The organism is Seonamhaeicola sediminis, from assembly GCF_004358095.2.
Classification (GTDB): Bacteria; Bacteroidota; Bacteroidia; order Flavobacteriales; family Flavobacteriaceae; genus Seonamhaeicola; species Seonamhaeicola sediminis.
In genome coordinates this window covers 346,027-759,981 of the sequence record NZ_SMZJ02000004.1, presented here as the reverse complement: position 1 = coordinate 759,981, position 413,955 = coordinate 346,027, and the positions used below count along the sequence as shown (strand labels likewise).

The 413,955-nt window shown below is 33.1% G+C and carries 336 protein-coding genes, 1 tRNA gene and 2 other RNA genes (1 of these 339 only partly in view); 169 read left to right on the top strand and 170 right to left on the bottom strand.

Features of this window, described 5'->3' with window-relative positions:
• Positions 1 to 185: 185 nt before the first annotated feature.
• A tRNA-Ser gene (locus tag E1J38_RS09565) sits at positions 186 to 270 on the bottom strand.
• Positions 271 to 454: 184 nt separating this feature from the next.
• On the opposite strand from E1J38_RS09565, the gene E1J38_RS09560 reads away from it, so the two are divergent.
• Positions 455 to 1,087 carry an NAD(P)H-dependent oxidoreductase gene (locus E1J38_RS09560; protein ID WP_133356560.1) on the top strand — a complete coding sequence of 211 codons (633 nt, stop codon included), beginning with the start codon at positions 455 to 457 and terminating at the stop codon, positions 1,085 to 1,087.
• Between the two features lie 88 nt (positions 1,088 to 1,175).
• On the top strand, positions 1,176 to 2,375 hold the full coding sequence (locus E1J38_RS09555) for a DegT/DnrJ/EryC1/StrS family aminotransferase (RefSeq protein WP_133356561.1): 1,200 nt from the start codon (positions 1,176 to 1,178) through the stop codon (positions 2,373 to 2,375).
• Here the strand turns inward: E1J38_RS09555 and ribB are convergent.
• The 6 genes from ribB to tpx form a co-directional block, all read right to left on the bottom strand.
• A complete protein-coding gene (ribB, locus tag E1J38_RS09550) occupies positions 2,372 to 3,532 on the bottom strand; it encodes a 3,4-dihydroxy-2-butanone-4-phosphate synthase (protein ID WP_186525850.1) in 1,161 nt (386 codons plus the stop codon). The genes E1J38_RS09555 and ribB overlap by 4 nt on opposite strands.
• A 21-nt stretch (positions 3,533 to 3,553) precedes the next feature.
• The gene (locus tag E1J38_RS09545) at positions 3,554 to 5,896 is read right to left on the bottom strand and encodes an LptF/LptG family permease (RefSeq protein WP_439653977.1); all 2,343 of its coding nucleotides are present in this window, start codon (positions 5,894 to 5,896) and stop codon (positions 3,554 to 3,556) included.
• A 63-nt stretch (positions 5,897 to 5,959) separates the two neighbouring features.
• Positions 5,960 to 6,598, bottom strand: a complete 639-nt coding sequence (gene lolA1, locus E1J38_RS09540; protein ID WP_133356563.1) for an outer membrane lipoprotein periplasmic chaperone LolA1 — start codon at positions 6,596 to 6,598, stop codon at positions 5,960 to 5,962.
• Between the two features lie 19 nt (positions 6,599 to 6,617).
• Positions 6,618 to 8,996 carry a DNA translocase FtsK gene (locus tag E1J38_RS09535; protein ID WP_133356564.1) on the bottom strand — a complete coding sequence of 793 codons (2,379 nt, stop codon included), beginning with the start codon at positions 8,994 to 8,996 and terminating at the stop codon, positions 6,618 to 6,620.
• A 104-nt stretch (positions 8,997 to 9,100) separates the two neighbouring features.
• Positions 9,101 to 9,472: a diacylglycerol kinase gene (locus tag E1J38_RS09530; RefSeq protein WP_133356565.1), complete on the bottom strand. Its 372-nt coding sequence runs from the start codon at positions 9,470 to 9,472 to the stop codon at positions 9,101 to 9,103.
• Between the two features lie 2 nt (positions 9,473 to 9,474).
• Positions 9,475 to 9,975, bottom strand: coding sequence for a thiol peroxidase (tpx, locus tag E1J38_RS09525; RefSeq protein ID WP_133356566.1), 501 nt, complete (start codon positions 9,973 to 9,975; stop codon positions 9,475 to 9,477).
• Between the two features lie 238 nt (positions 9,976 to 10,213).
• Here tpx and katG point away from each other — a divergent pair, with 238 nt between their 5' ends.
• The 3 genes from katG (at position 10,214) to E1J38_RS09510 (ending at position 13,665) form a co-directional block, all read left to right on the top strand.
• Positions 10,214 to 12,406, top strand: coding sequence for a catalase/peroxidase HPI (gene katG / locus E1J38_RS09520; protein WP_133356567.1), 2,193 nt, complete (start codon positions 10,214 to 10,216; stop codon positions 12,404 to 12,406).
• Between the two features lie 136 nt (positions 12,407 to 12,542).
• Positions 12,543 to 13,013 carry an ankyrin repeat domain-containing protein gene (locus E1J38_RS09515; protein WP_133356568.1) on the top strand — a complete coding sequence of 157 codons (471 nt, stop codon included), beginning with the start codon at positions 12,543 to 12,545 and terminating at the stop codon, positions 13,011 to 13,013.
• A gap of 160 nt (positions 13,014 to 13,173) precedes the next feature.
• The gene (locus E1J38_RS09510) at positions 13,174 to 13,665 is read left to right on the top strand and encodes a hypothetical protein (RefSeq protein WP_133356569.1); all 492 of its coding nucleotides are present in this window, start codon (positions 13,174 to 13,176) and stop codon (positions 13,663 to 13,665) included.
• 235 nt (positions 13,666 to 13,900) lie between these two features.
• On the opposite strand, the gene E1J38_RS09505 is transcribed toward E1J38_RS09510, so the two are convergent.
• From E1J38_RS09505 to nhaC, 4 genes are all read right to left on the bottom strand, one after another.
• On the bottom strand, positions 13,901 to 14,158 hold the full coding sequence (locus tag E1J38_RS09505) for a DUF6952 family protein (protein WP_133356570.1): 258 nt from the start codon (positions 14,156 to 14,158) through the stop codon (positions 13,901 to 13,903).
• Positions 14,139 to 14,453: a thioredoxin family protein gene (locus E1J38_RS09500; protein WP_133356571.1), complete on the bottom strand. Its 315-nt coding sequence runs from the start codon at positions 14,451 to 14,453 to the stop codon at positions 14,139 to 14,141. Before E1J38_RS09500 ends, E1J38_RS09505 begins: the two co-directional genes overlap by 20 nt.
• A gap of 183 nt (positions 14,454 to 14,636) precedes the next feature.
• Positions 14,637 to 15,281, bottom strand: coding sequence for a peroxiredoxin (locus E1J38_RS09495; protein WP_133356572.1), 645 nt, complete (start codon positions 15,279 to 15,281; stop codon positions 14,637 to 14,639).
• 215 nt (positions 15,282 to 15,496) lie between these two features.
• Entirely contained in the window at positions 15,497 to 16,981 is a 1,485-nt protein-coding gene (gene nhaC / locus E1J38_RS09490; RefSeq protein ID WP_133356573.1) for a Na+/H+ antiporter NhaC, read from the bottom strand.
• Between the two features lie 97 nt (positions 16,982 to 17,078).
• Here nhaC and E1J38_RS09485 point away from each other — a divergent pair, with 97 nt between their 5' ends.
• A complete protein-coding gene (locus tag E1J38_RS09485) occupies positions 17,079 to 18,101 on the top strand; it encodes a metal-dependent hydrolase (RefSeq protein WP_133356574.1) in 1,023 nt (340 codons plus the stop codon).
• Here E1J38_RS09485 and E1J38_RS09480 read toward each other — a convergent pair whose 3' ends face one another.
• Complete coding sequence (locus E1J38_RS09480) at positions 18,102 to 19,328, bottom strand: aminotransferase class I/II-fold pyridoxal phosphate-dependent enzyme (protein WP_133356575.1); 1,227 nt, start codon at positions 19,326 to 19,328, stop codon at positions 18,102 to 18,104. It abuts the gene before it with no gap.
• A 152-nt stretch (positions 19,329 to 19,480) separates the two neighbouring features.
• Between E1J38_RS09480 and E1J38_RS09475 the strand changes: the two genes are divergently transcribed.
• The 5 genes from E1J38_RS09475 (at position 19,481) to E1J38_RS09455 (ending at position 22,668) form a co-directional block, all read left to right on the top strand.
• On the top strand, positions 19,481 to 19,939 hold the full coding sequence (locus tag E1J38_RS09475) for an Lrp/AsnC family transcriptional regulator (protein WP_133356576.1): 459 nt from the start codon (positions 19,481 to 19,483) through the stop codon (positions 19,937 to 19,939).
• A gap of 1 nt (position 19,940) precedes the next feature.
• On the top strand, positions 19,941 to 20,567 hold the full coding sequence (locus E1J38_RS09470; RefSeq protein ID WP_133356577.1) for a CPBP family glutamic-type intramembrane protease: 627 nt from the start codon (positions 19,941 to 19,943) through the stop codon (positions 20,565 to 20,567).
• Between the two features lie 86 nt (positions 20,568 to 20,653).
• Positions 20,654 to 21,175, top strand: a complete 522-nt coding sequence (locus E1J38_RS09465) for a hypothetical protein (protein ID WP_133356578.1) — start codon at positions 20,654 to 20,656, stop codon at positions 21,173 to 21,175.
• Positions 21,176 to 21,181: 6 nt separating this feature from the next.
• On the top strand, positions 21,182 to 21,883 hold the full coding sequence (locus E1J38_RS09460; protein ID WP_133356579.1) for a hypothetical protein: 702 nt from the start codon (positions 21,182 to 21,184) through the stop codon (positions 21,881 to 21,883).
• A 113-nt stretch (positions 21,884 to 21,996) separates the two neighbouring features.
• Entirely contained in the window at positions 21,997 to 22,668 is a 672-nt protein-coding gene (locus E1J38_RS09455) for a sensor histidine kinase (protein ID WP_255449850.1), read from the top strand.
• Between the two features lie 141 nt (positions 22,669 to 22,809).
• Here E1J38_RS09455 and E1J38_RS09450 read toward each other — a convergent pair whose 3' ends face one another.
• The 3 genes from E1J38_RS09450 to panB are packed head-to-tail and all read right to left on the bottom strand — an operon-like array spanning position 22,810 to position 25,751.
• Positions 22,810 to 24,192 carry an aldehyde dehydrogenase gene (locus tag E1J38_RS09450; RefSeq protein WP_133356581.1) on the bottom strand — a complete coding sequence of 461 codons (1,383 nt, stop codon included), beginning with the start codon at positions 24,190 to 24,192 and terminating at the stop codon, positions 22,810 to 22,812.
• Positions 24,193 to 24,219: 27 nt separating this feature from the next.
• Complete coding sequence (locus E1J38_RS09445) at positions 24,220 to 24,918, bottom strand: RluA family pseudouridine synthase (RefSeq protein WP_133356582.1); 699 nt, start codon at positions 24,916 to 24,918, stop codon at positions 24,220 to 24,222.
• Positions 24,919 to 24,932: 14 nt separating this feature from the next.
• Complete coding sequence (panB, locus tag E1J38_RS09440) at positions 24,933 to 25,751, bottom strand: 3-methyl-2-oxobutanoate hydroxymethyltransferase (RefSeq protein WP_133356583.1); 819 nt, start codon at positions 25,749 to 25,751, stop codon at positions 24,933 to 24,935.
• A 114-nt stretch (positions 25,752 to 25,865) separates the two neighbouring features.
• Between panB and E1J38_RS09435 the strand changes: the two genes are divergently transcribed.
• Entirely contained in the window at positions 25,866 to 26,327 is a 462-nt protein-coding gene (locus tag E1J38_RS09435) for a nuclear transport factor 2 family protein (protein ID WP_133356584.1), read from the top strand.
• A 1-nt stretch (position 26,328) separates the two neighbouring features.
• Here E1J38_RS09435 and E1J38_RS09430 read toward each other — a convergent pair whose 3' ends face one another.
• Together E1J38_RS09430 and E1J38_RS09425 are read right to left on the bottom strand one after the other, a co-directional pair.
• Entirely contained in the window at positions 26,329 to 28,338 is a 2,010-nt protein-coding gene (locus E1J38_RS09430) for a S9 family peptidase (RefSeq protein WP_133356585.1), read from the bottom strand.
• A gap of 201 nt (positions 28,339 to 28,539) precedes the next feature.
• Complete coding sequence (locus tag E1J38_RS09425; RefSeq protein ID WP_133356586.1) at positions 28,540 to 29,961, bottom strand: L-serine ammonia-lyase; 1,422 nt, start codon at positions 29,959 to 29,961, stop codon at positions 28,540 to 28,542.
• 272 nt (positions 29,962 to 30,233) lie between these two features.
• Here E1J38_RS09425 and dnaK point away from each other — a divergent pair, with 272 nt between their 5' ends.
• Together dnaK and E1J38_RS09415 are read left to right on the top strand one after the other, a co-directional pair.
• Positions 30,234 to 32,144 (top strand): molecular chaperone DnaK, encoded by a 1,911-nt coding sequence (dnaK, locus tag E1J38_RS09420; protein WP_133356587.1) that lies wholly within the window; start codon positions 30,234 to 30,236, stop codon positions 32,142 to 32,144.
• A 95-nt stretch (positions 32,145 to 32,239) separates the two neighbouring features.
• Complete coding sequence (locus E1J38_RS09415; protein ID WP_133356779.1) at positions 32,240 to 33,463, top strand: class I SAM-dependent rRNA methyltransferase; 1,224 nt, start codon at positions 32,240 to 32,242, stop codon at positions 33,461 to 33,463.
• On the opposite strand, the gene E1J38_RS09410 is transcribed toward E1J38_RS09415, so the two are convergent.
• Positions 33,460 to 33,960 (bottom strand): nicotinate-nucleotide adenylyltransferase, encoded by a 501-nt coding sequence (locus E1J38_RS09410; RefSeq protein ID WP_133356588.1) that lies wholly within the window; start codon positions 33,958 to 33,960, stop codon positions 33,460 to 33,462. The two genes, E1J38_RS09415 and E1J38_RS09410, sit on opposite strands and share 4 nt — an antisense overlap.
• A 176-nt stretch (positions 33,961 to 34,136) precedes the next feature.
• Here E1J38_RS09410 and E1J38_RS09405 point away from each other — a divergent pair, with 176 nt between their 5' ends.
• Entirely contained in the window at positions 34,137 to 35,084 is a 948-nt protein-coding gene (locus E1J38_RS09405; protein ID WP_133356589.1) for an NAD(P)H-dependent flavin oxidoreductase, read from the top strand.
• 130 nt (positions 35,085 to 35,214) lie between these two features.
• Positions 35,215 to 36,624 (top strand): fasciclin domain-containing protein, encoded by a 1,410-nt coding sequence (locus E1J38_RS09400; RefSeq protein ID WP_133356590.1) that lies wholly within the window; start codon positions 35,215 to 35,217, stop codon positions 36,622 to 36,624.
• Positions 36,625 to 36,692: 68 nt separating this feature from the next.
• Here E1J38_RS09400 and E1J38_RS09395 read toward each other — a convergent pair whose 3' ends face one another.
• The 3 genes from E1J38_RS09395 to E1J38_RS09385 are packed head-to-tail and all read right to left on the bottom strand — an operon-like array spanning position 36,693 to position 40,849.
• Positions 36,693 to 37,733, bottom strand: coding sequence for a GMP reductase (locus E1J38_RS09395; RefSeq protein WP_133356591.1), 1,041 nt, complete (start codon positions 37,731 to 37,733; stop codon positions 36,693 to 36,695).
• Between the two features lie 56 nt (positions 37,734 to 37,789).
• The gene (locus E1J38_RS09390; RefSeq protein ID WP_133356592.1) at positions 37,790 to 38,170 is read right to left on the bottom strand and encodes a Rid family detoxifying hydrolase; all 381 of its coding nucleotides are present in this window, start codon (positions 38,168 to 38,170) and stop codon (positions 37,790 to 37,792) included.
• Positions 38,171 to 38,185: 15 nt separating this feature from the next.
• Complete coding sequence (locus tag E1J38_RS09385; RefSeq protein ID WP_133356593.1) at positions 38,186 to 40,849, bottom strand: putative LPS assembly protein LptD; 2,664 nt, start codon at positions 40,847 to 40,849, stop codon at positions 38,186 to 38,188.
• 208 nt (positions 40,850 to 41,057) lie between these two features.
• On the opposite strand from E1J38_RS09385, the gene E1J38_RS09380 reads away from it, so the two are divergent.
• From E1J38_RS09380 to bshA, 10 genes are all read left to right on the top strand, one after another.
• On the top strand, positions 41,058 to 42,170 hold the full coding sequence (locus E1J38_RS09380) for an N-acetylmuramoyl-L-alanine amidase family protein (RefSeq protein WP_133356594.1): 1,113 nt from the start codon (positions 41,058 to 41,060) through the stop codon (positions 42,168 to 42,170).
• 51 nt (positions 42,171 to 42,221) lie between these two features.
• Entirely contained in the window at positions 42,222 to 43,163 is a 942-nt protein-coding gene (locus E1J38_RS09375; protein WP_133356595.1) for an MlaD family protein, read from the top strand.
• A 1-nt stretch (position 43,164) separates the two neighbouring features.
• The gene (locus E1J38_RS09370) at positions 43,165 to 44,499 is read left to right on the top strand and encodes a 4Fe-4S dicluster domain-containing protein (RefSeq protein ID WP_133356596.1); all 1,335 of its coding nucleotides are present in this window, start codon (positions 43,165 to 43,167) and stop codon (positions 44,497 to 44,499) included.
• Positions 44,492 to 44,668, top strand: a complete 177-nt coding sequence (locus E1J38_RS15105) for a hypothetical protein (protein WP_186525849.1) — start codon at positions 44,492 to 44,494, stop codon at positions 44,666 to 44,668. Before E1J38_RS09370 ends, E1J38_RS15105 begins: the two co-directional genes overlap by 8 nt.
• A 10-nt stretch (positions 44,669 to 44,678) precedes the next feature.
• Positions 44,679 to 45,467: a (Fe-S)-binding protein gene (locus E1J38_RS09365; RefSeq protein ID WP_133356597.1), complete on the top strand. Its 789-nt coding sequence runs from the start codon at positions 44,679 to 44,681 to the stop codon at positions 45,465 to 45,467.
• Positions 45,468 to 45,483: 16 nt separating this feature from the next.
• A complete protein-coding gene (locus tag E1J38_RS09360; protein ID WP_133356598.1) occupies positions 45,484 to 46,140 on the top strand; it encodes a hypothetical protein in 657 nt (218 codons plus the stop codon).
• The gene (locus tag E1J38_RS09355; RefSeq protein WP_133356599.1) at positions 46,140 to 46,625 is read left to right on the top strand and encodes an ABC transporter ATPase; all 486 of its coding nucleotides are present in this window, start codon (positions 46,140 to 46,142) and stop codon (positions 46,623 to 46,625) included. Before E1J38_RS09360 ends, E1J38_RS09355 begins: the two co-directional genes overlap by 1 nt.
• A 76-nt stretch (positions 46,626 to 46,701) precedes the next feature.
• Entirely contained in the window at positions 46,702 to 47,925 is a 1,224-nt protein-coding gene (serB, locus tag E1J38_RS09350; protein WP_133356600.1) for a phosphoserine phosphatase SerB, read from the top strand.
• Positions 47,926 to 48,090: 165 nt separating this feature from the next.
• A complete protein-coding gene (locus E1J38_RS09345) occupies positions 48,091 to 51,009 on the top strand; it encodes a serine hydrolase domain-containing protein (RefSeq protein WP_133356601.1) in 2,919 nt (972 codons plus the stop codon).
• Positions 51,010 to 51,094: 85 nt separating this feature from the next.
• On the top strand, positions 51,095 to 52,231 hold the full coding sequence (gene bshA / locus E1J38_RS09340; RefSeq protein WP_133356602.1) for an N-acetyl-alpha-D-glucosaminyl L-malate synthase BshA: 1,137 nt from the start codon (positions 51,095 to 51,097) through the stop codon (positions 52,229 to 52,231).
• Here bshA and E1J38_RS09335 read toward each other — a convergent pair whose 3' ends face one another.
• The 4 genes from E1J38_RS09335 to E1J38_RS09320 form a co-directional block, all read right to left on the bottom strand.
• A complete protein-coding gene (locus E1J38_RS09335) occupies positions 52,232 to 52,603 on the bottom strand; it encodes a VOC family protein (protein ID WP_133356603.1) in 372 nt (123 codons plus the stop codon). It lies immediately after the preceding gene.
• A 27-nt stretch (positions 52,604 to 52,630) separates the two neighbouring features.
• Positions 52,631 to 52,981, bottom strand: a complete 351-nt coding sequence (locus E1J38_RS09330; protein WP_133356604.1) for a DUF1801 domain-containing protein — start codon at positions 52,979 to 52,981, stop codon at positions 52,631 to 52,633.
• Positions 52,982 to 53,057: 76 nt separating this feature from the next.
• Positions 53,058 to 54,095, bottom strand: a complete 1,038-nt coding sequence (locus E1J38_RS09325; RefSeq protein WP_133356605.1) for a ThuA domain-containing protein — start codon at positions 54,093 to 54,095, stop codon at positions 53,058 to 53,060.
• A 262-nt stretch (positions 54,096 to 54,357) separates the two neighbouring features.
• On the bottom strand, positions 54,358 to 55,839 hold the full coding sequence (locus E1J38_RS09320; protein ID WP_133356606.1) for a TonB-dependent receptor: 1,482 nt from the start codon (positions 55,837 to 55,839) through the stop codon (positions 54,358 to 54,360).
• A gap of 213 nt (positions 55,840 to 56,052) precedes the next feature.
• Between E1J38_RS09320 and E1J38_RS09315 the strand changes: the two genes are divergently transcribed.
• Together E1J38_RS09315 and E1J38_RS09310 are read left to right on the top strand one after the other, a co-directional pair.
• Positions 56,053 to 56,814, top strand: coding sequence for an MBL fold metallo-hydrolase (locus E1J38_RS09315; RefSeq protein WP_133356607.1), 762 nt, complete (start codon positions 56,053 to 56,055; stop codon positions 56,812 to 56,814).
• A 56-nt stretch (positions 56,815 to 56,870) separates the two neighbouring features.
• Positions 56,871 to 57,371: a hydrolase gene (locus tag E1J38_RS09310; protein WP_133356608.1), complete on the top strand. Its 501-nt coding sequence runs from the start codon at positions 56,871 to 56,873 to the stop codon at positions 57,369 to 57,371.
• Here the strand turns inward: E1J38_RS09310 and E1J38_RS09305 are convergent.
• The gene (locus tag E1J38_RS09305) at positions 57,368 to 57,736 is read right to left on the bottom strand and encodes a DNA topoisomerase IV (RefSeq protein WP_133356609.1); all 369 of its coding nucleotides are present in this window, start codon (positions 57,734 to 57,736) and stop codon (positions 57,368 to 57,370) included. The genes E1J38_RS09310 and E1J38_RS09305 overlap by 4 nt on opposite strands.
• A gap of 27 nt (positions 57,737 to 57,763) precedes the next feature.
• On the bottom strand, positions 57,764 to 58,144 hold the full coding sequence (locus tag E1J38_RS09300; RefSeq protein WP_133356610.1) for a helix-turn-helix domain-containing protein: 381 nt from the start codon (positions 58,142 to 58,144) through the stop codon (positions 57,764 to 57,766).
• Positions 58,145 to 58,426: 282 nt separating this feature from the next.
• Here E1J38_RS09300 and E1J38_RS09295 point away from each other — a divergent pair, with 282 nt between their 5' ends.
• Both E1J38_RS09295 and E1J38_RS09290 read left to right on the top strand, forming a co-directional pair.
• On the top strand, positions 58,427 to 59,575 hold the full coding sequence (locus E1J38_RS09295) for a M14 family metallopeptidase (protein WP_133356611.1): 1,149 nt from the start codon (positions 58,427 to 58,429) through the stop codon (positions 59,573 to 59,575).
• Positions 59,576 to 59,645: 70 nt separating this feature from the next.
• Positions 59,646 to 60,128 carry an Lrp/AsnC family transcriptional regulator gene (locus E1J38_RS09290; protein ID WP_133356612.1) on the top strand — a complete coding sequence of 161 codons (483 nt, stop codon included), beginning with the start codon at positions 59,646 to 59,648 and terminating at the stop codon, positions 60,126 to 60,128.
• Between the two features lie 53 nt (positions 60,129 to 60,181).
• Here E1J38_RS09290 and aroB read toward each other — a convergent pair whose 3' ends face one another.
• Entirely contained in the window at positions 60,182 to 61,249 is a 1,068-nt protein-coding gene (aroB, locus tag E1J38_RS09285; RefSeq protein ID WP_133356613.1) for a 3-dehydroquinate synthase, read from the bottom strand.
• A gap of 95 nt (positions 61,250 to 61,344) precedes the next feature.
• Between aroB and E1J38_RS09280 the strand changes: the two genes are divergently transcribed.
• Positions 61,345 to 62,532 carry a proline dehydrogenase family protein gene (locus tag E1J38_RS09280; RefSeq protein WP_133356614.1) on the top strand — a complete coding sequence of 396 codons (1,188 nt, stop codon included), beginning with the start codon at positions 61,345 to 61,347 and terminating at the stop codon, positions 62,530 to 62,532.
• An 8-nt stretch (positions 62,533 to 62,540) separates the two neighbouring features.
• Here E1J38_RS09280 and E1J38_RS09275 read toward each other — a convergent pair whose 3' ends face one another.
• The 3 genes from E1J38_RS09275 to E1J38_RS09265 are packed head-to-tail and all read right to left on the bottom strand — an operon-like array spanning position 62,541 to position 64,711.
• Positions 62,541 to 63,134, bottom strand: coding sequence for a sugar transferase (locus E1J38_RS09275; RefSeq protein WP_133356615.1), 594 nt, complete (start codon positions 63,132 to 63,134; stop codon positions 62,541 to 62,543).
• Positions 63,135 to 63,137: 3 nt separating this feature from the next.
• Positions 63,138 to 63,485 carry a hypothetical protein gene (locus E1J38_RS09270; protein ID WP_133356616.1) on the bottom strand — a complete coding sequence of 116 codons (348 nt, stop codon included), beginning with the start codon at positions 63,483 to 63,485 and terminating at the stop codon, positions 63,138 to 63,140.
• 26 nt (positions 63,486 to 63,511) lie between these two features.
• On the bottom strand, positions 63,512 to 64,711 hold the full coding sequence (locus tag E1J38_RS09265; protein WP_133356617.1) for an alanine dehydrogenase: 1,200 nt from the start codon (positions 64,709 to 64,711) through the stop codon (positions 63,512 to 63,514).
• Between the two features lie 186 nt (positions 64,712 to 64,897).
• Between E1J38_RS09265 and E1J38_RS09260 the strand changes: the two genes are divergently transcribed.
• On the top strand, positions 64,898 to 67,312 hold the full coding sequence (locus E1J38_RS09260) for an outer membrane beta-barrel protein (RefSeq protein WP_133356618.1): 2,415 nt from the start codon (positions 64,898 to 64,900) through the stop codon (positions 67,310 to 67,312).
• Here the strand turns inward: E1J38_RS09260 and E1J38_RS09255 are convergent.
• The 3 genes from E1J38_RS09255 to porX form a co-directional block, all read right to left on the bottom strand.
• The gene (locus E1J38_RS09255) at positions 67,309 to 67,848 is read right to left on the bottom strand and encodes a hypothetical protein (RefSeq protein WP_133356619.1); all 540 of its coding nucleotides are present in this window, start codon (positions 67,846 to 67,848) and stop codon (positions 67,309 to 67,311) included. The two genes, E1J38_RS09260 and E1J38_RS09255, sit on opposite strands and share 4 nt — an antisense overlap.
• A gap of 254 nt (positions 67,849 to 68,102) precedes the next feature.
• Positions 68,103 to 68,534, bottom strand: a complete 432-nt coding sequence (tsaE, locus tag E1J38_RS09250; protein ID WP_133356620.1) for a tRNA (adenosine(37)-N6)-threonylcarbamoyltransferase complex ATPase subunit type 1 TsaE — start codon at positions 68,532 to 68,534, stop codon at positions 68,103 to 68,105.
• A gap of 90 nt (positions 68,535 to 68,624) precedes the next feature.
• Positions 68,625 to 70,178: a T9SS response regulator signal transducer PorX gene (gene porX, locus E1J38_RS09245; RefSeq protein ID WP_133356621.1), complete on the bottom strand. Its 1,554-nt coding sequence runs from the start codon at positions 70,176 to 70,178 to the stop codon at positions 68,625 to 68,627.
• Between the two features lie 66 nt (positions 70,179 to 70,244).
• On the opposite strand from porX, the gene E1J38_RS09240 reads away from it, so the two are divergent.
• From E1J38_RS09240 to hisIE, 19 genes are all read left to right on the top strand, one after another.
• On the top strand, positions 70,245 to 71,468 hold the full coding sequence (locus E1J38_RS09240) for an HD domain-containing protein (protein ID WP_133356622.1): 1,224 nt from the start codon (positions 70,245 to 70,247) through the stop codon (positions 71,466 to 71,468).
• Between the two features lie 91 nt (positions 71,469 to 71,559).
• Positions 71,560 to 72,582, top strand: coding sequence for a UDP-3-O-(3-hydroxymyristoyl)glucosamine N-acyltransferase (gene lpxD / locus E1J38_RS09235; RefSeq protein ID WP_133356623.1), 1,023 nt, complete (start codon positions 71,560 to 71,562; stop codon positions 72,580 to 72,582).
• The gene (locus E1J38_RS09230; RefSeq protein WP_133356624.1) at positions 72,573 to 73,979 is read left to right on the top strand and encodes a bifunctional UDP-3-O-[3-hydroxymyristoyl] N-acetylglucosamine deacetylase/3-hydroxyacyl-ACP dehydratase; all 1,407 of its coding nucleotides are present in this window, start codon (positions 72,573 to 72,575) and stop codon (positions 73,977 to 73,979) included. The genes lpxD and E1J38_RS09230 overlap by 10 nt, the downstream gene beginning before the upstream one ends.
• A gap of 93 nt (positions 73,980 to 74,072) precedes the next feature.
• Positions 74,073 to 74,858 carry an acyl-ACP--UDP-N-acetylglucosamine O-acyltransferase gene (gene lpxA / locus E1J38_RS09225; protein WP_133356625.1) on the top strand — a complete coding sequence of 262 codons (786 nt, stop codon included), beginning with the start codon at positions 74,073 to 74,075 and terminating at the stop codon, positions 74,856 to 74,858.
• Between the two features lie 4 nt (positions 74,859 to 74,862).
• Positions 74,863 to 75,429, top strand: a complete 567-nt coding sequence (gene efp / locus E1J38_RS09220) for an elongation factor P (RefSeq protein ID WP_133356626.1) — start codon at positions 74,863 to 74,865, stop codon at positions 75,427 to 75,429.
• Positions 75,430 to 76,374 (top strand): UDP-3-O-(3-hydroxymyristoyl)glucosamine N-acyltransferase, encoded by a 945-nt coding sequence (locus E1J38_RS09215; RefSeq protein ID WP_133356627.1) that lies wholly within the window; start codon positions 75,430 to 75,432, stop codon positions 76,372 to 76,374.
• A gap of 96 nt (positions 76,375 to 76,470) precedes the next feature.
• Complete coding sequence (sucD, locus tag E1J38_RS09210) at positions 76,471 to 77,343, top strand: succinate--CoA ligase subunit alpha (RefSeq protein ID WP_133356628.1); 873 nt, start codon at positions 76,471 to 76,473, stop codon at positions 77,341 to 77,343.
• A 116-nt stretch (positions 77,344 to 77,459) separates the two neighbouring features.
• Positions 77,460 to 78,206, top strand: coding sequence for a 3-oxoacyl-[acyl-carrier-protein] reductase (fabG, locus tag E1J38_RS09205; RefSeq protein WP_133356629.1), 747 nt, complete (start codon positions 77,460 to 77,462; stop codon positions 78,204 to 78,206).
• Positions 78,207 to 78,209: 3 nt separating this feature from the next.
• On the top strand, positions 78,210 to 80,246 hold the full coding sequence (locus E1J38_RS09200) for a VWA domain-containing protein (RefSeq protein ID WP_133356630.1): 2,037 nt from the start codon (positions 78,210 to 78,212) through the stop codon (positions 80,244 to 80,246).
• Entirely contained in the window at positions 80,246 to 81,022 is a 777-nt protein-coding gene (locus tag E1J38_RS09195; protein ID WP_133356631.1) for an SDR family NAD(P)-dependent oxidoreductase, read from the top strand. Before E1J38_RS09200 ends, E1J38_RS09195 begins: the two co-directional genes overlap by 1 nt.
• Before the next feature lie 31 nt (positions 81,023 to 81,053).
• The gene (locus tag E1J38_RS09190; RefSeq protein ID WP_133356632.1) at positions 81,054 to 81,869 is read left to right on the top strand and encodes a prohibitin family protein; all 816 of its coding nucleotides are present in this window, start codon (positions 81,054 to 81,056) and stop codon (positions 81,867 to 81,869) included.
• Positions 81,870 to 82,179: 310 nt separating this feature from the next.
• Positions 82,180 to 83,037, top strand: a complete 858-nt coding sequence (hisG, locus tag E1J38_RS09185) for an ATP phosphoribosyltransferase (protein WP_133356633.1) — start codon at positions 82,180 to 82,182, stop codon at positions 83,035 to 83,037.
• A gap of 74 nt (positions 83,038 to 83,111) precedes the next feature.
• Positions 83,112 to 84,395 carry a histidinol dehydrogenase gene (gene hisD, locus E1J38_RS09180; protein WP_133356634.1) on the top strand — a complete coding sequence of 428 codons (1,284 nt, stop codon included), beginning with the start codon at positions 83,112 to 83,114 and terminating at the stop codon, positions 84,393 to 84,395.
• 73 nt (positions 84,396 to 84,468) lie between these two features.
• A complete protein-coding gene (gene hisC / locus E1J38_RS09175) occupies positions 84,469 to 85,506 on the top strand; it encodes a histidinol-phosphate transaminase (RefSeq protein ID WP_133356780.1) in 1,038 nt (345 codons plus the stop codon).
• 110 nt (positions 85,507 to 85,616) lie between these two features.
• Complete coding sequence (gene hisB / locus E1J38_RS09170) at positions 85,617 to 86,753, top strand: bifunctional histidinol-phosphatase/imidazoleglycerol-phosphate dehydratase HisB (RefSeq protein WP_133356635.1); 1,137 nt, start codon at positions 85,617 to 85,619, stop codon at positions 86,751 to 86,753.
• Positions 86,754 to 86,821: 68 nt separating this feature from the next.
• Positions 86,822 to 87,403 carry an imidazole glycerol phosphate synthase subunit HisH gene (hisH, locus tag E1J38_RS09165; protein WP_133356636.1) on the top strand — a complete coding sequence of 194 codons (582 nt, stop codon included), beginning with the start codon at positions 86,822 to 86,824 and terminating at the stop codon, positions 87,401 to 87,403.
• A gap of 84 nt (positions 87,404 to 87,487) precedes the next feature.
• Entirely contained in the window at positions 87,488 to 88,222 is a 735-nt protein-coding gene (hisA, locus tag E1J38_RS09160; RefSeq protein ID WP_133356637.1) for a 1-(5-phosphoribosyl)-5-[(5-phosphoribosylamino)methylideneamino]imidazole-4-carboxamide isomerase, read from the top strand.
• A gap of 3 nt (positions 88,223 to 88,225) precedes the next feature.
• Positions 88,226 to 88,981, top strand: a complete 756-nt coding sequence (hisF, locus tag E1J38_RS09155; RefSeq protein ID WP_133356638.1) for an imidazole glycerol phosphate synthase subunit HisF — start codon at positions 88,226 to 88,228, stop codon at positions 88,979 to 88,981.
• Positions 88,982 to 89,070: 89 nt separating this feature from the next.
• The gene (gene hisIE, locus E1J38_RS09150; protein ID WP_133356639.1) at positions 89,071 to 89,697 is read left to right on the top strand and encodes a bifunctional phosphoribosyl-AMP cyclohydrolase/phosphoribosyl-ATP diphosphatase HisIE; all 627 of its coding nucleotides are present in this window, start codon (positions 89,071 to 89,073) and stop codon (positions 89,695 to 89,697) included.
• Positions 89,698 to 89,759: 62 nt separating this feature from the next.
• Here hisIE and E1J38_RS09145 read toward each other — a convergent pair whose 3' ends face one another.
• On the bottom strand, positions 89,760 to 90,179 hold the full coding sequence (locus tag E1J38_RS09145; protein WP_133356640.1) for a hypothetical protein: 420 nt from the start codon (positions 90,177 to 90,179) through the stop codon (positions 89,760 to 89,762).
• A gap of 97 nt (positions 90,180 to 90,276) precedes the next feature.
• Here E1J38_RS09145 and E1J38_RS09140 point away from each other — a divergent pair, with 97 nt between their 5' ends.
• Positions 90,277 to 91,053 carry a tRNA pseudouridine synthase A gene (locus E1J38_RS09140; RefSeq protein WP_133356641.1) on the top strand — a complete coding sequence of 259 codons (777 nt, stop codon included), beginning with the start codon at positions 90,277 to 90,279 and terminating at the stop codon, positions 91,051 to 91,053.
• Between the two features lie 79 nt (positions 91,054 to 91,132).
• On the top strand, positions 91,133 to 91,816 hold the full coding sequence (locus tag E1J38_RS09135) for a DUF2461 domain-containing protein (protein WP_133356642.1): 684 nt from the start codon (positions 91,133 to 91,135) through the stop codon (positions 91,814 to 91,816).
• Here E1J38_RS09135 and E1J38_RS09130 read toward each other — a convergent pair.
• Positions 91,813 to 92,229, bottom strand: a complete 417-nt coding sequence (locus E1J38_RS09130) for a glyoxalase (RefSeq protein ID WP_133356643.1) — start codon at positions 92,227 to 92,229, stop codon at positions 91,813 to 91,815. The genes E1J38_RS09135 and E1J38_RS09130 overlap by 4 nt on opposite strands.
• A gap of 170 nt (positions 92,230 to 92,399) precedes the next feature.
• Between E1J38_RS09130 and E1J38_RS09125 the strand changes: the two genes are divergently transcribed.
• From E1J38_RS09125 to leuB, 5 genes are all read left to right on the top strand, one after another.
• Positions 92,400 to 93,287: a DUF72 domain-containing protein gene (locus E1J38_RS09125; protein WP_133356644.1), complete on the top strand. Its 888-nt coding sequence runs from the start codon at positions 92,400 to 92,402 to the stop codon at positions 93,285 to 93,287.
• 223 nt (positions 93,288 to 93,510) lie between these two features.
• Positions 93,511 to 94,920, top strand: a complete 1,410-nt coding sequence (leuC, locus tag E1J38_RS09120; protein ID WP_133356645.1) for a 3-isopropylmalate dehydratase large subunit — start codon at positions 93,511 to 93,513, stop codon at positions 94,918 to 94,920.
• A 60-nt stretch (positions 94,921 to 94,980) separates the two neighbouring features.
• The gene (leuD, locus tag E1J38_RS09115; protein WP_133356646.1) at positions 94,981 to 95,580 is read left to right on the top strand and encodes a 3-isopropylmalate dehydratase small subunit; all 600 of its coding nucleotides are present in this window, start codon (positions 94,981 to 94,983) and stop codon (positions 95,578 to 95,580) included.
• Between the two features lie 56 nt (positions 95,581 to 95,636).
• Positions 95,637 to 97,136 carry a hydroxymethylglutaryl-CoA lyase-like TIM-barrel protein gene (locus E1J38_RS09110; RefSeq protein ID WP_186525848.1) on the top strand — a complete coding sequence of 500 codons (1,500 nt, stop codon included), beginning with the start codon at positions 95,637 to 95,639 and terminating at the stop codon, positions 97,134 to 97,136.
• An 18-nt stretch (positions 97,137 to 97,154) separates the two neighbouring features.
• A complete protein-coding gene (gene leuB / locus E1J38_RS09105; protein WP_133356648.1) occupies positions 97,155 to 98,210 on the top strand; it encodes a 3-isopropylmalate dehydrogenase in 1,056 nt (351 codons plus the stop codon).
• A gap of 69 nt (positions 98,211 to 98,279) precedes the next feature.
• Here the strand turns inward: leuB and E1J38_RS09100 are convergent, their stop codons facing one another.
• The 3 genes from E1J38_RS09100 to E1J38_RS09090 all read right to left on the bottom strand — a co-directional run bounded on the left by E1J38_RS09100 (position 98,280) and on the right by E1J38_RS09090 (position 100,776).
• Complete coding sequence (locus E1J38_RS09100; protein ID WP_133356649.1) at positions 98,280 to 99,074, bottom strand: hypothetical protein; 795 nt, start codon at positions 99,072 to 99,074, stop codon at positions 98,280 to 98,282.
• Positions 99,075 to 99,196: 122 nt separating this feature from the next.
• Complete coding sequence (locus E1J38_RS09095) at positions 99,197 to 100,489, bottom strand: mechanosensitive ion channel family protein (protein WP_133356650.1); 1,293 nt, start codon at positions 100,487 to 100,489, stop codon at positions 99,197 to 99,199.
• Positions 100,486 to 100,776, bottom strand: coding sequence for a DUF3817 domain-containing protein (locus E1J38_RS09090; protein WP_133356651.1), 291 nt, complete (start codon positions 100,774 to 100,776; stop codon positions 100,486 to 100,488). The genes E1J38_RS09095 and E1J38_RS09090 overlap by 4 nt, the downstream gene beginning before the upstream one ends.
• A 363-nt stretch (positions 100,777 to 101,139) precedes the next feature.
• On the opposite strand from E1J38_RS09090, the gene E1J38_RS09085 reads away from it, so the two are divergent.
• From E1J38_RS09085 to E1J38_RS09075, 3 genes are all read left to right on the top strand, one after another.
• Positions 101,140 to 103,248, top strand: coding sequence for an elongation factor G (locus E1J38_RS09085; RefSeq protein ID WP_133356652.1), 2,109 nt, complete (start codon positions 101,140 to 101,142; stop codon positions 103,246 to 103,248).
• An 18-nt stretch (positions 103,249 to 103,266) separates the two neighbouring features.
• Entirely contained in the window at positions 103,267 to 103,647 is a 381-nt protein-coding gene (locus E1J38_RS09080; protein WP_133356653.1) for a hypothetical protein, read from the top strand.
• Positions 103,648 to 103,788: 141 nt separating this feature from the next.
• A complete protein-coding gene (locus tag E1J38_RS09075) occupies positions 103,789 to 104,325 on the top strand; it encodes a DUF4251 domain-containing protein (protein WP_133356654.1) in 537 nt (178 codons plus the stop codon).
• A 3-nt stretch (positions 104,326 to 104,328) separates the two neighbouring features.
• On the opposite strand, the gene E1J38_RS09070 is transcribed toward E1J38_RS09075, so the two are convergent.
• From E1J38_RS09070 to E1J38_RS09060, 3 genes are all read right to left on the bottom strand, one after another.
• On the bottom strand, positions 104,329 to 104,949 hold the full coding sequence (locus tag E1J38_RS09070; RefSeq protein ID WP_133356655.1) for a YqaA family protein: 621 nt from the start codon (positions 104,947 to 104,949) through the stop codon (positions 104,329 to 104,331).
• Between the two features lie 513 nt (positions 104,950 to 105,462).
• Positions 105,463 to 105,918, bottom strand: coding sequence for a cold-shock protein (locus E1J38_RS09065; RefSeq protein ID WP_133356656.1), 456 nt, complete (start codon positions 105,916 to 105,918; stop codon positions 105,463 to 105,465).
• 122 nt (positions 105,919 to 106,040) lie between these two features.
• Positions 106,041 to 106,229 (bottom strand): cold-shock protein, encoded by a 189-nt coding sequence (locus E1J38_RS09060; RefSeq protein WP_133356657.1) that lies wholly within the window; start codon positions 106,227 to 106,229, stop codon positions 106,041 to 106,043.
• Positions 106,230 to 106,632: 403 nt separating this feature from the next.
• On the opposite strand from E1J38_RS09060, the gene E1J38_RS09055 reads away from it, so the two are divergent.
• Positions 106,633 to 107,823, top strand: coding sequence for an agmatine deiminase family protein (locus tag E1J38_RS09055; protein ID WP_133356658.1), 1,191 nt, complete (start codon positions 106,633 to 106,635; stop codon positions 107,821 to 107,823).
• 78 nt (positions 107,824 to 107,901) lie between these two features.
• Here the strand turns inward: E1J38_RS09055 and E1J38_RS09050 are convergent, their stop codons facing one another.
• Positions 107,902 to 109,356 (bottom strand): DUF3360 family protein, encoded by a 1,455-nt coding sequence (locus E1J38_RS09050; RefSeq protein WP_133356659.1) that lies wholly within the window; start codon positions 109,354 to 109,356, stop codon positions 107,902 to 107,904.
• 263 nt (positions 109,357 to 109,619) lie between these two features.
• On the opposite strand from E1J38_RS09050, the gene E1J38_RS09045 reads away from it, so the two are divergent.
• Together E1J38_RS09045 and E1J38_RS09040 are read left to right on the top strand one after the other, a co-directional pair.
• A complete protein-coding gene (locus tag E1J38_RS09045) occupies positions 109,620 to 111,575 on the top strand; it encodes a T9SS type A sorting domain-containing protein (protein WP_133356660.1) in 1,956 nt (651 codons plus the stop codon).
• 159 nt (positions 111,576 to 111,734) lie between these two features.
• Positions 111,735 to 112,640, top strand: coding sequence for a M23 family metallopeptidase (locus E1J38_RS09040; RefSeq protein WP_186525847.1), 906 nt, complete (start codon positions 111,735 to 111,737; stop codon positions 112,638 to 112,640).
• 20 nt (positions 112,641 to 112,660) lie between these two features.
• Here E1J38_RS09040 and E1J38_RS09035 read toward each other — a convergent pair whose 3' ends face one another.
• Both E1J38_RS09035 and E1J38_RS09030 read right to left on the bottom strand, forming a co-directional pair.
• The gene (locus E1J38_RS09035; protein WP_255449841.1) at positions 112,661 to 113,290 is read right to left on the bottom strand and encodes a peptidase associated/transthyretin-like domain-containing protein; all 630 of its coding nucleotides are present in this window, start codon (positions 113,288 to 113,290) and stop codon (positions 112,661 to 112,663) included.
• Positions 113,291 to 113,549: 259 nt separating this feature from the next.
• Positions 113,550 to 114,431, bottom strand: a complete 882-nt coding sequence (locus tag E1J38_RS09030) for a DUF8428 domain-containing protein (protein ID WP_133356661.1) — start codon at positions 114,429 to 114,431, stop codon at positions 113,550 to 113,552.
• A 111-nt stretch (positions 114,432 to 114,542) separates the two neighbouring features.
• Between E1J38_RS09030 and E1J38_RS09025 the strand changes: the two genes are divergently transcribed.
• The gene (locus E1J38_RS09025; protein WP_133356662.1) at positions 114,543 to 115,553 is read left to right on the top strand and encodes a formimidoylglutamase; all 1,011 of its coding nucleotides are present in this window, start codon (positions 114,543 to 114,545) and stop codon (positions 115,551 to 115,553) included.
• Here the strand turns inward: E1J38_RS09025 and E1J38_RS09020 are convergent.
• The 8 genes from E1J38_RS09020 to E1J38_RS08985 form a co-directional block, all read right to left on the bottom strand.
• Entirely contained in the window at positions 115,543 to 116,043 is a 501-nt protein-coding gene (locus E1J38_RS09020; RefSeq protein WP_133356663.1) for a hypothetical protein, read from the bottom strand. The genes E1J38_RS09025 and E1J38_RS09020 overlap by 11 nt on opposite strands.
• 340 nt (positions 116,044 to 116,383) lie before the next feature.
• Positions 116,384 to 118,069: a hypothetical protein gene (locus tag E1J38_RS09015; RefSeq protein ID WP_133356664.1), complete on the bottom strand. Its 1,686-nt coding sequence runs from the start codon at positions 118,067 to 118,069 to the stop codon at positions 116,384 to 116,386.
• A 97-nt stretch (positions 118,070 to 118,166) separates the two neighbouring features.
• Positions 118,167 to 118,700 (bottom strand): hypothetical protein, encoded by a 534-nt coding sequence (locus E1J38_RS09010; protein WP_133356665.1) that lies wholly within the window; start codon positions 118,698 to 118,700, stop codon positions 118,167 to 118,169.
• 58 nt (positions 118,701 to 118,758) lie between these two features.
• Positions 118,759 to 119,994: a DUF6638 family protein gene (locus E1J38_RS09005; RefSeq protein WP_133356666.1), complete on the bottom strand. Its 1,236-nt coding sequence runs from the start codon at positions 119,992 to 119,994 to the stop codon at positions 118,759 to 118,761.
• Positions 119,995 to 120,076: 82 nt separating this feature from the next.
• A complete protein-coding gene (locus tag E1J38_RS09000; protein WP_133356667.1) occupies positions 120,077 to 120,661 on the bottom strand; it encodes an NUDIX domain-containing protein in 585 nt (194 codons plus the stop codon).
• Positions 120,654 to 122,615, bottom strand: a complete 1,962-nt coding sequence (locus E1J38_RS08995; RefSeq protein WP_133356668.1) for an AAA family ATPase — start codon at positions 122,613 to 122,615, stop codon at positions 120,654 to 120,656. Before E1J38_RS08995 ends, E1J38_RS09000 begins: the two co-directional genes overlap by 8 nt.
• Before the next feature lie 63 nt (positions 122,616 to 122,678).
• Positions 122,679 to 123,746, bottom strand: a complete 1,068-nt coding sequence (locus E1J38_RS08990) for a hypothetical protein (protein ID WP_133356669.1) — start codon at positions 123,744 to 123,746, stop codon at positions 122,679 to 122,681.
• A gap of 147 nt (positions 123,747 to 123,893) precedes the next feature.
• Entirely contained in the window at positions 123,894 to 125,237 is a 1,344-nt protein-coding gene (locus E1J38_RS08985; RefSeq protein WP_133356670.1) for a microtubule-binding protein, read from the bottom strand.
• Between the two features lie 298 nt (positions 125,238 to 125,535).
• Here E1J38_RS08985 and E1J38_RS08980 point away from each other — a divergent pair, with 298 nt between their 5' ends.
• Entirely contained in the window at positions 125,536 to 125,787 is a 252-nt protein-coding gene (locus tag E1J38_RS08980; protein WP_255449838.1) for a hypothetical protein, read from the top strand.
• Positions 125,788 to 126,099: 312 nt separating this feature from the next.
• On the opposite strand, the gene ettA is transcribed toward E1J38_RS08980, so the two are convergent.
• The 5 genes from ettA to E1J38_RS08960 all read right to left on the bottom strand — a co-directional run bounded on the left by ettA (position 126,100) and on the right by E1J38_RS08960 (position 129,833).
• Positions 126,100 to 127,791 carry an energy-dependent translational throttle protein EttA gene (ettA, locus tag E1J38_RS08975; protein WP_133356671.1) on the bottom strand — a complete coding sequence of 564 codons (1,692 nt, stop codon included), beginning with the start codon at positions 127,789 to 127,791 and terminating at the stop codon, positions 126,100 to 126,102.
• On the bottom strand, positions 127,791 to 127,973 hold the full coding sequence (locus E1J38_RS15100) for a CAL67264 family membrane protein (protein WP_186525846.1): 183 nt from the start codon (positions 127,971 to 127,973) through the stop codon (positions 127,791 to 127,793). The genes ettA and E1J38_RS15100 overlap by 1 nt, the downstream gene beginning before the upstream one ends.
• Before the next feature lie 100 nt (positions 127,974 to 128,073).
• Entirely contained in the window at positions 128,074 to 128,799 is a 726-nt protein-coding gene (locus E1J38_RS08970) for a pirin family protein (RefSeq protein WP_133356672.1), read from the bottom strand.
• A gap of 33 nt (positions 128,800 to 128,832) precedes the next feature.
• Positions 128,833 to 129,270, bottom strand: a complete 438-nt coding sequence (locus tag E1J38_RS08965; protein ID WP_133356673.1) for a MarR family winged helix-turn-helix transcriptional regulator — start codon at positions 129,268 to 129,270, stop codon at positions 128,833 to 128,835.
• Positions 129,271 to 129,302: 32 nt separating this feature from the next.
• Positions 129,303 to 129,833, bottom strand: coding sequence for an NADPH-dependent FMN reductase (locus E1J38_RS08960; RefSeq protein ID WP_133356674.1), 531 nt, complete (start codon positions 129,831 to 129,833; stop codon positions 129,303 to 129,305).
• A gap of 143 nt (positions 129,834 to 129,976) precedes the next feature.
• On the opposite strand from E1J38_RS08960, the gene E1J38_RS08955 reads away from it, so the two are divergent.
• Together E1J38_RS08955 and E1J38_RS08950 are read left to right on the top strand one after the other, a co-directional pair.
• Entirely contained in the window at positions 129,977 to 131,620 is a 1,644-nt protein-coding gene (locus E1J38_RS08955) for an acyl-CoA carboxylase subunit beta (RefSeq protein ID WP_133356675.1), read from the top strand.
• Between the two features lie 59 nt (positions 131,621 to 131,679).
• Positions 131,680 to 132,102 carry a DoxX family protein gene (locus E1J38_RS08950; protein ID WP_133356676.1) on the top strand — a complete coding sequence of 141 codons (423 nt, stop codon included), beginning with the start codon at positions 131,680 to 131,682 and terminating at the stop codon, positions 132,100 to 132,102.
• Positions 132,103 to 132,153: 51 nt separating this feature from the next.
• On the opposite strand, the gene E1J38_RS08945 is transcribed toward E1J38_RS08950, so the two are convergent.
• The 6 genes from E1J38_RS08945 to E1J38_RS08920 all read right to left on the bottom strand — a co-directional run bounded on the left by E1J38_RS08945 (position 132,154) and on the right by E1J38_RS08920 (position 137,836).
• Positions 132,154 to 133,221, bottom strand: a complete 1,068-nt coding sequence (locus tag E1J38_RS08945; protein ID WP_133356677.1) for an AMP-binding protein — start codon at positions 133,219 to 133,221, stop codon at positions 132,154 to 132,156.
• A 19-nt stretch (positions 133,222 to 133,240) separates the two neighbouring features.
• Positions 133,241 to 134,218 (bottom strand): CPBP family intramembrane glutamic endopeptidase, encoded by a 978-nt coding sequence (locus E1J38_RS08940; RefSeq protein WP_133356678.1) that lies wholly within the window; start codon positions 134,216 to 134,218, stop codon positions 133,241 to 133,243.
• Position 134,219: 1 nt separating this feature from the next.
• Positions 134,220 to 135,272 carry an o-succinylbenzoate synthase gene (locus E1J38_RS08935; protein ID WP_133356679.1) on the bottom strand — a complete coding sequence of 351 codons (1,053 nt, stop codon included), beginning with the start codon at positions 135,270 to 135,272 and terminating at the stop codon, positions 134,220 to 134,222.
• 97 nt (positions 135,273 to 135,369) lie between these two features.
• Positions 135,370 to 136,047 (bottom strand): metal-dependent hydrolase, encoded by a 678-nt coding sequence (locus E1J38_RS08930; protein WP_133356680.1) that lies wholly within the window; start codon positions 136,045 to 136,047, stop codon positions 135,370 to 135,372.
• A 45-nt stretch (positions 136,048 to 136,092) separates the two neighbouring features.
• Complete coding sequence (gene menA / locus E1J38_RS08925; RefSeq protein WP_133356681.1) at positions 136,093 to 136,995, bottom strand: 1,4-dihydroxy-2-naphthoate octaprenyltransferase; 903 nt, start codon at positions 136,993 to 136,995, stop codon at positions 136,093 to 136,095.
• 1 nt (position 136,996) lies between these two features.
• On the bottom strand, positions 136,997 to 137,836 hold the full coding sequence (locus E1J38_RS08920; RefSeq protein WP_133356682.1) for a 1,4-dihydroxy-2-naphthoyl-CoA synthase: 840 nt from the start codon (positions 137,834 to 137,836) through the stop codon (positions 136,997 to 136,999).
• A gap of 265 nt (positions 137,837 to 138,101) precedes the next feature.
• Here E1J38_RS08920 and E1J38_RS15095 point away from each other — a divergent pair, with 265 nt between their 5' ends.
• Entirely contained in the window at positions 138,102 to 138,278 is a 177-nt protein-coding gene (locus E1J38_RS15095) for a hypothetical protein (RefSeq protein WP_186525845.1), read from the top strand.
• Positions 138,279 to 138,290: 12 nt separating this feature from the next.
• On the opposite strand, the gene ung is transcribed toward E1J38_RS15095, so the two are convergent.
• Positions 138,291 to 138,956 carry a uracil-DNA glycosylase gene (gene ung / locus E1J38_RS08915; RefSeq protein ID WP_133356683.1) on the bottom strand — a complete coding sequence of 222 codons (666 nt, stop codon included), beginning with the start codon at positions 138,954 to 138,956 and terminating at the stop codon, positions 138,291 to 138,293.
• Positions 138,957 to 139,019: 63 nt separating this feature from the next.
• On the opposite strand from ung, the gene E1J38_RS08910 reads away from it, so the two are divergent.
• On the top strand, positions 139,020 to 140,513 hold the full coding sequence (locus E1J38_RS08910; RefSeq protein ID WP_133356684.1) for a YfcC family protein: 1,494 nt from the start codon (positions 139,020 to 139,022) through the stop codon (positions 140,511 to 140,513).
• A gap of 4 nt (positions 140,514 to 140,517) precedes the next feature.
• Here the strand turns inward: E1J38_RS08910 and holA are convergent, their stop codons facing one another.
• Positions 140,518 to 141,522: a DNA polymerase III subunit delta gene (gene holA, locus E1J38_RS08905; protein ID WP_133356685.1), complete on the bottom strand. Its 1,005-nt coding sequence runs from the start codon at positions 141,520 to 141,522 to the stop codon at positions 140,518 to 140,520.
• A gap of 124 nt (positions 141,523 to 141,646) precedes the next feature.
• Here holA and E1J38_RS08900 point away from each other — a divergent pair, with 124 nt between their 5' ends.
• From E1J38_RS08900 to E1J38_RS08890, 3 genes are all read left to right on the top strand, one after another.
• A complete protein-coding gene (locus tag E1J38_RS08900; RefSeq protein ID WP_133356686.1) occupies positions 141,647 to 142,090 on the top strand; it encodes a type I restriction enzyme HsdR N-terminal domain-containing protein in 444 nt (147 codons plus the stop codon).
• Complete coding sequence (locus E1J38_RS08895) at positions 142,091 to 143,080, top strand: glycosyltransferase family 2 protein (protein ID WP_133356687.1); 990 nt, start codon at positions 142,091 to 142,093, stop codon at positions 143,078 to 143,080.
• 109 nt (positions 143,081 to 143,189) lie between these two features.
• Positions 143,190 to 144,026 (top strand): OmpA/MotB family protein, encoded by an 837-nt coding sequence (locus tag E1J38_RS08890; protein ID WP_133356688.1) that lies wholly within the window; start codon positions 143,190 to 143,192, stop codon positions 144,024 to 144,026.
• A gap of 100 nt (positions 144,027 to 144,126) precedes the next feature.
• On the opposite strand, the gene E1J38_RS08885 is transcribed toward E1J38_RS08890, so the two are convergent.
• Entirely contained in the window at positions 144,127 to 144,747 is a 621-nt protein-coding gene (locus E1J38_RS08885; protein ID WP_133356689.1) for an L-threonylcarbamoyladenylate synthase, read from the bottom strand.
• 46 nt (positions 144,748 to 144,793) lie between these two features.
• Between E1J38_RS08885 and E1J38_RS08880 the strand changes: the two genes are divergently transcribed.
• The gene (locus E1J38_RS08880) at positions 144,794 to 145,660 is read left to right on the top strand and encodes an alpha/beta hydrolase (protein WP_133356690.1); all 867 of its coding nucleotides are present in this window, start codon (positions 144,794 to 144,796) and stop codon (positions 145,658 to 145,660) included.
• A gap of 89 nt (positions 145,661 to 145,749) precedes the next feature.
• Here E1J38_RS08880 and E1J38_RS08875 read toward each other — a convergent pair whose 3' ends face one another.
• The gene (locus E1J38_RS08875) at positions 145,750 to 146,418 is read right to left on the bottom strand and encodes a hypothetical protein (RefSeq protein WP_133356691.1); all 669 of its coding nucleotides are present in this window, start codon (positions 146,416 to 146,418) and stop codon (positions 145,750 to 145,752) included.
• Positions 146,419 to 146,436: 18 nt separating this feature from the next.
• Entirely contained in the window at positions 146,437 to 148,782 is a 2,346-nt protein-coding gene (locus tag E1J38_RS08870) for an ATP-dependent helicase (RefSeq protein WP_133356692.1), read from the bottom strand.
• A 200-nt stretch (positions 148,783 to 148,982) separates the two neighbouring features.
• Here E1J38_RS08870 and E1J38_RS08865 point away from each other — a divergent pair, with 200 nt between their 5' ends.
• The gene (locus E1J38_RS08865) at positions 148,983 to 150,554 is read left to right on the top strand and encodes an FMN-binding glutamate synthase family protein (protein WP_133356693.1); all 1,572 of its coding nucleotides are present in this window, start codon (positions 148,983 to 148,985) and stop codon (positions 150,552 to 150,554) included.
• Between the two features lie 4 nt (positions 150,555 to 150,558).
• A complete protein-coding gene (locus tag E1J38_RS08860) occupies positions 150,559 to 151,080 on the top strand; it encodes a DUF7935 family protein (protein ID WP_133356694.1) in 522 nt (173 codons plus the stop codon).
• A gap of 4 nt (positions 151,081 to 151,084) precedes the next feature.
• On the opposite strand, the gene E1J38_RS08855 is transcribed toward E1J38_RS08860, so the two are convergent.
• Complete coding sequence (locus E1J38_RS08855) at positions 151,085 to 152,002, bottom strand: patatin-like phospholipase family protein (RefSeq protein WP_133356695.1); 918 nt, start codon at positions 152,000 to 152,002, stop codon at positions 151,085 to 151,087.
• 182 nt (positions 152,003 to 152,184) lie between these two features.
• Between E1J38_RS08855 and E1J38_RS08850 the strand changes: the two genes are divergently transcribed.
• Positions 152,185 to 158,301, top strand: a complete 6,117-nt coding sequence (locus E1J38_RS08850; RefSeq protein WP_133356696.1) for a PKD domain-containing protein — start codon at positions 152,185 to 152,187, stop codon at positions 158,299 to 158,301.
• 5 nt (positions 158,302 to 158,306) lie between these two features.
• The gene (locus tag E1J38_RS08845) at positions 158,307 to 159,308 is read left to right on the top strand and encodes a PorP/SprF family type IX secretion system membrane protein (protein ID WP_133356697.1); all 1,002 of its coding nucleotides are present in this window, start codon (positions 158,307 to 158,309) and stop codon (positions 159,306 to 159,308) included.
• Positions 159,309 to 159,428: 120 nt separating this feature from the next.
• On the opposite strand, the gene E1J38_RS08840 is transcribed toward E1J38_RS08845, so the two are convergent.
• A complete protein-coding gene (locus E1J38_RS08840; protein ID WP_133356698.1) occupies positions 159,429 to 161,453 on the bottom strand; it encodes a M1 family metallopeptidase in 2,025 nt (674 codons plus the stop codon).
• Between the two features lie 69 nt (positions 161,454 to 161,522).
• Between E1J38_RS08840 and recG the strand changes: the two genes are divergently transcribed.
• A complete protein-coding gene (gene recG / locus E1J38_RS08835; RefSeq protein WP_133356699.1) occupies positions 161,523 to 163,631 on the top strand; it encodes an ATP-dependent DNA helicase RecG in 2,109 nt (702 codons plus the stop codon).
• 222 nt (positions 163,632 to 163,853) lie between these two features.
• Positions 163,854 to 166,022 carry an endonuclease MutS2 gene (locus E1J38_RS08830; RefSeq protein ID WP_133356784.1) on the top strand — a complete coding sequence of 723 codons (2,169 nt, stop codon included), beginning with the start codon at positions 163,854 to 163,856 and terminating at the stop codon, positions 166,020 to 166,022.
• Positions 166,023 to 166,096: 74 nt separating this feature from the next.
• Here the strand turns inward: E1J38_RS08830 and E1J38_RS08825 are convergent, their stop codons facing one another.
• Positions 166,097 to 167,695, bottom strand: a complete 1,599-nt coding sequence (locus E1J38_RS08825) for a thiol-activated cytolysin family protein (RefSeq protein ID WP_133356700.1) — start codon at positions 167,693 to 167,695, stop codon at positions 166,097 to 166,099.
• Between the two features lie 307 nt (positions 167,696 to 168,002).
• Between E1J38_RS08825 and E1J38_RS08820 the strand changes: the two genes are divergently transcribed.
• From E1J38_RS08820 to E1J38_RS08775, 10 genes are all read left to right on the top strand, one after another.
• Complete coding sequence (locus E1J38_RS08820) at positions 168,003 to 169,898, top strand: tetratricopeptide repeat protein (RefSeq protein ID WP_133356701.1); 1,896 nt, start codon at positions 168,003 to 168,005, stop codon at positions 169,896 to 169,898.
• A gap of 17 nt (positions 169,899 to 169,915) precedes the next feature.
• Positions 169,916 to 170,335, top strand: a complete 420-nt coding sequence (locus E1J38_RS08815) for a thiol-disulfide oxidoreductase DCC family protein (RefSeq protein ID WP_133356702.1) — start codon at positions 169,916 to 169,918, stop codon at positions 170,333 to 170,335.
• Positions 170,336 to 170,456: 121 nt separating this feature from the next.
• On the top strand, positions 170,457 to 172,427 hold the full coding sequence (locus E1J38_RS08810; RefSeq protein WP_133356703.1) for a DUF4139 domain-containing protein: 1,971 nt from the start codon (positions 170,457 to 170,459) through the stop codon (positions 172,425 to 172,427).
• Positions 172,428 to 172,717: 290 nt separating this feature from the next.
• Positions 172,718 to 173,344, top strand: a complete 627-nt coding sequence (locus E1J38_RS08805; protein WP_133356704.1) for a Crp/Fnr family transcriptional regulator — start codon at positions 172,718 to 172,720, stop codon at positions 173,342 to 173,344.
• Positions 173,345 to 173,413: 69 nt separating this feature from the next.
• Positions 173,414 to 173,623 (top strand): YgaP family membrane protein, encoded by a 210-nt coding sequence (locus tag E1J38_RS08800; protein ID WP_133356705.1) that lies wholly within the window; start codon positions 173,414 to 173,416, stop codon positions 173,621 to 173,623.
• Between the two features lie 177 nt (positions 173,624 to 173,800).
• The gene (locus tag E1J38_RS08795; protein ID WP_133356706.1) at positions 173,801 to 174,412 is read left to right on the top strand and encodes a hypothetical protein; all 612 of its coding nucleotides are present in this window, start codon (positions 173,801 to 173,803) and stop codon (positions 174,410 to 174,412) included.
• Positions 174,413 to 174,912: 500 nt separating this feature from the next.
• Positions 174,913 to 176,037 (top strand): Fic family protein, encoded by a 1,125-nt coding sequence (locus tag E1J38_RS08790; RefSeq protein ID WP_133356707.1) that lies wholly within the window; start codon positions 174,913 to 174,915, stop codon positions 176,035 to 176,037.
• 407 nt (positions 176,038 to 176,444) lie between these two features.
• Positions 176,445 to 176,978 carry an AAA family ATPase gene (locus tag E1J38_RS08785; protein WP_133356708.1) on the top strand — a complete coding sequence of 178 codons (534 nt, stop codon included), beginning with the start codon at positions 176,445 to 176,447 and terminating at the stop codon, positions 176,976 to 176,978.
• Complete coding sequence (locus E1J38_RS08780) at positions 176,962 to 178,476, top strand: PIN domain-containing protein (protein ID WP_133356709.1); 1,515 nt, start codon at positions 176,962 to 176,964, stop codon at positions 178,474 to 178,476. The genes E1J38_RS08785 and E1J38_RS08780 overlap by 17 nt, the downstream gene beginning before the upstream one ends.
• The gene (locus tag E1J38_RS08775; RefSeq protein ID WP_133356710.1) at positions 178,454 to 178,825 is read left to right on the top strand and encodes an ASCH domain-containing protein; all 372 of its coding nucleotides are present in this window, start codon (positions 178,454 to 178,456) and stop codon (positions 178,823 to 178,825) included. Before E1J38_RS08780 ends, E1J38_RS08775 begins: the two co-directional genes overlap by 23 nt.
• Positions 178,826 to 178,890: 65 nt before the next feature.
• On the opposite strand, the gene E1J38_RS08770 is transcribed toward E1J38_RS08775, so the two are convergent.
• The 3 genes from E1J38_RS08770 to aroC all read right to left on the bottom strand — a co-directional run bounded on the left by E1J38_RS08770 (position 178,891) and on the right by aroC (position 181,432).
• Positions 178,891 to 179,709, bottom strand: a complete 819-nt coding sequence (locus E1J38_RS08770; RefSeq protein WP_133356711.1) for a sulfurtransferase — start codon at positions 179,707 to 179,709, stop codon at positions 178,891 to 178,893.
• A complete protein-coding gene (locus E1J38_RS08765) occupies positions 179,693 to 180,232 on the bottom strand; it encodes an acyl-CoA thioesterase (protein WP_133356712.1) in 540 nt (179 codons plus the stop codon). Before E1J38_RS08765 ends, E1J38_RS08770 begins: the two co-directional genes overlap by 17 nt.
• Before the next feature lie 138 nt (positions 180,233 to 180,370).
• Entirely contained in the window at positions 180,371 to 181,432 is a 1,062-nt protein-coding gene (gene aroC / locus E1J38_RS08760) for a chorismate synthase (protein WP_133356713.1), read from the bottom strand.
• A 188-nt stretch (positions 181,433 to 181,620) separates the two neighbouring features.
• On the opposite strand from aroC, the gene E1J38_RS08755 reads away from it, so the two are divergent.
• Together E1J38_RS08755 and E1J38_RS08750 are read left to right on the top strand one after the other, a co-directional pair.
• Positions 181,621 to 182,469 (top strand): UDP-2,3-diacylglucosamine diphosphatase, encoded by an 849-nt coding sequence (locus E1J38_RS08755; protein WP_133356714.1) that lies wholly within the window; start codon positions 181,621 to 181,623, stop codon positions 182,467 to 182,469.
• A gap of 179 nt (positions 182,470 to 182,648) precedes the next feature.
• Entirely contained in the window at positions 182,649 to 183,149 is a 501-nt protein-coding gene (locus tag E1J38_RS08750; RefSeq protein ID WP_133356715.1) for a hypothetical protein, read from the top strand.
• A gap of 110 nt (positions 183,150 to 183,259) precedes the next feature.
• Here E1J38_RS08750 and bcp read toward each other — a convergent pair whose 3' ends face one another.
• Positions 183,260 to 183,712 (bottom strand): thioredoxin-dependent thiol peroxidase, encoded by a 453-nt coding sequence (bcp, locus tag E1J38_RS08745; protein WP_133356716.1) that lies wholly within the window; start codon positions 183,710 to 183,712, stop codon positions 183,260 to 183,262.
• A 36-nt stretch (positions 183,713 to 183,748) separates the two neighbouring features.
• On the opposite strand from bcp, the gene E1J38_RS08740 reads away from it, so the two are divergent.
• Positions 183,749 to 184,408, top strand: a complete 660-nt coding sequence (locus E1J38_RS08740; RefSeq protein ID WP_133356717.1) for an endonuclease III domain-containing protein — start codon at positions 183,749 to 183,751, stop codon at positions 184,406 to 184,408.
• A 22-nt stretch (positions 184,409 to 184,430) separates the two neighbouring features.
• Here E1J38_RS08740 and E1J38_RS15090 read toward each other — a convergent pair whose 3' ends face one another.
• Positions 184,431 to 184,574, bottom strand: coding sequence for a hypothetical protein (locus E1J38_RS15090; protein ID WP_186525844.1), 144 nt, complete (start codon positions 184,572 to 184,574; stop codon positions 184,431 to 184,433).
• A 57-nt stretch (positions 184,575 to 184,631) separates the two neighbouring features.
• Positions 184,632 to 185,216 carry an RNA polymerase sigma factor gene (locus E1J38_RS08735; protein WP_133356718.1) on the bottom strand — a complete coding sequence of 195 codons (585 nt, stop codon included), beginning with the start codon at positions 185,214 to 185,216 and terminating at the stop codon, positions 184,632 to 184,634.
• A 239-nt stretch (positions 185,217 to 185,455) separates the two neighbouring features.
• On the opposite strand from E1J38_RS08735, the gene uvrA (E1J38_RS08730) reads away from it, so the two are divergent.
• Positions 185,456 to 188,242, top strand: coding sequence for an excinuclease ABC subunit UvrA (gene uvrA / locus E1J38_RS08730; RefSeq protein ID WP_133356719.1), 2,787 nt, complete (start codon positions 185,456 to 185,458; stop codon positions 188,240 to 188,242).
• Positions 188,243 to 188,253: 11 nt separating this feature from the next.
• Here uvrA (E1J38_RS08730) and E1J38_RS08725 read toward each other — a convergent pair whose 3' ends face one another.
• Positions 188,254 to 189,333: a DUF3667 domain-containing protein gene (locus E1J38_RS08725; protein ID WP_133356720.1), complete on the bottom strand. Its 1,080-nt coding sequence runs from the start codon at positions 189,331 to 189,333 to the stop codon at positions 188,254 to 188,256.
• A 280-nt stretch (positions 189,334 to 189,613) separates the two neighbouring features.
• On the opposite strand from E1J38_RS08725, the gene E1J38_RS08720 reads away from it, so the two are divergent.
• A complete protein-coding gene (locus E1J38_RS08720) occupies positions 189,614 to 190,837 on the top strand; it encodes a hypothetical protein (protein ID WP_133356721.1) in 1,224 nt (407 codons plus the stop codon).
• A 71-nt stretch (positions 190,838 to 190,908) separates the two neighbouring features.
• On the opposite strand, the gene E1J38_RS08715 is transcribed toward E1J38_RS08720, so the two are convergent.
• The 4 genes from E1J38_RS08715 to E1J38_RS08700 are packed head-to-tail and all read right to left on the bottom strand — an operon-like array spanning position 190,909 to position 196,402.
• The gene (locus tag E1J38_RS08715) at positions 190,909 to 192,369 is read right to left on the bottom strand and encodes a lipopolysaccharide biosynthesis protein (protein ID WP_133356722.1); all 1,461 of its coding nucleotides are present in this window, start codon (positions 192,367 to 192,369) and stop codon (positions 190,909 to 190,911) included.
• Positions 192,369 to 193,646 carry a glycosyltransferase family protein gene (locus E1J38_RS08710; RefSeq protein ID WP_133356723.1) on the bottom strand — a complete coding sequence of 426 codons (1,278 nt, stop codon included), beginning with the start codon at positions 193,644 to 193,646 and terminating at the stop codon, positions 192,369 to 192,371. The genes E1J38_RS08715 and E1J38_RS08710 overlap by 1 nt, the downstream gene beginning before the upstream one ends.
• A 1-nt stretch (position 193,647) precedes the next feature.
• The gene (locus E1J38_RS08705) at positions 193,648 to 196,083 is read right to left on the bottom strand and encodes a YfhO family protein (RefSeq protein WP_133356724.1); all 2,436 of its coding nucleotides are present in this window, start codon (positions 196,081 to 196,083) and stop codon (positions 193,648 to 193,650) included.
• A gap of 31 nt (positions 196,084 to 196,114) precedes the next feature.
• Positions 196,115 to 196,402: a DUF4834 family protein gene (locus E1J38_RS08700; protein ID WP_133356725.1), complete on the bottom strand. Its 288-nt coding sequence runs from the start codon at positions 196,400 to 196,402 to the stop codon at positions 196,115 to 196,117.
• Between the two features lie 292 nt (positions 196,403 to 196,694).
• Here E1J38_RS08700 and E1J38_RS08695 point away from each other — a divergent pair, with 292 nt between their 5' ends.
• Positions 196,695 to 197,708 (top strand): transporter, encoded by a 1,014-nt coding sequence (locus tag E1J38_RS08695; protein WP_133356726.1) that lies wholly within the window; start codon positions 196,695 to 196,697, stop codon positions 197,706 to 197,708.
• A gap of 37 nt (positions 197,709 to 197,745) precedes the next feature.
• On the top strand, positions 197,746 to 198,867 hold the full coding sequence (locus E1J38_RS08690) for a GTP cyclohydrolase (protein ID WP_133356727.1): 1,122 nt from the start codon (positions 197,746 to 197,748) through the stop codon (positions 198,865 to 198,867).
• Positions 198,868 to 198,924: 57 nt separating this feature from the next.
• On the opposite strand, the gene capB is transcribed toward E1J38_RS08690, so the two are convergent.
• The 3 genes from capB to E1J38_RS08675 all read right to left on the bottom strand — a co-directional run bounded on the left by capB (position 198,925) and on the right by E1J38_RS08675 (position 203,622).
• Positions 198,925 to 200,184 (bottom strand): cysteate-C-fatty acyltransferase, encoded by a 1,260-nt coding sequence (capB, locus tag E1J38_RS08685; RefSeq protein ID WP_133356728.1) that lies wholly within the window; start codon positions 200,182 to 200,184, stop codon positions 198,925 to 198,927.
• A 250-nt stretch (positions 200,185 to 200,434) separates the two neighbouring features.
• On the bottom strand, positions 200,435 to 201,475 hold the full coding sequence (gene capA, locus E1J38_RS08680) for a cysteate synthase (RefSeq protein ID WP_133356729.1): 1,041 nt from the start codon (positions 201,473 to 201,475) through the stop codon (positions 200,435 to 200,437).
• 77 nt (positions 201,476 to 201,552) lie between these two features.
• Entirely contained in the window at positions 201,553 to 203,622 is a 2,070-nt protein-coding gene (locus E1J38_RS08675; RefSeq protein WP_255449834.1) for a S9 family peptidase, read from the bottom strand.
• A 134-nt stretch (positions 203,623 to 203,756) separates the two neighbouring features.
• Here E1J38_RS08675 and E1J38_RS08670 point away from each other — a divergent pair, with 134 nt between their 5' ends.
• Positions 203,757 to 204,080 carry a YbaB/EbfC family nucleoid-associated protein gene (locus E1J38_RS08670; protein ID WP_133356731.1) on the top strand — a complete coding sequence of 108 codons (324 nt, stop codon included), beginning with the start codon at positions 203,757 to 203,759 and terminating at the stop codon, positions 204,078 to 204,080.
• 1 nt (position 204,081) lies between these two features.
• Here the strand turns inward: E1J38_RS08670 and E1J38_RS08665 are convergent, their stop codons facing one another.
• A complete protein-coding gene (locus tag E1J38_RS08665; protein WP_133356732.1) occupies positions 204,082 to 205,113 on the bottom strand; it encodes a threonine aldolase family protein in 1,032 nt (343 codons plus the stop codon).
• Positions 205,114 to 205,232: 119 nt separating this feature from the next.
• Here E1J38_RS08665 and prfB point away from each other — a divergent pair.
• The 4 genes from prfB to E1J38_RS08645 all read left to right on the top strand — a co-directional run bounded on the left by prfB (position 205,233) and on the right by E1J38_RS08645 (position 209,954).
• A protein-coding gene (prfB, locus tag E1J38_RS08660) for a peptide chain release factor 2 (protein ID WP_133356733.1) occupies positions 205,233 to 206,343 on the top strand; the annotation gives its coding sequence in 2 pieces (ribosomal slippage) (positions 205,233 to 205,295 and positions 205,297 to 206,343; 1,110 coding nt in all).
• Position 206,344: 1 nt separating this feature from the next.
• Complete coding sequence (locus E1J38_RS08655) at positions 206,345 to 206,962, top strand: HAD family hydrolase (protein ID WP_133356734.1); 618 nt, start codon at positions 206,345 to 206,347, stop codon at positions 206,960 to 206,962.
• Positions 206,962 to 207,303: an arsenate reductase (glutaredoxin) gene (gene arsC, locus E1J38_RS08650; protein WP_133356735.1), complete on the top strand. Its 342-nt coding sequence runs from the start codon at positions 206,962 to 206,964 to the stop codon at positions 207,301 to 207,303. The genes E1J38_RS08655 and arsC overlap by 1 nt, the downstream gene beginning before the upstream one ends.
• 86 nt (positions 207,304 to 207,389) lie before the next feature.
• Complete coding sequence (locus tag E1J38_RS08645) at positions 207,390 to 209,954, top strand: TonB-dependent receptor (RefSeq protein ID WP_133356736.1); 2,565 nt, start codon at positions 207,390 to 207,392, stop codon at positions 209,952 to 209,954.
• 60 nt (positions 209,955 to 210,014) lie between these two features.
• Here the strand turns inward: E1J38_RS08645 and E1J38_RS15085 are convergent, their stop codons facing one another.
• Complete coding sequence (locus E1J38_RS15085; protein ID WP_186525843.1) at positions 210,015 to 210,191, bottom strand: hypothetical protein; 177 nt, start codon at positions 210,189 to 210,191, stop codon at positions 210,015 to 210,017.
• Between the two features lie 197 nt (positions 210,192 to 210,388).
• Between E1J38_RS15085 and fumC the strand changes: the two genes are divergently transcribed.
• Positions 210,389 to 211,786 (top strand): class II fumarate hydratase, encoded by a 1,398-nt coding sequence (fumC, locus tag E1J38_RS08640; protein ID WP_133356737.1) that lies wholly within the window; start codon positions 210,389 to 210,391, stop codon positions 211,784 to 211,786.
• Positions 211,787 to 211,936: 150 nt separating this feature from the next.
• Here the strand turns inward: fumC and E1J38_RS08635 are convergent, their stop codons facing one another.
• From E1J38_RS08635 to E1J38_RS08615, 5 genes are all read right to left on the bottom strand, one after another.
• Positions 211,937 to 212,512 (bottom strand): Crp/Fnr family transcriptional regulator, encoded by a 576-nt coding sequence (locus E1J38_RS08635; protein ID WP_133356738.1) that lies wholly within the window; start codon positions 212,510 to 212,512, stop codon positions 211,937 to 211,939.
• A 110-nt stretch (positions 212,513 to 212,622) separates the two neighbouring features.
• Positions 212,623 to 213,666, bottom strand: a complete 1,044-nt coding sequence (locus E1J38_RS08630) for a glycosyltransferase family 9 protein (RefSeq protein WP_133356739.1) — start codon at positions 213,664 to 213,666, stop codon at positions 212,623 to 212,625.
• Between the two features lie 88 nt (positions 213,667 to 213,754).
• Positions 213,755 to 215,056, bottom strand: coding sequence for an MFS transporter (locus E1J38_RS08625; protein ID WP_133356740.1), 1,302 nt, complete (start codon positions 215,054 to 215,056; stop codon positions 213,755 to 213,757).
• Between the two features lie 6 nt (positions 215,057 to 215,062).
• The gene (locus E1J38_RS08620) at positions 215,063 to 215,884 is read right to left on the bottom strand and encodes a DMT family transporter (protein ID WP_133356741.1); all 822 of its coding nucleotides are present in this window, start codon (positions 215,882 to 215,884) and stop codon (positions 215,063 to 215,065) included.
• Positions 215,885 to 215,940: 56 nt separating this feature from the next.
• Positions 215,941 to 217,497, bottom strand: coding sequence for a DEAD/DEAH box helicase (locus tag E1J38_RS08615; RefSeq protein ID WP_133356742.1), 1,557 nt, complete (start codon positions 217,495 to 217,497; stop codon positions 215,941 to 215,943).
• Positions 217,498 to 217,810: 313 nt separating this feature from the next.
• Here E1J38_RS08615 and E1J38_RS08610 point away from each other — a divergent pair, with 313 nt between their 5' ends.
• From E1J38_RS08610 to E1J38_RS08600, 3 genes are read left to right on the top strand one after another with little or no spacing between them, the layout of a single operon-like run.
• Positions 217,811 to 218,581 (top strand): MlaE family ABC transporter permease, encoded by a 771-nt coding sequence (locus tag E1J38_RS08610; RefSeq protein WP_133356743.1) that lies wholly within the window; start codon positions 217,811 to 217,813, stop codon positions 218,579 to 218,581.
• Positions 218,582 to 218,584: 3 nt separating this feature from the next.
• Positions 218,585 to 219,340, top strand: coding sequence for an ABC transporter ATP-binding protein (locus E1J38_RS08605; RefSeq protein ID WP_133356744.1), 756 nt, complete (start codon positions 218,585 to 218,587; stop codon positions 219,338 to 219,340).
• Between the two features lie 14 nt (positions 219,341 to 219,354).
• Complete coding sequence (locus tag E1J38_RS08600) at positions 219,355 to 220,362, top strand: MlaD family protein (RefSeq protein WP_133356745.1); 1,008 nt, start codon at positions 219,355 to 219,357, stop codon at positions 220,360 to 220,362.
• Positions 220,363 to 220,376: 14 nt separating this feature from the next.
• Here E1J38_RS08600 and E1J38_RS08595 read toward each other — a convergent pair whose 3' ends face one another.
• From E1J38_RS08595 to E1J38_RS08570, 6 genes are all read right to left on the bottom strand, one after another.
• On the bottom strand, positions 220,377 to 220,826 hold the full coding sequence (locus tag E1J38_RS08595; protein WP_133356746.1) for a pyridoxamine 5'-phosphate oxidase family protein: 450 nt from the start codon (positions 220,824 to 220,826) through the stop codon (positions 220,377 to 220,379).
• Positions 220,827 to 220,963: 137 nt separating this feature from the next.
• Positions 220,964 to 222,172: a metallophosphoesterase gene (locus tag E1J38_RS08590; protein WP_133356747.1), complete on the bottom strand. Its 1,209-nt coding sequence runs from the start codon at positions 222,170 to 222,172 to the stop codon at positions 220,964 to 220,966.
• Positions 222,173 to 222,179: 7 nt separating this feature from the next.
• On the bottom strand, positions 222,180 to 222,776 hold the full coding sequence (locus E1J38_RS08585; RefSeq protein ID WP_133356748.1) for a CDP-alcohol phosphatidyltransferase family protein: 597 nt from the start codon (positions 222,774 to 222,776) through the stop codon (positions 222,180 to 222,182).
• A gap of 6 nt (positions 222,777 to 222,782) precedes the next feature.
• The gene (locus E1J38_RS08580; protein ID WP_133356749.1) at positions 222,783 to 223,073 is read right to left on the bottom strand and encodes a chaperone modulator CbpM; all 291 of its coding nucleotides are present in this window, start codon (positions 223,071 to 223,073) and stop codon (positions 222,783 to 222,785) included.
• On the bottom strand, positions 223,073 to 223,957 hold the full coding sequence (locus E1J38_RS08575) for a DnaJ C-terminal domain-containing protein (RefSeq protein WP_133356750.1): 885 nt from the start codon (positions 223,955 to 223,957) through the stop codon (positions 223,073 to 223,075). Before E1J38_RS08575 ends, E1J38_RS08580 begins: the two co-directional genes overlap by 1 nt.
• 67 nt (positions 223,958 to 224,024) lie before the next feature.
• Complete coding sequence (locus E1J38_RS08570; RefSeq protein WP_133356751.1) at positions 224,025 to 224,432, bottom strand: hypothetical protein; 408 nt, start codon at positions 224,430 to 224,432, stop codon at positions 224,025 to 224,027.
• 134 nt (positions 224,433 to 224,566) lie between these two features.
• Between E1J38_RS08570 and E1J38_RS08565 the strand changes: the two genes are divergently transcribed.
• The 16 genes from E1J38_RS08565 to mgrA all read left to right on the top strand — a co-directional run bounded on the left by E1J38_RS08565 (position 224,567) and on the right by mgrA (position 240,903).
• Complete coding sequence (locus tag E1J38_RS08565; RefSeq protein WP_133356752.1) at positions 224,567 to 226,462, top strand: PAS domain-containing sensor histidine kinase; 1,896 nt, start codon at positions 224,567 to 224,569, stop codon at positions 226,460 to 226,462.
• A 32-nt stretch (positions 226,463 to 226,494) separates the two neighbouring features.
• Positions 226,495 to 227,535, top strand: coding sequence for a response regulator (locus E1J38_RS08560; protein ID WP_133356753.1), 1,041 nt, complete (start codon positions 226,495 to 226,497; stop codon positions 227,533 to 227,535).
• 82 nt (positions 227,536 to 227,617) lie between these two features.
• Positions 227,618 to 228,460 carry a universal stress protein gene (locus E1J38_RS08555; protein WP_133356754.1) on the top strand — a complete coding sequence of 281 codons (843 nt, stop codon included), beginning with the start codon at positions 227,618 to 227,620 and terminating at the stop codon, positions 228,458 to 228,460.
• An 11-nt stretch (positions 228,461 to 228,471) separates the two neighbouring features.
• Positions 228,472 to 228,858: a hypothetical protein gene (locus tag E1J38_RS08550; protein ID WP_133356755.1), complete on the top strand. Its 387-nt coding sequence runs from the start codon at positions 228,472 to 228,474 to the stop codon at positions 228,856 to 228,858.
• A gap of 637 nt (positions 228,859 to 229,495) precedes the next feature.
• A complete protein-coding gene (locus E1J38_RS08545; protein ID WP_133356756.1) occupies positions 229,496 to 230,335 on the top strand; it encodes a universal stress protein in 840 nt (279 codons plus the stop codon).
• Positions 230,336 to 230,346: 11 nt separating this feature from the next.
• Positions 230,347 to 231,177, top strand: coding sequence for a universal stress protein (locus E1J38_RS08540; RefSeq protein WP_133356757.1), 831 nt, complete (start codon positions 230,347 to 230,349; stop codon positions 231,175 to 231,177).
• 79 nt (positions 231,178 to 231,256) lie between these two features.
• Positions 231,257 to 232,111 carry a universal stress protein gene (locus E1J38_RS08535; protein WP_133356758.1) on the top strand — a complete coding sequence of 285 codons (855 nt, stop codon included), beginning with the start codon at positions 231,257 to 231,259 and terminating at the stop codon, positions 232,109 to 232,111.
• Positions 232,112 to 232,128: 17 nt separating this feature from the next.
• On the top strand, positions 232,129 to 232,527 hold the full coding sequence (locus E1J38_RS08530) for a hypothetical protein (protein WP_133356759.1): 399 nt from the start codon (positions 232,129 to 232,131) through the stop codon (positions 232,525 to 232,527).
• A gap of 53 nt (positions 232,528 to 232,580) precedes the next feature.
• On the top strand, positions 232,581 to 233,435 hold the full coding sequence (locus E1J38_RS08525) for an ATP cone domain-containing protein (RefSeq protein ID WP_133356760.1): 855 nt from the start codon (positions 232,581 to 232,583) through the stop codon (positions 233,433 to 233,435).
• Positions 233,428 to 234,801: an MBL fold metallo-hydrolase RNA specificity domain-containing protein gene (locus tag E1J38_RS08520; RefSeq protein WP_133356761.1), complete on the top strand. Its 1,374-nt coding sequence runs from the start codon at positions 233,428 to 233,430 to the stop codon at positions 234,799 to 234,801. Before E1J38_RS08525 ends, E1J38_RS08520 begins: the two co-directional genes overlap by 8 nt.
• 187 nt (positions 234,802 to 234,988) lie before the next feature.
• Complete coding sequence (locus E1J38_RS08515) at positions 234,989 to 235,483, top strand: Hsp20/alpha crystallin family protein (RefSeq protein WP_133356762.1); 495 nt, start codon at positions 234,989 to 234,991, stop codon at positions 235,481 to 235,483.
• A gap of 59 nt (positions 235,484 to 235,542) precedes the next feature.
• On the top strand, positions 235,543 to 235,992 hold the full coding sequence (locus E1J38_RS08510) for a hypothetical protein (protein ID WP_133356763.1): 450 nt from the start codon (positions 235,543 to 235,545) through the stop codon (positions 235,990 to 235,992).
• Positions 235,993 to 235,997: 5 nt separating this feature from the next.
• Positions 235,998 to 236,666: a hypothetical protein gene (locus E1J38_RS08505; RefSeq protein ID WP_133356764.1), complete on the top strand. Its 669-nt coding sequence runs from the start codon at positions 235,998 to 236,000 to the stop codon at positions 236,664 to 236,666.
• On the top strand, positions 236,647 to 237,285 hold the full coding sequence (locus tag E1J38_RS08500) for a hypothetical protein (protein WP_133356765.1): 639 nt from the start codon (positions 236,647 to 236,649) through the stop codon (positions 237,283 to 237,285). The genes E1J38_RS08505 and E1J38_RS08500 overlap by 20 nt, the downstream gene beginning before the upstream one ends.
• A 198-nt stretch (positions 237,286 to 237,483) precedes the next feature.
• Complete coding sequence (locus E1J38_RS08495) at positions 237,484 to 239,787, top strand: S9 family peptidase (protein WP_133356766.1); 2,304 nt, start codon at positions 237,484 to 237,486, stop codon at positions 239,785 to 239,787.
• Between the two features lie 102 nt (positions 239,788 to 239,889).
• The gene (gene mgrA, locus E1J38_RS08490) at positions 239,890 to 240,903 is read left to right on the top strand and encodes an L-glyceraldehyde 3-phosphate reductase (protein ID WP_133356767.1); all 1,014 of its coding nucleotides are present in this window, start codon (positions 239,890 to 239,892) and stop codon (positions 240,901 to 240,903) included.
• On the opposite strand, the gene E1J38_RS08485 is transcribed toward mgrA, so the two are convergent.
• Positions 240,900 to 241,610 (bottom strand): hypothetical protein, encoded by a 711-nt coding sequence (locus E1J38_RS08485; RefSeq protein ID WP_133356768.1) that lies wholly within the window; start codon positions 241,608 to 241,610, stop codon positions 240,900 to 240,902. The genes mgrA and E1J38_RS08485 overlap by 4 nt on opposite strands.
• Positions 241,611 to 242,169: 559 nt before the next feature.
• Between E1J38_RS08485 and E1J38_RS08480 the strand changes: the two genes are divergently transcribed.
• The gene (locus E1J38_RS08480) at positions 242,170 to 242,730 is read left to right on the top strand and encodes an ExbD/TolR family protein (protein ID WP_133356769.1); all 561 of its coding nucleotides are present in this window, start codon (positions 242,170 to 242,172) and stop codon (positions 242,728 to 242,730) included.
• 78 nt (positions 242,731 to 242,808) lie between these two features.
• Here the strand turns inward: E1J38_RS08480 and E1J38_RS08475 are convergent, their stop codons facing one another.
• Positions 242,809 to 244,812, bottom strand: a complete 2,004-nt coding sequence (locus tag E1J38_RS08475) for an alpha-ketoacid dehydrogenase subunit alpha/beta (protein WP_133356770.1) — start codon at positions 244,810 to 244,812, stop codon at positions 242,809 to 242,811.
• 135 nt (positions 244,813 to 244,947) lie between these two features.
• Between E1J38_RS08475 and E1J38_RS08470 the strand changes: the two genes are divergently transcribed.
• From E1J38_RS08470 to E1J38_RS08445, 6 genes are all read left to right on the top strand, one after another.
• The gene (locus E1J38_RS08470) at positions 244,948 to 245,898 is read left to right on the top strand and encodes an isopenicillin N synthase family dioxygenase (RefSeq protein ID WP_133356771.1); all 951 of its coding nucleotides are present in this window, start codon (positions 244,948 to 244,950) and stop codon (positions 245,896 to 245,898) included.
• A gap of 6 nt (positions 245,899 to 245,904) precedes the next feature.
• Positions 245,905 to 246,234, top strand: a complete 330-nt coding sequence (locus tag E1J38_RS08465; RefSeq protein ID WP_133356772.1) for a translation initiation factor — start codon at positions 245,905 to 245,907, stop codon at positions 246,232 to 246,234.
• Between the two features lie 2 nt (positions 246,235 to 246,236).
• Positions 246,237 to 247,178: a DUF1835 domain-containing protein gene (locus tag E1J38_RS08460; RefSeq protein ID WP_133356773.1), complete on the top strand. Its 942-nt coding sequence runs from the start codon at positions 246,237 to 246,239 to the stop codon at positions 247,176 to 247,178.
• Positions 247,168 to 248,046 carry a nucleoside phosphorylase gene (locus E1J38_RS08455; protein WP_133356774.1) on the top strand — a complete coding sequence of 293 codons (879 nt, stop codon included), beginning with the start codon at positions 247,168 to 247,170 and terminating at the stop codon, positions 248,044 to 248,046. Before E1J38_RS08460 ends, E1J38_RS08455 begins: the two co-directional genes overlap by 11 nt.
• Positions 248,043 to 248,897, top strand: coding sequence for a substrate-binding domain-containing protein (locus E1J38_RS08450; RefSeq protein WP_133356775.1), 855 nt, complete (start codon positions 248,043 to 248,045; stop codon positions 248,895 to 248,897). Before E1J38_RS08455 ends, E1J38_RS08450 begins: the two co-directional genes overlap by 4 nt.
• Positions 248,898 to 249,188: 291 nt before the next feature.
• The gene (locus tag E1J38_RS08445) at positions 249,189 to 250,397 is read left to right on the top strand and encodes a T9SS type A sorting domain-containing protein (protein WP_133356776.1); all 1,209 of its coding nucleotides are present in this window, start codon (positions 249,189 to 249,191) and stop codon (positions 250,395 to 250,397) included.
• 56 nt (positions 250,398 to 250,453) lie between these two features.
• Here the strand turns inward: E1J38_RS08445 and E1J38_RS08440 are convergent, their stop codons facing one another.
• The 3 genes from E1J38_RS08440 to E1J38_RS08430 form a co-directional block, all read right to left on the bottom strand.
• The gene (locus E1J38_RS08440; protein WP_145774361.1) at positions 250,454 to 251,779 is read right to left on the bottom strand and encodes a MopE-related protein; all 1,326 of its coding nucleotides are present in this window, start codon (positions 251,777 to 251,779) and stop codon (positions 250,454 to 250,456) included.
• A gap of 32 nt (positions 251,780 to 251,811) precedes the next feature.
• On the bottom strand, positions 251,812 to 256,173 hold the full coding sequence (locus E1J38_RS08435) for a MopE-related protein (protein WP_186525842.1): 4,362 nt from the start codon (positions 256,171 to 256,173) through the stop codon (positions 251,812 to 251,814).
• 1,064 nt (positions 256,174 to 257,237) lie between these two features.
• On the bottom strand, positions 257,238 to 259,424 hold the full coding sequence (locus tag E1J38_RS08430; RefSeq protein WP_133355592.1) for a T9SS type A sorting domain-containing protein: 2,187 nt from the start codon (positions 259,422 to 259,424) through the stop codon (positions 257,238 to 257,240).
• Between the two features lie 630 nt (positions 259,425 to 260,054).
• Between E1J38_RS08430 and E1J38_RS08425 the strand changes: the two genes are divergently transcribed.
• Positions 260,055 to 260,891 (top strand): T9SS-dependent choice-of-anchor J family protein, encoded by an 837-nt coding sequence (locus tag E1J38_RS08425; RefSeq protein WP_133355591.1) that lies wholly within the window; start codon positions 260,055 to 260,057, stop codon positions 260,889 to 260,891.
• A 218-nt stretch (positions 260,892 to 261,109) separates the two neighbouring features.
• Here the strand turns inward: E1J38_RS08425 and E1J38_RS08420 are convergent, their stop codons facing one another.
• From E1J38_RS08420 to E1J38_RS08410, 3 genes are all read right to left on the bottom strand, one after another.
• Positions 261,110 to 264,496 (bottom strand): FIDD domain-containing protein, encoded by a 3,387-nt coding sequence (locus E1J38_RS08420; protein ID WP_186525841.1) that lies wholly within the window; start codon positions 264,494 to 264,496, stop codon positions 261,110 to 261,112.
• Positions 264,497 to 265,765: 1,269 nt separating this feature from the next.
• Positions 265,766 to 267,583, bottom strand: coding sequence for a T9SS type A sorting domain-containing protein (locus tag E1J38_RS08415; RefSeq protein WP_133355589.1), 1,818 nt, complete (start codon positions 267,581 to 267,583; stop codon positions 265,766 to 265,768).
• Positions 267,584 to 268,125: 542 nt separating this feature from the next.
• Positions 268,126 to 269,538, bottom strand: coding sequence for a T9SS type A sorting domain-containing protein (locus E1J38_RS08410; protein WP_145774331.1), 1,413 nt, complete (start codon positions 269,536 to 269,538; stop codon positions 268,126 to 268,128).
• A gap of 2,685 nt (positions 269,539 to 272,223) precedes the next feature.
• Between E1J38_RS08410 and E1J38_RS08400 the strand changes: the two genes are divergently transcribed.
• Complete coding sequence (locus E1J38_RS08400) at positions 272,224 to 273,276, top strand: TlpA family protein disulfide reductase (RefSeq protein ID WP_133355587.1); 1,053 nt, start codon at positions 272,224 to 272,226, stop codon at positions 273,274 to 273,276.
• A gap of 244 nt (positions 273,277 to 273,520) precedes the next feature.
• A complete protein-coding gene (locus tag E1J38_RS08395) occupies positions 273,521 to 276,559 on the top strand; it encodes a S8 family serine peptidase (protein ID WP_133355586.1) in 3,039 nt (1,012 codons plus the stop codon).
• A gap of 41 nt (positions 276,560 to 276,600) precedes the next feature.
• Here the strand turns inward: E1J38_RS08395 and E1J38_RS08390 are convergent, their stop codons facing one another.
• Complete coding sequence (locus E1J38_RS08390; protein ID WP_133355585.1) at positions 276,601 to 278,157, bottom strand: NAD(P)H-hydrate dehydratase; 1,557 nt, start codon at positions 278,155 to 278,157, stop codon at positions 276,601 to 276,603.
• Positions 278,158 to 278,589: 432 nt separating this feature from the next.
• Between E1J38_RS08390 and thrA the strand changes: the two genes are divergently transcribed.
• The 9 genes from thrA (at position 278,590) to E1J38_RS08345 (ending at position 290,617) form a co-directional block, all read left to right on the top strand.
• Positions 278,590 to 281,034: a bifunctional aspartate kinase/homoserine dehydrogenase I gene (gene thrA, locus E1J38_RS08385; RefSeq protein WP_133355584.1), complete on the top strand. Its 2,445-nt coding sequence runs from the start codon at positions 278,590 to 278,592 to the stop codon at positions 281,032 to 281,034.
• Positions 281,035 to 281,107: 73 nt separating this feature from the next.
• Positions 281,108 to 282,031, top strand: coding sequence for a homoserine kinase (locus E1J38_RS08380; protein WP_133355615.1), 924 nt, complete (start codon positions 281,108 to 281,110; stop codon positions 282,029 to 282,031).
• A gap of 81 nt (positions 282,032 to 282,112) precedes the next feature.
• A complete protein-coding gene (gene thrC / locus E1J38_RS08375; protein ID WP_133355583.1) occupies positions 282,113 to 283,414 on the top strand; it encodes a threonine synthase in 1,302 nt (433 codons plus the stop codon).
• A 62-nt stretch (positions 283,415 to 283,476) separates the two neighbouring features.
• A complete protein-coding gene (locus E1J38_RS08370; protein WP_133355582.1) occupies positions 283,477 to 284,487 on the top strand; it encodes a T9SS type A sorting domain-containing protein in 1,011 nt (336 codons plus the stop codon).
• Positions 284,488 to 284,649: 162 nt separating this feature from the next.
• Complete coding sequence (gene gcvT, locus E1J38_RS08365; RefSeq protein WP_133355581.1) at positions 284,650 to 285,732, top strand: glycine cleavage system aminomethyltransferase GcvT; 1,083 nt, start codon at positions 284,650 to 284,652, stop codon at positions 285,730 to 285,732.
• Positions 285,733 to 285,745: 13 nt separating this feature from the next.
• Positions 285,746 to 286,585 (top strand): sugar nucleotide-binding protein, encoded by an 840-nt coding sequence (locus E1J38_RS08360; protein WP_133355580.1) that lies wholly within the window; start codon positions 285,746 to 285,748, stop codon positions 286,583 to 286,585.
• Between the two features lie 41 nt (positions 286,586 to 286,626).
• A complete protein-coding gene (locus tag E1J38_RS08355; RefSeq protein ID WP_133355579.1) occupies positions 286,627 to 286,917 on the top strand; it encodes a 4a-hydroxytetrahydrobiopterin dehydratase in 291 nt (96 codons plus the stop codon).
• Between the two features lie 112 nt (positions 286,918 to 287,029).
• Positions 287,030 to 287,776 (top strand): YebC/PmpR family DNA-binding transcriptional regulator, encoded by a 747-nt coding sequence (locus E1J38_RS08350; protein ID WP_133355578.1) that lies wholly within the window; start codon positions 287,030 to 287,032, stop codon positions 287,774 to 287,776.
• A gap of 243 nt (positions 287,777 to 288,019) precedes the next feature.
• Complete coding sequence (locus E1J38_RS08345) at positions 288,020 to 290,617, top strand: zinc-dependent metalloprotease (protein ID WP_222428238.1); 2,598 nt, start codon at positions 288,020 to 288,022, stop codon at positions 290,615 to 290,617.
• A gap of 178 nt (positions 290,618 to 290,795) precedes the next feature.
• Here the strand turns inward: E1J38_RS08345 and E1J38_RS08340 are convergent, their stop codons facing one another.
• The 5 genes from E1J38_RS08340 to E1J38_RS08320 form a co-directional block, all read right to left on the bottom strand.
• Positions 290,796 to 291,344: a 1-acyl-sn-glycerol-3-phosphate acyltransferase gene (locus E1J38_RS08340; RefSeq protein ID WP_133355577.1), complete on the bottom strand. Its 549-nt coding sequence runs from the start codon at positions 291,342 to 291,344 to the stop codon at positions 290,796 to 290,798.
• Position 291,345: 1 nt separating this feature from the next.
• Positions 291,346 to 292,428: an iron-containing alcohol dehydrogenase family protein gene (locus tag E1J38_RS08335; protein WP_255449831.1), complete on the bottom strand. Its 1,083-nt coding sequence runs from the start codon at positions 292,426 to 292,428 to the stop codon at positions 291,346 to 291,348.
• A 104-nt stretch (positions 292,429 to 292,532) separates the two neighbouring features.
• Entirely contained in the window at positions 292,533 to 293,234 is a 702-nt protein-coding gene (locus E1J38_RS08330; RefSeq protein WP_133355576.1) for an HAD family hydrolase, read from the bottom strand.
• Positions 293,235 to 293,272: 38 nt separating this feature from the next.
• Positions 293,273 to 294,001, bottom strand: a complete 729-nt coding sequence (gene kdsB / locus E1J38_RS08325) for a 3-deoxy-manno-octulosonate cytidylyltransferase (RefSeq protein WP_133355575.1) — start codon at positions 293,999 to 294,001, stop codon at positions 293,273 to 293,275.
• Positions 294,002 to 294,154: 153 nt separating this feature from the next.
• Positions 294,155 to 295,579, bottom strand: coding sequence for an ATP-dependent DNA helicase (locus tag E1J38_RS08320; RefSeq protein WP_133355612.1), 1,425 nt, complete (start codon positions 295,577 to 295,579; stop codon positions 294,155 to 294,157).
• A gap of 127 nt (positions 295,580 to 295,706) precedes the next feature.
• On the opposite strand from E1J38_RS08320, the gene E1J38_RS08315 reads away from it, so the two are divergent.
• The 5 genes from E1J38_RS08315 to E1J38_RS08295 all read left to right on the top strand — a co-directional run bounded on the left by E1J38_RS08315 (position 295,707) and on the right by E1J38_RS08295 (position 299,655).
• Positions 295,707 to 296,444 carry a hypothetical protein gene (locus E1J38_RS08315; protein ID WP_186525840.1) on the top strand — a complete coding sequence of 246 codons (738 nt, stop codon included), beginning with the start codon at positions 295,707 to 295,709 and terminating at the stop codon, positions 296,442 to 296,444.
• Complete coding sequence (locus E1J38_RS08310; protein WP_186525839.1) at positions 296,428 to 297,255, top strand: DUF3822 family protein; 828 nt, start codon at positions 296,428 to 296,430, stop codon at positions 297,253 to 297,255. Before E1J38_RS08315 ends, E1J38_RS08310 begins: the two co-directional genes overlap by 17 nt.
• Positions 297,255 to 297,800: a 16S rRNA (guanine(966)-N(2))-methyltransferase RsmD gene (gene rsmD / locus E1J38_RS08305; RefSeq protein WP_133355574.1), complete on the top strand. Its 546-nt coding sequence runs from the start codon at positions 297,255 to 297,257 to the stop codon at positions 297,798 to 297,800. Before E1J38_RS08310 ends, rsmD begins: the two co-directional genes overlap by 1 nt.
• 156 nt (positions 297,801 to 297,956) lie before the next feature.
• A complete protein-coding gene (locus tag E1J38_RS08300) occupies positions 297,957 to 298,874 on the top strand; it encodes a nuclear transport factor 2 family protein (RefSeq protein ID WP_133355573.1) in 918 nt (305 codons plus the stop codon).
• Positions 298,875 to 298,902: 28 nt separating this feature from the next.
• The gene (locus E1J38_RS08295; RefSeq protein WP_133355572.1) at positions 298,903 to 299,655 is read left to right on the top strand and encodes a hypothetical protein; all 753 of its coding nucleotides are present in this window, start codon (positions 298,903 to 298,905) and stop codon (positions 299,653 to 299,655) included.
• 51 nt (positions 299,656 to 299,706) lie between these two features.
• On the opposite strand, the gene rnpB is transcribed toward E1J38_RS08295, so the two are convergent.
• An RNA gene (rnpB, locus tag E1J38_RS08290) (RNase P RNA component class A) lies at positions 299,707 to 300,058 on the bottom strand.
• A 572-nt stretch (positions 300,059 to 300,630) separates the two neighbouring features.
• On the opposite strand from rnpB, the gene dnaX reads away from it, so the two are divergent.
• Both dnaX and E1J38_RS08280 read left to right on the top strand, forming a co-directional pair.
• Positions 300,631 to 302,361 carry a DNA polymerase III subunit gamma/tau gene (gene dnaX / locus E1J38_RS08285; protein WP_133355571.1) on the top strand — a complete coding sequence of 577 codons (1,731 nt, stop codon included), beginning with the start codon at positions 300,631 to 300,633 and terminating at the stop codon, positions 302,359 to 302,361.
• A 15-nt stretch (positions 302,362 to 302,376) separates the two neighbouring features.
• Complete coding sequence (locus tag E1J38_RS08280; protein ID WP_133355570.1) at positions 302,377 to 302,958, top strand: MiaE family protein; 582 nt, start codon at positions 302,377 to 302,379, stop codon at positions 302,956 to 302,958.
• Here E1J38_RS08280 and E1J38_RS08275 read toward each other — a convergent pair.
• The 10 genes from E1J38_RS08275 to E1J38_RS08230 form a co-directional block, all read right to left on the bottom strand.
• Positions 302,955 to 303,485 carry a porin family protein gene (locus E1J38_RS08275; RefSeq protein ID WP_133355569.1) on the bottom strand — a complete coding sequence of 177 codons (531 nt, stop codon included), beginning with the start codon at positions 303,483 to 303,485 and terminating at the stop codon, positions 302,955 to 302,957. The two genes, E1J38_RS08280 and E1J38_RS08275, sit on opposite strands and share 4 nt — an antisense overlap.
• A gap of 98 nt (positions 303,486 to 303,583) precedes the next feature.
• A complete protein-coding gene (locus E1J38_RS08270) occupies positions 303,584 to 304,489 on the bottom strand; it encodes a Ppx/GppA phosphatase family protein (protein ID WP_133355568.1) in 906 nt (301 codons plus the stop codon).
• A gap of 1 nt (position 304,490) precedes the next feature.
• Positions 304,491 to 306,554, bottom strand: coding sequence for a polyphosphate kinase 1 (gene ppk1, locus E1J38_RS08265; protein ID WP_133355567.1), 2,064 nt, complete (start codon positions 306,552 to 306,554; stop codon positions 304,491 to 304,493).
• Between the two features lie 119 nt (positions 306,555 to 306,673).
• On the bottom strand, positions 306,674 to 307,669 hold the full coding sequence (locus E1J38_RS08260) for a PorP/SprF family type IX secretion system membrane protein (protein WP_133355566.1): 996 nt from the start codon (positions 307,667 to 307,669) through the stop codon (positions 306,674 to 306,676).
• A gap of 11 nt (positions 307,670 to 307,680) precedes the next feature.
• Positions 307,681 to 317,412 carry a T9SS type B sorting domain-containing protein gene (locus E1J38_RS08255; protein WP_186525838.1) on the bottom strand — a complete coding sequence of 3,244 codons (9,732 nt, stop codon included), beginning with the start codon at positions 317,410 to 317,412 and terminating at the stop codon, positions 307,681 to 307,683.
• A gap of 370 nt (positions 317,413 to 317,782) precedes the next feature.
• On the bottom strand, positions 317,783 to 320,218 hold the full coding sequence (locus E1J38_RS08250) for a PorP/SprF family type IX secretion system membrane protein (protein WP_133355564.1): 2,436 nt from the start codon (positions 320,216 to 320,218) through the stop codon (positions 317,783 to 317,785).
• A gap of 1 nt (position 320,219) precedes the next feature.
• On the bottom strand, positions 320,220 to 321,650 hold the full coding sequence (locus tag E1J38_RS08245; RefSeq protein WP_133355563.1) for a T9SS type B sorting domain-containing protein: 1,431 nt from the start codon (positions 321,648 to 321,650) through the stop codon (positions 320,220 to 320,222).
• Between the two features lie 49 nt (positions 321,651 to 321,699).
• Positions 321,700 to 323,019: a beta-helix domain-containing protein gene (locus tag E1J38_RS08240; RefSeq protein WP_133355562.1), complete on the bottom strand. Its 1,320-nt coding sequence runs from the start codon at positions 323,017 to 323,019 to the stop codon at positions 321,700 to 321,702.
• A gap of 293 nt (positions 323,020 to 323,312) precedes the next feature.
• Entirely contained in the window at positions 323,313 to 323,759 is a 447-nt protein-coding gene (locus E1J38_RS08235; protein ID WP_133355561.1) for a hypothetical protein, read from the bottom strand.
• Between the two features lie 201 nt (positions 323,760 to 323,960).
• Positions 323,961 to 324,452, bottom strand: coding sequence for a SixA phosphatase family protein (locus tag E1J38_RS08230; protein ID WP_133355560.1), 492 nt, complete (start codon positions 324,450 to 324,452; stop codon positions 323,961 to 323,963).
• A gap of 463 nt (positions 324,453 to 324,915) precedes the next feature.
• Between E1J38_RS08230 and E1J38_RS08225 the strand changes: the two genes are divergently transcribed.
• The 4 genes from E1J38_RS08225 (at position 324,916) to E1J38_RS08210 (ending at position 334,904) form a co-directional block, all read left to right on the top strand.
• The gene (locus E1J38_RS08225; protein ID WP_186525837.1) at positions 324,916 to 331,341 is read left to right on the top strand and encodes an HYR domain-containing protein; all 6,426 of its coding nucleotides are present in this window, start codon (positions 324,916 to 324,918) and stop codon (positions 331,339 to 331,341) included.
• A 13-nt stretch (positions 331,342 to 331,354) separates the two neighbouring features.
• Positions 331,355 to 332,281: a PorP/SprF family type IX secretion system membrane protein gene (locus tag E1J38_RS08220; RefSeq protein WP_133355558.1), complete on the top strand. Its 927-nt coding sequence runs from the start codon at positions 331,355 to 331,357 to the stop codon at positions 332,279 to 332,281.
• 15 nt (positions 332,282 to 332,296) lie between these two features.
• On the top strand, positions 332,297 to 334,213 hold the full coding sequence (locus tag E1J38_RS08215; RefSeq protein WP_133355557.1) for an OmpA family protein: 1,917 nt from the start codon (positions 332,297 to 332,299) through the stop codon (positions 334,211 to 334,213).
• Between the two features lie 265 nt (positions 334,214 to 334,478).
• Complete coding sequence (locus E1J38_RS08210) at positions 334,479 to 334,904, top strand: hypothetical protein (RefSeq protein WP_133355556.1); 426 nt, start codon at positions 334,479 to 334,481, stop codon at positions 334,902 to 334,904.
• A gap of 193 nt (positions 334,905 to 335,097) precedes the next feature.
• Here the strand turns inward: E1J38_RS08210 and E1J38_RS08205 are convergent, their stop codons facing one another.
• The 7 genes from E1J38_RS08205 to rpsA form a co-directional block, all read right to left on the bottom strand.
• Positions 335,098 to 335,592 (bottom strand): CAP domain-containing protein, encoded by a 495-nt coding sequence (locus E1J38_RS08205; protein ID WP_133355555.1) that lies wholly within the window; start codon positions 335,590 to 335,592, stop codon positions 335,098 to 335,100.
• A 165-nt stretch (positions 335,593 to 335,757) separates the two neighbouring features.
• Positions 335,758 to 336,405 carry a pyridoxamine 5'-phosphate oxidase gene (pdxH, locus tag E1J38_RS08200; RefSeq protein ID WP_133355554.1) on the bottom strand — a complete coding sequence of 216 codons (648 nt, stop codon included), beginning with the start codon at positions 336,403 to 336,405 and terminating at the stop codon, positions 335,758 to 335,760.
• A gap of 32 nt (positions 336,406 to 336,437) precedes the next feature.
• Positions 336,438 to 337,343 carry a ribonuclease Z gene (locus tag E1J38_RS08195; protein ID WP_133355553.1) on the bottom strand — a complete coding sequence of 302 codons (906 nt, stop codon included), beginning with the start codon at positions 337,341 to 337,343 and terminating at the stop codon, positions 336,438 to 336,440.
• A gap of 69 nt (positions 337,344 to 337,412) precedes the next feature.
• Positions 337,413 to 337,745: a ribonuclease Z gene (locus tag E1J38_RS08190; protein ID WP_133355552.1), complete on the bottom strand. Its 333-nt coding sequence runs from the start codon at positions 337,743 to 337,745 to the stop codon at positions 337,413 to 337,415.
• 3 nt (positions 337,746 to 337,748) lie between these two features.
• Positions 337,749 to 338,678, bottom strand: a complete 930-nt coding sequence (locus E1J38_RS08185; protein ID WP_133355551.1) for an aspartate carbamoyltransferase catalytic subunit — start codon at positions 338,676 to 338,678, stop codon at positions 337,749 to 337,751.
• 73 nt (positions 338,679 to 338,751) lie between these two features.
• Positions 338,752 to 339,291 carry a bifunctional pyr operon transcriptional regulator/uracil phosphoribosyltransferase PyrR gene (pyrR, locus tag E1J38_RS08180; protein WP_133355550.1) on the bottom strand — a complete coding sequence of 180 codons (540 nt, stop codon included), beginning with the start codon at positions 339,289 to 339,291 and terminating at the stop codon, positions 338,752 to 338,754.
• A 462-nt stretch (positions 339,292 to 339,753) separates the two neighbouring features.
• On the bottom strand, positions 339,754 to 341,589 hold the full coding sequence (gene rpsA, locus E1J38_RS08175) for a 30S ribosomal protein S1 (RefSeq protein WP_133355549.1): 1,836 nt from the start codon (positions 341,587 to 341,589) through the stop codon (positions 339,754 to 339,756).
• 298 nt (positions 341,590 to 341,887) lie between these two features.
• Between rpsA and E1J38_RS08170 the strand changes: the two genes are divergently transcribed.
• Positions 341,888 to 342,268 (top strand): LysM peptidoglycan-binding domain-containing protein, encoded by a 381-nt coding sequence (locus E1J38_RS08170; protein ID WP_133355548.1) that lies wholly within the window; start codon positions 341,888 to 341,890, stop codon positions 342,266 to 342,268.
• A 25-nt stretch (positions 342,269 to 342,293) separates the two neighbouring features.
• Here E1J38_RS08170 and cmk read toward each other — a convergent pair whose 3' ends face one another.
• From cmk to E1J38_RS08150, 4 genes are all read right to left on the bottom strand, one after another.
• Positions 342,294 to 343,004: a (d)CMP kinase gene (gene cmk, locus E1J38_RS08165; protein WP_133355547.1), complete on the bottom strand. Its 711-nt coding sequence runs from the start codon at positions 343,002 to 343,004 to the stop codon at positions 342,294 to 342,296.
• A 132-nt stretch (positions 343,005 to 343,136) separates the two neighbouring features.
• The gene (gene porQ, locus E1J38_RS08160; protein WP_133355546.1) at positions 343,137 to 344,156 is read right to left on the bottom strand and encodes a type IX secretion system protein PorQ; all 1,020 of its coding nucleotides are present in this window, start codon (positions 344,154 to 344,156) and stop codon (positions 343,137 to 343,139) included.
• 99 nt (positions 344,157 to 344,255) lie between these two features.
• Complete coding sequence (lon, locus tag E1J38_RS08155; RefSeq protein WP_133355545.1) at positions 344,256 to 346,706, bottom strand: endopeptidase La; 2,451 nt, start codon at positions 346,704 to 346,706, stop codon at positions 344,256 to 344,258.
• 174 nt (positions 346,707 to 346,880) lie between these two features.
• Positions 346,881 to 347,525: a rhomboid family intramembrane serine protease gene (locus tag E1J38_RS08150; protein ID WP_133355544.1), complete on the bottom strand. Its 645-nt coding sequence runs from the start codon at positions 347,523 to 347,525 to the stop codon at positions 346,881 to 346,883.
• Between the two features lie 163 nt (positions 347,526 to 347,688).
• Between E1J38_RS08150 and E1J38_RS08145 the strand changes: the two genes are divergently transcribed.
• On the top strand, positions 347,689 to 348,570 hold the full coding sequence (locus E1J38_RS08145; protein ID WP_133355543.1) for a lysophospholipid acyltransferase family protein: 882 nt from the start codon (positions 347,689 to 347,691) through the stop codon (positions 348,568 to 348,570).
• On the opposite strand, the gene glmM is transcribed toward E1J38_RS08145, so the two are convergent.
• Complete coding sequence (gene glmM / locus E1J38_RS08140) at positions 348,567 to 349,955, bottom strand: phosphoglucosamine mutase (RefSeq protein ID WP_133355542.1); 1,389 nt, start codon at positions 349,953 to 349,955, stop codon at positions 348,567 to 348,569. The two genes, E1J38_RS08145 and glmM, sit on opposite strands and share 4 nt — an antisense overlap.
• An 88-nt stretch (positions 349,956 to 350,043) precedes the next feature.
• Here glmM and E1J38_RS08135 point away from each other — a divergent pair, with 88 nt between their 5' ends.
• Positions 350,044 to 350,643 carry an acyl carrier protein phosphodiesterase gene (locus tag E1J38_RS08135; protein ID WP_133355541.1) on the top strand — a complete coding sequence of 200 codons (600 nt, stop codon included), beginning with the start codon at positions 350,044 to 350,046 and terminating at the stop codon, positions 350,641 to 350,643.
• Positions 350,640 to 351,479, top strand: coding sequence for a hypothetical protein (locus E1J38_RS08130; protein ID WP_255449829.1), 840 nt, complete (start codon positions 350,640 to 350,642; stop codon positions 351,477 to 351,479). The genes E1J38_RS08135 and E1J38_RS08130 overlap by 4 nt, the downstream gene beginning before the upstream one ends.
• Positions 351,480 to 351,529: 50 nt before the next feature.
• Here the strand turns inward: E1J38_RS08130 and E1J38_RS08125 are convergent, their stop codons facing one another.
• A complete protein-coding gene (locus tag E1J38_RS08125; protein ID WP_133355540.1) occupies positions 351,530 to 352,057 on the bottom strand; it encodes a DUF8685 domain-containing protein in 528 nt (175 codons plus the stop codon).
• A 113-nt stretch (positions 352,058 to 352,170) separates the two neighbouring features.
• Between E1J38_RS08125 and uvrA (E1J38_RS08120) the strand changes: the two genes are divergently transcribed.
• The 9 genes from uvrA (E1J38_RS08120) to E1J38_RS08080 all read left to right on the top strand — a co-directional run bounded on the left by uvrA (E1J38_RS08120) (position 352,171) and on the right by E1J38_RS08080 (position 368,070).
• Complete coding sequence (gene uvrA, locus E1J38_RS08120) at positions 352,171 to 355,002, top strand: excinuclease ABC subunit UvrA (RefSeq protein WP_133355539.1); 2,832 nt, start codon at positions 352,171 to 352,173, stop codon at positions 355,000 to 355,002.
• Between the two features lie 21 nt (positions 355,003 to 355,023).
• Positions 355,024 to 355,713, top strand: a complete 690-nt coding sequence (locus E1J38_RS08115) for an LOG family protein (protein ID WP_133355538.1) — start codon at positions 355,024 to 355,026, stop codon at positions 355,711 to 355,713.
• A 111-nt stretch (positions 355,714 to 355,824) separates the two neighbouring features.
• Positions 355,825 to 358,656: a gluzincin family metallopeptidase gene (locus E1J38_RS08110; protein WP_133355537.1), complete on the top strand. Its 2,832-nt coding sequence runs from the start codon at positions 355,825 to 355,827 to the stop codon at positions 358,654 to 358,656.
• Between the two features lie 170 nt (positions 358,657 to 358,826).
• Positions 358,827 to 361,235, top strand: a complete 2,409-nt coding sequence (locus E1J38_RS08105; RefSeq protein ID WP_133355536.1) for an alpha-ketoacid dehydrogenase subunit alpha/beta — start codon at positions 358,827 to 358,829, stop codon at positions 361,233 to 361,235.
• A gap of 153 nt (positions 361,236 to 361,388) precedes the next feature.
• Entirely contained in the window at positions 361,389 to 362,210 is an 822-nt protein-coding gene (budA, locus tag E1J38_RS08100; protein WP_133355535.1) for an acetolactate decarboxylase, read from the top strand.
• A gap of 11 nt (positions 362,211 to 362,221) precedes the next feature.
• Positions 362,222 to 362,695 (top strand): hypothetical protein, encoded by a 474-nt coding sequence (locus E1J38_RS08095; RefSeq protein ID WP_133355534.1) that lies wholly within the window; start codon positions 362,222 to 362,224, stop codon positions 362,693 to 362,695.
• Between the two features lie 139 nt (positions 362,696 to 362,834).
• Positions 362,835 to 365,054 carry a TonB-dependent receptor gene (locus tag E1J38_RS08090; RefSeq protein WP_133355533.1) on the top strand — a complete coding sequence of 740 codons (2,220 nt, stop codon included), beginning with the start codon at positions 362,835 to 362,837 and terminating at the stop codon, positions 365,052 to 365,054.
• Positions 365,055 to 365,309: 255 nt separating this feature from the next.
• On the top strand, positions 365,310 to 367,736 hold the full coding sequence (gene pheT, locus E1J38_RS08085) for a phenylalanine--tRNA ligase subunit beta (protein WP_133355532.1): 2,427 nt from the start codon (positions 365,310 to 365,312) through the stop codon (positions 367,734 to 367,736).
• Positions 367,737 to 367,830: 94 nt separating this feature from the next.
• On the top strand, positions 367,831 to 368,070 hold the full coding sequence (locus E1J38_RS08080) for a putative signal transducing protein (protein WP_133355531.1): 240 nt from the start codon (positions 367,831 to 367,833) through the stop codon (positions 368,068 to 368,070).
• On the opposite strand, the gene E1J38_RS08075 is transcribed toward E1J38_RS08080, so the two are convergent.
• Positions 368,067 to 369,692, bottom strand: a complete 1,626-nt coding sequence (locus tag E1J38_RS08075; protein WP_133355530.1) for an ABC-F family ATP-binding cassette domain-containing protein — start codon at positions 369,690 to 369,692, stop codon at positions 368,067 to 368,069. The two genes, E1J38_RS08080 and E1J38_RS08075, sit on opposite strands and share 4 nt — an antisense overlap.
• 186 nt (positions 369,693 to 369,878) lie before the next feature.
• Between E1J38_RS08075 and E1J38_RS08070 the strand changes: the two genes are divergently transcribed.
• On the top strand, positions 369,879 to 371,303 hold the full coding sequence (locus E1J38_RS08070; RefSeq protein WP_133355529.1) for a TlpA family protein disulfide reductase: 1,425 nt from the start codon (positions 369,879 to 369,881) through the stop codon (positions 371,301 to 371,303).
• Here the strand turns inward: E1J38_RS08070 and E1J38_RS08065 are convergent.
• From E1J38_RS08065 to ffs, 3 genes are all read right to left on the bottom strand, one after another.
• Positions 371,300 to 371,731, bottom strand: coding sequence for a hypothetical protein (locus E1J38_RS08065; RefSeq protein ID WP_133355528.1), 432 nt, complete (start codon positions 371,729 to 371,731; stop codon positions 371,300 to 371,302). The two genes, E1J38_RS08070 and E1J38_RS08065, sit on opposite strands and share 4 nt — an antisense overlap.
• Positions 371,732 to 371,794: 63 nt before the next feature.
• A complete protein-coding gene (locus E1J38_RS08060) occupies positions 371,795 to 372,598 on the bottom strand; it encodes an SDR family oxidoreductase (protein ID WP_133355527.1) in 804 nt (267 codons plus the stop codon).
• A gap of 77 nt (positions 372,599 to 372,675) precedes the next feature.
• Positions 372,676 to 372,774: signal recognition particle sRNA small type (ffs, locus tag E1J38_RS08055), an RNA gene on the bottom strand.
• Between the two features lie 69 nt (positions 372,775 to 372,843).
• On the opposite strand from ffs, the gene E1J38_RS08050 reads away from it, so the two are divergent.
• Positions 372,844 to 373,896 carry a glutaminyl-peptide cyclotransferase gene (locus tag E1J38_RS08050; protein ID WP_369407154.1) on the top strand — a complete coding sequence of 351 codons (1,053 nt, stop codon included), beginning with the start codon at positions 372,844 to 372,846 and terminating at the stop codon, positions 373,894 to 373,896.
• Positions 373,897 to 373,901: 5 nt separating this feature from the next.
• Here E1J38_RS08050 and E1J38_RS08045 read toward each other — a convergent pair whose 3' ends face one another.
• Entirely contained in the window at positions 373,902 to 375,911 is a 2,010-nt protein-coding gene (locus tag E1J38_RS08045; RefSeq protein WP_133355526.1) for a protein-disulfide reductase DsbD family protein, read from the bottom strand.
• Between the two features lie 131 nt (positions 375,912 to 376,042).
• Between E1J38_RS08045 and E1J38_RS08040 the strand changes: the two genes are divergently transcribed.
• Entirely contained in the window at positions 376,043 to 378,487 is a 2,445-nt protein-coding gene (locus E1J38_RS08040) for a TonB-dependent receptor (protein ID WP_133355525.1), read from the top strand.
• 32 nt (positions 378,488 to 378,519) lie between these two features.
• On the opposite strand, the gene E1J38_RS15165 is transcribed toward E1J38_RS08040, so the two are convergent.
• The 6 genes from E1J38_RS15165 to E1J38_RS08010 are packed head-to-tail and all read right to left on the bottom strand — an operon-like array spanning position 378,520 to position 385,071.
• Positions 378,520 to 379,674 carry a hypothetical protein gene (locus tag E1J38_RS15165; RefSeq protein ID WP_222428237.1) on the bottom strand — a complete coding sequence of 385 codons (1,155 nt, stop codon included), beginning with the start codon at positions 379,672 to 379,674 and terminating at the stop codon, positions 378,520 to 378,522.
• 24 nt (positions 379,675 to 379,698) lie between these two features.
• Positions 379,699 to 380,724, bottom strand: coding sequence for a Gfo/Idh/MocA family protein (locus E1J38_RS08030; RefSeq protein ID WP_133355524.1), 1,026 nt, complete (start codon positions 380,722 to 380,724; stop codon positions 379,699 to 379,701).
• Positions 380,714 to 381,979: an MFS transporter gene (locus E1J38_RS08025; protein WP_133355523.1), complete on the bottom strand. Its 1,266-nt coding sequence runs from the start codon at positions 381,977 to 381,979 to the stop codon at positions 380,714 to 380,716. Before E1J38_RS08025 ends, E1J38_RS08030 begins: the two co-directional genes overlap by 11 nt.
• A 1-nt stretch (position 381,980) precedes the next feature.
• The gene (locus tag E1J38_RS08020) at positions 381,981 to 383,381 is read right to left on the bottom strand and encodes a four-carbon acid sugar kinase family protein (RefSeq protein WP_133355522.1); all 1,401 of its coding nucleotides are present in this window, start codon (positions 383,379 to 383,381) and stop codon (positions 381,981 to 381,983) included.
• Positions 383,381 to 384,016 carry a cyclase family protein gene (locus E1J38_RS08015; protein WP_133355521.1) on the bottom strand — a complete coding sequence of 212 codons (636 nt, stop codon included), beginning with the start codon at positions 384,014 to 384,016 and terminating at the stop codon, positions 383,381 to 383,383. Before E1J38_RS08015 ends, E1J38_RS08020 begins: the two co-directional genes overlap by 1 nt.
• 5 nt (positions 384,017 to 384,021) lie before the next feature.
• Positions 384,022 to 385,071, bottom strand: coding sequence for a tartrate dehydrogenase (locus E1J38_RS08010; protein WP_133355520.1), 1,050 nt, complete (start codon positions 385,069 to 385,071; stop codon positions 384,022 to 384,024).
• Between the two features lie 185 nt (positions 385,072 to 385,256).
• Here E1J38_RS08010 and E1J38_RS08005 point away from each other — a divergent pair, with 185 nt between their 5' ends.
• Positions 385,257 to 386,273, top strand: coding sequence for a LacI family DNA-binding transcriptional regulator (locus E1J38_RS08005; RefSeq protein ID WP_133355519.1), 1,017 nt, complete (start codon positions 385,257 to 385,259; stop codon positions 386,271 to 386,273).
• Positions 386,274 to 386,665: 392 nt separating this feature from the next.
• On the opposite strand, the gene E1J38_RS08000 is transcribed toward E1J38_RS08005, so the two are convergent.
• The 22 genes from E1J38_RS08000 to E1J38_RS07895 all read right to left on the bottom strand — a co-directional run.
• Positions 386,666 to 386,899 (bottom strand): two-component regulator propeller domain-containing protein, encoded by a 234-nt coding sequence (locus E1J38_RS08000; RefSeq protein ID WP_133355518.1) that lies wholly within the window; start codon positions 386,897 to 386,899, stop codon positions 386,666 to 386,668.
• 541 nt (positions 386,900 to 387,440) lie between these two features.
• Entirely contained in the window at positions 387,441 to 387,827 is a 387-nt protein-coding gene (locus E1J38_RS07995) for a DUF7670 domain-containing protein (protein ID WP_133355517.1), read from the bottom strand.
• A gap of 37 nt (positions 387,828 to 387,864) precedes the next feature.
• Positions 387,865 to 388,257, bottom strand: coding sequence for a hypothetical protein (locus tag E1J38_RS07990; RefSeq protein ID WP_133355516.1), 393 nt, complete (start codon positions 388,255 to 388,257; stop codon positions 387,865 to 387,867).
• Between the two features lie 446 nt (positions 388,258 to 388,703).
• Positions 388,704 to 389,345, bottom strand: coding sequence for a DUF6266 family protein (locus tag E1J38_RS07985; protein ID WP_133355515.1), 642 nt, complete (start codon positions 389,343 to 389,345; stop codon positions 388,704 to 388,706).
• 88 nt (positions 389,346 to 389,433) lie between these two features.
• Entirely contained in the window at positions 389,434 to 389,907 is a 474-nt protein-coding gene (locus E1J38_RS07980) for a DUF6943 family protein (protein WP_133355514.1), read from the bottom strand.
• 1,241 nt (positions 389,908 to 391,148) lie between these two features.
• Complete coding sequence (locus E1J38_RS07975) at positions 391,149 to 391,643, bottom strand: heavy-metal-associated domain-containing protein (RefSeq protein ID WP_133355513.1); 495 nt, start codon at positions 391,641 to 391,643, stop codon at positions 391,149 to 391,151.
• 32 nt (positions 391,644 to 391,675) lie between these two features.
• Positions 391,676 to 393,448, bottom strand: a complete 1,773-nt coding sequence (locus E1J38_RS07970) for an efflux RND transporter periplasmic adaptor subunit (RefSeq protein WP_133355512.1) — start codon at positions 393,446 to 393,448, stop codon at positions 391,676 to 391,678.
• 11 nt (positions 393,449 to 393,459) lie between these two features.
• Positions 393,460 to 394,251 carry a cation efflux transmembrane domain-containing protein gene (locus E1J38_RS07965; protein ID WP_133355511.1) on the bottom strand — a complete coding sequence of 264 codons (792 nt, stop codon included), beginning with the start codon at positions 394,249 to 394,251 and terminating at the stop codon, positions 393,460 to 393,462.
• Between the two features lie 4 nt (positions 394,252 to 394,255).
• Positions 394,256 to 396,751, bottom strand: coding sequence for a heavy metal translocating P-type ATPase (locus tag E1J38_RS07960; protein WP_133355510.1), 2,496 nt, complete (start codon positions 396,749 to 396,751; stop codon positions 394,256 to 394,258).
• Between the two features lie 4 nt (positions 396,752 to 396,755).
• Positions 396,756 to 397,991 (bottom strand): TolC family protein, encoded by a 1,236-nt coding sequence (locus E1J38_RS07955; RefSeq protein ID WP_133355509.1) that lies wholly within the window; start codon positions 397,989 to 397,991, stop codon positions 396,756 to 396,758.
• Entirely contained in the window at positions 397,991 to 401,695 is a 3,705-nt protein-coding gene (locus E1J38_RS07950) for an efflux RND transporter permease subunit (protein WP_133355508.1), read from the bottom strand. Before E1J38_RS07950 ends, E1J38_RS07955 begins: the two co-directional genes overlap by 1 nt.
• 107 nt (positions 401,696 to 401,802) lie before the next feature.
• Complete coding sequence (locus tag E1J38_RS07945) at positions 401,803 to 402,216, bottom strand: HYC_CC_PP family protein (protein WP_036122971.1); 414 nt, start codon at positions 402,214 to 402,216, stop codon at positions 401,803 to 401,805.
• A 71-nt stretch (positions 402,217 to 402,287) separates the two neighbouring features.
• Positions 402,288 to 404,240, bottom strand: coding sequence for a heavy metal translocating P-type ATPase (locus tag E1J38_RS07940; protein WP_133355507.1), 1,953 nt, complete (start codon positions 404,238 to 404,240; stop codon positions 402,288 to 402,290).
• Between the two features lie 10 nt (positions 404,241 to 404,250).
• Positions 404,251 to 404,457: a GDCCVxC domain-containing (seleno)protein gene (locus E1J38_RS07935; protein WP_120201171.1), complete on the bottom strand. Its 207-nt coding sequence runs from the start codon at positions 404,455 to 404,457 to the stop codon at positions 404,251 to 404,253.
• A gap of 5 nt (positions 404,458 to 404,462) precedes the next feature.
• Positions 404,463 to 405,050 (bottom strand): mercuric transport protein MerTP, encoded by a 588-nt coding sequence (gene merTP, locus E1J38_RS07930; protein ID WP_133355506.1) that lies wholly within the window; start codon positions 405,048 to 405,050, stop codon positions 404,463 to 404,465.
• Positions 405,047 to 405,409: a DUF3703 domain-containing protein gene (locus tag E1J38_RS07925; RefSeq protein ID WP_120201175.1), complete on the bottom strand. Its 363-nt coding sequence runs from the start codon at positions 405,407 to 405,409 to the stop codon at positions 405,047 to 405,049. The genes merTP and E1J38_RS07925 overlap by 4 nt, the downstream gene beginning before the upstream one ends.
• A gap of 56 nt (positions 405,410 to 405,465) precedes the next feature.
• A complete protein-coding gene (locus tag E1J38_RS07920) occupies positions 405,466 to 405,879 on the bottom strand; it encodes a Fur family transcriptional regulator (protein ID WP_133355505.1) in 414 nt (137 codons plus the stop codon).
• Positions 405,880 to 405,881: 2 nt separating this feature from the next.
• Positions 405,882 to 408,068: a TonB-dependent receptor gene (locus E1J38_RS07915; RefSeq protein ID WP_133355504.1), complete on the bottom strand. Its 2,187-nt coding sequence runs from the start codon at positions 408,066 to 408,068 to the stop codon at positions 405,882 to 405,884.
• Between the two features lie 49 nt (positions 408,069 to 408,117).
• Positions 408,118 to 408,435 carry a DUF6660 family protein gene (locus E1J38_RS07910; protein ID WP_133355503.1) on the bottom strand — a complete coding sequence of 106 codons (318 nt, stop codon included), beginning with the start codon at positions 408,433 to 408,435 and terminating at the stop codon, positions 408,118 to 408,120.
• 46 nt (positions 408,436 to 408,481) lie between these two features.
• The gene (locus E1J38_RS07905) at positions 408,482 to 410,593 is read right to left on the bottom strand and encodes a Piwi domain-containing protein (RefSeq protein ID WP_133355502.1); all 2,112 of its coding nucleotides are present in this window, start codon (positions 410,591 to 410,593) and stop codon (positions 408,482 to 408,484) included.
• Positions 410,594 to 410,610: 17 nt separating this feature from the next.
• Positions 410,611 to 411,525 carry an Abi family protein gene (locus E1J38_RS07900; RefSeq protein WP_133355501.1) on the bottom strand — a complete coding sequence of 305 codons (915 nt, stop codon included), beginning with the start codon at positions 411,523 to 411,525 and terminating at the stop codon, positions 410,611 to 410,613.
• Between the two features lie 549 nt (positions 411,526 to 412,074).
• Positions 412,075 to 413,955, bottom strand: partial view of an Eco57I restriction-modification methylase domain-containing protein gene (locus tag E1J38_RS07895; protein ID WP_133355500.1) — the 3' portion only. It continues 1,380 nt past the right edge of the window; 1,881 of the gene's 3,261 nt are visible here — the last part of the coding sequence; its start codon lies off the right edge, out of view — the gene reads right to left on this strand; its stop codon occupies positions 412,075 to 412,077.

The window sequence follows — 413,955 nt, the reverse complement described above, 5'->3', positions numbered from 1 at the left end:
AAAAACCTTGCTCGTATTCAGATACAACCAAACGTTTGAAGTTCTCACTGTAATTTCTTGGGGACTCTTGCTTTTTTCTTAACTGCCTTTTGTTTCCCATAGTTCTAAATGTTATGGTCAACTTTTTTCAGGACGAGACACTAAAAGCAAAAACCCGCAATAAAATTTGCGGGTTTTTATTTCAGCGGAGAAAGAGGGATTCGAACCCCCGGAGGTGTGACCCTCAACAGTTTTCAAGACTGCCGCATTCGACCACTCTGCCATTTCTCCTTAAGTGTCTCATCAGGCTATCTGCCTGAATGCGGGTGCAAATATAGAACCCTTTTTTAATTCTTTCAAATAAAACATCAATTTTTTCAATTTAATTACAGCAGTATTTCAATCTATTTATTTTATTCAGCATTTTATAAAAAAAAGCTTTACAAACCTTATTTTTGCACAAAATAAATTGTTGATGTCTAATACAATTAAACAGTTACAGTGGCGATATGCTACAAAGAAGTTTGATAGCAATAAAACATTGCCAGAGAACAAGCTCAATATTCTTAAACAAGCATTTAATTTAACGGCAACCTCTTACGGTTTGCAAACCATAAAAATGTTGGTTATTAAGGATAGAGTTTTAAGGTCTAAGCTTGTAGAGCACTCATACAACCAAAAACAAGTACTGGATGCATCGCATCTTTTAGTCATTTGCATACAGGAAAATATTTTAAACATTGATGTTAACCAATATTACGACAACATAAAAGATATCAGGGAAACCCCAGAAACTATATTAAAGCCTTATCGCGAGGGGTTGATTGATATGATGGCTAAAATGTCAATCGAAGAACGTCAAAAATGGTCTACCAACCAAGCATACATTGCATTGGGAAATTTAATGACCGTGTGCGCCATAGAAGCTATAGATGCATGTCCTATGGAAGGGTTCATGCCTTCAAAATATGATGAGATTTTAGGCCTAAAACAACAACAACTAAAAACGGTATTACTACTTCCGGTAGGATATAGAGCAGAAGATGATATGTTTTCAGGGTTTAAAAAAGTTAGAAAACCAATTGAACAAGCTGTAATAGAATTATAAATTATTTGGGCGTTACCCACAAGGGGTCGGGCTTTCCGCGTTACATGGTAACTCGCTGCAATCCCTAACGCAAACAAAAAATAAAATTATGCCAGGATTTGAATTATTTGGCGATGCCGAAAAAAAACAAGTAAATGATGTACTGGACAATGGCGTACTAATGCGCTATGGTTTTGACGGTATGCGTAAAAGCCATTGGAAAGCAAAAGAGCTTGAAAAAGAATTACAGAGCACGTTTCAGTCCAAGCATGTTCAACTGGTTTCAAGTGGAACCGCGGCAGTTTCAGTAGCACTTGCGGCTGCAGGAGTAGGCGCGGGAGACGAGGTAATTATGCCTTCGTTTACATTTGTAGCTAGCTTTGAAGCTATAATGCTACTTGGTGCTATTCCTATTTTAGTCGATGTAGACGATACTTTAGGGCTACACCCAGAGTCTGTAGAGAAAGCTATAACACCTAAAACAAAAGCCATAATGGTAGTGCAAATGTGCGGGAGTATGGCAGATATGGATACACTTCAAAACATAGCATCAAATCATAATTTACTATTAGTAGAAGATGCGTGTCAAGCTATTGGAGGCACATACAAAGGAAAACCTTTAGGCAGTATTGGGGATTTGGGTTGCTTCTCTTTCGATTTTGTAAAGACAATAACTTGTGGCGAAGGAGGAGCAGTAATTACTAATAATAAAGACTATTATATTAATGCAGATCATTACAGCGATCATGGTCATGACCATATTGGAAATGACCGTGGAGCAGAAACACATCCATTTTTAGGTTATAATTTTAGGATTTCAGAACTGCATGCTGCCGTGGGATTAGCACAGGTAAAGCGATTGCCAGAGTTTTTAACAATTCAAAAGCGAAACTTCAGTATTATAAGAGATGCCCTTAGTGAAATTCCGGAAGTAACCTTCAGAACAGTTCCAGAAGGAGGTCTGGAGAGTGGTGCTTTTCTAAATTTCTTTTTGCCAGATTTAGAAACCACTAGAAAAGTTATTGAAGGTTTTAAGGTTGGTGGAGTAGATGCTTGTTGGAATTATTACGATAATAACTGGCATTACATTCGTAAATGGAATCATTTGAAAGAATTAAAATCGCTTTTCCCAATTTCAAAAGAAGTTACAGAGGGTTTAAAGTATCTAAAAACTAAGTCTTTTGAGCAATCAGATCACTACATTGGTAGAAATATTTCTTGCTTGATTAAACTTTCTTGGTCAGAAACCGAAGTGAAAGCTAGAGCCAATAAAATGGCAGAAATTATAAAAGCAGCTTTAAAATCTTAGTAGCTTATATAATCTACAATTTCTAATCCGTACCCTATCAATCCAACACGTTTGGTCTGAGCAGAATTGGTTATAAGTTTTAATTTATGAATGTTCAAGTCATGAAGAATTTGTGCGCCAATGCCAAAGTCTCTAGAATCCATATTAATTCTAGGTGCCTTAGCTACTGTATCTTGTTCTTGGTGCTCCTTTAAAAAAGACAAACGTTTTAAAATATTCATTGATTGAGACTCTTGATTGATAAAGATAATAGCGCCTTTACCTTCTTTATTTATCACTTTGAACATGTCATCAAGTTGCTTATCAACGTTGTTTGTTAGGGTGCCTAAAATATCGTTATTAATTAACGTAGAATTAATTCTAGTAGCAACCTCTTCATTATCTTTCCATTGACCTTTTGTTAATGCTATATGTACTTGATTATTAGTAGTTTGTTTATATGCTCTTAATCTAAAACTTCCAAATCGTGTTTCAATTTGAAAATCCTCCTTTTTTTCAATTAAAGAGTCGTGTTGCATACGGTATGCTACCAAATCTTCAATAGAAACTATTTTTAAATCGAGTTTTTTGGCAACCTCAAAAAGTTCTGGTAATCTGGCCATACTACCATCCTCATTCATGATTTCAACAATAACCCCAGCAGGGTTTAAACCTGCTAGTCTTGCAAAATCAATGGCAGCCTCAGTATGCCCAGTTCTTCTTAAAACACCACCATCTTTAGCAATTAAAGGAAAAATATGTCCAGGACGTGCTAATTCAAATGGTTTCGTGTTTGGGTCTATCAAGGCCTTTATGGTTGTGGCTCTATCTTTTGCAGATATACCTGTTGTAACACCTCCACCTCTTAAATCTACCGAAACCGTAAAAGCTGTTTCCATGGGGTCGGTATTGTTTCTAACCATCATATTGAGGTCTAATTCTTTACAACGACTCTCAGTTAAAGGTGCACATATAAGTCCTCTGCCATGAATTGCCATAAAGTTTATCATTTGCGGAGTTACTTTATCTGCAGCTGCAACAAAATCACCTTCATTTTCTCTATTTTCGTCATCAACAACAATAATGACTTTACCATTCCTGATGTCGTCAATGGCCTCATGTATAGTGTTTAATTTATATTGTTGGGTGGCTTCTTTTGTCATAGTATTCACAGTCATGTGGCAAAGATATTGCTTATTTTAGGAATCTAAAGTATTAATCCCAAAGTCTTCTTTAATCTTTTTTCCTAATAGAGGGTAGGCAATCACGTAAAATATAATTCCAAGTATTAGGAGTAAAATAGGAGGTTTTTTTCCATTTTTAGTACGATTATACAATTGTTTGATGTTTAGTATTGATTTTATATAATATATTACAAACAATACTAACGAAACAATACTTAACTGAATGGATGCCAACTCTAATTGAGGTAGTTTATTGTTTTTAAATATAAAGAATAGGAAAAATAAAACGATACCTACACTATAAAGGACTATGGTAAATTTTGAGTGATCGTGATAATTTTTTAAAATTACTTTTGATGCTCTGTCTAATTCTATATTCTTTTCGTTTATATTGTTACTTTCAGTAATTCCTAAGTTTAAATCTTTTTTTAGTTCTTCTTTTTGCAAAAAATAAACCACAAAATAGAGAGGTATTCCTAAAACATGAAGGAGTACATAATTAACGTTTATACCTTTTCCAACATGTTTTCTATAATTGGTTTCACCCACTACTGTTTTAATGAATGATGCTATAAAAAGCCCCCAAAATATGATACCAACAATCAATAAGGAAACTCCTAAAGAAGGAAACCAATTATTCTTAAAAACGCCTCCAATAATGGTAATAGGATAAGCTAAAACATATAGTATAAGGGTAAGTTTAGCATCTTCTTCAAATTTATTCTTAAGGGTAATGGTTTGTTCATATTCTCTGTTAGTAAAATCACCTGAGAATTTTAATTGTTCATTAGTTATTCCGCGCTTGTTTAAAATTGCTAATGCCGTATTTCTGTAAATAGTTTTATAACCAAATTCTTTGTGGTTTTTAGCAATATTTATAAGCTTATTGTTATCATAGCTGTTTAAAGCGTCATATTCGGTATCAGAAATATCAAATGTAGAAGTGTCTTTTTTAGTCTCTTTCTTTTTAATTCTGAATACATTCTTTAGGAATTCAAATAAGCCATCTCCTTCAAAAATCTTTCTATCTGCTGTAGCTCTTTTAGTTAGAAATATACTTAACGGAAGTAAAATTAAAGTAGAGAACCAAGTTGCTAAAATGGGATTAAAACTGCCATTTTTAGCACTGTTAGTAGCAAATATACCTATAAAATGATATGTTAAAAACAATAGAATAGCTATTACCATTGGTAGGCCAATGCCTCCTTTTCTTATTAAGGCACCTAGCGGTGCACCAACAAAAAACAGAATAATGCATGCAAATCCTAAAGCAAATTTTTCATGTAATGAAATATAGTGTTTGTTTAACTCTGTTTTTTCTCTTTTAAAAGACGTTTTTTTTGACGAAATAATTTGTTGAGCACTCGTTATACCTCTAGATGCAGATTCAATAAGTTCTAATTTTTTTCGGGTATTAAATAAGTCTAAAATGCTACCTGAGTAGTTAATGGAATCAATAGGTTGCTCTTTCTCAACTTCACTTTCTGTTGTTTTTACAACACTTTGTTTGGTGGCTACAGAGGACCGTTGTATTAAAATTTTAGACAGGTTACCATAGCTATCTGCTTTTCTATTTTCAATGGAATCTATAGCTTTATTTAACCCCCTTATATTAAGCATATTGTACTTGTCTGTGTATGATTTATCATCTAAATCTACATTATCCATCTCAGACAAATCAATGTTAATAATGTACTTTTCAAAGGAGCTTTTGGCAAATGGGATTTTTTTTCTTTCCTCCGGTTTTGAGGGGGTTACATCACTGTAATAATTTCCGTTATAAAGAATTAATTTTAATACATCAGAATCTTTTCTACTAGCTAATTCACCAGTTTTAGACTTTATAGTCGTTGCATTTTTTCTTCCGTCAGAACCCTTAATATGTATCGTTACATCTTCAAGAAACTTATCATTTTCACCACTTTTCTTTTCAACTTTAATGTTATAATTGTTTATTTCGTTAAACTGCCCTTCCGCAATGGCCATGGCAGGTTTTAGCTTAGCAATGTTGCGTCTTAAATTATAAGAATTAAGTTCTGCCCACGGAATAACGTTATTAGAAAAGAAAAACGTGGTAATAGCGAGTCCTACAATAAATATACTTAAACCAGACATGGCCCGCTGCAAAGAAATACCAGTAGATTTCATAGCGGCGAACTCATAGTTTTCTGCAAAACTACCAAATACCATGATTGAGGATAACAATATTGTAAGCGGTAAAATAAGTGGTATGAGCTTTGGTAAAAAATACATTAAGAATTTGGCTATTACAGGAAGATCTAAATCTTTACCAGCCAATTCTTTAATATACAACCAAAGGGTTTGTAAAATAAATATCAGTATGAGTATTACAAACACACTGATAAAAGTTTTAAGATAGGTTGTTAGTATGTATCTGTCTAAAATTTTCAATGGAAAAACCTAATCTAAATTATTGATGTAATAATCCTGATATTTTTTGGTGTCAAAGGTAAATAAGGTTTTTGATATGGGTTGATTTGTTTTAAAAGAATTAACGGTTAATGTTGTTTTAGACCCATTTTTTCCTATTTGAATTAAGTTGTAAATATGTTTGGTTTGCGCATCAATACCAAGTAGAATACTTTTTAATTCTGAGTTAGAATCAATGGGTATTAATTTCACATATTGAATTTTACGTCCTTGAATATTTTGCTGAATATCTAATTGATACGTATACCCTTCCTCATAAAATGATAGCATTTTACTGGGTGTTATAGCATCTTCCTCATCCTCATTTTGAGATGTAATAGTAACTTCTTCATCTTCAGAACTAATAAGATATAATTTGTTTCCATCAAAAAGTTGCGTCACACCTAATATATTTAATTTGTATTTTTCGCCTTGCATCACTACATCACCACGAGTTTCTTGTTTGATGTTTTCCGATAGGTTTTCAAGGGTATATTTAAAATCTATTGAAATATTCTCATAGGTCTTCACTTTTTCTGAAACTTCATCTAACAATGCTTTTCCCTTATTTTGAGCAAACCCTAAACATGTTGTTAAAGTAAATACTATTATGGCAAATATGTTCTTCATTTTTGTTTTCTGTGTAAAATTATTCATTTTCTAAATGAGCATCCAACGCTGTTAAATCAGGAATTAAAACCTGTCTTGCTTTACTACCTTCAAACGGTCCCACAATACCAGCTGCTTCCAATTGGTCTATGAGCCTACCGGCTCTGTTGTATCCTAATTTCAATTTTCTTTGTAATAAAGAGGCAGATCCTTGTTGTGCAGTTACAATAACAATGGCAGCTTCTTTAAACAGTTTATCTCTGTCTTCTATGTCTATATCAAGACTTGTGCCACTTTCTTCACCTACATATTCTGGTAATAAATAAGCGTCTGGGTATGCTTTTTGCGCTCCAATATAGTCTGTTATTTTTTCAACTTCAGGTGTGTCTACAAAAGCACATTGAATACGTATCATGTCATTACCTTGAGTGAATAACATATCACCACGACCAATCAATTGATCTGCACCAGAACCATCTAAAATAGTTCTAGAATCAATTTTAGAAGTTACCCTAAACGCAATTCTGGCAGGGAAATTAGCTTTAATAATACCTGTAATAACATTAACAGATGGACGCTGGGTGGCAATAATTAAGTGGATACCAATGGCACGGGCCAATTGAGCTAAACGCGCAATAGGGGTTTCTACTTCTTTACCAGCGGTCATAATTAAATCTGCAAACTCATCAACCACTAAAACAATGTACGGAAGAAACTGGTGGCCATCATTGGGGTTTAATTTTCTGGCTTTGAACTTAGCATTATACTCTAATATGTTTCTACACATGGCATTTTTTAACAACTCATAGCGGTTGTCCATTTCAATGCAAAGTGAGTTTAATGTATTTATAACTTTAGTATTGTCTGTAATAATAGCTTCTTCACTATCTGGTAATTTTGCTAAATAGTGGCGTTCAATTTTGTTGTATAACGTAAGCTCTACTTTTTTGGGATCAACTAAAATAAACTTTACTTCGGCAGGGTGCTTTTTGTATAGTAATGAAGTTAATACGGCATTTAAACCAACAGATTTACCTTGACCTGTAGCCCCGGCCATTAAAAGGTGAGGCATTTTTGCTAAATCTACAACAAAAGTTTCATTACTGATGGTTTTACCTAAAGCAATAGGCAGCTGCATTTTAGAGCCTTGAAACTTTTTTGATGAAATGGCAGAATGCATAGATACTATGGTGGCATTTTTATTGGGCACCTCAATACCAATGGTTCCTTTACCTGGAATAGGTGCAATAATTCTAATCCCTAAAGCAGATAATGACAGAGCAATATCATCTTCTAAGTTTTTTATTTTTGATATACGAATACCTGCATCCGGAACAATTTCATAGAGTGTTACCGTAGGGCCAATAGTTGCTTTAATACTGGCAATACCAATTTTATAGTTGCTAAGGGTTTCAACAATTCGGTTTTTGTTTTCCTCTAGTTCTTCTTGATTGATAGTGATACTCTCTGTGTCATACTTTTTTAGAAGATCTAGAGGCGGAAATTGATATTTGCCTAATTCTAAAGTAGGATCAAACTGTCCAAAATCTTCAACCAATTTGTTAGCTAGATTATCAGTTTCAGATAGTTCTTCGGCAATTTGTTCAACTTTTATTTCAATACCAGATTCTTCATCATTATTTTCTTCCAATGGGGTATCTACCTCTATTGATATATTTTCTTTAACAGGATTTGACGCCTTTTTTTTGTTATCCTCCAACGGAATTTCAAAAGCAGTTTTGATAGCTTCTGCTTCATCTGATAATGCATTATCTACTGTAATATAAGTGTCTTCTTTTAAATCTGATAGTTCATGTTTTATATCTTTTTTAGCAGACTTAAAGAGTTTGGAAATGCTTTCGAAAGTCACACCAAAGCGAATAGCCAAATAGGTAATTAATCCAAAAAGTAATAGGAGTGAAGTACCTACTTTACCTAAATAATCTTGAAGAAGGCTATTAATTTCGAACCCAACAGTACCTCCAAGGATGTCATTAGTCTGTGAAAAAAAACCAAAAAAAACAGAGAGCCAAATAACTATTAAAGTACCCCAAAACCAATGTTTGCGTAATCTAGATTTAGGTAGATTCATTAAAACATAAATCCCTGATAAAAATACAAGACCAGCAAAAATAAAAGACGCTACTCCAAATCCTCTTTGGATAAAAAAGTCACTTAACCAAGCCCCAGATTTACGTAACCAATTTTGGGTTTTCACCTCTCTAGATGAAAAATTTGATAGTGTACTTTGGTCTATTTCTCCTGTGAAAAAGAAAGAAACAAAGGCAATACAAAGCACTACACCAAAAATAATTAGAAAACTACCAAACACAAGCTTTTGCTGGCTAGATAGTTTAAAACTTGGAAGTTTAAGTTTTTTCTTTGGAGTTTTTTTAGTGTTGGTTTTTTTCTTCGCCATCAAAGATTTCAAATTGAGGTTCCAAATCAAGTTTAATTTTGAATTGGATAACAGTGCCACAAAAATACAAATTACTAACGTTTATCCTAGTTAGAATATTATTATTAAAAAATCTTTGGTAAGTATATAATGAGACCAATAAGGGCAGCAAAAAAAGCAGATATAAAAACGGCTCCTGCTGCAATATCTTTTATAATTCCAATTTTTTTGTGATGCTCAGGGTGGATAAAATCGGCCACATCTTCAATAGCCGTATTAATGCCTTCTACAGACATTACCATAGCAATTGCTAAACATTGTAAAACCCATTCGATAGCAGATATTTTGAAAAAGAATCCTGCTATGGTAACCAAAACAGCTATACATAACTGAATTTTAATACTGGCCTCTGTTTTGATGAGATACATAGCACCTTTAAAAGCATATCCAATACTTTTTAAACGGTTTACCAAGAAGGATTCTTTTTTCTTGCTCATTATTAGCTTAAAACCTCTAACGCAGCTTGATAGTTTGGTTCATCAACAGTCTCTGCAACTTGCTCGGTGTATAGTACCGTCTCATTTTCATCAATAACTACAACACTTCTTGATAACAAACCTTCAAGCGGGCCATCAATAAAATTAACACCGTAAGCTTCACCAAATGCCCCTGTTTTGAAATCTGAAAGATTTACAACATCGCTTAAACCTTCAGCTCCACAAAAACGTGCTTGTGCAAACGGTAAATCCTTAGATATACATAATACTTTTGTATTCTCTAATCCACTTGCTTCTTTATTAAATTGTCTAACAGATGCTGCACAAGTTCCTGTATCAATACTTGGAAAAATATTCAACACAATTCTGTTTCCAGCAAAGTCTTTTAAGCTCTTTGTAGATAAATCTGTTGCTGTTAAATTAAAATCAGGAGCTTTATCTCCAACTTTAGGTAAGTTTCCAGAAGTTTTTATGGGATTACCTTTTAGTGTTACTGTTGCCATTTTTTTTGTTTTAATTTTTAAGTCAACTAAAATAACAATAATTACTTCGTTAGTTTAAATTTTTACATTTCTTTTTAAGTACAATTTTGCAACTATATCATAAAACTATTGTTTTTTAATCAACTATAAGTTTTATCAATTCTAATATAACTTATTAAAATATTTTTGACGACTTTTTTTGCTAACATTTAGTAACTTTAGGGTATTCACAAAATATGTAACTCTAAAACAAAATATTATGCACAGCACAGACAGTAATGACATTAGTAAATGTCCATTTATGAGTGGCACTCAAAAACAACCAGCAGGCGGCGGTACAAGAAACCGTGATTGGTGGCCAAATGAACTAAAACTTAATATTTTACGCCAACATGGTAAAAGTCCAAACCCATACAAAGCAGATTTTAACTATGCTGAAGCATTTAATAGTATAGACTTTGCAACATTAAAACAAGAAGTTATTGATTTAATGACAGACTCACAAGACTGGTGGCCAGCAGATTATGGTCATTACGGGCCTTTTATGATTCGTATGGCATGGCATAGTGCAGGAACCTATCGAGTAGGCGATGGTAGAGGAGGAGGCGCTTCTGGAACTCAGCGTTTTGCGCCCTTAAATAGTTGGCCAGATAACGGTAATTTAGATAAAGCCAGATTATTACTTTGGCCTATTAAAAAGAAATATGGAAAGAAATTATCATGGGCAGATTTAATGATTTTAGCAGGAAACTGTGCTTTAGAATCCATGGGATTTAAAACCTTTGGATTTGCTGGAGGTCGTGAAGATGTTTGGCAACCCGAGGAGGATGTGTATTGGGGATCTGAAACCGGATGGTTAGATAATGATGATCGTTATGATACTAGCGATGGTGATTTAGAAGGGCATTTAGGTGCCGTTCATATGGGATTAATTTATGTAAACCCAGAAGGACCTAATGGCGAACCAGACCCAATGAAATCTGCTCATGACATCAGAATTACTTTTGGTAGAATGGCTATGAATGATGAAGAGACTGTAGCTTTAGTTGCAGGAGGCCATACTTTTGGTAAAGCACACGGAGCTGCAGACCCTGATAAATATGTGGGGCCTGAGCCACACGGTGCATCCATAGAAGAAATGAGTACAGGATGGAAAAACACTTATAAATCTGGTGTATTAGATGATAGCATAACAAGTGGTTTAGAGGGGCCTTGGACGCCAAATCCAACACAATGGGATCATGATTACTTTGATGTACTACTTAATTACGAGTGGGAATTAACAAAAAGTCCGGCAGGTGCACACCAATGGACACCCAAAGATACCAATGCAAGAAAAGCACCAGCAGCAAGTGGTGATGGTACACAGGCTTTAATGATGTCTACTGCAGATATCGCATTAAAAACAGATCCTAAATATTTAGAGATTTCAAAACGTTTTCATAAAGATCACGCTGCTTTTGAGGACGCATTTGCACGTGCTTGGTATAAGTTAACACATCGTGATATGGGACCAATAGATCGCTATTTAGGTCCAGAAGTACCACAAGAAGAATTGATTTGGCAAGACCCAATTCCAAAAGTTAATTATAAGCTAAGTGATGAGGACATTACATCTATCAAAAAAATGATATTAGCTTCTGGTTTAAGTATCTCACAAATGGTAACTACAGCTTGGGCTTCGGCTTCAACATACAGAGATTCTGATAAGCGTGGTGGTGCCAACGGTGGGCGTCTGCAATTAGAGCCTCAAAGAAGTTGGGAGGTAAACAACCCAGCCGAATTAGAAAAGGTATTGCATGTTTTAGAAGGTGTTCAAAAATCTTTTAAAGACGAGGTCTCCATGGCAGATTTAATAGTATTGGCAGGAAACACTGGTGTTGAAGCAGCAGCAAAAAATGCGGGTTATAACATTGAAGTTCCTTTTTCACAAGGTAGAGGAGATGCTACTCAAGAACAGACCGATTTAGAATCTTTTGGATATTTAGAGCCTTTAGCAGATGGTTTTAGAAATTACATGAAGGCAGGCTTAAAAGTTGATGCAGAAGATTTATTAATAGACCGAGCTAATTTAATGAACTTGTCTGTTCCAGAAATGACAGCCTTAATTGGGGGTATGCGCGTTTTAGGTACCAACTATAATGGATCTAACTATGGTGTGTTTACTGATAATGTTGGACATTTAACCAATGATTTCTTTACCAACCTTTTAGATTTTAGTTATACTTGGAATGCGACTTCTGAAGATGACACTATTTTTGAAGGAAAAGAAAGAAAAACAGGCATTGTGAAATTTTTAGCCACTAGAGCCGACTTAATATTTGGTTCTAATACAGAACTAAGAGCTATTGCCGAAGTTTATGGTGCCGATGATGGAGAAGAACAGTTTGTTAAAGATTTTGTTGCAGCATGGGCTAAGGTCATGGATTCTGATAGATTTGATTTAAAATAAGTTTAGTTTTTTGTTAGTTTTAGTTAAGATTGGGGTAAACATAGTCCTTGTGTTTATCCCAATTTGTTTTAATTAAAACCTACTAAACAATTACTAGAATAGAATACAAACAATAATTTTATTAGAAGAAAAAATAATGACTGATATTAGTATATTTCTTGAAGCCATTCAATCTGGTGATGCAAACCGTGTTGAAACCCTTATAAAAGCACATCCAAATCTTGTTAACACAAAAGATCAAAGAGGTTTTACACCTTTAATATTTGCTACTTATTTTGATAAAAAAGGTATTGTAGAAGTACTCCTAAAGCATAAGGCCTATGTTGATGCTACTGATGCTTCTGGTAATACCGCACTTATAGGAGTAGCATTTAAGGGTAATAAGGAAATTGCTAATTTGCTCATTAAAAATGGAGCTTATGTAAATGCAAAAAATAACCAAGGTGTAACACCGTTAATTTTTGCCACTATGTATAACAAAGTTGATATGGTAACCTTTTTATTAAAGCAAAATGCAGATAAAACTATTAAGGATGGCCAAGGTAAGACGGCTTTAGACTATGCAAATGAAAAAGGGTTAAAGGCTATGGTAGGGGTATTGCAATAGGTTATTGTATAGACCCAATTTCCGGTTTTTTCGTTTAACTAAAAGATAAAATCAGTTTCAATTGCTTTTATCGGCTGTTGGCAACAAGCTGAAAATGAAACACTCATTGAACATATTACTTCTGATTTTAACTTTGATTTCGTGTAAAAATCAATCGGAATTGAAAACGGAAATTGCTCAAATTGAGAGAACAGAATTGATTAAAATAACGCAAACTGACTCGATATCTGAATTGTGGAACGTTTTAGTTTTTGAGAAAGGTGGTTGTTTAGGTGGAGAACAGTATGTTAATGAAACGGAATTTAAAAGAGAGGAAAAACCACTCGTTTTCAGCGAAACGGAATGGAAAAAATTCTCAGATAACGACAAAGGAAAACTGACTGAATTTCTTATCACTAAACTTTCTGACACAACGAAAACGAAAATCCATACTTGCCCATTTTTTGGAGCAACGAACGGAGAAATGGCTGTTTATTCACTTCAGCACATTCACAAAAAGAATTGGTTTGACTTTTCGGAGTTTAAAGAATATAAAGACAAAGAATATAAAAGTGCAACTGAACAACCACAAATTTGGTTACAAAATATATTGAAAAACGAAACTGACAGAAAAAAATTAGCGGAATTGTTTAAAAACGAACTGAAAGAATAAAAGCCAGTTGCCAACAATGTATAACCGCAATTACGGCGGATTCGACTACGTCCGAATCCACTCGGAATTGCTAACGTCTGTGCTAAACCGAAAATCATTAACTTTAAACCCGTAACTGACGGTTATACGTAACCGTTAAACGAAGGTAGACGAAAATTTCTACAAAGTCAATTTTAAACCATAAAAAAACCACCTCAATTTGAAGTGGTTTATAATTTCCATTTTTCTTTTTCAGTTACTTATCTATGGAACCAAGAACCCGTTGCATAAAACTATTTAAAGCCTCTTTTTTAGGTGTTCCATCTTTTATCATTTTATTAACCTCAATAGCACCATACATATTAGAGATTAACTCTCCAATAACATCTAATTCTTCATCTTTTAATGAGGGTACCACGGTCAATGCTTCTAATGTTTCAATAGATTCAACAACAAAATCTTCGTCGTTATCCTCAATAAATTGCGTTAGGTGTTTAATTACTGGTAACTTCATTGACTAAGTCTTTTAAAACATCAAACTTGTTGGTTTGTACTTGGTTAACAAAAGTTCCGTTTTTAAACGTAGCAAAGGTTGGTAAATTATCAACTGTGGCTAACTTTCTAGATTCTGGAAACTTTTCAGCATCGGCAATAATAAATGTTACATCTTCTAATTCTGAAGCTAACTTCTTTACTTTTGGTTTCATAATACGGCAATTACCACACCATGTTGCTGAATATTGTACCACTACGGTTTTGTTCTCTGAAACTAAACTTTGTAGATTATCTTGATCTAATTCTTTTACCATAATATTTTTAATTTTTTAAAAATTAAATTCCTTTTAGTCAGTTCGAGTGATTTCGATAAGAAAACCGAAATTGTATCGAGAACCTGTTTATGTAATAAATCTAATTCTCGATACAAATTTTACTCTTGCCAATTGTAAAATCCACTCTAATTTAGGGTGGCTATTTATTGGAACTAGGAATTCTTAATTTACGTGGGCTGCTAAATACTCTGCTACCCCCGTTCTATTGGCGTTCATAGCTTCTTTTCCTTCTTCCCAGTTTGCAGGACAAACTTCACCTTTTTCTTGAACATGTGTTAAAGCATCAACTAATCTAATGTATTCTTGTACGTTTCTACCTAAAGGCATATTATTAATACTTTCGTGTTGTACAATGCCATCTTCATCAATGATATAGGTTGCTCTGTAAGTTACATTATCACCTTCAACCAATACAGCTCCAGTGTCTTCGTTATAAGTTTCGTTTGTGATGTCTAAAATACCTAAAGTAGACGCTAGATTTCTGTTAGAATCTGCTAAAAGTGGATACGTAACACCTTCTATACCGCCATTGTCTTTTTCGGTATTTAACCAAGCAAAGTGAACTTCGGGCGTATCACAAGATGCTCCAATTACAATAGTGTTTCTTTTCTCAAACTCACATAAAGCAGCTTGAAATGCATGTAATTCTGTTGGGCACACAAAAGTAAAATCTTTTGGGTACCAAAATAACACCACTTTTTTCTTGTTGTTTACTGCTTCTTCTAATACGTTTAATTTAAAAGTATCGCCCATCTCATTCATTGCGTCTACGTTTAAATTTGGAAATTTTTTCCCTACAAATGCCATATTAATTTGTTTTTAAATTTTAATTATTCAGTTAAATTCGAGGGCAAAATTAGCTAAATGCTCAAGTTTTAAAATAGAATTCTATTACAAAATCTTATAATTGGATAGTAATAGAATATGGACCAAAAAAAGATGGTCTTATTTTGTTGATTCGCAAAAAAATAGGGAGATAAATTATGTAATTCTCAAAAGAAAATACTTTTTAATAGTCTTATTTATTTACTTGTAATTTGTTTTATTTTTATGCTGAAAGCCGCAAATAATAAAGTCATAAACGGACTTAGCCAATTAAATATTGCAAAGCCCAAATAATCAATTACAGGAACTCCTAAAACACCAGATTGATAAGCGCCACAGGTATTCCAAGGAATTAAAACAGAAGTTACCGTACCAGAATCTTCTAAAGTTCTACTTAAATTCTCTGGAGCTAACCCTTTTTCTTCATAAGCTTTTTGATACATTTTTCCTGGAACTACAATGGCTAAATATTGGTCACTTGCTAAGGCGTTTAACCCCAAACAACTTATAACCGTACTAGCGAATAACCCAAACACAGAATCGAATAAATTTAAAACAGATTTACTGATTCTTGACAGTGCTCCAATAGCATCCATAACGCCTCCAAAAACCATGGCGCAAATAATTAACCAAATGGTTCCTAACATACCACTCATACCTCCTGAAGAAAACAAATCATTTAACTCGGCACTAGTGGTTTCTACTGAAGTATCAACGGTAATAGCATTCATAACACCTTTATAAGCAGCATTGAAGGTTAGTGAGTCAGTTTCGGCAACAGCCAAAACAATATGAGGTTGTGCAATGATTGCTGCAATACCACCTAAAACTGTACCAACTAAAAGCGCTACTAAAGGCGGTGTTTTTTTAATAATCATAAAAATTACGATAACAGGAACCAAAAATAGCCAAGGTGAAATATGAAAAGCTTGATTAATAGCGGTGAGCTTATCTGAAATATCTGGACTTCCGGTAGTGTCTATATTGAGTCCTATAATCACAAAAGCAATTAAAGTAATGGTTATTGTAGGTACCGTAGTTAAAGCCATGTATCTTATATGTGAAAACAGTTCACCGCCAGCCATGGCTGGTGCAAGATTGGTAGTGTCACTTAGAGGTGACATTTTATCACCAAAATAAGCACCTGATAAAACCGCACCTGCAGTCATGCCAACAGACACGTCTAATGTTTTTGCAATACCAATAAGAGCAATACCAACAGTTGCTGAAGTGGTCCATGAGCTACCAGTAGCAATGGAAATAATAGCACAAATGATTACGCAAGCCGCTAAAAATATGGTAGGATTGAGTATTTGCAATCCGTAGTAAATCATAGATGGAATAATACCACTTATCAACCATGTTCCTGCCAAAGCACCTACCATTAATAAAATTAAAATAGCCCCGGCTGTAGATTTGATATTTTCTGCTACTTCATCAAGCATCTGTTTGTAGGATACTTTATTGTAAAATCCAACTACTGCAGCCACAGCTGCACCCAATAAAAGTATGAATTGATTGCTTCCGCTTAGGGCATCATCACCATAAACAAAGAATACATTGTAGAAAAGCATAGCAACCAATGCAAAAACTGGAATAAGGGCCTCCCAAATATTAAGTTCTATATTTTCTATTATATTTTCGTCTTGAGGTTCTCTGGGCTTAATATTTTGACTCTCCATGAAGTAATTTGAAATTTTACTGGTAATGTTACAACTTTAGAGTCATGTTTGCAAATAGAAATAGTTCTGTACTTTTGTTTTACAACTTATTTATTTAATGGATTCATTAACCCAAATTGTATTAGGTGCTGCCTGCGGTGAGGCTGTTTTAGGTAAGAAAATTGGTAATAAAGCGTTACTTTTTGGAGCCATTGGAGGAACCATTCCAGATTTAGATGTTTTTGTAGGAAGTTGGCTTTACGGAAATGAAATTGATGCCATGTTGTTTCACCGGGGGTTCATGCATTCTATTTTGTTTTCTGTTTTTGCAGCTATTGGCTTTGGATGGCTTACCTTTAAATTTTATGATTCAGGAAGGCGAAAACATACTACAACCCTCAAAGACTGGAAAAATCTTTTTTTCTGGTCCTTATTTACGCATCCTATTTTAGACTGTTTTACCCCTTACGGAACCCAATTGTTTACCCCTTTTACTAATTACAGAGTAGCACTCAATAATATTGCCGTTGTAGACCCCATTTACACCTTGCCATTTCTTTTGTGTCTTATAGTTATGATGTTTTTTAGGAGAACTTCAAATAAAAGACGATTTGTTTTAAAATTGGGGATTGGTATCAGTTCTGCGTATTTGTTATTTACTTTTGGGAATAAATTATATATGGATTCGGTTTTTAAAAAATCATTAGAATTGAATAAAATCAATTTTAACAGAGGGTACACTCAACCTACAATTTTTAATAATATTTTGTGGTATGGTGTTGCAGAAACAGATTCTACATATTGGGTAGGTTATTATTCTTTATTAGATAAAGATAATCTCTTTTCAGATTTCAGAACACTTAAAAAAGAACGGGCCTTGTCTGCTGATAAGTATAGACGTGTTAAGGATTTAGCGTGGTTTAGTAATCAGTATTATAGCATTTATAAAGTAGCTGAAAATGAATATCAATACAATGATTTGCGTTACCCAGTTACTCAAGAAGAACACTCAACATCTTCAGTTTTTAGATTTTTATTATATGATGATGAGGGTGAACTCAATATGAAACCTTTTGAGAGAAATGAAGATAATATCTCAGAAGCCTTAAATGCACTTTGGACACGAATGAAAGGCAAGTAATTAAGCTATTTTGCTTAATTTTTTAGATTTTAAAATTCCTAAGGTTTCCATACATTGACGCATCATTTTATACGTTCGTTCAATATCAGCATCTAGTCCTATGGAAAATCTAATTAACCCCTCAGTCAATCCCATAGCTTTTTGTTCTTCGTGAGGTATTTCAGAAGATGTAGATGTTCCAGGGGCACTGAATAATGTTTTATAAAAACCTAAACTTACCGCTAAATACCCTAAATTTTTTTCTTGCATCATTTCCATAAGTTCGTTAGCATTATGCAAAGAACCAACGTCAATGGTTAGCATACCTCCATAACCATATTCTTTATTCATTTGGTCTTTGAACAATGTATGTGATGGGTGCGATTCTAAACCAGGATAAACAGTTTTAAGTCCATCTGCCTCAAATTTACGTGCAAGATATAAACCGTTTTTACTATGCTGCTGCATTCTAATATGAAGTGTTCTTAAATTTTTTAAAATGGAGGATGCTCTAAGGCTGTCCATAGTTACGCCTAATAACATAGCGGCACCATTGTTTACATTTCGTAGCTCATTTATTAACTCCTGAGTACCACAAACCACACCACCAACGGTATCACTAGAGCCATTTATGAATTTAGTTAAACTATGAATTACTATGTGAGCTCCAAGTTTTATAGGAGAAATGGAAAGTGGAGAAAATGTATTGTCTACAATTAGTTTTAATTCATGTTTTCTTGCAATTTCTGCAAGCTCTTTTATGTTTGCGATTTCTAAAAGTGGATTGCTAACAACTTCACAATAAATGGCTTTTGTGTTTTTAGTTATAGCTTTTTCAATAGTATCTAATTTGGTGATATCTACAAAGGAGGCTCTTATATTGAATTTTGGTGTAAAATTTTTGAGAAATGCGTAAGTGCCTCCATAAATAGTCCTGCTTGATATGATATGGTCTCCAGCGCTACATAATTGCAGTAAAACCGAAGTAATAGCGGCCATACCTGATGATGTTACAATAGCAGTTTCTGTGCCCTCCATAGCAGCCAAGGCTTCACCTAGATATAAATTAGACGGTGAGGAGTGGCGCGAGTATAAATAACAACCATCTGCATTTCCTTCAAAAGTATCGAACATGGTTTTTGCTGATAAGAAAGTGTAAGTTGAAGAATCTGAAATTGAAGGATTAACACCTCCAAACTCTCCAAAGTATTGTAAATCCTGAATATTGTTTGCGGGCTTGAAAGACATGATATTTTATTTTACGTGTAATTTCTAAAAAAATAGACTTAAAATCAACTAAAATTTATTATTATAGAATATAAAACTATATAAAGTAATTATTTTAGAATTAAAAATATATTTGACGTGAATTCTTAGTATATTTAGAAAAATTTTCAATTATGGTTTTTGATGCCACAGATAAAAAGTTGTTGGAGTATTTACAACAAGACAGTAAACAAACTAATAAAGAACTATCTAATAAATTAAATCTATCGGTTACTGCAGTTTATGAACGTATAAAAAAACTTGAAAAAGCTGGGTTTATTAAAGGGTATGTAGCTTTGGTTAACAAGCAAAAAATAGAAAAGAATTTCATTGTATTTTGCCATATAAAGTTGGTTCAGCATATTCAGGAGTATGTTGTAAGCTTTGAACGAGAAGTCACCAAATTAAATGAGGTGTTAGAGTGTTATCATTTAAGTGGTGATTATGACTACTTGCTAAAAGTTATAGTCTCAGATATGTCTGCATTTAGAGAGTTCATGGTAAAGAAGCTTACAGCTATTAGGCATATAGGCAGTACACATAGTATGTTTGTTATAAATGAAGTAAAACATACTACAGCTATTAACTTCTAAGATGAAAACAACCATTTACAAAGGCATAGAGTTTTTCTTAATTTTTGTGTTAGTACCACTTAGCTTTACTATTTCGTATTCCACATTAATCAAAATAATAATTGGCGTTTTGGGTTTTTCTTATATTGTTTATGTGCTTTTAAATGTTGAAAAGAAAAAAATTGAAATAGCAACAAATTTGAACTGGAAACGCTTTTGGAAAGAGACTTTTTTAAAGTTTGCTATTATAATTGTTTTCACAACCTTATTTGTTTGGATTACAGATACAGAATTACTTTTTAATGTACTTATCAATAAACCCAAATTGTGGATGGCCATTTTAATTATTTATAGTATTTTGTCTGTCTACCCACAAGAGCTTATATACCGCACTTTCTTTTTTCAGCGTTATCAAAGTTTGATTAAAAATGAAAAGTTCTTTCTAATTTTAAATGCTGTTGCCTTTTCACTGGGGCATATATTTTTTAATAATTTGCTGGTATTAGTACTCACTTTTTTAGGAGGGTTATTATTTGCCTCCACATTCAAAAGAACAAATTCAACTTTATTGGTTTCTATTGAACATGCTATTTATGGCTGTTGGCTGTTTACTGTTGGTATGGGTAATATGTTAGGGTTTCCTAGTTAAAAATATTTAGATTCCCTTTCTTACACTAATGAAATCTTTTTGTTATTTTTAAAGAAACTATTTATTAACCAACTACAATTTTTAATATGAAAAACTTAAGACCACTTTTTTTCGGAATTATTATAGGGGCTTTGGCTACTTATTTCTTTTGTCCAAGACAAGCTGCCGAAGAAGAGTCTGTGGCTGCTAAGGCTGAAGTTGTAAAACCAAAAGGAGTTATTACAGTAGCACAAGCAAAGGAATTGAACTATAACTGGACAAAATTTAGGAAACCAGCAATAGATTCTATAACACAAAGAATGGTTGGAAAAGACGATTATAGGTCTGCTTGGTGGTCTTTACAAGATGTTGAAGATTATATTGCCTATATAAAACAGGAAACCCAAAATGATGGTGAGATCTTTACAGGTTTACGTGTATATTTTGGTGTATATGGTGAACATATTTCTTCTAGTAATAAAGATTTATCTACCATGTTTATAGTACCAACAGGAGCCAAAAAAGTAGAGAAGGCGAGCATGATAAATATTAATCTCCAAGGAGGTAATAGAGATTTAACTAAGCCCCCCTTAAATGATGGTATAGGAGGAGGAGGATACCCTCAATAATTTATTGTGGAGGATTTTCTACATAAGAACTATGGTCTACTAATTAGCCTGTCTGAAGCAACGGCGGCTTTCACTGGTATTATATTATACAAAAAGTTTAAAACCACAAAAACCAAATATTTTATTTGGTTTTTGGTTTATTTGTTTGTTTGTGAATTCTTAGCAGGTTATAAAAATTACGTAAAAGATGGTTTTTTGAGTTTTTTACAAGACACTAAATTTGCTACCAATCATTGGTGGTCAACTAGTTTTTGGAAAGTAGGAGCCATAGTATTCTTTTCATTTTACTATTATAAAATTTTAAAAAGAGCTTCATTTAAGAAAATCGTTAAAACAACTGGCGTTTTATTTTTTTCATTCTGTATCATTTATATTGGATTACATTGGGATGAGTTTTTCATACGGTTCTTCCCAGTTATAAGTGTTTTAGGTGCTGTGGTTATTTTTTTATGTTCTGTATTATATTTTGTTGAAATACTCCAAAGCGATAGAATTTTAACTTTCTATAAATCAATCAACTTCTATATTAGTATTGCTATTTTTATTTGGTGGCTTATTATTACACCTTTAATATTTTATGATATGTACCATACCAGTTGGGATTGGAATTTCATATTTCTAAAATGGGAAATTTATTTATTAGCAAATATATTTATGTATCTAACTTATACCTTTGCTTTATTATGGTGCAGACCGGAGAACGATTAACTAGTACAGCGTCTGAACGCTATTTACTAATTTACATGATTGCTGTTTTGGTAATTATAACCTCTTTGTTTATTATTTTTTTTGTAATGTTTCTAAAACGAAAAAACAAGCTTATGCTAGATAAAATAAGACAGCAACAAGCCTTTGAAGAAGAAATAGTGCAAGCACAAACAGAAACACAGGAGCAAACTCTTAAAAACATTGGTTGGGAATTACACGATAACGTGGGGCAACTGCTTTCTTTTGCAAGTATGCAATTAAGTATTTTAAAAATGCAAGCTTCTGATGAAATTAAAGATAAGTTTAAGGATACTTCAGATGCCTTGCGCGAAAGTTTAAAAGAAGTTCGTGCCCTTTCAAAAACATTAAATAATGAGGTGGTCTTGAATATTGGTTTTGAAGAGTCGGTTTCCAATGAATTAGAGCGTTTAAAGAAAATGAAGTTTACGTCTGCCCAAAAATTCACCATAGGTGAAAAAAGGTCATTTAACAATAGAAAGCATGAAATCATCCTTTTTAGAATCATTCAAGAATTTCTATCTAATTCTGTGAAATATTCTGAAGCAGAAAACTTAAGCATCACATTGGATTATCGACCTAAAAGCTTGGTTATTACTGCCAAAGATGATGGGAAAGGATTTGATATAAACACCATTGAAAAAGGATCGGGTCTTTTAAACATGAAGAGCAGAGCGGCTTTAATTAATGCAGACTTAAAATTAAACTCAGAAGCAGGTAAAGGCGTGGAACTAATTATTAATTACCCGTTTACCCAAACCGCCTAATGTCACTTCGAGTGGTCACGCTAAGGCGTGATTGTATCGAGAAGCATTTTTAGCCGAAAATTCATTTGTTTTCGATACAATTTTTTTCAAAAATCACTCAAACTAACATAAGTTTTCTCATTTGAGATTGACCACTCAAGTCTACCCAAACCACTTAAATAATTTTTTTATAATGTTTAATTTTTTAAAACCATATGGGGCATATCTTGCTGGTGGGTCTATCCAAGTACCTCGTTTTACAATAGATTTCTCATGTGAAAAGGTATTAAAACCATGTTTACCATGGTAAGTGCCCATACCGCTAGACCCAACACCTCCAAAAGGTAATTTAGGGTTGCCAAAGTGAATTAATAAATCATTCACTGCACCACCTCCAAACTCAAATTTTTTAAGCGTATTTTCTACAAAAGAAATATTCTTAGAGAATATGTAAAACGCTAGTGGTTTTTCAGAATTCCATATGATGTTTTCAATATCTTTCTCTGTCTTGTAATGCAGAATAGGCAGTATAGGTCCAAAAATCTCGTCGGTCATTAATTGAGAGTCTAAATTTGGTGAATCTACTAGAGTAGGAGCTATGTACTTGTTTTCAATATCTATTTCGCCACCAAAGATAACATCAACGTTATTAAGAGCTTTAGCCAGTCTTTCCGTATTCTTTTTATCAATTATTCTTGGAAAATCTTTAGAACGCTTTGGGTTATTGCCATAAGCTCTAATGATTTCCTTTTTGAGCATTTCAATAAATACTTCTTTGATGTTTTTTTTAACAATAAGATAATCGGCTGCAATGCAGGTTTGTCCACCATTTAAGAATTTACCCCAAACAATGCGTCTAGCTGTTAATTTCAAATCTGTTGTGTCATCTACTATACATGGCGATTTTCCTCCAAGTTCTAATGTAATAGGAGTTAAATACTTAGCAGCTGCTTTGGCAACAATTGTTCCTACTTTAGCGCTCCCTGTAAAAAAGATATAATCCCATTTTTGAGCTAGCAATTGGGTAGATATATCTTTGTCTCCTTGACATACGGTTGCGACTTCTTTAGGAAATACATTAGCTATAATTTCAGCAATTAGACTAGAGGTTTTTTGGGTTAATTCACTAGGTTTTAAAACTACGGTATTACCTGATGCAACAGCCATAATCAAAGGCTCCATAGTTAGCAAAAAAGGATAATTCCAAGGACCAATAACCAATACATTTCCATACGGATTTTTATAAATATAATCTTTTGAAGGAAACGTGAGCAATGATGCTTTTACCCGTTTGGGTTTAGCCCATTTTTTAAGGTTTTTAATTACCAGATTTAATTCTGAAACAACCAGTCCAAATTCACTTATAAAACTCTCAAATTCAGATTTATTAAAGTCCTCTTTCAAGGCTTTATAAATAGCTTTTTCTTTTGAAAGTATTTCAGATTTCAAAGCTTTTAAGAGTTCTAATCTATAAGTAACATCCTTTGTTTTCTGGGTACTAAAAAAGGCTTTTTGTTTTGAAAGTATGTTATGAATATTGCTCAAAAAAAGTTTTTTATAAAGATATTTGTTTTACTTTAAACACGCATTCCAAACGGGGTCATTCGGCAACGGTGCCTTAATGTGTATCGTTTCTTTTGAAACAGGGTGAATAAACTCAATTTCTCTAGCGTGTAGATGAATACTACCGTCTTTATTACTTCTGTTAGCACCGTATTTTAAATCGCCCTTAATAATACAATCAATACTAGATAATTGCGAACGTATTTGATGATGTCTTCCGGTTTCCAAATTTATTTCCAATAATACATAATTGTCTAACACTTTACGAACTTTATAATGGAGAATGGCTTTTTTACTTCCTTCAACTTGTTTCTCATGAGCGTACGATTTGTTGTTCTTTGGATTCTTTTTGAGCCAATGAATTAAAGTACCCTCTGAGATATGAGGTTTATTATTTACAATAGCCCAATAAGTTTTTTGTGTTTTTTTTTCAGAAAAGAGCTTATTGAGTCTTGGTAATGCTTTACTGGTTCTTGCAAACACTACAATGCCTGTTGTTGGTCTATCTAAACGATGAACCGTTCCAAGAAATACATTGCCTGGTTTTGTGTATTTATCTTTAATGTATTCTTTAACAACATCGCTTAAGGGTTTGTCACCTGTTTTATCACCCTGAACAATATCACCTGCTCTTTTGTTAACAATAATAATGTGATTATCCTCATAAAGAACTTGAAGATTGGATTTATTGGATAATGTTTTAGACATTTAAGAAGTCTAGATTAATATTGTTCACTTTCGTTGGGAAAGTCTAAACTTTTCACATCAGATACATATTGTTCCATAGCCTTGGTCATGTCTTCATATAAATTAAGATATCTACGTAAAAAGCGTGGATGGAACTCATGGGTCATTCCTAGCATATCATGCAAAACTAAAACCTGACCATCAACATAAGGACCTGCGCCTATCCCAATAATAGGGATACTAACACTATCAGCAACTTGTTTAGCCAAGGCGGCGGGTATTTTTTCAAGAACAATAGCAAAACAACCTGTACGTTCCAACATTTTAGCATCTTTTAGAAGTTGTTCTGCCTCTTCTTCTTCTTTAGCTCTAACGGTATAGGTGCCAAATTTGTAAATAGATTGAGGTGTTAAACCTAAATGCCCCATTACAGGAATACCAGCATTTAAAATACGCTTAATAGATTCTTTAACTTCTTTTCCTCCTTCAAGCTTTACTGAATGCGCTCCACTTTCTTTCATAATTCTTATAGCAGAACGAAGTGCTTCCTTGGGGTCACTCTGGTAACTACCAAAAGGTAAATCAACCACCACCAAAGCTCTATCAATAGCTCTAATGACAGATGAAGCATGATAAATCATTTGGTCTAACGTAATAGGTAAGGTTGTTTCATGCCCCGCCATCACATTACTGGCAGAATCACCAACTAAAATCACATCCACTCCAGCACCATCAACAATTTTTGCCATGGTATAATCATAGGCAGTAAGCATAGAAATTTTCTCACCAGAAGCCTTCATATCCACCAATGATTTAACTGTGACGCGCTTGTATTCTTTTTTAGCTGTAGACATACCTTATTTTGTTTAGTAATAGCATGTAAAAGTAATAAATTAAACTGTTAAACTTTTGTTTATAGCTTTCGCTTTTTACAAGGTAACAAGTATTTTAGTTCAAAACGTCATATCATGCAAAGAATTATTTTCTATGTAATTGTATTAATTACATCATCTATTTTTGCGCAAAGCGATGAAGAAATACAAGCTAAAGCAGTTGTTGATACTTTTTTTGAGGGGTTTCACAAAGGAGATACTACTTTAATGAAATCAATAATGAGCGATAAAATCATTATGCAAACTGCTTATAGAAATAAGGAAGGTAAAGACATTTTGGTTAACGATTCGCCAAAGGACGTATTAAAAGCTATAGCCACTAGAACTGCTGATCAAAAATGGGATGAGCGCTTATTAAGTTATAATATTCAAATTGATGGTAATATGGCCAATGTTTGGACGCCTTATGAGTTTTGGTATAATGATGAATTTCATCATTGTGGTGTGAACTCGTTTCAACTCTTTAAAAATGGTGATAAATGGAAGATTATTTACATTATTGATACTAGGAGGCGGAATAGTTGTAATAGAAATTAGCTTATAGATGTGTCTTTATCCATTCTATCCATCTTTTGTAAACATCCTTTGTGTGCACGGGGTCTTGTGGAAAATGTCCAGATATGGGATATGCTATAAATTTCGTTTCGATTCCGTTATCTTTTAAGTTATGGAATAATTTGTAGGATTGAGAGACCGAAACACGCGGATCAAGTGTATTGGACATAATTAATGTTGGCGTTTTAATTTGATGCGCATAAGTAATTGGAGACTGTCTCCTATATTTTTCTGCATTGTTATTTAGCCATGGCGAACCTCCCAACCCCAAACCAGCCCATTTATTCAAGTCGGCCATATTATACCAATCAAACCAATCTGTAACTGCTGCCCCAGCCACAGCCACTTTCCAATCTTGATAATGCGAAGTCAACCAAACCGTCATAAAACCACCGTATGACCAACCTGAAACGGCTATTTTGTCTTCATCAATAAATCCCATTTTTTTAATTGAATCTATTCCAACCATAACATCTCTTCCGGGGCCTTCACCAGCATCATTAATAACGGCGCTTTGGTAAGCGTTACCTAAATTATTACTACCTCTATAATTAGGTTCAAAAACAACCCAACCTTGGGCGGCTAATGCCTGAGCGAAAAAATTGAAGCTTTGGGATGAGAAACCCATTGGCCCTCCATGAATGTATAAAACTAATGGGTGTTTTTTATTTAATGAGAATCCTGGTGGATACGTAATAATACCGTTTGCATTAAAACCATCTTCAGTTTTCCAATCTATTGAATCTGCTTTACCAAGATTTAATTGCGAAAAGGATTCATTAAAGGAAGTAATTCTTTCAGGAGTACTCTTAGAGTTTTTCATGAAATATAATTCGGAAGCCTTTTGCGAAGTACTACCAATAAATACAATTTCACCAGATGTTCCAACATCTAGATGATTTAATAAAGGTTTGACAGTCCGACCAATTGATGGAGTAATATTTTTTGTGTCCAATTTTTCGAATACACCATTTAGAGAACCTCGCCATAGGCTAACACTTGTTCCGTCTGGGGCACCAGTAATAAAATCATTATTAGGAAACCAAATATGGTCAATTATGTTTCGGTCGATATTTTGTGAAATAAACTTAATATTTTTACCTTTCCTATTTACAAGGAATAAACCATATGCATTAAAACCAGGTTTGCCTCCAATAGCTTTACTATATAGTACCATTCCATCTTTTGTAAAGGAAGGCTCTGCTGGAGCACCAGGACCATTATCTAGTATGGTGATGGCCTTAGTCTCTATGTTAATAACTTGTAATGTACTATTTAAAAATTCTGCAGAATGAGGTCTGGGCTGTTGTACAAAAACGATTTCCTTACTGTCTGGAGACCATTCAAAATTTCCCAACAAACTACTGAATCCTGATTCTCCTGTGGTTAATTGATATCCATTATCCGCGTTGGCAGAACATATCCAAATATGTGATGGTCGTGCCACTTCTTCAGCTAAATACCAATCGAATCCTACTTCAAATGACTTGTTGTATGGGTTTATGTTTTTATTCTGTTTATAATCTTTTTGAAGATAGGCAAATAATTGTCCGTTCGGACTCCATTTATACATCATTACACCTTCATTACTGAATGTAACTTGTTGTGCTTCGCCACCATTTACCGCTAATTTGAAGATTTGCTTTTTATTGTTTTCTCCTTTGGCTAAAAAGGAAATATAATCTCCTTTTGGAGACCATTCTGGTTGGCTAACTAAAGGCCTGTTGTAGGTGAGTGAAGTGGCATCTTTTTCATTAATATCAATCAACCATAAAGTGTTGTAGTACTTATTTTCATCTATATTTACTTTTCTGCTAATTATCAAAATTTTTGACCCATCAGGACTGATTTTTGGACTACTCAAATTAACTAAATCGTCATAATTGTCTATTGCAATGTTAGGTGACTGTGCGTAAACAATATTGAATTTAGGCAGGGCAAAAAATAGTATAACACAAAAAATTATTGTGTTAAAAATTTTTAGGTTTTTCATTCGCTATGATTTTATATTGAATTATTGTAATTACCTTAATAACAGATACGTCAGCTTAAAACTAGGTCTAATGCCAACTAAGTTATGAGAAATTTTACACAAAATCAATTATTTAGGTAAGTATAGTTCGAGAAAGTTTTGGAAGAGAATTGTATTGAGAACTGTTTTATGGATTCCTTCCTATCAGGAATGACAAAATTTTCAACAATCCGTTAAATGCACTCCAACGGCCAAACCTCCCTTACTAGTTTCTTTGTATTTGGTATTCATATCTATTGCTGTTTCCCACATGGTGTTCACTACCTTGTCTAATGGCACTTTAACATGTTTGGGATCAGTATCTAAAGCTAATTCAGCGGCATTAATAGCCTTTATGGCACCCATAGCGTTGCGCTCAATACAAGGTATTTGTACCAGTCCACCAATAGGGTCACAAGTCAACCCTAAATGATGTTCCATGGCAATTTCGGCAGCTACTAAAACCTGCTCAGGAGTTCCTCCTAAAAGTTCACAAAGTCCTGCAGCAGCCATGGCGGAAGACACACCAATTTCTGCCTGACAACCACCCATAGCAGCACTAATAGTTGCTCCCTTTTTAAAGATACTGCCTATTTCTCCAGCCACTAGCAGGAATTTTTTAATATCTTCAAAATTGCCATCATGATTTTCAATCACAAGGTAATACATTAAAACCGCAGGAATTACACCTGCACTACCATTGGTTGGAGCAGTAACAACACGACCTAAAGACGCATTTACCTCATTAACAGCCAATGCAAAACAGCTGACCCATTTTATGATTTGTCTAAATTTAACTTCAGTATCTCGAATCGCATAAATCCATTCTACAGGGTTGGAATACGGTTTCGTTCCTTTTAACTTCTGGTATATATCAAAAGCACGTCGCCTTACGTTTAGCCCACCTGGGAGGGTACCCTCGGTATGACAACCAGTATGCATGCTTTCTAGCATGATATTCCAAATACGATTGAGCTCTGAATCTATTTCTGTTTCTTGACGAATAGATTTTTCATTTTCTAAAACAACTTCAGAAACGGATTTATTTAGGGATTTGCAGTATTCTAAAAGTTCAAAGCCTTTTTCAATAGGAAATGGGAATGAACACTTAATTTCAAAATTCTTTTTGGCATTTTTGCGTTCTTTTTTTACAACAAATCCACCACCAATGGAATAAAAAGTAGAAGTTATTGATTTAGTATTGGTAAGAGCCTTGAAAGTTAGTCCGTTGGCATGAAATGGTAAAAAGGTTTTGTTAAAAGTGATATCCTTTTCAAAATTAAAATCAATAAATTTTTCTGAGTTAAAATTTAATAATTGTGTTGATTTTACACTATCAATATTTTTAGAAATATCATTTACTATTATGGTTTCAGGATCTTTGCCTAATAGTCCTAAAACAACCCCATAATCAGTCGCATGTCCTTTTCCAGTTAAAGACAAAGAACCATAAAGGTCAATGGTCACTTTTTTAACCTCATCAAAATTATTAGAATCTTTTAGTTCTTTTATAAAACGTTGTGCAGCTCGCCATGGTCCTAGTGTGTGTGAACTTGATGGTCCAATACCAATTTTCAGCATATCGAAAACAGAAATACACTCCATAAACTTCTAATTATTTCGCTTAAACAAATATAGATGTTTAAGTGAAAGAATGCGTTAGGGATTGTAGCAGATTATCATGTAACACTAAAAGCCCGACCTATTTGGTATAGAAAGTGACAGTAGAAATACAGGTAAAAGCTTTGTAAATAAACAAATTGGGTAACTCTAAAATAAAAATATGACACTGTGTCAGCATTTTTGTATTGGCATAATGATTGACATTTACAAAACGAGTTTAAAAGATTATTCAACACAATAAAGTAAAATATATTATGAGTAAGATTATTGGAATAGATTTAGGAACAACCAACTCTTGCGTTTCGGTAATGGAGGGAAATGACCCTGTTGTAATCCCTAATGCAGAAGGAAAGCGTACTACACCATCTGTAATAGCATTTGTTGAAGGTGGAGAGATAAAGGTTGGTGATCCTGCAAAAAGACAAGCGGTAACAAACCCTACAAAAACAGTTTATTCTATTAAACGTTTTATGGGTAATAAATATTCTGAGTCTAAAAATGAAGCAGAACGTGTACCGTATAAAGTAGTTAAAGGAGATAATGATACTCCTAGAGTTGATATTGAAGGCAGATTATATACCCCACAAGAATTAAGTGCGATGATTCTTCAAAAAATGAAGAAAACTGCTGAAGATTACTTAGGGCAAGACGTAAGTAGAGCGGTAATTACAGTACCTGCTTACTTTAACGATTCTCAACGTCAGGCCACTAAAGAAGCTGGTGAGATTGCTGGTTTAAAAGTAGAGCGTATTATTAACGAGCCTACTGCAGCAGCATTAGCTTATGGTTTAGATAAAAAAGGACAAGACCAAAAAATTGTTGTTTTTGATTTTGGTGGTGGTACGCATGATGTTTCTATATTAGAATTAGGTGATGGTGTATTTGAAGTATTATCTACAGATGGTGATACACACTTAGGTGGTGATGATGTAGATGAGAAAATTATTAACTGGTTGGCAGATGAATTTAAAGCTGAAGAAAGCATGGACTTAAGACAAGACCCTATGTCTCTTCAACGTTTAAAAGAAGCTGCAGAAAAAGCTAAAATCGAGTTATCATCATCTTCTCAAACGGAGATTAATTTACCATATATTACTGCTACGGCTAGTGGTCCAAAGCATTTAGTACGTACATTAACACGCTCTAAATTCGAACAGTTAATTGACGATTTAGTAAAACGTACTATAGAGCCATGTGCTTCTGCTTTAAAAGCAGCTGGTTTAAGCAAAAGTGATATAGATGAAATTATATTAGTAGGTGGTTCTACACGTATTCCTGCAGTACAGGAAGCTGTTGAGAAATTCTTTGGAAAAGCACCAAGTAAAGGTGTAAACCCTGATGAGGTTGTTTCTTTAGGAGCTGGTATTCAAGGTGGTGTATTAACTGGAGATGTAAAAGATGTATTATTGCTTGATGTAACGCCTCTATCTTTAGGAATTGAAACTATGGGTAACGTATTTACAAAGTTAATTGAAGCAAATACTACTATTCCTACCAAGAAATCTCAAGTGTTCTCTACGGCTGCTGATAATCAGCCTTCAGTAGAAATCCACGTGTTACAGGGTGAAAGACCAATGGCTGCTGATAATAAAACCATTGGACGTTTCCACTTAGATGGTATTCCACCAGCAAGACGTGGTACACCTCAAATTGAAGTAACATTCGATATTGATGCCAATGGTATTATTAAGGTGTCTGCTGAAGATAAAGCGACTGGTAAAAAACAAGATATTAGAATTGAAGCCTCTTCTGGATTAACTGAAGAAGAAATCCAAAAGATGAAAGCTGATGCTGAAGCAAATGCAGAGGCCGATGCTAAAGCTGCAGAAACTGCCAAAAAATTAAATGAAGCAGATTCAATGATTTTCCAAACCGAAAAGCAATTAGAGGAGTTTGGTGATAAATTATCTGATGATAAAAAACAACCTATCCAAGAGGCTTTAGAAGAATTGAAAAAAGCTTACGAAACTAAGGATATCGCTGTTATAGATCCAGCTTTAGAGAAAATAAACGAAGCTTGGAAAGTAGCTTCTGAAGAAATGTACAAAGCACAAGCCGAAGCACAACAAGCGGGTGGTGCTCAACCAGAACCTGATGCTGGAGCAAGTGCAGATACAGGAGAAGGTAGCGACGTTGAAGACGTAGATTTCGAAGAAGTTAAGTAGGCATTTTAACTCATAAATAAATAAAACGCAACTAACTAAAGTTGCGTTTTTTTATGCCCTATAAAACTAATACTTTTGAAAAGTTATTAAATTACATGTTGTTCTCATCACAAGTTAAATCAAGATTAAAGCCAAAGAATTTAGCAATTAAGCTAAGTACAAAAGGCGAACAATCTATTTTTAAAAAGCATCCATGGGTATTTTCAAATAGTATTACTAAGATAAATAGTGATGCTAAAACAGGCGATTTAGCCATTGTTTTTGGAAAGCACAAAAATAAGGTTATAGGACTAGGGTTGTATGATGCTAAATCTCCTATTCGCATAAAAATGATTCATTTCACTTCTGCTAAAATTAATGAATCGTTCTTTTCTAAAAAGATTGAGAAAGCTTTTGAAAAGCGTGCAAAACTCCTTAATACTAATACAAATAGTTACAGACTAATTTTTGGTGAAAATGATGGTTTTCCTGGGCTTATAGCAGACATTTACAATACTGTTTTGGTGGTAAAGCTCTATTCTGAAATTTGGTTACCTTATTTAGAAACCATACTTCAAAATTTACAAAAAGTTTCTAAAGCAGAAACCATTGTCATTAGGTTAAGTAGAAACCTTCAACAATCTGAAAGCCATAATTTAAAAGATGGGGATATTGTTTATGGTACTTTACAAAGCGAAGTAGTAGCCTTTGTTGAACATGACGTAAAGTTTTCGGCTAATGTTATTAAAGGACATAAAACAGGTTACTTTTTAGATCATAGAGCCAACAGAAAACAGGTTGGAGGGTTTAGTAAAAACAAAACGGTTTTAGATGTGTTCTCTTATGCAGGAGGGTTTTCTGTACATGCTCTCTATAATGGCGCTACTGAAGTAACTAGTTTAGATATTAGTAAACAAGCTCTTGAAGTTGCTATTGAAAACGGAAAACGTAACCCATATTCTGGTATACATAAAACTATAGCTGGAGATGCATTCGAAGAATTGAAAAAGCTTATAAGTAAAAGAAAAACTTTTGATGTAGTGGTTATAGACCCACCCAGCTTTGCAAAACAACAATCTGAAATTGATTTGGCAAAAAAGAAATATGCACAATTGGCCGAATTAGGAGAGAAGCTAACCTCTAAAAACGGACTTTTAGTCCTAGCGTCCTGTTCGTCGAGAGTGTTAGCTCAATCGTTTTTTCATATTAACACCCAGAGCCTCCAGAAGCAAAAAAGGGTGTTCAAAAATATTATGAATACCCATCATGATATAGATCACCCAGTAACATTCCCAGAGGGTGCTTATTTAAAATGTGGTTATTATCGCTTTATAGATTAAATAAAATCACCTTTTTCATTTGTTTTAATGGTAAGTATTTGGTCCTCATTTTTAATCTTAACCTTGTACTCCTTCTTTAAGTTATTGGTATTACAGTGGTATTTTATAAGATAAATATCTTCAATAATACCCCAATTAGGAAAACGGTTAGATATAGCTTGCATAACTTCTAATGGCAATCTAACATTATTATATTTTTCTAAGGTTCTAATAATTTTGCCCTTTTTGTTAATGGCGGCTATAATTTTGCCTTCTGGTAAATTAAAGGATACGATATACGTATCTTTTTTATTATCATAAAGCTCAGATATTGCATTATTATTGTAATTTATAACAGCTTCTTCTAACTTTTTAACACGTTGTGGAACGTTTTCAGAATCTATGGCATTTAGATAGCTTGAGTTTAAGGAAATTACTGTATCTGGTAATTCAATAGTTTGTGCGTTGACTTGTAACGAAAGTATTGTTATTAAGGACGCTAAAAGTATTCTTTTCATGATAGAATGATTTTAAATTAATTGCGTCAAAAATAATTATGCATGCATAATAAAAAAATGATAAATATCATGAAACCAAATAGTTATGACTGTATTAAATGTTGTTCTCTGTAACTATCTGATTTTTAGTTGTTATGCGTGCATAATATTTTTATCTTTGTTTAAATCTTTATTACATGTCGATAAAACTAACCGAATTATTAAAAATTAACCATCCCATTATTCAGGCACCTATGTTTTTAGTTTCTAATGTAGATATGGTTACTGAAGCTATGAAAAGTGGTATAGCAGGTTGTATTCCTGCACTTAATTACAGGACTCCTAACGAATTACGACTAGCAGCAAAAGCTCTTAAAGAAGCTAAAGTTCAAGGAGGTTCATTTGGATTTAATTTAATCGTTAACAAATCCAATGTTAAGTATAAAAGTCAATTAGAAATTATTTGTGAAGAAGGATGTGATTTTATCATAACATCGTTAGGAAGTCCAGAAGAAACTATAAAACAAGCTCATAAAGTTGGTATAAAAGTGTTTTGTGATGTAGTAGATTTAAAATTTGCTAAAAAGGTTGAAAGTTTAGGAGCAGATGCTATTATAGCTGTTAATAATCAAGCTGGTGGGCACAGAGGAAATATATCACCAAAGGACTTAATTACTGAATTAGTTGAAAATTGTAATATTCCTATAATTTCTGCGGGTGGAGTAGGTTGTAAGGCAGATGTTGATAAAATACTTAGTTATGGAGCCTCGGGAGTCTCTGTAGGCAGTCCGTTTATTGCGTCCGTTGAAGCTCATGTAACAGATGAATATAAACAGGCCTGTGTTGATTATGGATCCGAAGATATTGTAATGACCGAAAGGATATCAGGAACACCCTGTACGGTTATCAATACGCCTTATGTGAAAAAAATAGGCACGAAAGCTACATGGATTGAAAACATGCTCAATAAAAATCGTAAGTTAAAAAAATGGGTTAAAATGATTCGCTTTTCTATCGGTATGAACGCTACCAAAAAAGCAGCTACAAAAGCTACATATAAAACGGTATGGGTTGCAGGTCCTAGTATAGAATATACCAAAGCTATTTTGCCAACTAAAGATATTGTAAAACGGTTTGTAGATTAGTTTAGATTTTTTTAATTAAAAACGCTTTTTAGCGTATTTTTTTGTCATTTAATCTAAAATGTTTAATTAAATATGTAAAAAGTTAAACAAAATTACTATGTTTAACAAAAATTATAAATAATTAAACAAAATGAAGACAGCATTAACAGTAAACAGACACCCCAAATTCTACTTTTTTTTAATCCCTGCTTTGTTATTTTTTGTAATTTTTTCATGTAGTAATGAAGAAGTGGACAACATCAATTCAAATTTGGATTTGCCAAATATTGTAGAAGTACTTCAGAACTATAGTACTGAACAAGGTATTTCAGAAAAAATTAGCAATAAAGATGGTTATGACGAACCTACGTTTGACGTTCTCAGTAAAGCTTTGGCAAGAACCAAATTAGCAAGTACAGTATCTAGGAATAGATTAACCGTTTTTGCACCAACTGATAAAGCCTTTGCAGCCTTGGGTATAACAACAAAGAATGTAACCGAAGTTGAAAATTTAGCTGATATCTTACTATATCATGCAGTAGGAATGCCTGTTTACAGTAATCAGTTAGAGAATGGACCTGTTCCAACCGTAAATGGTGCAGATGTGATAATTAATATAGACAATGGTGTACTTGTGAATAATGCTATGGTAACCATGGCAGATTTAAAAGCTAGAAATGGCGTTATTCATGTTATAGACAGTGTGTTATTTCCTCCATCAATGACTACGGCGGAGATCGCTTCAACAAATCCTGATTTTTCAGTATTATTAGAGGCTGCTGTTCATGCTGGTTTAGCTGGAGGCTTGACTGATGACATACCAGAAACAGTTTTTGCACCTACCAACAAAGCTTTTATGGATTTCTTAGGCGTTATGGATGAAGCAACAGCTATTTCAACAATTCAAAGCTTAGATCCTATGGTTGTTGGTGATATATTGAAATACCACATTGTAGGAGGTTACGTTTTTAGTAATCAATTAAGTAATGGATTTGTGCCAACGGCAAATGGTGCTGCGGTTGAAGTTGATTTAAGTATGGGAGTTATGATAAATGATGCCAATGTTGTTATGCCAAATGTTCAGTCTACAAATGGAGTTATACATGTAATTGATAAAGTATTATCTCCACCAACAATGAATTTAGTTGAAACGGCTAGTAGTTTTACTCCAGAGTTCTCATTATTACTTGAGGCAGCAACTTCAGCTGGGTTAGCTGGAGTATTAATGGGTGAGGGTCCATATGATCAATTAACGGTTTTTGCACCTACTAATCAGGCTTTCTTAAATTTCTTGAATTTAACAGATATAGAAGAAGCTAAAACTGTAATTCAAGGTCTTGATACAACTCTTTTAACAAATATCCTCCTATACCATGTAGTTGAAGGACGCGTATACTCAAGTGATTTATCAAGCGGTCCTGTAACTACTCTAAATGGTACATTTAATCTTGATTTAGGTAACTTAACAATAGATGGTAATGCAATGTTAAAGCCTAGTTTGTTAAATGTTCAAGCAACAAATGGAGTTATTCACGTAATAGACGCTGTTCTTGTGCCTTAAAGATTTTCTTTATAAATTTTAGTTTGGTTTGTTAAAAAAGGGTATTACCACTTAAAGTAATACCCTTTTTATTCTGAGTAGGTTTTATTCTCTTGTTCTGCAACTCTGATAAAAGTGGTTCTCTTGGTAAGTTCCTTTAAACGTTTTGCACCAACATAGGTACATGTACTTCTAAGACCACCTAAAATATCTTGAAGTGTAGTTTCTACTTCTCCACGATAAGGAACTTCAACGGTTTTCCCTTCGCTAGCTCTATAATCAGCAACACCTCCCACATGTTTTTCCATTGCCGTATAAGAGCTCATACCATAAAATTGTTTATAGTTCTTTCCGTTTTTTACAATTTTTTCACCACCACTTTCATCGTGACCAGCCAACATGCCACCAAGCATTACAAAATCGGCTCCCGCTCCAAAAGCCTTCGCTATGTCTCCAGGAATAGAACATCCACCGTCACTAATAATTTGACCTCCCAGACCATGAGCTGCATCTGCGCATTCAATTATAGCAGATAGCTGTGGGTATCCAACCCCTGTTTTAATTCGTGTTGTACATACAGACCCCGGGCCAATACCAACTTTTACAATATCTGCTCCAGAAAGTAATAACTCCTCAACCATTTCGCCAGTAACAACGTTACCAGCTATAATAACTCTGTTTGGATACAACCTTCTTGTTTGTCTAACAAAATCTGTGAAAAGTTCAGAATAACCGTTAGCTACATCTATACATATAAATTTTAAATTAGGATTAAATTTTAAAATTTCACTTAATTTATCAGAGTCTTGTTCAGTTATACCAGTACTAACGGCTATATATTTGGATTCTTCTTCAGATAAATTTGATGCAAATAGATTCCAATCTGCTACGGAGTAATGCTTGTGAATGGCAGTAAAAAGTTTCTTGTTGGATAAAGCTTTGGCCATTTCAAAAGTGCCAACGGTGTCCATATTAGCAGCCATTATTGGAATACCAGACCATGTTGTGGGACTATGTAAAAATTTAAATTCTCTATCTAATGTAACCTCTGACCTGCTTTTTAAAGTAGAACGCTTAGGCCGAATCATAACATCTTTAAATCCTAATTTTATATCATATTCTATTCGCATAGTATTTTAAGTAATGGGTTTACTCAAAATTAATTTTTTTATGCTAACAGGGAAAATTATTTTGTAGCAATCATACTAATTTCCACGTTAACATTTTTAGGTAATCTAGCTACTTGTACTGTTTCTCTAGCAGGAGCCGTGGCTTCATTAAAATAACTGCCGTATACCTCATTTATAGCAATAAAATCATCCATATTACTCAGGAAAATAGAAGATTTAACTACATTTTCAAACGTCATATCTGCCGCTTCTAGAACAGCTTCTAGGTTTCTCATTACTTGGTGAGTTTCAGATGTAATAGAATCTAACATAAGTTCTCCAGTCTCCGTGTTTATGGCTATTTGTCCAGAAATATATAGAGTGTTACCACTTAGAATAGCTTGGTTATAAGGACCTAATGGAGTTGGCGCTTTGTCTGTAGTTATAATCTCTTTCATAAGATATATAATGTTTTATAGTCTTTGATCAGGCTGTCTGCGTTGTTCATATTTCAAGTCTTGCAAAATACTAGATTTAATACCAATAAAGAAATTCCATGAAGTTCTCTCACTAAAAGGTATCCAACTAAAATCCATTTTCCAGCTTAATAAATCACGTGAAAAGCGTAATTGAGTATAAGTAAAGCCTTGATTTTTGATGTCGTAACCAGATGAAGCTCCTATACTCCATTTGCTTGTTAAATCAATATCACCAGAGAACATAAGAGAATGTGAAGATATTTCATTTTGTCTTCGGTTGTTGGAGTAATTAACAGCGTATGCTAAACGTAAATTCCAAGGAATTTTATGTCTGTAAAACATAACATCTGCTTCATTTTCATCATCATCATTTTCATCTTTGCCTATTTGCTGATTAGCATAATCTATGTTTTTTGGTAGAACATCCTCTGGGTTATCAGTAGCTACATTATCATTATTCTTTTTTTTGCCTTTATCTTTGTTAGACAAAGACCAACTGGCAGTTAGGTTAGCGGTAGTGAGCCTGAATAAGCTACCGCCATTATCTATATTAAATTTATCAATTCTAACATTATTATTATCTAGTGCATATGGATCTAAAGTGGCACCAAAGTTAATACTCATTTGGTTATTAAAAAGCTGCGTACTTCCATTAACTCTAACTGGGCTCCATTTTAAGGAATCTGCAGCAAAATTATAAGAACTAGAAAAATTTAAAGAGTTTAAAAGTTTAATCTTTTTTGGCTCGGTTTCGGTTGTGTCTTTATTTTTTATTTTGGCTTCTAAGTTATTAGCAATAGATATCCCCATAGAACTTGAAAAGTTCCGATTAGGTGATCCAAAAATAGAGCCTTCAAATCTAGAGTACTCTAAATTATTAGCGCTTTGTATAGCATCTAATTCACCTTGGGTTAATCCATCTGCATTAATAACTTCAGTACTTTCATAATATTTATCAAAGGCTGGGTTAATATTATAGCTTACAGAGGGCCTCATAACATGTCTTATAGCCTTTAATTTTGAATCTCTGCCCTCTTTTTCAAAATTAAACATTCCGTAAACTGTGGTTCCAACACTGGTACTAAAGTTATAAGTTCTAAAGGAATCAAACCCATTAATATCTTCTGTGATAGTTTCTCTAGTTGAATAATCGTATGTTTTTTTAACGGTGTTAAATGTCCATACTTCGTTATAATTTGTACCTGCACTAATACTAAAATGTTTAAATACCTTAAAGTTTGTAGTTAAAGGTACAGTATGCTGAAACCCAGCTCTAGCATCATCAAACATTTCTTTTTTAAAGAAGAGTGAATCTGTAGTTTGAATTCTATTTTCTCCTCTTAGGTTGTATTGTAAATTCACATTTTTAATAATCCCTTTTTTGGTACCTGTTTTTGGTGCAAAAGGATACATTCTACCTATGCTTCCTTGAAATGTTGGAAGTGTCATGTTAACAGATTGTGTCTGTGTGTTTTGTGTATGAGTAGCTGTAACACTATAATTTACCTGAGGTTCTCCCAGGAAGGTTTTAGAATATGAAACCGAAGAATTTAATGTATTTGTTAAAAAGTTACTACCCGCATTAATCTGATTAAGAGAGTTTCTAAAATACGTACTACTTCCTAAATTAACAGAGGCAGAAAATCTTGAGTTAGGATTTGCCTTAGAATCTTGACTATGAGACCATCGTAAGTTATAAATGGTTCTTTTTGCATAGTCTGGAAAACCACGTTCACTGGTAATTAAATTTTCAAATCTAAACGCTAAATTACCTCTAAATCGATACCGTTTAGCATAAGTGCTTTCTAATCTTAAACCATAACTGCCATTAGTATAATAATCCCCAAGAACAGCTAAATCAACATAATCATTGATAGCAAAATAATAACCTCCGTTTTGTAAAAAATAACCACGGTCATTTTGTTCGCCAAAGGTTGGTATTAAAATCCCAGAAGTGTGTTTTTCACTTTGAGGAAAAAAACTAAATGGTAACCAAATAGGAGTAGGAACATCATAAATATACATACCCGCTGCCCCAGTTACAATTTTTTTACCTGGAACTATTTTAGCCTTTAAAAGTCTTATGTAATAATCAGGATCTTCAAGATCTGTAGCAGTCGTATATTTTGCGTTTTTTATAAAGTAGACAGAGTCGTTTTCTTTTTTGGTTAGACTAGCAATAACAGTGCCTTCACCTTGTTCTGTAACAGAATTGTATATAAGAGCTTTTTTTGAGTCTGTGTTAAAAATGATAGAGTCAGGCTCTACAACGTTAGTGCCTTGAGTGAATACTGGTTTTTGTGTGTATCCTGATACAGTATCTGTAATACCTTTGGCATAAACGGTATTGGTGCTATAATCAATGGTTATGCTTCCAGCAGTAATATTCATGTCTCCATAATCAATTCTTGCATTGTTAAAGAGATATAGTTTTTGGTTTTTATGGTTGAATTTTGTGTAATCAGTAGCAGAATATTTAACAGTAAATTCCAGTAACTCTTTAGGTTTTATAGAATCTGTTACTATTGAATCTTGAGTTTTCTCAGATATTTCAGGCACATCAATATCAGTATCGGTAATATCAACAACTAAACTATCATCTTCAATAGCCTTGATAGGTTTTCCTTTTTTAGGGATGTCTTGGCTAAAGCCAAACATGTTAATAAACACTGTAAAACTTAGAGCAAAAAGTATTTTAAAGTTGTTTCTGTGCAACGCTTTTAATGTATTTTTGTAAAAGTATGGCTCGGTTTTTGAAAAGCCAAAATTACATATATTTTTCGGTGTTTGGTTTAATTTTTAAAATAAAATCAGTACCCAAAAATGCTAAGTAATAAACCCGGTTTACCAGACGTTAATAACAATTATGCAAACGTACAAATTATCACTTTTCGTATTTATTATAATAGTATTAACATTCTCTTTTAATACAGCTCTTTATAGTCAATCATCATCAAATAATTTTGTTATTATGATTGACCCAGGTCATGGAGGAAAAGATTCAGGAACTCCTGGAACTGGAAGATATAGAACCACAGAAAAAGACATAGCTCTTGATGTCTCTTTAGCTTTAGGGAAAATGATTCAGGAAAAAATACCAACCGTAAAAGTGGTTTATACTAGGAGCAATGATATATATCCAACCTTAAATGGGAGAACAATATTGGCAAATAAAAAAGATGTCGATTTGTTTATATCTATTCATTGTAATGCTCAACCTGGAAGGACTGGTTCTGCCTATGGCTCTGAAACTTATGTTTTGGGTACTACTAAAAACAAACAAAATTTAGAAGTAGCCAAACGTGAAAATAGTGTGATTGCTTTAGAAGATAATACCGAAGTTTATAAAGATTTTAATCCAGACTCTCCAGAATCTGTTCTAGGACTTATGATTGCACAAGAAGCCTATTTAGACCACAGTATTAAGCTTGCTAGGTATATTGAAGATGAATTTCAGGTCACAGCAAAGCGTAAAAGTAGGGGGGTTAAGCAGAATATTTTTTATGTGCTAGCCTATACATACATGCCTAGTGTATTGGTAGAACTTGGGTTTTTAACCCATAAAAAGGAAGAAGATTTTTTAAACTCAAAACGCGGGAAAGAATTAATGACCAAATCTTTGTTTAACGCTGTTGAAAAATACCTTCAGTATTTAAATGTGAATGCTAATGACATTGTTTTTGTAGAAGAAAACAGTACAAAACCACCTTTTAAAAATATAGAATTTAAAGTCCAAATTGCTGCTAGCTCTAAAGAATTAGAAACTAAGCCTTATAACTTTAACGGTTTAGATGATATTTCGCTGATAAAAGAAGGAAGTCTCTATAGATACTTTTACGGATGCTCACCAAATTATGAAATTATCAAGCAATTTGAAGAAAAAGCAAGAAAGAATGGTTATGAATCCTGTTTTGTGGTGGCTTTTAAGGATGGAAAAAAAATTCCGCTGATTGATGCTTTAAAAACAATTTCCAATTAGCTCTATTCTAAATTAAAATTATTTTAAATTTGTTTTTCAAACGAATTTATTTTGAAGATATCAAAAGAAGTTAAAACAGCGGTCTTAGTATTATCAGGAATAGTTCTGCTTATTTTTGGTTACAATTATCTAAAAGGTCAAAATTTATTAGACTCTTCTCGAATTTTTTACACAGAATACGATAACGTAGAAGGATTAACACCTTCAATGCCTGTTACCATTAGTGGTAAAATTGTTGGTAAAGTATCTAATATCTCTTTCAAAGGAGATGGTTCTGCAAATTTAATTGTAGAATTATTAGTTGATAGTGATTTTCAATTTTCAAAAACCAGTAAAGCAGAGTTATACGAGACTGGATTAATTGGCGGTAAAGCCATTGCTATTGTACCTGCTTTTGATAATGCAGCAAATGCACAGTCTGGTGATACATTGGAAGGAAGTGTACAAGCAGGTTTAAGTGAACTGGTGAATCAAAAATTAACACCACTTCAAGAGAATCTAGAATCTATGTTGGATAGCGCAGATGCACTTTTAAAAAACCTAAACACACTTTTTGACAGTAATACCAAAGCTAATTTAAAAAGTAGTATTTCTGGATTAAGCGAAACTATTTCAGAATTTAAGGTTACAGCTAAATCTTTGAATGACATATTAGTTGATGATGAGAGTAACCTCAATAAAACCCTTGCTAATGTAGAAGAGGTTTCAGCTAACTTTTCAAAAGTATCAGATTCTCTAGCCAATGCCAATATTGGGCAAACCATCAGAAGTTTAGAATCTACGTTAAACAATTTCAACTCTATATTAGTAAATATGGAAAGTGGCGAAGGCTCTATGGGTAAACTTTTAAAAGACGATGCATTATATAATAATCTAGAAGGAGCTACTGGAGAATTAGAAGAGCTTTTAAGAGATATTAAACTACATCCAAAGCGCTACTTTAGAATACTTTCTAAAAAAGAAATACCTTACTCAGAAGAAGAAAATAATTAGTATGCAGTATTTGCCAAATATTTTATTTGCAATTGCCTTAGTGCTAGGTATAGGTTATTTTACAAAAAATGTAAAAAAGCTTATTAGAAACATCAAGCTAGGACAACATGTTAATGTAAGCAATAATAAGTCTCAGCGTTTTAAGAACATGATGCGCATTGCTTTTGGGCAAAGTAAAATGGTTCGCCGCCCTATTGCAGGTATTTTACACCTTATTGTGTATGTTGGTTTTATCATTATCAATATTGAAGTTTTAGAAATCATAATTGACGGGCTCATAGGTACGCACCGCGTGTTTGCTGTCATGGGAGTTTTTTATGATGTGTTAATTGGATCTTTTGAAATTTTGGCGCTATTGGTAATAGTATCCGTAGTTGCTTTCTGGATTCGTAGAAATGTTATTAAAATTAATCGTTTTTGGAACAAAGAAATGACCAGTTGGCCCAAGAATGATGCTAACTATATTTTATATTTTGAAGTGGTTTTAATGTGCTTATTTTTAATAATGAATGCAGCAGATCAAACCATTCAAATAATGCCCGGGGCTCCAGACAGTCATTATGTCAAAGCAGGAAGTTATCCGGTAAGCCAGTTTCTCTTGCCATTGTTTGATAATTTTAATTACGGGAGTGCCGTTATATTAGAACGTACAGCGTGGTGGTTACACATTCTAGGGATTTTAATATTCCTTAATTATCTTTACTTTTCTAAGCATTTACATATTCTACTAGCATTTCCAAACACCTATTATGGTAGTTTAAAACCTAAAGGACAATTCAATAATTTAGAATCGGTTACAAAAGAAGTTAAGCTAATGATGGATCCTAATGCAGATCCATTTGCGGTACCTGAAGGAGCAAATGCTGAAATGCCAGCTAAATTTGGAGCTAGTGATGTGCAAGATTTAAGTTGGGTACAGTTACTTAATGCTTATACTTGTACAGAGTGCGGAAGGTGTACATCTTCTTGTCCAGCAAATTTAACGGGTAAAAAACTATCACCGCGTAAAATTATGATGGATACCCGTGACCGTTTAGAGGAAGTAGGAAAAAATATAGATGCTAATAAAGGTGAGTTTAAAAACGATGGCAAACAACTACTTGGCGATTATATTACACATGAAGAACTTTGGGCATGTACTACCTGTAATGCTTGTGTTGAAGAGTGTCCTGTAAGTATCGATCCGTTATCTATTATTTTAGAAATGCGTCGTTATTTGGTCATGGAGCAAAGTGCAGCACCAGCAGAGTTAAATAATATGATGACCAATATTGAAAATAACGGTGCACCTTGGCCATACAACCAAATGGATCGTTTAAATTGGAAAGATGAATAATACTAATTTTCATAAATCTAAAAAGCAAACTATGATTTTATTAGTGCTTGCGGTTTTGTTGATGGTGTTTGGTTATTTATACACAAAATCAAATGATTTAATGGGAGGTATTATTTTTGGATCGGGTTTGGGTATTTTTTGTTCAAATGCATTTAGATTGATTAAATGAAAAAGATTATATGGAAGTACTAAAAGTGCCAACCATGGCAGATTTTATGGCAGAAGGCAAACAGCCAGAGGTTTTATTTTGGGTAGGGTCTGCTGGAAGTTTTGATGATAGGGCAAAAAAAATCACAAAAGCCTTTGTTAAAATACTCAATAAAGCTAAAGTTGATTTTGCAGTTTTAGGTACCGAAGAAAGCTGTACTGGAGATGTGGCAAAACGTGCTGGCAATGAGTTCTTATTCCAAATGCAAGCATTAATGAATATTGAAGTTTTGAATGCTTATGAAGTAAAGAAGATTGTGACTTGTGATCCTCATTCTTTTAACTGTTTAAAAAATGAATATCCAGACTTAGGAGGTAATTATGAAGTAATTCACCATACACAATTTATTCAAGAACTAATCAAATCTGGAAGATTAAAGATTCAAGGTAACCTATATAAAGGTAAGCGCATTACATTTCATGACCCCTGTTATTTAGGTAGAGCTAATAATGAATACGATGCACCTAGAGACATTTTAAAAAACACGAATGCAAGTATTGTTGAAATGAAACTACACAAACGTACTGCCTTGTGTTGTGGTGCAGGAGGTGCACAAATGTTTAAAGAACCCGAAAAGGGAGATAAGGATATTAACGTTTTAAGAACTGAAGGAGCTTTAGAAACTAGCCCTAATATTATTGCTACGGCTTGTCCATATTGTAATACCATGATGACAGATGGCATAAAGGCTAAAGAAAAAGAAACCGAAATTTCTGTTTTAGATATTGCTGAATTGATTGCTAATTCAGAAGAATTATAATAACAAACCCTATTTCATGTTAAAAAACCTAATAATTATTGCTTGCATATTTTTCTCATTGAGCATAACTGGTCAGGGAAAAACTAGAGATCAAGTTTTACAGTTAATAGCCGAAGATACTTGCGAGTGTATAAAGAATGATCCAGAAGCATTTACACAGTCAAAAACAATGCAGCAAAAAGAAGTAGCTTTGGGCATATGTTTGTTAAAAAGCTTTAATAAAAGAAAATCAGAATCTGAAGAGACCAAAGATTTAGGAGTAGGACTTGATTTTGAGGCTTTAGGAGAAGAAGTGGGAATTAAAATGGTGACTACTTGTGGAGGTGATTTTATGGCAATATTTTCAGAAGATCAACTAGATGAAATTATTGAAGATGAATTTAATGATAGAATGCCTCCTCCACCCTCAGAAAAAGATGTTTTAAGTTTGTCAATGACCGTATCATTAGAAGCTATTCATAATGATGTAATCTCCTATATTAAATTTAAAGATGACTTTGATAAAGAGCAGACTTTTTTGATAGTAGATGAGTTTATTGGAAAGGATTTATTAAGAAAACGTAATATTGGAAAGACTTTTGAAGTTTATTATGAAAAACGTGATTTTTACGATTTGAGTGAGCAAAATTATACAAAGAAAAAAGTGCTTAAATATATTGAACTTAAAGAATAATGTTAGTAGATTTTAACACATTACCAGAAGAATCAAGAGTTTGGATTTACCAAGCTAACCGTTCGTTTTCAGAACAAGAAATAGACGAAATTAGTTCTAAATTAGAAACTTTTATAGAAAATTGGACTGCCCATGGAAGCGACTTAAATTCTGGTTACCAAATTAAATATAAGCGTTTTATAATTATTGGTTTAAATCAAAGCTTGAACACCGCTACAGGGTGTTCAATTGATGCTTCTGTTCATTTTATACAACAATTAGAAAAAGAGTACCAAGTAGATTTGATGGATAAAATGAATGTGTCTTATAAACAAGGAGATTTTATTGCTTACAAATCATTAACTGACTTTAAAAAAATGGCAAAAGATAGAGCAGTTTCTAAAAACACCATTGTCTTCAATAACTTGGTCACCAATATTGCAGAATTTAATGAAAACTGGGAAGTTCCAGCAAGCGAAAGCTGGCACAATAGATTTCTTAATTAACAATTCAAGGCATTAACTTTCATATTTCAAATAGAATAGTGATTTTTACAGTTTTTAAAGTGTAAACTAGAAACTTATGGCTAAAGAAATTTTCTTATTAAATATTTCAGGGCAAGATAAACCTGGTTTAACATCAGGGCTAACATCAGTATTAGCAGAATATGGAGCCAAGGTGTTAGATATTGGTCAAGCCAACATTCATGACACGTTGTCTCTAGGAATGATGTTTGAAATTGAATCAGGGAAAAAGTCGGCGGCTGTTTTAAAGGATTTATTGTTTAAAGCCTATGAGTTAGGTATCAGGGCTAAGTTTACACCAATTTCTTTACCAGATTATGAAGACTGGGTAAACCTACAAGGCAAGGATAGATACATTATTACAATTCTTGGTGAAAAATTAGCCGCAAAACAAATATCTGAAGTCACTAAAGTTATTTCAGAAAAAAACTTAAATATTGATTCAATTAAGCGTTTAACCGGCCGTTTATCTTTAATTAAATCAGAAGAATATCCTAGGGCTTCTATTCAATTGTCCATAAGAGGGAAAATTGATAATAAAGCCGAATTTACAGAAAAATTCATGCAGATTTCTCATGATTTAGATGTAGATATTGCTTTTCAAGAAGATAATATTTACCGTCGTAACAGGCGTTTGGTTTGTTTTGATATGGATTCTACGTTAATTCAAGCTGAAGTTATTGATGAATTAGCAGAATTGGCAGGTGTTGGTGAACAAGTAAAAGCCATTACAGAATCTGCAATGCAAGGTGAAATAGACTTTAATGAAAGTTTTGAAAGACGCATGAAGCTTTTAAAAGGACTAAGTGAAGATGTGTTGCATAATGTAGCTGTTAATTTACCAATTACTAAAGGAGCTAGAAGACTTATTGATACCTTAAAAAGCTATGGCTTTAAAACAGCAATTTTATCAGGTGGTTTTACCTATTTTGGTCATTATTTACAAAAAGAATTAGGTATAGATTATGTGTATGCCAACCAATTAGAAATTAAAGATGGCGCCTTAACGGGTAATTATATTGGAGAAATAGTCAATGGGGAGAAAAAAGCTGAATACCTCATGGAAATTGCAAAAAAAGAAGGTATACATATTAACCAAACTATTGCTGTTGGTGATGGTGCTAATGATTTACCAATGCTTAATCTTGCAGGTTTAGGAATTGCGTTTCATGCAAAACCAACGGTAAAGGATAATGCTCAAAGTTCTATTTCGAGTATAGGGCTTGATGGTGTTTTGTATCTTTTAGGGTATCACGATAGACATATTGATCTTATTGAGTAAAAATAAGATAAAGCGTTTGTTAGAGTAATCTTGGGTATCTAGAACTTGGTTATTTGTTCTTTATAATTCTATCTTAAAGTCTTTTTATCTTGTTGTTAAAAGTAGTATTTTGGCATGATTATTAATATTAATAACCGTTAATGTTAATATTTTAATAGTTTTTTTATGCGTCAAATCTTAACTATAATAGTTTTACTTTTTGTTTTTTGTAACCTGCAAGGACAAACCACTCCCAATCCTTTATTTGCTACCGATGTTCAATCCCAAAAAAAATGGGTAGATAGCGTTTATAATTCCCTTTCTTTAAAGGAAAAAGTAGGGCAGTTGTATATGGTTCAAGTAATGTCTAACCAAGATGCTGCTACAAAAAATAAGATTGTTAAGCTTATACGTAATCAGCATATTGGTGGAATAATTTATTCAAATGGAGGTCCTGTTAAACAAGCCAAGTTAAATAATGAATTACAGTCTATTTCTAAAATTCCCTTGCTAATTGGTATGGATGCAGAATGGGGCTTAAGCATGAGACTAGATTCTACTTATGCATTTCCATGGAATATGACGCTTGGTGCCATTAAAGATAATTCTTTAATTGAAAAAACAGGAAAACACATTGGTGAACATTGCAAACGTATTGGCGTACATTTTAACTTTGCTCCGGTTGTTGATATTAATACAAATCCCGATAACCCTATTATTGGAAATAGGTCATTTGGCGAAGATAGAGATAATGTAACCGATAAGGCACTTGCATTTATGAAAGGTATGCAAAATGCGGGCGTTTTAGCCAACGCTAAACATTTTCCTGGTCATGGTGATACAGATCAAGACTCTCATAAAACCTTACCAACTATCAATTTTGATGCAAAACGTATTGACTCTATCGAATTGTACCCTTACAAAAAGCTGATTAAAAAAGGACTCTCAAGTGTTATGGTGGCGCATTTGAATGTGCCGAGTTTGGAAAGTGAAAATGGGTATCCTTCGTCATTATCAAAACATATCATAAGTAATATTTTAAAAGATTCTTTAGGGTTTCAAGGGCTTATTTTCACTGATGCGCTCACTATGAAAGGTGCTGCAGATTTCGATTTAACTGGAGATATTGATTTAGCTGCTTTTAAAGCAGGTAATGATGTAATGCTCATGTCTGAAGATCCAGAAATAGGTATTTTAAAAATAGTGAGAGCCTATAATAATGGCGAAATTACAGAAGCACGTTTGTCACATTCAGTAAAAAAAATTCTTCAAGCAAAATATAAGGTCGGGCTACATAATTATGAACCTATTGGGTTATCTAATTTGGTATCAGATTTAAATAGACTAGAGGATGATGTTTTATATGAAGAATTAATTGAAAGCGCTCTTACAGTCGTTAAAAATAAAAGTGATTTACTTCCTTTAAGGCAATTAGAAACCAAGAAAATAGCCTATGTACAAATGGGTGATGATAGCGGGACTCCATTTTTTGATAAACTAAAAAAATATACCAGAGTACATCATGTTAAATCCCATGAACTAGACGATTTAATAGGTAAACTTCAGGCTTATAATACGGTTGTAATTGGCTTTCATAAATCTAATGCTAACCCTTGGAAGTCTTATAAATTTTCTGATAATGAATTGATTTGGTTACAAGAAATTGCCAGAACTCATGATGTTATTCTTGATGTTTTCACCAAACCGTATGCGCTACTAGATTTAAAATCTGTTGAAAATATTGAAAGTATAGTAGTTAGTTATCAAAACAGTGAAATAGCTCAACAAAAATCAGCACAAATTATTTTTGGAGCTATAGATGCAAAAGGTGCATTACCTGTTTCTGTAGGAAATAATTTTAGTACAAATACAGGAATAGAATATAATGATATCAAGCGTTTGGGGTATACGGTACCCGAACGCGTTGGGATGAGTTCTGAAAAATTAAAAAAAGTTGATTCTATAGCTCAATTGGCAGTACAAAAAAAAATGACTCCTGGTATTCAGCTGTTAATAGCTAGAAAAGGAAAGATAATATATAACAAAAATTTTGGTAAACATACCTATGAAGGAAAGGAGAAGGTATCTTTTGATGACATTTATGATGTAGCGTCCTTAACTAAGATTCTGGCCACATTACCTCTTTTAATGGAGCTTGAAGAGCAAGGTTTAGTGTCTTTGGATAATAAGTTATCTGATATTTTACCAGAATACAAAGGATCTAATAAACAAGACATTACAATTAAAAAAATGCTTTCTCACTATGCCAGGTTACGTCCGTGGGAACCTTTCTATTATCATACTTTAGATTCTGTTACTAAAAGGCCAAGTGAAAAATATTATAGAACTACCAAGACTGACACTTTTAACATTGAAGTTGCCAAGACACTTTATTTAAGGTCAGACTATCAGGATTCTATACAAAAAATCATCAGAGAATCTGAGCTATTAGATAGGTTAAAATATAGGTACAGTGACTTTCCTTATTATATTTTAAAGAAATTTATTGAAACTCATTACGACAAAGGTTTAGACAAATTGGTACAAGAGCATTTTTATCAGTCGTTAGGAGCAAACCATACTTTATATAACCCATATTATAAAATTAGTAATAAAAAAATTGTGCCTACCGAAATTGATGATTATTACAGGTATCAAAAAGTGCATGGTTTTGTTCATGATATGGGAGCTGCAATGCAAAATGGAGTAGGAGGTCACGCTGGTATTTTTAGTAATGCTAACGATGTAGCTAAAATTATGCAGATGTTTTTGCAAAAGGGGTTTTATGGAGCCAAACGATACTTAAAACCAGAAACTATAGATAAGTTTAATACTTGCTATTTTTGTGAAAGTGATAATAGGCGAGGTGTAGGTTTTGATAAGCCACAGTTGGAAGAAGAAGGACCAACTTGTGGTTGTGTATCAATGACTAGTTTTGGCCATTCTGGTTTTACTGGAACTTATGCTTGGGCAGATCCCGAATATGAAATTGTATATGTATTTTTAGCAAATAGAACCTACCCTAAAGCAGGAAAAAATTTATTGTTAAAAGAAAATATTAGAACAGAAATACAGCGCTTTATTTATGAAGCGATAGAAGAATAAAGCACTTAAAGTTTAAAGTTCTAAGCATTTAAAGTTGTCAAGTGACTTTAGGTACTTAAAATTTTAGGCACTTAAAACTTAAAATATGAATATAGGGATTGTTTGTTATCCTACATTTGGAGGTAGTGGTGTTGTAGCTACAGAGTTGGGTTTGGAACTTTCTAAACGCGGTCATGAGATTCATTTTATAACCTATCGTCAACCAGTTCGGTTAGAATTGATAAGTAACAATGTACATTATCATGAAGTAAATGTACCAGAATATCCGTTATTTCACTATCAACCCTATGAGCTGGCTTTGTCTAGTAAATTGGTAGATATGGTTAAGCTTCATAAAATTGAAATCCTTCATGTTCATTACGCTATACCACACGCTTATGCAGCATATATGGCAAAAAAAATGTTATTAGAGGAACATATTCATGTACCCATTGTTACAACACTTCACGGTACAGATATAACGTTGGTGGGTAGTCATCCGTTTTACAAGTCTGCTGTAACATTTAGTATCAATAAATCGGATGCTGTAACGGCAGTGTCAAAAAGTTTAAAAGAAGATACCTTACGTTTATTCGACATTAAGAATAAAATAAATGTAGTTCCTAATTTTATAGATTTAGATAAATATAACCATCAATTCAAAGATTGTCAGCGAGGTATGATGGCAAATGAAGATGAAAAAATAATAACGCACATTAGTAATTTAAGACCTGTAAAGCGGGTTCAAGATGTTATAAGTGTATTTTATAATATTCAAAAAGAAATACCTGCCAAATTAATGTTTATTGGAGAAGGACCAGAGAAGGAAAATGTAGAACAACGCTGTATGGAATTGGGCATAATAGATAAAGTAATTTTCTTTGGAAGGAGTAATGAAATAGATAAAATACTTTGCTTTAGTGATTTATTTTTATTGCCATCACTTACAGAAAGTTTTGGTTTGGCGGCATTAGAGGCTATGGCCTCTGGTGTTCCCGTGATATCAAGTAATACGGGAGGTATTCCAGAAGTTAACATTCATGGTTTTTCTGGTTTTTTAAGTAATGTGGGTGATGTAGATGATATGACTAAAAACGTACTTCATATTTTAAGGGATGAAAATCGACTTAAAAAGTTTAAGAAAAATGCCAGAACACAATCTTTAAAGTTTGATATACATGCCATTGTTCCTCAATATGAAGCTATCTATGAAGATACTTTAACCAAGTGTTTGGTCTTATAACTATACATGCTGATCTACCAATATAATGTTTCCATCAGGGTCTAAAACAACAAAATTAGCAGGCCCCGATGTAGATTCATCAGCTTCATTAGTTAAAGCTATGTTATTAGATTTTAAGTGTTTTTGAATTTCTCTTACATCATCAAATTTTTCTAGAGTATTTGCATTTTCATCCCAACCAGGATTAAAAGTTAAAATGTTATTTTCAAACATTCCTTGAAATAAACCAACAATAGCATTTCCATTTTTCATTATAAGATAGTTTTTTTCAATGTCACCGGCAAATACTTTGAATCCTAGAGTTTCATAAAACTCCTTTGATATGAGAATATTTTTAACAGCAAGACTTATAGAAAAAGCACCTAGTTTCATGTTTTGAGTTTTTCTAAATATACAAATTTAAATGCCCAAAGTTGGTAAATGTTTTACTTTATGGTAAGTTAAAGCAGCCTTTATACAATGTTTTAAAGCTTCAACTGGTATATTTTCATCAACTTTAAAAATTATTGCTCTTTTACCTTCAAATTCAAAATTGTTTTTAAAAATAGATTTAAAAGTAGATATTAACCTACTTGTGCATTGAAAGTACATACCATACTGCTCAGGGGTTTGAGGTTTCCAATCTATTCTTAAGGTACTCCCTTGTTTAGTAATAAAACTGGGTTCTCCCCATTTTAAAGTTTCCTCTAAGGTTTCAATTTTTTCAGTTTGTCTGGCCGTTTCAATTATTAATTCCCTTAGTTTTTGCATCTGTTTTTTAACAGAATTAGGGTAATTACAGAAAATTGATTCTACTTTTGGGTTAGTAACTAGTTTCAAGGCTAAATTAATTAACTGGTTTATATGTCCATTTTCTAACACTAGAACTATCTTTAGTTGGAAAATCTTCAGGTACTAGTTGAGTTACTTTTCCAGTAGCAGCCCATTCAGTACCCCTTTGAAGCGTTGTTATAAAACCAACACACTCCATAGAATAGTCCATATGGCCTAACGTTGAGTGGAAGATTCTACCTTGACCATAATTCAAGGTCATTAACATGGGTTCATGCCTTCCTGTTCTCTTACTATCTTCATCAGCATTAGAATAAGCTGTAGCTAAAATGGTTATGTTTTTTCCGGGACCACGTAAACGCTCATAGAGCTCATCCTTGCCGTGCATCCATAATTGAGGAAGATTTTTCATAATAGGGTGGTCTGGCATTCTTGTTTGTATTTGGAATTCCTGCTTTTTTCCATGAGAACCACACATGCCTTCAGAATAGTCATATTCAATTTCATTATTGTTGTTGTAAAAAACATAAGGCCCTGAGTTTACATCTCTTCCGCCCCAGCCACCAAGACCTATCATTGTATTAAACTCATCCCAATCTCCCCAAGCATTATTCGCAGCATGTATTACCACCAGACCTCCTCCGTTCTTTATATAGCTTACAAAATTTGATTTAGCAGATTCAGTCCAATCGGATGACTTCCAACCAAAATTAGAGATAACCACATCATAATTTTCAAATTCAGGACTAAAATTTGGGTCAGGTTTGGGAGAGTCAACTACCCATCTTTTCTTTCCATCATTAAGAGGGTAAATGGTTAAGAGCTCTGAAATATCTTCAACCCCTTCAACTTCGTCATGATGAGGGCCTACCCAATTATATGTAGTACGATTTATATCCACTTCAAAAAGACCAGTTTGCTCCAAATAGTCTTTCATCATAAATGTACTTTTTGGCCATATACCATGACTATTCTCGCCGTCTATAATTAATGCTTTTAATTTTTTAACAGGAATATTGGCGGTTGCTTTGCCTTTACAATTTATGAAGGCTGCTAAATAAACTAGAAGTAAAATGGAATGTAGAAATCGCATCTCTGGTTATTTATTAATGATTTTTTGAAAGATACTTAATTATAAACTCCTAACCGTTTAAAATCTTTCATGGTTGTAATTTATACAAATTGAAGACCTACTCAACTCTTAATCTGATTTTTTTCAACCTTTCCTCTAAATACTTGTAACTTATCCTTTAGATTTTAATCTAAAGGATAAGTCTGTTATTTATCAGGATTAGTAAAAATTACAATAAAGAGAAAAAAATTAAAGCTTATGATTTCTAAGAAGTTAGAAATATCTATTTTTTTATGGATGTTCTTCGTTTAATTGCTGAAGGTTTTAAAGGTTTTCTAGTATAACCAAATAAACGATAATCCTTAATCAAATCTGCGGTTCCCTCTGGAAGCATATTTTCCCAACCCGGTTCGCCTTTATCAATCATATCAAGCGCTTTTCTAGAGAAAATATCCATAATACTTTCATCGTAATCGGTAATATCAACTACTTTACCATTGTATTTAAAGAATTTGTACAATTCTTTCATGCGCGGATACACCTTAAGGTTTTCACTGGTTATAAGTTCTCCGGTTTTTTCATCATGCATTGGATATAAATACACTTTTAAATCTTTAAAGAATAACTTTCCAAATGCCTCTAAAATACCACCACTAATATGACGGTAATATTTTTCATCAAAAATATCAATCAAATTATTAACGCCCATAGCCAGACCCATTCTTCCTTTGGTATAATTAGAGAAGTATTCAACAACCTTATAATACTCTTTAAAGTTTGAAATCATTACAGATTGTCCTAGTGCACACAGTAAATCTGCTCTATCTATAAAATCTTGCTCATCAATTTCGCCTTCGGCTCTTAAATTAGAAAGTGTAATCTCAAAAACCACCATAGTATTGTTAGGATCTACTTTCTTTTCATTGACAAACATCTCATAAGACTTCTCATACATAGCCATGTTTACCTTGGTAACGGGTCTGAAGCTACCACGTAATGCTAAAATATTTTTCTTATAAAAAACCCTAGCCGGCAGTATATTGGTGCCGTCCGGTCCAAAAACAACAGCATCTGTCATGCCATTTTTAACAAGCTGCAAACTCATTAAGCGGTTGTCAATATTTTTAAATACAGGTCCAGAGAAGTTAATAGTATCAATCTCTAACTGGTCTTTATCTAAATGATCATATAAATACCGTAATAGTTTTTTAGGTTCGTTGTACTTATAAAAAGCACCATAAATTAAGTTTGTACCTAAAATTCCTAGGGTTTCTTGTTGTAGTCTCGCATCGGTTTCTTTAAATCTCAAATGCAAGATAATTTCATTGTAATCTTGGTTTGCCTCTACTTGATATTTAATACCAACCCAACCATGACCTTTAAACTGTTTTGCAAAATCAATGGTAGCCACTGTATTGGCATAACAAAAGAATATTTTATCAGGGTTTTTATCTCGGGTAATACGCTCTTCCATGAGATTCATTTCATGGGTAAGCATTTTGCGTAGCCTAGATTCTGTAACGTATCTCCCATCTTTTTCGGCCCCATAAATAGCATCACTAAAAGATTTGTCGTATGCAGACATAGCTTTTGCAATAGTACCAGAGGCACCTCCAGCTCTAAAAAATTGTCTACATGTTTCTTGACCTGCGCCAATTTCAGCAAAAGTTCCGTAAATATTTTGATTGAGGTTTATTCTAAGTGCTTTAGATTTAATAGGAGGTACATCGTCAAATGGTTTGTCTCCTTTTATGGTTATATCCATATCATTCATAGGTTATTTGCGTTACACACAAAGGTATTAAATATGTAAGCCAAACAAAAAAATAACATTATTTTTGTGGGCGTAGAATTCTTAGGACATTATTTTACAGAATTCATATATATAATAAGATATTTTCCATAAACTGTTAATGGTTTTAATTTAATCAAAGTTATTTAAGCAGTTGCATCAAAAATTCTTGATAAACCATACACATTGAAAGTTACTTTTTTAGGCACCGGCACGTCACAAGGTATCCCCATTATAGGGAGTAAACATCCTGTTTGTTTAAGTGAAAACCCAAAAGACAAAAGACTTCGTGTCTCAGTGCTTGTTGAATGGGGAGCTTTTACATATGTTGTAGATTGTGGTCCTGATTTTAGGTATCAAATGCTTAGAGCTGGGGTTGAAAGGATTGATAGTATTTTATTTACACATGAGCATACAGACCATGTTGTGGGGTTGGATGATATTAGACCTTTTTATTTTAGGCAAGGCGACATTCCTTTGTACGGACACAAACGTGTTTTAAAATCATTAAAAAAACGGTTTAAATATGTCTTTAAAACAAAGAACAAATATCCAGGAGCGCCCACAGTAATTTTAAACAGAATTAAAAATGAACCTTTTAAAATAAATGGCTTAGAGGTGGTGCCTGTAAACGGAAAACATGCCGAATTGCAAGTTTTTGGATTCAAGTTTGGTGATTTTGCCTATTTAACCGATATGAAAACCGTTAATAACAAAGAGATTGAAAAAATTAAAAATGTTAAGGTGTTAGTGGTTAATGCCTTACGTATAGAGCCACACCAATCGCATTTTAATTTAGAAGAAGCCTTGCAGTTTATTAAAAAAGTAAACCCAGAAAAAGCGTATTTAACCCATATTAGCCATTTACTTGGTTTTCATGATGAGGTTGAAAGTATGTTACCAGAAAATGTATTTTTGGCTTATGATGGTCTTCAAATAACAATATAATGACTTTTTTAACCTCATGCATCATAAAACCCTAAAAGCGTATTAAATTTATAAAGATGAAACAACGAATTTTTATGTATCTGTTTATTTTTTCAATACTTCTGGTATTGTTTCAATATGTAAATTCTAAACGCATATTTGAGGATTTAAATAGCAAATTAGAGAAAAGCGACTCTCAAATCAAGATTTACAAAGATTCTTTAAACGTTTTAGAAGAAGCGTTTTTAGACGCTTCGCATTTTAATCTAGACAGGAATGACGATGCCATTAGTTATTTTGAAAGACAAGGTTTTGAGGTAGATGAGTTAATACCCTTTATTAAAGATGAATTGTACAAGCTTAATGAGGTAAAAGGAGAACACCCTATAATACCCTATGCCTCCAGTGAAGGCCGAAACATGATGATTAACACCATAAACATGTTGAATCACAAATGGATTATTGCCGATTTCTCGGATGGTGAATTTTGGGGAGAACTCTTTTTAACCTATGAAATAACAGATGATAAGCAGCTTTTATTTAGATTGGTAGAATCATTTTTGTACCCTATGCATTAGCGCGCTTTATAGGCTATCCCTTTTTGTTTTTTAACATCACCTACATACGAATACTCAAACGTATACGAACTATCGGTAGTGGTGAGTATTTTGAGATGAATATCTTTCTGTGCTGCCATATTTTTGGGGTTAATGGTTTTAAAAACCACCTCACAATCATTAATCCATCGTACTTGCGAAGAATCAACCGTATTGTTATAGCGTTCTATTTGAAGCGTATCTGTTCTTTGGAATTCAGATTTAAAAACCTCGCCATTAATATGTATTTCGCTGTAAAACGTACCCGTTTTAAAGGTATTGCAGTGTCGTTCTATATGCTGACAGCTATATAGACCAATAAGAAGAACTAGGTATAAAAAGCGCATACTATCATATTATATTACAAAACTACTTTAATTCTGAAAATTTTTGAAGCTTCCATCAGAATAAAAAATAACAATACGTTCAATAGTTTTGTTACTGTTACTTTCATGCAAAATTTCAGATGCTTTTTTTTCTCCCTCAGGTATTGGATTGTTTACACTTTTAAAATCTAATGCCTTTGCTGTGGCAGGAAATTCACCGGTACCATTTAATAGCCAATACAATTCAACTTCCGGGTAGGCGGAAAGCACCTTTAACACAAACTCTAAACTTGGCTTATTTCTACCAGATAGGATATGTGAGATGCTAGAGCGTTGCACCCCAATTTTTTCGGCAAAAGCAGCAGCAGATTCACCGTAATAATCAATGACATGTTTCAGTCTCTTAGCAAATTTTTCATTGTTTACCATTGTAAATAAGTTTGTCTTTCAACTTGATGTTACAAATGTAAATATTTATGCAAAAAGAAGCTAACATAATGGGTTTAAAATAAAATAGAATTCATTCTATACTTCATTTAAAATAGTTTAAAATACTGAAATAAAGCAATTTAAATCAATTAAGACAGTGAGGTGTTTACGATTGGTGTTTTTTAAAACCGTCATGTACACAAATGTAACATTAATGCTGGGTTTTTAGTGTTTACAAATGTAAAATTGTAAATGTTTACATTTGTGTTCTAAAGAAAACGTATGCAAGTTGATTCTATAAAATCCCTGTTTAATAATCATAAAGAAAAAGCTCTTTTTGGACGTTATATTACTAATAAACATATAGCACCATTGCTTGAAAACATTAAAGATATTTTTACTATTGATGCCATTGGGTATTCTGTTTTAAACAAACCTATTTATGGAATGACATTAGGTACTGGAACTAAACGTATTTTAATGTGGTCTCAAATGCATGGCAACGAATCTACTACTACCAAGGCGTTGTTTGATTTATTAAATTCATTTGCTAATGAAGATGCTCAATTAAATTATATCCTAGAGGCTTGTACCTTATATATCATTCCCATTTTAAATCCAGACGGGGCCGAAGCCTACACTAGAGTTAATGCCAATAAGGTAGATTTAAACAGAGACGCTCAAAATTTGTCTCAACCAGAAAGTGTGGTATTGCGCACCGTTTTTGATAGTTTTAAGCCGCACTATTGCTATAATTTACATGGGCAGCGTACCATTTTTAGTGCTGGAAAAGTAAATAAATCTGCTACAATATCATTTTTATCTCCAGCACAAGATCAAGCCTGTACAGTTACGCCCAATAGGCGCGTAGCTATGGAAGTTATAAGTGCCATGAATACAGCATTGCAAAAAGTTATTCCCAAGCAAGTAGGTGTTTATGATGATGCTTTTAATATCAACTGTGTTGGTGATACGTTTCAAAGCAAGAATGTGCCCACTATATTATTTGAAGCAGGGCATTTTGCAGATGATTATGATAGAGAATATACTAGAGAACTTATTTATTTGTCCTATATAACCTCTCTAGATTATATAGCTAATAACGATGTAGATGGTAGTCATGGTGATGGCTACTTTGATATCCCAGAAAATGAAAAACTGTTTTTAGATCTTATTATTAGGAATGTTTCAGGATATGCTGATGGGTTGGTTGATGTTGGCATTCAATTCAAGGAAACTTTGGTGAATGCTATCTTAAAATTTATTCCTGTTGTTGAAAAAATTGAGAACTTACATGGAATGTACGCACACAAAGAACTAGATGCTGCTGGTGAAAGTGTATTGGACGAAAATGGCAAACACCTAATCATTGGTAACGAAAACGATTTCGTTATATTGAAAAATGAAAAAATCGTATTAAACCCAAAATAAAACACAGTTATTATACATAATTATTAATAAAAATGTATTAATTTTGGTTTTTATCTAAGAAAAGCTAATTATGGGAAAAATAAAATTAGACGAGATTGATCATCAAATTCTTGATATGTTAATTGATAACACAAGAATTCCTTTTACAGACATCGCAAAAAAATTATTGATATCTGCTGGAACGGTTCATGTGCGTGTAAAAAAAATGGAAGAATCTGGAATCATTAAAGGATCCTCTTTAATGCTAGATTATAAAAAGCTAGGGTATTCTTTTATAGCTTATGTTGGGGTTTATTTAAATAATACATCACAAACTAAATTTGTTTTAGAGCGTATTAATGAAATCCCTTATGTGACTGTTGCTCATATTACCACTGGAAAATTTAATATTTTCTGTAAAATTAGAGCTAGAAGCACAGAGCATGCTAAAGAGGTTATTTTTCTATTAGATGATATAGATGGAGTTTATAGAACAGAAACCATGATTTCATTAGAAGAGAGTATAAACGATAAAAAACGTTTAATGCATTCTATATTTAATGACATGAATTAAGTATATTCTGAATACAGAAGAGAAAAGCCCTTTTTTGAGGGCTTTTTTATAATTTATGAATTATAATAGTTAAAGGCGTCTATTATGAGACAATCATCTACTTTACAATCTATCTTTGGTTTTCCAATAGATTCAAGAAGCACAAAATTAATATTACCATGATTGTTTTTCTTGTCGTATTTAAGAAGCTCCATTATTGGGGCGTATTCACTTTTATCAATCTCAACTTTTCCGTAATAACCAATAAATAAATCTTTAATATTATTGGTTAGTTCTTTTGGGAAACCAGATAATTCAGAAGATATGTAACATGCTAATATCATTCCTATGATAATCGCTTCACCATGTAACAGCGTTTCTTTTTTAGGATTACTCAAAAAATAAGATTCTATAGCATGCCCTAATGTATGCCCGAAATTTAAAGTTTTTCTTAGACCATCTTCAAAAGGATCTTCATTTACAACATTTTTCTTAATGATTACAGATTGATGAATTAGTTCATCTAAATCAGCTAATGTAAGTGCTGACAAATCCTGAAACTTGTTCCAATAATTTTTGTCACTAATTAATCCATGCTTTAACATTTCAGCTAAACCAGATCGCATTTGGTTTGTTGGTAATGTATTTAAATAATAAGGGTCTATAAGTACTAAATCAGGATCATCAATAACTCCAATTTGATTTTTTAAATGCCCTAAATCAACACCTGTTTTTCCACCAACAGAAGCATCAACCATAGAAAGTAATGTAGTTGGAACATTTATATAAGCAATACCTCTTTTAAAAGTACATGCTACAAATCCACCTAAATCAGTGATAACACCTCCACCAATATTAATCATTACACTTTTTCTATCGGCATCTAAATCAGAAAGCGTATTCCAAACCCCCACACAAGTTTCAATAGTCTTATTAATTTCACCAGATTCAATTTCAATGATTTCAATGTCTGCACCAACTTCAAGCTTTTCTAAGAAAAAAGGCAAACAATATTGATGCGTATTTTCATCAACTAAAATAAAAACCTTAGAGAAATTATTTTCTTTAAGGTGTTTATTAACAGCTGTATAGCAGTTGTTATTAAAATGAATTGTGCAATCTTTATAGGTGATAGAATCCATAAAATAAATAGCTTTTTTAAGGGTGCCAAATTAAGGAGATTTTATATAAAATGATAACTTCTTGTTAATTATCTTTGTAATAAGACCTAATAATAATGCTGGAAAACGAACGTGTTTTTGATAATACTGAAATTGCTTTTTCTCTTAAAAATGATTCAGAGTTAGAGCGAGCTTTTTTTTTATTTAAAATGATATCCATTGAACCTTTAGTAAGAATTGGAACCGTTGCCACTAATTTAGCTTTAAAAGCTAATTTGCCCATAGAAGGGCTTATTCGGTCTACAGTGTTTGATCATTTTTGTGGCGGGGTAAACGAGGAAGATTGTTTACCAGTCATTGAGAAAATGTATAGCAAGGGTGTTAGTTCTGTGCTTGATTATTCTGTAGAAGGTAAAGAAAATGACAATGAATTTGATAACGCTGTTGAAAAGGTTCTCAAAATCATTGATTTTGCTAAAAATTTAGATGCTATCCCTATAGCAGTCTTTAAACCAACTGGATTTGGCAAATTAAGTTTATATGAAAAAGTGGGAAGCTACAAGCCTTTAAATGATCTAGAGCAAGAAGCTTGGAATAACGTAATAGAGCGTTATGATAGAATCTGTAAAAAGGCCAAGGAAAATGATGTTGCTGTATTAATTGATGCCGAAGAAAGTTGGATGCAAGATGCAGCTGATATGCTTGTAACAAACATGATGAAAAGGTACAATACTGAAAAACCTATTGTTTTTAACACCCTACAAATGTATAGGCACGATAGATTAGAATTCTTAAAAGCTGAACATAAAAAAGCTATTGCGGGCGGATATTATTTAGGTTATAAGTTGGTAAGAGGCGCTTACATGGAAAAGGAACATGATAGAGCTGTAGAGCAGGGCTATAAGTCACCAATTTGTGATAATAAAGCCGCTACTGATACTAACTTTAATAATGGTCTAGAATATATTATTGATAATTTGGACGATATCTCTGTATTTGCGGGTACTCATAATGAGGAAAGTTCTTATCTGCTAATGGATTTAATGAAAGAGAAAGGTTTAAAAAACAACGATTCCCGTGTTTGGTTTGGTCAGTTATACGGCATGAGTGACCATATAAGTTTTAACCTTGCTAATTTGGGTTATAATGTGGCTAAATATATTCCTTTTGGGCCTGTTAAAGATGTTATGCCATATTTGATTAGAAGAGCTGAAGAAAACACTTCCGTAGCTGGACAAACAGGTAGGGAGCTAAGTCTTTTAAATACAGAAAAAAAACGCAGGAGAGCTTTACAGTTTAAGTAGGTATAGTATTATTTACATATCACTGTAACAAATGACTTGATAATAATTCTTAAATCGAAAAAGAAATGTCGTTTTTCAATATACATTTTATTATACCTTATCTTGTCTGGTATGATTGTATTTATATAAAAGTCTTCGGGGTCTTTAGCAGCTTCTAAAAGCTCAACTTCATTTCTATACTTTAGTGAAGCAAGCCCTGTTATACCTGGTCTAACACAAAATATACGCATATCATCTTCACTGTAAAAATTAACATAATATCTAAGCTCTGGTCTGGGGCCTACAAAACTCATGTCTCCTTTTAAGATATTGATTAATTGCGGAAACTCATCAATTTTATAGCGTCTTAAAAAATAACCTACTTTAGTAACTCTTGAGTCATGATTACCTAACGTAAGGAGTCCTGATTTTTCTGAAAGCACACGCATGGTTCTAAATTTGTAAATATTGAAGTCGATATTATTTTTGCCAACGCGACCTTGAATAAACAAAATAGGCCCTCTAGAATCTATTTTTATAAGTATTGCAATTAATAAAAGGAGCGGGAAAAGAACGATTAACCCAATGACAGCAAAAACAACATCAAAACTTCTTTTGAGCATTTCTTATTGTACTATTTTTAGGTCTGTAACACTGGCAACGCTATCGCAGTTTTGTATAATTAAATATACCATATCATCATGATACTTACCCTCAATATAAAAAATAGCACAAGGTTCCTTTCGTGGTTCGCTTTTAGAAAAATCTACATCTCCATGATTTAAGAGGTGATTTACTATTGTTGAATCATTTATATTTTGATATTGGATTTTTTTAGAATTGATATTTTTTAAAACCCTAGCTGTTGGACCATAATCACAGGATACTTTTTTTCCGTTTAAGAAAAATGCCAATACTATTAATCCTATAGAAAAACCACCTAAATAGTAGCCCAATCGTTGTATTAACTTCATTTAAATTACTTTGATTTGGGGTGTTTTTAGAAAATAAGCAAGTTAGCATCGCTATAACTCAAATTAAACCATTCACCCACAGATTTACTTGTTAGAATTCCGTGGTAAAAATACAATCCATTTCTCAAACCTCTATCAAACCGCAAAGAATTTTCAATACCACCATCTTCGGCAATCTGTAATAGGTAAGGCGTGAAAATATTGCTTATGGAGACCGATGCAGTTCTAGGGTATCTAGCAGGAATATTGGGAACACAATAATGAACCACACCATGCTTTACAAAGGTGGGGTGTTTATGAGAGGTAACCTCACTGGTTTCAAAACAGCCCCCCATATCGATACTAACATCTATAATAATAGCACCCTTTTTCATGGATTGTACAAGTGCATCTGTTACAACAATAGGCGCTCTGTTTTTACCTCTAACGGCTCCAATAACTACGTCACAACGTTTTAAAGCTTTGGTTAAGTTTTTTGGCTGAATGGTAGAGGTGAAAAATGGCCTGCCTAAGTTGGTTTGAATACGCCTGAGTTTGGTAATGGAGTTATCAAAAATTTTGATACCAGCTCCCAGACCCATAGCACCACGAGCAGCAAACTCGCCAACAGTTCCAGCCCCTAAAATAACCACTTCTACAGGAGGTACACCACTAATATTTCCAAACATGATGCCATTACCGTCATGGGTGTCTGATAATAACTCTGAGGCTATTAAAACAGATGCTGTTCCGGCAATCTCACTTAACGAACGAACTGCAGGGTAATTGCCATCGGCATCTCTTATAAACTCAAACGCCATTGCTGTAATTCGTTTAGATGCTAAAGCCTCAAAATACTTTTTTGTTTGCGTTTTAAGTTGTAATGCAGAAATTAATATGGTTTGTGGATTGAGAAGTTTTATTTGCTCAAGGGTTGGTGGCTCCACTTTTAGTACAATTGGACATGCAAATACTTTTGCAGTATCTTTGGTGATTTCTGCACCTGCTTCACTATAATCCTTATCACTAAAACTGGCACCTTCACCTGCACCAGATTCAAGTAGTACTTTATGTCCGTTATTAACCAAAGCAAAAACGGCATCGGGTGTGAGGCATATACGCTGCTCTTGAAAAGCTGTTTCCTTGGGTATTCCAATAAATAAGTCGCCCTTTTTCTTAAATATTTCTAGGGTTTCTTCTTGGGGTAAAAGCTGTTGCTTTGTAAACGGAGAAAGTTGTTTAGACATGGAAAATTGTAAATAAAAATCAAATTACAAATAAATTTTTTAATGCTTACAAAAACTAAAAATTTAATTGATTTTTTATATAAATCAAAGAGCTTATATTGTAAGAATTTTAATTAAATTTGTTGAGGTTTTACCATAGCTTACTTTAATTTAAATCCTTTAAATTTGTACATACGTGTATTTTGTATGCAAAAACGATTTTTAGCTCTCATATTTTTTACGTTCTCTTATATCTGTTTTTCTCAAGATTTAGTTATACAAGGTAGAGTACAGGATGAAAAAAGTCTTCCTGTAGCATTTGCTAACGTGGTTGTCTTTAATAATGGTGCATTTGTAAATGGAACTACAACCAATGACAATGGGTATTTTCAAATTGAAAATTTAAACGCTTCAAACTATATCCTTAAAGTGAGTTTTTTGGGTTATGAATCTGTTGAATTGCCTATTTCCTTAACATCTGATATTACTGTTGAGAATATCATTCTTAAAGAAATTATTGAAGCTTTGGATGGTGTTATCGTAATTGCTAAGAAACCTACTGTAAAAAGAATGGTAGATAGAATTGTTTTTAATGTTGAAAACTCAACGCTTTCAAATAATAATGTACTGGATGTATTAAAACAAACCCCCGGTGTTTTGGTGCATGATGGTAATATAACTGTAAAAAATGCCACACCGGTGGTTTATATAAATGATAGAAGAGTACATCTCTCAATAGAAGAAGTTCAACAACTTCTGCAGGGAACTCCAGCTGAGAATATTAAATCTATAGAAGTTATTACTAATCCACCAGCACGATATGAAGCCGAAGGAGGGGCTGTTTTAAATATTGTTACCAGTAAAAATATTGTTGCTGGTTATCATGGCAGTATATTTGGTAATTTTAAACAAGGTTCTGAGTTCCCAAAGTATTCTTATGGTACCAGTCATTTTTTTAAAACTAAAAAATTAAGTACCTATATAAATTTTAGCGATAACCCTCGAAAAGATTTTACCGGAAATGATGAGTTTGTAAATTTTTTCAACAATAATCAAGTAACATCTCGTTGGGAAAGTTTTTCTTCTAGAATAAGAGAAAATTCAAAACAAAATATAAACACCACTATTGATTATGAAATAGATCAAAAAAACAGCTTGTCGTTTACTTCAAATATGCTAATCTCTCCTAGGAGAGCCACTAAAACGAGTGAAATTTCTGAAACTAACGTTTACGGTTTGGATAAACTTTTAGATTCTATTTTTAAAACAAATAATAGTCTAAGAGATGAAACATTTAATTTTGCTTTTGATTTGGATTATGTTCACAATTTTGATAGAAAAGGGGAAAAACTATCTGTAAATGGGCATCATACTTATTATGATTTTTCAAGTTTTCAAAATGTTGATACCGATTATTTGTTTGCAGATGAAAGTTTAATTAGAGAAAATAGATTTCAGACCTTCTCTAGTCAAACCGTAAAATTATTTACTGGACAAATTGATTACACACTACCAATAAATGAATCGTCTAATTTTGAGACTGGAGCCAAAGTTTCAAACATAAATTCTGAAAGTATTTTAAATCAATTTACGTTTGATAATGGAATTAGACAGGAAGACACTCTCAATTCTGATACTTTTTTATATGATGAAACTAATTACGCTATTTATGGTAGTTTTGGTAAAACTTGGGATAAATGGGATTTAAAATTGGGCTTACGAACAGAATACACTAATATTAAAGGAAATTCAATTTTAAATAATCAAGTTAACAATAATGATTACATAAAATTCTTTCCAACCTTTTATTTACAACATAAAGTTGATGATAAAAATGAGGTTTATTTTAATTATAAGAAGCGAATATTTAGACCAAGATATAATCAATTAAATCCATTTAAATATTTTTTAAACGATAATGCTTACATTACTGGCAATCCTAGTTTAAAGCCTCAAATAGATGATGTTTTTACATTTGGATACAGTGTGAATAAAGATTTCACCTTCGAGTTGTATTATCGCTATGAAAAAGACCCTGCTTTGGAAATAGTTTTTCAAGATAATATAGATAAAAAATTAAAATACGTTAATACAAATATAGATAGCAGTATTTCTTACGGACTTGATTTCATTGCATATACTAATATATTGACCAATTGGAGCTTTTCTACTTTATCATCTATTTACTACACCAATGAGCAATTTTTTGCTTTGGAAAGTAATAACGAATTAACCAATAACAATAGATGGGCTGTTTTTATCCAAATAGCTAACTATTTTACTTTTTTAAAAGACAGAAGTTTATTGCTTAATATATCCATGATATATACTTCAAGGGATTCTCAAGGAGCCTCTGTGGTTAGTGATAGAAGTGGGGTAGATTTAAGTATAAGAAAAAATTTAATTAAAAATAAAGCATCTTTGAGTATTGGAATAACCGATATATTTAATGGGTTAAATTACAACAAGAGTACTAAATATCTAAATCAAGACATACTCAGAGAAACAACGCTTGAAAACAGAATGCTCACTTTTGGATTTAATTATAAATTCGGAAATACTAAGCTCCAAAACAATAATAAAACAATTGATTTAGAAGAAAGAGATAGATTAAATGATTAAAAATATTGTTTTACTCTTTCCCAGAAATTTTTAGGGGACACTTTAAACTCATCTTCTAATTCTTCCATTGATTTTGTTGCCTCGTTGATTTTATTAAACATTTTGGCCCGAAGTAGATAAACGGATGGAATTATTATTGCCATCACGGGAATCATATAAATCAGTTCAAACTCATCCACATATTTAATATCATCATTAAAAACATTAATTATTTGGTATACATACATAGTAACAGGAACCAATAATGTATGATACCACCAATGTCTGCATGTAAAAAACCAAATAAAAATTAAAAGTAAGGGGATGGCTTTACTAAAAACAAAATACATGGCATTATTGGCACTACCAAAATAACCGCTATTGTATGTAAATAAAAAAGTGTCCCAGACTTTAGTGTCTGGAACACTTTCATGTAAGTAATACAAATAAGGAGAAATAGCTATAATTGTAGCTATTATGCTACCAAGTAATAGATTATTTTTATCTGTGACTTGGTAGTTTCGCTCCTCTTTCGATTTTTGCTGTTTGGTTTCCATCTAAATTGTATGTTGTTGCAGCACTAGCTAAAAACATCATACCTCCGAAAATTGCGATTGCAATTATGTACTTTTTAGTTTTCATTTTATAAGGGATTTAATTAATTAATTACCCAAATGTAACTAAAGAGTATCTTGAAGAATTCGGTAAAATGTTAAAAAAATGTTAAAAACAGGATTTTATAAAAATACTGTTGAGGTTTTACCGTAAAACTTCAAAATTAGGAAGTTTTAAGTTGTTTTTAAGCGTGGTTTCAGCATGTTTTTTCGGTTAAATTTGGTTTACATTTTAGTTCTAAAATTCTAGAATTATCATCACGTAGTGTGATGTTAATGCTATCATGTTCAGGTACTATGTGCTCAATTAACTCTGGCCACTCAATTAATATCCATTTATTAGAAAATAAATAATCTTCAATTCCAAAATTATAGGCTTCTTCCAGATCATTGATTCTGTACAAATCAAAATGATATATTATTTGATTTTCAGTTTCGTATTCATTTACAATTGAAAACGTTGGGCTACTAACTTCATCTTTACTTCCAAGGCACTTAACTATTGATTTTATTAATGTGGTTTTACCAGTCCCCATATTTCCGTAAAAGAAAATGGTTTTGCTTTTTACATTATTAATAATTTCTTTAGCTATAGTATCTACATTTTCTAGCTTATAAATGACTCTCAAAATTGAACAATTTTAATGCAATATTAGTAATATAATTTGATAAAACCTAGAAAAAAATGCATTTCGTCGATGTTTTTTGCTTTACATGGATTATTTTGGACTAAAAATAACAAAAGGAATAATCATTTCTTCTAAAGATACGCCGCCATGTTGATAGGTATTCCTGTAATAGCTTACGTAATGATTGTAGTTATTGGGATAAGCAAAAAACAAATCACTTTTGGCAAAAATATAAGAACTACTCATGGTAATAGCAGGTAAATGAAGTTCATGAGGTTTTTTTGCTTCAAAAACATCTTTACCTTCATACGTTAAACTACGCCCTGTTTTATAACGAAGATTTAAACTGGTATCTCTATCTCCAATGACTTTAGAAGGGTTTTTAACATTTATGGTGCCATGATCTGTTGTTATAATTAATTTAAAACCAAGGTTTTGAGCTTGTTGAATCATTTCAAGCAACGGCGAGTTTTTAAACCAACTCACCGTTAATGACCTGTAAGCTTTATCATTTGAGGCTAATTCTTTAACAACTTCCATTTCTGTTTTAGCATGTGAAAGCATATCTACAAAATTATAGACCACAACGGTTAAATCATTTTTTTTAAGCGCGTTAAAGTTTTCTACAAGCCTTTTCCCATTCTTTACATTAGTGATTTTAAAATATTCATAGTTTAAATGATTGCATCCTAATCGTTTCATCTGTGCTTCTAAAAATTCGGCTTCAAACAAATTTTTCCCACCTTCATCCGTATCATTTTTCCAATATTGAGGAAATAGTTTTTCCATATCACTAGGCATCAAACCTGAGAAAATGGCATTTCTTGCGTATTGTGTTGCAGATGGTAAAATACTGAAGTAGGCGTCTTCTTTTTCTTTTTTGTAATACGTATTTATAATAGGTTCAAAGGCTTTCCACTGGTCATAGCGTAAATTATCTATAACTACCAAAATGGTTGGTTGTTTTTTACTAATTTCAGGAACGACCCGTTCTTTAAAAAGAGTGTGTGACATCACAGGCGCACTGGTATGTGGTTGAAACCATTTACTATAGTTCTTCTCAATAAACTTCCCGAATTGGATATTGGCTTCTGTTTTTTGAGACTCTAAAATCTCAAACATACCCGTGTCTTCAATATCTTCAAGCTGAATTTCCCAATAGATGAGTTTTTGATAGAGTTCTACCCATGCCTCATAAGAGTTTACCATAGCCATATCCATGGCAATTTTTCTAAACTCTTGCTGATAATTAGATGTTGTTTTCTCAGAAACCAATCTAGAGTGGTCTAAATTCTTTTTTAAGCTTAGTAGAATTTGATTTGGATTAACAGGTTTAATTAGGTAATCTGCTATTTTATTACCTATAGCTTCTTCCATAATATATTCTTCTTCACTTTTTGTGATCATTACCACTGGCAGGTTAGCTTGTTTTTCTTTAATGTCATTTAAAGTTTCAAGTCCTGTTAACCCAGGCATATTTTCATCCAGAAAAACAATATCAAAACTGTTACTATCCAACAAATCTATAGCATCAATACCACTTGTACTTGTAGTAACTTTATAGTTTCGTTGTTCTAAAAATAAAATATGGGGTTTTAGTAAATCAATTTCATCATCAACCCAAAGTATTTGTATGGTATTCATTAAGGCGTCACTTTAAATGTTAATCTTATAATTATATTTGTAGTAGATAACCACAATTTTTAAAGTTTGAACAAACTTAAAATATTAAACGATCCAATTTACGGATTTATTACGATTCCAAATTCTCTAATTTTCGACTTAATCCAGCATAGGTATTTTCAAAGGTTAAGAAGAATTACCCAAATGGGAATGTCTTATTTGGTATATCCTGGAGCACATCATACAAGGTTTCATCATGCTATTGGTTGTGTGCACTTAATGCAACAGGCTGTTAATGTACTTCGTTTTAAGGGAGTTACAATATCAAGTAATGAAGAAAATGCCCTTTATGCTGCTATTTTACTACACGATATTGGTCATGGCCCATTCTCACATGCTATGGAACATAGTATTGTAAATAACGTATCTCATGAAGAGATTTCCATGCTTTTTATGGAGCGTTTAAACGAAGAATTTAACGGAAATTTAACGCTTGCCATTACAATATTTAAAGGAGACTATCACAGAAATTTTTTATGTCAGCTAATTTCTGGGCAGCTAGATATGGATAGAGCTGATTACTTAAAACGTGATAGTTTTTATACTGGGGTTGCCGAGGGAAACATAAATAGTGAGCGTTTAATTACAATGCTTAATGTGGTGGATGATGAATTGGTTATTGAAGAAAAAGGTATTTATAGTGTAGAGAAGTTTATTGTTGCTAGAAGACTTATGTATTGGCAAGTCTATTTGCACAAAACAGGTGTGGCAGCAGAATTATTATTGATAAGAGTATTAAAACGAGCAAAGGAACTTCATCAAAAAGGACGTAAATTACAGGCTAGTAAAGCCCTATTATTCTTTTTAGATAATAAGATTTCAATTGAAAATTTTAACCATGAAACCCTTGAAATATTTTCAGAATTAGACGATTACGATATTATTTCAGCAATGAAGCATTGGCAACATGATGAAGATTTTATTTTGAGTAAATTATGCAAAATGATTATTAACAGGAATTTGCTTAAAATAAAAGTAAAAAACAATAAAATAAAAGATAAGCATCTTGAAAATCATATAAATACATTTATGGCTCACTACGGGGTTAGTAGGGAAGAGGCAGCGTATTTTGTTTTTACGGGAAGTATTTCCAATCAGGCCTATCAGTCAAAGAACAATCGTATAAACGTATTATTTAAATCTGGTAAAATTATGGATATTGTAAAGGCCTCAGATCACCTTAATATCAAAACCTTATCAAAACCAGTTACAAAATACTATTTATGCTACCCAAAAGAGCTTCTACAGTAAGGATTTTTTAATAAGCCTCTATCTGTGAAAAACTTTAGGACATTTTTCCTATTTTTGCGCTACCAAACAAAAACTACAAACTCTATCTAGTGTGAAATTTACAGCACAACAAATAGCAGGCATTCTGGAAGGTGATGTTGTTGGTAATCCAGAAGCCGAAGTATCAAAACTCTCTAAAATTGAAGAGGGCACTGAAGGGTCCTTAACCTTTCTGGCAAATCCAAAGTACACTTCGCATATTTATACTACCAAGGCAAGTGTAACCATTGTTAACAAAACATTTAATCCGGAGAGTAATATTGAAACAACCTTAATTAAAGTTGAAGACGCCTACAAATCGTTTTCAAAATTGCTAGAGTATTATAATGAGGTTAAAAACAATAAAGTTGGAATTGAAGAGCCAAGTTTTATCTCATCTACAGCTAATCACGGTGAAAACTTGTACTTAGGTGCTTTTTCTTATTTAGGTGAAAATGTATCTATTGGTGACAATGTAAAGATTTTTCCAAACGTGTATATAGGAGATAACGTAACCATAGGACATAATTCGGTTATTTTTGCTGGTGCTAAAATATACTCTGAAACTGTTATCGGGGATGGTTGTGTCATTAACTCTGGTGCTATTATAGGAGCAGACGGATTTGGTTTTGCTCCCAATGAAAAAGGAGAATATAACAAGGTACCACAAATAGGTAATGTTATTCTTGAAGACTTTGTGGATATTGGTGCAGCCACTACAATAGATAGAGCTACTTTAGGTTCTACAATAATAAGAAGAGGTGTAAAGCTGGATAATCAAATTCAAATAGCACACAACGTAGACATTGGAAAAAACACAGTGATTGCTGCTCAAACTGGCGTAGCTGGTTCAACAAAAATTGGAGAGAATTGTCAAATAGGAGGTCAAGTAGGTATTGTTGGCCATATTACAATTGGTAATAATGTGAAAATTCAAGCACAATCTGGTATAGGCAGAAACGTAAAAGATAATGAAGTACTCCAAGGATCGCCTGCTTTACCTTATGCAGATTATAACAAATCCTATGTGCATTTTAAAAACCTGCCTAAAATTGTCAAAACAATTAATGACTTAGAAAAAAATAAATGGGAATAATAAATACAGACGTAAAACAAAAAACCATTAAAAAAGAAATTTCTTTAACTGGTGTGGGCTTGCATACAGGGAAAGATGTTACTTTAAATTTTACCCCAGCCCCTGCTAATTTTGGTTTAGCCTTTAAAAGAGTTGATTTAGAAGGTGAACCCGTAATTGAAGCAGATGCCAATTATGTTACTAATACACAACGAGGTACGTGTTTAGAAAAAAATGGGGTTACCATTCAAACGTCAGAACATGTTTTGGCTGCTTTAGTTGGATTGGATATAGATAATGTTATTGTTGAGCTCAATGCTTCAGAACCCCCCATAATGGATGGGTCATCAAAGTTTTTTGTTGAAGCTATCGAAAAAGCCGGTATAGTTGAATTAGATGCTTTTAGAGAAGAATTTGTTGTAACAGATATTGTGACTTATACCGATGAAGAATCTGGAAGTGAGATATTAGTAATGCCTGCAAAAGAATATCAAATTACTACTATGGTAGATTTTGGTACAAAAGTTTTAGGTACTCAAAATGCAACACTAAATAACATATCAGATTTTAAAAACGATATTGCAAATTCCCGTACATTTAGCTTTTTACATGAGTTAGAAATGCTTTTAGAGCATGGTTTAATTAAAGGAGGTGATTTAAACAATGCCATTGTGTATGTAGATAAGCCCTTATCTCCTGAAACTATGGAGAAGTTAAAAATAGCTTTTAAAAAGGATTCCATTGCCGTAAAACCAAATGGTATTTTAGATAACTTAACGCTGCATTACCCTAACGAAGCTGCTAGACACAAGCTTTTAGATGTTTTAGGTGATTTAGCTTTAGTTAAAACCCGCATTAGAGGGAAGGTTATTGCTAATAAACCCGGTCATTTTATAAATACTCAATTTGCAAAAAAACTTTCAAAGATTATTAAAAATGAGCGCCGTAACAATGTGCCTAACATAGATTTGAACCAAACACCATTAATGGATATTTCTCAAATCATGGCAATGTTACCCCACAGGCAACCATTCTTATTAATTGATAAAGTATTTGAACTTACTGATAATCATGTTACAGCTACCAAAAATGTAACTATGAATGAAGAGTTCTTTAAAGGGCATTTTCCTGGAGCCCCTGTAATGCCTGGAGTACTTATAGTAGAAGCTATGGCTCAAACAGGAGGTATATTGGTTTTAAGTACTGTTCCTGATCCAGAAAACTATTTAACTTTTTTCATGAAAATGGATAATGTTAAGTTTAAACAAAAGGTCATGCCTGGAGACACTTTAATATTCAAATGTACGTTAATCACACCAATACGTCGTGGTATTTGTCACATGCAAGGGTATGCTTATGCCAATGGTAAACTTTGTGCAGAAGCAGAACTAATGGCTCAAATAACCAAAGTTAAGTAATTATGTATAAAGGCTTTTGTAGAATTCATATTGTTTTTTCTACGCTAAAATGTCAATATATATGTTACCAATTATCAAAGTAAAACTATTAAAATGAATCAACCACTTGCATACGTTCATCCTGGAGCTAAAATAGCTAAAAATGTAGTTATAGAACCATTTGCCACCATAGATAATAATGTTGTTATTGGAGAAGGCACTTGGATTGGTAGTAATGTTACCATTATGGAAGGTGCGCGTATTGGAAAAAATTGCAGCATTTTTCCTGGATCAGTTATTTCTGCAATTCCTCAAGATTTAAAATATCAGGGAGAAGATACTACTGTAGAAATTGGTGACAATGTAACCATTAGAGAATGTGTTACCATAAATAGGGGAACGACCGATAAAATGAAAACTGTTGTGGGTAACAATTGTTTAATAATGGCTTATTGCCACATTGCTCATGACTGTGTAGTTGGTAATAATTGTATTTTTTCAAATAACAGTACCCTAGCTGGTCATATAACTATTGGTGATTATGTTGTATTAGCAGGTATGACAGCAGTGCATCAATTTGTATCTGTTGGAAACCATGCTTTTGTAACTGGTGGATCTTTAGTTAGAAAGGATGTACCGCCTTTTGTAAAAGCGGCTCGCGAACCATTATCCTATGTGGGGATAAACTCGGTTGGGTTACGAAGACGTGGATTTAATGCAGAAAAAATAAGAGAAATTCAGAATATATATAGAATTCTATATCAAAAAAACTATAACAACACCCAGGCTTCTAATATTATTGAAGCCGAGATGGAAGCAACACCAGAACGTGATGAAATTCTTCAATTTATAAGAAATTCGCACCGAGGAATAATGAAAGGATATTTTAAAACAAACTAAATTTATGGCCACTACAAGTGATATTAGAAACGGATTATGTATAAGGTATAATCATGATATTTTTAAAATTATTGAATTTTTACATGTTAAACCCGGTAAAGGCCCTGCTTTTGTAAGAACTAAACTAAAAAGTGTAACTACCGGAAAAGTTATTGATAACACATTTTCAGCAGGTCATAAACTGGATGATGTTAGAGTTGAAACTCATAAATTTCAATTTTTGTACAATGAAGGTGAGACGTATCACTTTATGAATACTGAAGATTACTCTCAAATTGAACTACAAAAAGCAACATTAGATAGTCCAGATTTAATGAAAGAAGGTGAAGTAGTAACGGTGCTAATAAATGCTGAAGATAATATGCCGCTTTCTGTTGAAATGCCAGCAAACGTTGTATTAGAGGTAACTCATACTGAACCGGGTGTTAAAGGAAATACCGCCACTAACGCCACAAAGCCGGCAACCGTTGAAACTGGAGCCATAGTTAATGTCCCTTTATTTATTAATGAAGGCGATAAGATTAAGGTTGAAACCGACAAAGGAACTTATAAAGAGCGTATTAAGGAATAAATGAAATTTCCACAACCTCAAACACTTCAAGGAATAGCAGAATTAATAAATTGTAATTTTGTTGGTGCTATTGACTTTCCTGTTTTAGGCATGAATGAAATTCATGTAGTAGAACCGGGTGATATTGTTTTTGTGGACCACCCAAAATATTATGACAAGGCTTTAAATTCAGCTGCAACTATAATATTAATAAACAAAGAAGTTGATTGCCCCGAAGGAAAAGCTTTGTTAATTAGTGATGATCCTTTCAGAGATTTCAACAAACTTTCAATTCATTTTAAACCTTTTCAAAAAGCTCATAGTCAAATATCGGATACGGCTGTAATTGGAGAAGGTACAATTATTCAACCCAATTGCTTTATAGGTCATCATGTAATAATAGGTAAAAATTGTGTTATTCATTCCAATGTAAGTATTTATGATGATACTGTAATTGGTGATAATGTAACTGTTCACTCAGGTACTGTACTTGGTGCTAATGCTTTCTATTATAAGAAACGACCTGAAGGTTTTGATAGGCTTTTATCTTGTGGTAGAGTTGTTTTAGAAAATAACGTAGACCTTGGCTCCAATTGTACCATTGATAGAGGTGTTACAGGAGATACAACCATAAAAGCTGGTACAAAAATAGACAATCTAGTTCAGGTGGGACATGATACCATTATTGGTAAAAAATGCTTAATAGCATCACAAGTTGGTATTGCTGGTTGTGTGGTTATAGAAGACGAGGTAACTATTTGGGGTCAGGTGGGTATTACAAGCGGTATAACTATTGGTGCCAAGGCTATAATATCTGCTAAGGCAGGTGTTAGTAAGTCTTTAGAAGGTGACAAAAGTTACTTTGGTATTCCCGCAGATGATTTTAGATCTAAATATAAAGAGATTGCTTCTATTAAAAAGATTCCTGAAATTTTAGATATTTTAAAAAACAAGAATAATATTTAATAGATTTTTCTAAAATTAATGAGATATTGTTTTAAAAAATCATCTCAAAAAAATTACATTTGCCTTTCAATTTTTTAGATAATAAAATATTTACGTATGAGCGTTTTAGTAAATAAAGATTCAAAAATAATAGTTCAAGGTTTTACTGGAAGTGAAGGAACATTTCACGCAGGTCAAATGATTGATTATGGTACTAATGTTGTTGGCGGTGTTACTCCAGGTAAAGGTGGGCAAACTCACCTAGATAAACCTGTTTTTAATACCGTTGAAGACGCTGTGAAGGGAGTAGGAGCAGATACAACCATTATTTTTGTACCACCAGCTTTTGCTGCTGATGCCATTATGGAAGCTGCTGATGCTGGAATTAAAGTAATTATAACAATAACTGAAGGTATTCCTGTAGCCGATATGATTATGGCTTCAGAGTATATTAAGGGAAAAAACTGCCGTTTAATTGGTCCAAACTGCCCTGGGGTTATAACACCTGAAGAGGCTAAAGTTGGTATCATGCCTGGTTTTGTTTTCAAAAAAGGAAAAGTTGGTATTGTTTCTAAATCTGGAACTTTAACTTATGAAGCTGCAGATCAAGTTGTAAAACAGGGGTTAGGAATTACTACTGCCATAGGAATTGGTGGCGACCCAATTATTGGTACTACAACAAAAGAGGCTGTGGAGTTATTAATAAATGATCCTGAGACTGAAGCTGTTGTTATGATTGGTGAAATTGGAGGCCAGTTGGAAGCAGATGCTGCTAATTGGTATAAAGCAAGTGGCAGTAACAAGCCTGTTGTAGGTTTTATTGCTGGTGAAACAGCTCCTGCTGGACGTACCATGGGGCACGCTGGAGCCATAGTTGGAGGGAGTGATGATACAGCCCAAGCTAAGAAAAAAATTATGAGAGCCTGTGGAATTCACGTAGTAGATTCACCTGCTGAAATAGGAAAGAAAGTAGCTGAAGTTTTGGCTTAATCTTTAACAATATATTAGTTTGAAAACCTCACAATATTTTGTGAGGTTTTTTATTTCAAACAACTTGTAATTAGTATATTTGAATATCAACTATTTTAAGAAATTAGATTTAACGCATGAAATTATTAGAAGGAAAAACGGCCATTATCACAGGGGCTAGTAGAGGTATAGGTAAAGGAATAGCACAGGTATTTGCTCAACAAGGTGCTAATGTAGCATTTACATTCAGTTCGTCTGTAGAAGCAGCTAAAGCTCTAGAAGATGAATTAAATGCCTTGGGTGTAAAAGCAAAAGGATACCAGAGTAACGCTGCTAGTTTTGAAGAAGCACAACAACTAGCTAACGATGTTGTGTCTGAATTTGGAAGTATTGATATTTTAGTTAATAATGCTGGAATTACAAAAGACAACTTATTAATGCGTATAAGTGAAGAAGACTTTGATACCGTTATTGAAGTAAACCTGAAGTCGGTTTTTAATATGACCAAAGCTGTTCAACGTACAATGTTAAAACAACGCAAGGGGTCTATAATTAATATGAGTTCTGTTGTTGGGGTAAAAGGAAATGCAGGACAAACCAATTATGCAGCATCTAAAGCAGGTATTATTGGGTTTTCTAAGTCGGTTGCCTTAGAATTAGGCTCCAGAAACATTAGAAGTAATGTGATTGCGCCAGGTTTTATAGAAACAGAAATGACTGCTAAGTTGGATGAAGAAGTTGTTAAAGGATGGCGTGCTGGAATACCATTAAAACGAGGCGGTACTCCAGAAGACGTTGCAAATGCTTGCGTGTTTTTAGCCAGTGATTTATCAGCTTATGTAACTGGTCAGACTTTAAATGTTGACGGAGGAATGCTCACTTAATTTATGTCTACAGAGACTTTAATTTATATTATATTATCTGGAATATTAGCGCTATTTATAGCGCTTTTTCAGTATAGATATAAATCTAAAATAACACGTTTTAGGTTAAATGCGCTATTTTCATTTTTAAGGTTTATTACTATTTTTTCAATTTTATTACTCATTATAAACCCTAAATTTGAGCAAATTAGCGTGTACACTGAAAAACCAAACTTAATTGTTGCTGTAGATAATTCAAGCTCTATAAAACATTTAAAAAAAGATGAAGCGTCTGTTCTTTTAGTTGATAAATTACTTAGTGATACGCGTTTAAATGATAAATTCAATGTTTCAACCTATACGTTTGGAAATATTTTAAAATCTTCAGACTCACTAACTTTTAATGAAACTGAAACAAACATTAATAATGCATTCAAACAACTTGCTCAAGTTTATAAATCATCTGTATCTCCAACGGTTATGATCACCGATGGCAATCAAACCTATGGTAATGATTACCAATTTTCCTATATAAATTACAAACAGCCTATTTATCCCATTATTTTAGGAGACACAATAACCTACACCGATTTAAAGGTTCAGCAACTGAATGTTAACAAATATGCTTATTTAAAAAACAGATTCCCTGTGGAAGCCATTTTGGTTTATAGTGGAAATAATAATATAAATACAAAGCTCGAAGTAGCTAACGGTAACACTACCATTTATTCTCAATCTGTAAGTTTCTCAAAGTCTGATAACTCTAAAATTATAAACTTTACACTCCCTGCCAATACTATTGGTACAAACAGTTATAAGTTAAGTTTAAACCCTATTGAAAACGAAAAGAATACCATTAATAACTCTAAAAATTTTGCTATTGAGGTTATAGACCAAAAAACTAAAATAGCTTTTGTGACTAATATTTGGCATCCAGACATTGGTGCGTTCAAAAAAAGTATTGAAAGTAATGAACAACGTTCGGTAACTGTTTTAAATTCTGATGATATTATTGGTCAAATCAATGATTATCAATTAATAATCATTAATCAGCCTAACAATAGTTTCAAATTGCTTTTTGAAGAATTAAATAAGCAAAATAAAAATAGGTTTATTATTATTGGTCCTAAAACAGATTTAAATTTCATCAATAATATCAATGATAACTTTTCGCATGATATTGTTTTACAAACCGAAGATTATCAAGCTGATTTTAACTCTAATTTTTCACCTTTTCAAGTAACTGATATTGATTTTGAATCGTTTCCTCCTTTAACTTCCAATTATGGCGCTGTCAATTTAAAAGTACCTTATCAATCCATTTTAACAAAAAGAATTGGTGACGTATCCATTAATGAGCCTCTGTTAGCAACCTTTGAAACTAATAATAGGCGAGAAGCTATTTTATTTGGTGAAAATATATGGAAATGGCGTGCCCAAAGTTACTTGAACACCAAAACATTTAACGACTTTGACAATTTTATTGGAAAACTGGTTCAATATTTGGCTTCCAACCGACAACGAAGTCGTTTAAATGTAGACCACGAATCTTTTTATATAGGTAACAACAATATAATTATCAATGCCCAGTTTTTTGATAAAAATTACGTCTTTGATGATAGAGAAGTTTTGAATATAAGAATAAAAGACAAGTTGTCTAAAAATGACATTGAATTTCCTTTTGTATTGAAAAACAATAATTATCAAGTAGACCTAAGTAGCTTACCACCTTCAGAATATAGTTTTACTGTGAAGGCTTCCAAAGCAAACCTAAGTAAGTCTGGTAGTTTTACAGTTTTAGAATATGATGTTGAACAGCAATTTTTAAATGCCAACGTAGTAAAGCTAGAACAATTGGCAACCAATAGTGGTGGTAAAAGCTATTTTATAGATAATACAAGTGGTTTGATAAATGATTTGATGAATGATAATAGATACATCTCTATTCAAAAAAGAAACAAAAATATCATACCTTTGATAGATTGGAAATTCCTTTTGGCTATCATTGCTTTTTGTTTGTCTGCAGAATGGTTTCTAAGGAAATATAACGGGTTGATTTAATGGATAAAGTAAAAGGAATTAAAACTGTTTTGGTTACAGGCTCTTCCTCTGGAGTTGGAGCGTCTACATGTGTTGCGTTTGCAGAAAGAGGATGGAATGTAGTGATAAATTATTCAAGGAGTGAAGATGCAGCATTTGCATTAAAGGAAAAATGTGAACACATTGGAGTTAATGCCATAGTTTGCAAAGCTAATGTAGCAAATGAACAAGATTGTAAAAACATGGTTGATAAAACCATTGAAGTTTTTGGCAGAATAGATGTTTTAGTGAACAATGCAGGGGCAACTAAATTTTGTGACTATAATGACTTAGGTGGGTTAAATGAAAAAGACTTCATTGATGTTTATAAAGTAAATGTTATTGGAGCCTATCACATGGTAAAGTATGCTGCGCCGCATTTAAAAAAAATGCATGGAAGTATTGTGAATATTTCATCAATGAGTGCCATATCTGGTGTTGGAAGTTCTATAGCTTATTCTGCATCTAAAGGCGCTTTATCTACCATGACATTATCATTGGCACATGCCTTGGCTCCAGACGTTAGAGTAAATGGTATTTGCCCTGGTTTTATTCAAACAAGGTGGACCAAAGACTTTTTAGGAGATCGTTATGAATCTGTAAAAAAGAAATTTGAAAATGCAGCGCTTGTGGGTAGAACCTCATTACCTGAAGATATAGCTAAAGGTATTGTATATCTTGGAGCCGATGCTAATACAACGTCTGGTCAGTTGTTAACCATTGATGGCGGGCAGTTAGTTAATCAAGGAAAACTATAAATTTTATAAATAAATAATAAACATAATTAAAATGGAAAAATTACCCAAAATTGGATTGCCAATCATAGTTGGAATCATAATACTAGTAATTGTAATTGCTAAATCTGCTGTAACCATAGGGTCTGGTCAGGCTGGAGTACTCTATAAGACTTTTGATGATGGTGTAGTAACAGATCAACCACCATTAGGAGAAGGGTTTCATATTGTTGCACCTTGGAACAAAGTGTATGTTTATGAGGTTAGAAGGCAAGAGATATTTGAAAAAATGAAAGTGTTATCGTCTAACGGATTAGATATTCAGTTAGATGCCTCTGCTTGGTACAAACCAAAATACGATGAGTTAGGAAAGCTTCATCAAGAGATTGGTGAAAATTACTTAAATCGTATTTTATTACCAACAATAAGATCTGCAGCAAGAAGTGTTGTTGGGCGCTATACTCCTGAGCAACTATATTCTAGTAAAAGAGATGCCATACAAGCTGAAATTTTTGAAGAAACAAAAAAAATTGTAAGTGATCAGTATATCATTTTAGATGAAATACTAGTAAGAGATGTTACTTTACCACCTACAATTAAGGATGCTATAGAGCGTAAATTAAAGCAGGAACAAGAATCATTAGAGTATGAGTTTAGGTTAGTAACCGCTGAAAAAGAAGCAGAAAGACAACGCATTGAAGCACAAGGTAAAGCAGATGCTAATAGAATTCTAAGTGCGTCTTTGAATGATAAAATTTTACAGGATAAAGGTATAGAAGCCACTAACAAACTAGCAGAATCACCAAACAGTAAAGTAATAGTCATTGGTTCTGGAGATAGTGGGCTACCTCTTATATTAGGAAATCAGTAAATAAAAAATCAGTTTTCTTGCTTATATTTTAAATTTTAAATAACAATTAGAGGTCATATTTGATTAAAAACTAAATTTTAAAAAATCAAAGGCTTTATTTGGAATTTTAATCAAGTTTTATAGATATTTGCAAAAACAAAGTAAAAAATGACTTTTATTCAAACACATCATCATTTTCATATTTGCTCTCAAGCGAAGTGAAAATGTATTGAATAAAATCAATAATATATTTAAACCCGTTTGAGACAATCAAGCGGGTTTTTCATTTATAAAATCAACTAGGTTGTTTCAAACTCATAACAAAAACAAAATGAGTAAGTTAAAAATTGCAGTTCAAAAATCAGGACGATTAAATGAAGAGTCGTTAGAATTATTAAAAAATTGTGGTATATCCATAGATAATGGTAAAGACCAGTTAAAGGCAGAGGCTAGAAATTTCCCTATGGAAGTTTTGTATTTACGTAATGGCGATATTCCTCAATATTTACGTGATGGCGTAGTTGATATTGCTATTTTAGGTGAAAACACACTAATTGAAAAAGGACAAGATTTGCCAATTGTAGAGCGTTTAGGTTTTTCTAAATGTAAAGTATCTATAGCAGTTCCTAAAGACGCTGAATATAATTCTATAGAGGATTTGCGTGGTAAAAAAATAGCCACTTCCTATCCAAATACTGTACATCAGTATTTTGAAAATAAAGGTGAAAAAGCCGATATACACATTATAAATGGGTCGGTAGAAATTGCACCAAATATTGGTTTAGCAAATGCCATTGTTGATATAGTTTCAAGCGGAAGTACCTTGTTTAAAAATAATTTAAAGGAGGTTGAAGTACTTTTTAAAAGTGAAGCAGTTTTAACAGCAACTCCAGACTTATCAGAAGATAAACAGCAGATTTTGGATACGCTTTTATTTAGAATGAAAGCTGTTTTAAAAGGTAAGAACTCAAAATATGTGCTATTAAACGCACCTAATGATAAACTTGAAAAAATAGTAAGTTTATTACCAGGAATGAAAAGCCCAACCGTGTTGCCACTAGCAGAAGAAGGTTGGAGTTCAGTACATTCTGTAATTAGTAAAAATGAATTCTGGGATGTTATTGATGAGCTTAAAGCGAATGGCGCCCAAGGTATTTTAGTGTGTCCAATTGAAAAAATGGTACTTTAATTTTTGTCATTCTGAATGGTCTCACTCAATGTAGTCGTAGTGTTGTTTCAGAATCTGATTAAACAGATATTGATATGCAAATAATAGATAATCCAAATAGAAGTACTTGGTCTGATATTCTAAAGCGTCCTACACAAACTGTTGATGATATTGAAGGTATTGTTAGCGAAGTATTTGTTGAAGTTCAAAATAACGGAGACCAAGCAATCAAGCGCTATACTAAACGATTTGATAAGGTTAATCTGGCTAGTAATTTAGTTTCTACTAAAGAAATTGAAGATGCTATTAAAACCATTCCAGAAACTTTAAAAGAGGCTATTGCAAACGCAAAGCAAAACATTGAAGCTTTTCACGCTGCTCAAAAAACATCTATAGTTACTGTTCAAACAACTAATGGTGTACAATGTTGGCAAGAAAAGCGTCCTATTGAAAGCGTGGGTTTATACATTCCTGGAGGAACAGCACCTTTGTTTTCTACAGTTTTAATGTTAGCTGCACCAGCTCAAATTGCAGGTTGTAATGACATTGTTTTATGTTCACCACCCAATAAAGAAGGGAAGTTGGCCGCAGAAATTTTATATGCTGCTAAACTGTGTGGCGTGACTAAGATTTTTAAAGTTGGTGGTATTCAGGCGGTGGCCGCATTAACTTTTGGAACAGAAACCATCCCGCAAGTTTATAAAATTTTCGGGCCAGGAAATCAGTTTGTAACGGTTGCAAAACAATTAGCTACAAAATATGGCGTAGCCATAGATATGCCTGCAGGACCAAGTGAATTGTTGGTGGTTGCTGATAAAAGTGCTAACCCTGCATATATTGCTTCAGATTTGTTAAGTCAGGCAGAACATGGTACCGACAGTCAAGTTATTTTGGTTTGTACATCAAAAGAAATGATTAATAAAGTTGCTAATGAAGTGAGTGCTCAGGTGGCCGTTTTACCTAGAAAAGAAATAGCTGAAAAAGCTATAAATAATTCTAAGTTAATCTATATTGAAGATGATAAAAAAGCTTTAGAATTAATAAATCACTACGGACCAGAGCATTTTATCATTTGTACAGAAAATGAAGATTTTTACGTGAATGGAATAAGAAATGCTGGTTCAGTATTTATTGGTGATTACACCCCTGAAAGTGCGGGAGATTACGCCTCAGGAACCAATCATACATTGCCAACTAATGGGTTTAGTAAAGCCTATTCTGGAGTTAATTTAGATAGTTTCTTAAAGAGTATGACATTTCAAAAGATATCTAAAGAAGGGATATTAAATATTGGTGAAACCATAGAGTTAATGGCAGAAGCTGAAGGCCTACAAGCACATAAAAATGCTGTAAGCATAAGATTAAAGGATTTAAAGTAAATGTCATTCAGAACAAAGCGAAGAATCTCTTTTTAGATTCCTCAAAATGTTCGGAATGACAAATGATAACAAAATGAATGTTTTAGATTTAATAAGACCAAGCATAAAGGCGTTGAAACCTTATTCCTCAGCTAGAGATGAATTTAAAGGTAATACTGATGATATGGTGTTTCTAGATGCCAATGAGAATCCTTATGAAAATGGTGTAAATCGTTATCCTGATCCACAACAAGGAACCGTCAAAGATTTGCTTTCAAAATTAAAAGGAATACCTGTTGAGAATATATTATTAGGTAATGGTAGTGATGAAGTTTTGGATTTAATCTATAGAGCTTTTTGTGAACCAAATATTGATAATATTATCACGTTGCCACCAACGTATGGTATGTATAGTGTATTAGCTAATATTAATGCGGTAGGAATAAAAGAAGTACAATTATCCGATAATTTTCAACCTCAAGTTGATAAGATATTACAAATTGCTGATAATAATACTAAACTTTTGTTTTTATGCTCACCAAACAACCCAACAGGCAACAGCTTTTCACAAAAATCTATTGAAAAATTACTAAAAGAGTTTAATGGCGTTGTGGTTATTGATGAGGCATATATTGACTTTTCTGATGTTCCAAGTTGGATTGAAAGGTTAAAAGAATTTCCGAATTTGATTATAACACAAACCTTATCTAAAGCTTATGGTATGGCTGGAATTCGGTTAGGAATTTGTTATGCTTCAAAAGAAATAATTTCGGTTTTGAACAATATTAAACCACCATATAATGTAAATGAGTTGACGCAACAAAGAGCCATTGAACAACTTAAAAATCACGAACTAACGCAAAGTCAGGTACAATGTATTTTACACGAAAGAGCTACCTTAGTTGATAAACTTAAAAAAGTTTCTTTTGTGTCTAAAATATACCCTTCAGATGCAAATTTTGTTCTAGCAAAAGTTGATGATGCCACCAAACGCTATAATGAGCTCATTGAAAAGGGTATTGTAATAAGAAATAGAACCTCACAACCTAGTTGTGAAAACTGTTTGCGTTTTACAGTTGGAACGCAAGCTGAAAATGAAACATTAATAAAGGTATTAAAAGAATTAAAATGATTTGTTATTCCGCACTTAATGCGGAATCCACATAAATTCAAATAATATTAAATAAATTCCTGCCAAAATTTATCTTGAGCGATAGACGACAGGCAGGAATTACAAAAAAGATGAAAAAAGTACTATTCATAGACAGAGACGGAACATTGGTATTAGAGCCCCCGGTAGATTACCAATTGGATAGCTTAGAGAAATTAGAGTTTTATCCCAAGGTGTTTCAATACATGGCAAAAATTGCAAGTGAATTAGATTTTGAACTTGTTATGGTTACCAATCAAGATGGCTTAGGAACCGATTCCTTTCCTGAAGACACGTTTTGGCCAGCTCAAAATAAAATTATTGATGCGTTTAAAAACGAAGGCGTGGAGTTCGCTGCCATTCATATTGATAAAACTTTTCCACATGAAAATGCCAACACGCGTAAACCTAAAACCGGTTTATTGACGAAATATTTTTCTGAAGACTATGATTTGGCTAATTCTTTTGTTTTAGGAGATAGAATTACCGATATGGAATTAGCTAAAAACTTAGGAGCAAAGGGTATTTATCTCTCTGAAAACCCTGAGTTAGGAGCTGACGAAATCAAAGCTTCTAAACAAGAAATTTTAGATTGTATTGTATTGACGAGTACAGATTGGAAAACCATATATGAGTTTTTAAAACTTGAAGATAGAGTTGAAGAAATTACACGTAATACTAATGAAACACAGATATATATAAAATTAAATCTAGATGGTTCAGGTAAAAATGATATTAATACAGGCTTATCATTTTTTGATCACATGCTAGATCAAATTGGGCGTCATGGTGCTATGGATTTAACGGTAAAAGTAAATGGTGATTTAGACGTTGATGAACACCACACTATTGAAGATACTATGATTACTTTGGGTGAAGTTTTCAATAAAGCTTTAGGTAACAAATTAGGCATAGAGCGCTATGGATTCTGTTTACCTATGGACGATTGTTTAGCTCAGGTAGCCGTTGATTTTGGAGGGAGAAATTGGTTAGAATGGGATACCGAATTTAAACGCGAAAAAATAGGAGATATGCCAACAGAAATGTTTTTTCACTTATTCAAATCGTTTACTGATGGTGCCAAATGCAATTTAAATGTGAAAGCCGAAGGGGTAAATGAACATCATAAAATTGAAGGTATTTTCAAGGCTTTTGCTAAAGCCATGAAAATGGCTGTTAAGCGAGATGCCAATAAAATGTTTTTACCAAGTACAAAAGGATTGTTATAAAAATAGCTTTTAGCGTTTTGCTATTTGGAATTAGCAAATAGCAAAAGTTAAGAGCAAAAAGCTTAAAAATGAAATTAGTAATAATAGATTACGGCGCTGGAAATATTAAAAGTATCCAGTTTGCTTTTAATCGTCTTGGTTATGAGGCTATTTTGTCTAAAAATCCAGAAGAAATCAAAACTGCAGATAAAGTTATATTTCCTGGTGTTGGAGAAGCTAGTTCAGCCATGAAAATGCTTAAAGAAAGTGGTTTAGATACATTAATTCCAACCTTAAAGCAACCGGTTTTAGGGATTTGTTTAGGAATGCAACTTATGTGTTTACACACCGAAGAAGGTGATACTAAAGGGCTAGGTATTTTTCAAACCAAGGTGAAACGTTTTTCACAAAATGTTAAAGTACCCCAAATGGGATGGAATGTCATTAAGGAACTCAAGTCTGATTTGTTCAAAGGCATCAAAGAAAATGAATATATGTATTTGGTTCACAGTTATTATGCAGAACATTGTGATGAGACTATAGCAGCAACGGATTATGAAATCAATTATGCATCGGCCTTACAACATGAAAACTTTTATGGCACACAATTCCACCCTGAAAAAAGTGGAAATGAAGGCGCTAAAATTTTACAAAATTTTTTGACACTTTAGTGTCATTCTGAACTTGTTTCAGAATCTATCAAAATAAATAATTAGGCCCTGAAATAAATTTGGGGTTGATTAACAAGATAATCAATGAGAATAATTCCTGCCATAGATATTATTGAAGGTAAATGTGTTCGTTTAACCAAAGGAGACTACGACACAAAAAAAATATATAATGAAAACCCGCTAGAAGTAGCTAAAATGTTTGAAGATTCAGGGATTGAATATTTACATTTAGTAGATTTAGATGGCGCCAAAGCAAAGCATATTGTAAACTATAAAGTTTTAGAACAAATAGCGGCAAAAACCAAATTAAAAATAGATTTTGGAGGAGGGTTAAAATCAGATGAAGATTTACATATCGCCTTTAATTCTGGAGCTCGACAGATTACCGGAGGTAGTATTGCCGTTAATGATGTCAAAACATTTGAGGGATGGATTACTAAGTATGGTAGTGAAAAGATTATTTTAGGAGCAGATAGTAATGCCGGTAAAATTGCGATTAGTGGGTGGCAAGAAGATAGCAATGAAGATTTAATTCCGTTCATCAAAGCATATCAAAAGAAAAGCATACAATATGTTATTTGTACCGACATTGCTAAAGACGGTATGCTTGAAGGTCCATCTGTCAATTTATATAAGCAAATTATAGCTGAATGCTCAAATAGCAGTAATGGTCAGTCTGTAAAACTTATCGCTTCCGGAGGTATTTCACATATCGATGAACTACCTGTCTTAAAGGAAATTGGCTGTGAAGGTGTCATTATGGGAAAAGCCCTTTATGAAAATAGAATTAGCTTAAAACAACTTGAAAAATTCGTGTAATTTATGCTAACAAAACGAATTATACCATGCCTAGACATTAAAAATGGACGCACTGTAAAAGGTGTTAATTTTGTAGACTTACGTGATGCTGGAGACCCCGTAGAATTAGCAAAACAATATGCTGATTACGGAGCTGACGAGTTAGTTTTTTTAGATATCACCGCAACCCTTGAAGCGCGAGCAACCACTCTAGAAATGGTATTGCATGTGGCAGAACAGGTAAATATTCCATTTACGGTTGGAGGTGGTATTTCATCTGTGGAACATGTTGATGCTCTCCTAAAAAATGGTGCAGATAAAGTATCTATTAATTCTTCTGCAGTAAAGCGCCCTGAATTAGTAAATGAATTAGCTGATAAATTTGGTAGCCAATGTGTTGTAGTTGCTATTGACGCCAAAGAAATTGATGGTGCATGGAAAGTGCATTTAGCAGGAGGAACCATTCCTACAGAAATTGATTTGTTTGAATGGGCAAAAGAAGTGGAAGAAAGAGGGGCTGGAGAGATTTTATTTACCTCAATGAATCACGATGGTACCAAGGGTGGTTTTGCTAATAAGGCGTTAGCAAGATTATCAGAAGAATTGAACATTCCAATTATTGCTTCCGGTGGAGCAGGTAATGTACAACACTTTATTGATACCTTTACAATAGGGAAATCTGATGCGGCTTTAGCAGCAAGCGTTTTTCACTTTGGTGAAATTCCTATTCCTGACTTAAAGAAAGAATTAAAAAAACATAATATTGAAGTACGATTATAAGCCCCCTAACCCCCAAGGGGGAACGCTTACTCAATCGGATATGATTGAATAACTTGAAAACTAATCTACAAAGTTTATAAAATAATAATATGAGTAAAGAAAACAGTAAAGATTTGATTTCTCCCCCTTGGGGGGAGTTAGAGGGGGCTTTAGTCCCAGCCATCATTCAAGATGCTATAACAAAGAATGTTTTGATGTTAGGTTATATGAATGAAGAAGCTTATCAACAAACGATTAACACTAAAAAAGTAACTTTTTACAGCAGAAGTAAACAACGTTTGTGGACTAAGGGAGAGGAAAGTGGGAACTTTTTGAATTTAGTTAATATCAAAAACGATTGTGATAAAGACACATTGTTAATACAAGTGAATCCAGTAGGTCCAACATGTCATAAAGGCACAGGGAATTGCTGGGGAGAAGACAACAAATCAACTTACGGATTCTTTTCTACTTTAGAAGAAGTGATTGCAGAACGTGTTGCAAATAAAGAAACTAATAAGTCTTATGTAGCTAGCTTATTCTCAAAAGGAATTAATAAAGTGGCACAAAAAGTGGGGGAGGAAGCTGTTGAAACCGTTATTGAAGCGATGGATAATAATGATGCATTGTTCTTGTATGAATCAGCAGATTTATTGTTCCACTACCTAATGTTGCTTCAAGCAAAAGGTTTTACATTAAAGGATGTTGAAGCTGAATTAAAGGGGAGACACAAATAAAAAAGAAGGTATAAGATGGTTAACTCTAATACCCTCTTAGCATATTTGGTAATTAGTTTAACTTATTTAAGCCAACCTTCTGCCCCGGACATTCTTGAAAACCAATAAAAGAATATTGCCAATACAATTATCATAATGGTCATTCCAATACTGGAGGCATGAACATTAATTAATATGTAAGCCATTTGACCTATAACAGCTATTAGTGATATTAACCAAAGTTTGGTGGCCCATTTTTTTCGTAGCAAAAGACCAATGGACGCTAAGGCACCTACAAAAACCGCAATAGCAAAAAGTGCTGTGACCCAGGTAGGCATATTAGCTGTAATTTCAAGTTGTTCTGCAGTATACATATTTTGGTATGCTTCAGTATTATAAGCTTGTTGTAAATAAGCTTTAACGCCCATGCCATTCCAAATAAGAGCAATGACACTTACAATCCAAAATGTAATAGGGGGTTTGTTTGCTGCTGAATCTGACATAGATATTATTTTTTAATCAATTAATTAATGATACAATTTATAAAAATTTTGCTACAATTAGGAAAACAGCGTACTTTTCGAGGCATTAAATAACATCATGAAAAAGTATTTTTACGTTATCACTATTCAATATTTGGGGTATCGGTTTCACGGGTGGCAAAAGCAACCCGATGTTAAAACACTGCATTTAATGGTAGACCGAACCCTAAATTTTATTTTAGATGGAAAGCCTTTTAAAAGCTTAAGCTCTGGAAGAACTGACGCCATGGTATCAGCCGAATGTGCTGCTTTTGAACTGTTTTTAAAAGAACCATTAGATGATTTGAAAACCTTTTTAGAGTTGTTTAATTACAATCTTCCTCAAGATATCAGAGCTTTAACAATTAAGGAAGTTGACTCAAAATTCAACATTATTAATCACTCAAAAACAAAGGAATATATTTATTTGTTTACATATGGAGAAAAATGCCATCCGTTTTGTGCGCCCATAATGACAACCATTTTAGATCATTTAAATATAGACGTAATGAAACAAGGTGCTAAATTATTTCAAGGAAGACATTATTTTAAGTCCTATTGTTTCAAACCAACAGATAATGGAGTTTATGATCGAGAAATTGAATTGTGTGAACTGGTTGAAAACAATTTGTACAGTGCCAATTACTTTCCTGAGAAATCTTATTTACTCAGAGTAAGAGGAAAAGGTTTTATGCGTAATCAAATTAGACTCATGATGGGAACATTGATCGATTTAGGAAAAGGTAAACTTTCATTAGAAGACATTAAACATAGCTTACGGTCTAATGTTTTTGTTAAAATGGAATATATAGCCCCAGCATCTGGATTAATTCTTAAAGGTGTAGAATTTGAATAAATCTTCACTTTTTGTAATTTTCAGTATTTATTAAAAACTATTTATTATCTAAAAACTAATTTTCAAAAACAAATATAAAATGAGTGTTACGGTACCAAAAGCTGCTTTAGATTTTTTTAAAAAATTAGAAAAAAACAATAATCGCGATTGGTTTAATGACCATAAAAAGGAATTTAAAGCGATTGAATTAGAAGTAAAAGGTGTGTATAATGCCATTTTTGAAAAACTGAATACGTATGATGATATTGATAAAATGAAAATGTTCAGAATTTACCGTGATGTTCGTTTTTCTAAAAACAAATTACCCTATAAAACGCATTTTGGCGGATCCTTTCATAGAACCAAACCCAAATTAAGAGGTGGTTATTATTTACATATACAACCTAATGACGAAAGTTTTATAGCTACAGGCTTTTGGGAACCTAATTCTGCTGATTTATTACGTATAAGGAAGGAATTTGAAATGGATGATGAGGAAATTCGTGTAATTTTGGCTAATAAAGATTTCAATAGGGTATGGGGCAATACTTTTTTTGGTGATGAAGTAAAAACAGCACCCAAAGGATTTAGTAAAGAACATAAAGCTATTGATTTAATCAAGAAAAAACAATATATCTTTATTAAGAAATATACAGATATAGAGGTACTTTCATCTAATTTCTTAGATGATGTGAGCGCTTCATTTAAAGCGGTACGCCCATTTTTTGATTACATGAGTGATGTGTTGACTACAGATTTAAATGGGGTGTCGCTTATAGACTAAACCGCAGCCAATAACTCAGGTCTTTCAAGCAACTGAATTTGACTCAACAAACGTTCCTTAACAAGATTCATCATACGTTTATTTAAGGCTGAAGAGTTCTGGGTATATAAAGTGTATTCTTCTACAGTGAATAATCCTATAACCATACCTTTCATGGAGTTTCGGAATTTCATATCCTTATGAATCGCGTTTTCAATATAATCAATACGTTTTTCCATGGTTAAATCATAAAAAACTGATTTATGCTTCACAATATAATTTTTGAATACAGCTAATAATAAGTCGTTTTGAAGCTTTATAACTGGTCTTAGTACTTGATTCTGAAAACGCTCATCACTACTCATATTATCATGAATAGTTATAGAAGAAATCTCAGGACGAATATCCTTTAGGTTAGTTTGTCGTGGGTTCATAACTATTGGGTTTTAATAAAAGTATAGAATATATAAGCCAAAAAACAATGGTGTTTGCATAGTTTTTAACGAGGTTATCAACAATTTTAAATAACATATTTACTTTCAGTGAATTAAGACTTGTGGTTTTTTTGCGTAGCGGAAATGATTACTTTTGAAGAAAGCAAAATATGAAATTCGGAAGTGTAGATAATCCTCAAGATGTAGATTTTAGATTACCCAAAGACCACCCTAAAACCAAAGGTTTACTAAATAAAGTTAAAGACGACAATGTTCCTGAAATCTATGTAGGTTGTGCCAAATGGAATAGGGCAGACTTGAAGGGTTTTTATCCCAGAGGCACCAAAGATGAGTTGGAATATTATTCCAGACAATTTAATTCTATTGAGTTAAATGCCACGTTTTATCGCATTTTTCCTGCTGAACAATTTTCAACATGGTATGACAAAACGCCATCAAACTTTAAGTTCTTTCCAAAGTTAAATCAGGAAATAAGCCATTGGAAACGACTCAATGAAACTAAAGAAATTGTTGAGCATTATTTATATAATGCTGCTAATCTAAAAGATAAGCTGGGAACCATATTTTTACAAATGCATAATAACTTTGCTCCAAAAGATTTTGATAGGGTAGTAAATTTTATTGAAGAGTGGCCAAAAGAAGTCTCATTAGCAATAGAGTTTAGACATACCAATTGGTATAATGATAAATCTGTTGCCAATGAACTCTATCATCTTTTAGAAACCAATAATATTTCTAATGTTATTGTAGATACTGCTGGAAGACGTGATTTAATGCATATGAGATTAACAAACCCAATAGCTTTTATACGCTATGTAGGAGCCAATCATGAAACAGATTATACCCGATTGGATGATTGGGTAGAGCGATTAAAACTTTGGCAAGAACAAGGCATAAAGGAAATAGGTTTTTTCATCCATCAAAATATTGAAAAAGAATCACCGTTATTATCCGCATACTTTATTAAAAAATTAAATGCATCACTAGGTTGTTCTTTAGCAATCCCAAATGATAACAACCAACAAACCTTACTCTAGTCAATAATTTTTAAAGATTTAAAAATTATAAGTGATTTTATAAATACATTGAATAAAATTCATTTTATAATACCTCCTTTATCAATTTTATAAAAAGTTAATAACAAACCTTTGTAAAGCTTTATAAAACTGGTATAATGTTTTAACTTTGTCAACCTTTATAGCCCCAAAAGGGTATATTTTATTTAGCAAAAACAGCTTTTATACAATTAATAAAAATATTATGAGCAAAACATTATTTGACAAAGTATGGGATTCGCATGTGGTCAGAAAAATTGAAGATGGGCCTGATGTGTTTTTTATAGACCGTCATTTTATTCACGAAGTAACAAGTCCAGTAGCCTTTGTTGGCTTAAAGAGTAGAGGTATAGGTGTTATGTATCCTGAGCGTACTTTTGCTACTGCAGACCATAACACACCAACTTGGAACCAACATTTACCTGTGGCAGATCCTTTATCTGCAAACCAGTTAGAAGCTTTAGCTAACAATGCAGCAGAGTATGGTATTTCACACTGGGGATTAGGTCATAGAAATAACGGAATAGTTCATATTGTTGGTCCTGAAAATGGAATTACGCTTCCGGGTTCTACAATAGTTTGTGGAGATTCTCACACGTCTACACACGGTGCTTTTGGTGCCATTGCTTTTGGTATCGGTACGTCTGAGGTAGAAATGGTATTATCTACGCAATGTATCATGCAACCTAAACCTAAAAAGATGCGTATTAACGTGAATGGAAAATTAGGTTTTGGTGTGACTCCTAAAGATGTGGCGCTTTACATCATTTCACAACAAACTACTTCTGGTGCTACAGGATACTTTGTTGAATATGCTGGTGATGTTTTTGAAAACATGACTATGGAGGGGCGTATGACCGTTTGTAACCTTTCTATTGAAATGGGAGCTCGTGGAGGTATGATTGCTCCAGATGAAAAGACTTTTGAATATATTAAAGGGAGAAAGCATACGCCAAAAGGAGCAGATTGGGATAAAGCTATGGAATACTGGGAAACTTTATATACTGAAGAAGGAGCTGAGTTTGATGCTGAGTTTACTTATAATGCTGCCGATATTGAGCCCATGATTACTTATGGAACCAACCCGGGAATGGGAATTGGTGTTACTAAATCAATCCCATTGGCTGAACAGGTTGAAGGTGGTGTAGCTACATATAAAAAATCACTAGGCTACATGAAGTTCAATGAAGGTGATAACATGATTGGTAAAGAAGTAGATTATGTTTTCTTGGGGTCTTGTACTAATGGAAGAATTGAAGACTTTAGAGCGTTTTGCTCAATTGTAGAAGGACGTCAAAAAGCAGATAATATTACGGCTTGGTTAGTACCTGGATCACATAAAGTAGTAGACCAAATCAAAGAAGAAGGTTTAGATAAAATCTTAAATGCTGCAGGTTTTGTATTAAGAGAACCTGGATGTTCTGCTTGTCTTGCAATGAATGACGATAAAGTTCCTGCAGGTAAATTAGCGGTATCAACATCTAACAGAAACTTTGAAGGCCGTCAAGGACCAGGTTCTAGAACCTTGTTAGCATCACCATTAGTGGCAGCAGCAACAGCTGTTTCAGGAGTTGTTACAGACCCAAGAACATTACTTGAAGAAGTTGCCGTATAAATTAGTAATTAAAAAAATATTGTCAATAAAAAACACGTATTGGCTAAAAGCATAAAAAACATGGCTTACGATAAATTTGAAGTATTAACAAGCACAGCGTATCCGTTACCAATAGAAAACGTAGATACAGACCAAATCATTCCTGCACGTTTCTTAAAAGCTACAGAGCGTAAAGGTTTTGGAGATAATTTTTTTAGAGATTGGAGATACGATTCTGAAGGAAACCCTATTCCAGATTTTCCTTTAAATGATGCAAAATATGAGGGTTCTAAAATATTGGTTGGTGGTAAGAACTTTGGTTCTGGCTCGTCAAGAGAGCATGCTGCTTGGTCTGTGTATGATTTTGGATTACGTTGTGTAATTTCATCATTCTTTGCAGATATATTTAGAAACAACTGTTTAAACATTGGCGTGCTTCCTGTTCAGGTGTCTCCTGAGTTTGCTCAAAAATTATTTGATGCCATTGAAGCAGACTCGAAAACTGAAATAAAAGTAGATTTACCAAACCAAACAGTTACATTGGTATCAACTGGTGAATCTGAATCTTTTGATATTAATGGCTACAAAAAAGGTAATATGCTAAATGGTTTTGACGATATAGATTATTTACAAAACATGAAGGAAGAAATTGCTGCCTTTGGTGAAACTAGACCTTTTTAATAACACATCAAAACAATTTAATAGCTCATTCATTTTACATGAAGAAAATTGAGATAATGGATACGACATTACGCGATGGTGAACAAACATCGAGTGTGTCGTTTTCTGCTTCTGAAAAACTTACATTAGCAAAACTTCTATTAGAAGAACTTAAGGTTGATAGAATAGAAATAGCTTCGGCGCGAGTGTCAGAAGGTGAATTTCAAGCAGTAAAAAACATCACAGAATGGGCAAATGAATACAACCATTTAAATGCTGTAGAGGTATTATCGTTTGTAGACGGTGGTGTTTCTATAGATTGGATGGTAAAGGCTGGAGCTAGAGTGCAAAACCTTCTCACTAAAGGTTCACTTAACCATTTAACTCATCAGTTAAAAAAGACTCCAAATCAGCACTTTAATGAAGCGAAAAATGTTATTTCTTTAGCTTCAGATAAGGGTATAGCTACCAATGTTTATTTAGAAGATTGGAGTAATGGTATGCGTAATTCTAAAGATTATGTTTTTGAATTTTTAGAATTTTTATCAACACAACCTATTAAGCGTATTATGCTTCCAGACACTTTGGGAATCTTAACGCCAAAGGAATCTTATGATTTTGTTTTTGAAATAAAGAATGCATATCCTAATATACATTTTGACTTTCATGCCCATAATGATTATGATTTAGGGGTTTCTAATGCTATTGAAGGCTTAAGAGCTGGAGCAGACGGATTACATCTAACTGTGAACGGAATGGGTGAACGTGCTGGTAATGCCCCCATGTCTAGTACCATTGCAGTTATCAACGATTTTGTCCCAAACGTTACCATTGGGGTTAATGAAAAGGTGCTCTACACCGTAAGTAAATTAGTAGAGAACTTTTCTGGAATTATGATTCCTGCAAACAAGCCTATCATAGGAGCCAACGTTTTTACCCAAACCGCTGGTATTCATGCCGATGGTGATAACAAAAACAATCTCTATTTTAGTGATTTGTTACCAGAACGCTTTGGTAGAACAAGACAATATGCACTTGGTAAGGCTTCTGGTAAAGCTAATATCCAGAAAAATTTACAAGAATTAGGGTTAAAACTAAATGAAGACGAACTTAAAAAAGTAACCCAACGTATTATTGAGCTTGGTGATAAAAAACAAGTTGTAACAAAAGAAGATTTACCATATATCATTTCAGATGTTTTAGATAGTGGCTCTTATGAAGAGAAGATAACGGTAGATTCTTATGTTTTAACACATTCTAAAGGTTTAAAACCATCTACTACAATAGCGCTTAACATTGAGGGTGAATCATTTGAAGAAAATGCTCAAGGCGATGGGCAATTTGATGCGTTTATGAATGCCATTAGAAAGATTTTTAAAAAGAAAAAACTGGTGCTTCCAGATTTAGTTGACTATGCTGTGAGAATCCCCCCTGGTAGTCGTTCTGATGCATTGTGTGAAACCATAATTACATGGAAAAATAAAGCATCTGAATTTAAAACTAGAGGGTTAGACTCAGATCAAACGGTATCGGCTATAAAAGCCACAGAGAAAATGCTTAACATTATTAATAATTAGATATAATAAAACTATAAAATGAAATTAAACATAGCCCTTTTAGCCGGAGATGGTATAGGACCAGAAGTTATAGATCAAGCTGTAAAAGTAAGTGATGCTGTTGCCAAAAAATTTGGTCATGAGATTACTTGGAAACCTGCATTAACAGGAGCTGCAGCTATTGATGCTGTTGGCGAGCCATATCCAGATGAAACTCATAATATTTGTAAAACATCTGATGCTGTGTTGTTTGGAGCTATTGGAGACCCCAAATACGATAATGATCCATCTGCACCTGTACGTCCGGAACAGGGTTTATTAAAAATGCGAAAAGCCTTAGGGTTATTTGCTAATGTTCGCCCAACTTTTGTATTCCCATCATTATTAGACAAATCACCGTTAAAAAAAGAACGTATTGAAGGAACAGATTTAGTGTTTTTACGTGAACTAACTGGTGGGATTTACTTTGGAGAAAAGGGCAGGAGAGATGATAGAAACACAGCATATGACAATTGTGTATACACTAAAGAAGAAGTAACACGTTTAGCTCGTAAAGGCTTTGAATTAGCTATGCAACGTTCTAAGCGCTTGTGTTGCGTTGATAAAGCTAACGTGTTGGAAACATCTCGTTTGTGGAGAGAAACTGTACAAGGTTTAGAAGCTGAATACCCAGAAGTAGAAGTATCTTATGAGTTTGTTGATGCTGTAGCCATGCGTTTAGTTCAATGGCCTTCTGATTATGATGTGTTAATTACAGAAAACTTATTTGGAGATATCTTAACCGATGAAGCTTCTGTGATTTCAGGGTCTATGGGTTTAATGCCATCAGCATCTTTAGGGTCTGACATTGGTTTATTTGAGCCAATTCACGGATCATACCCGCAAGCGGCAGGAAAAAATATAGCGAATCCTATGGCAACCGTATTATCAGCAGCTATGATGTTTGAAAATTTTGATTTAATCGAAGAAGGCAAAGTAATAAGAGAAGCTGTAAACAAAGCTCTGGCTGAAGGAATAGTTACAGAAGACCTATCGGAAGGCGATAAAGCTTATGGAACTAGTGAAGTAGGAGACTGGTTAGCGGCCAATATTTAATATTATATTACTACATAAAACTAACTAAAACTGGAAAGACCTATCAAAATTGATAGGTCTTTTTTAATTCTACATAATTTTCAATAAACTTCTATTATATTCTATAATGATTGCATCTAAGTTTTTATCTATCTCATTAACATAGGAGGCTGATAAGGTTATTTTTCCTTTGTATTTATTTTGAGATGCTACCATATTTATTGGATATTTTTCTAAAAAATCTGTGTAAACAATATATAATACTTTTGTTTTAACATTTTGAATTAATTGAAATACAGTATCTAAAAGAAAGTGCTCTTTTGTTAATTTATTTTTTTGTGCATCGGTAACCGAAATTAAGCTTCGTTCTGAGTAACCATCAAAACCCTTAGCGACATAATATGAGCCTAAATATTTAAATTTTCCGATTATTATATTCTGAGGCTTAAAAATACTTCGTCTCATTTTTAAATCTTCTTGTTTTTGAAGTACAATTTTACTTGACACTAATTCATACTTCTTAGTATTTTTCAAGATTCGACTAGCAGTTCTTAAACGATTATTAATTTCCTCTGCATTAAGTTCTTTCACCTTGTTAGGGGTGTAATTTGATTCTTTTTTTAGTTCTGCTATTTTCACGCTATCATTCTTAGCCTTATTAGCAAATGCTAAAGCCTTTTTATAAAATTTAGATACTCTTTTTGTCTCAGGTTTTTTTATGGCTGTAGTGTATTCTTTTGATAATACCTCAAACACGTAAGGAGATCCCCCTTCTTTTAAAGCAATTAATTTGTTTAGCTCTTTGTCAAAAACAAATTCTGTATTTTGAGCATTTAGCTGAGAACATATTGAAACCAACGTAGCTATAAAACATAAAAATTTCATAACAATATATTATTTTATAATGAAAATTAAGTGGCATAACTACAAACACTTAATTGAGGGAAGTGTTCAAATATACGTTATTTTACGTTAAAAAGTAAAATTTTACCGATAAAAGGGTATGTCTATTCTTTGATAGAAAAACTAGAACCACTAGGCAATTCAAATATTTCTAAATCAAAATAAGGCGTAGCAGCTATAACATGGTCAAAAATATCGGCCATGATATATTCATAATTAACCCAGCGTTTATCACTACTGAAAGCATAAATTTCAATAGGTATACCTTGAGATGATGGTGCTAATTGGCGCACCATGATAGTCATATCCTTGTTTATAGCAGCATGGTTTTCAATATATTCTTGAACATACTTTCTAAAAACTCCAAGGTTGGTTAGGTTTCTTCCATTTATAGCTAAAGACTTATCAATTTGGTTTGTTTTATTATGGGTATCAATATCACTTTGTCGTTTATCTAAATATTTTTCAATAAGCTCAATACCCTTAAGTTTTTCAATATCGGCTTGATTTAAATATTTAACACTTTCCATTTTAATACTTAATGAACGCTTTATACGTCTACCATCAGAACTAGTCATTCCTCGCCAGTTCTTAAAAGATTCCGAAATCAACGCATAAGTTGGAATAGTAGTAATGGTTTTATCCCAATTCTGAACCTTTACAGTAGCTAGGGTAATTTCAATAACATCACCATCAGCTCCAAATTTTTCAAAAGTCACCCAATCACCAATACGTACCATATCATTTATAGATACCTGAATACTAGCAACAAAACCTAGAATGGTATCTTTAAATATTAATATAATCACGGCAGAGGCAGCCCCTAAACCAGTCAAAAATTTTAAGAAAGGAATATCTGTTATTACAGCTATAGCAGACATGATGCCTGCAACCCAAGCAAATATCATAAAGACCTGTATATAACTTTCTACAGGTTTATCTCTTAAACTTGGCAAGGTCTTTAAAAAATCTTTTACAGTGAATAAAAGGCTTCTCACTATCCAAAGCGTTAGTACAATAGCAAATACTTGCAACCCTTTTTCAACAACTATTTCAAAGTCAGGGAAATCATAAAATATTATAGGAACCAATTCTAAAGCTATAAGCAGAGGAATGATATGTGCTACATTTCTTGGAACCTTATTAGCAACTAATAAATCATCAAAATTAGACTTTGAAGCACTTGCAAACCGCGTAAACATTTGCAAGAGAATCTTTCTAATTAGAAAGTCAATTAAAAACACAATGATGGTAGAAGCAATTAACAACCCTGCCATGTTTAACCATACAGCTGTATCTTCTTCAATATCTTTTTGTGTTAAAAAATCAAAGAAAAACCTATTAAAATCAAGAGTAGCTTCTGTTAGTACCTCTGTATTTTCCTTGTCTTGAATCATTTTACAGGTTTTAAATATTTACGTTCAATTAAAAAAGTCCCAAATGGAATAATAGCTGCTAAAAGCACACCACTAAAAGCCTTTTTACACCAGTTAAAATCAGGTTTCAAAACAAAAGCTAATACTATATATAACATGAAAAGAATTCCATGAGGCATTCCTAATAGTTTTACATATTGAGGATCTTCTGCAAAATGTTTCATGGGGGTAGCGATAAAAAGTAGAAGTATATAAGATACACCTTCTAAAAAAGCGACTACTCTAAATATATTAAGGAGTGAAAACATATACAAAATTTTAGACAAAAATACACAGACTGATTAAATAATGGTTGAGATACTGCAATTTTGTTGTAACTTTATAGGACTTGCCACATTTATCATTTGATACTTGCCTCAGGGTATGACAATAATCATATTTTTTTATAAATATTGAGGGTAGCTTTATATCATCTTAAAAATTTAAAGAGTTTCTTTTTTTAAAAAAATATCAACTTAAATTAAACCAAAGGCAAATGAAACGAGTGTTAATAAATTTTGAACATTGTTATTAATGGAATGTTTAAAGTTTTAATGTGAGAGCGTAACAATGACATACGTTCTCAATTTTATAATTAACATGAAATCTACTAATTATTAAAATTTAAACGTATGAAAGTATTTGATGATAAGCACATTAAAAATGTGGTATTTGTAGGGGCCCATAATAGCGGTAAAACTACTTTGGCAGAAACCATGCTATTTGAAGCAGGACTGATTAATAGACGTGGTACCATTGAAGATCAAAACACGGTTTCAGATTACCATGAGATTGAACACCAACGTCAAGCATCGGTATTTGCAACGCCTATACATACCGAATGGCGCAATTACAAAATTAATATTATTGACACTCCTGGTTTAGACGATTTTATTGGGGAAATTATTTCATCCATCAGGGTGGGAGACACCATAGCTACCGTGATTAATGGAAAACACGGCGTAGAGGTTGGCACTGAAATTATCTGGAATTATATAGATAAATACAACAAGCCAACCTTATTTATTATAAACCAAATTGATCACCCCGATTGTAATTTTGAAGATGCCTTTAAAAGTATAAAAACATTAGTAGGAAATAATGTTGCACAAATACAATACCCCATAAAACTTGATGGTGCGCAATGTATTGTTGATGTTTTAAAAATGAAATGCTATAAGTTTGGACCCGAAGGAGGAAAGCCAGAAAAATTAGAAATTCCTGATTTTGAAAAAGCAAAAGCTGAAGCTTTACATAACGAGCTAGTTGAAAAGGCTGCCGAGAATGATGAAGCACTTATGGAACTTTATTTTGACAAAGGTACTTTAAATGAAGATGAAATGCGCCAAGGTATTAAGGCAGGTATGCTAAACCATGACTTGTTCCCAGTATTCTGCGTATCGGCCTTACAAGATATGGGCAGCGGACGATTAATGGGATTCATTGATAATGTTGCGCCTGCTGCGGCCGATTTAAAACCAGAACAAAGTTTAGAGGGCGAGGAGATTGTGCCCAAGGCAGAAGCAGACACCTCACTTTTTGTTTTTAAAACCTTATATCAACCTAATTTGGGTCAGATTACTTTCTTTAAAGTTAAGTCTGGAGAAATTAACCTTAATGACAGGTTAACCAATTCTAGAACTGGAGAAACTGAGGTTATCAATCAGTTATTTATTATGGATGGCAAGAACCGTGAACCTGTAAATAAATTAAGTACGGGTGATATTGGTGCCAGTTTAAAATTAAAAGACACTGAAACTAATGACACGCTTTATAGTGGCAGTAAGCCTATTACCATAAAACCCATTCAATACCCAGAACCAAGAATTAATAAAGCTGTGACTGCTAGTAACAAAGCCGATGAGGAAAAATTAAGCGATGCACTACGTAAAATTCATAAACAAGATCCAACGGTGGTTATTAACTATTCTAAAGAATCTAAAGAGCAAGTTTTAGGTTGTCAAGGAGAGTTACACTTGGCTATTATAGATATGACGTTGAAAAGTGACTATAAAATAACTGCTCATTATGAAAAACCTAAAATTAAATATAGGGAGACCATACAACGTTCTTCAACGGCTAATTACCGACACAAAAAACAATCGGGGGGCTCTGGTCAATTTGCACAGGTACACCTTAAAATAGAGCCATGGTTTGAAGGTATGCCAGAACCTGAAGGTTTTAATATTAGAGGTAAAGAGGAAGTAAGTTTACCTTGGGGTGGAAAACTGGTATTTTACAACTGTATTGTAGGAGGTGTTATTGATGCGCGCTATATTCCTTCGGTTATGAAAGGGGTTTTAGAAGTTATGGAAGAAGGCCCTTTAACAGGATCTTATATACGCGATGTGAGGGTGATGGTTTATGATGGCAAAATGCATCCAGTAGATTCTAATGATATATCGTTTAAAATAGCAGGGGCGCACGCTTTTAAAGAAGCCTTTTTAAACGCCAATCCTAAGTTATTAGAACCTACAAACGAGTTAACCGTTAAAGTACCTGAAGATATGGTAGGTAATGTGATGACCGATTTACAAAGTAGACGCTCTATCATTCAAGGATTTGACAATTTAGACCATTATCAAATACTAAAATGTACCATTCCTGCAGCAGAACTATTTGGCTATTCTACAGATTTACGATCGTTAACACAAGGAAAAGCTACATTTAGTTCCAGGTTTTCATCATACCAACCGGTACCAAATAACATTCAAAAACAATTAGTAAAAGAAGAAGTATAATTAAATAAGTATGTAACTATGATAACGAAAGCAAATTATTTAAGCGACCTTAAATTTAATTTAGATACATGGAAAAGAGAATTACGGTTTCATTTTAACGAAATGGATACCTTTGAAGAAAAATTAGAAGAAATAGCAGCACGAGAATTTGGTAAAAAAGCAACGGTGCCCTTGGAGAATTTTCAAAATAGAATCATGATTGAAAAAGACGCTATTTCTAAATTAAAACACCGTATTAGAAATAAAATGGCCAATATAAATCAAGCCGATTATAACGAAAACATTGAAGGCAGATTTCAAAATGAACAGCATACTTTAAAGGATGATATGCGTACGTATATTAAAATGCATTACGACCTCAAAGAGGAAATGATGGATTTCTTTAGAGAGTGGTTATAAATTAAACTTCAAGAAGTAAAAAAAGCTAGAATGTTAAAATGTTCTAGCTTTTTTTATGTTAATCAATTAATTAGTAATTTGATGATATTGATTTATAATGGTATGAATGTTGTGTCTTTATTAAATAAAATATAAAAGTTTATGATGCTTAGAATTGTTTGGATATTTATGTTTTCTATCATTATCATTGGCTGTAGTTCCAGAAAACAACTAACCGCTACAGCAGATAAAATGGAAAAAATTCATGCCATTGTAAAAATGGATACCATAAACATAATATCAAATTGGGCAAACCCCTTAAATTCCAATATGATAGCTAATACAGGATTGCTTCCGGTTGGCTCCACTGCAGGAAATATAAGTCTTATAGGTAATGCCAATTACTTCAAGATAATAGGAGATAGTGTATCCATTTATCTACCATACTATGGGGAATGGCGATTTGCACCTCCTTATGGCGCTAGAGAAACAGGTATAAGTTTTGATGGAAAGCCCAAAGAATATAAACAAACCTTCAATAAGAAAAAGAATAAGTATGAGTACTATTTTGAATTAAAAAACAACGCCGAAATTTTTCAAATTAACCTGACACTTTTCCCTAATTTAAACACCGATATACATGTAAATAGTAATTTACGAGCTTATATAGGTTATAGAGGTGAAGTTATTGAGAAATAATACTTAGAATACATTAAAAATAACCAGTCCGTAAATCACAAAACGTAATAAACGCAAAGATCCAAAGGAAACCACACCTTTAAACGGGTAGTTAATAATACCAGCAGCTAAGCATGAAATTGAAAAGGGTAGTGGCAATAAGGCGCCTACAACTATTAGAAAACCGCCCCATTTTTTAGAATTTTTAAGCTGTTTTTGCATTTTTTCTTCTAAATAACGGTGTACCCTTGGTATATTGGTGATTACAGCACCAATGTAATAGCTTAACAGACCACCTATATAAGACAATATAGCCAATAAAATAAGGTAACCCCAAGGTGCACTAAGCTTACCAGACCATGCAATAAACAATTCTGGAGGTATGAGCCCCAACAAGGTTTCAGAAATAAAAAAGAAAATTAAAACACCATAAATAGGCAAAACCTCTGTAATATTTGTAAGCAGCTCATTAATATTAAAAAAGGTATTAACCACGTAAATAACAATGACGGCCAATAAAATATAAGGTAAAGCTTTAAGAACACTTTTACCTACAAAGCTATAAAAGCCGGTATAACTATAATACTGATGTAATAAACGTAAACGGGATTTCCCGTAAGTTTTAGTCTTGGCTTTGGGTTTCATTTTCAAATGCAATTTCAGAAAGGCGAAAGTAGCTTCTTTTTTTGTTCTTATAAAGAAATAGAGCAGCTTTAAATTAATTTTAACAGGTTTATTCGATGTGGTGTATGATGAACACACTGCTAAATATTCTATTTTACATAATATAAATTATAGTACATTTTTAATATTTGATTATCCAGTGGATGATTAAATATTAAAACATAATTTACGTCGTTATTGAAATGCTTAGCGTATTTATAAAATGATAGCTATAATTCTCTATTATGTAAAATGTCCCAGAAACATTCGTTTTCATAAGAATAATTAGAACTTGGGTCATTAAACTAATAAGCGGTTTGCTTCGCAGCGTTTAAAAAACATATGTATCTATAATTAGCCGTTAACAGACATCATGCGATAAACTTTAGTGTTTTTTTATTGGCTTATCCAGTTTTGGGTTAGAAACAATATTAGAAAAACTATGGTGTTTTAGTAATTAATCCTTGTATTTACTAAGTAGATAGTTACCTGTAATCATAAAAGCTTTACTCTAACCGCATTCATGCCTTTTTGACCTTTTTCAAGTTCAAATAGAACCTTATTGGCTTCAGAGATTTCATCAATAAGACCGCTAACATGTGTAAAGAATTTTTCTTGAGTTTCTGAATCTATTATAAAACCAAAACCTTTAGAATGATCAAAAAATGAAACGGTTCCTTTTCTTACCGGATTAAAAACTTCAGTTTCCTCAGTCTTTTTTGGAATACCAAGCTCTATAGTTTTAGCTTTTACCTTTATCTTTTTTGAAGGATCTGGTGGTGTATCTGTTAGCTGACCATCATAGCCAACGTAGGCAAATTCAATGCCTTTTTTCCCATTTTCTTTTGCGTCTAGTTTGCGAGCTTCCATTTTCTTTTTCTTCTCTTCACGCTTTTTTAAACGCTTTTTTTCTCTTTCACTTTTGCCGAAAGTTTGTTGCGATCTCCCCATAAATTATTTAAGATACTACTATTAATTTAATCATATTCCTACTGACTTTATTTTTTTAAAATCATAAAAAAAACCTATCACTTTTTTAGTAATAGGTTTTAAATTTTTGCATAACTCTATTTTTATAGAACTTCTACATTAACAGCATTTAAACCTTTTTTTCCAGGTTGAGTAGAGTACTGTACTTTGTCATTTTCTCTTATATCATCAATTAAGCCTGAATTGTGAACAAAAATATCTTCGCCTTCTGATGATGTTATAAACCCAAATCCTTTTGAGTTATTAAAAAATTTTACTGTGCCTTCTTGCATCTTTACTAGTGTTTATATATTATTAATTCTTTTTTGTTCAATTAACCTCCCTTACTAAGTATGTAGCAATCACTATACAGCTAAATGCTTCTTAAAAATACTTAAACAACTAATAAAGTAATGATGAAATAAAAAAGATAAGAAGAGAAAAACTCGAAAAAACTAATTACTAAATAACTACCTTGAAAACTGAAAGGTGCTCTATTCGAACACTGCAAATTAAGGCTTTTATTTTCACAAAACAACTATGTTTTAAAAAAATATCTGTTTAAAACTCATTTCACGCACCATAATTTGAATGTATTTAAGTGAAAAAAATTAATGATTTTTTTTAGGAAGACCGTTTTTTGCATTAAACTAATTACTAATTTAGTATTAATTACAGAGTTTATAGTAACGCTCAATGAAAAGAAAAATAATTGTGCTTATTGGACTTGTATTGGCAATAAGTTTAGCTTGGTATTTTATTACTTTAGACCGAGATTACCAACCTTCTACAGATTTTGATGAAACAGAATCTCATCTATTAGTTTGGTCACCTTATCATAGAAATACGTATCGTAATTTTATTAAAAATTTAGCTGAAGATGACCATGTTATTTTATTTGTACCAGACACCATTGATTCTGATAGCTTATTTAATGAACTTAAATTGTTTGGTGTCAATATGGATAACATTCTACTGCAAACTATTAACAGTGCTGATATTTGGATTAGAGATTTTGGCCCCCTATTTCTATTAAATAAAAGTGGAAAATTCAAAACCATAAGTTTTAATTATCACAATAGCAAGAGAAATACCTTTCCATATGAGTACCAAAATTTATTCAAAGAAAGGTTAAGAGCCTCTAAACTTGTTAGTGTTGGTGGAGCAAGAGAGTTAAATGGCAAAGGATTAGCTATTTTAGTTGAAAAGCATGAAATGGCCAATAATCCTAAGCTAACTAAAGAACAAATAGGAAAAGAGTTGAAAAAGAAATTAGGCGTCAAAAAAATTATTTGGTTAAAAAGTGGACTTCCTCAAGATGAATTGCGTGCTGTTAAGCCATTTTTAGATAGTATTTATACCAATGGAGCGGGTAATCATATCGATAGTTTTTGTAGGTTTATTTCCCCTAATACTGTATTATTGGCCAAGGTAGATAGTAGTGAATTAATTACAAACCCTATTATGAAGATTGCTCATGAGCGCTTAGAGGAAAATTACGCTATTCTTAAAAATGCTTCTGATCATGATGGGAACCCTTTAAATATTATTAGAGTTCCCATGGCTCCATTGCTTTTTGAAATTGAAGCATATGAAAACGAAACCAGAACTTTTATAAGATCTACCAGCTATTTAAATTTTATAATTACCAAAAATAAAGTTATTGTACCAAGTTATGCACAACATTTGGGAAGTGATTATGCTATAGCTAAAGATGCCGAGATAGAAGTTATATTTAAAAGTATTTTTCCTGAAAAGAAAATAGTTATGCTGGATTGTATTGAACTTAATAGAAACGGTGGCGGATTTCATTGTATTACAATTAATAAACCAAAAAAAAGAAAAGAAAAAAAGCAGCTTAACTATTTCATAAACTTCAGTCTTTGATTTAAATTTTTTTGATTTTTTTTATTTCTTATATCCAGACGACGTATCTTCTATTTTGACAAAATCATCACATTACATTTAAAATATTCCAGGAATGCCTGGTAATTGGCCTACTAAAGCTAGTGCTACAACACATACTAAAAACATGATACCAGGAATGATTAATCGTTCTTTTAAGGATAGTTTTTTAGCCCTGTCTCTATCACCTATTAACCCAAGATTATCAAGCAGCATAGTTAAGGCCCAACCAAAAACAGGATTAACAAATGCACACGCAAAAATACAGGTACCGGCACTTAAAGAATCGTTTTGCTTTTGTACCATTTGCATACCAGCCTCTAGTAGAGGTAAAAACACACCAACTATTAAGGCGACTCTTAGTACTGGTTCCCACATAGCTAAATCCATAGGATAGCCAAATACCGATGCCAAAATACATAGTATAGCTGTTAGAATGGCGCCACCCGGTATTGGTCTTTTTGCAATGGCAGCTGGAATCATATAAGTTCCCCATGAAGATGCAATATTACCGCCTCCTAAAAAGGCTCCAACAACTTGTCGTATAGAAGAAACGGTCATAGTATCATCTACATCCATTAAAACATCTTTTGCTTTTTTAGGATAATTCATTTCCTGAAAAACACGATGACCTAAATAATCTGGAGACCACATGGCCACTGCAAGAATTGCAAAAGGAATCACCGCTACAAAATGTCCAAAATCTGGCCACCCTAATTGCCATCCTGTATCTTCGCCCCACCACCAGAATGGATTGAAATGCGGAAGTCCTGGTGCAGTAGAAAATTCAAAGCCAACACCCATAACATACGCTGTTATTCCAGCTATTGCAGAACATAATGGAATTGCTAGCCACCGCTTTTTAATCCTTGCTAAATAGGCATAAACAAAAACGGTAATACCTATTACGGCAAAAGATACTGTACTAGCATCTTGAGATGATGTCCACAATTCGAATTTTGATATTTGCCCTATGAGACCAACGGCACCTAAATAAATAAGAAGCCCTCCTCTTACCCCTACTCCTGTTAATTCCATTAATTTAGAACCTCCTTTTGTTATACTTAAAAAAAGGCCAAAAACACCAATTAAAATACCCAAAGCTAGTGGGTGTCCACCAGCAGCTGCTATAATGGGTATCAACGGAATCATAGGGCCATGTGTGCCTGCCAAATTGGCTCTAGGGTTTAAAATAGCTGAAAAAATTAGCACAAAAATACCACCAGCTATTAGTAACTCATATCTAACATTCTCAGCTACAAACTCAGGAGATAGTCCAAATTGTACTGCAAATGCCGCTACCATTGCTGTTACCATAACTACTTTTCCTATGGTTGCTGCTAATGCGGGTACCAAATCTTCAAATTCTATATGAAAATCTCTAAATGGCATATGAATACGCCATCTTCTAAATTTCATACTAAGTAATTCGTGCTCTAAATAGTCTTCTCTACTTTTAAATTCTTCTGATTTTTTACGTTTCTCTTGATACGTGTTTTGGTTTTTTTCCTCCATTTGTGGTTAGTTGAATTCCTATTTCGCTTTTTGATTCAACAAAAATACTTCTCAAATAAATTATCAAACATGAGATTTATCAGGTTTAGGATAAATATATCTTGTTTCACTTATGAAAATAGAAACAAAACGCATCAAAGGTCATTAATAATGTTATTCTAAAAATCGTTAAATTTTATTTTTAAACTGATCTTTATCATATTAATTTCTTCGCTTGTTGAGTAACTTTATTAGTTACTATAATCTTACTCAATTTCAGTATCATGAAGCGCTATTATTTCATACTAATAATATTACTGGGGTTGATTCTTACCTTAATAGGATGGATTAACATTAATATACAACCCGGTTATGTCCCTACAACTTTAAATGATTTTTTCATGCCTGGTTCGCAACCCTTGGAATCAGGAACATTTAACCACCCAGAACAGTGTGACAATTGTCATGGCGGTTATGACTCAGCCATTGAACCAGCTTTTACCTGGCGCGGTAGTATGATGGCACATAGTATGCGAGACCCATTATTTGAGGCCTCCTTAACAATAGCCAATCAAGATGCCATTGATAGTGGTGATTTATGTATTAGATGTCACTCCCCTGTAGGTTGGTTAGAAGGTCGCTCTACTCCTACTGATGGCTCTGCCCTTACTGATAATGATCATGAAGGCGTACAATGTCATTTTTGCCATAAATTAACAGACCCTTTAAGTACAAGCCCTACAGATCTTGCCTATATAAATACCTTAAGCAATCCAACTACAATACACGGCAATGGTATGTTTATTGTAGATTCTCAAGATTTACGTCGTGGTCCTTATAATGATATAACGCAAGTAAATCATGATGTACTTTATTCTGAATTTCATACTAAATCAGAATTATGTGCCACCTGTCATGATGTGAGTAACCCTGTATTTTCAAAACAGGCTGATGGCACCTATAAACCAAATACTTTGGATTTGCAGGCGCCTTCATTTGATACTTATGAAATGTTTCCTGTAGAACGAACGTATAGCGAATGGAAAATGAGTGCCTACAATACACCAACAGGTGTACCTTCGTCTGTATTTGGAGGAAATAAAGAGAATGTAATTTCATGTCAGGATTGTCATATGCAGGATATGACGGGTAAAGGAGCTAATAAAAACTACGTTCCTGTTAGAAATGATATTGGCCAACATGACTTAACCGGAGGTAACACTTTTGTTCCAGAATTAGTTAAAACATTGCATTTTCCAGATAATATTGAAATTCAAAATGCCATTAACGCTGGAATTGAAAGAGCCAGATATATGTTAGAGAATGCAGCCACTATGAATTTGTTTGTGACAGAATCTGGAAGCGGCTATAATCTAGATGTAGAGATCATAAATGAAACAGGGCACAAACTACCCTCTGGTTATCCCGAAGGCAGGCGTATGTGGATTAATGTAAGGGGCTATGATATCTCAGATAACTTGATATATGAATCTGGTGCTTATGATAGTGAAACAGCAACATTAGACCAAAATAGCACTAAAATTTATGAAGCTAAATTAGGTATGAGTGATGACGTAGCTGCATTAGCAAACATTAATGGTATGGGAAGTTATGTAGCTGGAGAATCTTTCCATTTTGCACTTAATAATATGGTTGTAAAAGACAACAGAATACCCCCACGAGGTTTTACTAATGCTAATTTTGAAGCCATTCAAGCAGCGCCGGTAGGATATTCATACGCTGATGGGGCGTATTCTGATATTACTTCTTATACTTTACCAATAGATACTTATGAAATTGAAGTAAAATTACTCTACCAAACCGTTTCTAAAGAATATATTGAGTTCCTGAGAGACAAGAATATTACAAATACCAAGGGAATTGAGCTTTATGATCTCTGGAGTACCCATGGAAAGTCAAGTCCAGAAATTATGCAAGAGGCCCAATTTTATACAAACACCCTAAATAATGCTGAAAAGAAATTAGAAGGCACTCTAAAAATTTACCCTAACCCAACATATGATATTTTAAATATTGATTTAGAAAAAATATCATCTAATAATTTACAAATTGATTTGTTCAATATCTCTGGTAGAAAGATTAAGACTGTTGCTTTCGATAAAACTAATACAAGCTTTGAAATTATAAAACTTGATACTTCTGATCTATCAGGTGGCACATATATTCTTAAAATAAGTTGGGATAATAAATCTATCAATAGGCGTATTGTAATAAGGTAAGAGAATGAAACTATAAGCTAGTCTTTTATTATTTTGTTGACATTATATAAAGTACTTTTTACTTTTCTATGTTAATAACTCAAACAATACAATTACAAACGAAGCGTTAATAATACTTATATTCGCAATTCAAAAAGTTATATTCGTCAGGTATCTAGAATGAAGTTTTTAATAACCAGCTTATTACTTTTTATTTCTTTCGATGCGCTTAGCCAGAATCGCTTCAATGATATAGAATCACTTGCTATGGCTATCGAATCTATTTTAGAAGATTCAACTAAAACAGATTCCTTGAATGTGGTTTCTGATAAGCCAAACATCAAATCAGAATATTGGAATCATACTGTTTATAACCCATACAAAGAAGTTCATGTTAAATTTCCATTAAAAATACAATTTGAAGACTCCACGTATCACTCTCCTATTGGAAAGGATAAAGTAGTTACGTCGCACTACGGATGGAGATGGGGACGTGCTCACAAAGGTATTGATATAGACCTAATTACTGGAGATAGTATATTTGCCATGTTTGATGGTGTAGTGAGGATGTCTAGATACACTAGTGGTCATGGAAGAACAGTAGTGGTAAGACATTACAATGGTTTAGAGACTGTTTACGCCCATTTATCAAGATATGGTGTTAAAGAAAATGATACGGTTGCTAAAGGTGATTATTTAGGTAAAGGTGGCACATCTGGTAATGCCCGTGGGAGCCATTTACACTTGGTTATAAATTACAAGGGGGTTTCAATAAATCCTGAATATTTATTCAAGTTTGATGATAATAATACCATAAGAGCTAAAGAGCTTTGGGTAACTAAAAAATGGACACAACCTATTTTTCATAATTCAAGAAGACAAAGCCATATTAAGCCTTTATTAACCAAAAAGGAAGCCTTGGCTAGTTTAATAAAACAGCGTTCTATTTATGTGGTAAGACCTGGCGACACATTATCCAGAATTTCAGTAAACAACAATGTAACTATTGCTTCTATTTGTAAACTTAACCAGATTAGGAGAAACTCTGTCATTAAAATTGGGCAGAAATTACTTATTGAAAAATAAACGGGTATATTTTTAAAACTCTAGTAAGATTCTATTTCTTTACCAAGAACAATGTCTCTGGTAGCAACCCATAAACCTTCTTTTTTATCTAACTTTAAAATTCTTTGAGGGTCTGTGTCTTCTACTTTAGCTCTACATTTACCAGTAAGCAAAGGATCGTCATCAAATAGAAATGTTTCTATTTTATATTCAGGTTTATTAGGTTCTTTAACTATTGGGTAAATTTGTTTTAATTCTTTTCCGTAAATAAAACTTCCAGGGACAAACGTATACAAGGTGTATTTACCATTTTCATCTGTTCTTACCCAACCTCTGTGGTGTACATAACGCTTTTTGTTATGTCTTTTTAGCTCAAAATTTCCGTTTTCATCAGTTTGGTGAACAAAGAGTAATATGTTTTTTGCCGGTGTGACACCATCACTTTCGTAAATAGTTCCAGTTATTTTGAGTTTATTTTTTTTTGAAGAAAAATCAGGAATGGTATCAATACTATTCAAATTCTTTTCCGAAAAATCATAAATAGGACTACGCTTTTTATAATTTTCAGGAATATCTTTTAAAACATCAGTAGGTTCCTGAGCTGTTACTACATAACAATTTGCTAAAATTAAAATAACAGAAATTATGACTATTATGTATTTAAATTTCATGGGGACAAAAATTAATTTATTTAAAATTAGAATATTATATCCCAGAACTAATAAAAACTATGTGAACTTTAAAATAAAACGATGAATTGCGATTTTATGTAAAAATTACCGATGAAATGACATTATAATATCTCTTATAATACCATTTAAATCATTCTCTTAATCAGTTCATAAATATTTAAAACTTAAATATAAGGCTACAAAAAACCCCAAGAGGACTTGGGGTTACTTGTAAATTAATAAATAGATTTTTCTTTTTCTATTTCAAAGTAAACTCTGAGGTTGATACAAGATCTTTATGATTGAAAACATTCACTACATAGCGACCTTTCTCATAGTCTTGTCCTTTAGTTGTTACAAACTCACAAACATTAAGGTTGGCATTTTCATAATTAAACTTACTAATAATACTGTAGTTTAAAGTTTTATCTTCAAATTCTACTTGCTCATTTAAACCTAATGTATTGTTTTTTGGGTCAATTACCTGAACATATAATTCTTGATCTCCTGCTTGTACCAAGTTATTTTTGGCAACTGTAAAGCAAACTCTAATTTTATCTGTTCTGCCAGCTCTTTCTGTTGGAATTAATTTACCAGATGTTCTTTCTATAACGCCAAAACCTTTTAAACCAACAGTTCCTAAAATAGAGGCATTTTCTACAACTTCAGCTAAAGCTGTATTTTGTACTAATAAAGAATCTGTAAACATAGTACGCTCTTCTAGTTTTACTCTCGTACTATCTAAAGAAGTTGCTAAATAAGAATTCTCAACTCGTAATGAATCATTTTGAGCCAATAATACATCCATTTCTTTTTGAAGTGATAAGTACTTCTTCTTATATCTCCATAGGCTTCTTACATTTGTTTCAGAAATTTTTAAAGAATCTATTAAGCCTTGAATTCTTTCTCTTGCCTCTACTAAACTCTCGTTAGTAACTTTATTTTCGCTTATAGCTTCATCATATTGCTTTGCCATGGCGTTTAAATCGTTCATAACTAACTGTTTCTCCTCAGTTAATTGTTTCTCGTTTTCTTTGCTATCACTATAAAGATTCATAGTGTAAAATCCAACTCCTAAAAAAAGAGCTAATGCTACACCTAGTGCAATTTTTAACCCCTGACTACTTTTGTTTCCTTCCATAATTACTTGTTTTTAATGTTTCTGTTAAGTTTAATACTTACTTAGTTTTACTTCTGATTTTATTACGCTATAATTAAATATTGATGTATTTTTATTCAAACTAATTTCTGGATGGACAAACTGATTTTATTTAAAAAATCGAACTTAAATAAACTTTTAAGCAAACGCCAAGGCGAAACTAAATTTGGGCAACACGTCAAAATTTTAACGAACATTTCTAACATATACGAACAACTTAAAAATTTGGACGTCGAGTATGTTATTTTTGGAATTCCTGAAGATATTGGTGTTTTAGCAAACCAAGGAAAATTGGGAACCTCTAAGGCATGGGATGCCACAATTAAAGTTTTGTTAAACATTCAAAGTAATATATATACTAGAGCAAAAGATATTTTAATACTGGGGCATTTAGATTTCTCACAAGAAATGGAGTATTGTGCTAAGCTTGATGTAGCTCAGAAAAAAGATTTAAAAAAAATTAGAGATTTGGTTAGCCAAATAGATACGCATATAACATATTTGGTGAATCAAATTGTTTCTGCTGGTAAAAAACCTATTATAGTTGGTGGTGGTCAAAATAATGCTTACGGTATTATAAAAGGAACAAGTTTAGCATTAAATAAAGCTGTGAATGCTGTAAACCTTGATGCCTACCCCGATTTTAAACCCGAAGAAGGTCGCCATAGCGGAAACGGTTTTAGCTATGCTTTTGCCGAAGGGTTTTTAGGTAGGTATTTTGCTTTTGGATTACATGAAAACTATACTTCTGAAAAAACGCTAACCACACTCAACAAAATTAAGGCGGTAAAATATAATACGTTTGAAAGTATTGAAGTTAAAAAGGATTTAGAGTTTGATTCTCAAATGGAACGTGCCTTGAAACATGTGTCTAAAGATACTTTTGGTATTGAAATAGATTGTGATGCCATTGAGGGTATACCAAGTAGCGCTATGACTCCTAGTGCGTTCAGTGTAAATAAAGTGAGACGATTTGTAAATTATTTTGCAAAGCATGAGCATGCGCAGTATTTACATGTTTGTGAAGCAACTCCTAAAAAGAAAACAGAGTACCAAATAGGAAAACTTATTACTTATTTGATCACTGATTTTATCAAGGTTTAAAAACATCTAACACTTCGCAATAACTTACTTGCTTTTCACACAGAATATTTAAAGTTTTTACAAGTAATTTATTTAATTCTTTATTATCAGGATAAATAGCATGAGCTAATTTAAATTCTTTGTAAGCACCACTAATGTTCCCATGGTACAATCTTTTTTTTCCAGAATTTATCAAAAAATTAAAAGCTCTTTGATTATTTCTTTTACGTAGCAAAATAATTTCCTCTCTCTGCGTATTGGAGTATTTCTCATATCTAGAGATTATAGGGTTTAACAATAATATTGCTGTAATAATAGCAAACAATACAGTGGTTGTAAATAAAATTGTTTTTCCCCAATGCAACTTAAGTTTTACTATGAACTTATTTAAACTATTTGAAAATGAAGACCTAAAAGAAGTATTTATTCTATGAGACTGTAGTTTCCTTATAGCGTTTCTTAATTCTCTTTCCTTTTTGGTTTTATAATCTAACTCTAAATAATTGAACATAATAGACTTTATTTATAAGTCTAATTGTTTTCATAAATGTTACGGAAAACACTGGCACCAATTATATTAATTCATGAAAAAATAGAAAGAAATAAATAGGACTAAAAAAATGAGGAAATATAAGACATAATCATTGAAATTATCCCTTTTCATCTTTGATTTCATCTTAGCTTTTAATTTTTTTTGTTCTATAGAACTTAGTTCTGGATGATTGAATTCTAGTTTTTTACTTGCACCTTTAGACAAATCTTTTCTTTTATCAAACCTAGCATTGACTTCTTCAATTCGTTCCTTTTGTCTCTGCAAAACATTCTTAAAATGATTTCTAGTCCATAGCATCTTAATTATTATTTGCTTTTAAAGAATCTATTTTTCTTTGGAGAGTTTCAATTTGAATTTCCTTTTCAGTTTTAATTAATGATGAATCTATTAATTGCTCAACAACATCAATCTTTTTTGTTTCTTCAATAAAATAATGACTTATACCCTCACTAGCTCTCCAAGCCTCATTTAATTGATCATACACCGTTTTATCCCATTGGCTTGGGTGTTTTACATCTATCCAAACAACATCACGGTATTCACTATCAACCAAAGCTAAATCTGGTGTGGCTGAGCCATCAAATTTATCAGCTTCATTGTCTCTTATAGCAGAAATGGTTCCTAAGAAAAACATGCGTTTTCTACCCGCTATATTTTTGATGTATGGTCTAAATTCTACGGGTTTGTTAACCGACCAATCAAATTCTTTCCTAGACTCGATTACTTTTAAAGGCATTGCCGAGACTCCTGCATAGCCTTGTTTCTTTGATGCATGGTCATAATAATAAAGTTTTTTGGTTCCATCAGCAGGAATAAAAACACTAAAGGTTAAACTGGTACGCTGATCACCAACAGGCTCTAGTCCAAACCAATGATACAATCCGCTATACGCATCAGAATCTGTATCAGAAAAATCAAAATCGGTTACAAAAGGTTGTTGATTTTGATCGTCTGGTAAATCTGGAATTTTAACAGCTGTTTCCATATTCCAAGGTAGAGGGTCACTAAAACCACCTAAAAATTTTAAAGACTCCGCTTGTATTCTTGATACTTTTTCAGCAAGTGTATTTTGCCTTGTTAGATAGGGATGGTTGTTCATTTCATTTGGACTTATGTATGTGCCCTTACCTATTAATATGCGTTCTATATAATCTTTAAAATTGTGTTCTCCAGCGTCTATCACCATAACCCCTCCAAAGGTTGGGTAAGGAAATAAGAACCCCTTCCATTTAATTAAACTTACCACTTGAACCCACTGTCCAGTATCATTTTTCATATAATAGGTGTCACTGGGTTCCATAGTAAACAACTTAAAAATATTAAATCGTTGCACTACGGCATTATAGGTGTTTCTACTAAACTTTAAAGATTCTCCTATGGAAAAAGTAACAGGTATTCTATTTTCATTTGAAAACCTTGGAAAAGGTGTGGTACTTGATACCGAAAATACTTCCTCAGTATTATCTGTAATACCTTGCCACACATACTTTTCAGTGGGTTGAATGGCCATAGTCCATTTATTTTCATCATCAACTCTAACTAAATGTGGTAATGATACATCTTTGGTCTCTCCTACACTTTCATTTGCCATTGAAAAAATGTTACGCAATGGTTGTATGCGTTCGTTTTGTGTTAGAGGTAATTCATTAATTTCAACCCGATTTAAACTATTGAAGACATTATATGTTTTCATGTAATCGTACATTTTAAAATGCCAACCAACTACATATAAAATACCAAAAAACGAAATCAAAACCCCTAAAACACCTAATCTACCACCAGTACTAGCTGTTTTTCTAAATTTTCTTAAACCAAAGAACAAAACCAACCCACTTAATAAAATGATGAAAACAAATTTTCTTAAAAATAATAGAAATGGCTGATAATCATCCCTTAAAACAAATAACAGAATTAGTAAAATTAATCCAATAATAATTGTATTTCGCTTTTGTTTTCTTCCTTTATTCCAATAAGATTTTATCATATTATATTTGTCATTCTGTACTTGTTTCAGAATCTTATTTGTTAATTATTTTTCTCTTTTTTGAGATCCCGAAACCAGTTCGGGATGACAAAAAGGTTTATTTTAAATATCCTTTATCTTTTAGACGCTCTCTGGCACTTTTACCTTGTTTTTTAGGTTCCTTCTGTAAGTCTTCTTCAGGCTCTTCTTTGAAATCTTTGGTTTTTATATCTTCAATAATGTCTTTTCCTTTTTCAATAGTTGCATTAACAACCTCACCTAAACTATCACTTTTTTCTTCAATTACTTTACCTGATTTTAAAACAAAATTGGCTAGGTAAGTTCCTATTAGAGTCCCTACAGAAATTGATGCAAAGGCTGAAATACCGTTATAACTTGTAAAAATTTCAAAAGGGGATAAAAATTGTATAATCAACCCTGTTACCAAAAAGAAACCAACCACGTAAACCAACCTTGGCAAAAAGGCTTGTTTGAATACAAACCCCTTTTTATTCTCTGGTTTCATTTGTAATTCTTTGCTATTAAATATTTTGTTGAAAAACCGATAAAGTTTATTTGCTTGGGATTCCCGCCAATAAATAAAAATCCCAAATAAAATGGCCGCAATAAAAATTACTAATTCTAGTCCCATGTTATTTTGTTAGTTAAAAGTTATAATATTTAATCTTCTGCCTATTAGTCTAAATTTCTTAAATATTGTTACTAATAGTCTCCACAACCCACGTCTTTAATGAGTCATCCCAACCTTCATAGTTTTTATAGAAATCTTCCTTATCATACCAATACCAATACAAAACATCTTTGGGAGCTATATTAACTAGTAATTTCCAAATTAAATCTTGATGCTTAGGTTCTAGTGATGAATGAGGTCTATGTAGGGCATCAAACATTTTAGGCTCAACAATATCAGATATTTTAAACTGGTTGCTTGTTTCTAGTTTTTCTAGATACCTTTCAACACTCATCACTTTTTTACGTGTATCTATATCCAATTTATTTAAGTAGCTTTTAAAAAGAATTGGGTTACTTAAAATATCATTTATAGGATGTTCTGTTTTCTTTAGCTGAAGCGACATTTCATATTTTTTGATACGTTCATAACGATCTGTTTTTACAGCCTTTTCCAAATTGTATTCAATTATGATATGTTCTCTTAATTTCACCATTAATTCCTTTTGGTGAATATGATATATGAGTACTTCATGGTTAGTATCCTTTATGGCCTCTTTATGCCATTTTCTGTCTTCAAAAATTACTATGGGAGAAATAAAATCTCTCAATACATAAACCCCACCAAAGGCTCTTGTGTAGAATGAACTTACTTTAAAATCTATGGCTGGAAGCTCTAAATCCCTTTGACGCAAATCACCATATTCTTTAGCCGATTTTAACAACTCTGCATGAACATCTTCATTAATAAAATTATAATCATGTTTAAACTTTTCTATTAACTGAAATTGTTCTTGTTGCTGATGATACAAATTATTCATTAAATGAAAATTAATATGTATTGTATCATACTTTAAAACATCCAATGGTTCATAAAAAGCATCAATTTTCTGATCAAAATCAATACAAATGGCAGAGTCTCTAGTAATATCTTTAATTTTATCACCATACATCTTAAAAATGTACTTAATCATCTCTCGATCAAAGGTATGGAATGGAAAATACACAGGCTTTCCTTTTTGCAAAGGTGTAATTATGATACCATGCGGATTTGCTTCTCCGTTATTTAGATAATTTAAATTCTGCTTTTCTTCAGCTATTTCAGGACTCCAACCAATTCCATCAATTAAAAAACTCTTAAGTTTTGTTGGAGTAAAGCCAAGTTTTGTTAGGCATTTATTATAACGGTCTACCAATTTTCCACTTACCGGAATTAGTTCACTTCTATATAAATTGGCTTCTATTAGTTTTTGCATTTCTGTCATTCCTGCGAAGGCAGGAATCTATTTTTATTATATTTATTGCTTTGTGGATTCCCGCCTACGCGGGAATGACAAACTATGCTATTAGTTTATGAATTATCGCATATTGCAATAACACAATAGTACGCGTATCAATTATTTCTCCATTATGAAGCATGTTCACGGCTCTATCAAAAGGAATTTCAATAACCTCAATATCTTCAGCTTCACTATCTAATCCACCGCCTTGATTTACTTTCATGGCATCTGTATATTCACCAACAAAAAAATGCATTTTTTCTGTCATAACACCTGGTGATGAATATCCTTCATATACTTTTTTTACTTCTTTAAGCCTAAAGCCAGTTTCTTCTTCGGTTTCTCTAATAATACATGCTTCAGGGTTGTCTTTATCTAACATTCCCGCGGCTATTTCTATTAAAGCCCCATCTTCATTGTCATTTAAATAAGTAGGCATCCTAAATTGTTTGATAAGTATAACGGTTCTTTTTTCTTTATTGTAAAGTAAAATACCAGCACCATCTCCTCTATCATATACCTCTCGCATTTGATTCACCCAACATCCGTTAGGCATTAAATAATCAAAAGTTACCCGATTCAGAACATAGTAGTTATCAGAAAGCAGTGTTTTCTCAATATTTCTTATCTTTTTGTTAATCATCTTCAAATGTTTTTCTGGCCTCCATTTCAATATTTAACTGATTTACTCTAGCATCAACTTTTCGTTTAAAATCGGTATCTGCTATTGTAGCCACATTATCTAAATATCTCACTACTTCTTGTCTTCTTATTTCAGAGAAATCCAGCCCTTTCATATTGGCTCTCATTAATTCCTGAAGCATATTGAATTTGGTTTCGTAATCTTGTTTGAAATAAACCTCAGGATTATCAAACCAATCATCCTCTAAGTCAAAATCGGTTAAACGCAATGATACTGCACTTTGAATATTTCTAACATCTCTAGATGAAAAGAATGGAAACTCTTTTTGCATTTCCTTATATAAATTGGCATAGAACAAATGTTCATTAGTTTTAAACTTTTTCTCAACATCCTCATAAATCTCATGCACACGTTGCTCCGAAGGTTTTTCAATAGCGCTTAAAATTTCACCCATATTTTTGGCTAAACCTTGATTTTGCAAATACTTATAATTGCTAGGCTCTTGCATGTTTACAAAATCTGGCAACGTATCATCTAATTTATGCCACCAAAGAAAATCTTGATCTAGAAAATCATGTTCTGTTCGTGCTCCATCAATTTTAAATCGTCCTTGAACACGTGAAATAACAGCCTTATCTAACATTTCTGGTAGATTAGTGAACAAACCTATAGAACTGTTGCCATAATTTACTGCATAAGCTCCTTCGGTATAGCGTAAAAACACGCCTATAACTTCCTTTACACCTGCTGACACTCCTTGAGCGGTACGTTCCTGTAAATTATTTTCAGCATCATCAATGGGCGCAAATATTAATTTTGAAGGATCTTGAAGGGGTTTCATCCATTCCACCATTTTTTCTGCAGAACCGCCTTGAAACGTACTTATCAAGGTGTCTGGCATGGGATGAAATAGAAATGGAATATCTAAGGTATCACAATGTTCTTTAAGTTTAGTTGCAATAGCTGCAATGAGCATACTCTTTCCTGTGCCAGGTATACCGTAACCCATAAAAACGGGCATAAAACCTCCAAGTTCTTGAAACGGATTCTTTTTAGCAATGAAGTCGTAACTCAACAAACGCTCGGTTAGTCTACGTGCAAAATGTTTAGCATCTCGGTTACCAACTATCTGTTCAAATTTAATTTTATTAAACGCTACACTTTTGGCGGTACCTGCAAACACATTATTCCATCCAGAAATTGCAAACTCAGAACTTTCTAACTTATAGGTCCTGTCTTCAATAGTTTCGGTATACTCTAAACTACTTTTGCGTAGTTGAATCTCATCAATTAAAGCTTCAAAATACACCACGGTAAAATCAATGACATCTTTATCTGATTTTACAATTTCAGGATGTCCCAAATATTTATCATAATAAAACAATGCACAAGAAATTCCTTTTATGGGTGATAATAATGACATCTCTGGAATGCCAACAAACTTCTGTTTCATTACACTTAAATCATCTGAAGCATGTGTTTTTAAATCATGTAATATTTTGTAAGCCATTGAAAATAGCATAAATGCTGTAGCAGTATGCATTTTACTTTCAAACTCACGTTTTCCGCTGGCATCTAAAGCCGACTTATTTTCATTTAAACTTGTTAATCCGGATGCATCATAATAACTGTCTTTTACCCATATACCCATAGTAATCCCTTCTTGAACAGCATAGAGTGTTTGATTTAAATAAATAGGAATAGCTACAGAATCTGGCAATAAGCGCTTTTTTAATGCTAAAATAGTTTTTGAAACTGATGTTATTTCACTGGTCGAGCTTCCATTATTAGCCCGAGACAAATACAAGAGAATAGAATCATCTTTGGCATCTTTATCTCGATTTTTTGCGCGAGCTCCCTGCTGCCATTGAATACTTTTTAAATAAGATGTTGCCTCATCACGAAGCATATCTAATTCTGATTGTTTTATTGGGAAAGTTGAGTTGTGTTCCATATTCAAGTTAAAAAGTTACATATTAAAAGTTGTGAGAGGCTTAGGCCTATTGTATTTATACTTTTAACTTTTTATTTTTTCAATTTTCAATTCTGCCATTTCAATAGGCGGTTTAGCCAATGTATTCATAAGCTCTGGACTTTTGTTGTAGAATAACTGAATGATTCTATGAGGCGCAAAGACATACTTTTGTTTATAAACTTCATCCCATCGTTGTAAAATTTGCTTGCTAAAGAAGCTCCCTTCCTTAAATTCACTTTTAGATGCCACTTGGTCTATTTTCATTGATAAGGCATAAGATTCCACAGGAATTTCTTTTTTAATAATGCCCTCCAAAATAAGATGGGTAAGTTCATTGGCATCTTTAGCAAACATATTGTGTAGTGGTCCCAAGTCTATTCTTTTTATAAGTTTTGGTGAAACTTTGTCTAACTTTCTGTCAATACCATAGGCCATGGTATCTAGATTCATTTTTCTATCTGCTACATGCTTTAATACTTCATAAATATCATCTTTATAATCGTTTATTATATTTCCATCATAATTGAAGTACATAAAACAGACAAATGGACGATTACTTGCTACATCATAAAAACTCCAACTAGTTAATAAATGGGCACCCGAATCTTTGGGGGCATTAACAATTTTACCCTGAACAAACCTGTTAAATATGTATCGTTTATTAACAGATGAATAGTACACAATAGATGCTGCTTGAAACAGCTTTGTTTTTTTAATAGGTTCCTTTTTTCGTAACAACGTATCAAGAAATTCTTCTTGCAATTCACTAACCGGAGTTAACTTACCTAGATAATCATCTCGCAACTCTAAATCGTTAAACAAATATCTAAACTCTAGGTAATTAGGGAAGCCAGACTCCGTTAAATCTACCTTCATATTATCTTCCTCATCATACATATACTTAACACGCATGGACTCTATTGAATATAGTAACAAATCACAATATTGCTTAAACATGTTAAGCTCTTGATTATTAATAATACTGTTTTGTTGCATAGCTACTATTAGTTCCTTGAACACATAATCTACCATTTTATGATAAAAAACATAGTGTTCCTTAGAATCTAATGTTGTTGAATCTAAAGGTGTAGTAATATGATTAATTGTCATGTTTTAAAATAATTGACAAGAATTTGATTTGCGTTAAGGATTAAAGCCCTTCTAATTTGCTCAGGATTAACTTCTCTTTTTTTAAATAAGATTAAATAGAAAGCCGGACCGCGCTTTTAAAAAAAAGCGCGGCAACGCTCTATAATTTTAAGATAGTAAATCGTCTTCTTCGGTTTTGGGTTTAGGGCTTCCTTCAGGAGCATTAACAGATCCATCTGGTTTGTTAGCTTCTGCTTTGTAATAGTCTTCAAAAAGTTCTTTCATATCTATACCATAGCGCTCTGCAAAATTCTTTTGGATATCAATATCTTTAGCTCTAATTTCTTGTAAAGCCTCAGCATAACTACTATAAACTCCCTGCATTACTTTTTCATGAACTGGAATATTGTCCATCATATCCTGACGTGCTTTGGCACTTGCTGTATGCATAGCTGCCAATGTTTCGCCAATATGCTCATCGGTTTTAACACCCAGGTGTTCTAAAATTGCAGCAAACTCTTGGTCTGTACGAGCTTTTAGAGCCACCACATAACCGTCGTAATACTTCAATCTTTCTTCGGTATCTGATTTTAATTTAGCTCGATGCGTTTGTAAATTACTGCGTAACGACGTTAATACTTTTATGGTTAAGTTGTGCTTGTGTACAAAGCTGTCTTTACTGGCAGCTAAAGTAGTATAAGCGTTTTTAAGCCCTTCTAATTCCTCTACTTTTTGCTCAAGTTCTGTAACTTTTCCAATGGCCTGTGCATATTCTGCAGATTGTTTATCGGCAATATCCTCCAATTCTTGTCGTGCTTGCTTTAATAAAGCATATTGTTCTTCAAGCCTGTCCTCTACTTCTTTCTTTTTTTCTAAAGCTTTTGTGTGGTTTTTTGTAGCTTCTACAATAGCGTCTTGCAATTTATCTTCTACTTCCTTAATTTCAACTTCACGATTTTTTAAACGTGTAACGGCAGCTTGACTCTTGTATGATAATTCGCTTAAGAGGGTTTGAACATCGGCATTTTCAATACGCTCTTGAAACATGGCTTTAGCTTTATTATCAGCTGCAGCTCTAACTTTTTCAGCATTTTTTAAGGTTTGTTCTGCTTTAGCAATTTTACTTTTACGCCCCCAAAGGTTATTCCACCACGTATCAGGTTTACTTTCGGCATCTTCTAACTCAACTTTAGCTCGTTCTAAAGCTTTTTGAGCATCATCAATCACTTTTTGCTCTGTGGCATTTAATGATGAAAATTTCTCAAACAAAATACCAACCTCATCTTGATAATCAGTTAAATCTTTAATGGCATCAAGAAGCGTTGTTCTGTCTTTTTCTGCCATGTGAACCACATCATCTAATGTGGCATTCAATATTTTTTGGCGTACTTCTGGATCATCTTCTTGTGCTAATTTAGATTTCATGGTGTCAATGGCTTTTCCCCAGTTAACATCTACTTTTTCTGTTTTTTCATTTGAACTGGTTTCTAATAAATCGAAATCATCAGACATAGTCGGTATAGTATTAAAGTTGAACAAATTTACTGACAAGCAATTTCGTTAAAAAAGATGACTTTTGAAATAGAAATCACTCATAATTATTTGTATTTAATATTATCAAATTGTTACAATTTTTTAATTTTTCGATGAAATGCAGGTTGTTTATGTAAGATTTTATTTCTTTAAAAGTAATCTAAACTCCTTGGTTATAAATGTATTATCGTTGTATTACGTCAAATCTATTAACATAATTTGTTTATATCCTTTTCATTATTAATTGTTTAGAGTGCTTTTAAATGCTATATTTGACATGCAATTAACCAGATTTCACCTATTTATGTCTCTTAACCTAACCTCATATTTTCTACTTGTAGCGGAATACACGATACTTACCGTTTTAATTGTAGTGGTAATCTTTTTTGCTTTATTGTTGATATTAGGCATTAGAAAGTCCTATAAATTAAAAAAGGAAAATGAACGATTAGATCAAATTAGTCAAGAACTAGCCAAGAAAAAAGAAGAGGAATATAAAGACTTTACTAGTGGGCATATGTATCAATAACCCCAAATATCATGAAAGCTTTACTTGTTTTTTTAGCTCAAAATAGTATTGAGCAAGCTGAAGTTGAGTCAATAAGGACTCTAATTAGTATTTTGTCAATATTCTCAATTACGGTACTACTCCTTTTAGTTTTAAACCTTAAAAAGGTCTACAAACAGAATAAGAGAATCAAATTTTTAGAAAATCAACTGAATTCATAAAGTAATGTTCTAAAAAGAACGAAAACCTGTGGTTCTGAATTTATTTCAGAATCTCTTTCTTCTAATAAGCAACGTTATGAGAACCTGAAACAAGTTTAGGTTGACGAAACAATTATCTTACTAATTTCTTATACTTAATTCGTTTCGGCATGATATCGCCACCCAATCTTTTCTTTTTATTTTCTTCATAATCTGAAAAACTTCCTTCAAAGAAATACACTTGAGAATCGCCTTCAAAAGCTAAAATATGGGTGCAAATTCTGTCTAAAAACCAACGGTCATGACTAATAACCACTGCGCAACCTGCAAAATTCTCTAATCCTTCTTCTAAAGCACGTAATGTATTAACATCAAGGTCGTTAGTAGGCTCATCTAAAAGCAATACATTACCTTCCTCCTTTAGTGTCATTGCTAAATGTAAACGGTTTCTCTCTCCTCCAGAAAGAAGCTTAACCTTTTTGTTTTGCTCACTTCCAGAGAAATTAAACCTACTTAAATAGGCTCTAGAGTTAACTTGTCTGCCACCCATCATAACCAACTCCTGTCCATCACTAAAGTTTTGCCAGATAGTCTTTTCTGGGTCTATGTTAGAATGACTTTGATCTACGTAAGCAATTTTAGCTGTATCACCTACAATAAACGCTCCTTTGTCTGGGGTTTCCTCTCCCATAATCATTCTAAAAATGGTAGTTTTTCCAGCACCATTAGGACCAATAACACCAACTATTCCTGCTTGTGGTAACTTGAAGTTTAAATCTTCATATAATAGTTTATCATCGTATCCTTTACTAACACCAACAGCTTCAATAACATTGGTTCCTAGTCGCGGACCATTAGGGATGTAGATTTCAAGTTTTTCATCTAATTGTTTTTGATCTTGACTTAATAACCTATCATAATTCTTTAAACGGGCTTTCTGTTTCGTCTGGCGTCCTTTAGCACCTTGTCTTACCCATTCTAGCTCTCGTTCTAAAGTTTTTTGACGTTTTGAAGCTGCTTTTCCTTCTTGAGCCATTCGTTTAGATTTTTGGTCTAACCAAGAAGAATAGTTTCCTTTCCAAGGAATACCTTCACCTCTATCTAACTCTAGAATCCAACCAGCTACATTATCTAAAAAGTATCTATCATGAGTAACCGCTATAACAGTTCCTTTATACTGTGCCAAATGATGCTCCAACCAATGTACTGACTCTGCATCTAAATGGTTGGTAGGCTCATCTAAAAGCAACACATCTGGCTCTTGAAGTAATAATCGGCACAAAGCCACACGACGACGTTCACCTCCTGATAACACCCCTATTTTTTTATCGCTATCTGGTGTTCTAAGTGCATCCATAGCTATTTCAAGTTTGGTATCTAATTCCCAAGCATTGGCAGCATCAATCTGATCCTGAAGTTCAGCTTGACGGTTCATGAGTTTCTCCATTTTATCAGGATCACTATAAACCTCTTCCAAACCAAACATATCGTTTATTTTGTTGTATTCATCAAGAATTGCAACGGTTTCAGCAGCACCTTCTTTAACAACCTCTAAAACCGTTTTTTCATCATCTAATTGAGGTTCTTGCTCTAGATATCCAACGGTGTAACCTTGAGAAAACACCACATCCCCTTGATAATTTTTATCAACGCCAGCAATAATTTTCAATAATGTGGATTTACCTGAACCGTTAAGTCCTAGTATCCCAATTTTAGCTCCATAAAAGAAACTTAAATAAATATTCTTTAAAACTGGTGTATTTGCACTTTGAAATGTCTTGGTAACACCAGACATTGAAAAAATTATCTTTTTATCATCACTCATTACACTCTTCCTTTTAATGCGTTAAACACCCAAGCAATAGCGAAAAAACCAAAACCTACTGCTGCAAATCCCCAACCTGCTATTTCATCATATCTAAAAGCTCCTAGAGCAATCAACCCTAGTCCTACAAAAATCATTATCCATGTTGCCCAAGACAACACGGTGTTTTTATTCATTGCCATAATCTTTTCTTTTTATTATTGAGAGTAGCAAATATCGTATTTTTAAATAAAAAAGCATCCAAAATTTGGACGCTTTAATGAAATTTTACTTTAATAAAAGCTACAGTGAAATCATAGGAACTTCAATAAATAATAGTTCTGTGGTTTCTATAGTCTTTATGGTAAAGCTATCAGTTTCCGAAATACCAACAGCATCTCTAGAACTAAGTTTTGTGTCAGCTAAATTATATGTTCCTGAAATATTCATAACATATACCCCATGATCTTTACTTTTAAGGTTGTAATTAAATGTTTCACCTTCTTCCAGATCAATTCTAGATATTTTAACATCTTGATGAATTTTTAAGCTTGTAGTATCAGCATCTTTAATAGATGTAACCAACGTTTGAAGCTTTCCTTTTCTATCGTCAACTTTAAAAGATTTTTGACCATATCTTGGTGTTACATCACGCACTTTGGGAATGACCCAAATTTGAAATAAGCTTAAATACTCATTATTAGAACCATTAATTTCTGAGTGTTGCACCCCTGTACCAGCACTCATGACCTGCACTTCTCCAGGCAATACTTCTTCCCAAACATCATGCATATTATCTCTGTGTTTTAATACCCCTTTTAATGGGATAGTAATAATCTCCATATTGTCATGCGGATGCGTTCCAAACCCCATTTTAGGTGCTATTATATCATCATTCAAAACGCGTAAGGCTCCAAAATGAATGCGTTCTGGATTAAACCAACCAGCAAAACTAAATGAATGGTTTGCTTGCAACCAACCATGGTTTGCAAAGCCTCTAGTATCTTTTTTATGTATAATCGTTTTCATTATAAATCCTTTCTGGGTTACCCCTTTTTTTAATTATCTAATTTTATCTAAGAGAAAACTTAATTGTTCTGCCTCGGCAGTAGTTAAGTTTTCTAATAAATCTTCTTTAAAATCTTTATCAATTGACTCTAACAATTGTAAACCTTCTGCTGTAATTTCAATGTGTACCACACGTCTATCACTGGAACAGGGTAGTCTTCTTATAAGTTCTTTAGCGCATAACTTATCCATTAACCGTGTAGCGTTGGGAGCTCTTTCTATCATACGCTCTTTAATAGTTTGTACTTTTATGGGTTTTCCTGCACCTCTTAAAATACGTAAAATGTTAAACTGCTGAGGTGAAATCCCGAATGGTTTAAAAAACTCATTTTGGTGGCTATTTATCCAATTAGCTGTATAAATAATATTTACCAAAGCTTTTACTTTATTATTAAGGAACGTAGAATTTATGTCTTTTGAAATGTCTCCCATCAAGATAGATTTTATGGTGAATTTATATAGTGCTAAAGTGCTTTATTAAATACTTTTATATGTTTTTTTAGTTCATCATTTAAAGTTTTGTCAATTATCTTTTGTTCCGAAAAATTTACTTTAAAAGATGGTAAAGAAAACACACCTGTAATGTTTGCTGCATGCCTAGGAAAACGGTCTTGAGCTATACTCAAAACGGAAGCTCCTCCTCTAGCTCCTGGTGATGTTGCCATGAGTAGCATGGGCTTTTCACCCCAAAAATTACCGTTAATTCTAGATGTCCAATCAAAAATATTTTTAAAAACTGCTGAATAGGCTCCATTATGTTCTGCTAAAGACAATAACACACCATCTGCTTCATTTATAGCTTTCAGGAACTTATGTGCATTATCTGGAATACCATATTCATTTTCATAATCTATACTGTACAATGGCAATTCATAATCATTTAAATCTAATATGTAAGCATCAACATCTTCAACTAAACTAGCTGCATAAATAACTAATTGTTTGTTTATGGATTTTTTGCTGTTACTTCCTGCGAATGCTAAAATTTGTTTCATATTGCTATTTTTTCACTTACAAATATAGAAATAACAATAATATATTCCAAGGAATATAATTCCATGTTATATATTTTATGATTTTATTAACTATTTTCATAAAAAAAGTAACTTTTTGTACATTAGCATAAACGAATCTACACATGGATATTAACTTCAACAAAAACGAAGATCATAACAAACTTTTACTTTCAGAACTAAACAGAAGACTTATAAAAGTCAAGCTAGGAGGCGGTACAAAAGGCATTGAAAAACAACATACAAAAGGAAAATTAACTGCCAGGGAGCGTATTGACTATTTATTAGATAAGAATGTTAAAAGTATTGAAATTGCATCATTAGCAGGTGAAGATATGTATCCTGAACATGGGGGTTGCCCCTCTGGTGGTGTGGTTGTTAAGATTGGATACATTAAAGGTAAACAATGCATAGTTGTTGCAAATGATGCTACTGTTAAAGCTGGAGCATGGTTTCCTATTACTGGGAAAAAGAATCTTAGAGCACAGGAAATTGCTATAGAAAACAGGTTGCCTATTATTTATTTAGTGGATTCTGCAGGTGTATATCTGCCAATGCAAGACGAAATTTTTCCTGATAAAGAACATTTTGGACGCATTTTTAGAAATAACGCCATAATGAGCAGCATGGGCATTACCCAGATTGCTGCGGTAATGGGTAGTTGTGTTGCTGGTGGTGCGTACTTGCCTATTATGAGTGATGAGGCTTTAATAGTTGATAAAACCGGAAGCATATTTTTAGCAGGTAGCTATTTGGTAAAAGCTGCTATTGGTGAAAGTATTGATAATGAAACTTTGGGTGGTGCAACCACGCATTGTGAAATTAGTGGCGTTACCGATTATAAGGCTAAAGACGATAAGGACGCTTTAGATAAAATAAAAAATATCGTTGATAAAATTGGAGATTACGATAAAGCGGGATTTAATAGAATTGATGCTAAAAAACCTACTGAGAATCCAGAAGATATTTTTGGTATTTTGCCTAAAAGTCGTGCAGATCAATATGACATGTATGAAATTATAAAACGATTAGTTGATAATTCGGAATACGAAGAATATAAAGCAGGTTACGGACAAACCATCATCACCTGTTATGCGCGTATCGATGGTTGGGCGGTTGGAATTGTAGCTAATCAACGCCAAGTTTTAAAAACCACAGGCTCTAAAACCAAACCTACCGAAATGCAGTTTGGTGGTGTGATTTATAATGATTCGGCAGACAAAGCCACACGATTTATTGCGAATTGTAACCAGAAGAAAATCCCGCTAGTGTTTTTACAAGATGTAACCGGTTTTATGGTAGGAAGTAAGAGTGAACATAGTGGCATTATTAAAGACGGTGCTAAAATGGTAAATGCAGTTAGTAATTCGGTTGTTCCAAAATTTACTGTAATTATTGGAAATAGCTACGGAGCTGGCAACTATGCCATGTGCGGAAAAGCCTATGACCCAAGATTGATTGTATCATGGCCAAGTGCAGAATTAGCAGTTATGAGTGGTAATTCTGCTGCTAAAGTTTTGCTTCAAATTGAAAAAGCATCTTTAGAAAAGCAAGGTGAAAAGTTTACTAAAGAGAAGGAAGAATTACTTTATAATAAAATCAAGGCTAGATACGATAATCAGGTATCCCCCTACTATGCTGCTGCTAGAATTTGGATAGATGCTATTATAGACCCTTTGGATACCAGAAAATGGATAAGCATGGGTATTGAGGCTGCAAACCATGCCCCAATTAATAAACCCTTTAACTTAGGAATACTTCAGGTATAGTTTCAATTCTATTTTATTTTTTCGTAACTTATGATTTATAAATCAACAACTTATAAGTCATGGGAACAATTAAAGTATTAAACAAATGGGCAAATAGGCATTCCTATTTTCCAATTGATATTTTACGCATTGCTCTGGGGGTTTTTCTTTTTGTTAAAGGAATTGACTTTATGGGAAATAGCGAGATGTTGGCACAATTATTAAAACCTGTCCAAAATATGGCAGGCACTATGATTGTAGTTCATTATGTAGCTCCAGCACATTTTCTTGGAGGCATTTTAATTGCTTTTGGACTATTAACTAGGTGGGCTATAATTGCTCAAATACCAATAGTGATAGGTGCTGTTGCCATCAATTTTATTGGAGAAATGCACACTACTAACCTTGTTTTAGCAATAACTACTTTGCTGGTTTGTGGATTCTTTTTAGTTTATGGTTCTGGGAAACACTCTTGCGATTATTATTTTAAGATGCAGAAATAGAAATAAAAAAAGCGCAACTCTAAGATTTGCGCTTTTTACTTTTTTGAGTATCTACTTCAATAATTTTAATGTTTTTTGTCTGTGTATTTTACCCGAAAGTGTTTCTGCAAATTTTGGTAAATAGTAAATATTCTTTGGTACCTCATATTTGTTTAAAGTTTCAAAAATAGCTTTGTTTAATGAGTTTTCTTCTCCTTCTATCAAGAGCACTAATTTCTCTCCCAACTCATCATCTGGTAATGAAGACACAAAAAATTCACCTTTAATTTTCCCCCGAAGTTTCTGCTCTATTTGCTCAGGATATAACTTTATTCCGCCAGAATTAATAACATTGTCATACCTTCCCAACCAATCAAATGTAGTGTTGGAATATACTTCAACAATATCGTTGGTTACTAACTTTTCGTCAGTTAAATGAGGAGCCTCAATAACTAAACAGTCTCTTTCATCTTTTGATACGGTTACACCTGGTAAGGTTTGGAAATATTTTTCAGAATCATCACCCGTAAAATTATTCAGCTTTCTAACTGCTATATGAGAAATAGTTTCTGTCATGCCAAACGTTTCATAAATTTGGGTTTTTTTATCCTGAATCATTTCCTTAATACTATTTGAAACACGTCCACCACCTACAATAGCAGTTTTTAACGATTTAAGGTATTTAGCAAAGTTTTTAAGCTGCAGTGGAGTAAAAGCACAGAAGTCATAATCTTTCACCAAGTCTATTCTTGGATTTGCAGAAGGTTTTACTATATCTAACTCTAAACCAAGAATGACGGCTCTAACAATCATCATCTTACCTGCTATAAAGTTTGAGGGTAAACAATTCAAGATTTTTTTACCCGGTGTAAGATTAAAAAAATCACCAGTAACTATGGCAGAATTTACCATAGCCTGCTTTTTAATTTTAATCTTTTTAGGCTTTCCTGTAGAACCAGATGTTTGAACTTCAACAAAATCTTCTCTATCTAACCAATCTAATAAAAACAGTCCTAACTCTACTTGGTATGGCTCGCCTTCTTTTGTAAAACTGTAAGCAACCTCCATGAGGTCTTCATAATTATAATGGTAATTGTTTAGTTTAAATCTATTGTGTACATTTTTATATGTAGGAGTCATGAATTTTATATTTTGTCAATTAATTTGTTCTTATCTCGTCTATAATTTTATAATCTTCTTTGGTTGGTACCTCAACTGTACCAAACAACCTATCTTTCCAATTGGTCCATTTATATTTCTTAGAAAGAATAAAAAGTAAAATTGGAAATACAATAAAAACTGGAAAAAATATTTCCATAAATCCAATCTTTCCAGGGTCTGACATGTCTTTTAAGACAGAATGCGTTTGGAAAGCAGTCCAATCGGCAGTTACCAATAACGCTGTAAACAAATTATTGGCAGCGTGAAAGCCAAGTGCCAACTCCATACCTTCATCCATTAGTGTTGTTATACCTAAAAACAATCCTGTTCCTATATAATACACCATTATTATATACCCCAATTTTTCTACTTCTGGGTTAGCAATATGTAATAAACCAAAAACAGCAGACGTCATGATAAGAGGAATCCACTTGTTTTTTACAATAACTCCAATGCCCTGCATTAAATATCCTCGAAATAAATATTCCTCAAAACTGGTCTGTAAAGGCACCATGATTATGGCTATGACACACAGGATTACAAAAGGAACTAATTTAAAATTCACCTGATAATCTCCTGGCTCTGCAATAAAAAAGTAATCAATTAATACCAATCCGCTAGATACCACTCCCCAAAGTATAAATACAAACCAAAAGCGTTTCCAATCTATTTTTTTTCTACTGGTTGTTAGATGTGTAAATGATTGTTTATGCAATAATTTAGATACTAAAATTACACCTACTAATCCTGCAACAAAAGACAAGAGCATTAAAAATAAACTTAAATTGGGCTCTAAAAGTGATAACATTTTAGATTCATCTAAATTAGCCATATCACCACCCTCACTAAACACTTTTGCTACAACTGCCACTGTAAAAGGAACTTGTCCTATAACAACTGCTATAACAACGATTACAACACCTACTAAATACCGCCACCAATCGTGTAATACATTAAATGCTTGAGCTATATACATTTTAAAATTTTTTGATTAAAGATTCTAAATTCCAGAATTTATTTTTTTTGTACCGCAAGGTACCACTTTTTACTTGTAATGGGCTGTCAAAATTGTTTGTAAATAAACTACCCGTTCCCAACCCCTGTGGTAAATCACTCTGTTTGATATAGGTATATTGCGCTATAGCGTTTAATCCAATATTACTTTCCAAAGCACTAGTAACCCACCAACCTATATTATTTTGTTCTGCTATATCTATCCATTGGTCACTGCCTATAAAACCACCAATTAAACTGGGTTTTAATATAATATATTGCGGATTTATGGTTTGTATCAATTGGCGTTTTTTTGTTACAGTAAAAACACCAATTAATTCTTCGTCTAGAGCAATAGGCAAAGGTGTGTCTTCGCATAATCTTGCCATAGCATCAACTTGTCCTTGCTTTATGGGTTGTTCAATAGAATGTAAATCGAAATCAGACAAAACCTTTAGTTTTTCTAGGGCTTCTGAAGGGGAAAAAGCGCCATTAGCATCAACACGAAGTTCTATTTCTTTTGAAGTGAAAGAATCTCTAATCGATTTCAAAAGAAGACATTCGTTCTTAAAATCAAGAGCCCCTATCTTCATTTTAATACATTTGAAACCTGTATTGATTTTATCTTCAATTTGCTGTTTCATAAAGGTTTCAGACCCCATCCATATTAAACCATTTATAGGAATTACATCTTCATCTTGAGTAAATTTAGAGGGAAAGAGTTGAAAGAGCGACTTACTGTTTAAAGACTTAAAGGCCATTTCTAGTCCAAACTGAATACTGGGAAATTCTAGTAGTTCATTAAGTAAAACATCTAAACCAAGACTTATATTTTCGCAAACCCATTTTAGTTTTGCTTCATAATCTGGTCGGTCATCGGCAGACAGCCCCCTAAAAATGCCACACTCACCAATACCCTTCTTACCATTTGAGTTTAAAAGTATAAACCAAGTTTCTTTGGTTTTTAAAATACCACGAGAAGTTCCACTGGCCTGTTTAAAATCGAGAGTATATTTTTTATAGGAAGCTTTAAGCACTAGGTTATTGGAGTGTTAGTCAATTTATCTTCATTATATATCTTTCATCCTACTTATGGTATCTAGAAATTTTCCAACAGTATAGTTAATAAAAAACCTAAAGTTCTATTGATTCACCAATATCAAGCAGCATTAAGTCTTTTCCTCTTTCATAGAATTTTCGCTTTGCGGCATCATGATCTATTTCTATGTAACCAAAGGTATCAAAATGATAACCCAAAACCTTGTCACATTCTACAAATTCGCTAGCCATAATAGCATCATTAATTCCCATGGTAAAGTTATCACCAACTGGCAGAATAGCTAAATCTAGTTTTGTTTGCATAGGAATCAACTTCATATCAAAAGTTAGGGCTGTATCACCTGCTATATATATATTTTTATGTTCACCTTCTATTACAAAACCCCCAGGTTGCCCTCCGTAGCTACCATCTGGGAAAGATGAAGTATGAATGGCATTTACATATTTTACAGTTCCAAAATCAAATTCCCACTGCCCACCATGATTCATTGGATGTCCCTCAATACCTAAACTACCATAATGCGTTACAATTTCATAATTAGAAATAATTTTTGCTCCTGTATTCTTCGCAATAGATTCAACATCTAGAATATGATCTTGATGCGCGTGTGTTATCAAAATATAATCTGCTTTAAGTGATTCAATATTAATATTAGAAGCATTGGGATTTCCTGTAATAAAAGGATCTACAATTATATTTATACCACTAACTTTAATTGATAAACTGGCGTGACCTAGGAATGTAATTTTCATTTGAAATGAAATTAAGTTTTAAAATCAGAAATTTACGAAAATTATCTACATTAAATGCCCTATACCTAAAAGAAGAGCCAATAATACGGTTGTTAGCGCTAATTTTTTTAATTCTGGATCTAACAATTTTGGCTCTGTATTTTTATAAACTTTAATTAAATGTAAAACCAAAGGAATATAAGCTACCACAAATATTAAGTTAAATGGGGATGTATAATATAACACGCCAAATAATCCAGAAAGGATTATAGCTAATATTATTAATATATGGTGGTATATTTTAATTGTCTTCTGCCCTAGCTTCACTGCTAGTGTATTCTTTCTAGACTGTTCATCAGAAACTAAATCGCGCATATTGTTTAAATTAAGTACAGCAGTACTCAATAAACCAATGGTGCAAGCAGGTAAGATAGTAACATGGTCTATAGTTTTGGCATACAGCACATAGCATCCACAGACGCTTACTAATCCGAAGAAAATAAACACAAAAATATCTCCAAAACCTTTGTAACCATAAGCGTTTCCACCAACTGTATATTTTATAGCGGCCACTATACTAGTAACTGCTAGCGCAAAGAAAATTAAAGTGAGTAAAAAATGTTCCACTCCAAAAGCCTTAAAGATTAATGCAAATGCCAACCCTATTGAAATGAGCACATTAATTTTAATAGCATTAAACATTTCATCGGGTGATATTTTTCCAGATTGAATGGCTCTTTCTGGTCCAATTCTATCCTCATTATCGGTTCCTTTTACACCATCGCCATAATCATTGGCTAAATTTGAAAGTATTTGAAAACTTAGTGTTGTTAATATAGCTAAAACGAATATTATCCAACTAAAGTGTCCATTATATTCTGCCAAACAAGAGGCTACTATTATTCCTGAAATTGATAGTGGAAGCGTGCGCAAACGCATTGATGAAATCCAAACTGAAAGTTTCTTCATATTATGGAATCCATTTTTTTTCAAAGTTGGGTGCCCTCTTCTCTAGAAAAGCATCTCTCCCCTCTTTTGCTTCGTCTGTCATATAAGCTAATCTAGTGGCTTCACCAGCAAATACCTGCTGACCAACCATCCCATCATCCGTTAGGTTCATAGCAAATTTAAGCATCTTGATGGAGGTAGGAGATTTAGCTAGTATTTCTTGTGCCCATTGGTAAGCAGTGTCTTCAAGTTCGTTATGAGGAATTACTGCATTAACCATTCCCATTTCAAAAGCCTCTTGCGCAGAGTAGTTTCTTCCTAAAAAGAAAATTTCCCGTGCTTTTTTCTGCCCAACCATTTTCGCTAAATATGCCGATCCATAACCGCCGTCAAAGCTGGTTACATCAGCATCTGTTTGTTTAAAAATAGCGTGCTCATTGCTGGCAAGGGTTAAATCACAAACCACATGTAAACTATGACCACCACCAACTGCCCAACCAGGAACAACTGCTATCACCGCCTTTGGCATAAACCTAATTAAGCGTTGTACTTCTAAAATATTTAAACGGTGATAACCATCTTCACCCACATATCCTTGATGGCCCCTAGCCTTTTGGTCTCCACCACTACAAAAAGAATAAACCCCGTCTTTGGTGGAAGGTCCCTCGGCCGATAACAATACCACACCAATGTTTATATCTTCATTGGCATCATAAAAAGCATCGTATAACTCACTGGTAGTTTTGGGTCTGAATGCGTTCCTAACATTTGGTCTGTTAAATGCTATCCTAGCCACACCATTACATTTCTTATACGTAATGTCTTCGTATTCTTTGGCTGTAACCCAATTGGCTTTCTCCATATTTTAGATTTTTATCAAAAATAAATTTATTTCAAGAAATAGGTAGCTATTAATTAAATAAATTTTGAGTTAAAAAATTCACATATTAACTAAAACTAATATCAAAAATTATGTATTCTATAAAAAGAAAATTAAGTAGAAGCACGTATGTTTATGTAGTCTTTTTTTTATTATTTTTGTAGTGTAAACGTAGTATTATTTAGATAAATTTGCATTTAATCGAAAAAATATGTATTTTGCCTAAGTTTTTAATCCCTAAACGCCTATGTTATTAACAATTACTTTTATCATTTCTGTATTGGTTCTCATTAACTTTATTTTATTAAAATTTAGTGTTAACAAAACCAAAAAGTCTCCTAAAGCTACTAGAAGACCAATTGTAATACACCCAAATACATCCTTTGCTTCGAGTAAGAAGGTATTAGCACCAACAGGAAGTTAGTCGGCCAACATACTACCATTTAATTTGGGAAATTTTTAAATCTCTCAAAATATTATTGGTTTTACTAAAGTGCTTATTACCAAACCAATAACCCCTATTAGCACTTAAGGGGGAAGGGTGACCTGATGTTAAAATATGATGCTTTTTTTTATCAATTAGTTTAGTTTTTTGTTTTGCATAGCCTCCCCATAGTAAAAAAACTACATCTGTTTTATGCTCACTTATAATCTTAATAACAGTATCAGTAAATATCTCCCAGCCTTTTTTTTGATGGCTTCCTGCATTGTGTGCACGTACTGTAAGCGTAGCATTTAAAAGCATAATTCCTTGCTCTGACCACCTTATTAAATTGCCACTTTTTGGGTATGGAATACCAAGATCGGTTTCAATTTCCTTAAAAATATTTATTAAAGATGGTGGATGTACTATATCGTCATTAACAGAAAAACACAAACCATTGGCTTGTCCAGGCCCATGATACGGATCTTGACCAATAATAACCACCTTAACATCGTTAAAATAACAATGGTTAAAGGCATTAAATATCTTTTTCCCGGGAGGAAAACACGTATGGTTTTGGTATTCTGATTTTACAAAATCTACCAAATTTTTAAAATAAGGTTTATTGAATTCTTCTTCTAAATAGGATTTCCAACTAGGGTGAATATCTACATTCATAATGAGAGTTTATAATTCAAACTAAAATAATATTATCTTCGGGGGAATTAAAAATATTTTCAGTTGAAAAAAATAAAATTTCCAACCGCTCAAACTATTCTTTTAATCATTGCGGCCCTTACTGCAATTTTAACTTGGATTGTACCTTCGGGAAAATATGACACCATAACCTACAACAAAACTGAAGATTCTTTTATAAGGACCAGTTTTAAAAATACCCAAACCTTAGATGCAACCCAAGAAACTTTAAACAATCTTAATATTAAAATTCCATTGGAAAAATTCACAAATGGAGACATTTGGAAACCTATTAGTATTCCAGACACATTCAAAAAAGTTGAAGCAACACCCCAAGGGATTTCAGCATTAATCAAATCACCAATAAAAGGCATTATTGAAGCTGCAGATATTATTTTTCTAGTACTTTTTATCGGTGGTTTAATAGGAATCATGAACTATACTGGAGCTTTTGATGTAGGTATATCATGGCTAGCAATAACTTTAAAGGGTAAAGAGTTTATTTTAATTATAATGGTTACCACGCTTATTGCATTAGGAGGCACTACTTTTGGGTTAGCCGAAGAGACCATTGCTTTCTACCCAATTTTAATTCCTATTTTTTTGGCTGCTAAATATGATGCCATGGTAGCCCTTGCTTGTATTTATATTGGCTCATCTATTGGCACTATGTGCTCTACGGTAAATCCGTTTAGTGCCATAATTGCATCAGATGCTGCGGGAATTAATTGGACAACTGGATTAACTACCAGAATAATTATGTGGATAATTGGGTTGCTCATTTGTGTTATCTATATTCTTGTTTATGCCAAACGTGTAAAAAACGACCCCTCAAAATCTGTGATATTTGACCAAAAAGAAGCTATAGAAAATCAATTTAAAAGCAAGATTAATTCAAATGAAAAACTTACAGCTAAAACAGTTTTAATTTTAACCGTATTTGCTTTATGCTTTATTGTGATGGTCATTGGTGTATCTATGTTTGAATGGTGGTTTGAAGAAATGACAGCTGTCTTTTTTGTTGGGGCCATTGTTATTGGTGTTATTGGTCAAATTAAAGAATATACTTTTGTTGAAATCTTTGTAAAAGGCGCTGGAGATTTGTTGGGTGTTGCTATTATTATTGGTATTGCCAGAGGTGTTTCTGTGCTTATGGATGATGGTCAAATAAGTGATACCATGCTGTATTATGCGAGTACTGCTACTAACGATATGAATAAGGGTGTCTTCATAAATGCTATGTTATATATTTATGGGGGGTTGTCTTTTTTTATTCCATCATCCTCTGGAATGGCCGTTTTAACCATGCCCATTATGTCTCCCCTAGCCGATGGTATTGGCATAGGCAGAGAGTATGTTGTAAACGCTTACCAATATGGTATGGGATTATTCGCTTTTATAAACCCTACTGGTTTAATTCTAGCTTCATTAGCTATAGTAAAAGTAGGTTATAATAAATGGTTAAAGTTTGTAATGCCACTAGTAATTATACTCCTTATTTTTACTATGCTTGTATTAACTCTTTCGGTTTATTTATAGAGGTTTAATTTAAAATAATAGAAAGTAGTTCTCTTAATAAATCTCCTTGAGACACTGCGTTGGCACCAACGCCTTTGCTTTTTACATCAAAGGTTCTTAAAGTAGCCACAACCGTACTCACTTTTTTCATAGGGTAATTTCTGGCAGCAGTAATATATTCATTAACAAAATAAGGATTTACTTTTAAAGCCGACGCTACATTTCTTGGTGATTTATCATTCAAGCCATGAAAATGAAGCAATTGTGAAAAGAAATTAAATAGTAACGAAACGGTGACCACCATTGGATTGTCCTTGGGGTTGTCAGCAAAGTAATTGACTATTCTGTAGGCCTTAATGGCATTGCGCTCTCCTATAGCCTTACGTAATTCAAAATTATTAAAATCTTTACTAATTCCAATATTTTCCTCGATGTGTTCCGGAGTAATTTGAGAGTCTTTTGGTAAAATTATTTGCAGTTTTTCTAACTCGTTATTGATTTTACTCAAATCGGTTCCTAAAAACTCCACTAACATCTGAGCAGCTTTAGGTGTAATAGAATAACCCTTTGGCGACAAAACACGTCTAATCCAGTCAGCTACCTGGTTTTCATAAAGCTTTTTGCTTTCGTATACAACACCTGTTTTCTTTATGGCCTTGTAAAGTGCTTTACGTTTATCTATTTTTTTATACTTGTAGTTAACTACTAAAACTGTTGTGGGTTGTGGGTTTTCAGCATAAGAAGCCAGTTTTTCTATGGTACGTGAAAGGTCTTGGGCTTCTTTAATTATTACTACCTGATACTCCGCCATCATAGGAAAACGTTTAGCATTACCCACGATGTCTTCAACTGATACATCGCGTCCATACAAAACCATTTGATTAAATCCGCGTTCTTCCTCAGTCAACACATTATCTTCAATAAAATCTGAAATCTTATCAATGTAATAAGGCTCTTCTCCCATTAAAAAATAAATGGGTTTTAGATTACGGTTTTTAATATCAGTTACAAGCTGTTTGACTTCGTCCAAAGGTCTAGTTTTTCTGGGTTAAGTTAGTTCTATTAGAATTTTTTTGAATCAAATTTTGAGAACTCACAGATAATATTTCTAACAAAAATAACTCCAAATGACATTATAATTCTAAATTTGTGTAGTGCAAAAATTAAATTTCCCTATATATTCGTTTCGATTCAAAAGTAACGAAAATAAAGTTTCTATTTTTGATAGTATTCGTAAAAAGTTTGTGGTTTTGCAGCCCGAAGAATGGGTGAGACAACACTGTATACAATACCTAATTGATGAAAAAAAATATCCAAAATCATTGATTAACATTGAAAAAGAACTCATTGTGAATGATTTGAAGAAACGATATGACATTGTAATATTTAATCCAAATGGCAGTATTCATTTAATTGTAGAATGTAAGGCACCAAATATTGAGATTAACCAGGATACCTTCGACCAAATTGCTAGATATAATTTGGCACTCAATGCCAGTTATTTAATGGTAACAAACGGATTAAATCATTATTATTGCCAAATGGACTTTAAGAATGAACGTTATGTTTTTTTAAAAGATATTCCTGATTATAATTAAGTGAAAATAGCTGTAGTCATATTAAACTGGAACGGGAGGGCACTATTAGAGCAATTTTTACCTTCGGTTGTAGAGTACTCTAAAGAAGCTACTGTGTATGTGGCAGATAATGCCTCTACAGATGATTCTGTTCACTTTGTTAAGTCTCTTTATCCATCAATTCAAATTATTCAAAATAAAGAAAATGGTGGTTTCACTAAGGGCTATAATGATGCGTTAAAAAATCTAGAAGAAGATATTTTCTGCTTATTAAATAGCGATATTGAAGTTACAGAAAATTGGCTGCAACCAATAATTGAAGGTTTTAATAATAATAATAAAACCGTTATAATCCAACCTAAAATCTTAGATTTCAAACAAAAGGATTATTTTGAATATGCAGGAGCTGCTGGGGGTTTTATTGACAAATACGGCTACCCCTATTGCCGTGGTAGAATTTTTAATACCATTGAAAAAGACTCTGGTCAATTTGATGATATTGCAGATATTTTTTGGGCTTCTGGTGCTTGTCTTTTTATTAGAAAAAAGACATTTAAAAATTTAAATGGCTTTGATAAAACCTTTTTTGCCCATATGGAAGAAATTGACCTTTGCTGGCGTGCCAAAAATTTAGGCCTTAATGTTTGTTATATTGGTACCTCTAAAGTATACCATATTGGCGGAGCTACATTAAAAAATACCAGTCCCCAAAAAACGTTTCTTAATTTTAGAAATAGTTTGTTTGCTTTAACCAAAAATGCCAAAGGACCTTTATTCCCAATCATTTTTATTAGACTCATTTTAGATGGTATTGCGGGTATTAAATTTTTACTAGAACTTCAGCCAAGGCTCACCTTAGCCATTTTAAAAGCTCATTTTAGCTTTTACAGTAATTTAAAACAAATGCTAAAAAAGCGAAAAACTCAAAAAATAAAGTTTAAATATTACCAAAGAAAATCCATAGTTATAGATTATTTCGTAAATAAAAAGAAGTATTACCAAAGTTTATAAATACTTCGTAAAAGTTTTGTTAACAACTTCGATATAAGTAGTTTTTTCTATACTTTTGCAGAAGTGTCAACTAAATATATTAATCCATATAATTTTCTTAAAAACCATTATGAAAAAAATCTTATTATTTAGCTTATCATTAATAATTTTAAGCTCATGCGTTTCTAAAAAAGAATATACCGCGCTGCAGGAAAAACAAAAAGAAACTCAAGATTTATTAAATTCTGCAACCGTAAAATTGAACTCTTGTTTAGAAGAAAGAGCATCCTCAACAGCTAAGGCAAAAGCACTAGAAAGTCAAGTAGATAGACTAAACAATCAAATTGACAATTTACAAATCATATCTTCTAAAAGTGCTAGTAGTATAGAAAAAACTCTTGAAAGCCTTCAAGAAAAAGACCTAAAAATTACGCGTTTACAAGATGCCATAAATAAAAAGGATAGCGTTACTTTAGCGTTAGTAACTAGTTTAAAACGCGAAGTAGGTATCAATGATCCAGATATTGAAGTTAGTGTAGAAAAAGGTGTTGTTTTTATCTCCATTGCAGACAAATTATTATTTAAGAGTGGTAGTTATACTGTTACTTCACAAGCCAAAGATGTACTTGCAAAAGTAGCTAAAGTTATCAATAGCAAACCAAATTTTGAAGCTATGATTGAAGGACACACAGATAATGTATCTTACAGAAAAGAGCCATTGTTAGATAACTGGGATTTAAGTGTTAAGCGTTCTACTTCAATTATTAGAGTATTATTAGACTTAGGTGTTAAACCTGAGCAACTTATAGCTGCTGGTAGAGCAGAATTTGTTCCTTTAGTTGATAATGATACTGCTGAAAACAGAGCAAAAAACAGACGCACACGTGTTGTAGTGTTACCGAAAATAGATCAGTTTTATGACATGATTGAGAAAGAAATGAAAACACTTTCTGCTGGTGGCAACTAAGAAACACTCTATAAAATATTTAAAAGGCCCAACTTTAAAGTTGGGCTTTTTTATGTCCTTTTGTTGCAAGCATTATTAAATTAATACCACTGTGTAGTATCTAAAATATATCCACACTGCCTTTCCCCTCCCTAACAATTAAAGGTTCATCACCAGATAAATCTATAACAGTTGAAGGTTCGTTATCACCATAACCACCATCAATAACCAAATCAACTAAATGACTCCATTTCTCATATATAAGCTCAGGGTCTGTAGTGTATTCAATTACTTCGTCTTCATCATAAATAGAAGTAGAAATAATTGGATTACCTAAATGTTTAACTATAGCTGTGGCAATAGTGTTGTTTGGAACACGAATACCCACGGTCTTTTTCTTTTTAAAAGCATTGGGTAGTGTGCGAGACCCAGGAAGCACAAAGGTGTAGGGCCCAGGAAGCGCTCTTTTTAAAATCTTAAAAACCGAAGTGTCAATTTGTTTCACATAATCACTTAAATTACTTAAGTCATGGCAAACAAAAGAGAAGTTGGCCTTTTCCAGCTTAATGCCTTTAATTTGCGCTACACGCTCTAAAGCTCGTACATTTGTAATATCACACCCTAAGCCATAAACTGTATCTGTTGGATATATAATCAACCCCCCTCTTTTAAGAACCGATACTACTTTTTCAACCGCTTTGGGGTTGGGGTTTTCTTCATATATCTTTAAAAACTCGGCCATAATATTTACATTGCAATAGCGTTTACAAAGTAACTATTATTTTTTTATGAAATTGCTGAGATTTATCATCTTAAATATTTTGATTCTAGCAACCTTTTTAAGTTGCTCCACAGAAAGTGTAGATTTAAGTAATACTACCGATAGTTTAGATACTTCTGAAGTTTATGAAAAATTAGATATTTTATATGGAAGTAGTGCTAATCAAACCATTGATTTGTATTTACCTGCCAACAGAAATTCAAATACTAAAACCGTTATATTAGTTCATGGTGGTGGATGGACGTCGGGAGATAAAAGCTCTATGAATTATTTGAAAGACTTAATTCAATTGGAAATTCCAAATATTGCCATCGTTAATATTAATTACAGACTGGCAGATAGCAATAACCCTCCATATCCAATGCAAATTGATGATATTACAAACGTTGTGAATTTCTTAAAAAGCAACAAAGAAAGATATAGTATTTCAGATAAAATTGGATTTATTGGTGTTAGTGCAGGTGGTCATTTATCACTACTCTGGAGTTATGCTTTTGACATCAATTCCAATGTAAACATGGTTTGTAGTATTGTAGGACCAACCAACTTTACAGACCCTGTTTATTTAAATAATTCTAACCCTGAATTGCAACCACTTATTGATGCTTTTGAACCAAATCCAACTATAGCTTTTTTAGAAGAAATAAGCCCCTTTCACCAAGTGACTCCAAATGCTCCTTCCACAATTTTATTTTATGGAGGGCAAGACCCACTGGTTCCTACAAGTCAAGGAACCAATTTAAGAGACAGACTTATAGCATTAAATGTAAATCACCAATTTACATTATACTCAAATGAAGGTCATGGTTGGACTGGTTTAAACCTCTTAGATACTTGGACTAAACTTAAAGTTTTCTTAATTAATAATTTGTAGGCTTATTTATAAATATTCCTGTAAAATACATTTTAAAATCCTGCTCGACTTCTGTTAATAGATTGATGTTAGGTAAACTATTGTAACAATTACCTTTGTCTACCTCCTCCACTAAATCCTTGTCCACCTTGAGAGCCATAACCTTGTTGATTTAATCCCCTTTGAAAATTACCTTGAGTATTTCCATTTGGTCTTTGTCCTCCATTTCTCTGAGGTCTTGAGCTAGTTTTAAATTCCTTAATGTAGTTTTTCCAACGCTTTAGTTGCTTTTCATCTAATAGACTTGTAACCGACTTATTTAGATGTCTTTCTTCTTCCATCACCATTTGTCTCACAGGCTTTATTTTATCTCTAACAGACGCTCTTACTTCTTGCATTTTATTTGAGTCTTCACCATTTAGCATTAATAACTTTAAGGTGTTGTTCATGTATACATTAAGTGTATCAAAATTAGTTTTGTTCTCTAAACTAATTTCCTTTAATCTTTTATTGTAATCTAAAATAACCGCTTCAACGTTCTGCTTTAGCTCTTTATCATTTTTGATTTTAAGTTTTTTTATAACAGTTTCAACATCAAGATATACTATACCTGCTGATTTGTAAGGATCAAATTTACCCAGTCTTTGTCCTTGAGGCTCGCCACCTTGTATTGGTCTATCACCCTGATTCCCTCTTTGAAAACCGCCTCCTCCATCTGGCCTTTGGGCATATAAACTTAGAGAGGTTACAAAAGAAAAGATTAAAATAAAATACTTCATAACTAAATAATTTTTTAATCACCCAACCACTTCTAATTTAGCAAATCTTAACAACAATTTCTTAACACCCCCCGTATCAAATTTAATTTCGGCTTTCATATCGGCTCCATTACCCTCTATTTTTATAACTTCCCCAGTTCCAAAACGCAAGTGTTTTACCATATTACCAACTACTAATTCACTATCAAACAAGTTGGTGTCTCTACCTTCATCAGAACTATTAGGTTTTGAAACAGGTTTGAGGTTTTTAGGTGTTGTTATCTGAAATTTAACGGGGTCTTTTTTAGAAACTCCCTTTTTAAAACTTGGTTGTTTGGCAGGTTTAAATCTAATCTTATTGGGCTCTACATCACCAAAAATATCGGCATCTAACATAGGGTTGAACCGACGTTCTTCTGGTGGTGTTAAAATATCTAAATATTGGTCGTCTATCTCCTCAATAAATCTACTTGGCTCTGAGTCAATTAACTTACCCCAACGATAACGCGACAACGCATATGTTAAATAAGCCTGTTTTTCAGCACGAGTAAGCGCTACATAAAATAATCTACGCTCCTCCTCCAATTCACTACGTGTGTTCATACTCATAGCACTTGGAAATAAGTCCTCTTCCAGTCCAACAATATAAACATAAGGAAACTCTAAGCCTTTAGCTAAATGAATAGTCATTAGCGCTACTCTATTGGTGTCACCTTTATCATTATCTAAATCGGTTGCCAAAGCCACATCTTCTAGAAATTCCGCTAAAGACCCTGTAGCATCTGCCAATTCTTTTTGGCCTTCAACAAAGTCTTTCATACCATTAAGGAGCTCCTCAATATTTTCCATTCTGGTAACCCCCTCTGGTGTTCCATCTTTATTGAATTCTCGTATCAACCCACTACTTCTTGTAACATGTTCTGCCAACTCAAAAACATCAGTCGTTTGATTCATTACCTGATAGCTCTCAATGAGTGTTACAAAATTTTGAAGTTTAGTTCTGGTTCCAGAATTTATTTTAATATCGGTCTTATCAATATTTTTCATTACCTCAAAAATGGAACGATTATATCCATTTGCAGCAACAATTAACTTATCTACCGTGGTTTGACCTATGCCTCTTGGTGGAAAATTAATCACACGTTTCAGGGCTTCTTCGTCTTTTGGATTAATAACCAATCGTAAATAAGACAATACATCTTTAATTTCCTTACGCTGATAGAATGATAAACCACCATAAATTCTGTAAGGGATATCGCGTTTGCGCAACGCATCCTCTATTGAGCGCGATTGTGCGTTGGTACGGTATAAAATTGCAAAATCACTATTTTGTAATTGCTCATTCATTTTATTTTCAAAAATGGTACTGGCAACATAACGTCCTTCATCTGCATCGGTTAGAGAACGATGCACTTTTATTTTTCCACCCTCTTCATTGGCCGTCCAAACTATCTTATCAAGCTTTGTCTGGTTTTTATCAATAACCGAATTAGCAGCATTTACAATGTTTTTAGTAGAACGATAATTCTGTTCAAGCCTAAATACTTTTACGTCATCATAATCCTTTTGGAAATTTAGGATATTATTTATGTTGGCACCTCTAAAAGCATAAATACTTTGCGCATCATCACCTACAACACAAATATTCTGAAACTTATCAGACAAAGCCCTCACAATTAAATACTGAGAATGGTTGGTATCCTGATACTCATCAACCAAAATATATTTAAAGCGGTTTTGATATTTAGCCAAGACTTCTGGAAATCGTGTTAAAAGCTCATTTGTTTTTAGTAATAAATCGTCAAAATCCATAGCACCAGCTTTAAAACAGCGGTCTACATACGTTTTGTAAATATCTCCCATACGTGGTCTACGAGCCGTAGCATCGGCTTCAATTAATTCTGGATTTTGAAAATAAGCTCTAACCGTAATCAAGCTATTTTTATATGAGGAGATTCTGGAACGAATCTGTTTATATTTATAAATATCCTTATCAAGGTTCATTTCCTTAATAATAGAAGCAATTAATCTATCAGAATCTTGTGTGTCATAAATAGTAAAATTACTTGGGTATCCTAACTTTTCTGCTTCAGAACGTAATATTCTTGCAAACACTGAGTGAAACGTGCCCATCCATAAATTCTTTGCTTCGCTATTGCCAACAATACTAGCAATACGTTCTTTCATTTCCCGCGCCGCCTTATTGGTAAACGTTAATGCTAGAATGTTAAAGGCATCTATTCCCTTACTCATCATATATGCAATCCTGTAAGTGAGTACGCGTGTTTTTCCAGAGCCCGCACCTGCAATAACAATCATAGGACCATCTATTTGGGTAGTAGGCTCTAATTGGGCTTCATTTAATTGACTTAAGTACTTTTCCAAATCCTCTTCATTTTTAATTCAAAAAAGAATTTCCCAGATGCTTATATCTGGGCTTCCTTTGATACTATCATTCCCGTTAAAACGGGAAACTAAAATAACTATTGTTTGTGGTTTAACAGGTGCTATTTATTAATAATTATAAACAATTCATGCGTCTCTAAAATTTTAAATATATTTAAACCCAAATACATTATTAACCTATGGATTCATTTATAAATATGCTCTCAAACACACCATGGTGGGGTTGGGTTTTAATAGCTTTAGCTCTTGTGGCTATTAGAGATATTTTTTTTCAAAAAGCACACACAATCAGTCATAATTACCCTGTTGTGGGACATTTAAGATATATGCTAGAAAAATTTGGTCCTGAAATGCGTCAATATTTTGTTGCCAATAATAGAGAAGAATTACCATTTAACCGTATTGAGCGTAGTTGGATCTACGCCTCGGCTAAAAAAGAAAATAATTACGAAGGTTTTGGCACAGATAGAGATATTTATGAGCACCAACATATTTTTATAAATAATGCTATGATGCCGTTTACAATTGAAAAACAGCACCCAAATGCTTTTGACAAAGCTTTTCTCCCTTGTGCAAAAGTCATGGGGATTTACAACAAACGTAAAAAGCCATACAGGCCAGCATCCATAATAAATGTATCTGCTATGAGCTTTGGCTCATTATCTGCTAAAGCTGTGGAATCTTTAAATAAAGGTGTTTATTTGGCTAATGCATACCATAACACAGGAGAGGGCGGTTTATCTCCTTACCATAGCAACGGTGGTGATGTAATTTTTCATTTTGGTACTGGTTATTTTGGTGTGAGAGATGAAAACGGTAATTTTTCTATGGAAAAAATGGTGAAACTTGTACAAGACAATCCATTTATAAAAGCTATTGAAATTAAATTATCGCAAGGTGCAAAACCAGGAAAAGGAGGTGTACTGCCTGGGAAAAAAATCTCAAAAGAAATAGCAAAAATACGAGGAGTTGAAGTAGGAAAGGATGTATTATCACCTCCAAATCACTCTGCTTTTTCAAATGTTCCTGAAATGATGAATTTCATTGAAGACATTGCCCAAGCCACTGGTTTACCTGTAGGTATTAAAGCTGCTATTGGAAAATTAGATCAATGGGAAGAACTAGCATCAATAATGAAAAAGACTAACAAAGGCCCAGATTTTATTACAGTTGATGGTGGCGAAGGTGGTACGGGTGCAGCACCACCTAGTTTTGCAGACCATGTGTCTTTACCTTGGGTTTATGGCTTTAGTGATTTATATAAACTATTTAAAAGTAAAGGATTAACAGAGCGTATTGTGTTTGTTGGAAGTGGTAAATTGGGGTTTCCAGCAAAGGCTGCTATGGCTTTTGCTATGGGTGTTGATTGTATTAATGTTGCACGAGAAGCTATGTTAAGTATTGGCTGTATACAGGCTCAAGTGTGTCATACCAATCGCTGTCCTAGTGGTGTTGCCACGCAAAGTAAATGGTTGCAAAACGGTATAGACCCAACTTTAAAATCAGTTAGACTAGCGCAATATTTTAATACCTTTAGAAAAGAATTTTTAGAAATCACTCATGCGGCAGGATATGAGCATCCTTGTCAATTTAAAATGGAAGATATTGAAATGAATGTTGATGATCATAACCTTTCAAAAGAGCTAAACAAAACCTACATGTATGAAAAGAAAGCGGTTCCCTTTTCAGGTATGCAGGATTTAAAAGATTGCGTATATTTGGGAGGTAAATACAATACCCAAACCCAGTAAAACTATGGATGTCTCCAGAATTATTGACCTATTTTTATACACACTTCCTGCCATAATCACGGGAGTTATTGCTTATTATTTTTTCAGAGAACATACCAAAAACGAAGATGGTAGAAGACGCTTTCTTTTGAGAAAAGATTTACAAGCAAATTCACTTCCTTTGCGTTTGCAAGCTTATGAGCGCATGGCCTTATTTCTTGAACGCATTACGCCTTCTAAATTACTCATTAGAGTTGTACCAAATTCTCCAGACAAAGAAATGTATGAATCATTACTTATTCAAAGTATAGAACAAGAATTTGAACATAATCTTACTCAACAAATTTATATTAGTGATAGGTGCTGGAATATTATTACAGCTGCAAAAAATGCTACCATTCAACTTATAAGAAAGGCTAGCTTATTAGAAAAAACAGATACAGCCAATAAATTGCGTGAAGTTATCTTAACTGAAATGATGGAACGGAAAGCCCCCAGTGATGCTGCTTTATCTTTCATTAAAGAAGAAGTATCTGATTTGTGGTAACAATTTATTTGTCTTCTAATCTAAGTTCATTAGAACTGGCTTCTCCACATTTTTTCTTCGCATATTCAAATCCTTGTTGCCACCAGGCTGTCATTAACTTTTTGTTAAAAATTAAAGAATTCTCTGTAAGTTTTGACGGTGTGTAAAATAAATTGAGTTGTACATTGTTGGTTTTAGCTGCTAGTTTTCCTATGGTCACATCATTGCGCTCTAATCTGTCCAGAACATGCCCAAATAAACTTACCATTAAAGAAAAAGGGTTTTTACCTAATACTTTGTTTTGATCCATAGATTCAGATTTTAGTACAATAGCGTCTACTACAGTAGCGCCTCTTAATATAGCCTCTCTAATAGGAACAATGCATCCTAAGCCTCCATCACCGTATTCATGTCCATTTTTTTTAACCAAAGACATAAACGGAATGAAATTGCACGAAATCCATACCCACTCGCAAAATTCATCATAATTATAATCATTAATAGACTTATACTCTACTCTATTTTTTGATAGGTTAGATACCGTTATTACCACATCATCTTTAGTTTCTTTTATAAGTGCAAATTCTTCTTCTGTAAAGCGTTTTCTAATTAACTTTCGTAAATTTTTACTTTCTCCAAAAGTTCGCTTCATTTTTATAAATTGCCAAAGCGTGTTTATGAAATCTATAGAAACAAATTCGCGCTTTCCCTTTTTTCTTATAACAAATGGATTGACACTAAAAATATCATTTTGATTGACGCTTGTGTATATATCATGTAACTTGTCAATCCTTCCAGCGGCTAGGTGGGGCACTAACAAACTCCCTGTTGAAGTTCCTAAAAACATATCGTAATCTCTACCGTCTTCTTCAATGAGATATTGGGCTACACCACCGGCATAAGCCCCTTTACTACCACCTCCAGATATAACTAATGCTTTCATTTTTAAAAATTAATTATTATAAAACTAAATACTAATTTAGTGATTAGTATTTAAGTTAGAAACTTTTACAAAATACCCAATAATGGGTATTTTAAGGGTAAAACTCATGTTAATATATATTAAATTGGGTGAACTAAAAAAGAATCTATATTTTAGTTTCGCTATTAACCCATTTTTTATTTATGCTGAAGAAATTTTTTCTTGTTGCATTATTCTCGTTTTTAATAATTGCATCGTTTTTAAGTTTAGACTTATTAAATTCCCATAGTTCAAAGATTAATAAAAGTCAATATTTAATTGTTAAAAATATTGAGTCTCGATTAGAGTTACCCCCCTCAGCTTCTGTGTCTGGAAATACCCAAGTATGTATTAATAGTTCTCCTAACCCTGAAATTACTTTTACAGGCTCGGGAGGAAATGCGCCTTATACATTTACATATACAATAAACAATGGTGCAAATCAAACAATATCTACTGTAGGGAATAATAATTCCGTTAGTATATCGGTTAGTACTAATACTGTTGGCGAGTTTGTTTATAAACTCGTTTCTGTTATAGATGATGACAATGAAACCTCTACTGAAAATGGCACCGCTACAGTAGTTGTTAGCGAACCAAGTGTTGATTTCACATTTACCAATAATGGAGCTTGTTCTGATACTAGCGTAAATTTTACGTCTAACATTACTGGCAATGGCCCATATACTTATAGTTGGAATTTTGGTGATGGAGAAACCTCTTCGAGCTCAAACCCTTCGCATGTCTTTGAATCGCTTGGTTGCGCCACACAATTATACAGCGTTGTACTTACTGTTACAGATGATTATGGATGTTCTAACTCTGTAACTAAGCAAGTTTCGGTTAGACAAAAACCAAATTTATCTTTCTATGACGTTACTGCGAGACAAAATTTCACTGCCCAATTTGATAACTGTGGAAACAACACAACAGATCCATCGTATACTGTTACTGTTGGTAACGAATCTAGTTCAACATCTTGTATTTCTAGTTATAATATAGATTGGGGCGATGGCAGTCCTATTGAAACTGGTGTTACATTTCCTGCCACACATACCTATTCCCAATTAGGTTCTTTTAATATGGAAATTACGGGACTAGGTACAGATTGCGACAACACAGTCACCTATTTAATTAAAAATTCAAGCAACCCTACAGGAGCTATTGTTAACCCAGGAAATACAGTTAATTTATGCATACCTGTAGCTCCAATAGAATTTGCTATAGGTTCTTGGGGAAGCAATCCTCCAGACACCTTTTATTTTGTTAATTATGGAGATGGAACTGTAGAAACTTATACGCAGGCAGATCTTGAGAGCTCAGTATATTATAACGCTTCAGACCCTAGTAGCTCTCAAAATTTCCCAATACCACATACTTACACAGAATCTAATTGCCCTAATAGCAGTTACACTGTATACTTAGATATTATAACTTCTTGTGGCGCTTCAAATTTAACTGCTGGCCCAATCATTATTCTTAAACAACCCGAAGTTTCGTTTGATACTCCAGATAATGGTTGCCAAAATATTGCTATTCAGTTTGATAATACTACTGTACAGGGGTATAATCAAAATTGTAATACAGATGAAGGTTTCTTTTGGGATTTTGGAGACGGGAACACATCTACTTTAAGGGATCCACAGCATACCTACACAGCATCTGGAACATATACCGTTTCATTATATGCTCAAAATTTTTGTGGAACTACCGAAACCGTAACAAAAGATATTTGTATAGAACCAGAACTAACCGCTAGTTTCACCCTAGACTCTAATAACGGATGCTCTACACTTAGCGTTCAAACCACCAATACTACAGACTTAAGTGAAAGTTGTGGAGACGAAACCTACCTATGGGAAGTTAGTTATACAAGTGGATTCTGTGGAACAATACCAGAAGTTTGGAACTTCACTAATGGAACAGATGAAATCTCTGCTGCGCCTTCAATCGACTTTGTTACAGCAGGGACTTACACATTAACCTTAACCACAACAAACTCATGTGGGTCAAGTATGGCTTCAGAAATTATAGAAGTTAAACAGCCACCTTCTGTAGCTATAAATCCTATTGCAGATTTTTGTGGTAGCGCCACATTTGTACCAACTTCAACTGTAGATAATTGCGCGCCGAATACAGAAATTGTAACTTATAATTGGAGTTTTCCTGGGGGCTCACCCGCATCTACTAACACATTAGATCCTGGAACAATAACTTATAATACCCCGGGAGATTATCAAGTCACTTTTAGTGTTACTACAAGTTGTGGCACCACTACCGATACTGAAGATTTTACTATACATGAAATTCCAGTTATTACTAATACCAATTTAACTCAAACTATATGCTCTGGAACCGAAACAGACGAAGTTAATTTAACATCAACGCTTAGCGGCACTACCTATACGTGGACAGCTACGGCACCAGCGGGAGTTTCAGGATATACCACTAGTGGAAATACCGATACAATTCCTATTCAAACCATATTTAATTCTAACACAACATCAGAAGACGTTACTTTTGTAATCACACCTACTGTTGGCAACTGTTCTGGAACACCCGTAAATTTAGTAATTACAGTTGACCCAGCTCCAGAATTTATTAATCATCCATTATCAGAGTCAATTTGTGATGGTGGCACTATTACCCCGCTTTCGGTATCTGTAAATGGACCTGGCACTCCAACTTATCAGTGGTATCGTAATACAGTAAACGATAATAGTAGCGGAACAGCTATTTCGGGAGAAACAAATGCTACTTTTACACCTCTAAATAGTCCTGTTGGTGTTACCTATTATTATGTTATTGCATCTTTTACTTCAGGTGCTGGTTGTAATGAAATTGTATCAAATGTTGCTCAAATAGAAATTGTTAGTGGTATACAAATAGATGGTGAACCCATTTCAACTCAAAATATTTGTGTAGACGGAATTGTTAACACCTCTTTAAATGCTATACATTCTGGCGGCACAGGCACTGTTAGTTATCAGTGGTATTCAAATACTACTAGTTCTAATATGGGAGGTACAGCCATTTCTGGAGCAACATCTATTAGTTACACACCTCCTGCTTTTTCTGTCCCTGGAAACTATTATTTTTATGTTGAAATTTCTATAAACGGTAGTGGTTGTGGGGTTGTTACTAGTGAAGTTTCCGAAGTTATCGTAGTTAACGACCCTACCATTAGCACACAACCCATTGTTTCTCAAGAATTGTGTCAAGGAACTACACCTCAAGATTTAGAAGTTATTCCATCTGGTGGCATAGGTAGCACATATAGCTATCAGTGGTACAGTAATACGGTAAATAGTAATGTAGGTGGTACGCCAATTTCTGGAACAACAAACAGCACATTTACACCACCAACAAATACTGTTGGTACATTTTATTATTATATTGTGGTTACACAACCAGACCCAGGCTGTAGTGTAATAAGTAATGTTTCTGAACTTATTGTTAATCCAGCTCCAAACTTTACCAGCCAGCCTATTTCTGAAACTATTTGCTTTGGAAATACTTTTAACACACTAACTGTTTCATATAGTGATGGTGTAGGCACCCCAACATACCAGTGGTATAGTAATACTATAAACGACAACACCTCTGGAACTGCAATTTCTGGAGCAACTAATCCAAATTACACGCCGCCATCTGCAACCGTTGGAACCGTGTATTATTATGCTATTATTACGTTTTCGTCTGGGGGATGTACTCAAATAACATCATTAGTTTCCGAAAATACAGTTGATGATACACCAGGCATTAGTGATAAATCGGATATTATTTGTAGCGGAAACCCATTCAATATTATACCAGATAATTCAGGGGGCGACAATACCCCTGCAGGCACCACTTACACATGGACTAATCCAGTAGTTAATCCTTCGGGTACTATTACAGGTGCTTCACAAGAAACCGTTCCTCAAGCAACTATTAGTCAAACTTTAACCAACACAACTACAAATCCAGCTACGGTTACCTATACCGTAACCCCCGTTTCTGGTATTTGTACTGGGTTAGATTTTGAAGTTATAATAACCGTTAATCCTTCAATTAGTATTACACAAAGTGTAGCAAATAGTACTTGTTATCTTGGAAATAATGGATCTATTGAAATTGAAATATCTGGAGGTGTTCCTTTTACCACAGGAACCCCATACCAAATTACTTGGAATGGTCCTAATGGCTATACAAGTTCAGATGAAGACATTTTTAATTTAGCTCCTGGAAATTATTCGTTAACACTAATTGATGATGGCGGCTGCCCTTTTACACAGGCATTCACTATTACAGAACCAGATGAATTAATATTCAATTCAGTTGATTTTGATCCTGAAACCATTTCTTGTTTTGGTGCTAACGATGGATCTATCGGTATCGATATTTCAGGCGGTACACCTCCTTATCAATATAGCTGGACAAGAGACGGACTTGCATATAATACTTCAGAAGACATCTCAAACCTTGGATCTGGAGATTATGAGGTTACAGTAACAGACGCCAACAATTGCCCTCCCATTATTCAAAACTTTTTAATTGTAGAACCTGATGAGTTAGATATTAGTCTAGTAAACCAATTAGATGTTATTTGCTTTGGAGATGCCACTGGAGAAATTAATGTGTCGGTAACTGGTGGACGCCTTTTTGAAATAAGCTCTGGTGTTTTTGATTATAATTATAATTGGACAGGACCTAATGGTTTTACAAGTACCAACCAGAATCTAACAGGATTAATCGCTGGAACTTACACCCTTACAGTAACAGATAGATCTAATTGTACAGACACCTTAGAAGTTATACTCAACCAAACAGATGAAATTATTATCGATTACACAGCAACAGAAATTGAATGCTATGGAAACAACAATGCTTCTATAACCATAAATAATATTTCTGGAGGCAATGCGCCATACTCGGTTAGTTGGAGCAACTTTGGATCTGGAATGACACAAACTAACCTTTCCCCAGGCACTTATGTTATTACCGTAACCGATAATACAAATTGTGTTAAACAGGCAACTATTGTAATTGATGATGCACCTTTATTTAGAATTACACCTCAAGTAGAACACGTATCTTGTTTCGGAGCAAATGATGCAAGAATTGTTCTAAACCTCGAAGGTGGTATTGATCCTGTAAACTTGGTATGGGACGACGACCCAACAGCTGGAGTAGAACGCAACAATATTGGTCCAGGCACTTATACAGTTACAATAACCGATGGACAACCCTGTGAAATAATTGAAACTTTTGAAATCACAGAACCTACTGAATTGATGCTTTCTGGCAATTCACAAGATGCCTTAGATTGCGATGATGCCAACAGCGGTAATATTAATTTGATAGTTACAGGCGGCACTCTGCCTTTAAGCTATTATTGGTCCAATGGAGCTGCTTCCGAAGATTTAAACAATATCCCACCAGGGAATTACACCGTAAATGTTATAGATGCTAATGGGTGTGAGGTCTCTGGTGAGTTCATTATTAATAGATTCGTTCCTATAGAAATTGATGTAGATGTTGTTACAGATTTAAATTGCGAAACCAGAGTCGTTAACCAATCTTTTGTAGCACAACCTAGTGGAGGTGTTCCCCCATACCAAATTTTGTGGTCTAGCGGAACTATTAGCGGAGCAAATAATGAAGTTATGGAAACATCAATTAGTGGTCTTGTGCTTCTTGAAGTTACTGACAGCGTTGGCTGTACATCAAGCATTTCCTATAATGTAGACATTCCTGAATTAGGAGACGCCAATTTTAATATCAATTCACAAATGTATGATACCTACGGATTTTATTCCATTCAAGATCCTATTCAATTTACAAACACCTCTTATGGTGATTATGTAAGTGTTTCTTGGGATTTTGGTGATGGCACTTTTTCACAAGAAGAGAATCCTAAGCATATCTACAACACTGTGGGCACTTATACCGTAACACAAACTGTAATTTATCCATTTGATTGTGTTTACACACAAACAATTATAGTTAATGTAGAATTGGGTTATAAAATTATTATCCCAAATGCATTCACTCCAAATGATGATACTCTTAACGATAATTTTATGCCTTCTGTCCTTGCATTAAACAACTTAGAGTTTAACATTTATGACACTTGGGGCAGTTTAATTCATTCTGAAAAAGGAGACAGTTTAAAAGGTTGGAATGGGCAAATTAAGGATACTAATGCAGAGAACGGCAACTATTACTATACTTTTTCGGGAGATACCTTTTACGGTGAAACCATTACATCTAAAGGCGCTTTTGTATTAATTAAATAAAACTAATGAAGATAAAATTATATATTTCTATTGCTATCTTTAGTTGTTTCTTTAGTATTAAAGGAGCTGCTCAAGACCCAATATTTTCACAGTATTTTCAAGTTCCAGAGACTTTAAATCCTGCGTTTTCTGGTTTTGAAAACGCATCCTACTTTGGACTTATTCACAGAACCCAATGGCCAAATTTGGATTTGCGCGTAAATACCGATTACGTTTTTTTTAATACTTGGGTAGAACATGTAGGCGGTTTGGGGTTTAGCATACTAAATCAGCATGAAAGTAATACAAAATACAACCATTTACAAGGCAATATAAACTATGCTTACCATGTAAGACTATCTAATGATTGGTATTTTAGACCTGCTTTAGAAATTGGGTTTGGTACAAAATCGTTTAATTTTAGAAATATATTATTATCAGATCAAATAAATATTAATAGTGGCACTATAAATCCTGTTTCTACAGATGTATTTGCTCTTAACGCCAATAGAAACATTACTTTTTTCGATTTCACAGCAGGATTCGTATTCGACAAAAAAAACACTAATAATGATACAGATTTATGGCTAGGCGCAGTTATAAAACACTTAAATACACCTAATATTTCTTTTGTTGAAAATGGCCATACCCCATTAGATATATTTTACTCCATACATGCCAGTTACAAGTTTCCTTATTATGATTATAATGACATTATGTTTTCTGCCAATTATATGCAGCAAGGCGCATATAATAGGTTAGATCTTACCTCTATGTTAAAATTGGAAAAACTATTTTTAGGAGCAACAGCAGTTACAAACCCTGCTAAAAACAGCAATAACAGTCATTTATTAACATCTATAAATGCATTTGCAGGATTGGAGTTTGAACGTTTACGCTTTGGGTTTTCTTACGATTTTAACACATCTGGAATTGGTAGAACTGATGGTGTTTACGAACTATCTATTACTTATTTGGCAGACTGTTTAATATGTAGAAGCCCTACAAATAACGAACGACGGAAATAACCTTTTGTCACCCTGTACTGTTAGACTGAGCGCAGTCGAAGTCTTGTTTCAAGGACTTGTAAAATTATTTTCTATGTGATGTAGATTCAGAAATAAATTGAAAATGACAAGTCTGCGGCTTTATAACCTCTCTAAAAGCGACTTCGCAAACTTTTTAAACCGCCAATTATGATGATTGCTAGCTTGTATTAAATTCTCTTTACAAATATCATTACACGCTTGTATTTGATTTAAATATTGAAAAGCATTTTGACGGACTTCAAACCCATATTTTGAAGCTGTATAATCTACTAACTCATTAAAATATTGTTTCTTACTTTCTACCTCATAATCTTCGGTTATCAAAGCTAAAGTCAACCAAAGCATCTCTACATTTTTATCGCTAAAACCAACAACCCCCTTAGTCTGGTTAAGGTATTTTTCTCTATCCTTTGGAAAATTTCGCCATAAATTAAACAAGGCGGCTTCAATAGTTATATAGGATTTATCGTTTAAGAGGGATTCGTAATCAGCTTTCAAGTTCAAAGGTATGTCTGTTAAATTTTGAGCAATGGCTTGACGTACTTTGAGGTCTTTTGAGTTGAAACCTTTTTTATATATACTATAACCTTCAACTAATTTCATCAAATTTTTAGAAAAAATAAGTCTTTTTATTTCAAAATATTTGGCTATATCATAAAAGCGATTTATTGTAACATCTGGTGCATGTGATGAAAAAAGTAATTCGTTTTCTAATGCATCTAAATTAGAAATAACTCTTGATTCTTTTTTTAACACATCATAACATTTAGAATAATTAAAACTATCATCTTTCAGCCAAACCGCTACAAAGTCATCCAAATGTTGTCCACTAGCCTTCTCTACTTCACTTATAAAATCATCAGTCTCTACATTTTTAAATTGATGTTTTATTAAATAGTTTTTAACCGCCTCTCTAAATGCTTTATCGCCTACATTATTTCTTAGCATGTGCAAGACCCACGCACCTTTTTTATAAAAGGTTGTGCTACTAGATTTTGGATTTAACAAAGAAGTGCTTTGTCCTGCCTTATCTTGCTCTAACAATTCTTGAGCGTATTCATACAATCTCCAATAGTAATAATCTTCTCCAAAGACATCTTTTTCGGCCAATAAAGCATAATAGGTTGCAAAACCTTCTTGTAACCAATGGTGTGTTCCTGAAACTTCAGTAACCAAATCACCAAACCATTGATGCGCTAGTTCATGCGCATTAATGTTTACAAAATTCTTATCAACAAAAGCAATGGAGTCAACCACAAAACTATCGGAATAAAGATTTAAGGTAGTGTTTTCCATTCCAGCATATAAAAAGTCCTTAACAGGCACCATTTTATAGTTTTGCCATGGATAAGGTACACCGATTTCTTCTTCCAGAAAATCGAACATTTGTTTGGTGTAACGATATGTAGGCTCCAGTTTTAGTGAATCCTCTGGGTAATAGTACATTTCTAAAGGAATGCCGCTTTTAGAGTATTCAACCTTTTTATCATATTTCCCAATAGCTAAAGCCACCAAATAACTAGACATAGGTTTTTGCATATCGTAATGCCAAGTGATTGTGGAATCGTTGAATTGTTTATTTGTTAAGTTGCCATTGGCGATTACTTCATAATCTTTATCAAATCTTATTGACAAATCAAACTCTATCTTATCGTTCATATCATCAATACTAGGCAACCAATTGCTGGTGTATTTGCCTTGGCCTTGAGTCCAAATTTGCTTATTACCGTTTTCATAATCCCAATCGATAAAGTAAAGCGCTTTTTTTGGTAAAGCAGAATAATTCAAATGCAACTCAAAAACTTGTCCTTTTTTGAATTTATTATAAACTATAATCTGTTTTGAGTTGTTTAAATATTTTAAATTGGCATATTCAACATGTACGTGCGGTCTAGCTTCTAACAGTTGAATTTCTTTTAATTCAATATTTTGAGCGTCCAAATAAATAGAGTCAATATCTTTTAAAATTTCTAACTCATAGACCATATTACCACCAATCCCTTTACTATCAGTATCAACCATTAATTTACTGACTTTAGCCCTTTTAAAATCCACATAATGCGTTTGTTGCGGAAAACAAAAGTTAACTGCAAGAACCAATAAAATGAATAGTCTAAATTTCATAAGGTGAATATAGCAAACTTTAGTCCAAAATGCCATTTGTAATTATCTCAAAAGAATTATTTTAGTTTCATGAATACCGCTTTTTTACAAACGCCCATAGACTACTTAAAAGGTGTTGGCCCAAACAGAGCCGATTTACTTCGGAAAGAGCTAAATATTCATACCTACCAAGATTTATTAAATCTATTTCCCAATCGTTATATAGATCGCACGCGCTATTACAAAATCAATCAAATTCAACAGAGTAATGCCGAAATACAGGTAGTTGGTAAAATAACTGGTTTTAAAGAAGTAGCTCAAAAACGTGGTAAACGCTTGGTTGCCACGTTTCAAGATGACACAGGAACTATGGAATTGGTTTGGTTTAGAGGCCAAAAGTGGATTAGGGAAAGTTTAAAACTCAATACACTTTACGTCATTTTTGGAAAAACCAATTGGTTTAATGGCAAATTTAGCATGCCGCACCCCGATATTGAAACCACCGATGAGCATAAAAAAAGTTTAAGCTCTGGAATCCAACCTATTTATCCCTCTACTGAAAAACTATCAAATAAAGGCATAAGCAACCGTGTGGTTAGTAAAATTGTGCAACAACTCTTTTTAGAGACTAAAGGAAATTTCTCTGAAACACTATCACCTTTTTTACTTTCAGAATTAAAATTGATATCTAAAAGTGAAGCACTTCTAAACATTCATTTTCCTAAAAATCAAGAGCTACTCTCAAAAGCCCAATTTAGATTGAAATTTGAAGAGTTATTTTATATCCAATTGCAATTAATTTTGAAAAACTTAATTCATAAATCTAAAATTAAAGGACATACGTTTGATACAGTTGGTAATTATTTTAACACCTTTTTTAATGAGCATTTACCCTTTAATTTAACCAATGCTCAGAAACGTGTTTTAAAAGAAATTAGATATGATTTAGGAAGTCATGCGCAAATGAATCGTCTTTTACAGGGCGATGTAGGTTCTGGAAAGACTATAGTAGCGTTTATGTCAATGTTAATGGCGCTTGACAATGGGTTTCAGACTTGTTTGATGGCTCCGACTGAAATTTTGTCAGTTCAACACTACAACGGTTTATATGAATGGTGTAAAAAACTGAATATCAGTATAGAAATACTAACAGGATCAACTAAAGCTTCAATTAGGAAAGAAATTTACAAATCTTTAGAGAGTGGCAATTTACAGATACTCATCGGCACTCATGCCTTGCTTGAAGATAAGGTGAAATTCAAAAATTTAGGACTTGCCATTATTGACGAACAACATCGGTTTGGTGTTGCTCAAAGAAGTAAATTGTGGCATAAAAGCTCTCAAAGCCCTCCTCACATTCTAGTCATGACCGCCACCCCTATACCACGCACGCTAGCCATGTCTGTCTATGGTGATTTAGATATCTCCATCATTGATGAATTACCCCCTGGTAGAAAATTGATTAAAACCGTTCACCGTTATGATAAAAACCGCCTTAATGTGTTTCGATTTATAAAAGATGAAATAAAAAAAGGAAGACAGATTTATATTGTGTATCCACTAATCAAGGAAAGTGAAACCATGGATTACAAAGACTTGTTGGACGGTTATGAAAGTATTTCAAGAGACTTTCCTATGCCAGAATACCAAATCTCCATTGTTCATGGTAAGATGAAGCCCGCAGATAAAGATTACGAAATGCAACGCTTTATTAAAGGCGAAACGCAAATCATGGTTGCCACAACCGTTATTGAGGTTGGAGTTAATGTGCCAAATGCTTCTGTAATGATAATAGAAAGCGCTGAACGTTTTGGTTTATCACAATTACATCAATTACGTGGCCGTGTGGGACGGGGTGCTGAACAAAGCTATTGTATTTTAATGACAGGTCATAAATTAACAAACGACAGTAAAACTCGTTTGGAAACTATGGTTAAAACTAATGATGGTTTTGAGATAGCAGAAGCAGATTTAAAACTTCGGGGCCCTGGTGATATTATGGGCACCCAACAAAGTGGTGTTTTAAATCTTAGGATAGCAGACATAGTAAAAGACAAAGATGTTCTGCAGCAAGCTAGATATTACACCAAAAAAGTTTTAAAAGCAGATTCAACCCTTTCTAAAACAGAAAACCAAAGCATTCTAAATACTTATAAAGCCCTTTCAAAATACAAAAACATCTGGAACTATATTAGTTAAAAAAAAGCCCAATCAAAATTTATGATTGGACTCTGAACGTAACTGTTTGTAGTTTGATTAATGTTGTATTTCATTACACAAGTTAAACACTAACAAATGCATATACGTTAGAATTTTGTTAAAGAATTATGCAGCTATGTTAATTAACATTTATTAAGAAGCCTTTAACATTGCAAACATCTACAGATTATGTTTAAATTTGCTAGCCTTATGAAAAATAGGATGATTAATATTCACAATAAAACATTAGAAGATTTAGAGTTTTATACCGTTTTAGAACAGGTAAGTGAATATTGTATTACGCCTTTAGGAAACGAAAGCGCTTTACAAATTACCCCTTTTAAAAATCAAAAGGATATTTTAGATTCTCTTGCACTAACTAATGAATATTTAGCATCATTTGAGAATGATAATCACATACCCGGTCATCGTTTTGAAATCATAAACAAAGAATTAAAGTTAATAGCTATAGAAAACACATACTTAGAGGTTTACAGTTTAAAAAAAATAGTTTCAATATCATCCACAACCAACGAGATTGTTCGTTTTTTAGAGAAGTTTAAGGAATACTATCCACAACTAAATACGTTTGCCTCAAATATTGAAGTGACCAATGAGATCATACAAAAAATTGATACCATTATTGATAGATTTGGAGATATAAAAAACAATGCCTCAGATTTACTATATCAACTTAGACAATCCATTAATCTGGTAAAAGGAAAAATAAATCAAAGTTTTGCTACAGCTTTAAACATGTATCACAACCAGGATTTTTTAGATGATATTAGAGAAACTGTTGTAGAAAACAGGCGTGTACTTGCTGTTAAGGCCATGTATAGAAAGAAAGTTCGAGGTTCTATAATGGGCAGTAGCAAAACGGGTAGTATTGTTTATATTGAACCAGAGACCACCTTACAACACAGTAGAGAACTCAGCAATTTAGAATATGAGGAGAAAGAAGAAATTATCAGGATTTTAAAAGAGGTCACCAATGATATCCGTCCGTTTAAAACTCTTTTAAAAGACTCACAAGATTTTTTGACTGCCATAGACGTTATTTCTGCTAAAGCTAAATACGCGCGTTCAATGGACGCTATACTTCCTGAAATAACTCAAGAACGCACGATGTTTTTTCGCGATGCCTACCATCCGCTACTCTATTTAACCAATGTACAAAAGCGCGAAAAAACATTTCCACAAACTATAGAGTTGAAACAAGATAGTAGGATTATAGTTATTTCTGGGCCCAATGCAGGTGGAAAAAGTATTACGCTTAAAACTATTGGTTTGTTACAGGTTATGTTACAAAGTGGTATGCTTATTCCAGTTCACGAACGCAGTAAAGCATGCTTTTTTGATAGAATTTTAAGTGATATTGGTGATAACCAGTCTATTGAAAACCATTTAAGTACCTATAGCTATAGGTTGAAGCAAATGAACTATTTTCTAAAAAAGTGTAACCGCAATACCTTATTCTTAATTGATGAATTTGGAACCGGTAGTGATCCTGAACTTGGTGGCGCCTTGGCCGAAACTTTTTTAGAAGAATTTTATCATCGTGAAGCCTTCGGAATCATTACTACGCATTACTCTAATTTAAAGATATTGGCTACAGAATTGCCTGATATGACGAATGCCAATATGTTATTTAACGAACGGAACTTGGAACCCATGTTTAAATTGGTTGTGGGACAAGCAGGAAGTAGTTTTACTTTTGAGGTAGCCCAAAAGAATGGTATTCCTTATAGTTTAATAAATAGAGCTAAAAAGAAAATTGAACGCAGCAAAGTAAGATTTGATGCTACCATTGCGAAACTTCAAAAAGAACGTTCTAGGTTAGAAAAAACAGGACAATCACTCAAACTAAATGAAAAGAAAAAAAGTGAAGAAGCTGATAAATTAGAAGAAATCAATGCTAAAATCCAAAAAAAGCTAGAGAGTTACCAAGAATTATATGATAGCAATCAGCGTTTAATCTACCTAGGCCAAAAAGTAAACGATCTTGCTGAAAAATACTTTAATAATAAACAGAAACGTGAGTTAATGAATGAACTTTTTAAACTAGTTCAAATAGAGAACTCTAAACGCAAACGCGTTTCTGCTAAACAGAAAAAAGTTGAAAAAGCCAAAGAAACAAAGGTTAAACAAGAGGTTGAAAAGAAAGTAGAAGTGATTAGAAAAAAGAAAAAAGAAGAAAAAGCCCTAAAAGCGCAACAACCCCCCAAACCCAAACCTATTTTAAAAATTGGAGACCGCGTAAGAATAGAAGACGGACGTTCTATAGGCACCATTGATAAAATTGAAAAAAACAAAGCCATTGTTAACTACGGTATGTTTACAACCAACGTTAGCATAGAGCAACTGGAGTTGGTTGAAGCCAAAAAATAACAGCCAGCATCAAGTTGTTGAATCTACAACTTTAGACGCCAGCTGCTTTGATTAATAGCAAAACTAATTGTTATTTAATAAACTCTCCAAACATAGAAATAGGTACGCATATCAACATCAGGGTCTTCGGTTAAAAGTAATCTAATATAATCGTCATCACCATCACCATCCTTATCTTTGCCATTTTGAACATCTTTTAAAAAGATAGTGCGCTCCGTTTTCCCTAAGTAGTCATTTGAACCAATGGAGTCATCTTCGGTAAATTCAGCCGAAAGAAACACGTAATCAGTTTCTAAGTCAGGCATATACAATTCAACCTCTCTAATTTCATCACCTGATGGAATGGCCCAAAATTGACCTTCATTGGGTTTAATATAATCATTTGAGGTACGGGTATAAGATACAGACCCCTTTTTCACACCATCTTGATAAATAGCCGCTTGCATATTACCACGTAAACTAAGGTTGTCATTAAATTCTTTATTATCATAAAGATTTAAACCGTAAAGTTGAATACCAAATTTGTGGTAAGCTTCATAACAAGTTCTAATATTATATTCACTAGAAAGCACTACGTTTGCCACTGGAAATCCTTTTCTTATATATCTCAAAGTATACCCTAGCGGCGCTCCTGGAGAGTCAATAGAATACTCTCCGCCTTCGGTAATATACTCATAAACGCCTTGCGGACCTGAAACTACTTTTGCAGCATCTCCAGACGAGCCACCAACTACTAATGCTTTTACTGTAGAACTATTCCAAAAACTCTGATGCTCGCCGTTAACACCAGCATTACCCCCATTAAATGCCGCGTTAAAGGCTGCTTGCGTATCTGTAAATTTTGAGTTTGTTTCTACAGTATAAATTAACATACGCCCATATTTAACTGAGGACACAATCACTGGGCTTGTACTATCTAAATTAGGTGTAGATGCAAATAATTTCCCAGGGTTTTCACTATCTTCAATAGTTAAGTCAATGGTGTAATACACCTGTAAATATTTAATGACGTATTTGTATTTCTTTTCAGAACTACTAAAATTAAATGACCCAGACACACTATTTTTACCTTTGGTGTAACTAGCTCCCAAAGCAATACTTAGATGTTCTTCGGAATATACTTCTTCTGTAGTAAAATTAACCTTAGCTGAAGCAGACCCTGTAATGCCTTGTTGTAGCATATCTTTTACACCTGTTCTTACGGTATTCACATTAGGGTTTTCAATATATGCTGAAGGTTTTCCATTTAAGTTTTCTAAAGAAACTGACAAAGTAATGGGAGCTCTATTACCTGTAATACCAATATACTCTCCTGTTGGAATAGATTCACCTTTAAGCATAGCGCCAGGATAAATAACATCGCTAGTGGGATCTAAAAGTATCATTTCGCTAAAGCCCGGTGCCATTTTATATTTGTTTACAACACACTCGTTTTTTTGACCTTCACGTTCTTTTGTTACCTCTTCAATAAATTCTTCTTCTGATACATCTGGTTGCTCAAAATTGCTTAAGCTTGCCAAATATGCGTTAACTTCGTTTAAAGTTTCTCCAGAAACTTGCTGGTTACCATCTTCTTTTACACTTTCGGTACTACATCCGTTACATAAAAGTAAAATAGTTGCAAATACCAATAAATATATTATTGGTTTCAATGTTAATAGCTGTGTTTTCATAATTTCTAATTTTTTGTGATTCAACAAGTCAAAACTAGATACCAATGAAACTAAAATCTAATTTTTGGCATGGACAAAGTATGGACATCTTTTAATAAAAACACACAAACACCCTATGGACATGAACAAATCATAAAAACTCAATACACTATTTAAACAATTGATTAACAATGTTTTAAATAATTTTTTGTTTGAATACAATTTTGAAATCAATAGATTTTTTATGGACAAGTAATTTTTACCAACTAGACCTTCTTGAATTTAGAAAGAATATTATATCTATCTTAGATGAACAAAACACCAACACATGAAACGTAATTTTTTATTCTTTTTGCTGGTAATTTTTATTTGTAATTCAGCAATTACTCAAAATCAAAAATATATTGACAGTTTAAAAAATGAACTAAAAAACAGAAAGGAAGATGATTCCATTAAGGTTGTAATTTTGACAATGCTTCATGAAAACCTTATGTTTTCAAATCCAGAAGAAGCCAGAAATTATGCAATGCAAGAACTGAATATTTATAAAAAAAATGGTTTAGAATTAGCATACGGCCTAGGCAATTTACATTTAGGTGATTACTTTTATAATAAAACAAAAAATGATAGCGCCAAATACTACTACAAGATTGCAAAACAATCCTTTTTAAAAAATAAGAAAACAAGAGGTTTGATTTTCGTAAACTACACTCTAGCTGAAATATATAAAACAGAAGGAGAATATCATAAAGCTCTAAAAATTTTTAATGAAAGCTTAGATGAGATAAATAAACATATTAAGGAACCATATTATAAAAAACAATTTAATGGAGGCTCTTATTTAGCAATTGGGTCATGCTATTTGGAAAAAGGAGATTTGAATTTAGCTTTAACAAATTCATTAAAAGCTAAGGATCTATTCGAAAAAATTAACGATGGTCCAAGATTGGGGGATGCTTTAAGACAGATTGGTCATATAGAAAGGCAATTAGAACATTTAAAATCCTCCTTAGACTACTATCTAAAGGCTTTAAAAATTTATAATTCATTTAATGATATTATATATGTAATAAATACTACTGGTGATATCGGACGTGTGTATAAGGAATTAGGTGAATTAAAAAATGCTGAAAACTATCTATTAAAGGCAATTGACTTATCAAAAGAACACAATATTAATTCAACTTTAGCTAGTGCTTTACATGATTTGGGTCATATTTATATGATAAGACAGAATTATACTTTGGCTAGAAAAGTATTAAAAAAATCTAGAACAATATCAGAAAAAGAAAACATGAATATAGCAATAATTCAAGCTTATGAAGCTCTTTCTAAAATTGACTATTATGAAAATGACTTTCATAAAGCGCTCAGTAAAATTGATTATGCCATTTCAATTACAAAAAAATCAGGAGCTATTTTAAGCTTAAGTGATCTATATGATTTTAAATCTACCATTTTAGAATCACTTAATAGAAATAAAGAATCAATTAAATTTTTAAAAGCATCGCAAAGAATCAATGACAGCATTCTTTCAATAAAAAAAATACAGCAAATAGAAGAATTAAAAACCATCTACGAAACCGAAAAAAAAGAAGCTCAAATAGCTTTACAAAATGAAGAAATTAAAACCTTAAATATTCAAGCTAAAAACGATAAGCTCACTAAAACCCTTTATGGTACAGGCATGATTTCTTTTATAGTCATTGCCGGATTATTATTTTTTGGTTTTAAACAACGTATTAAGAAAAACAAAATAGAACGTGAAAAACAAGAGGAAATATACAAACAGGAAATTGCCTTTAAGAAGAAAGAATTAGCAAGTCAGACCTTGCATTTAGTACAAAAAAATACGTTTATACAAGAGTTAAAAGAAAACTTAGAAAAGATTAAACAGTCGCCAGAGTTATTTAAAATTGAATTTAGGCGATTGGTCATGCTACTAAAAAAAGAAAGTGCCGAGGATAAAGATTGGGAAGTTTTCAAATCTTATTTTTCTGAAGTACACAATAACTTTGACAACAAACTTAAAACAGTTTATGCTGATATTACCGAAAAAGAAATACGATTGGCTTCATTTTTACGCATGAATCTATCTACAAAAGAAATAGCATCTATGTTAAATGTGCTACCTGAAAGTGTTTTGAAAAGTAAATATCGCCTTAAAAAGAAACTAAATCTGGATAAAGAAACCGATTTAAACGCTTTTTTAAATAGTCTTTAAAGCTATATATTTACTTTATGAAACTAGAGGTCCCAAATAATAAAAAACTTATCCTGTTTGACGGTGTTTGCAACCTTTGCAACAGTTCTGTGCAATATGTTATTAAACACGATAAAAACAATGTTTTTTTATTTACACCACTGCAAAGCCAAGTTGGACAAAGCATCATAAAACATTACACCATTGATACCAACAGAATAGATTCCATTCTGCTATATACCCCAGAACAAGGTATCACTTACAAATCTACAGCCGCTTTAAAAATTGCCAAATACCTAGGGTTTCCAAGAAACCTTGCTGTTATCTTTTTCATCATCCCAACCTTTCTGCGTAATTGGGTGTATGACTTCATTGCCAAAAACCGCTATAAATGGTATGGTAAAAAAGAGGCTTGTATGATACCTACTCCTGAATTAAGAAGTAAGTTTTTAGATTGATTTTTTTCTAAAAACTAATTTAAAAGCGGTATTCACTTTGTAACAAATACCATTTACTCATTTTATATATTAATTGCAATAGTATGATCGTAGTTTTACTTCAAACTAAAGGTCTGTCATCATGAAAAAATTAGTATTATTACTGGTATTTAATAGCTATTTCTCTTTTGCGAATACCACAAATCAAACACCATCTACAATAAAAGAAGTTACTATTTATGTAAATGGCGCTCAAATTACCCGAACCGCAAAAATTACTTTAAATTCTGGAACTGGGGAGTTTATTTTTAAAAAGCTCTCTCCTAAAATACAAGAAAATAGCATTCAGATTTCAGGATTAAATCAAGCTTCTATTTTATCAATCAACTATGGTATAAACCACATTAACAAACAAGATAGAGCAGAAAACATTACAGAATTTCGAGATAAGATAGATGAATTAAATTATGCTATTCAGCTTGAAGACAATTTAATAGCTGGATACGAAGAAGAATTAGAAATCATCCAAAATAACAGACAGTTAGGGAACGAAAATCAAGTAGTGAATCTTGATAAACTTCAACAATTTACCAACTATTACAGAAAGCGAGTTACAGAAATAAGGGGACTGATATACAAATCATTAAAAAAGAAGCGTCATCTTGATAATCAAATAAAAGAAATTAATCAGCAGCTTGTAGAATTAAATGTTGAAGAAAAAATTGAAACGGGTGAAATAACGGTAAAATTAAATTCTGAAATTACGCAGCAATTAAATCTTATCATTAAGTATAATGTTACTGATACTGGTTGGTTTCCGGTTTACGATTTAAAAGCTGATAAAATCAACTCACCTTTACAACTAAACTACAAAGCGCACATCTATCAAAAAACAGGAAGCAACTGGGAAAACGTAAAATTGATACTTTCCACTGGAGACCCCAACACAAATAACATAAAACCAGACCTAAAACCCAAGTATTTGAATTTTATAAGTCGTTATTCAAATTACAATTCTGCTAGCGCTACTAAAAACTACAATTATAAATACAATCCGTTTGTAAAAACGGTAAGTGGCATTATTACAGATGAAAGTGGTTCTCCTTTACCTGGAGCTAATGTATTGGTTAAAGGCACTAGTAATGGTGTGGTTACAGACTTTGATGGAAATTTTAACATTGATGTTAGTAATGGTAAGGAATTAGAGATTTCCTTTTTAGGATATAACACAGAAACAATTCCAATTCATTCAACTAATATCAACCTAAGTATGAAAGAAACATTAGAAATGCTTGATGAAGTTGTTGTAATGTGCTATGGAACAAAAAAGGAAAGAGATGTCACAGGAGCTGTTTCATCTATTAACTTAGGGGGTGTATCAAGTGCTCTTCAAGGTCAAGCTTCAGGAATAGCAATACGTGGTATCTCAAGCAGAGGTTACTCCTCATCAAACTATAAAAGTAAAAAGGAAGTTAAAACAAACTACGGAGATATTATTGAAGAAGGCATTACAAACAGACGGTTTGAAATAAAAAAGACTTACTCTATTCCTTCTGATGGTGATTTAACAGTAATCAATATAGACAACTTTCAAGTTGCTGCGCAATATTCATATTATGCTGCTCCTGTAGTTAATGAAAATGTTTTTTTGACTGCCAAAATAGGCGATTGGGAACAGTATAATTTATTACCAGGAGAAGCTAATGTTTATTTTGAAGGAAGCTACTCTGGAAAAACCAATATCAATCCGCAAGCAACTACAGATAGCTTAACGGTATCATTAGGTATTGATCCTAATGTGGTTGTAAAACGAAACACTTTAAATAACTTTAAAAAGGCTGCCTTACTTGGTAGTAATAAAACCTTAAGCAAAGCTTTTGAAATTGAAGTAAAAAACAACAAGGCTTCAACAATAAGTTTAATACTCATGGATAGAATTCCAGTAAGCCAAAATAAAGACATTAAAATTGATGATATAGATTCTGGAACTTCTGAATATGACTCTAAAAAAGGCCTTTTAAAATGGAATCTAAAACTACTATCACATACCTCTGAAAATCTCAAACTTTCATATTCTGTAAAATATCCAAAATATAAACGCGTAAATTTATAACACCAAAGCCTCAGTTATTGAGGCTTTAGCTTAAGTTTTTTAAATCAAAACTATAACAAGAAACCATTAAAAATACGGTGCTAAGAAGGAGCTTATATGATACCTACTCCTGAGTTACAAAATAAGTTTTTAGAATAATTAACTTTTTATTGTTTGCAACTTTTCTCTCAAAAGAAGTTATACATATTGTCTTTTAAGCGTTTAAAACCTAACTTCGCTTATCTGATTGTAATCATCATTAAAACGGAATTTATAATCTAGTTGTGTGTAACCTAGCAAAAAAACCTAAAATGGAGTTTGACAAAAGAATATTGTCTTTTTTAAAACCTGATTTAGTTGAAAAAATACTGCAAAAATCTAGTATTAAGGAATTCCCAAAAGGAACTGAAATTTTAAGGGAACAACAGTATGTTAAAGTGTTACCCATTGTTATTAATGGCCTAATAAAGGTATATTCTAGATTTGATGAGAAAGAATTGTTGCTATACTATATAGAATCAGCTCAAAGTTGCGTAATGACTTTTTATGCCGCTTTAAAAAACACACCAAGTAAAGTATTTGCAAAAACGGAAGAAGATTCAATTGTTCTTTTATTGCCTGTTAATCTATTACCAAATTGGCTAAAAGAATACCCAGAGTTCAACGAACTTTTCTATAATCAGTTTAATCTAAGATATTCAGAGCTTCTAGATACAATAGGTAGCTTGTTATTAGACAAAATGGATAAAAGACTTTATGACCATTTGAAAAAGAAAACAGAATTAAGTCTTAGTAATTCAATTAAAATGAGTCATACCCAAATAGCAAATGAATTAGGAACTGCTCGTGAAGTGATTTCGAGAGTTTTGAAAAAGCTTGAAACAGATGGAAAAGTTTTACAAAAATCAGGTGAAATAAGAATTATTGGCCAATGGTGACCACAGTCACTGCACAGCAATTATAGACTATTTAACTTTGTATTGTAAAAACATTTAAAATTTTTAATTATGGCAAAAAATATGGGTGCAGCAGACAAAATTATAAGAATTATAATTGCTGCAATAGTTGGTATTCTTTATTTTACTGGAATAATATCAGGAACCTTAGGAATTATTTTATTAGTTCTTGCAGGAGTTTTCGTTTTAACAAGTATGATAAGCTTTTGTCCGCTTTATGTGCCTTTTGGAATTAAAACCTGCAAGATTAAAGAAAAATAAAAGGCAGTACACACTGTGTAAAAACAATAGCGGTTTGATTGAAAAATCGAACCGCTATTGTGCTTAATTAAGTATCTTGCTATCTAAAAAGTAATTGCATTAATACGCTACTACTCATATACAAAAGCCGATGGAACACATTCGCTGATGGTGAACTTTAATCTGTACCTAAAAAATATGTTAAAGAAAATTTTAAAATTTATCCTTTTAGCTCCTTTATTAATGGCTTTTCAATGTGAAGAGGAATTTGAAGAAAGCACATTAGTATTTAATTCATTTAAAGTAACCATTACCGCTCAATCTAATTTTTCACTTAATGATACCATATGGATAACTGGTAGGACATCAAGTAAGGTATTTGATTTAAAACTTAATGATTCTATTCTTGCTGAGAATCCACGAAGCGATATTTTTTCAATTTATAAATTTATTGAACCCACTGAAGTATACAATTGTAAGGACGCTATTGATAAATTTGATTTAACGTTTGATATTGGTCAATTTTCGGCGCTTCCAAGGTGTGAAAATGCACAACTAGAGGTTATTCCTGAATTAGAAAGTAATAGCACATCTTATACTTATAAAATAGGATTAAAACCAAACTCTACAGGTGATTATGTAATTAGCTGGCAAGATGGAGTAATTCAAAACTTAGATAGAAATGAATTCATCATAAATAATTATCCAATTGCAAATCACCCAAATCAAATTGGTTTTAATAGCTGTGATAATGTTTCGTGGAGATTTTTAAATGAATCAGAACAAGAATATTACTTCACAGTTGAATAAAAGGTTTTACAACAATGTTATAATTCATTGCTAGTTCTCACCTACTTCTAAAAGTCCTCTTAGATTTTCACGTAACTAAACCATTTTCAAAAACAATAAAAGCAAACTCGCAAAATTTCTGCTTTAACTTTACACTACCCTTTACCTAAATTCCCTACTCTGTTCATGAGTTATAAAAAACCTATTAAAAACGGTGCTAAGAAAGGGTTTGAATACTGCCTACTCCTGAGTTACAACGTAAGTGTTTACAGTAATTAACTTATAATTGTTTACAACTTTTCTTTCAAAATAAGTCGTACATACTGACTTTTAAGTGTTTAAAAACATTAGTTTTAAATATTCGTGTTGCACTTATAACTTAAACTTAGACAACATTAAATAACACACTCCTTTAATTAATAATTTAAACATATACTTAATTTAAACTGTTCCTTATTTAATATTTTTTATATATTCTTAATTAAGATGTATATTTGTTTAAGTTTATACTTAAGTAAAATATGAAAACATTTAAATCTGGTAACTATATAAACCAAGGTACTCATAAAAGCTTTCAGCCTACTAAAATAAATCAACAATGGACAATTGAAGATATGGAGGTGTTAACGCTTTTAAGTCAAGCTGACAGACAACTAGGAAGACTTGATATGTATTCAGAATACATTCCAAATATCGATTTATTTATCAGTATGCACGTTTTAAAAGAGGCAACACAATCAAGTAAAATTGAGGGAACGAAAACAAACATAGAAGATGCCTTATTAGATAAAAAAGACGTAAATGATGAAAAACGAGATGATTGGGAAGAGGTGCAAAATTATATCGAAGCATTAAATTCTGCCATCAAAAGTTTAGAAAAATTACCTTTTTCATCTAGATTAATACGGGAAACACACAAAATACTATTACAAGGAGTAAGAGGGAAATATAAACTTCCCGGAGAATTTAGAAGCAGTCAAAACTGGATTGGAGGAGCAAGTATTAATGATGCCACGTTTATTCCACCTATCCATACGACTGTAAATGAATATATGGGCGATTTAGAGAATTTTGCTCATAATTCCGAATCATTTTTCCCTGATTTATTAAAAATTGCTTTAATTCACTATCAATTTGAAACTATTCATCCTTTTTTAGACGGTAATGGAAGAGTTGGTCGATTAATGATTACATTGTATTTAATTGAAAAAGGTATATTAAAAAAGCCTATTCTCTATCTTTCTGATTTTTTTGAAAGAAACAGAATGCTTTATTATGACAACCTAACAAGAGTTAGAGAAAAAAATGATTTAAGTCAATGGTTTAAGTTCTTCTTAGTTGGTATAATTGAAACTGCAAAAAACGGAATAAACACATTTGATAGTATTTTAAAACTACAAAAAGAAGTTGAAATTAAATTACAAACCTTAGGAAGTCGTTCACACAATGCTCAATTGATTTTAAATCATCTTTACCAACGACCAATTATTGATGCTCAAAAAATTAAAGAATTGACAGGCTTATCATCACCTTCGGTTTATAAATTAATAGAAGAGCTAGAAAAATTAGAAATAGTAAATGAAATAACTGGTGGAAAAAGAGGAAAAATATATTTATTCAGAGAATATACTAAACTATTTAAATAAAAACGTTGCCCAACAAATGAAAAAAATAGTTGCTTGGTATTAACCTGTTTACGAAAACCCTCTTAGATTTTCACGCAACTAAACCATTTCCAAACACAATAAAAGCAAACTCTCAAAATTTCTGTTTTAACTTTATACTAATTACTTTACCAAAGTTCTCTACTCTGTTCATGAGTTATAAAAACCCATTAAAAACGGTGCTAAGAAAGGGTTTGAATACTGCCTACTCCTGAGTTACAACGTAAGTGTTTACAGTAATTAACTTATAATTGTTTACAACTTTTCTTTCAAAATAAGTCATACATATTGACTTTTAAGTGTTTAAAACCTAACTTCGCTTATCATGACTATAAACGCCATGAAAATGGAATTTATAATCTAGCTATGTAATATGCCGAATTTACACTATGAATGGTAAAATAATATTCGTCGGAGGAATTCATGCTGTTGGAAAAGGAGCTTTTTGCAAAGAATTGGCCGAAAAATTCAACTTTGAACACTTGTCTGCGAGTCAAGTTCTTAAATGGAATGAAATAAGTGACTCGAAAAACAAAAAAGTTCAAAATATCAATACAACCCAAGATAGATTATTAACTAACCTAAATAAGATAATTGAACCAAATAAAAAGTATTTACTCGATGGACATTTTACGTTATTAAACTCAAATGGACAACCTGAAAAAATTGATGAGTCTACATTTATTGGAATTCAACCTGAATCAATTATATTGTTGACTTGTGATCCAAAAGTAATCTTTGAACGATTAAAGAAAAGAGATGATTCAATATATAAGTTAAGTGTTCTTGAAAAAATGCAACAAATGGAAATCAAATACGCCGATTACATCTCGAAGAAACTAAATATACCTTTGATTACCGTCATCAATGGAAATACAAGTTCAATGTTTGAACATTTACAAAATTATGAGGATATTAATTGATACAAATATAATCATTCATCGTGAAGCAAATCGTGTTATAAACGAAGATATTGGACTACTATTTAACTGGCTTGATAAATTAAAATTTGATAAATGTATTCATCCGCTTTCGATTGAAGAAATTTCTGGTTATCAAGACGAGAATGTAGTCAAAACAATGAAAATTAAAATTGACAACTACAATCAATTAAAAACAGAATCTGTAGATGACCAACTAATAAGGCAAATTCGACAAACAGATAATTCACGAAATGATTTTATAGATACAAGTATAGTTAAAGAAGTCTATAATAACCGTGTTGACTATTTAATAACAGAGGACAGAGGAATTCATAGAAAAGCTAACCTTTTAGGTTGTTCTGAGAAAGTGTTTAAAATAGATACTTTTTTAGAAAAATGTATTGCAGAGAATCCTGAATTAAAAAATTATCAAGTATTAGCAGTAAAAAAAGAATACTTTGGTAATATTAACATTAACGATGTATTTTTTGATTCATTCAAACAAGACTACGATGAATTCGAAAATTGGTTCAACAAAAAAGCTGACAATATTTCTTATGTGTGTATAACAGATGGAAATGTAAAAGCATTTTTATATTTAAAACAAGAAGATAAAAATGAGATTTACAATGACATAGAACCTTCCTTTCCTCAAAAGAGAAGGTTAAAAATTGGAACTTTCAAGGTAACTTCTACAGGTTATAAATTAGGAGAACGGTTTCTTAAGGTGATATTTGACAATGCTTTACAATATAATGTTGAAGAAATTTATGTTACAATTTTCGATAAAAGAGACGAACAGCTAAGACTTATTTATTTGCTTGAAGATTGGGGATTTAGACATTGGGGAACTAAAACAACAGACAATGGTGTTGAACAAGTTTTTGTTCGAGAATTCAAACCAACACCTAATCTTCAACAACCCAAATTATCCTTTCCTGCTGTGTCGAAAAACACTAGAAAATGGATTGTTCCAATTTACCCAGCATATCATACTGAATTATTTCCTGATTCAATTCTAAATAACGAATCACCACAAGATTTTAGCGAAAATAAACCTTACAGAAATGCGATTAAAAAAGTTTATATATCTCGCTCAATTAATAGAAATTTGAATGGTGGTGATTTAGTGCTTTTTTATAGAACTAAGTTTAACGGACCTGCACACCACACTTCTGTAATATCGACTATTGGAGTAGTAGAAAATGTAGTAACTAATATTAGAGATGAAAATCACTTTATCGAACTCTGTCGAAAAAGAAGTGTTTTTGATAATGAGGAACTAAAAAAGCATTGGAATTGGAATAAATATAATAGACCATTTATTGTAAATTTTTTATATATTGAGTCGTTCCCTATGCCAAAAGTTAATTTAAAGAAATTAAGGGACTTAAACATTTTACAGGATGCACCAAGAGGTTTTGAACCAATAAGTGATGTAAAATTTGAACAAATTTTAATAGAAGCAAGAGCTAATGAAAGTTATATTATCGATTAAACCAGAATTCGCAAACAAAATTTTCAATGGAACAAAAAAATTCGAATTTAGAAGAACACTTTTCAAGAAAAAAGAAGTTAATAAAATTGTCGTATATGCTTCATCACCAATTAGTAAAGTTATAGGTGAATTCGAAATTGAGGACATTGTGCACGAGAATCTAAATGCTCTTTGGGATAAAACATCTGAATATTCTGGAATTTCATTGGACTATTATTCTGAATATTTTCAAGGCAAAAAAGCAGGTTATGCAATCAAGGTAAAGAATCCAAAAAAGTATGATAAGGAACTCTGTATAATGCAAACTTTTGGAATTAGACCCCCACAATCCTTTGCTTATTTAAAATAAAGTTCGTTGTACAACAATGTCCATAAAATATTTCTCGTTCTCGCCTACTCACAAAATTTCTGCTTCTACGCCTTTACCAAACTCCCCCACTCGGTCCAAGAACCATCATATACTGCTATATTTTTATAACCTGACATGGTAGCTCCTAAGGCCAAAACACAGGCTGTAATACCAGAACCGCACGAAAAAATAACGGGGTCCAGTGTTGAAGCAATTGTTTTTGAAAAGATTTCTTTGACTTCTGCTTCCGATTTAAAAACGCCATTAATTAGTAAATTGGTAAAAGGTAAATTTATAGAATTAGGTATGGTTCCGCGTCTTAAACCTGCTCTGGGTTCTGGAACTTTACAAAGAAAACGTTCACTAGAACGGGCATCTACAATGGTATGTGTTTTGTTTTTAGACGCATTTTTTACATCTTCAAAAAATGTCATGAATCTTGGTTGGAGATTGGCTTCAAAATCTCCTTTATCGCCTTCATACTTAGTCATAAACGCGGTTGGAAACCCGGAACTTAACCATGCCGGAAAACCACCATCTAAAACCGCTATATTTTGAAAACCAAAAGCCTTAAATAACCACCAAACACGTGCACTGGAATAGATACCTTTATCATCATACACCACAATTGCACTATTATTATTAATACCTAAGTTTCTAGCTTCTTCCTGAAATTGCTCTTGACTTGGAAAGGTGCTTGGAAATGCCCCCGATACATCACTAAACTTATTTTTTATATCAAAAAAGCGCGCTTTAGGAATCTGAGCTTGTTTAGCATCATAATGCTTGTTAATAGTTGCATCTAACACAATAAGGTTTTCAGCCTCTAAATTTTGATATAACCATGTTACTGAAACTAAAGGCTTTTTAAGTATTACTGACATTTTTAAGAATATTATAATCGTTACTGAACATATTTAAAACTTCGGGTGATACTAGTTTTTCTGGAAATGTTATACCGCTTTTTTTAATAATAGGCCGTATTTCCTGAATTTTATGTTTATGCCAAAACCCTACTTTGGTAAACCCCATAGCATAGACCTCATTATTTCTGGTAAATACTTGACGGTGATATACCCAATGGTCATCCCAACCTTCTAGTATTAAAGTAATACTAAACTTCTCAAAACGTTTTAATGGTTTTTTATAAATTATTTTTTGTCCGCCAAGTACTGGAAATTTACCTTTATTAACGGTGTACTTGTATAAATTGGTTCGAAACATAATTTCAAATCGGATTAAATCCATGTAGTAGAAATACTTGGAGTTTGCCATAAACCGAAAGGCTTCGCAATCTAGAATACTTACACGCCTGGTTCGGGTGAGGTTAGCTGCTAAATGAACCCGTTTCCAAAAAAACTTGGCACCAATAAAAATATACGCCAGATGTAACCAGTAGTACAGCATAACAATTGAATGACTTAAATATAAACATTAAATAGCTACTGTTTGTTTAAAGCCAAAACTCTAGCCCCGATTGAAGTATTTGTTGGAGCTCTCCCGATGTTAAATAGGGAAGCGACTACTGAAAGCGGGAAACAGCTACTAAGAATACATTTTGTTTAATAAGTAAAAATCTGCTAAAACCAATGCTGCCATGGCCTCTACAATGGGAACTGCACGCGGAACCACGCAGGGGTCATGACGTCCCTTGCCTTGCATCTCAACGGTATTCCCGTCTTTATCAATGGTTTCGTATTTCTGGATAAGTGTTGCAACAGGCTTGAAGGCTACATTAAAATAAATGTCCATACCATTACTAATGCCCCCTTGAATACCTCCTGAATAATTGGTTTTTGTAGAACCATCATTATTAAAAGCATCGTTATGGTCACTGCCATACATAGTGCTACCATGGAAACCGCTTCCGTATTCAAACCCTTTCACCGCATTAATAGAAAGCATGGCTTTACCTAATTCGGCATGTAATTTATCAAACACAGGTTCTCCCAATCCAACAGGCACATTTTTTATAACACAGCTTACTACACCGCCCACAGTATCTCCTTTACTTCTTACCTTTTTAATGTAACTTTCCATCTGTGATGCCATGTCCATATCAGGGCAGCGTACAATATTGTCTTCTGCTTTAGACAAATCTAGCTCAGTGTAAGGCTTCTCTAATTTCATAGTGCCTACGCTAGATACATAAGCCGTAATTTCAACATCTTTTAAAAGCTGTTTAGCTATAGCACCCGCCACTACTCTACATGAGGTTTCGCGTGCAGAACTGCGTCCGCCACCACGGTAATCTCTAACACCATACTTTTTGTCATACACATAATCGGCATGGCTAGGGCGGTAACTATCTTTTATATGGGAGTAATCATGAGATTTCTGATTGGTATTCTCAATAACAAAACCAATGGGAGTTCCGGTAGTTTTGCCTTCAAAAATACCAGAATGAAATGTTACGGTGTCTGGTTCTTTTCGTTGCGTTACAATGGCAGATTGCCCAGGTTTACGTCTATCTAACTCATGCTGGATAGCATTAAAATCTAATGCAATACCAGGAGGACATCCGTCTATAACACCACCTAAAGCAGTACCATGAGACTCTCCGTAAGTAGTTAAATTAAATAATTTTCCAAAGGAATTTCCAGCCATAGTAAAAGTTTTGCGCTAAAATAAATCTATTATCACATATACGAAAATGAAATTGACTTAAACCTACAATGAGAACACCAAAATAACATAACATTTACTTAACAATATACTCATATATAGGTAATTATAAGATAATCTTTACATAACAGAAATTATAGTTATTTGTAACTAATAAACCCACCCTAATATTGAAAATAAAAAGGAAAATAGAAATTGCTGTAATCTCTGATGTACATTTAGGCACCTACGGTTGTCATGCCAAACATTTACTCACGTATTTAAATAGTATTGAACCTAAAAAACTGATTTTAAATGGTGATATTATTGATATTTGGCAATTTAGCAAACGTTATTTTCCTAAGTCTCATTTAAAAGTCATTAAAAGAATCATGGATATGGCTGCCGATGGTGTTGAGGTGTACTACATTACAGGTAACCATGATGAAATGCTTCGTAAATTTAGTGGCACCAATATTGGCAATATTTCTATTGTTGACAAATTAGTTTTGGAGCTTGATGGTAAAAAAGGATGGTTCTTTCACGGCGATGTTTTTGATGTTTCTATACAACAGGCCAAATGGCTAGCCAAACTTGGTGGCTATGGTTATGATTTGCTTATTCTTTTAAACAGGTTAGTTAATTGGTACTTAGCTAAAAGAGGCAAAGAGCGTTACTCCTTGTCTAAAAAGATAAAAAACAGTGTAAAAAAAGCGGTTAAGTTTATAAACGATTATGAATCAGTTATATCAGATCTAGCTATTGAAAACGATTATGATTATGTAGTTTGTGGTCATATACACCAACCTAAAATGGAATTTAAAGAAAATAAACACGGTAGTACCATATATTTAAATTCAGGAGATTGGGTTGAAAACTTTACTGCCTTAGAATATCAGTTTAAACGCTGGAAAATATACAACTACAATAAAGATAAATTAGCCCCTTTTTACATTGATGAATCTATGGAAGATTTGGATGTAAAAGACCTTATTGCTGCCATTACCATAGTTGAAAAGCATGAAAAAAATAAGATATAGAATTGGTCTTAAAAACAGAAACACTTCTTTTACAAACAATTACAATCCATATCAGATAATTGTTTAATTAAATTAAATATATCTTCTTTTTTGGCGTTATTTTTGTCAAACAAATCTGAAATTATAAAAACAACGTATTTATAGTTAATACGAACATTTGAACATTAAAAATTAAACTTATGAAGAAATTAGTTTTAGTATCGTTAGCATTAATTGGGTTTGCCTTAACTACAGATGCCCAAGTTATTTCCGACAATGCCATTGGATTGCGAATGGGTGATAGTGATGGTTTTGGAGCTGAAATATCCTATCAAAGAGCTCTTGGAGACAATAATCGTTTAGAATTAGATTTAGGATGGAGAGATGGAAGGTCTAGTAATTTTGATTTTGATGGTTTTAAACTTGCAGGATTATATCAATGGGTTTATCCGTTAGATGGTGGCTTTAATTGGTATGTTGGTGCTGGTGGAGGAATAGGATCTTACAGTTTTCAAACGGACGGCATGGATAAAACAGATACTTTTATTTTTGCCGCTGGAGACATTGGAATTGAATATGATTTTGAAATACCATTACTGATATCTTTAGACTTTAGGCCAGAAATTGGTTTTGGAGATGATGCCTATAACAACAATGATTTAGACTTTGATATTGCTTTAAGCATTCGTTATCAATTCTAATCCTTAAATTAAAATAGTAAAAAAAGCGCCCTAAAAAGGCGCTTTTTTTACTTAAAACTAGAAAATCGCTATTAATAAGAGATAGTCTCTCCTATTTGTTTTACCTAGCTTTATTTCAATATCTGATTGGTGTGATCTTTGGTTTTAACCTTAGTAATAATATCTTCAATAACGCCCTCTTCATCAATAACAAAAGTGGTTCTGTGAATACCATCAAATTCACGTCCCATGAATTTCTTTGGCCCCCAAACCCTATAGGCATTGATAACTTCTTTATCAACGTCGGCTAATAAAGGATATGGGAATTTAAACTTATCTCTAAAATTACGTTGCTTTTTTTCTGTATCGGCACTTACGCCTAAAACATCATAGCCCTGAGACACAAAACGCTCATAGTTATCACTTAAATTACAGGCTTCTAGCGTACAACCCGGTGTATTGGCTTTTGGATAAAAAAACAATACTAACTTCTTGCCTTGGTAATCTTTTAATGAAATTAAATGTCCGTCTTGATCATTTACAGAAAAATCTGGAGCCTTGTCTCCTACGTTTAATGTGGTCATAATTTTTAACTTTGCTTTTTACAAAAATACAATCCTATGACCAAACAAGAAAGGGTAAACTTTGTTATTAATACACTTTATAAGCTGTACCCCGAAATACCCATTCCTTTAGATCACAAAGATCCTTATACCTTATTAATTGCTGTTTTAATGTCTGCACAAAGCACCGATGTTAGAGTAAATCAAATCACCCCTCTGTTATTTGAAAGGGCTGATAACCCTTATGATATGGTAAAACTAACCGAACAAGAGATTAGAGAGATTATAAAACCCGTAGGATTATCACCCATGAAAAGTAAAGGTATTTACGGGCTTTCTAAAATTCTTATAGAAAAACATGATGGTAAAGTGCCTCAAAGTTTTGAGGCTTTAGAAGCACTGCCAGCTGTGGGCCATAAAACGGCCAGCGTAGTGATGTCTCAAGCTTTTGGTGTACCGGCTTTTCCAGTCGATACCCATATTCATAGACTTATGTACCGGTGGAATTTTAGTAATGGCAAAAATGTAGTCCAAACCGAAAAAGATGCAAAGCGCTTATTTCCAAAAGAGCTGTGGAATGATTTACACCTTCAAATAATTTGGTACGGTAGAGAGTACTCACCTGCTAGAGGATGGGACTTAGAAAAGGACATTATTACCAAAACAATTGGCAGAAAGTCAGTTATTCAAGCCTACTATAAATTGAAAAAGTCCTGATGAATCAGGACTTTTTACTGGTTTAATTTAGAAGCGTTTCAAACTTCAATGTATTACAATTTACAACACTTAAAGCCTTTGAATAATCAAGAAGAAATTTAACCGTTTCTTCTCTAGGTTCTAGTTCATTTTTAATAAAATTTTTTTCAGTGTAAAGTTTTGCCATTATCTTAATTTAAGGGTTAATCTTAAAAGATAACGCAGCAAAATTTACTTTATTGTATTAATTAGTAAGCACTATATGGTGTTTCTCAATAATCTTACGTAAATTAATGAGTGCATAACGCATTCTACCTAAGGCAGTATTAATGCTAACACCCGTTCTTTCTGATATTTCTTTAAAGCTCATATCATTGTATATGCGCATTAATAACACCTCTTTTTGGTCGTCTGGAAGTTCTTCTACTAAGCGTCTCACATCACTTTCAACCTGTTCTTTAATAATAGATTTTTCGGCATTTAAAGTAGAATCACTTAATACAGAAAAAATACTAAATTCACCAGTGTTGTCAAATTTAGGCATACGGTTATTCTTTCTAAAGAAATCAATTACCAAATTATGGGCTATTCGCATCACCCAAGGTAAAAACTTACCCTCTTCGTTGTAAGAACCTGCTTTTAATGTTCTTATTACTTTTATAAAGGTGTCCTGAAAAATATCTTCAGTAACATCTCTATCATACACTTTAGAGTAGATAAAACTGTAAATTTTTTGTTTGTGTCTATAAACAAGGGTTTCTAGAGCGTACTCATCGCCTTTAATATAATTTTTAACAAGCGTAGCGTCTGTTTTTGGTGTATTTTGCATAATCATTACTTTTAATACAAGAAGCAAGGCTTCTTTGCTTGGGGTTATTTTTGTAAAAGTAATGTTATACTATAGGCGAAATGTTGATTAAAGCTTAAGATTGATGTATCAAATATAACAACAATCATTCCTAAAAAACAAGATTTTGAAGATTTTTTTCACACAGCATTGTAGTTGGTCGACACTTTAAAAGTTCAAATACTTGTAGTATCTTTGCAAGATTATTCCTTTAAAAGCCTATGAACACTAATATTTTGGACGTTAATCCTAAGGAAAACATCATTATTAAAGGTGCCAAACTGCACAATCTAAAAAATATTGATGTTGTGATACCAAGAAATCAATTGGTGGTTATAACAGGCTTATCGGGTTCAGGAAAGTCTAGTTTAGCGTTTGACACCTTGTATGCCGAGGGTCAAAGACGCTATGTGGAGAGTTTATCAAGTTATGCGCGACAGTTTTTAGGCAGACTTAATAAACCTAAAGTGGATTATATTAAAGGGATTGCCCCAGCAATTGCCATTGAACAAAAGGTAAATTCAACCAATCCTAGGTCTACAGTTGGTACTACTACCGAAATTTACGATTACCTTAAGTTATTATTTGCTAGAATTGGTAAAACGTACTCGCCTATTTCGGGCAATGAAGTTAAAAAGGCAACGGTTACAGAGGTATTAAACTATGTAAAAACATTTGATGATAGCGAAAAACTATTGCTCCTCGCCCCTATTCATCTAGAAAACGGCAGAGCTTTAGAAGACAAATTAAAAGTCTTGAACCAACAGGGTTATGCCAGAATTAAAGTAGATGATACGGTGGTGAGAATTGATGAGATGCAAGTTTCTAATAAGAACGCCAAGGATATTTACTTAGTAGTTGATAGGGTTATTACTAAAAATGAAGAGGATTTCTATAACCGATTAGCCGATGCTGTTCAAACCGCTTTTTTTGAAGGTAAAGGCGACTGTATCATTGAAACACTTAAAAGTAACACGCAACGTGTTTTTAGCAATCGCTTTGAATTGGATGGTATTACGTTTTTAGAACCAAACCTACACCTGTTCAGTTTTAATAATCCCTATGGCGCTTGCCCTAAATGCGAAGGTTATGGTGATATTATAGGAATAGATGAAGATTTGGTAATCCCCAATACAGGGCTTTCAGTTTATGAAAATGCTATTTTCCCTTGGCGAGGGGAAAGTATGAGCTGGTATAAGGACCAATTAGTAAATAATTCACATAAGTTTAATTTCCCAATCCATAAGCCCTATTTTGAATTAACCCAGGAACAAAAACAATTAATTTGGGACGGAAATCAATATTTTGAGGGGCTTAACTCATTTTTTTCAGAATTAGAGTCAAAAGCCTATAAAATTCAAAATCGGGTAATGTTATCACGTTATCGTGGAAAAACTAAGTGTAAAGCCTGTAACGGGAAACGTTTACGTATTGAAGCTAACTATGTGCAAGTTGGTGGTGCTACCATTACAGATTTAGTGGAAATGCCTCTGAAGAAGCTGTCTGTTTTCTTTAAACATTTAGCGTTAAATGATTATGACCATCAAATTGCTTCAAGGCTACTTAAAGAAATAAACAACCGCCTCTTGTTTTTATCTCATGTAGGGTTGGATTACTTAACACTAAATAGACGTTCCAATACCCTATCTGGAGGGGAAAGTCAAAGAATTAATTTAGCTACTTCTTTAGGGAGTAGTTTAGTGGGTTCTATGTATATTTTAGATGAACCAAGTATTGGATTGCACCCTAAAGATACCGAAAAACTGGTTTCTGTATTAAAATCACTAAGAGACTTAGGAAATACGGTTATCGTCGTTGAGCATGACGAAGATATTATGAAAGCCTCAGATACTATTATTGATATTGGTCCTGAAGCAGGTACGTTTGGTGGTAATGTTGTTGCCAAAGGCCATTTTGATACTATTCTTGCGTCAGACTCGTTAACTGCTCAATACCTCAATGAATCACTTAAAATTGAGGTTCCAAAAACCAGACGAACTTCAAAGTATCATGTTGATGTTATAGGCGCTAGAGAAAACAACCTTAAAAACATCAATGTTACATTTCCTTTAGGCATGTTAACCGTAGTTACGGGCGTATCAGGTAGTGGAAAAAGCACCCTTGTGAAAAAGATTTTATTTCCAGCATTGCAAAAGCAACTTACTGATTTTAGTGATAGACCAGGGCAGTTTACGGCGCTAAAAGGTAATTTTGGGAATATACAGGCTATTGAATTTGTAGACCAAAACCCCATTGGGCGTTCTTCTAGATCGAATCCCGTTACATATATTAAAGCCTATGATGATATTAGATCATTATTTGCAAATCAGAAGCTTAGTAAAATAAGAAATTATAAAGCAAAACATTTTTCGTTTAATGTAGATGGCGGACGATGCGAAACTTGTAAGGGCGAAGGTGAAGTTACCATTGAAATGCAATTTATGGCCGATGTTCATTTAGAATGTGAAACTTGTAAAGGCAAACGTTTTAAAAAGGAGGTTTTAGAGGTTAGGTTTGCAGACAAAACCATTGATGATATATTAAACTTTACGATTGATGATGCCATTACATTTTTTGAAATCAATAATCAAACTAAAATTAAGAATAAACTACAGCCGCTTCAGGATGTGGGGCTGGGTTATGTAGCTTTGGGACAAAGTTCTTCTACCCTCTCTGGAGGTGAAGCACAACGTATTAAATTAGCCTCTTTTTTAGGAAAGGGAAATAATAAAGATAAGGCGCTCTTTATTTTTGATGAACCCACTACAGGGTTACATTTTCATGATATTCAGAAATTGTTAACATCTTTTAATGCGTTGATAAAAAATGGGCACTCCATTATAGTTGTAGAGCATAATATAGAACTCATAAAATGTGCAGACCACATTATAGATTTAGGTCCTGAAGGTGGAGAAAATGGCGGAAATTTAGTAGCCTTTGGAACTCCCGAAGACCTCATTAAAAATAAAAAGTCGGTCACCGGAAAATACCTAAAAAATAAGCTTTAGTGAGGTTTTTTCTAGTAAAACAAAAAGCCAACAAATATTAAAACAAAAAAGGCTATTGGAAGCACAAAACTTAGATAAAAAAATGAAATAAGTCCGGTCTTAATAATGCTAGACAACCAGCCATTTTCATAAAATTTTTTAACAGCCACAAGCAAATAAAAGAAGGTTGACATTATAATAAGAAAATCTATCCACCCAGGGATATCTATAATAGTATTTATTATAAGTATGATGCTAAAAACGGTAAACAAAAAAGAGAAATAATAAAAGCTAAATACTAAATGATGTGCATAGGTACCTTTTTTATAAAAGAATAGTTTTAGAATCAATGCAAAAATTGGGAGTAGAATAAACAATGCAACTGGAATAGCATCATAAGCTGCTTGAAGTATTTGGCCACCATTACGTTGCTTTTGAAACTTTAAGGTTTGTGCATAGAGTTTTCGTTTTAAGTAGCCTGCATCTTTATTCATCCCCATTGCCTTGTATATTTCCTTATCCGGAGCATCAATTTTTATCAATGAGTCAACCTTTTTTGTGCTATAACCAAATTTTAAAGGGGTATTTTTATCTTCATCTAATTCAACATTAATTAATGAATCAATAACTCGTTTTTGTTCTACATCTAAGCCTGCAATTCCTTTATAAGTTAGGGGTTTTATTATGCTATCAATTTTTACCGAATCAAGGTTTTTTGTTGTTTTTAATTTTAAACTATCAGTGATTTGGGGATTAATTTTTGCGTTTTTTAAGGCTTTGTCAATATTTTGAACATTTTCCCTTACTACAATAGTAGACATTAAAAAGAAAAAAATAACCGATATGAACAGATACAATTGAGCAGGGTGTAAATAAAGCAAACGCTTTCCTCCAACAAATTTTTTTGCTAAATAGCCTGGTTTCAACATTAAAGGCAGGAAACTTTTGAAAAAACGTGCATCAAAAGAAAAATAATTGCTAATGGTATTATAAAACAGCACACCTACCGTAAGGTCATCTTTGGCTTGTTGCCCACAATGCGGACAAAATTTGAAGCTCTTTTCAAAGGTTTGTTCACAATTTTTGCAGATGTCTGTAGAATGTCTGGTCAAATTAAAACAGTTTTCATAAAAATATAAAAGTTTTTAGAATAAGACTAAAACCAACTGTAAGAAGTTTATGTTTATTATGCATTATCAATCTTTTAATTAGATATAACCTTAAAAAAAGACGCAATAAGTGTTAGACACTACAAAACAAATCTTCAATAAAATGCTTGCAAATAAAAAACTAATAATTAATCCCTTTAATAATGTGGCTTTAAAGACCTTTATTTTTTTTGGCACGCTGTTTGGTAATCTTTAAGTGTATTCACATTAAAATTTTACGATTATGAAAAATTTACTATTCTTAATAGCAGGATTCATCCTCACAGGATTTACTGTTAGCGCTTCAACCACCAGTTCAAATAATTTAATGGCAACTACATATATTGGAGGTTATGGTAATTCTTTCATATTTGTAGAAAATGGTATTGAATTTTCAGTTTTTCCAGACGGACAATTTGATTTCAATATTTTAAGAGGTAATTCTCGTTTCAACGCTTCATTTAATTCACCTCACGTTAGTATCAGTTTCAATTCTGGGTACAACTACAACGCTTTTGTTCAGTACGATGAATATGGTGCTGTAATTCAAATTGAAAATACACCTGTTTTTTATGATTACTACGGTCGTATTATTCAGGCTGGAAATATCAATATTCACTATAACAACTTTGGGTATATTAATAGAATTGGAGGGTTATTTTTACATTACAATAGATACAATGTGTTCTCTCACTATACAGGGTTTATTAACGTATATAATAGACACTATGTATTTAGACCATGGCACAGGTTTTACACAATGCCTTCAGTAAACTATTGTGTAGTGTACAATAGGCCATACAGAAGGTTCTATAATCCAGTGCGCTATGTATATTCTAGACCTTTTTATAATAATTACAGACCTATTACATCGGTTGCTAGTAGAAGAGGAAATACTATTGTTAGAAATAGAAAATACGCAACAGTAAACAGAAGTTCTAGAAACGTTACAAGAATTAATAGAAACGTAAATCAACGAAGAGATTTAGCAAAAGTGAGCCCTTCAAGGAAATCAACAACTTCTGGAAGACATACTGTGACTAACAGAAGTTCAAGAAGTAATGATTCAAAAATAGTAAGAGGAAATAATAGTGGAAGAAATTCTCAAATTTCGGATACTAAAAGAATGCGGGAAAACGTTAGTAGAACAACAAGACCATCAACAAGTATAGATAGGTCGTCACGTTCTGTAGCGGGAGTTAGAAATAATTCAATAATTGAAAAACCAAAAAGCTCAAACGCTCGTACTTATAATAACATGAGTTCTAGAAAAGTGTCACAAGTTGCTAGTCGATCTTCCAGATCAACGCAAAGCGTAACTTCTAGACCAAGTATACAAAGAAACTCTAGTTCACCGCAAAAGTCGTCGGTATCTAGAGCGTCAAAAAGCAACAATTCTAGAGCAACTCAAAGTAGAAGTTCCTCTAGTAGAAATACAAGATCTACTCCATCAAGAAGAAGATCATAACCGTTTTGGTTGGTTAGTTGGAAAGTCCTGCGATATGTTTGCCTCAAAGCAAAGTCGTGGGATTTTCTTTTTTAATGATTTCTTCTTATCATTTTATTAATGATGCTTGAAATATCATCGGATACGTTAAACTTATAGATCAATACAACATAAATTACACAAATAATTATGGATTTTAACCCTATGTTTATGACAGGAGTAAAAGAAAAATCCCAAAAGTAAAAGAGCAAAGCCATTGACAAAATGAGTCCTCCTATTCTAAAACTATTTGTTGTAAAAGGTAATATTTTAAAGTATTTGTATACAAAAAGTAACTTACCAGTATTATAGAAAAAAATAGCCAAAAAAGTAGCTAAGGCTGCACCATGAATACCATATAGTGGAATAAAAATAATGTTGAGCACTATCATTAATAACACTAAAACAACCCCTAAAACCAATACGATACGATAATAATCGCTATTAAACAAAATGGCATTGTTACTACCTAAAAGAGCGTCGTAAAGTTTAGCGACACTTATCAATAAAACAACGTTTAAACCCACGCTAAACGCCTCATCAATCAAAAGATATAACTGATTAATATTCAATATGATTAATAAAAAAACTAGACCGCTTATTATTAACAAGTTTAAAGAGCTTTTTTTGTACAAACTCTCTAAGGCATCATAGTTTTTTTCATTTAAAAAGGTTGCGGCTAGAGGTAATAAAATTTGATGCATAGATCTTTGGGGAACAGCTATGACTGCTGCTATAAATATGGCTACGTTGTAATAGGCTATCTGCTCTATGGGTATGTATTTCCCAAGCATAACCTTGTCTATATCTAATAAAACGGTGGCTACAGATCCTGCAATAATTATTAGAAACGAATATTTTAAAATACGCTTTAAATTATTAATTTTATTAAAAGTGATTACTGGTAATTTAATACTAAAAGCAAATAATGTCATTATTAAAGTCCTTATTAAGTAAACAATAACAAGCCCTATCATAAACTGCTCTACAGTAATAATTTCAAAGAATAGTGAAAATAACAAAATCATGGTGCCTACTCTATGAAAGACCTCTTTCATGAAGTTTCCAAAAACTGTTTTCATCTGTACTTTTGCCCAAGCAAAAAACACTTCAAAATAAGCCAATGCTATGGCTATGAGTAAGGTATGCCATAGGTAGTTTTTTATCATAGCGTTTTCTGTTGATAGAAATCTCCCAATAGATTCATAACAGATATAACCAATAAAACTTACTGGAAGTATGATAGCTAAAGGCATCAATATCATGAGCGTTAAAAAGCTATTCAGTGACGAGCGTGTTTTAAACAATGAATAGAATTTTACCAACGTATTATGAACCCCAAAGGCCATTAAAGGCATCATAACATAAGCAGCAGATAACATAAAACCAACCATACCGTAGTATGCGTCACTAAGGAATTTTGTATATAAAAACAGGGTATTAATGGCTCCAATTGAAAACCCCAAATAGGTTGAGATAACATTTTTAAATGATTGTGAAGCAACAATACCCATTAGATTAATTTAGATAGTGATTCTGTTAATTTTTTTCTACTATACTGTTGCAAACCAATTGGGAATGTTTGCAAACTTCCCGTTTTAAAGGCTTTGTAATGACTCAATATGCTTGTTTTTAATGCGTGGTAATCATCATAACTATAGTAGTTTCCAGTATTGGTCTCCTGTATTATTTTTTCCACATCAGACCCTTTAGGGCCTAGAGCAATAATAGGTCTATTAGAAATCATATATTCAAAAAGTTTTCCTGGAATAATACTTTTAGTTTCTTCGGAATTGATTTCAATTAACAATAATACTTGTGATTTTTTTTGAAACTTAAGTGCTTCTTTATGTGAAACATAACCTAAACTACTTAGATAGTTAGTTAAATTAAACTTTTTAATAGATTCAAGCACTTCATTGCTTACCGCGCCAACAAAATTAAGTTGTAAATGGTTTGAAAAGTCTGGTTCTTCTGTTATCAAGTCACTCAAAGCTTTCCAAAGGATTTCTGGATTTCGTTTTGATAATAAAGACCCTATATGAGCTAAACTAAATTTAGAATCTAAACCCACTGGCTCAACAGATTCATAATCATAACCATTGGTAATAACGTTAATGGGTTTCGAGGTGATTTTTGAAAATTCATCTTTGGTAACACAACTAGTTACAACCACTTGATCTGCACTATGTAATACACCTTTTTCTAAAAACAAATGTTTTTTTCTAGAGCGCTTGGTTAGCTTCAGCTTTTTATGGTATCCTATGGTTGTCCATGGATCCCTGAAATCTGCAATCCACTTAACGTTCAAATTTTCTTTGAGCCGCATACCAATTAAGTGTAAGCTATGAGGTGGTCCTGTGGTAATGATAGTTTCAATGTTTTCTTTAATAATATATTTAGAAAGAAACTTAACCGATGGTGCTACCCAATTTTTTCTTGCATCGGGAATAAAGAAATTACCCCTAACATAAAGCATCAGTTTTTCAGCCAAACCCTGATTATGGTTATCTGAAATAATACCTTTACTAATAGTATTTGATTTCTTTTTAGAAAAGAATCGGGCCAATTTATAAGGCTCTTTTATAGGACGTTTTAAAATAGTGACATGTTTAGGCACTTCATCAGCCAGAGTCTCATCGGTTAAAGCATAATTGGGGTTTTCTGGAATAAATACAATAGGTTCTATATTAAAATCTGGCAGATACTTAACAAACTTCAACCAGCGTTGCACTCCTGGGCCACCTGCGGGTGGCCAATAATAGGTTATTATGAGTGCTTTTTTATGCACTTTACTTTTTGTTTTGCTTAAACTCAAAAAACAAACCTCCTAGCACCAATAATCCAAATAATATAGAACTTCCTAAAGCAATATTACTGCCTGTTTTAACAACATCTGGATCAAATTTAAATTCGATAGTATGTTTACCTTTTGGTATGCTCATACCTCTTAAGGTATAGTTTACACGTATATGAGTAGTTGGTTCTCCATTAATAAAGGTTTTCCAACCATTACCGTAATAAACCTCAGAAAACACCGCAAACCCATCATTTGAATTGTTTGACTCATATTTTAAATAATTAGGCTTTACTTCTTTTAAAATAATTGATGCTGTTGAATCTAATTCATACACTCTTCCTCTTTGCTTTTTAAGAAGATTTTTAGTTCTAGAAAAAATAGCAACATTTTTATTATCCAAACTATCCAACGCTAAAATTTCCTCATTGGCTGTTTCAACTACGTTTAATTTCTTAACAAACCACGCATTACCATTGGCTTTATCATTTACATAAGATATTATGCCTTCTTCACCATCAGCAATAATATATTTGGTGTTCAGCATATTTAACACGTTAATATTATTCTTGGCTACATAAAAATCAAAAACCTCTCTGTAGCGCTTCAATTCAGCCGCATTATATCCGTTAAGGGAGTTATGAAAATAAGATGCCTTAGTTCTGTTTTGAAGCCCTTCATTAGAAATATCAAACACTCTAAAATGCGATTTATCATTGAGTATTTCCTTATCGGCAGTGTTAGCAGTAAAAGGCTTATTCATGCTAATGGCGGGTACAAAATCATCATTAGTAACATAGCGTCTGTTAACACCAATTAAATCAAAAAGAATGAGTGCTCCAAAAATTACAATCAACCATTGTTCTTTGAGCTTGCCTTTTAAATAATAGAAAATAGTGGCAGCGGAAAGAACCACTAAAACAAGAGTTCTTATGGTATCGGTTGTAAAAATGGCCTTCCTATCTTCTTTTATAGCTCGTATAAAGTCTTGCCCGTAATTCTGAATATAAATACCATCTGAAGCTCCAGAGAAATTAAACAACGTATCCTTTAATAATAGAAACAATAGTGCTAAACCTCCTGTTATAACTGTGGTGTATTTTAAAGCTTTTAACTTTTCTTCGTTCTTTTCAAAATTGTTTAACAACTTCACTAATCCAAATATTGCTAATACTGGAACACATAGCTCTAAGATGACTTGAATGGAACTTACTGCTCTAAACTTATTGTATAGCGGTACATAATCAATAAAGAAGTCAGTTAAAAAACTTAAATTTTTACCATAGGAAAGCAGTAACGATAGCATGGTTCCTCCAACCAACCACCATTTTAAGCGTCCTTTCACCAAAAACAACCCTAAAATAAACAAAAACAATACCACGGCGCCTACATAAGCTGGCGCTTCTACAATAGGCTGTTTTCCCCAATACATAGGGGCGTATTCCGAGGCTTCTAACGCTTGAGCATGAGATGCCCCTAACTTTCTGTAAGCCTCATAGGTATGTGAATCTTTTCCCAGATTTTCGGAATTACCCCCACCCATAAATCGTGGAATAAATAGGTTAAAAGTCTCTACCAATCCATAACTAAACTGGGTAATATAATCTCTGTCTAAGCCAGAAGTTACTTCTTTAGGTGAACCATCGGGATGTATTGTTAACTCACTTTTTCCTCTGGTACTTTCCTTAACATATTCTTGTGTGGCCATGACTCCTGTAGCATTGAGTCCTATAGATAGCATAACAGCTAAAACCAATATTCCTACCGATTTAAAATAGTGTGGTAACACGTTCTTTTTAAAAGCATCAACTAAATATACGATACCCAAAACAATGACAAGCAGTAACAAATAATAAGTCATTTGAAAATGGTTGGAAACAATCTCTAAGCCCATAGCTACCGTAGTCAATAAAAAACCAGTAATGTATTTTCTCTGAAATGTTAGCAAAATACCACTTAACACCAAAGGCATGTAAGCAATAGCATGCGCTTTACTATTATGCCCTACACCAAGTATAATGATTAAGTACGTTGAAAACCCAAAGGCTAAAGCGCCAATAGCAGCTAACCTAAAATCCACTTTTAAAACTAAAAGTAAAATGTAAAAACTTAATAAGTAGAGAAACAAATAATCTGATGGCCTTGGCAGAAACCTTAAAGCCAAATCTAGTTTTTTAATATAGTTATTTGGGTATATGGCTCCTAGTTGGTAGGTAGGCATACCACCAAAAGCACTGTTAGTCCAATAAGTTTCTTCACCAGTTTCAGCTCTAAAATCCTTTTGCTGTTTAGACATCCCAATGTATTGCTTGATGTCATTCTGAAAAATAACTTTTCCTTGTAAAACTGGACTAAAATAGGCTAGCGAAATAACTACAAACCCCAATAAAATTAGTATATGAGGTAAGAATTTTTTAAATGAAAATGGCATGAAAGTGCTTTAAAATCAACTGATGGTGAAATTAATCAATTTCTTCGAAATCAACATAATCACCTACATCTTTATTAGAAGACTTTTTATTGGGCATTTTATCTATAGACACCTCACCCTCCTTTTTAGGTTTTTCTTGCGCTTGTTTTCTTTGGAATTGTCCGCCAAATTGCTGACCAAAGCGTTCTTCGGCTTTCTTTGCAACAAAACGCATTAAAAAAGGTGATAATAAGCGTGCTATAATTTTAACTCCAAAATATATTAATAAAATGATGAGAATTGTTCTAACCAAACCTACTGCCGATGCATACTGAAGCATAAAATTTCTTTTTAGCAAAAATACAATTCTACTTGCTTAATACCCTCTTAAAAATGATAAAAAAAGCTTAAAACATTTGTATATCTTACATAAAAACTAGGTTTTAATAGATGCGAGTAAATTGTAAAATTTAGCTCTACTTTAATAAGTAGGTCATTTAAATATCTATTTTTTTCAATGACTATTTGTAATTTAAAAGTGAAAAAATTCATGTACTTTTGATAGTATATTGATAATGTATTTAATATTTGTAGTGTTCTATACATTTAAAAAAAAACATAAATATTTAATTATGAGTCCTTTCAAATCTGCCCTATTCATTTTATTCTTTATGTGTACAACGCACGGCTTTAGTCAATATACAGAGGTTATTAATTCTAACCGGCCGGGGGCATCAAGAAGCGCATTTTCAGTTGGTAAAAACGTAGTCCAGTTTGAAATAGGTCCTTATTTTGTAAAAGAAAAACGAACGCCTGCTACCACTTATGAAGTCTCTGGGTTAGGTGCAGATTTTGCAGCTAGATATGGTCTTTTGTTTGAAGAATTAGAAATTAATATTGAAGGTAATTATCAAAATGACATTAAGAAATACACCTATAATGCTAATGCAGAAGATAAACGCGCCAACTTTAAACAGCTTGCTATAGGAGCTAAATACTTAATTTTTGACCCCTATAAGAATGAAGAAGCAAACAAACCAAATCTATATAGTTGGAAAGCGAATCATAGCTTTCAATGGAGTCATTTAATCCCTGCTGTATCCATTTATGCTGGTGTGAATTATGACACTAAAAACAATCCTTACACAGCTCCCGGTATTGATGGGTTTAGCCCTAAAATAATGGTAGCCACTCAAAATAATTTTTCTGGTGGCTGGGTGTTTATAATGAATTTAATAAAAGATAGAATTGGAACAGAACAATCTGATTTTCAATATATATTAACACTCACACACTCTTTTAATCCAAAGTGGGTTATTTTTGGTGAAACACAAGGTATTCAAAGTGATTTTTATGCAGACAACCTTTTTAGAGTTGGAGGTGCCCACCTACTAGGAAAAGATTTCCAGTTAGATGCCGCTATAACTTTTAACACCAAAGACACCCCTTCAGTTTTTAACGCAAGTATTGGAGCGTCTTATAGGTTAGATTTTCATAAAGACCCAATTACTGATAATGGCACAGATGCGATAGAAGGAAGTAATCGGAAATCAAGAAGAAACTCTACAAAAAGAAAAACAAATAGAGGTGCTACCAATGAAAATGAAACAAACAAACGTAAAAAGAGGGTAATAGATTTTGATTAAACAAACCAATTCAAGCAAACAAAGACGTTAACTAAATATGATTACAATTAAAGAGGTTGGCTCTAAAAAAGACCTAAAGGCATTTGTAAAATTTCCTTTCAAACTTTATAGGGGCTCTAAATATTGGACCCCACCAATTATTAGTCAAGAATTAAAAACCTTTGATAAAAACGAAAACCCCGTATTTAACGATGCTGAAGCTAGACTATTTTTGGCTTACAAAAACAATGAAATAGTTGGTAGAGTTGCAGCCATTATTAATTGGTTAGAAGTGACGCATCAAAATCAAAAAAAAATGCGCTTTGGGTGGTTTGATTTTATTGATGATTTAGAGGTGTCAAAAGCATTATTACAGGAAGTTGAAACTATTGGTAAAGCACATAACCTAGAATATACCGAAGGCCCTGTAGGGTTTTCTAACCTCGATAAAGTTGGGGTTGTTACTGAAGGTTTTGAACATAGTTCTCCTATGGTAACATGGTACAACCACCCTTATTATGTAAAACATTATGAAGCAGCTGGTTATGAGGTTGAAAAAGCTTATGTAGAAAGCGAGTTTCCTTTTAGTAACGTTAAACCTGAAGCCTTTGAGAAAGCACAAACGCTTATTAAAAAACGTTACCAATTAACAGCTTTAAAATTTACCAAAACAGCACAGGTAATGCCTTATGTTGATAGCATGTTTGATTTGTTTAATGAAAGTTACGCATCATTATCATCATTTGTTGCTATCACTGATATTCAAAAAGAATATTTTAAAAAGAAGTTTATAAGTTTTGTTAATCCTGAATACATAAAGTTTGTAACAGATAAAGATGACAACTTAATTGGGTTTGCTATAGTTATGCCATCATTTTCAAAAGCATTACAAAAAGCTAAAGGCAAACTTTTTCCGTTTGGTTTTATACATATTTTAAAAGCAAAAAAGCACAGTAAAGATGTTAATTTTTACCTTATTGGCATTCATCCAGAATATCAAAACAAAGGGGTTCATGCCATCATATTTAATGAATATTACAATACTTTCACAGAAAAAGGCATTAAATATTGCTATAGAACTCCCGAATTGGAAGATAATTTAGCGATACAGAAAATTTGGAAACATTTTGATCCGAAGGTATATAGGCGACGAAAAACATTTAGAAAAAACTTGACATAAAAAAGTCCGATTTTAAAATCGGACTTTTCTTATTATTGTTAAAAACCTAATATATCATCACTCACCCATGGCAGCCATAACTGCTGCTGATAAACGCTTGTAGGTTCCATTTTCAAGTCTGTCTCTTATACCTTCAAAGGCAGCTAAAGTTTCGTTAACATCTTCTAAAGTATGAGTAGCTGTTGGGATTAAACGAAGTAGAATCATTCCTTTAGGTATTACAGGGTAAACCACTATAGAACAGAAGATTCCATAATTTTCACGCAAATCTTTTACTAACGCCATTGCCTCTGGGATACTTCCTTTTAAATAAACAGGAGTAACACAACTTTGTGTAGTACCAATATCAAATCCACGCGCTTTTAATCCAGATTGTAACGCATTAACATTTTCCCATAACTTGGCCTTTAGTTCTGGCATGGTTTTAAGCATATCCAAACGCTTAAGTGCACCAACTACAAGTTGCATTTGTAGCGATTTAGCAAACATTTGAGATCTTAAATTATACTTTAAATAATCTATAATTTCTTTATCTCCAGCTATAAACGCCCCTGTACTTGCTAATGACTTAGCAAATGTTGCAAAATATACATCTATATCATCTTGAACTCCCTGCCCTTCTCCTGCTCCTGCACCTGTAGCACCCAGAGTTCCAAAACCATGTGCATCATCAACAAACAGTCTGAAATTAAACTTTTTCTTTAAAGCCACAATTTCTTTTAAACGACCTTGTTCTCCACGCATTCCAAATACACCTTCAGAGATAACTAAAATGCCGCCTCCCGTTTGTTCTGCCATTTTACTGGCGCGTTCTAAGTTTTTCTCTAAACTTTCAACATCATTGTGCTTGTAGGTAAAGCGTTTTCCCATATGTAAACGCACGCCATCAATAATACAAGCATGAGCATCAACATCATAAACAATGATATCATCTTTAGAAACAAGCGCATCAATAGTTGATACCATACCTTGATACCCAAAATTTAAAAGGTAAGCAGCCTCTTTTTTAACAAATGCTGCTAATTCATTTTGAAGCTTCTCATGTAAGTCTGTATGACCAGACATCATTCTAGCACCCATTGGATATGCAGAACCATATTGAGCGGCAGCTTCGGCATCTACTTTTCTAACTTCAGGATGATTTGCTAATCCCAAATAATCGTTAATACTCCAAGTAATTACCTCTTTTCCTTGAAACTTCATTCTATTTGAAATCTCTCCTTCTAACTTGGGGAATACAAAATACCCTTCTGCTTGAGACGCCCATTTTCCTAATGGCCCTTTATCTCTATAAATCTTTTCAAATAAATCTTTCATTTATATAATATAAATCTAAATGCTATAAAACTATGATATAACTAAAAAAGGAAGTGCATTGTAACCTATTAATTATGTCTTATTAAGACGAAATTCTTAAAAAATTAGTCCTTAGTTAGTACGTGCAAAATTAACTATTTATATGATTTAACCATAATTTTTACAGCCCAATTATTCATAAAACAAAAAAAGAGATTAAATTCTGTGTTTTAACAAAACTCAATCTCTTTTTTTTTAAAAGAAAAACTTTTTATTTTATATATTGAACTTTTTCTAAAGATTCTTCATGAATACTATCAAAAAATCCTTGGTCGTTCATCCATTTATCACTGTAAACCTTACTCATATATCTTGAACCGTGGTCTGGAAATATCACTACAACTTTATCTCCTTTTTTAAACGCACCAGCCTCTCCAAGCTGTTTTAAAGCCTGTACAGCAGCTCCAGACGTATACCCTACAAACATACCTTCTGTTCTGGCTATTTGTCTTGCTGTGTGAGCACTATCTTCATCGGTTACTTTTATAAACTCATCTATGATGTCAAAATCTGTTGCCGCTGGAATTAAGTTTTTTCCTAAACCTTCAATTCTATACGGATATATTTCCTTGTCATCAAATTCTCTGGTTTCATGATACTTTTTAATCACAGAGCCAAACGCATCAACGCCAATGATTTTAATATTTGAATTTTGCTCTTTTAAATATTTTGCTGTACCACTAATAGTACCTCCTGTTCCGCTACAGGCTACTAAATGTGTAATTTTTCCTTCTGTTTGATTCCAAATCTCAGCTCCCGTAGAATGGTAATGCGCATCAATATTTAATTGATTAAAATATTGATTGATATACACAGAACCTTTTCTTTCCTCGTGTAATCTTTTAGCAACTTCATAATAAGATCTAGGATCATCAGCACTAACATGTGCTGGACAAACATAAACCTTTGCTCCCATAGTTTTGAGCATATCTATCTTGTCTGGTGATGATTTAGAACTTACTGCCAAAACACATTCATAACCTTTAATAATGCTAACCATAGCCAAACTAAACCCTGTATTACCAGAGGTAGTTTCTATGATTGTATCACCTGGTTTTAAAATGCCTTGTTTTTCGGCTTGTTCAATAATGTAAAGTGCTATTCTGTCTTTTGACGAGTGTCCGGGATTAAAGGATTCAATTTTAGCGTAAAAATCTCCTTTAAATTTAGAGGTTATTCTATTAAGCTTAACAAGTGGCGTATTACCTATTAAGTCTAATACACTGTTATAAACCTTATGTTCTTGTTTCATTAAATGAATTTTATAAGCCGCAATATACTAATTAATACACGTCTTAAAACCTGACAAAAGTAAGGTTTTTTTTTAAATTAATCATTAACACCCTCTAAATCTAATAAAAATGCATATTCTAAGGCGACTTCTTTTAGACTTTCAAATCTCCCGGATGCCCCGCCATGACCAGAATCCATGTCAGTATGTAACAAAAGTATGTTTGAATCTGTTTTCAGCTCGCGTAATTTAGCAACCCACTTAGCAGGCTCCCAATATTGCACTTGGGAATCGTGCAAACCTGTTGTTACCAGTATATTGGGGTAATCTTTAGCCTCTACATTATCATATGGAGAATAAGACTTCATGTAATGGTAATACGCTTTATTATTGGGGTTTCCCCATTCATCATACTCTCCTGTTGTTAATGGAATACTATCATCTAACATGGTAGTAACAACGTCTAAAAAAGGAACGGCTGCTAAAACGCCTCTATATAATTCTGGATTCAAATTTATAACAGCCCCCATTAAAAGCCCCCCTGCAGATCCTCCATAGGCATATAAATGATTTTGAGATGTGTATTTTTTTTGAATTAAATATTTAGAACAATCAATAAAATCAAAAAATGTATTCTTTTTAGTTAGTAATTTTCCATGCTCATACCAACTTCTTCCAAGATATTCCCCACCCCGAACATGCGCAATGGCATATATAAATCCGCGATCTAGTAAACTCAATCTAATACTAGAAAACGATGGATCTATTGTAGAGCCATATGACCCATAGGCATATTGTAACAATGGGTTGTTACCATCTAGTTTTATTCCTTTCTTATAAACCAATGAAATAGGAACTTTCACACCATCTCTTGCTGTTGCCCAAATTCTTTTAGACTCATAGTTGTTTTTATTAAATTTTCCTCCTAAAACCTCTTGTTCTTTTTTAATCTCACTTTGTTTGGTTTTAAAATTATAATCTATAACTGAACTTGGAGTTGTTAAGGAGTTATAGGAATAACGAAGAAACTCACTATCAAAATCTGGATTATTACCAATATAAACGGTGTAGGTTTCAGACGTAAATGGCAGATAATAATCCTCAGTTCCATCCCAACTAATTATCCGTAATTTATTCAATCCTTTTTCACGCTCGTTAACCACTAAGTAGTTTTTGAAAATCTCGATATCCTCAAGCAAAACATCATTTCGGTGTGGAATAACTTCTTGCCAATTATCTATAGATGTGTTATTGTCATCAGTTTTTAACAACTTAAAATTAGTAGCACCATTGGCGTTAGCCATAATGTAAAAAGAGCCATTAAAATGCGCTATACTATATTCTAAATTTTTTTGACGCTCTTGAAACACTTTAAATGTACCATCAGGGTCATCAGCATTTAAAAATCTATACTCTGTTGACAAGGTACTTGAGGAACCAATGATAATATATTGTCTTGATTTTGATTTATATACAAAGGTGTTAAAAGTATCATCCGCTTCATGATATACCTCAATATCTTCCTCTACCTTAGAACCTAATTTATGCTTAAAAATTTTGTGTGAGCGTAATGTCACGTCGTCTTTCATGGTGTAAAACAAGGTCTTGTTGTCATTAGCCCAAGTTATACTTCCTGTGGTGTTTTTAATAATATCATCTAAAATCTCACCTGTTTCTAAGTTCTTAATTTGAATGGTGTATTGCCGCCTACTTACCACATCTGTTGAAAATGCCGCTAATTTGTTATCTGGACTTATGGCAATACCACCCAACTTAAAATAAGGGTGCTCTTTTGCCATTTCATTACAATTAAACAGCAATTCTTCTTGGGCTTGAAGAGACTCCTTCTTTCTTACATAAATAGGATAATCTTTGCCTTTTTCATAACGTGTCATGTACCAATACCCGTTAAGTTTATAAGGAACCGTAGTATCTTCTTCTTTTATTCTAGATTTCATCTCTTCAAATAATTCTTTTTGAAAAGACTCTGTATGTTGCATTACTTTTTTAGTGTATTCATTTTCAGCATTCAAATAATCAATAACCTCTTGATTTTCCCGCTGGTTTAACCAATAGTAATTATCAATTCTAACATCGTTATGAATGGTTAGTTTTTTTGGTTTTTTTATAGCAACAGGTGCACCATCCAGAATATTAGTTTCTGTCATTTTAGTTTCTTTTTTACACGAAAGCGCAAAAATAACACTTAAGAACAAAATAAAACTCCAACTTTTCATTTTAAAATTTCTATGTAATAAATTTACCTATTAAATTTGTGCTTCTAACCCTTAAAAGAAGGTTTATGTTTGGAGATATGATGAATATGATGGGTAAACTAAAGGAAACCCAGAGAAAAGTTGAAGCCACCAAAAAGCGTTTGGACACCGTTTTAGTTGATGAGAAAAGCTCTGATAACAAATTAAGTGTTACGCTTACTGCTAATAGAGAAATAAAGTCTATTGAAATTAATGACGACCTATTGCAGGATAAAGAACAACTTGAAGATTACTTAATTTTAACACTAAACAAAGCTATTGAAAAAGCAACTAAAGTTAACGAAAGTGAGTTGGCTGCGGTAGCTAAAGAAGGGATGCCCAATATTCCTGGAATGGATATGTTTAAATAGTTTAGTTCTTATAAAAATTAATCTTTTTTAATTCTATTAACAGTTTGTTATGCATAACATCTGTATAATCTAGATGGGTGACCATTCTTAGTTTATTGCTTCCCATACTAATGATGTTTATGTTTTTATGGGCTAACTTTTTAACGAATTCGTGTTCATTTACATCATCATTTAGTTCAAAAATCACAATATTGGTTTCTATAGCTTCTACTTTTTTTATACCAGATAGTTTTGAAAGCACTTCTCCTATGTCTTTAGCTTTTTTATGATCCTCAACCAATCTCTCTATATTATTTTCTATAGCATAAAGACCTGCAGCTGCTAAATAACCTACTTGCCTCATATTACCTCCAAAAACTTTTCGAAGTCTTAAAGCATTTTGCATGATAGCCTCATTTCCAACCAAAACAGACCCCACAGGACAGCCTAACCCTTTGCTTAAACAAACCGAAATAGTATCAAAAATCTCTCCATATTGCCGTGTGGTTTCATTATTTGCAACTAATGCATTCCATAATCTGGCACCATCTAAATGAAAACCTAAATTGTTATTGGTACAAACAGTTTTAATTTTTAGTAATTCATTATAATCCCAACAGGCACCTCCGCCTTTGTTGGTTGTGTTTTCAATAGTTACCAAACTTGAAGGCGCATACCAATAGTCTTTGGGGTTAATAGCCTCTTCAACTTGTTTTGCAGTAAACATGCCTCTATTTCCATTTAATAATTTACAGGTAGCGCCGCTATTAAAAGCTACGCCTCCTGATTCATAATTGTAAACATGGGCATATTGGTCACAAATAATTTGATCACCAGGTTTTGTGTGCAACTTAATAGCTGTTTGGTTTGCCATGGTACCACTAGGAAAAAACAACGCCTTTTCTTTTCCAAACATTTTAGCCATTTGCTGTTCCAACTTTTTTACGGTTGGGTCTTCTCCAAAAACATCATCCCCAACTTGGGCTTGCATCATAAATTCCAACATAGCCTTTGTTGGTTTTGTAACCGTATCGCTTCTTAAATCTATTTTCATATTGAACAATTTGTAGAACGCTTATAAAACTTAATTTGAAGCATTAAATCTAAAAAAATATACGAAGTTATTTCTGCTAATCACTATTAATTATATTTTTGCTTCAAACAAATATTATTATGATTACATCAGATCAAATTAAAGATCTTAATACCCGCCTTGACAAACTAAGGCACTATCTTTGACATAGATAGAAAGCTTATTGAAATTCAAAACGAGGAAGAACAAACCTTTGATCCCAATTTTTGGGATGATCCTAAATCTGCCGAAGTTATAATGAAATCCCTTCGCGTAAAAAAGAAATGGGTAGAAGATTATGACACAATTAAGGCACAGATTGAGGATTTAGAAGTGCTTTATGAGTTCTATAAAGAAGGAGAAACACCTGCCGAAGAAATTGAATCACATTACAATAAATCTTCTGTATTTCTTGAAGACATCGAGTTTAAAAACATGCTTTCTGATGAAGGGGATAGCCTAAGTGCCGTACTTCAAATTACAGCTGGTGCCGGTGGTACCGAAAGTTGTGACTGGGCTAGTATGCTCATGCGAATGTATTTAATGTATGCCGAAAAAAGTGGTTTTAAAGTCAAAGAACTAAACTACCAGGAAGGTGATGTTGCAGGCATAAAAACGGTTACCCTTGAAATTGATGGTGATTTTGCTTTTGGCTGGCTAAAAGGAGAAAACGGTGTACACAGATTGGTTAGGATTTCTCCATTTGATAGCAATGCTAAACGTCATACAAGTTTTGCTTCGGTGTATGTATATCCACTAGTTGATGATACCATAGAAATTGAAATTAATCCTGCGGATATTGAGATAACTACGGCACGTTCTAGTGGTGCTGGCGGACAAAACGTTAATAAAGTTGAAACCAAAGTACAGCTAGTTCATAAGCCTACAGGAATTCAAATTTCATGTTCAGAAACGCGTTCACAGCATGATAACAGAGAACGTGCTATGCAAATGTTACGGTCTCAATTATATGAAATAGAACTAGAAAAACAACGTGCTCAAAGAGACGATATTGAAGCCAGTAAAATGAAAATTGAATGGGGTAGCCAAATTAGAAATTATGTGATGCATCCCTATAAATTAGTAAAAGATGTGAGAACAGGTCATGAAACTGGTAATGTAGATGCCGTAATGAATGGTGATATAGATTCATTCTTAAAGTCTTATTTAATGAGTATGGGACAAAAACAAGAAGAAACAGATCAATTATAGAATGCATAAAATAGATACCTTTATTTTCGACCTTGGTGGTGTTCTAATAGATTGGAATCCAGAATATGTTTACCTTGAAGCATTTAATGGTGATAGAGAAAAAATGCAATGGTTTTTTGATAACATTTGCACCAACGATTGGAATGAAAATCAAGATGCTGGTTATCCCATGGCAAAAGCTACTGAGGAACGTGTAGCTATGTTTCCAGAGTATGAAGAACTTATAAGGATGTTTTATGGCAGATGGATAGATATGCTGGGAGATTCTATATCAGGTACCGTTGAAATTTTACAAAAACTTATAGAGTCCCAGAATTATAAAGTAGTAGCTTTAACTAATTGGAGTGCAGAAACGTTTCCAATAGCATTAAACAGATTTGAATTTTTGCAGTGGTTTGAAGGTATTATAGTTTCGGGAGAAGAAAAAACCAGAAAACCTTTTGATGATATTTACCATTTAACCTTAAATCGTTTTCATATAAAACCAGAAAATTCAATTTTTATTGATGATAATGCTAGAAATATTCAAGCGGCAAATAATTTGGGTATTAATGGTATTAGGTTTAAAAGTCCTGAACAATTAATTGAAGATTTAAAACAATATAATATCAAATTATAATGATCAAAATTTATCACAACAATCGCTGTAGCAAATCACGTTTAGGGCTTGCTGCCTTAGAAAAATCTGGTAAAGATTTTGAAATTATAAAATATTTAGAAAATGTACCAACTAAAGACGAATTAAAAAAAATCATTAACCTTTTAGGTATAAAGCCTATAGACCTTGTTAGAAAAAACGAAGCTGTTTGGAAACAACACTATAAAGGTAAGGATTTAACGGATTCTGATATTATTACTGCTATGATAGAAAACCCTAAGTTAATTGAAAGACCAATAGTTGTAAATGGAAACAAAGCAGTCATTGGTAGGCCCACAGAAAACATTCTTGATATCATTTAATTTTCAAAAAATTCTATTAACAAAACTTTAACCAAGTATCACTAAACCATAGGGTAATTTAGTGGTCTAAATGTTTAAACGTTTTAATGAAACCATTTCTTTCCTGTATTTTGGTTATACTTTGTATATCTTTAATCAAAGCTCAACCAAAGGTTCAAAATAATTCCTCATCGGCTTTTTATGGAATAAAAGACGCTATTATTACAGGGAAAGTAGTAGATAAAGAAACCAAAGACCCTTTAGAGTATGCTACCGTTTCTTTTTTTAGTAAAGAAAAAAACACCATTGTAGCAGGTAGTATTACAGATGCTAAAGGCAATTTTAACATCCCGGTACCTAAGGGCGTCTATGATATATCAATTGAATATATCTCATTTAAAACCATGAAAATTCCCAATAAACAAATTACAAAAAACGAATATTTGGGTGTTTTTGAACTAGAGGTAGATATTCAATCTTTGGGTGAAGTAGAAATTATTGCCGAAAGAACCACCGTTGAAATAAAATTAGACAAAAAAATATATAACATAGGAAAAGACCTCACTACTGCTGGAGGAACTGTGAGTGATGCACTTAATAATGTGCCCTCTGTAACTGTTGATATTGAGGGTAGCATTAGTTTAAGAGGTAATGAAAATGTTAGAATTTTAATTAATGGAAAACCTTCTGCAATGGCTGGCTTTGGTGATACCAACGTTTTAAGTCAGCTACCAGCTGAAGCTATTGAACGTGTAGAGGTAATCACCTCTCCCTCAGCCCGCTATGACGCCGAGGGTACTGCAGGCATACTAAATATTATTTTAAGACAAAAAGAAACACTTGGTTTTAATGGTTCAATTACAGTTACGGGAGGTAATCCTGAATATGCAGGTTTTGCTGCTAATATTAATTATCGTACTCAAAAATTCAATCTATTTTCAAACTTAGGCTTTAGATATTATGATGCTCCTCGAAATAGTTTCAATAACACAACTTTTTTTGATAGAATTCAAAATGGTAATACTGTAACACCAGAATATAGACAAATAATAGAAGACCAAAATGTTACACGCTTAAATAGAAATTATAATGCCAATATTGGTATGGAATATTTCTTATCTAAAAAAACATCTATAACAGGAAGTTTATTTTACAGACATGGTGAAGATGCAGACCTATCAAGAGTTTACAGTGATAGATTTAATAACAACACCTTAGTAGAACAAACACTAAGAAAGGAACAACAAAACGAAGATGGCAATAATTACCAAATAGCCATTAATTATATAACCAAGTTTAATGAAGAAGGACATGAGCTAACTGCTGATTTTCAATTTGAAACTGGGTCTGACAACCAGTACACCTCAATAAATGAAGATTATATCATTACAAATGATATTAACCCAGAATCTTTTCAGGACGAAATAGAAGATGAAACTGAAGATGAAAAAGAATATCTATTTCAAATTGACTATGTTTTGCCTATTGGAGAAAATAGTAGGTTTGAAGCTGGATACCGTGGTAAATTTGATAATGAAGTAACTGATTATGTGCTTCAACAAGAAGATATCACAGATAACAGTTTTTTTATAAACGATACTATTTCGAATATTTTTGATTATTCTGAAAATGTAAATGCTTTGTATACACAATACGGTTCTAAATTTGGTAAATTTTCATTCTTATTAGGTTTGCGTTTAGAAAACACACAATTAAAAGGGGTTATTGACTCTCGTTTATCAGCAACTCAATTACAAGAAGCTTTCGGTTTTCCCATTGATACAGATTTTGATAATCATTATTTAGGGCTCTTCCCTACTCTTAATCTTATTTATAACTTTGGTGGTAATGATTCAGATTCTGAAGAAAGTATTACCTTAGGTTATAACAGAAGAATAAATAGACCCAGAGGATATTTTATCAATCCGTTCCCTTCAAGATCAAGTAGAATTAATGTGTTTCAAGGAAACCCCAATTTAAAACCTGCTTTTGCTAGTGCTTTTGATATTGGCTATTTAAAACGTTGGGATAAGCTTACGTTTACAACCTCTGTTTATTACCAGTATGAAACCAATTCTTTTGAACGCGTTGAAGAAAATACAGGACAACAAACTACTGATGGTATTGACATAATACGCGTTATTCCTATTAACTTATCATCTAATTCCAGGACAGGTGGTGAACTAGCCATATTATATAATCCCAAAAAATGGCTACGCTTAAATTCAAGTTTTAATATTTTTCAATTTACATCGGTAGGTGAATTTAATAACGTTGATTACGGTGTAAAAAATACCAGTTGGTTTGCTAGGTTTAGTAGTAAAGTAACCTTGCCAGCTAAAGTAGATTGGCAAACAAATCTGTTTTACCGAGGAGCAAGAGAAGATGCTCAAACCAGAACAGATGGCATATTATCAATAGATTTAGCCTTGAGTAAAGAAGTTTTTAATGATAATGCTACTATCGCTTTTAATATTAGAGACCTTCTAAACTCCCGAAGGAGAAATTCCTTAACTACTACAGAATTCTTCCAAAGAGAGAATGAAACACAATGGAGACAGCGCCAAGTGAATTTATCATTCATGTATAGATTTAATCAACAAAAACAACGTAACAACCGTAATAGAAACAACAATGGTGGTGGCGGTGATGATGATGACATGGATTTCTAACAAATAAAAAAGGAAGCTCAATGAGCTTCCTTATATTGTATTAATTTTTATTCAAAGAATTTATGCTTCTTGGCGTTTAGCTTTTTTTGCTTCTTTTATTTCTTTCATTCTTTCAATAAATGCTCCACCAATCCAGTAAGGTATTACAAAGGTTAACAAAAAAATCATTAGCCAAAACCCAATGGTTAAAATAGTTAAAAAGGCTAAAAATCCTAAATATTGGTCAAATTCAAACATAATTCTTTGGTTGTCTTTTTATAAATCTTGTGCAAAGATAATACAAAGCTATTTGTTATACAATATGTCATTGAATTTTATCAACATAGTTTTCCACCATAAACTACATGAATATATAGCTAAAAACTAACAAAAATCATATCAATAACCACTTAAAAAAGGGTAACTTTGTGCTTCATTATTAATAATAAAACACTATGAGTTTCAGAATAGAGAAAGATACTATGGGTGAGGTTAAAGTACCTGCCGATAAACTTTGGGGTGCCCAAACTGAGAGGTCTAGAAATAACTTTAAAATTGGACCAGCTGCATCAATGCCATTAGAAGTAGTTTATGGTTTTGCGTACTTAAAAAAAGCAGCCGCATTTACCAATTGTGAGTTGGGGGTTTTACCTATAGAAAAGCGCGATTTAATAGCTCAAGTTTGTGATGAGATTCTAGAAGGGAAACATGATAACCAATTTCCATTGGTTATTTGGCAAACAGGTTCTGGTACTCAAAGCAATATGAATGTTAACGAAGTTATAGCTAATAGAGCACATCAATTGGCTGGAAAGGTTATTGGTGAGGGCGAAAAAACCATACAGCCTAATGACGATGTTAATAAATCACAATCATCTAATGACACCTTCCCTACCGGCATGCATATTGCTGCCTATAAAAAAGTTGTAGAAGTTACTATTCCTGGAGTAAAAAAGCTACGAGATACATTAAAGAAAAAATCTGAAGCTTTCAAAGATGTGGTTAAAATAGGTAGAACGCACTTAATGGATGCAACACCTTTAACCTTAGGACAAGAAATCTCGGGTTATGTAGCACAATTAGACCACGGCATTAAAGCCCTTGAAAACACATTACCGCATTTAAGCGAATTAGCTTTAGGAGGAACTGCTGTTGGTACGGGATTAAATACACCAAAAGGATATGACAAACGCGTAGCAGAGTATATAGCTAAATTTACCAATTTACCTTTTATAACAGCACCCAATAAATTTGAAGCATTAGCTGCTCATGATGCTTTAGTTGAAACTCATGGCGCTTTGAAACAATTGGCTGTTTCATTAAATAAAATTGCCAATGATATTAGAATGATGGCCTCTGGCCCAAGAAGCGGTATTGGTGAAATTATAATCCCTGCCAATGAACCAGGAAGTTCTATTATGCCTGGTAAAGTCAACCCAACGCAATGTGAAGCCATGACTATGGTATGTGCTCAAGTAATTGGTAACGATGTTACCGTCTCTGTTGGTGGTACACAAGGACACTATGAATTGAATGTATTTAAGCCCGTTATGGCAGCTAACGTATTGCAATCTGCCCAATTAATTGGTGATGCTTGTATAAGTTTTGATGTTAATTGCGCTGTTGGCATAGAACCTAATTATGCAACTATTAAAGAATTATTAAATAATTCTTTAATGCTTGTAACTGCCTTGAACACCAAAATAGGCTATTACAAAGCCGCAGAGATTGCTAATACAGCCCATAAAAATGGAACCACTTTAAAAGAGGAAGCTATTAATTTAGGCTATGTTACCGCTGAAGAATATGATGCTTGGGTAAAACCCGAAGACATGGTTGGTAGTATGAAATAAAAAGTAGGATTCAATATAAAATAAAAAACAGGTAAATATTTATTTACCTGTTTTTTTTGGTTGGTTAGCTATCAATCCTTTATACTTTACATCTGTTAAAGGAAATCCTTCAAATATATTACTTAACATTTTTTTAACTGTTAACAAATGTTAATTGTCTTCTATTTTTTTTCTAATCCGGCTTAATTGTACTGGTGTAATACCTAAATAAGAAGCAATATGATATTGCGGGATTAACTCATCTATATTTGGGGTTTGCTCCAGTAAAGCAAAATATCTGTCTTTGGCATCAAGTGATATTAGTTCCACAAGGCGGTTTTCATACTTCATATAAACCTCTTCCAAAACTTTTGAATAAAGGGTATTTATAGATTCATGGCTTTTACAAAGACCTCTGAATTTATAGTAATCTATTTCATAAATTTTACAATCTGTTATGGTTTCAAAAACAAATATTGATGGGCTTTTTTTTATTAATGCTGTTAGAGATGCAAAAAAACATGTTGGTAAGTAAAAACTCTTGTTAAATTCTTTCCCAGATTCAGTAGTTAAATAACATCTTACAACTCCAGATACCAATAAATATATTTTTGATGGAACGTCTCCTAATCCTACCAATTCTGTTCCTGCAGGAACTTTTATGTAATTAGTTATGGCTTCTAATTCGGCAAAGGTTTCTTCTGAAACATTAACAAAAGAATTTAAAAAAGCTTTGTTTGGGTTCATTTATTTGAAATATGAATTCTAAAATAAGATTTATTATGACGTCCGTCAATTAATTTACAAATAAAAGACTAATAGTTGTTAACTAACTACCAAAAAAATTAAAAGCGTTACTAACATAAAACAACTTTAATAGCTTTAAACCAGTCTTCTATATTGGTGTTATTCGTGTTTAGTGCCATACTACCATTTCCATAAGGCCTGTAAATAGCTTCATTAGTAACTGAAAAGAAACCAATTGTAGGTACTAACGAAGCACTAGCTAAATGCATCACACCATTATCAGCCGCAATAAAAATAGCTGTATTGTGCAATATACCACCCATTTCCCTTATATCCTTGCTGTAGAAATTTGTAGCCTTAAAATTAATTTTTGAAATGTTTTCTATAGGTAACATTTCTATGATGTTATATTCTGGAAACTCTTTTAATAACCTTTGATAAAATATGTCCCACCAAGTTTCAGAATAGCACTTATCTCCAGTGGCATTGGTATAAATACAAATGGTCTTTTTATCGTTATTTACTAAATCTTTAAGGGTCTTTTTTCCTTCGGCTATTTCTATTTCACTTAATTTGATATCCAATACTGGTAAATCCTCACTGTAATCAAAATCAGCTTTTTCTAAATAGTAACGTAGATTATAAATAGGACATTTTGAGATATGTTCATAATCATCATATTTACTTTGAATGGCTTCAATAGCTTCACCAAAAATTTTAAATTTAGCTCTAGCTAGTTTGGTCAATAACCTACCAGAAGAGGAGTTTTTATCCCCATTGATAACCAAATCATAAGGTTTACCTTTAATAGATAACCAACTTTTGGCATATTTAAACAAGTTATTAAAAGGCTTTCTTGGAAGTTTAATGATTTTGTCTACTCTATCATAATTTTGAAAAACAGGATGTGCTACCCCTCCTTTTACAAATAAATCTACTTGGCAATTAGGAAACGTGTTTAAGACCTCCTGAACAAGAGGTGTTAGCAATAGTTGATTTCCCAAACGGTGATTTGGACGTATAATTAAAACATTTTTAACATCCTCTCTTTTAAGATCACCTTTTTTTGGAGCTACAGAAGAACTACCAACATTTTTGGTAAGTCCTTTCATTAATTTTCTCCTAAAACTATTAATACGGGTTTTAAAGGTCATTTATTTATTAAGCTAATAATTAAAAGCATCCAAAAGTACAAATATCGTATGGGTTAATCAAGATTAATAAGCAACATAAACCTATTGCTTATTGTGGGTTTTTCACCTTAAAAAACCCAATAAAAAGAACCAATAAAAACACTATGTTTATTAAACTAATGAATTCATATGTTCCAAGAGTACTAAAACAATAACTAAATACTGTAGGGGCTATGGCACTGGCAACCACCAAAAAGCTCATGATTTTCCCCGTTATGGCTCCCAAATGTTTTCTTCCAAAATATTTTGGCCATGTTACAGCATTTACAACGGCAAATAACCCACCTAAAATTCCTAAACCAACTATCAAAAGGTATACACCTATAGTTTTTGATAAAAACAACAACCCCAATGAGGCTATAAAACCACTTATAATCATTATGAGGATATAGATTCTATGCTTAATGTAATCGCTTAAAATATTACATAACGTTGAAACTATTATAGCTATGATAGAAATAGGTACAAAAACAGCAATTGCCTGTGATTTAATAAACCCTTGACTTTCAAAAATTGAAACCACATGAAATGTAAAGCCCGTTATAAAAAAACTGTTAAATGCTAAAATAAATCCAATAATCCAGAAAGCTCTTGTTTTTTTGGCTTCAGCAAGTGTAAAATCACTTTTAATTATAATTTTATTGGTGTCTTTTTTATTAGAATTAAAGCCATCTGGCATCAATCTAAAATCTTCTGGTTTATCTCTATAAAACTGAATGATGAAAAAGCTAAAAGAAAACAAACAAAGTGCCAATATTAGCCAACTTTTCTGCCATCCGTAGTTGTCAATTAAACTACTAAACACTATTGGAGACATTGAAAACCCTAATGACACTGCTATACTGCTTATGGAGTTTACTTTACCTCTATTTTTATCAAACCAAAGCATGATCATATTACGTGATGCCATTGTTATAACGCCTTGTCCGCTAAACCGTATTAAAAAAAACAAAACAGTTATAATAGTAAATGGAATGAACCAAGACTGGGTATTAAAAGCATCTGAAATACTTTTACTAATATTAACCGAAAGTGAACACAAAACTAGGGAAATGCCAAGTAATAATGCTGCAAAAAAAGCTACAAAGCGAGCTCCAAATTTATCAAACCACCTTCCAGCTCTTCCTATTAATAGTGAGCTTGACAATGTACCAATCATATAAGCATTACTAAATTGGTTTCTGGTAAGTTCTAAAGCATCTTTTACAGGGTCTGTAAATACTGAAACACCAACCGTTTGACCTGGAATACTGGCCAGAATACCTATGGTTCCAAAAAGAAGAATAAAATACCCATAGAATACAGGTGATTTTTTTGGTTCTACAAAGGAAAACTTATTTGCTCGCCGCATAAATACCTAACTTTTTATTTTTTCCTTGAACTGTGCATTTAATATCAACCCCACAATGATTAAGCAAATTCCCAACAAGCTCCAGAATGTATAAACTTCGGCAAAAATAAAGACTCCAAGAAGCAGTGTAAAAATGGTTTCTAGATATTTAAGTGGTGCAATCTGACTTGTAGATGATACGGTTTGGAATGCTTTGGTCATATACACTTGTCCAAAATACCCAAAAACACCTAAACCAAGTAATAAGATCCATTCAATACCAATAGGGTTCACCCAATTACCAATTGATAATAACCCTCCAACCAAAACAGACACCGCCATAAAATAATTAACTACTACAACTGGATGCTCGGTTTTTCCAATCTTACTCAGAACAACATAAACCAAACCACTAAATAATGCCGAAATTAAAATAAGTATTAGCCCATAGCTATTTAGTTCCATGTCAAAGCCTTTTAAAATAACAACCCCACTAAAAGCCATTAAGAAAAATAACCATTGCACAGGCCTTATTGTTTCCTTTAAAAATAAAATGGCAAAAATAGCTGCAAAAACAGGTGCTAAATATCTTAATGAAACTGCCGTTCCTATTGGTAAATACTTGGTAGACATAAAAAAGAGTGTCATAGAGGTAACCCCTACCAAACCCCTTAAAACCAAAATCTTTTTGTTATTCCCCATAATAGGCACACGATTTCGTAGAAGAAATACCATAGTAAATACCAAAGTAGAAATAGACCTAAAGAACACTATTTGATAAGCGCTAAAGTGAACTAAGTACTTTACAATGCTGTTCATACAAGCAAAAGACAATGTACTAATAAGCATAAATTTTAAAGCCCTTCTAATGTCCAATAGCTTTAGTTTTTAATTGGAATGAATTTTTAATCTTCAGGTGGGTATCCGTGTATGGTTTCAAAAACCTCATCAAAGTTTACACGAATATAAGAGTTGAGCTTTTTTCTGTATTCACCCTTCAACCACTCTACAAAATTGTAGGTACTTTTACTAATACATTTGGTATATCTGTTAATTCTAAAATCTATATCGTCGCCTAATTTTCTAGCTAAAGTCAAAGCATCATAAACATCTTCACTGTTCTCAATACATATATGACCGTGTTGTGCAATAGAGCGCTCTAATACTACTTTTGAAGACTCGCCTGCTCTTATAGAATCTACATAGGTTTTTTGAATGTCGAAATGAACGTCATCAGAATTTGCAAATTCTTCCCTTAGGTCATCAGGCATTTCGTACCTAAAATTACTTTCTAATTCCTCATCACTTAATAAGGAATCTAAATAATAATTAGGTGATTTGAAAATACGTTGCCAATCTAAATTATCTCCCCAAGGTCCAAAACGATGAAAGTTATTTCCTAAATCAATTACTTGAAATGTCTTTTTATTTTCTAACACCCTAGAACCCCTACCTATCATTTGATAGTATAAGGTAAGTGATTTTGTAGCTCTGTTTAGAATAATACTTTCAACGGTGGGTTCATCAAAACCGGTTGTTAAAATACTAACCGAAGTTAAAATAGCATCTGGGGTATTTTTAAACCACTTTAAAATTTTAGCACGTTCTTTTTTAGAGTGTGTATTATCCAGATGAGCTATGGGGTAGCCTGCTCTTCTAAAAGTATCATATACATGCAGGGACGTGTTGATACCATTATTAAAAATTAATGTTTTTTTGTGTTTTGAGCGTTCCTCATAAGCTCTTAAAAGCTTGGTGAGCATGTTATCATCAGTATATAAGTCTTCTGAAGATTTTACCGTATAATCACCATTAGCTCCAACCACCAAAGAGGTTAATCCAACATTATAACTAAACATTTCTGCTCTTGCCAAAAAACCATTTTCTATTAAAGACTCAATGCTTTCGCCTACAATTAACTCGTCATAATTATCGGTCATTGGTAGTTCTATGCTCGAACTTAAAGGTGTTGCAGTAACCCCTAAAATAAACGACTGGCTGAAAAATTTAAATAGTTTAGTAAAGGAGTTGTAATGGGCTTCATCTATAATTACCAACCCAATATCTGAAATATCAAGTTTATCATCATGTAACCTATTGTTCAAGGTTTCTACCATAGCCACAAAACAACTATATTGAGCTTGATCATTTAAATTTGCCTTACTGTCAACTACCTTGTTCACCACACCAAACTCAGTAAGCATACTAGATGTTTGTTTACATAACTCTATGCGGTGTGTCATCACTAAAACTTTTTTCTGGTGATTTTTAAGGTATTGCCTAACTATTTCGGAAAAAATAACAGTTTTTCCTCCTCCTGTTGGTAATTGATATAGTAAGTGATAATCTGAAGGCGACTCATCAAAACTTTTGAAAATTTTATCAATGGCACCTTTTTGATAGCTGTAAAGATCTTTACCGGTTTTTCTTTCTTCTAATTCGATTTGAGATATAACGGACATGCAAAAAATTTTGACCCAACAAAAATAACACCTTTAAAAGGTTTATGACGAATGATTGCGTTAAAAATATTAACGAAGTTTTACACTATTATCAAAATTAGGAGCAAAAAAAGGAAATATCACTCAAGCCCTCCTTTTTTTACATACTTAATTTGGTTAAACTAAAATATGATTAGTTTAAAATCAATTTATAGTGGTAATAAAATCTCACGAAGTAAATTAAAGATAATAAATGTTGGTATTCTAATATGATATATGTCATTCAGTGTCTAACAATTAATATGTAAATTTATTAGATTGGAGGTTATATATTATGGCAAAATCAAGCCTTATAAAGTGCTTTTTTATAGAAATTGGTGAGCTTACATATTTTGCTCTTCGGTTTTTCAGAGAATTATTTTCCAAACCTTTTGAGTTTAAAGCACTTATAAGACAGTGCTATAGCATAGGAAACAAATCACTTTTATTAGTTAGTGTAACTGGTTTTATTATTGGCTTGGTAATTACACTACAAACCCGCCCTACATTAGAAGAATTTGGTGCAGAGTCATGGATGCCTTCAATGGTAAGTATTTCTATAATAAGAGAAATTGGCCCCGTTATTATAGCGCTTACATTTGCTGGCAGAATAGCCTCTGGCATAGGTGCTGAATTAGGGTCCATGCGAGTCACTGAGCAGATTGATGCCATGGAAGTTTCTGGCACAAATCCATTCAAATTTCTAGTGGTTACAAGAGTTTTAGCTGCAACTCTTACCTTACCTATTTTAGTAATTTTTGGAGATGCTATTGCCTTATATGGATCTTATTTGGTAGAAAACATTAAAGGAGATGTATCTTTTCAATTATACTTTAACAAAGTATTTAATTCCATAGCCTTTGGAGATATCATTCCTGCTACTATTAAGACTTTTTTCTTTGGGTTTGCCATTGGCCTTGTAGGGTGTTATAAAGGCTATTATTGTGAAAAAGGTACCGTTGGCGTTGGTGCAGCTGCTAATTCGGCAGTGGTGTTTTCATCAATGCTACTTTTTGTTTTAGATTTTATAGCTGTGTTTATAACAGACTTATTTTTTGAAATTTAAGAAATGACTATCATTGAAAACATACAAAAGAAGTTGATATTAAAAATTAAAGATTTGCGAAAAAGCTTTGGTGATAATCATGTTTTGAATGGGTTTAATTTAGAGCTTTTTGAAGGTGAAAACCTCGTTATTATGGGTAAATCGGGTTCTGGAAAGTCGGTTATGATAAAATGTTTGGTTGGACTCATGGAGCCTGACTCAGGAAGCATCCATGTTATGGGTAAAAACCTGCTAAACCTCAATCAATTAGAATTAGATGCCCTAAGAACAAACATCGGTTTTTTATTTCAAGGTAGTGCCTTATATGATTCTATGACCGTTAGAGAAAATCTGGAATTCCCATTACGTAGACACAAAAATAAGTTTGGTAATTTAAAAGACACTACTCCACTTGTAGAAGAAACCTTAAATAGTGTTGGTTTGTTGAAGGCTATAGATTTAATGCCTTCACAGCTTTCGGGGGGTATGAAACGTAGAATAGCCTTGGCTAGAACACTGATATTAAAACCTAAAATTATTTTGTATGATGAACCTACTAGTGGTTTAGACCCAATAACATCTAAAGAAATTATTGAACTCATGAGACATGTTCAAAAACAATACAAAACCTCATCCTTGATAATAACACACGATGTAGATTGCGCGCGGGTCATATCTGAACGCATGATTTTACTTGTAGATGGTATAAACTATGCTGAAGGCTCTTTTAAAGAATTAGAAGCTTCTGAAGATGATAAAATAAGAGCCTTTTTTAAATAATAAAAACTTTAGTTATGAAAAAAACAAGCAATGAAAAATTAAAACTAGGCATCTTTGTTATTGTTGGTTTACTCCTTTTTATTACTGCTATTTACTTAATAGGGCAACGTAAAAATATGTTCACTAAAACTTTTTCTATAAGCGCTAATTTTAACAATGTAAACGGCCTTTTACAGGGCAATAACGTAAGGTATTCAGGAATAAACGTAGGAACTGTAAAAAGAATAAACATGATTAACGATTCTACCATTAATGTTATAATGGCTATAGATGAAAAAATGGTGAAACATATTAAAAAGGATGCTATTGCCACTATAGGAACCGATGGATTAGTAGGCAATATGCTTGTTAATATTATACCAGGTAATGGCAATACTACCGTCATTTCTCAAGGTGACATAATCAAGTCGTATTCTAAAATTGGTACAGATGACATGCTTAATACCTTGAATGTAACCAATGAAAATGCTGCTTTATTAACAGCAAAACTACTTGATATTACAAACTCTATAACTAACGGAAATGGCACAATAGGCATGCTTATAAATGATTCTATTACTGCCAAAAATATACGCCAAACCATAAATAATTTGAAACTTACAAGTATAGAAGCCAATAAAACTATGGGTGAAATAAATCAACTGGTTAATAATTTGAATTTAGATAAAAGTGTTGCTGGGGTATTACTAAAAGACACTTTAGAGAGTAAAAAAGTAAAACAGGTTATTGACAACCTTGAAGCCTCCAGTAAAAATATTAATGAGGTAGTCATTAATTTAAACAAAACCTTATTGAGTTTAAAAGATGGAGATGGTGCTATAAATTACCTTGCTAATGACACAATATTTGTTAAAAATCTAGATGAAGCCATAAAGAACATTAATAATGGAGCAGATAAATTTAACAAAAACATGGAAGCCTTGAAGCATAATTTTTTAACCAGAGGCTATTTTAGAAAACTAGAACGAAAACAAAAACGAGAAGCCAAATTAAATAAGGAACAACAGCAATTTAAAGACTAATTATTGTTTTTCTCTTAGTATTCTCTACTTTTTCCAGTTATACCCAATACGTTTATGGCATATATTATGGGTGCACCTGAGGTTACTTTGCTAGAAAAATCACTTATCAAATCTGGGTGTTTGTTACTTTCTTTAAATATCAATTTTTTAACTCCTAAAACAAACTTATGTAATTGTTGTTTAGCATAGGTACCCTCAAGTTCCTTAAATTGACCTTGTACCATTACAGAATCCCATTTATTGACATTATCTATTTCAGTCACACAAAAAGAGACTAGATCATTTGAACGCATAGCATCTATTTTATGCCCTTCTCCAGAATAGCTAATTAAACAATTTCCTTCCTCGTAGTAATAGTAAGTGATTGGAACCACATAAGGACTACCATTACTTATATAAGACAAATAACCAATGTAGTTGTTTTTTAAAACGCAGGAACTTTCAAATTTATTTAAATCTTTCATTTGTGAATGTATTTTAGCTTATTCAGAATTGCAGAATTATAATTTAACAAAACGGTACTCTTTTTATGTAAATGAATTAAACTACCCTATTTTTAAAACTAGAACAATGATAAAAATCAGTTGTACAATTAATTTAATCAATTTAGTTCTAAATAGGTGATTTCTGGACGCATCCCCAACCTACCAGGAAAACCTAACCACCCTAACCCTCTATTTACATATAAGAATTGATTGTTTTTTTCATACAAACCAGCCCAATGTTTGTACTTATATTTTACGGGGCTCCATTTAAAGTTTTTAAATTGGAAACCTAGTTGCATACCATGTGTATGCCCTGAAAGCGTAAGTGAAATATTTGTTTCTTTAACAACCATTTCCTCCCAAAAGGTAGGATCGTGAGACAGTAGAATTTTAAAAGGAATGTTATTACAATTTCTCAACGCAACAGCAATATCTCCATAGGTATTAAAGGGTGGTTTACCCCAGTTTTCAACACCAATAATGGCTATCTTTTCATTATTCCTCTCAATAGTATCAGAGTCATTAAGAAGAAGTGAAAATCCTATATCTTTATAAAATTGTTTGATTTTAATAAAATTTATAAACTTCTCTTCTCCACTTTTCCAATTGGAATAATCGCCATAATCATGGTTTCCCAAAATTGCATATTTACCAATGTTTGCTTTTAGTTTATTAAAAACGTGTTCCCAACCAACAAGTTCCCAAGCATAGTTATTCACTATGTCTCCTGTAAAAAATATTAAATCTGGATGTAGATTATTAATGAGCTTTATAGCTGGATTTAAAATTTTGTAACGGTAATTGAAACTTCCTAAATGCAGATCTGATATATGAACTATTTTTAAACCCTTAAACACTATTGGTAGTTTATTAAAACGTATTTTATGATGATGAATTTTAAAACGATGCACTGCTTTAAAAATGGCATACAACACAGCAAAAAACGGTATCACCCCAGACAACAAACCTATTAAAGGAATAATTAAAACTGAAGCCTGTTCTGAAAACACATAATTAGTAAAAAACAATATGGATATAACTACTACAAATATGATTTTGGGAATGAAAGATGCTACAGTAAGTCCATATAATGACGATATAAGTACATGCTTTCGTTTTGGAGGAATATCATCTAAAGTTACTTTAAGGGTTAAAATAGCTGATATTAGTCCTAAGGTAAAAAACCAGAATAAAATATGTATCAGTACTTCAAAAAATGAAGGTAATAATTTAGTAATAGATTGTAGCCAATAAAAAGCCAAAATATCTACACCTAAAATAACTAAACATAAAAGTAATATAGTAAATATTGAGTAGCTACGCATAACACAATTATTTGGAATTGTTATGCTTTAGTCTTCGCTTATCGCGCAAAGCCCAATAAAACCCTTTAACATCAGACACCCAATTGTCATACATGAAAATGAGTGTTATTTCCTCAAAAGTCTCCAGTAAACCAACAACTATCATAACATAAAACAATAAGTACTCAGGAGAAAAGAATAAGGACCATAAAATAAATAGACTCTGGAGTAATGCTGAAAACTTAGCCAAATATGTATGGAAAGCGGTTGCTTTACCGTATTTAAAATAAGCTAAAAGCATTTGTACAAAGTAAGGCACAAATGCAATTACTATTAAAACAAGATTTAATTTAATGAATTGTGTTTCAAAATAAAACAACCCTATTAATCCTATAGTAAGCGTTATTTGATCTCCAATAGAATCTAGCTGAGAACCCCTAGGACTTGTAATTTTTAATTTTCTGGCTAAATAACCATCAAGAGCATCGGTAAGATAGCTAACCATTAAAAACCATGTAAAAACCAACCTTAAGTCAAACCAGATTAGCACCAACAAGAATGGCGCAGCTACTACCCTGTAAAATGAAAACCAATCTGCTATGTTAAAGTTTTTAAACGTAAGCATATTATTTTACTCATAACGGTTTAACTTATTTTTGAGAAACTTTATTTCTTCTTGTAAATCCTCTACTTGTTGCAATAAATTATAAATAGCATCTACTCCCTCTAAATTGATATCTAGGTCATAATGTAAACGCATTAGTTTTTCAATTTTTTTTATCTGTTTTACATTAATAAAGAAATCATCTTGTCTAACAATAACCTCAATAAGTTGGTATTCCTGTAGTTTTATTATAAACGAATTTGGAACATTATAACGTCTACAAAGTAATTGTACTGATATTAAATCCTGTTCTTTCATTACTTTCTTAAATTTTTTAATGCGTTCATTAATTCCTTTTCTTTAGCAGTTAAGTTGGTTGGTATTTTTACATGGTAAGTAACATAAAGGTCGCCAAACTGGTTTTCTTTTTTGTATTTTGGAAAGCCCTTTCCCTTCAACTTAACTTTAGTTCCATTTTGTGTTTCTGGTTTTATATTGAGCTTAACCTTACTGTCAAAAGTATCAATGGTAAGTTCTCCTCCTAATATAGCTGTATATAAATCTAAATCTACATCAACATAGAGGTTGTTTTTATCTCTTTTAAAATTTGTTGGGTTTGAAATTGAAAACTGAATGTATAAATCACCATTAGGCCCCCCATTAACGCCTTGTCCACCATGCCCTTTGATTTTAATTATCTGACCGTTTTCTACACCAGCAGGTATAGTAATTCGTATATTTTTATTGTTTACTGTTAGTGTGCGTTTATGAGTTGTATAAACATCCTGAAGGGTTAATTGTAATTCTGCATTATAATCTTGTCCTCTAAATTTCACTTGTCTTCCACTGGCTCCAGATGATGCCCCGCCAAACATGTGTTCAAAAAAATCTGAAAAATCCTGTTCTGCATACCCTCCAGAACTAGCATAACTGCCTTTATATTGCTGTTGCTGTTTGGCTTTCTCAAATTCTTCAGCATGTTGCCAATTCTCACCATATTGATCATATTTCTTCCTGTTTTCAGGATGACTCAATACCTCATTGGCTTCATTAATTTCTTTGAATTTTTTTTCGGCTACCTTATCATTAGGGTTTAAATCTGGATGATATTTGCGAGCCAATTTCCGGTAGGCTTTTTTAATGTCTGCCTCATTGGCAGTTTTTGAAATACCAAGTATTTTATAATAGTCTATAAATGCCATCTAAATAATTGTTTTTAAAAAAGGATTAAAACACAGAGTAATTCATATAACAAACCTTTCTCTTAACTTATTTTTTTAATTCTATACTCAAATTAGCGAGCATCATTAGTTCTGATTTATTTATACCAGCAAATGCATTGGCAATGGCATTTCCTGTTTTGAGTATCAAACGCTTTATCTCTTCAGTAAATAAATGAGGTTGTTCATTTTTATAATTTATAAAAGTATCATAACAAGCTTGAGCATTTAAGTTTTCTTCATTATTGAGCCAATCAAAAACAATTTCTATTTGATAAGCGCCATCTGTAAAATACTCATCTTCTATAGGGTCAACAGGTAACCACTGCTCTCTAACCAACTCCTTAAGTTTATCAAATTCTACTTTTCTCACCTGTTTATCTGCTGCAGCTATAGCGTAGAACAACCTACCAAGATTTTGATAGAACTTAAGTGTCATCTTTTTTTGAGTTCTCATGTCTACAAAATTTAGTTTTACTAAAACTACATACTTGTTAGGTTATTTCATATGACATAAGTCAGTCATAGCCAAAGTAGTAATTTGTATTTTTATATATAAAATTTCATAGCATACTAAAAACATCGTCTATTATGTTCAATCAGGACCAAGAAATATTCAATATTCTGTTAGAAGCCGTTTTTGAAGGTGTTATCATTCTTGATAATCATCAAAAAATTATGGAGGTTAATGGGTCCGCTGAAAATATTTTTGGATATACAAAAAATGAGTTGATTGATAAAAAACTAAGTTTCCTTCTTCCTGCAGATTACCGAAAAAAGCATACTACTTTTTTCAACATATTTTTAAAAAGAGGCTCGCGTAGAAAGATGGGTGAAACCAGAGATGTTTATGGCATGAAAAAAGATGGTACTGTTTTTCCAATGGATATTGAATTGAATCTATTTTCAATCTATAACAAAACCTATGTTATGGCTTTAATTAGAGATATTTCTGAAAGAAAAAAGATTGAAGAAAGCCTAATGCTTAGAACAAAAGCGTTGCAATCTGCCAGAAATGGTATTATAATAACTGATGCCTTAAAACCCGATAACCCTGTGGTATATTTCAATTCTGCCTTTCAAGAACTTACTGGATATTCTGATGCAGAAATACTCAATCATAATTGCCGGTTTTTGCAGGGTAAAGATCGAGAACAACTACCACTAAAAAAGCTTAGAGAGGCTATCAAAAATGGTGAGAGTTGTCAGGCTACGTTACGTAATTATAAAAAAGACGGTACTATGTTTTGGAATGATCTTTATGTTTTTCCTATAACCAATACACGAGGAACCGTAACAAATTTTATTGGAATACAAAACGACGTTACCCAACGTAAACAAGTTGAAGAAGAACGACATCATCTAGCAACCATTTTTCATGAATCACTAAACGAAATTTATGTCTTTGATGTTGAAACATTAATCTTCTTAAATGCCAATTACGGTGCAAAAAAAAACATTGGGTATAGTTTAGGTGAATTGAAGGAAATGACTCCTTTAGACATTACTACTATAAGCAACCAATCTAATTTAAAAGAATCTATTGATATTCTGTTAAAAGGAAACACGGATAAGATTGAGTTTGAAATTGTACACCAGCGAAAAAATGGCTCAACCTATCCCGTAGAAGTTCATTTGCAAATTTCAGAATTGGGAGAAAAAAAAGTATTTGTTGCTATTGTTTTAGACATTACAGAAAGAAAAAATTATACCACCAAATTAGAGACCGAAGTAGAATTAAGAACGCAGCAATTAGAGAATGCCTTAAGCAAGGAGAAAGAGCTAAATGAATTAAAATCTAAATTTCTATCTCTGGTTTCTCATGAGTTTAAAACCCCTTTAAGTGGTATTTTAACCTCTACAGAGCTTTTGAGTAAATACCAGTTAACTGAACATCAAGAAAAAAGAAATAAACACATAAAAACAATTACCGATAAGGTTCATTTTTTAAATAATATTTTAAATGACTTTTTATCTGTTGAAAAATTAGAATCAGGTAAAGCAAATTATAAGTTTACCAATTTTAAATTGAGTAAGGTGGTTAATGAGGTGGTTTACAATTATAACATGCTATTAAAAGAAGGGCAGAAAATAAATTATCCAGAAGATATTGATGACATATCAGTTTACCAAGATGAAAAGATAATTCAGTTAATCTTTTCAAATCTATTACACAATGCCATTAAATATTCACCTGAGGAGAGCTGTATAGATTTACAAATTAAACAGGGTGATGAGTTTACCACCTTAATAATAAAAGATAAAGGCATTGGTATACCCAAAAAAGATCAAGAAAGAATATTCCAAAGGTATTTTAGAGCAGATAACGTAATGAATACGCAAGGTACTGGCATAGGATTAAATATAGTAAAAAATCACTTAGAAAACTTGGGAGGTACTATAAAATTTCAGAGTAAAGAAAATATGGGCTCTACTTTCATCATTACTTTTCCAAATAATAGTGAACAAAATCAACATGAAATATAATCTTAGAGGCATAAACCAAAAAACGCAAACTCATGAAAACAATTTTGTTAATAGAGGATGATGTTGTTTTAAGAGAAAATACAGCAGAACTTTTAGAACTGTCTGACTATAAAGTCTTAACTGCATCAAACGGAAAAACGGGCGTAGCATTAGCAAAAAAACATCAACCAGACATTATTATATGTGATATAATGATGCCAGAACTAGATGGCTATGGCGTATTAAAAGCACTTTATAAAAACAAACTAACAAAGTACACCCCATTCATATTCTTGTCTGCTAAAACAGAGCATGAAGATGTTAGGAAAGGTATGAATTTAGGTGCCGATGACTACATTACTAAACCATTCTCTGAAGATGATCTTATAAGTGCTATTGAAAGCCGTTTGGCAAAAGTATCTATTCTAAAAGAAAAAGATAAACTGCCCACAGAAAATGACGATAAAATAAAAACACTTAATGATTTAAAGATTTTTTTTGATGATTTTGGTGACGAATTTGCATTTAACCAAGATGAAATTATCTATCGAGAAGGAGACCACTCTAACTATATTTATTTAATAAGTAAAGGTGCTGTTAAATGTTTTCAAATAAACGAATTAGGTAAGGAACTTGTCACGGCTTTGTACAAAGAAGATGATTTATTTGGATACAACTCTTTTACTCAAAATACACCTCACAGAGAAACAGCCTCTGCAATTGAGGACACCAAATTGGTTGGTATTTCAATTTTAGAATTTAAGAAACTACTAGATCAAAATCATAAAGTTGTAATTGAGCTTGCTGAATTGCTAGCAGACAATCTATCTTCAGTAAAGAAAGAGCTAATTCAAATGGCTTATAGCTCTGTTAATAAGAAAACGGCAGCTACCATTTTGAAATTTGCCGAAAAAATGAACCGCAATCCAGAGAAGCTCATAAAAATATCTAGGAATGATTTAGCCAGTGTTGCTGGTATATCTCCAGAAACTTTTATTAGAACATTATCAATTTTTAAAAAAGAAGGCATCATTAAAGCAGATGGGAGAAACATTAAAGTAATTGATATAGAAAAGCTTAAAAAAATCTGTTAGCTAGCTTAATAAGCTGAAAATGACCGATATCATTTCCTTTTAAGTGTCTACTACATACATTAGTATGAGAAAATACCAAAAGATGAAAAATATATTACTTCCAACAGATTTTTCAGAAAACTCCTGGAATGCAATAAAGTATGCTATTAAATTTTTTGGAGCAGAGACATGTAATTTTTACATATTACATGTAAATAGATTTGATAACTTTATGACTGATAGTTCACCATACATTTTTGAGGAAGATACTATTAGTGATGTTTACACCTTAACAGGTAAACTAGAGCTACGTAAATTAATAAAACGCATAACAAAGCAGCTTACACCCAATGAAAAACACAAGTTCTATACTATTTCTGATTATGGTTTTTTTATTGAATCTATTAGAAACCATGTAGAAGATAAAAAAATAGATTTTATAGTAATGGGTACCAAAGGGGTCTCTGGTGTAAAAAAAGTTATAGTGGGAAGTAATACAGGAGGTGTTATCACAAAAGTAAAATGTAACACTTTAGCGGTTCCTGAGCTTGCTCAATTTTCAGAGATTAAAGAAATTGCTTTCCCAACAGATTTTTCTTTAACATATGATATTAGCATTTTAAAACCTTTATATGAAATTTTAGAAAAACACCCATCTGCATTAAGAATTCTTCATATCTGTAAGAAAGAGATTAATTTAAATAAAGAACAAAATAGAAATAGGGAGTTATTAGAGGACTATTTTGGACATTTTAATCACAGTTTTCACTATTTAACTAATAAAAAAGTTGAAGACGCTATACAATGCTTTGTTGAAAGCAGAAATACAGACATGATTTGTATGGTAGCAAAAAACCTTAACTACTTTCAACAAATTCTATTTCATTCTAAAGTAGAACAAATAAGTTATAATATAGAAACACCATTTTTGGTATTACATGAATAATTAAAAAAACTATGGATACATCACTTTTTTTAGCAAAATTCTGGGGTTGGTATCTACTCATTTTCTTCTTGATACTTAGTTTGAACCCAAAACGAATAAAACAAATTTTCAATGATCTCCATGATGAGAAATTTTTAATTATCTCTGCATTTGTGGCTATTATTGTGGGGTTAATAAATATATTATTCCATAATGTCTGGGAGCCAAACTGGAAATTGTTAATTACACTCATTGGTTGGTCATCTCTTTTTATTGGTTTATCATTATTTATGTTTCCAAAACGTACAGTACCAGTCTTACAAATCATGAATATTAAATTAGTACAAGTTATTTACACCTTACTATTATTTGCTGGCTTGTTTTTATTAAACATTGCTTACGAAATTATTCCATCATAAATTTCATGAAAACTGAGGAATATCATTTACTATTTATATTTTCAAGCATATATTGGCTCTATAATTAAAAAGTTCTAATACATATTGATAAATCTTAAGTGTTATTTTTTTAATAATACAAAACAAGGTATTTAAAGCTATTGTTTAAAATGAAAACATCAACATAGTTTTTAGTTAAAAAGGTTATGTTGAAGAAAACCGAAAGTTGAACAATAATATTGATTACCTTAAGGAAACAGGAAGCCTTTGCTTCCTGTTTCTAAAAAATACAGTTTTTTGTATTGCAAAAAAAGACTGTTTCAGAAATATTTAAATCTATTAGTTATCCAAAAATTTAATATAACTATTGGGAATATTAATGATTAGAAAAGGCTAGTTGACAGAATTAAATATTTCAAAAAAGGAAACAGGAAGTTCTATCTTCCTGTTTCTGTTTATTTAAAGGCTATTAATTAAGTCACAACTTGTATTGTGATTGAAAAAGGGAGTGTTTTTTTATTAATACTCCCTTTTTTAATTCGTTATAAAAACCTGAAAAACAAAAGACTATACTCCTTATAGATCTGGCTTAATCTGATATATATCATTGTGTATTTTTTTTTTGGCACCTAACTTTAGTTATAAAGCATTCGTAACCATGAAAAAAATACTTTTACCCACCGATTTCTCAAGCAATTCCTGGAATGCCATAAGCTATGCCTTGCAACTTTTTAAAGATAAGGTTTGTAAATTCTATTTGCTACACACCTACACACCAATGATTTATCACACAGAGTTTGTTTTAGTTAATCCATCTCAATATGGCTTAGGTGACGCTGTGATGGAAAAAGCACTTAAAAAGTTTGACCTATTAAAAGAACAAATTGAAACAACTTTTAAAAACCCCAAGCACTCCATAGAAGTTAAAGCAGTTTTTAATACTCTAGTAACAGAAATAAAGGATATGGTTCAGGAGGAAAATATAGACTACGTTATAATGGGTACAAAAGGGGCTTCTGGGATTGAAGAAGTTTTATTTGGTTCTAATACCGTTCATGTTTTTAAAAATGTTAAATGCTCCATTTTAGCAATACCCGAGAAATATACATTTGAAGCACCACATGAAGTTTTATTTCCAACAGATTATGAGATTGACTATAATGATATTTACATGAAACCTATCATTGATATTCTCTCTCTTTATAAAACTAGAGTTAATGTTTTAAATGTGTCTTATGGCTATGATCTCTCTGAAAAACAAACCATAAACAAAAGTAAACTAGAGACATACCTTAAAAATATTTCACATATGTTCCATAGTGTGAGCAACCAAACGGTCCCTCAGGCCATCAGTGATTTTCAATTAAATGCTCGCATTAATCTATTGGTTATGATTAATAATAAACACTCATTTTTTGATAATCTATTTTTTAAATCTACAATCAACCAAATAGGTTTTCACTTAAACATTCCATTCTTGGTGATTCCTGCTCAATAAAAACAAATGCTATGAAAAGAAATATTTTATTACCAACAGATTTCTCAGACAATGCTTGGAGTGCTGCGGTTTACGCTCTAAAACTTTATGCTAATAAAGAATGTACATTTTACTTTTTAAACTCACAAACAATAAAGGTTTCTACACTATCAAACCTTTCTAACAAACTATTAGAAACAATGAAGAAAGAGTCTTTAAAAGAGTTAAAAGCACTTAAAGAATTAGCTGAAACATGTAATGCTAATGCAAACCATGAATTTAAAACAATATTGAGTACCCTAGATCTAACCACTGCTATTAAAAAATCTATCAAAGAATTAAATATTGATATGATTGTTATGGGTACTAAAGGTAGTACCGCTTCAAAAGAGTTTTTCTTTGGAAGTAATACGGTGCATGTTATTAATAGCAATAAGCTTTGTCCCTTATTAATAGTTCCTGATGAATTTGATTTTGTAAAACCTCATCAAATTGCCTTCCCAACAGATTTCAATAAGCTTTATACAGATAAGGAATTAAACTCATTAAAAGAATTGGTTGAACTGTATAATTCTAAAATTAGAGTTCTTCATATAGAAGAAAAAGAACATTTAGATGATAAACAAGAACGCAATTTATCAGTGCTTGATAAATTCTTATCAAATTACGAACACTCATTTCATTGGATGCCAGATTATGCAAATAAAACAACAGAGATTAATGATTTTATTGAGGAGTTGAATATTGATATACTTGCCATGGTAAATTATAAAAAAAGTATTATTGAAAAGTTTACCAAAGAGCCTGTAATAAAAAAAATAGGTTTCCAACCTACAATACCGTTTTTAGTTATTTCTGCTTAGGCTTATAAAATATTATGAAGGTTAATAGTAGTCATTACTTTATTATATTTTCTAATTAATTCAAGGTAAATAATGAATTATGAAACGTAAAATCTTGTTACCCACAGATTTCTCTAAAAATGCATGGCATGCTATAAATTATGCATTAGAGTTATACAAAAACGATTATTGTAACTTTTATATTTTGAATGTCTTTTCGTTTACTAATAACATAATAGACAGTTTAATACTCATGGAACCTGGCAGTGAAATGTATGAAACCGCTAAGTTGGAATCTGAAAATAAATTAGCTAAAGTATTAAATATGTTAACTCTAAATAAACAACATAATCCTAAACATCATTTTGAGGTTATTTCAACATTTAATAGCACAGTTGAAGCCATAAAAAACATAGTGGAAGAAAGGGATATTGACATCATTGTTATGGGAACTAAAGGAAAAACTGGTTCCAAAACAGTAATTTATGGTAGTACTGCTTTTAATGTTATGGAAAACGTTAGGAATTGCCCTGTAATTATAGTGCCTGAATTGGCAAAACATAATGTGCCAAAAGAAATTGTTTTTCCAACAAGTTATAATACACATTTAAAAAGAAATGAATTAAGCCATCTTATCCATTTAGCTAAAAATTGTAAAGCATCTATACTAATTTTACATGTGTTAGAAGAAGCGCAACTTGATAAAAAACAAATAAATAATAAAAAACTATTGGCAGAGTGTTTTGAAGATGTAGATCACTCCTTTCATACCATTAGTTTCACAGCAATACCAGTGGCTATAAACTGTTTTGTGGAAAGCAGGGCTAGTGATATGATAGCCTTTATTAATAAAAAACATTTCTTTTTTAAAAGTTTGTTAATGCAGCCTTTAGCAAAAGAACTTAGTTATCATTCAAAAGTCCCCATACTAGTTATGCATGACCTAAGAAATTAATTTTAAAATTATAAAACATGAAAATAGGAGTTTGGCTAGATAAAGAAAAAGCCCATATAGTTTGTTTACATGATGGCGTAGCAGATTTTAAAACAGTTTTATCAAATGTAGAGAACTTTAAAATTCATGGTGGCGCTGGAACAAAATTTAAAGGAGGCCCTCAAGATGTTGTTCAAGATAGTAAGTACTTAGAACGTGAAAAACACCAAATAAAAGCATATTTTAAAGATTTAGCAACAGAAATTAAAGATGCTGAGGCTATAGTTCTTTTTGGTCCTGCTGAAACTGGATTCAAATTTCATAAGGAACTATCAAATAACTATAAAGAATTAGAATCTAAAGTTACAGAAGTAATAAAAGCTGATAGCATGACCAATAATCAAGTCATAGCTTGGGTAAAAACCTATTTTAACTAAACAAATGTTTGTTAAAATATTGTAGTTCTAGTAATTTAAGAAAAACATCTAAAATGGAAGCTAATACAATTGATATTATAAAAACTTCTGGCAAAACAGTTAAGTTTTCATTAAACAAGCTAAGAGCTTCGCTTAAGAGAACTGGAGCAGATTCTCAAACAATAACTGAAATAATCAATAAAGTAAGGGATGAATTATATCATGGTATCTCTACAAACGAAATTTACAATAGAGCTTACGCTTTACTCAAAAGAAAGAAAAGTTATCTGGCCTCTAAATACAAACTAAAAAAAGCAATCTATGAATTGGGACCAACAGGCTTTCCTTTTGAACGTTTTGTAAGCTCTATTTTAACGTATTCAGGATATAGAACAGAAGTTGGCAAGATTCTTCAAGGGCAATGTGTAACTCACGAAATAGATATAGTAGCCCATAAAAATAATGAGACAACCATTGTTGAATGTAAATTTCATAACGAAGAAGGACTCAATTGTAATGTAAAAATTCCTCTATATATTAATTCTCGTTATAAAGATGTACAAGCACATTGGAATAGAAATTCTAAAAACACATCTGTACTTACCAAAGGTTGGGTAGTTACAAACACACGTTTTACAGAAGATGCTATTCAATACGGCAATTGTACTGACCTGTATTTACTTAGTTGGGATTACCCGAAAGATGATGGTTTAAAAGACCGTATTGATCGCTTAGGGCTCTACCCTATTACGGTTTCAACACTACTAACTAAAAGAGAAAAACAATTTCTATTAAGTCGAGATGTAGTACTATGTAGAGAACTTATTGATGATGTTTTTTACCTAGATCATCTAGGAATTTCAGAAATACGGAAGGAAAAGATTACCAATGAAATAAAAATGCTTTGTAAAAATCAAAACCATGAATAAAAATGTAAACATACACTTTTTAGGTGGTGCCGGGGTGGTTACTGGGTCTAAGTTTTTAATAGAAACTTCAGAGAAAAATATCCTAATAGATTGTGGTATGTTTCAAGGTTTAAAAGAATTGAGGGAACTTAACTGGAATAATATACCTTTTGATATTCAAACTATAGATGTGGTGTTGTTAACACATGGACATTTAGATCATGTTGGTTACTTACCCAGACTAATAAAACAAGGCTATAGAGGTAAAATTATTGGTACAGCACCCACGTTGGCCATAGCAGAAATAATTCTAAAGGACAGCGCAAAAATACACGCTGAACATGCTGAAAAGGCAAACAAAGAAAAATTCTCAAAGCATAATCCTGCACTACCGTTTTTCACCAAAGAAGACGTTGAAGAAACATTAAGATTATTCAATGTTGAAATGATTGGTAAATGGGTTACACTTTCTCAAAATATTTCATACCGTTTTCAATATAACGGCCATATTATTGGAGCTACTTTTATAGAATTAGATATAAATGGTAAACGTTTTGTTTTTTCAGGAGATATTGGAAGACCTAATGATTATTTGTTAGAAGATCCTAAGAGACCTGAATGGGCAGATTTTTTATTTATAGAAAGCACTTATGGCAATAAACTTCACCCTAAGGAAAACATAGAAAACACCATTACTGAACTTGTAAAAGAAATCATCTTAAAGAAGGGAAATCTAATTATTCCAAGTTTTGCAGTAGAGCGTTTACAAACTTTAATGTTCATTTTATGGAAACTTTATCAAAAAAATAAAATACCTAATATTCCTATTTTTATTGATAGTCCAATGGGTAATAATGTATTAGAAGTCTTTAATCGTTTTCCTAAATGGCATAAATTATCAACTCAGGATTATAATGCTATGTGTAATCATATAAACATTATTCAATCGTATAGAGAAACCTGGGAAACCATAGATGACAAAAGATCAAAAATTATAATTGCTGGAAGTGGTATGGTTACTGGCGGGCGGGTTCTTACCTATCTTCAACAACTAATAGACAATCCAAAAACAACTGTTTTGTTAGTAGGCTATCAAGCTGAAGCAACCAGAGGAAGGCAATTGGAAGAAGGCGCTCATGAAATTCGTTTCTTCGGAAAATATTATCCTGTAAAAGCCACTATTAAAAACATAGAAAGTTTATCGGCTCACGCAGATCAAAACGAACTATTAGAATGGATGAGCCAAATTAAAAATATACCAGAAGGCATTTATTTAACTCACGGAGAACCTAATGCCTTAGATGCGCTTAGACTAAAGATAAAACATGTTTATAACTGGAACTCTACGATACCAAAGCTTTTACAGATTGATAAAGTGATGATATAAAATTATAAGTTCATGAGACATTAATTTAGTATCGACCTTAAATTTCTAAATTAATATAAAATTATCTTAAACCTAGCATAGTTATTCATTAACCTTCTTATTTCCAGACTGATTTATATCATTGCATAAATCTATTTCTATAAATACATTAGGGTGAAAGTTAAGTTTAATATAAATAATTAATACCATGACAACATTATTAAAAAGCAGAAGACAAAATAGGTTGTCACCTTTTAGAGACCTATTAATTTCACCTTGGGAAAATAGATTTTTTGATAAAAATTGGAGCAATATTTCAAGGTTTGACGACATTTTTAATGGTGATTTCTTTGAAGAAGATAGCTTAATGCCAGCAATGAATGTTAAAGAAAATGAAAAAGATTTTGAAGTTGAATTTGCGGCACCTAGCTTTAATAAGGATGATTTTGAAATAACCATAGAAGATGATGTGCTTCATGTAAGCGGTACAAAAGAAATTGAAGAAGAGGAAAAAGAAGATGATTTTTCTCGTAAAGAATTTAGCTATAAGTCCTTTAGAAAATCATTATTACTCCCACCTTCAATTGATTTAGACCAAGACATAAAAGCCATCTATGAAAACGGTATTTTAAAAATAAATCTTTTGAAAAAGGAAGAGACCAGTGTAAAAGAAACTCCTAAAAAAGTAATAGAGGTTCTTTAGAATTAAGTAGGCAGAAAGTATAAAGCTTTCTGCCTTTTTTAACTTTATAAATCCACATCATGAAAACATTACAAACCAATACTAAATACATTGCATGGTTGAGTCCAGAAGTCATGCACAATGATTCAAAAAAATGGCTATCAGAATTAGAGTTTGCAAAAGACGAACAATTGTTTTTTAATGATTTGGTAAAAACATACACCTTACAACTTATAGATTCAAAATATTTTAGTAAAAGTAAAACCATCATAAACAACCTTAGTAAACTGCAAAAAATTACAGACAAACTAATTGAAACTATAAAAGAGCATGCCAGAGATCTTCAAATAATGATTGATGGTATAGACCAATTAGAAGAAGAACGCACCTACAAAAAAGAACATGAAAAATATGCTTCTAAAGTAGCTACTTTTTTTAAAAATTATAGGATACAAAAATCACAATTATTTACTCACGTAAAAGGTATTGTAAAAGAGAATAAACAAAAATATCTATTAAATAAAACTTAAATGTAATGAAACATCTATGCTTACTAGTACTTAGTTCTCTTTTAATAAGTTGTTTTTCAACTGAATTAGTTGAAAATTGGAAAAACCCAGATATTGAAACTTATAGCCCTAATAAAGTTTTAATTGTAGGCTTAACTCCAAATATTGAAGCAAGGAAACAATTTGAAAAACAATTAAGAGATGAATATACCTCTAGAGGTATAGAGGCTATAATGAGTATAGATTATTTAGCTCCTAGTTTTACGTCAAAAAAGAAAACGGAACAAGAACTTAAAGCTCTTGAAGATAGCCTAGTATATAATGAATTTGATACTGTTATTTTGTCTAAAGTTATTGGTGTAGAAGATAAGATTGTCTACAAAGAAAATTTTAATAATGAAGAAAGCACGTATATTAAGTTTAAAGAAGACTATTTGCGATATCAAGATGCATATTATAACCCAGAATATTATAATGAATATACAGTTTATCATACAGAGACCTCTTTGTATTGTATTTGTCCTACTAAAGACAGAGAACTCATCTGGAAAGGGTTTATAGATATTACAGACCCAAGCTCAATAAGTGAAACTATAAATGATTATGTGAAATTGGTAGTTATTGTTTTAGAAGAAGAACAACTTATCTATCCTAATATATTAGAAAACAGACCTAATGAAGACGCTATTAATTAATATTATATTAATTGTACTTTTTATGAGTTGTTCTTCTGTAAAAATGATTGATAGTTGGAAAAATCCAGATTTTACAAAATATGAACCAAAAAAAATATTAGTGATTGGCGTAACACCTAACCACGAAGCTAGAAAAGCATTTGAATTTCAAATTATTACTGAATTAAATATTAGGAAAATTAATGCATTGCAGAGTTCTGTGGTTTTTGAATCTTCATTTCAAGACTCTAGACAAACCGAAAAAGATATTGAGTTGGAGGTAAACAAATTAATCTCTAACGGCTATGATTCTATTTTGATTTCACTAGTTAAAGGGGTGGATAATAATTTATCATATGGAATTGAATCTGCAAAAACAGATTATCACTTAAGACGTTTTGCTCTTTATTACTTATTCTATCAAGATAAATATTTTGAGCAAAACCATTACACAAGCTATAAGGTTTTTAATATTGAAACTTCTTTATATAACCTTAAAGCTTATAATGATAAGTCTTTAATTTGGAATGCCTCATTTGATTTGATAGACCCAAATAACTCAAAAAAAACTATAAACATTTATACTAAAAAGATTATTAAAGCTCTAGAACAGGCAAAAATAATTCCAAAAAAAACCTAAGGCTTACCCTCTACTAATTACTAACCATCAAACTTAATGGATATTTCATATCTCAAACTAGAAACCTTAAATTGTTGTTAAAATTTTATTTGTATTGTAACAAATACCAAATTTTGTATTCTAACTGAAATAACATCGTGTTATGATATGTTTTTAAAGGGCTAAAGGCATATTTATCTATCAATTTTAATCAATAAAATGAGTACGATATCAAAATTAGGCACAGTAGTTATTCTTCTCATAATTATAACTACACAACTACAAGCACAAGACATTACAGGATCGTGGAAAGGAAATTTATCGGTACAAGGAACCGAGTTACCATTAGTTTTTGATATAAAAAGCAGTGACGAAGGGTTCTCATCTACCATGGATAGTCCTGCGCAGGGCGCCACGGGTATTCCAATGGATGAAACTACGTTTACCAATGACACCTTGACCATAAAATTTACAAAGGCGGGTATTAAATACATTGCAACATTAAAAGAATCTAAACTAAGCGGTACTTTTTATCAAGGAGGTATGGAATTTCCTTTATCACTTGAAAAAACCGAAAAAACATTGCCAGGTGACACATCACTGCCCACCTCAGATACCGAATTAGAAAAATTAGCTAATTGGAATCCTACAAATTATAAATACTCTGTTAAGGACTATTTTGCAAGACCAAAAGCCAGTTCTTTTAACTTATCTCCTAATGGAGATTATATGTCTTACAGAGAAAAAGACGAAAATGCTAAAAATCATGTTTATGTAAAGAATTTGAAAACTGGAGAAGTGATAAGAGTCATTGAGGAAAAAGAGGAATTAGTAAGAGGCTTTGGTTGGGCTAACAATTCAAGGTTGGTTTATATCATGGATAAAGGCGGTAATGAAGACTATCATTTATTTGCAGTAAACTTAGATGGTTCAAATCAAAAGGAACTAACGCCTTTTGATGGTGTCAAGGTAAACATCTTAAATGGGTTAAAAGATGATAAGGATCACATGATTATATCAATGAATCGGAATAACCCACAAATATTCGAACCTTATAAAATTAACATTGTAACAGGTGAACTAAAACAATTATACAAAAACGATGACGCTGCCAATCCAATAAATAGTTATGTGTTTGATAAAGATGGAAACTTACGTGGATTTGTTAAAATGAGAGACGGTGTTCACATGGATTTTTATTATAGTGTTGACGGTGAAAATTTTGATTTGAAGAAGGAGTTATCTTGGAAAGATAGTTTTAGCATTTCATCCTTCAATTATGCATCAAATAACCCACATGAAGCATACGTAGTTTCTAATCTTGAAACAGACAAAACACAGATTTTCTTATATGATTTAAAAGAAGATAAAGTCATTAAAAAACTTTTTTCAAATAACGAATATGACGTATCAGGCCTTGGTTTATCTAGATACAGAGGTTATGAACTAGACTATTTTTCCTATCAAGGAGAAAAAAGGGTTATTGTACCTGTTAGTGATTATGCCAAAAAAATGCACAAAAAATTAACTGATAAATTTCCCGGCTATAACATTTCTATAGCTGATGTTACTGATGATGAAAGCAAATATCTGTTTTTCATTCAAAGCGACAAATTATATGGTACCTATTATTCGTATGATCCCAAAAAAGATGAATTTGAACTACTTTATAATTTAATGCCTAATCTTATAGAAAGTGATATGGCAGAAATGCGTCCAATTACATTTAAGAGTAGAGACGGATTAACTATACATGGTTATATCACATTACCAAAAGAAGCATTGCAAGGCAAAAGAGTTCCTGTAATAGTTAATCCACATGGTGGCCCTCAGGGTATTAGAGATTCTTGGGGCTTTAATCCAGAGGCGCAACTATTTGCTAGTAGAGGCTATGCTACACTTCAGGTTAATTTTAGGATTTCAGGTGGTTATGGTAGAGGGTTTCTAGAGTCTGGTTTCAAACAAATTGGAAGAAAAGCTATGGATGATGTTGAAGATGGACTTCAATATATAATAGACCAAGGCTGGGTAGATAAAGACAATGCCGCTATATATGGAGGAAGCCACGGAGGTTATGCGGTATTAAGAGGTTTAACAAAAACTCCAGATTTATATGCATGTGGTGTTGATTATGTTGGGGTTTCAAATATTTTTACCTTCTTTGATTCGTTCCCAGAATATTGGAAACCATACACCAAAATAGTAAAGGAAATCTGGTACGATTCTGATATTCCTGAAGAAAAAGCTATTATGGAGGAAGTATCTCCTGTATTTCATGTGGATAAAATTAAAAAGCCTTTATTTGTTGTTCAAGGTGCTAATGACCCTAGAGTTAACATTGATGAATCAGACCAGATTGTTAAAGCATTAAGAGCTAAGGGTGTTGATGTTCCCTATATGGTGAAATATGATGAAGGACATGGTTTTGGTAAAGAAGAAAATCGTATTGCTTTATATGAAGCTATGATGGGCTTTTACGCAAAACATTTAAAGAAAAAAACGGAGAAACCTTTAAAAGATTAGACATCTATTTAATAATAATGAAAAGCCTTTAGATACAATCTAAGGGCTTTTTTATTTCATTCTAAAACTAAATTAATACATTTACTTAATTATAATTAAGGTATGGAAATCAACGATAAATCTGGAGTGACAGAATACAAAGCGTCTCAAAAACGTTATCAAAACATGACTTATAACCGTACTGGTAAAAGTGGTGTACTACTACCGGCAATTTCTCTTGGGTTATGGCATAACTTCGGATTTATTGACAATCTTCAAAATGGAAGGGAAATTATGCGTAGTGCCTTCGATTTAGGAATTACACACTTTGATTTGGCAAACAATTACGGACCACCATATGGTTCTGCAGAAAAAAATTTCGGAACTATTCTAAAAGAAGATTTTAAACAGTATAGAGACGAACTTTTTATTGCAACCAAAGCGGGTTATGATATGTGGCCAGGCCCTTATGGTAATTGGGGTTCAAGAAAATATTTAATAGCTAGTTTAGACCAAAGTTTAAAACGTATGGGGCTAGATTATGTTGATATTTTTTATCACCATAGACCAGATTCACAAACCCCTTTAGAAGAAACCATGGGAGCTTTGGCAGACATTGTGCGGCAAGGAAAAGCCTTATATGTGGGAATTTCAAACTATAAACTAGAAGAAACCCAACAGGCAGCATCTTTTCTTAAAGAGTTGAAAGTGCCTTTTGTTTTGCACCAAGCTAGATACTCGATGTTTGATCGTTGGGTTGAAAACGGGCTCCTAGATACATTAGAAAGGAATGGTGTAGGCTGTATTGCTTTTTCTCCTTTAGCACAAGGAATGTTAACAAATAAATATTTACACGGTGTCCCAGAAGATTCCAGAGCTGCAAAAAGTTTAACTTATTTAAACACTGATACGGTTTATGGTAATCTTGAAAAAATTAAAAAGTTACATGACATTGCACAAGAACGCGGACAAAAACTATCACAAATGGCTATAGCATGGATTTTAAGGCAACCAACCATAGCATCTGTTTTACTGGGAGCAAGCTCTGCAAATCAGTTAAAAGAAAATGTAAAAGCTTTAGATAACTTAGAGTTTTCTGATGAAGAATTAGAGTTGATTAATAGGATAGTTTCTTAATTTGGGTCTTTTATAATATTCACTGTTCCTTTAACATTTATGGAAAGCGCCCACATATCTGCAGCAATGATATTTTTGTTTTCATCAAGCACCCTAAAGTGCGCAGTATTTGGTAGTGCATAGCCTTCATTTAAAGCTAGAAATTCAATTTTATTTACACCTTCCCTGAGCTTAATTGTAAATCCTCTAAAAACATTAATTAAGCCAACCCTATATTCAACAATTTCATCATTAACTGACACCCTAATTAAATCGCCATCTTCTAAGCCATAATCCCTGTACAGTACTTGAACAGTTTTTGATGTTGTTCTATGGTTACCAAAAAACACGTCCACTTTACTGCCTTTAGTACCTAATTCTAATTTATTAGTAATAGAACTTTGTTGTTTTTTTAGTCTATCAGCATATAATTCTCCAGGATCCCCAAAGTCTTCACCAAACATAGAAAATTCCTTTTTAGGCATTTTTAGATTAGGAGTAGATTTTGGTATAGTAATGCCTCCAAAATTACCTGTATTACCTAAAGACTTTGCCGGGGTTGTAGGTGAAGCATCCAAAGTATCATTTTCATTTTCTATGGCAGGAATAGACACATTTTTCTTCTTAGAATCAATTTGTGCATTAACTGACACCGAAAATAATAGTAGAATAAAAAAAACTAAATATGTTCTAATTTGTTGTAACATGATAACTATTCCATACTTCAAAGATATTTCATAATCTCTAAAAGCATAATTTTTTGTGTTTTTTTAATTCAAAAACTGTTCCGTAACAGTTATTTTTCATCCAAAATTAACGTTAACCCTACCCTTTTTTGTTAAAAAGTGTTAATTAACTACTTTGCAATACATAGTACTGTAACAAAATCAGAAATTGATCGTCTATTTAGTATAATCAATAAAAAAACGAATAATTATGAGAACTTTAAACAACAATCAAATTTCAGGAACTTTAAGTAATACAAAAACTTACACTTGGAACACTAAAAGACGTTACAGATAAGTAACGTCTTTTTATCAATTTTTTTCAATCATCAATCAAAATGCGAACAGTACTTAAAATATCAAATCATTTAAATCAAATCACCCAAGAAACTTTCTTACCATCTAAACGGTATATAAACTTTAAATCTTCAAATAATATTGTGTGGAGAGGCTCCAAACGTTATGCTCACTAAATAATTAGTTAAATAGTTATGGTATTATTTTTGTGAATTCTTTCATATTAACCAGTCTGCCTTAAGGCAGATATTTAAACTATAGTTATATGAGACATTCAAAATTCAGACCAGAAATTAATGCAGGGTCTATGGCAGATATTGCTTTTTTGCTGCTTATTTTTTTCTTAGTAACCGCCACCATTTCAACCGATGAAGGCATTAACAGAATGCTTCCAAAGGAGTGCCCTACAGAGATAGATTGTACACCTCCTATTAATAAGCGCAATATTTTGCAAGTAATGATTAACGACAAGGATCAAATCATGATAGGGGGAAATACCATAATTAAACTTGAAGATTTAAGAGATATTGCCAAAGATTTTCTTGACAATAATGGCGATGGCTCTTGCATGTATTGCAATGGTAAGAAGGATACAGTTTCTTCTGACAACCCAAAAGAAGCGGTTATCTCATTACAAAACTCTAAATTAACTAGCTATAAACAATATGTTGCGGTTCAAAACGAACTAACAAAAGCATATTGTGAATTGAGAAATGCATACGCTAAAAATATATTGCATAAGTCTACAGATGATTTAACAAAAGTAGAGCAAAAACAAGTAAGGGATGCGTATCCGTTTATTTTATCGGAAGCAGAGACGAAATAGTTTTTACAACTTAATGAAATTACATATAAATACCATGTTTGAGTTCTATCAACTTGTAAACATTTTATTTTCAACGAATTAATAATGTAATAGCGTTAATAATTCAGTTTCAAACCTATCTTTTGGTAAATATTGATTTTCTAATAATTTAGCAAAAGGTATCGGTGTATCTAAACTGGCTACACGTTTTACGGGGGCATCTAAAAACTCGAAACAATTTTCAGTAATTAATGCTGAAATATCACTAGCAATACCTCCAAAAAGTGAGTCTTCTTGAAGTACTATAACTTTTCCTGTTTTCTTAACAGATGCATAAATTGCATTTGTATCTAAAGGCTGAAGTGTTCTCAAATCAATAACATCAGCCGAAATATCTAGATGTTTATCTAAAACTTCTAAGGCCCAATGTACCCCAGCTCCATAAGAAATGATAGTTATGTCACCCCCCACCTTTAAAACGGACGCTTTTCCAAAAGGCACTGTGTAATAATCTGTTGGTACGTATTGACTTATAGTTCTATATAATGCTTTATGTTCAAAAAACAACACAGGATTTGGGTCATTAATAGCGGTAGCCAATAATCCCTTAGCATCATAAGGAAATGCAGGATAAACCACTTTTAATCCAGGAGTTTTCGTAAACCACGCTTCATTGGTTTGTGAATGAAAAGGGCCTGCACCTACACCACCACCACAAGGCATTCGTAATACTACAGGGGCGTTTTGCTGCCATCTGTAATAAGATTTTGCCAAATAGTTAACCACCGGATTAAAGCCAGAACTAATAAAGTCTGCAAATTGTAATTCTACAACCGCCTTCATACCTGCTATTGATAATCCCATAGCAGTTTCAATTATAGCCGATTCACAAATAGGTGTGTTACGAATACGATCTTTTCCAAACTGTTCAACAAAGCCTTCGGTTATTTTAAATACTCCGCCGTATTCTGCTATATCCTGCCCCATAATGATTAGGTCATCATAACGCTCCATGCTTTGTTTGAGTCCCTCAGAAACAGCATCAACAAACCTTATCTCTTTAGATTTTGAAACACTTTTAACACTCTGATATTCAAACTTTTTAAATACATTATTTAACTCAATTGTTTCATTAGGAAGTATGTGTTCTTCATTTATTGCAACTTCTAAATGTTCATTAATTTCAAGACTAATTTCATTCTTAATATCGGCTTCTAAAGCCCTATCAATGATACCCGTTTCTATTAAAAATTTCTGATAACTTTCAACTGGATCTTTTTCAGTCCATAAATCTAATAATTCTTGAGGTACATATGTAGTCCCGCTGGCTTCTTCATGTCCGCGAACTCTAAATGTTTTAAATTCCAGTAAAACAGGGTGCGGGTTTCTACGAATACTTTCTGCTATTTCAGCAACTTTAGTAAAAACTTCTATAATATTATTACCATCAATAATGTAAGACTCCATGCCGTAACCTATCCCCCTATCGGCTATATGATTGCAGTTATATTGCTCGTTTGTTGGAGTTGATAATCCATAACCATTATTTTCAACACAAAACATAACGGGTAACTGCCACACCGACGCCACATTTAAAGCCTCATGAAAATCGCCTTCGCTAGTACCGCCTTCACCTGTAAAAACAGCAGTAACTTGACTTTTACTTTTTAATTTACTTGCCAGCGCTATACCATCAGCCACACCAAGTTGAGGTCCCAAATGTGAAATCATACCAACAATTTTATATTGTTGGGTCCCAAAATGAAACGACCTATCGCGCCCTTTAGTAAAACCCGACATTTTACCTTGCCATTGTGCAAATAGTCTATATAAAGGGATTTTTCGAGTGGTAAAAACACCTAAGTTTCTGTGCATTGGTAAAATATAGTCTTCATCATTTAAAGCCATAGTAACCCCAACAGCAATAGCTTCCTGTCCAATACCAGAAAACCACTTGCTTATTTTCCCTTGCCTTAATAGTACCAGCATCTTTTCCTCTATCAGTCTAGGTTTCAGTATATTCTTGTATAACTGAATTAATGTTTCCTTTTCAAGATTTCCAGAATGATATTGCAGAGGTTTAAAAGAAAAATCGTTGTCCATAAAATGAATGTCAATCAAATCAAAAGTACAGTATTTTTTTTGTTTTAAAATATACCATACAATCAGAAAAACAGGAATTAAACTTCATATTGTTTTTGTATTTTTGTAACAATACATGCAAAAACACGCAATCTCATGGATAATATTCCTAGTGTTAATTTAAAAGATTTTCTTTCTGATGATCCCTCAAAAAAAAAGCGCTTTGTTAACGCCATTGGGAAAGCCTATGAAGACATAGGTTTTGTGGCTTTAAAAGGACATTTTTTAGATGATGTTTTGGTTGAAAGATTATACGCTGAAATAAAAAACTTTTTTAGTTTACCTATTGAAACCAAACAGAAATATGAAATTCCCGGAATTGGAGGTCAACGCGGTTATGTTTCTTTTGGAAAAGAAAGTGCTAAAGGTAAAAAAGAAGGTGATTTAAAAGAGTTTTGGCATTTTGGACAATATGTTGAAAACAACGATAAGCTTAAAATTGAATACCCAGACAATGTTATTGTTGAGGAGCTACCAGAGTTTAACAAAGTTGGCAAAGAAGCTTACAGAATGCTTGAAAAAACGGCAAAGTATGTTTTACGAGCGTTAGCCCTTCACCTTGGGCTAGAAGAAACCTATTTTGATGACTATATTTATAATGGAAATTCTATTTTAAGACCTATTCATTACCCGCCAATTACAGAAGAACCCAAAGAAGCAGTAAGAGCCGCAGCTCATGGTGATATTAATTTAATTACACTTCTAATGGGGGCTCAAGGTAAAGGGTTACAGGTTCAAAACCATAAAGGTGAATGGATTGATGCCATTGCTCAACCCGATGAGTTAATGATAAATGTTGGCGATATGTTGTCTAGGCATTCTAACAATAAACTAAAATCAACTATTCACCGTGTGGTTAATCCACCAAAAGAGTTTTGGGGAACTTCACGTTATTCCATTCCGTTCTTTATGCATCCAATTAGCGATATGAAATTAAATGTACTTAATAGTTGTATTGATGAAAATAACCCCAAACAATTTGAAGATATTACAGCTGGAGAATTTTTAAATGAACGGTTAATAGAACTAGGGCTTATCAAAAAGTAAAAAAGTATGGATTTACAAGATCAACTAAAAAACTTGTTTCCAGACCATGTTTCTGAAAATATTTCTGAAGAAACAAATAATGAAAATGGACTCTGGATACAAGACGATCCTATAATTTGTAAATACGAAAAGAGAAAAGGCAAACCCATCACCATCCTTGAAGGTTATACAGGAGCCACTGAAGACTTTAAACAACTTGCTAAAGAATTAAAGACTAAGCTTAGTGTAGGAGGTACTTTTAAAGACGATAAAATCATCATTCAAGGTGATTATAGAGACAAAATAATGAGCATGCTTAAAGCTAAAGGTTTTAAAGTAAAACGTGTAGGTGGTTAAGTATGGCTAAAAAACAACTACATATTACCAATGGTTCAGCTTTAACCAATTATCTCAATGATTCAGGGTACCAAGGAGATATCTTTACATGGCACGAAATGCTTTGTGAAGGACCAACACATGTTAATTTATTATCTGATAAATTCTTAAAAACTAGAGCCGATTTTTTTAATACTTCCTATAATATAGAACTTGATATTAAAGCATTTAAATCTGAAATAAGTAAGCTAGATTATGTAGACAATTATTCTGAAATTGTGCTTTGGTTTGAATATGATTTGTTCTGTCATATCAATCTCATAGCAGTTATTAGCCTTATTCAACAGAAGAAAATCAAACGACCTTTATTTCTAGTTTGCAGCGGAAGGGTTAGTAGTAGCAAAAACCTCAAAGGACTTTCAGAATTAAGTACTGAAGAACTCACTGCGCACTACACAGATAGAATTAAACTTAATGAAGATGATATAGAATTGGCTCAAACACTTTGGCAAATTTATAATGGTAAAGACCATAACTTGTTTAAACCTTTTATAGTTAAAAGTTCATCTTTTGATTATATGAGTAATTGTTTAAAAGCACATTTAAAACGATTCCCCGACAGTAAAAGTGGTTTAAGTACCATTGAGAAAAACATACTAGAAATTCTTGAAAAAAACACTATAAAATCTCAACATCACCTTTTAGGGTATGCTCTAAACTATCAAGGGTTTTATGGGTTTGGAGACTTACAACTAAATAGAATCATTGAACAGCTCTCCTTGTTTTATACTAAAGACAAGAATGGCATCAAGCTAAACCGAAAAGGATACGAAGCTTTATTGGGTCAGCATAATTTTTCTACTGAAATAAATGACAATACCGTTTTTGGAGGTGTTAGAAAACTAGACTTTCAATTCAACAAAGATGAAAATAAGCTTGTAAAAACAGTAATAAATGCTCATTAAAGAATCTGAACTGATTTTAAATCCTGATGGTAGTGTTTATCACCTAAACTTAAAACCAGAACACATAGCCAATACTATCATTTTAGTAGGTGACCAAAATCGTGTTGAAAAAGTTTCAAAACATTTTGACTCTATAGAATTTGAAACTCAAAAACGTGAGTTTAAAACACACACTGGTCATTATAAAGGGAAAAGAATTTCAGTACTCTCAACCGGTATTGGGCCAGATAATATAGACATTGTTTTAAACGAGTTAGACGCACTTGTTAATATTGATTTAGAATCAAGAAAACCAAAGAGTACTCTTAAAAGCCTTCATATTATTAGAATTGGGACTTCTGGGTCGCTCCAAAAAGACATCCCTATAGATTCTTTTGTTTTAAGTGATTACGGATTGGATTTAAATGGTTTGCTACACTTCTACCAAATAGACGCTATTAAAAATCCTGATATTGAACAGGCTTTTATAAAGCAAACTCATTGGAGTAAAGACAAAGCAACGCCTATTGTAGTTAAAAACAGTTTGTGGTTAGAAAAAAAACTTGAAAGTAGTGCAACTTTTAAAGGCATGACCGCAACTGCTTTAGGTTTTTATGGTCCACAAGGACGTATTTTAAGATTACCTATTGAAAACCCTGATTTAAATAATAAAATGGATTGTTTTAATTATAATGGTATACGAGTAACCAATTTAGAAATGGAAACCTCTGCCATTTATGGGTTATCAAAACTCTTAGGGCATCATGCCGTATCCCTAAACGCTATAATTGCCAACAGAGCCACTGGAAATTTTAGTAAAAACCCAGCAAAAGCAGTAGAAAATCTTATTATTTATACCCTTAATAAAATTGCAAAAATAGATTCATGAAAGAGGTAAATATTGGAGGTGTACCAGAACATTTTAATTTAGCCTGGTACTTAACACTTAAAAACGGCGAATACAAAGACGAAGGCATCAATTTAAGATGGCACGACTACTATGGTGGCACCGGAGCTATGTGTAAAGCACTTAGAGATAAAGACATTGATATTGCCGTTATTCTTACTGAAGGTATTATAAAAGATATCATTGCTGGTAACCCCAGTAAAATAGTGCAAACTTATGTACAATCACCTCTAATTTGGGGCATTCATGTAGCTGCTAAATCTAAATATCAAACTATTGATGATTTAAAAGGAACAAAAGCTGCTATTAGTAGGTATGGCTCTGGCTCTCATTTAATGGCTTATATAAATGCCGAATACAATAATTGGGATTTAGAAAACGATCTAGACTTTGAAGTTATTAAAAACCTAGATGGTGCTGTTGAAGGATTAACAAAGGGAAAAGCAGACTACTTTCTTTGGGAAAAATTCACCACCAAACCTTTGGTAGATAACGGTATATTCAGAAATATTGGTCATTGCCCAACACCTTGGCCTTGTTTTGTTATTGCCGCGAGAGAAGATTTTATAGAAAATGAAAACGAAACTTTAAAAACCATTCTTAATATTATAAACAATACTACCAAAGACTTCAAACTTATTCCAAGTATTGATAAAACCATTGCTAATAGATATGAACAAAAACTAGAGGATGTACAGGAATGGTTAGGCTTAACCGAATGGTCACAAGAGGTGATTGACAAAGACACTACTATGAAAATTCAAAAAGAGCTTTTCAGCCTTGATATTATTCCTGAGATAATTGACTACAAAAAACTTGTTTATAAGCTTTAGTTAAAAAGTATTTTTAAGTTTCTTTGATACTTTACCTATTCTCTATCCATACACTATCCATACACTATCCATACACTATCTATACAGTATCTATACAGTATCCATACCTTTGATATGGCTTTGACCGCCCTAAGAAAAGAAGGAGATATGGAGCAGCTGGAAGCACACTATTAAAACAACTTCTCCTTTACTTACATTTAAACTAAATAATTAAACCTTTAAACCATAAAACGGCAAAGCATTATTTTTTTTTCATAAATTTAAAAGGCTATTAACTTAACACATATACTTATGAAAAAAATTACTTTGTCATTCCTTATTCTTTCTTTATGTTTTTACTTAAATGGTTTTGCTCAACCAGCAAATAATATACCTTGTGGAACTTTACCCGAATTGACTGTAAATTTAAGTGAAACCTGTACAAATGAAATTATAACTTTTACTGGTGCCGAAACTGATTCAGGAATAGGAGATCCTAGTTGTTCTGCTCAATATTATAAGGATAACGATTTATGGTACACATTCACTATGCCTCCAAAAGGAGCTGTTAGAATTATTACCTCTTCTAATAATGACAATATTTCTGATGCAGCTGTTGAAATCTTCACAGGACCAAATTGTTCTAATTTAACAGCTCATGCTTGTGATGATGATGGAAATCCTAATGGACCACCTGATGATTTGTTTTCTCAAATAGAAGTTATTCAACCTGCTTCCTCTATAGTTTATTTAAGAATATGGGACTTAGATGATGTAGGTGCAGGATCTTTAAATATTTGTATTTATGAAATTGATGCTCCTTTGATTGCAGATAACGATGAATGTTCCACCGCCAACCATCTAACAATTACTAATGACTGTTCTACTCCTACACTAACTACCAATTTACAATCTACTGATTCTCCTAATGCTGCTCCTGCGAATCCGTGTGGTCAATATTACGCTGGTAAAGATGTTTGGTATAAAATTACTTTAGATGATAATGATGATTACGAGGTTATAATTGAGACCTTTGAAGACACGGGATCTCCTGTACAAGATACGGGAATAGCTGTTTATTCTGGTAGTTGTGGTTCTCTTGTCGAAGAAGGGTGTGACGATGATGGAGGAACCAACCTTTTTTCGAAAGTAAACTTAACAAATAGGCGAAATGAAGTTTTATTTATTCGTGTATTTATGGTAGATTTTGCTCAAAGTGGTACTTTTAATATTTGTGCTACAGCTACAGGAACACTAGGTACAGAGGAAAAAGGAATTCTTGAATTTGCATTGTTTCCGAACCCGGCGTCTAATAAAGTTAACTTGAAATTTAAGACATTATCTTCAAGCAATGTTGGTATTAGAGTTTATGATCTACAAGGTAAACTAGTACTTAATTCAGCAAGTAAATCTATTAACAATCTTGTTAATGTTGATATTTCATCATTAAGAAGCGGTTTATACTTTTTAAATGTTCTAGCTGATGAAAATGAAATCACTAAAAAACTTATTGTGAAATAAATAGAATTAGCTAATTTAAAAGAACTAAAAAAGCTTACCAAGTAAGCTTTTTTAGTTTAAAATTTAACAACGCGCCTTATTATACTCTTATTAGATTCTTTAATTGAAAGTTTTATTAAGTAAATACCTTGTTGTAAATAGTCTAAATCTTCAATTTTTAAAATACCATGGAAACTTTTTAATTCCTTCATGGTAATTAATTTACCCAATAAATTAAATAGCTTTATTTCATAAACTTCATTTCCTTCATTTTGTGGAAGACGGATCATTATTTCATTTTGAAACGGATTAGGAAAAACTCCTATCGAATCAATATCAAATATTTGGTCACTTAAAGAACCATCATTTGCAGGATTGCAATCTTCATCCACTCCATTATTGGGTATTTCAGTGGCTCCAGGGTTTACAGCTCCATTCCCATCGTCACAATCATTATTTGTAAGGCTATATCCAGCTCCCGGATCAGAACAAAAACTTGTACCTGAATGATTTTCATCCCCATAGGTATCTCCATCCCCATCTATATAATACGTTGTAAAAGTCAATCCATCATCAACGCCATTAGCACAATCATTGTCCAATCCATCACAAATCTCGGGAGCACCAAGGTAAACCGTAGATTCTGTATCATCACAATCAGTGTTATCTGCTACATAGCCATTAGGCTTATCACATGCTAGAACACTGCTGCTGCTATCTCCAAACCCATCATTGTCTGTATCGGCATACCAAGTACTTTGTCCTGTGATATCTCCATCATCGTCATCGGTGAGACCATCACAATCATTATCCAATCCATCACATAGTTCTGGAGCGCCTGGGTAAACCGTTGATTCTGTATCATCGCAATCGGTATTATCTAAAACATAATCTGTTGGTTGATTATTAGATGTTTGACTTACATTTATATTACCATAATTATCACTGTCACTATCTTGATACCACGTTCTTAAATCTGCACCGTCACAGTCTTCATCGATACCGTTATCCGGGGTTTCCGTTGCTCCTGGGTAAATGGTATCCTTGGTATCATCACAATCTCCCTCATTTTCTGTAAATCCATCTCCGTCATCATCTACATCCGCTGAACTATCCAAGGTAGATGGATTACAATCATCATCAACACCATTATCTAAAATCTCCGTAGCTCCCGGGTTTACATCTATATCCCCATCGTTACAATCGGTTAAGGGTAATACACTGGTAGTATAGCCCGCTCCGGGACTGGTGCATTGGGTCATGGTAGATACTGCATAGTTGTCTCCATCGGCATCTAAATACCAGATTGTATCCGGGTTGATGTCTGCATCACTGTCATTGCAGTCGGTTAATGGTAATACATTGGTAGTATAACCTGCTCCGGGACTGGTACATTGGGTCATGGTAGATACTGCATAATTGTCTCCATCAGCATCTAAATACCAAACTGTATCAGGGTTGATAGCCGAATCACCGTCGTTACAATCAAAATTATTGGTAACCTTACCTGATATGAGCTTACAGGAACTCTCAGGACTATCAATACTATCTCCATAACCATCACCATCTGAATCTGNTTACAATCGGTTAAGGGTAATACGCTGGTGGTATACCCTGCTCCGGGACTGGTACATTGGGTCATGGTAGATACTGCATAATTGTCTCCATCAGCATCTAAATACCAAACTGTATCAGGGTTGATAGCCGAATCACCGTCGTTACAATCAAAATTATTGGTAACCTTACCTGATATGAGCTTACAGGAACTCTCAGGACTATCAATACTATCTCCATAACCATCACCATCTGAATCTGTATAATAGTCTTCAAAGGTCAGCCCATCATCTATACCATTAGCGCAATCATTGTCCAATCCATCACATAGTTCTAGGGCGCCTGGGTAAACCGTTGATTCTGTATCATCGCAATCGGTATTATCCAATACATAATCTGTTGGTTGACTATTAGAGGTTTGGCTAACACTTGCATTTCCATAGTTATCCCCATCACTATCTTGATACCACGTTCTTAAATCTGCACCGTCACAGTCTTCATCGATACCGTTATCAGGAGTTTCAGTTGCTCCCGGGTAAATGGTATCCTTGGTATCATCGCAATCTCCCTCATTTTCTGTAAATCCATCTCCGTCATCATCTACATCCGCCGAACTATCCAAGGTAGATGGATTACAATCATCATCAACACCATTATCTAAAATCTCCGTAGCTCCCGGGTTTACATCAATATCACTATCGTTACAATCGGTTAAGGGTAATACGCTGGTGGTATACCCTGCTCCGGGACTGGTACATTGGGTCATGGTAGATACTGCATAGTTATCTCCATCGGCATCTAAATACCATACTGTATCCGGGTTGATCCCTGAATCACTGTCATTACAATCAGTTAAAGGCAGTACACTAGTGGTATAACCCGCTCCGGGACTGGTACATTGGGTCATGGTCGATACTGCATAATTGTCTCCATCAGCATCTAAATACCAGACTGTATCCGGGTTGATGTCTGCATCATTGTCGTTACAATCGGTTAAGGGTAATACACTAGTGGTATAACCTACTCCAGGACTTGTACATTGCGTCATGGTCGATACTGCATAATTGTCTCCATCAGCATCTAAATACCATACTGTATCCGGGTTGATTGCTGCATCACTGTCATTACAATCAAAATTATTGGTAACCTTACCTGATATGAGCTTACAGGAACTCTCAGGACTATCAATACTATCTCCATAACCATCACCATCTGAATCTGTATAATAGTCTTCAAAGGTCAGCCCATCATCTATACCATTAGCGCAATCATTGTCCAATCCATCACATAGTTCTAGGGCGCCTGGATAAACCGTTGATTCCGAATCATCGCAATCGGTATTATCCAATACATAATCTGTTGGTTGACTATTAGAGGTTTGGCTAACACTTGCATTTCCATAGTTATCCCCATCACTATCTTGATACCACGTTCTTAAATCTGCACCGTCACAGTCTTCATCGATACCGTTATCAGGAGTTTCAGTTGATCCTGGGTAAATAGTATCCTTGGTATCATCACAATCTCCCTCATTTTCTGTAAATCCATCTCCGTCATCATCTACATCCGCCGAACTATCCAAGGTAGATGGATTACAATCATCATCAACACCATTATCTAAAATCTCCGTAGCTCCCGGGTTTACATCTATATCCCCATCGTTACAATCGGTTAAGGGTAATACACTGGTAGTATAGCCCGCTCCGGGACTGGTGCATTGCGTCATGGTAGATACTGCATAGTTGTCTCCATCGGCATCTAAATACCAGATTGTATCCGGGTTGATGTCTGCATCACTGTCATTACAGTCGGTTAATGGTAATACATTGGTAGTATAACCTGCTCCGGGACTCGTACATTGGGTCATGGTCGATACTGCATAGTTATCACCATCGGCATCTAAATACCAAACCGTATCCGGGTTGATGTCTGCATCACTGTCATTACAATCGGTTAAGGGTAATACGCTGGTGGTATACCCTGCTCCGGGACTGGTACATTGGGTCATGGTAGATACTGCATAGTTATCACCATCGGCATCTAAATACCAAACCGTATCCGGGTTGATGTCTGCATCATTGTCGTTACAATCGGTTAAGGGTAATACACTAGTGGTATAACCTACTCCAGGACTTGTACATTGCGTCATGGTCGATACTGCATAATTGTCTCCATCGCCATCTAAATACCAAACCGTATCCGGGTTGATGTCAGCATCACTGTCATTACAATCGGTTAAGGGTAATACGCTGGTGGTATACCCTGCTCCGGGACTGGTACATTGGGTCATGGTAGATACTGCATAGTTGTCTCCATCAGCATCTAAATACCAAACCGTATCTGGGTTGATCCCTGAATCACCGTCGTTACAATCGGTTAAGGGCAGTACACTGGTAGTATAACCCGCTCCGGGACTCGTACATTGGGTCATGGTAGATACTGCATAGTTGTCTCCATCAGCATCTAAATACCATACTGTATCCGGGTTGATGTCTGCATCACTGTCGTTACAATCGGTTAAGGGTAATAAACTAGTGGTATAACCTACTCCAGGACTTGTACATTGCGTCATGGTAGATATTGCATAATTGTCTCCATCGCCATCTAAATACCAAATCGTGTCCGGGTTGATGTCTGCATCACTATCATTACAATCTAATTTATTGGTACTCCAGCCATTTCCAGGATCTGAACAATATAAAGTACCTGAATCACCGGAATCTCCATAAGTATCGCCATCGGCATCTACATAATATAAAGTCTGACCGGTTACTGAATCATCGTCATCATCAACCAAGCCATCACAATCATTATCAATGCCATCACAGACTTCGGTATTTCCAGGATAGGCGTTCGGTTCGTTATCGTTACAATCTGTACTTAATGCTGACTCTCCTGTACCTGCATTACTATTAGAGGATTCTACAACAATACTACTCCCAAAGCCATCATTATCGTTGTCTTGATACCACGCATACAGCCCATCACAGTTTTCATCCACGCTATTACCTGGTATTTCGGTAGCATCTGGGTTAATAGCACTATCGGAATCATTACAATCAATTCCTCCATTGGAGGTATATCTATCCCCATCTAAATCAGGAGGATCCTGCGATGACCATAGCTTAAATGTAAAATCAGGGTTAGAAGTTGAGAACCCTTGGGAATACACTCTAAAATAATAGATACCTCCAACTGAAAGGCCTGTTTGAAAAATGGATTCCTCTCTGGGTACTAATCCACCATTAGTATCACTACAAGCCAGTTGTGTTAAACTATTACAATCTCCTGAAAACAAGGTAACAATACCATCAAAATCTGGAGTTACATCTATATTAATATCTGTTGTCTGTGCTAAAAAGGTATACCATACATCATCCCGGGCATTGGCATTACCGTTACAATTTTCAGCATCTAAATTGGTTCCTGCCCCTCCTACGACACTACTGGGAATGGAGGTGGCATCACTACCATCAACCGCTTTCCCAAACTCTTGTATTATGTATGTGGCACCATCGCAAAAATCATTTGAGGGAGGATCTACAGATAAGGTAGTAATAGATGGGGTTACTAACCAAATACTATAATCTCCGGAGCCACAATCAGATCTGATAGCGACTTCGTAGTCTGTACTTGGGGTTAGGGTTTCGCCTGAACTGGCATTGGTAGGACCTCCGGTTGAACCATTGACCACATAACTACTGGTGCCCGGTGTAAATCCTGGGAGGCCTATTTCCCATTCATAATCAACCGGAGAAGAACCACTACTGGGAGCATCCCAATAGAAATCGATGCGTCTATTGGATAAATAACTAACACGTGGATTTTCTGGTTTGTAACAGGTTGGAACCTTTTGTAAGGTTACGGTATGTGTATTTGAATCTGAAGAACAGCCACTATCTAAATGTACAATTAATCTAATGGTGTCATCTGGTATTTCAATAGCCTGAAATGTATGAATCAACGGGGAAGTTCCTTCTGCTATTATGATAGTCCCTGCAGAATTTCTTATCGTAATATGGTCATCACTTCCTAAATAATTAGATGTAAAGCGATATTCTTCATCTAATAAATTTGTAATTTCTACATATTCACCGGCATATATAGAATTCGTCACCGGTTCGATGTCTTCGGTATTCTGGGCAACATAAATGGGTACATTAGTTGTACCACTATTACAATTTTGAGCGTATATGAAACCAGAGAGACATAGGGCAAGAAAAATGAGGGTGTTTTTTATCATGGATCTAAATCTTAGCATCTAAAGCCATTACTAATTTTAGGGAAAAATTATTATAATAACTAAGTAAATTCGATAGATCCTAAAGGGCGTTACTTAAATTTATTTATTATATATCACAAACATATTAAAAGTAGATTAACTACTTAAAATATCGATAAATGGCTAAGGTAGGGGATTCTTCTATGAATGGTGATCTAAATTTTTATTTATGAAGCGATGCATATATAGTATCTACTTAGTGGTAGCTTTAATTTAAAGTGAGTTCGATAAAACTTACTCCTTAACTATTTAGTATCCACACTCTAACAAACACAACAATAGCCTGTATGTCATTCCGAACGTTATTGAAATCAAAATATATTTTGATTGATAATACCCAAGCGGAGTTTATGAGGAGGAATCTCATCTCTTTTGAGATTTCTCGTCGCTTGTTACTCGCTCTGTCGAAATGACAATCAATTGTTTTTTAATTACTTCGGCTCTATTAAAACTCTGAAATTTATATCGAACTCACGTTAATTTATGGTGGGGCTTGATATAACATAATTACAAGGGACACTTCGACTGCGCTCAGTGTAACAACAGTTTGTTTATTATATATTTAAAAGACACTTCGACTAACTACGTTAGCTACTTCAAACAAAGTGTATTTTGTTCTCAGCAATGCTTAGTGTGACAACTATTGGTTTATAATAACTTACTATAACAGGCACTTCGACTGTGCTCAGTGTGACAACGGAGAACTATTTTAACTAATACTATATGGCATTTCGAGTAGCTGTACTAGCAACTATCAAATAAAATACATTATGCTCTCAGTAATGTACCGTGCGACAAGGTATTGCCCCTACTAAAACAATGGTTATACTGAACTTGCCTTTGCTGCACTTGTTTCAGTATTTCAGTATTTCAATATTTCAGTTTTAACCCTAGGGGATCCTCAAATAGACCCTAAACTATACTTCGACTCCGCTCAGTACAAGAATTCAGGGTGACGATTTGAAAGGTTTTTGTCAGAGCGTTTTCCACCTCGGTAGGCACTGATGTGTGAATGACAGGAAATTTTAAATCTTAACGACTCTTTTTACAACGCTTCTATCCAGATTTGAAATTTTTATAAAATAAATCCCCTGATGCAAACCTTGTAGATTATCTAAGGTAATGATTCTATTAAATGCCTTGGGTTTATTGTAGTTGTAAATACTTCTACCATTTAAATCCATCATCTGAATATTTAAAAATTCGGAACCCGTATTGTTTTTTAACTGAATTCTAATTGAAGTTTTAAAAGGATTAGGTGAAATTAATATTTGTTCTAAACTAAATGTGTCATCACTAAGCGTATCTTCAGTGGCCGGGTTACAATCGTCATCAATCCCATTACCAGGTATTTCAGTTGCTCCAGGATTAACAGCAATATTACCATCATTGCAGTCATCATTTGTAATACTATAGCCAGCACCGGGATTTGAGCAAAAGCTTGTGCCACTATCGTTTTCATCCCCATAACCATCCCCATCTGAATCTGTATGATAGGTGGTCTGACCGGTAACACTAGAGTCGGCATCATCAATATCTCCATCACAATCGTTGTCTATGCCATCACAGACTTCCTGAGCTCCTGGATTAATGGCAGTAACAGCATCGTTACAATCGTCGTTGCTTAAACTATAGCCGGCCCCCGGGTTGAAACAAAACAGCGTACCCGAATCACTGGCATCACCATAACCATCCCCATCTGAATCCACATAATATGTGGTCTGACCGGTAACACTGGAGTCGGCATCATCAATATCACCATCGCAGTCATTATCAATGCCATCACAGACTTCGGTATTTCCAGGATAGGCGTTCGGTTCGTTATCGTTACAATCTGTACTTAATGCTGACTCTCCTGTACCTGCATTACTATTAGAGGATTCTACAACAATACTACTCCCAAAGCCATCATTATCGTTGTCTTGATACCACGCATACAGCCCATCACAGTTTTCATCCACGCTATTACCTGGTATTTCGGTAGCATCTGGGTTAATAGCACTATCGGAATCATTACAATCAATTTCTCCATTGGAGGTATATCTATCCCCATCTAAATCAGGAGGATCCTGCGATGACAATAATTTAAATGTAAAATCAGGGTTTGAAGTTGAGAACCCTTGAGAATACACCCTAAAATAATAGGTATCCCCTATGGTAAGGCCTGTTCGATAAATGGATTCCTCTCTGGGTACTAATCCGCCATTTGCATCACTACAAGCCAATTGTATTAAACTATTACAATCTCCTGAGAATAAGGTTAAGATACCGTTAAAATCCGGGCTTAAACTTATATTGATATCGGTAGTTTGTGCTATAAACGAATACCAAACATCATCTCGGGCATTAGCACTTCCATTACAGGCTTCGGCATCTAAATTGGTTCCTGCTCCTCCTACTACACTACTGGGAATGGAGGTGGCATCACTACCGTCAACCGCCTTTCCAAACTCTTGTATTATGTATGTAGCACCATCACAAAAATCATTTGAGGGTGGATCTACTGCAAGTGTTGTAATAGATGGGGTTACTAACCAAATACTAAAATCCCCGGAGCCGCAATCAGATCTAATGGCGACTTCGTAGGCTGTAGTTGGGGTTAGGGTTTCGCCTGAACTGGCATTGGTAGGGCCTCCGGTAGACCCCATAGCAACATGAGCGCCTGTACCGGGTGTAAATCCTGGCAGGCCTATTTCCCATTCATAATCAACCGGAGCAGAACCACTACTGGGAGCATCCCAATAGAAATCGATGCGTCTATTGGATAAATAACTTACTCGTGGGTTTTCGGGTTCAAAGCAAGTGGGTAGGTTCGTCACATTTAGCAAAGTAATGGTATGATTACCATTGTCTGTGTTATCACAGGTATTATCTAAATGGATTATTAGTTTTATTGAATTATCTGCTACATCTCCTGAAACAAAAGTATACGTTAAGGGAGAAGTCCCTTGGGTTATAATACTATCATCAGAGTTCTTTCTTATTGTAATATAATCAGGCGTACCTGTTATTTCAGAACTAAATGTATATTCATTTTCTAAAATATTTGTTATTGTTACGTACTCTCCAGGTACTATTGTGCTAGTAACCGTTTCATCATATCCGGTATTAGCAGCATTAAAAGTAGTTTCCTGAGTACCGCTGTTACAATTTTGTGAATAAGTAAAAATTGAATGACTTAAAACCAAAATAGCAAAAGTGATCTTTTTCATGATCTTTAAATTAAGGGTTCAGTAAATTTTGTCTTGCTATCAATCGGAGTGTGTTAATACACCATATTGAATTTATTTAAAAAAATGATGTAAACACTAATAACTAGATAAAGCCTTAATATTATCGTTAAAAGGTCTATTGCCCTGTGATACTATAGCTCACCCGTTGCTCTTTTTAAACCAAAAAAAAATTTTAGCTCAGTTCTAGTAATAATGAGAATATCAAAACCCAATTTAAAAATTGTATCGCCAACTAATTAAAAGTTCTAAAAATCCCTATTCTCGATACATCACGCTGAGGCGCGACACTCGAATTGACAGAATTTAATAAAAATACACAAGGGGTTATAACTCGTACTTATGAAATTTTGAACATCTAATAAATTGTTAATAAGTTTTTTTATTTAATAGTCTAACAATCAATTATATAGTTATTTTTGCGCAGTTTTAAAGAAAATATCTATTTCTAGAACACCTAAAGAAGGATTAATAGCAACATCTTCAATTGTAATTATAGATATATTCTTACGTTTTTTGTTAAAATTCATGTATTTTATCGATTAAATACTAATAAAAACGTTTAATTGACATAAATCATATATATTTGTTTTGAATTTAACCTCTTTCGTTATGAAAAAAATTACATTTATACTTTTGATTTTATGCTTTAGCCTTAACAGTAAAGCACAATGTGACAGTAACTTGCCTGTCATGGAACATTTTGATACAAATACAATCAATGTGTGTTGGAATATTGTTGACGGTGACGGTGATGGTTGGGATTGGTATTGGAGAGATTACGGATCTGTTTATGGTGGTTACAAATGTTTAGTCTCTCGATCTTGGAATTCGAGCCAAGGAGATCTATATCCAGATAATTGGGTGTATTCGTATGCCATAGATTTAACGTCATATTCAACAAGTGAAACTATTGAGTTAACATGGAAAGTTAGAGGGGAACTTGCTACTGTAGCGCATGAATATTATACTGTATATGCTGCTACAGGGAATCAAATAACTGATTTCGAATCGAGCTCTGTACAACTAAGTGAATATGCTGATGAAGTTGGGGCTGACGGTGTTTTTGTTACTAGAAATTTAGATATCTCTGCATTGGCTGGAAATATGATCTATATTGCTTTTAGACATCAAAATATTTCAGGATCACAATTTATTTTAAACATAGATGATGTGTCAATTAGCAATTCATCACTAGGTGTAGATGATTTACAAATAAATAACTTTAAGCATTTTTATAATATCAGTACAAAGGAATTAACTTTAAAATCTGACAGTATACCAATCGATAATATTGCTTTATTTAATATTATTGGACAAAATGTGTTGAACAAAACGCTTTCTCAAACTGAAGAAAAAATTGATCTTTCAAATTTAAATAAAGGTATTTATATTGGACAGGTAAAACTTGACAATGTAATAAAGACTATTAAGTTTGTGAAGCAGTAAAGATTATCAAAGAACAAATTTTATAAACTCGCAACGAATAATTTATTTATTGAGTGCGAGTTTTTTTATTGTTATGCAAGCCCATTGGGCAATCGTATAAATAGAATTAAGAATTAACAAATTGCTTCATTAGTGCCTATACGTAATGACTTAACAAAAAAAAGAGCAGCTAATTATTTAGCTGCTCTTAAACTTACTAGTGGTTTGTTATGTTAATGCTATTCCCTGCTTAAATTATTTGCGGAAATAATTTTCTTAATGAGGGTTCCTTTACTAGTAGTTACTCTTACAAAATACATCTGATCATCAGCTCTAGATAAATCAATGCTTGTTTTATCTACCGTACCTTTGATGTAGTTTGTGTTTTCAGCATGTCTAATTAATGCGCCTTTCATATCATAAACATCAATATTAACATTAGTATCATACTCAAATCTATAGCTTACATTTACTTCATCTTTGAATGGTACCGGGTATGCTGTAAATGCAACTTCTTTATCACCGTCAATTTTACCCCAACCATCTGTTGGAACATAACAATCTCCTTGAATTGGCTGATTAGGTGTTAACGGATCTATTTCTCCATAATCTCTAGACTCTCCAGGAATATGCATATTGGCTTCATCCGGTACATCTCTAGAACATATCACGGTGTGAGCAATAAAGTAGAATGCGCCTGTTACACCAGATAGGTCTGCAGTATATCCCGGGTAATAATCACCCTCAGGTATATTCGCATTGAATGAATATTGACCAGGAGCCACTGTATAATCTTCTGGGTCATTTAGATCACCATTTTTCTTAGTTGGATACGGATTACATCCAACGTATAAATGAACTTCAGAAATTAAATATAAAGGAACTTCTGGTGTTCCACCATCATTATCATGATCCCATGTTAATAAGTCATATTCAAAACTTACAGTATCATCATCCTTATATTCTACTATTAAATCACCTACATAAGTTCCCTTACTTAAATCACATCGCCCTGCTCCTTGATAAACAGAATATGTATATGTTCCATGAGATGTAATAGTATTTGTCCACCCCCAACGTTTAAAGCCATCATTTCTAAAGCAACTGCTGTAAGTAGCCTGTCCACTGTCTTCAACAACACTGTCAAATCCTTCTACATCTTCTGTTCTTACTGCAAAAGCCGTTTCACAATCTGGTGTACAATCATAATATCTAGCTGTAGTTGTACAAGATGAATAACACTCTGTTTGTTTATTAGTAATTACTACCGTAAACACCTCTCCATCAGCAACATCATCTGCTGTTGCATTAGGCATATTAGCATTATTAATAGTAGCACCCATGTTTGATGTCCAAGAGTAAGTATATAAATTGGTATCAGCTGGTAATACACTCAAACTTAATGTAGTGCCTTCACATAAACCAAATTCTAATCCTTCGGATGAGTTAGATGCGTTACAAGCTGGATTTGGATTTACAGTTAAAGTAAATGAAATAGTTCCGTAACACATGGTCTGTGCATTATAACTACGTATATAAATAGTCTCTCCAGAAGATACATAATTCGCAGGATCACCTATCGCATTTGCTCCATTATTAGCATCTGCCTGACTTGTGTGATAACTCACAGTTCCTCCATCTGCAGCTGTTAAAGCTGATGTTAAATCAAAACTCGCACTACCATTATCTGCACCTGATTCACATTCAGCTAAGTTATTTGCAGTCGGATCTGGATTGTCATTTACTGTTAAGGTAAATGAAGTAGTTCCGTAACACATGGTCTGTGCATTATAACTACGTATATAAATAGTCTCTCCAGAAGATACATAATTCGCAGGATCACCTATCGCATTTGCTCCATTATTAGCATCTGCCTGACTTGTGTGATAACTCACAGTTCCTCCATCTGCAGCTGTTAAAGCTGATGTTAAATCAAAAGTATTAGATCCTGTATATCCAATCTCACATAAAGTCAAGTTATTTGCAGTCGGATCTGGATTGTCATTTACTGTTAAGGTAAATGAAGTAGTTCCGTAACACATGGTCTGTGCATTATAACTACGTATATAAATAGTCTCTCCAGAAGATACATAATTCGCAGGATCACCTATCGCATTTGCTCCATTATTAGCATCTGCCTGACTTGTGTGATAACTCACAGTTCCTCCATCTGCAGCTGTTAAAGCTGATGTTAAATCAAAACTCGCACTACCATTATCTGCACCTGATTCACATTCAGCTAAGTTATTTGCAGTCGGATCTGGATTGTCATTTACTGTTAATATTGCCGTTCCAAAACCAAGAGCATCACATTTAGTAACACTTGTAGCAATAACATAATAAGTTCCTGCTGTATTTACAGTAAGCTGATATGTTCCATCACCAATAGCATCACCAAGGTTAGGGTCTCCTCCATTCCAATCTGCAGCCGCAAACCAATGGAAGGTATAACCTGCGTTTGGTATAATAGTATCGTTATCATCTACACCATCATCAGTAAAAATATATAATTCGGCTTCTAAAGTACCTGAATCACCTTCACAAACTTCATCACCTTCAGCGCGAATTTGAGGGGCTAAATTAAAAGTACCTGCTGCAAAATCTTTTGCGTCTGCTGTTATTTCTTTGGTTGCTCTAGTTTCTAACATCCAAGTGGTACTACAAATATCTTGAGTACTTAAATCAAAAACCTGACTTAAATCAATAACTCCTTCATAAAATTGGTTAGCTGCATATTCCATTAGATCGTCAGGAACAGTCCATAACCCAGGTACAGCAGCTGTGCCTGCATTATTTTCGGCCACCTGAGCTGTACTATTTATAACAATTAGTGAATTGTTATTACCTTGTGTTCCATTTCCAGCACCTACCCACATAAGTACGGTAACAACAGCATCTCTACCGCCACCTTCAAAATTAGCCAAAACTAAAAGATCACCAGCTAAACCATCATCAATATCCGTTAGATCATAATCTCTTCCTGCTCCAGGTTTAGGAGTACCAAAATTGGTGTAATGTGCCGGGGAAAATATTTTGTTGCCATCGCCATCTGTTGTCGGACCAGATCCATTTATTAAGAACCAAAATCCTATTTGACCATCTCCATTTGTAGTTTCTCTATCTCCAGCAAAAAAGAGATAGGTGGCTTCAGGGTCATAAGGCACAAATTCATCATCGGTATTATCATCTGGAGTACCCTTATTATCCGTATAACCAAGACAATCTCCTGCTCCTGCATCTGGAACTATACCAGTTAAAATTACAGCTGCAGCATTCATGATATCACTCTTTGGCTGCATGGAACTAATTGTCCAATTGTTATACTCCTGACCATCTCCATTATATAATTTAAAATCTTTGGAAGATGTGAAAATATCATCTCCATTTGGTACATCAAAAGAATCCATCTGATAATCGTGATTAGGTTCTGCCCACATTTGAACGGTTCCCCATTCAGAGGATTGCCCGTCAACACATGGAACCACTTGGGCCTGTAAATTACCACTTGCAGCTACCATAAAAACTAACACCACCCCCAAACTGGAAATGTGTTTAAAGCACTTTTTTAGAACTAAAGACACATAGGTTAAACCATCTTTGTTCTGTTTCTTAGTAAAATTGTACATAAACATAACATTTAAATTAAGTTAATATTTACATAACAACCGTACATTAAGAACTATGTAGAGTGAGGGCTCGTACAAATTTTATTTAATAACAAAATTTTGCATAACCAAGGTAGTCTAAGTATTTAGAAGAAAAAGGGCATTTAACTTCTGCTATTAATCAAATGCTATAATCATTTAATGTGCTATTAATCAAATGATTTCTTTTAAGGAAGAAATACCTATTTTTCAATAAGTTAAAGTAAACTTAAATAAAAAAAATGAAATTAAAAAGCGAATTCACTTACATTTTAGCAGTTTTAGCTAAGTAACTTATATCATCGATGAAATACAATGATTGTCTTTTAACAGGCATTTTGCAATAAAGAAATCATTTTTAGATTCTTCATTACGTTTCACTTCATTCAGAATGACAATGTCATCCTGAGCACAGCGAAGGATCTATTTAAACAAGAATAACTTTATATTCAACAACAATTAAGATTCTTCACTGCACTACGTTTCGTTCTGAATGACAAGGTTGTCCTGAGTATAGCGAAGGATATCTTTGAAACTATGAGATTCTTCACTGCACTACGTTTCGTTCTGAATGACAAGGTTGTCCTGAGTATAGCGAAGGATATCTTTGAAACTATGAGATTCTTCACTGCACTGCGTTTCGTTCTGAATGATAAGGTTGTCCTGAGTATAGCGAAGGATACCTTTAAAAAAAATACCGGTATACAACAATAATGAGATTCTTCACTGCACTACGTTTCGTTCTGAATGACAATGTCATCCTGAGTATATCTAAGGATCTCTTTAAAAAAATACCGGTATACAACAATAATGAGATTCTTCACTACACTGCGTTTCGTTCTGAATGACAAGGTTGTCCTGAGCATAGCGAAGGATCTATTATTAAAAGCGTAGTTAACCTAGATTAACAACAATTGAGATTCTTCACTCCATTGCATTTCGTTCTGAATGACACGATTGTCATCCTGAGCATAGCGAAGGTTCTCTTATTAGCGCAGTTAACCTAGATTAACAACAATTGAGATTCTTCACTACATTGCATTCCGTTCTGAATGACAAATGTTATCCTGAGCATAGCGAAGGATCTATTAAAAAAATATCGGTATGCAACAACTATTGAGATTCTTCATTGCACTACGTTTCGTTCTGAATGACAAAACAACCTGTTTCTGGATGTGTGTGTGTTTAAGATTCTTCATTTCGTTTCACTTCATTCAGAATGACAGTGGATAACAAAAGGGTATAATCAATCTATTTACTAACAATTAATTTTTGGGTATGACTAGCAAATTCTGTATTAACTTTTAAAAGATATATCCCCGCACTAAAATCACTTAAGTCTAGGCTGAGTCTGTATTGATTTCTAATTTTTGTTCTACGCACTAATCGACCTAAAACATTGTATAGTTCAATATTATCTATATTTACACTACTGGATTTAACAAATACTCTGTTAGACGCTGGGTTTGGATATATTTTTATTTCTTTTTCAAGACTAAATTCATCATTACTTAAACTGGATTGATAGCAGGTAGATTGTTCCATGATATTCTGTGTACAAACCGGTGATGTTGTACTTCTTGACTGAACATCTAAAGCGCCGTTTAAATCGCCAGAATTTAAACTACGTAAGGTTTCACCTGCCGATAAGGAATAGTGCATAGCCACATTGGTATCTACTACATGCCCTAATTGATGCCCATGCCCCAACTCATGCAACGCTACACTCTCAAAGTCTATTTCACTAGGTGTGGGAACACCCGTAGTATAATTCCATGTTTTAGTAGCATTAAATACAATATCCATTTCTGATACATACCATTTAATTTCTGCGCCCTCATAGCAGCCCTGGTACCTGGAATAACATTGACCCAAAGTTCCACTGCCCATGCTGTTATCAAAAGTAATAACGCTAATTCCATCACTAGCATTGGTATTTATAGCTGTGGTTTGGTTATCAATCTTCCAATTAACACCTGTACTACATGACCAATTTTCAAAAGCTCTGATAAAAGCGTCTCTAGCACCAGAGTTATAGAAGTCTGCATTCATGGTCCATGTATTACCACCACTACCATCGGTTTCTACATGTTGTGTTTGGTAGGCAGTGTCACTATATTGTAAATTTATCTGGGCAAACTCAATAGGTAAGACGTTGCTAGATTCAATAGATCCGTTTGACGTTGTATTGACTTTAATAGTCCCTGTTCCCGCTACATCGGGGATTTCTACTTCTATTTGCGTATTGGTCCAGCTAAGCACCTGATTGTCTAATGCGTCGGTATGAAGATACCCGCCATAATCGGCATCACTAAAACCAACGCTTCCTTTGGTGGCCCCAAAACCAGTTCCGTTAATGGTTAAGACACTCTTGGTTCCTGCAGAATACTGGGTTGCCGAAAATGAGGTTATTGTTGGTACCGCCATGGATGACTTGCTAATACTAGTTGTCTTGGCAGCCTGTTTATTGTGTTCTATTTCTTCTCTTAAATTAAACGCTGTTACTTCAATGGGTTGTTTACCGCTCTTATTTGTTATCTGAGTATAAAAATTATCTTCTATACTCTTGGTTTTTGAGTAAGTGTTAGCAACTTTATCATTTAGCAAATCATACTTATAAAACCCTTGAACATCGCTCACTGATTTAAATACATTCTTTAAATTCATAGATTTACCCTGAATGCTTTCTGTATCTTTTGAAGCATTACTACTTTCTAACATAAAAACACCTATATCGCCCTTTTTTAATTGCAAACTGTGCGACACTACTAATGCCTTTAAATCTACAACGCCACCTGGTGTTATAATTTCAACAGTTTCAGAAACCGTTTCTCCTTTAAATACTTTATACACCTTAATAAGGTTTGAGGTATAAATATTTTTGTGAGCAGCATCCCAATACGAAGTTTTGGATATGACTTCACCTTCAATAATGGCATCTGATAATTCAACTTGTTTATCTAATGAAATCTTTTGAATTAAACTATGATCTTGAGCATGAAGATTTAGTGTGTATACACCAAATATTAGTATAAGCCCAAGGCTTAATTTATTGTAAAACGTATTCATAACATAGTAGGTTTGAAATCCAAACTTATAAAAACAAAATCAATTTAACTGATTTTTATGTATTTAATCGACGAAATACTTGTTTTTTAACAAATAATGTAAGTTATTAAATACATAGTATATTAGAGAAGAAAATGCTATTAATCAATCCCTGTTAGTAATACGGCAATATTACAATTATAGATCTCGGCTCAATTGTTAAAATTTAAAAACTTTTTAAAGCGTATTGTTAATAACCTTAAAATAATTAAATACACCCGTTGTGCATTTTGATTAAATTCTGTCAATTCGAGTAAATTTTACGATTGAAATGAGTGAAATTTGTATCGAGAATAAGAATTTTAGCCTCTTAAGAAGCTCTCGATACGATTTTTCGTGCCTCAAAATCACTCGAACTGACATTGAGATCCAATTTTTGTCCAAAATGCACAACGGGTTAAATACCTATACTAATCTGGTATTTTTAAATGGTTATTTAGGTATATAAAAAAAGCTGCAACATCATGTTGCAGCTTTTTAATTTAATAATTAAGGTTATTATATTACCTAGCGGAATCTGAAGAAATAATCTTCTTAGTGATAACGCCTTTACTAGTTGTCATTTTAACTAATAATAATTGATCATCAGTTCCAGATAAATTTAATTTAGTTTCACCAATGCTTCCTTTGGCATAACTAGTATTTTCAACTTGTCTAATTAAAGCCCCTTTCATATCATATACTTCTACCTTAACATCGGTTTCGTATTCAAATGAGTATTTCAAGGTTACTTCAGAATCAAATGGTACTGGGTAGGCTTTGAAATCTAGTGATTTAGCCTCTACTTGTAAATCATTTTCTTCCCCAGCATCACATCCTTCAACTGTACCTCCAGTATAATTTCCAGAATATGGATTTTCTACGGTTGTATCTGTTAAGCAAGAACAATTAGATTCTGATGAAACCCCATGCACTATAATATAGAATTGGGTACCATCTACAGGAATAGTTACTTCATAATTCTCAACATAACCAAATCCTGAATCTACATAAGTATATTGTCCCGGTGCAACTGTTTCTCCACCGTTTTTACGTGTTGGATATTCACCACAACCAATATAAATATGTGCTTCACTAATTGCATAACCATCTAAATTATAACTAAATGTTACGCTATCACCATTGTACTCAATATTCACACTACCTATATCTGTTCCTTTAGAAAGATCACACTGTGCAGCCCCTGCGTAAATATCCATTGTATACGAAGTTACTTCTGAGAAATCAAACATTGTTGTCCACCCCCAACGACTAAAGTCCGGAATAAAACATTGACTTTCTTCATCAGCCATTGTGATGTCATCATCATCATTTAAGAATGCAAATGCTGTTTCTGTTTCTGGGTCTTTCCATTTGTATGTAATGCTACAGCTATCCATTTTACCACATCTATCGGTATAGCTAAATGTTCTTGTTAAGCTATATTCACATGCTACATCATCGAATGTTATACCTTCACCATCGTTATAGATATCTGTCATTCCATTACCGTCGCAATCATCGCTATATGGTACTTCTGTAACAACATTTGTTGGTATTCCATCACCATTAAGTGTTGGATCACAACCTAAAAATATATGATCACTACCCTCATCTGTTGCAGGACAAGTTACAACTGGAGCTTCATCAGCAGTTAGCTTCCATGTAGCACTTACATCAAAAGTCTCACATAAATCAGTAATAGTCCATACTACAGTCGCCTCTCCGCCTTCACATAAAGCTGGTGCGGCATCCTGTGACTTAATACTTCCTTGTGGATCACATCCGCCTGTTATACTGCCTACGGCTGCATTGGTCGTAGCTGTTATCCATTGTGCATAAGCTGCATCTACTGCATCTTGATCTGCAAACGTACATGAATCTGCCATCGCATCACTAGGTGGTGTTCCTACTGATATCTCTGTTGGCGCATTCAATTTCCATGTAGCNCTTCACATAAAGCTGGTGCGGCATCCTGTGACTTAATACTTCCTTGTGGATCACATCCGCCTGTTATACTGCCTACGGCTGCATTGGTCGTAGCTGTTATCCATTGTGCATAAGCTGCATCTACTGCATCTTGATCTGCAAACGTACATGAATCTGCCATCGCATCACTAGGTGGTGTTCCTACTGATATCTCTGTTGGCGCTGTTACACTAAACGTTGCTGTTTCTGATCCACTATCACAAGTATCTGTAACATTATAGATTACAACAACCTCTCCGCCTTCACATAATACAGGAGCACTATACTCATCCGCAAACGAGCCTTGTGGGCTGCATCCGCCACTTGCCCCAAATTGATCTAAGAAACCTTGGAAGGCTAAATCTAAAGCAGCTTGGTCTGCATAGTCACAAGAACTATTATCCATATCGTCTCCAACTTCATTGATAACTAATGCTGGGGCATCCGTCCAGTAATATGTTATACTCTTTGTATCTGCTGCATTACCACAATCATCACTTACATTAGCCGTCCAGGTTTGGCTAAAGCTACATCCATCTTGAATTGGATCTCCTGTAACTATCACTACCAAATTCTCTGAACAATTATCTGTAGCACTAAATGTTGGTGGAACTAGAGGGTCACAACCAAAATCTGTTCCATCAGAATTACCATTATCGTTGATTGTTATAACAGGAATTTGAGTATCTCCTCCATTATAAGTTTCATCTCTAATAATGTGTGTTTGCCCATTACCTAAAGTAACTGAAACTCTAATACGAACGCTCCATGCACAATCATCTCCAGATACCAAAACAGTTTCTACTAATAAATCATTAGAGTTAACTGCTCCGAAGCAATCTTGAAATAGATTATTTACGAGTTGCGCTTGAAAATTATCTGCTGGTTTACAATCTGTTAAATCTGGTATATTAAAATCACCTACACCAAGATCATCACTATCTTCCCAAACCGGCAGAGAATTGGTAAGCGTAAAGTTTTGCACGCAAGTTTCAACAACCTCACCGTCTATCTTTAAAGTATAAGTGCGTGTCCATGTGTAAACCTGAGCTGTAGCATCATCATTAAGTTCAACAACAACATCTGTATCCATAGACATCATTGTAGTCTCTCCACCACATGACTCGGTTACATTAAATACTTGAGAGTAATCGGTTTCTGCAGGATAATCAGATGGCATAGCGCAATCTGCAGTCACGTCATCTAATAAACACATAGCCGCAGGAACGCAACAAGATTGGGCATTCCAAGCAAATGTAATATGACTAATCCCCGGTAAACAATTATTTATTTGGCTATCAAATTCATAATACCAATAACTGGCATCACTTTGAGCATCATATACTTTACCCAAAAAATTAATTTCATGCCCCTCTAATTGACTACCATTGGCACAACTTATATTAGCAGTACTTGGTGCGTCAAAACATGTTCCTAAAACATCAAATTCCAAACCTTCAGGAGCACAATCTACATAATCAAAAGCTAATATATCGCTAGACATAATACCCTGTGGTCCTATAATTGGCAAAAGTGTACAAATACCATTAGGGTTTTTGGGACTACCACTTTTGGGGTTTACAAAAACTTCGCCGCAGCAGGCATTACCTTGTACCTTTAATAACACAATCTGAGGTCCAGGGTTGGCAATCCCTTCATCAAGTTTTACAACTTCACTGTAACCATCATAGGTTCCTGGACATGATCCATCTCCAATAACTGGTGCTCTATTGCTATCACAACCTACAGGGACATTATCAAAAGCTAAGGTATTTAAACTCTCTTCATAAGAAAACAACTTAGCCAATGAATTTTTACTATTGCTTTCTGAGTTATTATCACTCAAATACTTTGCTAATCCAGAAAAATCAACATAGTTATTAAAACTAGTTTCTTTTTCTATTCTAAGGGGACCATCATAAGAATTGGCAGAAGCCATATTTGTGGTCAACAAAAAAAGCATAACAACGGCTATACCGGTTATACTTTTAGCTTGTTTTCTTAATAAACTAAGACAACAAGCCATCAAATTTAAAGAGGTCGTGCTCTTTGATTTTTGGGTAAAATTGTACATTAACATAACATTTTTGTTTAATTAATAAAACACCATGCTACATTAAGTAAGCTATACAACAAGCATTAAACTGTATGGGTACATACAACCTACACTGCTGTTAAATTTTGGTAAGACGAGGGCATCTTTAATTCTGCTATTAATCAAATATGCACCTAACTGAGATAAGTATGGAAAAATAAATTGTAGATAAGAGGGCATATCAAAGGTAGATAAATTATGTGTGCATAAAAAAGTGTTATTTCAACTTTTAGATTATCCGTTTAAATTTTTAGACTACTGACTCTTTTTCTTAAAAATATTAATGAATTTTAGACAAGACACATATTTTGTTCGATAAAGTGTTTTTTACCACGTTGATATTAACTTAAAATAACTCAAACCCTCAAAATAAATAACCAATTTAAAGCAGTTAATTAATTGAGGCAAAATTTCTAAAAAACGTTTAAAAATGAATAGTTTCTCTTAAAACACAGAAACTTTCTGTTATTGTTTGGTCGCCAAAATGTTAATATTAAATAAAATTAACCCTATGAGGAATTGTAATTACTTACTTTTGGAGCATAATTGAAATTTAGACATGAAAAAGACACTTTTTATTACTCTGGCCATAATGGCCTTTGTATCTTGTAAAGAAGAACCTAAAGATTACGCCACCCTTTCTGGAAAAATCACCAATAAAAATAGTGATTCTCTGGTCATTAGAAGTAGAACCTATTCTAAAACCATCAAGGTTCATGAGGATGGTTCTTTTACCGATACCCTAAAAGTAGAAGCTGGTATATTTAATCTTTTTGATGGTGTAGAATCTACCTACTTATTCCTAAAAGAGGATATGGATATAAACCTAACTTTAGATACTGAAGCATTTGATGAAACAATAACTTATACTGGAAAAGGTTCTGAAACCAGTAATTATATAGCAAAAAAAACGCTTATACAGGAAAAGGAATTAAAACCAGATTTATTGGATTTAGATGAAGCAAGTTTTAAAACTAAAATAGCTAACATACACAAGCGCTTTTCTGAATTATTTGAAAGCTCTAAAAATTTAGATTCTTCTTTTGCAGCTAGAGAAAAGGAAAGTTTTGATAAGATGCAAAAAGGTCTTTTGAGCATGTACCAGCGACAAAAAGCTATGGCTAGTCAGTATGATGATCTCATTGGAAAGCCGTCACCTACTTTTGTGAATTATGAAAATTATAAAGGAGGCACCACCTCATTAAGTGATTTGAAAGGAAAATATGTATATGTTGATGTATGGGCAACTTGGTGTGGCCCCTGTAAAAGAGAAATTCCATTTTTAAAAGACATAGAAGAAAAGTACCATGGTAAAAATATAGAATTTGTGAGTATTTCTGTTGATGAAGGAAGGGGTTTTAAAGGAGATACTCCTGAAGAAAAACTTATTGCTGCCAAAGCAGGTTGGAAGAAAATGATTGCAGAAAAAGACATGGGAGGCATTCAATTATTTGCAGACAAGGCTTGGAAATCTGATTTTGTACAAGGCTATAAAATAACTGGAATACCTAGGTTTATTTTGATTGATCCTGACGGAAATGTAGTTGATGCCAATGCGCCCAGACCTTCTAGCTCTAAACTTATTGAGTTATTTAATGAGTTGAATATTTAAAAGCATAGCGCTGCACTTTTTTCAATCGCATTGAAAATGTCATAGAATTTCATCAAAATGCACAAGCGTTTAAGCCTCTTTATACAAAGAGGTTTTTTTGTGTAACCAAGTTAATATTTTTAATCACAATGTCATTTACACTTACAAATAAGTATAGTTTCATTATTAACATAGTTTATATACTACTGATATATCATTTTTAACTATAATTCATTATCTTTCTCAAAATTTTTTATTGCGTACTATGACTAAGAATTATTTTCACGTAAAATTGATTATTTTACTGTGCTTGTTTTTAACTTCTATAGGGTTTTCTCAAACCCAAAAACAGATAAAACAAACGACTAAAAATTACAATAAAGAAAAGTTAAAAAAATTAGAAACGTCTTTTGAGAAATCCTTTTACTCGGCGTATAATGATGCTCTCAAAGAAGCAAAGAGAAACAATTGGCCTGTTAAATATAAGGACGGTAATACAAACTATCACTTAAGAAAAGTATTAAACGGTAAGCCCATATACATAAAGAGTGACAATGCCAATGCTGCCATTTCTACAAGAACCAACTATTTACACAGTGGAGGTGACTTGGGTCTTAATTTAGAAGGACAAAATATGACGGTATATCTATGGGAAGTTGACGGTATAGGTTTATTAACCCATGAAGAATATGACGGTCCTGGAGGTACTGATAGGTTATCTATTGGTGATGACGAAACAACTGTAGACAATCATGCTGCTCATGTAACAGGTACCTTAATTGCGGCTGGTATTAACCCCAGTGTTAAGGGCATGGCACCTCAAGCCAGTGCTGTTGGTTATAATGCTATTAATGATTTATCAGAAGCTACTGAGGCTGCTCTCAATAACGGTATGCTATTATCAAATCATTCTTACGGTTTTGATTCGGCAGATTTTGTAGATGATCTTAGTTGGTATTTTGGCGCTTATGTTCAAGAATCTAAAGATTGGGATGACTTAATGTACAATGCCCCTTATTATTTAGCGGTTTTTTCGGCAGGCAACGCAGGAGCTGATGATACTTCAAATTCTGCCCCTTTGGGAGGTAATAGTAGTTATGATAAGCTATTAGGAGATAAAACCTCCAAAAATTCATTGATAGTAGCCTCTGGGTCTGATGCTGTAATTAATGTAGACGGTACCCTAAACGCTGTTACTAGAAGTTCTTTTAGTTCTGAAGGGCCAACAGACGACTTAAGAATAAAGCCAGATATTACAGGAAATGGTGAAAGCCTCTTGTCAACAGGTAGAGCAGCTACGCCAGCTCTAAGGTATAGTAATAATAGTGGTACTTCTATGTCATCACCAAACGTTTGTGGTTCTTTATTGTTGCTACAACAACACCATAATAATGTTAATGGCTATTACATGAAAGCAGCTACTTTAAAAGGCTTAGCGTTACACACGGCAGATGATATGGATGCCATTGGACCGGATGCGAATTCAGGATGGGGGTTATTGAATGCCAAAAAAGCTGCTGAGACCATAACTGAAAACGGATTTTCATCATGGATTTCTGAAGAAACCTTAACTAATACGGCATCTTTTTCAATAGATGTTGTATCTGACGGATCAAGCCCTTTACAAGCATCCATTTCTTGGACTGATCAAGGAGGTACTATAAACCCTACTGGAACGGTAAACAATGGTATCATTTTAAATAATGATAACACCCCAGCTTTAGTTAATGATTTAGATATAAGAATTACTCAAGCCTCAAACACCTATATGCCTTGGTTGTTAACAGCCGTTGATGCTAATGCACAAGGAGATAATTTAGTAGATCCTTACGAACGTGTTGATGTTAATGGTGCTTCTGGAGTTTACACCATTACAGTAACCCACAAAGGTACTTTAGTTGGTGGAGCTCAGAATTTCTCATTAATTGTTACTGGTTTAACATCAAACTTTACTTTTAATACGCAAACGTCTGATCAAATTATATGCACACCTAATGATGCAGTTTATAATTTTAATTATCAACAAACAGGAGGTGGAACTACCAACTTCTCTTTATTAGATGTACCAGCAGGTGCAAATTCTAGCATTTTACCAAACTCATTAAATGCGAATGGAACGTTTGATGTTACGTTTAGTAATTTATCGAATGTAAGCGCGAACAATTATGAGATTAAAGTTGTTGGAGACGATGGAAGCGAAACTGAAACTAAAACTATTAAGCTAAGAGTTTTACACCCAGATTTTACACCATACCCACAAAATCTTTCGTTTCCAGTAAATGGATCCATGAGTATGCCAACAACGTTCACATTAGCTTGGGAAGAAAACTTAAATGCTGAAAGTTATTTAGTAGAAGTTTCAACAGATCCAGCATTCTCATCAATTTTGTTTTCAAATACTCAAACGGGTCTTGAATACGACTTATCTGGTTTAACAAGTAATACCATGTATTACTGGAGGGTTAGGCCATCTAATCAATGTAATACCGGTAATTACTCCCAAACATATAATTTTAAGGTAGCCGAAATAGATTGTACTGATAACATTTTTACTGCTACTGATTTTTCTGATGGAATCATATTAGAAACTCCAGGTGTTACTGCATCAGCTCCAGTTACCGTTTCTACTGGTGGATTAAGAGTTGATTCTGTTGAGGCTAGTTTTGTTATTGAGCACACTTGGGTTAATGATATATTGATTGCTTTAGAAAGCCCAACTGCAAATGGTAATAAGCAGGTCCTACTATTTGAAAGTTCGTGCACTATAGATAATGGCGGTGAAGGACCTAATCCAGGAGATGGTGATAATTTTGATGTTACATATTCTGATTCTGGATCTGATTTATTTTGTGATGACCCAGTAGTTCCAAGTATTAGTGGAACAATTAAACCTTTAGAAAAATTATCAAATTTCGCAGGAATTGCTGCCGATGGTGTCTGGACTCTTAGAATTGTAGACCCTAATAATAATGATGGTGGTCAAATAACGGCGTTTAGTTTAAATTTTTGTCTGTATGAGGAAAATAGTCTTAGTAATGAAAATTCAAGCTTTGGTGATATTGCTGTTTGGCCAAATCCAACCAATGGTAATATTAATATAAAGCTAAATAATCTGTCTTCAGATAATGATATTAAGGTAAATATTTTTGATATTCAAGGTAGAAAAATAAAAAACTTTAGCTATAAAATGAACTCAAGTAGTTTAACTAAAACCCTTGATTTATCAAATGTTACTAATGGAATATATCTATTAGAAATACAGCAGGGTAATAAAAAAGCTGTTCGAAAAATATTAGTTGAATAATTATTTAGTTACAATAAAAAAGCCGCTTCTAGCGGCTTTTTTTATTCTTCCGTATCGGCAGTGTCTACAGTCTCTTGAGCATTTTCTGGTTGCTTAAATAGATCAATAAAGGCTTCCCCTAAATAATCAATTATATGGCTAGCCACTAGACTTTGGTAGCCAAAATCTTCAACAGCAATATCTGCTGATTTACCATGAAGATACACTCCAAAAATTGAGGCCAATAACGGATTATATCCTTGAGATATTAACCCCGTTATAATACCAGAAAGCACATCACCACTACCTGCTGTAGACAACCCTGGATTTCCAGTAGTATTTACATAAAGCTTATCATGTAAAACGGTAATGGTATTAGCGCCTTTAATAACAATAATGACCTTGTGCTTTTTTGAAAAAGCCTTTACCTTGTTAAGCTTGTCAAAGTCGTCTTCCCAACTTCCAATTAAACGCTCTAATTCTTTTGGGTGTGGGGTTAAAACTGTGTTTTCAGGTAGTAGTTTTAATAAAGATTTCTTTTTAGATATCATATTAATGCCATCGGCATCAATTACTAAAGGAACTTTATTTTGTTTTAAAAATGCGTCCAAAGCACTCACAGTTTTAGAATCTGTTCCCACTCCCATTCCAATTCCAACCACAGTTGGTTTTATGTCGAATTTTATATCTGTTATAATAGCTTCATTGGCATCTGTGAAAACCATGGCCTCTGGGAAAGCTGTTTGCAACACATTATAGCCGCATTTAGGAACAAAAACTGAGACTAGTCCTGCTCCTGCAGACAGGGCTCCTTTACTGGCCAAAGTCACTGCTCCTATTTTTCCGTAGCTCCCTCCAATTATCAAACTGTGTCCAAATAGTCCTTTATGTGAAAACTTATCTCGAGGCATATAAATTGGCAACACTTCATGCTTTCCTATAAGTGCTACATCCGTTTCTGTGGTACTTAAAAATTCTTGGTCTAAACCTATGTCCAAAACCTCCCATTGTACAGTGTATTTTGCTGTTTGAGGTAAAAAGAATACTAATTTTGGCGATGCGAAACTAAGTGTATAACCTGCCCAGACCACATCATCCTCACTTTTTGGAACTTTATCAGTACTCAATCCAGAGGGAATATCAATCGAAAGTGTGAAAGCCTTTGTTTCTCTAAAATACTTAAAAAGATTTTTCACCCAATCTACTACTGCCCTATTCAAACCTATTCCAAAGATGGCATCTACAATAATATCATTTGGATGAATTTGAGGAAAGTCAGCTTCACTCTTCATTAAAGTAGGCCACGCTTTAGTTACCGTTTTTATACGATCATAATTAATTAAAAAATCCTTAGAGCGTTTATCACTGTAATTAACAACATATGTTTTAACATTATACCCATGGATTATAAGATGTCTTGCTAATACAAGTCCATCACCACCATTATTACCAATACCGCAAAATACATGTATTGGTACTTGAGCTCCTTGCATACGAAGATGCATCCAATTAAAAATTTGGGTAGCAGCACGTTCCATTAATTCTGTTGAAGAAATGTTTTGTCTTTCTACAGTTAACTTGTCACCCTCATAAATCTGCTCTCTTGAGAAAATTTTCATCTGTATTTTTTACTTGTTTAAATCTGTTAATTGAAATTAGCTGAATAATTATTCCTTAATTATATATTGATGGATAATGGTTTATTTCACTCTGTGATTTTGATTATCAATTTTCCATTTCTTCTACAAGAACGTTGAATTTCTTAAAAGAAAATGAAATCTGCTTAAGAATTTTACAAAAAAAAGCTTTTAGTTTTTTTATTAGCCTAAATGTAATACTTTTGGGCAGTATTATCATAGCTCTTATGAATCATTTGGACCAAAAAATAAGATTTACTTTCGCTTCCTTTACCAAAGGAACAACGTCTTTTATTGGTACTACTACAACTATTACCCTTTGGGGTTGTTAATTATATATACTTCAGGCTATCTTTGTGATTTTAAAAGTAATCACCACTTAAAAATATATTTTCAACTATCAATTCATTAAAAATGAAGGTTTTAAAATTTGGAGGAACTTCAGTAGGTTCTTCAAAAAACATAAATAATGTCATAAATATCTTAGAAGATTATTCTAAAAACGATTCTGTAATCTGTGTAGTTTCTGCTGTTGGAGGCATTACAGATAAGCTGCTTCTTGCTGGAAAAAAGGCTCAAAATAAAGATGCTGCGTTTTTAGAAGTTTTCAATACTATAAAAGAACTTCACTTAAACATTGTTAACGAATTAATTCCAAATAACAACACCCTTGTTAAAGACTTTGTAAATAAACGATTAGAAGAGTTAAATAGTTTATTGGATGGTATTTTCTTAATTAACGAATTATCACCAAAAACATCTGATAAATTAGTGAGTTTTGGAGAGTTGTTATCGTCGTTTATTATTGCGGAAACTATGAAAAGTAGAGGTCTTTCTGCTGAAAGAAAAAATTCTCAAGAACTGGTTATCACAAACTCAGTTTTTACTAAAGCTGAGGTTAATTACAAGATTACAAACAAGAATATTCAGGATTACTTTAAATCTGTTAATCAAAAAATAACCATTTTACCAGGGTTTGTTTCAAAATCTGAAAACGGAGAACAAACCACTCTTGGTCGTGGCGGATCAGATTTCACAGCAGCTATTGTAGCTGCAGCTTTAAAAGTATCTCAATTGGAAATATGGACCGATGTTAGCGGTATGTTTACCACCAACCCAAAAATTGTAAAGCAAGCCTACCCAATAGAAGAGATTTCGTATCAAGAAGCTATGGAACTGTCGCACTTTGGGGCTAAAGTGCTTTATCCTCCAACAGTACAGCCTGTTTTAGATTTAGAGATTCCTATTTTTATAAAAAACACTTTAGAACCTAAAGCGGCTGGCACTAAAATTTCCAATGATGCTATTAATTCTAAAAAACCTGTAAAGGGGATTAGTAATATTGGAAATATTGCTTTACTAACGCTTGAAGGCAGCGGAATGGTTGGTATTCCTGGGTTTTCAAAACGTTTATTTGAAACCTTATCTCAAGAGAAAATTAATGTGATACTTATTACTCAGGCATCTTCAGAACATTCTATTTGTTTAGGGATTGAGGCCAAAGATGCTCAAATAGCTAAAGCAGCTATTGATGCAACTTTTGAGAACGAAATTGCACTTCATAAAATAGACCCTATTATTGTTGAGGATGGCTTGTCAATTGTAGCTCTTGTAGGCGATAATATGAAAAATCACCAAGGAATTAGTGGAAAATTATTCAGTGCCTTAGGAAAGAATAACGTCAATGTTAGAGCCATTGCACAAGGTGCATCAGAAAAAAACATCTCAGTTGTTATTGCTGAAAAAGATGTGAAAAAAGCATTGAATGTATTACATGAACAATTCTTTGAGTCAAAAACAAAACAATTAAATGTATTCATCACAGGTGTTGGCAATGTAGGAGAGCGTTTAGTTGAGCAGATAAAACAGCAACGCAAATATTTAAAAGATAACCTTAAAATTAATATGCGCATTGTTGGTTTATCAAACTCTAGAAAAATGATTTTTAAAGATGCTGGTATCGATTTAAAGTCATGGAAAGAACAGTTATCCGATGGTGAAGAAGCATCATTACAAGGATTCTTTGATAAGGCAAAAGCACTTAATTTGCGCAATAGTATTTTTGTTGATGTAACAGCTAATAAAGAGGTGGCCCAGTGGTACGCTCAGTATTTAAGAGAAAGTATTTCAGTAGTTGCCTGTAATAAAATTGCTTGTTCAAGTGATTATGAAAATTATAAAGAATTAAAACGATTATCATTAAAATACAATGCCCCATTCTTATTCGAAACTAATGTTGGTGCTGGCCTACCCGTTATTGATACTTTGAATAATTTAATTGCTTCTGGCGACAAAGTAAATTCTATACAAGCAGTATTATCGGGGAGTTTAAATTTTGTTTTCAACAACTTTAATGATACCACTAAATTCTATGATGTTGTTAAACAAGCTGCTGCCCAGGGTTATACTGAACCAGACCCAAGAATAGACTTAAGTGGTGTGGATGTGGCGAGAAAAATTTTGATTTTAGCACGTGAAAGTGGCGTTGAAATGAATTTAGAAGACATTGAAAACACTTCATTTCTGTCGGAATCTGGTTTAAAAAGTGATACAGTTGATGATTTTTACCAGACTTTGATTGATGACGAAGCCCATTATCAAGACTTATATGCTTCAGCGAAAGCAAATGATTGTCAATTAAAATATGTTGCCAAATTTGATAATGGAAAAGCTAGTGTTAGTTTGCAGGAAATTCCTGTGGGACACCCGTTCTATAACTTAGAAGGAAGTGATAACATTGTGATGTTTTATACAGAGCGTTATCCAAAACAACCCATGATAATTAAAGGTGCTGGTGCTGGCGCAGATGTTACTGCTTCCGGATTATTTGCAGATATCATAAGATTAGGAAATGATTAATTAAATTATGGAATTGCATAAAGAAAGTGATATTTCCTGCTCTAGTGCTGCAGAAAACTATTTAATAGAAAAAATGAACGAAATAAAGATATTTTCTCCAGCTACCGTAGCCAACGTATCCTGTGGGTTCGATGTTATGGGATTTTGCTTAGACAGTGTTGGTGATGAAATGGTAATAAGAAAAACTGAGAAGAAAGGGATTCATATCACACACATAGAAGGTTTTAATTTACCTTATGAAACTGATAAAAACGTTTCTGGAGTATCGGCCTTAGCCATGTATAACGATTTAGATTTAGATTTTGGATTTGAAATTGAAATCTATAAAAAAATAAAACCTGGTAGTGGTATTGGTAGCAGTGCGGCCAGTGCCGTAGGTAGTGTTTTTGGAATGAATGAACTTTTGGGCAGGCCTTACAGCAAAAGACAATTAACAGAATTTGCTATTAAAGGAGAGGCCTTAGCTAGTAAATGTGAACACGCCGATAATTTAGCACCTGCTATGTTTGGAGGATTTGCTTTGGTTAAAAGCGTTTCCCCTCTTGAAATACTAGAAATTCCTTCGCCTAAAGAATTATATGCCACCATCATTCATCCACAAATTGAAATTAAAACTTCTGAATCTAGAGCACTTTTACCAAAAGAAGTGAAATTAGAAGACGCCATTACACAATGGGCTAATTTTGGAAGTTTAATTCACGGTTTGCACACTAATAATTATGAAATAATTGGTAAGTCTTTGAAAGATGTCATTGTAGAACCTCATAGAAGTAAACTCATTCCATATTTTGATGCGGTTACTAAAGCGGCTATTAATGCTGGTGCTTTAGGCTCAGGAATATCGGGCTCGGGACCTTCAATTTTTTCACTAAGTCAAGGTGAAGAAACTGCTATAAATGTGAAAGAGGCCATTGAAAAAACATATTCTAAAGCAGGTATTGAGTATGATATGCATGTGTCAAAAATAAACACCAAAGGAATTAAAATATTGAACTAAACTTGTCACCTTGAGCGCAGTCGAAAGGTCTCAAACATAAAAACCAGATAGATTCCTGCCTTCGTAGGAATGACAGAAACCATGAAATACTACTCTCTAAACAAACAAGCACCAGATTCAAGTTTTGAAAATGCGGTTGTTAAAGGATTAGCACCAGACAAAGGGTTATACTTTCCAGAAAACATCACACCTTTACCTACTAATTTCTTTGAAAACATAGACAGCCTTTCCAATACTGAAATAGCTTTTGAAGCTATTAAGCAATTTGTTTCTCCAGAAATCCCTGAAGCTATTTTAAAAACTATTGTTGAAGAAACCCTATCGTTTGATTTCCCCGTGGTTCAATTAAATGACAATATTTCAACTTTAGAATTATTTCACGGACCAACCATGGCTTTTAAAGATGTTGGAGCGCGATTTATGGCTAGATGTCTTGGGTATTTTAATAAGGATAATAATAATGAAGTTACTGTTTTAGTAGCTACCTCAGGCGACACTGGAGGAGCCGTAGCCAATGGATTCTTAGGCGTAAAAGGTGTAAAAGTTGTGATTCTTTACCCTAGCGGTAAAGTAAGTGATATTCAGGAAAAGCAATTAACTACTCTTGGTCAAAACATAAAGGCATTAGAGGTTAACGGCACTTTTGACGATTGTCAAGCCATGGTTAAAACAGCCTTCTTAGATGAAGCCTTAACAAGCCAAATGCAATTAACATCTGCCAACTCTATTAACGTAGCGCGCTGGTTACCACAATTATTCTATTTTATGTTTGCTTATAAGCAACTTTACAAAAAATATGAGGATATTGTGTTTTCGGTTCCTAGCGGAAACTTTGGTAACATTTGTGCTGGTATGATGGCGCAACAATTAGGATTACCAATTAAACATTTTATTGCTTCAAACAATGTCAATAATGTAGTAACACGTTATTTACAATCACAGTTATACGAACCAAAACCATCTATCCAAACTATTAGTAATGCGATGGATGTAGGTGCGCCAAGTAATTTTATTCGTATTCAAGAGATTTACAAAAATCAGTTTGAAAATTTAAGAAAAAACGTTTCTTCTTATAGTTTCACCGATAACGAAACAAAAGCAGCCATGTTGGAAATGTATGATGAATTTAATTACGTAGCAGACCCACACGGTGCCGTAGGCTACTTAGGAAGTAAAGAATACTTAAAAGAAAACCCAAACGCACATTGCGTATTCTTAGAAACTGCGCATCCTACTAAGTTTTTAGATGTGGTTGAAGAAGTAATCAAAAAAGAACAACCATTACCAGAGCAAATTCAAGAGGTTATGGGTAAGGAAAAAGAATCTACGGTTATTTCAAACTATGAGGAACTAAAACATTTTCTACTTTCAAATAGTTTATAATACAGGATACCTCATGACGGTTTATAGACTGGTTTTTAAGAAATTGTAAAAAAATATAAGTTATGAGAAAAACCACCCTTAGAACTACACTGTTTTGTATAGCTTTCATCTTTAGTTTGAACCTTTCAGCACAAACATCTACTTGTGATGGCACATTACCTTTTGAGGAGCAAAACGGCTTGTTAACCATTGAAATGGAATCGGGTAATTTACCTACTGGAACTAATTGGAAAACAGGAAGTGAGGCTGACCCTAATCTTTCTGGATCGACTATTACTTTCATCTACTGGGATGGGCCACAATCCTTTAATGCACTGTCAAACGCGCAAATAACCTATAATATTAAAATTAACACTACAGGCACATATCGTTTTGCTTGGAGAGGTAGAATAGGCACGGGAACCTTAAGTGGAGAACATAATGATGCCTGGTTAAGAATAGTGGCAGATGATTGGTACATGACACAAAATGGTGATCCTAATGCAAGTGCTATTGAACCCATCCCCACCTGTAATTCTAATCCTGATAGAGGTTGTCCTGATGATGCTAAAGTAAATGGCTATATTAAAGCTTTTATGAACAGATCCCCTACTGGACCCATTGAAAATCGTTGGGGGTTTGTAACTAACTCCAAATTTAATGGAGTTTCCCAAAGATTTATATGGGCAACGTTTGATACCCCAGGAAACTATTCTGTTATTATTGATGCTCGTTCTAGTTTCTTTTTTATGGATAAAATGGTACTTCGCAGAACCAATGTTAGCGATAGCAATGCTTTCAACCTAAATAACAACGAATCTTCTTGTTTTAATGCGTTATCTACGGATGAATTCTCAAAAACCAATAATATAAAAGTGAGCCCTAATCCAACTAAAAATATTTTAAACCTTAGTAACCTACCTAATGTTGGAGGTACAATATCTATTACAAATACCTATGGAGTAACTGTGAAAAAAGTAAAATACTCATCATCTAGTAAAACAATAGATATTAGTGAACTAAGTAGTGGTGTTTATTTTATTACAAGCATGGACCCCATTAATAAATTTGTGAAAAAAATTATCAAAATCTAGTAGAAAATATTTCTTGTCAAATTATTAAAGCTGTCATTTACGACAGCTTTTTTTTTTATGCTGGTGAATAATGCTTTTTTACATAAATTTGCCCATGTTTGAAATAAAACTAAACTATTTAAAAAAACATAAACGGCTAAAAGAACTAAAAATACCTGTTGAATGAAAAATACAGCTTTAACAACAACACATAAAGCTTTAGGTGCTAAAATGGTGCCTTTTGCAGGTTTTAATATGCCTGTACAATACGAGGGTGTAAATATAGAACATGAAACTGTTAGAAATGCTGTTGGAGTATTTGACGTATCTCACATGGGTGAATTTCTAATTGAAGGTGATCAAGCATTAGATTTAATTCAGAAAGTGAGTAGCAATGATGCATCAAAACTCACCATTGGTAAAGCACAATATAGTTGTATGCCTAATGAAACAGGTGGTATTGTTGATGATTTAATTATTTACAGAGTTAAAGAAAACACCTACTTATTGGTAGTTAATGCTAGTAATATTGAAAAAGACTGGAATTGGATTTCTTCAAAAAATGATTTTAGTGCCACTATGCGAAATTTAAGTGATGATTATTCCTTACTTGCCATCCAAGGCCCTAAAGCCGTTGAAGCTATGCAAAGTTTAAGCAACCATGATTTAGCAGCTATTAAATTTTACAATTTTATAGTTGGTGATTTTGCAGGCATTGCCCATGTTATTATTTCTGCCACTGGTTATACCGGAAGCGGTGGCTTTGAAATATACTGTAAAAACAGCGAAGTACAACAGATATGGGATAAAGTTTTTGAAGCTGGAGCCAATTATGGTATCAAACCAATAGGCTTGGCAGCTCGTGATACCCTACGACTAGAAATGGGATATTGCCTGTACGGAAATGACATTGATGACACTACATCACCCATTGAAGCTGGATTGGGTTGGATAACCAAATTCACTAAAAAATTCACTAATTCTAAAGCTTTAGAAGATGAAAAACGTCGCGGGCCAGAAAATAAGCTTATAGCTTTTGAATTGGATGACCGAGGTATTCCACGCAAAGATTATGATATTGTTGATAGTGATGGCAATAAAATTGGCCGCGTTACCTCTGGCACAATGTCTCCTAGCCTTGGTAAAGGTATTGGTTTAGGTTATGTTCCAACCACTCTTTCTGAAATTGGCAGTAAAATTAATATTCAAATTAGAAAAAAAGTAATTCCTGCAACGGTGGTTAAGTTGCCTTTTTATAAAGGTTGAAAATTTTATTTAAATGAAGCAGGAGGAGAAAGAAAGTAAACATAGCATTTTAATTTTGGGAGCTAGTGGCTTTTTAGGTAACGCCCTATACAAAGAACTCTGCTCCTACTTTAAAACCTTTGGTACATACTGTGTTTCTAATAATCTCTTTGAAAAAAACCATCATTTTTTTCAATATAATTTTGAGGAAGATGATATTTACGAAATTCTTGATATCATAAAACCCACAATAATTATTTCTGCTTTGAGAGGAGATTTTTCAAAGCAAGTGCTTTTACATCAACACCTTTCAGAATATGTTTTTGCTAAGAAGGTAAAGCTCATATTCCTGTCTTCTGCCAACGTTTTTGATGCTTATAGCAAATACCCTAGTTATGAAAATGATAAAACCCTTAGTAATAGTATATACGGGCATTTCAAAATAAAAATAGAAAATATGTTATTACGCCTACCTAAAAAACAGGTAGCAATACTAAGGTTACCTATGGTTTTTGGTGCACAATCACCAAGAGTAAAAGAAATTCTTAAAAACATAAAAGATGGAGAACCTGTTGAGGTGTTTCCTAATCTAGTTATGAATGTAACTTCTGATGATAAATTAACGCAACAAATTCACTATATAATTAACAGAAATAAGTCTGGAGTATTTCATTTGGGTAGCAACGATTTGGTTCATCATGACGATTTTATCAAAGAAATAATTGAAACACTTACACATCAAAAAGCCATATACAAACGGGTTTATACTACAAATGAAGAACGTTATTTGGCAGTGTTACCAAAAACTAATACACTACCAAAGCATCTGCAAATGGATAGTGGTCACATTTTGGAAGCCTTAAAAATTAATTGATTCAAATATTAATATTCATTATTTTTAAAAAAAATAAATAGATGAGCAAATTATCTGAACAAGACATAGAAAAAAAACTATTGCATTTTCCTGACTGGGAATACTTTGACAATGCCATTCATGCTGAATTTGAGTTTGAAAACTTTAGGGATTGCTTTAGCGCTATGAGCCGCATTGCTTTTGAATGTGAGGCCTTAAACCACCACCCTAACTGGACTAACGTTTACAACGTATTAACCATCTCACTTTCAACACATGATGCTGGTGGTGTAACTCATAAAGATTTTGAATTGGCTGAAGCCATTGAAACTATAGTAGAACCCGTTGAATAATCTATTCTATTCGGTTTCAATTATAACGTTGTCTTAGATTAATTATCTGTATAGATTTTATATTTTTGTGGCTATATCAATTTCAACTTAACAACAAATAACTTAACAAATTATGGGAAGAGCTTTTGAGTTTAGAAAAGCAAGAAAAATGAAGCGCTGGTCTGCTATGAGTAAAGCCTTTACTCGTATAGGTAAAGATATTGTAATGGCTGTAAAAGAAGGCGGCCCTGATCCAGATAGTAATTCCCGTTTACGTGCTGTTATACAGAATGCAAAGTCTGTTAATATGCCAAAAGACAATATTGAACGTGCCATTAAACGTGCTTCCGATAAAAGTCAAGGCGATTATAAAGAAGTTATTTTTGAAGGGTACGCACCGCATGGAATTGCGATTTTAGTTGAAACAGCCACCGACAACAATACGCGCACTGTTGCCAACGTACGTAGTTATTTTAATAAATGTGATGGCAGTTTAGGAACTTCAGGATCTGTAGTTTTTATGTTTGACCATACTTGTAACTTCAAAATTAAAGGTGATAATTTAGATTTAGAAGAATTAGAACTAGAACTCATAGATTTTGGTGTTGAGGAAATATTTGAAGATACCGATGAAGATGCTGACGGAAATGAATTAAATAGCGTTATGGTTTACGCCCCTTTTGAAAGCTTTGGTAAGATTCAATCGTATCTAGAAGCTAACAATATTGAAATACTTTCATCTGGATTTGAACGCATTCCTCAAGTTACAAAACCCTTGGAAGCAGAAAAGGTTGCAGATGTTGAAAAGCTTCTAGAAAAACTTGAAGAAGATGATGATGTGCAAAATGTATATCATACTATGCAAGAACTTTCAGAATAATACGCCTTTCAAGTTAATTTATATAAATTCCCCTTATTTGATAAGAAATATTGTAATGTGTTAGATTACCTATATTAATTAATACTTATAGAACTCACCTATCTATAAAGTAGCTTAAAACACCCTGATTTGCTTACCAAACATAACACTTTAACATTTTATTGTATTAATTTATTAGGGTTTTAATTACATTAGCTATCATTTAAAAATGATTTATTCTTATTCAAATTTAATGTAAATCACATGTATTTTAGATTATTCATAAAGATCAGATTCTTTTTAACAGCCGTTATTTTAATGGCTTTTTTAATGCCTCAAAATATAGAAGCACAAAAGAAAAAGAATAAAAAGAAAAAAGATGAAGTAACTGCAGTGGCTGCAAAACCAAAAGCACCAAAAGAAAAAACGATTGCTGATTTGGTGAAAAAAAGTAAAAAGATAGAAGGTCTTTTCACTATATATCAAGACACTGTAAATGGGTCACTTCAAATGCTAATTTCTAAAGATCAAATTGGAAAAGAATTTATTTATTTCAGTCAGATAGCAAATGGAGTTCTAGATGCTGGTAGAATAATAAAAGGTCAATACAAAGAAGAGAAGATTTTTAAAATAGAAAAATACTTTAACAAAATAGAGTTTATTGCACAAAACACCTCATTTTACTACGATCCAAATAACCCTGTTTCAAAATCTGCAAACACGAATGTAAGCAATGGTGTTTTAGCCAGTATTAAAATTGAAGCAATGGATGATAATAAAGAGCTCTATCTTATTAAAGCTGATGATCTTTTTTTGCAAGAAACTTTTTCAAGAATAAAACAGCCATCGACTCCCGGAACTTCACCTATGTCCTTCAAACTTGGCGTTTTGGATAAGAACAAAACAAAAATAAATAGTATAAAAAATTACCCAAAAAACACAAATTTAAAAGTAGAATATGTGTATTCAAATCCTTCAACTTTAAATGGTGGTTCTAATGCCTTAGCCGACGGGAGAAATGTAAGTATAAAAGTGTTTCATAGCCTTATTGCAATGCCTGAAAATGATTATGAGCCCAGATTTGATGACCCTAGAGTTGGTTTTTTTATTACGGAAATTGATAATAAAACATCAACAAGTGTTACCCCTTATAGGGACTTGATCCAGAGATGGTATCTAAAGAAAAAAAATCCAGAAGCCGATATTTCAGAGCCTGTTGAACCCATAGTTTGGTGGATGGAAAACACAACACCTCATGAATGGAGAGAAACCATAAAAGACGCCGTCTTACAATGGAACAAAGCCTTTGAAAAAGCTGGTTTTAAAAATGCCATTGTAGTAAAGCAACAACCTGATGATGCCGATTGGGATGCTGGTGACATACGTTATAACGTACTGCGCTGGACCTCTTCTCCTCAACCACCCTTTGGAGGTTATGGTCCTTCGTTTGTAAATCCACGAACAGGTCAAATTTTGGGGGCTGATGTTATGCTAGAATATTCCACGTTCTCAAATATGGTTTTTATAGACAAGGTTTTTGGTATGTCTTCATTATCAAATGATTTAGTTGAAAAAAACCATAATAATGACCATTTGGAGTGTAATTATACTGAATCTTTACAAGAAAATGTCATATTTGCCAAAATTGTTGCTTCTGCCTTTGGTGGTTCCTATTTAGAACTAAACCAGATAGAAAAAGAAGTTATCACCGGATTAGTAATGCATGAAATTGGTCATACGCTTGGGTTATACCATAATTTTAAAGCCAGTCAATTATTTTCTCCTCAACAGCTTTCCAATCCTGATTTTATTGCAGGCAAATGTTTAACGGCCTCTGTAATGGATTATACATTATTAAATGTTACCAGAGATAGAAGCAAACAAGGGCAGTATGACGACATGTCTGTTGGCCCTTATGATATTTGGGCTATTCAGTTTGGATACACACCTTTTAAAACAGATACCGAAAGAGAAGCGCTTTTAAATAGATCAACAGAACCCGAGTTAATTTTTGGTAATGATGCTGATGATATGCGTTCTCCTGGAAAAGCCATCGATCCTAGAGTAAATACTTGGGATCAATCCAACGATGCGATTCAATATTCAATAGATAGAATAGAGATTGCTAGTGATTTAATGAAAACTTCAAAAGATAACTTCATAACAGAAGGTAAATCATATCAGGAACTAAGAAATGTATATTTTGTGTTAAATACTCAAAAAGCTTTAGGTTTAAATATTATTTCAAGATACATAGGCGGTGTTTATGTGGACAGAGCTATGGCAGGTCAAAAAGCCGCTACTCAACCCTATACTCCTGTAAGTTTAGATGATCAAAAAAGGGCTATGAAAGCTTTAAAAGATTATGCTTTTGCGCCTAAGGCTTTTGATGCACCAAATAATTTATACAACTATTTAGCAAGACAAAGGCGTGGTTCGAATCTGGCAAGTGCACCCGAAGACCCCAAAATACATAACCTAGTGCTCAGAGCACAAAAAAGTGTTTTAGACCATATACTTCATCCAAATACATTACAGCGTATTACAGATTCTGAACTTTATGGAAATAAATATACGTTACCACAGTTCATGAGTGATTTAAATACAGCCATTTTTAGTGCCGATATTTATGGTAATGTAAATACCTTTAGACAAAATTTACAACTTGAATATACCAATCGATTAATTGACATGCTAACTGGAAAGCAAAAAGACAGATTTAGTTACAATTCTAAATCTATGGCACTATATAATTTAAAACGAATAAGAACTATGGCTGCTCCTTCAGGAAATACAGCATCTAAGGCACATAAGCAACATTTAAGAACTTTAATTGATAATGCCTTAACAGAAATTAAGTAAAACAAAGATATTTATAGTGAAGAAAAAAGCTATTTCAATGTGAAATAGCTTTTTTTATTTTTAAGTGTATAAGTTGATGTTTCTTTTTAGGGACAAATATTGTTTACTTTATGTTTCATTTACTAATACACTAATTTGTTTGCAATTTCTGTGCCAATCTTAAATAAAATTCATGATGTCATGAATACTCAGGAATTTTACCTTTTACCCCTTTAAAAAAGGCTTTTATAAATTTAAAATCTGCTTCTATATCATCAGTTGGATAAAATGGTTTAGATATGCTGTTTTGCTTATTTTCAAAATCTAAAGTAAACATAATGATTGGTACGTTAGCCTCTTTAGCTATGTAATAAAACCCTGTTCGCCATTTATCTGTTTTTTTTCTGGTTCCCTCGGGAGACATTCCTAATCTAAATTCGTCTCTTTCATTAAAAATTTTTACTATTTCCTTGACTTTATTCTCACTGGAGAACCTATTAACAGGTGTACCTCCTAGCGCTCTAAAAAACCAACCAAAGGGAAAATTGAATAAACTCTTTTTTCCAATAAAATTTGTTTTAACGCCCAAAACCGAACGTAAAAGAATACCTATGTAGAAATCATGCCAACTAGTGTGAGGCGCAGCAATAATGACCGCTTTTTTTATATTATCTTTTGACAGGTTAGTGTTTCCAACAACTTTCCAACCTAAAATTTTGTGATAAATAAATTTAGCAAGCCATTGCATATTACATTTTTTTATACAGTAACTTAAGCTTTTTTCTGGTAATTGTTTTCTTCCAATTCTTTCCTAGGGCATTCTCCCAAAGTGGTACTAAATTTAATGCTACATCAATCATTATATCAAACTCTTTATCACTCAAATCGGTACAAATACCTTGCGGTAGCAAAATATCATGCTTCACTTTCATTTCCTTAAAAAGCTTCACACCTTCTGGATAAAATTCATCTAAATGATTAAAAACAATACAATTACCAATACCATGCTTAGTTCCTAACAAATAAGACAATCCATAACTCATAGCGTGTGCTACACCAACCTGAGAATACACTATACTCATACCCCCATGCCATGAGGCCATCATGAGTTTTTCTTGAGCTTCTATATTAGTTAAATCATCTCCTAAAAATATTTCCTTACAAAGCTCTAAGGCCATGTCACCATAACTTTGACTAAACGCATTTAAGTAAGTGCCTTGAAGTGACTCAATGCAGTGAATATAGCAATCCATACCCGTATAAAACCACTGGTTTTTTGGTACATCTTTTGTAAGTTCAGAATCTAAAACAACTTGATCAAAAGGTGTAAAATCTGAATTTATTCCTAGTTTACGTTCAGGTCCTGTAAGAACAGTGGTTCTAGAAACTTCAGCACCTGTACCTGAAATGGTTGGAATGCCTACGTGATAAATAGCTTCATTTTTAACCAAATCCCACCCTTGGTAATCTTCTGCCTTTCCTTCATTGGTAAGCATAATTGAAACGGCTTTGGCTATATCTAATAGTGTTCCACCACCTATACCAATAATTCCAGATGGTCTTTCTTTGGAATTTACAATAATCTCTTCTACCAATATATCAATTTGATCTGTTTTAGGTTCTTCTGCTGCAGATATGTAAATAATTATATCTTCATAAGACAATGGTATTCTTGAGGTTAGCCATGAATTAGACTTAAAAACATCATCTACTAAAAATATAAACGGGGCATTTATGCCTAAACGTTTTGGGGTTAATATATCGCTTAACTGATTGAAACTACCTCTGCCAAAAATAACTCTTGGCACCATGGGAAAGTTTTTATAACTCATTTATTTCGATTCTTTTTCGAGATGTAAAAATAAAATTATTTTAATCTTTACAGGTTTAAATCATGTTGAACTTTCTTAAAACTTCAACATCTTAGTTTTTAATTTTAATCTAATAGTTTAAGAAGCTCTCTTAAACTTTTTATTGTTTTATACTTTTTTCCATTAGTTTCTTTATCGCTTACTTGCTCATGAACCCAAGTGGTATGAAATGGTACGTGAATAGCATGCGCATTTAAGTTGATTAATGGTAATACATCAGACTTAAGCGAGTTCCCAATCATTAAAAACTGAGAAGGCTCAATATCTAAATGACTAAGTAACCTTGAATAGTTAACCTCTTTTTTATCACTTAATACTTCAATATGATGAAAATAACTTGTTAATCCAGACTTTTCTAGTTTTCTTTCTTGGTCTAGCAAATCTCCTTTAGTTGCTAAAATTAACCGATACTTTTTTGAAAGTAATTTTAAAACCTCTTCTACGCCATCTAATAACTCTACTGGTTTGTTTAACATATCTTTACCAATATTCAATATGTTTTCAATGGTTTTATGAGGCACATTATAATTTGAAAGCTCTAAAGCAGATTGTACCATAGATAGTATAAAAGCTTTAACACCATAACCATAAAGTTCTAAATTGGCTATTTCTATTTTAAATAGCTCTTGATCTATTTTATTTGGCGTTTCGTATTCAGATAACAACTTACAAAAGGTTTCCTCTGCTTCTCTAAAATAAGTTTCGTTTACCCATAAGGTATCGTCGGCATCAAAACCTATAACTTTTATATTTTTATAATCACTCATTAGCAAAATTTAAGTTTCCAAAAGAGAACTTATGCAAGCTATTTCCAAGCTTTTTTGGCTCGCTCTAAATCTTCTGGGGTATCAATTTCAATACCTTGTACATTAGTTTCAACCATTTTAATTCGTTTCCCATATTCTAAATATCGTAGCTGTTCTAATTTTTCAGCAGCTTCTAAAGTTTTCATTGGTAATCTAGAAAAGTCTAAAATAGCCTGCTTTCTAAAAGCATAAACGCCTTTGTGTTTATAATACTTTACCTTAACGCTTTCATCTCGTAAATATGGTATAGGGCTTCTGGAAAAATACAAAGCGAAGTTTGATTGGTCTATGATTACTTTAACCGTATTGGGATTTTTAACCTCGTCAGCATCTGTAATATGAACCATTAATGATGCTAAATCTACTTCGCCTTTATCATCGGCTTTGAAAACCTGAATTAATTTTGATAGCGACTCTTTATCGGTGAAAGGTTCATCACCTTGAACATTAATGACCACATCAATGTCCATGTTTGCAACAGCCTCAGCTATTCTATCACTACCACAATCATGTTGTTTTACACTCATAATAGCTTTTCCGCCATTGTTTACAATTTCATTGTAGATAATATCATTATCTGTCACAACAAAAACCTCATCAAATAAATTGGTTCCCACAGTGGCCTCATACGTTCGTAAAATCACCGATTTACCATTCAAATCTTGCATAAGTTTCCCAGGAAATCTAGAAGCATTATAGCGTGCGGGAATCATTGAAATTATTTTCATCTACTAATTTTTATTGTTTTTCATAGGCTCAGAGGTAATTCGCCAAAAGACATTTTTATGATTATGTGCATTTAGTTATTAGGGCTTATTTCATAAACTATTAATCAATTTGCAATCAAAAATAAATAATTATTTCAAGGAAGAACTAATAATTTACACTTCAAAAAAATCGTCTTTAAAACCAATAAGATACAATTTTTCTTTGGCTCTTGTAATTGCGGTATAAAGCCATCGTAAATATTCTTTGTCAATTCCATTTGGCAAGTAAGGTTGCTCTACAAAAACAGTGTGCCATTGCCCACCTTGAGATTTATGGCATGTAATAGCATAAGAGAATTTTACTTGTAATGCATTGAAATGCTTACTACTTTTAATTTTTAAAAACCTACGATAATTACTCGTTTCGGTTTCAAAGTCTTTAGCCACTTCTTGATAAAGTCTGTTTGAGTCTTCATAAGATAAAGAAGGAGTTTCTGCATTTATGGTATCTAAAAGCAAAACGGTTTCAAAAGGACGCATTCTAGGATAATCAACCATCCTAATTTTTACAGATGCAAATCTAAAACCATAAAGTTCTTCTATACTAAAGATTTCTAAAACTTCAATAATATCACCATTAGCAATAAAACCTGCTTCAGTAGTAGGTTTAATCCAAAAATAGTTATTCTTTACCACCATTAAATAATCGCCTGTAGACAATTCATTTTCATTAAAAAGAATCCTACTTCGTATTTGCTGGTTGTATAAATTTGCCCTTTTATTGCTCCTAACTATAATGGTAGTTTCTTCGTTTCCTAAATCTGAATAAGCCCCATTAATAGCGTCCATGATTTCATGACCGTCAATAAGTCTAACAATATCTGTAAACCCATTTAAATCAAACTTAAAGTAATTCTGTTCCTCACTAGAAAGAGCTTCTCTTAAAACAGTAGCATTAACTAAAATACCCGAATCATATTCTTGCCTTACAACCTCGTCTAGTTCCATTTTACTAACTTCTTTGTTGTAATTTAAACTAATAGAATTTTCATTTAATGCAGGGCTTAAATCTAACTTAACAGGTGGTAATTGAGCGGTATCTCCAATTAAAAGCAGTTTACATTTATGACCTGAATACACATACTGCATTAAGTCATCTAGTAAGGACCCGTTTTCAAAAAGCTTGGATTCCCCTGGAGTATCTGGAATCATAGAGGCCTCATCAACAATAAAAATAGTATCCTTATGCTTATTAGGTTGTAAAACAAATTTTACTCCACCATTTTTCTCTTTCTTAGGGAAGTATATTTTTTTATGAATAGTAAATGCCTCTTTTTTGGAATAGTTTGCAATTACCTTGGCAGCTCTACCTGTTGGAGCCATTAAAACAGCACTCTTTTTAGCTTTCCATAAATTAGTGACAATAGAGCTAATGATTGTAGTTTTACCCGTACCAGCATATCCTTTTAAAATGTATATAGCATTAGGAGATTTACTAAAAATAAAATCTGACAGCTGCTGTAGAACAATATCCTGTTTTAATGTGGGTTGAAACGGAAATTGCTGTTTTATAAGAGAATAAAATTCTGGAGGCGTCATTAAGGATTTAACAAAAAATAAATTATTCAAATATAGAAATGATTTTTATTAGCTGGGTGTTTTAACGATTAAAAAAAAATTGTAGATTTGCGAAAGACCTTTGATAACTTTTAATTAAAAAATAACAATGTTAACATTTATCCTTATTGCAGTTGGTGTTATTGTACTAACAATAGTATTAGTTAAATTAATAGACAAATTTGTACCAGCTAAAGCTAAACCTTTTTTAACCATAGCCCTTTGGTTATTAATTGCTTTTTTAGGCTATCAAACTTACATGTCTATTTACGAGCCTATTAAATTTAATAAGGTAAAGAAAAAGCGTTATGCACAAATAATTGAAAGTTTAATTGATATTAGAGATGCACAGTTAGCACACAAGACCGTAACTGGCAAATTTGCCAAAGATTTTGATGGTTTAGTAAAGTTCATAGATACTGCAGAATTTACAATAACACAAAGAAGAGATTCTAGTATCATTGATGATGCCTTAACTAAATTATATCAAGTAGATACCTTTAAAGATATTGTTATTATTGATACTTTAGGATTTGTTCCTATTAAAGATTCATTATTTAAAAATTCTGACAGGTATAAAACCATGATGAATGTACCTATTGGTAAAGCTGGAGAGAAATTTAAACTACAAGCAGGCTATTTGGAGCAAAATGGTATTAATATTCCTGTTTTTGAAGCCTCTGTAAAAAAGAATGTTATTTTACATGACCAAAACCCCGATTTATTGGTTCAAGAGAACCAAGTTGTATCGGTTGATGGTGTAAACGGAGATGCCTTAAAAGTTGGATCAATGGATGAGGTTAATACATCTGGAAATTGGCCTAAAACTTATGGCGATAACGAGTAGTAACAACACTATAAATAAACTAACTAATTTAGAACTGTCCATTCAAATAAGTTTGAATGGACTTTCTTTTTGTATCCTAGAAAGAAATACTAACACGATAACTAATCTAAAACAAATTAGTTTTGAAAAAAAACTAAATCCTCTAGAGTTATTAGATCAATTAAAAGGGATATTTAATTCAGAACATGCACTTCAAACAAATTTTAGTAAAGTACATGTTATTCATGACAACGACTTGTCTACACTAGTACCTAAATCTTTATTTAATGACGTTGCTTTAGCCGATTATTTAAAATTTAACTCTAAGATTTTAAAGTCTGATTTTATAACGTATGACCATATCGCTTTGAACGATAGTATATGCGTATACGTGCCCTATATTAATATTAACAACTATTTATATGATAAGTACGGAGAATTTACCTTTATGCATATTTCATGCATTTTAATTGAGTCAATTCTTCAATTGGAAAAGAACTCCGAAAGCACAAAATTTTATGTAAATGTAAGTTTAAACCATATAGAACTCATAATTGTAGATAAATCTAAATTATTATTTTACAATACGTTTGAATACGTTACTAAAGAAGATTTTATTTATTATATTTTGTTTACTGCAGAGCAACTAAACTTAAATCCAGAAGTATTCAATCTTGTATTTATAGGTGATATTAATAAAGATGATGAATTTTACAAAATTACTTACAGATATGTGCGGCATGTTGAATTTGGTAACAGAAATGATGTATTCAAATATTCTGAACTACCCAAATCTAAATATTCAAATTTTGCTTTAATTAAAAGTTTTTAATGCGAATAATATCAGGTATATACAAAAGAAGAAAGATTACAGCTCCCAAAAATCTTCCTGTACGTCCAACTACAGATATGGCAAAAGAATCGTTGTTTAATATTCTAAATAACCTTTACTATTTTGAAGATGTTGCCGTCTTAGATTTGTTTGCTGGCACTGGTAATATTAGTTATGAATTTGCTTCTAGAGGAACACAAAATATCATTTGTGTGGATCAAAATTTTAACTGTGTAAAGTTTATAAATAAAACTGCTGAAATGTTTGAAATGCCCATTCAAACAATAAAAAGTGATGTCTTCAAATTTTTAGAAAAGACTACAATAAAGTCTGATATTATCTTTGCAGACCCTCCTTATAATTTTACTTTCGAACAGTTTTCTGCTATACCAGATTTAGTTTTCAGTAATAAACTAATAACAGAAAGTGGGCTATTAATTATTGAGCATTCAAAACATACAAATTTATCCAAATTACATCACTTTAGTTACTCCAAAAGTTATGGCGGAAATGTTTTTAGTTTTTTTGAAACAAACAAAACGTAGCACCATCTTCAATAATTACCTTTTTTTCAGTATATTAGAGTTCTCCTTAAGATAGCACCCTAAATTTATCTTCTTATCTTAATAGTTTATTTCAGTATTTCTGAGATGAATTTTACTTTGGTTATGGATGCTATTAATTAACTAAAACACTAACCAATGAAAAAACTTTTAGTACTTGGCCTAGCGATGATTTTATTTATTGCTTGCCAAAATCAACCACAGAATTACTTTAATGCTTCTCCTGAATTAGAAACCTTTAAAGCGGGTGTTGCCGCCTATGAAGCCCAAGATTGGGATACTTGGAAAAGTCATTATGCCGACACTGCAAAAATCTTTCACAATTCAAACAAGGGTAATTCTCCAGATGAAACCATGGCAGGAATGAAAGACATGCTTTCTACACTTTCCTCCTATGCTTTTAGTAAGGAAAATGCCGTTAGCGAAATGGTAGTTGACAAAAACAATAAAACTTGGGTAAACTATTGGAATACCTGGAGAGGTAAATTGAAAGCAAATGGAAAAGAAATTAGTATCCCAGTTCATATTACATCAGAATTTGTAGATGGCAAAATCGTTCAGGAATATGCTTATTATAACCTATCAGAGTATGTAGATGCCATGCAAGACTTACAAGCTTATAATAATCTACCTGCAGATGAAAAAGCAATTACAGATGCCGTGAATAAAGTTGTAGATGGTTGGAATACTCATAACATTGCCAATCTTAAAGCTTTGTCTGTGCCAAACCTTACCAGAGCATCCAACGGTGTTGTTGATATTAAAAGTATTGATGAATATGAAAGCTTTATGAGCGTATTTGTTACTGCTTTTCCAGACTTTAAAGTTCATGTAAGCACTGTAGATATTGCAGACAATAAAGTGTATATTAATTGGACGGTTACGGGAACTCATAATGGTGATTTTATGGGCAATGCCGCAACCGGAAAAAAAATTAAAGTTCCTGGTTTTAGTGTATGGACACTAAACAATGAAGGTCAATTTGTAAGTGAGGAAGCCTTTTTCGATAACCAAGCCATCTATAGCCAATTAGGTATAAGCCCACCTAAAGTATAATAACAACTAATCAATAACCTTATAAATTATGAAAACAATTAAAAAAACGCTTTTACTAATTTGTACTTTATGCTTTTTCTGCAACATAAGCTATGCACAAAAGTATTATCAGGTGCACCAAGACAATGTAATGCCATCAAAAATTTGGGATTATGAGAAAATAGCCAAGGAATTTCATGCTGCGTGTGTAGAACATAATCCTCAAACAACATGGTTATGTGCCACTATGGATGATATGCGGTATTTATACGTTTCACCCATGGAAAATTTTGCTGATTTAGATGAACGTCCCTTTGCCGATATGGCTAAGGCCATGGGAGATAAATTTAGTGAAATGTTTAAAAAATTTGATCAATGCTATGGTTCTCATGGAGACTATATCATTGTGTTAGATGAAGAATTAACCTATATGCCAGATGGTATTTCACAAACTCAAGAAGGACAAGATTATAGAGATTATTATTTCATCTACTACAAACCAAAAAATGGTAAGAACGTTAGGGAAGGTATGAAAGCCGTAAAAGAAATGTTTGCCGCCAAGGGCTCTAAAAGCCATTATAGAGTTTACAGAACAGGATTTGGTGCTATGGAAAGCTATTATATGGTAGCCATGTCTAGCAAAGATGCTATAGATTCTGCAAACAAACAAAAAACAAATGAAGAATTATTGGGGCCGGACAGATTTGAAACCTTTAAAAAGGTTATGGATTATGCCACAAAAATGGAAGAAGTAACTGGAGAGATTAGAAGAGATTTATCATATGCTCCCAAAGAAGAATAGAAACCAACCCATTTTAACAGATAAACCCTTCTATTTAAGAAGGGTTTATTATTTCTAAGTAAATCTATAAGCCGAATTCTGTTCATCCTGAACTTGTTTCAGGATTCCCTGAAAGAAGAACAAAAATACCCTATCATTTATCTCAATGCATTGTTGCCAATACACTTTAGCTGTCTACCCTCCAACATTGGGCGTGCAACCCTTTCCCGATTGCTATCGGGACGCTGGTATACATGACATTGCACCATATAGAGTTTACCTGATTTCACTACAGCATTACCTGTACATACTTTCTGTTGCACTTTTCCTAGTTTCACAACTGGTGGCCATTAACCACTATAATGCACTACGGTGTTCGGACTTTCCTCTACTATAAAATAGTAGCGATAAGGCAATCTACTTACATGCAAAGGTACAATACAATACTATTAAAATCTAAACAAATAAATGTTTTGGCGTTACCCCTCTTAAAATCGGGGTCAGGCTTTTCGTTACAAGTCCGCGCTCCTTACGGCGCTGTGGGCTTTTCACTACAATCCTTAACGCACTTACCCGTATACCCTGTTTAAACTTAAATTTAAATATCTAGAAGTTTAGATTTGTTGCGTTAAGTTATTGAATAGACCGGTTATGTTTGAAAAGGTTCGTTTAACTATAAGATAAAATCAGTTTCAATTGCTTTTATCGGCTGTTAAACGAAAGTAGTTGAAATTTTTTACAAAATCAACAACTAAATATAGTAATCAATAACATCTATTTGTTAATAACTCTTATTAAATAGTATGTTCAAAATTCTAAATTTTAAGACGAATTTTTAACTTTGTTACAGTTAAAATGTCATTTCGAATGTTTCGAATACATTCAAAACGTATCGAGAAACATGTTAGCTAAAATTTACTGATTTTCGTTAGTTCTACTTAGCGTAGTCTAAGTACAATTTTATATTGAAAATCACTCAAGCTTACGTAAATTTCAATGGAGCACTTTGTAGTATCAGCCAGAAAGTACAGACCACAAACCTTTAAGGATGTTGTTGGCCAACAGGCTATTACCAATACGCTCTTAAATGCCATTGAAAATAATCATTTGGCACAGGCTTTACTGTTTACGGGTCCCAGAGGTGTTGGTAAAACTACCTGTGCCCGTATATTGGCCAAAATGATTAACAGTGATGGTACAGAAACAGATGAGGACTTTGCGTTTAATATTTTTGAGCTAGATGCAGCGTCAAACAACTCTGTTGATGATATTAGAAATCTAACAGACCAAGTTAGAATTCCGCCCCAGGTTGGAAAATACAAGGTGTACATTATAGATGAGGTACACATGTTATCACAAGCTGCCTTTAATGCCTTTTTAAAAACCTTAGAAGAACCACCAAAACACTGTATTTTTATTTTAGCAACTACTGAAAAGCATAAAATTATACCAACCATTTTATCGCGGTGCCAGATTTTCGATTTTAAACGAATTACGGTTAAAGATGCTAAAGCGTACTTACAGTATATTGCCGAAGAGCAAGGTGTTAGTGCCGAAGATGACGCCCTTCATATTATTGCACAAAAAGCAGATGGCGCTATGAGAGATGCGCTTTCCATTTTTGATAGAGTTGTTAGCTTTTCTGGTAAAAATTTAACCAGACAAGCGGTAACAGAGAATTTAAATGTACTGGATTATGAAACCTATTTTGAAAGTACTGATTTAATACTACAAAATAAAATACCAGAATTACTGCTTCTTTTTAATAATACACTTTCTAAAGGCTTTGATGGCCACCATTACATTGCTGGTTTAGCATCTCATTTTAGAGATTTATTGGTAAGTAAAACAGAAAATACTATTGCGCTTTTAGAAGTTGGTGACCAGACCAAACAAAAATATTTGGAACAGTCTAGAAAGGCTACCAGAGATTTTTTAATACAAGGTATACATTTGGCCAATGATTGTGATCTCAAATACAAAAGCAGTAAAAATCAACGTTTGTTGGTTGAACTTTGTCTTATGCAACTTGCCTCTATCACTTTTGATGGAGAAAAAAAAAATAGCAGACATTACATAATACCGCCTTCCTATTTTAAAAACAAAGGCATCACTCCTGTTGTGGTTTCTGTGCCGAAAAAACAAGAGTCCAATGAGGTTTCTGATGAAACGGAACAAGCAATAGTTAATCCTATTGAACCAGTTGCTAAAACTGTTGAAGCTTTTCAAGTTAAAGAACCTCCAAAAATTATTTTAAAACAAGAAACAAAGCGCAAATCTGGTCTCTCATTAAGTAGCTTAAAAACAAAAAAGGAGCACCAAATAAGGCAAATGAACGTGGTTATTGACGAAGAAGACTTGCCTAAAGACGATTTTACAGAGCGTGAACTCTTAAAAGTCTGGAATACCTATATTGAAAACTTGCAAAAGTCTGGAAAACGAAATTTGGCTTCTATTTTATCTATAGATAAACCTAAACTTAAAGAAACCACCATTCATCTTGAATTTCCAACTGAAACAAATAAATTGGAAATTGAACGCAATCAGTACGATTTATTAGGGTTTATAAGAAAATCACTCAATAACTTTGATATAGACCTTGCCATTACTGTTAATGAAGTCATGGAAAAACAATACGCCTATACGCCTATTGAAAAGTTTGAAAAACTTAAAGAGAAAAACCCTAATATAGAGTTATTAAAGAAAGCTTTTAATTTGGATGTTTAAAAAACCACATGAACTATGTTAGGACTTAAATTACCAACAGACCCAAGGTGGGTTAATATTGTTGAAAAGAACATTGAAGAAATTTTAACAGATCATGCCTTTTGCGAGCAAAAAGCTACCAGTACAGCTATTTCCTTGATTGTTAGTTTCCCTGAATACACCGAATTGGTTCAGGAAATGGTGGCTTTGGTCAAAGAAGAAATAAGTCATTTTAAAATGGTTCATGATAAAATTTTAGAACGCGGCTGGGTTTTAGGAAGAGACCGAAAAGATGAATATGTTATTGAGTTAATGAAGTTTTTCCCAAAAGGTGGTAGTAGAACTACACAATTAGTACACAGATTACTTTATGCCGCTTTAATTGAAGCCAGAAGTTGCGAGCGCTTCAGGTTACTTTCAGAAGCATTAGAAGATAAAGAATTAGCTGAGTTTTATAGAAAGTTAATGGTAAGCGAAGCCAACCACTATACCATGTTTTTAGGTTTTGCCAGACAATATGGAAATAAAAAAGAAGTTGACACCAAATGGCAACAACTTCTTGAATATGAAGCTAAAATTATGTCTAATTTAGGAAAAAAAGAAACCGTTCACGGTTAAAATTTATAACCAAATCCGAACTGGATTTTCGTATTTATGGCTTCAAAACTTTCAATATCGTCTAAAACATTTACAAGTCCATAAGTGTACCTAGCATCCACAAATAATTGATGGGATATTTTAAATTCTATCCCACCTATGGCTGAGTATCCAAAGTTTTTAAATCCATCTTCGTATTCGTGCACTTTAATTCCTACTTGAGGACCTGCACCAATATGCAATTTATCACTTAATTTAAATTTAAAAAATGCAGGAACCTGAATATAATCTATTCTTATAGATTCTTCCTTACCTCCTTCAGATGAAAACTGAAGTTCAGGAGCAAAAGCAACGCCTTTAGCTAATCTTAATTCACTAAAGAAACCAATCATAAAACCGTTTCTGTGTTTATTACTAAAAGTAGCATCAGGTTTAAAATCCATGTTAGAGATATTTAAACCAGCACGAACTCCAAATTTTGTGTCTTGAGAAAACCCGTAAAGAGTAGCTAGACCAATAAGTACGGTTAAGAGTAATGTTTTTTTCATAATTAATAGGTTTGGGTTTATTTTATAGCAAACATTCTTACAACGAAGATATATTTTTTCAATAAATTAGAGTTATTTAAAAGATGAAGTGCATAATTTTACTGTGTATTACTAGAAACAGTATCATAATATATACTCTTTATAATACCATCTGCGAGCCCTATTTTGGGTACATATATGTTTTTTGAGCCACTCCATTTCATTGCAGAAAGATAAATTCTCATAGCTGGAATAATAACATCTGCCCTATCTTGATTTAAATCTAACTCTGTTATTCTCTCCTCATAAGAATACGTTTGCAGCGTATTATAATAGGATGTCATATAAAAATATGATAGTGGTTTTCCCAAGGCTTTACCAGAGATTTTAAATATTTTATTAATATTCCCGCCTGAACCTAAAACAGATATTTTAGAATATTGCTTTGCATTAGATTCAATCCATTCCTGCAGCTCTTGCCATGTTTCCTTTAGAACCATATCATTGAGCAACCTAACAGTACCTATTTTAAAAGATTTTGATGTTATTTGATTTCCTCTATGAATCACCGTAAATTCTGTACTTCCCCCACCAACATCTACATATAAGTATGTCTTTTCCGGATCTATATATTTATTTAAATCTGTAGCTGCAATTATAGCAGCCTCTTCTTCGCCCCCTATAATATCTATGTTTATGTTAGCATGCTCTAAAACCGCATCAACAATAGCTTTACCATTTTTAGACTCACGCATCGCAGATGTTGCACAAGCCTTATACTTAACTACTTTATGCGATTGCATGAGTAATTTGAATGCTAGCATGGTATCTAACATTCTTTTAGTATTTTCTTTTGAAATTCGCTGCTTTATAAAAACATCAGCACCTAAGCGAATAGGTACCCTTACTAAAGAATTCTTTTTAAACCTTACGGGCTTACCTTTTTCTTCAATTACATTTGAAATTAATAATCTAACAGCATTGGAACCAATATCAATGGCAGCATATTTTTTAATTGAAAGCATATTAATCTTTGAGCTTATCTAGATAATAATCATAGATAGCAATTTGTGATCTTACTTTACGATTATTGTCTGTTTTATATTCGTTTTCATTATCTGTATTTATCAGTCTAGCTTTTACATTATCACTCCAACAAATATTAAATGTATCTATTATTTCTTGCTTGATTTCTGGGTCATAAATTGGACAACTCACTTCTACTCTATTGTGAATATTCCTTGTCATCCAATCTGCAGAAGATATGTATATTTTAACATCTTCATCTTTACCAAACATATAAATTCTAGGGTGTTCTAAAAACTTGTCTACTATACTAATAACTGTGATGTTCTCGCTCATACCTTCAATACCTGGTATTAAACAACATATACCACGTACAATCATATCTATTTTAACACCCGCATTACTGGCTTCGTAAAGTTTATCAACCATGGCATAATTTGAGATACTATTCATTTTAACTCTAATGTATCCGTCTTTGCCCTTCTTACTTAACTTTATTTGTTCATCAATTAGTTTAAAAATCCTGTTCTCTGTGTAATGTGGTGAAACTATTAAATGCTTGTATGAATATACCCGGTAGTTGGTATCAAAGAAATTAAAAATTTTATTAACCTCTTTTAGAATAGCTTGATTATATGTAAACAACGTAAAATCTGTATAAATTTTAGCAGTAGATTCGTTAAAATTACCGGTACTTATAAAGCCATATCGTCTTATTTTCTTCCCTTCCTCACGCTCAATAACACACATTTTACTGTGAACTTTTAAACCAGGTACACCAAATATAAGGTTTATACCTTCTTTTTTCATTTGTTCAGCGTAGTATATATTGGCCCTTTCATCAAACCTAGCTCTCAACTCAATAGATACTGTAACTGCTTTACCATTAATAGCGGCATTTATTAAGGCACTGGCTACATGCGATATTTCTGCTAGTCTATAAATGGTTATTTTAATAGTACTTACTTTGGGGTCTAAAGCGGCCTCACGTAAAAATTTTACTATGTATGAAAAGGTGTGATAAGGTGCATGTACCATATAGTCTTTTTCTTTTATAGCTTTGAAAAGACTTGTTTTTAGACTTAGACCTTTTACCTGTAAGCCTTCTATTCTATCATACATTAAATCTGTTCTTCCTAAACTAGGAAAACTCATATAATCTCTTCGGTTATGATAACGCCCACCAGGTATTATACTGTCAGTATTATCAACACCCATTTTTTCCATAAGATACTGTAGTGTATCTTTATCAATGGTTTCATCATAGACAAAACGTACAGGGTCACCTACTTCACGATGCTTGACACTATCAGAGATTTTTTCAATAAAACTTTTACTTAAATCACCATCAAAATCTAATTCTGCATCTCTTGTGATTTTAATCATATGTGCAGAGATGGTTTCATATTCAAAATTGCTAAAAATATCGCTTAGGCAATACCTTAATAGGTCATCATACATGATGATATAACTATATCCATTTTGTTTGGGTAACACAACAAAACGATCAATACCCTTAGGAATCTCAATCAAAGCAAATTGTTTAGCCCCATCCTGCATTTGCATTTTAACGGCTAAATATGCTGCGGTATCCTTTAAATTGGGTAACTGCACTAAATCGTTTAGGATAATAGTTACCAACTCTGAACTTACATTTTGAAAGAAATAATCTTTAATGAAATCATGCTGACTACTATCTACTTCGGTTTCATCAATGACAAAAATATTTTCTTTCTTTAACTTATAGTCAATGTCATTTAACACCCTAATACTCTCTGCTTGTTGCTCAATTACAATTTGAGTAATAATCTCAAGTAATTCTGCTGCTGCAATTCCTCCTAATTGGTTCTTACCTTCTTTTCCCGCTTCTACAATGCGCTTTACAGTAGCATAACGCACCTTAAAAAACTCGTCTAAATTGTTTGAGAAAATACCTAAAAATCGTAATCTTTCAATTAATGGAACTCTTTCATCATCGGCTTCTTGTAAAACTCTTGCATTAAATTGCAACCAGCTTATTTCTCTGTTTATGTAAGTGTTTGTAGTAGTTTCCGTAGCAATCATATTGTCAGGCTTAATATCCTAACAAATATATTCTATTTAAGATAAAAAATGAATTCAGTATACTTTAAATTTGCTTTAAATATAGACCTTGATATTTAGTAATTATTCTTATAATAAGCCTATTTCATATCACTGCGTGTTACACTTTGTGTGCACGGACAATTACTAATACCTTGTAAAAAGTCAATACCTACAGTAACCACGTGTGTTCCAGAGTTGTAACCAGACAAATCATTTGTAGTTATCTGGTAAGCATACCCAAAATAGAAAAGTGATTTTTTAAAACCAACCATAGGGCCTATGTTTAAAGGTTTTAGAAACTGGTCATTCAGAAAACGGTAAGAGATACCACCCCAAAAATAATCGTCGTTTCTACCATATTTTCTGAACTTAAAATTTATATCAGTAGCAGAACGCTTATCACTGGTAAACATTTGATAGAAAATGGAAGGTTCAAATTCCAATCGGTTTCTTTTATGTATGGTTCCTCTAAAAGTGTATCCCGAATAAATTTGGTAATTCAAAAGGAGATTCGGCTCAAAAACACGCTCTGATGAATCAAAATCTTTATCTAAAACGTTATTTAGGTTTAAGCTTAAAAAGAAACCTTTAAGCCTGTAAAGAGCTCCTATATCAAAATTATGATTAGTAGTACGCCTAGGGTCAGTTGGCGGATCAAATTGATAATTTGGATTTCCGTTATTGGTGAAATTCTGAGTATCAATTCTAAAATTGTTCATGTTGTATGAAATTCCGAAAGACAAATACATTTTAGAGTAATAATCTAATACCAAGTGATGTGCAAAAGAAAATTTAGCACCTGTTTGAATGGTATTGCCATTTCTATCATTGTATAAAGACAGTCCCACTCCTGTTCTATCGGCAATTCTTACATCTCCATAAAAAGATTGATTATCGGGAGCTCCTTTAATACCAACCCATTGAGTCAATCCATTAGCTCTTAATTTCACATTATCACCAATTCCTGCAAACGTTGGGGAAACAACAAAATTATTATCTGCCAAATATTGTGTAAATACTGGTAAATTGAGCTCTTGAGCAAAAACATTTACTACAAAGAGAAAAACTATATATGTAAAGATTTTTTGTAACATAACTTAATTAATTACCTGTAAAGTGTAAAGTGTCCAACAAAACTTCGTTTATCTCTTTCATCATTAAGGTTCACTACATACCAATAATCACCAGTAGGCAATTGTTTGCCATTATAAGTTCCATCCCATGTTTCATCAACACCAAGCGTAGCTATTTTACGTCCGTATCTATCAAAAATATCAACAGTTAAGTTTCTATATTGTGATGTACATCCAGGCCCCCAATCCTCATTTCTTCCTGGTACAAAATAATTTGCAATACAAACATCAACAAACTCAAATTGTCTTGATGCAGAAGCAACACAACCGTTACTATCAGTTACTTGAATAGTGTAGGTTCCAGATTCATAAATAATAAAAGTACCTGTGTCTTGATATGGCTCAAAGTCGATTGAATTCACCCTTTGAATGGCGTATTCATAATCTCCTGAACCACCAGAAACAGCCGATACAATTTCATTAATATTACCATCACTAATCGCTATTTGTAATGGATCATATTGATTAATATCGAAAAATACTTGTTGCTCACATCCGTTAGAATGCCTTACGGTTATTGATTGATTTAAACCTGGAGCAACATCAACAAATACATTGTTACTTTGGAAGTTTATACCGTCTAAAGAGTAATCAACTTCTACAGAATCTACACTAGAGTCTATACTCACAGTTACCGCATTACTACTCGCATCATAAATATCTGTACAATAATCAACCTCAACTGACGGATCTAATCTTACAGATTCTGGAAACGTAATATTCCATTCAGACTCACACCCTTGAGCATCTATAACATAAACTATATGATCACCACCACTTAATCCATTAAAATCAAATATGGTTTGTGTTGGTCCACCAGTTGTATATGCACCATTAATATCATCTAAAGCAACGTTATAAGGTAATGTTCCTCCAGAAATATCAATACTAAACTCCCCATTCATATCGCCTTCACAAACCTCTGGCAATATGGAATTGGGTACTATGGTAAGTATAACGGGAGTTGCTTCTACAATTTCTATATCTTCAAGCAGTACATAGCAACCAAGTTCATCTTGTACAATAATATCATAAAATCCTGGTGACAGTTCGTCAAAAATAGGTTCGTCAAAAAACTGATCCAGTCTAGGAGTAATTGCGTACTTTATGATGCCTGTTCCTCCAGAAGCACTTACTTCAATGATACCATCATTTTCACCATTACAAGTAATATCGGTTACAATATATTGAGCCGTTAAAGGTTCTGTTGGTTCTGTAATAATAACTGCTGATGAGGTTATATCACAATCCACACTTTCAACATATACTTGATACGTTCCTATTGGTAATTCTGTAAAAACACCTGGATTATTTTGTACCGCTCCTAATATATCATTCCCACTACCATCTTGAAGTGTATAAACATAATTTCCTAAAGCACCTTGTGCCTCTGCCACAATAACACCTGTAGAATCTCCAGCGCAGTTAACCGTTGAATTGGTTGTGTCTAGATTAACCGTTAATGGGACTAAAGGTTCTATAGTAATACCATTAGAAACACTAGACACACATCCATTAGCATCCCTTACATAATATTGATAGGTTCCCGGACTTACTGAAAAGGTTATTGATGTTGCAAAAGAACCCAAGACTGTTGTAAAATTATCAGTATTGCTATACTCATAACTTCCTGTACCCCCTGTTGCACTTAAGGTAAGGGTAGCATCATTAATACAAGTTTGGGTACTTGCCGTAACTAAAGAAGCTACTATTTGAGTAGGTTCTGAAATAACTACATCTGGTGTATTAAATGTACAGTTATAACCATCAGTTACAGTTACGTTATAGGTACCTGCTGCTAACCCGCTAAATACTGGCGATGCCTGTGGTCCTGAAGCACTAACTGTTGGAGCAGTCATGTTTAATGTATAACTGTAGTTACTGCCTTGACCTCCTGTTACATTACTAACCGTAATCATTGCGTTGGTATCACCAAAACAACTTAATAGTGTTGGTGTAGCCACTACAGTAGCGTTGATTGGTATTGGTAAATTTAATGTTATGCTTTCTGAAACAATACAACCACCTGCATCTCTAACACTGATAGTGTACGTTCCTGCTGAAAGGTTACTAAATGTTCCGTTTGTTGAGTATGGTACCGTAGCAGCACCGGTTAATTGGTATTCATAACCACCCCATCCATTACTAGCTATAGCAATGATAGTGCCTTGATTATCATCACAGGTAACATTTGATGTTTCCGTTGCCGATAAGGTCAATGGTTCTGTTGGGGATAATATGTTTACTATGTTGGAAGACGTCGAACAGAACGGACTTGCTGTTTCAGTGACTTCAACATAATAGTTACCGGCAGTCATTCCTGTTATAGTTTGTGGGTTAGTTGAAGTATCGCTAGCAACAACACCACTTATGGATACTCCCAAACTATTAAATACTTCATAATTATATGTCCCCGTATAACCATTTACAAGAAATTCAATTACGCCATTGTTATCTCCATAGCAAGTTACATCTGTAGTTACAGTGGCTGTAATATTTATGGTATCATAAGGTGCTATGGTTAACCCTGATGTATCTATACTACAACCAGTGTCTACGTCGTTAACTCTAAAATAATAGGTTCCTGGGCCTGTAATAGCAAACGTATTTGAAGCCTGAGGTGTTCCATTAGGTAACATCTGATAATTAAAATTCCCAGACCCACCCGTAACAGTAATTGAAACAGTGCCAGTGTTATTACAATCAATTGGAGTTGCTATGGCTGCCGTAGCCAAAGTTAATGCCGGTAAGGGATTTATACTTACAGTGTTTGAGGCCACACATCCATTAGCATCCCTTACATAAATATCAACAGTTTGAACACTTCCGGTATCTATAATATCAAATGTATTGGTTGTAAAATAGTTAGTACCATCTATACTGAATGTATATGGAAATGTCCCTCCGTTTTCTACAATGGTCAATATTGATGTGTTCACCGAATTGTCTGGAGCACATGCAAAATCGGTTGCTGTTCCCGATACATCTAAAAGCACAGGCTCTCCTATGGTTATTGGCTCAGTTGTACTACAATTTCTACCTGAAATTACAGTGATATCATAATTTCCTGCTGGTAATCCAGTGAATATATTTGAGCTTTGTGGCCCTAATAACACAGGGCCTGAAGTAATCTCATAAGTATATGGAGGATTATCGTTACTCGCTGGTAGATTTACTGTTATAATTCCATCATTACCTCCATTACAACTAACATTGGTTGCTACAGGTGTAAATAGAACTGGGGTTGCAGCGTCCAAAGTAATATCTACTTGGTCTGTACATGCTGTAGTAGTATCTGCTATGGTAATGGTATAAGTCCCACTTGGTAAACCGTTAAACACATTTGATGCCTGAGGACCAACTAAAACAGGACCAGAGGTGATTTCATAAGTATAATTTCCAGAACCACCATACCCTGTCATCGTTATGATGCCATCGTTATTGGTACAAGATGTTAGTGCCGTTACCTGAGCACTAATTTGTATAGGTTCATAAATAGTAATAGTATCGGTTGCTGTACATCCATTTCCATCACGTATGGTTACCGTAAATGTTCCTGTTGAAGTGACTATAAATGTTGGGCTTGATTGAAAGTTTACTCCATCTATACTATAAGTAACAGGTGTTATCTCTCCTCCTCCAGGTGTAGCTGTAAAAGTATAGGAACTACCATTTGATGTACATTGATCGTTTGCAATAGTAGGCAATGTTACTACTGGTAGCGGATCTGCCGAAATAGAAACATCTAATGGAGATGATATATCACATCCATTAGTATCACGAACGTAAACATCCCAATTAATATTGATATTAACATCCAAAATAGCTAAATTATTAGCAGTCCAATCTCCAATTGTTGGTGTAACACCATCCTCAACAAAAGCATATTCATATGGCGGTGTACCCCCACTACCATTTACAACAACCTGTGCATCTTGATTACAATTAGCATTTGTATTAACTACTTCAGCTAATAATAATTCTGTAGGCTGTATAATCTGGAAATTCACTAAAGCTGTACACTGCGTAGAGGTTAAGTCTGTTTCAGAAACCAATAAATAATAATCTCCTGGGGCCAAACCAGAAACAGTATCTGAATAATCTGCTCCAGACAAGCCAGTTGCATTGCCTGTAATACCAGTTGTTGTATTTGAAAGGTTATTAAAAACTTCCCATGATAATTCGTTACCACTATAAGCGGTTACCGTAAAGTCGAAAGTACCGTCATCTAATCCTGGGATTTCATAACAAGTAATATCTGTAGCAGTTCCAGAAACAGCAATAGTAGACGGGCTTGGTATAGCAGGTACATTTTCAATATAGGTACAACCTGTACTAGTATCTAATACTTCAAAAGTATAGCTCACATCAAACTGGAGTCCAGAAAACTGATGGTTTCTTTCATTTGGCGACATATTAGAAATTGGTAATCCATTAGGTGCAGTGCCATCTGTTGGGTTAAATGTTGTTGTACCATCATAAATACGTACTCTAAAAGGTCCCGTACCGTTAACAATTTCAATATTGTATTCTACCCCAGCTATACAAGTTCCTGTTGCATTTGTATTAATATCTAAGTTATCAACATCAGAAGCCACTAAATAAGGCCCAAAGTTATACTCACAACCATTAGCATCTACTATTCTTAGGTAATAATTGCCAAAACTTAAATCGTTAAACGTTACATTATCATTTGGTGTAGGTCCAAAAGGATTTGAGGACGATGTTGTAGCAACAGCACCTGAACTATTTAAAAGCGTATAAGTATAATTAGGTGTTCCACCAGTAACATTGAGTATTTGAATAGCTCCAAGTACATTGCCACCTACACCACAAGTAATAGGTGTAATGATTTCAGAACCCAAAGCAATAACACTAGGCTCATTAACAACTACAGAACCATTAAATTCACAACTGTTGGCATCCCTAACAATGTAATTATAGGTTCCAGTTATTAATCCGTTATAAACTGCTTGAGATGTGAATCCTGAACCATTAAAGCTAACTTGATAAGGTGGTACCCCTAAGGTTTCATCTATATCAATTGCTACAATTCCGGTGGCGTCTCCACTACAGAATACATCAGTAGCTATGGCTGTGGCCAATGGATTTGAAATAGGCTGAATAGTAATCACATTGGTTAATGCCGTACAACCTAAAGCATCCGTAATCCTGTATTGATAATCCCCCGTCTGTCCACTATTATAGGTATATGGTGGATTACCTGTTGCGATAAACACACCTCCATTAAAGGATACTTCGTAATTGTATGGGGCAATACCTCCAGAAACCGTAACATTAACTTCTGCATCTGGACTCGTAGTACAATCCAATCCTTTAACTAAACTAGCTGAAGCTGTTAATTGGTCTGCTATGGTCTCAGTTGGTAAAGTAAAGGTACATCCAAAAGCATCTCTTACTATAATATCGTAAGTCCCGGGTGCTAAGTTTGAGAAAACCGGATTTGTTTGAAATACACTTCCGTTGTTACTGTATTCATATGGTGGATTACCTCCGGAAGCACTCACTTCAAGAGAAGAAGCATTCGTACCATCATAACAATAATTGGCATTGATTATCGTAGCCGTTGGGTTACTTGGCGTACTCAATACAAAGGTTGTTGTAACTTGACATCCGTTGGCATCAGTCACCGTAACCGTATACGTTCCTGTTTGGGATAAACCTCCAAAAATATTACTGCCTTGAGAACCTAATATTGAAGTGTCAGGTTGTTCTAATTCATAACTATAACCACCCCAACCACCGGTAGCAGTGACAGCGACACTTCCATTTGCAGTACAGGTTATAGGTGTTTCTGTTACAGTAATATTTAATGCAAAAGGTGGTCCAGATATACTTACCGTATCGGTTGCGGTACAATTAGTTGTTGTATCTGTAATGGCTATGGTATAACTACTACCTGCAGCTAATCCTGTTATATTGATTGGTGAACTACCAGCTACAGATGCTCCACCATTAATAGTATAGGTAAAACTTGTTGTTCCAGTTACTGTAAATTCTGCAGTACCATCTGAAGCACCAAAACAAGTCTCGTTATTTAAAACCAATCCAATTACCGAAAGTGTAGGTAATGAATCTATGGTATACGATTCGCTATAAGTACAGTTATTAGCATCCCTTACTTGGAAGGTATAAGTATCAGACCCCAATCCATTGAAAACATTAGACGATTGATATGCAGTAGCTGAACCTGAAGGTGCAATAATTTGATATTCTAAAGGTGGTGTACCACCTGTTACTCCAGTAATAGTTATATCAGAAGTATTGGTGGGACATGTTAATGGTGTGCTGCTAAAGTCCATATCGGTAGGTGGATCTAGAGCATCAATTGTAATAGGTGTTAATACTGAAGAACAACCACTTGCATCTCTTACAGTAACCGTATAAGTTCCATTAGTTAAACCTGAGAACGTGTTTCCTGACTGAAAGTTAACACCATCAATACTATATTCGTAAGGTGATGTTCCTCCAGATACTCCAGAAACTGCAATTACCCCATTTGTTGTACAAGTTAACGGTGTTGTTAATGTGGCTGTTCCTGTAATTGGAGCCTGTGTTGTAATTGTAATGTTCTGAGCTACAGAAGCACATACATCAGCATCGTAAGTATATTGTACAACCACATCATAGTTGCCAGCCACTAGACCTGTAAACACATTGGAACTCACAAAGGTAGTTCCGCCATCTATACTATACATTAAACTATTACCGTTGGCATTGGTAACATTAACGGTTATAGAGCCACTATTAGGATCGTCTGCACATAAAATATTGTTTTGATTTATGTTAAACTCAGGTGGTAAAATACCATCAACAGTAATTGATGTTGAAGCTTCACAACCATTGAAATCCAGAACAGTAATATTGTATACACCCGCTGTAGTAACAACATATTCTGGGTAATTCTGTGAAATGGTAGTACTATTAATAAAATAGTTATAAGGTGGTGTACCACCAACCGGATAAATTGTTATTTCACCATCGGTACAGGTTAAAGGTTGCGTTAAAGCTGCTGTTACCGTTATTACTGGTGGATCAATTATATCTATATCATCTGTAAAAATGCAGCCATCATCTGTGGTTACCGAATATGTATATGTTCCTGAGTTTAAATTATCAAAGGCGTAATTACTATCCATAATAGGCCCTACACTATTAATTAAAGTACCTCCTTGTGATAGACTATAGTAATATTGTGGAAGCGCATCGTTTACCTGTAACTGAATACTACCTTTATCTCCATTACAATCTGGCTGTGTAACCACCGTAGTTAGGTTAGCATCACGCTGTCTCACATATATACTAGGAGTTTGAAAAGTACATGGAAATGAATCGGCTACTGTTTGCTGAATATAAACTGTATAATACCCGGGAGTATTAACTGTAAATGTATTTGATGCCTGATAAGGTCCATTAGGGTCTAAGCTATACTCATAACCTGAGGGTACACCTCCAACGGTTACCTGACCAGGAGTGGTACAAATGATATCCTCGGCCGTTATGGTTGGATCTAATAAGTTTTGATACACATTAAAATAGAAAATACTAAAACATCCGCCAGGATAATTAATAACAAGTCTAAACTCACCTGCCATATTAGCTACGTAATCTGATCCTGTTCCCACTTGGTTCCATGTACAATCATCACTTTCGTTAGCACAATCATCTACAGTTAATGCCGCACAACTACTTTCATCCAGTTGTTCCCAAACAATAGATACTGCATCACTTATACCTGTTAAAATCTCTCTTGTTTCATTTGCTCCACATAAGAATATATATGGCAGTTGCTTACCGTCATTAGGACAAGTAACTACTTGATCTGCGTAAGGAATAACTGGATTAGTTTGTGTATTACCATAAAGCGCCACTGTTATAGCTTCCTCTATAGAAATACACGTTGATGTTGTGGTATTATTAACATAGTATGTTCCTACCTCTGTAGCGGTATAGGTTTGACCTGTACCAATTACAGGAGTTCCCGTTGGACTTGTAGACCAAGAATAAGTATCATATCCTGAAGCAGCGGTTAAAACAACACTACTACCACATAAAATTTCAGTTCTAGCAAAATCACAGTTTGATATATCCACGATAAAGTTAGTAGAGCCTGGAACTCCCAAACACTCTTCAGTTGCAAAACTTCCTTCTTCTTCAATTATTGTTGGATTTATAACACCTCTATAAGTAGCAAAAGCTTGGTTCTTAATTTCATTAGAACAAGCCTGACTTAAATCGTAGCAATTTGGTACCACCTGAATGGCAATGCGAATCGTGAACGCTGGATCATCAACTTCAACTGAGCCATCTGGTATACTGAATATCAATTCTCTAGTTACTGGATCCCATGACTGCAAAGTTGCACCGCCAGCATTACTCAAATCAATATCGGTAGTAGGATCAAAAATGATATTGTCTGGTAATATATCTTTAATTGTAAATTGTGTTACATTATCATTACCAACACTTTGATAGGTAATTTCATAGAATAGATTCTGGCCTAAAATCACATCATCTCCATCAATATCATTTCCTAATTCATCCAAAACAATTTTTGTAAGATCTATATCTGGTGCGATTATATCTACACCAAATGCACTCATAAAAGCAAAAATAGGATCTGCTTGACCCCTTGCAACCTGAAGTCTAAAATCGGCTGCCGTATCATCGTTCCTTATGAATTCCGGTTCGGAATTAATTATTTCCAAAAGCCCTGTATCATATCCTAATGTATTGGTACTTTGAGGATTTCTAGGATAAACTAGACTTGGAGGATTAGGGTTACCATCATAACCCAAGTTTTCAATTACAGAACCAAAGAATTTATTGGCTGGCCTTAATTCTGTTGTTACTTCTTTACCATTTATTTCTAATTTGGTGGCTCGCTTGGTACGATCGCCATCTAAGGTTCCATAAGCAAATTGTAAATCGATATTTCCGGCTGGAGGTGTTCGGAAGCCTGTAACATTAACGGTTTCTTGATGACCATCAAAAATATGGCTAAAACCATCAAAAATTGTAAACGATTTTGTATAGAGTTCAGGATCCTCATAAATTAGAAGGAGTGTCCATCCTGCAGATAACCCTGTTGAATTGTTAAATCCTTCACTGGAAGTAACATTGGCAACCGTATAATTTCCTTCTATATTTGTTAAACCACTAAATAAATTGGTTACATCGGCATAACAAGCATACGGCGTATTTCCTGGCTCTCCAGTTTCAGCTACTATTGGACTTACGATAGCATCGTAAATAATTTCTCCAGTAATATCGATATATGTTGAACTTCCAGCCAGCTTAAACTTTACTTCATCAATATCACTTCTATCTCCAGATTGAAGTGATGCCGCCCAATATAAACCTGCATAGACTACCCTGTAACAATCTGTTGGACTTCCATCTTCATGAGGAGGTAATTGTATTTCTGCACTACTGGAACTAAAAGTAGTTGCATCTGAGTCAATATCGATATATCTCATATCGACATCTTGATTATCTCTAGTTAAATCATTAAAAGGTAAGTTATTTTCTCCAATAATGCTGTTTCCAACAACCAACATACTACCACGTACCTCGATTTTTTCTCTCTCCGTGAATGGATCATAAGTCTGAGCAGACAATTGAATGCTTAGAAAAAGAAAAATAATAACAAGTCCATAGCTTACATAAGTAGTTTTTTTCATGGCAGTCATTTAATTTTATTTCTTTTATTGAGGCTATAAAAAGAAATATATCTTATTACAATTCTTAATAAATCAATTTAATTTGTAAGTTTATTTTGTTTTTCAGCGTCATTCAACCTACATAAAACACACTTAAACGAGGTAAATATCGTATTTTTTTTTATAACTAAGAAGTAAATCGACACATTTTATGTATTTCATCGAAAATAAAATGCTTTTAAGCGTTAAATAATAATATTTTTGTACTATTATTTACACAAAAAACATAAAAAGACCAAGTATCCCAACAAAAACCATTTATTATATATTAACCTAAAAAAAATCGGATAGTGCCAAAAACCGATTTTCTAAAAGATATTTATGTAGTTAATTAATTCTCTATTTTAACAATAGACATTTTACTATTATATGGTTTGGTTCCTTTTGATTCCAAAGTCTTTTGAGCCGCTTCAATATTGTTAAACTTATCGTAGTATATAAAATACTTGTTTGAATTCACATCAAAGAAGAAATTAATATTGGTTTCACCAGATGCCACCGCTTTTCTCAAAAATTCATCTCTTTTTTCTTCAGAATCATGAACCGCTATAACCATATAAAATCCGTTTTCCTCATTGCTAACATCTTTAATAATTTTAATGCTATTACTTTGTTCTTCTCCAAAATCAAAATCTTCTTCTTGTAATGGTACCAAACTAGGTTCTGTAAATTTTCTTATTCTTTCTAGAGTTGCTCTATCCTTCACATATCTATCTTGTTGATTTTGATAAGCTGCTCGTTTAATTCTTCGCTTTCTTTCAACCTCTGTGGCTTCTTTAATAGTTTTCAATTCTTCAATTAAATCTTCTTTCAATCTAATGGTTTTTAATCTTTCGGCTTTTAGTGCTTCAATGGTTTTTAAATAACTAGCAGATAAAGGATCTAACTTATCCCGTTTCTTCCCTTTTCGCTTAATTAGAACAGCTTCTAACTCTTGAATTTTAATATCCTGCTCTTCAATTACCTTGTCTATTTCGATTTTAATAGATTCAATTTCAGCATTTTCCGCACTAATACTCTTAAATGGTTTAGGAGCTACATAAATTCCTTGTTCACTTAAATCGTTTTCTTCCTTTAAATCATCTAAATCTTGTTGTTTGATATTAACTTTATTAGATAATCTATCTAATAGCATATGCTGCAGGTTTACTGAGTTTTCAGCTATTTGATTCAAATTATTTATTTCATTAATTGTTTCTTTATCTAGCTCTGGATCACTTAAGTTATTTTCTTCTATGGTTTGCTCCTCCAATTTAGATACTGCTTCTTCCTCGTCTCTTTTGGCTTTCTCTAAAGCATCTTTTTCAGTCTGCAATCTTTCGGCTTCTAACCTAGCTTTTTCTTCCGCCTCTGTTTTAATTCTTTCAGCCTCAAGTCTCGCAGCCGCTTCTGCCTTGCGTTTTACCTCTTCCATTCTAGCCTTTGCTTCCGCTTCAGCTTTTAATTTTGCATCTTGTCTTGCCTTGGCCTCTGCCTCCTGTTTACGCTTCAATGCTTCAGCCCTTTGTTTTTCTTGTTGCTCTTTTTCTGCCTTGATTCTGGCTTCCGCTTCGGCTTTAATTCTATTTGCTTCTTCTTGAGCTATCCTCTCTGCTTCAAGTTTAGCAGCTTCTTCTGCTTTTCGTTTCTCTTCTTCTAAATTTGCTTTGTCTTCTTGACTATTAGTATTATCAATTATTTCTTGTTCTTCTTCTGCAACCGAATTATCATTTTCTTCTAGATTTACTTTTCTAGATTTTAATCTACCTGGTGTAGCAGATCCAGTTTTCTTGGTTGGATTTTTACTAGCAAGAACTCGCCTTACTTTTCTTGAAGATGTAAAAACCGATTTTTCATCATCATCACCACTGTAATTGAATCTTTGGTTCTTGAATCTATACGCCAATGTAACTTCATGTGAACTTCCAAACTCAACTAAATCTCCTAGAGATTGTTCATAATTATATTCTATAGCAATTTGCTCACTAATATTAATACCAAGACCTACAGAGGCACCATATAACGAATTATATCCTATTTGACCCCAAAGCCCTCTAGGAATGGTTAACATAGCTAAACCAGAAAAAATTGTTTCACCTTTTCTGAATTCAGACCGGAATAGACTGGAAAATTTACTTTCATCAAAAAAACCTCTGCTATTCATGTAGCCCGTATACATAATATGAGCCTGTAAACCCTGCGCAGGATTTTCTTCTATTAATTTTGAATTGTTAAAATTATAGGAAACCAAATTATTTACTGAAAAGCCAAAATCAAAAAAACCAGTGCCATAATTAATACCTGGATTGATGGTTAACATAAAGTGCTTTGGTATGTTTTGAAGTGAGGGGTCTGGTTCATTTATAATGACGCTTCCTTCATTTATACCACTTTGATATGCACCTAGATTAAGCCCGAATGTTAAATTGCTCTCTCTGCTTAATGACACATTATAGGCAAAGTTTAGAACACCTCCAAAGGTAGTTTGCACACCATAATCTTGTTGAAAAAGACTTAAGCCCATTCCTATGTTTTCTCTAAACCTTCCGGAATAACCAAATAGAAAAGTCTGGGGTGCATTATCAAATTGAAGCCATTGTCTTTTATTAGTAAAACTTATATACTTGTTTTGTTCTCTAACAAAACTAAAGGTAGGGTTTAGAACATGCCTGTTAAATTTCAAAGAGTTTCTTACAGGTAGATCAAACGCAACAACACCATTCTCTTGAGAATGGATCATTTGTACCGTAAACAAAAACAGTATACAATATAGGAGGTATTTATTCATGTCACTTTACAAGCGTAATTGATCCTTTACGAGTCTTGTTATTTGGGGTTGTTATTATGTAATAATACACTGGGTTTACATCTTTTAAGCTTATATTTTCTGGCCAGTTATTTTGATAATTATTAGTATTTAAAACTATTTTTCCTTGTTCGCTTACAATCATGACTTGAGCACCTGACCCGCTAACATACTCTTGCGGAATTATCCAAGTATCATTTACACCATCGCCATTTGGACTAATTAAATTAGGAATTTGAGATACATTAGGAAAAGGTTCTGTAACTCTAAACAAAAATTCTTTTGAAGACAAACAACCAACCGTTTGATTTATAGTTACTTTATAATTACCAGCACTATTAATTTCATAACTACTAAATGTAGCTCCTGAAATTTCAGAACCATCAAGATACCATTTATAAGTTGGTGTATTTGCGCTAGTGGTTACTGTGGCAATTAACGTTTGCCCCTCTTCTAACATATTCAAATCATCAACATCAATATTACTTGTAAATCCAGTATTTTCTAAATCAATAGTGGCAATAGCTGTACAATTTCCTAAATCTATATTAACTGAATAAGTACCAGATTCATTAGTTTCTAACATTTGACTGGTAGCTCCTACAATGCTTTCTCCATCTTTAAACCATTGATAACTATTTCCTGATATGGTGCTTAAGGTAGTGGGACCATCTTCTTGACAATATGGATTACCTAAAAGGGAATTTATAGCAGTTGTTGTTTCTCCATTAGTAGCTTCACTTACTGTAACTCTGTTTGAAAAGGAGTCTGAAGTACAAGTTCCGTAATTAGTTTCTACAAAATACGTACCCGATTCTGTAACTTCTAATGTTTCACCAGACGATACGAAAACAGAGGTTGATGGACCAGTCTCTTTATACCAATTAAATGTTAATGACGGGTATTGTAATGGCGAATCATTCATGGCACCCCCAGGATTATCTATAGTTAACACATAACTACTGCCAGAACAAAAAACTGCAGTTTCTATTAAATTGTTTATTGTAAATGGTGAATCTTGAATCTTATAATAAGCAGCAAAAGGATCAGAACCACTACTAGTTGCAATAGGCGATGTGCTTTTAATTCTTACTTTATAAGCTTCACCAGCTGTGACCTCTGGTAATGAAAAGCTTAGAGTTGCTGGAGAACTAGTAACACTTCCAGCCGTAGAGGTAAAAACAGTTGTAGCATTAGAGAAATCTCCTGTTTCATCAGAAAGCTCAACAATAAATTGATTAGATCCTGTTAGAGCAGTATCGGGTGAAAAAGAAAAAGTAACATTATAATTATTGAACGAAGAACTTGCGCATGCCTGAGTAAAACCCAAAGTTGGTTTACTAATAACTATTTGTGCATGCATTAATGAAAATGAGAGCACCCCAAAAAGCAATAAGGTAATATTCTTCTTCATAAGCAGGTTCTTTTATTACTATGTAATTCACTAAATAAACGGCCATTATTTAGTCTTCATCAACATCAGGTTTATTAATAGCAATTATTTTGTTAATTCTTAGCCTGTAATCTGGCCTTCTCTGGTTTTCAATATCGATAAAAGTCTCTTTATTACTGCTTTTAGAATAGACATTAAAGAAAGCTGCATTTCCATACCAATTCTCTAAATCATCATTATTACTGTTATATGCAGTAAAAATATTTCCATTACAGTTATTAAAATACATATCTGTAAACTTAATTTTTTCAAGGTTTGTTTGATTAATGGATATTCTATCATCTAGTATAACAGCGGGATTAAATCCTGAAATAACACTTTTACTCATCTCTAAAGACGCATTTTGACCAACAAAAACGCCTTCCTTAACCAATCCTTTTTCAATATCCTCCTTTAAATTTTCAGTATCGTTTAAGATTGTAATATTGTTTGCTATAACCAAAGTAGAATTTTTAGAAAAGTCAACATCTTCTCGTTTATCATATGATAACACTTTTAAACAACGAGACCCTTCACTACTAGAAATGTAAGGAGACCTAATAGCTAAAGAGTTATTTAACTTACATTGGGTGCCGTAATTAAAATTGAAATCGTTACTACTTGTTCTGTATGATACCGCTTGACTAAGTGTAATATTACCACCCCAAATTTCAAAAGCATCACCAGCAGAATAGGTTACCATAATATTTTCTAATACAGTTTTAGACCCAACACCTGCTAAAAGCAAGCCATTAAAATAGCCCGCCCCTTTAATCCTTTTTCCTGTGTATTCAATTCTAACGTATTTAAGAATACCAGAACTACCTTCTGAGTTATTCCCACCATAATTAGTATTTACGTAATTTTCAGGTTGCAAATTATTATGAAAGTTTGCTACAGATCCGTTACCAAACCTGTTTAAAGGAGCATCACCCAAAAGAATAAGCCCGCCCCAATCTCCAGCTTTCTTAACACTTTTGTTTGAAGAAAATATAATAGGGTCTGTTTCAGTACCTTCAGCCATTATTTTAGATCCTTTAGAAATTGTTAGAGAGGCTTTGGAATCATAATCGCCTAGAATTACTGTACCGGGTTCAATATAAAGTGTAGCCCCATTTGTAACAAATACACTTCCAACAAGTAGATAGGCATCTCTTTTAAATAGCTTAGTGTCTTTAGTTATATTTCCAGTGATAATTTGAGTTGGCTCTCTGTAATACTGCTTATCAAATTGAAAATCTGTCCAATTATTTAACCAATTGGTTGCTCCTATAATACCTTTTTCCTGCTGAGCAAAAAGGTTCAAAGTACCAAAAAGCAATACCCATATTAATACATTAAGTTTTTTCATAATCAAGCATTTTTGATTTCAGTAGAAATGGTTTATTAATTAATTTTCAAATATAATATTAATTCCATGAAATACCAAATATATCGTTAAAATGTATTATACATGTAATATTTTTCATATTTTATCGATTAAATGCGCTTTATTTAGACAAATAATGGTTATTATTATACTTTAGATACCATAAAAAAATATAATAAGGTCCTATTAGCAAACCAATCACCAAAGGTTAAAGCATAAAAAAAGGAGCAAACGAAAAGTGCTCCTTAATAACATTTTTGTCATTTTAAAAATTGCTAATGGAATTCACTGTACTCATGAAGTGATTTTAGTGTATCTTCATAAAATAAAATGGCTGAGATTAAGTCATCAGTATCCGAATAGGGTAATATTCGTTGCTGAAACTCCTTGTTTTTTTCAATAAAATCATCGGTCGCTTCAAACTGATCATCCAGAATTTTTCTATTATCACTATCATTTGGAATTCCTAAGGTAGACATCGTAATTCCTGGTTTAGTAGCAAAGGCGATGTAAGGCATTAGCTGTACTAAGCTTTCTATTCTTTCAATATACAATACTAATAACTCACCTTTTTGTTTTCTATCTAATTCATCTTTATTATGGTATTTCTTTATAGCTACCTTATCATTAATAATGCTTTTAGGTTGTTTCTTTTTTTGGGCAAAACTAAGCCCAGTAACTAAGAAAAGACAAAAACTAAGTAGGAATATTTTTGTTTTCATAAAAATAGATTTGAGGTTCAGTGCGCTAATTTATACATTTTATCGTTAAAAACAATCGTTTTATCGATTTTTTTATATTTTTTTTATATTTAATAAGAAATCACGTCTATTTACAAGCTATTATACATTGAAATATAAAACTAAAACCATGAGCTATCTTACAGAAAACAAACCTGTTTTATGGACATGAATAGCATAAAGCTATTCCTTTAAATCCCTTGGGAATAATGTTAATACGGTCTTTCCTTTTTTCAACTCGTTCCAATCAATAATATCAAACTCAATGGAAACTACACCGCTTGTAGGTACATTATCTATATGAACATCGCCATAAGTATTTACAAATGCTGTAATAGCATGATTATGTCCAAAAATCAGCAGACTATTAATATTGTTATCACACTCTTTAATAACTTCAAATAAATCTCTACCAGCAAAGTCATATAGTTTATAACTTAAGTTTATATGTTCTTCATCAATACCCAGGTGGTCCATAAAAATGTTGGCAGTGGTTCTAGCTCTTACAGCATCACTTGATAAAATTTTATCAAATTTTAAATCATATTTTTTGGACAAATTTTTTGAAACGAGTGCCGCATCTTTAAATCCTCTTGTGTTTAATGGACGTTCATGATCAACAACATCATGCTCCCATGAAGACTTGGCATGCCTAATTAAGGTTAATTTTCTCATAGTTATTAGATAAAATGTTATTTTTTATCGATTAAATGTTGTTTTTTTCGATAAAAAGAACTTTATTTGCTTATTGTAATTGTAAAATTACGACTTTAAATAACCAAAATTCAATTAAATATGGATTATAAAAACCTTAGTAAGAGGCATCATTAGATATTCAAGTCGTCAAATGATTCAGATAATCCGATTAAACGAGTCTAAAAAGCTCTTTGTCGACTTTTTGAGTGATTTGACATATTTTTTTGAATAAATAAAGATATGTACGTTGCTTTGTTGTAGCTATTAACTGAAATCATGACCCCAAATCTAAATTTCACTACAAAAGTTGTTAATGCCCTTGTTGGCATTTTTCCCTCATTACTTTTTTTAAGAAGCGAAGCATGTTTGCTCAACACCAATGTTGTGCAACCCATTTATATATATAAAAATCTTGCTAAAGTCAATACAAATCTACAAGCTTATGAAAACTAATACTTATAGTCTAATTGCAATTATCCGCAGTAAAACGATATTATTGTTTGCGATATCTTTTTTATTAGCAGGAATTTCTGAGGTAAATGCTCAGTGTACTGTACCAAATAATATGACAGGTGCCCAATTAGTTACTTTTGTTACTACAAATGCAGCGACGTGTGATGGTACTGTTATTATCCCTAATGGTATTGATATATTTATAAGTGTTGATACCACTATACCTTCTAGCATAGATAGAGTTATTATAGAAGATGGTGGTCAAATTATTTGGACTGCAAACGCCACATTAACTTTAGCCCCAAATACCGCAATTGTTATTGAAAACACTACAGACCTTAATACCAGTAATGGTACTGCAGCTTTGTCTACTATAGGACCTTGTAATAACAATAAAAGGATAAATATTGGTACAGTTGAATATACGGCTTGTACTGGAGGAGGAAATGTATGTATTATCTTTAGTGAAGTAGTAGCTGCAGGAGGTACCATACAGATTGATCCAAACATTGATATTGATCCAGGTCTTGGAGAGAATCAGTTTTGTTTTGAACCTACCTTTGTAGATTTAGAATTAAATGGGTTTGTTGAAGGTACTCCTACTTATTTATGGACAGTAGTTTCTTCCCCTTCTGGGGCAACAGTTGATTTTGCCCCAAGTAATACTGTTGAAGATCCTACTATTACAGTTTCAGAACCTGGTCAATATGTGTTTAATGTTGCTGTTACAGTATCCTTGAGTGATGAATGTACAAGCACATTTATTACCGTTGATGCTGATATTGAAATGGAGTTTATTGCCGGTGTAACTGGAACTTTAATGACTGTTGAGCCTGATAGCGATGGATGTAGTTTAACGGTTGATTTTACGGGATCATCAAGTGGTGGGCTTAACACGGAATATGATTGGAATTTTGGAGATGGTAATAGTGTTGATAATATTCAAAATCCATCTCATATTTATGCACAAGATGGAACCTACACTGTAACACTTACTATATATGATCCTGACGCTATTAAGGGATGTAATAGTGTTACTGTTTCGGACGATATTACAATTACAGACACTGCACCAACTATTACTTGTCCTCCTACTGTTAATGTGAGTGCTGATAATGGCTTCTGTTATGCGTCTAATGTTGCCCTTGGTGATCCAACCGTGGGTGACGATTGTGACACAAATGATTTAACAATTACCAAAAATATTCCCGATAACTTTCAATTCCCTTTTGGCTCAACTACTGTAACATGGACTGTTGAAGATGCTTCGGGTAATACTGCTACTTGTGATCAAACGGTTACCGTTACTGATAGCGAAAACCCTACCATTACTTGTGCAACTCTTGATGCTTCCTATGATACTGACAATGGGGTTTGTACTTTTACAGTTCCTGACGCTAGTTTAAATCCAACTAGTGCTTTAGATAATTGTGGTGTTGCATCTGTAATCAATGACTATAATAATGGTTCAACTCTGAACGGCGCTGTTTTCCAATTAGGTACTACAACAGTTATTTGGACTGTTACCGATGGCTCTGGAAATACTGCTTCTTGTAGTATTGATGTCGTGGTTATAGATAATGAAAACCCTACCATTACTTGTGCAACTCCTGATGCTTCTTATGATACTGATAATGGGGTTTGTACTTTTACAGTTCCTGATGCTAGTTTAAATCCAACTAGTACTTTAGATAATTGTGGTGTTGCATCTGTAATCAATGACTATAATAATGGTTCAACTCTGAACGGCGCTGTTTTCCAATTAGGTACTACAACAGTTATTTGGACTGTTACCGATGGCTCTGGAAATACTGCTTCTTGTAGTATTGATGTCGTGGTTACTGATAACCAAGCACCTGTATTCGATTGTGACTCATTGTCTCAAATAGATTTTAACTCCGATTCAGATACCGTATGTTCTAACAGTACGGATGTATCGGTGCCTCAGGCTAATGATAATTGTGATGGTACTATAAACGCTGTTGGTACTAGAAGTGACAACGCTGCGCTTAATGACCCTTGGCCATTAGGTACGACTACCATTACTTGGACGTTTACAGATACTGCTGGTAATGATACTGTATGTACACAAGATGTCGTGGTTACTGATAACCAAGCACCTGTATTCGATTGTGACTCATTGTCTCAAATAGATTTTAACTCCGATTCAGACACTGTATGTTCTAACAGTACGGATGTATCGGTACCTCAGGCTAATGATAATTGTGATGGTACTATAAACGCTGTTGGTACTAGAAGTGACAACGCTGCGCTTAATGACCCTTGGCCATTAGGTACGACTACCATTACTTGGACGTTTACAGATACTGCTGGTAATGATACTGTATGTACACAAGATGTCGTGGTTACTGATAACCAAGCACCTTTTATTACTTGTCCAGGCAACCTAACAGCAATGTGTGATATTTCAGAACAACCTGCTTATACTACCTATGCAGAATTTACAAATGCAGGAGGAAGCGCCAATGATAACTGTAGTATTAATGAAGCTAGCTTTACATTAATAAGTGAAGTTAGTGATAACTTAAGCTGTCCTGAAACGGTAACCAGAACATATCAGATTGCTGATATGGCTGGGAATACAATGACATGTACACAATTAATAATTATCGACGATGAGATTGTTCCAACCATAACTACGCAAGCCCAAAATATCGAAATAGAATGTTTAAGCGATAGTGATGCCGATGAAATGGCACTTCAGAACTGGTTAGACACCAATGGTGGTGCTATAGCTACAGACAACTGTAGTGCTGTAACTTGGACTAATGATTATGGACAAGACACTTCAGTTCAGTGTGAAAATGGTGCTATTACAGTAACATTTACTGCTACTGATGAATGTAATAATTCAACTTCTACAACAGCAACATACTTAATTAAAGATACTGAAAACCCAACAATTACTGTTCCAGCTTCAGATCAAACAGTACAATGTGACGGTGCAGGTAACTTAAGTGAATTTAACACTTGGTTATCTTCGAACGCCGGTGCTGAAGCAACAGATGATTGTTCTGCTGTTTCATGGACTAATAACTTTATTACATTAAGTGATGACTGTGGTATGACTGGTAGTGCTATTGTTACTTTTAGAGCTACAGATGCTTGTGGCAACTTTAGTGAAACAACGGCTAAGTTTACTATTGAAGATACTATTGCTCCTGAATTTACAGTTCCTGCTGATATTGAAATATTCACTGATGCAGATTGTAACTATGATACCTCTCCTGCTGTAACAGGTGATGTAACCGATGAAGGAGATGTATGTTCTCCTAACATTCAAGCAACGTATCAAGATGAAACAGTAGCTGGTCCTTGTGAAGGCTCTGTAGTAATCACTAGAACTTGGACATTAAAAGACGATTGCGATAATACTACTGTAAAAACTCAAACGATTACTGTTACAGATAACACAGCACCTACATTTACAGCCCCTGCTGATATTGAAATATTCACCGATGCCGATTGTAACTATGATGTATCGGTTAGCAATGTTGGCGATGTGACCGATGAAGCCGATAACTGTTCTACAGGTATCGAAGCTACTTACTCTGATAGTGCACCTGTAGCAGGACCTTGTGAAGGTACGTTCGTTATCACAAGAACGTGGTCATTGGTTGATAACTGTGGTAATGCCGCTGCTGATCAAATACAAACCATAACCATCTCTGATAATATCACACCGACATTTACAGCGCCTGCTGATATAGAAATATTCACAGATGCTGATTGTAACTATGATGTATCGGTTAGCAATGTTGGCGATGTGACAGATGAAGCCGATAACTGTTCTACAGGTATCGAAGCTACTTACTCTGATAGTGCCCCTGTAGCAGGACCTTGTGAAGGTACGTTCGTTATCACAAGAACGTGGTCATTGGTTGATAACTGTGGTAATGCCGCTGAAGATCAAACACAAACCATAACCATCTCTGATAATATCATACCGACATTTACGGCACCTGCTGATATAGAAATATTCACAAATGCTGATTGTAACTATGATGTATCGGTTAGCAATGTTGGCGATGTGACCGATGAAGCCGATAACTGTTCTACAGGTATCCAAGCTACTTACTCTGATAGTGCCCCTGTAGCAGGACCTTGTGAAGGTACGTTCGTTATCACAAGAACGTGGTCATTGGTTGATAGCTGTGGTAATGCCGCTGAAGATCAAACACAAACTATAACCATTTCTGATAATACAGCACCTACATTTACGGCGCCTGCTGATATTGAAATATTCACTGATGCCGATTGTAACTACGATGTGTCTGTTGCTAATGTTGGAGATGTGACAGATGAAGCTGATAATTGTTCTACAGGTATAGAAGCTACCTATTCGGATAGTGCTCCTGTAGCTGGTCCTTGTGAAGGTACCTTCGTAATTACAAGAACATGGTCGTTGGTTGATAGCTGTGGTAATGCCGCTGAAGATCAAACACAAACAATAACAATCTCAGATAATACAGCACCTACATTTACGGCGCCTGCGGATATAGAAATATTCACGGATGCTGATTGTAACTACGATGTGTCTGTTGCTAATGTTGGTGACGTGACAGATGAAGCTGATAATTGTTCTACAGGTATTGAAGCTACCTATGCTGATAGTGAACCTGTAGCTGGTCCTTGTGAAGGTACATTCGTAATTACTAGAACTTGGTCATTGGTTGATAACTGTGGTAATGCCGCTGAAGATCAAACACAAACAATAACAATCTCAGATAATACAGCACCTACGTTTACTGCACCTGCTGATATTGAAATATTCACTGATGCTGATTGTAACTACGATGTGTCTGTTGGTAATGTTGGAGATGTGACAGATGAAGCTGATAATTGTTCTACAGGTATAGAAGCTACCTATTCGGATAGTGCTCCTGTAGCCGGTCCTTGTGAAGGTACGTTCGTAATTACTAGAACTTGGTCATTGGTTGATAACTGTGGTAATGCTGCTGAAGATCAAACACAAACTATAACCATCTCAGATAATACAGCACCTACATTTACTGCACCTGCTGATATTGAAATATTCACCGATGCTGATTGTAACTACGATGTGTCTGTTGGTAATGTTGGAGATGTGACAGATGAAGCTGATAACTGTTCTACAAGTATTGAAGCTACCTATGCTGATAGTGAGCCTGTGGCTGGTCCTTGTGAAGGTACGTTTGTAATCACTAGAACTTGGTCATTGGTTGATAACTGTGGTAATGCTGCTGAAGATCAAACACAAACTATTACAATTTCTGATAACACGGCTCCTACTTTTACAGCACCTGCTGATATTACTATTAATTGTCAAGATGATGTTAGTGATTTAGCAATTTCAGGTGATGTAACCGATGAAAGTGATAATTGTTCAACAGGTATAGAAGCTAGATATTCTGATAGCATTGCCGATGGTGACTGTCCAAATGAACGCATCATTACTAGAACTTGGTCTTTGGTTGATAATTGTAACAATCCAGCTGCTGATCAAGTACAAATAATAACAGTGATTGATGATGAAGCTCCTGAATTAGTAACCCAATTACCTGGTACTATTTCAGTAAGCTGTGATGCTATTCCTGATGCACCTGAGCTTGGTTTTGCTGATAATTGTTCTGAAAATGTTCAGGTAACGTTTAGTGAAGAATATATGTACACAACGAATGCTACCGAGGAATATGAAATTATTAGAAAATGGACAGCGGTTGACGAATGTAATAACACTAGAGTAGTTGAACAAATAGTTACTGTTAGTATTGATGAGTTTGTTAGTCAAGTAACTGATGAGGCCTGTGCGGATGATGGCGTTATAAATTTAGATGATTACATCAACGATTTTAACGATGATGCCTCTTGGACATTTGTTTCAGGTGTAACCAATAATATCAATTTTGTTGGAAGTGAGTTCGATCCTTCAAACTTAGTTACTGTTGGAAGCGACACAAACTTCTTAGGAGACTATGTATTTAGTTACACTTACACAAGCCCTACAGGTTGTTTGGAAACGACTGAAGTAACAATCAATATTAATGATGATTGTATTGTCTTCCCATGTAGTTCTGATGATATTATCATATCTAAAGCAGTCACACCTAATGGTGATTTCTATAACCAAAGTTTTGATATTGATGCTGACCCAAATTGTGGATTTACTTCTGAAGTGAAGATATTTAATAGATGGGGAGCCTTAATATATGAATCTAACAACTACCCTATTGGTGCCAATGAATCAGGTAGTCCAGATCCAGCCAAATGGGAAGGACAAGCTAATGGCTCTATAGGAAACGCAGATAAAGCTCCAAACGGAACATATTATTATATAGTAATACTCAAAAATAGTGATGGATCAGCATCTGGACTAGCTCCATTTACCGGACCAGTATACTTAGGAACCAAATAAAAAACTTTAACCTATGAAACTTATTAAACATTACATAATCGCTATTGCATTGTTTAGCTCTGCGTTTGGAGTAGCTCAACAGCTACCCCAGTTTACGCAGTATATGTACAATACAATCTCAATAAATCCAGCTTATGCAGGAAGTAGAGATGCTCTAAGCATTGTAGGATTACACAGAAGCCAATGGGTTGACTTTAATGGTGGTCCTGTAACGCAAACACTGTCAATCCATTCTCCTTTAAGGAATGATAGAGTAGGTTTAGGGTTATCTTTTATACAAGATGATTTAGGCCCTCAAAACTATTCCTATCTATATGGAGATTTCTCTTATAGTATTCCAACAGGAGTTGATGGTAAGTTAGCTTTTGGTTTAAAAGCTGGTTTTACGGGTTACAGTTTTGATCAGCAGTTCTTAAATGACCCTAGTATTATGAACGATCCATTTTTTAATGGAACCCAAAATAGATGGGCACCAAATATAGGTTTAGGTCTTTTTTGGCACACTAATAAATGGTATCTAGGTTTATCTACTCCACGTGTACTGAATAATGACCAGAACAAAGAGGAAGGATTTGAAGCATTAGAAAGAATAAGTTATTACTTTACTGGTGGTTATGTATTTAACCTAAACGACAAGTTAAAGTTTAAACCTTCTTACTTGATTAAGGCCACTAATGGAGCGCCTATTTCATACGACTTTACTGCCAATTTCTTATTTAATGAGAAATTTTGGATAGGTGGTTCCTATAGAATGAATGAACAGACCGGAGCTTTTGGAGGTTTTATGGATTTTCAAATCTCAAGGCAATTGCGTTTAGGATATGCATACGAGAAACCTAATTCAGATATAAACAATTATACTAGTGGAACCCATGAAATATTGTTAATTTATGAATTTAAGTTTATGAGCAATAAATTAAAATCACCTAGATATTTCTAATAAAAAAAATCACCCATGAAATTAAAAAATTACATATTAGTTTGTATCCTATTGACGGTGAGTATTTCGGCCTCTGCGCAATATGGAAAACAGAAAAAAGCAGATACCTTATTTAATAAGTTCTCCTTTGTAAAAGCTACAGAAACCTATCTAGAGCTTCTTGAAAATAAGTATAATGAAGATTATGTTATTAGACGTTTAGCTGATTGCTATGCGCTTATGAGAGATGCTAAAAATGCCGCAAAATATTACAAAAAGGCGGTTGCTCAAGAAAATGTTCCAATTGAATATTATTATAATTATGCGCAAGCACTTAGAGGTGTTGAAAAATATGAGGAATCTAAAGAATGGATGAAACGCTACAAAGATTCTGGAGGTGTTGTGAATACCAGTAAATATTTGAAGAAAGGTAACTTTATTACCAATATTTTCAATGCAAAGCAACAGTATTTTTTAAGCAAATTCAATCATAATTCTAAACTAAGTGACTTTGGTGCCTATGAGCACAATGGTAAAATATACTTTGCTTCAACAAGAGATGAAGGCGTTTCTATTAAAAGACTTTATGGCTGGAATGAGCAACCATTCTTAGATGTGTATGCTGTAGATAAAGATAGTAAGGAACCTGCAGACCACACTTCAAAATTAAAGGGTGATGTAAATTCTATTTATCATGATGGCCCTGTAGCCATTACTAGCGATGGTAATACAATGTATTTTACTAGAAATAGTTTTATTAAAAATGTTTATGATAGTAATAGTAAAGGTATTAACCAAGTAAAAATTTATAGAGCTACTCTTAAAGATAGTATTTGGACAGATGTTGTTGATTTATCAATTAATGATTCAGAATTTAGTACACAGCACCCTGCTTTAAGCCCTGATAACAAAAAACTTTACTTCGCTTCAGATAGACCTGGTGGTATTGGATCTTCGGATATCTATGTCGTAGATATTAACGAGGATGGAACTTTAGGAGAACCTAAAAACTTAGGAAATGTAGTAAATACAACTGGTTCTGAAGGGATGCCATTTATTAACAATGAAGGAAGCTTATTCTTTTCTTCTGATGGACATATAGGTTTAGGAATGCTTGATGTTTTTGGAACTATTGCTAATGAAGATGATGAAATAGTAGATGTTATTAATCTTGGAGTTCCGGTAAACTCCAGTAAAGACGATTTTTCGTTTACTATGAATGAAGATGGTTTAACGGGTTACTTTGCTTCTAACCGTTCAGGCGGTATGGGAGATGACGATATTTATGCTTATAACAGAGTACCTCTATTGAATGTAGAAGGCGTTGTAACAGATATTGTAAATAAAAAGCCTGTACCAAATGCAATCATTACCTTATTAGATGGTAATGGTAAACAAATTGCTTACATGGAAACCGATGAAGTAGGTTATTATGAAATAAACATTGATAGAGATGTGGATTATAAAATTACCGCTAGTCAAAAGAAATACGAAGACGATGTTAAAGAATTTACCTCTAAAGGTATTGAAACAAAAGTTACCACTATTACGGCTAACTTAGAATTAACACCTGTAAGAGATGTTCCAATATTAGCTGACTTAGGTATTATCTACTTCGATTTTGACAAGCATAATATTCGTCAGGATGCAGCAGTAGAACTTGACAAGATTGTTAAGTTAATGAACGAAACATATCCTGGAATGGTGATTAGAATAGAATCACATACTGATTCTAGGGGAACATTAACATATAACGATAAACTATCTATTGACAGAGCTAATTCAACCTATCAATACTTAATTGATAATGGCGTTGATCCTGCTAGAATTACAGCTCATGAAGGATTTGGTGAGCGTAGGTTAACTAATGGATGTGATGGCAGCGTTAATTGTGAAGAAAACAGTCATCAGTTAAACAGACGTACGGAGTTTATCATTATCAAAATGGAATAGCATAATAAAGCTACATTCAATCTATAAAAAACCATCATTAGATATTTTCTTTTGATGGTTTTTTCTTTGTTGTAATTATATTTATCACCCATAAAAAAACTTTCTATTCTCTTGCTTATCATAATTTTTTTCTTTCCAAAAAAATAATGAACATTATTCTATGTTTGGTTTACTAAACGAATAACTGACCCAAACTAACCAAATACTTAAAAAACAGATAAAAAAATATCTTGCAAACCATACAATTGCTCAGAATAAATCTATAATGGATTATGATAGCCTTACTACTGAATATTTAAATTATCTAAGTAGAACGTATTACCATCTTTTAAATAATTCAAGAATAGTTGATCCAAGTGATTATGAAGGTGAACTTACAAAAGTAGAATATGTTAATAATATGTTCTTTATTAAAGATAATTACTCTGAAAAAGGGAAAGAGTTTGTTGCTAAAATGAATAATTATAGAAATGAAATTCTAAAACTAATTAAGGATGAAAATTTAAAGTATAGAATTAATGGGATTTTAAGTTCTGAAGATATTTTAATCAGAAATGGAAAGGTTAAATATTTAAATTATATGTATAAAGATTTTCCATTAATAGGAGTTTTAACTCATATGAGATACAGAGAAAATTCCATCATTGACATTGAAAAAGATTTCATATGTAACTTATTGATTCAACAGTAATGAAATATGAAAACAAAAAACCTTCCCAGTATAGGGAAGGTTTTATACCTAAAGCTAAATTCAATAACATAAAGTTATCAATAAATAACCTATTTAATTTTTTAATTGCACAATACCTCTATTATGCAAAGTTGCTAATAATCAGTAAATCAAATAAGGTTATGAGTTTACATTACTTGTAAAGGAAGTAACGTTATTTTTTTATAAATATATTAGTGTAATACCATTTACCATCAGCATTTTTTTCTGCTGAGACATCAAAATTGGTAAAGTCTCCTTCAATTGTTTCTCTATGTCCTTCACTTCTTAACCAAGCCCTAACAACAGTTTCGGCAGAAGTATAGCCATAAGCCACGTTTTCAGAAACACTTTTAGCGCCAACATTTTCTTTTAAATAACTACTTCGTGTAAAGAAATTATCGTGAGAAATTTGATCTTTATCAACCATATAATCTGTGTGACTAAAAGCTACTGATTTAACAATGCTCATATTAGACAATGGGCTAAGTCCTACTGACAACCTATGATTGTTAATTTGTTCTAAGATTTCAATTTCAATAGATTTTGTTTGGGGAGTTTTAAGGCTTAATTCAATACTATCAACCTTTTCATCGATGCTGTCTGTAGAGCAGGAAAAACTCAACACAGCTAACAATGCCAATATTGGCAACTTTGTTAATAACTTCATAAGTAGGTAAATTTAGATTTGGTCCCATAAAGTTATTAACCTAATTCAGCCTACAATTTTATTTGTACTAAAAATCGATGAAATGCATTTTTAAAATCGATAAAAAACATTTTTAATCGATAAAATGACATTAAAAATTCGGATGTATGTATTTAATCGTATTTTTTAAGGAGATAGTCGATTAATTAACCAATTGTAATCTGGCTGAAGTTTATATCTAATTCTATCATGTAAACGGTTAGGTCTCCCCTGCCAAAATTCAATTTCAATAGGCTTTACAATATATCCACCCCAGTTTTTGGGTCTTGGGATTTCTTTTCCTTGAAATTCCTTTTCTAAATCAGATAATTTTTGCTCTAAACATTGGCGATCTTTAATCTCCTCACTTTGATTAGATGCTAATGCCCCTAACTGACTACCGCGTGGTCGAGATTCAAAATAACCATCACTCAAATTTTCGGCTATTTTTTCTGCTTTTCCTTTTATAATGATTTGTCGTTCGGCCCCGTGCCAGAAAAATGATAGACATACATTAGGGTTTTGTTCAATAGCCTTTCCTTTTTCACTTAAATAATTGGTATAGAAAATAAATCCCTCGTAGGTGTATTTTTTTAACAACACTACCCTATTCTTTGGGTAACCGTCTAAACCAATAGTAGAAATGGTCATGGCGTTGGTTTCATCTATAGAAAAAAACCTGTCTACCTCAAAAAACCATTTCTGGAATAACTCCATTGGGTTTTCTGGAACGTTGCTTAAAAGTAGTTCCCCTTTTTCATAAGACTTTCTGTAATTGCTTAAGTCATTTTCCATATTCAAATGTATTGAATAAGTATTAAATCATTTTAAAACTCAAAAACTTTTCCATCTTCAGAAAGTTCTACAGCTTCAAACACCTCTTTTGCTTCTGCTTTAAAAGCATCTAATCCTTTGTAGCGTGTAGAATAATGCCCCAATAACAATTTACCTACATTAGCTTTTTTAGCAATTTTAGCAGCTTCTTTAGCTGTTGAATGTTTTGTTCTTAATGCTATATGTGCTTGGGTTTCTAAAAAAGTAGATTCGTGGTATAAGACATCGGTATTCTCAATAATGGGAACAATATCTTCTTTGTACATGGTATCACTACAAAACGCATAACTTTTTGGTTTGTTACCAGATCTTGTTACTGTTTCGTTTTTAATTGTAACACCATCTTCATTAACTACATCAAAACCTTGAGTAAGTTTACGGTAATACGCTACATTAATATTAGCGTTTTCAACGGCGGCAATATTTAATTTTCGTTTACCTGCTTTTTCCTTAAATAAGAAGCCGTTTGTATAAATTCTATGGTTTAAAGGAATGGTATGTACTTCAACTTTTTCATCTTCAAAAATTAATTCAGATTCTTTGGAAGTTAGCTCATGAAAAATAAGCTTATAATTGGTCCAAGAATCTGCTAGTTTCATTTGAAGTGTGATTATTTCTTTAATACCCTTTGGGCCATAAATATGTAAATCTGCTTCTCTAGTAAGCAATCTAAATGTTGAAATTAAACCAACCAATCCAAAAAAATGATCGCCATGTAAATGTGAAATAAATACATGCTTAATACGGCTAAACTTAACTTTATGCTTTCTCAATTGAACTTGCGTTCCCTCTCCACAATCAATTAAAAACATATGCCCCTTGGTTTCTAAAACTTGTGAAGTTGGGTTGGTTAAAATTCTTGGAGTGGCACTATAACAGCCTAAAATGGTCAGTTTCATGTAAAGATATGCGTTGTTAAGTTGTATAGCTGTATTGACTTAATTAAATACAACTAAACAACAAACTAATTAAAATCCGAGGTCTCGCTCCATTTCTTCCATTTCAATAATATCATAAGCTTCCTGCAATGTAGGGACTACTATAATTTCATCAGGAACCTCGTCCAAATCTACTTTATTAGTAACTATTATAAAAGAATGCTTAGACGCCCTGTGAGTGTTTGAAAGTTGTAAAAACTCAATAATCTCCTCTGTGCTGATTTTACCAAGAGTAGTTAAGCTAATAATGATATTATTGTTTTTATATTTAGGATATAAGGTCTCAAGCTTTTTTACAAGCTCAATGGTAGTTGCTTTTTCTTGGGTTATGATAGTTATACTTCCGTCTTGATCAAAAATCATAGATTACTGCTTTATTTTTGAAGCTAATAAATAAATCACTGCCATTCGTATAGCCACGCCATTCTCTACTTGATCTAAAATAATTGCTTGACTAGAATCAGCAACATCACTGGTGATTTCAACACCTCTGTTTATTGGTCCTGGATGCATGATGATGATTTCTTTATCTAAAGAATCCAACAAATCTTTGTTAACTCCAAACTGTTGTGTGTATTCTCTTGTTGATGGAAAATAGCTAATATCCATTCGCTCATTCTGAACTCTTAGCATATTTGCTACATCGCACCAATTTAATGCTTTACGGAGGTTTGTTTCAACTTTTACTCCAAGCTTATCTATATACTTAGGCAACAAGGTTTTTGGTCCACAAACCATGACTTCTGCTCCCTGAAGTTGTAAGGCAAATATATTAGATAGTGCTACTCTACTATGTAAAACATCACCAACAATAACTACTTTTTTTCCTTTAACCTCCCCTAGTTTTTCTCTTATTGAATAGGAATCTAACAGCGCCTGTGTAGGATGTTCATGGGCACCATCACCAGCATTTACTATACTAGCATTTACATGATTTGACAAAAAGATTCCAGCTCCAGGATTAGGATGACGCATGACCACCATATCTACTTTCATAGATAATATATTATTAACGGTGTCTATTAAAGTTTCGCCTTTTTTTACAGACGATTGCCCCGATGAAAAATTGATAACATCTGCAGATAAACGCTTTTCTGCTAGTTCAAAAGATAATTTCGTTCTGGTAGAATTTTCAAAGAAAAGGTTGGCAATGGTAATATCTCTTAGCGAAGGTACTTTTTTAATGGGCCTGTTAATCACTTCTTTAAAATGATCTGCCGTTTCAAAAATAAGTTGAATATCTTTCTTGTTAAGATATTTTATTCCTAATAAGTGATTAACACTTAATTCGCTCATTATCCATTTAAACGTTAGAAGTTAAAAGTTAGAAGTTTATACCCTCTTATACTTTAACTTTAGTTACATAATATTATTTTTCTATTAAGTACACGGCATCTTCTCCTTCGTTTTCTTGCCAATGTACTATAACTTTTTCATTATTTATGGCATCTACTTGTCTTCCTCTATAATCTGGTTGAATGGGTAAATGCCTACTGAAACGCCTGTCAATCAGGGTTAAAAGTTCAATCTCATTAGGCCTTCCAAAAGATTGAATAGCTGTTAATGCTGCCCTAATACTTCGGCCAGTATATAAAACATCATCAATAAACACGATATTTTTATCCTCTACTAAAAAATTTAATTCTGTAGAATTCGCTTTCAGGGTTTTATCACCTCTCCTAAAATCGTCTCTGTAAAACGTGATGTCTAACTGACCAGATTTTATATCTTTAACCTTATAATCAGATTTCAAAATTTTAGTTAATCTATCAGCCAAATAAATACCTCTGGGTTGTAGCCCAATTAAAACAGTATTTGAGAAATCGTTGTGTTTTTCAATAAGTTGACAAGCCAATCGATGTAGAATGATGTTTACCTCTTTTGCGTTAAGTAAAACTTTTTGACTCATAAATTATCCAAACGTGTCTGGAGTACAAAGGTAATATAATAAATTACAAATTTAAAGATAAAATAGGATTTAGACGATACCCAGTAAACAACAACTTTTTGATTGCTTATATTTGAATTATTATGTTGAAATCTGATATAATCATTATGCTTGTTTTAATTGTTATCATACCAATATTTATAAATAAATACAAGAAAGGTTTTAAAACTGATGACATGAATCATTTTGATTGGAAAAAAATGTTGCTTCATGAAATCAGCTATTAAACATATTATTAAATTCATTAGTTTGATTCTTTATTGGCTCGCTATATTTGTAATTGTTATTGGCATTGTGTACTTTATCTGGATTATTACAGATAGGTTTTTCTATAAGATGAAATGGATTGATTCCTTGTAATTAAATGATCATAAAAAAAGCCTTCAAAAAATTGAAGGCTTTGATGTTTATTTGTTGGAAATTTTATTTCTTCTTTCCATCCATTTTATCCTTAAGCGCTTGTAAAGCATCATTAGCATCACCTAAAGTTGGTTTTGCTTCTGCAGCAGCAGCTTCAGCCTTTCTAGCAGCTTGCTTCACTATTTTAGCCTCTTCAGCTTTAAATACAGCTGTATGAGATGCTACAACACGTTTAAACTCTTTACTAAACTCAATGATTTTAAACGTAGCCTCTTCTCCTTTTTTAAGTTTGCTTCCGTCTTCTTTTTCTAAATGACGTGCAGGAACAAACGCTGTTATATCATCATTAAATTTAACAGTAGCGCCTTTATCTACTAACTCTTCAATGCTAGCTGTATGAGTGGTATCTAAAGCGAAGTCTGTTTCGTATTTATCCCAAGGATTCTCAGTTGTTTGTTTGTGACCTAAACTTAATTTACGCCCTTCTACATCCAATTCTAAAACAACAACATCCAATTTATCACCTACAGTACAAAACTCGCTTGGGTGCTTGATTTTCTTAGTCCAAGATAAATCAGAGATGTAAATTAATCCGTCAATTCCTTCTTCTAATTCAACAAATACACCAAAGTTTGTAAAGTTACGTACAATACCATTGTGTTTTGATCCTAGTGGGTATTTAGATGTGATATCTGTCCATGGGTCTGGAGTTAATTGCTTAATACCTAAAGACATCTTGCGATCTTCTCTATCAAGTGTTAGGATAACTGCTTCAACCTCATCACCTACAGCTACAAAATCTTGAGCTGAACGTAAGTGCGTAGACCAAGACATTTCAGAAACGTGGATTAACCCTTCAACACCATCAGCTACCTCAATAAACGCACCGTAATCTGCAATAACTACTACTTTACCTTTAACTTTATCACCTACTTTAACCTCTTCTGCAAGAGCTTCCCATGGGTGTTTGCTTAATTGTTTTAATCCTAACTGGATTCTTGATTTATCTTCATCAAAATCAAGGATAACCACATTAAGTTTTTGGTCTAATTCAACAATTTCATTCGGGTGGTTAATTCTAGACCAAGAAAGGTCTGTAATATGAATTAATCCATCAACACCACCAAGATCAATAAATACACCGTAAGAAGTTACGTTTTTAACAATACCTTCTAGTACTTGACCTTTTTCTAATTGACCAATTATTTCTTTCTTTTGCTCTTCGATATCAGCTTCAATTAAAGCCTTGTGAGACACTACTACGTTTTTGAACTCGTGGTTAATTTTTACAACCTTGAATTCCATAGTTTTATTTACGTACTGATCGTAATCTCTAATTGGCTTAACATCAATTTGAGAACCTGGTAAGAATGCTTCAATTCCAAAAACATCTACAATCATACCTCCTTTAGTTCTGCATTTAACAAAACCATTTACAATCTCACCAGTATCATGGGCAGCGTTTACTCTATCCCAAGCTTTAATTACTCTTGCTTTTCTATGAGATAATACTAATTGTCCTGTTGCATCTTCACGTACATCAATTAATACCTCAACTTTATCACCTACTGATAAGTTAGGGTTGTAACGAAACTCGTTTAAAGAAATAACACCTTCTGATTTTGCATTGATATCAATAATGGCATCTCTGTCTGTAATATGAACTACAGTACCTTCAACCACCTCATCATCTAAGGTATCAACAAAGTTTTCTGCTACTAATTTTTCAAATTCTTTAAGTTGTTTGTCATCAACTTCATCAATTCCTTCTTGATAATTGTGCCAATTAAACTCTTTTAAGAATTTTTCAGGGTTTGCTTGAGCTTCAGATACTACTGGTGCTTCGGCAGTTTTTGCTTCGGTTGCTTCAACCTGAGCTTGTTTTTCGTTTTCAGCCATGTGCTGATTAAAATTTGTATTCCACATGCTAGGAAAGAATTAAGCAAATAACACGTAGAAGCGTTAATTTTATTATTGTTTCACACCTTTTGCCTTTCCATGTTTTGCCAAAAGGAGTGCAAAAATACATATAATTACACTAATTACCTAAAAATGAATAGATAATATAAAAATTGTGACTTATACGAGTTTTTTATGTCTAAATATTAATAGTAATCTAAAAATGAGATTAGTTTTTACAGCGAAGGAATTTCCTTATATTAGTAAAAAATATTTTAACATTTAAATTTATATAAATATGGCAGTAAAAGAAAAATATCAACCCGTTTTGGATTTGGGAGAATCTTTAAACATTCAAAACGGCGATGTAAAAGTTGAAGGCAACCTTTTAAAAGTGAAGGGAACAGCTAATACACAATACGAAAAAAACCTTATTTGGGACAAGATTAAGGAAATTGGCGGTGAAAAACCAACCGATATTGTGGCAGATATTAAAGTAGCCGACGAAACTGTCTTTCACAGGCACACCGTTAAAAGTGGTGAGACACTTGGCAAAATAGCTAAACACTATTATGGTAATGCTATGAAGTACAAAGAGATTTTTGAAGCTAACACAAACATCTTAAAAAACCCAGATTTAATTTATCCAGATCAGGAATTAGTTATTCCTAACTTATAAAATCAATGAGATAAAAAAGGCGACATTAGTCGCTTTTTTTAATTTCACTAACCTCCAAAGCTATCCCAACAAGCTGTAATACTTTTTCAAATTGCTCCTCAAGTGAAAGATTAGAATTGTCTATCTCAATGGCATCATTGGCCTTTATTAAAGGTGAGTCTTTACGATTAGAATCTATATAGTCACGCTCTTGAACATTCTTAAGAACATTTTCATACACAACATCATCACCTCTACTTATCAATTCTTTAAAACGCCTTTTAGCACGTGTTTCGGGTGAGGCGGTCATAAATAGTTTTAATTCGGCATCTGGAAAAACTACCGTTCCAATATCACGCCCATCCATAACAACTCCTTTACTTTTTCCAATGTTACGTTGAATTGCCACCAGTTTTTTTCGTACTGCCGAAACAGCAGCTACCTTACTAACAAAACGAGATACCTCTAAACTCCTAATAGTTTGCTCAACATTGTTACCATTTAAATAAACTTCTGCAAAACCTAAGTCTTTGTTAAATTTAAAACTGATTTTAATATCCTTAAGTTTCTTAATAAGCGTTTCAACATCAAAACCATTTTTATTAATAATACCTTGATTCATGGCATACAATGTTACAGCTCTATACATGGCTCCAGAATCCACATAAATATATCCTAAATGATTTGCAACTTGCTTTGCAATGGTACTTTTTCCTGTTGAAGAAAAACCGTCTATAGCTATGGTAATTTTGTTCATTTATTAATTTTGTAATGGCTAAATTACTAAAATGTATGAAGTTTGAAGTGGCTAGAGTATTTAAAGTATTTTAAAGTTGATTCATATAGCTTCTACTTTAAATACTTACTACTCGTATTTTAGATGTTTTACCTAATTCAAATCAATTTGAAGTCCGAAAAAATTAGAATTAGCTGCGCTAGTATATTTAGCATGCGTGTAGCTAAAACGCATTTTATTCATTTTAATAGAAATACCTGCCGACAAGCCTGAAAAATTTCGTTGGTCAACAATGCGTAATTCTTCGCCTCTTCTAAAATTATATCCTAATCTGATATTAAAACCTCCATCGGGGAATATCTCAGCCCCAACAATAGTATGCCTTATAACTTGACCCAAAAACCCCACTTTTTCATTAGATTGGTTTCCACTTAAATCACTTGTTACCCTAGCTGGATTTGGTCTGGATATTGGCCAAGTCTGTAAATTTTCTAAAGTTATATGCCATCGTATTGGTACATTCTCTAAACGCTGAGACATTCCAAAACTAACCTCAAAAGGCAAACGCTCTTGCAATCCAGCATAAGTTGTTATTTGTGTACCTACATTTCTTATAACTAATGCCGCATTGAAATCTAGGTATTCATTCACATACAACAAACCAACATCAATAGCAGCGCCAAAAGAGGCGTACTGTTCTAATTTAGAGCTTATTAGTTTAATATTTCCTCCCATATAAAAATCTGAATATCCTATTTGGCTTGCATATCCAAACGATAAGGCTGTTTCTCCTCCAGAAAATGTTCCTGTAGCATTTCCTTGCTCATCATAACCATCAAAAGAACCGTAATTAATATATGTTATGCCTCCATGAAATGTTTGCGTACGTCTATCTACAGTATAGGCATAAGAGGCGGTACCGTAGCCAATACCTCCTAAATAATTGGTGTAATTTAGAGCTAGCTGATTATCCATTTCAACATTTATTGTTGCTGGATTAAACAAACCTTGAGTTACATCATAATCTACATTTGTTAACACTTTCCCTCCTAGTGCTGCTTGCCTTGGTGAAGAAACCAGATTAAGAAATTGATAAGTGTACTCCCCCCCTATTTGTGCATAAATTGAGGCACTGAAGCACAAAATGAATAAAGTGATAATTTTCCTTAGCATATTTACGTTACAAAGAAAGTAAATCTATCTTAAAACGCTAGTTACTATTATTTATTTTAGAATATAAAAAAACCTCGATTAAAATCGAGGTTTGTAACTTTAAAGTGTTTTAGCGTTTTTTACCTTTTGCTTTGTAAGTGCTATTTTTATAACATCACTCATATCAGTCACATAATGAAAGGTCAAACCTTTGAGATATTCTTCCTTTATTTCCTCAATATCTCGCTTGTTATCTTCACAAAGTAAAATCTCTTTTATTTTAGCTCGTTTAGCTGCTAAAATCTTCTCTTTAATACCACCTACAGGAAGCACCTTTCCTCTAAGGGTAATTTCACCTGTCATGGCTAGACTTCGTTTAACCTTACGTTGGGTGAATAAAGAGACTAAAGACGTTAACATAGTAACGCCTGCACTTGGTCCATCTTTAGGAGTTGCGCCTTCAGGTACGTGAATATGAACATTGTATTTATCAAATACTTCGGGATTAATCCCATATTTATCAGCATTTGATTTTATAAATTCCATGGCGATAGTTGCCGATTCTCTCATGACTTTACCAAGGTTTCCGGTAATAGTTAAACTACCTTTTCCTTTAGACAAAATAGATTCAATAAATAAAATATCGCCACCAACTCGGGTCCAAGCTAAACCAGTGACCACACCGGCTACATTGTTATTTTCATACTTATCACGTTCTAATTTAGGCCTTCCTAAAACTTCAACAATATCTTCATTTGATACTTTTACATTGTACTCTTCTTCCATAGCAATATTTTTGGCCGCATAACGTACCATTTTTGCTATTTGCTTTTCAAGACCACGAACACCAGACTCCCTTGTATATCCCTCAACAATCTTTTCTAACTGAGGTTTTCCTATTTTTAAGTTTTGAGTAGACAAACCATGCTCTTTTAATTGCTTTGGAAGTAAATGACGTTTTGCAATTTCAACTTTTTCTTCAATGGTATAACCTGTTACATTAATAATTTCCATACGGTCTAATAATGCAGGTTGAATAGTTGCTAAACTATTTGAAGTTGCAATAAACATAACTTTAGAAAGGTCATAGCCCATTTCTAAAAAGTTATCATAAAACTCACTGTTTTGCTCAGGATCTAATACTTCTAACATAGCTGAAGAAGGATCTCCTTGATGAGAATTTGACAACTTATCAATTTCATCTAAAACAAATACAGGATTGGATGTTCCTGCTTTTTTCAAACTCTGGATAATACGCCCTGGCATAGCGCCAATATATGTTTTACGGTGCCCTCTAATCTCTGCTTCGTCACGTAAACCACCCAATGAAATTCTAACATATTCTCTACCAAGAGCCTCTGCGATAGATTTACCCAGTGATGTTTTACCAACTCCTGGAGGACCGTATAAACACAAAATAGGTGATTTCATGTCGTTACGTAACTTCAACACCGCTAAATATTCAATAATTCTTCGCTTTACATCATCTAAACCGTAGTGGTCTCTATCAAGAATTTTCTTGGCACGTTTTAAATCGAATTTATCTTCACTAAACTCGTTCCATGGTAAATCTAAGAACAGTTCTAGGTAATTGCGCTGAATAGAGTACTCAGAAACTTGAGGATTCATACGCTGCAACTTGCTTATTTCTTTATCGAAATGTTTTGCTATTTTTTCATCCCAAAGCTTCTCTTTAGCCTTGGCTTTCATTTCTTCAATTTCTTCATCATGACTCACACCTCCTAATTCTTCCTGAATGGTTTTCATTTGTTGGTGCAAGAAATATTCGCGCTGCTGTTGACTCATATCCATTTGAACCTTAGACTGGATATCATTTTTCAGCTCTAACCTCTGAAACTCAACATTCATATGCTTTAAAGTTGCCAAAGCACGTTGTTTAAGGTCATTCATCTCTAATAGTTTCTGTTTCTCCGCAACAGAAAGATTCATATTAGAAGACACAAAATTTACTAAAAACGAACTGCTTTCAATATTTTTGATGGCAAAAGAAGCCTCGCTAGGAATATTTGGATTTTCCTTTATTATTTCAAGTGCCAAATCTTTTATAGAGTCTATTATTGCTCTAAACTCCTTATTGTTAAGAGCAGGCTTAGCCTCAGGTAGATCTCTAATGGTAGCGTTCATATATGGGTCTTCAGTCAACACTTCTGCTACTTTAAAGCGCTTTTTTCCTTGAATAATAACCGTAACATTACCATCGGGCATTTTTAAAACTCTTAAAATTCTGGCTACTGTACCTGTTTCGTGTATTTCTTGGGCCGTAGGATTTTCTACAGATTCATCTTTTTGAGCTACCACGCCAATAACTTTACTACCCTTATTAGCGTCGTTTATAAGTTTGATAGATTTATCTCTACCAGCCGTAATAGGAATAACAACCCCTGGAAACAATACGGTGTTTCTTAAAGAAAGTATCGGTAAAGTTTCTGGTAACTCTTCTTTATTCATTTCCTCTTCATCTTCTGGTGTCATTAACGGAATTAACTCTGAATTTTCGTCAAACTCCTGAAATGACAAACTGTCAAGCGATAAAAAATTAGATTTTTTCATATATTATTTTAAGTCAATATGTCATTAAAACATATAAACTTCAATCAATTTTAAAGTTTTATACAAATTTAATTATTTGATTTTCTGTTAATTAAAAAGAAATCAAGATAATTATCACCTGTATAAAGTCAATACTTGTGCCATAAGTAAGTTTACAAAGCTAAAGTTTAGGAGTTATAACTTGCCCGCTTTTTTTAAAGCAAATAATAATACAATTGGAATGGCTAGTAAACCAACCATAAGTAAATTTGAACCAAAAATCCAAGGTGCCAAAAGTAAAGTAATTACATAACCTCCAATAGCTCCACCAAAATGGGCATCATGTCCAATGTTACCAATACGTTTTTTCATTCCGTAAATAGAATATAACAAATAAGCTATTCCAAACACATAAGCTGGTATTGGTATAATAAAATAGAGTCCTAAAGTCATGCCTGGTTGTAGTAAAATAGCCGAATATAATATACCTGTAACAGCTCCACTTGCCCCTACGGCACTATAGTGATATTCATTCTTGTGAAAATAAAGCGATAGTAAATTACCAAACAATAAGCTCATTAAATAGACCAATATGAATCCACTAATGCCTAAATAGTCTATTACAATACTAGCAAAAAAGAACAGTGTTATCATATTAAACAACAAATGTTGCATATCTATATGCAAAAAGCCTGCACTTAGTAACCTTATTTTTTCTCCTCTTTGAACAGCACCAACATGAAACTTATATTTATCTAAAAAACTGTAATCATTTAAGCCTTTTACTGAAACCAAAACATTAGCTGCTATAATTGCAATTGTTATACCGTCTAAATGCATATTTTGTGTACGTTTAAAATCATATTAATATGTGTTTACAGAGTAAAGAACTAAATTTTATATTAAAAACAATCTATTAAAAATTAGTCTTACTTCATTTAACACTTCATCAGTAAATGATTTTTTTCATTTACTTTTGCGCTTACAAATCTAAAACTAATTCATGCAATTTCTAGTATATATTGTTGTTTATCCGCTTTTGTGGTGTATTTCAAAACTTCCCTTTAAATTGCTTTATTTACTTTCAGATGGATTGTTTTTTATATTATACTACGCTATTGGCTACAGAAAAAAAGTAGTTACCAATAATTTGAAATTAGTTTTTCCAGATAAATCTGAATCCGAAATTGCAACAATCAGAAAGAAGTTTTATAAGCATTTATGCGATATGTTTTTAGAAATGGCTAAAACCATGTCTATTACAGAAGAAGAACTAAAACAACGTTTTTTAATTACGAACCCCGAGGAATTTAAAAGACTTGAGGAACTGAATAAAAGTATCATACTTATTTTTGGACACTACGCCAGTTGGGAATGGGCTATCATAGTACAGCACTACATCAATTTTAAAGGATTTGCAGTTTATAAAAAACTGGCCAACAAGTATTTTGATACGTTGGTACGTGGTATACGTACTAAATTTAAAACCGATTTAATTAGTACCAAGGAAACCATTAACATGATCACCGATACAGAGGCTCAAGGCATTAAGAGTATTACGGGTTTTTTAAGTGACCAATCTCCTCGTGTTTCAAAAGATGTTTACTGGGGCAAGTTTATGGGTATTAATGTACCATGTTTTACTGGAGCAGAACGATTAGCAAAAAAACTAGATTTTTCAACGGCATACCTAAAAATAAATAAAGTGAAGCGAGGTTATTATCAAGCCGAAATTATTACCCTTGCTGAAAACTCAAAGGAATACCCAGATTACAAACTAACTGATTTGTTTCTTACTGAAGTTGAAAAACAAATAAAGGAAGCGCCAGAATATTATTTCTGGACCCATAAACGTTGGAAACATAAAGACAAAAAAACCAACTAACTGTTAGCTATAGCCTTTAATTCTCCAATAAATCTATCTGCTAATTCATCTGCTTGTGCCTGTGTTTTGGCTTCAGTGTAAATTCTGATAATAGGTTCTGTATTACTTTTACGAAGGTGTACCCAATTATCCAGAAAATCAATTTTTACACCATCAATAGTGGTGAGTTGTTCATTTTGATATTTATTTTCTATCTCCTTTAAAATAGCATCAACATCCAAATCTGGAGTTAATTCAATCTTTTTTTTACTCATAAAATAATTAGGATAGGTTTTCCTAAGCTGACTAACAGAAATATTTTTATCTGCCAGAAGACTTAAAAACAGAGCAACCCCAACCAATGCATCACGACCATAATGAGACTCTGGATAAATAATTCCTCCATTACCTTCTCCACCTATCACCACTTTATTTTTCTTCATAAGTTTAACAACATTAACCTCTCCAACTGCACTAGCCTCATAGGCGCCACCATACTTTTGGGTAACATCTCTTAAAGCTCTGGTAGAACTCATATTACTCACGGTATTTCCCGGAGTTTTGCTAAGTACATAATCTGCACAAGCCACTAATGTATACTCTTCACCAAACATTTCACCATTTTCATCCATAAAGGCTAACCTATCAACATCAGGGTCTACAACTATTCCAAAATCTGCTTTGTATTTCTTTACCGCCTCAGACAAATCAGTCAAGTGTTCCTTTAACGGTTCTGGATTGTGAGGGAAATGCCCGTTAGGTTCACAATGTATCTTTATCACATCTACTCCTAATCGTTCCAAGAGTAATGGTATAGCAATACCACCAGTAGAGTTCACACCATCAACTACTACCCTAAATTTTGCCTGCTCAATGGGTTTAACAGTTACTAAGGGTAAATCTAAAACTTCAATGATATGTAAATCTATGTAAGCATCATTCTTTGTTATTTTTCCTAAACTATCTACATCAGCAAAATTAATGCTATTGCTTTCTGCAATCTCTAATATTTTTGCACCTTCAACAGCATCTAAAAATTCGCCCTTTTCATTTAATAATTTTAATGCATTCCATTGTTTGGGGTTATGGCTTGCTGTTAGAATAATACCGCCATCAGCATGTTCCATAGGCACTGCAACTTCTACTGTTGGGGTTGTTGAAAGGCCTAAATTAATAACGTGAATACCTTGACCTACTAAGGTGTTCATAACCAAATTTTGAATCATTTTCCCAGAAATTCTAGCATCTCTACCAACTACTACACGGTAATTTTTTTTATTTCGTTGTTGTTTAATCCAATGTCCATAAGCAGCAGCAAATTTAACGGCATCAATAGGCGTTAAATTTTCACCAACTTGTCCTCCGATGGTTCCTCTAATTCCTGAAATTGATTTAATAAGTGTCATAGTTTTCAATCTGATTTCTGCAAACGTACATATTTTTTTTAGCTTATATTTTAACTAAACTTAAAAAATCAATTCGTACTTTTCACAAATGAATTACCTCGCCCATATTTACCTTTCTGGAAATAATGAATTGATTACAATTGGAAACTTTATAGCAGATAGCGTAAAAGGTAGCAATTACAAAAACTATTCAAAAGAACTACAAATTGGAATACTGCTACACAGGCATATTGACACATTTACCGATGCTCATAAAACAGTGAGACTTAGCACAAAACGCTTACATAAAAATTATGGACATTACTCTGGGGTTATTGTAGATATTTTTTACGATCATTTTTTAGCCAAAAACTGGAGTAACTACTCTAAAATTCCTCTTAACGAATATGTCATGAATTTTTATGATTCTCTAGAAGCAAATTTTGAAATACTTACCCCTAAAGTAAAACACATGGTGCCATATATGATAAACGGTAACTGGCTATTGAGTTATGCCAGTACTGATGGCATTCAAAAGGTTTTAGAAGGTATGAACAAACGTACCAAAAACAGGTCTAAAATGAATCTAGCCATTAATGAATTGAAAGAGTCTTACAATGAATTTGAAAGTGAGTTTACTGCTTTTTTTAAAGAATTAATAGATTCTTCAAACAAAAAACTTCAAGAGTTAAATAAAACTATTATTTGACCAAATACTTGTTTCATAGATTAACTAAAGGTGTTATTACCAATCATCGAGTAGAAAACACAAGCATCGGTTTTTGCGAATTTTGTTTTAGACACTCATTAGTATTTAATAACTTAGAGCCAATATTATGCAATAATTACAAGTTTCTGAAATTTAAAAAAACATATAAAATTATTGTTGGGGTTATAATATTTTTCACCTTACCTACACTCCTGTTTTTTTGTTTTTTATATATAAAGTATCATGAGCCTTTACCTTATGGCTCAAAAGGGAAAAAAGCAGATGATTTAGCTACTAAAATGCTTGTTGCTGTCAATTATGAAGCTTTTGTTGGTACAGATGTTTTTGAATGGACTTATAAAAATAGACGACATTACAAATGGGAAAAAACAAAAAATATTTGTGAAGTTTATTGGAAACAATACAAAGTTAGTCTAAACCTAAATGATTCTAGGTTACACAAGGCACATGTGCACAGTTTTAAAGTTGATGGTGACTTAGCAGAAAAACTTATAAGAAAAGCTGTAAAGTATTATGAAAATGATTCCTTTTGGGTATTTGCCCCTTATAGAGTTTTTGATGAAGGTGTAAAACGTGAACTTGTTGATAATAATGATTTATTGGTAACCTATAAAAATGGCGACTCTTATTTATGGATTTTAGATGATCATGGTATGCCTATTAGTTTTAAAATGTGGACTTCTCAGTTTCCTATTGATGGTATAGAAGTTTTATGGAGTCACTGGAAAACTACAGAGACAGGAGCAAAATTACCTACTCTAATTAAGTTTTTTATTTTTGGTACAGAAATAACCGATATAAAAGGTACTGGGTAAAAAAACACTACTCTTATCAAGTAAATTACAACTAAATTTATTAGTAAAATTTATCTCTTACTGCTTTGGCCTATAAAGTTGTGAGATTTTGATTTAAATAAAACATTAAAACTGGTTAAACTACCATAAATTCTAGTAATATATTGTTGTAAATCTATTTTTCCTTGTTCATCTAAATCACTTGAATTTATACGCTGCTCCATAACACGTAACCTATCCCTTACCATTATAATTTTATGAAAAAATTTATCAATTGGAAGTTCATAAGATTTTAAACTCTTATCTGCTGGTTGTAGTATAATTTTTCCTCCCTTAAACTTATCTGCAATTGGCACAATTTCTGAGGCATCACTCCATTTTTTTAAAATATCAACCAAACTAGATTCGATATCAAAAAAACTAACGGTGTCTACGTCATCATACGCCGCTTCAATAACATCAAATTCACTATCCAAATCAATTGTTTCTAAACCTTTATCAATAAACGTTACCCAATAGTGCTGTGATGTTACATTGGTTATTACACCTTTTCCATAATCTGGATGATTTATTCTAGAACTTATACCTAATAATTTCATATCTACAATTTAATTTGAGTCTTCATACTTTCTATTACAAGTATAGTAAATCCAAGATTAAACTTCACATAAATTTAACAACTAAAATTGTAACTTTGCACTTTTGCCTATTTATGAGCCATTTTGACGAATTTATTGAAGTAAAAGGTGCTAGGGTACACAACCTTAAAAATATTGATGTTTCCATACCCAGAGAAAAACTTGTAGTAATCACAGGGCTTTCCGGTAGTGGTAAATCGTCTTTGGCTTTTGATACTATTTATGCTGAAGGACAACGCAGATATATTGAAACATTTTCGGCTTATGCACGCCAATTCTTAGGCGGTTTAGAACGACCCGATGTTGATAAAATTGATGGTCTATCTCCAGTGATTGCTATTGAGCAAAAAACAACCAGTAAATCACCCCGATCTACCGTTGGTACAATAACAGAAATCTATGACTTCTTGCGTCTTTTGTTTGCTCGCGCTAGTGATGCTTACAGTTATAACACAGGCGATAAAATGGTTAGCTACAGTGATGAGCAAATAAAAGCACTTATTATTAATGATTTTTCTGGTAAACGTATTAATGTTTTAGCACCCGTGGTTCGTTCACGAAAAGGACATTACAGAGAACTATTTGAGCAAATAGCAAAACAGGGCTTTGTCAAGGTAAGAGTAGACGGTGAAATTCGTGATATTGTCAAGGGCATGAAAGTAGACCGTTACAAAACTCATGATATTGAAATTGTTATTGATAGATTGGTTGTAAATGATTCTACAGATACAGACAAGAGACTTACAGAAACTATTAATACAGCCATGTATCATGGTGAGGATGTGCTTTTAGTCATTGATCAAGACACCAATAAAACTCGTTATTTTAGTAGAAGTTTAATGTGTCCTTCTTCAGGTATTTCATATCCCAATCCAGAGCCTAACAATTTCTCTTTCAACTCACCAAAAGGGGCTTGTTCTACTTGTAATGGTATTGGAGAATTGCATAAAGTAAACGTAAATAAAATTGTCCCTGATGATTCGCTTTCAATAGCTAATGGTGCCATTGCCCCCCACGGACCCAAAAAAAGCAGTTGGATTTTCAAGCAGTTTGAAACCATAGCGCAACGTTTCAACTTTAAGTTAACAGATCCTTACAAAAGTATTCCTCAGGAAGCTAAGGATATGATTCTATATGGTGGTAATGAAAAGTTTTCTGTTAACAGTAAAACACTAGGTGTTACCAGAAATTACAGCATTGATTTTGAAGGCGTAGCTAACTTTATAGAAAACCAATATTCAACAGCAGAATCCACTTCCTTGAAGCGATGGGCAAAAGGTTTTATGGACAAAATTAAGTGTCCAGAATGTGAAGGAAGTCGGCTTAAGAAAGAATCGCTTTATTTCAAGATAAATGATAAAAACATTGCTGAACTGGCAAATAAAGATATCCTTGAACTAGCTGAATGGTTTAACGATTTAGAAAATTATTTAACTGAAAAACAATTCAAAATTGCCGAAGAAATCTTAAAAGAAATCAAAGCAAGACTTCAATTTTTATTAGATGTTGGGTTAGATTATTTATCCTTAAACAGAAGTTCAAAATCATTGTCTGGTGGTGAAGCGCAGCGCATTAGATTAGCCACACAAATTGGATCCCAATTAGTTGGTGTGCTTTACATTTTAGATGAACCTAGTATAGGCTTGCACCAACGAGATAATGAAAAGCTTATCAATTCTTTGATTTCACTTCGAGATATTGGGAATTCCGTTATTGTTGTTGAACATGACAAAGATATGATCGAGCGTGCCGATTATGTCATTGATATAGGACCAAAGGCAGGAAAACACGGTGGTAAAATTATTAGTACTGGCAACATTGATGAATTAAAAACTCATCATACTTTAACTGCCGATTACCTTAATGGCACTAAAGAAATTGAAATTCCTGAAAAACGGAGAACAGGTAATAATAAGTTTTTAGAATTGAATGGATGCACCGGTAATAACCTAAAAAATGTATCTGTAAAATTCCCGTTAGGAAAAATGATTGGGGTTACAGGAGTCTCAGGCAGTGGAAAATCTACACTCATAAACGAAACACTCTACCCTATTCTTAACGCATATTATTTTAATGGCGTTAAAATACCTATGCCCTATAAAAGTATAAAGGGTTTAGAACATATTGATAAAGTTATTGATATTAACCAATCTCCTATTGGGCGAACTCCTAGAAGCAATCCTGTAACATATACAAAAACATTTGACGAAATAAGAAGTTTATTTGCCAAAATTCCTGAGGCTATGATACGTGGCTACAAAGCAGGCAGATTTAGCTTTAATGTAAAAGGCGGACGGTGTGAAACCTGTCAAGGTGGTGGTCTACGTGTTATTGAAATGAATTTTTTACCTGATGTTTATGTAGAATGCGAAACGTGCCAAGGTAAACGTTTTAACAGAGAAACATTGGAAATTAGATATAAAGGAAAATCTATTAGTGATGTTTTAGATATGACTATCAATGAAGCGGTAGTATTTTTTGAGCATATTCCAAAAATTCATAAAAAACTTAAAACCATTCAGGATGTAGGCTTAGGCTACATTACTTTGGGTCAACAAAGCACAACGCTATCAGGTGGTGAAGCACAACGTATCAAATTGGCTACAGAACTAAGCAAACGTGACACTGGAAATACTTTCTATATATTAGATGAACCAACTACTGGGCTTCATTTTGAGGATATTAGAATTCTCATGCAAGTTTTAAACAAACTTGTAGACAAAGGCAATACTGTTTTAATAATTGAACACAATTTAGACGTAATAAAAACCGTTGACCATATCATTGATATTGGCTACGAAGGCGGTAAAGGAGGCGGACAAATAGTGGTTGAAGGTACCCCAGAAGACATTATAAAACACAAAAAAAGCTACACGGCTAAATTCCTTAAAAAAGAATTACATTAGCATTTAAAAAAATATTTTTATATGAGAAAAGAACTGCGCCACAAGGGCTGGAATGAAATAAAAACAAACGATTCTTGGGCAATTTTTAAAATCATGGGTGAGTTTGTCAATGGTTTTGAGAAAATGAGTAAAATTGGTCCATGCGTTTCAATTTTTGGATCTGCCAGAACAAAACCAGACAATAAGTATTACAAGCTAACCGTTGACATTTCAGAAAAAATTGTAGAAGCTGGATATGGGGTTATTACGGGCGGTGGACCAGGGATTATGGAAGCAGGAAACAAAGGAGCCCATCTTGGAGGTGGCGTATCAGTTGGATTGAATATTGAATTGCCCTTTGAACAACATGACAATCCCTATATTGATCACGATAAGAGTTTAGATTTTGACTACTTTTTTGTTCGTAAAGTTATGTTTGTAAAATATGCACAAGGTTTTGTTGTTATGCCTGGTGGCTTTGGAACTTTGGACGAATTTTTCGAGGCACTCACTTTAATTCAAACACATAAAATTGGTAAATTTCCTATCATTCTTGTTGGAACAGATTTCTGGAAAGGTTTATTAGATTGGGTAAAGAAAACTTTGCTAGAGCAATTTGGAAACATAAGTCCAAAAGATTTGAATCTCATTCATTTGGTAGATTCTTCAGATGAGGTTATAACTATACTGGATAATTTCTATAAAGAATCTCAGTTAAGTCCTAACTTCTAAATTAGGAATTTAACCTTTTAGCTTGTTTAATAATTGCAAACGGGTAAAAACCTATTTTTTATATTATCATGCCTTTAAATCAATTTTAACCTTTATAATGTCTCATTTAGTTTGAATTATCGTCTAATAAATTGCCTAATTTTCAGCTTAATATGCTTTTATAGCTTTGGTCAAAACAAGATTGACCTTAGGGCAATTTTTGATATTGAAAACAAGAAGATAACAATTTCTCAAACCATTCAATATCAAAATACTTCGCAAGATGAGTTACAAATTATATATTTAAACAATTGGGCTAATAGTTATGCTACCAAAAATACACCTTTAGCGCAACGTATTGCTGATGAATATATCAATGATTTTCACTTAGCGAAAAATGAAGATAGAGGTTATTCCATTGTAACTTCAATCAAACACAATAATGAAGATGTTCAATACTGTGAACTCGAAAATCACCCAGACGTTATAAAAGTTACTCTCAATAAACCTTTAAAGCCAGGAGATTCCTACAGCTTATCTTTAGAAAATATTGTTCAAATACCAACTGCAAAGTTTACAAAATATGGTATAACAGATATTGGTAATCTTAATTTAAGATATTGGTACATAACTCCTGCTATTTATAATGGTCAATGGCAGTATTATAGTAACAAAGATTTAGATGATTTATACATCCCTATTGCCGATTTAAATTTTGAAATAAGTTTTCCTAACGGATATTATATAACCTCTGAGTTAAACTCAAGAATACACACTCAAAATTCTAAATCACAGACAATAAGTCTTTATGGTTTAAATAGGAGAAGTACAAAACTCTTTTTAAGTAAAACTAAAGATTTCGAAACCATTCAAAATGAAAATTTAGCACTAGTTTCTAGTATAGATGATGAAGGTTTAGAGGTTATAGATAAGGTGTTAATAACAGAAAAAGTTTTAGAATTTATAAATAAAAACATTGGGAGCTATCCGCATGAAAGACTTTTAATAAGTCAGGTTGATTATGACAAAGCCCCAATTTACGGTTTAAACTTTCTTCCCAAATTTATTAAGCCATATCCAAACCATTTTCAATATGAATTGAAAATTTTAAAAATTGCACTTCACAATCATTTAGAAAACACCCTTTTAATTAACCCTAGAAAAGAACAATGGCTTATAGATGCTGTTCAAATTTACTTTGCCATGAAGTACGTAGATGAGCACTATCCCAATATGAAGTTTTTGGGAACCATTGCAGATATTTGGGGAGTCCGATCTTTTCATATAGCCGATATGAAATTTAATGATAAATATTCATTAGCATTCATGTTAATGGCTAGAACCAATAGAGACCAAAAACTAACCATGGCTAAAGATTCTCTTTTAAAATTTAATGCTAATATATCTAGTAAATACAAAGCTGGTGTTGGTTTAAGTTATTTAGACGATTTTATTAATCATGATATTGTGGAAAGTAGTCTAACCACCTTTTTAAAAAACACTAAACTCAAAGAGACCTCTACTAGAGCTTTTGAAAGCTATATAAAATCTAAAACTAATAAAAACATTGATTGGTTTTTTAATGATTTTATAAATACTAGAAAGAAAATCGATTTCAAAATTGGAAAAGTTGTTAAAACAGAAGATTCTGTAACACTCACCATTAAAAATAAGCGAGATAATAGTATGCCTATATCGCTTTACAGTTTAAAGGATGATAGTATTATTTCAAAAACTTGGATTGAAAACATTACAGACCGTAAAACCATTACTATTCCTAGAAATGAAGCCAATAAACTTGTTTTAAACTATAATAAAGTAATACCCGAAATAAACATTAGAGACAATTGGAAATCTTTAAAAGGCTTCTTTTTTAATAACAAACCTTTTCAATTTAGAGTGTTTCAAGATATTGAAGATCCGCATTATAACCAGGTATTCTTGATGCCTGTAGCTGAATTTAATAATATTTATGACGGACTTACCTTAGGAACAAGAATTTATAACAGAACAGTACTTAGAAAGCTATTTAACTATAGAATAGAACCACAATATGCCTTAAATTCTAAAACTCTTACTGGCTCCGGCTTTGTTTCAAACACACATTATTTTAATAATTCTGACCTATTTAATCTTACTTATGGAATTGCAGCAGGTTATTCTTCATATGCAGAAGATCTTTTTGTAAGGCAAGTTACACCATCAATAACGTTTTCTTTTAGAAATGATAATGACTTTCGTTCAAATGAACGTCAATTTTTAAGATTTAGGTACATTGACATTAAAAGAGATAAAGACGAAAATAATATATTAACCTCTAGTGAACCCAATTATGCTATATTTAATGCCCGCTATGTATACTCAAACGACAACCTGATAAATTTTAAAAAATGGTATGTGGATTTTCAGCTAGCAAAAAACTTTAGTAAAATTGGCTTTAACTATGAATACAGAAAGCTTTTTGAAAGCAATAGACAAATAAATTTAAGAGTTTTTACTGGTGCATTCCTTAAAAATAATACCGATTTAAATTCTAACTACTTTAGTTTTGCTCTTGATAGACCTACAGATTATTTATTTGATTATGCCTACTTAGGTAGATCTGAGTCAACAGGTATTTTTAGCCAACAATTCATTACAGCTGAAGGCGGTTTTAAGTCGAAATTAGATTTTCCTTTTGCCAATCAATGGATTAGCACCTTAAATGCAAGCACAACACTCTGGCAATATATTTTAGCCTACGGCGATATTGGACTGGTTAAAAACAAATTTGATTCTGCTCATTTTGTCTATGATTCAGGAATACGTCTAAATTTAGTAACAGACTACTTTGAGATTTACTTTCCTATATATTCAAATTTAGGATGGGAAATTGGACAACCCAACTACGATCAAAAAATCAGATTTAAATTCACAGCAGACCCTGAAGTATTGTTAGGCTTATTCAGAAGACGTTGGTTTTAGTGTTAGTGTTTTTAACATATTCTTATTTATAAATTGTTTTAAATGAAAAATAATTATTTTTTCAATGATTTTTTAGTTATTTTTAAAAAATCATCAACAACATACCTTTTAATATAATTGCAAAAAACCTAAAGTTTAGCTATTTTTGCGAAAGCCAAAAACCTTGACTTATGCAAGAGATTCCTGATTTAAGAAACATTTCATTTGAAGATTTTAAAACAGAGGTAATCAATGATTACAAAATAGCCTTTAAAAGTAGAGAATGTAGCTTATTAGGAAGACGTGAAGTTTTAACAGGAAAAGCTAAATTTGGTATTTTTGGTGATGGCAAAGAAATACCGCAGCTAGCCATGGCAAAAGCCTTTAAAAAAGGTGATTGGAGGTCTGGTTACTACCGTGACCAAACTTTTATGATGGCTTTAGACGAACTTAGTGCTGAACAATTTTTTGCTGGCCTTTACGCTAATACAAATATTAAGCAAGAACCTATGTCTGCTGGCAGACAAATGGGAGGACATTTTGTAACACACAGTCTTGATGAAAATGGTAATTGGAAAGACCTAACCAAACAGTATAATTCCAGCGCCGATATCTCTTGTACTGCAGGTCAAATGCCTCGTTTATTAGGGCTGGCTCAAGCATCAAAAATTTACAGAAACGTCAAAGGTATCAAGTCTAATAACTTTTCGGTAAACGGGAATGAAGTTGCTTGGGGAACTATTGGAAACGCTAGTACAAGTGAAGGCTTATTTTTTGAAACTATCAATGCCGCAGGAGTGCTTCAAGTCCCTATGGTAATTAGTGTTTGGGATGATGATTATGGTATTTCCGTGCACGCCAAACATCAAACCACAAAAGAAAACATATCAGAAATTTTAAAGGGGTTTCAACGCGATAACGAAAATAATGGTTATGAAATATTACGCGTAAAAGGTTGGGATTACGCAAACCTTGTTGCTACTTTTCAAGAGGCTGGAGATATAGCCAGAGAAGAGCACGTACCCGTTTTAATTCATGTTACTGAGCTTACGCAACCACAAGGACATTCCACTTCTGGTTCACATGAACGTTATAAAAATGCTGAACGTTTAGAATGGGAAAGACAACATGATTGTAACCTAAAAATGCGTGAATGGATAATTGATAGCGGAATTTCAACCAATGAAGCACTTGTTGAAATTGAACGCATCATAAAAAGAGAGGTCAGAGAAGCAAAAAAGAACGCTTGGAATACCTTTTTAAGACCTATTTTAAAAGACAAAACAGATTTGGTTTCTCTTTTAACTCAACTTGCTTCTAAAACTACTAATGGAGTGTTTATTTCTAAGTTAAAGGACAACTTAGTGTCTATAGACGAACCAACAAGGAAAGACATTCTCACTCATGCCAGAAAAGCGCTAAGATATACTATTGGAGAAACATCAGTTGAAAAACAAAATTTATCTCAATGGATAGATGCTTATTTTGAAGAAACTCAACCTAAATTCAGTTCTCATTTATTTTCAGAAACCGCGCATTCAAATACCCGTATAAAAGAGGTAAAACCAACTTATGACAATAATGCACAACAAGTTGATGGTAGAATTATTTTAAGGGATAATTTTGACGCCATTTTCAGAAATCACCCAGAAGCATTAGTTTTTGGTGAAGATACTGGAAATATTGGTGATGTAAACCAAGGACTTGAAGGGTTACAAGTAAAATACGGTGAACTTAGAATTGCAGATACTGGCATAAGGGAATCTACTATCATAGGGCAAGGTATTGGTATGGCTTTACGTGGACTAAGGCCTATTGCTGAGATTCAGTATTTAGACTATATTCTTTACGCTATGCAAACCATAAGTGATGATTTAGCTACAACCCATTACCGCACCAAAGGAAAACAAAAAGTGCCTTTAATAATTAGAACTCGCGGGCACAGACTTGAAGGTATTTGGCATTCAGGTTCACAAATGGGTGGGATTCTACATTTGACCAGAGGCGTTAATTTATTAGTACCAAGAAACATGACCAAAGCAGCTGGTTTTTATAACACTTTATTACAGGGTGATGACCCTGCTATTGTTGTTGAATCGCTTAATGGTTATAGGCTAAAGGAAAAAATGCCAAACAATTTAGGGTCTTTAAAAACCCCCATTGGTGTTGTAGAAACGGTTAAAGAAGGAACAGATATTACACTAGTATCTTATGGCTCAACCTTGCGTATTGTTGAAAAAACTGCAAAAGAATTGTTAACTGTTGGTATTAATGCCGAAGTTATTGATGTACAGTCATTACTGCCTTTTGATTTGAATCATGACATTGTGAAGAGTATTGAAAAAACAAACAGACTCATGATAATTGATGAGGATGTTCCTGGTGGTGCATCTGCATACATTTTAGATGAATTATTAAGCAAACAAAAAGCTTTTCAGTATTTGGATAGTGAACCAAAAATGTTAACTGCAAAAGCACACAGACCTGCCTATGGAGATGATGGCGATTATTTCTCTAAACCATCGTCTGAAGATATTTTTGAAGCGGTTTACAGTGTAATGCATGAGGCTAACCCTATGGATTATCCGAAATTAAGATAAAATCATATAAATTTGAAGTCTTTCGTTTTTTGAAAGGCTTTTTTACAAACCAAATACACATTGAGTTATTTTAATGATATCCTCATTGAATTTACTGTATAAATTAACTAAATTCGTTTATCTATCTTTTTCATCAACTTAATAAATTAAAACATGAAATTTGCATTTAAACTTGTTGTGCTAACATTGGCAATGGGGGTTTTGTTATCATGCCAGAATAAAACTGAAAAAACTGAAACCACAAATACAATCATTAATGAGATTCCATCTGTTAATGGTGATAAACAAGACACCTTTTACCAATACTCTATTTGGTTTGCTTTTGTTAATAGGGTTTTTGACGGTAGCCTTACCGTAAAAGAGCTTAAAACACATGGTGATGTGGGTTTGGGTTCCTTTGACTTGTTAGATGGTGAGTTGGTAATGCTTGATGGTATCGCATACAGAATTAGAGAAAATGGAGAAATTAGTGTTGGTCAAGATAATGATGAAATTGTATATGCTGATGCTGCATTCTTCAATAAAGAGGATGTTTTTTTTATTGAAGAACCTTTAATTTTTAACGATTTAGCAGCTAAACTAGATATCAAAAAGAAATCGCCACATTACTTCTATATTTATAAAATTCATGGTTCTTTTAAACGTATTAAATTAGGCGGAGTACCTAAAGTAGAACCGCCATTTACAGAAGGTTTAGACGTTTTAATTCCTAACAGACCTGTATTTGATGCAGAAAATATTACGGGCACGTTAGTTGGGTTTTATTGTCCGGATTATATTGGAAACATCAATGCTAAAGGGCACCATTTTCACTTTATCAGTGATGATAAAAAATGGGGTGGGCACGTGATGGATTTTGAATCTTCTTCTACATTAGAAGTTCAGTTTGACACCAAAATCAAATACAAATTTGATTTACCCGTAAGTAAAGATTTTGAAAATGTAAATTTAAGTAAAGAGTTTCAGTATAATTAGAAATCATTTTTTTGAAAGCCGTCTCCGTAAAAGAAATAAAACAAGAACTCAATACACTATCTCATAAAGAATTACAGGATATTTGTTTACGATTATCTCGATTTAAAAAGGAAAATAAAGAACTCCTTACCTATCTATTATTTGAATCGCATAACGAAGCAGAATATATAGAAAGTGTTAAAGGGTATATAGATAATGAGTTTGAAATCATTAACAAAGACAGTTTTTATTACATTAGAAAAAGTGTTAGAAAAATTCTCAGAAATATTAAAAAATACATTAGATACTCTCAAAACAAAGAAACTGAAGTGGAGCTCCTACTCTACTTTTGTAAAAAACTAAAATCTTTTAAACCAAGTATTAACCGTAGTACTCAATTACAAAATATGTATCATCGCCAATTGATATTGGCTAAAAAGCTTATTTCTAAGTTTCATGATGATTTACAGTATGACTATCATATTTTGATAGAAGAATTAAAGTGAATGTAACCTTTTAATATTTACATTTATTAAAAATTTAACTTTTTATTGATCAAATTTTCACCCAAACAGTAAGTGAATTTAACTTTATTTGTGTATTCTTTTGATTCAATCAATTTAAACTTCATTCAAGAAACATACAATGAAATTAAATTTATTTACTGTTGTAATTCTTTTATTCAATGCCACGCTTTTTGCCCAAACGCTCTCGGGAAAAATAATAGATGAGTTTAAACAACCCTTCCAGGGTGCCAATATTATTAATAAATCATCTGATAAACACACGCATTCCAATGAGCGTGGAGAGTTTACTATAGAAAGTTGTTCTGTTGGCGATACTTTACAAATTTCAAATGTAGGCTTTGAAACAAAATTATTTGTAATAAAAAATTTAGAACAGTATTTAACTTTAGTTTTAAATGAAAAGATTATTACTTTAAAAGAAATAGTTATTTCTCCTAAAATAAATGCACTTCATATTATTACAGATATAGATATCCAGACCAATCCAGTAAATTCATCCCAGGATATATTAAGAAGAGTACCTGGGCTTTTTATAGGGCAACATGCTGGAGGAGGAAAAGCTGAACAAATATTTTTACGCGGTTTTGATATAGATCATGGGACCGATATAAATATTACCGTCGACGGATTGCCTGTTAATATGGTATCACATGCTCATGGACAAGGTTATTCCGATTTACATTTTATCATACCAGAAACCATAGAAAATATAGATTTTGGCACAGGTCCGTATTATCAAAACAAGGGCAACTTTACCACAGCGGGATATGTAAACTTTAAAACAAAGGAGCAATTAGACAAAAGCTCCCTTCAAATGGAAGTAGGGCAATTTGATACCTACAGGATGCTAGGAATGTTTAATATTATAGATGGTGATAAACATAATGCCTATGTTGCCACTGAATATATATCTACTGATGGTTTCTTTGATAGTCCTCAAAATTTTAACAGAACGAATGTCTTTGGTAAATATTCTGGTGCATTATCTATCCAAGACAAATTGGGTGTAACACTTTCACATTTCAACAGTAAATGGGATGCTTCAGGCCAAATTCCACAGCGGGCAATAGATAGTGGTTTAATATCTCGATTTGGCGCTATAGATGATACAGAAGGAGGTTATACCTCACGTACCAATGTGTTAATTGACTATGATAGAATAATTGATGACCGCTCGTCAATTAGTAATAAAGTCTTTTTCAACCAATACGATTTTGAACTCTATTCAAACTTTACTTTTTTTCTAGATGACCTTATTAACGGCGACCAAATAAGACAAAAAGAAGACCGTGTAATTTTTGGTTTAAACTCAGAGTATAATCAATCCTTCTCGAACGCTAACCTTAATGGAAGTTGGCAAGCAGGTATAAGTTTACGAAATGACCAAAGCAAGGACAATGAACTTTCGCATACACGAAATAGAATTGAGACACTTGAACAATTACAGCTAGGAGATGTAAATGAGACCAATATAGGAGCCTATGCAGGCGTAAAATTTGATGTAAAAAAATGGCGTTTTAATCCTTCCTTAAGAATAGATTATTTTAATTTTCAATATAACGACCATTTGATTTCTGCCTATACAACTCAAGAAGAGAACAAAGCTATTATTAGTCCAAAGTTCAATATTCTTTTTAACCCAAATCAAGAATTGCAGCTATACCTAAAAACAGGTAAGGGATTTCATTCTAATGATACTAGAGTGGTCATTGCTGAACAAGGCAGAGATATTTTACCTGCAGCTTATGGGTTTGATGTTGGTTATATATGGAAACCTAAACCAAATATGATTTTAAGTATGGCTTATTGGTATCTTTATCTTGAACAAGAATTTGTTTATGTAGGTGATGCAGGCATCGTGGAACCAAGCGGAAAAACAAGAAGACAAGGAATAGATATAAACTACAGATACCAACCTTTGTCATGGCTGTTCTGGAATTTTGATGCCAATTACACTTATGCACGTACCATTAATGAACCCGAAGGGGAAGATTATATTCCTCTTGCTCCAGACTTCACTTTAGTAAGTGGCCTTAATTTTGTATGTAAATCAGGATTTTTTGGTAGCATAAATGTTAGACATTTAGCAGACCGTCCAGCAAATGAAGATAATTCCATTATAGCAAAAGGTTTTACGGTAACCGATTTAAATGCAGGTTACAAATGGAAGAAAATGAGCTTAGGAATTCAAATTCAAAATCTATTTAATACAGAATGGAATGAGGCACAATTTGCCACGGAATCTAGACTAGTAAACGAAACAAGCCCAGTAGAAGAAATTCATTTCACACCTGGTACGCCCTTTTTTCTAAAAGCTCAAATTCAGTATAATTTTTGATAGTTGCATTAGTTAATTGAATTTAAATTAATTACCATTCTCAAAGTTTTAAAATTTATTTTCAAATACTACTTAAGTACATATAGTTAAAAGACACACACGTACTTATTGAATCCCATCCTTCTTCAGTTTTATATTCACTAAGAAGACATCATTTTATACTTCAGGCTCCATGCACGTACAATTTACAGATTCAATATGATAAAAAAAAGATGAAAAAATTGTAGGTTTGCACCCTAAATTAGAAGCGACTCTATGAAGATTTCATACAATTGGTTAAAGCAATTCATTAAAATAGATTGGACTCCTGAAAAAACCGGAGAACTATTAACAGATTTGGGTTTAGAGGTAGAAGGTATTGACATTTACCAATCTGTAAAAGGCGGCTTAGAAGGTGTGGTTGTTGGTGAGGTTTTAACCTGTAAAAAACATCCAAACGCAGATAAATTAAAAGTTACTACCGTTAATATTGGAGGTGAAGAACCTTTGCAAATAGTTTGTGGTGCCCCTAATGTTGCTACTGGTCAAAAAGTACCTGTTGCCACTATTGGCACAACTTTATATTCTCCTGAAGGAGAGAGTTGGACAATAAAAAAAGGAAAGATTCGTGGTGAAGAAAGCTACGGAATGATTTGTGCCGAAGATGAATTGGGACTTGGAAAATCTCATGAGGGCATTATGGTATTAGATAAAAACGTTAAAGTTGGAACTCCTTGCGCTGATATTTTTGATATTGAAAACGACCACGTCTTTGAAATAGGTTTAACACCCAACAGAGCAGATGCCATGAGTCATTTAGGTACTGCAAGAGATTTAAAATCTGGTTTATTACAAAAGGATATAAATCTGGAGCTCATTACACCATCAGTAAGTGCATTTCGTATCGATAACCGTATGTTGAAGATGGATGTTGATGTCATCAATAAAGATTTGGCGCCACGATACTGCGGTGTTACAATTTCTGGGCTAAAAGTTAAAGAATCTCCTAGTTGGCTTCAAAACAGATTAAAAGCTATTGGTTTAGTTCCTATTAATAATGTGGTTGATGCTACCAATTATGTGCTTCACGAACTCGGACAACCCCTACACGCTTTTGATGCTCTAAAAATAGCTGGTAACAAAATTAAAGTTCAAACTTTGAAAAAAGGAACTAAGTTTACAACTTTAGATGGTATAGAACGAGAATTGCATGAGGATGATTTAATGATATGTGATGCTGAAAAACCTATGTGTATTGCAGGAGTGTTTGGAGGTGAGCACTCGGGAGTTTCAGAAAGTACTACCAGTATATTTTTAGAAAGCGCTTATTTCAACCCAGTTTCAATTAGAAAATCTGCCAAACGTCACGGATTAAATACTGATGCCTCATTCCGATTTGAAAGAGGTATTGACCCAAATATAACTGAATATGCGCTAAAACGCGCTACTTTATTGATTCAAGAAGTAGCAGGTGGTGAAATTACTAGTGATATTGTTGATATTTATCCCAATAAAATTGAAGATTTCCAGGTACGCTTAAGCTTTGAAAATACCAAAAATTTAATTGGAGAAGAAATTCCAAAAGAAACTATTAAAAGTATTTTAACCTCACTTGAAATAAAAGTGAATAATGTTACCGAAACGGGGTTAGGTTTAACCGTTCCTGCTTACAGAAATGATGTTCAACGTGAAGCCGATGTTATTGAAGAAATATTACGCGTTTATGGTTATAACAATATTGGTACTACAAAAAAATTAAATGCTTCTATCTCCAGTACTTTAAAATTTGATGATTACAGAATACAAAATGTGGTTGGAAACCAATTAGTATCACAAGGGTTCTTTGAAATTATGACCAACTCATTAACTACGGCCAAATACATTGAGTTAAGTGAGCATTTAAAAGAAACGCATAACATCTCTATTTTAAATCATTTAAGCACTGACTTAGGGGTCATGCGCCAAAGCCTATTATTTTCTGGATTAGAAACAGTTAGTTATAACATAAATAGAAAACAAGATAACTTAAAACTGTTTGAGTTTGGTAAAACATATCATCAATATGATGACTCCAGAGAAGAATTCAAACACTTATCTGTTTTTGTAACAGGAAATCGTTCACAAGAACGTTGGACCAATACAGTTACAAAAAGTGATTTCTTTTTTCTAAAAGGAACTATTACTGCTGTTTTAGATCGTTTAGGTTTATCTCGTTACAAAGTCTCACCTGTAAAAAATGATATTTTTAGTGAGGGTATTAGCTTATCATTGGGAAAAAATAAATTAGTAGACTTTGGATTGATAAATAAAAAGGTTTTGAAGCACTTTGGAATTACTCAGGATGTTTTGTATGCTGATTTTGATTGGGATTCTATTTTAGATATGGTAAAACATAACAATGTAAAGTTTAAAGAAATACCTAAATACCCGGCAGTAAGACGAGATTTCGCATTGCTATTAGATGACTCCGTTTCTTTTGAAGATATAGACAAAATAGCATCTCAAACCGAAAAACAATTACTTAAACATGTTGATTTATTTGATGTTTACCAGGGTAAAAATTTACCAAATGGTAAAAAGAGTTATGCCATTAGCTTCACCTTACAGGACGAAAATAAAACACTTACCGATAAACAAATTGATAAAATAATGAAAAAACTGCAAGCTAATTTTGAAAAAGAATTAGGTGCAGAACTAAGATAATATAGTTTGAATATAAATTTTAAAAGCCAGCATTAGCTGGCTTTTTTTTCGATTAAATTTTGTATATTTAAAAGAACACTTAAATTTATTAACCATGACAGATTCTAACTATATAAAGGTTTTTACAGGGGATTTAATTATTGTTCAACGTATTATAAATGAACTTGAAAAGGTAGACATTAACCCCATAGTAAAAGACCAAACAGATTCAGGAATTATAACAGACATTTTAGGAAGTTCTGTTTCACACTTTCAAGAAATATATGTAAATAAAGATGAACTTGATAAGGCTGTTCTTGTAATTGAGGAAATAAACTCAGAGTTACAAGCTTAAACTGTTACACCGTACATTTTATTGCGTAAATCCTTAATCTTTGGGTCTTGCATATACTCATCAAAGGTTGTGTATCTATCAATCACGCCGTTTGGTGTTAATTCCACTACTCTGTTAGCAACCGTTTGCGCAAACTCATGGTCGTGCGTCGTGAATAAGATAGTACCTTTAAAATTTTTAAGTGAATTATTAAAGGCTGTAATACTCTCTAAGTCTAAGTGGTTTGTAGGTTCATCTAGCATGAGTACATTAGCTCTTAACATCATCATTCTACTTAACATACAACGTACCTTTTCTCCTCCCGAAAGTACGTTACTTTTCTTTAAAGCCTCTTCACCGCTAAAAATCATTTTCCCAAGAAAACCACGTATGTTAACTTCTTCGCGTTCCTCTTCTGTTTTAGCCCATTGGCGTAACCAGTCAACAAGAGTTAAATTATTATCAAAAAATTCGCTATTATCTAATGGTAAATACGATTGCGTTGTAGTTATTCCCCAAGAGAATTTTCCAGCATCTGGTTTTTCATTGTTGTTTAAAATTTGATAAAACGCCGTTGTAGCTCTAGAATCTCTTGAAAACACAACAACCTTATCACTTTTTACAAGATTTAGATCTATATTTTGAAACAGAATTTCTCCATCAATAGAAGCTGAAAGTCCTTCAACATTTAAAATCTGGTCACCTGCTTCTCTTTCACGCTCGAATATAATAGCGGGATACCTGCGAGAAGAGGGTCTAATATCTTCAATATTTAATTTTTCAATCATTTTCTTTCTACTAGTTGCTTGCTTACTTTTTGCAACATTGGCAGAAAAACGACGGATAAATTCTTCTAACTCTTTCTTCTTCTCTTCTGCTTTTTTATTTTGTTGTGCTCTTTGGCGTGCTGCTAATTGCGATGATTCATACCAAAATGTATAGTTACCGGAATAATGGTTTATTTTTCCAAAATCAATATCTGAAATATGTGTACATACTGCATCTAAAAAATGACGGTCGTGAGATACCACAATAACACAATTATCGTAATTTGCTAAAAAGGTTTCAAGCCAAGAAATGGTTTCATAGTCCAAGTCATTGGTAGGCTCATCCATAATAAGCACATCCGGGTTTCCAAAAAGCGCTTGTGCCAGTAATACACGTACTTTTTGCTTTCCGTCTAAATCACTCATCAAAGTGTAATGAAAATCTTCTTTTATTCCTAAGTTAGATAACATAGCTGCAGCATCACTTTCGGCGTTCCAACCATTCATTTCTTCAAACTGTACCTGAAGTTCACCAATCTTTTCAGCATTTTCATCAGTATAATCAGCATATAAAGTATCTATTTCAGTCTTAATTTTAAATAATGGCTTATTTCCCATTAAAACTGTTTCTAGTACCGTTTGCTCATCATATAAATTATGATTTTGCTCTAAAACAGACATACGTTTACCAGATTCTAATGACACGTGCCCTGATGTTGGTTCCATTTTTCCAGACAATATCTTTAAGAATGTGGATTTCCCTGAACCATTAGCTCCTATAATACCATAACAGTTTCCTTGTGTAAAGGTTGTGCTTACTTCATCAAAAAGAATACGTTTTCCAAATTGAACTGAAAGATTTGATACTGATAACATGTGCTTATTTTAAATTTTTGGCAAAAGTAGAAAAATGAATTGGTAAGAGGAAACTTAAATAGCCTATTTTAAACCGCTTAAAAGAACTGTTTAACTTAACGTTTTCAATATTTAACAACGCATTAACAACACTTTATAACAACAACACATATTTTTGTATAGCAAATCATAACTGACGAGGGATTCATGAAAATATATGTTTCTATATTATTATCCTCATTAATGTTTTTTTGGAGCTGTGAAAAAAATAGCTCTAGTACTGAAAATAACATTGCCTATTTTGGTGGGGAAATCATAAACCCCACCACTAAATTTTTAGTTCTTGAAAAAGGAGAACACAAAACAGATACTATCAGACTTGATGGAAGAAATCGCTTTCTTTATAAAATAGATAGTCTTAAAGAAGGTATTTATACTTTTAAACATGGAGGAGAATATCAATCTATTTTACTAGAACCAAATGATAGCGTGTTGCTCAGACTTAACACTTTAGAGTTTGATGAATCTTTAGTTTATACGGGGAAAGGAGCTAAAAAGAATAATTATTTCATAAATGAGTTCTTAGAAAACGAAAAAGAAGAAAAATATATCCTTAAACTGTGTCAATTAGAGCCTTTGGAATATCTAAAGCGTGTTGATTCTTTAAAGCAGAGAAGACTTGATAATTTAGAACGTTTTACAAAAAAATACGATGTTTCAGATTTATTCCATAAAATAGCACTAGCTAACATAGGTTTTAACTACAATGCTAGTAAAGAAATGTATCCGTTTATGCATTATGGCAATAACAAAGGTGATTTTTTAATAAAATTACCTGACGATTTTTACAGTTATAGAGAAACCATAAACTACAATGATACTTTTTTTAAACATTATCATAACTACCATAAGTTTTTGAGAAGTAATTTCAACAACATCTCTCTCGAAGCACACTACAAACACAAGGGAGATGAACGTTTTAAATGGAGCTCTGCTTGTTTTAATTTAGACAGATTGCATCTCATAGATAGCTTAGTTACAGATGAAAGTATTAAGGATGAATTACTTTATTATTTTACAATTAAATATATTTCATTAAGTAATAACCCAAAGGGTAATAGCCTAATATTGGCATCTTTTTCTGAAAAGACCAATAATGAATTTTCTAAAAACTCTATGGAACATTATGTTAGGGCATTACAAAAATTAGAACCCGGCTCAAAACTTCCTAGCATACCAATTTTAGATTACAATAACAATGAGTATGAAATAAACTCTGTTATCAATAAACCTACAATAATTACCTTTTGGTCTAATGGTATGTATAGCCATTTTAAAGATAATTATCTAAAAATAAAAGAACTAACAGTTAAATATCCTGAAGTAAATTTCATCACAATAAATGTTGATGATATCGGTCTTGAAAAACCAAAGCAAATACTAAAAGATTGTAAGTTTAATTGTGATAATCAATATTTATTTAAAAACCCAGAGGAAAGTAAAAAAGCTTTAGTCATTTACCCTGTTACCAAAACCTTTATTATCAATGAAAATAAGGAAATAGTAAGATCTAACGCTAATATCTTTTCAATGAGTTTTGAAGAACAACTTCTTGGTTTAATAAATAATTAGTGTATAGATAAAGTATAGGCTCTAGAAGTATTATTTGTACATAAAGGGTCATGACAAATGGTTCGCCCTTCAAAATCATCATAATAGCACTCATCTAAAGATTCTACATACAAAGACACTCTAATTGTAAACCTTCCTTTTTCTATAGGTGTACCCTCAAATATGACTTTTCTATAATCATAATACACTTCAATACCCTTAGGAATATTACCAGTTACAGTAAAATAGTAGTTGTAGCCATTATCGTTAGGTTCATTTTTTACTTCGGCCGAAATAGTCTCAAGATAAAACTGGTCAACACGGGCAAATTCCAAACTTTTATTTTGCAATTCAGGCCTAACATTTATGATACAATCCAGAACATCATCACAAGAAGCAAAAAAAATAAAAAACATTGAAAGTAAATAGTATAAATATTGTCTCTTCATTATCGATGACTTTAGAAACAACAGAATCAAATAGTATACCAATCACAAAATTGTAATCAAAGCTTAAAGTTTATAATGATTCATCAAAAGCTTTTCATAAACCTTATCAGGTAAAATTCGTTTTAAAACAATAGAGAATTTCTGCATGAACTCACCCACCTTATAGTGAACTTTAGGGTTGGTAGTGTTTATTATTTTAAAAACTTCCTTTGCCATTAAATTAGGATCACTTCCAGAGTTAACATGTGCATTCATAAGCTTTAAGGTATTTCCATAAGGCTTTTTATATGGCGAATCTTCTATAAGTGGTGCATGATATCTGCCAGCTGCAATATTGGTAGCAAAATCTCCAGGTGCCACATTAGTCATTTTAATATTGAAATCTTTAAGCTCCATTCTAAAAGCTTCAGTTATCAATTCTAAAGCACCTTTACTGGCACTATAAATACCTCGGTAGGGTAATCCCATATAACCTGCTATTGAGGTTACATTAATTATCAAACCACTATTCTGCTCACGCATTTGTGGTAAAATAGATTTAATGACATTGATAGGTCCAAAAAAATTAGTATCGAAGTTATTTTGTATTTCAGCTTCCGGAATCTCCTCAATGGGTCCTGTGATTCCTGCCCCTGCATTGTTAATTAATACATCTAATTTTCCCTCTTTTTCAATAACAGTTTTAACAGCACTTTTAATAGAAGAAACATCTTTTACATCCAAAGCCAAAATAGGAAATTTACTGCCTTTATATTTTGAGGGATTACGGCTAGTACCATACACTTCAAAACCTTTTTCTGAAAGAAATTCACCAATAGATTTACCTATTCCTGATGAACCACCTGTTATCAATACAACTTTAGACATTTTTAAACTTTATTTAAAACGAAGTGACAAAATACAACATAGATTGCCGAAAAGAAAATTTAACTTTAGCGCATAAAAAAAGGCAAGCTACCTACATCACACCGCTACAACCGTTTACCTTTGCTGCGTTCCCGCCCTGGAGGATTCAACAGGAGCTGGTTGTGTAGGACTTGCCGGCTGCAAAGATACAACCTTTTAAAATTTTCACAATGTTTTTCTAAACTGATTTTAAATAAATATCTTGCTTGAAATTTTTAAGATTTACCATGTATATAGTCAAGTATCTATTTATCATATTTTTAAGTGGGTTTATTATTTCCTGCGGCTCTAATAGCGGAAAGAAAAAAGATGATTTTTTAATTAAAACCAATACTGAAAAGGGCAATATAACTAATAATGAAACTTTATCGCTTTCTATTATAAATAAAAAGAAACATGTCATTGACTCGGTTGTTTACAAGATTAACAATCAAACAATAACCAATAACACGCATTTGCTAGATTTTAAACTAGGAAAGCAAACCCTTGAAGCTACCATTTATTTTGAAGGCGATGTACAGACCACAACTACGGCAATTACAATTTTAAATAATGTTGCTCCCAAAATTTATAAATACAAAATCATTAATGAGTATCCACATGACATAACTTCCTATACCCAAGGATTAGAATTTTATAACGGATATTTATACGAGAGTACCGGACAGTATAAAGAATCCAAACTCCGAAAACTTAACTATAAAACTGGTGAAGTTTTAAAAAATGTTGATTTGGCTAATGACTATTTTGGTGAGGGACTTACTATTTTAAACAATAAAGTATTCCAATTAACTTGGAAAAAAAATATAGGTTTTGTATACGATGTTGATACTCTTGAAAAAATGAGTAGTTTTAAATATGGCAATAGTAAAGAAGGTTGGGGGTTATGTAATCACAACAATATAATTTATAAAAGTGATGGCTCTGAAAAAATATGGCTTCTAAATCCAGAAACTTTAGTAGAGGAAGATTACATTCAAGTATGTACAAACAAAGGATTGATTACTCAAATAAACGAAATGGAATGGATTGAAGGTAAAATTTATGCTAACCGATATCAAAAAAATGGGGTTGCTATCATAAATCCCAAAAACGGTGGCGTTATAGGCGTTGTAGATTTTACCCCTTTAAAAGAACAAGTAACACAACACGCTAAACTTGATGTCCTAAACGGAATAGCCTATAATCCACAAACTAAAACTATTTTTGTTACCGGTAAACGTTGGGATAAACTTTTTGAAGTTGAAATATTGGAGTAGTTAGTTTACCTTTTTAAAAAACCTTTATAAGTGTCTATTCCTGTTTTTAAAAACTTAGCATATTCCTTTTCATTTGGAGTGTAGCCTACAGGCTCACTTAGCATTTGTTTACCGTCAGAACTCAAAAGCACATAATAGGGTTGCGAATTGGATTTAAAAAACTGTGTTTGAAAATTAGCCCATTTGTGACCATAATTCTTTAGCAATCGGGTTCCGCCATTAACCCTATTAACTTCTACTTGTTCATTTTTTGGTAATTCTTTTTTATCATCAACATAAAGTGATATTAAAACATACTCATCTCTCAAATATTTATCAATTTGCTCCAATGGCCAAACGTGTTCTTCCATTTTTCTACAGTTTACACAGGCATAACCCGTAAAATCTATCATAATGGGCTTATTTACTTTTTGGGCATAGGCGATACCCTCTTTTAAATCCTTGAAGGTTTTTAGGTTATTTGTTGTATTACTTGGTAAAAACCAACTATATCCTACAGGAGGGGCTAATCCACTCAAAAGCGTTAGTGACATAAATGTATCTGTTTCTTTATTTACTCTAAAACCAGAAACTAGATACACAGTAAATGCTGTAACTAAGAAGGCCGTAGAAATTCTAAAAAATGACAGTTTAATGATAGGAGAATCATGTGGGAATTTAATTTTTCCAAAAAGATAAAGTGCCAAACCTCCAAAAATAATAATCCAAATAATGAGAAAAGGCTCAATTTTTAAAAGCCCCCAATGGGCCACTAAATCAGCATTAGATAAGAATTTAAAAGCCAATGCTAATTCTAAAAACCCTAAAACCACTTTGGTGGTATTTAGCCATCCACCTGATTTTGGTAAGGCATTCATCATATTAGGGAACATAGCAAACAATGCAAATGGCAACCCTAACGAAACCCCAAAGCCAGCCATACCAGCTGTAAGCTGCCATGCACCTCCATCTGCAGTTAATGAGCCTGCTAACAACGAACCTAATATTGGTCCAGTACACGAAAATGAAACAATAGCTAAAGTTAATGCCATGAAAAACACGCCAACAATTCCTCCTAGATTTTCTCCTTTGGTTGTTTTATTCGTCCAGCTTTCAGGCAAGGTTAATTCATAGTACCCAAAAAATGAAAATGCAAAAAACACAAAAATGGCAAAGAAAATAATATTGAGCCAAATATTGGTAGATATTTCATTAAGGATGTCAGGGTTTACAGAATCTAAAAGGTGAAAAGGAACACTTAATATGAGGTAAACCAGCAAAATAAAAAAACCATACAATAAAGCTTTTCCAATACCAGAGCTTTTGTTTGCCCCCTCACTCTTGGTAAAGAAGCTTACTGTTAATGGTATCATCGGAAATACGCAAGGGGTTAACAAGGCCAATAGTCCACCAAGAAAACCAAGTCCAAAAATTGTCCAAAGAGATTTTTTTTCCTTGATTTGATTTTCAATTAACTTTATGTCCTCTGGATTCATACCATAGAGGTTGATATTAGCAGCTGAGTTGTCTGTCTTTGAATCAAGCTGAGTGTTTTCGTTTGAACCAGAAATTGCAGATTCCCCTTTAAACTGAAATATTAAATCAATAGTAGTTGGCGGTAAACATCTTGTGTCATCACAAACCATAAAATCTACAGTCCCTCTAATCTTGCTAATTTTACCAGTAATTTCAATTCTCTGTTCAAAGGTTGCTGAATCTTCAAAATACTTTATTTTCATACCAAACACTGGGTCATCAACCGTATAGCCCTCTTCCTCTATAGTTTTTCCAATAATATTGAAGTCATTATCATTTTCAATTACATAAGAAAATGTTGTTGGTATTGGTCCATCTTCTGGAACATTTTGTGAGTACAGATGCCACCCAGTATCAATTTCAGCCTTGCTAATTAATACATATTCTGTATCTGAGACTTTTTCAACAGACGTTGACCATTTTACCGGTTCTAAAATTTGTGAAAAACTGTTTATTGAACATAAAAATAAAAGACATGTTAGCAACTTTTTTATATACATGGTATATTCTATTTTTTTAGATTTTACAAAATTATTGTTTCCAATGTTAGTCTTGTGTTAAAAACTGTTATAATTTATACAAGTCCTAATTATTTTCTGTATATATTTATCATTATGGTTTAACAATTAATATGTTTATATCAAAACCTTCTATACTAAGCCTAAATAAATCATATTTCTTGAATCCTTTTCATTTATTAAAGAAAAAAAAATCTTTAATTTTTAATCTTTTCTTTCTTCTATTAACAATTTCAGGCTTTAGTCAGAAAAAAAATGTTAGCATTACAGGAAAGATAATTGAGTCTTCTAGTAATCAACCAGTAGCTTATGCCACAGTTTTATTGGTTGATGTCAATACCAAAGAAAATATAACAGGAACAACAACTATGGATGACGGCACATTTAAGCTTCAAACAGTAGTTTCAAAATTTTATATAGAGATTACTTTTATTGGCCTTAAAACAAAAAGAATTTTTGATTTTCAGCAGCATAATGGAACTATTGATTTAGGCAACATCTTTCTTGAAGAAGATTTAGAAAAACTTGATGCCATTGTTGTAGAAGCCGAAGTTTCTAAAACCGAGTTTAAACTAGACAAACGCATTTTCAATATTGGTAAAGATTTAAGTAGCACTGGTGCTAGCGCTTTAGAAGTATTAAACAATGTTCCTTCAGTAAACGTCAATATTGAGGGAGACATTAGTTTACGAGGGAGTCAAGGCGTTCAAATATTAATAAATGGAAAACCTTCAATTATTGCTAGTGACAGTGGAAATGCATTAGGAACAATTACAGCAGATATGATGGAGCGTGTTGAAGTTATTACCAACCCCTCAGCCAAATATGATGCTGAAGGAACTTCAGGAATCATCAACATTGTTCTTAAAAAAGAGGAGCGTAAAGGCTTAAACGGTTCTGCTAGTATAAATATTGGTGATCCTACAAATCATAGTTTTGGTTTGAGTTTAAATAGACGTACCGAAAAATTTAATCTTTTTAGCCAATTGGGTGTAGGCTACAGAAAATTACCAAATAACAGGAAAAACATCAATAGAGATTTGATAAATAACACCATCTTGGAATCTGAAGGTACTGAATTCAGAAATGAAAAGTATTATAATATTGTTCTAGGAACCGATTATCATATAAACAAAAACAATGTTTTAACGCTTTCTGGAAATTTTGCTTACGAGATTGAAGAACAACCTTCCGAAACTAATTTTAGTTTATTTGATGGTACTGAAAGGGCTAACTGGAAAAGAACAGAAGAAACCGAAGCCACCAACCCAAAGTATCAATATGAATTGCAATACAAAAGAGATTTTGATGACCATGAAGATCATATGCTTCTTTTTAGTGCATTAGGACAATTTTTTGGTAAAGAACAATCCTCAGATTTTGAAGATTTAACTTTGATGGGGGCTGATAGAGATGCTATTCAAAAAACACGCACCGACTTTAAAGAAGCTAACTACACGTTTAAATTTGATTACACCAAACCTTTTAATGAAAAATTTACTATTGAAACAGGTGCACAATACCTACTGAACAATGTAAGTAACGATTTTGAAGTACAGGATTTAGTTGGAAGTGATTTTATATCAGATCCTAATCAAACTAATGTATTTGAGTTTAATCAAAATGTACTAGGTATTTACGGAACTGCTGCCTATGAGGCTGATAAATGGGGGGTAAAAGTTGGTTTACGTGTTGAAAACACAGACCTTGAAACCTTTCTTGTTAATACCAATGAGCAAAACAACCAAAACTACTCTAACCTCTTTCCTAGTTTTCATTCCTCATACAAGTTTAATAATGCTTACTCTTTACAAATTGGATATTCAAGACGTGTTTATAGACCTAGGTTATGGGATTTAAATCCATTTTTTAATATTAGAAACAATTTTAATATAAGAACTGGAAACCCAGAATTACTCCCTGAGTTTACAGATTCATTTGAATTGACTAATATTTATAACATAGGAAAAGCCTCTTTAAATTTTGGAGTTTATTATCGTTATACTACCAATACCATAGAAAGAAGCGTTTCTATTTTTGAAAACAATGTAAATACTTTTAAACCCTATAACATAGGAACCACAGACGCTATAGGTATTGAATTTAACGGAAAATATCCTGTTGCAAAATGGTTAGTTTTTAATGGTGACATCAATTATAACGCCTTTAAAAGACAAGGTGATTTTAATGGAACTTCCATTGATTTCAATGCAAATCAATGGACTGGAAAACTTACTAGTAAACTTGGGCTTCCTGCAGATATTGATTTTGAAGTTACCGGAAATTACCAATCTGATGTAAAAACGGTTCAAGGCAAAATAGCCGAAAATATTTTTGCTGACCTTGGTTTGCGAAAAAAAATTATAAAAGGAAAAGGTGTCTTAAATTTTAGTGTAAGAGATATTTTTGCTTCAAGAATCCGAAAATCTGAAACTATTCAAGAAGAGTTCTACTTGTTTAATAGAAGTCTAAGAGGTAGGTTTGTTACCTTTGGTTTTAGTTATGGCTTTGGAAAGGGTGAAGCCTTGGAATACTCTGGACAACGAAGGAGACGCTAGATTTTCTCAAATTTGAGAGCTTAAAAATTCTTTTAATTTGTCGGAATATAACCTTTATCCTTAGATAAAATCCACTTGTCAAGTTCAAATCCATCTTCTCGCATAGAAAAAGAAACAATATGTTCTCCAGCCTCATCAAAAGTCAATGTAATTGTTTGTGGATCTCCACAATGATTTTCCGGTACTCTTTGTGCAGAAGACCAAGTCCATTTATGTTTTCCTTGACATAGCTGAATTCTTTGTCCGCTTTTGGGCCACGTTCCATTAACACCAACATGAAGCCCGTTATCTTCAGCACCCGTTGAAAATGCTCTTACCCAAACGTAATATGTTCCTGGGTTATTAATTTTTACTTTATAAGATACCATACCCCCAATGCCCGGAATAGGGAAAAAATTCTCATTAATGATGAGCTTATCGTCATGTGTGACTCTAGTGTCTGGTAATGCTTTTAAATAAGCTTTACCACTAGCAGTTTCAGTATGATTGTTCTTATTTCCCATAGGTAAATCTTCACCATATGTATGCAATAAAAATTTTCTAGGACTTTCATTATCCGTATTAAAATGGAAATTTTCAGCTTCAACAACTAAAAGCCCATCTTTTTCTTCAAAAGGCTTAACATTACTTAATTCATTTATTAAATTAAAAACAACAGGGCTCAATCCCAACGATTTCCATCTTCCTCTAGACCATGCGGTACCTCCATTTTCTGGTATCTTACCATTAGTAACTGCTTTAGAGGTTACTTTTATTTTATCTCCCTTCTTTAAAAAAACCTTACCTATTTTTAGTTTTACCTCCTTGAAAGATTCAGAAGTTTCAGGGTTCACCATTGCCTTGAGTACTTTACCATTAACATAAAGTTCATAAGTTGATTCTCCGTCATTTTCAGTAATAGTATTCAGTTCAGCAGAATAATAACCTGTTTCCCCTTTAAAAATATGTGTTGCACTAGCCCACTTGTCCCTTAATTCAACTATTGCAGCATTTATTGCAAGTGTACCACGCTTTTTTTCCTGATAGTAAATAGCTTCTCCTTCACCATCTATTTTGAAATCATCAATACCAGTTAAAATAATGCTATTTGCCTTACTTGAAATGTTTTGGGTGTCTTTTTCTAGCTGTTGAGCATGTGATAGTTGAAAACTAAAACAAGTGATTATTAAATAATAAAAATATTTCATTTATAGTTAGTTTAATACTGTTATCTATAGAGCCACAGGAGTATTCATCTCGGCTGATTTATATACTGCCTCTTGCGCTTGTAAAGTGCGTAAATAATTTTCTCCACTTGTTTCAAATGCTATGCCAGAATTAAGTTTATCAATAAAATCTCTTTGGAAAATATAACAGCAATCTCCTGCAAACCCAATGTCATTATGAACATACTCATGCTTCTTCTCGGCTTCACCTAAATTCTGTACAGTAATTGTTCCATCTGAATAAAGCCTGATAGAACCTTGGGAACCATCAATTAAGTACTCTCCAAATGTATATCTAGACTTTTTGAAATTATTTTCATTGTACCTATTCGCATCCCAAATAGCATGAGCATTGTTTTCAAAATTTAAAATCATTAATCCAGAATCTTCCCCTTTAATCACTGGATTTAAACGTTTTAAAATAGCATATGCACTTGTAACTTCTCCTGCATGACAACGAAACGTATCAATAAAATGAACACCTGTTTCATAAATAAGTAATTTCTTGTAATCTCTAAAATACGGTTGTCTTGCTAAATACGCATCATCTCCCCAACCATCACCCATTCTAGATCTAAAGTTAAGACTAAATAAGTCTCCAATTTCGTTATTACTAATAAGTTTCTTTATTTCTCTATGCCAGGGCTGAAACCTAAAATTTTCATGAACCACAAAACGAACACCTTTTGAAGCTACATAATCTACAATTTTTTTAGACTCTTCGTAGGTAGGTGCTAAAGGCTTTTGGCATATGATATGTACACCCTGATCTGCAGCAAATTTGCACATCTCAAAATGTGTTTCTGGCGGTGTTATAATATCAACAAAATCAGGTTTTTCCTTAAGAATCATTTCCTTATAATCAGTGTAATGATTTTTTACTCCATAAGGTTCCATAATCCCTCTGGCACGCTCTAAATTAGAATTACAAAGTGCTGTAATTTCAACTTCTGGAATACGGGTCCAAGCTTCATACTGAAACTTACTAAAATAACCTGCTCCAATAGCTACACCTTTTAATTTAGATTTCATCGTTTAGCTTTTTATTTGGGTTCATAAAAGACCAACAAAAAATAGCAACCCCTCCCAGTACTGCTGCTACATAAAAGAAAGGTGCATCGGTTCCTGTCCACTCCCGTAAGTATGGGAATGCTAAAGCTGTAGAAAACGCACCAAGGTTACCCGCCATATTCATCATTCCAGATACTTTTCCAGAGTTTTCCTCTCCAATATCCATACAGAAGGACCATGAAGGGCTCAGCGTCATATCAGCTCCAAAAATAGCTACCGTTAAACACAGTACCGCTCCTAATGCCGTATCCATATACAAACTTGAAATAATACCAATAACTACAAATACAAAACCAATGGTGGCTGGATATTGTCTCGATTGCTTCCATTTACCCTTTTTATATATAGCATCTACCATAAAGCCAGACACCCAATTACCCACAGCACCTCCTAATAAAGGTAACATAGCATAAAAGCCCGTGGTAACCAAACTAAGTCCGTATTTGGCTTTTATGTAGGGAAACAACCAAGTAAGTGTAAAGAAGAAAATAAAATTACTTCCAATATATTGAATCATGGCAAGTATAACATTCTTTGATGTTAAAACCGTTTTCATTGGTAAATTCCCTCCTACTTTTTCTACTTCATGCTGACGGTTTTTTACAATATATTCCTTCTCTGCTTCAGACAAAGCCTTGTGTTCCTCTGGCTTATTTCTAAAGAGTGTGAAAAATAAAACTGCAAATATGACACCTATGGCACCAAAGAAATAAAAGATATTTCGCCAACCCCAAGCATCAATGAGATAAGCTACCAAGGGTAATGCAAAAGCAGCTCCCAATCTAGATCCAGAAAAATTTATTCCTTGAAAAATACCACGCTCTTTAGTAGGCACCCATGAAAAAGCCGCTCTAGAAATGTTTGGAAAAGCTCCTGCTTCTCCTGCTCCAAAAATAAACCTGAAAAATAACATAGATATATAATTCCATGCGGCACCTGTTAATGCGGTAAATATAGACCACAATACCATAATGGTTGTCATTACTTTTCTAACGCCAAACTTATCTCCCATGGCACCACCTGGAACTTGAAATAATGCATACCCCAAAGCAAATGCACTAAGCACCCAACCCATTTGAATATCTGAAAGGTCTAAATCTGTTCCTATTGAATCTTTTGCTGATGATATACATACCCTATCTACATATAATAAAAGGGTAATTAAAAAGGTTCCTAAAAAGAAACCATATCTTTTCTTGGGTATGCGTTGGTTCATGTTATTTTAGTTTAGTGATTACTTCTTTTAAGGTTTTGTTGGTTCCAACATTACCTGGAAAAACAATATAAGGCAATTTAGGAAATTTTGTGTCGGTCCCCATTTCCCAAACAGGAATCCCGGGCATAATTTGCCCTATAACTTTAGAGCGCTTCATTTCCAAACCTTTTGTTGCCAAATCATGTGATGTAATACCTCCTTTAGCTATAAGATATTTAGGTCTTATAGTTAATCCGTTAACAATATTAACAAGTGCTTGTGAAATACTAGCAGCAATATTTATTGTGGATGCTGTGGTATTTCCAGTAACTAATTTACGACTGGTGTAAACAATAATACTATGCTCTTCCTTTATTTTAGTGTCTATAAAGCTAATTAGAGATTGAATATATGCTTTTGAATTATCTCCTAATACTTTTTCAATATCAACTTCTATAATTGTATCCTTATTAAAAAGTTTTAAGGCTTCCTTTAGTTGATCAGATGATTTTTTTACATAAGAACCTACAATGGTTAATCCCCCATGATTTGAATCAGAAGTTAATATCTCAGAAACATCTAGCAAACCTTTTGGTGGTAAACCTATGTATGAAGGCACAAAAGAACTGGACGTTCTGTAAATAATCTGCTTACCTTTTTTTTCGGCATTCAGTAAAACCTGAGATATTTTATCTAAATCGGTATAATTAATACAGTTGAAAATACAGTAAGTCCCATTGGAGAGATTAATAATGTCCTGGGTCAATTCTTCAGTGTTTTTCTCTCTAATAGCTTTTAAGGAAAATGAAAATACATCAGAAGCCTTTATAGCTCCATTTGACTTTTCTTGAATATAGTCTTTTAAATCAGCGTTGGAATATTTAAAAGAGTGATCTTGAGCAAAAGGCGTTTCGTTCACCGGTATTAAATCACCATGATCTTCAATAAAATGGGTATCATTCAAGGTAATTCGTTTTCCTTCAAACATAACAGGAATGAATACTGTCACAGCACCTTTTAAACCTAGAGTATTTTGAAGTGTTGAAGGCTCTAAAGGAAAATGTCCTCTCAAAGTAGAATCGCTTCTACTTATAATACTTACCGCTTTACCTACTATATTTGAAGCCTTTTTTATATTCTCAGCAATTTCTTTATAAACTATTGCTGCTTTTTCAGGGCTTAAACTTCTGGAATTAGTTAAAAGAAAAAAAGCAGGTGATTGTTTAAGTTCCTCCACCAAGATTTCTACGGTCCAACTATTTAATAATGGAATATCATAAACCGTTTGGTTTCCTGTTGGGTCGTCATCAACAATGATGCAAGCTTTATTTAAATCTTTAAAAAGTGTTTTATTCAAACTTCTGAAATCCTTTTTCTCGGATTCAGGTATATTTGATAATATTTGAGATAATGGTATACGCATTAATATTTCTCAATAGCTATTACGCGTGCTGGTGCTCCATCACCAGCACCAATTTTAAGAGGTAGCGCTATCAACTCTACACAGTTAGATTTAAGTTTATCTAAATTAGTTAAACCTTCGATAATTACCACGCCTTCTAATAAAATTTGATGGATTTTTGTAACCTCTTCAATATTATTTACATCTGCCACCGAAGGAGGCTCTACTCCAACCATTTTTACCTTATTATCAAGACACCAATGAGCTAATTCTTCACTAATTCTTGGTAATTCATCCCGATATTTTGTTTCATTTAAATACTGTGACCAGCCTGTCCAAAAAATAAGGCTATCTCCTTCAGTAAAATGTTTAATGATATCTACAGGAATATGAGCAACTTCAATTATGCCCTTAGAGCCAATATGTCTAACATCTACAACCCAAGCTTTTCCAACAAAATTATCAACAGGAATTTCGTCAATAGTTTCATTTTTAACATTAAAATGAATGGGGGCATCCATATGGGTACCACAATGCGAGTAGAATGTTAGCGTACTAGCATTCCACCCGTCATTATCAATAGTTCTTGCAGTTTCTTTTGAAAACCCTTTTAAACCATTAAAATAAGTTATTGTAAGATCTACAATATTGCTCATTAATATTAAAGGTTTTTAATCACAGCATCAGCTACATCAGAGGTAGTAGCACTTCCTCCTAAATCTACTGTTAAAACACCTTCTGACGTACTTTTGTCTATGGCTTCCATAATATTATTAGCAGCTTCAACTTCACCAATGTGCTCTAACATAATGGCCGCAGACCAAATTTGTCCGTAAGGGTTTGCAATATTTTTACCAGCAATATCTGGAGCAGATCCATGAATAGGCTCAAACATTGAAGGGAATTCTTTTTCTGGGTTAATATTTCCACTACCTCCTAAACCAAGACTTCCCATAACAGCGCCACCTAAATCACTTAAAATATCTCCAAAAAGGTTAGTTGTTAAAACCACGTCAAAAATCTCTGGCTTTAAAACAAACATAGCTGTTGAGTTATCAATATACATTTGTTCATGCTCTACATCTGGATATTCTTGAGCAACTTCTTTGATAACCCTATCCCAATATGCCAAACTATTAATTAATGTATTAGATTTAGTAATATGAGTTACTTTTTTACGACGGGTTCTTGCCAATTTAAAAGCATAATGAGCCACACGCTCAATACCTTTTCTGGTAAAAACACTCATATCGGTTCCCATTCCATTTTCCTCATCAGGAAGATATTGCCCTCCCATTTGAACAAACTCACCTTCTGTGTTTTCTCTAACAATTACAAAGTCTATATGTTTGTCACTTCTCAACGGACGCGTAACACCAGGATAAGTTCTCACTGGTCTGTAATTTACATATTGATTGAAACCGGTACGTACTTTAAAGGTATAATCTTTAGCTGGTAACGTATCATCTACCGCAGGTAAACCAACTGACCCAAAATAAACAGCGTCAAAATCCTTTAGTGTTTCTAATCCGTTTGCTGGCATAAACTCATTGTGCTTTAAATAATAGCCTGCTCCCCAACCAAACGATTCTGTTTCAATTGAAAAACCATGTTTTTCAGCTACTGCATTAATAACCCTTAAACCCTCTGGTACAATTTCATTTCCAATACCATCACCCGGTACTACCGCAATTTTGTATGCTTTACTCATTTAATCTTAATTTTCTCTATGCGCAATTATTTGCACACTTATAGTTATTTAAATAATTTAGAGTACAAATATAATCTATATTGTTAAAAAACTGATTTAAAATTTCATTTATTACAAAAATATTTGCGCAATTTTTTGCATTAAATTCATAATTACTTAATTTTGAGTCCAATTAAATTAACTTTGTGAAAAAGAAAACCACTTTACAAGATATTGCTAATAGTTTAGGAATTTCTACCTCTACAGTTTCCAGGGCGCTTCAAGATAATCCTAGAATTAGTGAAACGGTGAGAAAGAAAGTCATCGACCTTGCTTACGAATTAAATTACTTCGACAAAAAATTTCCTGAAACTATTACTCCTAAAAAGCTTAATGCTATAGGTGTTATTGTACCTAAAATAGGTTATCATTTATACGCTATGGCTATAAGTGGTATTGAAAAAGTTGCCGAAGAAAACGGTATGCATCTAGTTATTTGTCAATCCAATGAATCTTTCGAACGTGAAGAAAGCTTAACTAAAGAGCTCATTGAAACAGGTGTTTCTGGATTAATAGTATCTCTTGCTGGAGAGACTAAACAATTTGATCATTTTCTGGAACTCAAGAAAAAAAACATTCCATTGGTTTTGTTTAATAGGCAATGCGACGAAGTAGAGACTGATAAAGTGGTTATTGATAATTTTAAAGCATCATATGATGCTACTGAACATCTCATTTCTATAGGTTGTAAAAACATAGCCTATATTGGTGGCCCTAAAAAGCTACAAATAAGTAATACGCGTTTATTAGGCTACCAACAAGCATTGCTTGACGCTGGTATAAGCGTTGAATATATTGAGTATTGTAATTTTTCAAAAGAGAGTAATTTAAGCGCAGCCAGAAAGCTATTGTATTCACCCAACCCTCCTGACGGTATTATTGCTTTTAGTGATCAGGTTGCCATTTCCACCATGTTAGCAGCCAAAGAAAGAGGGTTAAGTATCCCTGAAGATTTGGCTATTATTGGTTTTAACAATGAGCCTGTTGATGAACTTTTAGAACCTTCATTAACAAGCATTAATCAACCTTCTTTCAAAATGGGTTATGAAGCAGCCAAATTAATTTTTGATAGAATACAAACCCCCAGCATCGACTATACCCAAAAGATTTTAAAATCTAACTTGGTTATCAGAAACTCCACCAATAAAAACAAGCTTAAATAGAGTTTTTAACCCGTTGTGCATTTTGAAACATTCAAACGAAATTAATGTCAGTTCGAGTGATTTTGAGGAACGAAAAATTGTATCGAGAGCTTTTTTCTTACAAAACCCTTAATTCTTGATACAAATTTCACTCATTTCAATCGTGAAATCCACTCGAATTGACAGAGTTTAATTAAAATGCACAACGGGTTTTTTAATAAATTTTAATATTGCTTGCTATTTAAACTGAATCTAATCCTCCCCATAACTAATACGCTTATAAAACCACTATTGGTAGCCAATATTAAATATTCTTGACTCTCTACTAAATTGCTTATGTAGCATAAGAAAGCTTATTAATAGCTGGTTTTAAAGCTTCGATAGACTCAAATTCTTTGGTCTTTGGATTAATTTTACCAAAAAAAAAAAAAACGACCAGTAGTTAAAATATGACCGTCTTTACTTTGATAAATTGATTTTATCTGTTGAATAGGGTAATAGGAAATATTATCTTGTTTATCAATTACAGCTAAATTGGCATCCATACCGCCTACCCAAATATTGCCCCTGCTATCCCTAAATAATGAGTATACCTTATATACTAAATCTTCATCATAAAGACCAATACCTTTTCTAATCCAATCCAAATTCGCTGTTTGGAATCAATAAAAACTTCGGTAGTACGATTACTTATAATTTCTGGTAATCCGCTATAAGTATTGTAAACTTAATAATATTTAGAATTATGTTTTAGAACACCTTCTTCAGAAGCTATCCATAAATTCCCTAAACTGTCTTGGGCTATCGCCTAAGTAATACTTTGTGTAGAAACATTATCTCCGGTTAATTGCTGAAATTCTATACTATCTTGGATGTATGCACAAAAAGTTACAAGAAGTACGATAATTAGGAATATGACTTTTTGAAATTTGTTCATTTTTAAATTTTAATATCAAGTTGCTACAATATAATAAATTATATATTCTATCAAGTTAAGTAAGAAATTCTTATTTCAGGTTAGATAACTTTCAGTATTGGTTTAAAAATTGTCAAAATCATTAATGCTTCTGTTTTTATTAAAAAATTAACCTGAATATACCCTATTGTAAATATAAACTAACAGATAATTTGTATAATAAGCAAATCGAACTATTACGATCGTTGTTTTAATTTTACTTAATTTTTAAGTTAAAAAGATGGATTTTTTTTCTTCATTTTATGACTCACTATAAAAAGAATTCCCACAATGACAAATGGTATGGCAATGAGAAGAATAATTAAAAGACTCATCCAAATAGATTGGTTCATCCTGTAATTATGCATGAAAATAAAAGGGCTAAACCCAAGACCAATTATTGTAAATATTATACCACCTATAAGTTCTCGTTTCCATGCAACGATGAGAAAGATGATTAATACAAAAGAAGGAATGAGATGCATGAGAAAATCACCAATCTGTTGCAAGAGAGTTCTTTCAGGATTAAAAGCATCAAGTGCTAATATACTTATAAACACAATAGCAAATATGCAAATAATTCTAGGTAACCAACTAATTACTTTAATGCTTGTTTTCATTTAATCCAGATTATAATGGATACAATATTATTTTATTCTAATTTGATAAATCAAAGCTCATATTGTTTAAACTTTCATTAACTATTATTCCTAACATAACTACTCCTAAAACTAAAGGAACTGCAATGGAAACAATGGTTGATCCTGTTTTATCTTTAACTTGAATTTTATCTATATTATCTTTTTTAATTGAGACTATACTCCTTTCTCCACTATTTATGTTAATACCAAAAATTTTATTCTTTATAACTTCAATTTTATCAAACCTAAAAGATTTATTATCAATAGTTTTAATTCTAACTTTAGTATTTGCCTCTGCGGCTTCATCAAGTGTTACATTGGCAGATTTATAAACCGTACAGCCTTGAAAGAAGATTAGGATTGAGAAGAATACTGCAACTGCTTTTAAATGTGTTTTTATTGCTTTCATAACTGCGTTCTATTATCAATAAATGTAATTGCATAACAATTAATTTACAATGAGGAATATTTGTTTAAGGCCTATACATAGATCAATTAGAGCGTTTTAGAGTTCTGCGGATGTATGTCTATTTAATTTTATGGAGTATTTTTATGTAATCTTGAATACAATAAATAAGCATTAAATAATAACCACAATTATTAGAAAGTCCTTAATAATGGGGTTATTTGTGCTTTTCAATATGTTTTGTATTTTTTTGCTTTGCGATAGTTACTTCCCAATACAATATGTAATTTTCCTTGTATTTATTAGGGTTAGAACATTTGGGCAACAAATAGGATACAAAAAACACCTAAAAAGGATAAATTAAGGGCAATTATTAATAAATCCAATTACGAATATAGCATAAAAAAACCACTCATAAAGAGTGGTTTCATACATAAAAACATCAACCGTTAATTAGCTGTTCCAGAGCCTAAATAAACGCTGTTTGACACAACACTACCATCAGCAGTAGTAAATGCCATAAAAAGCTCAACAGTATCTCCTGCGTATGTACTTGGAATTGTAATGATTTGTGATCCTACAGTTCTATCAGCACCATCAAGAATATACATTGATTCTTTTTTACTTGGATTGTAAACTAACACCATTGCTTTATCGGTTGCATTTGCATTACCTTCAGCAGAGTTATCATCCCAAGTAAACTCAACTTGTCCAGCAGTTGCTAAATCTGTTGCAGGGTTTAATGCTCCTGATAAGTTACCTCTACTTAATAAAGCTAAAGCATAATCTACAGTAAAGTTTGGTGCAGCTCCTGTAATAGCATTATTCAATACATAAGACATTGCAGCATTAAACTCTGTTTTTTGCACCGCATAAGACTTATATCCCTTTTGGATAAAGCCTAAATTCGGTTGAAGATACTCCAAAGTAACCGTAAACTTGTTTCTTTGGTTAACTTGCCCCTCTGTACGTGGATTTGCCACGCTTGAGGGTTTGATTCTCAAATAGTCAATACCTTTCCAAGAAGCACCGACTACGTTTCCTACTTTTCCTGATACACCGCCCAGGATTCCTTGTGAAATTACACCCATAACATATAAAATTTAAAATTATTACTTATTCGAAGTTGGTACGGACTTGGTATGGTCTTTTACCAACACAGGTAATATATGGCAAATACTATGCTAATAGATTGATTAGGTTTTTGTTGCCCTTTGTTGCCCGATTTTGCTTTTTAGAAAATAAACTTTGAATATATGACACCTTTAAATGTTCCATTTTTAAAATGACTTTTTGCAATTCTGCTTCTTTTTTGCTAATTGCTGACACTATGTTAATATGCTTTTGTAATTCTTCAAATTCAATTAGCATAGAATTGTAACCATCTTTAAGCGTGTTTCTGCAATCATTTACAGAAATGAATGGAATAACACTACCTTTTAGATGATACGCATAGAAACCACCTATTTGTAGCATCATTGATAAATGATAAAGGGTGTTTTTTTCTTCTTCTGTTGGTACAGTTACCACAAAGCAATTAGGACAGGGATTTATTAAAGGCTTTCCGCTGTTTTGCCCTTTGTTCAGGATAAAAAAATGAGGTTGCGAGTAGATTCTTCCTATTTGGTGTGTTTTTAGTTCAAAAGTTGACATAGCTATCCAATTTAAAATTGCTTCGCTACGCTTCGCACCATTAATTTTTTAAAAGAAAAACAATAAAAAAAGAAAGCCGTATGTTCTTGTGGCGTGGATAAGGCTGTCAAGGTTTTTGGAAAAAATACTACCCTCTTTTTTAAATAATATTGGGGTGGAGATTTTTTTCAAAACCCGTAGGGCTTGACCTTTATAGCCTTGTGCGGTTGGCAAAGGTAGCCACATATATTTGCCATCTTTTTTTATTTTAATATTTCAAATTGGTTTAAACTTGATTCAATTTGCTTTTAAATTTTCTGGGGAATTAACTCTTAAAAAAATAGGTTTACTAAACGCATTGAGCGGTGGATGAAGCGTTTGTATGGGTAGAATTTTAAATAGTTGTTTGATAAAACAGCATTTAAACAAGCTACTTATACAGGACTTTTAGACAATAGCTTATTACTTTTTTGACCTCTCGACTGGCGCTCGAGACAAGGCGAGCGATAAAAAGTAATGTGCTATGGCGTACTATAAATATTGTAAACCTATTTTTTTATATCCTATTTCTTGGGTGGTGGGGAAAAGTGGACTTTTATATTTGTTAGCGAAATGAAACAAACAAAGACTTGAGGTAAGGAATACTTGGACTTAACGATGGTTTTGTGCAGTTGAATGAGATAACTAATATTATAATTAACTTAAACTTTCTACTGTTTAATAATAGTTCAAAATATAGTTAAATGTTCGGATGTGAGCGTTGGATGAGCGGATATTTAGCTCGTTTCATTTTTATTTTAAATTAATGTACTCGTGAATATGCACAGTTTAATTTTAGTTCCGATTTGTGCGGATGGTGAGTGGATATTTTACATAATAGCAGTTATAGCGACGAAAATATAATAACAAGCCGTAGGCAACCTCTGAAAGGATTTTTGCTCCTATAACTTCTATTATGTAACATAGCTTGGGATTGGTTTTGTGGCGTAATAGTTGTTTGTGCGTTGGCAATGGCTCTTTGCTTTTTTATTGTACCAATTTTATAAAATAACGACGTTTAAATAAAACAAGCAATGTGCCATTATAGCTTTAGATACAAGTATTATGACATAAAACCAATTATGCATTGGCGCGCGGAACAACACAAAAGACAGAGGATTTTGAGCTTTCGACAGGCTCAAGCCAAGGCAAGCGAAAAAACTGGGTTTTGGGTTGTGGGGAATAAAAAAGAGCCTTCCGAAAAAGACTCTTTCATTATTGACCTAATGGTCGTGATTTGAATGGTCATCACTTTTTTCTTCACCAGATTGATTCATCATCATTTCGTGGTCGTATTTACAACAACCTGGTAAACCATCATATGCTTCTTCATCACCTGCTACTTTTTCGGTATCATATCCTGAAGCTGCGATTGCTTTATGGATTGCCATTGCATCGGTTTTTGTATCATCAAAAGACACATCAATCTTCTTTTTATCGACATCCCAATTAGCACTTGCTACACCTTCAACACCGTTAGCTGCTTTTTCGATTGTGCTTTTACACATTCCGCAATTTCCTCTTACACCAAAAGACAGGTCTGTCATTGCCATATCTTTTGACATTTCAGTAGTTGTGGTTTCTGTTTCTTTTTTGGTTTCGTTTTTACAACTTGTTAAACCTAATGCTGCTATTACAGCTACACTTAAAATTACTTTTTTACTCACGTCGATTACATTTTTGTTTTTGTGTTCGTGATTTTTCTTTGAAAAATTCATTGTTTAAAATTTAATTGTTATTACTTGATTTATTATTCTATTACTTGTTTTACTTCACCACAGGTTAGCATTGCTTCGCCAAAATATGGATTGATTACTTTTTCTTCTTTGCTTAACCAATAAGCACCATTATTGTTATCTGCCATTGGACAAAATTCTACATAGACCTTTTCATTGATACCAAATAGTTGTACAGCATTGATTAGATGTGATGATAAATGTTTAAAATGGTCTCTTTGTGATTTTATATCGGACGTTTCAGAAATTGAAGTTGCAGAAGATTTTATTTCGCCTTCTAATGACATCCAATGGTTATGCGCCTTATTATCTGACAACAATTTCATATCTACTTTGTTCAATTTATTTAATAAAGTTGTTGCGTTTGCTGAAGTACTTATTGAATCTTCTTTTACTAAAGCATCTTTTAAATTGATATACGCATTGTAAACACTATTTAACTGTTGTTGAAATTTCTCTGATACTTCCAAACGCTCATTCATATTAGTGTGGTCACTTTCTTTGTTAGATGCATTGTTATCCATACCTAAATGACCTTCGTGTCCAGTCATTACTTTACCACCATCTTTATTCATCATAGACTTTTTGCCTTGTAATTGTGCTGCTGCATCAACCGTAAATGTTCCGTTAGTCACTATTTCATTTCCAACAAATAAACCTTCTACAACTTCATATTCATTACCAATTTGATTGCCTAATTTAATTTCACGCATTTCAAAAATAGGTTGGTCTGGATTTGTTTTAAGGTACACCACAGAACGTTCACCTGTCCATAATACAGAAGATGCAGGAATTGATAATACTTCATCATTTTTAGCTGTACTGCCTTCAATATTTGCGGTTACAAACATTCCTGGTTTAAATACATCGTCCTTATTGCTTAAAACAACACGTAAGGTTACAGTTCTTGTTTTCGTGTTTAAAACTGGGTCAATGAAATCAACTTTACCTTTAAACTCTTTATTAGGATAAGCATTGGTTGTTATCATCACTTCCTGTCCTTTTTTAAAGCGGTCAATCTGATTTTCATACACATCAAAGTTTCCCCAAACTGTGTTGAGATTGGCAATTTTTAATAAGGGTTGTCCTTGTTTGATGTAATCGCCTTGCTCTACCAATTTTTCTGTAACAGTACCCGAAACGGTTGCATAAACAGGAAAGTTTTCTTTTACTTTTCCTGTTTCTTCAATCTGGTTGATTTGATTTTCAGAGAGTTTCCATAATTTCAATTTATTACGGACTGCTTTGTATAAAGCAGGTTGCGATGCTTTTAAAGAAGCTGCTGTGATTAATTCTTGTTGTGCTGCATAGAGTTCTGGCGAATAAATGGTTGCCAATAATTGACCTTTACGAACTTCTTCGCCTGTAAAACTCACATTCAAACGTTCAATTCTTCCAGCGAAATAACTTACCTGTACTGCATTGGCTTCTTCGTTTTCAGCAATTTTACCAGATAACTTTATGGTGTTGCCTTCAACATTTCCCTTGCCTACAACAGTTGTTTGAATATTGGCTAATGCCATCGCATTTTCTGTTAGTTTAAATTGGTCTGCCATTAAGCCATCACTTCCGCTTTCCGCAGGAATTAAATCCATACCACAAATGGGGCAGTCGCCTGGCTCTGGTTGCATAATCTGTGGATGCATAGAACACGTCCACATTTGATTGGTTGCTGCAACCGCATCGTGATTATGGTCTATTTCTTCATTTGATGATTTACCAAAAATTACCCAACCTAAAAGTAGCCCTAAAGCCAATATTCCGATATAAACTATATATTTTTTCATTTTACATTTTTTTATTTACTTAATTTTAATATTCTGAATGCTCCTTGTATAACTAAACCAAAAACTATTATTCCTATGATTAAATCTGGTAATCCAGTATTTAGCCAATGAACTAAAACACCTGCTACAATTACTCCGAGATTTATTATAATATCGTTTGATGTGAAAATCATACTTGCACGCATATGCGCTTCATTACTTTTTGATTTTTGTAATAAATAAAGACAGATACCATTAGCTATTAAAGCAAATATTGAAACGATAATCATTGTTGAGAATACAGGTAATGTCTCAAATCCTAAAAATCTTCGGATAACCTCAACAATACCTATTGTGGCAAGTACTATCTGAAAATAGCCTGCATATTTTGCAATACGTTTCTTTTTTAAAACTGTACCACCAACCGCTATTAAACTCAATCCATAAACAAATGAATCTGCCAACATATCTAAACTATCCGCAATTAATCCCATCGATTTTGAAATAAGACCAGTACTTATTTCAACAATAAAAAATGCAAAATTGATTATTAGAACTGACCACAATAGTTTGGATTCATTCCTCGTAGATTCAGTAATGATTAGGTTTGTTTCTTCTGAACTGATTAATGTTTCATTAAGTTTTAATTCTTTTATAGAATTACTGATTATATTCACATCAGCATTATGATATAATGTTAAGATTCTTTCTTCTAAATTAAAATCAAGTTGTTTAATACCATCTATATCAGATAGCTTCATCTTGATTAGATTTTCTTCAGAAGGACAATCCATTTTTGATATTTTAAAAACTGTTTTCTGCATATAATTAAATGTTTTTTGTTCTTAATCGTAGTGCGTTACCTATTACCGAAACCGAACTAAAACTCATTGCTAAAGCTGCTATCATTGGCGAGAGCAATATTCCAAAGAATGGAAACAACACACCTGCTGCAATAGGCACACCTAAAGTGTTATAAATAAGTGCAAAAAATAGGTTCTGCTTAATGTTCTTCATTACAGCATTACTTAAATTTTTTGCTTTTACAATACCGTGTAAATCGCCTTTTACGAGTGTTATCATAGCACTTTCTATCGCTACATCTGTTCCCGTACCCATTGCAATACCTACATCACTTTTTGCCAATGCTGGTGCATCATTAATGCCATCACCTGCCATAGCAACTACTTTTCCATTTTTTTGTAGTTTCTCTACTTCTTTGAGTTTGTCTTCTGGTAGCATACTGGCTTTAAAATCTGCAAGATTTAGTTCTGATGCTACTGCTTGTGCTGTATTGTGATTATCACCTGTTAGCATTATTACATCTATCCCTTTATCTTGAAGTGCTTTAATGGCTTTAGCACTTGTTTCTTTTATTTTATCGCCTATAACTACATATCCAACTACGGTTTCATCTATTGACAAATAAGAAACTGTTTTACCCTGTTCTTGGTAAGATTTAGCTTCGTCTTTCATTTTAGAAGTAATATCCGCTTTAGCATATTCCATCATTTTAGGATTACCTAATGCTACATTTTTTCCATCAATTTTAGCTTCAACACCTTTTCCTGTAACAGCACTAAAATCTTCGGACTTTAAAATTTCTGCGTTGTGTTCTTTGCCATATTTAACTGTCGCTTCTGCCAAAGGATGTTCGCTATTTGTATTTAATGACACGATGTATTGTAACACTTCTTTTTCGCTTAAAGCATCATTAAAAGCTCCAACGGTTTCAACTGTTGGTTTTCCTTCGGTAATTGTTCCTGTCTTGTCAACGATAAGCGTATTTACCTTATCCATTTTTTCAAGAGCTTCAGCATTTTTAATCAATACACCATTTTGAGCACCTTTACCCACACCAACCATTACAGACATTGGTGTTGCTAAACCTAAAGCACAAGGACAAGCAATGATTAGTACTGCAATTGCATTGACAAACGCATACACATAAACTGGTTCTGGTCCCCAAATAGACCATACAATAAATGTGATAATAGAAATAAGAACTACAACTGGCACAAAATAGCCTGAAACTTTATCTGCTAAATTTTGAATAGGTGCACGACTTCTACTGGCATCATTAACCATATGAATGATTTGTGATAATAAAGTGTCACTTCCTACCTTTTCTGCTTTCATTAAAAAGGATTGATTCCCATTAATGGTTCCGCTACTTACTTTATCTTCTTGAGATTTGTTTACAGGAATAGGTTCGCCTGTAATCATAGATTCATCAATAGTTGTTTCGCCTTCAGTTATCACACCATCCACAGGAATTTTATCTCCTGGTTTCACTTTTAGAATATCATTAAGTTCTATCTCGTCAATACTGACTTCAACTTCTTCACCATCTACTATTTTTATGGCTTTATTAGGTGCTAATTTCAACAGTTCTTTTACTGCCGAATTGGTTTTACTATGTGCACGAGCTTCTAACAATTGACCTAAAAGCACTAACGTTAAAATCACAGTTGCTGCTTCAAAATAGACGTGAACTGCACCTGATTCTGTTTTAAATTGACTTGGAAATACGTCTGGAAAGAACATACCAAAAACACTAAACGACCACGCCACACCTGCACCAATCCCAATAAGTGTAAACATATTGAGATTCCAAGTCTTAATGCTTTTATAGGCACGTTCAAAGAACATCCAAGTGGCATAAAACACTACTGGAATTGATAATGCAAACTGAATCCAGTTCCAATATTTCTGTTCCATTATATCGTACAACGGATTGTTATTGAGCATTTCGCTCATAGCCATTAAGAAAATGGGCAAGGTAAATGCTGTGGCAATCCAAAATTTCTTTAATAGCTTTTTATACGTTTTTTCTTCTGCTGAACTATCTGCTTCCATTGGCACTAAATCCATCCCACAAATAGGACACGAACCTGCTTCTTCTTTTACAATTTCTGGATGCATCGGACACGTCCATTGTTCCTTTGAAGTTGCTGATAGATTTTGTTCTTCCACCAAATCCATTCCGCAAACAGGACAATCACCTGGTTTGTTATAGATTTTATCGCCTTCGCAATGCATAGGACAATAAAATGTGCCTGTACCTTTAGGTTGCTTTTCCTTTTTAGCTTCTGAATGCTGATGGTGTTCACCTTGTTTATGAATGCTATATGTACCACCATCCTTTTTTAAGGCTTCTTGAAATGTTTCTATGGGAATATGTGATTCCATTTCTATGTTAGCTTCTGCCTTATCTAAATCGACTGTTGCTTTTGAAACACCTCCTACTTTAGAGAGCGTTTCCTCAACGTGACTGCGACAACCGTTGCAGGTCATTCCGTGTATGTGATATGTGTGTGTCATTGTTTTACTGAATTAAATAATTAATGATTGTACTTTGCACATAGTAGGTCTTCACAGATTCTATTTGGTTCATTTGAAACTTTAGCTGCAACTCTTGAATATCCAAAACATCATTAAAATCAATCGTTCCTGTTTCATAGCTTTTGATTAAAATGTCTTCTGCATCTTTGGCTTGCTGTAGGTTTTTGGTTTGGGTAGCATAACTTATTCTTGCAGAAATGCGTTCGTTATTCGCTTTGTCTAAAAGCGTTTCCAATGCATTTAAACGTTCCTGTTTTTGAGCAGTAATTTCCTGCTGTTGCAAATCATTTTGTTTGGTTTGGGATTTATATTTCTTATTAAAAATTGGGATAGATACCGAAACCATTGGCATAACAATATCCTTTCCGTTATCACTAAAATCCATATTGGGTCTTTCAGAAACATTGATATAATCTAACCCAAAACCTATCATAGGACTGCTTTCTTTTTGGTTCAACAATTCTGATTGTTCTATGGATTGATAAAGTTTATCATATTTAAGTAATTCGGGATGTAATGCTATATTTTCAGTATTGATTTCAAAATCTTCTGAAGGTATAATTAAGCTATCTACCACGTAGACTGTAACATCATTTTCCCTATTCAATAGGTTATTGAATTTGGTCTGTTCTGCTAAAAATTGTTGGTGCAATACATCTTTAAGTTGTTGCAATTCGTTTTGACGCATTTGTAATCGTAATACATCTACTGCAGATGCTTTACCAACCTCAACCGATGTTAATGCTAATGTTTCATAGGTTTCCAATAATTTAATGTTTTCGGTTAGCACCTCTTGTTTTGCTTTGTTAGCATATAGATTGTAATAGGATTGTGATACAGAAGCCACTAACTTTCGCTTTGCAATAACAATATCTTCGTATTTTGCATCAGCTAATGAACTCACATAATTTTCTCGTGAAGTAATCGTACCAAACCACGGTAACATTTGTTTTGCTGACACCTTAAAGCGTTGCGCACCTGTTCGGGTTTCTGGCTCACTTATAAAATAACCGACACCAAATTCGGTATTAGGAATGGTGTTGACCTCTTTTACCTTTTCTGAAGCTCTTTTGTACTGCAATTCAAATTTTTGAATTTCAGGATTGTTATCTAATGCTTCATTAATGAGCACATCTAATTGTTGCGCATTTCCTTTGAGAACAAAGATTAAAAAACAAAGAAAAATGACTGACTTTATGTGTGATTTTATATGTTTCATTATACTGTTCTTTTAAGTTTAACTTCTGATTTCCAACTATATAAAACAGGGACTACAAATAGTGTTATTAAAGCGATTAACATTCCACCAAAACTTGGTATTGCCATAGGTATCATAATATCACTACCTCTTCCTGTAGATGTTAATACTGGTAATAATGCCAATATGGTAGTAGCAGTTGTCATTAAACAAGGTCTAATACGTTTTTCTCCTGCTTCTACTACTGATGCTCTGATTTCTTTTTTATTTTCTGGTGTATTTCTATCAAATGTTTGTGTTAAATAAGTTGCCATTACAACTCCATCATCGGTTGCGATACCAAATAGTGCAATAAACCCAACCCAAACCGCTACACTTAAATTAATGGGGTGCATTTGAAATAAATCGCGCAGATTTTCACCAAAGACATTGAAGTTTAAGAACCAATCTTGACCATAGAGCCAAATCATTAAGAAACCACCAGCAAAAGCAACTGCAATACCTGTAAACACCATTAATGATGTGCCTACCGAACGAAATTGGAAATACAGTATTAAAAAGATAATTGCCAATGCCAAAGGCACAACAACCGATAAGGTTTTTTCAGCTCTTAATTGGTTTTCATACGTTCCCGTAAATTGGTAATTAATACCTTTTGGGACTACCAATTCGCCATTATCTATCTTTTCTTGAATTAAGGTTTGTGCATTTTCTACCACATTGACTTCTGCAAAACCATCCATTTTATCAAATAACACATAGCCAACTAAAAAAGTGTCTTCACTTTTAATTACTTGTGGACCTTGTTCATATTTTATAGTCGCTAATTCACTTAAAGGAATAGGGCTTCCTTTTTCAACAGGCACATAGATTTGTTTTAAATCGGTTGGATTTGCTCTTAATTCTCTTGGGTAACGAACTCTAACACCATAACGCTCACGACCTTCTACTGTCTGTGTTAATACCATACCACCAACAGCCACTTTCAAAACATTTTGAACTTCCTCAATGGTTACGCCATAACGAGCAATTTTCTCTCTATCAATATCAATTAACAAATAGGGTTTACCTACAATACGGTCTGCAAAAACAGCTTCATCTTTTACACCTTCAGCTTGTTTTAAAATATCTTCTAATCGCATTCCAAACGCTTCAATCTGCTTTAAATCTTGCCCTTTTATTTTAATACCCATTGGTGCTCGCATTCCTGTTTGCAACATTACCAATCGGGTTTCAATAGGTTGTAGCTTTGGTGCAGACGTTACGCCTGGTAATTTGGTCACTTTTACAATTTCGTTCCAAATATCATCTGGTGATTGTATTTCAGGTCTCCAATTTCGATAGAACTCTCCATTATTGTCTGGAATGAGTTGAGACCTTTCGACTGTGCTCAAGGTGACATTTTCTGTATTATTTGGATTTGCGATAAATCGACCATCTTTTAATTCAAACAAGCCATCATTATTCACTTTGTAGCGTTGACGTTCTCGGTTTTCATTCAGCATATATTCTGACTTATACTGAATAACATTTTCATACATTGATAGTGGTGCTGGGTCTAATGCAGATTCTGTACGACCTGCTTTTCCAACTACAGTTTCGATTTCAGGAATACTGGCAACTGCCATATCTAACTGCTGTAAAACACGTTTATTTTCTTCTACACCAGAATGTGGCATAGAAGTAGGCATCAATAAAAAAGAACCTTCATTTAACGATGGCATAAATTCTTTGCCTGTGTTTTTCATAATGAAAAAACCAGCAATGACAATTGCAGTTGGAATTGAAAGAAATAGTAATTTATTATCTAAACACCATCTTAAAATTCGAGTATAATACCTGATAAACAATGAGAAAACACCCAATAAGCCAAAGCAAATGACACCAACAAAGATGAGGTTCCAGAAGATACTTTTATCAACTCCTAAAGGTCTCCAATATTCCGCTAATAGGAACACTATTGCTGATGTACATATTATGATATTAATTAAGTTGGATTGTTTTTCTGTTATTTTATTTTGAGTACTTAACAATGCTGTGATACCAAAAGCTATCAATATTAATCCTAACCAATAACCATAGATTATTGCTATTATCCCTAATACTATTAAAACGCCATTTAAAGCATATTTAAAATGCGTTTTTATGCTTTTCTTTCTGAATAAAAACGCTGCAAAAGGTGGAATTAAAAACAATGCTACAATTATTGAAGCTGTTAATGCAAAGGTTTTTGTGAATGCTAATGGTCTGAACAATTTACCTTCAGCGCCAATCATTGTAAATACAGGAATGAAACTTATAATTGTAGTCATTACTGCGGTTACGATTGCACCAGAAACTTCGGCTGTTGCGTTGTAAACTACTGTATTAATGGATTGTGTTCCATCATCTTCATCTAAATGCCGAATTATATTTTCTGATAATATAACACCAACATCGACCATTGTACCAATAGCAATAGCAATACCTGACAAGGCGACTATATTGGCATCGACACCAAATAGCTTCATCGCTATAAATACCATTAATACTGCTACTGGTAATAGTCCAGAAATTAGTACTGAAGCTCGAAGATTAAACACCATAATAATAATGACAAGAATGGTAATTAAGATTTCTAAAGTCAATGCTTCATTTAGAGTCCCTAAAGTTTCTTGTATCAGTTCTGTTCTGTCATAAAATGGGACTATTGTTACTTGGGAAGTTCTACCATCCGCCAATACTTTTGAAGGTAATCCTGCACTTAATTCATTAATTTTTTCCTTTACGTTATTAATGACTTCCATTGGGTTTGCTCCATAACGAGCCACCACAACAGCACCAACAACTTCAGCACCTTCCTTATCTAATAATCCACGTCTTGTTGCAGGACCTAATGAAACTTTACCTATATCCTTTATTCTAATTGAAGTATAATCTTCTGAAGTGACTACTGCATTTTCAATGTCTGAAATGGATTTAACATAACCCAAACCACGAACTAAATATTCTGCTTGGTTAATTTCCAAGGTTTGTGCGCCAATATCCTTATTACTTTCTTTTACAGCTTTAACAATATGATGTAACCCAATGTTATATTGACGCATTAGTTCTGGGTTTACATCCACTTGGTACTCTTGAACATAACCACCAATTGATGCAACTTCAGAAACACCGCTTGCAGAGGACAAGGCATATTTAACATAGTAATCTTGAATACTACGTAATTCGTGTAAATCCCAACCACCTGTTACATTACCGTTCTCATCACGACCTTCAAGTGTGTACCAAAATATTTGTCCTAATCCTGTGGCATCTGGACCTAACGCTGGATTAACACCTTCGGGTAATAAACCACTTGGTAAGGAATTAAGTTTTTCGAGAATACGACTTCTGCTCCAGTAAAATTCTATATCCTCTTCAAAAATGATATAGATGCTTGAAAACCCAAACATAGAGGAACTACGAATGGTTTTCACTCCAGGAATACCCAATAATGATGTGGTTAATGGATAGGTTATTTGGTCTTCTATATCTTGTGGGGAACGACCATCCCACTTGGTAAATACGATTTGTTGATTTTCACCTATATCGGGAATAGCATCTACTGCTACAGGGTTACTTGGCAAAAATCCTGTATCCCAATTAAAAGGTGCATTAACAGTTCCCCATCCAATAAAAAGGACAAGTAGTAAAACTGCAACGAGTTTGTTTTCTATTAAAAATTTGATGCTTTTATTTAGCATATGATTGATTTTAAACAATTAGACAATAGTGTTGTAAAAACACCGAATACAGTAAATTATCCTTACGACATTGCAGTCATAGGATAAAAGAGTCTATTGTTTAAAAATCAAATTAAGTATGTCTCGTCAATCTTGTAGAGTTGCCTTATGACGAGTGGTGGTTTGTATTCTTCGTAGGTAGATACATTACTGTCTAAACCTTCAAAAAGGTTAATGTAAGTATAAACAAATGAAGCGATGAATACTTGTTGCTCAAACGTGATTTTGTCAACTTGCAATTGTAATTCGTCTTGACCTTCAATTGCTAATTGTTTATCATCACAACAATTTTTCTTGGTAATAGAACATTCTTCGGTTGAAGGCTTTTCCATTTCCATTCCGCAACCTTTGGCTTTTTGAAAGATAGCAGATTCTACTAAAGTATCTCCACAATAATGCATATTCACAGTAAATGACATTGTAGAGAATAACACTACAAAAGTCATTGCTAAAGACATTATTTTATGGAAAATCTGCTTCATATTGATTGCGAAGTTACGAAATTTTAACAACTATTGATTTTGTTTAACAGAAGTTTAATTGATTAATCTGCTTAATCCCATTTCATTTTCTGCAATCGAACTGCATTTAAAATTGCTAATAATGCTACTCCTACATCTGCAAAAACAGCTTCCCACATTGTGGCTAAACCACCTGCTCCTAATATCAAGACAATAACTTTAACTCCAAACGCTAAAATGATATTCTGCCAAACTACTTTGCGTGTAGAACGACTAATTTTAATGGCTCTCACTACTTTTGATGGTTGGTCTGTTTGAATAATGACATCTGCTGTTTCAATAGCTACATCACTACCTAAACCACCCATCGCAATACCAACGTTACTTAATGCTAAAACAGGTGCATCGTTAATACCATCACCTATAAAAGCTACTTTATTTTCAGGATTCTTCTTTAAAGATTCAACTTCGTTTAATTTATCTTCTGGAAGTAAACCACCTTTAGCATTTTCGATATTCAACTCTTTAGCGACTTGTTGCGTGATGGAATCTTTATCACCGGAAAGCATCATAATATTTTTAATGCCTACTTTGTGTAATGCTGTAATAGTTTCTTTTGCATCTTCCTTTAATTCATCTGCTATGACTACATAACCTGCAAATTGATTATCGATTGCAACTAATACTATCGATTCTACAATAGATTCCGTTTCAGATGGAACATTTATATTATTCGCAGTCATTAAGGCTTGGTTACCTACTAAAACAGTTTTACCGTTTACTATACCTTTTAAACCTTTACCTGCAATTTCAGAAACGTCTTGTGCTTCAAAATCTTCTCCTTCAGCTTTGTACTCTAAAATGGCTTTAGCAATTGGATGCGTGGATTGTTCTTCCATAGCCATTAAATACTTCATAAAATCAGATTCATCCCAACCAATAGTTTTTATTTCTTTGATTTTAAATACACCTTTGGTAACGGTTCCTGTTTTGTCCATTACCAATGTATTTATCTTGGTCATAGCGTCTAAAAATGAAGCCCCTTTAAATAAAATACCATTCTTTGAAGCTACACCTAAACCACCGAAATAACCTAATGGTATTGAAATCACTAACGCACAAGGACAAGAAATCACCAAGAATATTAATGCTCTGTATAACCAATCTCTAAAAGCATAATCATCTACAAAAAAGTAAGGTATAAAAATAACACCAATAGCCAAGAATACTACAATTGGCGTGTAGATACGAGCAAACTGTCTAATGAATAATTCTGTTTTAGATTTACGTGCAGTAGCATTTTGAACCAATTCTAATATTCTGGCAATAGAACTATCTTCAAACTTATTAGTTACCTCAACTTCAATAACGCTTTCTAAATTGATACTACCTGCGTAAACCTTTGCTTCTTTCTGAATGGAATCTGGTTTGCTCTCGCCTGTTAACGCTGCGGTGTTTAGAGATGCTTTTTCGGATAATAAAATCCCATCTAACGGTATTTTCTCACCTACTCGAATTTGTATTTTTTCACCAATATTTACAGCTTCTGGCGACACACTAACATAATCACCATCACGAAATACATTGGCTTCTTTTGGTCGAACATCTAATAAGGCTTTAATATTTCCTTTTGCTCTATTAACTGCTGCGTTTTGAAATAATTCTCCTACTGCATAAAATAGCATTACTGCCACACCTTCAGGATATTCACCAATGATAAACGCACCAATGGTGGCAATAGACATTAAAAAGAACTCGGTAAAAACATCGCCTTTTATAAGACTTTTCCAACCTTCTTTAATTACAGGAAATCCAACTGGAATATATGCTAAAGTGTACCAAACTACTCGAATCCATCCTTGAAATTGAGGAATCGCATCAAAATAATCTACAGCGATACCTACCATTAACATAACAAAACTTATGATAGCAGGAATGTATGTTTTGAATGCACTTCCATTACCGTGATTATGACCATCATCGTGAGAATGTTGTGCTTCTGAATTTGGTTTTAAATCTTTTAAATTGATTTTCTTTTTTTTCATCAAGTTAGTTTTAACAACAACTTTTGTTTTGTTGAATTGGTGGACAAGGAACTGTACCATAAGAACAATACACACAACAATCTCCTTTGTTTGGTTTTAAAACTGTTTTACATTTCTCACATTCATAAAAGAATTGACAGGCATTTGTTGGCATATCTTCTTCCTTTTTATGACCACAGGTTGGGCAAGTGATTTCAGATTTTAATATAGTTTGCATCAATTTTAATTTTTATCAGTTACTTTATAACCTGTAGAATTAATTGCTTTCTCAATTTCTAATTCATTAGTTTTAGTTTGGTCATACTCAATGATTGCGTTACCATTCTTGTATGATGTTTTTGAGTTCACAATTCCGTTAAGTTTATTTACTTCGTGGTTTACGTGAGCTTCACAACTGGGACAAGTCATTCCACTTATTTTATACTCTGTTGTTTTGATATTTGATTTATCAACGACAACAATTTGTTTCTCTGAATTTGGATAAAACATACTTGAGTAGTATGGAAATGCCAACATCACTATTGCGAATACTGTTACAACTCCTAAAAAGGTTTTTGACTGAATAAATTTTGGTTTTTTATCCGTTTCACATTCACAGTCGATTTCTTTTTCTGGTTTTAATTTTTGATACCAAGCAAAGAGAAGAACTAATATAGTTAGCCCTATTAAGTAAGGTCTAAATGGTTCTATCCAAGAAAAAGTTGAAGCTACACCACTTGTTCCTGCAATTAATGCCAAAACTGGTGTGATGCAACACAATGAAGCTGTGATTGCTGTTAGGATACTTGTAACCGCTAATTTATTTTTCATTCTATATCTAATACTTTTTCAATGTCATTTGGAATAGGCATACGTTTTAATGGTGGTACGTTTGCGCCACCTGTATTACCAAGAGGAACGTGATTTATAAATGATTTCCAACCACCAACAAGCAATCTAATAATTTGACCGAATACTTCTTTAGTATCTTTTTGTCTAAATCCAAACTTTAGCATTAGCCAATGTGAATAGGTATGTTCTATAGGATAAGACTGTCCTATTATATGACTGCGTTCTAAATGAAACCAAGCATTACCAAACCGCTTATTTTCTAAACAGAAACTGTATTGTTTTAATTCTTCGATATAAGCCTGTTTGATATGTTTAGGTATTTTAGTATTAAACTTCATATCCACTAATTTTGGATAAAAGTAATTTAATAGTAAGTGCAATGGAAGTGCATTTGTTATCCACTACACTTATCACATATACCTTTTACAACCAAGTTTACATTTTCCGAAACAAAGCCATCAGGTACTTTAATTTGTGGTATTTTATGTTCTGTTAGGCAAATGGTTTCATTGCAATTATTACAATGGAAATGTAAATGCAAATCGTTTTTTATATCACAATTACATCCCTCTTCGCATAACGCATATTTCGTAATTCCTGTACCATCGTCTATTTGATGAACAATGACTTTCTCTTCAAAGGTTTTAATAGTCCTGTAAAGTGTTGTTCTATCTGCTTTTTCAAATGCGTTTTCAATATCACTCAATGTTACTGCAACCTCCTTCTCAACTAGGAACTTATAAATTAACATACGCATTGCAGTAACTCGTATGTTTTTTGATTCTAATACTTGTTCTATTGTTTCCATAATTAATCGTCGTCTTCGTTACCAAATGGTTTAATAATAAGTCCTACACTAAATATAAAACCATCTGTAGGCGCATATATTTCTGGGAAAACAGGATTTTCGTGCGGTGGTAAAACCAAAGGTGAAAACCTGCTTTGTCTTCTATCTGTAAAGTTTTCGAAATTTACAAATACACTTCCCAATTTAAAGTTACGCATCACCATTAAACCCATAGTTACAAAGTCTGTAGTTTCTGTACCATTAGACAAGAACTGTTTCCCTGTATAATAAGTTTCATAACCTATGCGCCATTTTTTAGATTCGTACATTATAACACTACCTGCATTATGTTTTGCTGTTAAGGGTTTTTGAGGATTGCCTTCTAAATAATTTAGCCTTGTATCAATAAATGCATAATTTAAAAACCATCTAAAATCCTTATATGTAAATTTGATGTTCGTTTCTGAACCTTTGCTGAATATTTTATCTGAAGCATTTTCAAATTGAAAAAATCCGTTATCTGTTGAATTTAAAAGCAGTCCATCATTAATAGCAGTCACATAGAATAATTGGTTTATGGAAAAACCAATCTCATCCGATAATCGTGTTTGATAATTCAAATCAAAATTAACACCATAAGAACGTTCTGCATCTACTGTAGATTTATCTATAGCAAGCACATTTTCAAAATTGATATACTCTGCTTCTTCTGTAAAAATATCTGGAATCTTATACCCTAAACCTCCACCAATTCTACTTGAAAATCCACTATTGTTTTTATAAAGTAATGAAATTCTTGGAAGTGGAAAGAAACCGAAATCCGTATTATAATCTGCTCTTAATCCTGTTTCTAATATCCAATTATCTGATATGTCAAAGATATTATTTGCAAATGCACCAAAGGTTACATCTTTTTGGTCTCGCTGTAATGGTGCGTTATCATTTTCATCGAAATTTGAGGTATATAGATTAGCTCCAACTATCCAATCCGTATTTTCTGATGCTGTATTATAAGATATTTCAGTAAACGTATTTGTTTGTTTGCCATCAAAATTGAAATCCGGAACAGTTAAGTTCCTATCGAAAAAAGAGACACTATTTTTAAACTCTAATGAACTAACGGAATCTAATTGTGTTTGATATACAAATTGACTGCTTAATCGTTTTGAGTTGTTTTCTTCTGTATATTGATGAATACCATCCGCACCACTTTCAATTTTGGTAATATCTCCACCAATTCTATCATCATACGTTCCGTTTAACCCAAACCAGAGCATTGTTTTATCTGATGGATAATAAAACAGTTTAGGATTAAAAGAAATTGATGTTGTTTTTGGCAGGTTGCTAAAGCCATCATCTTCTGGGTCGTATGCTTTTTGATAATGACCAGAACCATAAAGTGATACACCGAATTTTTCATTTCTTTTACTATAAAATACATTGGCTGTACTTCCTAATGCTTGTGTTTGTGTAAGCATTATATCTAAAGCAGGTTCAAAGTCTGGTGTTTTAGATACCATATTTACCAATCCTGCAATAGCACCACCACCATAAAGGGTTGATGAACTTCCTTTTATAATTTCAAATTGTTGTAAGTCTAAAGGTGGTATTTGTAGAATACTTAATCCACTTGAGAAACCACCATATAAGGGAAACCCATCTCTTAAAAGTTGTGTGTATCTACCATCTAATCCTTGAATACGAATGTTGGTGCTCCCACTACTTAATGATGTTTGTTGCATTTGTATTCCTGTACTTTCACGAAGCACCATAGAAATATTAGTAGGGTTCATTATTGCTTTTTCTGCTAATTCCTCTGCACCGATAAACTCGATACGTGTTGGTATTTTTCGTACTGTTCTTGTGCTTCTTGTAGATTGCAATACTACAGCATCTAATTGATTACCGCCCTCTTTTAGTTTAAACATTAATTCTGTATTACTTGGAATTTGAATTGTTGTCTCAAATGTTTCAAAACCTAAAAAGGAAATTATTATTTGATGCTGACCGTCTGGTATTTCTGTAAATTCTGCAATACCATCAAAATTGGTGACTGCTCCTTTTTCTAATGCTTCAAAGTAAACAGTAGCGCCCATTAAAGGTTCGTTATCTGCCTCTGTTATGACTTTAATTTGTATGTCTGATGTTTGTGCCTTTAACGATAGGCAAAGTATTAATATGAGCTTTAGGCTCAATAGGTATTTATTCATTGAATTATAATTGTAATTAACTAAATAATTGATTTAAAATCGAAACGTTTTAGCTTATTACTTGTGGCGGTTGCCAAATATTGGAAAGGAAGTTAAACCTATAAATAGGTTGATATGTAGAAATTAACTCCGATGAGATTTCAATATTGAGTTTTAAATCAAATGTCTTGATTGGTTCGTAAGTAATGGACATACCACAACAATTGCAGATACACGTAATAGGACAAGAATCGTCACTATCTTCTTGGTGGTTGTGATTAACACTTATCTCGTCTTGGTGTTGGTCTTCTTTATTTTGACCATCAGAACAAGGCTTTGCTGAAAGCAATAGTATTATTAAGGATAATATGATTGTTATAAATTTCACAGTTACAAAGATAAAAATTTAATGATGCAATGGTTGTGCAAATTAATTACAAAAACCATAACGCATCTTTAGCATCATCTGGAACGCCATTATTAAATCGTGGTGCTATTTGAGCTACCATCTCTGGATATTTTATAGTGATTGGTACATTTTGTTGGCGTAAGGATTTCCAATACAATCTGCTAAATTGATATACCTGTGTTAATAACTCTAAAACCACGTCTGCATCTTCAAAAGCATCTTCATCTGGACTGCTTACCTTAATTTTTATTGGAAACGGATAACCATCTGTATCTGCATATCGCTGTGAATTAGGATAACGTGCATTATTAAACAGTAGGAATTGATTTTCGCTAATACGTATGTATGTGCCACTTACAGGCATTAACTTTTTACCCCAATTGAGGTCGTAAGCAATAATATCTTCTGCTTCTGTTTTATTGATATTTAAAATGTAAAGAGGAATTTTCAACCCTAATGTATGCATCCCTCTTATAATAGGTTTTAGTTCCTCGTAGCTCATTTCCTTATAAAAGTGAATGACTACTTTATCTGCTTCAGCAACCGATGTAAAATCTCTAATGGCTTTACATATACTTCCTGCCAATAGGTCTGTTTCGCTTTGGTCAAAATATTCGAACTTTCTAAATAAACCATTGTTTTGAAAACTAAAGGCACTTGCTATATACCGTCTGTTTTCGCCTTGATTGGTAAAAGCACCAACACCAATTACTAATTCTTTTTTATCGGTTACTGCGAGTTTCCAAGGTGCACCACCTAATTTAGCGTGAATAGCTAATGCCATATTTTGTAATGTGAATTGGAAGTTGTATTGATTCTCGATATTGACCACCATTTTTTCATAATCCACAACCTGCGTAACAATGCCTTCATTTAAAAACAATTCTTTGATTTGAATATAGATGTCTCGGTCTTCGGGATTTGGTGTGAATTTATCGAAAGGACTTAAATAGAACGCTGCATAACGTACATTATCGTGGTCGAAGGTTAAGCTCTCTAACTTTTCAACTATTTCTGGAATTGGGTCGCTTTCATTGGTAAACTCAATAAAATGTTCTTTAGACGTTGAAGCCTTAATGTTTACATAAGCCTCAATCCCTTTAAAATACTTTTTATCCGCAGTAACGCCAGTTTTAAGGTTATTGTAAAAGGTTTTAATTGCTTCTTTATGAGACGTATGGTACACAAAGAAAAACTTAATGTTTTGGTTGTTTGGTCTCTTATAAGGATTAAGATTATTCATTGCCAATTTAGGCACTAAATGGGTTTTCTTGTTACCGTATTGGTCTTTACCAAATTCTAATAATCCTACTTGTGGGTCAATGTGATTGATACGATTAAGTGGCACATCAATAAATGCATAAGTCTTAAAAGGAAATATGGCTTTAAAATCTTCTGTAAACAGATAGTTGGTTGCAAAATTATTAATAAGTGCTACGTACTTTTGGTATTTATTAATTGGTCTTACAGGTTCCTCAATAGGTATGTTTAATGCTCGTGCTAATGGCAAATTAAAAATAGGGAATGCTTGGTCAAACTGAATGGCATTGTGAAATTCTTGTTTTTCCTCTGTATCGAGGTCCATTTGGTAATTAAACGTTTTTTGACCGTATACACAACGTTTTATTAGCTCTGAATCCTCTATATCCTTAACCGAAGTTGTAAGGACTTTTGATGTGCCATCATACGATACAATAAGCTCTGGTAAGTCGGTTAATTTTGCAAATTGTATTTTAAATGAGAATTTATAGTAGAGGTTATAGTCTGCTGTATTCCCTTTTTTTGATGGCATCCACACTTGTACATCGCCAACAAAGTTTTTTACTACTATATAGTCTTTAGATTTAAAATAGTTTCTTAATTGATGTTTAAGGAATTGCTTGTAAATTCTTAATTCTCTACCATCTACTAAATTTAGCTTAATGCTTGGTGCATCTGGTATTTCTGTTGTAAATGTTGTAAATATTTGGTCTTTGTTAGATAAGTCTGCATCTGGAAACACCTCTTTAATCTGCCTTGAAAATTTAGATTTATGTATGGGATGGCTACCTTCTATATCCTCTGAAGTTAAATAAATGGTAGGCGCACTATTAGGCCATTTAAAGTTAAGTATGTTGGTTTTGAGGTGTTCTTGCATTGGTATTCGTATTTAAATTATTGCCATAAAGGTTCTTTTTGCCAATTAGGTTTCATTCCCAATGCATTAGGGTCTACATTAGGATATTTAACAAATAGGTCATTTAAACGGGTTGTAAATTGGTTGTTAGGTTGTATGGTATTTAATAGATATTTCATTAAACACATATGTACATACAGCTTACTAAACTCGTGCTGTTTTGGTACATTATCTATATCTGTAATCCAAGGATTAGGTGGTTTTGGCAACAGCTTTACCGTACCTGGAAGATTACGATTCCATAGACGTGAGTGATGCGCACAAAAGTTGCGTATTTGTGCAATAGATTGTAACCAACTTGGTAAATAGGTATGGTTAACTGCACCAAATTCTTGGGCAATACTATCTTTGGATTTTAAATTGTTATTTAAATTTCTATACATTTTTGATAAATTACCAATACTTGTATGTTCGACGGTTTTCCAAGCAGGTGGTAGTTTTTTATTGGTATATTTTTTAAAATGCTTTTTAAGTGTAACATCCTTTCTTTGAGAACGCTTAACTTCTTTTTGAATAGATTCTAATGACTCTTTGAAATATTGATAATTTATGAAACACTTTTTGTTCTGAAACCACCAAGGGTCAATTTCGTGTGAAAGATTATAAATGAGTTTGGTTCTTAAACTAATTTCTATTTTTTCAATGACATCAAATAACAATAGGCGTAATTCTGCATCAAAATTATATAAGGCTACGACATCTGTAAATCTACTATTGGGCTTAAAAATGTGTTGCTCCTTATCTGCTTGCATTACGTACCAATACTCCCCAAGACGATAGTAACTTATATTAGCCAAGTATTTTTCTGCCAATGGCACATTAGAGATTTGCAAACCTCTTTTTTGTAATTGAGCAATCTGTTGTTGTATGGTAATTGGCTTTTTGCTAAACATTGAAGGTTGTATTATTGTTTAACAAAAGGAAGGTATATAAAGCAAAAGACACACCCTGGGACGCTGTTCTAATGGGTAGCGTGGTGTGTACTGTTACGGCAAAAGTACAAACTTTATACCATATTTTACTACTTTTTACCATATTTTTTGTTTTTACTATCTGTTTATGAGATTGCTTCGTTGCTCTCGCAATGACCTTTCGACTACGCTCAAGGCAGACTTTTATTTGAATTGCTCTGTAATTTTTAATCCTTTTTCAATAACTAAACTTATATCATTACTATTATTGGTTTGTGCATTTAATGAGCTTAAAATTTTTAAACTCTCTTCCGTTTTATAGTCAATGGATTGTTTAAAAAACACTTCAATAGCTTGTTCTATTCTGCTTTTTAAAGTTTTAAGTTCCTTTTGTGGATTACCCTTTTCTTCTGCCCTTGTAAGCGCATAGTATTCACCTTTTGAAGGTCTTTTAATTCTTTTATCCTAATTATATGCTCTATTTAGGAATGCTTCCAAACGCATTGCTTTCATTTCTTCTGTTGCCATAACTTAACTGTTTTCTATAATGTCTCGTTCTTCTTGTGTAAGACCATAGAGGTCGTACACCATAGTATCTATTGTTTTTTCTGTTTGGGTGATTTGGGTTTGTAACTCTTGGGCTTTTTTCTTGTTATCCTCGAAGAGTTCTAACCACTCAAACTCGTCTTTTTTAGTAAGCGGTGTACCACCTGCTTTTTTAATGGCTTTGTTGAGTTCTTTTATAAAGTCTGCAAAGTCTAACTCGTGCCAGTTATCGAGTTTGCGGGTTACAACTAATTCATTGTATTGGTGCAATAAATAGGTTGTAAACTTTGATATAATATTATCATACGTACTGTATAGTTCAATTATTTTTAAAGATTTTTCTTTGAGGCTTGTTGTTTCGTACTTTTCTGGAATAGGAATAGTATTCAGAATAGTTGATGAATATGAGTAATAACCTCCTTGTTTTAATGGGGATGTTGAATGCAAGTAAAATTCAACCAATTTAGAATTTAAAAGGGCTAACAATGCCAATAGGTTATCCTCATAATTAGTTGTTGAATTTAGAGTAATTGAAAAAACCCTTGCTCCACTGTAACCAGATTTGTTATAATCAATACCAAATTTATTATTCTTGGTTTCTCCTGGGTAAACAATTTTAGTCTTATTAAACATATCAATTGTGCCAAATCTTGTTAGCTTATACCAATCTTTAGCACCTTTAAGAGTTTTCCGAGAATCCTTTCTTTCTTCTAATGTTTTTTTGTGAGCATTTAAATAAGCATAGGCGTTTGGAAAATTATTCATTAGTTCTTCTTCAGAAAACAATATGGTATCACCATCTAAATTTTTATAAGGATAAATAATTCTTTTGAGGGCTTCAACCTTTTTATATCTACCACAATTTTCAGCTCTTAATAAAGGCAATAAAATTCCATCTTCGATACTGTGTAATGCTAAATCATTCGCGTCAACTATAAATACTGAATCATTACCTGAAACAATTCCATAATTACAATTACCTATATTTTTTAGATTAGGATAAAGTTTTATTTTTTCGATAATTTCAGTTTCTCTTGAATCTTTTAAAGTCCAACTATCATCAGTCAAATTCTTTATTTGAATGTTTATAGCTTCCCCAAAATCTAATTCTTGTGCTTTTTGTAAAGATTCAACATTAAATAAATTAAAGTTTGTCGGTTTGTTGTTCCGCAATGTAAAAATGCTGACGTAGGTCAAAGCACCTTCAAAAACAGGTAAATCAGCAAAATCTATTAACCTCTCAATTTTAAATTCTTTCAACAATAATTTTCTACAGTTTCTACCATATTCTGTTGTTAAAAATTGATTAGATGTTATGAATGACACCAATCCGTTTTCTCTCAAAATCGCACTTGCGAGTTCAAAAAACATAAGAGAAATATCTATCCTTTTGTGTGCAACTTTTTTATTCTTTTTAAACCAATCAATTTGAGTATGTTCAAGGAATTGTACTCTTACATAAGGTGGATTCCCAATAATGACATCAAAACCACCTTTATCAAATATTTGTGGAAATTCTTGATGCCAATTAAAGGCTTTATCTCCTGCTACAGTTTTGCTATCAATTAATGAGTTGCCACATTTAATGTTGCTGCTTAAATCGTTGAGTTTTCGGCGTGGTTGTGCGGTACGCAACCATAGGGATAGTTTGGCAATTTCTACAGATTCTTCATTGAGGTCTACGCCATAAATATTGTTTTCTAAAATGGTGTTTTCTATATCACTTAATATAAGGCCACCACCTAATACTTTTGCTTTTAGCTCATCGATGTAACGGTGTTCTTTAATAAGAAAATCTAACGCTTGGTTTAAAAATGCTCCAGAGCCACAAGCAGGGTCGCAAATGGTTATTTGCAGTAACCACGC

Excerpts from the sequence above, each read along its gene's own strand:
- E1J38_RS09560 (WP_133356560.1), top strand. The coding sequence starts at position 455 with ATGTCTAATACAATTAAACAGTTACAGTGGCGATATGCTACAAAGAAG.
- E1J38_RS09555 (WP_133356561.1), top strand. The coding sequence starts at position 1,176 with ATGCCAGGATTTGAATTATTTGGCGATGCCGAAAAAAAACAAGTAAAT.
- ribB (WP_186525850.1), bottom strand. The coding sequence starts at position 3,532 with ATGACTGTGAATACTATGACAAAAGAAGCCACCCAACAATATAAATTA.
- lolA1 (WP_133356563.1), bottom strand. The coding sequence starts at position 6,598 with ATGAAGAACATATTTGCCATAATAGTATTTACTTTAACAACATGTTTA.
- E1J38_RS09535 (WP_133356564.1), bottom strand. The coding sequence starts at position 8,996 with ATGGCGAAGAAAAAAACCAACACTAAAAAAACTCCAAAGAAAAAACTT.
- E1J38_RS09530 (WP_133356565.1), bottom strand. The coding sequence starts at position 9,472 with ATGAGCAAGAAAAAAGAATCCTTCTTGGTAAACCGTTTAAAAAGTATT.
- tpx (WP_133356566.1), bottom strand. The coding sequence starts at position 9,975 with ATGGCAACAGTAACACTAAAAGGTAATCCCATAAAAACTTCTGGAAAC.
- katG (WP_133356567.1), top strand. The coding sequence starts at position 10,214 with ATGCACAGCACAGACAGTAATGACATTAGTAAATGTCCATTTATGAGT.
- E1J38_RS09515 (WP_133356568.1), top strand. The coding sequence starts at position 12,543 with ATGACTGATATTAGTATATTTCTTGAAGCCATTCAATCTGGTGATGCA.
- E1J38_RS09505 (WP_133356570.1), bottom strand. The coding sequence starts at position 14,158 with ATGAAGTTACCAGTAATTAAACACCTAACGCAATTTATTGAGGATAAC.
- E1J38_RS09500 (WP_133356571.1), bottom strand. The coding sequence starts at position 14,453 with ATGGTAAAAGAATTAGATCAAGATAATCTACAAAGTTTAGTTTCAGAG.
- E1J38_RS09495 (WP_133356572.1), bottom strand. The coding sequence starts at position 15,281 with ATGGCATTTGTAGGGAAAAAATTTCCAAATTTAAACGTAGACGCAATG.
- nhaC (WP_133356573.1), bottom strand. The coding sequence starts at position 16,981 with ATGGAGAGTCAAAATATTAAGCCCAGAGAACCTCAAGACGAAAATATA.
- E1J38_RS09485 (WP_133356574.1), top strand. The coding sequence starts at position 17,079 with ATGGATTCATTAACCCAAATTGTATTAGGTGCTGCCTGCGGTGAGGCT.
- E1J38_RS09480 (WP_133356575.1), bottom strand. The coding sequence starts at position 19,328 with ATGTCTTTCAAGCCCGCAAACAATATTCAGGATTTACAATACTTTGGA.
- E1J38_RS09475 (WP_133356576.1), top strand. The coding sequence starts at position 19,481 with ATGGTTTTTGATGCCACAGATAAAAAGTTGTTGGAGTATTTACAACAA.
- E1J38_RS09470 (WP_133356577.1), top strand. The coding sequence starts at position 19,941 with ATGAAAACAACCATTTACAAAGGCATAGAGTTTTTCTTAATTTTTGTG.
- E1J38_RS09465 (WP_133356578.1), top strand. The coding sequence starts at position 20,654 with ATGAAAAACTTAAGACCACTTTTTTTCGGAATTATTATAGGGGCTTTG.
- E1J38_RS09455 (WP_255449850.1), top strand. The coding sequence starts at position 21,997 with ATGCTAGATAAAATAAGACAGCAACAAGCCTTTGAAGAAGAAATAGTG.
- E1J38_RS09445 (WP_133356582.1), bottom strand. The coding sequence starts at position 24,918 with ATGTCTAAAACATTATCCAATAAATCCAATCTTCAAGTTCTTTATGAG.
- panB (WP_133356583.1), bottom strand. The coding sequence starts at position 25,751 with ATGTCTACAGCTAAAAAAGAATACAAGCGCGTCACAGTTAAATCATTG.
- E1J38_RS09435 (WP_133356584.1), top strand. The coding sequence starts at position 25,866 with ATGCAAAGAATTATTTTCTATGTAATTGTATTAATTACATCATCTATT.
- E1J38_RS09430 (WP_133356585.1), bottom strand. The coding sequence starts at position 28,338 with ATGAAAAACCTAAAAATTTTTAACACAATAATTTTTTGTGTTATACTA.
- E1J38_RS09425 (WP_133356586.1), bottom strand. The coding sequence starts at position 29,961 with ATGGAGTGTATTTCTGTTTTCGATATGCTGAAAATTGGTATTGGACCA.
- dnaK (WP_133356587.1), top strand. The coding sequence starts at position 30,234 with ATGAGTAAGATTATTGGAATAGATTTAGGAACAACCAACTCTTGCGTT.
- E1J38_RS09415 (WP_133356779.1), top strand. The coding sequence starts at position 32,240 with ATGTTGTTCTCATCACAAGTTAAATCAAGATTAAAGCCAAAGAATTTA.
- E1J38_RS09410 (WP_133356588.1), bottom strand. The coding sequence starts at position 33,960 with ATGAAAAGAATACTTTTAGCGTCCTTAATAACAATACTTTCGTTACAA.
- E1J38_RS09405 (WP_133356589.1), top strand. The coding sequence starts at position 34,137 with ATGTCGATAAAACTAACCGAATTATTAAAAATTAACCATCCCATTATT.
- E1J38_RS09400 (WP_133356590.1), top strand. The coding sequence starts at position 35,215 with ATGAAGACAGCATTAACAGTAAACAGACACCCCAAATTCTACTTTTTT.
- E1J38_RS09395 (WP_133356591.1), bottom strand. The coding sequence starts at position 37,733 with ATGCGAATAGAATATGATATAAAATTAGGATTTAAAGATGTTATGATT.
- E1J38_RS09390 (WP_133356592.1), bottom strand. The coding sequence starts at position 38,170 with ATGAAAGAGATTATAACTACAGACAAAGCGCCAACTCCATTAGGTCCT.
- E1J38_RS09385 (WP_133356593.1), bottom strand. The coding sequence starts at position 40,849 with ATGTTTGGCTTTAGCCAAGACATCCCTAAAAAAGGAAAACCTATCAAG.
- E1J38_RS09380 (WP_133356594.1), top strand. The coding sequence starts at position 41,058 with ATGCAAACGTACAAATTATCACTTTTCGTATTTATTATAATAGTATTA.
- E1J38_RS09370 (WP_133356596.1), top strand. The coding sequence starts at position 43,165 with ATGCAGTATTTGCCAAATATTTTATTTGCAATTGCCTTAGTGCTAGGT.
- E1J38_RS15105 (WP_186525849.1), top strand. The coding sequence starts at position 44,492 with ATGAATAATACTAATTTTCATAAATCTAAAAAGCAAACTATGATTTTA.
- E1J38_RS09365 (WP_133356597.1), top strand. The coding sequence starts at position 44,679 with ATGGAAGTACTAAAAGTGCCAACCATGGCAGATTTTATGGCAGAAGGC.
- E1J38_RS09360 (WP_133356598.1), top strand. The coding sequence starts at position 45,484 with ATGTTAAAAAACCTAATAATTATTGCTTGCATATTTTTCTCATTGAGC.
- E1J38_RS09355 (WP_133356599.1), top strand. The coding sequence starts at position 46,140 with ATGTTAGTAGATTTTAACACATTACCAGAAGAATCAAGAGTTTGGATT.
- serB (WP_133356600.1), top strand. The coding sequence starts at position 46,702 with ATGGCTAAAGAAATTTTCTTATTAAATATTTCAGGGCAAGATAAACCT.
- E1J38_RS09345 (WP_133356601.1), top strand. The coding sequence starts at position 48,091 with ATGCGTCAAATCTTAACTATAATAGTTTTACTTTTTGTTTTTTGTAAC.
- bshA (WP_133356602.1), top strand. The coding sequence starts at position 51,095 with ATGAATATAGGGATTGTTTGTTATCCTACATTTGGAGGTAGTGGTGTT.
- E1J38_RS09335 (WP_133356603.1), bottom strand. The coding sequence starts at position 52,603 with ATGAAACTAGGTGCTTTTTCTATAAGTCTTGCTGTTAAAAATATTCTC.
- E1J38_RS09330 (WP_133356604.1), bottom strand. The coding sequence starts at position 52,981 with ATGCAAAAACTAAGGGAATTAATAATTGAAACGGCCAGACAAACTGAA.
- E1J38_RS09325 (WP_133356605.1), bottom strand. The coding sequence starts at position 54,095 with ATGCGATTTCTACATTCCATTTTACTTCTAGTTTATTTAGCAGCCTTC.
- E1J38_RS09320 (WP_133356606.1), bottom strand. The coding sequence starts at position 55,839 with ATGGATATAACCATAAAAGGAGACAAACCATTTGACGATGTACCTCCT.
- E1J38_RS09310 (WP_133356608.1), top strand. The coding sequence starts at position 56,871 with ATGAAACAACGAATTTTTATGTATCTGTTTATTTTTTCAATACTTCTG.
- E1J38_RS09305 (WP_133356609.1), bottom strand. The coding sequence starts at position 57,736 with ATGCGCTTTTTATACCTAGTTCTTCTTATTGGTCTATATAGCTGTCAG.
- E1J38_RS09300 (WP_133356610.1), bottom strand. The coding sequence starts at position 58,144 with ATGGTAAACAATGAAAAATTTGCTAAGAGACTGAAACATGTCATTGAT.
- E1J38_RS09295 (WP_133356611.1), top strand. The coding sequence starts at position 58,427 with ATGCAAGTTGATTCTATAAAATCCCTGTTTAATAATCATAAAGAAAAA.
- E1J38_RS09290 (WP_133356612.1), top strand. The coding sequence starts at position 59,646 with ATGGGAAAAATAAAATTAGACGAGATTGATCATCAAATTCTTGATATG.
- aroB (WP_133356613.1), bottom strand. The coding sequence starts at position 61,249 with ATGGATTCTATCACCTATAAAGATTGCACAATTCATTTTAATAACAAC.
- E1J38_RS09280 (WP_133356614.1), top strand. The coding sequence starts at position 61,345 with ATGCTGGAAAACGAACGTGTTTTTGATAATACTGAAATTGCTTTTTCT.
- E1J38_RS09275 (WP_133356615.1), bottom strand. The coding sequence starts at position 63,134 with ATGCTCAAAAGAAGTTTTGATGTTGTTTTTGCTGTCATTGGGTTAATC.
- E1J38_RS09270 (WP_133356616.1), bottom strand. The coding sequence starts at position 63,485 with ATGAAGTTAATACAACGATTGGGCTACTATTTAGGTGGTTTTTCTATA.
- E1J38_RS09265 (WP_133356617.1), bottom strand. The coding sequence starts at position 64,711 with ATGTCTAAACAACTTTCTCCGTTTACAAAGCAACAGCTTTTACCCCAA.
- E1J38_RS09260 (WP_133356618.1), top strand. The coding sequence starts at position 64,898 with ATGCAAAAACGATTTTTAGCTCTCATATTTTTTACGTTCTCTTATATC.
- E1J38_RS09255 (WP_133356619.1), bottom strand. The coding sequence starts at position 67,848 with ATGGAAACCAAACAGCAAAAATCGAAAGAGGAGCGAAACTACCAAGTC.
- porX (WP_133356621.1), bottom strand. The coding sequence starts at position 70,178 with ATGAATACCATACAAATACTTTGGGTTGATGATGAAATTGATTTACTA.
- E1J38_RS09230 (WP_133356624.1), top strand. The coding sequence starts at position 72,573 with ATGGGAATAATAAATACAGACGTAAAACAAAAAACCATTAAAAAAGAA.
- lpxA (WP_133356625.1), top strand. The coding sequence starts at position 74,073 with ATGAATCAACCACTTGCATACGTTCATCCTGGAGCTAAAATAGCTAAA.
- efp (WP_133356626.1), top strand. The coding sequence starts at position 74,863 with ATGGCCACTACAAGTGATATTAGAAACGGATTATGTATAAGGTATAAT.
- E1J38_RS09215 (WP_133356627.1), top strand. The coding sequence starts at position 75,430 with ATGAAATTTCCACAACCTCAAACACTTCAAGGAATAGCAGAATTAATA.
- sucD (WP_133356628.1), top strand. The coding sequence starts at position 76,471 with ATGAGCGTTTTAGTAAATAAAGATTCAAAAATAATAGTTCAAGGTTTT.
- fabG (WP_133356629.1), top strand. The coding sequence starts at position 77,460 with ATGAAATTATTAGAAGGAAAAACGGCCATTATCACAGGGGCTAGTAGA.
- E1J38_RS09200 (WP_133356630.1), top strand. The coding sequence starts at position 78,210 with ATGTCTACAGAGACTTTAATTTATATTATATTATCTGGAATATTAGCG.
- E1J38_RS09195 (WP_133356631.1), top strand. The coding sequence starts at position 80,246 with ATGGATAAAGTAAAAGGAATTAAAACTGTTTTGGTTACAGGCTCTTCC.
- E1J38_RS09190 (WP_133356632.1), top strand. The coding sequence starts at position 81,054 with ATGGAAAAATTACCCAAAATTGGATTGCCAATCATAGTTGGAATCATA.
- hisG (WP_133356633.1), top strand. The coding sequence starts at position 82,180 with ATGAGTAAGTTAAAAATTGCAGTTCAAAAATCAGGACGATTAAATGAA.
- hisD (WP_133356634.1), top strand. The coding sequence starts at position 83,112 with ATGCAAATAATAGATAATCCAAATAGAAGTACTTGGTCTGATATTCTA.
- hisC (WP_133356780.1), top strand. The coding sequence starts at position 84,469 with ATGAATGTTTTAGATTTAATAAGACCAAGCATAAAGGCGTTGAAACCT.
- hisB (WP_133356635.1), top strand. The coding sequence starts at position 85,617 with ATGAAAAAAGTACTATTCATAGACAGAGACGGAACATTGGTATTAGAG.
- hisH (WP_133356636.1), top strand. The coding sequence starts at position 86,822 with ATGAAATTAGTAATAATAGATTACGGCGCTGGAAATATTAAAAGTATC.
- hisA (WP_133356637.1), top strand. The coding sequence starts at position 87,488 with ATGAGAATAATTCCTGCCATAGATATTATTGAAGGTAAATGTGTTCGT.
- hisF (WP_133356638.1), top strand. The coding sequence starts at position 88,226 with ATGCTAACAAAACGAATTATACCATGCCTAGACATTAAAAATGGACGC.
- hisIE (WP_133356639.1), top strand. The coding sequence starts at position 89,071 with ATGAGTAAAGAAAACAGTAAAGATTTGATTTCTCCCCCTTGGGGGGAG.
- E1J38_RS09145 (WP_133356640.1), bottom strand. The coding sequence starts at position 90,179 with ATGTCAGATTCAGCAGCAAACAAACCCCCTATTACATTTTGGATTGTA.
- E1J38_RS09140 (WP_133356641.1), top strand. The coding sequence starts at position 90,277 with ATGAAAAAGTATTTTTACGTTATCACTATTCAATATTTGGGGTATCGG.
- E1J38_RS09135 (WP_133356642.1), top strand. The coding sequence starts at position 91,133 with ATGAGTGTTACGGTACCAAAAGCTGCTTTAGATTTTTTTAAAAAATTA.
- E1J38_RS09130 (WP_133356643.1), bottom strand. The coding sequence starts at position 92,229 with ATGAACCCACGACAAACTAACCTAAAGGATATTCGTCCTGAGATTTCT.
- E1J38_RS09125 (WP_133356644.1), top strand. The coding sequence starts at position 92,400 with ATGAAATTCGGAAGTGTAGATAATCCTCAAGATGTAGATTTTAGATTA.
- leuC (WP_133356645.1), top strand. The coding sequence starts at position 93,511 with ATGAGCAAAACATTATTTGACAAAGTATGGGATTCGCATGTGGTCAGA.
- leuD (WP_133356646.1), top strand. The coding sequence starts at position 94,981 with ATGGCTTACGATAAATTTGAAGTATTAACAAGCACAGCGTATCCGTTA.
- E1J38_RS09110 (WP_186525848.1), top strand. The coding sequence starts at position 95,637 with ATGGATACGACATTACGCGATGGTGAACAAACATCGAGTGTGTCGTTT.
- leuB (WP_133356648.1), top strand. The coding sequence starts at position 97,155 with ATGAAATTAAACATAGCCCTTTTAGCCGGAGATGGTATAGGACCAGAA.
- E1J38_RS09100 (WP_133356649.1), bottom strand. The coding sequence starts at position 99,074 with ATGAAATTTTTATGTTTTATAGCTACGTTGGTTTCAATATGTTCTCAG.
- E1J38_RS09095 (WP_133356650.1), bottom strand. The coding sequence starts at position 100,489 with ATGATTCAAGACAAGGAAAATACAGAGGTACTAACAGAAGCTACTCTT.
- E1J38_RS09090 (WP_133356651.1), bottom strand. The coding sequence starts at position 100,776 with ATGTTTTCACTCCTTAATATATTTAGAGTAGTCGCTTTTTTAGAAGGT.
- E1J38_RS09085 (WP_133356652.1), top strand. The coding sequence starts at position 101,140 with ATGAAAGTATTTGATGATAAGCACATTAAAAATGTGGTATTTGTAGGG.
- E1J38_RS09080 (WP_133356653.1), top strand. The coding sequence starts at position 103,267 with ATGATAACGAAAGCAAATTATTTAAGCGACCTTAAATTTAATTTAGAT.
- E1J38_RS09075 (WP_133356654.1), top strand. The coding sequence starts at position 103,789 with ATGATGCTTAGAATTGTTTGGATATTTATGTTTTCTATCATTATCATT.
- E1J38_RS09070 (WP_133356655.1), bottom strand. The coding sequence starts at position 104,949 with ATGAAACCCAAAGCCAAGACTAAAACTTACGGGAAATCCCGTTTACGT.
- E1J38_RS09065 (WP_133356656.1), bottom strand. The coding sequence starts at position 105,918 with ATGGGGAGATCGCAACAAACTTTCGGCAAAAGTGAAAGAGAAAAAAAG.
- E1J38_RS09060 (WP_133356657.1), bottom strand. The coding sequence starts at position 106,229 with ATGCAAGAAGGCACAGTAAAATTTTTTAATAACTCAAAAGGATTTGGG.
- E1J38_RS09055 (WP_133356658.1), top strand. The coding sequence starts at position 106,633 with ATGAAAAGAAAAATAATTGTGCTTATTGGACTTGTATTGGCAATAAGT.
- E1J38_RS09050 (WP_133356659.1), bottom strand. The coding sequence starts at position 109,356 with ATGGAGGAAAAAAACCAAAACACGTATCAAGAGAAACGTAAAAAATCA.
- E1J38_RS09045 (WP_133356660.1), top strand. The coding sequence starts at position 109,620 with ATGAAGCGCTATTATTTCATACTAATAATATTACTGGGGTTGATTCTT.
- E1J38_RS09040 (WP_186525847.1), top strand. The coding sequence starts at position 111,735 with ATGAAGTTTTTAATAACCAGCTTATTACTTTTTATTTCTTTCGATGCG.
- E1J38_RS09035 (WP_255449841.1), bottom strand. The coding sequence starts at position 113,290 with ATGAAATTTAAATACATAATAGTCATAATTTCTGTTATTTTAATTTTA.
- E1J38_RS09030 (WP_133356661.1), bottom strand. The coding sequence starts at position 114,431 with ATGGAAGGAAACAAAAGTAGTCAGGGGTTAAAAATTGCACTAGGTGTA.
- E1J38_RS09025 (WP_133356662.1), top strand. The coding sequence starts at position 114,543 with ATGGACAAACTGATTTTATTTAAAAAATCGAACTTAAATAAACTTTTA.
- E1J38_RS09020 (WP_133356663.1), bottom strand. The coding sequence starts at position 116,043 with ATGTTCAATTATTTAGAGTTAGATTATAAAACCAAAAAGGAAAGAGAA.
- E1J38_RS09015 (WP_133356664.1), bottom strand. The coding sequence starts at position 118,069 with ATGATAAAATCTTATTGGAATAAAGGAAGAAAACAAAAGCGAAATACA.
- E1J38_RS09010 (WP_133356665.1), bottom strand. The coding sequence starts at position 118,700 with ATGGGACTAGAATTAGTAATTTTTATTGCGGCCATTTTATTTGGGATT.
- E1J38_RS09005 (WP_133356666.1), bottom strand. The coding sequence starts at position 119,994 with ATGCAAAAACTAATAGAAGCCAATTTATATAGAAGTGAACTAATTCCG.
- E1J38_RS09000 (WP_133356667.1), bottom strand. The coding sequence starts at position 120,661 with ATGATTAACAAAAAGATAAGAAATATTGAGAAAACACTGCTTTCTGAT.
- E1J38_RS08995 (WP_133356668.1), bottom strand. The coding sequence starts at position 122,615 with ATGGAACACAACTCAACTTTCCCAATAAAACAATCAGAATTAGATATG.
- E1J38_RS08990 (WP_133356669.1), bottom strand. The coding sequence starts at position 123,746 with ATGACAATTAATCATATTACTACACCTTTAGATTCAACAACATTAGAT.
- E1J38_RS08985 (WP_133356670.1), bottom strand. The coding sequence starts at position 125,237 with ATGTCTGATGATTTCGATTTATTAGAAACCAGTTCAAATGAAAAAACA.
- E1J38_RS08980 (WP_255449838.1), top strand. The coding sequence starts at position 125,536 with ATGCAATTAACCAGATTTCACCTATTTATGTCTCTTAACCTAACCTCA.
- ettA (WP_133356671.1), bottom strand. The coding sequence starts at position 127,791 with ATGAGTGATGATAAAAAGATAATTTTTTCAATGTCTGGTGTTACCAAG.
- E1J38_RS15100 (WP_186525846.1), bottom strand. The coding sequence starts at position 127,973 with ATGGCAATGAATAAAAACACCGTGTTGTCTTGGGCAACATGGATAATG.
- E1J38_RS08970 (WP_133356672.1), bottom strand. The coding sequence starts at position 128,799 with ATGAAAACGATTATACATAAAAAAGATACTAGAGGCTTTGCAAACCAT.
- E1J38_RS08965 (WP_133356673.1), bottom strand. The coding sequence starts at position 129,270 with ATGGGAGACATTTCAAAAGACATAAATTCTACGTTCCTTAATAATAAA.
- E1J38_RS08960 (WP_133356674.1), bottom strand. The coding sequence starts at position 129,833 with ATGAAACAAATTTTAGCATTCGCAGGAAGTAACAGCAAAAAATCCATA.
- E1J38_RS08955 (WP_133356675.1), top strand. The coding sequence starts at position 129,977 with ATGGATATTAACTTCAACAAAAACGAAGATCATAACAAACTTTTACTT.
- E1J38_RS08950 (WP_133356676.1), top strand. The coding sequence starts at position 131,680 with ATGGGAACAATTAAAGTATTAAACAAATGGGCAAATAGGCATTCCTAT.
- E1J38_RS08945 (WP_133356677.1), bottom strand. The coding sequence starts at position 133,221 with ATGACTCCTACATATAAAAATGTACACAATAGATTTAAACTAAACAAT.
- E1J38_RS08940 (WP_133356678.1), bottom strand. The coding sequence starts at position 134,218 with ATGTATATAGCTCAAGCATTTAATGTATTACACGATTGGTGGCGGTAT.
- E1J38_RS08930 (WP_133356680.1), bottom strand. The coding sequence starts at position 136,047 with ATGAAAATTACATTCCTAGGTCACGCCAGTTTATCAATTAAAGTTAGT.
- menA (WP_133356681.1), bottom strand. The coding sequence starts at position 136,995 with ATGAAGAAACTTTCAGTTTGGATTTCATCAATGCGTTTGCGCACGCTT.
- E1J38_RS08920 (WP_133356682.1), bottom strand. The coding sequence starts at position 137,836 with ATGGAGAAAGCCAATTGGGTTACAGCCAAAGAATACGAAGACATTACG.
- E1J38_RS15095 (WP_186525845.1), top strand. The coding sequence starts at position 138,102 with ATGTTATTAACAATTACTTTTATCATTTCTGTATTGGTTCTCATTAAC.
- ung (WP_133356683.1), bottom strand. The coding sequence starts at position 138,956 with ATGAATGTAGATATTCACCCTAGTTGGAAATCCTATTTAGAAGAAGAA.
- E1J38_RS08890 (WP_133356688.1), top strand. The coding sequence starts at position 143,190 with ATGAAAAAAATCTTATTATTTAGCTTATCATTAATAATTTTAAGCTCA.
- E1J38_RS08885 (WP_133356689.1), bottom strand. The coding sequence starts at position 144,747 with ATGGCCGAGTTTTTAAAGATATATGAAGAAAACCCCAACCCCAAAGCG.
- E1J38_RS08880 (WP_133356690.1), top strand. The coding sequence starts at position 144,794 with ATGAAATTGCTGAGATTTATCATCTTAAATATTTTGATTCTAGCAACC.
- E1J38_RS08875 (WP_133356691.1), bottom strand. The coding sequence starts at position 146,418 with ATGAAGTATTTTATTTTAATCTTTTCTTTTGTAACCTCTCTAAGTTTA.
- E1J38_RS08865 (WP_133356693.1), top strand. The coding sequence starts at position 148,983 with ATGGATTCATTTATAAATATGCTCTCAAACACACCATGGTGGGGTTGG.
- E1J38_RS08860 (WP_133356694.1), top strand. The coding sequence starts at position 150,559 with ATGGATGTCTCCAGAATTATTGACCTATTTTTATACACACTTCCTGCC.
- E1J38_RS08855 (WP_133356695.1), bottom strand. The coding sequence starts at position 152,002 with ATGAAAGCATTAGTTATATCTGGAGGTGGTAGTAAAGGGGCTTATGCC.
- E1J38_RS08850 (WP_133356696.1), top strand. The coding sequence starts at position 152,185 with ATGCTGAAGAAATTTTTTCTTGTTGCATTATTCTCGTTTTTAATAATT.
- E1J38_RS08845 (WP_133356697.1), top strand. The coding sequence starts at position 158,307 with ATGAAGATAAAATTATATATTTCTATTGCTATCTTTAGTTGTTTCTTT.
- E1J38_RS08840 (WP_133356698.1), bottom strand. The coding sequence starts at position 161,453 with ATGAAATTTAGACTATTCATTTTATTGGTTCTTGCAGTTAACTTTTGT.
- recG (WP_133356699.1), top strand. The coding sequence starts at position 161,523 with ATGAATACCGCTTTTTTACAAACGCCCATAGACTACTTAAAAGGTGTT.
- E1J38_RS08830 (WP_133356784.1), top strand. The coding sequence starts at position 163,854 with ATGATTAATATTCACAATAAAACATTAGAAGATTTAGAGTTTTATACC.
- E1J38_RS08825 (WP_133356700.1), bottom strand. The coding sequence starts at position 167,695 with ATGAAAACACAGCTATTAACATTGAAACCAATAATATATTTATTGGTA.
- E1J38_RS08820 (WP_133356701.1), top strand. The coding sequence starts at position 168,003 with ATGAAACGTAATTTTTTATTCTTTTTGCTGGTAATTTTTATTTGTAAT.
- E1J38_RS08815 (WP_133356702.1), top strand. The coding sequence starts at position 169,916 with ATGAAACTAGAGGTCCCAAATAATAAAAAACTTATCCTGTTTGACGGT.
- E1J38_RS08810 (WP_133356703.1), top strand. The coding sequence starts at position 170,457 with ATGAAAAAATTAGTATTATTACTGGTATTTAATAGCTATTTCTCTTTT.
- E1J38_RS08805 (WP_133356704.1), top strand. The coding sequence starts at position 172,718 with ATGGAGTTTGACAAAAGAATATTGTCTTTTTTAAAACCTGATTTAGTT.
- E1J38_RS08800 (WP_133356705.1), top strand. The coding sequence starts at position 173,414 with ATGGCAAAAAATATGGGTGCAGCAGACAAAATTATAAGAATTATAATT.
- E1J38_RS08795 (WP_133356706.1), top strand. The coding sequence starts at position 173,801 with ATGTTAAAGAAAATTTTAAAATTTATCCTTTTAGCTCCTTTATTAATG.
- E1J38_RS08790 (WP_133356707.1), top strand. The coding sequence starts at position 174,913 with ATGAAAACATTTAAATCTGGTAACTATATAAACCAAGGTACTCATAAA.
- E1J38_RS08785 (WP_133356708.1), top strand. The coding sequence starts at position 176,445 with ATGAATGGTAAAATAATATTCGTCGGAGGAATTCATGCTGTTGGAAAA.
- E1J38_RS08780 (WP_133356709.1), top strand. The coding sequence starts at position 176,962 with ATGAGGATATTAATTGATACAAATATAATCATTCATCGTGAAGCAAAT.
- E1J38_RS08775 (WP_133356710.1), top strand. The coding sequence starts at position 178,454 with ATGAAAGTTATATTATCGATTAAACCAGAATTCGCAAACAAAATTTTC.
- E1J38_RS08770 (WP_133356711.1), bottom strand. The coding sequence starts at position 179,709 with ATGTCAGTAATACTTAAAAAGCCTTTAGTTTCAGTAACATGGTTATAT.
- E1J38_RS08765 (WP_133356712.1), bottom strand. The coding sequence starts at position 180,232 with ATGCTGTACTACTGGTTACATCTGGCGTATATTTTTATTGGTGCCAAG.
- aroC (WP_133356713.1), bottom strand. The coding sequence starts at position 181,432 with ATGGCTGGAAATTCCTTTGGAAAATTATTTAATTTAACTACTTACGGA.
- E1J38_RS08750 (WP_133356715.1), top strand. The coding sequence starts at position 182,649 with ATGAAGAAATTAGTTTTAGTATCGTTAGCATTAATTGGGTTTGCCTTA.
- bcp (WP_133356716.1), bottom strand. The coding sequence starts at position 183,712 with ATGACCACATTAAACGTAGGAGACAAGGCTCCAGATTTTTCTGTAAAT.
- E1J38_RS08740 (WP_133356717.1), top strand. The coding sequence starts at position 183,749 with ATGACCAAACAAGAAAGGGTAAACTTTGTTATTAATACACTTTATAAG.
- E1J38_RS15090 (WP_186525844.1), bottom strand. The coding sequence starts at position 184,574 with ATGGCAAAACTTTACACTGAAAAAAATTTTATTAAAAATGAACTAGAA.
- E1J38_RS08735 (WP_133356718.1), bottom strand. The coding sequence starts at position 185,216 with ATGCAAAATACACCAAAAACAGACGCTACGCTTGTTAAAAATTATATT.
- uvrA (WP_133356719.1), top strand. The coding sequence starts at position 185,456 with ATGAACACTAATATTTTGGACGTTAATCCTAAGGAAAACATCATTATT.
- E1J38_RS08720 (WP_133356721.1), top strand. The coding sequence starts at position 189,614 with ATGAAAAATTTACTATTCTTAATAGCAGGATTCATCCTCACAGGATTT.
- E1J38_RS08715 (WP_133356722.1), bottom strand. The coding sequence starts at position 192,369 with ATGGGTATTGTTGCTTCACAATCATTTAAAAATGTTATCTCAACCTAT.
- E1J38_RS08705 (WP_133356724.1), bottom strand. The coding sequence starts at position 196,083 with ATGCCATTTTCATTTAAAAAATTCTTACCTCATATACTAATTTTATTG.
- E1J38_RS08700 (WP_133356725.1), bottom strand. The coding sequence starts at position 196,402 with ATGCTTCAGTATGCATCGGCAGTAGGTTTGGTTAGAACAATTCTCATC.
- E1J38_RS08695 (WP_133356726.1), top strand. The coding sequence starts at position 196,695 with ATGAGTCCTTTCAAATCTGCCCTATTCATTTTATTCTTTATGTGTACA.
- E1J38_RS08690 (WP_133356727.1), top strand. The coding sequence starts at position 197,746 with ATGATTACAATTAAAGAGGTTGGCTCTAAAAAAGACCTAAAGGCATTT.
- capB (WP_133356728.1), bottom strand. The coding sequence starts at position 200,184 with ATGAAAGATTTATTTGAAAAGATTTATAGAGATAAAGGGCCATTAGGA.
- capA (WP_133356729.1), bottom strand. The coding sequence starts at position 201,475 with ATGAAACAAGAACATAAGGTTTATAACAGTGTATTAGACTTAATAGGT.
- E1J38_RS08675 (WP_255449834.1), bottom strand. The coding sequence starts at position 203,622 with ATGACAGAAACTAATATTCTGGATGGTGCACCTGTTGCTATAAAAAAA.
- E1J38_RS08670 (WP_133356731.1), top strand. The coding sequence starts at position 203,757 with ATGTTTGGAGATATGATGAATATGATGGGTAAACTAAAGGAAACCCAG.
- E1J38_RS08665 (WP_133356732.1), bottom strand. The coding sequence starts at position 205,113 with ATGAAAATAGATTTAAGAAGCGATACGGTTACAAAACCAACAAAGGCT.
- E1J38_RS08655 (WP_133356734.1), top strand. The coding sequence starts at position 206,345 with ATGCATAAAATAGATACCTTTATTTTCGACCTTGGTGGTGTTCTAATA.
- arsC (WP_133356735.1), top strand. The coding sequence starts at position 206,962 with ATGATCAAAATTTATCACAACAATCGCTGTAGCAAATCACGTTTAGGG.
- E1J38_RS08645 (WP_133356736.1), top strand. The coding sequence starts at position 207,390 with ATGAAACCATTTCTTTCCTGTATTTTGGTTATACTTTGTATATCTTTA.
- E1J38_RS15085 (WP_186525843.1), bottom strand. The coding sequence starts at position 210,191 with ATGTTTGAATTTGACCAATATTTAGGATTTTTAGCCTTTTTAACTATT.
- fumC (WP_133356737.1), top strand. The coding sequence starts at position 210,389 with ATGAGTTTCAGAATAGAGAAAGATACTATGGGTGAGGTTAAAGTACCT.
- E1J38_RS08635 (WP_133356738.1), bottom strand. The coding sequence starts at position 212,512 with ATGAACCCAAACAAAGCTTTTTTAAATTCTTTTGTTAATGTTTCAGAA.
- E1J38_RS08630 (WP_133356739.1), bottom strand. The coding sequence starts at position 213,666 with ATGACCTTTAAAACCCGTATTAATAGTTTTAGGAGAAAATTAATGAAA.
- E1J38_RS08625 (WP_133356740.1), bottom strand. The coding sequence starts at position 215,056 with ATGCGGCGAGCAAATAAGTTTTCCTTTGTAGAACCAAAAAAATCACCT.
- E1J38_RS08620 (WP_133356741.1), bottom strand. The coding sequence starts at position 215,884 with ATGCTTATTAGTACATTGTCTTTTGCTTGTATGAACAGCATTGTAAAG.
- E1J38_RS08615 (WP_133356742.1), bottom strand. The coding sequence starts at position 217,497 with ATGTCCGTTATATCTCAAATCGAATTAGAAGAAAGAAAAACCGGTAAA.
- E1J38_RS08610 (WP_133356743.1), top strand. The coding sequence starts at position 217,811 with ATGGCAAAATCAAGCCTTATAAAGTGCTTTTTTATAGAAATTGGTGAG.
- E1J38_RS08605 (WP_133356744.1), top strand. The coding sequence starts at position 218,585 with ATGACTATCATTGAAAACATACAAAAGAAGTTGATATTAAAAATTAAA.
- E1J38_RS08600 (WP_133356745.1), top strand. The coding sequence starts at position 219,355 with ATGAAAAAAACAAGCAATGAAAAATTAAAACTAGGCATCTTTGTTATT.
- E1J38_RS08595 (WP_133356746.1), bottom strand. The coding sequence starts at position 220,826 with ATGAAAGATTTAAATAAATTTGAAAGTTCCTGCGTTTTAAAAAACAAC.
- E1J38_RS08590 (WP_133356747.1), bottom strand. The coding sequence starts at position 222,172 with ATGCGTAGCTACTCAATATTTACTATATTACTTTTATGTTTAGTTATT.
- E1J38_RS08585 (WP_133356748.1), bottom strand. The coding sequence starts at position 222,776 with ATGCTTACGTTTAAAAACTTTAACATAGCAGATTGGTTTTCATTTTAC.
- E1J38_RS08580 (WP_133356749.1), bottom strand. The coding sequence starts at position 223,073 with ATGAAAGAACAGGATTTAATATCAGTACAATTACTTTGTAGACGTTAT.
- E1J38_RS08575 (WP_133356750.1), bottom strand. The coding sequence starts at position 223,957 with ATGGCATTTATAGACTATTATAAAATACTTGGTATTTCAAAAACTGCC.
- E1J38_RS08570 (WP_133356751.1), bottom strand. The coding sequence starts at position 224,432 with ATGAGAACTCAAAAAAAGATGACACTTAAGTTCTATCAAAATCTTGGT.
- E1J38_RS08565 (WP_133356752.1), top strand. The coding sequence starts at position 224,567 with ATGTTCAATCAGGACCAAGAAATATTCAATATTCTGTTAGAAGCCGTT.
- E1J38_RS08560 (WP_133356753.1), top strand. The coding sequence starts at position 226,495 with ATGAAAACAATTTTGTTAATAGAGGATGATGTTGTTTTAAGAGAAAAT.
- E1J38_RS08555 (WP_133356754.1), top strand. The coding sequence starts at position 227,618 with ATGAAAAATATATTACTTCCAACAGATTTTTCAGAAAACTCCTGGAAT.
- E1J38_RS08550 (WP_133356755.1), top strand. The coding sequence starts at position 228,472 with ATGGATACATCACTTTTTTTAGCAAAATTCTGGGGTTGGTATCTACTC.
- E1J38_RS08545 (WP_133356756.1), top strand. The coding sequence starts at position 229,496 with ATGAAAAAAATACTTTTACCCACCGATTTCTCAAGCAATTCCTGGAAT.
- E1J38_RS08540 (WP_133356757.1), top strand. The coding sequence starts at position 230,347 with ATGAAAAGAAATATTTTATTACCAACAGATTTCTCAGACAATGCTTGG.
- E1J38_RS08535 (WP_133356758.1), top strand. The coding sequence starts at position 231,257 with ATGAAACGTAAAATCTTGTTACCCACAGATTTCTCTAAAAATGCATGG.
- E1J38_RS08530 (WP_133356759.1), top strand. The coding sequence starts at position 232,129 with ATGAAAATAGGAGTTTGGCTAGATAAAGAAAAAGCCCATATAGTTTGT.
- E1J38_RS08525 (WP_133356760.1), top strand. The coding sequence starts at position 232,581 with ATGGAAGCTAATACAATTGATATTATAAAAACTTCTGGCAAAACAGTT.
- E1J38_RS08520 (WP_133356761.1), top strand. The coding sequence starts at position 233,428 with ATGAATAAAAATGTAAACATACACTTTTTAGGTGGTGCCGGGGTGGTT.
- E1J38_RS08515 (WP_133356762.1), top strand. The coding sequence starts at position 234,989 with ATGACAACATTATTAAAAAGCAGAAGACAAAATAGGTTGTCACCTTTT.
- E1J38_RS08510 (WP_133356763.1), top strand. The coding sequence starts at position 235,543 with ATGAAAACATTACAAACCAATACTAAATACATTGCATGGTTGAGTCCA.
- E1J38_RS08505 (WP_133356764.1), top strand. The coding sequence starts at position 235,998 with ATGAAACATCTATGCTTACTAGTACTTAGTTCTCTTTTAATAAGTTGT.
- E1J38_RS08500 (WP_133356765.1), top strand. The coding sequence starts at position 236,647 with ATGAAGACGCTATTAATTAATATTATATTAATTGTACTTTTTATGAGT.
- E1J38_RS08495 (WP_133356766.1), top strand. The coding sequence starts at position 237,484 with ATGAGTACGATATCAAAATTAGGCACAGTAGTTATTCTTCTCATAATT.
- mgrA (WP_133356767.1), top strand. The coding sequence starts at position 239,890 with ATGGAAATCAACGATAAATCTGGAGTGACAGAATACAAAGCGTCTCAA.
- E1J38_RS08480 (WP_133356769.1), top strand. The coding sequence starts at position 242,170 with ATGAGACATTCAAAATTCAGACCAGAAATTAATGCAGGGTCTATGGCA.
- E1J38_RS08475 (WP_133356770.1), bottom strand. The coding sequence starts at position 244,812 with ATGGACAACGATTTTTCTTTTAAACCTCTGCAATATCATTCTGGAAAT.
- E1J38_RS08470 (WP_133356771.1), top strand. The coding sequence starts at position 244,948 with ATGGATAATATTCCTAGTGTTAATTTAAAAGATTTTCTTTCTGATGAT.
- E1J38_RS08465 (WP_133356772.1), top strand. The coding sequence starts at position 245,905 with ATGGATTTACAAGATCAACTAAAAAACTTGTTTCCAGACCATGTTTCT.
- E1J38_RS08460 (WP_133356773.1), top strand. The coding sequence starts at position 246,237 with ATGGCTAAAAAACAACTACATATTACCAATGGTTCAGCTTTAACCAAT.
- E1J38_RS08455 (WP_133356774.1), top strand. The coding sequence starts at position 247,168 with ATGCTCATTAAAGAATCTGAACTGATTTTAAATCCTGATGGTAGTGTT.
- E1J38_RS08450 (WP_133356775.1), top strand. The coding sequence starts at position 248,043 with ATGAAAGAGGTAAATATTGGAGGTGTACCAGAACATTTTAATTTAGCC.
- E1J38_RS08445 (WP_133356776.1), top strand. The coding sequence starts at position 249,189 with ATGAAAAAAATTACTTTGTCATTCCTTATTCTTTCTTTATGTTTTTAC.
- E1J38_RS08440 (WP_145774361.1), bottom strand. The coding sequence starts at position 251,779 with ATGACCCAATGTACCAGTCCCGGAGCAGGTTATACTACCAATGTATTA.
- E1J38_RS08430 (WP_133355592.1), bottom strand. The coding sequence starts at position 259,424 with ATGAAAAAGATCACTTTTGCTATTTTGGTTTTAAGTCATTCAATTTTT.
- E1J38_RS08425 (WP_133355591.1), top strand. The coding sequence starts at position 260,055 with ATGAAAAAAATTACATTTATACTTTTGATTTTATGCTTTAGCCTTAAC.
- E1J38_RS08420 (WP_186525841.1), bottom strand. The coding sequence starts at position 264,496 with ATGTACAATTTTACTAAGAAACAGAACAAAGATGGTTTAACCTATGTG.
- E1J38_RS08415 (WP_133355589.1), bottom strand. The coding sequence starts at position 267,583 with ATGAATACGTTTTACAATAAATTAAGCCTTGGGCTTATACTAATATTT.
- E1J38_RS08400 (WP_133355587.1), top strand. The coding sequence starts at position 272,224 with ATGAAAAAGACACTTTTTATTACTCTGGCCATAATGGCCTTTGTATCT.
- E1J38_RS08395 (WP_133355586.1), top strand. The coding sequence starts at position 273,521 with ATGACTAAGAATTATTTTCACGTAAAATTGATTATTTTACTGTGCTTG.
- E1J38_RS08390 (WP_133355585.1), bottom strand. The coding sequence starts at position 278,157 with ATGAAAATTTTCTCAAGAGAGCAGATTTATGAGGGTGACAAGTTAACT.
- thrA (WP_133355584.1), top strand. The coding sequence starts at position 278,590 with ATGAAGGTTTTAAAATTTGGAGGAACTTCAGTAGGTTCTTCAAAAAAC.
- E1J38_RS08380 (WP_133355615.1), top strand. The coding sequence starts at position 281,108 with ATGAACGAAATAAAGATATTTTCTCCAGCTACCGTAGCCAACGTATCC.
- thrC (WP_133355583.1), top strand. The coding sequence starts at position 282,113 with ATGAAATACTACTCTCTAAACAAACAAGCACCAGATTCAAGTTTTGAA.
- E1J38_RS08370 (WP_133355582.1), top strand. The coding sequence starts at position 283,477 with ATGAGAAAAACCACCCTTAGAACTACACTGTTTTGTATAGCTTTCATC.
- gcvT (WP_133355581.1), top strand. The coding sequence starts at position 284,650 with ATGAAAAATACAGCTTTAACAACAACACATAAAGCTTTAGGTGCTAAA.
- E1J38_RS08360 (WP_133355580.1), top strand. The coding sequence starts at position 285,746 with ATGAAGCAGGAGGAGAAAGAAAGTAAACATAGCATTTTAATTTTGGGA.
- E1J38_RS08355 (WP_133355579.1), top strand. The coding sequence starts at position 286,627 with ATGAGCAAATTATCTGAACAAGACATAGAAAAAAAACTATTGCATTTT.
- E1J38_RS08350 (WP_133355578.1), top strand. The coding sequence starts at position 287,030 with ATGGGAAGAGCTTTTGAGTTTAGAAAAGCAAGAAAAATGAAGCGCTGG.
- E1J38_RS08345 (WP_222428238.1), top strand. The coding sequence starts at position 288,020 with ATGTATTTTAGATTATTCATAAAGATCAGATTCTTTTTAACAGCCGTT.
- E1J38_RS08340 (WP_133355577.1), bottom strand. The coding sequence starts at position 291,344 with ATGCAATGGCTTGCTAAATTTATTTATCACAAAATTTTAGGTTGGAAA.
- E1J38_RS08335 (WP_255449831.1), bottom strand. The coding sequence starts at position 292,428 with ATGAGTTATAAAAACTTTCCCATGGTGCCAAGAGTTATTTTTGGCAGA.
- E1J38_RS08330 (WP_133355576.1), bottom strand. The coding sequence starts at position 293,234 with ATGAGTGATTATAAAAATATAAAAGTTATAGGTTTTGATGCCGACGAT.
- kdsB (WP_133355575.1), bottom strand. The coding sequence starts at position 294,001 with ATGAAAATAATTTCAATGATTCCCGCACGCTATAATGCTTCTAGATTT.
- E1J38_RS08320 (WP_133355612.1), bottom strand. The coding sequence starts at position 295,579 with ATGACGCCTCCAGAATTTTATTCTCTTATAAAACAGCAATTTCCGTTT.
- E1J38_RS08315 (WP_186525840.1), top strand. The coding sequence starts at position 295,707 with ATGTTAACATTTATCCTTATTGCAGTTGGTGTTATTGTACTAACAATA.
- E1J38_RS08310 (WP_186525839.1), top strand. The coding sequence starts at position 296,428 with ATGGCGATAACGAGTAGTAACAACACTATAAATAAACTAACTAATTTA.
- rsmD (WP_133355574.1), top strand. The coding sequence starts at position 297,255 with ATGCGAATAATATCAGGTATATACAAAAGAAGAAAGATTACAGCTCCC.
- E1J38_RS08300 (WP_133355573.1), top strand. The coding sequence starts at position 297,957 with ATGAAAAAACTTTTAGTACTTGGCCTAGCGATGATTTTATTTATTGCT.
- E1J38_RS08295 (WP_133355572.1), top strand. The coding sequence starts at position 298,903 with ATGAAAACAATTAAAAAAACGCTTTTACTAATTTGTACTTTATGCTTT.
- dnaX (WP_133355571.1), top strand. The coding sequence starts at position 300,631 with ATGGAGCACTTTGTAGTATCAGCCAGAAAGTACAGACCACAAACCTTT.
- E1J38_RS08280 (WP_133355570.1), top strand. The coding sequence starts at position 302,377 with ATGTTAGGACTTAAATTACCAACAGACCCAAGGTGGGTTAATATTGTT.
- E1J38_RS08275 (WP_133355569.1), bottom strand. The coding sequence starts at position 303,485 with ATGAAAAAAACATTACTCTTAACCGTACTTATTGGTCTAGCTACTCTT.
- E1J38_RS08270 (WP_133355568.1), bottom strand. The coding sequence starts at position 304,489 with ATGCTTTCAATTAAAAAATATGCTGCCATTGATATTGGTTCCAATGCT.
- ppk1 (WP_133355567.1), bottom strand. The coding sequence starts at position 306,554 with ATGATTGCTACGGAAACTACTACAAACACTTACATAAACAGAGAAATA.
- E1J38_RS08260 (WP_133355566.1), bottom strand. The coding sequence starts at position 307,669 with ATGTTACAAAAAATCTTTACATATATAGTTTTTCTCTTTGTAGTAAAT.
- E1J38_RS08255 (WP_186525838.1), bottom strand. The coding sequence starts at position 317,412 with ATGAAAAAAACTACTTATGTAAGCTATGGACTTGTTATTATTTTTCTT.
- E1J38_RS08250 (WP_133355564.1), bottom strand. The coding sequence starts at position 320,218 with ATGAATAAATACCTCCTATATTGTATACTGTTTTTGTTTACGGTACAA.
- E1J38_RS08245 (WP_133355563.1), bottom strand. The coding sequence starts at position 321,650 with ATGAAGAAGAATATTACCTTATTGCTTTTTGGGGTGCTCTCATTTTCA.
- E1J38_RS08240 (WP_133355562.1), bottom strand. The coding sequence starts at position 323,019 with ATGAAAAAACTTAATGTATTAATATGGGTATTGCTTTTTGGTACTTTG.
- E1J38_RS08235 (WP_133355561.1), bottom strand. The coding sequence starts at position 323,759 with ATGAAAACAAAAATATTCCTACTTAGTTTTTGTCTTTTCTTAGTTACT.
- E1J38_RS08230 (WP_133355560.1), bottom strand. The coding sequence starts at position 324,452 with ATGAGAAAATTAACCTTAATTAGGCATGCCAAGTCTTCATGGGAGCAT.
- E1J38_RS08225 (WP_186525837.1), top strand. The coding sequence starts at position 324,916 with ATGAAAACTAATACTTATAGTCTAATTGCAATTATCCGCAGTAAAACG.
- E1J38_RS08220 (WP_133355558.1), top strand. The coding sequence starts at position 331,355 with ATGAAACTTATTAAACATTACATAATCGCTATTGCATTGTTTAGCTCT.
- E1J38_RS08215 (WP_133355557.1), top strand. The coding sequence starts at position 332,297 with ATGAAATTAAAAAATTACATATTAGTTTGTATCCTATTGACGGTGAGT.
- E1J38_RS08210 (WP_133355556.1), top strand. The coding sequence starts at position 334,479 with ATGGATTATGATAGCCTTACTACTGAATATTTAAATTATCTAAGTAGA.
- E1J38_RS08205 (WP_133355555.1), bottom strand. The coding sequence starts at position 335,592 with ATGAAGTTATTAACAAAGTTGCCAATATTGGCATTGTTAGCTGTGTTG.
- pdxH (WP_133355554.1), bottom strand. The coding sequence starts at position 336,405 with ATGGAAAATGACTTAAGCAATTACAGAAAGTCTTATGAAAAAGGGGAA.
- E1J38_RS08195 (WP_133355553.1), bottom strand. The coding sequence starts at position 337,343 with ATGAAACTGACCATTTTAGGCTGTTATAGTGCCACTCCAAGAATTTTA.
- E1J38_RS08190 (WP_133355552.1), bottom strand. The coding sequence starts at position 337,745 with ATGATTTTTGATCAAGACGGAAGTATAACTATCATAACCCAAGAAAAA.
- E1J38_RS08185 (WP_133355551.1), bottom strand. The coding sequence starts at position 338,678 with ATGAGCGAATTAAGTGTTAATCACTTATTAGGAATAAAATATCTTAAC.
- pyrR (WP_133355550.1), bottom strand. The coding sequence starts at position 339,291 with ATGAGTCAAAAAGTTTTACTTAACGCAAAAGAGGTAAACATCATTCTA.
- rpsA (WP_133355549.1), bottom strand. The coding sequence starts at position 341,589 with ATGGCTGAAAACGAAAAACAAGCTCAGGTTGAAGCAACCGAAGCAAAA.
- E1J38_RS08170 (WP_133355548.1), top strand. The coding sequence starts at position 341,888 with ATGGCAGTAAAAGAAAAATATCAACCCGTTTTGGATTTGGGAGAATCT.
- cmk (WP_133355547.1), bottom strand. The coding sequence starts at position 343,004 with ATGAACAAAATTACCATAGCTATAGACGGTTTTTCTTCAACAGGAAAA.
- porQ (WP_133355546.1), bottom strand. The coding sequence starts at position 344,156 with ATGCTAAGGAAAATTATCACTTTATTCATTTTGTGCTTCAGTGCCTCA.
- lon (WP_133355545.1), bottom strand. The coding sequence starts at position 346,706 with ATGAAAAAATCTAATTTTTTATCGCTTGACAGTTTGTCATTTCAGGAG.
- E1J38_RS08150 (WP_133355544.1), bottom strand. The coding sequence starts at position 347,525 with ATGCATTTAGACGGTATAACAATTGCAATTATAGCAGCTAATGTTTTG.
- E1J38_RS08145 (WP_133355543.1), top strand. The coding sequence starts at position 347,689 with ATGCAATTTCTAGTATATATTGTTGTTTATCCGCTTTTGTGGTGTATT.
- glmM (WP_133355542.1), bottom strand. The coding sequence starts at position 349,955 with ATGACACTTATTAAATCAATTTCAGGAATTAGAGGAACCATCGGAGGA.
- E1J38_RS08135 (WP_133355541.1), top strand. The coding sequence starts at position 350,044 with ATGAATTACCTCGCCCATATTTACCTTTCTGGAAATAATGAATTGATT.
- E1J38_RS08125 (WP_133355540.1), bottom strand. The coding sequence starts at position 352,057 with ATGAAATTATTAGGTATAAGTTCTAGAATAAATCATCCAGATTATGGA.
- uvrA (WP_133355539.1), top strand. The coding sequence starts at position 352,171 with ATGAGCCATTTTGACGAATTTATTGAAGTAAAAGGTGCTAGGGTACAC.
- E1J38_RS08115 (WP_133355538.1), top strand. The coding sequence starts at position 355,024 with ATGAGAAAAGAACTGCGCCACAAGGGCTGGAATGAAATAAAAACAAAC.
- E1J38_RS08105 (WP_133355536.1), top strand. The coding sequence starts at position 358,827 with ATGCAAGAGATTCCTGATTTAAGAAACATTTCATTTGAAGATTTTAAA.
- budA (WP_133355535.1), top strand. The coding sequence starts at position 361,389 with ATGAAATTTGCATTTAAACTTGTTGTGCTAACATTGGCAATGGGGGTT.
- E1J38_RS08090 (WP_133355533.1), top strand. The coding sequence starts at position 362,835 with ATGAAATTAAATTTATTTACTGTTGTAATTCTTTTATTCAATGCCACG.
- pheT (WP_133355532.1), top strand. The coding sequence starts at position 365,310 with ATGAAGATTTCATACAATTGGTTAAAGCAATTCATTAAAATAGATTGG.
- E1J38_RS08080 (WP_133355531.1), top strand. The coding sequence starts at position 367,831 with ATGACAGATTCTAACTATATAAAGGTTTTTACAGGGGATTTAATTATT.
- E1J38_RS08075 (WP_133355530.1), bottom strand. The coding sequence starts at position 369,692 with ATGTTATCAGTATCAAATCTTTCAGTTCAATTTGGAAAACGTATTCTT.
- E1J38_RS08070 (WP_133355529.1), top strand. The coding sequence starts at position 369,879 with ATGAAAATATATGTTTCTATATTATTATCCTCATTAATGTTTTTTTGG.
- E1J38_RS08065 (WP_133355528.1), bottom strand. The coding sequence starts at position 371,731 with ATGAAGAGACAATATTTATACTATTTACTTTCAATGTTTTTTATTTTT.
- E1J38_RS08060 (WP_133355527.1), bottom strand. The coding sequence starts at position 372,598 with ATGTCTAAAGTTGTATTGATAACAGGTGGTTCATCAGGAATAGGTAAA.
- E1J38_RS08045 (WP_133355526.1), bottom strand. The coding sequence starts at position 375,911 with ATGTATATAAAAAAGTTGCTAACATGTCTTTTATTTTTATGTTCAATA.
- E1J38_RS08040 (WP_133355525.1), top strand. The coding sequence starts at position 376,043 with ATGTTTATATCAAAACCTTCTATACTAAGCCTAAATAAATCATATTTC.
- E1J38_RS15165 (WP_222428237.1), bottom strand. The coding sequence starts at position 379,674 with ATGAAATATTTTTATTATTTAATAATCACTTGTTTTAGTTTTCAACTA.
- E1J38_RS08030 (WP_133355524.1), bottom strand. The coding sequence starts at position 380,724 with ATGAAATCTAAATTAAAAGGTGTAGCTATTGGAGCAGGTTATTTTAGT.
- E1J38_RS08025 (WP_133355523.1), bottom strand. The coding sequence starts at position 381,979 with ATGAACCAACGCATACCCAAGAAAAGATATGGTTTCTTTTTAGGAACC.
- E1J38_RS08020 (WP_133355522.1), bottom strand. The coding sequence starts at position 383,381 with ATGCGTATACCATTATCTCAAATATTATCAAATATACCTGAATCCGAG.
- E1J38_RS08015 (WP_133355521.1), bottom strand. The coding sequence starts at position 384,016 with ATGAGCAATATTGTAGATCTTACAATAACTTATTTTAATGGTTTAAAA.
- E1J38_RS08010 (WP_133355520.1), bottom strand. The coding sequence starts at position 385,071 with ATGAGTAAAGCATACAAAATTGCGGTAGTACCGGGTGATGGTATTGGA.
- E1J38_RS07995 (WP_133355517.1), bottom strand. The coding sequence starts at position 387,827 with ATGAAAACAAGCATTAAAGTAATTAGTTGGTTACCTAGAATTATTTGC.
- E1J38_RS07990 (WP_133355516.1), bottom strand. The coding sequence starts at position 388,257 with ATGAAAGCAATAAAAACACATTTAAAAGCAGTTGCAGTATTCTTCTCA.
- E1J38_RS07985 (WP_133355515.1), bottom strand. The coding sequence starts at position 389,345 with ATGGGTGTAATTTCACAAGGAATCCTGGGCGGTGTATCAGGAAAAGTA.
- E1J38_RS07980 (WP_133355514.1), bottom strand. The coding sequence starts at position 389,907 with ATGTCAACTTTTGAACTAAAAACACACCAAATAGGAAGAATCTACTCG.
- E1J38_RS07975 (WP_133355513.1), bottom strand. The coding sequence starts at position 391,643 with ATGAATTTTTCAAAGAAAAATCACGAACACAAAAACAAAAATGTAATC.
- E1J38_RS07970 (WP_133355512.1), bottom strand. The coding sequence starts at position 393,448 with ATGAAAAAATATATAGTTTATATCGGAATATTGGCTTTAGGGCTACTT.
- E1J38_RS07965 (WP_133355511.1), bottom strand. The coding sequence starts at position 394,251 with ATGCAGAAAACAGTTTTTAAAATATCAAAAATGGATTGTCCTTCTGAA.
- E1J38_RS07960 (WP_133355510.1), bottom strand. The coding sequence starts at position 396,751 with ATGACACACACATATCACATACACGGAATGACCTGCAACGGTTGTCGC.
- E1J38_RS07955 (WP_133355509.1), bottom strand. The coding sequence starts at position 397,991 with ATGAAACATATAAAATCACACATAAAGTCAGTCATTTTTCTTTGTTTT.
- E1J38_RS07950 (WP_133355508.1), bottom strand. The coding sequence starts at position 401,695 with ATGCTAAATAAAAGCATCAAATTTTTAATAGAAAACAAACTCGTTGCA.
- E1J38_RS07945 (WP_036122971.1), bottom strand. The coding sequence starts at position 402,216 with ATGAAGCAGATTTTCCATAAAATAATGTCTTTAGCAATGACTTTTGTA.
- E1J38_RS07940 (WP_133355507.1), bottom strand. The coding sequence starts at position 404,240 with ATGAAAAAAAAGAAAATCAATTTAAAAGATTTAAAACCAAATTCAGAA.
- E1J38_RS07935 (WP_120201171.1), bottom strand. The coding sequence starts at position 404,457 with ATGCAAACTATATTAAAATCTGAAATCACTTGCCCAACCTGTGGTCAT.
- merTP (WP_133355506.1), bottom strand. The coding sequence starts at position 405,050 with ATGAAAAATAAATTAGCGGTTACAAGTATCCTAACAGCAATCACAGCT.
- E1J38_RS07925 (WP_120201175.1), bottom strand. The coding sequence starts at position 405,409 with ATGAAGTTTAATACTAAAATACCTAAACATATCAAACAGGCTTATATC.
- E1J38_RS07920 (WP_133355505.1), bottom strand. The coding sequence starts at position 405,879 with ATGGAAACAATAGAACAAGTATTAGAATCAAAAAACATACGAGTTACT.
- E1J38_RS07915 (WP_133355504.1), bottom strand. The coding sequence starts at position 408,068 with ATGAATAAATACCTATTGAGCCTAAAGCTCATATTAATACTTTGCCTA.
- E1J38_RS07905 (WP_133355502.1), bottom strand. The coding sequence starts at position 410,593 with ATGCAAGAACACCTCAAAACCAACATACTTAACTTTAAATGGCCTAAT.
- E1J38_RS07900 (WP_133355501.1), bottom strand. The coding sequence starts at position 411,525 with ATGTTTAGCAAAAAGCCAATTACCATACAACAACAGATTGCTCAATTA.